The organism is Micromonospora craniellae (genome assembly GCF_014764405.1).
GTDB classification, from domain to species: domain Bacteria; phylum Actinomycetota; class Actinomycetes; order Mycobacteriales; family Micromonosporaceae; genus Micromonospora; species Micromonospora craniellae.
On sequence record NZ_CP061725.1, the window covers coordinates 345,346 to 806,718 of the forward strand.

A 461,373-nucleotide genomic window follows, 5' to 3' on the forward strand; every position below is an offset into this window, starting at 1 on the left:
TCCACGAGCGCGGTCTTCCTCGATCATCCAGTCTAGACACCTGAATGATCACCAGAAGGCCGCGCTCTCTCACGTACCCGCCGGAACCGGCGTGACTACCCCACAATCGGCAATCCGGTCATCTCACTACCTTGCGAACGCCCTGCGTCTGCAGCTTGGTGTACTGGTCCTGGCCGGTCCCCGCATTGGTCCACTCGATACGGATGTCGCTGTGGGTGCGGTTGAACAGGTCGACCACCCCCTGGAAGGCCGGATACCACGCCCACACCTTGATCGTGACCGGACCATCCTGCTTGTCACCGCTGTTCGTGCTGCACGCCACCAACAGCAGGGCGGCGAGTGCCGCCAACACCGCAGCCAGCGGCCTGCGTCCTAGACTGGAACTCCTGGCACTCACTGGACTCCTCCATCGGAGATCGGCTGCTGGATCGCAGCCGAGACGTGTGTGTCACGAAGGCCGGTCGCGGTGCGGACACACCGCGACCGGCCACCTCAATCGCGGCATATTCCGCCTGACCGCGCTGCGCCACACAAAGGTGAACCGCCGTTGCGAACACCCCTGGCACCCCTGGTAACGTCGCTTTGCAGCGCTGCAAACAGGATGCCCGGCCCATCGATGGACGGCAAGAGGTAACCTGCCGGAAACTCGCCGCGGCTCCGGCACGACGGAGGAAGGCCAGGATGCACCGGGATGTCACCCTACGTGAGGTGGCCCAGCTGGCCGGCGTCTCCAGCCGGACAGTGTCCAATGTCGTCAACGGCTATGCCAACGTCACCGATCACACCCGCGCCCGCGTCATGCAAGCCGTCGAGGAACTCGGCTACCGGCCCAACGTCCTGGCGCGCAACCTCGCACAGGGCCGCTCCGGGCAGATCGCCGTCGTCGTGCCCTACCTCGACACGCCCTACTTCTCTGAGTTACTGCAGGGCATCATCCGTGCCGCACGGGTACAGGGTTACAACGTGCTCGTCGACCAGACCGACGGCGACCCCGACCACGAGCGGATGCTCATCCACCACGGCCGCAGCCGCCTGCTCTTCGATGGCGTCATCCTCAGTCCACTCGGCCTCGACCAGCAGGCCCTGGCCGACCACGATCCCCGTCTCCCACTCGTGGTCCTGGGCGAGCGCGTCAGCCAGGGAACGTTCGACCACGTCGGCATCGACGACGTCACGGCGTCCCGACAGGCCACCGAGCACCTGCTGGACCTCGGACGCACGCGCCTCGCCGCGATCGGCGACCAGCCCTACCCCACCGGCGAGGCAGCACAGCTGCGCACGCGCGGGTTCCGCGAGGCGCACCAGCGAAGGGGCGCACGCGTGCACGAGGACCTCATCGTCCGAACCCCCAGGTTCAACCGCGCCGACGGCGCAGGCGCGATGCGACATTTGCTCGACCTACCGGAGCCGCCTGACGCCGTGTTCTGTTACAGCGACCTCGTAGCACTGGGAGCGATTCACGCACTCACCGAGCGCGGCTTGCGGGTGCCCGAGGACGTCGCCGTGATCGGCTACGACGACATCGAGGACGGCGCCTACGCGAACCCACCGGTGAGCACCGTCTCCCCCGACAAGGAATTGATCGCGACGACCGCCGTTGAGCGCGTGCTCCTGCGAATCGCCAGCCGTACGCCACCCCCCGGTATGGAACTGCGCGCACCGCACCGACTCGTGCTACGCCACAGCACCATCGGGCGAGTTGCGTCGAGCCGGCCGCGCTGAGCGCCACGACGACAGCATGGTCGGGTCGTCCGGGGGCGAAACCCCCGGGCGACCCGACCTGGCGCAGAGACCGAGCGAGGTTGGAGTACTAACCGAGTTGGTGCTGGTCGCGTCGCCGGATGCGGAGCATCGCCAGCACGGTTCCTCCTACCACAACGAGCCCGAGACCGAAGGCGGGCAGCCGTATCGACGACCCGGTCTGCGGCAGCTTTCCGTTACCCGAGCCGCCGCCGGAGTCGTCACCACCGTTACCGGAGCCAGGTCCGAAGCCGGTGTTCGGGTCGGTCGAGTCACCGACCGCCACGACCAACGTCTTGGTGTCGGTGACCTTCTTCCCCGCCGTGGTGGTGGCGCTCATCTCGAACGCGAGGCGATAGATGCCCGGTTCGCTGAACGCCCAGTTGCCGTGGGCGTGGGTGTTGGCCGGGATGTCGAGCCGCTGGGGCAGGCTGTCTGCGGAGTTGAACAGCACCTCGGAGGAGCCGAACGACCCGGTGAGGAAGAGGACGAACGTGCCCGGCCCGGTGATTCCCTTGAACGTCCAGTTGACTGCGCCGCGCGTCCCTGAGATGACCGACGGGTGCTGGGTGTTCCATCCTGGCCAGACGACGCCGGCCTGCTGCGCCTGTGGCAGCAGCCACACCGTGTCGCCCGGCGATCCGAGGAAGTCGGCGCCAGCCGGCACCTCGGTCTTCGCGTTGTCCTTGGCATGGAGCACCACGTCGGCGAGGTTCCGCCACTGGATCGGGGTGACCGTGTCGTCCTTGAGCCGGATCGTCAGGTCGTCACCGTCGAGCTGTGGTCCCATGTCGACGTGCCCGTCGTCGATGACCACCCGTCCGGAGTTGGCGGTACGGGCCTCCGGCGCCGGAGGGGTCGCGCTCTGGTTCGGCGCTACCTGCGGGGCTGCCCTCAGAGATGTGGATGGCTGCCCGTTCTGTGCTGCTTCGGGGGCCGGCAACGCCCTGGCTGCAAGCGGCGTGGATGCCGGCGCGGGCGCGGCAGCGGGAGCGGCCTTTGGCGCCTCGAACGGTGGTACCTGAACCCGGTAGACGGCATCGGTGCTCACTTCCTCGCCGTTGGTGGTGGTCGCCGTAGCAGCCACGGTGACCTGGTAGTCACCGGCAGCAGCGAAGAGCCAGACCAGCCCGCCGGTCCGGGTCGCCGCGGGCACCTTGCTGCCGCGCGGCATACCCTCAACGGTGCCAAAGACCGGACTCGGTGCACCGAGACCGCCGAGTGTGTAGGCTGCGAAGTCCCCCGGCCCCTCGACCGCGGCCACCGACAGCTCGACGGTGTCGCCCTGGACCGCGCCGCGACGCACTCCGGTCGTGTCCACATACGAGAAGTCGGTGTCCCCGGCGGTCAGTGCCCACATCCCGCGTCCCGGCTCGCCAAGGAACCGGAAGGCAGGATGGTCGGGCACCCGCACCGCCCTGCCGTCCTGCGGCCCGATCACCACAGTGGAGGGATCTTTCGTGGTGTCGGAGCGTGTCGTCGCCCGGGGAAAGTGCGCTTCGCGCATCCGCAGTTCGAGGTCGCCGTCGTCGAGTGCGACGGAGACGAGGTCGGCGCCGGCCGGACGGACCTCGGTGGGATTCGCGGCGGCGTCGGGCGCCGCTGCGGCGGGCATCGGTGCGATCGCGAGTCCGGCCAACGCCAGCGCGGCCACAAAGGCGGCGGCCCGGCGTCCGGTGGCGCGCACTCCTGACCGAGTTACGGCGGTCATTTCGCTACTCCTTGTGTGTCATTCGACGTCTCCGGACGGTCGGAGCCGGCATCAGCAGGTTCGGCGGCACCGGAGTCACTCGCTGCCCTCTCGGCGCGGGCTTCGGCACGGGCCGCGGCAACGGCGCGTTCCAACTCCTGTGCCGTTCGCCGCTGGCGGTGCCGACGGCGTACGACCGTCAACCAGATTGCGGCCCCGAGCAGCAGTAGAATCACCAGGTGGGGCCAGGGCGGCGCCCAGAGACCGACTCGGTGGGTCACGGTACGGGGTGCGGGGTCGAGCACCTCGTCCGTGACGGCCTCCGGTGCAACGGTGAGCGTGGCCTGGAGCCGGAACAGCGGCGGCACTCCATCGAGGCGGATACTGGTGCGGTAACTGTCCCCGGGCAGGATCTCCGGCAACCGCTCGCCGGTCTCGACGCGTCCGGCCAGCCCGAACGGGCCGGTGACAGTCAGCTCCGGTTGTCCGGTCAGCCGTACGTTGCCGGTGTTCCGGACGGTCACCTCGGCGGTGACCGTCCCACCTCGCAGCGGGTTCCAGCTACCGTCGTGGTTCACAGTCACGTTCTCGACGTTGAGGGCCGGATCGAGCTCCCCGGTGACCCGCAGGTGCACCCGCGTGCCGACGCGATGGTGCACGGCGACCTGATTGCCCTGGCCATCGGCGCCCGTCGCAGCGAGCGAGGCGACGATGCCACCGGGATGGTCACCGGGAGTCGCGTTCGCCGGGACAGCGAGGGTGAACGGCACGGTCAGCCGGGATGTCGACGGCACCGTGACGGTACGGTTCTGGAAGGTGATCCAGGATCCGACGTCGACCGGCTTCTCACTGGCCGCCAGCAGGTCGAACCCGCCCTGCTGGGTGGTGAACGCATCGCTGGCGTACACGTCGAGCGTGACCGGGCGATTCGAGTGGTTCGTGATCGCTACACGGTCGGTGAGCGTGGCTCCCGGGTCGAGCTTGTACTCAAAACTCGACCGACCGTCGGGGCCGTCGGGGTTGGACGGAGCCACCCCCCAGGTGAGCGACTCCGCAGCGGTAGCCGAACCGGGAGTGGCGCCGAGAACTGTTCCGGCCGCGAGGGCGAGCACGACGGCGAGGATGGCGGGCGTACGCATTCGGAATGTCCGTTCAGGGGTGGTGTGACGGGCCGGGCAAACACGTGCGGCTTCGCCCGGCCCGTCACAGGTGGTACGCGGATCAGATAGCGGTCAGGGTGAGCGTTGCGGTGTAGGTTCCGGAGGCGGTCTCGGTCGGCAGGTGCAGCCGCAGGCCCGCCGAGAGGGTGGCGGTACCCCGGCCGGCACCGTCCGGGGCAGAGCCGAGCACGGCGCTGCTACCGAGGCCACCGTCGGCGCCGACGGCCGGCTCGACCGTCGGTCCGGCGACCACGCCCTGGTTGGCGGACTGGTCGACCACCTGAGGCGTCCAGCCCAGGTGACCGGCGCCGAAGGTGGCGCCGTCCGGACTGGTGAAGTCCTCCGGCAGCTGTCCGGAGGCGCTCCAGCCGGGCGTGCCGTTACGGGTGTCGGTGACGGTCACAGGTCGCAGGGAGCCCGTGCTCTCCCAACGGTCACCCGCGGGGGAAAGCTGCGCCGGCGTCAGGACGACGGCCCTGTCGTTCGGGTCGACGCTGATCACCAGTGCCCCCTGGTTGGGGTCGATCGAAGCGGTGATCGTCTGCGACGCTCCGGTACCCGTCGGCGGGGCGGCGACATCGAGCGACACCGTGTCGCTCGTAGCGACTACCTCGTGGTTGTCGCCGTAGAGCCGCACCTGGTATTCGCAGGCGTTCAGCTCCCGCGTTGCGGTGAAGGTGTAAGTGGGTCCGGCCTCGCCCGGGATGACCGCGAAGGTGTCGGAGCCAGGGCACCGGCTGAACCAGTGGTAGTGGTCCAGCTCGGTCTGCGGCGTCTGCACCGCGCGCAGGGTAACGGTGTCGCCCTGCTGGTACTCGTCGGCCATTCCGCTGATGGAGAGGGTGGTCAGCGGGTCGTCGTTGGTGAGTTCCCCGACGACGAAGGAGTACGGGATCGGTCCGGTGCTGATCGGCGTGCCGTCGGTACGCGTCGCGTCGGCCTGGAAGGTCAACGTGTACGCGCCCTCGGCGCTGAAGGCCCAGTTGGCGTGCACGTGGGTACGGATGGGCACGTCGATGGCGTCCGGCAGGCCGTCGTCGCTGCGGAACCTGATCAGCGGGTTACCGAAGGTGTCCTGGGAGAACACCGAGACGGCACCGGGGCCGGCAACGTCCACAAGGCTGAGCTTGACCTTGTCGCCGGTGAACAGGCCGGCACCGAGAGTCGTGGTGTTCCACCCCGGCCAGAGCAGGTCCGGGTCCTGGGTGAGCGGCAGCAGCCAGATCTGGGATCCCGGAGATCCGAGGAAGGCGAAGCGCGGGTCGTCCGGGACCGGCATCGCCGCCTCGGGCAACACCTGGAAGATCACGTCCGCCGGGTCCCGGGTCACCGATGGGTTGACGGTGTCATCGTGCACCTTCAGGGACAGTTCCCCGTCGGCGTAGTGGACGTCGACCGCGTCGGTGTGGCCCTTGCTCAACACCACCTTCTCCGCGGCGCTGGCGGCGGGCGGTGCGAGCGCCACGCCAGCCGCGATCACCGCCCCACCGATCAGGGCCGCGAGGCCGCGGGCACCTGGTGTTCTCATCTTTCCTCCCTGTCCGCGTCCCACTCGATGAGGACGCAAGGTTGGTTGACGTAGCAGTGGTCCGAGAACATGGTAACGGAACTCATTTTCATTATCGCATCGCCCCTTCGGGTGTCGCCACCGGTCCACCGGTGACACCCGCCGTCACGGTCCCACCACGCCAGTCGCGCCACCGTCGGGACAACAGCCCGTGTCGCGGTGCGAACAGCCAGGCCAGCAGGAACACGGCGGTCGCGACCAGCACGATGGTGCCGCCGACCGGAAGGTCGTAGCTCCACGACAGGTAGAGGCCCACCAGCGCCGATCCGCCACCTATCAGCGGGGCGAGCAGCATCATCAGTGCCAGCCTGTCGGTCAGCAGCCTGGCCGCGGCGGCAGGTGTGATCAGCAGGGCGAGCACCAGGATGTTCCCGATGGTCTGCAACGAGATCACCACGGCGAGCGTGACCAGCACGTACAACGCGATGTCCAGCCAGAACACCGGCAGCCCGATCGAGCGGGCCATCTCCCGGTCCAGGCTGACCGCGACCAGCTCCTTGTGCAGCAGGAACACCACCGCGAGGATCCCCAGGCCGGTGAACCCGACCGTGTATAGATCGCGGTCCGGGATGCCGGTGATCGAGCCGAAGAGGAACTGTTGCAGCGACCCGGCGTAGCCGGGTGCCCGCGAGATGATCACGATGCCGAGGGCGAACGCGGCCACGAAGAACACACCGATCAGGGAGTCCTCCTTGACCCGACGGTGCTGGGCGAACACGGCGATCAGCAGTGCGGTCACGATCCCCGCGACCGCCCCGCCCAGGACCAGGCTGCCCTGCAACACGAAGGCGACCGCCAGACCGGGGAAGACCGCATGGGCGACCGCGTCGCCGATGAACGCCATCCCGCGCAGCACCACGTAACAGCCGATGACGCCGCAGACCACGCTGGACATCACCGCGATCGCCAGAGCCTTGGGCAGGAACGCCAGATCGGGGTTGAACAGGTCGGCGATGAACTCGGTGATCGGCATCAGCTGGCCTGGACGATCCGCAGCAGCGGCGACCGGTCGCTGACCCCGAAGGTGCGCATCCACACCTGTGGATCACGCAGGTCCGCCGGGGCGCCCTCCGCGATGATCCGCTGGTTGAGCAGGACCAGCCGGGTGCACGACGAGATGGCGCCGACCAGGTCATGAGTAGTCATCAGCAACGCTCGTCCTTCCGCCGCGAGCCCCGTGAACAGGTCGCCGAGCAACTCCTGGGTGGGCAGGTCCAGTCCGGTGAACGGTTCGTCGAGCAGGAGCAGTTCCGGCTCCAGCGCGAGCGCCCGCGCCACCAGCACCCGTTGTCGCTGCCCGCCGGAGAGTTCGCCGACCGGCCGCCGGCGCAGGTCGCCGAGGCGTACCCGCTCGATGGCGTCGGCGGCCGCCCGCCAGTCGGCGACCCCGGGGCGGCGCAGCAGGCCGATCCTGCCGGTACGACCGGTGAGGACGGTCTGCTCGACCGAGATCGGGAAGTCCCAGGCGAACTCGTGCCGCTGCGGCACGTACCCGACTGCCGTACGGCCCGGGCGGCTCGGGACACCCGCGACCAGCACTCGCCCGGACCGGGGTCTGATAAGGGCGAGGACCGAGCGCAGCAGCGTCGTCTTGCCGGCACCGTTGGGGCCGATCAGCCCCACCAACTCACCGGGACCGACCTGCAGCCGGACCCCGCGCAGCACCGGTCGGCCACCGAGGTCGACATCGAGGTCCTCTACTTCAAGGGCGTTCACGCCGCCGCTCCCGGCGTCCGTTCGCGTTCGGCGCGGCGACGGGCCGAACGGCCACGCAGGACCACCACGACCAGTGCGACCGCCAGAACCGCCGTGGTCACCGCCAGGCCGACGAGGACCAGCCCTTGCCGTGAACCGCCTGCGTCCTGGTCATCGCCCTCCTCCGCTGCCGGCGCCGCCGGCTCGACGCTGCTGGGTTCGGCGGCCAGCGCCGTGTCCGTGCTCGTCGCGTCACCGACGGCGAACCGCAGGTGTCGGACTGCGGAGGCCTGCTCGCCGCTGATCAGGTCGGCGGTGATGCGTACCGCGACCAGGTAGACACCGGGCTCGGTGAACACCCAGTTGGCGTGCGTGTGGGTGTTGACCTCCACCCACATCGGTTGACCCATCGGTTCCGTGGAACGCCACAGGACCTGCGGTGCGTTGAACGTGCCCGCCTGGACGTACATGGTCAGGGCACCGGGGCCCTCGACCCCGGCGAGTTCGAAGGTCACCCCTCGATCGATGGTTCGCATCACCTCGGGGTCCTGGGTGTTCCAGCCCACCCACACGACATCGCTCTGCTGCACCTGCGGCACCACGTGCACCCGTGTACCGGCGGCGACACCGAGGAACTCGTACGCCGGATCGTCCGGAACCGTCTGCAGCGCCGCGTCGGTGACCTGCAACACGGTCTGGTCCGGGTCCCGCCAGACGGGTTCGGCCGCGTCGTCGTGGATGAGGAGGGTCCACTCCCCCTCGACGTAGCGCGGTCCGATGTCGACGTGGCCGGCGGGGATCACCGCCGGACCGGCGGCGATCGGTTGTTCGGGGGCGATCGACTGGTCCAGCGCCGGGTCCGGCGACGCGGGCTGAGCCGCCGATGCGCCACTGGCCGGCCCGACCAAGGCCAGCAGAATCGTCGGAACCACCGTCATCAGACGGAGGGCTTTCACATGTACCTCCCTATGTCGCCAGACAGTCTCGCAGCGACTCGGCGTTGAAGCGCATCATTTGGATGTAGGTGGTGACCCGGCCGTCGAAGGTGTCGCCGTAGATCTCGCAGACCTGCACGTCGAGTGACCTGGCCACCTCGGTCAAGGTCGACGAGCGGGCCCGGAGGTTGGGTTCCAGGAACACCGCCGGGACACGGAGGTTGCGGATCGTCTCGGTGAGCCGGCGACGATCGGCGAGGCTCGGCTCGGCGGCCGGGTGTGGTGTGACGAATCCGGAGATCTGCACGTCGTACGCGGCGCCGAGATAACCGAACGCGTCGTGGGTGGTGATCAGATGCCGGCGGTTGGGCGGGATCTGTGCGATGTTGTCCCGCACGTACGTGTCGAGCGCCTCCAGCTCCGCGATGTAGGCGGTGGCGTTGTCCCGGTACTGCGCCGCGCCGGCCGGGTCCACACCGATCAGGGTGTCCCGGATCAGTTCCACGTAGGAGATGGCGTTGCGGACGTTCTGCCACAGGTGTGGATCGATCTCACCGTGGACGTGTTTGCCGAGCACCGCCTGCGGAAGTTGGTGGATCTGCGTTCCGGGCCGACCGAGAAATCGGAACGCCCGATTGGCCGGTACCTGGGCGAGCGCCTTGTTCGGCACCTCGATGACGGTCCGCGCCGGATCGAGGACCTGCTGTTCACCCTCGGCACTGCCGTGCGGGTCGTCGAGCAGGTAGAGGGCGGACTCGCCGCGCGTGACGGCGTCCAGGTCGACGGTCAGGTCGGCGTGCCCGCCACGCAGGACCACTGCGTCGGTCATGCCAGGAACGTCATGCGGGTCGACTCCGACGGCAAAGGTGAAGGTCTGCTCGCCGAGTGGCACCGGCCGGGTGTCGGGGGTCACCGCCAGGTGTGCCCGCATGGTGAGCCGGTAGACGCCGGGCTCGGAGAACGCCCAGCTCATGTGCGTGTGTGCGTCCGGTGGCAGGGTGGCGGTGTCGTCCCGGTACCCGTTGGTCGCGTCGAAGCCGTCCGCCGAGTTGAGATAGAAGGTCGGCTGCCCGAACGACTCCGTCAGGTAGGCGGCCATCACGCCGGGCCCGTCCACGGCAGTGGCGCTCAGGAGAACGTCCGAGGAGCGGTTGGCGCCGTGGTCGGCACCGGTACCGCGTACCCGCATGCCGAGCCAGATCGTGTCCAGCGCGACGTCCTCGACCAACGGGATGATCTCGGCCGCGTACTTGACCGCGCCTTCGGCCAGCGCGACGTTCGGTACGCCTTCGGGCAGGTTGGCGTCGAGCGCCTTGATGATGGCGTGCTCTTCCAGCAGCATGTAGTTACTGAAGGCGACATCGGCGTAGACGACGTTACGCACGTCCCGCAGGGACGGTTCGTACGAGTGCGGGTCAGCGCCGTCGGGCACCAGGGAGCTGACCACGACCCGGTCGCCGCCCACGTTGCGTGCCAGGTCCCGCAGGATGCCGGTGGTCGTCACCACCTGGACGCGCCCGTCGCGGTCGCTGAGTACCTCGACCGGGGCACACCCGACCAGACCGACGGCCAGCAGGACGGGCCCGACCAGCAAACGCGCGATTCGCACTGTTCCCCCTCCCAAGGACTGCGGAGCAGCAGGCTACCACGCTCTTGGAAATGGTTGTCATATGCCGTGATGCGATCGCGTCCCAACGACCTCGCCCAGTCCGCAGGTTTTGCGGACTGGGCGAGGCGTCGCGGAGATGTCAGATGGCTCAGCCGACCTGGTAGGTGAAGCGGCACGACCATGCCGAGCTCGACGGCACGGCGGTCCTCACGGTCAGGCAGGCACCGTCGTCGCGGCGACGGCCTGCGGCGGCCCCATCCGGAAGTCCGGGTCGATCTGCGTGGTGAGGTCAACCCCAGTACGGTCGTTGCCCCAGGCCACCGCGTTGCGCCGGTGGAACTCGTGCGCCCACCGGGTGAAGGCCGTCCAGTCCTGCGCGGTGCCGTCGACGACGTCGGCCAGCCGGCCCAGCGCGGCCCGGTTCTCCGCCTCCAACTCGTCCAGTGGCCCGACGGTGCCGCGTTCGGCCCGCCGCACGTACGCCGAACGGCCCACCCAGGTCAGCAGGTCGTCGCCGACGTGCTCGCGGAGGAACTCCACGTCGGCGGCGTCCTCGACCTTGTTGCCGATCACGGACAGGGCCACCCCGTAGTCGCGGGCGTAGCCGGCGTACTGCTGGTAGACGCTGACCCCACGCACGGTCGGCTCGCAGACCAGGAAGGTGCGGTCGAAGCGGGTGAACAACCCCGAGGCGAACGAGTCGGCACCCGCGGTCATGTCCACCACCACGTACTCACCGGGCCCGTCGAGCATGTGGTTGAGCAGCAACTCCACCGCCCCGACCTTGGAGTGGTAACAGGACACGCCCAGATCCTCGGCGCTGAACTCACCGGTCACCGCCAGCCGCACCCCACCGACAGTGTCGACGCAGGCCGCGTAGATCGGATTCTTTTCGTCCACGAGAAGCAACCGCGAACCCCACCCCGGCGGGGTGGTCTTCACCATCTCGGTGGCGGAGCCGATACGCGGGTTGTCGCCGCGCAGGAACTCCTTGATCGCCGGCAGGTGCGCGCCGAGTGGTCGCATCGTGGTGGTGGCGTGAGCCGGCCCGCCGAGCGCGACCGCGAGGTGCTGGTTGATGTCGGCGTCGATCGCCAGCACCGGCCGACCGGCAGCGGCGAGATGGCGGGCGTAGAGCCCGGTGAGGGTGGTCTTCCCACTACCGCCCTTGCCGACGAACGCGACCTTCATCGGGGCCACCCCACACAGGTGTTAACGGCAATCGTTTCCATGAGTGGCATGGTAACCGGCTGTGCCGAGGACTCTGCAGCGAACCCGCCATTTGCGTCAGAAACGGGTCACTACCTGGACCCGCTGCCCGTTGACCGCTACCGACTGCTACCAAGCCCTGAACCGGACGGCATCCAACCATCGCTGGGACAGGCAACGGCACGCCCGTGGCAGACCAGCCGAGCGGGAAGGCAGAGCACGTCCGCCGCCAGCGGGGGCATGCCGGCAGAGCCACGGCCCGGGCAGGTGCGGACCCTGCCAGGCGCACCTCGAACTCCCACCGCCGCCCACCGCGTCCGCGACGGCCACGCGACCGCACCCCCACCGTCAGAGGCGAGTGTCACGAGCAGCTTTCGCAGATCCCGACAATTTCGAGAGCGTGATTCACGTTGGTGAATCCATGTCGGGCTGCGACGCCCTGGGTCCACTTCTCCACGGCAGGACCAACGACCTCCACGGTACGGCCGCACTGTCGACAGACGAGGTGATGGTGGTGGGTACGGGCTGCACCGCCGGTAAACCTGCTCGCCGGACGGCAACCGCACGGTGTCGACCTCACCGGCGTCCACCAACGCTTGAAGCGTGCGGTAGACGGTGGTGAGGCCGACCGATGCCTTCCGCTCCCGCAGTTGAGCGTGCAATCCCCGGGCGCTCTGGAACTCGGTCAACCCTTCGAGCAGGCCGACGACTTCCGCGCGCTGCCTGGTATTCCGAGCAACTCCCGGAACAGACTTGATCGTCACTGCCACTCCCGCCACGTCAGGCCCTGCCCAGTACTACCGCAATGTCGCAACGAATATCGTATGCCTAACCGCTCGGGGCATACCACACGGCCGGCAGCGATGAACACTCAGGGCATTTCAGAAGCAGTCACCAACAGGTCATCCGCACTTGCCCGCTCCCTCCACCGGAACGAACAATGGCACCTCTCTGTTGTCGACGGCCCTTGGGGGACGCAGAGAGGTGCCATTGTTCGTTGTCGGACCCGTGCGCGCGGGACGACTCGTCGCGTGTCGTCAACCAGCACGAGGTCGTGCCTGTCGTTGGGGCTTCCGGGATCAGATGGCGGTGAGAGTGAGAGTTGCGGTGAAACCGACAGCGCTGCTCGCTACCACGGCGGTCGGCTCACCAGGATGCCTTCCGGATGCCCGGCAGCTCACCGCGCAGCGCCATCTCGCGGAAGCGAATCCGGGACAGCCCAAAGCGGGTGAGCACGCCTCGAGGTCGCCCGTCGACCATGTCCCGGTTCCGCAGGCGTACTGGACTGGAGTCGCGGGGCAACCGGGCGAGCCGGCGCACCGCCTCGTCCCGCTCTGCCGGCTCGGTGTCCGGGTGAGCGATCGTCCGCTTCAGCTCGGTACGGCGTTCGGCGTGCCGGGCCACGAGTTCAGCCCGGCGGGCCTGCCGGTTGTTCAGGCTCTTCCGCGCCATCTCAGCGCGCCTCCCGGAACTCGACGTGCCGGCGCACGATCGGGTCGTACTTGCGCAACGTCAGGCGGTCGGGATCGTTGCGGCGGTTCTTGCGGGTCACGTACGTGTATCCGGTGCCGGCGGTGCTGCGCAGCCGGACGATCGGACGGATGTCGGTCTGCCTGGCCATCAGATCTTCACTCCCTTGGCACGCAGCTCGGCGACGACCTGCTCGATGCCCTTGCGGTCCACGGTCTTGAGCGCCTTGGCGGTCAGCGTCAGGCGAATCCACCGGCGCTCGGAGGACAGCCAGTACCGGTGGCTCTGCAGGTTCGGGTTCCACCGGCGGCGGGTGCGTCGGTGGGAGTGGGACACGGCGTTGCCGAAGCTCGGCTTCGCACCGGTGACGTCACAACGTCGGGACACGGTCAACTCCTTCAGGATGCGGCCAATCGCTAACGATAATCGTTATCTTTATACCTGGTCGGGTCAGAAGGCACGGGGGCGCGGGTCGTCCACCACCTCCACCGGCAGGTCGACATCGAGGCCGTACCCGACTCCGCGCACGGTGCGGATCACCGACAGGTCCGTGCCGACCTTGACCCGCACCCTTCTCACCTGCACGTCGACGTTGCGGGCGCTCGTGAAGGTGTGACCCCAGACGCTCTCCAACAGCTGCGCTCGGGTGAACACCCGCCGAGGGTGCGCCACCAGGTGCCACAGGAGGTCGAACTCGCGACGGGTGAGCACCACCTCCCGGCCCCCTCGATGGACCACTCGCGCCTGTGGCGAGACCCGCAGGACGGCCGGGCCGCCGACCGCGTCGACGGCGGGAGGGGCCAGGTGGTCGACCAGCCACAGCAGGCGCTCCAGATCGTCGCAGCCACCGTCGGACCCCGGCCGCAACCGAACGCTCACGACCAGCCCGCCGTCGCCACCGGCCACCATGTCGGCAGCAGACGCACGGAGTCCCCGCTCTACCTCTTCAGCGATCACCTGCCTATAATGACAACCGTTTTCAGTTAAGTCGAGAGGACTGTGATGTCGACGTCATCTGTCGCTTCGGCCGGCCACGCCGCCTCGCAGCGGGGCTCCCGCCCGTCGTTGACCGTGCTCAGCGGCTTCTGGCCGGCAGCGACGTACGCCGTCGCCCGCACCTTGCTCGCCACGGACCCGGGACTGCTGCTGGTTCGGCACGACCTCGCCGACGTGCGCAACGGCACCGTGCACCGGGTGGTACGCGACCGGGACGGCGTACTGGAGGACGAACGGATCTCCCTCGCTCACGGGTGCGTGTCCTGCACCCTGCGCGAGGACGTGCTGCCCACCCTCGCTCGGCTGGTCGGCACCCGTCCCGGCCGGGACCTGGTGCTGATGCTGCCCGAAGTGGTCGAACCGGAGGCCGTCGCCGCCGCGTGCGCCCACTGCCTGATCGACGGCGTACCGATCACCGACCTGCTGCACGTCGACTCGTACGTCACCGTGGTTGACGCCGAGCACCTGCTCGACGGGCTGGCCAGCACCGACGACCTGAAGACCCTCAGCATCCACGCCGCCGACAACGACGACCGTGCCCTCGCCGACGTGATCGTCCGACAGATCGAGTACGCCGACACCCTCGTCCTCTGGGGACACTCCGCCGAAGGCGCGTACGACACCGACCGCCTGGCAGTCCTCCTCAACCGGATCACCCCCTGGGCGGCCCAAGTACGCGTCGACGACGACCTCGTCGACGCAAACCTGCTGACCCGCCAACTGCGCGACACTCACCGGTACCGACCGGAAACCCCGGGCGTCCTCGCCCGAGGTCTTGAGGGACATCTAGTCGGTGTACACGAGCCCCAGCCGGACTGCGGGATCGTCTCGGCGGTCTTCCGCGCTCGCCGCCCGTTCCACCCGCAACGGCTGCACGACGTCCTCGAGGAACTCACCGCCGAGGTCATCCGCTCCCGCGGCCATCTCTGGCTGGCCAGCCAGCCCGAGACCGTCGTCGCCTGGGACTTCGCCGGCGGCGGTCTCGCTCTGGGAAGCCTCGGCCGCTGGCTCGCCGCCCTACCCGACCGGTACTGGGACGAGGTGTCCGACCACCGCCGGCTCGCGGCCGCCATGGACTGGGACCCCTACTACGGCGACCGCCACCAGCACCTGGTCTTCATCGGCCTCGACCTCGACCCGACCGGCCTGCACGGCACGCTCACCCGCTGCCTGCTCACCGACGCCGAACTCGCCGACGGCGAACAGGCATGGCGCGACTACCGCGACCCGTTCACCGACTGTTTCCCGCTCCCTGCCCTGGACGACGAAGCCACCCGAGGAGAACCCGAATGAAGCCCCGCATCCACCCCGCATCCCGGACCGCCGCCACAGCGCCCCCTCACGGCGCGAACCGAATGTGAGGCAGAGCCGAAATCGACACACGCCCGACCGGGCAGGGCTTTTGCAAGGTCGGGATTCCCTGCACCCAACGATGCACACCGATGACAAACTTGGTTGCCGCATCCGGCAAACGGGCTGTTTTGGGGGCGGTTCAAAATTCTATAGAAGAAAGCCGAAGCCCTGACCGCGTTTCCGCTGGTCAGGGCTTCTCTTCTGTCGGGACGGCCGGATTCGAACCGACGACCCCTTGACCCCCAGTCAAGTGCGCTACCAAACTGCGCCACGTCCCGATGCTCTCGCGTCGTCCTGCCCGCGACAGCCGGTACAGCTTAGCGCAGCTTCCCCTCTCCGCCGCACAGCCCCCTCCCCCACTCTGTGACCACCCGCACCCCTCCTAGAGCGTCCTAGGAGGGTGGGGTGTGGGTCAGCCGTGGGCTTTGCCTCGGCCGCCGGGGCCGAGTTTCTTGCGGGGGCGTACCGAGATCTCGATGGGGCTACCCTCGAAGCCGAACTCCTCGCGGAGCTTGCGTTCCACGAAGCGCTGGTAGCCGGCGTCCAGCGGGCCGGTGGTGAACAGCACGAAGCGCGGCGGGGCGACTCCGGCCTGGGTGGCGAACAGGATCCGGGGTGCCCGTCCCCCGCGGACCGGGTGCGGGGTGGCCTGGACCAGGGCGGTGAGCCACGCGTTGAGCTGCGCGGTGGGGATCCGGGTCTCCCAGCTCGCCAGCGCCCGGTGCAGGGACGCGGCGAGCTTGTCGACGGCCCGTCCGGTCATCGCCGACAGGTTCAGCCGGATCGCCCACGGGATGCGGCGCAGTTCCCGGTCGATCTCCTTGTCCAGGTAGTACCGACGGTCGGCGTCGACCAGGTCCCACTTGTTGAAGGCGATCACGAGGGCCCGACCGGCTTCGGTGACCATGGTCAGGATCCGCTGGTCCTGTTCGCTGATCGGCTCGCTGGAGTCGAGCAGCACCACCGCCACCTCGGCCGCCTCGATCGCCGAGGCGGTCCGTAGGCTGGCGTAGTACTCGGTGCCGCTGGCCTGGCCGACCCGCTTACGCAGGCCGGCGGTGTCGACCAGGTGCCAGGTGTCGCCGCCGATGGTGACCAGGCTGTCGACCGGGTCGACGGTGGTGCCGGCGACCGCGTCGACGACCGCGCGTTCCTCGCCGGAGAAGCGGTTCAGCAGGCTGGACTTGCCGACGTTGGGTCGACCGACCAGGGCGACCCGGCGGGGGCCGCGCGGCCGGTTCTCCACGATCTTGGGTGCCTCGGGCAGCGCGTTCATGATGGTGTCGAGCAGGTCGCCGGAGCCCCGGCCGTGCAGGGCCGACACCGGGTGCGGTTCGCCGAGGCCGAGCGACCACAGTGAGGTGGCCTCCAGCTCGATGTTGGTGTTGTCGGCCTTGTTGGCCACCAGGATCACCGGTTTGGCGCTGCGCCGCAGCATCTTCACCGCCGCCTCGTCGACGTCGGTGGAGCCCACCGTCGCGTCGACCACGAACAGCACCACGTCGGCGGTGACCACGGCCGTCTCGGCCTGCGCGGCGATGGCCGCCGCCCGGTCCTTCGCGTCCGGTTCCCAGCCGCCGGTGTCCACCACGGTGAAGGACCGGCCGGACCACTGCGCGTCGTAGGGAACCCGGTCCCGGGTCACGCCGGGAACGTCCTCGACGACCGCCTGGCGGCGGCCGATGATCCGGTTGACCAGGGTGGACTTGCCGACGTTGGGGCGGCCGACCACGGCCACCACCGGCTGCGGACCGGTCGGCTCCTCGATGTCGAGGTCCGTCTCCCGCAGCTCCACCCAACCGTCGTTGTCAGTCACGCCCACGCCTCGTTTCGTCGGCCGGTGGCGGGAAACGTCCACGCCACCGTGCCTGATGGTTCGATCGCCGGCAGACCCGGCACGTTGTCGCGCCGGGTCACGCCACGTTCCGCTCGGCGAGCAGCGCCCGCAGCTTCGCCACGACCTCGTCGATGCCCAGTTCGGTGGTGTCCAGCACCACGGCGTCGGGGGCCTGGGCGAGCGGGTCGGCCTTGCGGGTCGAGTCGATCTGGTCCCGGCGGGCCAGGTCGGCGGCGGTGGCCGCCACGTCGGAGGCGTCCTCGGCGCTACGGCGCGCGGCGCGGGCCGCCGCCGAGGCGGTGAGGTAGACCTTGAGGTCGGCGTCGGGGGCGACCACGGAACCGATGTCGCGGCCCTCGACCACGATCCGGCCGGCCTTGGCGATCATGTCGCGCTGCCGGGCCACCAGCAGCGCCCGGACCGCGGGTACGGAGGCCACGGCGGACACCGCGGCGGTCACCTCGGGGCCCCGGATCTCGGCCTCGACTCCGACGCCGTCGGCGGTCACGCCGTAGCCGGTGGGGTCGGTGCCGATGCGCAGGTCGACCTCACCGGCGACCTTGGCGACGGCCTGCGCGTCGGTCAGGTCGACGCCGGAGCGCAGCACCGCCCAGGTGATCGCCCGGTACATCGCGCCGGTGTCGAGGTAGCGGGCGGTGAGGCTCGCCGCCAGCCGCCGGGAGACGGTGGACTTACCCGAACCGGACGGCCCGTCCACAGCGACCACACAGCGCCCGGCCGGTACGTTCTGCTCCACCGTTGTCCTCCTCAGCCCGTACCCCGCGATCCGCCGCATCGGCGGACGCGAGCGGTTGCCCACACTGCTTCCATCATGCCCGGCGCCGTGGCGCACGGCCCGCCGGCCCTTCTCGGGCCGCCAGGAGCCTACCGTCAGCGGTACCCGCGAGTGCGGGGTCAGTCACCCACGGCCTTGAACAGGGCGGCGACCTCCGCGTTGGTCAGCCGCCGGGTGCGCCCGGGACGCAGGTCACCGAGCCGGATCGGCCCGATGGAGGTACGCACCAGCCGGCTCACCGGGTGTCCGACCTCGTCGAGCAGTCGCCGGACGATGTGTTTGCGACCTTCGTGCAACATCAGCTCGACCTGGGCGGTACGTCCCAGACTGCCCACCACCCGGAACGAGTCGACGGTGACCGGGCCGTCCTCCAGCTCGATGCCGGCGGCCAGTCGCTTGCCGAGGTTACGCGGGATCGGGCCGGCCACCTCACACAGGTACGTCTTGGCCACCCCGTACGAGGGGTGCATCAACCGGTGCGCCAGCGTCCCGTCGTTGGTGAGCAGCAGCAGGCCCTCACTGTCCGCATCGAGCCGCCCGACGTGGTAGACGCGCTGCTCCACCCGGTTGCCGACGAAGTCGGCCAACGCGGTGCGGCCCTTCTCGTCGGCCATCGTGGAGACCACGCCCCGGGGCTTGTTCAACGCCAGGTACACCAGCCGGGTGTCGGCCACCAGCCGCTCGCCGTCGACGTGGATGACGGCGTTGGCCGGGTCGACCTTGTCGCCGAGCTGCGCCACCCGCCCGTTGACCGTCACCCGCCGACGGAAGATCAGATCTTCGCAGGCACGCCGGGAGCCGACCCCCGCCGCGGCGAGCACCTTCTGCAGGCGTTCCGGGCCGGTGTAGACGGGGGCGTCGGGGCGGGGAGTGCGGTCATCGCGCGGCATCAGCAAGCTCTTCTACGTCGTCGGGAAGGAACGGGGCCAGGGGCGGCAGGTCGTCAAGGCTGTTCAGGCCGAGCTTCTCCAGGAACATGATGCTCGTCCGGTACAGATAGGCTCCGCTGTCCGACTCGGTGCCGCACTCCTCGATCAGCCCGCGGGAGACCAGGGTACGGATCACCCCGTCACAGTTGACGCCCCGGATGGCCGAGATCCGCGACCGGGTCACCGGCTGCCGGTACGCCACCACCGCGAGGGTCTCCAGCGCGGCCTGGGTCAGCCGGACCGACTGCCCGTCCAGGACGAACCGTTCCACGTAGGTGGCGTATTCCGGCCGGGTGTAGAGCCGCCACCCGCCGGCCGCCCGGCGCAGCTCGAAGCCGTGCCCGGCGGCGGTGTAGCCGGCGGCGATCTCGTCGAGCATCGGGCCGACCCGCTCGGCGGGCTGTTCGAGGACCTGGGCCAGCGTCAGCTCGCTGACCGGTTCGTCCACCACCAGCAGGATCGCCTCCAGCGCCCCGCGCAGTTCGGCGTCGTCGAGCACCGGCGGCGGCTCCGGCACCACCCGCACCCGCCCGCCGCGCGGATTCCGCCCCGCCCCCTCCTCCGCGATCTTGGTACGCGACCGCCCCTGGATGGGCACCTCCGTCCCAAGATCCGCGGCGACTCCGGGTTCCGAAGCGGCGGGAGCGAGTTCGGGGGTGGGATCGGCGGCGATCTTGGTACGGAACTGCCCCTGGCGGGGCACAGCTGTGCCAAGATCCGGAGCGGCCTCGGGTTCGGGGCTGAGTTCGGCAAGCTCGGTGGGTTCGGGGGTGCCAAGGTCGGGGTTGGGTTCGGCGTGATCCGGCGCGGCCGGATCGGGAGTGGCCGGATCGAGGGTGGCTTCGGCGTGATCCGGGGTGGCCGGATCGGAGGCAGCGGATTCGGGGGCGGTGGATTCGGGGGCGGGGCGCTGCCACGGTGGGATCCAGGCGGCGGCCTGGTCAGCCAGCGAGTCCCGGCGTTCCTCGTTGCTCATCCGGCGTGCTCCTCTGTCGTTGCCGCGTCGTCCGTCGGCGTACCGGACCCGGCCGTCGGCGCACCGGCCCCGGCCGATGTCCCGTCGGGGGCCGCCTCGTCGGGGGTGCCGGCGTATTCGTCGATGGTCAGGGTGGGGCTGCCGTCGGCGGGGCCGGTCCAGCGTACGGTCAGCTCCTCCAGCGCCTGTTCCTGCACGAAGGCCACCACGCCCTGCCGGTACAGCTCCAGCAGCGCCAGGAACCGGGCGACCACCTCAAGGGTGGCCTCGCAGTCGGCGCAGAGCAGCGAGAAGGTGGCGGTGCCGGCGCGGCGTAGCCGCTCGCTGATGATCGCGGCGTGTTCCCGGACGCTGACCCGGACCATGTGCACGTGGGCGATGGAGACCTCGGGCACCGGTTTCGGGGTCATTGCCTTGACGGCGAGTTTGAGCAGTCGTTGCGGGCCGATGCCGAGCACCAGGTCGGGCAGGGCCTCGGCGTAGCGGGCCTCCAGGGTGACCGCGCGCGGGTAGCGGCGTCCGCCGATCTCCTCCAGCACGGCGATGTGTGCCGCCGCCTCCTTGTACGCCTTGTACTGCAGCAGTCGGGCGAAGAGCAGGTCCCGCGCCTCCAGCAGGGCGAGGTCCTCCTCGTTCTCCACCTCGGCCGAGGGCAGCAGGCGGGCGGCCTTGAGGTCGAGCAGGGTGGCGGCGATCAGCAGGAATTCACTCGCCTCGTCCAGGTCCCAGTCGTCGCCCATGGCGCGGATGTAGGCGATGAACTCGTCGGTCACCTGGTGCAGTGCGACTTCGGTGACGTCGAGTTTGTGTTTGCCGATGAGTTGCAGCAGCAGGTCGAACGGGCCGGTGAAGTTGTCCAGCCGTACCGTGAACCGGCCACTGTCCGCCGCGCCGGAGTCAACCACCGCGAGCGGATGCGCGGTGGTCGGGTCGGCAGGCGGCGCGGTCACGCCGACGACCGTAGTCCACGGCCTGGCCACCGATGGTTACCGGACTACCGCTCCGCCTGCGCGGCGATCACCTCGCGGGCCAGCTGACGGTAGTTGCGGGCTCCCGAGGAGGCCGGGTCGAGCGTGGTGATCGGGGCGCCCGCGACGGTCGATTCGGGGAACTTCACCGTCTTGGTGATCACCGTCTGGTAGACCTTGTCGCCGAACGCCTCCACCACCCGCTGGAGCACCTGCCGGCAGTGCGTGGTGCGGCTGTCGTACATGGTGGCGAGGATGCCTTCGAGTTCGAGGTCGAAGTTGAGCCGTTCGCGGACCTTGTCGATGGTGTCCAGCAGCAGGGCGACACCGCGCAGGCTGAAGAACTCGCATTCCAGTGGGATGAGGACGCCGTGCGCCACGGTCAACGCGTTGATCGCCAGCAGGCCGAGTGACGGCTGGCAGTCGATCAGGATGTAGTCGTACTCCTTGCGGACGCTCCTGAGCACCCGGGCCAGGGCCATCTCGCGGGCGACTTCGTTGACCAGCTGTATTTCGGCGGCGGAGAGGTCGATGTTGGCGGGCAGCAGGTGCAGCCCGGCCACGTCGGTCTTGATCAGGACGTCTTCGGCGGTGACGTCGTCCTGCATCAGCAGGTTGTAGACCGACAGGTCGAGGTTGTGCGGGTTGACGCCCAGGCCGACCGAGAGGGCGCCCTGCGGGTCGAAGTCGACCAGGAGCACCTTGCGGCCGTACTCGGCGAGCGCGGCGCCGAGGTTGATGGTGGTCGTGGTCTTGCCGACGCCGCCCTTTTGGTTGGCCATCGCGATGATCCGGGCCGGGCCGTGCCGGTCGGTGGGCATCGGCTCGGGGATGGGTTTGCGCATCGTGTAGGCGGCCGGGTCGGCCGGACCGAGGTCCGAGCCGAGCGCGTTCTGCTGTTCGCGGAGCTCCGACGTCCAGGTCTCGGCACGGTCACCGTTGCCAGCCATGTCCTCGTTGCCCCCTCCCGACGACCATCCGGCGTCGGAGCCGCCCGACGTCGTTCGCGGTGCCGCCGCGCACCCTGGTCATCCCGCCGCCAGGCCGCGCCGATCCCGACTGTACGCGACTGGTCAGCAGGGCGTTCACTACCCGCTCGGCGTGTCGGACGGTGGTACGGACCGGTGCCGTCTCGCCCCCACGCCCACCAGCATTGCGCGCCTCGACGTCACCGGCGGGCGCGTGGGTGGGCGGTGGCGTAGACCTCGCGCAGCCGGTCCACGGTGACCAGGGTGTAGACCTGGGTGGTGGTGACCGAGGCGTGTCCGAGTAGTTCCTGCACGACCCGGACGTCGGCGCCGCCGTCGAGCAGGTGGGTGGCGTAGGAGTGTCGCAGGGTGTGTGGGGAGACCGCCTCCGCTCCGTCGACCGGGAGGCCGGCTCGGGCGGCGGCGCGGCGCAGGATGGTCCAGGCGCCCTGCCGGGTCAGCGGGCCGCCCCGGGCGTTGAGGAACACCGTCGGGGTGCCCCGGCCGGCGGCGACCAGGCTGGGGCGGGCGCGGACCAGGTAGGCGTCGAGCGCCCGGGACGCGTGGCCGCCGACCGGCACGAGGCGGCTGCGGCCGCCTTTGCCGTGCAGCAGCACCACGCCGTCGTCGAGGTGCACGTCGTCCACTGCCGCGCCGACCGCCTCCGAGATGCGGGCGCCGGTGCCGTACAGGAACTCCAGCAGCGCCCGGTCGCGCAGCGCCAGCGGCGCCTGGTCGCCGGCCACGTCGACGGGGCCGGCGGTCTCCAGCAGCCGGACGACGGCGTCGAGCGGCAGGGCGCGGGGCAGGCGGCGGGGTGGTGCGGGTGGGCGGATGTCGCGGCTCGGGTCGGCGCCGGTCAGGCCCTCGCGCAGCGCGAAGCGGTGCAGGCCGCGAACGGCGCTGGCGGCGCGGGCGGCCGAGGAGACCGCCAGTGCTGGGCGGCCGTCGTCGCCGGTGCGTAGTCGGGCCAGGTGCCGTTCGATCTCGCCGGCCGAGACCTCGGCGAGGTCGGCCACTCCGGCGGCGGCCAGCGAGTCCAGGTAGCGGTCCAGGTCGCGGCGGTAGGAGGCGAGGGTGTTCGCGGCGAGTCCACGTTCGACGGTGAGGTGGTCGAGGTAGCCGCGCAGCGCACGACGCAGGGCCGGCGCCGGTTCGGGGCCGGCCCGTTCGTCGGTCGCCGTGCTCAGCGGTGCCTCCCTCAGGCCAGCGCCTTGGCGAGTGCGAGGGCGGGCAGGCCGTGTGCCTCGGCCACCGGGCCGTAGACGACCTGACCGGCGTGGGTGTTCAGGCCCAGGGCCAGCGCCGGGTCGCGTCGCGACGCCTCCTGCCAGCCGTGGTTGGCCAGTTCCAGGGCGTACGGGAGGGTGACGTTGGTCAGCGCGTAGGTGCTGGTGTTCGGCACCGCGCCGGGCATGTTCGCCACGCAGTAGAAGATCGACTCGTGGACCCGGTAGACCGGTTCGGCGTGCGTGGTCGGCCGCGAGTCCTCGAAGCAGCCACCCTGGTCGATGGCGATGTCGACGAGCACGCTGCCGGGCTTCATCCGGGAGACCAGTTCGTTGGAGATCAGCTTCGGGGCCTTGGCGCCGGGCACCAGCACCGCGCCGATGACCAGGTCCGCGTCGAGCACGGCCCGCTCGATCTCGTACGCGTTGGAGGCGACGGTCTGCAGGTGTCCACGGTAGATGGCGTCGGCCTGCCGCAGCCGCCCGACGTTCTTGTCCAGCAGCAGCACCTCGGACTGTAGGCCCAACGCGATCGCCGCGGCGTTCATGCCGGAGACCCCGGCGCCGATGACGACGGTCTTCGCCGCGTACACGCCGGAGACGCCGCCGGGCAGTACGCCCCGGCCACCGCCGGTGCGCATCAGGTAGAACGCGCCGACCTGCGGGGCGAGCCGGCCGGCCACCTCGGACATCGGGGCGAGCAGCGGCAGGGAACGGTCCGGCAGTTCGACGGTCTCGTAGGCGATGCCGGTGACCTTGCGGTCCAGCAGCGCCTGGGTGCAGTCCCGCGAGGCGGCCAGGTGCAGGTAGGTGAAGAGGACCTGCCCCTCGCGCATCCGGTGGTACTCCTCGGCGACCGGCTCCTTGACCTTGAGCACCAGGTCCGCGGTGCCCCACACCTCGTCGGCGGAATCCAGGATCTTGGCGCCGGCCGCGGTGAACTCCTCGTCGGTGATGCTGGATCCGACCCCGGCACCGGCCTCGACGAAGACCTGGTGACCGCCACGGGTGAACTCGTTGACGCCCGCAGGCGTGATCGCCACCCGGTACTCGTGGTTCTTGACCTCGCGTGGGATGCCGACCTTCACGATGCAGACACCTCTCTCCGGGGACCGCTCCCCCGACTGGGCGGTGCCGCGGCGGCCCCCTTGCCGCTACGGTCGCCGGTCCCGTGGGCGGCAGTTTAGGCGTATCCGCACCTCGCAGGAGCCTGCACCATGGCATCCGGTGGCCGCGAAGCCTGACGGTGTGTCAGGTGTACGGGCAGCCCGCCGGCTGGATCCGCCTCAGCCGACAGGACAGTGTTGGCCGTCATCGTCCCACGTGGTGTATGCCGGTGCGGACAGCGTCAGTGTCGATGTCCGCTCATGACTACTCCCCCCTATCAGCCCGGGTATCCCCAGGGCGTTTCGGACAAGAGCAAGGTCATCGCCGGCGTCCTGCAGATCCTGCTGGGCGGCTTCGGCGTCGGCCGGTTCTACATGGGTGACACCAAGACCGGTGTCATCCAGCTCATCGTCACCCTGGTGACCTGCGGTCTCGGCAGCCTCTGGGGTCTGATCGACGGCATCCTGATCCTGGTCAACGGTGGCGTCGACGGGCAGGGTCGCCCGCTGCGCGACTGACCCGGACAACGACCAGGGGCCGCGCGGATCGTAGCGCGGCCCCTGTCGCTTTCCCCGCTCACCCCGGCGGTGGGGTGTCCGCCCGGCGCAGCACCGACCAGCCGGCGTCGCGGGCGCGGGCGGCGGCGAGCAGCCCGGCCACGCACGGCCCGTTGGTGATCTCCCCGACCAGCACCATGCCGACCGCCTCGTCCAGGTCGATCCGGACGATCTGGAGGTCCGCCTCCTCGTCGTGCCGGGCGTGCCGCTGTTCCACCGGCACCTCACCGAGATCCCGGGCCAGGAAGACCCGGACCAGCTCGTCGGTGAACCCGGGCGAGCTGTGCACGTCGACCAGCACGTCGAGCCGGCCTGCGGTCAGGTCGGCCTCCTCGGCCAGCTCCCGCGCGGCGGTCAGCGCGGGGGGCTCGCCGGTGACGTCGGTCAGCCCGGCCGGCAGTTCCCACAGGCGCCGGCCGACCGGCTGGCGGTACTGGCGGATCAGCACCACCTGGCCGGCGGCGTCCAGCGCCACCACAGCCACCGCGCCGACGTGCCGGACCAGGTCACGTGGGGCCGTGCCGCCGCCGGGCATGCGCACCTGCTCGGTGACCACGTCGAAGATGCGCCCGCGGTACTGCACCTCGCGGGATAGCACCTCGTAGCGGTGCTCCACCGCGTTGCCGGGCTCGCTCACGACGCCGACGGCACGGTCGTGGCGGTGCCGTTGCGGGCGACCCGCTCGGCACCGTCCAGGTCGACCGGAAGCTGGTCGGCCTGCGAGTACGCCACCGCCGCCTGAACGAACGCGGCGAACAGCGGATGCGGTCGGGTGGGGCGACTCTTCAGCTCCGGATGCGCCTGGGTGGCCACGAAGAACGGGTGCAGCTCGCGATCCAGTTCGACGAACTCGACCAGCCGCCCGTCCGGGGAGGTGCCCGAGATCCGCAGCCCGGCCTTGGCGAGCTGGTCGCGGTAGGCGTTGTTCACCTCGTACCGGTGCCGGTGCCGCTCGCTGACCTCGGTGCTGCCGTACGCCTCGGCGACAATCGACCCCTCGGCCAGCGCCGCCGGGTACGCGCCAAGCCGCATGGTGCCGCCCAGGTCGCCCTTGCCGGCCACGATGTCCTCCTGGTCGGCCATGGTGGCGATGACCGGGTGCACGGCCTCGGCGTCGAACTCCAGGGAGTTGGCGCCGTCCAGCCCGGCCAGGTGCCGGGCCACCTCGATGGTCATGCACTGCAGACCGAGGCAGAGCCCGAGCAGCGGGATGCCGTTCTCCCGCGCGTACCGAGCGGTGCCGATCTTGCCCTCGATGCCGCGGACACCGAACCCGCCGGGGATCACGATGCCGTCGACACCGGCCAGCGCCGCCGCCGCACCCGCTGAGGTGACGCAGTCGTCGCTGGGCACCCAGCGCACCTGCACCCGGGCCCGGTTACCGAACCCGGCCGCCCGGATCGCCTCGCTGACCGACAGGTACGCATCCGGCAGGTCGACGTACTTGCCGACGAGCGCCACGGTGACCGTGCGCCGCGGCTGGTGCACCCGCTCCAGCAGGTCGTCCCACCCTTCCCAGTCCACGTCCCGGAAGGAGAGCCCGAGCCGACGCACCACGTACGCGTCGAGCCCCTCCCGGTGCAGGACCTTGGGGATGTCGTAGATGCTGGGCGCGTCCGGGGCGGCGATGACCGCCTCGGCGTCCACGTCGCAGTAGAGCGACAGCTTGTGCTTGAGCTTGTCCGGGATCTCCCGGTCCGAGCGGCAGACGATGGCGTCGGGCTGGATACCGATGTTGCGCAGCTGCGCCACCGAGTGCTGGGTCGGCTTGGTCTTCAGCTCCCCCGACGGCGCCAGGTACGGCACCAGCGAGACGTGCAGGTAGAAGCAGTTGTCCCGGCCCAGGTCGTGACGGACCTGACGGATCGCCTCCAGGAACGGCAGCGACTCGATGTCACCGACCGTGCCGCCGACCTCGGTGATCACCACGTCCGGGGTACGGCCGTCGTCGTCCGGGTCACCCATCGCCAGGATCCGGGACTTGATCTCGTTGGTGATGTGCGGGATCACCTGGACGGTGTCGCCCAGGTACTCCCCGCGCCGCTCCTTGGCGATCACGTCCGAGTAGATCTGGCCGGTGGTGACGTTCGCCTTGCCGGACAGCGCCCGGTCCAGGAAACGCTCGTAGTGCCCGACGTCCAGGTCGGTCTCGGCGCCGTCCTCGGTGACGAACACCTCACCGTGCTGGAACGGGTTCATCGTGCCGGGGTCGACGTTGAGGTACGGGTCGAGCTTCTGCATCACCACGCGGAGTCCCCGCGCGGTGAGCAGGTTGCCGAGGCTGGAGGCGGTCAGCCCCTTACCCAGCGAGGAGGCGACGCCCCCAGTGACGAAAATGTGCCTGGTCGTCCGTGCTGAAGGGGCCAAGGCCTGCTCCCGTGTCGTCCGTCGCGGTCGTGCAGACCGCCGAGCCAATCAGCGAAGTGATCACGCGATCCACGGGATTCCACGGTAACACCTCCCCCGAGACGCTCCGGGGCCGCACCCGACGTACGGCCCCCGGGGGTTCACCCGGTCGCGACCTCGGCCGACGACCGGACCATCCGACCACGCCCACGGTCACCCTCCGCACCGGCCTCCTCGACCGGCGCACCGGCCCGCGTCGCGTCCTCAGCCGCCGGGGTGGCCGCGTCGCCCGTACGGTCGCCGGACCCGATGACGTCCGACGGCCGGTCGGTGCCGGGCGGCCTCGTCCGGTCTGCCGCATGGTCGAGCACCCGCAACGCCGACAGCGCCGCCATCGGCACCACCACGGCCGCCGCCGCCCCCGCCACGTCCAGCGCCGCCGCGCTCAGCACCCCACCGATGCCGACCGCCACGCCGGTGCCCGCCATGGCCGCCCGGATCGCCGGGTAGATGCCGAACAACCGCATCAGCCCACCCCACGGCTGCAGCAACGCGAACCACACCAGCAACGCGCCGGCCAACGCCAGCACGGTCAGCGGGCTGTTCACCAGGGTGTCGATGTTCGAGGCGCTGGACCGCTGCACGGTCAGCCCACCGGTGCCGTCGCCGAGCGCCGCGAGGAACCGACCCAGGCTGCCGCGATCGGCCGATGGACGACCCAGGTCCACCACCGCGAACCCGACCATCACCGCGAGCCCCGCCATGGTCGCCCACGCGAGCCGGGTCAGGGTCAGCCAGCCGCCCGCGCTGATCGCCGCCGCCACGCTCACCCCGGCGGTCAACGCGATCGCGCCGATCGAGTCGGCACCCAGGTACGCGCTGCCGACCACCACCACGGCGGCCCCGCCCACCACCACCATCACCATCGGCCGCCACGCCCGACGGACCTGCTGGGCGAGCCAGCCCCCGGTCAACAACGCGCCGGCCACGAACACCCCGAGCCCCACGGTGCCCAGCCCGGCGTACCGGCCGCCTTCCAACGCGGAGTAGCCGATCACCCCGTTGAACTGAAGACGAGCCCCGGTGACCACGTCCAGCCCGATGGCCAACGTGGTGAGCCCGGCCACCGCGCCCAACGGCCCCAACGTGCTGCCGTACCCCGGCGTCAACCGCACCAGCAGCGTCGCGGCCGCCAACAGCACCGCCGTCAGCCCGACGAACGAGGCCGCCGGATGAGCGTTACGCCACCACGGCACCGCCTCGGCCAGCAGCGCCGCCGGAATGGCCAACGCCGCGGCCACCAGCAGCAGCTCCACCACCGCCACCACCCGCCGCGACACCGGCTTCGGCCCGTGCGGCCCGGCATGCCGGCGGGCACGACGCAACAGCGGCAACACCGCCAACGCCAACACCACCTGCACGGCCGCCAACACCGTGAAGAACCCGCCCGCCACCTGCCGCTGCGCGGCCGCCTCCCGATCCGCGTCGGCCGGCTCGGCGATCGCCGCAGCCAGATCCGCCGGCCGGCCACCAACCGACTCGGCGGGCCGCCCGAGGAACGGACGATCCGGCATCGGCCGCCCCAAGGCCGCCAACGCGGTCGGCGCGAGATCGATCAGCTGCAGATACCCCTGCCGACCGGTGCTGGGCGACGTCAGCCACCCCTCCTCCCAACCCGGACCGTCGGCCACCGCCACGTGCAGCCGCGACGGCCGCTCGGTGTCGGAGACCCCGGCGACGATCACCAGGGATTGCGGCGGCCGACCGTTTAACACCCGCGCCAACTGCGCGTCGGCCGCGCGGGCCGCCGCCGCCCGCGACGCCGCGTCCTCCCCGTCGACCGTGCCGAGATCCACGATGCTGAGCACACACGACCCGAGCAGCTCCGCCGGGTCCTGCGGCAGCGTCGGCGCATACCGGTCGACCCGGCCGAACGGCCGCGCGGCGGCCACCGCCGCGCCCGGACCGACCGCCACCGAGCACCGCACCGACTCCGACAACGCACCGGGCACCGTGCCCCACGGCAGCCGCTCCTGGTTGCGCAGCACCACGCTCTCCTGCTGCGGCAGGTTCGCACCGATACCGTCGGGCTGGTCCACCGTCACGTCCACCGGCGGACACTGCCCGTCGGGCGGGCCGCCACTCCAGGCGGCGAAGCCACCCGCACCGAGCGTCAACCAGCCGTCCACCGGGCAGGTGGGCCGGTACACCGACCGCACCGACAACGACCCGATCGACCCGTCCTGCGCCATCCGCCACAGCGTCGGCGTGCGCTGTGGATCCACGTCCTCCCACCGCAGCCCGGCAACCCCGACCAGCACCACGTAGTCGGCGCTCTGCCGTGGCGGCGGGCTTTCCGGCCGGGCCGCCAGCACGGTGACGCCGAGCGCCACCACGACCAGCGTCAACAGGATCGGTGCGATTCGGCGCAGCATCACCGGCGTCCCGTCGACGGCGTGTCGGCCTCCGGCGTCGCCGGCCCGGCCCGACCCGAGGTCAGCTCGGCATACAGCGCGACCAACTGGGCCACGGTCTGCGCCTCGGTGGGCCAGGTCTCGGCCCGCACGGCACCCCGGCGACCCAACTCGGCCCGACGCGACGCGTCGTCGAGCAGGTCACCGACCGCTGCGCCGACCGCGTCCACGTCGCCGGGCGGCACCAGCACCGCGGCGTCGCCCACCAGGTCCGGCAGGCCCCCCACCTCGGTCGCCACCAGCGGCACGCCGGCCCGCAACGCCTCCTGCGCGAACAGTTGGCGGGCCTCCCAGTCGCTGGTCACCACCGCCAGGTCCGCTGCGGCCAGCAGATCGGCCACGTCGGTGCGATGCCCGAGTAGGGTCACCGGCGCCCGCGCGGCACTGACCCGGGCCGCCAGCGGCAGGTACGCCGGACCACTCCCGGCGATCACCACCGCCGGCGGCGGCACCCGCTCCCGCCACCGGGCGGCGGCGTCGATCAGCACGTCGTACCGCTTCTGCGGATGCAACCGGCCGACCGACAGGACCAACGGCTGCTCGGCGGCCACCCCGAACTCGGCCCGCACGGCCGCCCGGCCCCGACGCGGCGCAGGCAGCTCAGGAGCGGCCACCGGCGCGAGCCGGGCATCCCCGGCACCGAGCGCGACGGCCCGAGCCACCAGGTCGGCGGAGGCCCCCAGGGTCACCCGGGCCCCCCGGGCCACCATCTTCTCGGCCCACCGGGACAGGCTGCCCCGCAGCCCACCGACGAGCACCGCGTTGTGCCAGGTGACCGCCAGCGGGGCGGCCGGCCGGGCGAGCACCGCGACCAGGCCGGCGCGCAGCCCGTGCGCGTGCACCACGGCGACCTGTTCGCCGGCCAGCACCCGACGCAACGTGGTGATCGCGCGCACGTCACCCGGCGTCGGGCTGGCCGGGATCTCCACCGGCGCGAACCGGGCCCCCGCCGCGACGAAGTCGAACTGGTCCTGGGTCGCCGCCGGCCCGCAGACCAGCACCGACTCACCGGCCGCCGTCAATCCACGGGCCACGGCCCGGACATGCTGCCCGACCCCACCGGTGCTGGAGGCGAGCAGCAACACCACCGTGCCCCGCCGGGCACCCTCACTCCTCGCGCTCACCGAACCCGCCATCCGTTCGCGACTGCGGGGCTCGCAAGCTCACTCCTCGCGCTCACCGGGACACCGGCTCCTTCCCGTCTTTGCGGCCCCTGCTCCGGGCCCGGCGTAGGCGTCGACGCAATCCGGTCAGCAGTGGCCGCAGGTCCTGCCGGTCGACCAGCCAGACCACGCCGAGGAAGACGACTCCGACCAGGACTCCGGACAGCATGCCCTGCACGAGTGCCGCCGACCGCGTCGGGGTCCCGCCCAGCCAGCCGAGCAGCAGCAGCGCGGCGAGCGCCGCCGCCGTGCCCGCCAGCACCCCGGCGGCGCCGGCCCGCACGGCACCGGCCAACGCCGCCGGACCGGCCGCGCGCCGCACGGCCGCCAGCAGCAGCCCACCCAGCAGCAGCATGCCGGCCGAGTTGGCCAGGGCGACGGCGAGCACCCGGTCGGCCGTCGGGAGCAGTGCCGCCAACGGCAGCGTACCGAGCGTGACCGCCAGCCAACCGGCACTGATGGCGAGCGTGGCCTCCCGGGTCGCGCCGCACGCGTACAGGGCCCGGGACAAGACCGCGAACAACCCGTACCCGAGCAGTCCCGGCGCGAACCCGGCCACGGCCGTGGCGGTGGCGGAGGCGTCCAGCGGGAAGAACCGGCCGATCGGACCGGCTACCCCGACCAGCGCCGCCGCGCCGAGGCAACTGGAGAGCAGCACCGCGCGCACCGTCCCGGACAGGGTGTCGCGGTAGCCGTCCTCGTCGCCGCCGGCCGCCGTCTCGGCCAACGTCGGGTACGCGGCCGTGGCCAGCGGCACCGCCAACACCGCCCAGGGCAGCAGGTAGAACGTCTGCGCCAGGTTGAACACCTGCGGGGCCTCGGTCCGGCCGCCGGAGATCTGATAGAGGATCACCAGCGTGGCCACCTGCTGGGCGGTGACGGTGACCACGCCGGCGGTGACCAGACCACCCACCCGCGCCCGCGCGTCGGCCGGGAAGCCGTACCCGGGACGCAACCGCAGGCGTAGCCGCCGCAACGGGATCAGCAGCGACAGCGACAGCACCACCACACCGAGCGTGGTGCCGCCGGACAGGATCAGCTCGGCGCCCCGGCCCGCCTGCGCCACGCTCGCGCCGGTACCGGCCACGGCGGCGAAGACGAGGTACGCCACGATCACCGTCAGGCTGGACAACAGCGGCGCGATCACCGGCCAGGCGAAGCGGCGGTGTGCCTGGAGCACACCGGTCAGCACGATGCCGATGCCGTACAGCGGCACCTGCGGCGCGAAGACCCGCAGCATCCGGGCCCCGGCCGCCAACTCCTCCGGGCTACGGCTGTGGAACACCGACACGATCTGCTCGGCGCCCAGGGCCACCAGCACCGCCAACGGCACCAGCAGCGTCACCGTCCAGGTGAGCAACGCGCTCGTGGTCGCCGCCACGGCCCGCCGGTCCCCCGCCGCGACCGCACCGGCCAGCAGCGGTACGACCAGGCTGGCCAGCGCCCCACCGGCCACGATCTCGAAGATGATGTTGGGGACGGTGTTCGCGATCACGTACATCGCGCCCAGGTCGCTGTCCTGCACCACCCAGGTGAACACGGCGGTACGGCCGAACCCGGCCAGCCGACTGACCACGGTGAGTACGGCGATCAGCGCGGCGGCCCCGGCCACCCGGCCGGCGCCGGCGAGGGGTGCCGGTCTGGTCACGTCAGTCGTCGCGACGGCCCAGCGCGTCGAGTTCCCGCAGGCCCGGGGTACGCGCGATGACGGCGGTGAAGCTGACCTTCTCGCTGGCCGCGGTCAGGCCGGCGAGCACCGCCAGGATCCCGGCCCGGCCGACCGGGCCGGTGCGGGCGGCCAGCGCCACGCCGAGCACGGCACCGAGGGCGTTCGCGCCGCTGTCACCGAGCATCACGTCCTCGTCGAGGTCGGCGGGGAGCAGCCCGGCGGCGGCACCCACCGCACCGGCGGCGATCCCGCCGGCCGGGCCCGAGACCAGCGGCGTGCCGAGCAGCAGGCCCGACTTCAACGCCCGCCCGGGGCGCAGGTCGAGCAGGTTGATCAGGTTGGCGGTGCCGGCCACCACACCGGCGCCGAGCAGCACGTCCACGGTCCGGCCCAGCCCGCCCTGGCGACGCCGGTCACGGTGCCCGGCCACCCGGGGGTCGGCGGCGAGCAGCGCGGCGGCCCCCAGACCGGCCGCACCCACCCCGACGACCTTGACCAGGCCGGCGCTGACCCGCCCCTGCCGCAGCGCGGCGAGGTGTCCCGCGAAGCCCTTGTCCGCCTTCTGCTCGGGCCGGGCACCCACCACGTCGTCGTAGAGCCCGACGGCACCAGCGCCGAGCCCGGCCATTAGGGCCGCCGCGCCGGCCGGCACGCTGGGCGCACCGCAGGCCGCCGCGCCGGACGCACCGGCCGCCAGCGCCGGTCCGGCGGCCAGCGTCACCGTACGGCCCCGGAAGTTCGTCCGCGACAGTGGCGGCCCGGCCGGAGAGGTACGGATCTCACGCAGCGCGTACCGGGCGGCAGCCGCACCGATCCCCGCCGCCAGCAGTCGACCGAGCACGCCCACGCCCCAGCTCTCCTCGCTCGTTCACGCCGTCTGCACCGCCGGCCGGCGGGCGGACATCGTCGAATCGGACACCCGGGGTGTTCCGCCGACTCACTGGGGCAGTTTAGGCACCAACGAATCGACGTTGTCGCCCACGCCGTACTGGCCGGCCTTGCGCTCGTTGAGCTGCTGTACGACGGCCAGCGTGGTGACGAGCTGCCCCTGGACGGTGTTGGCGTTGTCGACGGTGGAGATGGTCTGCGCCAGCACCGCGTCGCCCCGGACGAAGGAGACCAGGTTGCCGTCGGTGAAGCCGTTGCCGGCCACCACGATGCCGCCGGTGCGGTCGAACTGCTCGGCGATCTTCACCACCGACTCGTCCTTCTTCGCGGAGTCCTTGTCCACGTACGGCTGGCCGCTGACCACCACGACCGCCTCGGCGGAGTTGGTGATGCGGTCGGCGGCGGTCAGGTAGTTCGCGTTGCCGTACGCCGTCACCACCGCCCGCCGGTCGGCCTCGGTGACCGGCTCGGCGCCGGCCGGCTGGTCCAGCAGCACGGTGGCCAGCAGGGCGCTGGAGGTCTCCACGCCGTGCCCGTTTCCGGGCAACCCGCTGGTCGGCGCACCGGTGGGCCGGGCCGCGGTGACCGCCAGCTCCAGCAGGTTGTTGTTGTTCTCCGGGTTGATGAACTTGTCCTGGAGGTCGATCCGCCCGATGATGTCGGCGCCCGCCAGTTGCAGCATCGCGACCACACCCTCGGTGTGGTCGCGACCGGTGGGCAGGCTGAGCAGCAGCACCCGCTTGCCGGTCAGCGTGCCCGGCAGCATCACCTGGGCCATCTCGGCCGCGAACTCCTCCTCCAGCTCCAGCTCCCGCTGCATGTTCTGGACCGTCTGGCGCATCTGCTGGTTGTCCTTGCGCAGCGAGTTGACGGTCTCCTTCAACGAGTCCGCGACCGGGCCGTTGAGGGCGGCTGTGCCGACGACCAGGCCGATCGCCAACGCGAGGAAGACCGCGGTCAGGGACACGACGTGGTACCGGAAGTTGATCACGCTGACAGCCTCTTGATCGGTCGGGAGCTAGAAGAGCTGGCCGAGCTGGAACACAAAATTGTCCCACCACTCGGAGACCACGCCCAAATACGCCTTGCCGACGGTGGAGACGGCCACCGCCGAGGCCATCGCCGCCACCGCCGACAGCACCAGCAGCAACAGCGAGGACCCCGAGATGCTCTGCCGGTAGAGCCGGCTCACACCCTTGGCGTCGACCAGCTTGCCACCGACCTTCAGCCGGGTGAGGAACGTCGACGCCATGCCGCCGCGCCCCTTGTCCAGGAACTCGACCAGGGTGGCGTGGGTACCCACCGCGACGATCAGCGAGGCGCCCTTCTCGTCGGCCAGCAACATGGCGAGGTCCTCGCTGGTGGCGGCGGCCGGGAAGGTCACCGCCGGCACCCCCAGACCGTTGACCCGGGGCAGACCGGGAGCCCGTCCGTCCGGGTACGCGTGCACGATCACCTCGGCACCGCATCGCAGCACGTCGTCGGTGACCGAGTCCATGTCACCGATGATCATGTCCGGCGTGTAGCCCGCCTCGACCAGCGCGTCCGCCCCGCCGTCGACGCCGATCAGCACCGGCTTGAACTCCCGGATGTACGGGCGCAGCACGTCCAGGTCGGCCTTGTAGTCGTAGCCCCGCACCACGATCAGGCAGTGCCGACCCTGCACCTCGGTGGCGATGTCCGGCACACCGACACCGTCGAGCAGCAGGTCACGTTCCTGCTTGAGGTAGTCCATGGTGTTGGCGGCGAACGCCTCCAACTGCACCGACAGACCCTCCCGGGCGTCGCTCATCGCCTTGGACACGCTCTCGGCGTCTTGCAGGCTGCCGTGCGCCAGCGGCTCGTCGCCGAGATAGACCGTGTTGCCCTCGATCCGCACCGTGTCGCCCTCGCGGATCCGTTCGAAGACGCCCTCACCCAGATCGTCCAGCAGCGGAATGCCCGCCGCGACGAGCACCTCCGGACCGAGGTTGGGATAGCGGCCGGAGACCGACGGCTTGGCGTTCAGGACCGCGCCGACGCCCACGGCGACCAGCGAGTCGGCGGCGACCCGGTCCAGATCGACGTGGTCGATCACCGCGATGTCACCGGGGCGGAGCCGACCGACCAGGCGTTTCGTCCGGCGATCAAGGCGAGCGGTGCCGAGGATTCGTCCCGGTTCCGCGTTCCGGGCCCGGCGCAACGTGGGTAGACGCATCGTGACCATCCTGGCATGTGAGGCAGGCGAATCTGTCGCGACATGCCTGAGCAGGGCCGCCTACCCAGGGAAGCACAGATGAGCGAAGGCCGGTGTGCCTCCGCTCACAATCACGGTCCTCACGACCGCCGTTCTCTGGCCGCCACGGCCAACAGCTCCTCCGCGTGAGCGATACCCAGATCCGAGTCCGGCAAACCCGCCAACATCCGGGCCAGCTCCCGGGCCCGCTCGGTGTCCTCCACCACCCGCACCCCACTGGTGGTCACCGCGCCACCAGTGTCCTTCGCCACCACCAGATGCCGGTCGGCGAACGCGGCCACCTGCGGCAGGTGAGTGACCACCAACACCTGATGACTGCGCGCCAACCGAGCCAACCGACGACCGATCTCCACCGCCGCCTGACCACCGACCCCCGCATCGACCTCGTCGAACACCAGCGTCGGCGGCCCACCCGACCCGGCGAACACCACCTCGATGGCAAGCATCACCCGGGACAACTCACCACCGGACGCACCCCGCTGCAACGGCAACGACGGCGCACCGGGGTGCGCCAACAACCGCAACTCGACCTCGTCGCCACCGTCCGGCCCGACACCGACCTCCACCCCGTTGACCGGCAACGTGGGCTCGGCCCGTCCGGCCGGTCGGGGCAACACCGCCACCTCGACCCGAGCGTGCGGCATGGCCAGACCGGCCAACTCCACGGTCACCTGCTCGGCGAACCGCACCGCCGCCTCCTGACGCGAAGCCGACAATCGGCCGGCCACCTCCGCCACCGCACCGGCCAACCGGGACGCCTCCCGATCCAACTCGTCGAGAACCTCGTCGGAGATGTCCAGGTCGGACAATCGGGTCCGGGCCCGCTCCGCCCAGGCGATCACCCCGTCGACGTCGTCGGCGTACTTCCGGGTCAACGCCCGCAGCGCCGCCCGCCGCTCATAGAGACTCTGCAACCGGGCCGGGTCGGCGTCCAACCCGGCAAGATACGTCGACAACTCCACCGACACGTCGGCGACCAGCGTCGCCGCCTCCTCCAACCGAGCCGCCAACTCACCCAGAGCCGGATCCGTGCCGGCCTGCGCCTCCAACGTCCGCCGCGCCGTACCGAGCAACGCCGAGGCATCCGTGGTCTCGTCGGCGGCCTCCAACCCGCCGGCCACACACTGGTGGGCGAGCTGCGCCGCCGTCCGCAAACCCTCGGCGTGCTCCAACCGCTGCGCCTCGGTCTTCAGCTCGTCGTCCTCACCGGCCTGCGGATCGACCCGGGTGATCTCGTCCAGCCCCAGCCGCAGCAGATCCGCCTCCTGGTGACGTTCCCGCGCGTTACGCCGCCGATCCGCCAGATCGTCGACCACCCGCCGCCACTGCGTGAACGCCTCGCGCGTCGCCTCCACCAGCTTCTCGTGCTCCGGCCCGGCGAACCGGTCCAACGCGGCCCGCTGCTCGGCCGGACGCAGCAGGCGCAACTGGTCGGACTGGCCGTGCACGGCCACCACCTGCTCGCCCACCTCACCGAGCGTCGACACCGGCATGCTCCGCCCACCCAGGTGCGCCCGCGACCGACCCTCCACCGTGACCGTCCGGCTCAGCAGCACCGCGCCGTCCTCGTCAGCCTCACCACCGGCGTCGGTGATCCGGGCGTGCACCGAATCCGCGACCCGACCGGTGAGACGCAGACGACCCTCGACAACGGCCCGGCCGGGCGCAGCCCGCACCCGCCCCGCGTCGGCACGGCCACCGAAGAGCAGACCCAGGCCGGTGACCACCATCGTCTTCCCGGCACCGGTCTCGCCGGTGATCACGTTCATGCCGCCGGCAAGCGGCAGCGTGGTGTCGTCGATGACGCCCAGTCCGGTGATGCGCAGCTCCTCCAGCACAGCAACCGACAGTAGACGCGTGGCCCGACACTTGACCAGCCGGCGCGGCGACCCGCGTCAGCGACGGTTGCCCCGCCAACCGTGCACCGGCAGATCGAACTTGGCCACCAACCGGTCGGTGAACGACCGGTCCCGCAGCCGCACGATCCGCACCGGCAGGGCACCACGACGCACCGTGACCCGGGCGCCCGGCGGCAGATCATAGACCCGCCGCCCGTCACAGCAGAGCACCGCCAACGTGGTGAACGGATCCACGGTGATCGAAAACGTCGAGGTGGGCGCGGTCACCAGCGGCCGACTGAACAACGCGTGCGCGCTGATCGGCACCAGCAGCAGCGCCTCCACCTCCGGCCAGACCACCGGCCCACCACCCGAGAAGGCGTACGCCGTGGAACCGGTCGGCGTGGCACACACCACCCCGTCACACCCGTACCGGGACAACGGTCGACCGTCCACGTCGACCAGCAACTCCAGCATCTGGGCCCGCTCGCCCTTTTCGACACTGATCTCGTTGAGCGCCCACGACTCGATCGTCGGCCCGCCCTCGAACTCGGCGGTGACATCCAGCGTCAACCGTTCGTCGACGCTGTAGTTGCGGCCCACCACGTCACGCACCGCGAGATCCAGGTCGTCGATCTCCGCCTCGGCCAGGAAACCGACCTTGCCCAGGTTGATACCGAGCAGCGGCACCTTCGCCGGCCGCGCCAACTCGGCCGCGCGCAGGAACGTACCGTCCCCACCGAGCGCAAAGACGATCTCGGCACCCTCGGCCGCCTCGAGCCCGGTCACCGGCACCGCGCCCGGCAGATCCAGATCCTCCGCCTCCTCGGCCACCACCCGCACCTCGAAGCCCGCGCCGATCAGATCGGCGGCCACCGTACGCGCGTGTTCCGTACTACGCCGACGGCCCGTGTGAGTCACCAGCAGAGCGGTACGGGTCACCGGAACGCCCGCCCACCGTGGGCCGGCCGCCGCGTCGCACCGCCCGGCGGACGAACCCCCGCCGTGGCCCAGTTGCCCTCACTCACCCGGCCGCCTCCCTCGTCACCTCGTCACGCGCGTCACCGGCGACCGCCGGAGCACCGGGCCCGGCCGCCACCACGGCCCGTACCCGTTCCGGATCGGCCGGTGGCGCGTCCCGGCGTAACCATACGAAGAACTCCACGTTGCCGCTCGGCCCGGGCAGCGGGCTGGCCGCCAGGTCCGCCAACCCCAGCCCCAACGTCGCAGCGGACGCCGCGACATCGAGCACCGCCTCCGCGCGCAGGGCCGGATCCCGCACCACCCCACCGGCACCCACCCGCTCCCGGCCCACCTCGAACTGCGGCTTGACCATCAACGCCAGGTCACCGTCAGCGGCCGTACAGCCGGTCAACGCGGGCAGCACCAGCCGCAGCGAGATGAACGACAGGTCGGCCACCGTCAGGTCGACCTGCCCACCGATCACCTCGGCGGTCAGCGTCCGGACGTTCGTCCGCTCCAGGACCCGTACCCGCTCGTCGGTCCGCAGCGACCAGGCGAGCTGGCCGTAGCCGACGTCGACCGCGACCACCTCGGCCGCGCCCGCCCGCAGCAGCACATCGGTGAAGCCGCCGGTGGACGCCCCGGCGTCCAGGCACCGCTGGCCCGTCACGGTCAGCCCACCGGACGCGAACGCGGCGAGCGCACCGGCCAGTTTGTGTCCACCCCGGGAGACGTACTCGGAGGTGGGATCGGCGCCGGTGACCACCAGCGGATCGGCGGGATCGACCATCGCGGCGGCCTTGCGGGCCACCATCCCCCGCATCTGGACCCGGCCGGCCTCCACCAACGCGGCGGCCTGCTCCCGCGACCGGGCCAGACCACGGCGGACGAGTTCGGCGTCCAACCGGTTACGACGTGCCATGGATGGACGGCCTCCTCAGGCCTGGTCGATGGTGGCAAGCGTTTCCCGCAGCGTCTGGTACGCGGCCTCGTACTCGGCGATCTGGTCGGCCGGGGCGAGGCTCGCGGCGTTCGCCATCGCCTGCACCACGGCGTCCACCGCCGGGTGTCCCGCGTCGTCGTCCCCGGTCCACGCCTGCGGAGGCGGACCCGGGCGGGGACCCGACGGCGGCCCGGGCCGCGGCGACACGCTCACCGCCGCGCACCGGCACGCGTCGCGCCCACCAGCGCGCCCGACCCGACCTCTCGCCGCCCCACGGGCAGCCGAGCCGGCCCGGGCCGACGCGAGCGACCGCCGGTCACGGCGCGGCGTCCGGGCGAGCGCGGGTGGCCTTCGCGGGCCGGGCCGCCGCGTCACCGTCGGCGGGACGCCCCACCGAGCCCGGCGTCTTCTTCGCGACCGCCTTCTTCGCGACCTTCGCCACCGCCTTCTTCGCCGCCGGCTGGTCCTCCGGAGGCGGCACGGTCCCGGCCTTCTTCGCGATCGCCTTCTTCGCCGGAGCCTTCTCGGCCGCCGCCCCGGTCGGCGGGGCCGCCGCCGCGGTCTCGGCCGCCTCCGCCGCCACGTCGGCGGACGTACCGCCCTCCGGGCCGCCCGAGGCCGGGGCCCGCACCGCCGCGTCGGTCACCGCACGCAGCCGGCGTTCCAGCTCGCGTACCCGCCGCTCCAACTCCTCGACCTCGTCGGCGGTCGCCAGCCCCACCGCGCCGAGCGCGCGTTCGACCTCGAACCGCACCAGCTTGGTCAGCGCCTCCCGGTTCTCCGCGCCGGTCGAGCGCAGTTCCTCGGCGAGCGTCTGAAGCTGCGCGGCAGTCGCACCGGTCGAGCCGGCCAACCGGCGTACCGCGTCCTGCGCCTTCTTCCGGGGCGCCTCCGTCAGGCCCATGGCCAGTTCGAGGTAGGCGCGCCACGCGTCCTGCATGCCTGAGTCCTTTCACCCGCGGTTCCGGCAGGTGTCACGCTACCGGGCCGCAGTCGACGGCCCGTGCGGTACGGTGCCCGGAGTACGACGTGGTGCGGGAACGAGGAGGCGACGGTGGCCACCGTGGACGAGTGTCGGCAGGCGTTGCAGGATCTGGCCGCCCGGCTGGAACACAACGCGGAGACCGTCCGCGAGCACGTCGACCTCGACCGCACCCTGGCCTGCCGGGTCAGCGACCTGGAGACCGCCTTCCACGGTCGGCTCACCGGCGGGCGCCTGATCGGGCTCACCGACGGCGACGACCCCAAGGCGAAGATCGCCATGACCACCACCAGCGACGACCTGATCGCCCTGGTACGCGGCGACCTCGACGTGACCCGCGCGGTGGCCAGCCGACGCGTCTCCGTCAAGGCCAACCCGTTCGACCTGATGAAACTGCGCAAGCTGCTCTGAGGTCCCACACGCCGCACCGGACTACGGGAGCGCCCGCTGGTCCGGTCGCCGCTCCCGGCGCGCCGGTCAGCCGGCCAGGCCGAGGGCCTCCAGCGCCGTCGCCGCCTCCGGCGAACCCGCGCGCGGCACACCCACCGGCCGCCTCTCCCACGCCACGGCACAGAGCGCCGCAAGCGCATCCAACGGCCCACCCGCGCCGGACAGCTCCCACCCGTCCGCGCCGGTCGTGACGCGCCAGCCGCCGTGCTCCGCACCGCCCGCCGGCACCCGCACCACTGCGGAGGGCTCGAACAGCCCGGTCAGATCCCACGCCACGGCCGTCGGCCGACGGTGCGGCGGCGCCACGAGCAACTCGGGCACGTCACTGACACCGGTGAGCACCAGCAGGCTGTCCAGACCCGCCCGGTTGGCACCCTCGATGTCGGTGTCGAGACGGTCACCGACCACCAGCGAGCGGCCCTCGCCCGCCCGCCGCGCGGCAGTGGCGAACAACTCCGGCGACGGCTTGCCCACCACCTCGTCGGGCTGCCGATCCAATGCGGTCGCCAACGCGGCGACCAACGAACCGTTGCCCGGCAGCGGCCCCCGCCCACTGGGCAGGGTCCGATCCGTGTTGGTGACGATCCACGCGGCACCACCACGCACCGCCACCGCCGCCTCGGCCAGGTCCATCCAGCCGACCTGCGGGCCGTAGCCCTGAATCACCGCAACCGGCGAATCATCGGCACCGGAGACCGGCGTCAGACCCACCTCACGGATCTCGGACCGCAGCGCCTCGGCACCGACCACCAGCACCGGCGCACCGGCCGGCAGCCGCTCCCCCAGCAACTGGGCGGCGGCAGCCGCGCTGGTCAGCACCTCGTCCGGCCGGGCCGGAACGCCCATCCCGGTGAGCAGGTCGGCCACATCGGCCGGCCGGCGCGAGGCGTTGTTCGTCGCGTACGCCACCGCCCGGCCCTCGCCGTGCAGCCGGGCGACCGCCTCGACCGCACCGGGGATCGGCCGGTCGATCAGATAGATCACCCCGTCCAGGTCGAAGACGACCAGGGCGTACCCGTCGACCAGCCGCTCCCCGTCACCGCTCATCGCCGCTCGGTCTCCCCGGACCGCTCGCCATCCGTCGACGACTCGCCGACGCCGCTCGCCGCTGTCCCGGACGATGCCTCCACGGCACCTGCCTTTTCCGTGGCCTGGTCGTCGACTCGGGCCGGCGGCTCCTCGGCCGGGGCCTCGTCCGCGATCGGGACCTCGGCAGCATCGGGAGCGATCCCGGCATCGACGCCACGGGCGTCCTCGGCACGGTCGTCGTCCTCGTCGCGGTCGTCCCCGGTCAGCTCGCTGTCCGGCCGGGCCGGTACCGCACCCGGAGCGCCCGGGCCGGCGACCAGTTCCTCGGTGACCTCGTCCTCATCGTCGCCCTCGATGACCACGCCGTCGAGTTCGAGCAGCCGCTCCGCCGCGTCGGTCTCCGACTCGGCATCGACCTCTGCCGCGCGGGAGAACCACTCCCGGGCCTCCGCCCGACGGTCCACCGCCAGCAGCGCGTCCGCGTACGCGTACCGCAACCGGGCCGTCCACGGCTGAGCCGTGTCGGTGGTCAGCTCGGGCACCTGGAGCATGGCCACGGCCGCGTCCCGCTGCCCGAGATCGCCCCGCGCACCGGCGGCCACGATCAGCAGCTCGATGGCGACCGCATCCTCCAGCTTCTCCTGTTCCGCACCACGGAACAGGTCGATGGCCCGCTCAGGCCGGCCCAGCGCCCGCTCACAGTCCGCGAGGACCGCGAGGTGACTCTGCACACCCCTCATCCGGTGGTACGTCCGCAGCTCCGCGATCGCCGTCTGCCATTCACCCGCGTGGTACGCGGCCAGGCCGACCGCCTCGCGCACCGCCGCGATCCGGGACGCCAACCGACGGGCGGCCATCGCGTGGGCGAGCGCCTCGGCAGGGTCCTCGTCGATCAGCTGCCCGGTCGCCACGAGATGCCGGGCCACGCTCTCCGCGACCGGCTTCGCCAGCGACAGCAGCTCGGCGCGTACCTCCTTGTCCAGGTCGGTCGCGACGATCTCGTCGGGCAGGACCGGAGCCGGCGTACGCCCGCCCTCGGACTGGTCCGACCCGTCACGCCGGTCCCGGTCGTCGCGGAAGCCACGGTCCCGGCGCTCACCGCCGCGCTCGTCCGACTCACGGCGGAACCCGCCGTCGCGGCGCTCGCCGTCACGGAAGCCCGAGCCGCCCGAAGCGCGGTCCCGGAACCCGCCGTCCCGACGGTCCCCGGAGCGGAAGCCACCCTCACGGCCCTCGCCCCGGAAGCCACCCTCACGGCGGTCACCGTCACGGCGGTCCGACCGGAAGCCACCCTCGCGGCGATCGTTCCCGCGGAAGCCGCCCTCGCGACGGTCACCGTCCCGAAAGCCGCCTTCCCAGCGTGCACCGCCGGCACCGCCCTCACCACGCCGGTAGCCGCCGCCGTCGCCGCCACGGCGATCGTCGGTGCCCCGGCGGAAACCCTCGTCCCGTCGATCAGCCCGGTATCCGCCCTCACGACGGTCACCGGAGCCGTAGTCACGCCCCGGCCCGCGCGAGCCGTCCCGGTCCCGCGACCCGCCGCCACGGAAGCCGCCTTCACGGCGCTCACCGCCACGGAAGCCGCCCTCGCGGCGGTCCCCGTCCCGGCGCTCGCCGCGGAAACCACCCCGGTCCTCGGAGCCCCGACCGAAACCGCCCTCACGACGCTCACCGTCGCGGCGCTCGCCCCGGAACCCACCGTCCCGATGCTCGCCACGGAAGCCGCTGTCCCGACGGTCACCGTCCCGGCGGTCGCTGCGGAACCCGCCCTCACGACGGTCACCCTCGCGGCGGTCCCCACCACGGAAGCCGCCGGAGCTTCCGTCCCGACGGTCGCCACGGAAGCCGCCCGAGCTGCGATCGCCGTCGCGGAAGCCTCCGGTACGCCGGTCGCCCCGGGCGCCCGCACGGCGTTCGTCGTTGTCGCGACGGAAGGTACCCGGCCGGTCGTCGCCCTGGCGCCGGTCGCCGTAGCCGCCTTCACGCCGCGCGCCACGGAAACCTCCGGAGCCGCGCTCGCCACGGGAGCCTTCCCGTTCGCTGCCGGAGCCACGCCGGTCGCCACCGAAACCACCGCCGGCGCCCCGGTCGCTGCCTCGGTAGCCGCCCTCACGACGGTCGCCGTCCCGACGGAAGCCACCGGACCGGGAACGGTCAGCACCGTGACCGCCGGCGCTGCGTCCACCGTCGCGGGAGTCACGCTCCCGACCGCGCTCGTCGCGGTACGACGGACGGTCGCCACGGCGGTTGTCGCCGTCACGGTCACCGGGCCGACCCTCGTAGCCCCGGGGACGGTCTCCGCCCTGAGGTCCAGAACTCACTGGTACATCCTTCCTGAATACGTCGTTCCACGACGCAACGCAGTCGAGGGCCGTCCCGATTCCGGGCGGCCCTCGACTGTAACGTGTGTCCGGCGGTGTCCTACTCTCCCACACCCTCCCGGGTGCAGTACCATCGGCGCTGGAGGGCTTAGCTTCCGGGTTCGGAATGTTACCGGGCGTTTCCCCTCCGCCATGACCGCCGTAACCTTATCAACATGTCAAACACCATCCCGCGCCAACACCACGTGTCGGGGGCGTGTTTGTTTGTTGTGAGTTACACAGTGGACGCGTAGCAGCTTTGATAGTCAAGTCCTCGGCCTATTAGTACCGGTCAACTGAACCCGTTACCGGGCTTACATCTCCGGCCTATCAACCCAGTCGTCTAGCTGGGGGCCTTACCCCACCAAAGGGTGGGTGGGATACCTCATCTCGAAGCGAGCTTCCCGCTTAGATGCTTTCAGCGGTTATCCCTTCCGAACGTAGCTAACCAGCCGTGCCCCTGGCGGGACAACTGGCACACCAGAGGTTCGTCCGTCCCGGTCCTCTCGTACTAGGGACAGCCCTTCTCAAGTATCCTACGCGCACGGCGGATAGGGACCGAACTGTCTCACGACGTTCTAAACCCAGCTCGCGTACCGCTTTAATGGGCGAACAGCCCAACCCTTGGGACCTGCTACAGCCCCAGGATGCGACGAGCCGACATCGAGGTGCCAAACCATCCCGTCGATATGGACTCTTGGGGAAGATCAGCCTGTTATCCCCGGGGTACCTTTTATCCGTTGAGCGACACCGCTTCCACACGCAAGTGCCGGATCACTAGTCCCGACTTTCGTCCCTGCTCGACCCGTCAGTCTCACAGTCAAGCTCCCTTGTGTACTTGCACTCAACACCTGATTGCCAACCAGGCTGAGGGAACCTTTGGGCGCCTCCGTTACCTTTTAGGAGGCAACCGCCCCAGTTAAACTACCCACCAGACACTGTCCCTGAACCGGATAACGGTCCGAAGTTAGATACCCGAATCAACCAGAGTGGTATTTCAAGATTGCCTCCCCTCATACTGGCGTACAAGGTTCACCGGCTCCCACCTATCCTACACAAGCTAACTCAAATACCAATGTCAAGCTATAGTAAAGGTCCCGGGGTCTTTCCGTCCTGCCGCGCGTAACGAGCATCTTTACTCGTACTGCAATTTCGCCGGGCCTGTGGTTGAGACAGTGGGGAAGTCGTTACGCCATTCGTGCAGGTCGGAACTTACCCGACAAGGAATTTCGCTACCTTAGGATGGTTATAGTTACCACCGCCGTTTACTGGCGCTTAAGTTCTCCGCTTCGCCCCGAAGAGCTAACAGGTCCCCTTAACGTTCCAGCACCGGGCAGGCGTCAGTCCATATACATCGAATTACTTCTTCGCATGGACCTGTGTTTTTAGTAAACAGTCGCTTCCCCCTGCTCTCTGCGGCCATACAACGCTCCACCCGCGCGGGGCTTCACGTCTCCGGCCCCCCTTCTCCCTAAGTTACGGGGGCAATTTGCCGAGTTCCTTAACCACAGTTCGCCCGATCGCCTCGGTATTCTCTACCTGACCACCTGTGTCGGTTTGGGGTACGGGCCGCTCGAAACTCGCTAGAGGCTTTTCTCGGCAGCATAGGATCACTGACTTCACCTGAATCGGCTCGGCATCACGTCTCAGCCCCATGACGTGCGGATTTACCTACACATCGGCCTACACGCTTACCCCGGCACCACCACCGGCCGGGCTCAGCTACCTTCCTGCGTCACCCCATCGCTTGACTACTACCCGCCAGGTTCCCACGCTCCCCGCGTTTGGTCCGAAGACCGCCCACAGCTCGGATGGTTAGCACAACGAGGTTCATCAGGGACGCTCCTTCGCGGGTACGGGAATATCAACCCGTTGTCCATCGACTACGCCTCTCGGCCTCGCCTTAGGTCCCGACTCACCCAGGGCGGATTAACCTGGCCCTGGAACCCTTGGTCATCCGGCGGAAGGGTTTCTCACCCTTCTTTCGCTACTCATGCCTGCATTCTCACTCGTGCCGCGTCCACAACTCGATCACTCGGCTGCTTCACCCCCGGCACGACGCTCCCCTACCCATCCACACACCTGCGCCAAAACCACAAAGATTCCAGCGAAGCACACATGTGAATGCCACAGCTTCGGCGGTGTACTTGAGCCCCGCTACATTGTCGGCGCGGAACCACTTGACCAGTGAGCTATTACGCACTCTTTAAAGGATGGCTGCTTCTAAGCCAACCTCCTGGTTGTCTATGCGACCCCACATCCTTTTCCACTTAGCACACGCTTAGGGGCCTTAGCTGGTGATCTGGGCTGTTTCCCTCTCGACTACGAAGCTTATCCCCCGCAGTCTCACTGCCGCGCTCTCACTTACCGGCATTCGGAGTTTGGCTGATTTCGGTAAGCTTGTGGGCCCCCTAGACCATCCAGTGCTCTACCTCCGGCAAGAAACACACGACGCTGCACCTAAATGCATTTCGGGGAGAACCAGCTATCACGGAGTTTGATTGGCCTTTCACCCCTAACCACAGGTCATCCCCCAACTTTTCAACGTTGGTGGGTTCGGCCCTCCACACGGTCTTACCCGCGCTTCAGCCTGCCCATGGCTAGATCACTCCGCTTCGGGTCTAGAACATGCGACTCCAACGCCCTCTTCAGACTCGCTTTCGCTACGGCTCCCCCACACGGGTTAACCTCGCCACATGCCACTAACTCGCAGGCTCATTCTTCAAAAGGCACGCCGTCACCCCGCAAGGCTCCGACGGATTGTAGGCGAACGGTTTCAGGTACTATTTCACTCCCCTCCCGGGGTACTTTTCACCATTCCCTCACGGTACTCGTCCGCTATCGGTCACCAGGAAGTATTCAGGCTTACCAGGTGGTCCTGGCAGATTCACGGCAGATTTCAGGAGTCCGCCGCTACTCGGGAACATCCATAGAAGACCAGCTGCTTTCACCTACCGGACTATCACCGTCTACGGTCGGCCTTTCCAGACCATTCGACTAACAACTGGTTTTGTGACTTCTTCAGTGAGTGTCAGCCCACCACACAGAGTCCCACAACCCCGACCACGCAACCCCTGACAGGTATCACACGCAACCGGTTTAGCCTCAATCCGCTTTCGCTCGCCACTACTCACGGAATCACTATTTGTTTTCTCTTCCTACGGGTACTGAGATGTTTCACTTCCCCGCGTTCCCTCCACACACCCTATGAGTTCAGGTGCAGGTGACACCACATGACTGGTGCCGGGTTACCCCATTCGGACACCCTGGGATCACAGCTCGGTTGACAGCTCCCCCAGGCCTATCGCGGCCTCCCACGTCCTTCATCGGCTCCTGGTGCCAAGGCATCCACCGTCCGCCCTTGACAACTTGACCACAAAGATGCTCGCGTCCACTGTGCAATTCTCAACAAACAACCAACCCACAACCCACAGCCCCACACCAGCAACACCACCCCCACCAGGGCGACATCCGGTATGCGAGACCAGGCCATGCCTGGCAACCACTCCCACCCCCACAGAGGCAAGAAAGATGGCTCTGAAGCAAACAACCACACTGGATTGTTCCTTCAGGACTCAACAGGGTGCCAACCATCTCCCCACAGCCGCACCAACAGAAAACTCTTTCCACACCACCCCCACAAAGGAAGATGGCCGTACTCGAACCTGCCGGCCGTTGCCACAAGAAAACTCGCCAGTGTCTCCGCCAACTGAGCACCCCGACCCGACATCCGCAGGCCGCGGGCTCCATACCAGCTTTCGCCGGATGGTGCTCCTTAGAAAGGAGGTGATCCAGCCGCACCTTCCGGTACGGCTACCTTGTTACGACTTCGTCCCAATCGCCAGCCCCACCTTCGACGGCTCCCTCCCAAAAGGGTTGGGCCACCGGCTTCGGGTGTTGCCGACTTTCGTGACGTGACGGGCGGTGTGTACAAGGCCCGGGAACGTATTCACCGCAGCGTTGCTGATCTGCGATTACTAGCGACTCCGACTTCACGGGGTCGAGTTGCAGACCCCGATCCGAACTGAGACCGGCTTTTTGGGATTCGCTCCACCTCACGGTATCGCAGCCCATTGTACCGGCCATTGTAGCATGCGTGAAGCCCTGGACATAAGGGGCATGATGACTTGACGTCATCCCCACCTTCCTCCGAGTTGACCCCGGCAGTCTTCGATGAGTCCCCGCCATAACGCGCTGGCAACATCGAACGAGGGTTGCGCTCGTTGCGGGACTTAACCCAACATCTCACGACACGAGCTGACGACAGCCATGCACCACCTGTCACCGGCCCCGAAGGACCCCACATCTCTGCAGGATTTCCGGCGATGTCAAACCCAGGTAAGGTTCTTCGCGTTGCATCGAATTAATCCGCATGCTCCGCCGCTTGTGCGGGCCCCCGTCAATTCCTTTGAGTTTTAGCCTTGCGGCCGTACTCCCCAGGCGGGGCGCTTAATGCGTTAGCTGCGGCACAGAGAACCGGAGAGGCCCCCCACACCTAGCGCCCAACGTTTACAGCGTGGACTACCAGGGTATCTAATCCTGTTCGCTCCCCACGCTTTCGCTCCTCAGCGTCAGTATCGGCCCAGAGACCCGCCTTCGCCACCGGTGTTCCTCCTGATATCTGCGCATTTCACCGCTACACCAGGAATTCCAGTCTCCCCTACCGAACTCTAGCCTGCCCGTATCGACTGCAGGCCCGCAGTTGAGCCACGGGTTTTCACAGTCGACGCGACAAGCCGCCTACGAGCTCTTTACGCCCAATAAATCCGGACAACGCTCGCGCCCTACGTCTTACCGCGGCTGCTGGCACGTAGTTGGCCGGCGCTTCTTCTGCAGGTACCGTCACTTACGCTTCGTCCCTGCTGAAAGAGGTTTACAACCCGAAGGCCGTCATCCCTCACGCGGCGTCGCTGCATCAGGCTTCCGCCCATTGTGCAATATTCCCCACTGCTGCCTCCCGTAGGAGTCTGGGCCGTGTCTCAGTCCCAGTGTGGCCGGTCGCCCTCTCAGGCCGGCTACCCGTCGTCGCCTTGGTAGGCCATCACCCCACCAACAAGCTGATAGGCCGCGAGCCCATCCCAAGCCGAAAAACTTTCCACCCACAAACATGCGCCCATGAGTGAATATTCGGTATTAGCCCCCGTTTCCGAGGGTTATCCCAAAGCCTAGGGCAGGTTGCTCACGTGTTACTCACCCGTTCGCCGCTCGAGTACCCCGAAGGGCCTTTCCGCTCGACTTGCATGTGTTAAGCACGCCGCCAGCGTTCGTCCTGAGCCAGGATCAAACTCTCCAACAAAAACCCAATTGGAAAAGCAAACCCCAGCAACAAACAAATGTTGCCAAAGGAATCCCCACCAACCGAGCAAACACTCGGCCAGCACGAGGCATCACAAAACAATTTGGCACTGGCTTATCAAGCACCCTGTTGAGTTCTCAAAGAACAACCACACACCATCAGAACACCCGACCAGCAGGCACCCCTCCGGGGACCAACCCGCACCCACCTCGCGGCGAGCACTTTTACTACGTTACCCGGTGGTTTCAACCGTGTCAAACCGGCTTCCGCTGGTTTGTCGCGCTTCGAACCTTTTGCCGGGCACCACAAATCCGCTTGGCTTGCGCCGCTCGTATCGTGGCTTTGGGCAGGCCGGCCGCTTGCGGTTTCCCGCCCGCTCGCCCGGTTCCCTGCCGGTCGTCAACCTTACCCGGTCGGTTCCGCCTCGCCAAATCCGCCTCGGGGCGGATCCGGGAGCACCACCCGGCCTCGGCACCGGTAGGTGTCTCCACCGCATCCGAGGGGGTTGACCAGCACTCCGGCCTCAGGTCTTTCGACCGTTTCGTCCGTTCCACGCTGGCAGAGAGAAAGTTACGCGCCCGGCGGATTGATCGTCAAATCCGCCGGGCGCGTCCCGCGTCACACCCCGCGTTCAGCTCTCCAACTCGACGCCGGCGAAGGAGCGCTTGCCCCGACGCAGCACCAGGTACCGGCCGTGCAGCAGGTCCTGCGCCGTCGGTACGGCGTCGACCTCGGTCACCCGCTCGTTGTTGAGGTAGGCGCCACCCTCGGCGATCACCCGCCGGGCCTCCTTCATGCTCGGCACCAGCCCGGACTCCTTGAGCAGGGTGGCCACGTCCGGTAGCTCACCGAGGCGTACCAGGCCGGCTTCGGTGAGCGCGGCGCGCAGCGTGACCGGCGTCAGGTCGGCCAGCGACCCCCGGCCGAACAGGGCTTGGCTGGCGGCGACCACCTGCGCCATCTCGCGTTCGCCGTGGACCAGGGTGGTCAACTCCTCGGCCAGGGCACGTTGCGCCGCCCGGCCCGCCGGTCGCTCCGCGCTCTCCTTCTCCAGCGCCTCCAACTCCTCACGGGAGCGGAAGCTGAAGTAGCGCAGGTAGCGGCCGATGTCCCGGTCGTCGACGTTGATCCAGAACTGGTAGAAGGCGTACGGGCTGGTCATCTCCGGGTCGAGCCAGACCGCGCCGCCCTCGGTCTTGCCGAACTTCGTACCGTCCGACCTGGTGACCAGCGGGGTGGTGAAGGCCTGGACCGGGCCCATCCCGCGGCGGCGGACGTAGTCCACGCCCGCGGTGATGTTGCCCCACTGGTCCGAGCCGCCGAACTGGAGCTGACAGCCGTGTCGGCGGTGCAGCTCGAAGAAGTCGTTGGCCTGGAGGAGTTGGTAGCTGAACTCGGTGAAGCTGATCCCGCTCTCCAGCCGGGCGCGTACCACCTCGCGGGCCAGCATCTTGTTCACCGGGAAGTGCTTGCCGACGTCCCGGAGGAACTCGACCACCGACATCTCGCCGGTCCAGTCCAGGTTGTTGACCAGCTCGGCGGCGTTGTCCCCGGTGTACGAGACGAACGGGGCGAGCTGGTCGCGGATGCGGCGTACCCATCCGGCCACCACCTCGGGGGCGTTGAGGGTGCGCTCGGCGCTCTCCTTCGGGTCACCGATCTGCCCGGTCGCGCCGCCGACCAGCAGCAGCGGCCGGTGCCCGGCGAGCTGGAGGCGACGGGCGGTGGTGACCTGCATGAGGTGGCCGGCGTGCAGGCTCGGCGCGGTCGGGTCGAAGCCGACATAGAACGCGGCCCCGCTGCCGTCGAGCAACGCGCGCAGCTCGTCGGGGTCGGTGGAGTCCTGGATCAGGCCGCGCCACCGCAGGTCATCGGTCAGTGAGTCCCGCCGGGCCGGCGGGAGGCTGCTGTCGGTCACGGTCACCGATTCTCCCCCATCGCCCGGGTTCGGCCCTACCGGGTCAGCGCGTGCCGGGGCTCCGGTTACAGTGACGACGCCAAGATCGAGGAGGCTGCCGTGGAGTTGGAGTTCCCGGACGTGTCGAGCGGCTTCGTCGGGCTGCTCGGGCTGGAGTTCGACGAGATCAGCGGCGACCGGGTGACGATCCGCTGGCGGGTACGCCCGGAGCTGCACCAGCCGTACGGGCTCCAGCACGGCGGGGTCTACTGCGCGGTGGTGGAGACGGCGGCCAGCGTGGGCGGCGGTGTGTGGCTGGGTGACCGGGGACAGGTGGTCGGTGTGTCGAATCAGACGGACTTCCTGCGGGCGGTGCGCGACGGCGAGTTGACCGCGGTGGGCACTCCGGTGCACCGGGGGCGCAGCCAGCAGCTCTGGCAGGTGGAGATCACCGACGCGGACGGCCGGCTGGTGGCGCGCGGCCAGGTGCGCCTGCAGAACCTCCACCCGAACGCCTGACCTCGGCCCGACGACCGGCATCCGTCGACTGCGGCGGCGCTCGGGCATAAGACGGCCGGCTGAGGTGCGCTGAGTCCGGCAACGGATGCCGGTTTTGTGGAAAATGGACGCGTTAACGGCGATATGGTCGCGTCGATGACCGAGCCCGCGCCGCCGCCGACGTGAAGAAGTTGCTCGCCGCCACGCTCGGCATCCTGTCTGCGGTCGGTGGCTTCGTGGACATCGGCGACCTGGTCGCGGCCGGGCAGGCCGGTGCGCGGTTCGGCATGGCGCACACCTGGGTGCTGCTGGTCGGGGTGGTGGCCATCTGCGCGTACGCCGAGATGGCCGGGCGGATCGCGGCGGTGACGGGTCGGGCGGTCTTCGACCTCGTCCGGGAACGGCTCGGCGCACGGGTGGCCCTGGTCAACCTGGTGGCGTCGTACCTGGTCACGGTGATCACGCTGGCCGCCGAGCTGGGCGGTGTGGCACTGGCGTTGCGGCTGGCCACCGGGGTGCCGTACCTGGTCTGGGTGCCGATCGCCGGGGCCGCCGTCTGGCTGGTGCTGTGGCGGATGCGCTTCCCGCTGATGGAGCGGGTGTTCGGACTCGCCGGGCTGACCCTGGTGGTCTTCGCCGTGGCGCTGTTCTGGCTGCCCACCGACTGGGCGGAACTCGGCCGCAGCGCGGTGACCCCGAGCGACTCCGGGCAGGGCTGGGGTGCGTACTGGTTCGTGGCGGTGGCGTTGTTCGCCTCCACGGTCAGCCCGTACGAGGTGTTCTTCTTCTCCTCCGGCGGGGTGGAGGAACGCTGGGGCGCCGCCGACCTGGCCGACGCCCGGTTCAGCGTGCTCGTCGGGTTCCCGATCGGCGGGTTCCTCGCGTTGTCGCTGATCGCCACCGCCGCCGTGGTGCTGCGCCCGGCCGGAGTGACGGTGAGCAGCCTGAACGAGGTCGCCCACCCGGTCGTGCTGGCCTTCGGCACGGTCGGACTGGCGGTGGCGGCGCTGGCGTTCTTCGCGGTCACCTTCGGCGCCGCGCTGGAGACCGGGCTGTCCGCCGCGTACGCGGCTGCGCAGTACTTCGGATGGCAGTGGGGCAAGCGGGTCAGCCCGCGCGAGGCGGCCCGGTTCCACACCGTGCTGCTGGTCAGCGTGCTGCTCGGGGTCCTGCTGCTGCTCACCGCGATCGACCCGGTGACGCTGACCGAGTACATGCTGATCATCAGCGCGGTGGCGTTGCCGCTGACGTACCTGCCGATCCTGGTGGTCGCCAACGACCGCACGTACCTCGGTGACCGGGTCAACGGGCGGACTCTCAACCTGCTCGGCGCGGTGATCCTGCTGGTCATCGTCTCGGCGGCGGTCGCCGCCGTACCGCTGGCCGTGGGCACGAGGATGGGACAGTGAGGATCCAGGTGAGCCGGGAGCTGCTGGACCGCCAGCTCGTCGACGTGGCGGGACGGCTGATCGGCAAGGTGGACGACGTGGAGTTCGCGTTCGACGCGGACGGTGTGCCGTACCTGCGGACGCTGCTCAGCGGGCCCGGTGCGCTCGGCGCACGGGTCGGCGGACGGCTCGGGCGAATGCTGGTGCTCACCGCCGAACGCCTCGTCGCGGACCGGCCGGTGGCGCCGCTGCGCATCCCGTACGACCTGGTCGATCGGGTCGACAGCGCGGTGTGGCTGCGGGTCCCGGCCGAGCACCTGCCCCCCTCGCCGGTGGAGGACTGGCTGCGTCGCAAGCTGATCGACCGCATCCCGGGGTCCGGCCGTGCGAGCGGGTGAGCTGCTCGGCCGGACCGCGTACGACGAGCACGGCCGGCGACTGGGTCGGGTGGTCGAACTGGTGGTGCGGGGTGGCCCGGACGGGCTGCTGCGGTTGACCGACCTGGTGGTCACCCGGCACTGGTACGGCAGGGTGAGCGGGCGGCTGATCGGGCCGGAGCAGCACCCGTCCGGCCCGTGGGCGATCCGTGCAGTGGCCCGACGGCTCGGTCGCAGCACCGTCCAGGTGCCGCTGCACCGGGTGCGGCTGGATCCGCCGCTGCCGGGGCCGTCCGGCGACGACGTGCCTCCGGACTGACTCAGCGCCGGGTCCCGTCCAGCACGGTCCGCCCGCCGGTCGGGTTCCGCTGCTCCGGCGTCACCGCCGGCTCCGACGCCTCCGCCCGGCCCTGGTCCACCGGGCCGGCCGCCGGCTGCTCCGTCGAGCCGGCCGACGACTGGTCGGCCGGGGGCTGCTCGGTGTTGTCGGTCGACGTGTCCGAGGTCTCCGGGCCACCGGGGCGGCACAGCCGCACCCCGTGGATGGCCCGGGTGTCGACGTCGGTGACCTCCAACAGCCAGCCGTCCACGGTGACGTGCTCGCCCTGGGTCGGGATGCGCCCGAGCGCGGCCAGCACCAGCCCGGCGATGGTGGTGTAGTCACCGTCCGGGCGGCCGGGCAGCTCGACGGCGATGTCGGGCAGGTCGTGCACCGGGAAGGTGCCGGGCAGCAGCAGTGCGCCGTCCGCCTCGGTACGCACCTCGTACACGTCCCGGTCGGTCTCGTCGTAGATCTCGCCGACGATCTCCTCCAGGATGTCCTCCAGCGTGACGATGCCGTCCACGGCGCCCCGCTCGTCCACCACCAGCGCCATGTGCTGGCGTTCGGCCTTGAACTGGCGCAGCGCGTCGACCACCGGCACCGAGTCGGGCAGCAGCATCGGCGGGCGCACGTACTCGTCGACCGGCCGGTCGTCGCGGACGCCCACCAGGTCGCGCAGGTGGATGACGCCGACCGCCTCGTCCAGCCCGCCGTGCCGGACCACCGGCGCCCGGGAGTGCCCGGACGCGGCGAGCACCAGCCGGGCGTCCTCGGCGGTGGTGCCGCTGTCCAGGCAGAAGACCCGCAGCCGGGGCACCAGCACCGCGCGCAGCCGCCGGTCGGCGATCTCCACCGCGCCGGCGATGATGGTCTGCTGTTCCTTGGTGAAGCCGTGGTGGCCGGAGACGATGTCGCGCAGTTCGTCGGGGCTGATCTCGTCCGGCTCCGGCTTCGGGTCGAGCCCGAACAGCCGTACCACCAGGTCGCTGGTGGCGCCGAGCACCCAGACCACCGGTCGGGTGAGGGTGGCGAGCAGGTCGAGCGGGCGGGCGACCAGCAGTGCCCACCGCTCCGGCACCTGCATCGCGATCCGCTTCGGGGCGAGCTCGCCGAAGACCAGGGTGACGAAGGTCAACACCAGCGTGACCAGGACGACCGCGACCATCTCCGCGGCCCGGCCGAAGATGTCGTCCAGCAGCGGCACCAGCGGCCGGGCCAGCGAGACCGCGGCGGCGGCCGAGGCGAGGAAGCCGGCCAGGGTGATGCCGATCTGGATGGTGGCCAGGAATCGGTTCGGGTCCCGGGCCAGCCGGGCCAGCACCCGCCCGGCCCGGCCGGTGCGCTCCAGCCGCTGGACCTGGCTGTCCCGCAGCGACACCAGTGCCAGTTCACTACCGGCGAAGATCGCGTTGATCACGATCAGGACTCCGACCAGGGCCAGCTGGCTCCAGTAGCTCTGCACGCCCGGTTCTCACTCTCACTGGACCACGCCGGGTGGCGCCGCCGGCGGAGGTCCCGCGGCGTAGCGGTGCCAATTCCCCATCGGTCCGGCCCCGAATCCTGGTGCCGGGACGAAGCTTTCGACGGAGTACGACGGCCGTGCGCGCCGTCGACCGGACGGTCAGGTCAGCGGCACCGACGGTGCCGGCAGGTCCAGCACGAACGAGTCGCCCTCGCGGCGGAAGCCGAGCCGGTGGTAGTACGGCCCGACCATGCCCGGTGGGCTGATCACGCGGCGGAAACCACGGTCGGTGAAGAGGCTGCTGCGCCGATAGACGAACTCGCCCGGGGTGAAGTCACGGAACGGCGGGGTGACGTAGTCGAGATCGATCTGGGCTACGCCGTCACCGACGCCCCGGGCCAGGACCACGCCGACCACCTCGTCGGCGCGTACCACCAGGAAGGCCTCGCGGCCGGCCACCCGCCCGGGGTGGAAGCCGGGGTTGAAGCGGGCGATGTCGGCGGCGTGCACCCGTAGTGTGTGGGCCAGGAAGGCGTCGTCGGCACCCACCTCGACCACCTGGTAGGTCTGCTCGTCGTGCCGGGTGGTGAGCAGCCTGCGCAGGTACCACACGTTGATCACGGCCAGCACCACGTTCAGCCCCACCATGGGCCACACCTGCACAGCGGCGTTGTAGCCGATCAGCACGAAACAGCCGACCAGGTTGAGGGCGCGCAGCCGCAGAATGCGCGTCTGCAGCAGCGACCACACCAGCAACGCGGAGCCGGCCCAGCCGACGAGTTCCAGCCAGTTCACCCCGCGAGGGTAGTCGCCGCCCTGGTCACCAGCCCGCTGGGTCCGCCGGGCACGCCGTCATCGGGCGTCCGGGTCGGCGGGCAGTTCCAGGACGTACTCGTCGACGTCGTGGCCGCGGCCCGGCGCGTACCCCCGGTCGGTGTCGCGGATCGCGAACCCGGACCGGCGCAGCACGGCCAGCGAGGCGACGTTGTCGACGGCCGTCCGGGCGTACAGCGGGCGGCGGGTCACCTCGCCCAGCAGCGCGACGAGCGCCCGGGTGGCGTGGCCGCGTCCCCAGCGCGCCGGGTCGATCCAGTAGCTGACCTCGGTCCGGCCGGCAGCGGGAAAGGCCAGCACGTAACCGACCACCGCGCCGTCAACGGTCACGGTGCGGGCCACGATGTCCGGGTCGGCCAGGATCCGGACCCAGTGCGCGGCGAACGCCCGCCGGTCGCCCGGGTCCCGCGCGCCGAAGGCGGCCATCCGGTTGGCCTCGGGGTCGAGCTGGTGGGCGAAGAACTCCGGCAGGTCGTCCTCGGCGACCGGCCGCAGCCGCAGGTCGTCGGTCACCACCCGACCATACGCGTCGGTCCGGCAGGGCCGTTGGTCCCGGGCCACGCGGGCGGATCGCCTCTGCCGCCCGGTGCCGGGCCGGATCAGGCTGGCAGGGAAGAACCGTCAGCGGGGCGGTCCTCGACACAGGGCGGAGCGGATGTTGGCCGGACAGGTCCAGGTCACGGGCGGGAAGAGACCGGCACCGATCAGCGTGGTCGCGGAGCCGGCGTCGGTCGTCGGTACCGGCACACGCACCGAGCGGCGGTGGGCGGTACGCCACGCGGTCACCCCGGGCGGCGTCCGCTTCGGCGTGACCGGCCTCGGGTACGCCCCGTACGGCGGGGTCCAGCGCGACGGCACACTGGTCGCCGTACCGGACGAGTTGCGGCGACTGGCGCGGGCCGGGCTGCTCTGCAACGACGCCGCGGTGGCACCGCCGGATGCCGCGCGACCGGACTGGACTGCCGTCGGTGACCCGCTGGAGGCGGCGCTGGTGACCTTCGCCGCCCGCTGCGGGCTGGACCCCGTCCGCACCCGGACCGCCTGGCCGCGCATCGCGGCACACCCCTTCGACCAGCGGCTGCGCCGGATGACCACGGTGCACCGCTGCTGCGACCGCCGGTACCTGGTGGTCTGCAAGGGTGCGCCGGAGGGCGTGCTCCGCATGCCGCTGCTCGACGCCACCGACGGGGAGGTGGCCGCCCTGACCGCCGTCGCGCAGCGGTCGGCCGGCATCGGGCTGCGGGTGCTGGCGCTGGCCGCGGCCCTGGTGGGTACGGCGCCGGTCGACACCGCCCACCCGGTCGGGTTGCGTCCGCTGGGGCTGGTCGCGGTCGGTGATCTCGCGGAGTCCGCTGGCCGGTCCGGTGCACCGGCCGGGCGGAACCGTGGTCCGCAGACGGTCACCGGGCCGGGTGGGTCCGGCCGGTAGCGGACCGAAGGATCATGACCGGTGGTGTGTCGGGGCCGGTCCACCGGCGGACAGCCCCGACAATGGGCAGAGGCGAATCTGGAGGGCCGATGAACCGACCTGTCGTGGTGGGGGTGGACGGATCACCGCCGAGCCTGGTCGCCGCGGAACACGCGGCGCAGGCGGCGGTCTGGCGGTCCCGCCCGTTGCATCTGGTGCACGGTTACCTGCACCCGCTCGGCTACGGAGTGCCGATCAACCCGTACGAGGTGGGGTTGCCGGCGCCGACCGAGGACGGCCGCAAGATGCTCGAACAGACCTCCGCCGAGCTGGTCGACCGGTGGCCGGGGCTCACCGTCGAGGTACGCCAGGTGGCCGGCGGCCCGGGCGCGACGCTGGTGGAGGAGTCCCGGCGGGCGGAGTTGGTCGTGGTGGGCAGCCGGGGCCTCGGCGGCTTCGCGGGGCTGCTGCTCGGTTCGGTCGGCACCCAGGTCGCCGCGCACGGCCACTGTCCGGTGCTGGTGGTCCGGCCCCCCGACCGTCCGCTGCCGACCGAGGGGCCGGTGCTGATCGGGGTGGACGGCTCCGAGTCGGCCGAGCTGGCCGTCGGGTACGGCGCCGAGGAAGCCTTCCGGCGCGGCGGCACGCTGGTGCTGGCGCACGTCGCCGACGAGCGGCACGCCGACGACGGGGAGGCGGCGGCGCTGCTGGCCACGGCGGCGGCCTCGGCCCGGGGCAGCCACCCGGGGCTGACCGTCGAGGAACGGTTGATCACCGCGGCGAAACCGGACCAGGCGCTGATCGAGGCGACCTCGGACGCGGCCCTGGTGGTGGCGGGCTCCCGTGGCCGGGGCGGCTTCGCCGGCCTGCTGCTCGGCTCGGTCAGCCAGGCGTTGGTGCAGCACGCCCGCTGCCCGGTGCTGGTCGCCCACCCGCACGAACCGGAGCTCTGAGGCGTCCACTGAGGCCGGCCGAGACGACGGCGATCGCGCGTGCGGTCACCGTTCCCCCTCTGACGACGCGGTGCCGGCCAGCTCCGCGTCGCCCGTGGCGGCGGCGCGCAGCGAGGCGTGCGTCGGTGCCGCCGGGACGTGGGCGGGACGCAGCGACTCGAACTCCTCGCGCAACACGGGTACGACCTCCTCGCCGAGGATGTCGAGCTGCTCCAGCACCGTCTTCAGCGGCAGGCCGGCGTGGTCGACCAGGAAGAGCTGACGCTGGTAGTCGCCCACGTAGTCACGGAAACCGAGGGTGCGGTCGATCACCTGCTGCGGGCTGCCCACGGTCAGTGGCGTCTGCGAGGTGAACTCCTCCAGCGACGGGCCGTGCCCGTAGACCGGCGCGTTGTCGAAGTAGGGCCGGAACTCGCGTACCGCGTCCTGGGAGTTGCGCCGCATGAAGACCTGCCCGCCGAGGCCGACGATGGCCTGGTCGGCGGAGCCGTGGCCGTAGTGCGCGAAGCGCTGCCGATAGAGGCTTACCATCCGGCGGGTGTGCTCGGCCGGCCAGAAGATGTGGTTGGCGAAGAATCCGTCGCCGTAGTACGCGGCCTGCTCGGCGATCTCCGGGCTGCGGATCGAGCCGTGCCAGACGAACGGCGGCACGCCGTCGAGCGGTCGCGGCGTGGAGGTGAAGGACTGCAACGGGGTACGGAACTTGCCCGACCAGTCGACGACGTCCTCCCGCCAGAGCCGACGCAGCAGGTCGTAGTTCTCGATCGCGAGCGGGATGCCGTTGCGGATGTCCTGGCCGAACCAGGGGTAGACCGGGCCGGTGTTGCCGCGCCCCATCATCAGGTCGACCCGGCCGTCGGCCAGGTGCTGGAGCATCGCGTAGTCCTCGGCGATCTTCACCGGGTCGTTGGTGGTGATCAGCGTGGTCGCGGTGGACAGCAGCAGCCGCTCGGTGCGGGCCGCGATGTAGCCCATCATCGTGGTGGGCGAGGAGGGCACGAACGGCGGGTTGTGGTGCTCGCCGGTGGCGAAGACGTCGAGACCGACCTCCTCGGCCTTGAGCGCGATGGCCACCATCGCCTTGATCCGCTCCGCCTCGGTCGGCTCACGACCGTTGGTCGGGTCGACCGTGACGTCGCCGACGGTGAAGACTCCGAACTGCATGACAGCTCCTCGTGTCGTCCGACCCGGGCGGTTCGTACCCGGCGCCGCGGACAACATATTTGACTCGTCAACTATTCCGTAGCCCCGGCCCCTCCGTCAACTATTCCGTAGCCCCGGCCCCTCCAGTGTCCCCCGTCACGCCGCGCTCATCCTCGGCCGGGGGCGCCGCCGGGAGGCCCGGATCCCCGCCGGAACGCTACGGGACCGTCGGGTTCGACGTCTGGCGCTGGTAGTGCCGGGACACCCGGGCACGGTTGCCGCAGGACGGCTTGCACCACGCCTGGCGGGGATGGTCCTTGACGAAGTAGCGCACGCAGCGCGGCGTCGGGCGACGTCCCCCGCCAGGCGACCGTCGGCGTCGAATCCTCCGGCCAGCTCAGCATCGGCCGGACCGGCAGCCGACCGGCAGCCTCGTTGAGTCGGTCGACGGCGTCCGGCACGGGCAGCAGCGTCGAGGAGTCGGCCCGACTCGGCGGCCCGGGACGGACCGCGTGCGCGAAGAGAGCGCGTACGGCGCGCCACACCGCGACCACGTCGAGGCGGAGTCGCTCGTCCGGCCTGCTGATTCCGATGCTGGTGCTGGCCTCGGCGCACGCGGTGCTGCACACCTGCTGGCTCGCCGGCTGGACCGTCGTCTCGGGTGCGGCGGCCCGCCTGCTGCGCACCCTCCGGGTACGCCGGATGCTGGACAGGCTGACCGGCGCGCTCCTGGTCGGTCTCGGTGTCCGCACCGCAGTCGGATAGAGCGGCCTGGTAGACCCGGGTCAGCGCCGTCGCGGGTCAGCGGCCGTCGCGGGTCAGCGCCGTTCGCCGGGGCACGTGGCGACGGTAGGCACTGACCGTTGGGTCACCGGTGATCCAGAAGCGCCAGGGGACGTCGTGGGCGGCGGCCACGCCGACCCGAGGACCGGCGGAGACCTCGGACGGCGCGACCGGCCGCGTCGGCGGAGTCAGCAGCAGCGGCCCGCTGCCGTCGACGAGGTCGGTGCCGTTCGCCGTCGCGTCGAGCCCCAGCGCCACCACCAACCGGGCCGGGCCGCGAGCCAGGTCCCGGTCGGGCACCTCGCCGCGACGCTTGCGGGCGAGATCCAGCCCGTCGACCACCGCACCGGCGCGCAGCAGCACCGCCGCCGCCTCCCCCTCGCGCCCGCAGACCACGTTCAGGCACCAGTGCATGCCGAAGACGAAGTACGTGTAGGCGTGGCCCGCCGGACCGAACATGACCTTGGCACGCGGAGTCGGCCCACGATGGGCGTGCGAGGCCGGGTCCTCCCCGGTACCGGCGTACGCCTCGACCTCGGTGAGCCTGATCCGGACTCCGCCAGCCGCGAGTTCCCAGCCGAGCAGCGTGCGCGCGGTCTCGGCGATCTCGGCGGCGGGCGCGGTCAGCCAGGAGTGGTCCACCCGTCCAGATAACCCGGCTTCCACCTCGACCGGCAACCCGGCGTCCATGCGAAACGGATGTCGGGAGCCTTCTCCTCGTTTCCGGACCCATCGGTCGTATCGACAAGAGCGAAGCCGTGCCGGAGGTAGAAGCGCTGCGCGCCGGTGTTGCTGGCGAACGTCCACAGCTGGAGTCCCGCCGGCCGAAGGGACTTGGCAAGTTCGATCAGTCGCGTGCCCAGTCCCCGGCCGGTCCGGGCGGGATCGACATAGAGCTGGTCGACCCAGTGGCCGTCCAACACCAGCACCGCCAGCAACCGACCGTCGCCGCCCTCGGTCAGCCACACTTCTCGATCGGGAATGACGACGACGCTGACCCACTCACGCACCTCGGCATCCGAGTGGACCATTGCGGGAATCGCGCCAACCGCGGCACGGCGAGCGCCGATGAGCAGGTCCGCGACCGCGCGGGCGTCCTCGGGACCAGCACGACGAGGCGTCACCGGTCCTCGCCGTGAGGCACCAGAGGAATCCACGTGATCAGGCTTCCACACCTGCGGCGCCTCATCGACCACGCCCCACACGGTCCACGAAGGTGAACGGAGTGAGAAGTGCCGACTTGCGGTCCGACCTTGTCCTCGGTTCGTGTCGGTGTTGGGCGAGACCATGAAAGAGGTAAACGATCTGGACGGTCGGTGGCATAGTCGGCAGGCCGGCAAGTGAGGTTGAGGGGAGGGGTAGTGCCTCGCCATCCGGATACAGTGATCAGTCCGAACACCACGCTGAGGGCTGCTCGACAACGGCTGTGGTCACCAAGGCGTCCTGGTCAGTGCCTGTCCCGCGCGGAGCTGGCCGATGCGGTCAACACGGCGCTCGTTGCTCTGTACCCGGGTCGTGACCTCAGCGCCCATTACGTTGATTTCCGGTGGGCCGGGAAGCTGGAACGTGGGGAGCATCGCTGGCCCAATGAGCTGCGTCGAGCAGCGCTGCGCCGGGTACTCGGTGTCGCTTCCGACGCGGAGCTGGACTTATACAGTCCCCGGCGAAGCGACGGTCCGTCGGTGCCAGGTGACGTGGTAGCGCCTCGACCGGGCGGTGGAGACGAGACCATCTATCTGCTGCGGGAGCAGTGGCGCCTGCTGGTGCAGAACGACAAGATGTTCGGCCCCGAATACGCCCTGATGGGGGTGACCAGACAGTTGTCCGCGATCGAGGACCTCCTGCCGCAACTGCCACGACCGCTCCGCTCCCCTGCCGTGCGCGTCGCCGCGCAGTACGCCGAATCCGCCGCCTGGCTTCACCAGTGCCTCGATGAGCATGCGGCGGGCCGCCGGTGGACGCAGCAGGCACTCGACTGGGCCGGGCAGATCAACGACCCGATCATGACCGCCTGGGCCGCGTACCGCAGCAGTCAGCAACGGCTGACGAGCGGACACCCCGCGCAGGCCGTCGACGAGAGCGAAGCGGCGTTACGTCACGACGGCATGCTGCCCGGGCCCATGCGGGCGGCGTTGCGGGTCCCACACGCCCATGCCCTGGCCACCACCGGGCGACACCGGGCGGCCATGCGACTACTGGACGACACCCACCGGTTCGCCGCCGACCGTAGCCCTGGCCACGCCGACGGCGAACACGGCACGTACTGCACCAGCGGCTACATCGAGGTACACCGCGGCACATGCCTCCGACTGGCGCACCGGCAAGACGAAGCGATCACCGTGCTGGAGCAGGCCCTCCCCACGATCCCGCCCCGACACGGTCAGGATTTCACATCCGCCCTGGTCAGCAAGGCAGCAGCCCACGCCGCCGCGCACCAACCCGACCAAGCGGCGACCACCGCACACCAGGCCCTACCACCGATCGCACGGCAGGCAGGGTCCCGACGCATCCTGCGTCAACTGGCGCACCTGGGCACCACGATCAAGGGGCATCAGCATCTGCCAGAGGTCCGCGACTACCTCGATGACCTGACAGCGAGCGACTGATGGCCTCGACCACCGAACTGGCCGCGATGCGGCAGGCCATCATCCTGTCGTCGTTCGGTCTGGGCACCGCCAGCCCCAACCCGCCCGTCGGCTGCGTCATCCTCGACCGCCACGGCGCCACCGTCGGCGCCGGCTACCACCAGCGCAAAGGCCGACCCCACGCCGAGGCGAACGCTCTGACCGCTGCGGGCGCGGCAGCACACGGCGGCACCGCCGTCGTCACCCTCGAACCCTGCAACCACGTCGGCGTCACCCCCGCCTGCCGTCAGGAACTCATCAACGCAGGCATCGCCCGAGTCGTCATCAGTGTCATCGACCCGACCTCCCAAGGCGACGGCGGCGCCGCCGTCCTCGCCGCCCACGGCGTCGACGTCGAAACCGGCGTCATCCCCGACGAGACACTCACCGTCCTCGGCCCCTGGCTCGCCGCCACCCGACGCCGCCGCCCCCACCTCACCTGGGCCTATGCCGCCCACGGCGACAACAACCGCGAGACCACCGAACGGCTGATCGCGGACCTACGCAGCCAGGCAGACCTCGTGCTCACCGACGAGACCGTCAACGAGGGCATCCCCGGCGGCCACGCTCCCGAACACTTCGCCCTGCCCAACGCCTCTACCGCCGACCTTCGAGAATGGCTCTCCACCTGCTACACCAGCGGCACACGCACCATCCTCGCCGTCGGAGCCCACCACGCCGACCTGCTCCACGACAACCTGAACGACGTCGATGACATCGTGGTCGCCACCGGGACACCACTGACAGGTGGTCGAGTGCCAACCTCAGGCATCGCGCTACCAGGCTTCAAGATCGTCGACACCTCCTCCCACGGCACAAGCATCGTGGTGCGTCTTCGCCGGTCCGACCCGGCCGCCCGCCAGTGATGCAACCGCGCACAGTCAGGCAGCTCAGGCAGGCCGAGGATTCCCGACGTGGTCGCCGGCCGGCATCCGCTCCGCCGCACGCGCACGCCATCTTCAACGTTCCGTTGACAACGTTTCGTTGAAGAGTTGGGATTGGAGCATGAGCACCGACACCGGCCACCGCACCTACGACGCACTACACCGGCTCACCGAGCGACATGCCGCCACCGAGGCGCAGCGCCGCCGGCACACCAACCCGTACGCGGCCGATCCGTACGAGGTGATCGCCGTGGTGTTGGCCCTGGCCGCCGGGGCGGCCGAGGCGACGCCGGGCGAGGAAGCGGTCGACGAGGCGGACCTGCTCGCCGCGCTCACGCTCTTCCCACACCTGCGGGCGGAGGTCGACACGATGGAGGCGGGACTGCTCGACCTCGCGCGTAGCCGTGGGCTGACCTGGCAGGCGATCGGGCACGGGCTCGGCCTGGGCAGCGCCCAGGCCGCCCGCCAGCGTTACGACCGGCTGGCCGCCCGCACCCGATCGGACCAGGCCGCCGACTGACGACCCGGGCGCTCCACCGAGGCCGACAGCACGAACGGTTCAGCTCGACAGGGCACCGACCAGAGGTGGGGAACCGCAGGCGCAGGAGCCGACTAGGACTTGGGGCTGGGGATGAAGCGACGCGGACGGCCCGGCCGGTGTCGACCGGGCCGGGCCGTCCGCCTCAGCGGGGCACGACCTGCTCCGCCGCCCACTCCCGCCAGCCGGCCAGCCGGTCGGCGGCGGTGGCGAGCTGGTCGGCGACCGGGCCGGGGCCGGTCGAGCCGGGCGTGGTCCGGGCGGCCAGCGCCGAGCGGACCGACAGCACGTCCCGGACGCTCGGGTCGAGGTGCTCGCTGACCATGGCCAGCTCCTCGTCGGAGACCTCGTCCAGGGCACAGTCGCGGACCGCGCAGAGCGCGACCAGCTTGCCGGTGATCTCGTGCGCGTCGCGGAACGGCACGCCCTTGCGGACCAGCCAGTCGGCCACCTCGGTGGCCAGTGAGAAGCCCACCGGTGCGGCGGCGACCAGTCGGTCGACGCGTACCGTCATGGTGGAGATCATCCCGGCCAGGGCCGGCAGCAGCAGTTCCAGGGTGTCGACCGCGTCGAAGGCCGGCTCCTTGTCCTCCTGCATGTCCCGGTCGTACGTCATGGGCAGGCCCTTGAGCATGGTCAGCACCGCGACCAGCCCGCCGACCAGCCGTCCCGACTTGCCCCGGGCCAGCTCGGCGATGTCCGCGTTCTTCTTCTGCGGCATAATCGAGGAGCCGGTGGCGAAGGCGTCGTCCAGCTCGACCCAGCCGAACTCGTGCGACGTCCAGAGCACCACCTCCTCGCCGAGGCGGGACAGGTGCACGCCGACCATCGCGGTGATGAAGAGGAACTCGGCGACGAAGTCCCGGTCCGCGACCGCGTCCATCGAGTTGGCGAACGAGGTACGGAAGCCCAGCTCCTTGGAGACCGCCACCGGGTCCAGCGGCAGCCCCGAACCGGCCAGCGCGCCCGCGCCGAGCGGGCTCACGGCGGTGCGGTGGTCCCAGTCGCGCAGCCGCTCCAGGTCCCGCAGCAGCGGCTGCACGTGGGCGAGCAGCCAGTGGCCGAAGGTGACCGGCTGGGCGTGCTGCAGGTGCGTCATGCCGGGCGCGGCGGTGTCCACGTGCCGCTCGGCCTGCTCCACCAGCGCATCGGCCAGCTCCACCAGCCGCGACGCCACACCCCGGGCGTGGTCCCGCAGATAGAGCCGCAGGTCGGTGGCGACCTGGTCGTTGCGGGACCGACCGGCGCGCAGCTTGCCGCCAAGGCTGCCCAGCCGTTCCAGCAGCCCCCGTTCCAGGGCGGTGTGCACGTCCTCGTCGTCGACCGTGGGCCGGAACGCGCCGGAGGCGCAGGCCGCCTCCAGGTCGTCCAGGGCGGCGAGGATCCGGCCCAGTTCCTCCGGGTCGAGCAGGCCGGCGCCGGCCAGCACCCGGGCGTGCGCCCGGGAACCGGCGATGTCGTACGGGGCCAGCCGCCAGTCGAACTGGACGCTCACCGACAGCCGGGCGAGCGCCTCCGACGGGCCGCCGGCGAACCGGCCACCCCACAGGCTCGTACGGTTGGCGGGCGCGCTGTTCTCGGTCAGGCTCTTGTCGTCCACCTGGTCCATTCTGGCGGTCACCACCGCGACGCTCCGCACCGGGCGTCCCGCCCGCCATCCCGCTCGGTCATGGTGCTGTGTTCCCTTCGGTGTACTCGTCGCGACGGGCCCAGCCGGCGAGTCGTTCGCCGAGCGCGGCTCCGCCGTCGGATTCGCGGGCCACCACGAGGATGGTGTCGTCACCGGCGATGGTGCCGACCACCTCCGGCAGGCCCGCCCGGTCCAACGCGCTGGCCAGGTACTGCGCCGCCCCCGGCGGCGTGCGCAGCACCGCGATGTTGCCGCTGGAGTCGACCTCGTTGAGCAGTTCCCGCAGCAGCCGCACGAGCCGGGCCGGCGCCGCCTCGGCGTCGCGCAACGGCCGGTGACCGTCCTCCGGGATGACGTAGACGGCCCGGCCGTCGCCACCGCGTGCGGTGACCGCACCGAGTTCCTTCAGGTCGCGGGAGAGCGTGGCCTGGGTGACCTGGACGCCTTCGTCGCCGAGGAACTCGGCCAGCTCGGTCTGCGAGCGGACGGCCCGGTCGCGGATCAGCTCGACGATGCGGGCGTGCCGGGCGGCACGGGTCAACGGTGCGCTCATGTCGTCTCCGTCAGCAGGAACGTCAGCAACGCCTTCTGGGCGTGCAGCCGATTCTCCGCCTGGTCGAAGACGGCGCTGCGCGGGCCGTCCAGCACCTCGTCGGTGATCTCCTCGCCCCGGTGCGCCGGCAGGCAGTGCAGCACGATCACCGTCGGTGCGGCGTGCCCGAGCAGTTCCTCGTTGACCTGGTACGGCAGGAACGGGGTGGCGCGGTCCAGCCCGTCGCCCTCCTGCCCCATCGAGACCCAGGTGTCGGTGGCGACCACGTCGGCGTCCCGCACCGCGGCGACCGGATCGGTGAGCACCCGGACGCTGCCGCTGGTCTCGGCGGCGATCACCTCGGCGCGGGCCACCACGTCGCCGTCGGGCGAGAAGCCCTCCGGACCGGCGACGCGGACGTGCATCCCGGCGGTCGCGCCGGCCAGCAGGTACGAGTGGGACATGTTGTTCGCCGCGTCGCCGACGTACGCCAGGGTCCGCCCGGCGGTGCCACCGAAGCGTTCCCGCACGGTCAGCAGGTCGGCCAGGAGTTGGCAGGGGTGGAACCCGTCGGTCAGCGCGTTGACCACCGGCACGGTGGCCCCGCTCGCCACCTCGGCGATCCGGTCGTCACCGTGCGTCCGCAGCACGATCGCGGCGACGTAGCGGGACAGCACCCGACCGGCGTCGGCCAGCGTCTCGCCCCGACCGAAGTGGGTGACCTGGGTGTCCACCACCAGCGGATGCCCGCCGAGTTCGGCGATGCCGGCGTCGAACGAGATCCGGGTACGCAGGCTCTGCTTGTCGAAGAGCACCGCCACCGACCGGGGCCCCGACAGCGGTGTGTACGCGAACCGGTCGGCCTTCATCCGGGCCGCCAGGTCGAGCACGGCAGCCTGCTCGGCGGGCGACAGGTCGTCGTCACGCAGGAAGTGCCGGGTCATTCGCTGGCCTCCGTCGAGGTCGGGTCGGGGGCGCCGGGAAGGTGGGTGCCGGCCACGGCGGTGAGGGCGAGGGGCAGCGCGGCCAGGAACGCGTCGGCCTGGTCGGCGGTGAGGATCAACGGCGGGGCAAGCCGGAGCACGTCGGGTTGGATCGGGTTGACCAGGAAACCGGCCCCGCGCAGCGTCTCGGTGGCGGCGGCCGACACCGGCGCGGTCAGCGTCACGCCGAGCAGCAGCCCGGTGCCCCGCACCCCGCTCACCAACGGGTGCCCGAGCCCCTCGATGCCCCGGCGCAGCCGCTCCCCGATCCGCTTGACGTGGTCGAGCAGTCCCTCGTGGGCGATCGTGGAGATCACCGCGAGCGCGGCGGCGCAGCTCACCGGGTTGCCGCCGAAGGTGCTGCCGTGCGATCCGGCGACCAGCAGGTCCGCGGCCGGACCGAAGGCCAGGGTGGCACCGATCGGCAGCCCACCGCCGAGCCCCTTGGCCAGGGTCACCACGTCCGGCTCGACGCCCTCGGCCTGGTGCGCGTACCAGTGCCCGGTGCGACCGATCCCGGTCTGCACCTCGTCGATCACCAGCAGCGCGCCGTGCCGGGCGGTGATCCGCCGGGCGGCGGCGAGGTAGCCGGCCGGCGGGACCACCACGCCGTTCTCGCCCTGGATCGGCTCCAGGATCACCATCGCCGTCGCGTCGGTCACCGCCGCCTCCAGCGCGGCGACGTCACCGTACGGGATGTGGTCGACCTCGCCGGGCAGCGGACGGAACGGGTCGGCCTTGGCCGGCTGACCGGTCAACGCCAGGGCACCCATGGTGCGGCCGTGGAAACCGCCGACGGTGGCGACCACGTGGGTGCGGCCGGTACGCCGCGACAGCTTGAACGCCGCCTCGTTGGCCTCCGCGCCGGAGTTGGCGAAGAACACCCGACCCGGACGTCCGGCCAGTGCCAGCAGCAGCTCCGCCAGGGCCACCGGAGGTTCGGCGACGTACAGGTTGGAGACGTGTCCGAGCGTGGCGACCTGCTTCGACACGGCGGCCACCACGGCCGGGTGCGCGTGACCGAGGGAGTTGACGGCGATGCCGCCGAGCAGGTCCACGTACTCCCGACCGGCCTCGTCGGTCACCACGGCGCCGGAGCCGGACAACAGGGCCAGCGGCGGCGTGCCGTAGTTGTCCATCATCGACTGCCGCCACCGCTCGACCAGGGTGCTCGTGCCGGCACTCCGCTCGCTCATGAGGGGATCACCATCGTTCCGAAGCCTTCCGAGGTGAATACTTCCAACAGGGTGGAGTGCGCGACCCGGCCGTCGACCACGTGGGCCGCGGGTACGCCCCCGCTGACCGCGCGCAGGCACGCCTCCATCTTGGGCACCATGCCCGACTCCAACGACGGCAGCAGCTCGGCCAGCTCGGCGGTGCCGATCTCACTGACCAGGCTGGTGGTGTCCGGCCAGTTGGCGTACAGGCCGGGCACGTCGGTGAGCACGACCAGCTTGCGGGCGCGCAGCGCCACCGCCAGCGCGGCGGCGGCGGTGTCCGCGTTGAGGTTGTGCAGCACCCCCTCCACGTCCGGGGCCACCGTGGAGATCACCGGGATCCGGCCCGCCCCGATCAGGTCGTCCACCGCCGAGACGTCCACCGACTCGACGTCGCCGACCTGCCCCACGTCGACCGGTTCCCCGTCGACGTACGCGTGCCGGCGTACCGCGGTGAACAGCCCGGCGTCCTCGCCGGAGAGACCGACCGCGAACGGACCGTGCGCGTTGATCAGCCCGACCAGTTCCCGGCCGACCTGCCCGACCAGCACCATCCGGACCACGTCCATCGCCTCCGGAGTGGTCACCCGCAGGCCGCCCCGGAACTCGCTGTCGATGCCGAGCCGACCGAGCATCGCCGAGATCTGCGGTCCCCCACCGTGCACCACGACCGGCTTGAGGCCGACGTAGCGCAGGAACACCATGTCGGCGGCGAACGCCCGCTGCAACTCGGGGTCGACCATGGCGTTGCCGCCGTACTTGACCACGACCGTGGAGCCGGAGAAGCGGGCCAGCCAGGGCAGGGCCTCGATCAGGGTGGCGGCCTTCTCCTGGGCGCGGGTCAGATCCGAGGTCAGGGTCACCGGACCGGCCTTCCATAACAGATCATGTTGAATACGCCGAGTTCTCGTGCACGTACCCGTGCGACAGGTCGTTGGTCCACACCGTCGCCTCGGCGGCACCGGCGTGCAGGTCGATCCGGATGGTGACGTCCCGTCCGGTCAGGTCGACGCGGGAGCGGTCCTCGGCGGCGGCGCCGGACCGGCAGATCCAGATCCCGTTGACCGCCACGTCGATCTCGTCCGGCTCGAACGTGGCGGAGGTGGTGCCGACGGCGGCGAGGATCCGCCCCCAGTTCGGGTCGTTGCCGAACAGCGCGGTCTTCACCAGGTTGTTGCGGGCCACCGACCGGCCCACCTCGACCGCCTCGTCCTCGTTCGCCGCGCCGACCACCTCGATGGCGACCTCCTTCGTGGCGCCCTCGGCGTCGGCCAGCAACTGCCTCGCCAGGTCGTGGCAGGCGGCGGTGACCGTGTCGGTCAGCTCCGCCTCGGTCGGCGCGACTCCGGAGGCACCGCTGGCCAGCAGCAGCACGGTGTCGTTCGTCGACATGCAGCCGTCGGAGTCGACCCGGTCGAAGGTGACCCGGGTGGCGGCCCGCAGCGCCGCGCCGAGGGTCTCCGGCGTGGCCACCGCGTCGGTGGTCAGCACGCAGAGCATGGTGGCCATGCCGGGGGCCAGCATGCCGGCGCCCTTGGCCATGCCACCGACGGTCCAGCCGTCACCGCGCGTCACGGCGGTCTTCGGTCGGCTGTCGGTGGTCATGATGGCCTCGGCGGCGGCGTCGCCACCGTCACCGGTCAGGGCCCGCACCGCCGCACCCACTCCCGGCAGGAGCTTGTCCATGGGCAGCCGTTCACCGATCAGGCCGGTGGAGCAGACCGCGACCTCACCGGCGCCGTACGCCCGGCCGCTGACCGAGGTCAGTTCGGCGGCGGTGTGTTCGGCGGTGGCGTGGGTGTCCTGGAAGCCGGCCGGGCCGGTGCAGGCGTTCGCGCCGCCGGAGTTGAGCACCACCACCCGGACCAGGCCGCCGTGGACCACCTGCTGGGTCCAGATCACCGGCGCGGCCTTGACCCGGTTGCTGGTGAAGACCGCGGCGACACCGGCGTCCGGGCCGTCGTTGACCACCAGGGCCACGTCGGAGGCGCCGCTGGCCTTGAGGCCGGCGGCGACCCCGGCCGCCCGGAACCCCGCCGGGGTGGTGGCGGTCATGGCGCGACTCCGAAGCAGGACAGGCCCGTGGTCTCGGGCAGACCGAACATCAGGTTGGCGTTCTGCACCGCCTGGCCGGCGGCGCCCTTGCCCAGGTTGTCCAGGGCGGCGACCACGATCAGCCGACCGGAGTCGACGTCGACGCCTGCCTGCAGGTGGCAGGAGTTGCCACCGAGCGTGGCGGCGGTGTGCGGCCACCGTCCCTCGGGCAGCAGGTGTACGAACGGCGCGTCCGCGTACGCCTGCGCCAGCACCGCGCGGGGGTCCACCTCACCGGTCGGCAGCGCGGTGACCGTGGCCAGGATGCCGCGCGGCATCGGCGCCAGCACCGGGGTGAACGACAGCCCGGTCGCGCCGGTGGCCTGCTTGATCTCGGGTACGTGCTGGTGGGCGCCGACCTTGTAGGGCGACAGGTCGCCCGCCACCTCGCTGGCCAGCAGGTGGGTCTTGGCGGCCCGGCCCGCGCCCGAGGTGCCGCTGGCGGCGACGACCACCACGTCGGCGGGGTTAGCGGCTCCGGCAGCGATCAGCGGGGCCAGCGCCAACACGATCGTCGCCGCGTAACAGCCGGTGTTGGCGACCCGGGTGGAGGTGGCGATGCGCTCCCGCTGGCCGGGCAGTTCGGGCAGCCCGTAGGTCCACGCACCGGCGTGCGCGCCGCCGTAGTAGCGGGTCCAGGCGTCCCCGTCGACCAGCCGGTGATCCGCGCCGAGGTCGACCACCCGCACCTGCGCGGGCAGTCGGGCCGCGAGGGCGGCGGACTCGCCGTGCGGCAGGGCGAGGAAGACCAGGTCGGCGTCGGCCAGTACGTCAGGGGTGGTCTCCGCGAAGGTCAGGTCCACGCCGGCGAGCTGCGGGTGCACCGCGTCCAGCGGTTGCCCCGCCTGGCGGTGCGCGGTGGCGGTGACCAGGTCGAACTCGGGATGCCCGGCCAGCAGGCGCAGCAGCTCACCTCCGGCGTATCCGCTCGCCCCGGCAACCGCGACCCGAATTCCCATACTTACCTCCGCATGACTATGCAGAAGAGGTTAGCAGCGCCTGGTGACTGACCGCAAGGTCATGCATACCACTGCATGGTGATGTCGCCGTCGGCCGTCCGGGACGGTCAGAGCCGCCCCTCGGCCCCGGATGTAAGGAAGGGACCCCTGCTAACGCCTCGTGTATAGGAGGGGACCCTTCCTAACATCTCTGCGAGCGCCCTAGACGCTTCAGTTGACCTGCTCGGACAACCCGTGCTGCCGCTCGTACGTACGCAGGGCCAGATCCCACGCCTGCGTGTACTCGGACGGGCCGAGGGCGAGGTCGCCGTGTCCCTTGACCGCCTCTCTCAGCAGCCGCACCAGGTCCGGCACGCTGCCCCGGCGCTCCTCGACGTACCGCCGGAAGATCTCGGCGAACTGCGGCCCGGCCAGAGCCGCCGCGTGGGCGGTGACCGGGTCGTCCTCAAGGTCCCGCAGCACCACGCCCCACCGGCGGGTCAACTCGTCGGCCTGGCGTGCCCGGATCTTCTGCAGTTCGTGGTCGCACTCAAGTCTGATCCGCTCCTCCCAGTACGGGCGAAGCCGTTCACGTACCCGCTCCTCCGGGCTGACCCGAAGGCGCACCCCGAACTGCGGCAGGTGTCCTCCGTCCTGCGGCCATCGCTGGTGCAACAACACATTGTTCAACGCTCGCTCCAGATCGTGGGCCCGGTGCGGCTCGTACTCGCGGGCGAGGTCGATCACCCGCTCCCGGACGATGCTCTGCGCCCAGGGCAACAGGCCCTCGGCACGCATCTGCAACCCCTCGAAGGGCATGTTCGACGCCGTCCAGAGGTAGGACACGTACAGGTAGAAATCGAATGCCTCACCCTTCGCCGGCACCAGCATCGGTTTCGCTACGTCCTGCCGGAAGGTGACCCGCACCGGCGCGGACCGAGGCGTGGGCACCGGCGCAACGGGCATCGGCGAGAAGATCCGCTGCCACCACGAGCGCTCCGGCTGACGCGGTACGGAGTGGCGCATGTGCGGGTTATCCGGGGATGGAGTGGTCATCGGCAGTCCTCACGAATCAGTCGTTCGACATCGTCGAGTAGCGGCTTGCGTGGCATGACGGGACGCCACACATGCCGCAACTGGTGGTCGAGCCGGCGGCGCAGCGGCGGCCGTCCGGCCACCACGAACCGCAGCAGCGCCAGCACGTGTCCGGCGACCTCGGGCTGACCGTCGGCCCGGTCCAGCCAGAAGCCAAGCGTCCGCCAGGCGCGGTACGCCGTCTCCGGCAGGCTCAACGCCGTCGCCCAGAGCTCGGCCAGGTCGTGCCGGGACACGATCTCCGTCCGGGCGAGGTCCAACAGTTCCGGCCACTGCTCCCGAGGTGCCGGCGCCCACCGCTCCGCCAACACCCGAAGGGTCCTCGCGGCGTGCAGCCGCACCTCCCGGTCGCTCGACCGGGTCCATCCGGCCAGGTCGGTGATGAGCGCGGCGGCGTTCCCGCCCTGGTACACCTCGACCAGCCCGCGCGACACCGAGTTGTTCCACCGCTGCATCCGCGCCGACGCGACCATCCGCAGTTGGACCAGGGCCGCGTTCGGCCAGAGCCGGGCCAACCCCAGTTCGTGGGCGCGGGCCACGGTGTCACGCAGATGCGCGGCCGTTCCGGCTGCCCAGCCGTCCAACTCGACCCGTACCCGCTGGCGCAGGCGAGGCTGCAGGGCCATCGCGACCAGGATGATCGCGGCGGCCTGCCGAACCCCGGCTCGCCGGTCCCGCGCCAGGTTCCGCACGGTGTCCAGGGCCGCCCGGACGTCCCGACCGGCAGACCAGCCGATCGCCCCCGCCGCGGCCTGGCGCACCTCCGGCAGATCGGTGCGGACCAGGTCGGCGAGCCAGCCGAGCAGGACCTTCGGCGGCCACCACTCGGCCCATGCGACGTCGAGCACAGCCGATCGCAGATCCTCCCTGCCCGCCGCGAACTGCACCCGCACCCCACCGGCGGACCATCCGTCGGCCGGATCCACCACCACGGCGGCACGCAGGGTGGTCCCGAGCAGATCGTCGAGTGCGGCGCCGCGCAGCCGTACCGCAACAGCCGGTACCCGCTCCGGCACGGGGGGCCCCGGCGGACGCTCCGGAGCCTCGGCCGCCACCAGCCGGCCAGCGGCGAGCCGGATCTCCGCCGTCGACAGCCCCGCCAACACCGCGCAGGAGAGCCGGAACGCGCGTACCTGTTCATCGGACCAGCCCACCGAGTTGCCGACGCCGTCCTGCGGATCGAGGATGTGCGCGGCGCGCTCCCGAAGCTGCTGGGGAAGCAACTGCGTCAGCCGGTCGGTGAGCTGGCCGGCGCGGGGCAGCGTCCGGGCGATCGCCTCGACCACCGGCACCACCTCGCGCGACCGGGGTTCGGCGGCGAGATAGGCGGAGAGCAGCGGATGGCGTGCGCACTCCTCCTCCACGTACCGTTCCAGGCACTTCCCGTCGCACCGGTCGGCGCAGAAGCCGACGCAACGTCCGGCCAGCTCCCGTCGCAGGCGGGCGCGGAACACCTCCCCGGCCGGCGCCGGTCGATGCTCGATCACGTGCCCGCCGAGATCCCGGGCTCGTCGGGAGAAGTCGCCGACCAGCAGCAGCGTCACCCCCTCGCTCTCGGCCCGCGACGCCAACCGGACCAACGTGTAGCCGTCGACGCCGAGCACCGCCTCGTCGGTGAGCCGCAGGACGTACCCGCACCCCGCCCGGGGGCCCGTTGCACCAACGAGCAGGTCGGCGGGCTGTGCGACACCGAGTACGCCGACCCGGTCGAGATCGTGTCGGCGGACTGCTCCGACCAGCGCCGAGGTGAAGCGCCCGCTGCCGGCGGGGCCGGACAGGCACACCACGTGGCGCTGCTTCAGCACATGGTCGAGCTGCTGGTCGCTGACGGCCGGGGCGTAGCCGTACACCACGTCCCGGACGATCGTCGCGCTGAGCGTCTCGGACCAGACCCGACCCGCCTGCGCCGCCGTCGCGGTGACGTTGACCGTGCCGATCGCCAGCGCACCGTGTCCGGTGGCGTTCTGTCCCCGGACGAGCACGTCGCCCACCTCGATGCCGGCGACGCCGCCGAGCAGACCCGCGAGCCGACGCAGCACGTCGCCGGGATCTAGCGGGTCCTCGACGTCCTCCGGCTCCTCCGGCTCGGCCGGCCCCGACGCGGCCGTGCCGGTCGGCGTCGGTCCGTCCTCGACCGGCTGCGATGTCTCACCGCTCTCCGAGGTGGACTGCGGTGTGTCCGGGTCGGGGCCGGGCACCGGGTCGTGCGGCGCTGACTCCGGGTTCGGGTCGGTCATCGGTCTGTGCCAGGGCGGAGACGTACGTCCCGGCCCACCGAGCCGATCGCCATGGCGCCGTGTCCCACCGCGTTCTGGCCGTCGACTCGGATGTCACCGGTGCGGATCCCGCCGGCCGCCGGATCCGGGGCTCGGTTCGCGGGGGCACCGCCCCGCCCGGTGCCCGTCCCCGCCTTCTCCCCCGGCCTGCTTTCTCTCACCCCATCGGACGGCTCCGGCGACTCGCCACCCGTCCACGCGGCGACGTCCTCGTCCACGACGCAGAGCCACGCCTGGGCCTGGAACTGCTTGTCCGGAATCAGCACGTCGATTCGCTGGAACCGATCCGGGCGGATCTGCTCGGGATACTCGGTGACCACGTCCCGATAGATGTCCGAGGAGACCACCAGCGCGATCCCGGCGTCCGGGCACGCGGCCAGCGCACGGCGTACCGGTGCGGCATCGCAGAGCCTGCTGACCAGTACGACCGCCCGACCGGGAAAGCCGTTGGCCCCGTCCAGATGCACCATGCCCTGATGCACCGCGATCCGCAGCCGGATGCGGGCCGACGGGAGTCGGCTGGCGTTGTAGCGACGCAGTCGCCGGTTCAACTCCGGCACGAACCGGCCGATCAGGTGTGCCTCGGGTAGCTCGCGAGGCAGGATCGCCAGTTCTCCGTCACCGGACTGCTGCGTCGTCCAGCCCTCCCGCTGCAGGCCCACCTCCCCGGCCGCCTCCCGCAGCAGCCGGTGAAAGTCCTGCTGCGCCTCGTACTGCTGGACGTTGCCGCGCCCGCTGTAGCGCTCCATGTCCACGCAGATCAGCATTCGCCGCTCCGGATGTTGCATATCGTCACCCTTCCTGTCACCACACCCTGCCGGTCCCGGCACCAGGGGACATCCAAACCGTGACGACGGGCGCAGACTCCGTAGAAGTACGGCATTTACCTCGGTTGTCGACCAACCGTCATCCCGTCCTGCGCGGGCATTCCGGCCGGCGTCGGGCGGTGTACTCGCCGTATGTGGACGGTCCCGATCGACCTGCTCCTGGGGCTGGAGCTGGAGTTGCTGCCGACCATCGGTCTATTGGTCGGATACCTGCTCACGGCGGCTCTGCTCCGGCGGGCGCCGAAGATCGTAGGCGACCGGTTACGCTTCGACCGCTGTCGTTGGCTGAAGAGAGTGGGAGCCTTGATGCGGCGAGATCCACCCCAGATTCCGGAGTGGCCTCACGGCACCTTTCTTCAACGACTGGGCCCTCCCGTACGGGCCGCTCTCCTGGAGCTCGGGGTCCGCCGCCGGGTGCCGGCCGGTCAGATCCTGATCCACGAGGGCCTGCGGGAGTCCCACCTGATCCTCATCGAGGACGGCCTGACGAAGGTCACCGCGGCGCTGGCCGACGGACGTACCGCGCTGCTGTCCCTGCGGGTCGGTGGAGACCTGGTCGGGGAGATGTCGGCGCTCAACGACCAGCCGCGCTCGGCGACCGTCACCGCCTGCGGGCCCGCCAGGTACAGCGTGATCCCATCCGATCGATTCCGTGCGTTCCTGAAGGGCCATCCCGACGCTGCGCTCGAACTCGCCGCGATGGTCTCCGATCGGCTGCGCTGGTCGAACCGACGGCGGATCGACTTCACCTCCTACCCGGTGACCATCCGGGTGGCCAGGGTGGTGGCAGAGCTGTCCCGCACCCACGGCCGGCAGGCGGCGGGCGGAGTCGTCATCGACGTCCGGCTGACCCAGTCGGAACTCGCCACGATCTGCGGCGCCTCGGAGACCTCGATCCAGAAGAGCCTCCGGGAGTTGCGCAACGAGGCCCTGGTGGACACCGACTATCGGCGGATGACCGTCCGTGACCTGGACGGGCTGCGGACCCTCGGCCGCCTCGACGACGAGAACTGAACCGGCTCCGCTCCCCCGCCCCCGGATGTTAGGAAGGGTCCCCTCCTATGCACGAGGCGTGAGGAGGGGACCCTTCCTTACATCCGCGTCAGGCGCCGCGCAGGGTGGCGTCGAAGCGTTCGGCGGCCCGGGCCACCGCGGCGTCCCGGGCGGCGACCGCCTCGTCAACGGTCAGCGTCCGGTCCGGTGCGCGGAAGGTGAGCTTGTAGGCCAGCGACTTGCGGCCCGCGCCCAACTGCTCGGAGGCGTACACGTCGAACAGCCGCACCGACTCCAGCAGGTCGCCGGCGCCCTCGGTGAGGGCCTGCCGCACCGCCTCCGCCGGAACCGACTCGTCCACCACCAGCGCCACGTCGATCAGCGCCGGCGGGAAGCCGGACACCGTCGGCGCGAGCGCCACCGGCGCCTCGGGCAGCGCGTCCAGGTCCAGCTCCATGGCGCTGGTCCGGCGGGGCAGTTCCAGGGTGGCCAGCACCGTCGGGTGCAGTTCACCAGCGTGGCCGACCACCGTGCCGTCCACCAGCAACGCCGCGCACCGGCCGGGGTGCCAGGGGGCGTGCTCGACGGCCCGTACCTCGATGGTGTCCTGCGGCACCCCGGCGGCGGCCAGCACCGCCCGGCCCGCCTCGACCGCGTCCGCCCAACCGGCGGCCCGACCCGCACCCCACCAGCCGGCCGGTTCGACGTCGCCGGTCAGCACGGCCGCGACGTGCCGGGGCTGGTCCGGAACCACCGCGTCGGCGGCGGCGAACTCCTCATCGGTGGGACGCCGGTCGACGCCCATGACCGGTGGACGCCCGGCGCCCGGACGCGCACGGAAGACCGCGCCGATCTCGTAGAGCGCCAGGTCGCGCAGCCCACGGCCGAGATTGCGGCGGACGATGCCGAGCAGCGGGCCGAGCAGCGTCGTGCGCAGCAGCGGCTCCTCCTCGGACAGCGGGTTGGCCAGCCGGACCGCCTGGCGACGCAGGTCGCCGTCGGGCAGACCGAGCTGGTCGGCCAGCTCGGCCGAGACGAACGGGTGCGCCAGCACCTCGACGAAGCCGCGCTCGGCCAGCGAACGGGACACCGCGCGGTGGCGCCGCTGCCGCACGGTCAACCCCCGGCCGGGCGGCGCGGTCGGCAACACCGACGGCACCTTGTCGTACCCGTCGAGGCGGGCCACCTCCTCGACCAGGTCGGCCGGGTCGGTCAGGTCGGGACGCCAGGTGGGCGGGGTGACGCCGAGCGCCTCGACACCGGCGACGGCACCCACCTCACCCGGGTCCTCGGCGAGCCGGTCGCCGCCCCGGGCCACGGTGCACCCGACCTGTTCCAGCAGGGCCACCACCCGGGCCGGCGAGTACTCCACGCCGACCCGCCGGGTGGCCAGGTCGACCGGCAGCACCACCGGCGTACGCGGCGCGACGTGGTCGATGTCCAGCACTTCGTCGGCGACGGCGCCGCCCGCGTACTCGGTGAGCAGCCGCACCGCCCGCTCCAGCGCGACCAGCGGCAGGGCCGGGTCCACGCCCCGCTCCCACCGCTTCGCGGCCTCGCTGAACAGCTTGTGCCGACGGGCGGTACGCCCGACCATCACCGGATCCCAGTGCGCGGCCTCGAACAGCACGTTGACGGTGCCGGACACGACCTCGCTGGTCTCGCCGCCCATCACGGCGGCGAGCGAGATCGGCACGCCGGAGCCCTCACCGGCGAGCGGGTTCGGCGACCCGGTGTCGCAGATGACCATGTCCTCCGGCGCGAGCGCCCGGGTCACCCCGTCGAGCGTGCTCAGCTTCTCGCCCGCTTCGGCCCGCCGGACCACCAGCGCGCCGGTGATCCGGTCGGCGTCGAAGGCGTGCATCGGCTGGCCGAGTTCCAGCATCACGTAGTTGGTGATGTCGACCGGCAGCGAGATGGTGCGGATGCCGGCGAGGGTCAGCCGCCGCTGCATCCAGTCGGGGCTCGGTGCGGCCGGGTCCACGCCACGCACCAGCCGGGCCGCGAACCGGTCACAGCCGACCGTGTCCCGCACCTCGACCGGGTACGCCGGTGCGGCCGTGCCGGCCGGCGCGGGGACGAGACCGGGGTCCCGGAAGCTCACCCCGAGGGCGTGCGCCAACTCGCGGGCGAGCCCCCGCAGCGACATCTGGTAGCCCCGATCCGGGGTGATCTCCACCTCCACCACCACGTCGTCGAGGCCGACCACCGGTCGGGCGTCGTCGCCGGGCTTGGCGGCGGCACCCTCGGGCAGCACCACGATGCCGTCGTGGTCGTCGCCGAGGCCCAGTTCGCGCTCCGAGCAGATCATGCCGTTGGAGTTGCGCCCGTACGTCTTGCGGGCGCCGATGGCGAAGCCACCCGGCAGGACACCGCCGGGCAGGATCACCACCACCCGGTCACCCGGGACGAAGTTGCGCGCCCCGCAGACGATCTCCTGTGGCTCGCCGGTGCCGTTGGCGGCACCCACGTCGACCCGGCAGAACCGGATCGGCTTCTTGAAGCCGGTCAGCTCCTCGATCTCGAGGACCTCACCGACCACCAGCGATCCACGGACCGTGTCGGCCAGGTCCACGATCGACTCGACCTCGATACCGAGGTCGACCAGGGCCCGCTCCAGCTCGGCGGCGGGCAGGTCGGTCGGGAGGTCGACGTACTCCCGCAGCCAACTGACAGAAACTCGCATGACTTGTAACCACCGTCTCCGTGACTCGTACCCGTCGCCCTACACCCCGGCCCCGAACGCGCGGGTGAACCGCACGTCGCCTTCGGCCATGTCCCGCATGTCGCTGACCCCGTGCCGGAACATCACCGTCCGGTCGATGCCCATGCCGAACGCGAACCCCGAGTAGACCTCCGGGTCGATGCCGCAGGCGCGCAGCACCCGCGGGTTGACCATGCCGCAGCCGCCCCACTCCACCCAGCGGGGACCGTCGCGGTGCTCCGGGAACCAGACGTCGAACTCGGCCGACGGCTCGGTGAACGGGAAGTAGTGCGGCCGGAACCGGGTCCGCGCACCCTCGCCGAACATCGCCCGGGCGAAGTGGTCGAGGGTGCCACGCAGGTGGGCCATGGTGATGCCCTTGTCCACCACCAGGCCCTCGACCTGGTGGAAGACCGGGGCGTGGGTGGCGTCCAACTCGTCGGTGCGATAGACCCGGCCCGGCACGACCACATAGATCGGCGGCTTGCGGGTCAGCATGGTGCGGGCCTGCACCGGCGAGGTGTGGGTCCGCAGGACCAGCCCCGACTCCTCGGCGGGTGCGATGTGGAAGGTGTCCATCAGGCCGCGCGCCGGGTGGTCCGGCCCGATGTTCAACGCGTCGAAGTTGGTCCACTCCAGCTCGACCTCGGGCCCCTCGGCCACCTCGTAGCCCATCCCGACGAACAGGTCGCTGATCTGCTCGGTCAGCAGGCTGACCGGGTGCCGGGAACCGCGCGGCCGCCGGTCGTAGGGCAACGTCACGTCGACGCGCTCCTCCACCAGCACCCGCTCGGCCTGTTCGCGCTCCAGCACCTCGGCGCGGGCGGCGTGGGCCTGCTCGATGGCGCGGCGGGCCTCGTTGACCCGCTTGCCGGCGTCGGACTTGGCGGCCGGCGGCAGCGCGCCGATCTCCCGGCGGGCCAGCGAGACCGGGGCCCGGTCACCGAGGTGCGCCGGACGCACCACGGCCAGCGCGTCGGGGTCACCGGCGGCGGCGAACGCCTGCTCGGCCTCGGTCACGGCCTCGGCCAGGGCGGCCGGGTCGAGCAGGGCGACCTGCTTCGGGTCGTACGGATCGTTGCGGTAGCTCATGGCGTACGGGCACTCCCTCACGGCGGTGCCGGCCCTCACGGGCGGCGAAGCGAGTCTACGGACGCGCGGCTGTGCCGCAGCCCGCCGGTGGGAGTCGCGTGGAGAGCAGGTCAGGCCCGCCGCCCGCCGACACCGGCGGGCTGGCTAAAGGAACGCCGAGTCGCGTTCACCATGGGGGCCGCTCTCTTCGTGCTGGATCGTCTCGGGCGGTGCGCCTGACCGGAGGTCAGCGCTGTGCTCTCGCCGAAGCGTACAGGCAGACGGCCGCCGCCGCAGCCAGGTTGAGGCTCTCCGCGCGCCCGTGCAGCGGCACCCGGACCCGGGCGTCGGCGGCCTCGGCCAGCTCGGCGGGAAGGCCGTGCGCCTCGGAGCCGAACAGCCAGGCGGTGGGCGCGGCGAGCCGGCCGGCGTCGGCCAGGTCGTCGAGGTCGTCGGTGCCGTGCCCGGTGGCGGCGAGCACCGTCAGCCCGGCGGCCCGCGCCGCGACGACCACCTCGGCGGGGTCACGTTCGCGGACCACGTCGACGTGGAACAGGCTGCCGGCCGAGGACCGGACACACTTGCCGTTGTACGGGTCGACCGCCTCCCCGGCGAACACCACCGTGGCGGCCCCGGCCGCGTCGGCGGTGCGCAGCACGGTGCCGGCGTTGCCCGGGTCACGGATGCCGGCGAGCACGGCGACCAGGCGCGGGCGTCGGGCCAGGGCGGTCTCCAGCGGTACGTCGACGTGCTCGCAGACGGCGACCAGGCCCTGCGGGGCGACGGTCTCGGCGAGCGCGGCGAGCGCCTCCTCGGTCACCTCGGAGACGGGTACGTCGTCCCCGGCAGCGGCTGCCGCGAGGTCGGCGTACCGGTCGAGGGCGGCCGGCGTCCCGAACAGCTCCCGCACCGTACGCGGACGGGCCAGGGCCTCCCGGACCGCCTGCGGCCCCTCGGCCAGGAACCGGCCGGTGGCCTCGCGCTCCCGGCGGCGCTGGAGCCGACGGGCGGCGACCACCCTGGGGGTACGCGGCGTGAAGGTCATGTCGTCCTCACCACACACGCGCGAGGCGCCCCCGGTCGAGGGGACGCCTCACTGCGTTGTGCGGGGATCAGGCGGCCTGAGCCGGCGCGCCGCCGGTGCCCTCGGCCTTGACCGCAGCCCGGGCCAGCTCGACGATCGCCGCGAACGCGGGAGCGTCGTGGACAGCCATGTCGGCCAGGATCTTGCGGTCGACCTCGATGCCGGCCAGCCGCAGGCCCTGGATCAGGCGGTTGTAGGTCATCCCGTTGGCACGGGCGCCCGCGTTGATCCGCTGGATCCACAGCTGCCGGAAGTCGCCCTTGCGGTCGCGACGGTCCCGGTAGGCGTACTGCATCGAGTGCAGCACCTGCTCCTTGGCCTTGCGGTACAGCCGGGAGCGCTGACCGCGGTAGCCGCTCGCGGTCTCCAGCAGGGTACGGCGCTTCTTCTGGGCGTTCACAGCCCGCTTGACGCGTGCCATCTCAACTCCTTCTTGGACTCAGGGTGGCGCGCGTCAGCGGCCGAGCAGCTTCTTGAGGCGCTTGACGTCGGACTTGGCCACCTCGACCAGGCCCGTCAGCCGCCGGGTACGGGTGGAGGACTTCTTCTCCAGGTTGTGGCGCAGACCGGCCTGCTGCTTCATGATCTTGCCCTTACCGGTCACGCGGACCCGCTTGCCCGTCCCCGTGTGGCTCTTCATCTTCGGCATGTGGAACGTCTTCTCCCCTGTTACTCGCCGCTGTTGTCGGCGACGGTGCCGGTGTCACCGGCTGCTGCGGTCTCGCCGGCCTCCGGTGCGGCGGAGCCCTCCGCTGCCCGGTCCCGGGGCGCTCCGCCCCGGGAGGCGACCGCGGCGACCGCGGCGGCCTTGGTGGCGCGGTGCGGCGCGAGCACCATGATCATGTTTCGACCGTCCTGCTTCGGAGCGGCCTCGACGTACCCCAGCTCCGAGATCTCGCTCTCCAGCCGACGCAGGAGCCGGTAACCCAGCTCCGGGCGACTCTGCTCGCGACCGCGGAACATGATCGTCACCTTGACCTTGTCGCCGGCTTTGAGGAACCGCACCACGTGACCCTTCTTGGTCTCGTAGTCGTGCGGATCGATCTTCGGCCGGAGCTTCATCTCCTTGATGACGGTCTGCTGCTGGTTACGCCGCGCTTCGCGCGCCTTCAGTGCGCTCTCGTACTTGAACTTGCCGAAGTCCATGAGCTTGCACACCGGCGGGCGCGCCATGGGCGCAACCTCGACCAGGTCCAGATCGACGTCCGCGGCCAGCTGAAGGGCGCGCTCCAGCGGGACGATGCCCACCTGCTCACCCTCGGGGCCGACCAGTCGGACCTCACGTGCCCGGATCTGCTCGTTCACGCGTGGTTCGACGCTGATGGGGCCTCCTCGAGTCGGTTCTTCATGCGTGTCCGACCCTGCGGCTCCCGGGTGGGAACCGACCCGGAAAGCAGAAGGCCCCGGCGCATGCCAGGGCCCGCTCGACCGGTCGGCACGATCACAGGATCGCGCATCCCGGCCCGGGACATGCCCGGAACCGGAGACCGGACCCGGCCGCCGCAGTCGGCGACTCGGGTGGGAGCAGGCGCCCCACTTTCATGGCCACCCGCGCAACGCGGACAGCCTGGTCGACTCGACCACACTACACCCTCGGTAACCGGGACCCCAAACCGACCCGCCTCCTCCCGAATGCACCCTCCACCACGCACTCCGCCTCGACCGACCCCCACGCTGGCTCACCCCACTCCCCTCCCGGCTGCCTCCCTGCGCTGGCCCACCCCACCCTTGTTCACCTGCTCCCCTGCACTGGCTGCTCACCCTGCACCGGCTCGCCCCGCCCGCACTGGTCCACCCTGCTGTCGGCGCGACGGGTAGTCGTGGTCATGTTCGCGCCCTGTCGAGCTGAACCGTCGACGCCATCACCGAGAGCCGAAGCCATGGCGATCCGTTCACGCCGTCAGCTCGACAGCGACCGACCCTGTGGTGGAGGGCAACGGCGGAGGTGACTCGACGCGACAGCAACCGGCCAAGGCAGAGGGCGGCCAGCGCGAGGACGACCTCAGCGCCGCAGACTGCTAAGAGGGGACGGGTCAGCGGGCGGCGCGTTCGGCGACGGCGGTCAGGTGCGCCTGGTGCAGGCGGCGCAGGGCACGGACGCCGTCGACAGCGAGCTGCTTGTCGGCGGCCTGGAGGGCGACCACCGGCATCAGGTCGTCGTCGTACAGCTCCAGGGCCGCCCACGGAGCGCCCCGGTCGAAGCGGATGCCCCGGACGACCTCCCAGGGCAGCTCGTACGAGCCGATGATGTTGCGGACCCGGATGCGGTGGGCGTCCGCCTCGACCCGGGGACGGGTGAACAGCAACGTGCCGAGGGCGAAGAGGACGCCGAGCCCGATCATGGCGAACTGGTCACCGCGCTGGAAGGTGCCGTAGCCGTTACCGGTGGGGCCGGTCAGCGTGGTGGCGATCAGGGCGAACACGACGACCAGCACGACCGCCGATATCCAGCAGACCAGCCGGATGCGGTGCGGTCGCAGGCGGATCGGCCCGGTGCCGTCCACCGGCTCGCGCTCGGTCGTGCCGGCACTGGCCTGCGTCGCGTCCTGCCGCTCACTCATGTCCCCAGTTTGCCACCCGGTCCCGGCGGGTCGTCCGGCGCCACACGGACCGCACCCAGGGTGGCGACCAGGGCGAGCGCGAGCGCCGGCGGGCGCGGCCTCACAGCCGGCAGGCGTGGATGTTGGTGACCAGGATCGCCCGGGCGCCGAGGTCGTAGAGCTCGTCCATGATCCGGTGTACGTCGTCGCTGAGCACCATGGCCTGCACCGCCACCCAGCCCTCCCGGTGCAGCGGGGAGACGGTCGGCGACTCGATGCCGGGAGTCAGCGAGCTGGCCCGGTCCAGCAGTCCGGCCGGCACGTCGTAGGCGAGCATCACGTAGCGGCGGGCCACCAGCACGCCGTGCAGCCGCCGCAGCAGTTGCTCGGCCTGCGGGTGGACGTCGGCGCCGACCCGGCGGACCAGCACCGCCGACGAGCGCAGCAGCGGCTCGCCGAAGACCACCAGCCCGGCCTGGCGCAGCGTGGCGCCGGTCTCGACCACGTCGGCGACGACGTCGGCGACGCCGAGCCGGATGGCGTTCTCCACCGCGCCGTCGAGCCGGATCACGTCGGCCTTGACGCCCAGCCCGGTGAGGTGCCGCTCGACCAGCCCCGGGTACGCGGTGGCGATCCGGTGCCCGCCGAGTTCGCGGACGTCGTCGACGTCGCCCGCGCGGGCGGCGAAGCGGAAGGTGGCCCGGCCGAAGTTGAGATCGACGATCTCCTCGGCCGGCGCGCCGGAGTCGATCAGCAGGTCCCGGCCGGTGATGCCGACGTCCAGGTCACCGGAGCCGACGTAGGTGGCGATGTCCTTCGGGCGCAGGTAGAAGAACTCGATGTCGTTTGGTTCGTCCCGGCAGACCAGGTCCTTGGGGTCGGTGCGCTGGCGGTAGCCCGCCTCGCGCAGCATCGTGGCGGCCGATTCGGCCAGGGCGCCCTTGTTGGGTACGGCGACACGCAGCATGACGGAATGCTCCTTCGATCGGGTTGAGGTCGACGGCGGGGCACTCACAGATGTCGGTAGACGTCCTTCAGGTCGAGACCGCTGGCCAGCATCAACACCTGGACCTGGTAGAGCAGCTGGGAGATCTCCTCGGCGGTGCGCTCGGGCCCCTCGTGCTCGGCGGCCATCCACGACTCGGCCGCCTCCTCGACGACCTTCTTGCCGATGAAGTGCACGCCCTTCTCCAGCGCGGCGACCGTGCTGGAGCCCGGGGTACCGGCGGCGGCCTTGGCCTGCAGCTCGGCGAACAACTCCTCGAACGTCTTCACGGATCCGGATTCTTTCAGTCGCCCTCGGTCGCCGTGATGACGGGTCGGTGCCGACCGCTGGACGGGACCGGAATTCCCTACCGATGCGATAGGATACCCCTTCGACGTTCGCCGATGCAGGTCGTACGCTGTCCGCCATGGTCAGCACTCCTCGCATCCTCGCGCTCGCGGCCGCCGGCTCGGTCCTGCTCGCGGCCAGCGCCTGCGCGCCCGAACCCGAACCCGCTCCCCAGCCCTCCGCGTCCGCCGCGTGCGCCAAGGAGAGCCTGGTCACCCGTACGCCGGGCAAGCTCACCATCGCCACCGACGAGCCCGCGCACCAGCCGTGGTTCGTCGACGACGAGCCCGACAACGGGGAGGGCTTCGAGTCCGCCGTGGCGTACGCGGTGGCCGAGAAGCTCGGGTACGCCCGCGCGGACGTGGTCTGGACCCGGGTCAAGTTCGACACCGCCATCGCGCCCGGGCCGAAGAACTTCGACTTCGACATCAACCAGTTCTCCATCAGCGACGAGCGCAAGCGGGCGGTGGACTTCTCCGCGCCGTACTACCTGGTGCGGCAGTCGGTCATCACGCTGAAGTCGTCGAAGATCGCGGGGAGGACGTCGCTGGCCGACCTGCGGGACGCCAAGCTCGGCGCCCAGGTCGGCACGACCAGCTACCAGGCGATCACCGACCTGGTGAAGCCGACGGTCGAGCCGCAGGTCTACAACAGCAACGACGACGCCAAGAAGGCGCTGCAGAACGGGCAGATCGACGGGCTGGTGGTGGACCTGCCGACGGCGTTCTCCATCACCTCGGCCGAGATCGACGACGCGGTGATCGTCGGGCAGCTCCCCCAGGTGGGTACGCCGGAGGCGTTCGGGCTGCTGCTGGACAAGGACTCCCCGCTGACCGGCTGCGTCAGCGGTGCGGTCGGTCAGCTCTCCGGCGACGGCGTGCTCAAGCAACTGGAGCAGCAGTGGCTCGCCCAGGTGGCGGGTGCGCCCGAACTCACGTGAGCACCCTCACCCACCACGACCCGTCGCTCGCGCAGCGGGCCCGAGCGGCACTCGTCCGCGCATCGTGACGAGAGTCACCGCCCCTGGCCGGCCGGTTTGTACTCTTGATTGGGTACAAACCGGCCATGACGACGTCACTAGAGGTTCCGATGCCCCGTTCCGTGTCCGACCCCGTCGACGTCGCCCACCTGCGGAAGGTCCTCGACGGGCCGTGGGCCGAGGTCCGCGACGCACACCGGGACAAACTCGACGCCCGCTTCCTCCCGGTGCATGGGGAGAGCGGCGACCAGGCCCGGGAACGGATCAGCCGACTGCTCACCGAACTACCGGCCGAGCTGGGCATGGCGGCGTCCTTCCCCACCGAGTACGGCGGCCGCGCCGACATCGGCGCCTCGGTCGTGGCCAGCGAGATGCTGGCGCAGGTCGACCTGTCGCTGATGGTCAAGGCGGGCGTGCAGTGGGGCCTGTTCGGCGGGGCGGTGCTGGCGCTCGGCACCCGCCACCACCACGACGCCCACCTGCGGAACATCGTCTCGGGCGACCTTCTCGGCTGCTTCGCGATGACCGAGACCGGTCACGGCTCGGACGTCCAGCAACTGCGCACCACCTGCACGTACGACCCGGAGACGCAGACCTTCGACCTGCACACCCCGCACCAGGCCGCCCGCAAGGACTACATCGGCAACGCCGCCCGGGACGGCCGGATGGCGGTGGTCTTCGCGCAACTGATCACCGGCGGGCAGCGGCATGGCGTCCACGCCTGGCTGGTGCCGATCCGCGACGCCGACGGCAACCCGATGCCCGGCGTGACCATCGGCGACGCCGGGCCCAAGGCCGGGCTCCTCGGCGTGGACAACGGGCGACTCAGCTTCGACCACGTCCGCGTGCCGCGCGACATGCTGCTGGACCGTTACGGCCAGGTCGCTGCGGACGGCACCTACTCCAGCCCGATCGCCGACGACTCCCGGCGCTTCTTCACCATGCTCGGCACCCTGGTCCGGGGCCGGGTGAGCGTGGGCGGCGCGGCAGCGGCGGCCACCAAGTCGGCGCTGACCATCGCGGTCCGCTACGGCGACGTCCGCCGCCAGTTCGGCACCCCCGACGCCGACCGTGAGGTGCTGCTCAACGACTACCTGGCGCACCAGCGCAAGTTGCTGCCCGCCCTGGCCACCACCTATGCGTTGCACTTCGCCCAGGCCGAGCTGGTCGCCGCGATCCACGAGGTGCAGGGCGGCGACGAGCCGGTCGACGAGCACCGGCAGCGGGAGCTGGAGTCGCGTGCCGCCGGTCTCAAGGCCGCGCAGACCTGGCACGCCACCCGGACCATCCAGATGTGCCGCGAGGCGTGCGGCGGCGCCGGCTACCTGGCCGAGAACCGGCTGCCCGGCCTCAAGGCCGACACCGACGTCTTCACCACGTTCGAGGGCGACAACACGGTCCTGCTGCAACTGGTGGCCAAGGGGCTGCTCACCGGCTACCGGGACGAATTCGGTTCGCTGGACGGCTGGGGGCGCGCCTCGTTCGTCGCCGAGCAGGTGCGCGAGATGGTGCTGGAGCGTACCGCCGCGCGGGCGCTCATCGAGCGGCTCGTCAGCGCGGTGCCCGGCCGGGGCGAGGAGGTAGCCGTCACCGACCGGGGCTGGCAGCTCGCCGTCTTCGAGGACCGCGAGAAGCACCTCCTCGACGGCGCGGTCCGGCGGCTGCGCAACGGCGCGAGCACCAAGCGGGACCGGCCCTTCGACATCTTCAACGACGTGCAGGACCACGTCCTCACCGTCGCCTCCGCGCACATCGACCGGGTGACGCTGGAGGCGTTCGTCGCCGGCATCGAACGCACCACCGACCCGGCCGTCGCGGCCCTGCTCTCCCGCGTCTGCGACCTGTACGCACTCAGCGTCATCGAGGCCCACAAGGGATGGTTCCTGGAGCACGGCCGGCTCACTCCGGCCCGCGCCAAGGCGATCACCGCAGTGGTCAACAGCCTGCTCAAGGAGCTGCGCCCACAGATGCGCACTCTGGTGGACGGCTTCGCCATCCCGGAGGCGTGGCTGCACTGCGCCATCCTGCGCGAGGAGGCCGACCGGCAGGAGGCGATGACCGCTCACGACCAGTTCCCGACTGTTCGGTAACGGATCGCGGACAGGACGATCACCGGGCGGTACCCCATCCTGAGGCGACACCCCTCATCGACGGGAGACCCCTGGTGATCTGGATCATCGAGAGCAAGAGCAAGCTGAGCCGCGTGTTCGCGGCCGACCTCAGGCGCCTCCGGGCCAACGAGGCGGTCGCGGCGCACGTCACCCGGTCCGTGCTGAACAGCACGATCGCCGAGATGCAGACTCCGCTCGTACCCGCGCTCGCGCCTGACGAGCCGGTGCTGGTCCTCGCCCACTCCGGCTACGCGCTCGACGACCGGCACAACGAGGACCGGCCCTGGGTCGGTGGACGATGGCTGGACGAGTTCGTACAGGACGTGACGGCGAAGTTCACCCCCGCCGGCATCAGCGGCCGTACGCTCTGGTTCCTCGTCTGCCACACCGGGCACGACGTGACCACGCTGGGCAACCTGCTGGCCGCCGCCGGGGTGAACGACGTGACGGTGTACATGCCGACGGACTTCATGTACATCAGCAAGACCGGCATCCCGCACGTGGTGAAGAGCGAGGCCGACCTCGAAGCCGTCAACAAGGACGTCGCAAAATGGGACAGCGACTACATGAGCATCGCGGGCTCGCAGCCCACCGGTGCCTACTGGGCCGGCTGCACGGTCAGGAACCAGGTAGTCACCAAGCTGGGCGCGCGGACGGTCGAAGAAGCCGTCCGGGAGCAGTTCGACCCGGACGAGGACGAGGCCTGAGCCGCCGTCGCCGGGGACCGGGACGCGGTCCCCGGCGACAGGCGGCGCTCGTGGCGACGGCTAATCTCAGCGAGGCCGGTCCCGATTCACGGCGTTCGTCGCGTCACGCCGACCAGCGTCGCCAGTCGCGCGACGTCGGCCGCTGCTGGTGAGCCCCGGGCGATCTCGGCGATCAGCGTACGAGCCAGCGGACGGCACCGGACCTCTGCCGGCGCCGTCCGATGCGCCTCGACCAGCGTGCGGCCGGCCCCCCGCAGGTCACCCGCTTGGAGGTACGCCCGCGTGGCGTCGAGGAGGTAGGCCGCCTGATACTCGCCGGGCAACCGCCGCAGCAATCCCCGTCGCAGGATGTTCTCGTGCCGGAACAGAGCGTCGCCGATATCACCGAGTTCGGTCGCCACGACCACCCGGGCCAACTCCACTGCCGTCATCCCGAAGGTGACGTGGCAGTCCGCACCCCCATCTCTGATCCGGTTGGCTATTCCAGCAGCCTGCTCGATCGACGCCACCGCACCAGACGTGTCTGAGGCGGCGGCAGCAGCCATCGCGGCTTGCAGCAACAGCGTGCCCCGCACGGACAGATCTCCCGCTCCCGCCTGCCTCTGGTCGACACAGCGGGCCGCAGCGATCGCTGTGACGTCATCGCGAGCTGATTCCGGCCTGCTGCCCGCAAGGCTTGACCGAGTGGGATCCGGTACGCCTGCACCAGCAGTTCGACTCCTGCTCGGGCATCGGACCGATGTGCGTGCTGCACGGAGACCAACAGCTCCGGAAGAGTCCGCAACACCTGCGGGTAGTGAGCGTGCTGATAGGTCAACCAGGCATGCGTGACCTGTCGCCGAACCTCTTCGACACTGCTCGACCGGCTCGAAGCGCTGGGTCGAAACACGTCATGGCAGGCGATGACGGCATGCCGTCGTCACCCTCGATCATCCTGGTATCACAGAGAGCAAGTCGCCTCGTCCGCTACGGCATGCCGGACAGGGCGAGTTGGCGGACAGCCGCAATGACCTCGTTAGTCAGCCGTCGAGACGCGGAGGCAACGGCTATCTGATCCGCCGCTGCCAACGTCTCGCCAGCCGCCGCCAGTTCGCCGGCCTGCCCCTGCGCGATGGCCAGGTGCACGAGGTTGCGCCCGTGCCAATCCGCTCCGGCCGCCTCCTCGCTCACCCCTGCGGCACCCGTCATCAGCAGTTCCAGCGCCCGATCGTTCGCACGGCTGTCCGTCGCGCCGAGATAGCGCCACGCGATGCCGTGCTGCACGGCGAAGAACGACGGCGTGTACCAGTAGCCCCATGGGGACAACGGCCCCTCCGCAGCCTGGTCTGCCAACTCGGACGCCTCGGCCAGACAGCTACTCACTTCGGCGGCAGCCGCGCCCGCCATAGCCAATCCTCTAGCCTCCTGACCTGCGCAGTAGGCACGCAGCGCAGGATCGACGCTGTCGTCCCGTCGAGCGGCGCGGGACAGTCCGACCGTTGCCGGCAGATCACCCTGCCATTCCGCTTGGTGGCCCTGAAACGACAGCACGGTGGCGACTAGATTCTTGTTGCCGGCCTCGTTCGCCCATTGCAGAGCCCGCGCGTGCCAGACAGTCGCCGCACGCGTGTCCCCTCGGGCGATACCCAGCCATCCCGCGAACTGTGCCCACTGAGCAGCCATGTCCGCCATCTCGGCTCTCGTCCCCACAGGTGCGTCGCGCAGCAGGGACACCACCGTGTCGAGTTGCATCCGGACCGCTCCCATCACGGGTCCAGACCCGATGGCATCCTCCAAGCGGCGGTAACCCGCGAGGAGATTGCCGAGAGCGTTGACCGCAGCGGAATCGACGTGATGGGGCCGCAGCGCCGCAAATGCCAGCCGCTCCCCCACTTCCGGAGCCGTCGACACCATTCCGGCCAATGCTCCCTGCGCCTGGAGCGCGCGGTCCAGGCGGGCCGCGATCTCCACGGTGGGTTTGGTCTGCCCCGACTCGAACTGGTGAATCAAGCTTTTTCCGTGGTTGACAACGGCGGCCAACTGCCGCAGAGACAGCCCCCGCTCCTCACGCAACCGCCGCAACTCAGCAGCGAAACGCGGGTCCACAATCGTGCTCGCACGTGGAGGCATATCCCGGTCCCCTCATCGTCCGGACCTGTCCTAGGAATTGGCGTCGGGATCCGCCACTTCACGCTGAAAGAATTCGCCTCTGCTGGCCGATGTCAGAATGCTACGTTCCGATCCGCGTAGGCACTCACGCAAGAGTAGAGGTAGCGGCTCCCACCGCCATCCTCCACCGATTTATTGATCAATTGAAGCGGCGGCTCGCAGTTTCTCCACTGCCCGCGTACACCCTCCGCTGGAGGGGTGACGGGCGGTCAGGTGCCGAAGCCGACGCGCTGGTTGCCAGCGGTGGCGACGTTCCGGACGGCCAGCGCCGCGTCGAGTGCGGCGACGGTGGCCGACCAGCCCTTGTCCTCGGCGGAGCCGGGCAGCCCGGCCCGGTCGCGGGCCTGCTCGATGGTGTCGACGGTGAGCACGCCGTGTGCCACCGGCTTGCCCTCGTCCAGCGCGATCCGGGTCAGCCCGTCGGTGACCGAACGGCAGACGTAGTCGAAGTGCGCGGTCGCGCCACGGATCACCACGCCGAGCGCCACCACCACGTCGCAGCGGCGAGCCAGCGCCTGCGCGACCACCGGCAGCTCCACCGAGCCGGCGACCCGGGCCGTCACGGCCCGCGCGCCGCACGCCTGCGCGGCGGCGACGGCCCGGTCCAGCATGTGGTCGGTCAGCTCACCGTGCCAGCGCGCCGCGACCACCCCCACGGTCATCCCGGACGCGTCGACCGGGGTCGTCCCCGGCTCGCCGAAACCCGCCATCTCGCCTACGCTCCGATCTCTTTGCCGGCGACCGGGCGACCCATCGGGGCCTCCGACCCCTCGTCCAGGTCGAGCAGGTGGCCCATCCGGTCCCGCTTGGTGCGCAGGTAGCGCACGTTCTCCGGGTGCGGGCGCACCGGCAGGCCCTCGCGGCCGGTCACGGTGAGCCCGTAGCCCTCCAGCCCGGCGCGCTTGGCCGGGTTGTTGGTCAGCAGCCGCATCGTGCGGACCCCGAGGTCGTAGAGGATCTGCGCGCCGGTGCCGTAGTCCCGGGCGTCGGCCGGCAGACCCAGGTCCAGGTTCGCGTCGACGGTGTCCCGGCCCTGGTCCTGCAACTGGTACGCCTGGAGCTTGTGCAGCAGGCCGATGCCGCGTCCCTCGTGGCCGCGTACGTAGAGGACCACGCCCCGGCCCTCCCGGGCCACCCGCTCCAGCGCGGCGTCGAGCTGCGGCCCGCAGTCGCAGCGCACCGAGGCGAAGACGTCGCCGGTCAGGCACTCGGAATGCACCCGCACCAGCACGTCCCGGCCGTCACCGAGGTCGCCCATCACCAACGCCACGTGCTCGGCCGTGTCGTACTCGCTGCGGTAGCCCAACGCCCGGAACACCCCGTGCTCGGTGGGCATCCGCGCGTCGGCGACCAGCTCCACCTGCTTCTCGGTACGCCGCCGGTAGGCGATCAGGTCGGCGATGGTGATCAGGGTCAGCGAGTGCTCGGCGCGGAACTTCTCCAGGTCCGGCAGCCGCATCATGGTGCCGTCGTCGTTGACCAGCTCGCAGAGCACACCGGCCGGACGCAGCCCGGCCAACCGGGTCAGGTCCACGGCCGCCTCGGTGTGCCCCGGCCGGCGCAGCACCCCGCCGGTGCGGGCGCGCAGCGGCACCACGTGTCCGGGTCGGGCCAGGTCGGTCGGGCCGGTGGCCGGGTCGGCGAGCAGCCGGATGGTGTGTGCGCGGTCGGCGGCGGAGATGCCGGTGCTCACGCCCTCGCGGGCGTCGACGGTCACCGTGTACGCGGTCTGCCGCCGGTCCTGGTTGGTGTGGTGCATGGGCGGCAGGTCGAGCCGGTCGCACTCGTCCTCGGTGAGCGGCACACAGATGAAGCCGGAGGTGTGCCGTACGGTGAAGGCGAGCAGGTCCGGGGTGGCCAGCTCGGCGGCGAAGATCAGGTCGCCCTCGTTCTCCCGGTCGGCGTCGTCGGTCACGACGACCGGCCGACCGGCGGCGATCTCGGCCAGCGCGTCCTCGATGCGATCGAAGGTCATGCCGTCACCTCCTTGGCGGCGAGCAGGCGCTCGACGTACTTGGCCAGGACGTCGGTCTCCAGGTTGACCGGGTCGCCGACGGTGCGGGCGCCGAGCGTGGTCAGCGAGAGCGTGGTGGGGATCAGGCCGACGGAGAACCAGTCGGCACCGACCTCGGCCACCGTCAGCGACACCCCGTCCACGGTGATCGACCCCTTCTCCACCACGTACTTGGAGAGCGCGGCGGGCAGCCGGAACCGGACCGTCTCCCAGCGGTCGGCCGGTTCCCGGGAGATCACCTCGCCCACCCCGTCGACGTGCCCCTGCACCAGGTGGCCGCCGAGGCGGCTGTTGAGTGCGGCGGCGCGTTCCAGGTTGACCGCGTCGCCGGCCCGCAGTGTGCCCAGCGCCGTACGCCGGAGCGTCTCGCCCATCACGTCGGCGGTGAACACCCCGCCGTCGACCTCCACCACGGTCAGGCAGACGCCGTTGACCGCGATCGAGTCGCCGTGCCGGGCGTCGGAGGTGACCAACGGGCCACGTACGGCGACGGTGGCCGAGTCCTGCGCCGTCGGGGTGATCCCGACGACCTCGCCCAGTTCCTCGACGATGCCGGTGAACATGCCTAGCCCTCCCTCTTTCGGGGCATCGCGGTGATCCGCAGGTCGGGACCGATCTGCGTAACGTCGGTGAGTTCCAGGTCGATGGCCTCGGCGATGGTGCTCACCCCTGCGTCGACCAGAGCGGCGGGTCCGGCGCCGAGCAGCCGGGGCGCGAGGTAGCCGACGACCCGGTCGACCAGGCCGGCGGCCAGGAACGCCCCGGCCAGTCGCGGGCCGCCCTCCAGCAGCACGGCGCGTACCCCGCGCCCGTGCAGCGCGGCCATCAACGCGAACAGGTCCACGCCGCCGTCCGGGCCTGCGCCCACCTCGGCGGTGGTGGCGATCCAGGTCCGGGCCGCGCCGTCGCGGACCAGAGCGTCGGCCGGGGTACGCCCCGCCGAGTCGACCACCACCCGCAGCGGCTGCCGGATGGCGAGGCTGCCGTCGCGCAGGTTGCGGACGGTGAGCCGGGGGTCGTCGGCGAGCACGGTGCCGACGCCGACGACCACCGCGTCGACGGTGGCGCGCAGCGCGTGCACGTCCATCCGGGCCGCCTCGGACGTGATCCACATGCTGGTGCCGTCGGCCGCCGCGGAGCGGCCGTCCAGCGTCGCCGCGTACTTCCAGATGACGAAGGGCCAGCCCCGGCGCATGGCGGTCAGCCAGGCGATGTTGCCGTTCTCCGCCTCGGTGCCGCGTACCCCCAGGTCGACCCGGACCCCGGCGGCCCGCAGGGTGGCCGCGCCGCCGGTGGCGACCGGGTTGGGGTCCGGTACCGCGATCACCACCCGGGCGACCCCGGCCTGGACCAGCGCGGCACTACAGGGGCCGGTGCGGCCGGTGTGGTCGCAGGGTTCCAGGGTGACGACCGCGGTGCCGCCCTGGGCCCGCCGCCCGGCCTGCGCCAGCGCGACGATCTCGGCGTGCGGACCGCCGGCGTACGCGTGGAAGCCCTCGCCGGCCACCTCGCCGTCGGCGTCGAGCAGGACACAGCCGACGACCGGGTTCGGACTGGTCGTACCGAGCCCGCGCGCCGCGAGCTCGATCGCGCGACGCATCGCCTCGTCGACGGAGACGCTCGCCATCACCTGGCCCTGCCCTCTCGCTCTACTCGCGCGGGCAGGAAGAGCGACTCGCGAGCAGGCGGCGCAGATCCGGGGACGGCAGAGCCGACCCGGCAGACGGTGTGCACGCCGAGAACCCGGCGAACCACACGCCCGTGCCGTCCCGCGCGCTGTCTCCCATCCGGACTGTCTGGGTGCGGTCCTGCCGCTCCCAACCGTCGGCCCCGGATTCTCACCAGGTCCACCGGGCGGACGAACCGCTCCCGGGTCGCGGGCTTACCACGGTCGGACCGTGGATCACCGCCGGTTCGGAATTACACCGAGTCCCGCCAGCGCGTGGTGGGTACTGAGGGAAGTCTTACACGCTTCGCCGGGTATTGCGCCACCCCGGCGAGCTACTTCACATGTCGGTGACCGGGATCGGCGACGCCCCGGCGGCGGTCCACCGCCACGTACGATCCGGGTTGACTCTTGGCCACGGTCTTCATCTCGGAGGCGATGGTCATCGCCTCCAGGGGGTCGGTGAGGCGTTTGTCCCGGTCCGAGACGGAGACCCCGATGGAGAGCGTGACCAGCGCGGCCCGGCGGATGTTGCCCCGCCGATCCTTCAGCTCCACGTAGCCGCGTTCCCGGTCGGTCGGGTCGTAGAGCGCGTCCGCGGCCTTCTCGAAGTCCGCCGACACCCGGGAGGTGAGCGGCAGGACCTGTTCCGGGGTGCAGACGAAGACGAAGTCGTCGCCGCCGACGTGACCGAGGAAGGCCGGGGGCAGCGCGACCGAGACCACCGCCCGGTGCAGGCTGCGGGCCAGCGCCGAGATGAAGCCGTCGCCCCGGGAGAAGCCGTACCGGTCGTTGACGCTCTTGAACCGGTCGACGTCGATGTAGCCGACGGCGTAGTCCGAGCCGACCCGGATCCGGTCGGCGATCTCCCGCCGGATCCGGGTGTTGCCGGGCAACCCGGTCAGCGGGGACACCTCGCGGAACTCCTTGTTGCGCCGCAGCGTGGAGCTGACCCGGGCGACCAGCTCGGCGGTGTCGAACGGCTTGACCAGGTAGTCGTCGGCACCGGCGCTGAGCCCGTGGACCTTGTCCACGGTCATCCCCTTGGCAGTCAGCATGATCACCGGCAGTGCGGCGGTCATCGGGTCGGCGCGCAACCGTCGGGTCAGTTCCAGCCCGTCCACCCGCGGCATCATCAGGTCCACCACGGCCAGGTCGGGCCGCTGCTGCTCGATCATGTCGAGCGCCTCCTGACCGTCGCCGGCGAGCACCACCTCGAAGCCGTGCAGGCGCAGGTTCACCTCGACGAAACGGGCGATGTCCCGGTCGTCGTCGACGACCAGGATCATGTCCTTGTGTTCCCCCGCCGGCTCCACCTCAGGCCCCGGGCGCCGCGCGCTCCGCCAGAGCGCGCAGTCGGCGTACCGCCTCGGCCGGGTCGTCGGCACCGTAGACCGCGGTGCCCGCGACGAAGGCGTCCGCACCGGCCGCGGCGGCCTGCTCGATGGTGTCGGCGGCGATCCCCCCGTCCACCTCGATCCGCAGTTCGAGATGGCCGGCGTCCACGTGCTGCCGCGCGAGGCGGACCTTGTCCAGCAACTGCGGCAGGAACCGCTGCCCGCCGAAGCCCGCCTTGATGGTCATCACCAGCAGCGTGTCGAAGCTCCGCAGCAGCTCCAGATACGGCTCGATCGAGGTGTCCCGGTCGATCGCCAGCCCGGCCTTGGCCCCGGCGGCGCGCAGGTCCTTGGCCAGTGCCGCCGGATCGTCGCACGCCTCCGCGTGGAAGGTGACGTTGTACGCCCCGGCGTCGGCGTAGCCGGGGGCCCACCGCTGTGGATCCTCGATCATCAGGTGCACGTCGAAGGGCAGTCGGGTGGCGGCCCGCAGGCTCTGCACCACGGGCAGCCCGATGGTCAGGTTCGGTACGAAGTGGTTGTCCATCACGTCGACGTGCAGCCAGTCCGCCGCGTCCTCGACGGCGCGGACCTCTTCGGCAAGACGGGCGAAATCGGCGGCGAGAATACTGGGCGCGATGATCGACGGCGGTACGGTCACCCGGCCAGTGTACGAACGCGGCCGGCGGTCGCGGCAGCATGCCACCAACCGGGACACCCGGTGACCCGGGCGTGACCATTGGTGCAGAATGGCCCCCTTCGGACCGGTGGAATCGGACGAAGCGGGGACTCGACTGGCCATTAGTCCGAATCGCGGCAACACTCCATCGGGGACGGTGACGGTAACGTGCAGGCCGGTGGGCACGGGAGCCGACAGCCGGGCAACGGTTCCCGGAAAGGGCGGACGATGCGACGGTGGCTCGCGGCGCTGGCGCTGGCCGGCGCGGCTGCGATGGTGCTCAGCGGCTGCGTGCGGCCAGGCGGAACGGACGGCGACATCACCAACGGATGGCCCGCCCTGCGGGCGCCGACGATGTTCGTCCCGGCCACCGACGCCTGCCTGCCCCGGATCACCCCGATCGTGCAGGCGAGTACGTACGAGACCGTGGACTGCGCCCGCAACCACCTCGCCGAGTCGGTCCACGTCGGGACGTTCACCGGGTCGGCGGCCCAGGGCCGGCGGCCGGAACCGGGTTCGGCGGCACTGCGGACCGCGCGGGCCGAATGCGACCGGCGGGCCCGCCTGGTGCTCGGTGGCGACTGGCACACCGCGCGGCTGACGCTGAACATCGCGCTGCCCTCGGTCTCCGCCTGGAACGGCGGCGCCCGGTGGTTCCGCTGCGACCTGAGCGAAACCGACAGCATCGACAACACCCGCGCGGTCAACCGCACCGGCAGCCTGCGCGGCGCCCTCATCGGCGACTCACCGCTGGTGCACCGGTGCTTCGACCCGAAGCTGATCGGCGACAACCTCAACTACATGGCACGGGTGCTGTGCACCGAACCGCACCGCGCCGAGTTCGTCGGCGTGTACGTCGAGCGGGACATGAGCTGGGAGGCGTTCGTCGCCTCCTCCGGGCAGGCGCACAAGCGGTGCATGGAGCTGATCGCCTCCTTCGCCGAGGTGCCGAACAACGCCGACCTGCCGTACCGGGCCGGCTCGATCTTCTACCCGCCGTCGCAACGCGAGTGGGAGGAGGGCGACCGGGGGGTGCGATGTTTCCTGTGGAGCGACGACCGCAAGCTGACCGGTTCGATGCGCGGCGTCGGCCCGCAGGGACTACCCGTCACCTGATCACGGTGCCGTATGCTGCCGCACCGTGGCGTGCCGCGTCCGCGGTCACGTGTGAGCGCACGGCGCCGGCCGCGCGGTGACGGAGCAACCGCCGCCGTGCTCTCGGCGGCAGCGCGGCAGGAGGTCGGCGGGGGATGCGACGGTGGTGGATCGGGGTCGCGCTGGGCGCTGCGGTGACGCTGGCGTTGACCGCGTGCAGCACCAGACCGGCCGGGATCGACGGTGACCTGGTCGACGACTGGCCGGTGCTGGCCGCGCCGGAGGTGTTCACCCCCGCCGCGCAGACCTGTCACACCCAACCGCAGGACGTCGGCCACCTCAGCGGGTACGCGCCGGTGGACTGCGCGCAGCCGCACCGGGCCGAGACCTTGCACGTGGGCCGGTTGCCCGCCTCGGGCGGGACGAACCCGCCCGAGGCGGGCAGCCGGGCGATGCGCACCGCGTACGGCGAGTGCGACCGGGCCGTACGCGGCGCGCTGGGCGCCGACTGGCGTACCGCCCGGATCGGGTTGACCGTCGTCTTCCCGTCGCCCCGGGCCTGGACCGGTGGGGCCCGCTGGTTCCGCTGCGACGCGCACGAGACGGATGCCCTGGACACCCCCACCCCGGTCCGCCGCGCCGCCAGCCTGGCGGGCACGCTGGACGGGCCGTCGCCGCTGCGGCACCGTTGCTTCCGGGCCGAGACCAAGGGCGACGAGGTCACCGAGATGGTGGCCGTGAAGTGCAGCGTCCGGCATGACGCCGAGTTCGTCGGGGTGTGGAAGTCCCCGGCCACCAGCTACGCGGCGTTCGAGAAGGACACCGAGCGGGCGCACCACGGCTGCCTCAGCCTGATCGCGAAGTACGCCAAGGTGCCCGACGACGGCAACATGCAGTACCGCGCCGGCACGGTCTACTACCACCCCTTTGAAGCGGACTGGCGCAACGGCGAGCGTGGGGTGCAGTGCTTCCTGTGGCTCCCCGACCGCACCCTGACCAGGTCGGTCAAAGGCGGCGGCACCCGGGCCCTGCCGATCGGCTGACCGGCGGGTCCGGCGAGGCCGACTCGGCCCGGGATGCGATCCCCCGGGCGCTGCTCGTGCGAACGCGACGCTGGCGCCCCGGGAACGCGGTACGCCGGGCTCAGGTGCGGCGCAGCAGGGCGAGGAACATCGCGTCGGTGCCGTGCCGGTGCGGCCACAGCTGCACGGTCGGCCCGTCGCCGATCCCCGGCATGCCGACCGGCAGCAACGGCCGGGCGTCCACGAAGTCCACCGGCGCGCCGCAGCGACGGGCCGCCTCGGTGACCGTCACGTGGGTCTCCACCACGTGCGGCGAGCAGGTCACGTACGCCACCACCCCGCCGGGCCGGACCGCCCGGAGCCCGGCGGTGAGCAACTCACGCTGCAACCGGGTCAGCGCGGGCAGGTCCGAGGGCTGGCGTCGCCAGCGCGACTCCGGGCGACGACGCAACGAGCCCAGGCCGGTGCACGGCGCGTCGACCAGCACCCGGTCGAAGTGCTCCTCGGGCAGCTTCGGCTCGCTGCCCACCAGCCGGCCGTCGGTGTGCAGCACGGTCACCGGCAGCGCCCGGGTCGCGTTCCCGACCAGCCGGGCCCGGTGCTCGGCCACCTCCACCGCGGTCAGCCGCGCCTCCCGCTGCGCGGCGAGCGCACCCAGCAGGCCCGACTTGCCGCCGGGACCGGCGCACAGGTCGAGCCAGCGGCCGTCCGGCCCGTCGAGCGGCGCGGCGGCGAGCGCGTCGGCCACCAACTGGGAGCCCTCGTCCTGGACGTGCGCCCGGCCGTCGGCCACCGCCGCCAGGTCGCCGGGGGCGCCGCCACCCAGATAGACGGCGTACGGCGAGAAGGCGCCCGGCGCACCACCGACCTCGTCGGCGAGGTCGACCGGGTCGGCGAGGCCCGGCCGCGCGCACAGGTGCACCGGCGGACGCTCGTTGTCCTCGATCAGCAACCGGGTGGTCTCGCCGAGGTCACCGCCGAGCGCCTCGGAGAACGCCCGCACGATCCACTGTGGATGGCTGTAGGCGAGCGCGAGGTGACCGATCGGGTCGGTCTGGATCGGCGGCGCCAACCGGGCCACCCAGCCGTCGTTGTCGCGCTCGGCGACCTCGCGCAGCACCGCGTTGGCGAACCCGGTGGCGCTCGGACCGACCACCCGGACCAGGTCGACCGTGGACGAGACCGCCGCGTGCGCGGGCACCCGGGTGTGCAGGAGCTGGTACGCGCCGATCCGCAACGCGTCCCGGACCGGCGGATCGATACGTTGCACGTCCCGGCCGGCGGCGGCGGTGAGGATCGCGTCGAGCGTGCCGACGTGGCGCAGCGTGCCGTAGGTCAACTCGGTGGCAAAGGCGGCGTCCCGACCGGTCAACCCCTCGTCGCGCAGGATCGCCGGCAGCACCAGATTGGCGTACGCGTCGTCCCGGTGCACCGCCGCGACCGCCTCGTACGCGGCGTGGCGTGGCCGGTCTGCGGCGTTCCGACCGCTCCGGGGGCCACGGCGCTCGGGCCCCCGACGGGCGGTGGTGTCCCTCACGCGAACTCCTCCCCGGTGGCGACCCGGACACCGCGTGCCCAGTCGGACGCCGGCATGGCCCGCTTGCCCGCTGCCCGCACCTCGCCGAGGCGGACCGGGACGGTGGCCGTGCCGGCCAGCACCCGCGCCTTCTCCACCAGCAGCTCGCCGGGCTTGAGGTCGGGCGCGTCGGGTGCCGGGGTGACCGGGCCGAGCTTCACCCGCTCGTCCCGCAACGTCGTCCACGGGCCGGGCGCCGGGGTGCAGGCGCGGATCCGGCGGTCCACCGCGAAGGCCGGGTCGGCCCACCGCACCCGGGCGTCCTCGACGGTCAGCTTCGGCGCCAGCGAGACGCCGTCGGCGGGCTGTGGCTCGGCGCGGGCGGTGCCGTCCTCCATCGCGTCCAGCACCGCCACCAACAGCCCGGAGCCGCTGTCGGCCAGCCGCTCCAGCAGGTCACCGGAGGTGTCGGCGGGTCGGATCTCGTCGGTCACGGTGCCGTACACCGGCCCGGTGTCCAGCCCCTCCTCCAACTGGAAGACGCTGGCCCCGGTCAGCTCGTCGCCGTGCAGCACGGCGTGCTGCACCGGCGCGGCGCCGCGCCACGCGGGCAGCAGCGAGAAGTGCAGGTTCACCCAGCCGCGGCGAGGGATCTCCAGCGCCACCGGGGGCACCAGCGCGCCGTAGGCGACCACCGGCACGCAGTCCGGCGCCAGCTCACGCAGCCGGTCCAGGAACTCCGGCTCCCGGGGACGGGCCGGGGTCAGCACCTCGACGCCGTGCTCGTCGGCCCAGGCGCCGACCGGTGAGCGGTGCAGGCCACGACCGCGTCCGGCCGGGGCGTCCGGGCGGGTGACCACGGCCACCAGCTCGTGCCGCGAGGCGGCCACGGCGGCCAGGGCAGGGACGGCGACGGCCGGCGTACCGGCGAAGATCACGCGCATCGGGTCACCGCCCCAGACCGAAGGGGCTGCCGACGGTGTGCGGACTCAGCTTCACCGTGGGCGGGGCGGCGGCGTCATACCACTCGGCCTGCCGGATCGCCTTCATCGCCGCCTTGCGGCCGGCCTGGTCCAGCCGGTCGATGAAGAGCACCCCGTCCAGGTGGTCGGTCTCGTGCTGCACGCAACGCGCCATCAGGCCGGTGCCGACGATCTGCATCGGGTCGCCGTGGCCGTTGAAGCCCTTGGCGATCACGTTCTGCCGACGCTTGGTGTCGAAGTACAACCCGGGGATGGACAGGCAGCCCTCCGGGCCGTCCTGCTCCTCCTCGTCGGGGAACTCCAGCACCGGGTTGACCAGGTGACCGAGCACGTCGTCGACGTCGAAGGTGAACACCCGCAGGCCCACCCCGAGCTGCGGCGCGGCCAGACCGGCGCCGTTGCTCTCACGCATGGTGTCGGTCAGGTCGGCGATGAGCGTACGCAGCTCGACGTCGAAGTCGACCGCCGGATCGGCCGGCGTGCGCAGCACCGGGTCCCCGAAGAGACGGATGGGCGAAACGGTCACGCGGGTCGGCTCCTTAGCGGGTCGGACGGAAGTGCCGTACCAGTCTACGGAGTGCCGGCAGTGATCATGCCGCGCCGTCGCGGCGGCGGTTCAGACCGCGGTGCCGCTCTCCCCCGCCAGCACCGCGTCCCCGCCGAGCAGCGCGTGCTCCGGCAGCGGCAGGCGGATGTCGTGGGCCGCCTCCCAGTCGTGGATCAGGCTGGGCCGGACCTGCGCGGCGAAGTAGTCGATCGCGCTCATCCCACCCACCACGGGCTCGTCGACCTCGGCGACCAGCCGGCCGGGCACCAGCCGGAACCCACCGCGCAGCGCGGCGCTGAGGCGACGGTGCCCGTTCACCACGAAGAAGTACTCGCCGGTGTAGCCGATCTCCAGCGGCTCCAGGGCGGCCTCACCGGCGGCAACGACCTCGTCGACGACCGTCGAGTCCCACAGCCCGCGCAGCTCCGTGACGTCCTCGGTCGGATAGACCCGCGCCGGGTCGAGCAGGAGCAGCGGCGGCGCGGCGCGCAGCACCTCCGGGGCGAGCCGCCCCTCGTACGCCTCGACGATCCGCTCGATCACCTCGCCGGCGGGAGCCCGGGTGGTGTCGCAGACCAGGTCGTAGTTGCGCAGCAGGGCCTTGTCCACGCCGTAGCGGACCAGGAACCGGCCACGCTCGCTCTCGCTGCGTTCCCGCAGCTTGGCCTCTGCCTCCGCCATCGAGGTGTAGCTCTCCGCCGGGCCGGAGGGCCGCAGCAGCACCCGCCGGGCGGCCTCAGCCGGCTCGGTGATCATGTGCACCTTGAGCGCGTCGGTGAAGAAGTGCCAGGCCAGCCGGGAGTCCATCACCAGACTCTCGCCGGAGGCGGCGATGTCGCGCTGGAGCTGGTCGACGTAGCCGTCGACCGCCTGGTCGAGCTCGGCGTGCAGGTTGAGCTGGAGCGCGGTCATCTGACGCTCCTGGGCCATCTGCCGGTAGAGGTCACCGACGCTGACCCGGCGCAGGCCGAGCCGCTCGGCGATCACCACCGACACGGTGCTCTTGCCGCTGCCGAGGTCACCGTTGAAGACGATCGACTGACGAACGGTCACGACTGGTCCACCCCTGATCACCGGATGTAATGGATCGTCATCGATATCGCGCCGGACCGACCCGGCCCCGCCGCCACCACGCCCACCGGCGACAACTCCGGCTCGACGTGCCTGACGCCGCGTCACGACCTGGATTCGTCGTGCGCCCCGGCATGACGGGCGATGCTACCACCTTGACCACGGAACTCCCGAGCGCGCAACTCGGGACGGGCGCGTCGACACCCAACGCGAAAGTGGTGTCACGTCCAGCGACTGAGTTTCACTCAGCGTGACGGCTCGGCGTCAGAACAGCGCGAGCGGATCGACCTGAAGGCGTACCGGGTCGGCGGCCTTACGGGCGGTACGCACCCCCGCCGCCGCGTGCAACGCCTCGGCCAGAGCCGCCGCCCGCGTCCGGGGCACCCGGACCAGCATCCGTTCCCGCTCCCCGTCGGCCGGCACCGGGCCGAGCAGTTCCGCGCCGTCCGGCAACCGCGCCTGGGCCAACAGGTCGGCCACCGCGACCGGCAGCCCGGTCACGCTGGCCATCCGCACCGCGGGCGGAAACCCCAGCTCGCGACGCTCGGCCAACTCCCGGGCGGCGAACCAGCCCGGGTCCCAGCGCAGCAGCGCCTGCACCGGCGCCAGCGCGCCGTCGGCGACCACCACCACCCGGCCACCCGCCGCCGCCGGCCGGGCCAGCGCCGCCGCCGCCGCCCAACGGCGCAGCGCCTCCTCCCCCGCCCGCAGGTCGGCCCGGGTCAGCATCGCCCAGGTGTCCAGCAGCAGCACCGCACCGTAGCCGCCCTCGGCGACCGGTTCGGCGCCCGGCGTGGCGATCACCAGCCCGGCCCCGCCGGGCACGTCGGCCAGCACCTCCTCCCGCCCGGAGGTACGCACCGACACCCCGGGAAAGGCCCGGCCCAACTCCTCGGCGGTACGCCGGGCACCGGTGACCGAGGCCCTCAGCCGCCGTCCCCGGCACTGCGGGCAGGCGTACGCGGCGGCGACCCGGCCGCACCAGCGGCAGGCCGGCGGCCGTCCGGCGGAGGGCAACGCCAGCGGCCCGGCGCAGTGCGGACAGCGGGCCGGGGTCCGGCAGTCGTCGCAGGCGACCGAGGGCAGGTAGCCCCGGCGGGGCACCTGCACCAGCACCGGCAGCTCCGCCCGCAACGCCTCGCGGGCGGCGGTCCAGGCCAGGCTCGGCAGCCGCGCCGTCGCCGCACCCGGATCGCGGGCCAACTGCGGGTCGTCGCCGGTCGGTGCCACCGCCGGGGTACGCGCCCGCAGCACCGCCCGATCGGCGATCACCTCCCGGGCCCACCCGGTCTCCACCAGCAATTGCGCCTCGGCGGTACGCGCGTAGCCGCCCACCAGCGCCGCCGCGTCGTCGAGCTGGGCCCGGGTGAGCAGCACCTCGCGGGCGTGCGGGTACGGCGCCCGGGGTTCGGCGTGCAGGTCGTCACCGTCGTCCCAGATGGCCACCAGGCCGAGCCGGGCCACCGGGGCGAACATGGCCGCCCGGGTGCCGATCACCACCGGGGCGGCGGACCGGCGGGCGGCCAGGAAGGCCCGGTAGCGCCGGGCCGGCCCCAACGCGGCGGAGAGGCACACGTGCCGCCCGGCGCCCAGCGTGGCGGTGAGCGCGGCGGCGAGCCGGTCCAGGTCACGGCCGTCGGCGACCACCACGAGCGCGCCCCGGCCGGCGGCCACGGTGGCGGCGACGGCGGTGGCGTAGCGGGCCGCCCAGTCCTCCCCGGGCAACGCCGACCAGACGGCCCGGGGTGCGCGCCCCTCGGCCAGGGCGCGCAGCAGCGCCGCACCGGCCGGGTAGTCCCGCCACCCGCCCGGATCAGGTGCCTGGCCAGCTGGGGGCGGCTCGGTGGCGGGTGGCGCGTCGGTGGCCGTTGGCGACTCGGCAGCCGGGGTGAGGACCTCCTTCTCCACGCGGGCGTGCCGGGGTGGCACGGCAAGGCGCAGCACGTCGGCGAGGCTGCCGGCGTACCGGTCGGCGACGGCCCGGGCCAGCCGCGCCACCTCGGGGGCCAGCACCGGCGCCGGGGAGACCACCTTGGTCAGGTACACCGGTTTCGGATGGTCGGAGCGGTCGACCCGCTCCAGCACCCAGCCGTCGACCAGTTGACCGGCGAAGCGGACCTTCACCCGGGCTCCGGGGATCGCGTCGGCGGCGAGGTCTGACGGGACCAGGTAGTCGAAGGGGCGGTCCAGGTGCGGCAGCGGCACGTCGACGCAGACGCGAGCGACCGGCGACCCGTCAGCGGGTCGCCGGTCGTCACTGCTGCCGCCGGTCAGGCTCCTGCGGCCGACTTGAGGTCGGCGGCCCGATCGGTGTTCTCCCACGTCAGGTCCGGCAACTCCCGACCGAAATGACCATACGCCGCGGTCTGCCCATAGATCGGACGCAACAGATGCAGATCCCGAATGATCGCCGCCGGACGCAGATCGAACACCTCCGACACCGCCTTCTCAATCGACGCCACCGGCACCGTCTCCGTACCGAACGTCTCCACGAACAAACTCACCGGATGCGCCTTACCGATCGCATACGCCACCTGCACCTCACACCGCTCCGCCAACCCCGCCGCCACCACATTCTTCGCCACCCACCGCATCGCGTACGCCGCCGACCGATCCACCTTCGACGGATCCTTCCCCGAAAACGCCCCACCACCATGCCGCGCATACCCGCCATACGTGTCCACGATGATCTTCCGACCCGTCAAACCGGCATCCCCCATCGGACCACCGATCTCAAACCGCCCCGTCGGATTCACCAACAACCGATAACCCTCAGTATCCAACCCCAAACCCTCCAACTCCGGCCCGATCACATGCTCCCGCACATCCGGAGTCAACAACGACTCCAACGAGATGTCCGCCGCATGCTGCGACGACACCACCACCGTGTGCAACCGAACCGGACGCAAACCCTCATACTCGATCGTCACCTGCGTCTTACCATCCGGACGCAGATACGGCACCGAACCAACCTTCCGCACCGCCGACAACCGACGCGCCAACCGATGCGCCAACGCGATCGGCAACGGCATCAACTCCGGCGTCTCCGCACACGCAAAACCAAACATCATCCCCTGATCACCGGCACCCTGCGCATCCAACGCCGACTCCGACGAACCCGTCCGCAACTCGAAGGCATTATCCACACCCTGCGCAATATCCGGCGACTGCGCCCCAATCGACACACTCACCCCACACGACGCCCCATCAAACCCCTTCTTCGACGAGTCGTACCCGATCCCCAGGATCGTCTCCCGCACGATCGACGGGATGTCGGCGTACGCCTTCGTCGTCACCTCACCCGCCACATGCACCTGACCGGTGGTGATCAACGTCTCCACCGCCACCCGACTATGCGGATCCTGAGCGAGCAGGGCATCGAGAATACCGTCACTGATCTGATCAGCGATCTTGTCCGGGTGGCCTTCCGTGACCGATTCGGACGTGAAGAGGCGGCGTGACACGGCACTCCTAAGTCTTGGACGTCGTTCCGCAGCAGTCTAGTCACTCACCGCCGAGCGCCGGTCGACGGTCAGCATGTGGATCGGTTGTCAGGAGGAACCGTCGGCGAGCCGGGCGACCACCAGGTCCCACACCCTGTCGGCGAGATCCTCCTTGGACTGTTCGGGCATCCGGATGACCGAACCGTCCACGCCGATGACGGTCGCCGCGTTGGTCTCGGCGCCGAAGACCTTGTCCGGTCCGACCTCGTTGATGACGATGAGATCGGCCCGCTTGCGGGCGAGCTTGGCCCGCCCGTTGGCCTCGGCGTCGCCGGTCTCGGCGGCGAACACCACCAGCAGCTGCTCCGGTCGGCGGCCTCGACCCAGCTCGGCGGCGATGTCCGGGTTGGTCACGAGCGCGATGCTGGGTGCGCTGCCGTCGTCCGACTTCTTGATTTTGCCAGGCGCGTACGTCGCCGGACGGAAATCGGCCGGAGCCGCCGCCATCACCACCACGTCGGCGTCGACGGCCGCCGCGAGCGTCGCATCGCGCAGTTCGGCGGTGGTGCCGACACGGACGACGTCCGCTCCGGCCGGATCGGGCAGTTCCACGTTCGCCGAGATCAGCGTGACCCGGGCGCCCCGGGCGACTGCGGAACGGGCGAAGGCGTAGCCCTGCTTGCCCGAGGAGCGGTTGCCGAGGAAGCGCACCGGGTCCAGTGGTTCGCGGGTGCCGCCGGCGGTGACGAGGACGTGTCGGCCGGCCAGGTCGGCGGGGGCGTCGGCGCCTCGGCGGAGCGCGCGGCGGGCGACCGCGAAGATCTCCGCCGGATCGGGCAGCCGCCCCTTGCCGGTGTCCGCGCCGGTGAGCCGCCCCACCGCCGGTTCGATGACGCGTACGCCCCGCGCCCGCAGGGTCGCCACGTTGGCGACGGTGGCGGGGTGCTCCCACATCTCGGTGTGCATGGCCGGTGCCAGCACCACCGGACAGCGGGCGGTGAGCAGGGTGTTGGTGAGCAGGTCGTCGGCGAGGCCGTGTGCGGCCTTGGCCAACAGGTCGGCGGTGGCCGGCGCGACCACCACCAGGTCGGCCTGCTGGCCGAGACGGACGTGCGGCACCTCGTGCACGTCGGACCAGACGTCCTCGGCGACCGGCTGACCGGAGAGCGCCGCCCAGGTCGGCGCGCCGACGAACCGCAGCGCGGCAGCGGTCGGCACGACCCGGACCTGGTGGCCCGACTCGGTGAACAGGCGCAGTATCTCGCACGCCTTGTAGGCGGCGATGCCGCCACCGACACCGAGGATGATCCGGGCGCTCATCGACGCGCGGATCTTACGGCTGGTCGGTCGGCTCAGCGGTGAGCAGGCCGGCGTTGATCTCGCGCATCGCGATCGAGAGCGGCTTCTCCTGCGGGGTCGTCTCGACCAGCGGGCCGACGTACTCCAGCAGGCCCTCGCCGAGCTGGCTGTAGTAGGCGTTGACCTGACGCGCCCGCTTGGCCGCGAAGATGACCAACGCGTACTTCGACGTCGTCTTCTCCAGGAGCTCGTCGATCGGCGGGTTGGTGATGCCTTCGGGGTTGGCGATGGATCCCACGGATTAACCTCTGCGTCTTTCGCACGGACCGCGTGGCACGCGGTGCCGGCGCTCAGCCGCGCGAACGCGGCCGGGCCGGAGCCAGGAATGAGGAACCGATCAACCCTACCAGCTCGTTCACCACGCGCTCGGTGCGGTCATGCGACACGCTCCGGTCGAAAGCCGACACGGTGGCCGGCCCCGGACGCCGGCCGGGCGGATGGAGTAGGACGAGCCGCGCCTCGGGCACCATCTCACGGACCAGCAGCGCTCCGTCGAGGTCGAGCGGGAGCAGGACCGGCGCTCCGGCGGCGAGCCGGTCACGCACCGGAGCCAACTCCGTGCCGCGACGGTACGCCCCGAACCGGCTCCATTCCAGCAGCTCACCCCGGGCCACCCGGCGGTCGAACTCCAGCGGGGCGAGGAAGTGCCGGTGGACGCCCTCCACCTCGCCCTCCCGGCGGGGCCGGGTGGTGACCGCGAGCGGCGTCCATACCGACGGAGAACGCGCCCGGACCAGCTCGACGACACTCTCCCTACCGGCGCCGGATGGGCCGGCCAGGACAGTGAGCCGAGCCGCCGGGCGCGCCTCGTCATCCAAGCTCACTGCTTGTTTCTACACGCAGCCGTGCTCAGTTGGCGGCGAACTCCCCAAGCAGGGCCTTGCGCTGCTGTTCGCCGAGGCCACGCAGGCGACGGCTGTCGGCGATCTTGAGCTTCTCCATGATCTGGGTGGCTCGGATCTTGCCGATGCCCGGCATCGCCTGCAGCACGGCCGACACCTTCAGCTTGCCGACGACATCGTCGGACTCGGCCCGCGCAAGGACGGCTCCGAGGGTGGTCTTGCCCTGCTTGAGCTGCTCCTTCAGCTCGGCACGGGCTTTGCGGATCTCCGCAGCCTTTTCCAGGGCGGCTGCGCGCTGCTCAGGGGTCAGTGACGGGAGCGGCACCAGTTCTCCTCAGGTCCCTATCGCGACGGGCGGGACGCACCGCCGCATCTGTGAAACGTGGTGTCGCTGTGAACCAAGGGGTTCCCAGCGCGGGGAAAACTAGCGGTCAACGGAGCTTTCGGCAACGTGGGCGCGCAATGATCACCGCAAAGTGACCGAGCCGTCAATCAGTCACGACATCGTCAGGGCCGCCCGGCAGTCCGCCACGGCACGCTCCGCCGCGGCACGCAGCGCCTCCGGGCGTGGGCCCGCTCCCAACACCTCCCGGGAGTACGAGGGCAGCACGGAGGTAAGGGCCGGACCGAAGACGACCCGTAGATCGTCGGCCGTGGCACCCTGCGCGCCGAGCCCGGGCGCGAGCAGCGGACCGTTCACCGCGGAGAGGTCGCAGCCGGTCTCGCCGACCGTCGCACCGACCACCAGGCCGATGCTCCCGAGCGGTGCCGCACCCGCATTGAGCTGGGAAATCTCGTCGATCACGGTCTGCGCGACGGTGCGCCCGTCGGCACCTCGCGCCCGCTGGACCGAAGCGCCCTCAGGGTTGGAGGTGAGCGCCAGGACGAAGACTCCGCCGCCGTGCTCGGCGGCCAGCTCGAACATCGGGCCGAGCGAGCCGACGCCGAGGAAGGGGCTCGCGGTCACCGCATCGACATACACGGGACTGGATGGGTCCAGGTACGCCGAGGCGTACGCGCGGACGGTCGAACCGATGTCGCCGCGCTTGACGTCCAGCAGAACGAGCGATCCAGAATCTCGCAACTGTCGGATAGTTGACTCAAGTGCCGCCACCCCTCGAGACCCGAATCGCTCGAAGAAGGCCGACTGGGGCTTGACCACCGCAACCCGGTCACCGAGGGCGTCCACCACCGTGCTCGCGAATCGCCGCAGCCCGTCGATGTCGTCGTTCAGCCCCCACCGGGCCAGCAGTTCCGGATGCGGATCGATCCCGACACAGAGCGGACCCCGCTCGTCGACCGCCCGGTGCAACCGCGCGCCGAAGCTCTCCATCAGCCAGCTTTCCTCTCGTCCTCAACCTGTCGCGCCCGTCTACTCAACCTGTGCCACTGGCGGGCACCCACCTACTCAGCCCGCCCTGATAGCAGCCGCCACACCGGCCGTGACCAGTGCCAGATCGGCGTCCGAGGTGACGTACGGCGGCATCGTGTAGACCAGGTCCCGGAACGGCCGCAGCCACACCCCCTGCGCCACCGCAGCGGCCGTGGCGGCGGCGATGTCCACCTCGTGGTCGAGCTGCACCACACCGATCCCGCCGAGCACCCGCACGTCCGCCACACCCGGCGCGCCGCGCAGCGGCTCCAGGCCGGCGCGCAGCCCCCGCTGGAGCCTCGCCACCTCACCGGCCCAGTCCCCGGCCCGCAGCAGCCCCAGGGAGGCGTTGGCGACCGCGCAGGCGAGCGGATTGCCCATGAACGTCGGGCCGTGCGCCAGGACGCCACCGGTCCGGATGCCCCGCGCCACCTCCGGCGTGCACAGCGCGGCGGCCAGCGTCAGGTAGCCGCCGGTGAGCGCCTTGCCGACGCACATCACGTCCGGACTGACCTCGGCGTGCTCGGCCGCGAACATCGTCCCGGTCCGGCCGAATCCGGTGGCGATCTCGTCGAAGATCAGCAGCACCCCGTGCGCCCGGGTCACCTCGCGCAACACCCGCAGATAGTGCGGGTGGTGGAAACGCATCCCGCCGGCCCCCTGGACCACCGGCTCCACGATCACCGCCGCCAGTTCGTGGGCGTGCCGCTCGACCGCCTCCACCAACGCCGCCTCGTACGCCGGGTCGGGCTCGGACGCGAAGCCACCGGGCGGCACCGGAGCGAACACCTGCCGGGGCAGCACGTCGCCCCAGAGGTGGTGCATGCCGCCCTCGGGGTCACAGACGCTCATCGGGTGGAACGTGTCGCCGTGGTACCCGCCCCGCCAGGTGCCCAGCCGGCGGCGCTCCGACCGTCCGGTGGCCCGCTGGTACTGCAGGCACATCTTCACCGCGACCTCGACGCTGACCGAGCCGGAGTCGGCCAGGAACACGTGCGCCAACCCCTCCGGCGCCACCTCGACCAGGCGCCGGGCCAACTGCACGGCAGGCTCGTGGGTCAGCCCGCCGAACATCACGTGGCTCATCCGGCCGAGCTGGTCGGCCACCGCCGCGTCCAGCACCGGATGCCGGTAACCGTGGATCGCCGACCACCAGGACGACATCCCGTCGACCAGGCTTCGGCCGTCGGCCAGCCGCAGCCGTACGCCCTCGGCCTCCGCCACGACGTATGGCGGCACCGCCGGCGGCAGTGTCGCGTACGGGTGCCAGACGTGCGCCGCGTCGGCGGCGATGATCTCCTCCGGCGTCATCCGCCCTCCCTCTCCCCACCGCCCGCCCCGCTTCCGGGTGGCGCGCACGCGCAGCCCTCGTGCCCGCGCACGAACGCACCTCGGGCCATGGAGGCACCACGAGGTCCTGGGGAGAACGAGGGTACGGCGGCGGGTCGGCGTGGGCGGGCGGTGGCGCCCGCTGTTCGTGGCCGTCCGCTCCGGCGGGCGCGGGGCCGGCGCCGCCGCCTCGTCCGGTTCACGACCCGGTCGTGACCGGAGCCGGGGCGGCCGACGCCGCGCGGGCGACCGCACGGGGCAGGGCCGGGCCCCGGTAGATGAAACCGGTGTAGAGCTGCACCAGGCTGGCGCCCGCGTCGAACATCCGGGCGGCGTCGTCGGGGTCGACGATGCCGCCCACCCCGATGATCGGCAGTCGGCCCCCGGTCTCGGCGTGCACGAAGGACACCACCTGCCGGGCCCGGTCGGCCAGCGGGCGGCCGGAAAGTCCCCCGGCCTCGCCGGATCGGGCCTGGTCGGCCGGAGCGAGCCCGGTACGGCCCAGGGTGGTGTTCGTCGCGATCACCCCGGCCGCGCCCCGATCCAGACAGACCTCCAGCAACTCGGCGATGGCCGCGTCGGTCAGGTCCGGGGCGATCTTCACCAGCACCGGCTTCTCCCCGACCAGCGCGGCCAGCAGCGCGTCCAGGTGGGCGCGGTCCTGCAACGCGCGCAACCCCGGGGTGTTCGGCGAGGAGACGTTGACCGCGAAGTAGTCGCCGTGCCCGCGCAGCGCGCGGTACGACGCCTGGTAGTCCTCCACCGCCTCGGAGAGCGGCGTCACCTTCGACTTGCCCAGCGAGATGCCCAACGGTACGCCGAGCGGACGGGCCAACGCCGCGAGCCGGGCGGCCAACGCCTCGGCCCCGGCGTTGTTGAAGCCCATCCGGTTGATCACGGCTTCGCTGTCCGGTAGCCGGAACAGCCTCGGCCGGGGGTTGCCCGGCTGCGGGTACGCGGTGACCGTGCCGACCTCGACGAAGCCGAAGCCGAGCGCCGGCCACGCCGGCAGGGCGACGCCGTCCTTGTCCATCCCGGCGGCCAGGCCGACCGGGTTGGGGAACCGCACCCCGAAGACCGTGCGGGGTGCGGCCACCGCGTACCGGGCCCGCAGGGCCGCCAACGCGACCGGCCGCCCGGCGAGGGTTGCCAGCCGACGCAGCGTCCACTCGTGCGCCGCCTCGGCGTCCCCGCCACCGATGCGGAACAGTCCACGCCGCAGCGTCCGCTCGAAGATCACCGGTGGGCCCGCAGGGTGACGTGCAGGTCCTGCAACGGGCGTACCTGCATGTCGCCCCGGATCCGGGCCTCGATGCCCATAACCGCCGCGGCGGCACCGGGCACGGTGGTGATGCACGGGATGTCCGCGGTGACCGCCGCGCTGCGGATCTCGTACCCGTCGGAGCGGGCGCTGGCCCCAGAGCCCTGCGGAGTGTTGATCACCAGGGCCACCCGGCCGGAGCGGATCAGCGAGACCGCGTCGTCGTCGGCACCGGCCTCGTAGTGCTTGCCGGCCAGCTCGCAGGCGATGCCGTGGCGGCGCAGCACCTCGGCGGTGCCGCTGGTCGCCACGATCTCGAAGCCCAGGTCGGCCAGGCGCTTCACCGGGAAGATCATGCCGCGCTTGTCCCGGTTAGCCACCGACACGAAGATCTTGCCCTGGGTGGGCAACGAGCCGTACGCGGCCGACTGGGACTTGGCGAAGGCGTGCCCGAAGTTGGTGTCGATGCCCATCACCTCTCCGGTCGACTTCATCTCCGGGCCGAGCAGCGAGTCCACCCCCTTGCCAGCCGGTGTACGGAACCGTTTGAACGGCAGCACCGCCTCCTTCACCGCGATCGGGGCGTCCGGCGGCAGCGTGCCACCGTCCCCGGTCGCCGGCAGCATCCCCTCGGCACGCAGCTCGGCGACGGTCGCGCCGAGCGCGATCCGGGCCGCCGCCTTGGCCAGCGGCACCGCCGTGGCCTTGGAGACGAACGGCACCGTCCGCGACGCGCGCGGGTTGGCCTCCAGCACGTACAGGGCGTCGTCCTTGAGCGCGTACTGCACGTTGAGCAGGCCGCGTACGCCGATGCCCCGGGCGATCACCTCGGTGTACCGGCGGACCTGGGCCACGTGCGAGCTGGCCAGGGTGATCGGCGGAAGCGCGCACGAGGAGTCGCCCGAGTGGATGCCGGCCTCCTCGATGTGCTCCATGATCCCGCCGAGGTAGACCTCGCCGTCGGCGTCGCAGAGCGCGTCCACGTCGATCTCGATGGCGTCGTCGAGGAACCGGTCCACCAGCACCGGATGGTCCGGCGAGATGTCGGTGGCCCGACCGATGTAGTCGCGCAGCGTCACGTCGTCGTAGACGATCTCCATGCCCCGCCCGCCCAGCACGTACGAGGGGCGGACCAGCACCGGGTAGCCGATCTCGTCGGCGATCGTCTTCGCCTCCTCGTACGAGGTGGCGGTGCCGTGCGCGGGCGCCCGCAGGCCGGCCCGGGCCAGCAACGACCCGAACGCGCCGCGTTCCTCGGCCAGGTGGATCGACTCCGGGGAGGTGCCCACCACCGGCACCCCGGCGTCCTTGAGCCGCTGCGCCAGCCCGAGCGGGGTCTGGCCGCCGAGCTGCACGATCACCCCGATCACGCCCGGCCCGCCGGCCTCCCGGCCGGAGGTGTCCTCGGCGTGCCAGACCTCCAGCACGTCCTCGAAGGTGAGCGGCTCGAAGTAGAGCCGGTCGGCGGTGTCGTAGTCGGTGGAGACCGTCTCCGGGTTGCAGTTGACCATGACGGTCTCGAAGCCACCGCCCCCGGCCGGGCCGGCCGGCGCCTCACGCAACGCCTGCACCGCGTGCACGCAGGAGTAGTCGAACTCGATGCCCTGCCCGATCCGGTTCGGCCCGGAACCGAGAATCAGCACCTTCGGCCGTGCCGACCCGATGACCTCGGTCTCGGTGTCGTACGAGGAGTAGTGGTAGGGCGTGCTCGCCTCGAACTCGGCGGCGCAGGTGTCCACCGTCTTGTAGACCGGCCGCACGTCCAACCGGTGCCGTAGCCGGCGTACCCCGTCCTCGGCGGCCAACTCCGGACGCAGCACGGCCAACTGCCGGTCGGACAGCCCGGCCCGCTTGGCCCGGCGCAGCAGCCCGACGTCGAGGACCGGCGCGGCCACGACCTCGGCACGCAGCTCGACCAGCCCGGCGATCTCCTCCAAGAACCACGGGTCGATCCCGCCGGAGGCGGCGCTGACCTCGGCGATCGAGGCGCCCAGCCGCAGCGCCCGCTCCACCGTGTAGAGCCGCCCGTCGTGCGGCACGCCCAGCGCGGTGAGGGTGTTCTCCTTCGTCGCGTCCGCCGGGTCGGGCTGGGTCCAGAAACCCGCCGCCCTGGTCTCCAACGAGCGCATCGCCTTGTTCAACGCCTCGGTGAAGTTGCGCCCGAGGCTCATCGCCTCGCCGACGGACTTCATCGTGGTGGTCAGCTCCGGGTCCGCGCCGGGGAACTTCTCGAACGCGAACCGGGGGATCTTCACCACCACGTAGTCGAGCGTCGGCTCGAACGCGGCCGGTGTCTTGAGGGTGATGTCGTTGGGGATCTCGTCCAGCGTGTAGCCGATGGCCAGCTTCGCGGCGATCTTCGCGATCGGGAACCCGGTCGCCTTCGAGGCCAGCGCCGAGGAACGCGACACCCGGGGGTTCATCTCGATGACCACGATCCGGCCGTCGGCCGGGTTGACCGCGAACTGGATGTTGCAGCCGCCGGTGTCCACCCCGACCTCGCGCAGCACCGCGATGCCCAGGTCACGCAGATCCTGGTACTCCCGGTCGGTCAGCGTCATGGCCGGTGCCACGGTCACGCTGTCGCCGGTGTGCACGCCCATCGGGTCGACGTTCTCGATCGAGCAGACCACCACCACGTTGTCGTGCCGGTCCCGCATGAGTTCGAGCTCGTACTCCTTCCAGCCGAGCACGCTCTCCTCGATCAGCACCTCGTGCACCGGGCTGGCGTCCAGCCCGGCGCCGGCGATGCGCTCCAGGTCGGCGTCGGTGTGCGCCATGCCCGAGCCGAGTCCACCCATGGTGAACGAGGGCCGGATCACCACCGGCAGGCCCAATTCACCGACCGTCTCACGGACCTCGTCCATCGAGTGACAGACCCGCGAGCGCGGCACCAGGCCCGCCGGGTCCTCGATCCCGATGCGGACGCCGGCCTTGGCCACGATGTCCTTGAAGAGCTGCCGGTCCTCGCCGCGCCGGATCGCGTCGACGTCCGCGCCGATCAGCTCGACACCGTACTTGTCGAGCACACCGGCCTCGTGCAGCGCCACGGCGGTGTTCAGCGCGGTCTGCCCGCCCAGCGTGGGCAGCACGGCGTCCGGCCGCTCCTTGGCGATGACCAGCTCCACGAACTCCGGAGTGATCGGCTCGACGTAGGTGGCGTCGGCGAACTCCGGGTCGGTCATGATGGTGGCCGGGTTCGAGTTGACCAGGCTGACCCGGATCCCCTCGCTGCGCAGCACCCGGCAGGCCTGGGTGCCGGAGTAGTCGAACTCGCAGGCCTGCCCGATGATGATCGGCCCGGAGCCGATCACCAGGATGTGCTTGAGATCGGTCCGCTTAGGCATTCGTACGCCCCTCGCTGTGGGTCCGGCCCTCGATCAACTCGGCGAACCGGTCGAAGAGGTAGTCCGCGTCGTGCGGACCGGCTGCCGCCTCCGGGTGGTACTGGACGGTGAAGGCGGGCACGTCCTTGGCCCGCAGCCCCTCGACCACGTTGTCGTTGAGGCAGAGGTGGCTCACCTGCACGCCGCCGAACTCGGTCTCGATCACCTGGTCCGGCACCACCGCACCCGGCGTCACGCCGGGCACCTCCACCGCGAAGCCGTGGTTGTGGCTGGTCACCTCCACCTTGCCGGTGACCCGGTCGAGGACCGGCTGGTTGATGCCCCGGTGGCCGTAGCCGAGCTTGTAGGTGCCGAAGCCGAGCGCCCGGCCGAGGATCTGGCTGCCGAAGCAGATGCCGAACAGCGGAATCCGCCGCCCGAGCACCTCACGGGCCAGCCCGACCGGCCCGTCGGCGGTCGCCGGGTCACCCGGACCCGGCGAGAAGAAGACCGCGTCCGCCCCGGTGGCCAGCAGGTCCTCGATGGTCGAGTGCGCCGGCATGACGTGCGTGGTCACCCCTCGGGCGGCCAGCCGGCGCGGCACGTTGCGCTTGATCCCCAGGTCGAGCGCGGCCACCGTGAACCGGTGCGCGCCCTCGGCCTGCACCACGTACGGCGCCGCCGTGGTCACCTCGGCGGAGAGGTCCGCGCCGAGCATCTGCGGCGCCTCGCGTACCCGGGCCAGCAGCGCCCGCGGGTCGTCGTCGACGCTGGAGATGCCGACCCGCATGGCGCCGCGCTCGCGCAGGTGCCGGGTCAGCGCCCGGGTGTCCACCCCGCTGATGCCGACGATCCCCTCGGTGGCCAGCCGGTCCTCCAGGCCACCGGTGGCCCGCCAGTTCGAGCTGGCCCGGGCCGGGTCACGGACCACGTACCCGGCCACCCAGATGCGTCGCGACTCGTCGTCTTCGCCGTTGACGCCGGTGTTGCCGATGTGCGGGGCGGTCTGCACGACGACCTGGCGGTGGTACGACGGGTCGGTCAGCGTCTCCTGGTACCCGGTCATCCCGGTGTTGAAGACCGCCTCGCCGAAGGTCTCCCCGGCGCTGCCGTACGCCTCGCCGTGGAACGTGCGCCCGTCCTCCAGGACGAGAATCGCGGGACGCCTACGACTCATGCCCCGTCTCCGATCCGGACTGCGGTACTCCGCTCCGCTGCGTTCCTCGCTCGGATCATGCCCCGTCTCCGATCCGGACTGCGGTACTCCGCTCCGCTGCGTTCCTCGCTCGGATCACTTGACTGCCTTTCCGTCCAGGACCGTCGCCTCGCCACGCAGGAAGGTCGCCACGATGCGACCCGGCAGCGTCATCCGGGCGTACGGGGTGTTGCGGCTGCGACTGGCCATCTCGGCCGGCTCGATCACCCGGCGCACCGCCGGGTCGACCAGCACCAGGTTGGCCGGAGCGCCCGGCGCCGGGTCGTGCCCGTGCTCGGTCAGCCCGGCGATCCGCGCCGGAGCACGGGACATCCGCTCGGCGATCAGGTCCCACTCGGGGCCGAGCACGTCGAGCGCGATCGAGAGCGCCGTCTCCAGCCCGAGCATCCCGGGCCGGGCGTACACCCACTCGCACTCCTTGTCCTCCACCGTGTGCGGGGCGTGGTCGGTGGCCACGATGTCGATCACACCGTCGACCAGCGCGGCCCGCAGGGCGGCGATGTCGGTGGCGGTCCGCAGCGGCGGGTTCACCTTGAAGACCGGGTCGTACGTCTCGGCCCGAACATCGGTGAGCAGCAGGTGGTGCGGGGTCACCTCGGCGGTGACCCGTACCCCTCGGGCCTTGGCCTGGCGCAGCACCTCGACGCTGCCGGCGGTGGAGACGTGGCAGACGTGCAGCCGGCTGCCCACGTGCTCGGCCAGCAGCACGTCCCGGGCGATGATGGCCTCCTCGGCCACCGCCGGCCAGCCGGTCAGGCCCAGCCGGGTGGAGACCTCGCCCTCGTGCATCTGCGCGCCCTCGGTGAGCCGGGGCTCCTCGGCGTGCTGGGCGATGATCCCGTCGAACGCCTTGACGTACTCCAGGGCGCGGCGCATCAGCCGGGGGTCGGCGACGCAGTGCCCGTCGTCGGAGAAGATCCGCACCCGGGCGGCGGAGTCGGCCATCGCGCCCAGCTCGGCCAGCCGCTCACCGGCCAGCCCGACGGTGACCGCGCCGATCGGCTGCACGTCGACCAGCCCGGCCTCCCGGCCGAGTCGCCACACCTGCTCGACCACCCCGGCGGTGTCGGCCACCGGCGAGGTGTTCGCCATCGCGCAGACCGCCGTGTACCCGCCCAGCGCCGCCGACCGCGACCCGGTCTCGACGGTCTCGGCGTCCTCCCGGCCGGGCTCGCGCAGGTGGGTGTGCAGGTCGACCAGGCCGGGCAGGGCGACCAGCCCGTCGGCTTCGACCACGAGCGCGTCCGGCGCGGAGAGCCCCGCGCCGGCCTCGGCGACCACGCCGTCGCGGATCAGCAGGTCGGTCGGTGCGGCACCGAGCACGCTGACGTTCCTGAACAGGTACGAGTTCACCGGTTGTTCCCCCCGAGCAGCAGGTAGAGGACGGCCATCCGGACGGAGACCCCGTTGGCGACCTGTTCGACGATGGTGGAGCGGGGCGAGTCGGCGACCTCCGGCGTGATCTCCATGCCCCGGTTCATCGGACCGGGGTGCATGACGATCGCGTGCTCCGGAAGCCGGCGCATCCGCGGGCCGTCCAGGCCGTAGCGGCGCGCGTACTCGCGGGCGGACGGGAAGTAGGAGTCGCCCATCCGCTCCCGCTGCACCCGCAGCATCATCACCACGTCCGACGACGGCAGCACCGCGTCCAGGTCGTAGCAGACGCCGGTGCCGGGAGCGAGGGCGGCGGCGATGTCGCGCGGGATGAGCGTCGGTGGCCCCACCAGGGTCACCTTCGCGCCGAGGGTGGACAGCAGCAGCACGTTCGACCGGGCCACCCGGGAGTGCAGCACGTCGCCCACCACCGCGACCGACAGGCCGGCCAGCCGGCCCAGCCGGGAGCGCATCGTGTACGCGTCGAGCAGCGCCTGGGTGGGGTGCTCGTGGGTGCCGTCACCGGCGTTGACCACCGAGCCGTCGACCCAGTCGGCGAGCCGGTGCGGGGCACCGGAGGCGGGGTGACGGACCACCACCGCGTCGGCGCCCATCGCCTGAAGGGTCAGCGCGGTGTCCTTCAGGCTCTCGCCCTTGGCGACGCTGGATCCCTTCGCGGAAAAGTTGATCACGTCGGCGCTGAGCCGCTTCGCCGCCGCCTCGAAGGAGATCCGGGTCCGGGTGGAGTCCTCGTAGAAGAGGTTGACCACGGTCCGGCCGCGCAGCGCGGGCAGCTTCTTCACCTCACGCCCGGCCACCGCGGCCATCTCTCCGGCGGTGTCCAGGATCTGGGTGGCGGTCTCGGCGTCCAGGTCGGCGCCGGACAGCAGGTGCCTGATCACGAACAGAGCCACCTTTCGTTCGCTACTGCGGGGCGCCGCTGCGCTGCACTCCTCGCGCTCACGGGTGTACCTCCCCGTAGAGGCGGACCTCGTCGGTGCCGTCGGTCTCGGCGAGCGTGACCTTGACGCTCTCGGCGAGGGCCGTCGGGATGTTCTTGCCGACGTAGTCGGCGCGGATCGGCAACTGCCGGTGGCCCCGGTCGACCAGCACGGCGAGCTGCACGGACGACGGCCGCCCGAGATCGCCGAGCGCGTCCAGGGCGGCGCGGACCGTACGGCCGGAGAAGAGCACGTCATCGACGAGGATCACCCGCATGCCGTCGATGCCGCCCGCGGGGAGCTGCGTCGGGCCGACCGCCCGGGTGGCGTTGCGGCGCAGGTCGTCGCGGTAGAGCGTGATGTCCAGCACGCCGACCGGGACGGAGACGTCCTCGAAGGCGCTGATCCGCGCGGCGAGACGCCGGGCGAGCGGAGCACCGCGGGTCGGGATGCCGAGCAGCACGGTGTCGGCGGCGCCGTGGGTCTTCTCGAGGATCTGGTGCGCGATCCGGTCGACGACCCGCTGCACGTCGGCGCTGGCCAGGATCACCTTCACCGAGGGTTGTCGCGGCGGCGACGACGGGGCAGCCGATGGGTAGGCCACGGCGGACCTCCTTCCCCGCCTCACGGGACGGGTCGTTAAAGGACGTCGGGTACTCCGAGCCGGTCAAGATCGGCCGGTGGAGGGGCTTCGGCCACGTTACCAGTGGTCGTCGCCGCGACCACCCTCGGGCGCGAGTGGTCCCGGCCACGCACGGCGTCACCGCGCGAGTATCGGTTCAGCGGGCAGATCGGGACAACTCACCCGGAGCGTGCAACCGGTGGAACTCACCCACTTGACCGCGTGTACGAATCCCCGTACCGTCACGCTCCGTAGCGATCGCTGGGAGAACCCCGAGCAGCACTGGGAGTGTCCGAATGCCCTCTGAATACGCCAAGTCTCTGGGCGCCCGCCTGCGCTCCATCCGCCAGCAGCAGGGCCTGTCCCTGCAGGGAGTGGAGGAGAAGTCGAACGGGCGCTGGAAGGCGGTGGTGGTCGGCTCGTACGAGCGCGGCGACCGTGCCGTCACCGTGTCCCGCCTCGCCGAGCTGGCCGAGTTCTACCGCGTACCGGTCTCGGAGTTGCTGCCCGACGGCAGCGGAGTGCGGCACGAGCCCACCAGCAAGATCGTCCTGGACCTGGAGCGGCTCTACGACGAGGCCAGCGAGGAGCTCGCCTACGTGGCCCGGTACGCCCGCGCCATCCAGCAGCAGCGGGGCGACTACAACGGTCGGGTGCTGTCGATCCGCGCCGACGACCTGCGTGCCCTCGCCATCGTCTACGACGCCTCCCCGTCCGGCCTGATCGAGCGACTGACCGAGCACGGCGTGCTGGTCGCCGACCCGCGGGCGTTCTTCGCCTCCTGACCCCTGACGACAAAGGGGCCCTGCCGTCCGGCGTGGGCCCCTTTGTCGTCGTCCGGCCGGTCGGCCGGTGCGCTCAGCGGGTCGCGTACTCGGCGATCCGGCCGAGCAGCCCGTTGAGGAAGCGCGGCGAGTCGTCCGTGGACATCTGCCGGGCCAGCTCCACCGCCTCGCTGATCGCCACCGCGTCGTCGATCTCGTCGATGTACAGCAGCTCGTAGACCGCGATCCGGGCCAGGTTTCGGTCGACCGTCGGCATCCGGTCCAGCGTCCAGCCCTCGGCGTAGCTGGCGATCAGCTCGTCGATCCGGTCGAGGTTCCCGGCCACGCCCTCGACCAGGCCGACCGCGTACCCGAGGTGCTCGGGGTGCGGCTTGTCGAGCCGTTCGACGTAGCCGGCGAGCACCTCCACCGGCGGACGATCACGCAGGTCGGCCTCGAAGAGCACGTCCAGCGCCCGCTTGCGCGCCTTGCGGCGCGCCGGCATCTGCTGTTTGGGACCCTCGGCCATCAGGCGCGGCCGAGGTAACGGCCGTCGCGGGTGTCGACCTTGATCTTCTCGCCGGTGGTGATGAAGAGGGGCACCTGTACGGTCGCGCCGGTCTCCACGGTCGCCGGCTTGTTGCCGCCGGTCGAACGGTCACCCTGCAGACCGGGCTCGGTGTAGGTGACCTCCAGCACGACCGAGGTCGACAACTCGATGTACAGCGGGACGCCCTCGTGGGTGGCCACGATCGCCTCGGCCTCGGGCAGCAGGTAGTTGGCGGCCTCGCCGACCGTCCCGCCGGGCACCGTGATCTGGTCGAACGTCTCCATGTCCATGAAGACGAAGTCCTCGCCGTCGGCGTAGAGGTACTGCATGGTGCGCTTGTCGACGGTCGCGGTCTCGACCTTGGTGCCCGCGTTGAAGGTCTTGTCGACGACCTTGCCGGAGAGCACGTTCTTCAGCGTGGTACGCACGAACGCACCACCCTTACCGGGCTTGACGTGCTGGAACTCGACGACGGCCCAGAGCTCCCCGTCGAGGTTGAGTACCAGGCCGTTCTTCAGGTCGTTGGTGGTGGCCATTTCCTGCCTTGATCATCAGCTGGCGGACAGACCTGGGAAGTCTACTAGCCACCGCCCGACCCGCTGTCCGCCGCCGTCCCGCTCACCCCACCACCCCCGATCCAGCGGTCGCCGGGCCGCCGACGGTACGGAACGGCCGATTCGATCGTCACGGTCAGTAGCATCGTTGCTCCGACCGACCACCAGCCACGCTGCTCTGGCTCTGCTTCAACCGCGCAGCCTCGCCGTAGTGGCGTCAGCCGTCCTGGTCGCGGTGGGTGGCGAGGTGGTGCAGGGCGAGTCGGTAGCCGTCCACGCCGAGGCCGCAGATGACTCCGGTGGCCACCGCGGAGACCACCGAGTGGTGCCGGAACTCCTCCCGCGTATGGATGTTGGAGATGTGCACCTCGACCAGCGGGGCGCGCAGCATGGCGCAGGCGTCCCGGACCGCGATCGAGTAGTGCGACCACGCGGCCGGGTTGAGCACCACGGCGGCGGCTTCGTCCGCCGCGGCGTGCAGCCAGCCGAGCATCTCGTGCTCGGCGTCGGTCTGCCGGACGGTGACGCTGATCCCCAGCTCCCGTCCGGTCGACTCACAGAGTTCGACCAGGTCGGCGTAGCTGGTCACGCCGTACACGTCGATCTGGCGGGTGCCCAGGCGACCCAGGTTGGGCCCGTTGAGCACGTACACCTTCATCGGATCGCCACCGCCTGGTACGCCTCGTGCAGCAGCTCGTCGTCGGGGCCCTCCAGGATGGCCGGGCGGGCCAGCCCGTCGAGCACCACGAAACGCAGGCGGCTGCCCCGGGCCTTCTTGTCGACCCGCATGGTGGCCAGCAGCCGGGGCCAGGCGTCGGCCGGATAGGCGGTGGGCAGGCCGAGCGCGCTCACCACGTCGCGGTGCCGGCGGGCGGTGGGTTCGTCCAGGCGACCGACCAGCCGGGCCAGTTCGGCGGCGTACACCAGGCCGACCGCGACCGCGTGGCCGTGCCGCCAGCGGTACCCCTCGACCTTCTCGATCGCGTGGGCCAGGGTGTGCCCGTAGTTCAGCACCTCGCGTACGCCCGACTCGCGCAGGTCACCGGCGACCACGCCGGCCTTCACCCGGATCGCGCGTTCGATGAGTTCCCGGACGACCGGGCCGGTCGGGTCGGTGGCCGCCGCCGGTTCGCGCTCGACCAGGTCGAGGATGGCCGGGTCGGCGATGAAACCGCACTTGACCACCTCGGCCATGCCGGCGGCCAGCTCGGCCGGCGGCAGGCTGTCCAGCGTGGCCAGGTCGGAGAGCACCCCGACCGGCGGGTGGAAGGCGCCCACCAGGTTCTTGCCGGCGGTGGTGTTGATGCCGGTCTTGCCGCCGACCGCCGCGTCGACCATGCCGAGCAGCGAGGTGGCCACCGGTACCCAGCGCACCCCGCGCAGCCAGCAGGCGGCAACGAAGCCGGCCAGGTCGGTGACGGCGCCGCCGCCCAGCCCGACCACCGCGTCGGTACGGGTGAAACCCGCCTCACCGAGCTGGTCCCAGCAGTGCGCCGCCACGTCGACGTGCTTGCCGCCCTCGGCGTCGGGCACCTCGATCGCGAGCGGCGTCACGCCGGACGCGGCCAGCCGGGCGCCGATCGCGTCGGCGGATTCCTTGAGCGGCGCGGTGTGCAGCACCGCCACCCGGGTGGCCTCGGGCAGCAGCCCCGGCAACACGTCGAGCAGGTCCCGCCCGACAAGTACGTCGTACGGCCGTTCGCCGCCGACCGGGATCCGGGTCACCTCGTCCATCGCGGGAACCTAACCATCCGTGCGCAGCAGCTGCGCGATCTCGGCGACGATCTCCTCCGGCGTCCGGCCGTCGGTCACCACCGTGCTGGTGGCCACCTCGGCGTAGAGCGGCCGGCGCTGGTCCATCAGGTGCTTGAGGGTGGCCCGGGGGTTGATCGTCAGCAGGGGCCGCCCCACACCGAGACCGACCCGCTTGACCGCGTCGGGCAGTTCGACGGAAAGGTGGACCACCCGGTGCCCGACCAGGGCGGCCCGGTTCTCCTCGGCCAGCACCGCGCCGCCGCCCAGGGCCAGCACCCCCGAGCAGGAGGTCAGCGCGGCGGCCACCGCGGCACGTTCCAGGGCGCGGAAGTGCGACTCGCCCTCGTCGACGAAGATCTCCGGGATCGGTTTGCCGGCGAGGCGCTCGATGTCGGCGTCGGTGTCGCGGAACTCGACGCCGAGCGTCTCCGCCAGCCCCTGCCCGATGGTGGTCTTGCCCGAGCCGGGCGCGCCGACCAGGACGCAGACCGGGCGGGCCGGAGCGGTCACCGGATCACCAGCGCGTCGAGGTAGCCGGCCAGGTTACGCCGCATCTCGGCGACCGAGTCGCCACCGAACTTCTCCACCGCCGCCTCGGCCAGCACCAACGCCACCATCGCCTCGGCGACGACGGCGGCGGCGGGCACCGCGCAGACGTCCGAGCGCTGGTTGATCGCGGTGGCCGGCTCGCCGGTGGTCACGTCCACCGTGGCCAGGGCGCGGTTCAGCGAGGAGATCGGCTTCATCGCGGCCTTCACCCGCAGCGGCTCGCCGGTGGTGATGCCGCCCTCCAGACCACCGGCCCGGTCGGTGACCCGACGGACGCCGGTGACGGTGGGCATGATCTCGTCGTGCGCCTCGGAGCCCCGGGATCGGGCCTGCTGCCAGCCGTCGCCGATCTCCACACCCTTGATCGCCTGGATCGACATCAGCGCGGTGGCCAGGCGGGCGTCGAGCTTGCGGTCCCACTGCACGTGGCTGCCCAACCCTGGCGGTACGCCGTACGCCAGCACCTCGACCACGCCGCCGAGGGTGTCGGCGGCCTTCTTCGCGGCGTCGACCTCGGCCACCATCCGGGCGCTGGCCTCCGGGTCGAGGCAGCGCAGCGGGTCGGCGTCGATGCGCTCGGCGTCCTCGGGGCGGGGGCGCAGCCCCGGCTTGACGGCGACCGGCCCCAGCTCGACCACGTGCGAGACGATCTCGACGTCGATCCCCTGGCGGAGCAGCGCCTTGGCCACCGTGCCGACGGCCACCCGGGCGGCGGTCTCCCGCGCACTGGCCCGCTCCAGGATCGGCCGGGCGTCGGTGTGGCCGTACTTCTGCATGCCGGCCAGGTCGGCGTGACCGGGCCGGGGCCGGGTCAGCGGCGCGTTGCGGGCCTGCCGGGCCAGCTCCTCCGGGTCGACCGGGTCGGCGGCCATCACGGTGCGCCACTTGGGCCACTCGGAGTTACCCACCCGCATCGCGACCGGACTGCCCAGCGTCACGCCGTGGCGCAGGCCGCCGATGATCTCGATCTCGTCCTGCTCGAACGACATCCGCGCACCCCGGCCATAGCCGAGCCGGCGACGCGCCAACTCCCCGGCGATCTCGGTGGAGGTCACCTCGATCCCGGCCGGCACCCCCTCCAGCAACGCGACGAGAGCGGGCCCGTGTGATTCTCCTGCGGTCAACCAGCGCAACACAGCGGCCAGTCTGTCACGCCGGGTGCCCACCGACGCGCGCCGCCCGCCGCGTCCCGCCCTGCGGACGCGGCGAACGGCGCTGCCGGAGGCGGCGGGCGGCCCGTCGGTCAGATGCCCCGGCCGCGCTTGTGCAGGGTGCGCAGCACGGCGTCGGCGCGGACCACCCGCCCGGCCACGGCCAGGGCCAGGTACGCCCGGGGTTCGCGCGGGTTGCGGCGGATGGTGTGCCGGGCCCAGCGCATGGCACCGCGACGGTCTCCCGAGGCGGCCCGGGCGAAGGCGATCTGCCCGGCGACCCGGGCCTCCCCCGCCGGCTGGGTGGCGAACTCGGGATAGCGCTCCAGCAGCCACTGCAACGCCTCGGAGATGGTGTCCCAGCGCTGGGCGAAGTACGAACGCTTGTGCCAGCGCACCGTCACGTACGGGGTGCGCAGATTGACCAGCGGGGCGCTGCGGGCGGCCCGGAGCAGGAACTCGTAGTCCTCGGCGTAGCTGCCCGGGATCTCCTCGTCGACCAGCCCGAACCCGTCACGCAACGCGGCGGCGCGGATCACGAAGGTCGACGGGTGCAGTTCGGTCATCCGGTCCCGCAGCAGGTCGGCCAGGCTGATCGAGTCGCGGTCCAGCACCCGCTCGACGGTGTGCCCGTCATAGGCGACCCGGATACCGCAGCTCACGAACTCTGCGCCGGGCACCGCGGTCAGCGCGTCGACCTGGGACCGCAGCTTCCCGGGCAGCCACTCGTCGTCGTCGTCGCAGAAGGCGATCAGCTCACCGGTGGCCGCCAGGGTGCCCGAGTTGCGGGCACCGGCCAGTCCCGGGGTACGGGTGTTGGTCACCACGCGTACCGGCCGGTCCGGGCCGGACAGGTCGGCCAACGACGGGTCCGGCGCGGACTGGTCGTACACCACGACCACCTCGACCGGGCCGGGATAGTCCTGCGCCACGATCGCGCGGACCGCGGCCCGCAGCAGCTCGGGGCGATCCCGGGTGGGCACCACGGCGCTCACGCTCGGGTAGGAGATCATCGGTTCCGCCTTCCGTTCGGACCGGGCCCACGCCACGGCCGCCACCACGGCCGGTGACGCCGCTGCGCGGCCTCGGCCACCAACTCCTCGACGATCGTCCCCACCCGGCGGACCGCGGCCCGCTGCCCCTCGGCCGCCTCGGCGTCGACCGTCACCGCGAACCGGGAGCGGTCGGCCCGGCCGGAGTCGAGCGCGTCGAACAATTCCTGCCGGGACTCGCAGAGCGCCACCAGCCCGGCCGCGCCGAGCCTGCGGGCGAACAGCAGCTGGTGGTCGTCGACATGCTCGCCCCGGGTCGGGTCGCGGGGCACCACGATCGGCAGGTGCCCGTGCCGGCGCGCCTCCAGGATGGTGGCCGGCCCGCCGTGGCAGACCACCAGGTCGGCGCCGGCCATCGCGGTCTGCAACTCGGCGTGGCCGAGGAACGGCACCGCGTCGGGCAGCCCGTCGGCACGGGTGTGCCCGTGCTGCACGGTCAGCACCACCTCGCCGGCGACCTCGCCGTGCCAGTCCCGCAGCCACTCGACCAGCCGGTCGAAGGGGTGCTTGTCGGTGCCGACCGCCACCAGGATGCGGGTACGGCCGTCCGGGTGAAGCCCGCGCGGCGCGGGCACCCGGCCCGGCTCGGCCCGGGTGGGGCGCGGACGTACCGGCGCGACCCGGTGGGCGTCACCGGCCGTGCCGCTCACAGCAGAGTCCCGACGACGGTGGCCTCCGGGTACTGGCGGCGCTGTTCCTCCCACTGCACGAGCATCGCCGACAGGAACGGGCGGCACAGCCGGGCGGTCAGCGTCGGCGTGTCGATCCGGTCGTAGACCTCGATGTAGACGGTCGGGATGCGCCGCAGCCGGGCGAGCACCACGAATGGGACGGCCACGCCCGCCCCGGTGGTGACCACCGCCGCCACCCTCCGCCGCCGCAGCACCCGGGCCGCCAGCATCGCGTTGCGCAGCAGGTTGCGCATGTTGCGGGTGGTCGGATGGTACGCGGGCACCACGTCCTCCCCGGCGAGCAGCGACACCGCCTCCGGTGTGTCGAAGGTGACCCAGCACCGTCGCCACGTCTCGTACCAGGGCCGCAGGGCCAGCAACTGGGCCAGGTGCCCGCCGCTCGAACCGACCAGCAGCAACACCGGCTGCTGGTCGGACCCGGGCTCGTCGATCTTCACGTCCACGCGACTCCCCACAAGTTCGCTTGGAATTCCTGTCGGCGCCACGCAGCAGCAGACCACACGTCGCCCGGCGGTGAAAGGTGTGACCGGGTGTTACGTGATCTCCGTACGTGGTGGTTCTGGTAGACCGAGCGGCCGACCCCCGCCGGACAACCGTCACTGCCTGGAGCTTTATCGTCACCGTCCGGCATCGACCGTGCGGTGATCCGGGTGGATCAGCCGCTATGTCGTTTCTCTATGATGTCCAGCAGCGCGGGATGCAGCACCGGATTCCACCCGGCTCCAGCGTCCGCCAGCCGCCAGGTACGCAGCCACATCTCCACCAGATACGCGTCGGCGACCAGCCGCTGCCGGGCCCGATCCAGCCCGAGCGCGTCACCATGCCGGGCCAGCCACACGTCGACCTGCCCGGCAGCATCGGTGGCCGGTTCGCCGCGCAGGACCAGCGACCGCTGGAACGCGTCGTGGGCCAGGTCGAAACCGACGGGCACCTCCGGCCCGCTGTGCTCCCAGTCCCAGGCGACCAGTTCGCCCTCGTGCCGGCCCAGGTTCCACGGCACCCAGTCGCCGTGCCAGTGACCGAACTCCACGTCCACGTCGCCGTACCGGCGACCCAGCGCGGCGACTACGGCCACCGCGTGGTCACCGACCCCCTCGGTCTCGGCGGCACGGTGTGCCTGCTCGGTCAACCGGGCCAGGAACGGCGAACCGGCCAACGGCCGGGACGCGGCCGCCGGACCACCCCGGCGCGCCACCGCGAGCAGCGCCGCGATCTCCGGCGGCCCGTCGACGGGTACGCCCCGGATCCGCGCCGGCAACGGCTCCACCACCGCCACCACCTGCCCGGCAAAGCTCAGCTCGGTGAGCAGCCGGGGAGTCGCCGGGAATCCGGCGGATCCGGTCGACGCGACCACCTCCCGCAAGGCCGCCGCCTCGGTCGTGACCAGTGCCCGGGTGGCGTCGTTCCAGCCGATCTTCGCATAGCCACGGGGCGCGCCGGTGCGGTCGAACAGTTGCAGGGTCGGCTTGTGGTTCGGGTCCGGTGGGCGCACCCCGCACGCCGCATACAGCGGCTCGTCGCCGAGCGCGGCGGCGACCCGGGCGGCCAGCAGCACCTCGGTCGGGGCGAGGCCGGCTGGCACCGCGACGGTGAGCACCGGGAACGAGGCCCGGTCGACGATGCCCACCCGGGCCGCCGCACCGAGCGCGGCCCGCACCGCGCGCACCTTCGCCGGACGCAACGCATTGTATGCCAGCAACGCCGCCGCGGTGACCCGAGGAGCGCCCAACGGCAGCAGGAAGCGGGCCCGGGCGACCGACGGGACGACCGCGTACCGGGCCACCACCGTGTGCCCGGCCGGTGGCTCGGCGTCCACCGAGAGGGCGATCCGCTCGTCGCCGAAGACCGCCCGGGTCACCCAGCCCAACCCGTCGCCGCGCGAGCGGGGATCGGCCGTCGTGGTGGCGGCCGTGGTCACGCGACCCGGTCCGGCCAGTCGAGCGACATCCCCAGCCGCTGCCGCAGTGCCTCGTTGTGCGGGCGGTAGTACTCGGTCAGCTCGGCGCGCAGGTCCGCCTCCAGCGGTGCCGACCGCCGGTCGTTGTAGACCTTGAAGTCGGGCAGGTCGAATGCGGGCAGACCGAGGAAGTCCAGGGTGCGCCGGTAGGTGGCCCGCGCGTCGCCGTACAGGTCCTCGCTGGGCAGGAAGAGCAACTGCGAGCGGTCGAAACGCTCCAGCCACGGCTCAAGGTGCTCCAGATAGCGCCCCCGGGCCCGATAGGTGTACCAGTCGTACGGCTCGCTGAAGTACTCCGGCTCGGCGATCAGCCGCTCCCGTTCCCCCGCCGTACGCTCCGGCTCGGCGGCCAGCGCGGCGGCGAAGTCCAGCGGCTCCACGCCGTTGGTGCGCCGCTCCTTCCAGTGCGAGTACGCCCGCTCCACCGGATCCCGCAGCAGCACGATCAGTTTCACCGTGGGCATCAGACCGGCGACCCGCTCGGCGGCCAGCGGATGGAACATGTACAGCGGCGCCGCCTCACCGACGCGGACCGGGCCACCGTGGCGGCTCTCCAGCGTCTCCCGCTGGCGCACGGTCGGAAAGTGCGAGCGGTACCACGCCTCGCCGCGCCGCCAGTGCTCCTCGAAGTAGTGCGAGGACTTCGTGTTCCAGGCTGGGAAGAGCCGGGGCACCAGCGGATGCTGGATGAGGTAGTTCCACAGCGAGGTGGTCCCGCCCCGCTTGGTGCCGATGATGAGGAAGTCCGGCAGCGGACGCCGGTCGCTGGTGCGGACCCCGTAGTCGACGAGGCTCTCCCGCACCCGATTCGTCACCTGGGTCGGCACCAGTTGCTTCACCCGGTCCCGGATGGACGACACGACGACCTCACCTGCCCTTCGACGGCGGGGACGGTGGGCCCTGCGGCGCCCCGCCCCGAATCTGCACCATGGTCGCCCGGATGCCATGCCGCACCCGGGGTAACGTCAACAAGCCGACGCAGCCGGCGGCCAGCACCGCCACCGCCACCAGCAGGCCGGGGATGCCCCGACCGCCCACCGCCAGGCCGGCCGCCGAGGCCAGGCCGACACCGCCGACCGTGGCCGTCGCCGCACGCAGCATCCCCGCGTCGACCAGCGGCTGACGCACCACCAGTCGGGCGCAGGTGACCGCAGTGAGGTTCTCGGTGGCGATACCGGCCGCCCAGGCCAGCGCGGCGCCGGTGGCACCGTACGCGGGGATCAGCAGCAGGCCGAGGCCGACGGTGACGACCAGTCCGGCCAAGGCGCCGGCCAGGTGCAGGCCGCTGCGCCCACCCATCAGCAGGAGACTCTGCACGTTGCCGACGCCGGTGTTGATCAGCATGGCCAGGGCGAGCACGGTCAGCGCGGCGGCACCGGCGGTGAACTCGGGACCGAACAGGGCCAGGAAGGCCGGCCCGAACACGGCGAGCAGCAGGTAGACCGGCCAGGACAGCACCATCCCCCAGGTGGTCAACTGCCGGTGCACGGCCGCCGCGGCGACCCGCTCGCCCCGCCCGAGCAACCGCGACAGCTGCGGCGAGACCGCCACCCGCAACCCCTGCATCGCCAACTGCCCGGCGAGCACGTACCGGCCCACCGCGCCGAAGACACCGGCGTCGGCCGGGGTGGCCAGGGCCGAGGTGAGCAGCACACCGACCCACATGCTGCCGGCGTCGATCGCGGCGGAGGCGGCACGCGGCAGCGCGAACCGCCAGAACGTGCCCCAGTCCGCCGACTCCGGGCGCAGCCGGACGCCATCGCCCATGCCCAGCGGCCGGGCGACCATCATCAGGCAGACCAGCAGCGCGACGGCCGCCGGCACCAGCCAGCCGGTCATGCCGGCGACCAGCCCGCCGCCGACCAGCAACGCCGCGCCGACCAGCGCCGGCCGGGCCACCGGCAGCAGCAGGAACTGCACCGCCACGTACAAGCGGATCGGGCGCACGCAGCGCACCACGGCCAGCAGCAGGTTCATCGCGACCACCACCGGCACCGCGACGAACGTCACCGCCAGCAGCGGCGCCCCCTCCGGCCCCAGCAACCGCCCGGCGAGCGGACCGGCGAACAGCGCACCACCCACCGCGATCAGCACCGCGAACAGCAGCGGCGGCAGCAGGGCCACCGGCAGCACCCGGGCGGCGTCGCCGCTCGCTCCGGCCCGGCGCCGAGGCAGTGCCCACATGAGCCCGGTCTCCGCACCCAGGGTGCAGACCGCGGCGGCGACGGTCACCACGCCGATCGCGGCGAAGAACGCGCCGGACCCCGTCGTGCCGTACCCACGGGTGATCACGACCGCCAGCACGAAACCGAACAGGCCGCTGGTGGCGGCGCCGACCAGCCCGGCGACCCCGCTGCGGACGCTGCGCCGGGTCTCGGTCGCGCCGTCGTCCGGGCCCGGGCCCGCCCCGGTGGGCCGGTCCCCAGCCGGGGAACTGGTGGTGACGGTCATGTCGGTCGCACCGCCGGTCGTGGTCGGGACCGCCCGGCCGGGCGGTGCACTTCCCGCTCGGTGAGCGCCATCGCGAAGCCGACCGCGAAGAAGGCGACGGCGAGGTTCTGGTTGGCCATCCCGTAGAACGGCACCTGCACCAGGCAGATCACCGGGACGATGGACAGCCACTGCCCGGCCGCCGAGATGGCCCGGGCACAGACCACCGCGGCCACGACGAACCAGGCGAGGAAACAGAGCAGCGCGGGTACGCCGTGACTGAACAGCACCATCCAGAGCTGGCCCTGGGTGCCGATCGGCGCGGCGGCGGAGACGGTGTCGACGTTCACCGGCGCGCCGTAGCCCAGCCACGGTGAGTCGCCAACCCTTCGCAGCACCTCGGAGTAGAGCGAGAACCGGTCGGTGTTGGTGTCACTGGACTCGACCCGGTTGCCGATCAGCTCGGTGACCGGGATGAAGAGCGTGACCAGGCCACCGGCCAGAACCACGCCGACGATCGAGGCCGCCACCCGGACGTTGCCGCGCAGCGCGGCCCGCAGGCCGAGCACGGCCAGGCCGGCGCCGAGGCTGAGGAACATCGCGCGGTTGAGCGTGAGGAAGGCCGGCACCAGCGACAGCGGCAGCGACGCGAAAAGCGCCCAGCGCAGCAGCCCCCGTCGGCGCAGCATGGTGAAGGCGACCACGCAGGGCAGCGTGATCGCGTACGCGCTGCCGTAGTTGTTGGTGTACGCGAACGGTGCCGCCGGCCGGTAGATCGGGTTGAGCGACCGCTCGCTGAACTCGGCGGTGGACAGGTGCACCATGTCGTTGATGAACGGCGTGCCGGCCACCCCACCCGGCAACAGCACCTCGACCGGCGTGGTCATCTCGAACCGCGGCATCACCACGCCCAGCCAACCGAGCACGACCAGCCCGAACCAGAACGCGCAGAGCGGCACCAGCACGGCCGTCTGGTCGGGGCGCTCCCGGGCGACCGCGTAGACGTAGACGCCGACCACCGCCGCGGTGAGGTAGAAACCCAGCCGCAGGGCGAAGGTCAGCAGCGACACCGGCGACTGCAACTGCGTCACGCTGACCAGCACGATGGCCAGGAACAGCAGCCAGATGCCGGTCGCGGGCGGCAGGGGCACCCGGCCCCGGGTGATCAGCAGCACGAACAGCAGCGCGCCCAGCAGCGGCCAGCCGAGATAGAAGAAACCGGCCAACCACCATACCGGCACCATCCCGAACATGGCGACCAGCGGCCACAGCGGCAGCCGTGGCGGCGGGGCGACCACCGACGGGGTGCCGCCGGCTGCCGGCGGCGCCGGCTCGGTGGCCGGCGGAGCCTGGATCACCGGCACCGGTCAGCCCCGGCCGTTGCGGGAGAGCACGAAGCCGAGCGGATTCACCCCGGCGGCCCGCAGGCGCTCGGCGAGCCGACGCAGGTCGGTCTGCCGGGTCCGGTCCCGCTCGACCACCACCACCGCGGTGCCCTGCCGGGCCACGGCGACACCACGCTCGTCGGCCTCGGCCGGCGGGGCATTGTACAGCACCAGGCGGTGGTTGGCGCCCTGCCGCCAGGTGCCGAACCGGACGCTGCCGGCGCCCACGGTCACCTGGTCGTCGGCGGTCGCCTGGCCGTTGGTGGCCGGGTTGACACTCGCCTTGGCGGAGGTGACCCGGGGGATCGTGATCGTCGCCTCCGGATCGGTCGAGGGACGCGCGCCCGGCGGGTGCGGTGAGGGACGGCGGATCACCTCGGTGGGCGAGTCGTCCGGTCCCTCCATGCTCACCGGGCGGGCCGGCGCGGTACGCGGCTTGGGCACACTGGGCCGGCTCGGGTTGATGCTGGCCGGCAGCCGGTCCCGGTCGGCCTGCACCGCGGCCCGCAGCCGGTCGATCCGACCGCTGTCGTCGGCGACGAACACCTCGCGTCCGGCCACCGCCAGCGCCACGGCCAGACCGGCGGTGATCGCGCTGGCATCCTCACGGGCGGTGACCACGGCGACCCGGGCCGGATGGCGGACCCGCTCGGCGATGGCCATCGCGACGTAGCGGACGTCCGCGTCGACGGCCCGCCCGCGCAGGCCGGTGTACCGGATGGTGCCCAGCAGCGGCAGGCCGGTGTTGTCCTTGGCGTCGACGACGGTACGCACCCGCCGGTCGAAGGACTCCCAGGCGAACGCGAGCACCAGGCCGATCAGGGCGCCACCGAGCAGCCCGGCGGCCATCAGCATCGGCGCGTTGCCGGCCGCCGAGGTCAGTGCCCGCTCGGCGGACTGGGTGACCCAACCCGGGTTCACGTCGACCGCGGCGATCTCGGTGCGGGCGGAGTTGAGCTGGGTGAGCTGGTTGTTGATCGCACCCAACTCGGCGACCGCCACGTTGCTGGCGGCGGTGTCCCGGGAGTTGTTGACCCGTCGTTGCGCCGCGGCCTGTTGCGTGGCGACCTTGTCGATGCTCTCGTCGTACGAGCGGAGCATCTCCTCGCGCTGCCGCTCGTACATCGCCCGTCGGACGTTGAGGTAGCTCTCCGCGGCGAGGTTCGCGCCGAGCACCGCCTCGTCGGCGTCGCCCGCCTGGTAGACGAAGCGCAGGATCTGCCCACCGGTGGGCACCTCGACCTCGAGCGCGTCGCGGACCGAACGCTGGTCCGAGCCGAACTGGTCGGCGAGCTTCCCGACCACCTCGGTGCCGGTGGCGATGCGGCTCTCCACGTTCATGTTCACCGCCCGGTCGGCGTTCGCGCCACTGGGCGTGAAGGCGTCGGTGACCACCGGACGGACCGCCACCACCGCGTTGGCGGTCACCGCCGACGGGGCCAGGAACGCGTAGCCCGCAGCGGCCACCAACCCGAGCGCGGCGACTGCGGCGACCTGCCGGATCCGGTGCAACGGCACGCGCAGCACGTCGGTGATGGTGACGGACCGAGGCGACGTCTCGGCGTTCGCACCATCGTTGGCCCAGGGGCTGGGAGCGGCATCAGTCATTGAACTTCTTCACCGTTTGTTGTGGGTTGCCGATGACCACGACCCCGGGCGGCACGTCCGTCCGCACCACGGTCGCGGCCCCCACCACGCTGTCCCGACCGATCCGTACGCCCTTCATGACCAGCGCGTGCGCGCCGATCCACACGTTGTCCTCGACGGTGATCGGCGCCAGGGTGGCCGACGTGGGTGGATCGTGCCGCTGAGCCGGTGGCAGGTTGTGGAAGTCATTGTCCAGCAACTCGCAGTCGGACAACAGGCACCGATTCCCGATCGTCACCGACGTCCACGTGCCCACCCATGTCGCGTTGAGCAGGCAGTCGGCCCCGACCCGCACCTCACCGGGCCCGGCGAAGCGGACCAGCTTGTTGAGCCGCGTCCGGTCACCGATGGTCACCCGCACCCCACGCCGCAGACGGATGCGCCCACGGATCTCGACGTCCCGTCCGAGAGTCAGGCGCGGGTAGCGCAGGCTGTACCAGCGACGCTTGATCACGAAGACCATCCGCACCACGACGCCACGCCGGATGCCGCTCAACGAGCCTCCCCACGTTCAGTGGGCCGGCGACGGTGGATCCGCCGCCGACCCAACGTGAACAATCTACTGAGGTTACATTACGAACAGTGAACGCTACTGCACGGAGAAGAATATCGACGGAGTCGACCAGGTCAGCTCCGTGGTAGCGGTGGCGATCACCGTAGCCCCGGTGCCGTCGACCACCGCAGCGGGGGCCAGGGTCGGATCGAAGGGCACGCTGCGCAGCGACCCGTCGGTGGCCCCGTAGACGATCTTCCCGTCCACCCAGGCCATGCCGCGCACCGTGGACCAGGTGACCCCGGTGGTCGGCAGGCTGAACTCGGTGGCGCCGAGGTAGTTTCCGTCGATCTCGAAGAACCGGTAGTAGAGGTTGTTCGTCCCGGTACGCGTGTAGTAGAGCCGGCCGTCGAGGAAGAACGCCCCGGTCAGCTGGGCCGGGTTGAACCAGTCGTTGTAGCCGGACGCCTCCCACGGCGCGCCGATGGTGGCGCCGTTGAACATCGAGATGTCGATCCGGCTCCCGGTGGGCGAGCCGGAGACCAGCCGCGACCAGTAGATCCGGTCGTCCACCCGCCAGGTGGCCCCGGCACCGGTGTAGTTGGCCTGGGTCACCGTGGTGGCGGTGCCGAGGGTGCTGCCGTCGAACGGCACCTTCGCCAACTCACCGCTGCCGACGTTCAGGTACAGGTGGCCACTGGCGGCCGTCGGAGGGTTGCGCGGAGTGATGGTGCGTCCACCGCTGACTGGGAACATGCCCAGCCGGCCGTGGTACTCGTTGCCCATGCCGTCGGAGTTGTGCCCGAAGTAGAGGCCGTCCGGGCCGCGCCAGAGGACCGGCACGGTCGAGCCCCACGAGCTGGCGCCCGAGGGCAGGGCCGAGCCGCCGCTACGACGCGGGTTCCAGTTCACCGGCATGCCGGTGGCCGGGCTGACCGCGCCGATGCCGAGCCGGTCGATCGCCCCGGGCCCGGCCTTGTCGCTGGCGTTCGGGTTGTTCAGCCAGCGGAAGTGCCCGCCGAGGTAGATGACGTTGTCGGCCACCTCGACCGAGGTGATGGTGTCGTTGCCGGTGAAGTTGGTCCAGGTGGCGTTCTGGCCACTGCCCCGAGCCGCGGTCTCGAAGCGCACCAGCACGTCGCAGTACGCCGACGGCCAGCCCGCGCCGCCGTTGGTGACGACGGCGAACCAGCTCCCGTCAGCACCGAACCGGATGTCCTGCACGTAGTGGACGAAGGTGGTGGGTGACGCGCACGGCGCCACAAACCGCTCGCTGCTCCAGTCGATCACGCTGGGCGTACCGGTCAGGTCGATCAGCGCGATCTGGTTGCGTGGCAGGTCGTTGACGAACATGAAATTGCCGCCGACCACGAGCGTGTTGCCGTCCGGCGACACGTCGATCGTCCAGGCGTACATGCTGGTGCCGTGCCGGCCGACCGAGGTGTTGATGTTGAAGGTCGGGTCGATCGCACCGGTGGTCGCGTCGAGCCGGCCGAGCCCGGCGTGCGCCGTGCCGTTGAGCCAGTTGAACGCACCGGCCACGTACAGCCAGTTGCCGTGCAGCACCATGTCGCGCACGGTGCCGCCGTCGGACCGGCCCACCCAGGTGTCGATGATCATGCCGGTGGCCGGGTCGAGCGCCACCAGGTTGCGGCGGGCCACCCCGTTGACGTTCTTGAAGACACCACCGACGATCAGCGTCCCGCCGGGACCGGCGATGAGCGAGTTGACCGCCCCGTCGAGCACCGGCAGGAAGGTGGTGGAGATCGTCCCGGTGGTCCGGTCGTAGGCGAAGAGATAACGCTGGGTGGTCCACGACGAACTGACGGTCTGCCGGATCTGGGTGAAGCTGCCTCCCACGAACACCGTGTTGCCGACCTGTGCGAAGGCACGGGCCTCACCGTCCCGCGCGTGCGGGGTCTCGTCGGCGGGGTTCGCGGACACCAGAGTCGCCGGTTCGGGGACCGGCACCACGGCGGCGGATGTCGCGCTGGGCACGGCCAGGACGGCCGCGACGGTTGCTAATGCGACAGCCCCTGCCCGTACGCGCTTTCGGCGGGTGTTCCGCCACGGGAAGGAGATTATGGGCACGCTGCGCCTCCTGGCTGGACGGGAATGTGCGTTGCGTAGCCTCTCCCGTCCACCCCGGGGGCGATATCCGCCGATTGGGCGGTCAGTTCATCCAGTTGCGGACATCACCGCGGGCGGTCGTATGTCGGACAGCACCGGTACGGCATCCGACCGCCCGCAGGTTGCCTGAGGTCAGCGACTCCCTCCGGTGGGTTGCCGCAGATAGCTGTCCCGTCCGGCGGCGGCGAAACCGGCCACCGCCGCGGCGTCCTGGTTCATTGTCATGTTGCAGACGTTCGTCGTCTTCGTCATGCCCGGCGAGTTGAAGTAGATCGCGGCCTTGATCTTGGGGTGGGCCTTCAGCGCCGCCGGGAACTCCTCGAACCACCGCCGCTTCGCGTTCGGGTCGCCGCTGTCGAAGTTCGTGCCGAACTCGGCCAGCATCCGGGGCTTGCCCTTGCCGATGCCGGTGTCGTCCAACCACCGGTAGAACGAACCGATGGTGGTACTCGGGCTCTTCCAGGTCGTACTGCCGTTGCAGACGTGGAAGTTGTACGGATCCCAGGCCACCCAGTCGACGTAGTCGTCACCCGGGTACAGGCCGGCGTACCGGTTGTAGTGACCGGACCAACCCATCATCGTCCAGACCCACACCGCGTTACGGACGTCCGCCGCGGCGAACCGGTCGTGCACGTACCGCCACGCGCGGACGAACTCCGCGTCGCTGCCCTTGGCCGGTTCGTCCTCCGGCTCGTGGTCGAAGCCCATGAACACCGGCACCCCGGTCGCCTTGATCCGGCCGGCCACCGCGTCGATGGTCTGGTCGTACCGACCGCTGTACACGTCCCGCCAGGTGAGCACCGTCCCGGACGAGAAGACCCGGCTCTCCCAGGCGAAGAACATCAGTCGGCCCTCGCGCATCTGCTGCTGCTGGTACGCGTCGGGGAAGGCACCGTTGCTGCCGGTGTTGGAGAAGTCGTGGTAGCGGTGCACGATGTCGAACGTCCGCCCGACCTGCTTCTCCACGTCGGTGATCGCCTTACCGTGATCCCATCCGCTGCCCGCGCTGGAGGGTGAGTACATCCCCCACCAGGCACCGCAGGAGGGCACCAGCTTCGCCGACACCTCGCCGCACTTGCCGGGGTCCGCCGGTGGCCTGGTCGGCGTCGGGCTGGGCCGCGCCGGGCTCGGACTCACGCTCGGCGAGACGCTCGGCGAGACGGGCGGCCGGGTCGGCAGCGCGGCCGAGGGGGTCGGCGAGGCGCTGGACGGCGCGACCGTCGGGCCGGTACCCACGTCGTAGCTCAACAACAGCCGAGGGCGTATGTCCGGGTTGCGGTTCTCCCCCGACGCCCAGTAGATCCGGGTGTTCAGACCGGCCTGTGCCAGCGACACCGTCCAGGTGCCGTTGCCGGCGACCAGCCCGGAGACGTCCCATTCGTTGAAGCCCTTGCCGACCCCGGTCACCGAGTCCAGGGCGTTGCCGACCTGCCCCGGCACCGGCCGGGCGGCACGGGCATCGAGCCCGGACTCGTGCGCGGTCACCGTGGCGTCGAACGCCTGCCAGGCATGCACCCGCAACACCGCGCGCACGTTCACCGCGTTGGCGGGCAGCGAGGTCACCGAGAAGGCGAGGACCGCCTCCCGGGCCCCACGGAAGTTGCCGTCACACGGGGCGGCGCAGGTGGCCAGCGTCGTCTTCACACTGTTGTCGCCGTCCTGCGGGACCATCGTGGCAGTGGTGTCGAACACCACCGGAATGGAAAGATCGTCGTCGGCGATCAGGGGCACCATGGTCGCGCCGAGACCCAGTACGACCGTGGTGCTCAGGACACCGAGGACCACGGCCTTGCGCCGGGGGCCACGGTGCCGGATGAGGCGGTGCAGTCCGCGCCTGCTCACTCAGACTCCTTGTGAATTCGGCGATAACGCTTTGGAGCGTATCGGCGTACACAACAGAGCGTGCGAATGACCGGGGTACCTAAGCGGGTCTTAAAGTTCACCTAAGCGGATGCTGCGACACCGCACCCGGCCGGAGCTGCGGCAGACTGTCGGCGGTGCTGCGGCTGCACATCCACCGAGCCGCAGGTCAGCGCCGCAACGGGTGCCACATCTGCGCGCCGGACCTGCTCGCCCCCGCCGATCATGGAGTTGTGGCGGTGCTTTTGTCCCATCTTGGGGCTCTTCGTTCCAGCCACAAGTCCATGATCGCCGGGCAGGGGGACGGGGTGGGGTGTGGGCCCGTGGTGGCGAGATACGGGGCCTGGGGTGGGGGGGAGCTTGGGGCAGGCTGGCTGGCGGTGACTCCTGTGGCAGTCAGTCGACCCGAGCGGCGGTCAGGGCGGCGGCCATCGCGGCGCGGGGAGCGGGGACGCCGGTGAACTGCTCGAACTGGCCGACGGCCTGCGCCAGCAGCAGGTCCAGGCCGGAGACGACGGGGCAGCCGACGGCAGCGGCTGAGGCGGCCAGCGGGGTCGGCCACGGATCGTAGATGGCGTCGAAGAGCACCGTGGTAGGACGCCAACGCACCACACCGGCAAGCTCGTCGGCAGCGCCCTTCGGCACGGTGGAGATCAGCAGGTCGACGTCGGTCAACGCCACCGCGTCCGCCCAGGGAGCGGCGGTCAGGGCGAGCCCCAGCGCGGTCGCCACCGGCGCCAACTCGTCGACGGCCGCCCTGCGACGGGCCACCACGGTCACCCCGGTCGCACCCAACCGGGCCGCCGCCGCCAGCGCCGCCCGCGCCGTGCCACCCGCACCCAGCACCGTGACAGTCGCACCCGCACCCACCACAGCGGCGGCCGCGCCCGCACCCAGCCCGGTGACAGCACCACCCGCACCTAGCGCGCTGACGGCACCACCCGCATCCGATACGGCACCCGGACCACCTATCCCCGACACCGTGCCAGGACCGCCACCCGACGGCGAGCCGGGGCCGACTCCACCCGACTCCACGCCGAGGTCACGCACGCCCGACACCAAGCCGAGACGACCCGCACCCGTGTCGACGCCACGGTCACCCCGGCCCGACACCTCGCCGAGGCCACCCGCACCCGACGGCGTGCCGGCACCCGCCGCACCGGACACCACGCGAGGGGCACTCGCACCGCCTGCGGACGTCAGCACGTCGACCATGCCGGTGACGTCGGTGTTGTCCGCGTACCAGGTGCCGTCGGGGCGGCGTACCAGCGTGTTGGCCGCGCCGACGGCGGCGGCGACCGGCGAGACCTCGGCGGCGACGGTCAGCGCCGCCTCCTTGCCGGGCATGGTCACCGACAGTCCGGCCCACTCCGGGCCCAGGCCGGCGACCAGGTCCGGCAGCTCCGCCGCCGCGCACTCGATCCGGGTGTACGACCACCCGGTGAGCCCGGCGGCGGCGTACCCGGCATTGTGGATCACCGGGGAGAGCGAGTGGGCGATCGGCTTGCCCAGCACTGCCGCCCGCCGTGCCGCCACCGTCACAGGACGCCGTTCTCCTTGGCCTTCTCGATGTTGCGCAGGTGCTGGTTGTAGTCCTTGGTGAAGGCGGAGTTGCCCTGCTTGTCGACCGCCACGAAGAAGAGCCAGTCCCCGGCCGGCGGGTCCATGGCGCCTTCGAGCGCTTCCTTGCCCGGGTTGTTGATCGGCGTGGGGATCATGCCCGGCAGCTTGCGGTTGTACGGGTTCTCCGGGTTGTCGAGATCGCTACGGGTCATCTGGCCGGAGGTCTTGCCCTCCTGCCCGATCGACTCGAAGTAGTAGTTGACGGTGACGTCCATCTCCAGGCAACTGCAGTCGAAGGTGCCCGTGTAGACCCGGTTGTAGGCGACCCGGGCGACCCGGCCGAGATCCTTCTTGGTGCCGGCCTCGGCCTGAGCCAGCGACGCCACGATCAACGCCTCGTACGGGCTGATCCCGCCGCGTTCCTTCTGTACCCGGTCGGCGAACTCCATCTGCCCGGTGACGGAGAGGAAGTGGTCGACCATCTGCCCAAGAATCGTCTCGGCGGTCGCGTTCGGCGGGATCTCGTAGGTGTCCGGGAAGAGGAAGCCCTCGATGGACTTGACCGACTCCTTACCGTCCTCCCGCTTGAACCACCAGTCCGGTACGCCGAGCTTCTCCGGGTCCTTCGCGGCCGCCTCGAACTCCTCGACCGGGATCTCGGTCTGCTCGCTGAGCAGCTTGAAGATGCTCTTGGCGGTGCGCCCCTCGGGGATGGTGAGCCCGTTGACGATCCGGTTCTGCGGATCGAGCATCGCGGCCAGGGCGTTCGCGCCGCTCATCTCCTTGCGCAGCTTGTACGTCCCGGGCTGGATGTTGCGGCTGCGGGAGTTGTCCTGCGCCGCCTCGGTGAACGCCTTGGTGCTCTTGATCACGCCCGCGTCGTAGAGCACCACGGCCATGTCGGCCAGGAACGCGCCCTGCGGGATCTGGATCGTCACGTCCTCGGTGCCGCCGCCGTCGAAGTCCGGTGTGACGAAGTAGCTCTGGATCCGGTCGAAGCCATAGAAAGCGCCGCCGCCGATGCTGCCGAGCAGCACCAGCGCCATCAGCAGGGCCAGGGCTGTCTTGCCCCGGCCGCCACCGGACCGGCCGTTACGCCGCCGGCCACGCCGGTGCTTGCCCTTCTCCCCCCGGTCCTGCTCGTCGAACCCGAGATCCAGATCGTCAGTCATTCGGTCCGCCTCCGCTGCGTGTCCAGCCAGCTCTGCAGAATCTCCACCGCGGCGGCCTGATCGACCACCGCCCGTTGTCTCTTCCCCCGGACACCGCGCTCGGCAAGCCTACGACTCGCCACGACCGTGGACATCCTCTCGTCAGTCAGCGTCACCGGAACGGGCGCTATCACCTCGGCCAGTTGTCGAGCGTACGCCTTCACATGCTCCGCTGCGGGGCCGTGTTTACCCGCCAGGTTCACCGGTAGGCCCACCACCACCTCGACCGCCTCGTGCTCGGCGACCAGTGCGGCCACCTCGGAGAGGTCCGTCGGCACCGCGTCTGAGCTGGGGTTCTGCTCCCGCGACAGGGTGACCAGCGGGGTGGCGAGAACCCCGTGCGGATCCGACCGGGAGACCCCGATCCGCACCTGTCCGACGTCCACACCCAACCGCACACCCCGGGACAACCCGGTCACGCTTCGTCACCTCGCCCGGAACAGGCGGCAGGGCGGACCGATCCGGTCCGCCCTGCCGCCAGGTACTGGGAAATCACGCCTCGGCGACCGTCTTATCCACCGTGAGCAGGAGGTTGAGAACCTCCGACTCGGGCAGGCCGCCACCCTGGGCCAGGTCCGGGCTATCACCGCCGCGCCCGGAGAACGCCGCCTTGACCAGGTCGTTCGCAACGAGGCCACGGCTGCGGGCGGCCGAGTTCACCGCCACCACCAGGGACGCCTTACCGTTCGCGCGGGCCGCCACCGCGACCACGCCCGGGCGTGCCGCGTCGATCCGGCCCCGGATCTCCTGGGCCAGCGTGCGGACGTCGTTGCCGGCCGCCCCCTCGGGCGCCTCGATGCCGACGTGGGCCACCCCGCGCACGTCCCTGGCCTGCGCGGCGAACGCCGCCGCACCGCCGAGCACGAGCTGGGCGCGCAGCTTCTCCAGCTCCTTCTCCGCGTCGCGCAGCTGGGTCACCGTCTGCTCGACCCGGTCCGCGACCTGATCGGAGGGGACCCGCTTACCGGTCAGCTCGGCGGCCCGGTCCAGGATCGGCCGGACCTCGTCGACCTCGGGGCCACCCTCGGCGCCGTACTCCGGCCCCCGGTCGTAGCACAACTCCGAGCAGGGGCCGGCCGGGCCGGGGATGCCCATCGACCAGAAGTTGTCCTTCTTGCCCCGGCGCACGATCCGCTCCACCGGCACACCGACGCGTCGCCAGATGCCGTACGCCTCGTCGTCGTCCAGGTACACCGTCGCCCAGACGCGCGCCGGGTCCAACGTCTGCTGCCCCAGGAACAGCAGGTTCGGGTCGTTGATGGCGGGCAGCGGAGCGGACGGCACCACGGCGTGGCCGTTCGCCTCGAAGTGGGCGAGATACCGCCGCTTGATCTCCGCCGTCTTCATCGCTGGGGTGCCTCCGGAAAGATGTCTCTGTCACCGATCCGCGGCTCGTCGCGTACGTCGGCGAACTGGTCGTCGAACGCCTCGCCCTGGGCGAACGCCTCGTGGATCTCGTGTTCCCGCTCGGCCATCCCGGCGCGGACGTCCGCCACGAAGCTACGCAGTTCCTCGACCAGACCGCCAGCGGATTGTGACAGGTTGTCGGCGATGCCCGCCGGGGTGTACGCGTGCGCGGCGCGGGTCGCCTGACGCACCACCACCACGCCGACGGCCAGACCGACGCCCAGCCAGAACAGCCGCTTCATGCTCGTACCTCCGCCGCCGGTCAGCGGTTCCCGCGCCGGGCGGCGCGACGCTGGGACTTGATGGTGTCGCGGACCTCGCGCTCGGTCTCGGCACTGCGGCGGGCGGCGGCGGCCCTGCGTACGCCGTAGCCGAAGGCGGCCACCTTGACCAGCGGGTTGGCCGCCGCAGCCGACACGACGGTGACCAGGTTGGCGACGTTGGCACTGATGTTCTGCGCGTGGCTGGTCATGGTGTCGACCTTGGCGAGCTGGAGGTTCACACCGTCGAGTGACGTCTGCACCTGTTCCAGGGTGACGTTGACGTTCCGCACGGTCGTGTTGACGTCACCGAGCAACGGCCCGGTCCGGTCGTTGAGGTCGTTGATCATCTGCGTGGTCGCGTCGACGGTGTGTCGCAACCGCAGGATGGGCAGCGTCAGGATCAGCACCAGCATCGCGAACGCGATAGCCGCGATCAACGCCGCGACCTCCAAAAAGCCCACGCCTGTCCTCCTCAACACGGTCCCGGGACATCACGGCCCACGAGACACACGACCTACTCGCCCACGCCGTCACCGGTGGCCCGCCGCTCGCTCGGTGGCAGCGGACGGGCCGCCAGAAGCAGACCCTACCGTCCGTGATGACAATCGGCTCAGGACGGTGGTGACGGCGTCAAGTCGCCCAACGGATCATCGGTCACGGTCGGGTAGGGATCCTCACCGGTCAGTGACGGATCGGTCTCCGGCTGTGGCCTGGTCCGCTCGTCGTCGATCGCGTTGCGCACCTTCACCGACACCAACGATCCGGAGCACTCTTCGGCGGCGGTCGACGGGTCGACCGACGGCACGACCGCCGGCTCGCCGTTCACCGGCGGCGGTACGCAGGTCGGCTCCCGGACCCACAGGTCCAGGGTCAACTCGTCCCGTCGCCAGCAGGTGTAGCTGCCCTTCTCCTCCTGCTCCGGGCAGAACGCGGGCGTCCAGGGCCGCCAGCCGTCGCGGCTCAGGGCGGCCTCGTACGCCTGGGCCGTCTCCTCCGGCGACCGCTCGGAGGCGACGGTGCGCTCCCGCAGCCGGCAGTCGAGCAGGCACCAGCGACTACCGCTGGCGTCGTCGACCGGCTGCACCGCAGCCCACTCCGGCACCTCCAGCTCGTCGAGCGAGACGAAGACCGGATCCCGGTCCATCGCCTGCACGCCGAAGAAGGCCGGTACGCCACCGAGCAGGAGCACGCCGACCAGAGCCAGCAGCAGCGTACGGCGTGGATGGCCGCCGCCGGCCTGCCGACCCGTCTCCGTGTCGGTGTCCGGTGCGTCGTCCTCGGGTCGGTCGCCATCCCCGTCGTCGAGGTCGGTGGGTCGCCGTACCGCCGGCTCCGGCGCGGGCCGGGGCCCGGCGGGTTCGGCGGACGGCACCACGGCGGCGGCCCGGGCCACAGCCGGCGCCTCCCCGGCACGGGGCGGCGGGGGCACCGGTGCGGCGTCCGACGGTTCCGGACGGGCCGGGTACCGGTGCGGCGGGGCGGCCCGACCAGCCGGCCAGTCGTCGGGGCGTGGGGCCGAGGCGGTGGCTCGGGCCACCGCAGCCGGCCGTTCGCCGGAGCCCGGGGCCTGCGGCGACGGGTGGCCGGGCCCAGCACCGGCCGCCGGACCACCCTCAGGCCGTCCCGGACCATGCTCAGGCCGTCCCGGACCACCGTCGGGGCGCGGCGGACCGGTGTCGGGCCGTGCGGTCCCGCGCGGCGGGCCGGCCGGACCGCCGTCCGGGTGACCGGTCGGCCGGGCGCGACCGGTGGGTGCCTCGGGCCCGGGCCGACCGGTGGCTGTCCCCGGCCCTGCCGGGCCGGCAGCGCCGGGCGGTCCGGCCCGGCCGCGATCGGCCGGCGGAATCTCAGGTCGAGCGCGATCGTTCGGCGGGCCGTCAGGTCGGCCGCGATCGGTTCGCGGTGCGTCGGTTCGGCCGCGATCTGGGGGTATTGGCGGGGCGGTGCCGGCACCGGGGATGGCCGCGGCGGGCCAGCCCGGAATGCCGCCCGGTTCCGTCCGGTCCTCCGGCATGGCGCGCGAGGGGCCGGCCGCGTCACGGTGACCACCGAGCATCGCCGTACCGCCGGACGGGGTCCCGCCCGCGTGCCCGGTGGGACCGCCGGGCGGAGTGCCGGGCCGCCGCTTGACCGTCGGCAGGGCCGGATCGGTGTGGTGTCCGCGCCCGGCCTGCCGCAGCCAGTCGGCCGGCCGTTCCGGACGCCCGGCCCGACCGTCACCGGGCCGTGCCGCGACCGGTCGCTCGCCCGTGTCGCCGGGCCGCGCTGCCATTGGCCGCTCGCCCGTGTCGCCACTCCGCGACGCGAACGGGCGTTCACCCGTGTCACCGGGCCGCGACGGGAACGGTCGCTCGCCGGTGTCGCCGGTCGCGGGAGCGCGTCCGGGCTCGTCGGCGGCCCGCCGGCCCTGGGGCGGTGCCTCCTCAGCGTCGGCCGCGCGGCGGCTCCGTACCGGCGTCTCGGTCGGCTCGTCGACCCGGCGGCCACCCGGTGGCGTCGCCGGATCCTCCGGTGCGGCGCGGCGGCCACGGAACGTGCTGTCGGCGCGCTCGGGCACCGGGGTGCCGCCTTCCGACGGGGCGACGGGCATCGCCGACGGGTCGCCGGACGGCACTCCGGGGATGGCTGGCGCGTTACCGGACAGCGGGACGAACGGCTGGTCTTCCTCGGTCTCGGCGGCGCGGCGTCGCCCACCCCGGCGGCCTCCCGCCGGCGCAACGGAGGGCCTGCCCGCAGCGGCGGGGCCATCGGACGGTCCCGCCACACCCGGCGGCGACGCGGCCGACGGCGGTCGGCCGGTACCGGGGTCGGTGACCGGCGCGCCGTCGTCCCCCGCCCGACGGGCCCGGCGTGGCACCGGGCCGGTGACGCCGGGTTGGGGCATGCCGGGCTGGGGAGTTCCGGGCTGAGGCATCCCGGGCTGGTGCGTTGCCGCGGGGTCGGCCGGGCGCGGCCCGGGCGGGCGCGCAGCGGCGGGTCCGCCGAAACGACCGGCACCGCCGCCGGCGGTGACGTCGGGATCGGTACGGTCCGAGGTACGTGGACCGGCGCCCGGCGCCGGCGGCGTCGCGCCACGGGTGGGATCGAGCGGAATGGTCCGACGTGCGCCGGCGGGAGTCCCGCCGGGCCGACCCGAGGGGTTCCGCCGTGGCGTGGGCTGGTTCGGCCCGGGGCCGGCGGGCCCACCGGACGCGGGCCCGGTCGGGACGCCCGTCGGGCCGGGTTCCCGCCGCCCGGGCGCGACTGACGCCCCAGGGACACCGCCGGGCGGCGGACCGGCAGCGGGCGGACCGGCAGGCGGCCGGGGGGCCGGTGCGCCCGGCCACGGCCCGTCGACCGGCCGGGAGCGCGGTGGTTCGGCCGGGAGCCGGCGGGGCGGCGCGGCCGGCGGGCCGGCGGCCGGGTCCGGCCTGCCGGGGCCGGGCGGCATCGGGGCCCGGCCGCCCGGAGCCGGCGGCGGGACGGGCCCGGACGGTGGCGCCGTGCGCCCGGCGGGCGGCTGCCCCGGTCGCACGGGAGGCACCTGGCCGGGCCGGTCGGTGACCGGGGGCATCGGCGGGCCGGTACGGGCGCCGGTGCCTTCCGGAGCCGGGGTGCCCCCGTCCGGGCCCAGCTCACCGCGCTGCTGCTTGGCCGAGCGCAGGTCGTCGATCCAGCCGAAGTCCTCACCGGCGCCCGGGTCCTCCGGGGCGGCCTCGGATTTGCCCCGACCCCAGCGACGGCCCTTGGGGCGCCGCTCGTCCGGGCCGTCCTCCGGTCGCTCCGATTTCACTGTTGACCCTTCCCGTCGGCGCTACGACCGACCTCATCCGCCGCGTGGGCGTCCGTGACCGTGGCGGGGCCGCCGTCGACTCCGGACGGCGGCCTCTCGGCCGGGCCCGTCGGGGCCGCCCGGTCGCCCGTGGTCTCCGCCGGTACGCGGGCGGGCGCGGGCAGTCCGCGGACGATCCGGCGCAGCAGCGGCAGCCGGGTGGCCACCGACCGTTCCGCGCCGTGTTGGCTCGGCTGGTAGTAGTCGGTGCCGACCAGGTCGTCCGGCACGTACTGCTGGGTGAGCACGCCCCGCTGGTCGTCGTGCGGGTAGCGGTACCCGATGCCGTGGCCGAGCCCTCGCGCACCGGCGTAGTGGCCGTCGCGCAGGCCGCGCGGGACCGGACCGCCCCGACCGGCCCGGACGTCGGCGATCGCCGCGCCGATCGCGGTGGTGGCCGAGTTCGACTTGGGGGCGGTGGCCAGATGGATCACCGCCTGGGCGAGGTTGAGCTGGGCTTCGGGCAGGCCGACGTACTCGACCGCGTGGGCGGCGGCGGTGGCCACGCCGAGGGCGCCCGGATCGGCCATGCCGACGTCCTCGCTGGCGAAGATGACCAGCCGCCGGGCGATGAACCGGGCGTCCTCACCGGCGACCAGCATCCGGGCCAGCCAGTGCAACGCGGCGTCCACGTCCGACCCGCGCATGCTCTTGATGAACGCGCTGGTCACGTCGTAGTGGGCGTCGCCGGCGCGGTCGTAGCGCACGGCTGCGGTGTCGACCGCCCGCTCGGCGGTGGCCAGGTCGATCCGACCCGTGCCCAGTGCGGTCGCCGAACCGGCCGCCGCCTCCAGCGCGGTGAGTGCCTTGCGGACGTCCCCACCGGCCAGCCGGACCAGGTGATCCTCCGCCTCCGGTTCGCAGTCGAGCGCACCGCCGAGGCCACGCTCGTCGGTCAGGGCCCGACGCAGCAGTGCACGGACCGCCGCGTCGTCGAGGGGCTGGAGGGTGAGCAGCACGCACCGGGACAGCAGTGGGGAGATGACCGAGAAGTACGGGTTCTCCGTGGTGGCGGCGAGCAGCGTGACCGTACGGTCCTCGACGGCGGCGAGCAGGGAGTCCTGCTGGGTCTTGCTAAACCGGTGCACCTCGTCGATGAACAGGACGGTCGGCGGGCCACCGGTGCGCCGCTGCCGACGGGCGGTGTCGATCACCGCCCGGACGTCCTTGACCCCTGCCGAGAGCGCCGACATGGCCACGAACCGCCGGTCGGTGGCGGCGGCCACCAGGTGGGCGATGGTCGTCTTGCCGCTGCCCGGCGGCCCCCACAGGATGACCGACATCGGCGCGTTGCCGGCGACGAGTTGCCGCAGTGGCGCACCGGGGGCGAGCAGGTGGGCCTGGCCGACGAGTTCGTCCAGGGTGGCCGGGCGCATCCGGACCGGGAGCGGTGCGTCCGGACCGGCCGGGGTGAAACCGCCGACACCGCCGGAACCCGTCGGCGCACCGGGTGCTGCCGTGGGTTCACTGAGGGTGAACAGGGCCTCGGACTCCATCACGAGAACAGTACCGGGCTCGGCCGACAACGCCGGAATCGCGCTACCGACCGAGCCCGGAATGATCGTTCTCGGTCAGCCACGCCCTGGCCGGCGCCCCCGGTACCAGCGGCCACCGCCGCCGCCCCGGCTGCCGAAGCCGGCCAGGTGCAGCGCGAGCAGCAGGAGCCCGATCAGGACGAGAGTGTTCCAGTTGAACAGATCCGGTGCACCGAGTTTGCTGTCCAGCAGGTCGAGCAGCAGGGCGAAGCCGAAGACCGCAGCGGCGGCGATGGCGAGCATGTCGTTCCTCCGGTGGGGGTTCCAGTAGGTCGGCGCGGGATGTACCCGATCGGTCGGCTCGTCAATCTCCACCGTGGATCAAAGCCGCCCCGCAGCGTCCCCACCTGGGCTGTCCCCGTGCTCATCGCTGCCGAGGCGCTGGCCGGCCGGGAGGCGATCCTGGCGGCCGTGGACCACCACCCCTTCTTCCGGCACACGGTGCCGCGCCACGCCCGGGTACGCGGCTGGCGACGCGGTGCGGCGGTGTGCTGGCGGCTGTCGTCGGCACAGTCGACGAACCGACGCCTTCCCGCTCACCTCGGTCCGCCTCGCCGGAGCGGCGGACGCCCCGCCGGACGCGCGTGCGGCACGCCAGGCCGGCAGGTAGAGCGGCGCGGCCACGGCCAGCACCACCGCGCCGACCAGCATCGCCGTGCCCACTCCGGCCCGGTCGCCGACGAAGCCGAGCACGACCCCGCCCAGCGCCCACGCCGGCATGGCCACCATCGAGTTCACCGAGATCACGCTGTTGCGGTAGGGACCGTCCACCTGCCGGTGCAGCAGTCCCATGTGCAGCGGATTGGACGCGCCGTGCACGGCGTAGCAGGCGAAGAAAGCGATCAGCACGCCGACCGGACCGGCGAACAGGGCCATGCCGACGACCGTGACGCCCTGCACGATCCGCAGCAGGGCGGCACCGGGTGCGGCCCCCAGCCAGCGGATCAGCAGCGGGGTGAGCGCCGCACCACCGGCCGAGGCCAGCCAGGCCACGGTGTTGGCCGGGCCGAGCAGGGCGGCGGCCCGGTCGGGGTCGCCCACCACCTCGGCCAGCCGCACCGGCAGCAGACCCTCGAAGGTCATCATGCCGAAGCCCCAGAACAGCTCGACCGCGACCAACGCGAGCAGCACCCGGGACCGGCGCAGCAGGCCGAACGCCTCGCCCACCATGCGCGGCGCCGCGCGGACCGAGGACCGCAGCGCGCCCGCGCCGGCCGCCGGCCGCTGTTCCACCAGCAGCGCCAGCAACGCCACCAGGACGACGGCCTGCAACAGGACCGCGATCACGATCGGCGTGGTGAGCGCGCTGACCGGACCCACCGGGCCCAGGGCCACCAGCCCGCCGCTGAGCAGGGCGCCGGCCGCCATCGACAGGCCGAGGACCGTGCCACCCTGACCGAGCCCCTTCTCGTACGCGGCGTCCGGGTCGACGGCGAGCGTGCTGTTGACGTACCAGGACTCCAGCGGGCCGCTGTCCAGGGCACGGAACACGCCCTGCAACGCCCAGACGGCGGCCAGCAGGGCGAAGGAGTCGGCGACCACCAGCAGGGCCAGCGACACCAGGCCGACCACGTTCGCCACCACCAGCACCGGCCTGCTGCCCAGCGCGTCGGCGAACCCACCGGTCGGCAGTTCCAGGGCGAGCACCACCACCCCCTGGGCGGCGACGGCCAGGCCGATCTGGGTCAGGGTCAGTCCCCGCTCCTGCATGACCAGGATGGTCACCGGGATCATCAGACCGACCGGCAGCCACCGGAGCCCGTGCAGGACCAGGAAACGACGGCGGATCTGGAGTACGGACAGGCCGTCCGTCACCGCTTCCCTCCCATCAGCAGCGGGTGGCTGGCCAGGACGACCTGCACCTGCTCGGCGCCGGGCATGTCGGGGTCCGCCTCGGCGTGGTAGCGCTCGAGGATCTGCAACAGCTCCGCCTGGAGTTCCTTCAGCCGGGCAGCGGGGATGGTCAGGAAGACATCGCTCATGCCGAAGGCGTCGCGCCACTCGGGCGACCACTGGTCGCGTACGGCGAACCACCGTTCCGCGTGCTCGACGAAGAGGCGTACCTGCTCGGTCTGGAACCACTCGACCGCGGCCCGGGCGTCCGGGTCGTCGTCGAAGTCGGTGTTCTCGAAGCTCGTGACGTCGTGCGCGGCCCGCCACCAGCGTTGCCGCCCGCTACCCCGGTCGGGCTCCTCGACGACCAGGCCGACCTCGGCCAGCTGGCGCAGGTGGTAGCTGGTCGCGCCGGTGTTGGTGTCCAGCAGCTCGGCGAGGGTGGTGGCGGTCGCCGCCCCCTTCACCCGCAGCGCGCCGAGCAGCCGGGTACGCAGCGGGTGCGCCAACGCCCGGACCTGCCGATGGTCGATCCACACCCGTCGCGGTGCCGGCTTCTGCACGTCTCCCATGACCGCACGATAGCCGTGCACAGTTTCTGTGCACAACTGTTGTGCACAGAAACTGTGCATCCAGGTTGAGCGCAACCCCTTCGGTCGATCGGAGGTGTGCACAGGGGGCGAGAGGGCCAGCGACGCGTCGTGAGGTCAGCGGGGTGACCGCCCACCGACCTCACACGGCGTCGGTCAGGTGGGGTCGGCGACCGGGGCGGCCGGGCCGGCGGTGCCGGTGTGCGGGACCTGGGCGGGCTTGGGCTTGGCGTCGATGCCGGCCTCGGCACGCTGCTGCCCGGTGATCGGGGTGGGCGCGCCGGTCAGCGGGTCGAAACCGCCCCGCGTCTTCGGGAAGGCGATGACGTCGCGGATCGAGTCGACACCGGCGAGCAGCATGCAGACCCGGTCCCAGCCGAACGCGATGCCGCCGTGCGGGGGCGGGCCGTAGCTGAACGCCTCCAGCAGGAAGCCGAACTTGTCCTGCGCCTCCTCGGGCGTGATGCCGAGCAGCTCGAAGACCCGCTGCTGCACGTCACGGCGGTGGATACGGACCGAGCCGCCGCCGATCTCGTTGCCGTTGCAGACGATGTCGTACGCGTAGGCCAGGGCCCGGTCCGGCGCCTCCTCGAAGCGGTCCATCCACTCGGCGTTCGGCGAGGTGAACGGGTGGTGCACGGCCGTCCAGCCACCGGCCGCGCCGCTCTCGTCCGACATCCGTTCGAACATCGGCGCGTCCACGACCCAGCAGAACGCCCAGGCGCCCTCGTCGACCAGACCGGCCCGCTTGGCGATCTCGATCCGGGCCGCGCCGAGCAACTCCTGGGCTCCACGGGCCTCCGGGCCGGCCGCGAAGAAGACGGCGTCGCCCGGCTTGGCGCCGACCGCATCGGCCAGCCCGGCCAGGTGCTCGGCGGACAGGTTCTTCGCCACCGGCCCGCGCGGCTCGCCGGTCTCGGCGTCCAGCACCACGTACGCCAGGCCCCTGGCGCCGCGCGCCTTGGCCCAGTCCTGCCAGCCGTCCAGCTCCTTGCGGGTCTGGCCGGCGCCGCCGGGCATCACCACCGCGCCGACGTAGCCGCCCGCGTCGATCGCCCCGGCGAAGACCCGGAACTGGGTGCCGCGCAGGTAGTCGGTCAGCTCGGTCAGCTCCACGCCGTAGCGCAGGTCCGGCTTGTCCGAGCCGTACCGGGCCATGGCGTCGTGCCAGGTGATCCTCGGGATCGGCCGGGGGATCTCGTACCCGGCCAGGTCGGACCAGAGGGCGGCGGTGATCTCCTCACCGAGGTCGATCACGTCGTCCTCGGTGACGAAGGACATCTCGATGTCGAGCTGGGTGAACTCCGGCTGCCGGTCGGCCCGGAAGTCCTCGTCGCGGTAGCAGCGGGCGATCTGGTAATACCGTTCCATGCCGCCGACCATGAGCAGCTGCTTGAACAGCTGCGGCGACTGCGGCAGCGCGTACCAGCTGCCGGGTTGCAGGCGGACCGGGACCAGGAAGTCGCGGGCGCCCTCCGGGGTGGACCGGGTCAGCGTCGGCGTCTCGATCTCCAGGAAGTCCCGCTCGTGCAGCACGCCACGGGCGAGCTGGTTGGCCCGGGACCGCAGGCGCATCGCGTGGGCCGGGCCGCCCCGGCGCAGGTCGAGATAGCGGTACTTCAGGCGGACGTCGTCACCGGCCACCACCTGATCGTCCACCGGCAGCGGCAGCGGGGCGGCCTCGGAGAGCACGTCCAGCTCGGCGGCGGTCACCTCGATCTCGCCGGTGGGCAGCTCCGGGTTCTCGTTGCCCTCCGGGCGGCGGGTGACCTCACCGACGACCTTGACGCAGTACTCGTTGCGCAACGCGTGCGCGTCCTCCTCGCGGAAGACCACCTGGACCACGCCGGAGGCGTCGCGCAGGTCGACGAAGATGACACCGCCGTGGTCGCGCCGGCGGGCCACCCACCCGGCGAGCGTCACCGTGGTGCCGGCGTCCGTCGCGCGCAGGCTGCCGGCGTCATGGGTACGGATCACGACGTGCGTCTCCCTCGTCTGGCTCTACGTCCGTTGCTCCCGGCATTCTGTCAGCCCCCGCCCTCCCCCGTTCCCCGGGTGTAAGGAAGGGCCCCCTACTAACGCCTCGTGCATAGCAGGGGTCCCCTGCTAACAGCAGAGCGCACCGGTGCTGACAGCGCACCCGGCGGTACAAGCCGGGCGGGCCGCCGGAGGAGGAGTCCGGCGGCCCGCTGGCGGAGGAGCAGAGTGCGGGTGGAGATCAGTAGACGCTGACGCCGTACCGGCTCAGCACCGGCAGGATCGGCTGGAAGAACGTGGTGCCGCCGATGCTGCAGTTGCCGCTGCCGCCGGAGGTCAAGCCGAGCGCGATGGTGCCGCTGAACAGCGAGCCGCCGCTGTCACCCCGCTCGGCGCAGATGTTGGTGCGGATCAGGCCGCGGACCTGACCCTCGGCGTAGTTGACCGTGGCGTTGAGCCCGGTGACCGAGCCGCTGCGCAGACCGGTGGTGCTGCCCGAGCGCTGCGCGGACTGGCCGACGACCGCGTTGGCGGCGCCGGTAATGTCGCGGAAGGTGCCGTTGTAGAGGGAGACGTTGCCCGGCTGCACGACGCTCTGGTTGGCGTACCGGACGATGCCGTAGTCGCTGCCCGGGAAGACGCTGCCGGTACGCGAGCCGAGCAGCGCGGTCTGCGCCGAGTTGCTGTACCAGTTCGTCGCGATGTTGGTGCAGTGGCCGGCGGTCACGAAGTAGTAGGTGTTGCCGGCACGCACGTTGAAGCCGAGCGAGCAGCGTCCGCCGCCCTGCGCGTAGATGGCCTGGCCGCCGGAGATGCGCGTGCTCAGCACACCGGCCTCGGCCTCGATGCGGACAGCGCCGTTGGCGCGGGCGGCGGCGGCCTTGACCCGCTCCAGCTTGGCGCCGGTGACGGTGCTGTCGACGGAGACGACGACCTGGTTGGTCGCCGGGTCGGTCCACCAGGCGGTGCCGGGGATCGCGGCGGAGCGCTCCAGTTCGGCGGTGGCCCGGTCGAGTACCGCGGCACCACGCGTGACCAGCTTCGGAGTCGCGCCGGCGGCGGCCACCTGGCGGGCCGCGACGGCGTCGGTCACCGCGACCACCATGGCGCCGGTGGCGTCGGCGTACGCACCGGCCGCGCGGTCGCCGAGGCGTTCGGCGAGGGCGACCGCGGCGTCGGGTGTGGCGGATGCCGGTGCCGCCTGGGCCGGGGCGCCGGCCAGTACGCCAGCGGCCAGGGTTCCGGCCGCGGCGACGGAGACGACGCGGCGAAGCATTGACCTTGTGGGTCGCATGTAACAGCCTCCCGGTAGGGGGTTTCGTGCCCTGTCACGTCGACAGGAGCGGGGGCAACTCGGCCACCTGGGGAAATGGCCAAGCGAGGGAAAGTATTCACACATCTAAGATCGTCAACAACCCTCAAGTCCGGCCGAATCGACCAACCAGCCCCAAGTAATCTCTCTGCAACATTGTGGACACAGACAGTCATCTATACGCTCTGGTCACCGCCGCCACCCGGCAGCCGTGAACCGGAGGCCACCATGACCCTCGTCCGACGCGCGCTGGCCACCCTCGCCAGCGTCACCGCCCTCGTCCTGCTCGCCACCAGCCCCGCCCTGGCCGCGCCCGGCCCGGCACCGACCTCGATGGCCAGCCTCGGCGACTCCATCACCCGGGGCTTCAACGCCTGCGGGTGGTACGTCGACTGCACCAGCCGGTCGTTCAGCACCGGCGACAACTCCACGGTGAACAGCCACTACCTGCGGATCCGCCGGGTCGAGCCGGCGGTCAACGGCCGCAACCACAACGCCGCCCGCACCGGGGCCAAGTCCGCCGATCTGGCCGGCCAGGCCGGCACCGCGGTCAGCCAGGGAGCCGGGTACGTGACGATCCTGATCGGCGCGAACGACGCCTGCACCGGTTCGGAGTCGAGCATGACCTCGGTGGCCACGTTCCGGTCCCACATCGACTCCGCGCTGAACCGGCTCAAGACCGGGCTGCCGAACGCCCGCGTCTTCGTGATCAGCATCCCCGACGTGCACCGGCTCTGGACGGTCGGCAAGGACAGCGGCAGCGCCCGTACCGCCTGGTCGTTGTTCGGGATCTGCCAGTCGCTGCTGGCCAACCCGACCTCGACCGCCCAGGCCGACGTGGACCGGCGCAACCGGGTCCGGCAGCGGGTGGTCGACTTCAACGGCCAGCTCGCCGCGGCCTGCGCCGCGTACGGGTCGAACTGCCGGTACGACGGCAACGCCGTCTTCGGCTACCCGTTCACCCTCTCCCAGCTCTCCGGCTGGGACTACTTCCACCCCAACGCCAGCGGCCAGCAGGTCCTGGCGAACGTCTCCTACCCCGCCGGTTTCGCCTGGTAGCCCTCGGACCACGCCTCACCGCCGGAAACCGGCCGAGCCCACCCACCATCACCGGCCGAGCCTCACCTCCGACGGGCGCCCGGGCCCGGACGCGGCACCACGTCACGCGGTTCGGTGACGTGGTGCCCGTCCGCGCAGTGCAGTTCCACCCGGACCTCGGCGCCGCAGTCGCGGTGCCCGACGCTCAACGGCGGCCCCTCCGGGTCGGCGAGATACCGGTCGCCCCAGGCCAGCACGGCGACCAGCACCGGCCACAGGTCGATCCCCTTGGCGGTGAGCCGGTACTCGTGACGCAGCCGGCTGCCCGGTTCCCGGTACGGCTCACGCCGGAGCACCCCCTGCGCGACCAGCGTGGCCAGCCGGTTGGTCAACACCTGCCGGGGTACGCCGGTCCGTACCCGCATGTCGTCGAAGCGGCGGACGCCGCTGAACACCTCGCGCAGCACGACCAGGGTCCACTTCTCGCCGAGGATCTCCATGGCGCGGGCGACCGTGCAGTTGTCGATCGACCAGTCCAGGGCCACGGGTCTCATGCCCGCCAGGCTAGGTCTGATTGACAGACCCAGCAAGCACTGACAGGCTGCGTCCATGACGCAGACGCAGGGTGCGGTACGCAGCCGCACCTTCTCCTGGTCCGACCCGGGACTCAACGCCGCCCAGGTCGGCCGGCGCAGCGGACTGGACCTGCTCCGCGCGATGATCGCCGGGGAGCTGGCCGCCCCGCCGGTGATGCACCTGATCGACATGTCCCGGATGGAGGCCGAGGAGGGCCGGGTCGTCGTCGAGCTGGAGCCGCAGGAGTTCCACTACAACCCGCTCGGCACCGTGCACGGCGGCGTGCTCTCCACGCTGCTGGACACTGCCGCCGTGTGCGCCGTGCACACGACGCTGCCGGTCGGCGTGGGTTACACCTCGCTTGACCTGAACGTGAAGTTCCTCCGCCCGGTGACCGTCCGCTCCGGCACGTTGCGCTGCGAGGGCACCGTGCTGCAACGCGGGCGCCGGACCGCCCTGGCCGAGGCCCGGCTGACCGACGGGCGGTCCCGCCTCGTCGCGCACGCCACGTCGAGCTGTTTGCTGCTTCCCCTGGAGTGAGGTTAGGAAGGGTCCCTTCCTAGACACGAGGCGTTAGCAGGGGACCCTTCCTTACATCAGCTCACCAACGGCGTGAGGTCCGCGCGGGGCGGCGTCCACTCCCACGCCGCCGCGACGACCTGGTCACCGGAACGGATGTCCTTCACCTCGTCGGGGGCGCCCTCCGCGCCCGGGAACCAGACGTACGGGATGCCGCGCCGCTGCGCGTACCGGATCTGCTTGCCGAACTTCGCCGCACTCGGCGACACCTCGGTGGGTACGCCCCGCGACCGCAGCGCCTCGGCGACCCGGTTGCTGGCGCCCCGCAACTCCTCGCTGGTCACTGCCACCACGACGCAGGTCGGCACGGACCGGGACACGGTCAGCGCCTCGGCGCCGAAGAGCAGCCCGAGCAGCCGGGTCACCCCGATCGAGATGCCCACTCCGGGGAAGCGGATGGTCCCGGCGCTGGCCAGGTTGTCGTACCGGCCGCCGGAGCAGATCGAGCCGAACCGCTCGTACCCGATCATCTGCGTCTCGTAGACGGTGCCGGTGTAGTAGTCCAGGCCCCGGGCGATGCGCAGGTCGGCCACGCAGAGGCCGGGCGAGTGCGCGGCGGCGGTCTCCACCACGGCGGTCAGCTCGGCGACGCCCTCGTCCAGCAACGGGTCACTGACCCCGAGCGCGCGGACCGCGTCGGCGAACGAGGCGTCCGGCGCGGAGATCTCGGCCAGCGCCAGACACGCCTTGGCCTGTGCCTCGCTCGCCCCGGCCGTGGTGGCCAGCAGCTCCGTCACGCCGGCCGGGCCGATCTTGTCGAGCTTGTCGACCGCGCGCAGCGTCGCCTCCGGGTCGGTCAGCCCGATGCCCCGGTAGAACCCCTCGCAGATCTTGCGGTTGTTCACCTGGATGCGCACCGGCGGGATCGGCAACGCGCGCAGCGCGTCGCCGATGACCAGGGGCATCTCCGCCTCGTGGTGCGGGGCGAGGGTGTCCCGGTCGACGATGTCGATGTCGGCCTGGAGGAACTCGCGGTACCGGCCCTCCTGGGGGCGCTCGCCGCGCCACACCTTCTGGATCTGGTAGCGGCGGAACGGGAACTGGAGCTTGCCGGCGTTCTCCAGCACGTACCGGGCGAACGGCACGGTCAGGTCGAAGTGCAGGCCGAGGGCGTCGTCACCGGCCGCGCCCTCCGGATCGCCCTGCAGGCGCCGGATCACGTAGACCTCCTTCGAGGTCTCTCCCTTGCGCAGCAACTGGTCCAACGGCTCGACGGCCCGGGTCTCCAGCGGCGCGAAGCCGTACAGCTCGAAGGTCGACCGGATCCGGTCCAGGACGTACTGCTCGATCATCCGCTGGGCGGGCGTCCACTCCGGGAAGCCGGAGATGGGCGTGGGCTTGCTCATGACGTGCTCCTTGGGTGCCGCGCGGCAGCGCGGTGAGATCGTCGACGCGGCCGGTCTAGAGGCCGCGGGTGGGGGCCGCCGGTCGTCCGCCGCCCATCCCGGCCACCTCGACGAGGTACGGGTTGGTGGCGCGCTCGCGGCCGATGGTGGTCGTGGGGCCGTGGCCGGGTAGCACGACGGTGTCGTCGGCCAGCGGAAGGATCTTGTCCCGCAGGCTGGTGATCATCGTCGGCATGTCGCCGCCGGCCAGGTCGGTGCGGCCGATCGAGCCAGCGAACAGCACGTCACCGGAGAGGCAGATCTGCTCCGCCTCCCAGGGCGAGCCGGCGCCGGGCAACCGGAACAGCACCGACCCGCCGGTATGGCCCGGCGCGTGGTCGACGGTGATCTCCAACCCGGCGAGGGCGAGCGTCGTACCGTCGGCCAGTTCGGCGACGTCCTCCGGCTCGGCGTACGGCAGCCGGCCACCGAAGAGCTGGGTGAGGTCCATCGACAGGGCCTTCGCCGGGTCCGCCAGCAGCTCCCGGTCGGCCGGGTGCACGTACGCGGTGATGTCACGCGCCCCGCACACCGGCGCCACGGAGAAGGTGTGGTCCAGGTGCCCGTGGGTGAGCAGCACGGCCGCCGGGTGCAGGCGGTGCTCGGCGAGCAGCGCGTCGAGCCGGTCGATCACCCCGATGCCGGGGTCGACCACCACGCACTGCTCCCCCGGAGCGGCGGCGACCACGTAGCAGTTGGTGCCGAAGGCGTCCGCGGGAAAGCCGGCCACGAGCACGTCCGCTCCCCTTCCGTCGAGTCGTCCTCGTCAGCAGCCTACCGGCGTCTCTGGCGGGGCTTGGCCCGGTCGGCCCCACCGGCCGACAGGGGCAGTGACGGACTCCGATGCGAACGTGCAACGACCTCGTACACGACTTTCCCAGCCGGTACCCGTACACTCTGGCGGGCGTGTGGCGTGGCGCACCTGCCGCCCGACGGGTACGCAACCACCAGGTGACGACCAGGGTAGAGGAAAGGGGAGCACGGGTGGCTTCCAGCAGGGACCGGCAGCGCAAACTGGCGCGGGCCAAGCTCGACCGGCAAATGGCCCGCCGGGCCGCCACCGTCAGGCGCCGCCGGCGCATCCAAGCCGGTGTCGGCACCGCTCTGATCCTCGTGCTGGTCGTGGCCGGTTCGGCGTGGGCGCTGGGCGCCTTCGACCGCGAGCCGACCCAGGACACCGCGAACGACGAGGTCTGCCTCTGGACCCCGCAGAACACCGACGGCAACCCGAACCTCCGCCAGGTCGGCCAGCCGGCCACCACCGGCCTGCCGGTGACCGGCACCCAGCCGATGACCCTCACCACCAACCAGGGCGGCCCGATCTCGGTCGAGCTGGACCTCGCGAACGCCCCGTGCGCCGCCGCGAGCATCGCCCACCTGGCCGGGCAGGGCTTCTACGACAACACCAAGTGCCACGCGATCACGGCGGACGGGGCGGTGCGCTGCGGCGACCCGAGCGGCACCGGCCTCGGCGGCCCGTCGTACTCGTTCTACAGCGAGAACGTGCCGCCCGCGCCGGAGGCGTCGCCCAGCCCGTCGGCGGACCAGCCGCCCACGTACCCCAAGGGCACGGTGGCGATGATCAGCAACCCGCCGGGTGCCAACGGCAGCCAGTTCCTGATCTTCTTCGAGGACTTCACCACCGCCGAGCCGGCTTTCCCGGTCATCGGTCGGGTCACCGGCGGCCTCGACGTGGTGGAGAAGATCGGTGCCCTGCCGACCGTGGAGAATGAGGCTGGGGAGAAGGTCAAGCCGGAGAACGACGACGTGGTCGTGCAGAGCCTGACCGTCGGCGAGCCGGGGCTGGACCCGGCGTCACCGGCCGATCCCACGCCGGCGGGCACGTCCAGCCCGGCGGCCTCCGGCGTACCCGAGGCCAGCGCCAGCGCCGGCTGACCCACTTCGGCGGTCCCACCCACCGCAGCGGCATCCACATACAGTCCAGGAGGATCGAGGCGTGACGTCCACCAGAGAGCGGCAGCGCGCGGCGGCCCGCGCCCGGCTCGAGAAGGAGATGGCCGAGCGGGCGACGCGGGCGCGCAAGCGCCGCCAGACCCAGGCGGTGGTCGGGGCCGGAGCGGTCCTGCTGCTGGTGGTCGCCGGCACGGCCTGGCTCGCCACCAACCTGATCGGCGACGACAGCGGTGGCGACACCGCTGCCCAGGGCGGCAGCACCGCGGAGTGCGGCTGGGTGGAGATCCCGGCGGATCAGCGGACCCCGACGACCAAGGATGTCGGGCTGCCGGACGCCCAGCAGAGCCGGGTCGGCACCCAGACCATGACGATCACCACCAACCTCGGCCCGATCACCGCGCGGATCGACCGGGCGGCGGTGCCCTGCACCGCAGGCAGTTTCACCCACCTGGCCGAGCAGAACTTCTTCGACAACACCAAGTGCCACCGCCTGGTGACCGAGGGCATCAAGGTGCTCCAGTGCGGCGACCCGAGCTCCACCGGCGCCGGCTGGCGGGAGACCGACGGCACCGGCGGTCCGGCGTACCGCATGCCGGAGGAGAACCTGCCCACCGACAGGCGCCCGCCGTACGAGGCCGGCGTCATCGCGATGGCGAACTCCGGCCAGCCGGCCAGCACCGGCAGCCAGTTCTTCATCGTCTACGGTGACTCGCCGCTGGACCCGAACTACACCGTGCTCGGCACGATCACCGGCGGGATGGACATCGTCAACGACGTCGCCGCCGCCGGTGACGACGGCGCGTTCGCCCAGCAGGCCGGGGGCGGCCACCCGAAAAAGGAGATCGTCATCACCGATCTGACCATGAGCGCACCAACGGGCTGAGCCCCGCACACGACAAGCGCCCGCCGGCTGAGCCGGTGGGCGCTTTCGTTGTCCGGGGGTACGCCTCAGGAACCGGAGGTGACCCGGTAGGCGTCGAAGACCCCGTCGACCTTGCGGACGGCCGCGAGCAGATGCCCCAGGTGCTTCGGATCGGCCATCTCGAAACTGAACCGGCTCACCGCCACCCGGTCCCGGGTGGTGGTGACGGTCGCGGAGAGGATGTTGACCCGCTCCTCGGAGAGCACCCGGGTGACGTCCGCGAGCAGCTTGTGCCGGTCCAGCGCCTCCACCTGGATGGCGACCAGGAACGTCGAGGCGGAGGTGAGCTTCCAGCTCACCTCGACCACCCGCTCGCCCTGGGCGCGCAGGTCCTCGGAGTTGGCACAGTCGTCACGGTGCACGCTGACCCCGCCGGAGCGGGTGACGAAGCCGAACACCGTGTCCGGCGGCACCGGGGTGCAGCAGCGGGCCAGTTTGATCCAGACGTCGCTGACGCCCCGCACGACCACACCCGGGTCGTGGCTGGAGGCCCGGCTGCGCGGCGGCCGGGTGGCCACCGCCGTCTCCGCGATGTCCTCGGCCGCACCCTCCTCGCCGCCGTAGGAGGCCATCAGCTTCTGCACCACCGACTGCGCGGAGACCTGACTGTCCCCGACCGCCGCGTACAGCGACGCCACGTCGGCCAGGTGCAGGTCCCGGGCGATCGCCATCAGGTTGTCGGAGGTGAGCATCCGCTGCAAGGGCATGCCCTGCTTGCGCATGGCCTTGACGATCGCGTCCTTGCCCTCCTCGATCGCCTCCTCGCGCCGCTCCTTGTTGAAGTACTGCCGGATCTTCGTCCGCGCCCGGGGGCTCTTGACGAAACCCAACCAGTCCTGCGTCGGGCCGGCCGTCTCCGACTTCGAGGTGAAGATCTCGATCACGTCACCGTTGGACAGCGTCGACTCCAACGGCACCAACTTGCCGTTGACCCGCGCCCCGATGCACTTGTGCCCCACCTCGGTATGCACCGCGTACGCGAAGTCCACCGGCGTCGACCCCGTCGGCAACGGGATCACGTCGCCCTTCGGCGTGAAGACGTACACCTCCTGGCTGGACAGGTCGAACCGCAACGCGTCCAGGAACTCGCTCGGGTCCGCCGCCTCCCGCTGCCAGTCCAACAACTGCCGCAGCCACGTCATCTCGTCGATGTGCGCCGGCGGCCCGACGATCTGGGTGCCCTTCTCCTTGTACTTCCAGTGCGCCGCGATGCCGAACTCCGCCGTACGGTGCATCGCGTACGTCCGGATCTGCATCTCCACCGGCTTGCCGGTCGGCCCGATCACCGTCGTGTGCAACGACTGGTACATGTTGAACTTGGGCATCGCGATGTAGTCCTTGAACCGGCCCGGCACCGGCTGCCAGTTCGCGTGGATCACACCCAACGCCGCGTAGCAGTCCCGCACCGTGTCGACCAGGATCCGCACACCCACCAGGTCGTAGATGTCGTTGAAGTCCCGACCTCGCACGATCATCTTTTGGTAGATCGAGTACAGGTGCTTCGGCCGACCCGTCGTCTCCGCCTTGATCTTGGCGGTCTTCAGGTCGACCTGCACCTTCTGCGTCACCTGCCGCAGCAACGCCTCCCGCTGCGGCTGGTGCTCCCCGATCAGCCGGTTGATCTCCTCGAACCGCTTCGGGAACAACGTCCCGAACGCGAGGTCCTCCAGCTCCCACTTGATGGTGTTCATACCCAGGCGGTGGGCCAGCGGGGCGAGGATCTCCAGCGTCTCCTTGGCCTTCTGCTCCCGCTTCGGCGCGGGCAGGAAGGAGAGCGTCCGCATGTTGTGCAGCCGGTCGGCCAGCTTGATCACCAGGACGCGCGGGTCCTTGGCCATGGCGACGACCATCTTGCGGATCGTCTCGGCCTTCGCCGCGTCGCCGAGCTTGACCTTGTCGAGCTTGGTGACGCCGTCGACCAGCAGCGCGACCTCGCCGCCGAAGTCCGTCCGCATCTGGTCCAGCGAGTACTCCGTGTCCTCGATGGTGTCGTGCAGCAACGCGGCGACCAGCGTGGTGGTGTCCATACCCAGGTTGGCCAGGATGGTCGCCACCGCGAGCGGGTGGGTGATGTACGGGTCGCCGGACTTGCGGTACTGACCCGAGTGCCACCGCGCGGCGGTGTCGAAGGCACGTTGCAGCAGCCGGGCATCCGCCTTGGGGTGATTCTCCCGGTGTGACGAGATCAGCGGTTCCAACACCTCGCTGACCTGCGACGACTGCCACGGTGCGTTGAACCGCGCCAACCGCGCCCGCACCCGTCGGCCGGTGGGCGCGTTGGACAGCCCGAAGCCACTGCTCGGTATCGGGTCGCCGGAGGTCGCGACGGACCCGCCGTCGGCTGCGGCGGTGACCGCCACGTCGCCGGTCGGCCGCGCCGCGCCGGACGCCCCGGTCACGGCCGGTGTGGCGCCGTCGGGGTCGGTCAGCGAGCCGTTCGCGTCACCTGTCGGGTGCACCGTGCCCTCCACCGGAGGGACGACATCGTGAGACACCGGCCTCCTCACCGCTCGCCGGGGAAAGACCGACCGTGTGTCGGCCGCTCTGGTCTCGCGCCTCTCGGACGACTCACCGTCCGGTCAGCAATGGGCAATGTTACCCGTACCGACGGTGCCCTGCCGCTCCGCCGGACGTACCGTGCCGCCTCGGTCGCCGGTGGCGGGTCGGTTCAAACGGTCAGCAGGGCATGGACGGGACGCGGCGCCAATCGCGCCCGCCCACCCAGGAAGGAGAGCTCCAGCAGCACGGTGAAACCGGCGACGGCGCCACCGGCCCGTTCCACCAGGTCCAGCGTGGCCGCAGCGGTGCCGCCGGTGGCGAGTACGTCGTCCACCACCAGCACCCGGTGCCCCGCGGTGAACGCGTCCTGGTGCACCTCCAGCGTCGCCTCGCCGTACTCCAGCGCGTACGAGGCGGCGTACGCGGGCCGGGGCAGCTTGCCGGCCTTGCGCACCGGCACCACACCGACTCCGGTCGCGTACGCGATCGCGGCGGCGACCACGAAGCCACGCGCCTCGATGCCGACCACCGTGTCGAAGGAGTCCCGCCCGTGGTGGGCGACGATCCCGTCGATCACCGTCCGGAAGGTCTCGCCGTCGGCGAACAGCGGCATCAGGTCCTTGAACATCACGCCCGGCTTCGGGAAGTCGGGTACGTCGAGCACCCGGCTGGCCACCAGCCGGGCGGTCTCCGGGCCGCTGTCGCCGCGTACCGCGGTGCTGTGGGTCTCCGTCACGACGCTTCCGTTCCCTTCCACCAGACAACGGCGCCCTGCACGCTGCTCGCACAGCATGCAGGACGCCGTCGTGTTCGTCCCTGCCGGGGCGGTCCTAGCCCGGTCAGCGCCGTTTGCCGCCACCCGGGCGATTGCCGCCCCCGCCGCCGGGGCGGCCACCACGGGCACCACCGGAGCGCTTGCCGGCCGGACGCGCGCCCACCTTCGGCGCGGCGGCGCCGGCCAGGGCGGCACCCGCCTCGGCGGACACCGGCTCCTCGTCCGGCTCGGTCGACTCGGTCGACTCCGCCTTGCGGGAGCCCTTGGCCGGCGTCTCCCGGGTGGCACCGGCCCGGCGGGCCACCACCCGCTTGTTGTGCGCGTCGATCCGCGGGTCGCGGTTCTTGAGCACCACCAGCAGCGGCGTGGCCAGGGTGATCGAGGTGACGAAGGCCATCGCCATACCGACGAACAGCACCAGACCGAGGTCCTTCAGGGTGCCCGCGCCGAGCAGGCCGGCCCCGATGAAGAGGATGCCGCCGACCGGGAGCAGGGCCACCACCGAGGTGTTGATCGACCGCATCAGGCTCTGGTTGACGGCCAGGTTGGCCGCCTCGCCGTACGTCTGGTTGTTGTTCGCGGTGATCCCTCTGGTGTTCTCCTGCACCTTGTCGAAGACCACCACCACGTCGTACAGGGCGAAGCCCAGGATGGTGAGGAATCCGACAATGGTCGACGGAGTGACCTCGAAGCCGACGATCGAGTAGATGCCGGCGGTGAGGACCAGGTTCATCAACAGCGAGAAGAGCGCCGCGATGGCCATGTTCAGCTCGAAGCGCAGGACCAGGTAGACGGTGACCAGCGCAAGGAAGATGACCAGACCGAGCAGGGCCCGGTTGGTCACCTGACTGCCCCACGCCTCGCTGACCCGGTTGCTGCTGATCGACTCGGGATCGATGCCGAACTGCTGACCCAGGGTGGTCTTGACCGCCTGGACCTGCTCGCCAGTCAGCTCGGTGGTCCGCAGCTCGTAGAACTCGCTGCCGCCGCCACCGCCGACCCGCTGCGCGGTGACCACGTGGGCGCCGGCCTGAGCGAGCGCGTCGTCCGTGGCGGCCTCGGCGTCCTGCAACGTGCCGACGCTGGTCGGGACCTGGAACGAGTTGCCGCCGGCGAACTCGATACCGAGGCTGAAACCGCGGAAGAGGACACTGCCCAGCGCGATCATCGCCAGCACCGCGGCGATGGTGAACCACAGCTTGCGGCGGCCGATGACGTTGAGGCCGGCCTCGCCCCGGTAAAGGCGGGCGGCCAGACCGTTCTCAGCGGACATGTCACGCCTCCTTGGCGCGCTGGTTGCGGGGCTGGGTCGGCGTCGAGCGGGCGGGCAGCACCCGGCCGAGCCCGCTGACCCGCGGGGACAGGAACGCCTTGGTGCTGGCGAGCATCGTCATGATCGGGTGTCGGAAGAGGAAGACCACGAGCAGGTCGAGCACCGTCGCCAGACCGAGGGCGAAGGCGAAGCCCTTCACCGTGCCGACCGAGACGATGTAGAGCACCACCGCCGACAGGATGGTGATGGCGTTCGCCGAGATGATCGTCCGGCGGGCCCGGATCCAGGCTCGGGGCACCGCGCTGCGCGGGCTGCGGCCCTCGCGGATCTCGTCCTTCAGCCGTTCGAAGTAGATGACGAACGAGTCCGCCGCCACACCGAGCGAGACGATGATGCCGGCGATGCCGGCGAGGGTGAGCGTGAAGCCGATCTGCCGGCCGAGGAACACCAGGGCGCCGAAGAGCAGCAGAGCCGACGCGACCAGGCTCAGGAAGATGACCGAGCCGAGCAGGCGGTAGTAGAAGAGCGAGTAGATGACGACCAGCAGCATGCCGATGCCGGCCGCGAGCAGACCGGCGCGCAGGTGGCTGGCGCCCAGCGTGGCGGTGACGTTCTGGGCCTCCTGGGCCTCGAAGGTCACCGGCAGAGCGCCGTAGCTGAGGTAGCCGGCCAGTTCGCTGGCCTCGGCGTTGGTGAAGTTGCCGGTGATCTGCGAGCTGCCGACGAGCACGCCCTGGATCTGCGGCGACGAGATGATCTTGTTGTCCAGCACCACGGCGACCCGGCAGCGGCCCTCGTCGCCGAGCGCGGAGGCGTCGCAGGCCTGGCCCTCGTTGTGGAACGCCTCGCGGGTCAGGGCGGTCCACTTCTCCCCGCCGGTCCGGGTGAAGTCCAGGCTGACCACCCACTGGCTGGTCTGGTCCCGCACCGCGGTGGCGCTGCTGACGTCGGTGCCGAGCACCTTCGCCACGTCCAGCAGGTTCTTGATGGAGCCCGCCTCGCAGGAGACCACCTGCTGCTCCGGGTCGGAGATGGAGGCCGGTGGCCGTTCGTCGAGCTGGAGGCACCCGATGGTCGGCACGTTGAACTGCATCTGTGCCGGCAGCACCGCGACCTCACGGCCGGACAACTCGGCGAAGGGTGCGAGCTTCTCGGCCAGCGACGGGTCGGCGGCCAGGTCCGCCGGGGCCTGGAGGCCGTTGGCAGCGGCCCATGCCTCGGCGCCGACCTTCTGCTCGACGGCCTGGCGCTGCTCCTCGATGGTCCGCGGCACGTCCTCGTCGCCCGTGGTCGGCGACGGGCTGGCCGCCGGCCCTTCGGTGGCGGTGGGCGTCGGGGTGGGGGCACCGCCGCCCTGTCCACCCGCCGTCGGCGAAGAGGTGGCCTCGGCCTCCGGGGTTGCCGACGGGGTCGCGTCGGCCTCGCCGGACGGCGTCGGCTCTACGGACCCGGTCGGGGTCGGTGCCGGCGTGCGGATCGTGCCGCTGCCGTCGGCGATCTTCAGTACCTTGCGGAAGCGCAGCTCGGCGGGGCTGCCGACCTCGGTGAGATCACGGTTCTCGCCGGGCAGGGAGATGACGATGTTGCGGTCGCCCTCGGTGATCACCTCAGCCTCCGCCACGCCGTACGCGTTGACCCGGCTCTCGATGATCTGGCGGGCCTTCTCGAGGTTGTCCGCCGTCGGGGCCCGGCCGTCGATGGTGTTGGTGGCCTCCAGCGTCATCCGGGTGCCGCCGACCAGGTCAAGACCGAGGCGTGGCTCGAGCCGATCCTTCCAGCCCCCGCTGGCGCCGGCCGAGAAGAACACCAAAAGATAGAGGACGACGAAGATGGCCCCGAGTACGGCCAACTGCCGTCCCGGGCGCATCTGTCCCTGAGGTGGTGCCACGGCTGTCCTGTCTCCCTGTACGGTCGCGCCGCCGCGGGCGCGGCGGCGGGTCGGCCGGCTGCCCGGCCCACGGTCTGCCTTCCGACGGCGCCCGGGCCGGCGCTGCCGCCTCGGGTGGCCGACGCGGGCGCGTGGACCGGCCGAGCCGGAGCACCGACGTCCGGCGTCGGCCATCTATCCAGTTGTCACACTCACGCCGCCATGGCGGTGGCCACCCGCCCGGGGACGCGTGCGGGTGCCCTTAACCCGGGCGGATGCCGATACTCCGGCGGCCCGGGTGGGCGCGGGTGCTCAGTCCTTGACGCTGTCGCTCTCCTCGACCGGCGACTCGACGGGTCGCTCCGCCTTGGTGACCACCCGGGCGATCGCCGGGCGGGCGTACCGGGTCTGCACTCCGGGAGCGATCTCGAGCAGCACGCTGTCGTCCTCGACGCCGGTCACCGTGCCGTAGAGCCCGCCGATCGTGACCACCTCGTCGCCTGCGGAGAGGCCGGACTGCATGGCCTCCGCCTCACGGCGGCGCTTCTGCTGCGGGCGGATCATCATGAAGTACATGACGCCGAAGAGCAGCGCGATCATGAGGATCGGCGTGAAGCCCGCCGCTCCTCCGCCTTCTGCTGCGTATTGCACGGTTGTAGACCTTCCCATTGGCCCCCGTCACGGTGATGGCACCCAGAGCGGAGGCGGATTTTCACATCCTGTGCGGACCGCGGCGAGTCTAGTCGCTCTATCTGGGAACGCCGAATGCGGCACAGATCACGAACAGATCACGGCTGGTCGCTGTCCACCGAGAACAGATCGGGCACAGCAGGCGCCTCGCCCCCAAATGTACCATTCGGGGGCGTACGTCCCAGGTGATGCCAGGCGGCATCGGTCGCCACCCGGCCGCGCGGCGTCCGGGCCAGCAGCCCGGCCCGGACCAGGAACGGCTCGCAGACCTCCTCCACCGTGTCCGGCTGCTCCCCCACCGCCACCGCCAGGGTCGACAGGCCGACCGGACCACCCCGGAACGAGTCCACCAGGGCAGTCAGCACCGCCCGGTCGAGCCGGTCCAGACCGAGCGCGTCCACGTCGTACACGGTCAGCGCCGCCCGGGCGGTGTCCACGGTGACCACCCCGTCGGCGCGGACCTCGGCGAAGTCGCGGACCCGGCGCAGCAGGCGGTTGGCGATCCGGGGGGTACCCCGGGACCGTCCGGCGATCTCCGTCGCCCCGTCCTCGATGATCGGCACACCGAGGATCCGGGCCGAACGGTGCAGCAGCAGCTCCAGCTCGGCGGGAGTGTAGAAGTCGAGGTGGGCGACGAACCCGAAGCGGTCGCGCATCGGGCTGGTCAGCAGACCGGCCCTGGTCGTCGCGCCGACCAGGGTGAACGGCTCCACGTCGAGCGGGATGGCGGTCGCGCCGGGCCCCTTGCCGACCACCACGTCGACCCGAAAGTCCTCCATCGCGCTGTAGAGCAGCTCCTCGGCCGGCCGGGCGATCCGGTGCACCTCGTCGATGAAGAGCACGTCGCCCTCGGCGAGGCTGGTCAGGATCGCGGCCAGGTCGCCGGACCGCTCGATCGCCGGACCGCTGGTCACCCGGATGCCGGTGCCCAGCTCCGCGGCGACGATGTTGGCCAGGGTGGTCTTGCCGAGCCCCGGCGGCCCGGACAGCAGGATGTGATCCGGCGGCGAGCCGCGTCGCATCGCGCCCTGCAACAGCAGGTCGAGCTGGTCACGGACCCGGTGCTGGGCGATGAACTCGTCCAGCCGCTTCGGCCGGACACTGGCCTCCGCGTCCCGCTCCGCCTCGCTGACGTACGCCGAGACCAGCCCGCCGTCGGTCCCGGTCACCGGGACCGGCCCAGCAGCCGGATGGCCTGCTTGAGCAGCACCGGCACCGGCGGCGTGGGACCGTCGACGGTCTCCGCGACGGCGGTGACCGCCTGCTCGGCCTGACCGGCCGTCCAGCCGAGACCGATCAGCGCCTGGCGGACCTGCTCAGGCCAGGCGCCTCCGGTGACGCCGGCCGCACCGTCGGCGCCGACGGCTACCGGGCCGATCCGGTCGCGCAGCTCCAGCACCAGGCGCTCGGCGCCCTTCTTGCCGATCCCGGGTACCCGGGTCAGCGCCCCGGTGTCGGCGTTGGCGATCGCCTTGCGTACCGCGTCGGGGGTGTGCACGGCGAGCACCGCCTGGGCCAGACGCGGACCCACCCCGCTCGCGGTCTGGAGCAGCTCGAACAGCGCCCTCGCGTCGTCGTCGGCGAAGCCGTAGAGGGTGAGCGAGTCCTCCCGCACCACCAGACTGGTGGCCAGCCGGGCGGACTGGCCCACCCGCAGGTCGGCGATGGTGCCGGGGGCACACTGCACGGCCAGGCCGACGCCGCCCACCTCGATCACCGCGTGGGCCGGGCCGGTCGCGGTCACCACCCCGCGTACACTGGCGATCATCTCGCTCCTCCTCGTCTCGCCCGATCCGCCGCGACGGCCAGCTTGGACCGGCTACCGCCCCGCCACACGTGGCAGATGGCCAGCGCGAGGGCGTCCGCGGCGTCGGCCGGGCGCGGCGGCTCGGGCAGCCGCAGCAGCCGGGTGACCATCGCCGTGATCTGCGCCTTGTCCGCCTTCCCGGAGCCGGTCACCGCCGCCTTCACCTCGCTCGGGGTGTAGGTCTGCACCGGCAGCCCGGCGCGCGCACCGGCGAGCACGGCGATCCCGCTGGCCTGCGCGGTGCCCATCACCGTACTCACGTTGTGCTGGCTGAACACCCGCTCCACGGCCACGCTGTCCGGCCGGTGCTCGGCGACCAGCTCGGTCAACGAGCGGTCCAGGTGCAGCAGGCGCGCGGGCAGCTCGTCACCGTGATCGGTGTAGACGACGTAGTAGGCGATCAGCGTGCAGGGCCGTCCGGGCGCCCCCTCGACCACGCCGACCCCGCATCGGGTCAGCCCCGGGTCGACGCCGAGCACCCGCACGCCGCCTCCTCCCCGACCGCCGCCTGCCAGTACGTGTGTTCGACACCCTACCGACGCCGTCAGCAGGCCGCGCCCCGGGACACGCCCGGTCGGACGCCCCGTGTCACTTCGGCGCCGGCAGCTTCCGCCGTACGCTTCGACCGCCGTCACCTCGCACTGCTGCGGGCGCCGTGCGCGCTGATCCGACCGGCCCCGCCCGGGCGGCATTCACTCGCCCCCGATCACCCCTGCGCCCGACATCAGCGCACACCGATATACACAGTTCACCGATGCTGCTTGTCGGTCTTCGACGCCGCCCGGTGTGCCGACCCGCCGCACCGACCCGTGATCCGGGGGACGCGTCCCGGCCCCGCCTCAGCGGGCGGCGATACCGGCCAGCACCTGATCGACGACCTTCTCCGGAAGGGTCGTCGCGTCGAGGTCCGGGTTCCAGTTCATCACCCGCTGGATGAGCATCGGGCCGGTGAGCATGGCCATGGCCACCTCGATGTCGAGGTCGGCGCGGAGCTCACCGTCGTGTACGCCGCGTCGCAGCACCTCCCGCATCACCGCCCGGCGCGGCCCGATGATGTTCTGGTAGAGCGCGTACTGCTCGGGGTCGCGTTTCACCACCGGCACCAGACACGGCATGATCTTCGCGGCCCGTGGGTCGATGTGCTGCCCGATCGCGCTGACCAGCGTGATCAGGTCCTCCCGGACGGACCGGCCGGCCGGCTGCGGCGGATCGCCCTTGAGCGTCCGCAGCGCGTCATGCAGCAGCGCGTTCTTGCCCGGCCAACGACGGTAGATGGTGGCCTTGCCGACCCCGGCCCGAGCGGCGATCGCCTCCACCGAGATCGTCTCGATCGTGCTGCCCTCCGCCAGCAGATCGAGGGTGGCCTCGACGATGGCCTCGTCCGCGCGGACGCTCCGCGGCCGCCCGGGCGGTCGCGGGGCGTCCGTACCGCTAGTCATGCCCGCATTGTTCCTGACATCAGGGAGCACCGGCCAACTCGGGCTCGTCGACGGGTGCCGGTGCTCCGGCATCGGCCCGTCCCGGCATCCAGCGCAGCGCCACCGCGACACCGGCCGCCGCGACCAGCGCGGCCAGCACCGCCGACCAGTGCATGGCCGAGACGAAGGCGTCGTCGGCCGCCGAGATCACCTGCGGCGCCGCCGGCCCGAGCTGACCTGCCACACCGTACGCACCGGAGATCGACTCTCCGGCCGTCGCCCGTACCCCCTCCGGCAGGTCCGCCACCGCCGGGGCGATGCCGGTGCGATAGCCAGCGGCCAGCACCGAGCCGATCACCGCCACCCCGAGCGCGGCGGCCACCTGGCGAATGGTGTTGCTGACGGCGGAGCCGACGCCCGCCTTCTCCCGGGGCAACGCCGACATGATCGACTCGGTGGCCGGCGGCATGATGTTGGCCATTCCGGTGCCCTGCAGGAAGAAGACGACCAGCACCACCCAGATCGGCGTGGCGGCGTCGACGAAGGCGAACGCGCCCAGCGACACCGTGGTCAGCACCAGTCCCAGCGCCGAGACCGCCCGCGCGCCGTACCGGCGGACCATGGTGGCGCTGCGCGGCGCGAAGACCAGTTGGGCCACCGCGAACGGCAGGAAGAGCAGGCCGGTCTGCAACGGGCTGTAGCCGCGTACCAGTTGCAGGTAGAACGAGCTGAAGAACATCACGCCCATGGCGGCGAAGAACACCAGCCCGATCATCGCCACCGGCGCGGCGAACCGCGGCACCCGGAACAGGCGTACGTCCAGCGACGGATGATCGCTGCGGCGCTCGTACGCGACGAACCAGGCCAGCACCGCCAGGCCGCCGAGAATCGTGGCCCAGACCAGCGGGCGGCCGAAGCCATGCTCACCACCGTCGATGATGCCGAAGGTCAGGCTCACCAGACCGACCACCGAGAGCATGACACCGACCACGTCGACGCGCCCCGGCGACGGATCCCGCGACTCGGGCACCAGCAGCGCCACCAGGATCACGCCGAGCACCGTCACCGGCACGTTGATCAGAAAGACCGAGCCCCACCAGAAGTGCTCCAGCAGCAGACCACCGAGCACCGGGCCGATCGCCACCGCCAGACCCACCGCGCCGGCCCAGATGCCGATGGCCCGTCCCCGTTCCCTCGGGTCGAAGACGTTCGAGATGATCGACAGGGTCGCCGGCATGATGGCCGCGCCGCCGACCCCCATCAGCGCGCGGGCCGCGATGAGCTGGACCGGGCTCTGCGCGTACGCCGAGAGCAGCGAGGCCAGTCCGAAGAGGACCAGCCCGATCAGCAGCATCCGTCGTCGACCGGCCCGGTCACCCCACACGCCGAAGGTGAACAGCAACCCGGCGAAGACCAGCGTGTACGAGTTGATCGACCACTCCAGTTCGCCCTGGGTAGCCCCGAGCCCGTGCACCGGATCGGCAAGCGTACGCAGCGCGACGTTGAGGATCGTGTTGTCCAGGACGACCACGAGCAGGCTGATGACCAGCACTGCGAGGATCGCCCATCGCCTCGCGTGTCCGGTGTTCTCGTTCGGCTGCATCCCCCGACACCCTTCACATTTCGATACGGCTGAGTACCGCAATCATCCCGAGCCTAGGCCGACCAATTCCGATACGAAACCGATCCGTATTCATTGTGACCCCCGTCACCGCCGCCAACCCCGCCCGCCACTCCAGCAGCTCGCGGTCCGCATGCAAGGAGGGGACCCCTCCTTGCATGAGGCGTTAGTAGGGGACCCCTCCTTGCACCCACCCGCCCTACCGCCGGGCCGGCATGCAAGCAGGGGTCCCCTCTTAACATCTCGACGCGCGGCCCCGGGGAGAAGTGAGGAGGTGGGTGGATTTGTTGTCGCTATGGCAGCAACAAATCCACCCACCTCCGGCGAGCCCGCCTGGACCCGTGCCACCAGATGCCGAATATGGGCCATTTGTCCGCCCTGAACGTGGCGGTTCCGGAATTCTCGGCGGCCTGGCGTCGTTGTAACGAAGACCGGCCGCCTCCAGCACACCCGCCCGACCGCGAGAGCGTCGGCACACCCGCGTGAGCCCTAACCCCCACCGGGAATGACCCGCCCCCACCGGTCGTTACACCTTTACCCGGCACCGCGAGCGGCCACCACACCCCGCCAACCCGGGCCACACCATCCCCCGAGAACCACCCCAGCGCCAGACGGCGTCGGCACCGCATCCCCCGCAGCGCCCCACCCCCGAATGGAGCTACCCCATGAACACCATGCTGCGCAACAGCGTCCTAGCCATCGCCGGACTCACCGTCGCGGGCGGCCTCGCCGCCGGCCCCCTCAACCACACCACCACCGACACCACCCCGACCAACCCCATCACCGCCGCCGTCCAGACCGACAAACCCGACACCGGCACACTCATCCCGCACGGCGTCCAAGGCACCCAATCCCACATCAACCTGAACGACGAGCAGATCGACAACGCCAAGGCCATCATCGCCGCCACCAAGAAGGCCGACATGAACGAACGCGCCGCCGTCATCGCCATCGGCACCGCCTTCCAAGAGTCCAAGCTGGAAAACCTCGGCCATCTCGGCGCCCGCAACGACCACGACTCACAAGGCCTGTTCCAACAACGCCCGTCCAGTGGGTGGGGCACCGTCGAACAGATCACCGACCCCGAATACTCCACCCTCGCCTTCCTCAAGGGCCTCAACCAGGTCGACGGCTGGCAGGACATGCCCCTCACCGTCGCCGCCCAAACCGTACAGGTCTCCGCATTCCCCAACCACTACGCCCAGTGGGAACAGCAAGCCGCCGACCTCGTCGCCACACACTGGAACAACTGACCCACCAACCCCACCACCAGCAACAACACCCCACACCACCACCACGACGGCCGGCACCCCACCCGGGGCACCGGCCGCCACCACACCACCAACCCCCACCCGCAAGCACCGCGATACCCGCAAGCGACGCGCGTTAGAAAGGGTCCCCTGCTATGCACCAGGCGATAGCAGGGGACCCTTCCTTACATCAGGGCGTGGAGGGCGAGGTCGACGTCCTCGGGGGTGGTGTAGAGGTGGAACGAGGCGCGGACCCGACCGGCCCGGACGGCTGCCCGCACCCCGGCCCGTTCCAGCTTGTGCTGCGCGTCGGGCACCTCGACGGTGACGATCGCGCTGTCGCCGGGCGGTCGGCCCAGGCCGGCGAGGAACCGGTTGGCCAGCGCCACGTTGTGCGCGTGCACGGTCGACACCCCGATCTCCAGCAGCAGTCCCAGCGCCGGAGCCGCACCGACCCAGTTGAACCAGGACGGCGAGATGTCGAACCGGCGGGCGTCGTCGGCGAGCCGCAGCGGCGGCCCGTAGTACGAGGCGTGCGGGTCACTGCCCGCGTACCAACCGGCGGCGTCGGGCCGCAGCCGCTCCCGTAGGGCCGGATCGAGGTACGCGAACCCGGTGCCCCGGGGACCCATCAGCCACTTGTATCCGCCGGCCACGACCACGTCGGCCCGGCTCGCGTCGAACGGCAGCCAGCCGCACGCCTGGGTGGCGTCCACCGCGACGAACGCGCCGTGGGCCCGGGCCGCCGCGACGATCTCGTCGTACGCGGCCACCGTCCCGTCGGCGGACTGCACCAGGCTGAACGCCACCAGGTCGGTGTCGGAGTCGATCGCGTCGACCAGCCCGTCCAGCGGCACGGTGCGTACCTGCACGCCCCGCTCCTCCTGCACCAGCCAGGGGAAGAGGTTGGAGGTGAACTCGACCTCGGGGACGACCACCCGCGCCCCGGCGGGCAGTGCGGCGGCGACCGGGGCCAGCATCTGGGAGACGACCGCACCGACCGACACGTCGGCCACCGGTACGCCGACCAGCTTGGCGAACGCGGCCCGGGACCGGTCGGTCGTCTCGCTCCAACCCTCCCAGGAGCCGCGTCCGGCCCGCCACGCCGCGAGCGCGTCCTGCAACGCCTCCCAGGCCGGGTCCGGCGGCAGCCCGTAGCTGGCGGTGTTCAGCCAACCGGGCTGTGGTTGCCACAGTTTCTGCGCCTGTTCCAGTTCCACGCCCCGACGCTAACCCTCGACACACCCACTACCCAGCGCCAATCCTCGCCCGCTGGCTTCCGAAACCCCAGGCATCCGAAACCCCAGGCTGCCGAAACCCTCGGCGTCCGAAGCCGCCAGCATCCGAAACCCCCGACATCCGGAGCCGCCGGGCGTCCCGGAGCCGCCGAGCACCCGAGCACCCGAGCAGGGTCAGCTCACGTTGGCGGGGCCGAGGACGCTCTTGAGGTCACCCATCAGGGCGGTGGTCGGGGCGACGCGGAACAGGCCCAGTCGCCAGGTCTCGACGCGGCCGCTGCGGTGCAGCTTCACGTGCACCTCGGTGTCGCCGGGATGCAGCAGCAGGGTCTCCTTGAGCCGGTCGGCGAGCGGTGGCGTGAGCCGGTTGACCGGGATCGTCAGGGTGACCGGTTTGCTCGCCGGGTTGCTGCTGACGTCCGGCAACTGCATGTCCATCGCCATGATGCGGGGGGTGTCGTCGCGCCGGTCGATCCGGCCCTTGACCACCACGATGGCGTCCTCGGCGATGTACTGCCCGATCACCTCGTAGGTGTTCGGGAAGAACAGCGCCTCCACCCCGCCGGCGAGGTCCTCCAGGGTCGCCGAGGCCCACGCCCGCCCCTGCTTGGTGACCCGACGTTGCACACCGGAGAGGATGCCGGCGAGGGTGACCACCGCGCCGTCGGGCACGGTGCCCTCCTCGGACAGGGTGGCGATGGTGCAGTCGGCCGCCGCGTTCAGCACGTGCTCCAGACCGAACAGCGGGTGGTCGGAGACGTACAGGCCGAGCATCTCGCGTTCGAACGCGAGCTTGTCGCGCTTGTCCCACTCGCCGTCGCTGATGACGGGCATGACCGTGGTGGTGGTCGCCGTCTCGGTGTCGCCGAAGCCCGAACCGAAGAGGTCGTACTGGCCGACGGCCTCCTTGCGTTTGACGTCGGCGTACGCGTCGATGGCGTCGGCGTGCACGGTGAGCAGCGCCTTGCGCGAATGCTTGAGCGAGTCGAACGCCCCGGCCTTGATCAGCGATTCGATGGTCTTCTTGTTGCAGACCACCGCGTCCACCTTGGACAGGAAGTCGTAGAAGTCGGCGTACTCGCTCTTCTCGTCGCGGCACCGCATGATCGACGCCACCACGTTGGCGCCGACGTTGCGGATCGCGCCGAGGCCGAAGCGGATCTCCTTGCCGACCGGGGTGAACGGCCCGGCGGAGGTGTTCACGTCCGGCGGCAGCACCTGGATGCCCATCCGGCGGCACTCCGACAGGTACATGGCCATCTTGTCCTTGTCGTCGCCGACGGAGGTCAGCAGCGCCGCCATGTACTCGGCCGGGTAGTGCGCCTTCAGGTACGCCGTCCAGTACGACACCAGCCCGTACGCGGCGGAGTGTGCCTTGTTGAAGGCGTACCCGGCGAACGGGACCAGCACGTCCCAGACCTTCTGGGTGGCCTCGTCGGAGTAGCCGTGTTCACGGCAGCCGTCGCGGAACGGGCCGAACTCCTTGTCGAGGATCTCCTTCTTCTTCTTGCCCATCGCCCGGCGCAGCAGGTCGGCCTGACCGAGCGTGTAGCCGGCGAGGATCTGCGCGGCGCGCTGCACCTGCTCCTGATAGACGATCAGGCCGTAGGTGGGGGCGAGGATCTCCCGCAGCGGCTCCTCCAGCTCCGGGTGGATCGGGGTGATCTCCTGGAGGCCGTTCTTGCGCAGCGCGTAGTTGGTGTGCGAGTCCACGCCCATCGGACCGGGACGGTACAGCGCCAGGACGGCGGAGATGTCCTCGAAGTTGTCCGGCTTCATCATCCGCAGCAGCGACCGCATCGGCCCGCCGTCGAGCTGGAACACGCCCAGGGTGTCGCCCCGGGCCAGCAGCTCGTACGCGGCCTTGTCGTCCAGCGGCAGGGCCAGCAGGTCCAGCTCCTTGCCGTGGTTGAGCTCGATGTTCTTCACCGCGTCGTCGATGATGGTGAGGTTCCGCAGGCCGAGGAAGTCCATCTTCAACAGCCCGAGCGACTCGCACGTCGGGTAGTCGAACTGGGTGATGATCACCCCGTCGGAGTCCCGGCGCATCAGCGGGATGTGGTCGACGATCGGCTCGGCGGACATGATCACGCCGGCCGCGTGCACACCGGTCTGCCGGATCAGCCCCTCGATGCCCCGGGCGGTGTCGATGACCTTCTTGACGTCGGCCTCGGACTCGTACATGCCCCGGATCTCGCCGGCCTCGGCGTACCGGGGGTGCTTCGGATCGAAGATGCCCTCGAGCGGGATGTCCTTGCCCATCACGGCCGGCGGCATGGCCTTGGTGATCCGGTCACCGACCGCGTACGGGTAGCCGAGCACCCGCGCCGAGTCCTTGATCGCGGCCTTCGCCTTGATCGTGCCGAAGGTGGCGATCTGCGCGACCTTGTCCTCACCCCACTTGTCGGTGACGTACTTGATCACCTCACCGCGCCGACGCTCATCGAAGTCGATGTCGACATCGGGCATGGAGACGCGCTCGGGGTTCAGGAACCGCTCGAAGATCAGCCCGTGCGGGATCGGGTCCAGGTCGGTGATGCCCATCGCGTACGCGACCAGCGAACCGGCCGCCGAGCCTCGGCCGGGACCGACCGCGATGCCCTGGTTCTTGGCCCACTGGATGAAGTCGGCGACCACGAGGAAGTACGACGGGAAGCCCATCTGGATGATGACGCCCAGCTCGTACTCGGCCTGCACGACGTGGCCCTCGGGGATGCCCTGCGGGTAGCGACGGGCCAGGCCGGCGAAGGTCTCCTTGCGGAACCACGACTCCTCGGTCTCGCCCTCGGGCACCGGGAAGCGCGGCATCAGGTTGCGGAACTCGAACATCCCGGCCGGGTCGACCCGCTCGGCCACCAGCAGCGTGTTGCGGCAGCCCTCCAGCCAGACGTCGGAGCCGTCCACGCCGCGCATCTCGTCGGCGGACTTGATGTAGTAGCCGCTGCCGCCGAACTTGAACCGGTTCGGGTCGGCGACGTTGCTGCCGGTCTGCACGCAGAGCAGCACGTCGTGCGCCTCGGACTGCGCCTCGTGGGTGTAGTGCGAGTCGTTGGTGACCACCGGCGGGATGTTCAGCTTGCGGCCGATCTCCACCAGCCCGTCCCGGACCTTCTTCTCGATGTCCAGGCCGTGGTCCATCAGCTCCAGGAAGTAGTTCTCCTTGCCGAAGATGTCCTGGTACTTCGCGGCGGCTTCGAGGGCCTGCGCGTCGTGGCCCAGCCGCAACCGGGTCTGCACCTCGCCGGAGGGGCAGCCGGTGGTGGCCATCAGGCCGTCGGCGTACTCGGCCAGCAACTCGGCGTCCATCCGGGGCCACTTGACGAAGTAGCCCTCGGTGTACGCCTTGCTGGTCAGCGTGAAGAGGTTGTGCAGGCCGGTCTTGTTGCGCGCCCAGATCGTCTTGTGCGTGTAACCGCCGCTGCCGGAGACGTCGTCGCTCTTCTGCTCCGGTCGGCCCCAGCGCACCCGCTTCTTGTGATAGCGCGACTCCGGCGCCACGTACGCCTCGATGCCCAGGATCGGGGTGACTCCGGCGGCCATGGCCTGCTTGTAGAAGTCGTTCGCGCCGTGCATGTTGCCGTGGTCGGTCATCGCCACGGCCGGCATCCCCTGCCGCTTGACCTCGGCGAACAGGTCCTTGAGGCGGGCCGCACCGTCGAGCATCGAATACTCCGTGTGCACGTGCAGATGCGCGAACGAATCGCCCACGGAGCCCCCCGGGTCAGATGATCGAGTCGGTCGGGGCTAACCCTAACCCCGCCGCTCGGCACCGTTCCAGCGCGCCGCGCGCCCCCGGTCCGCCGGGGTGTCGCGGATCATGCCGGACCGGTACGCGCGGCCGACCGCACCGACCCGACGAGGTGGCGGGCGGGCCCGCAGGCCGCGCCCCGTCGGCCAGGTCCATCACCGGGTACGGCCGACCGCTCACCACCACCTCGCCGCCCACCACCTGACCGCCCGTCCCGCCGATCATGGAGTTGTGGCAGTTCTATAACGCGCATATCAGCAGACATTCGCGACCTCAACTCCATGATCGATGAGCTGCGGAACGACAGAGCCTGACGACGGGAAGTCGCGCCGGCGCGGCCAGCTCCCCGCCGGACCGTCCACACCAGAGCGCGTTATGCCGAGAAGTGGGCGGGTGCAGCAGATGACCAAGGAGTTTGCGCCCTCGACACTCTCCTTCCGTGATCAAAACTTCTTGATCAACCGGGGTCAGCCCCGCAGGGCGAGGCCAGCCTCGCGGGGCGGGGCGGGGGCGGGGCAAGTCTGTGACGTGAAACGCCTCGCTCCGACACCATGTCGCGCAGCAGACACTATTGTGCGCTGGACAATGGTGTGCGGCACACACTATCGTGTGATGCATGGTCAGCGACGACGTCCTGCGGACACACCTCCAGGAACTACGCCGGGGAACGGTGGTGGTGGCCAGCCTGGTCGCGCTGCGCCGACCCGACTACGGCTACGCGCTCCTGCAACGGCTCACCGGGCACGGCTTCCCGGTGGACGCCAACACGCTCTATCCCCTGCTGCGACGGCTCGAGGAGCAGGGGCTCCTGAGCAGCGAGTGGAACACCGAGGAGAGCCGGCCGCGCAAGTTCTATCGCACCAGCGAGTCCGGCGAGCAGGTGCTGCGCCGACTGCTCGACGACCTCTCCGCCGTGCAGACCTCCCTGACCGACCTGATCGAAGGAGCCCCCCGATGACGACCAGCCTGACCGACCGGTATCTCGCCGCGACGCTGCGTTCCGTGCCGACAAGACGGCGGGCGGAGATCGCCGAGGAGCTGCACGCGTCGATCGCCGACATGATCGACGGCCGGACCGCCGCCGGGCTCGACGCCACCACCGCCGAGCGCGAGGTGCTCACCGAACTGGGCAACCCCGCGCAGTTGGCGGCCCGCTACAGCGACCGGAGACTCCAGCTCATCGGCCCGGAGTACTACCCGGCCTGGCAACGCCTGATGATCGTGCTGCTGAGCACCGTGCCCGCCGTCGTCGGCGTGCTGATGGGCGTGTTGGAGGCCACCACCGCCGAGAACCCGGTCGGCGAGGGCATCGGGGCGGCGTTCAACGTCGCGGTGCACATCGGCTTCTGGGTGACGCTGGTCTTCGCGGCGATGGAACGGTTCGGCACCCCGTTGCACCTGCCGGAGTGGACCGTCGACCAACTGCCCGAGGAGCCCGTCGAGCGGGACGTCAGCCTCACCGACGTGGTGGCCTCGATCGTGTTCCTGGTCCTCTTCATCGCCTTCCTGCCGTGGCAGCAGTTCCAGCGGGTGATCGGTGACGACGGCGACCGGCTGCCGATCCTCGACCCGGCGCTCTGGTCGTTCTGGCTGCCGGTGTTCCTCGTGGTCCTGGTCGCCAGCATCGGTCTGGAGTTCGCCAAGTACCGGGCCCGCCGGTGGACCTGGCCGCTGGTCGGCGTCAACGTCCTGCTCAACCTGGGCTTCGCGGTGCCGGCGATCTGGCTGCTCCAGGACGAGCGGCTGCTCAACCCGGAGTTCGTCGACCGCTTCGCCTGGCTGCGCGACGGCGGCCTGGACACGGTCAGCCAAATCAGCATCGTGGTGATCGCCGCGATCGCCGTCTGGGACGTCGCCGACAGCGCGGTCAAGGCGTACCGGGCCAGGCGTTGATCCGGGCGCCGGGTGCGGGCGCTCCGCACCCGGCACCCCCCGCAGGGGGAGAACGGGCAGCTCTGGACGGCCGCCCGTACGATCATGAGCGGTAGGTCCGACACGGAGATCGAGGGAGCGGCCATGGAACTGATCATCGGATTGCTGTGTCTGGTGGTGATCGTCGTCGCGGTGCTCGGCTTCGGCGTGTCGATCTACAACGGGCTGGTCCGGGCCCGCAACGCGTACCGCAACGCCTTCGCCCAGATCGACGTGCAGCTGGTCCGCCGGCACGACCTGATCCCCAACCTGGTGGAGACCGCCAAGGGATACCTCAAGCACGAGCGGGAGACGCTGGAGGCGGTCATCTCGGCGCGCAACAACGCCGTCAGCGCGCAGACCGCAGCGTCGGCCGCGCCCGGCGACCCGGCGGCGATGCAGCAGCTCAGCGGCGCGGAGAACGCGCTGAGCGCCACCCTGGGCCGGCTGTTCGCGCTCTCCGAGGCGTACCCGGACCTCAAGGCCAACCAGAACATGATGCAGCTCTCCGAGGAGCTGACCTCCACGGAGAACCGGGTCGCCTTCGCTCGGCAGGCGTACAACGACTCGGTGATGGCCTACAACAACAAGCGCGAGGTGTTCCCCGCGAGCATGCTGGCCGGGATGTTCTCGTTCGGGCCGGCGGCGCTGTTCCAGCCGGACGACCCGACGCAGCGGAACGCGCCGCAGGTGTCGTTCTGAGGCACCGATGAACTTCTTCGAACGACAGCGCCAGGTCCGCCGGCTGTCGACCCGCCTGGTCCTGCTCTTCGTCTTGGCCGTGGTCGGCATCGTGGTGGTGGTGAACCTCGCGGCGGTGTTCGCCTTCAACGTCGGCACCAGCAACCCGCCCCAGCTCGCCGGGCTGGTGGTGATGGTCACCCTGGCCACCGTCGCCGCGATCGGGCTGGCGGCGCTGGTGCGTACGCTCACGTTGCGCGGCGGCGGTGGGAAGGTGGCCCGTGAGCTGGGCGGAGTGCCGGTGCCGGCGGACACCACCGACCCGGAGCTGCGACGGCTGCGCAACGTCGTCGAGGAGATGGCGCTGGCCTCCGGCGTACCCGTGCCCGAGGTCTACGTCCTGCCCGAGGAGACGGCGATCAACGCCTTCGCGGCGGGGTGGAGCCCGTCCGACGCGGCCGTCGCGGTCACCCGGGGCGCGCTGCAACGCCTCAACCGCGACGAGCTCCAGGGCGTCATCGCCCACGAGTTCAGCCACGTGGTCAACGGCGACATGCGGCTCAACATCCGGCTGATGGGCCTGCTCTTCGGCATCCTGTTCCTGACCGTGGTCGGTCGGGGGCTGGCCCGCGCCGGCGCCCTCGGCGGCGGACGGAGCCGCAACAGCAACAACGGCGGCGCTCTGCCGTTCATGCTGGTCGGGCTGGCGTTGCTGGTGGCCGGCTACATCGGCGTGCTCGCCGGTCGGCTCATCCAGGCGTCGGTGTCCCGGCAGCGGGAGTACCTCGCCGACGCCTCGGCCGTGCAGTTCACCCGGCAGACCAGCGGCATCGCCGGGGCGCTGAAGAAGATCGGTGGCCTCTCCGACGGCTCCGAGCTGCGCACGCCCAAGCGCGACGAGGTCGGGCACATGCTCTTCGGCGCGGCGGGCCGGGCGTCCTGGCTCGCCACCCACCCACCGCTGGCCAAGCGGATCCAGGCGTTGGAACCCTCGTTCGACCCGAACGAATTGCGGCAGCTCGCCCAGCGCTGGGCCGCCGCACCCCCGTCGGGCCGGCAGGAGGACATCGCCCTCGGCCTGGCCCCGAGCGGTCCGGGCGGCGCGCCCGCCCGCCGCGACTCCGCCCGCCCGGGCGCACCGGCGCTGCCGGTGGAGGGCACCCGGGTACGCGTCGCGCCGGCCGAGATGCTGGGCCGGGTGGCCGCGCCCACCGAGACGGCGTACACGCACGCCGCCGCGATCCTCGACCGCATCCCGGAGCACCTGCTGGACCGGGCCCGCAACCGGGACTCGGCCGCGCCACTGGTGCTCGGGCTGCTGCTCGCGGCCGAGCCCGACGTCCGGCAGCACCAGCACGAGGCCATCGCCCGGGAACACGGTCCGGCGCTGGCCGACGCCGCTCTGCGGGAGGCCGGTGAGCTGGCCGGGCTGCACCCGATGCTCCGGCTGCCCCTGGCCGAGCTGGCGTTCCCGGCCCTGCGGGCCCGCCCGGACGCCGAACTCGAATCGCTGATGGCGGCCGTCTTCACGCTGATCCACGCCGACGGCGCGATCAACGTGTCCGAGTACTGCCTGTCCCGGCTGCTCCTGGCCGAGATCCAGGAGTCACTCAAGCCGGACTCCCGCTGGCGCACCGACCGCCGTACGCTCACCGACACCCGCTCCGCGGCGGCCTACCTGCTGGCCATCCTGGCCCAGGTCGGGCACGGCGACCGGGCCGCCGCCGAGCGGGCGTTCCAGGCCGGTGTCGCCACGCTGCTGCCCGGCACCTCCCTGCCGTACGCGCCGCCGGAGAACGGCGTGCTGGCGTTGGAGACCGCCTGGCCGGTGCTGGACGGACTGCGTCCGGGCGACAAGGAGCGGCTGGTCGCAGCCGTGGTGGCGGTGATCAGCCACGACGGGATGATGACCGTGCCGGAGATCGAGCTGCTGCGGACGATCTGCGGCCTGCTGCACTGCCCGCTGCCGCCGATGGCCGGCGACGGCATCGGCTGACCGTCGCGCTATCCGCCGGTCGGGCCCGTCACCTCGGGCGCGACCGGCGTGGCGCGCCGGCGAGTCCCGGCAGAGGCGCGTCCGGCCCGCCGGAGGTGCCCGCCGATAACCATGCGGCGGGATGGCATTCTCACCAGGTGACCTCCGAGAGCAGCGACGACTGGCGGCGGCCGGGCCCCACGCCCGAGCAGCAGCGCCTGGACCTCTACGCCGGGCTGGCCGCGACGGTCATCGCCCTGTTCAGCCTCACGCTGGCCCGCAGCACCGGCACGTTCCTGCTCGGGCCGCCGCCGTCCTGGCTCGAACAGATCCTCTGGACCGTCGCGGTGCCGCTGCCGCTGATCTGGCGACGCCGGTCCCCGGTCGCCACCGCGCTGGTCGTGTCGGCCGCCTTCATCGGCGCGCAGGTCCGGGCCGTCCCCGAGTGGCAGCTCTCCCAGTGGGCGCTGTTCGCCGCGATCGTCACCCTCGGTGCCTGGGGGCCGGACCACCGGCTGTCCCGACGGCTGCGGATCGGCATCATCGCCGCCATGTTCGGCTGGCTCGCCATCGCGTACGCGATCAGCCTCGACGAGATCACCCCGGACTCCTTCGAGAACGCGATCGGGCCGGTGCCGCCGGTGCTCGCCGCGATCGTCACCGGTCTGCTGGTCAACGTGTTGTTCTTCGGGTTCGCGTACTTCTTCGGGGAGACCGCCTGGATCGCCGCCCGGCGGCAGCACGACCTGGCCGAGCAGGCCGAGCGGCTGCGCCGGTCGCAGGCCGAGGCCCGGGAGCACGCGGTGGTCGGCGAGCGGGTCCGGATCGCCCGGGAGCTGCACGACGTGGTCGCCCACCACGTGTCGGTGATGGGGGTGCAGGCGGCAGCCTGCCGCCGGGTCTTCGACAAGGATCCGGCCAAGGCGCGCACCGCGCTCACCTCGATCGAGGAGTCGGCCCGGACGGCGGTGGACGAGCTGCGCCGGATGCTCGGGGTGCTGCGCGCCCGCGACAACGGCCCGGAGGGCACCGGGCAGCCCGCCGGGATCGACCAGATCGCCGCCGTGGTGGACCGGGCGCGGGAGGCCGGCCTGCACGCCACCCTGGGCGTGTACGGCGACCCGACGCCGCTGCCCGAGTCGGTCTCCCAGGCGGCGTACCGGGTGGTGCAGGAGGCGGTGACGAACGTGTTGAAGCACGCGAGCGGGGCGACCCTGCTCGACGTCCGGGTCCGCTATCTGGCCCAGGAGATGGAGGTCGAGGTGACCGACAACGGTCGGGCCACCCGCCCGGCGAACGACGACGGGCTGGGACTGGTCGGGATGCGGGAACGGGTCGCCACCCACGACGGTGAGCTGGAAGTGGGCCCGCGTACCGGTGGTGGGTGGCGGGTGCGAGTTCGTTTCCCGCTGCCGCTGGCGGCCGGGAGCACGACGTGACCGGGGCGACGTCGCCGATCCGGGTGCTGCTCGCCGACGACCACCACCTGGTGCGGACCGGCTTCCGGGTGATCCTGGAGATCGAGGACGACATCGAGGTGGTCGGCGAGGCCGCCGACGGGGAACGGGCGGTCGCCATGGCCCGGGCGTTGCGCCCGGACGTGGTGCTGATGGACGTGGAGATGCCCGGCGTGGACGGGCTGGAGGCGACCCGCCGGATCAGCACCGAGACGGACGAGCCGGGCGGCCCCGCCGTGCTCATGCTCACCACGTTCGACCGGGACGACTACCTGTTCGCCGCGCTGCGCGTCGGGGCCAGCGGGTTCCTGCTCAAGAACGGCACGCCGGAGGCGCTGGTCGACGCGATCCGGGTGGTGGCCCGGGGGGACGGTCTGCTCGCCCCGGAACTCACCCGCCGGGTGATCGCCACGTTCGCCCGGCCGGGCGGCCCGGCCGGGACCGTCGGCGGTCCCACTCCGGAGGAGGCGCTGCGCGACCTGACCCCCCGGGAGCGGGAGGTGCTGGTCCTGGTGGCCGGGGGTGCGAGCAACGCCGAGATCGCCACCGCCCTGCATCTGGGCGAGGCGACCGTGAAGTCGCACGTCAGCCGGGTGCTGGCCAAGCTGGGCCTGCGGGACCGGGTGCAGGCGGTGGTGTTCGCGTACGAGCAGGGCGTGGTCCGGCCGGGAGGATGACCTCCGCTGGGAGAGGGAGCCCGGATCTCCGTCGACGGACGGAGGGCAATCAATGATCGAACTCCTAGCGTGGAGTACGTGACCACGGTACTCCGCCTCGACGGCGTCGACCGCAGCTTCGGCGACCGTCAGGTACTCAAGAATGTGTCCTTCGATGTCGTCGCCGGGCGGATGACCGGCTTCGTCGGCGGCAATGGCGCCGGCAAGACCACCACCATGCGGATCATCCTCGGCGTCCTCGCCGCCGACTCGGGCCGGGTGACGTGGCAGGATGCGCCGCTGAGCCGGGAGGTCCGGGGGCGGTTCGGCTACATGCCCGAGGAGCGCGGCCTCTATCCCAAGATGAGCGTCCGCGAGCAGGTGGTCTATCTGGGCCGGCTGCACGGGCTGACCGCCGAGGGCGCCCGGCGCGCGACCGACACGCTGCTGGAGCGGGTCGGGCTCGGCGAGCGCGGCGACGACCTGCTGGAGACGCTGTCGCTGGGCAACCAGCAGCGCGCCCAGATCGCCGCCGCCCTGGTGCACGACCCTGAGGTGCTGGTGCTCGACGAGCCGTTCTCCGGATTGGACCCGATGGCCGTGGACACCGTCGTGGCCGTGCTGCGCGAGCGGGCCTCCGCCGGTGCCCCGGTGATCTTCTCCAGCCACCAGTTGGACGTCGTCGAGCGGCTCTGCGACGACCTGGTGATCATCGCCGACGGTACGATCCGGGCCGCCGGCAGCCGCGACGAGCTGCGTGCCGCGTACACCACGCCCCGCTACGAGCTGGTGGTGGAGACCGACGCCGGTTGGCTGCGGGACCAGCCCGGGGTGACCCTGGTCGACCTGGACGGCGCCCGCGCCGTCGTCGACCTGACGCCCGGCGCGGACGAGCAGGTCGTGCTGCGCGCCGCGTTGGAGCGCGGCGCGGTCCGCGCGTTCCGCCCGGTCACGCCCACCCTCGCCGAGATCTTCCGAGAGGTCGCCCAGTGAACACGATGCAGGCCACCCGACTGGTCGCTGCCCGGGAGCTCCGGGTCAAGCTGCGCGACCGCACCTTCCTGATCAGCACGATCGTCTTCCTGCTGATCGCTGCGGCGGCGACCATCCTGCCGCCGTTGTTCTCCGGCGGGCCGTCCACCGTGGCGGCGACCGAGGCGGCGGCGGCTCCGCTGCGCGCGGCCGGTCTGGAGGTACGCGTCGTCCCCGACGACGCCGCCGCCGAGCAGGCCGTACGCGACGGTGACGCGGACGCCGCAGTCGTCGCCGGCCCGAGGGTGCTGGCCATGAACGACGCCCCCAACGACGTGGTCAACGCGTTGAGCACCCGGCCCCCGGTCGAGCTGCTGAACCCGGACGCGATCGATCCGCTGCTGGCCTTCCTGGTGCCGTTCGCCTTCGCGTTCATCTTCTTCATCACCTCGCAGACGTTCGGCGTGCAGATCGCGCAGAGCATCATCGAGGAGAAGCAGACCCGGATCGTGGAGATCCTCGTCGCCGCGGTGCCGGTGAAGGCGTTGCTGGCGGGCAAGATGCTCGCCGGCACGATCCTCGCGCTCGGTCAGATAGCCCTGGTGGCCCTGGTCGCGGTGGCCGGTATGGCGATCAGCGGCAGCACCGACATGCTCACCCTGCTCGGCCCGGCCATCGGCTGGTTCATCCCGTTCTTCCTGCTCGGCTTCGTGCTGATCGCGGCCATGTGGGCGGCGGCCGGTGCGCTGGTCAACCGGCTGGAGGACATCGGTGGGGTGTCGACGCCGGTGCAGCTCGCGGTGATGCTGCCGTTCTTCGCGGTGATCTTCCTCAACGACAACCCCACCGCCATGCAGGTGTTGTCCTACCTGCCGTTCTCGTCGCCGACGGCGATGCCGCTGCGGCTGTTCGCCGGGGACGCGGCGGTCTGGGAGCTGTTCGCCTCGCTGGCGCTGCTGCTGGTGGCGGCGGCCGGGTTCCTGCTGGCCGGGGCCCGCGTCTACGAGGGGTCGCTGCTGCGGACCAACGGCCGCACCTCGCTGCGGACCGCCTGGCGGGAGCGCGAGACCATCGGCTGACCGTCCGACCCGCGCCCACGCGCCGGCGTCCCCCGCGCGGGGACGTCGGCGCGTCGCCGTCAGCGGCCACCCGCGACCTTGAGCTGCGGCAGGTCGCGGGTGAACTCCCGGAAGCCGACGCGGTGCCCAACCCTCGCCGCCGGAAGTCCCGGTGGGTGCCGACCGGCTCGAACTCGGCGGTGCCCGTCGCTGGGCGAACATCTCCACATCCTTGAAGACGTACCGGTCGGCGTCCGCCGCCCACCACAGGTCAAGCTCGTGGTCGAGCGTGTCGACCCCGATCGGGGTACGCCGGAACGGGTCCTGGAGGTTGAAGTACCACCCGGCGAAGTCACGCCGCGGACCGGACCAGAACACGTCGACCGAGTGGGCCTCACCGGGGCGCTGGAGCATCAGCTTGCCGTGCCCGCGCCACGCGGTGTGCCCGGCCGTCTGCCACGGGTGCCGCCCGCACGGAAAGACACCCTCGCCGGGGAACCCGAACTCGGCCCCCGTCGGCAGATAGAGCGCCAGCAGGTCGGCGGAGTCCTCGACGCAGATCGTCGGAACGCCGAACCAGACCTCACGGCCCTGCTCTTGATCACGCTCATGATCACGCTCGATCCGGGATCGAGTGCCTTTACCTGCACCCCGAGACCACTCGATCCTGGATCGAGCGGGTCGTGACGCCGTTCGCGGCACCTCGCCGAGCATGATCTCCCGGCCGACGACCACGTCGCCGGGGCTGAAGCGTCCCGTCTCCGTCACCGCTCCCCCAGCCTGCGGTCAGTCGCCCGCCAAATCCGGCCGGTGCTCCCTGATCCACGCCTCCACGTCCGACTTCCGCCACACCTTGCCCATGGCTAGAACGGCGAGCGGCTCCGGAAAGTTGCGCTGGTTGGCGATGACAGACGCGCGCTGCCGGGAGACGTTCCCCAACATCTCGCGGATCTCCGACACGCCGACCAGCTCCATAGGTTGACAATGACAGCGACGATCACTCTCGACGCCGCCAACTACGGAGTCTATTGACGCAAGCAACAGGTGGCGGCAGCATGAGGGCATGAGCATGCGCACGCCCAACCCGCCGCCTGCTCGGCGTGAGCCGCTGGGTCGGCTGCACCCGGTGTATCAGCACCTGCCCGAGCGGCCCCGGTGGACGTGTCGAGCCTGCTCACGGGACTGGCCGTGTCCGGCGGCCAGGATGCTGCTGCGGGTCGAGTACGACCTGGACCGGGTGGGTCTCTCCGTCTATCTCGCCGGCCAGTTGTTCGACGCCACCGGCGACCTGCTGCGGCTCGCCGAGGGCGCACCACCGTCACCCGGCGAGCTGTTCGACCGCTTCCTGGCCTGGGCGACCCCGCAGTCCTGGCGTCAACCGCAGGCCGGACAGCAACCGCAGGCCGGGCGATTGCCGCTGCCCCGGCGGCAGCCGCCTCCACCGGCCGGAATGTCACCCGTGGCTGACACAAGTCCAGAACCCACCGACCCGAGGAGCACGATCATGGACGTACGCGACGCGGCCCAGCGGTGGGCCGACGCCTGGGCCACGGGCTGGCCCGCTCAGGACGTGGAACGCATCGTCGAGTTGCAGACCGAGCAGGGCGACCACTGGGCGTCGATGTTCCGCCCGTGCCGGGGCCGCGCCGGGCTGCGCGCCTACGTCGAGGAGTGCTTCGGCGAGGAGACCCGCCCGGCCGAGGTCTGGTTCGGCGCTCCTCGGGTCGACGGCGACACCGCGACCGTCGAATACTGGGCGATCACCTACCCGTACGACCAGCCGGTCACCCTCTCCGGCTGCACGGTGGTCCGCTTCGACGCCGACGGCCTGGTCACCGAGTCCCGCGACTACTCCCACGCCAGTCAGGGCCGCATCCCCCCACCCACCGGCCTGTTCCCCGACCACCATCTGTAGATCATGGACAGTTTCCGTTCACACGAAACGGCAACTGTCCATGATCTCTGAGGCGGCGGGTCGGAACCACGCGCCGGTCAGGTGATCCGCTCCTGGCTCAGTTGCGGCACGAGCCGGGCGACGGTTTCGAAATCCGCGTCCTGATGGAGAACGACCAACTTGAGTCGCAAGGGTCTCCACGAGCACCGGGGCGCAGATCGCGATGAGGACGCGACTCGCCAGCTCGGACCACTGCGGTTCGGTCTGGCGGCGCACGATCCGGACCAGGGCGCTCGTATCGATCAGGTACTTCACCGGTCGAGTTCGTCGAGTCGATCGAAATGGAAGCCACCAGACTCGGCGATGTCCTCCAGGTCGGCCAGGGCCTGCTGTCGCCGCTCACGGCTGGCCTCCACCGCCTGCCGAAGGGCCTCCGTCACCGTCTCCTTCTTCGTGGTGGTCCCCAGAGCCGCCGTCGCCTCCGCCAGCAGATCCTCATCAAGGTCCAGCAGGGTCTTGGCCATGAGATACACCTCCCAGGCAACAATATGTCCGTGGCTGACATATATCCGCGCCCGGCGCGTACTAGAGGGTCGGGGTGTCGCCGGTGAGGCGGGCGGCCAGCTCGGTGCGCGACCGTACGCCCAGCTTGGTGAAGATGCGGGCCAGGTGTGACTCGACGGTGCGGCGGCTGAGGAAGAGGCGCGAGGCGATCTCCTGGTTGGTCAGGCCGGCGCGGACCAGCTCGGCGATCTCCCGTTCCCGCGCGGACAACGCGGTGGCGGTGCCGGTCGCCGGTGGGCGTGAGTCCCGCTTGGGGCGGGACGGGATCGCGGCCGTGTGCTGGGCGAGCACCGACAGCAGCCAGCTCGCGCCGCAGCTCTCGTACCCCTCCTGGGCCTGCCGGAAGGCGTCCCGGGCGGCGGCCGAACGACCGGCGCGGGCGGACGCGATGCCGGTCAGGTGCCGGGCCAGCGCCTGCTCGACCGGTGCCCGGGCGGCGGCCAGTCGCGTGGCGGCGGCGTCGGCCAGGGCGGCGGCCTCGTCGTGCCGGTGGGCGGCGGTGGCCACGTACGCCTGCGCGTAGCCGGCCCAGCCCTGTTCGTAGGCGAGCCCGGCGGCGTCGGCCAGCGCGGCGGCGCGGGCGGCGTACCGGTGGGCACCGGTGGTGTCGCCGGCGCGGGCCAGGGCGATCGCGTGCACCACGTCCCGGGGTACCGCGATCGGCGGCCCCGGTTGCCACGGTGCCGGGTCGGCGACGATCTCCAGGCACGACTCCGGCCGCCCGGCAGCCAGGTGGGCGACGGCCAGGTTCAGCCGGCCGACCCGCCGCCACATCCGCGAGCGCGGCCAGTCTCCGGCGGTCAGCCGGTCGACGACGGACGGGCCGGCGGTCAGCAGCAGCGGGCGCAGCGCGACCGCCTCCGCCATGGCCCGCATCTCGACGCTGCCGACGCGGCGGGCTAGCGTCACCGCCTCCTCGGCGAGGTGCACGGCCGTCTCCAGGTGACCGAGTCGCGTCAGCAACGCGACGCGCACGATCAGCAGGTACGGCACCGCGCTGCTGTCCCGGACGCGCTCCACGATGTCGGCGGCGCGATCCAGGTGATGGGCGGCGGCGGTCACCTCGCCCAGGTGCATCCGCACCCATGCCAGCGGGCCGAACAGCTCCACGTGCGGGCGCAGCGCCGCGTTCGTCTCGCTGTCCACCAGCTCGGCGGCGTGTGCCGCGTCCCGCCGGGCCGCGTCCAGGTCTCCGGCGTAGAGGCGACCGAAGGCCCGCAACGCGTACGCGGCGGCGGAGAGCGGCGGGCGGTCCCCGGCCAGCAGGGTGATCGCACGGTCGGCGTGGCCCACGGTGGTGTCGTCGTCCTCGCCGAGGGCGGCGATCGCGGCGAGTTCGACGTGCAGTTTCCCGGCCGAGGTACGGGGCAGCCGCGCCTCGGCGAGTTGGGCCGTGACCAGGGTGGCCGCCTCGTCGATGTCGCCGCGCAGGCGGGCCACGACCGCGCGGAACGCCGCCGCCTCGGCGCGTACGCGATCGTCGCCGTGCGCCAGTTCACGCAGCACGTCCCGGCTGCGTTCCAACTCGCCGCTGAGGCCCAGCGCCCGCGCGTACTGGAGCAGCACGGTCGGGCGACGCCCACCGAGCGGATGCCCTTCCGGCAGCAGGCGCAGCGCCGCGCCGAGCCAGCGGGCCGCCTGGGCCGGCGCAGGATAGGTGAAGGCCAGCCCCGCCTCGATGAGGGTCTCGGCCGCCGCCTCGTCGCCGGGCTGGGCGGAGCGCTCGGTGTGGTGCGCCACCACCTGCGGTGGCCCGTGGTGGGCGCGCAGGTGGGCCGCGGCGCGGGCGTGCGCGGTGACCCGCCACGCCGGACCGGCCGACTCGTGCGCGGCGGCACGCACCAGCGGATGCCGGAACCGCAGCCGGGCCGCGTCGACGTCCATCAGCCCGCGCCGGTGCAGGTCGTCGGCGGCCCCCACGACGGCGTCCGTCGGCACTTCCGCCACCTGCGCCACCAGCCCGATTGAGGCGTGGTCGCCGGCCACCGCCGCCGCGTAGGCGACCCGGCGGACCGGCTCGTCCAGGTCAGTGATCTCGCGGGCCAACCCGGTGAGGACGTGGCGTTCCGACACGTCCACGTCGTCGTTGTCCACCAGCGCGGCGAGCGTGTCGTCGCGGCATCGGGACAGCTCCTGGACATAGAGCGGGTTACCGCCGCTGGCGCGGGAGATGAGCGTCCGGCGGCGGCGCGGCACGCCCGGCAGGAGCGCGTCGATGTCGGCGGGACCGAGGCGGGGCAGACTGATCCGGGTGGCGGCCGGGCCGAGGTGCACGATCGCGTCGGCGACCCCGGACGGGGGCTGCTCGCTGCGGAAGGCGACCGCGACCAGCGCCGGACGGCGTGGTGGCTTACGGATCAGGTACTCGGTCAGCTCCAGGGACGGCTCGTCCGCCCAGTGCAGGTCGTCGAGGAGCAACGCGACACCGGGCGCCCGGGCGCCGTCGATGAGCCGCCGTACCGCCGCGTAGATCCGGGCCCGGCCCACCGACGAGGTCGCGCCGTGGCGGACCAGGCGGCCGGTGAGCGCCTGCGAGACCACCTCGCCGTCCTCCGCCGCACCGCCGGCCGCGACGAGCGGCGCCAGCACGTCGGCGTACATCGCGAAGGGCACATCGCGCTCGAACTCGGCGGCCCGGCCGTCGCAGACCAGCAGCCCGGCGGCGCTCGCCCGCTCCGCGAGCGCCCGCAGCATGCTGGTCTTGCCGATGCCCGCCTCGCCGCACAGGTTGACCGCCGCGAACTCCCCGCCGGTCACGGCCGAGACGGCCGCGTCGAGCGCCACCAACTGACCGGTACGCCCGACGAGGTGCGCCGCCGTGCCGCCGCCCGACGGACGTACGGCCACGGCGCCTCCCCAGACTCGTGCCTCGCGCAGAGTTTAGACGCCTGTTGATGTCCTCGGGGACCACCACCACGATTCCGGCGACATCGTCCGGCAGCACCACACCGAATCCGGAGTTTGCGTAATTCCACGGATACCGCGTGCCCTCCCCGAGGCGGAAGCTGACCGTCATCGATAGGTCAGGAGCGAGGAGGAACGGAGTGCGCACCGCGAAACCACTTCTCCACGGGATCGTCGCCGTGGCGCTCGGCCTGGGCACGGCCCTGCCGGCAGCCCCGGCAGCGGCGGGGCCGCCGCCGACCAGGGCACAGGTCGCCGACAACACCGACTACGGAGCAATCATCGACATCCTCCTCGCCGCCGCCGAGATGGGGCAGGACGGTGTCTACACGCCGCTGGAGATCAGCCGCCTCATCCAGCAGATGATCGGGGCGGTCAACGGCGCGAAGGTCGACCTGCTCACCCGCCTCAACAGTGAACTCACCAACGACATCCGGGCCAGGACCGAGGCAGCCGTGACCAAGGTCGAACTGCTGCGGGTCCCGTGGGCCGCCGGGCCCGCGATCAACAGCACCCACGACGCCGCGTACGTGGCGAAGAACCACCTGCAGACGGTCCACGAGGACGACAACGCCCTCGATGCCGTGGGCCGGGCGATGATCGTCCTGTTCACCCAGTTGGAAGCCGCCTACCTCATGGTCGACGCCGAGGACGGCACGAACCTCGCGGCGGCCCAACGCCCCTACTTCCGTCAGGGTCTGGAGTACCTCATCCAGAAGATGCGCCGGGAGTGCCCGCCACGGGGCAACCCCAACGCCGGCGTCATCACGTACTCCTGCTCGTTCGGCGGCCGGTCGATCTACGTCGACTACTACCCGCTCACCAACACGCATCGCGTCAACGGCGGCCCGATGATCAGCGGGCCGGTCACCGAAGAGGCCGTGGCGGAGATGTTGATGCGCGACACCGCACTACCGCTCGCCCAGCGGGCCTTGGATCTGTTGATCAGTCGCGGCGTTCCGCTGCCGTGAAGACCCCCGCCTCCCCCAGGAACGAAGGTGCGTCCATGAAACACCGAATCGTTACCGGAATCATCGCCGCGACCACCGCGATGGTGATCACCGTGTCCGGCAGCGCCCAACCCGCCCGAGCAGCGGTCTCCTGGCCCCAGATCATCATCTCCGTCGCCTCGCACCTGCTGAGCAACAGTGGAGGCGGCGGTCTTGAGCAGGCCAAGCGGGAGATCATCGCCGCCGTCGAGAGCTCGAAGCAGGAGATCCTCAACCACATCGACGCGATCGCCGCCGCCGACGTCGAGGCGTGCACCGAGGCCGCCGTCACGAAGATCGCGCAGATCGACAACATGCCGGGGAGCCTGCTCGGCCCGTTCGTCAACGGTGCCGTGGACTGCGCCGCCCTCTCCAACGCCTACCTCAACGCCGTGCAGGACCCGCGCGCCGCCGACAACATCGGCCGGGTGATGGGGATCATCTACTCGATCGCCATGGTCGCCTTCGCCAAGTACGGCTTCCCCGTCACCGACCTGCTCAACGGCCTCATCCGGGGCTACGAGAACCTCGTCGTCAAGCTCGCCCCGGCCTGCCGGGACGACACCATCAGGGAGTACGACTCACTCGGCCGGCTGGTGACCGTCGAGATCACGCACACCTGTGTGGCGCACAACGGGGACTCGGCGAGCGGCACGGAGATCTACTACCTGGGTCGGCCGACGAGGACCATCGACCGGAACCTGATCAACAAGAACGCCACCCGGAACACGAGCCGCTGGATCGCCCAGGAGTCGCTACCGACCCTGATCCCGCTGCGGCCGGTGGCCTGAACGCCGGACGGCCCGTCCCCGTTGATCGGGGGCGGGCCGTCCCGGTGTGCGTCGGAGGTGCGGCCGGTCAGCCGACCGCCTCCATCACCTCGTCGCTGATGTCGAAGTTGGCGAACACGTTCTGCACGTCGTCGCTGTCCTCCAGCACGTCGATCAGCTTGAAGATCTTGCGCGCGCCCTCCTCGTCCAGCGGCACGGTCACGCTGGGGATGAGCGAGGACTCGGCCGACTCGTACTCGATGCCGGCGTCCCGCAGCGCGGTCCGCACGGCAATCAGGTCACCCGGCTCGGAGACCACCTCGAACGCCTCGCCCAGGTCGTTGACCTCCTCGGCGCCCGCGTCGAGGACCGCCAGCATCACGTCGTCCTCGGTGGCGCCCGCCTTCGGCACGATCACCACGCCCTTGCGGGAGAACATGTACGACACCGAGCCGGCGTCGGCGAACGAGCCGCCGTTGCGGGTCAGCGCGGTGCGTACCTCGGTGGCGGCGCGGTTGCGGTTGTCGGTCAGGCACTCGATGAGCAGCGCGACGCCGTTCGGGCCGTACCCCTCATACATGATCGTCTGGTAGTCGGCGCCGCCGGCCTCCAGGCCGGAGCCGCGCTTGACCGCCCGGTCGATGTTGTCGTTGGGGACCGAGCTCTTCTTGGCCTTCTGGATCGCGTCGAAGAGGGTCGGATTGCCGGCCGGGTCACCGCCACCGGTCCGCGCCGCGACCTCGACGTTCTTGATCAGCTTGGCGAACATCTTGCCGCGCTTGGCGTCGATGACCGCCTTCTTGTGCTTGGTCGTCGCCCACTTTGAGTGGCCGGACATCTGTTACCTCCGTTGCTACCCGCCGTCTGCATCGACCGCACCGCACACGCACCGCTCCGCACCCGCGCACGCGGTGGTGCCGGTCAGCTCTGGTGGAAGCCGTGGCGGGCAGATGGCCCTGCCGAATCTCGACAATCCTACCGACGCGCGGCGGGTGGCCGTCACCCGCCGCACGTCAGCCGCCGGCCTGATCTCCCCCGCTGACTACAGACCAGGCAAAAGCCACTCCCCTGTCCGATATACGCCCAGCACGGTGACCTCGGACATCTCCTGCTGCTCGCAGCGCTCCTCCAGCCCCGCCCGGAACCGGCCGAACGCCGCCAGCGACGGCAGCGGATCCGGCAGGTGCGGGCCCGACACCACGTCGACGAAGGTGTGCCCGTCGTCGAGGCGGTCCGGGCGGACCCGGCACCTGATCAGCATCGTGGTCACCGCTCACCCGCCCGCCGCGTCGCCGGCCACCGCCGGGACCGCCTGGCCTGCCTCGCCCGCCTGGCCCGGGTCGGTGCGGCGCTCGGCGACCGCCGCCACGATCTCGGTGAGCGCCTCGGCGCGCTCGGCGGCGGGCGCGATCCGTCCCGGCGCCGTCGGGTCGTCGCGGTCCTCGTCGCTGAAATCGAAGTCGGTGAGGACCGACAGTTCGACCGGGTGGCGACCGGCACCGTCCGGCCCGCGACGGCGTACCCCGGGGCTGCGGCGGGCGGAACTGGCCACGTTGGCACAGGTCAGCGTGGAATACCTGACCCGACTCGAACAGGGCCGCGACACTCGACCGTCACCCGAGATCCTCGCCGCGCTGGCAAACGCCCTCCGGCTCGACGGGGACGGCCGGAGCCACCTGCGACGGCTCGCGTCGGTCGAGCACAGCCAGCAGTTGTGCGAGGGGCGTCACCCGACCGCCTCGCGTACCGTCCGGCCGGAGGTCCGGGCGCTGCTGGACGCGCTGCGGGACCGGCCCGCGTGCCTGCTCAACCGGCTCGGCGACGTGCTGGCCTGGAACGAGCCGTTCGACCGGGTGGCCCGACCGCTCGGGTTGCTCGACGGCGACCGGCCCAACCTGGTGTGGTTCGTCTTCGCCGACGAGCGCGCCCGCGACCACGTACCGGACTGGGCGGAGCTGGCCGACCAGCAGGTGGCCGAGCTGCACCGGCGCCGTCAGGGCGATCCGGACACCGACGCGTTCGCCGAGCGCCTCGCCGCGACGGTGGGGACGGCCTTCGCCTCGCGGTGGCAGCGGCGTCCGGTGGCGGTGCAGGCCAGCGGCGTGCGCCGGTTACGGCATCCGGAGGTCGGGCCGCTGCGCCTGGCGTACGAGACGCTCGAACTCGCCGACGACGGGCAGCGGCTGCTGGTCCACCTGCCGGCCGATGCCGCCTGCGCCGAGGCGCTGGACCGGCTGCTGGGTCGGCGGCCCGGCGCCCTGCGTTCGGCGGCCGGCTAGAAGAACCGCCTCCTGGCGGCTTTCCGACAGAAAACGCAGCCACCGCCGTCGCCTCACACCGCAATTCCCCTAAAACGGCCGATGATCGACGTCGGCACATCGGGCAATGCCCGACGATCCGCCGAACAGCCATTCTTCCGACCCTCGGGCACGCTTCTTTCGGCTGGCCCGGGTGCAACACACTGTCGACATCCTTTGCAGTTGACCGACCCCTCCCGGAGGCGATACGTGCTGGAGCAGTTCGAGGAATTCGGCCACGATCTGCCGATGATCGGCAAGGGCGGCGTCAGCGCGCTCAACAAGTTCACACTCATGGTGGAACTGCCGTATGCCCAGGACCTCGACCTTCCGCCCGAGCGCAAACGCGCCGTGGGGGCCCGGTTGTACCGCAGTGTCGCCGAGGTGCTGGAGGCCGCCGAACTGTACTCGGTGCAGAACCTGCGACTGGACTGGTCCGACGGCAACATCGGGATCGTCTACGACGACTCGTCGTTCGGCTTCCAGATGGCCATCCGGCGCGACCTGCGCATCGTCCTCGAACGACCCGGATCGTCGCTACGCCTCTTCCACAATTGGTACCGGGTGTTCATGCCCTACATCCAGGGGCTTGTGTCCCGAATCGCCATCGACCTGTCTGACATCCTCCATTCCGATTTCGACCTGCAACCGATCCGGACCAGTCACCGATTCTCGCTGCTCACCTACGACTTCGTTCCGGTACGCGCACCCCGCCCGGTCAGCAGCCACCAACTGATCGGCAGCCTGCTGTCGCACCGCCCCGGCGAGGACGGCCGCTTCCTCTCCGTGCCCAGCGGCGGCGCCGCCGGGCCGCTGCGCACCGGCCGGCTCGACGTGAAGATCTCCAACTTCCGGGAGGTCGCCCCCGACGTGCACGTACGCGAGATCTACGACATCCAGGCCCCCTCGAACCAGGGCTACCGCGGCATCTGGCTGGACTTCTACTGCATCTCCGAGACCGTCGGCGACGGTGACCCGGCCCTGGAGTCGCGCATCGCCCCACGACCCGAGTTTCTGCTGGAGCAGTACCTGATCCCGTACCGCGACTTCTTCCGGGACCGCGTCGTCAAGGGCTTCCTCGCCGACTTCTTCAAGGACTGCGAGTTCTCCTGCGCCGTCGGGACCATGCCGTGACGCAGGAGACGCTGAACGTCATCCAGTTCGCGGGGCTGGTGGCCACCTTCGTCTGCAGCATCGCCGCGCTCTTCCTGTCCTGGCAGAACAACCGCTCCTCGGACCGGGAGGTGCGGGTGGCCGCCGAACAGCTGCGGGCTTCGATCATCCCGGTTCCGATGATCCAGGACTCCCGGCTGACCTGGCGAGGGCCGACACTGGTCGTGCTCTCCGTCCGGCTCCGCAACGTCGGCGCGGGACCGATCCTCGGCATCCAGATCACCGGCATCCGGATCGACCGCACCAGCCTGGCCTTCGAGGCACTGAGCGCCCCGAAGGCGGACGTCGTCATGCCCACCACCGACGTCGAGCAGCGGCTCCGCTTCGTCGACCCGCCGCAGATCGCGCAGCCGAGTCTGGTGCTCGTCGAGATCGAGTACTTCGACGTGCTGGGCAACCACTACCAGCAGCCGCTGCCGTTGACGGTCGTCTCCGGCACCGGCAGCGGCGCCATGGCCGGAGTCCGTCCGGCCCGCATCAGCCGAAACCCCTAGAGAGGCAGTCGCGGATGTCCAAGCTCATTCTCGGCCGGGCAGTCGTGCGTCACCTGGAACCCGAGCCGCTGTCCAAGAGCCAGTTCGCCCAACGGCGGCCCAGCGACACCGGGGTACGCGCCCGAATCGGCCTCGGCGAGGAACACATCATCGACGACGCCGAGCTGGGTCCGGTGGTCGCCTCGGACGACGACAGCCACCTGATGACGATCGCGCCCACCGGAGCCGGCAAGGGACGGGACGTGATCATCCCGAACCTGCTCACCTACGAGGGTTCGGTGGTGGTCATCGACCCGAAGGGCGAGAACTACGACGTCACGCACGAGCACCGCCGTACCGTGCTGGGCAACGAGATCGTGCTGCTGGACCCGTTCGGCGCCAGCCACGGCGGCAGCGACAAACGGGGCTCGCTGAACCCGTTCGACGTGTTCGGCGCACTACGGCGCGACGATGACGCCGCCGAGGAGGCCGAGGACTTCGGCCGGGTGCTCTCCGACATCCTGATGGGCGGCATCCAGTCCCTGTCCGACCCGTTCTGGGACGAGATGGCGCAGTTGCTGATCGCCGCGCTGGCCGCCGACCTGATGACCGGCCAGCCGGACCGGCCCGACACCCTGCAGGAGTTGCGTACCCAGCTCTTCGAGTCGGACCTGCGCTACCGGATCGCGGTGGCGCTCGACACGCGGTCGAAGTCGATGCCGCCGGGCACCCGGCAGGAGTTCGAGATGCTGCTCAGCATCGACGCGGAGAAAACATTCAGCGGGATCGTGGCGACCGCCGCCCAGCAACTGGCGGCCTTCAGCTCCCGCCGGACCATGGACGCCACCGCCCGGACGAGCTTCGCCCTGAGCGACCTGACCGACCCCGAGCGGCGGATCTCCATCTACGTGGTCATCCCGCCGCACAAGCTGCGTACCCATCAACGCCTGCTGCGGGCCTGGGTGGGGTGCCTGCTGTACTACGTGATGAACAGCCGGTCGATCAACCAGTCCCGGCTGCTGTTCCTCATCGACGAGGCGGCCCAGCTCGGCCGCTTCTCGCTGCTCCAGGAGGCGATCACCCTGCTGCGCGGGTACGGGTTGCGCACCTGGACCTTCTGGCAGGACCTCGCGCAGTTGTCCAGCCTCTACGGCGTCGCCGCCGAGACCATGATCAACAATTCCGGTGTGCTCCAGGTGTTCAGCCCGGCGAACTTCGGTGCCGCGACCGCCCTGTCCCTGCGGATCGGGTGCAGCGTCGGTGAACTGCTGCAACTCGCCCCCGACGAGCAGGTGATCGCGTTCAAGAACGAATGGCCGACGAAGATGGAACGCTTCAACCACCTCACCGACCCGGTCCTGCGCGGCTGGGCCCGCGCCAACCCCCGGCACGGCAACACGCCACCGCCGCCCGCGCCACCGCCGCCCACGTGACCGTACGCCCGTGGCGCCGTCGACCCGTCCGCGCGAACGCGGCCCCGCGTGCCGCCCGCGTGGGCGCCCGCGTGGTCGTGCCGCCCGCGTGGACGCGCGTCCCGCTGTCGGCGGCGCACGTCATCCGGGAGACCGGTCGTGCCGCCCGCGTGGACGCGCGTCACCGTGCCGCGCGGACCAGGTCCACGAAGTAGGCGTGCAGGCGGGCGTCGCCGGTGAGTTCCGGATGGAACGAGGTGGCCAGCAGGTTGCCCTGGCGTACCGCCACGACCCGACCGGCGGCCGGGCCGGCGGTGACCGTGCCGAGCACCTCGACGTCGTCGCCGACCCGCTCGACCCAGGGGGCGCGGATGAAGACCGCGTGCAGCGGGCCGCCCTCGACCCCGGCGATCTCCACCGGCGCCTCGAACGAGTCGACCTGGCGGCCGAACGCGTTACGCCGGACGGTCATCGCGATGCCGTCGAAGCCCCGCTGGTCGGGACGACCGTCGAGCACCTCGGCGGCCAGCATGATCATGCCGGCGCAGGAGCCGTAGACCGGCAGTCCGGCGGCGATGCGCTTGTCGATCGGCTCACGCAACTCGAAGATGTCCACCAGCTTGCTGATCGTGGTGGACTCCCCGCCCGGGATGACCAGGCCGTCGACCGCGTCCAGCTCCGCCGGACGGCGTACCGGTCGGGCCTGCGCGCCCGCACCGGTAAGGGCGGCGACGTGCTCGCGGACGTCGCCCTGGAGCGCGAGCACACCGATCACGGGTGGCGTCAACTGCGTTCCTTCCGGGTGTTAGCAGGGGTCCCCTGCTATGCACGAGGCGTTAGCAGGGGACCCTTCCTTTCACATCACCAGCCGCGGTCGGCGAGACGGTGCGGGACCGGGATGTCGTCGACGTTGATGCCGACCATCGCCTCGCCGAGCCCCCGGGAGACCTTGGCCAACACGTCCGGGTCGTCGTGGAAGGTCGTCGCCTTGACGATCGCGGCGGCCCGCTGCGCCGGGTTGCCGGACTTGAAGATGCCGGAGCCGACGAAGACGCCCTCGGCACCGAGCTGCATCATCATCGCCGCGTCGGCGGGGGTGGCGATACCACCGGCGGTGAACAGCACCACCGGCAGCTTGCCGCTCTCGGCGACCTCCTTGACCAGCTCGTACGGCGCCTGCAACTCCTTCGCCGCGACGAACAGCTCGTCGGTCGGCAGCGACGAGAGCCGACGGATCTCCTGGCGGATCTTGCGCATGTGGGTGGTGGCGTTCGAGACGTCACCGGTGCCGGCCTCGCCCTTGGAGCGGATCATCGCCGCGCCCTCGGTGATCCGACGCAGCGCCTCGCCCAGGTTGGTCGCGCCGCAGACGAACGGGACGGTGAACGCCCACTTGTCGATGTGGTTGGCGTAGTCGGCCGGGGTCAGCACCTCGGACTCGTCGACGTAGTCCACGCCGAGGGCCTGGAGGATCTGCGCCTCGACGAAGTGACCGATGCGGGCCTTGGCCATCACCGGGATCGAGACCGCGTCGATGATGCCGTCGATCATGTCGGGGTCGCTCATCCGGGACACCCCGCCCTGGGCGCGGATGTCGGCGGGGACCCGCTCCAGCGCCATCACCGCGACCGCACCGGCGTCCTCGGCGATCTTGGCCTGCTCGGGGGTTACCACGTCCATGATCACGCCACCCTTGAGCATCTCGGCCATGCCGCGCTTGACGCGGGCGGTGCCGACGACCGGGGTGGCACTGCTACTCGGGGAAGTCATCTGGGACAAGCTCCTCAGGCGTGCTCGGGCGGGGCGGGCAGCGCAGATGCTACGCGCGGCGCGACGCCCCTCCGACAGCCAATTCCAGGCGTGGTGGCCTGCTCTGTGGCCCCGGTCACCCACGTGACGAGACCGGCGCGGCGGACGGATCAGCGGGTGCGGACGTCGGCGGCGGGCACGGTGAGGGTCGGGTCGTCGATGTCGAAGTAGCGTGGCCAGGTGTGCCGCCGCCCCATCCGCAACAGCCGCACCAGCGGCCGACCGCGCGCCGTTCGGGCGTCCCGCACCAGGTCGGTGTGCACCTGCCGGGCCAGGGCGAGCCGACGGCTGGCCGCGATGACCGCGTCGCAGTCCGGGTCGGATGCGTCGAGTTCGACCGCCCGCAACTGCCTGGTCAGGTCGTTCTCGGCCGCCTCCCGCTCGTCCGGGCCGGCGTCCAGCGCGATCCGCGCCGCCGCGTACAACTCGACGCCGTACCGGCGCTCGGCCAGCACGGCCGCCGCGGCGGCCCGACGCAGCAGGTGGGCGTCCAGGGCGCGCGCGGCGAGTTGCGCGCGGGACTGGAGCCGCTCGACCCGGCCGGCGGTCCAGATGAGGTACGCCGCCACCAGGGCGACGACCACCGTCGCGCCCACCACCCACCACATGCCCGGCATCGTAGTGCTGCTCCCGTTCCTCCCGATCAGTCCGGCCCCACCCACTCCTGGTCGATCACCCGCCCGTCGGTCGCCTCGATCGCCGCTGCGTATACCTCCAGAACACGGCGGGCAACCACGGGCCAGTCGAAATTCGCCACCACCCGGTGCCCGCAGGCGGTCAACTCGGCCCGCTGGGCCGGGTCGTCCAGCAACTCGGCCAGACAGTCGCGCAACGTCACCGCGTCACCGGTGGGGAAGAGCCGCCCGGCCCGCCCGCCGTCGAGCACCCGGCGGAACGCGTCCAGGTCGCTGGCGACGATCGTGGTGCCGGCGGCCAACGCCTCGGTGAGGATCATGCCGAAGGACTCGCCCCCGGTGTTCGGCGCCACATAGAGATGCACGCTGCGCAGCATCCGGGCCTTCTCCTCCTCGGAGACCAGCCCGAGGAAGGTCACCCGATCCCGAAGACCAGGCGGAAACTGGTCGAAAAGGTCGTCCCGGTCCCCCGGGCCGGCGACCAGCAGACGCAGTCCGGGACGCTGCCGGGCCAACTCCACGAAGGCGTCGCGCAGGATCGGGAACCCCTTGCGGGGCTCGGTGAAACGGCCCAGGAAGCCCAAGGTCCCGCCGTCGCCCGGCGCGTACTCCCCCGGCCAGCCCGGCAACGGCTCCACCCCGGCGAACTTGGCCACCGCCACCCCGTTGGGGATCTCCACCGCACCGCCGTCCAGGTGCTCGACCTGCACCTTGCGGGCCAACGCGCTGACCGCGATCCGCGCGGTGATCCGTTCCAGCACGATCTGCAGGACGCCCTGGGCGACCGAGAGCACCCGGGAGCGGGTCATCGCGGTGTGGAAGGTGGCCACCACCGGCCCCCGCGCGGAGAGCACGGCGAGCATGGACAGGCTCAACGTCAACGGCTCGTGCACGTGCAGCACGTCGAAGTCGCCCCGGGTGATCCACCGGCGCACCCGGGCGGTGGAGACCGGCCCGAACGCGATCCGGGCCACCGAGCCGTTGTACGGCAGCGGCACCGACCGGCCGGCCGGCACCACGTACGGCGGCAGCGGCGAGTCCTCGTCCGCCGGAGCCAACACGCTCACCTCGTGGCCGAGCCCGATCAGCGCCTCGGCGAGATCCATGACGTGGTTCTGCACTCCGCCCGGCACGTCGAAGGAGTACGGGGAGACGATGCCAATCCGCATTGCGTCCGTCCCCTCAGTCCAGCCACATCCGCTGCAACATGTGCCAGTCTTGCGGATGCCGGGCGATGCCCGACGCGAGACCGTCGGCGATCCTCTGGGTCAGCGTACGGACCCGCTCGCCCAGCGTCCCCTCCGCCGGTCCCGGCACCGGCAGCGGCCCCTCGATCGAGGCGCACGCCGCATCCGGTTCGTACCACAGCGTCGCCGCGTACAGGGGGGCACCGGTCCGCAGCGCCAGCAGCGCCGGACCGGCCGGCATCCGGGTCCGGCCGTCGAAGAAGTCCACCTCCACGCCCCGGGCGGACAGGTCCCGGTCGGCCAGCAACGGCACCACCGCCCCGGCGTCGAGCCGGTCGGTCAGCACGTCGAGGGGCGAACGGGCACCGCCGGTGGTGGGCAGGATCTCCATGCCCAGGCCCTCCCGGAAGGCCACGAACCGCTCGAAGACGCCCTCCGGCTTGAGTCGCTCGGCGACGGTGGACAGCGGCCAGCCGTTGGCGACCACCCAGGCGCCGGCCATGTCCCAGTTACCGGCGTGCGGCAGCGCCACCACCGCGCCCCGCCCGGCCGCCACGTCGGCGGCGAGCTTCTCGGTGCCGTCCAGCCGGAAGCCGGCGAGCACCTGCTCCCGGCTCAGCGACGGCAGCCGGAAGGCCTCCATCCAGTAGCGGGCGTACGACCGCAGGCCCTGCCGGACGAACTCGTCCAACTCCGCGTCGGGCACCTCCGGCCCAACCACCCGGCGCAGGTTGGCGCGCAGCCGGGATGCTCCCGCGCCCCGGCGGCGGTGGGCCCGGTCCGCCACCGCGTCGAACGCCGCCGCCGCCACCGGCCGGGGCAACACCCGGACCAGCCGCCAGCCGGCGATGAACCCGAGTTCGGTGAGGTTCACCTGGATTGGGCCTGCCGGTAGACGTACCGCATTCGCTGGCCGACGGTGAACAGCGACACCGCCGCCAGCAGCCACAGCGCGATCGGCAGCGCCGCCGGGTGGACCAGGGCGGCGAGCAGGCCGCCGACACCGACGATCAGCAGGCGTTCGGTACGCTCGGCGATGCCGACGTTGCCGCTCATCCCGAGCCCCTCGGCGCGGGCCTTGACGTACGACACCAGACCGCCGACGGCCAGGCAGATCAGCGCGGCGGCCATGCCCGCACGGTCCCCCTCGCCGGCCAGATAGAAGGCGACCGCGCCGAAGACCGCGCTGTCGGCGACCCGGTCCATGCTGGAGTCGAGAAACGCCCCGAACTTGGTGGACCCGCCGCTCATCCGGGCCATCGTCCCGTCGAGCAGGTCGGTGAGCGCGAAGACCGTCACGATCAGCGCACCGGCGACCAGATGGCCGCGGGCGCCGAAGCCGAGCGCGCCGACGAGCACCCCGACGGTGCCCGCGACGGTGACCGCGTTGGGGGACACGCCCGCGCGCAGCAGGCTGCGGGCGATCGGCTCCACGACGCGGGTCATCCCCGCGCGGGCCGACACTTGGAAGATCTTCGCCATGGCGGGTCCACGATAACGGTCGGCGTCTGACCGGCGACACCGCCGGTCCGGGTGGCAGGGGTTGTGTCGCTCCGCCGACGGGTGTGAGATCGAGCCAGTAACGTGACCCGGCTCACCCGACCACCCGTTGACTGCACGGTTCGGAGCGCTCACCCGGAGGATATCGCCGCAGTACCCGCCCGGGCCGCGTCCCCGTCGCGCGCGGCGGTCGCCACCTACCACCACCGGTTCAGGGAGGTGCGCCCGATGGCGCAGAAGAGTCACGACAAGGGGGCCGCCGACGGCGTGCCGGCGGTGACCGACCCCGCCAGGATCCGCAACGTGGTGCTCGTCGGGCACTCCGGGGCGGGAAAGACGACGCTGGTCGAGGCGTTGCTCGCGGCCAGCGGCACGATCGACCGGCCCGGCTCGATCGCCGACGGCAACACCGTCTGCGACCACGACCCGGCCGCCGTACGCCAGCAGCGCTCGGTGGCGCTGTCCTGCGCGCCGCTGCACCACGACGGGATCAAGGTCAACCTGCTGGACACGCCCGGCTATGCCGACTTCGTCGGCGAGTTGCGGGCCGGCCTGCGGGCCGCCGACGCCGCCCTGTTCGTGGTCTCCGCCGTCGACGGCATGGACGCCGCCACCGCCGCGCTCTGGGAGGAGTGCGCCGCCGTCGACATGCCCCGGGCGGTCGCCGTCGCCCGGCTGGACCACCCGCGCGCCGACTTCGACGAGGCGGTGGCACTGTGCCAGCGCGTCTTCGGCGACAACGTGATCCCGCTCCACCTGCCGATGTTGGGCGACGACGGCGAGTCCACCGTCGGCCTGCTCGGGCTGATCACCCGTCGGGTCTTCGACTACACCGACGGCCTGCCCGCGCAGGCACGCGAACCCGACCCGGAGCACCTGCCGGCGATCGTCGAGTCCCGCAACGAGCTGATCGAGGGGATCATCGCGGAGAGCGAGGACGAGACCCTGATGGACCGCTACCTCGGCGGCGAGGAGATCGACTCCGCCCTGCTGGTCGAGGACCTGGAGAAGGCCGTCGCCCGCGGCCACTTCTACCCCGTGGTGCCGGTGTGCGCAGCGACCGGTGTCGGGCTGGACGTGCTGCTGGAGGTGCTCACCGCCGGATTCCCGTCCCCGCCCGAACACGACCTGCCACCGGTCACCGGCGTCGACGGGTCGCCCCGCCCGCCGCTGACCTGCGACCCGGACGGTCCGCTGGTCGCCGAGGTGGTCAAGACGACCGTGGACCGGCACGTCGGGCGGGTCTGCGTGGTACGCGTCTTCTCCGGCACGCTGCGTCCGGACCGTACGGTGCACATCGCCGGACACGGCCTGGCCGAACGCGGCCACCCGGACCACGACGCCGACGAACGCGTCGCCCACCTCTACCGCCCGCTGGGCGCCACGCTGCGCGAGGTCGGCGTCGCGGTGGCCGGCGACATCTGCGCGATCACCAAGTCCGGCAGCGCGGAGACCGGCGACACCATCTCCGCCAAGGACGACCCGCTGCTGGTCGCCCCGTGGGAGATGCCCGAGCCGCTGCTGCCGGTGGCCGTGGTGGCGAAGACCCGCTCCGACGAGGACGCGTTGGCCCGCAACCTGGCCCGGCTGGTGGCCGGCGACCCGACGATGCGGCTGGAGCGCAACGCGGAGACCCACCAGTTGGTGCTCTGGTGCATGGGCGAGGCACACGCCGACGTGGTCCTGGACCGGCTGCGCGCCGGTGGCGTCGAGCTGGACACCGAACCGGTGCGGGTGCCGATGCGGGAGACGCTGACCGCACCGGCCCGTGGACACGGCCGGCACGTCAAGCAGTCCGGCGGGCACGGACAGTACGCGGTCTGCGACATCGAGGTGGAACCGCTGCCGCGCGGCGCCGGTTTCGAGTTCGTCGCCCGGGTGGTCGGCGGTGCCGTACCGCACAACTACATCCCGTCGGTGGAGAAGGGCGTACGCGCCCAGATGGAACGCGGGCTGGTCGCCGGTCACCCGGTGGTGGACCTGCGGGTGACCCTGGTCGACGGCAAGGCGCACAGCGTCGACTCCTCCGACGCGGCGTTCCAGACCGCCGGGGCGCTGGCCCTGCGCGACGCCGCCGAGCGGGGTGGACCGGTCCTGCTGGAGCCGATCGACGAGGTCACGGTACGGGTACCCGACGGCAGCGTAGGCGCGGTGATGGGTGACCTGTCCGGCCGGCGCGGCCGGGTGCTCGGCACCGAACCCGACCCGGACGCCGAGGGCCGCACCCTGGTCCGCGCCGAGGTGCCCGCCACCGGACTGCTCCGCTACGCGGTGGAACTGCGCGCGATGACCGCCGGCGCCGGCACCTTCCGCCGCCACTTCCTCCGCTACGACCCCCACCCCACCGACCACCGCCACCCCATCCCCTGATAGCCACCCCCGTCCCCGCCGCCCTACCCTCACCCCCCACCGCCCTGCGCTAGCCCGCCGCCACCTCTCTTCGTCGATCATGGACTTGTGGTCGACCATTTGCCACCGTTAGACCCCTTTTGTGTGCGCCACGACTCCATGATCGGCGTGGGTGTGGGGTGCGGGGTGTGGGGGCGGGTTAGGGGCGGGCGGTGGGGAGCATGGGGCTGGGCCAGTAGGGGCGGTCGACCTCGCGGAGAGCGGCCGAGCGTAGGGCGGCGAGTCGGCGTTCGACCTCGGCGAAGTGGTCCGGGCGCAGCGGGCCGAGAGCCAGGGCGGCGGCGTTCTCCTCGACCTGGGCCACGGTGCGGCACCCCGGGATCGGGATGGTGCGGTCGCTGCGGGCCCAGATCCAGCCCAGCGCGCCCTGCGCCAGGGTGCGCCCGTCGGCGGTCAGCGCCGCCCGCACGGCGTACACCCGGCGCAGCCACTCCGGCGCGGGCCGCCCGCCCCGGAACCACTCCAGCCACCCCGAGGTCATGCCCCGGACGTCGTCGTGCGGCAGCGTCGAGCAGTGGTGGTACTTGCCGGTGAGCAGACCCATGCCCAGCGGCCCCCGGTTGACGCTGGCCAGGTCGTACTTGTCGCAGACGGCGAGCAGGTCGGGGGCGTCCCGGAGCACCGACAGGCTGTGCTGCACGACGGTGGCGTGCCGGACGCCCTGGCCGAGCGCCACGGCCCGGTCGACCCGGTCGGTGCTCCAGCCGTACGCGCGAATCAGCCCGTCGGCGACCAGGTCCTCCAGGACGTCGATCAACACCTGCGCCCGGGCCACCGGCAGGTCGGCCAGGTGCAGCTGGTACAGGTCGATCCGGTCGGTGCCGAGGCGACGCAGCGAGTCCCGTACCGCCCGGTGCAGGTACGCCGGGGACGCGTCCCGGCCGGTGGCCTGCCGGGCCCGCTCGTCGAACGTGTAGCCCCACTTGGTGGCGATCACCGCTTCGTCGCGCCGGCCGGCGAGGGCCCGGCCGAGGAGCCGTTCACCGTGCCCGGCGCCGTACGAGTCGGCGGTGTCGAAGAGGGTCACGCCGAGATCGAGAGCCCGGCGGACCGCCCGGACGGACTCCTCGTCGTCGACCGCTCCCCACCCCAGCGGGGTGTGCCCCTCCGACCAGGGGCCGGCGATCGCCCAGCAGCCCATGCCGAGGGCACTGACCTCGATCCCGCTGCGCCCGAGCGCCCGCGTCGACTCCGCCACCGGCGCATCGTGCCATCTTCCGGACACGGTTTGACAGACATCCAGCACGATCATCCGTACGGGGGACCGTCGCCCACGGATCACCCCGGATCGACCCGGATCCGCCCCGTTTTCCACCCCACCCGGACGACCTGCGGATCGCCCCGGAATCCCCTCCCCCGCCGACCGCCTTTGCTCTGCTCACCGATACGCATCGACTTCAGCGCGTGACTGTCGCGCGGGGTGAAGCAGAGCAAAGGGGCCCAGCGATGGTCGGCGCGGACCCGACGCCCCACGGCGGGCGCGACGGAGCCCGGGGGCAGGGCGAGCGGCGCGGGTGGGTCAGGTCGGCCAGGCGCGCACGAGCAGATCACGGGTGTCGCCGAGCAGTTGCGGCAACACCTTGGTACGCCCGATCACCGGCATGAAGTTGGCGTCACCACCCCACCGGGGCACCACGTGTTGGTGCAGGTGCGCGGCGATGCCGGCGCCCGCCACCCCGCCCTGGTTCATGCCCAGGTTGAAGCCGTGCGCGTTGCTGACCTTGCGGATCACCCGCATGGCGGCCTGGGTGAACGACGCAAGCTCGACCGTCTCGGGCCCGTCCAGGTCGGTGTAGTCGGCCACGTGCCGGTACGGGCAGACCAGCAGGTGCCCCGGGTTGTACGGGTACAGGTTGAGCACCACGAAGACGTGCTCGCCCCGCGTTACGACCAGGCTCTCCTCCGCCGGGCGGGCCGGGGCCAGGCAGAACGGGCAGCCGGAGGGTTGCTCGTAGCCGCCCTCGGGTCGGTCCTCGCCAGAGATGTAGGTCATCCGGTGGGGCGTCCAGAGCCGGTCCAGCCCGTCGGCCATGTCCCTGTCGATATGCTCGTCCGCTCCCCCAGTCACACCGGCGATCCTACGGCCCCGCCGCGCGGGTGCCGAGCCTCGGCCCGACACCCGGCGTGAGTGTTAGGAAGGGTCCCCTGCTCTACCTCAGGCGTTAATAAGGTGCCCTTCCTTACACCTGGGCGGAGGGGCCGACGTTGGTGCGGGTGCGGACGACGTCGAGCACGTGGGTGACGGCCTCGGCGAGCGGCACGCCGTTGCGCTGCGAGCCGTCGCGGTAGCGGAACGAGACGGTCCCGGCGGCCACGTCGTCGTCCCCGGCGATCACCATGAACGGGATCTTCTGCTGCTGCGCGGTGCGGATCTTCTTCTGCATCCGGTCGTCACCGGCGTCCACCTGGGCGCGGACGCCCTCGGCGCGCAGCGCGGCGACGAAGCCGTGCAGGTAGTCGGCGTGGTCCTCGCGGATCGGGATGCCGACCACCTGCACCGGGGCCAGCCAGGCCGGGAACGCCCCGGCGTAGTGCTCGGTGAGCACGCCGAAGAACCGCTCGATCGAGCCGAACAGCGCCCGGTGGATCATGACCGGCCGCTGCCGGGTGCCGTCAGCCGCCTGGTACTCCAGCCCGAAGCGCTCCGGCAGGTTGAAGTCGACCTGGATGGTGGACATCTGCCAGGTCCGGCCGATGGCGTCCTTGGCCTGCACGGAGATCTTCGGGCCGTAGAAGGCAGCGCCGCCCGGGTCGGGCACCAGGTCCAGGCCGGACTCCTCGGCCGCCGACCGCAGCGCCTCGGTGGCCCGCTCCCAGTTCTCGTCGGTGCCGACCGACTTCTCCGGGTTGCGGGTGGACAGCTCCAGATAGAAGTCGTCCAGGCCGTAGTCACGCAGCAGTTCGAGCACGAAGGCGAGCAGGGACTTCAGCTCCCCGGCCATCTGCTCCTCGGAGCAGAAGATGTGCGCGTCGTCCTGGGTCATGCCGCGCACCCGGGTCAGGCCGTGCACCACACCGGACTTCTCGTACCGGTAGACCGTGCCGAACTCGAACATCCGCAGCGGCAGCTCCCGGTAGGAGCGACCACGGGAGCGGAAGATCAGGTCGTGCATCGGGCAGTTCATCGGCTTGAGGTAGTAGCTCGCGCCCTCCACCTCCATGGGCGGGAACATGCCGTCGGCGTACCAGTCGAGGTGCCCGGAGACCTCGTAGAGGTGGCCCTTGGTGATGTGCGGGGTGTTGACGAACTCGTACCCGGCCTGCTCGTGCTTGAGCCGCGAGTAGTTCTCCATCTCGCGGCGGATGACGCCGCCCTTGGGGTGGAAGACCGCCAGGCCGGAGCCGAGCTCGTCGGGGAAGCTGAACAGGTCGAGGTCCGCGCCGAGCTTGCGGTGGTCGCGCCGGGCCGCCTCCTCCAGCAGCTTCAGGTACGCCTTGAGCGCGTCCCGGTTCGGCCAGGCGGTGCCGTACACCCGTTGGAGCTGCGGGTTGCGCTCGCTGCCCCGCCAGTACGCGGCGGCCGAGCGCATCAGCTTGAACGCGCCGATCAGCCGGGTGTTGGGCAGGTGCGGGCCCCGGCACAGGTCGGACCAGCAGACCTTGTCGGAGTCGGCGGCGAGGTTGTCGTAGATGGTCAGCTCGCCTCCGCCGACCTCCATCACCTCGGAGGAGTCCAGCCCCTCGCCCTTGACGTCGATGAGTTCCAGCTTGAACGGCTCGGCAGCCAGCTCCGCCTTGGCCTCGTCGAGGCTGTCGAAGCGCCGCCGCCGGAACCGCTGCCCGGACTTGACGATTTCCTGCATCCGCTTCTCGACCTTGGCGAGGTCGTCCGGCTGGAACGGCTTGTCGACGGCGAAGTCGTAGTAGAAGCCGTTCTCGATTGGCGGGCCGATGCCGAGCCGGGCCTCGGGGAAGACGTCCTGCACCGCCTGGGCCAGCACGTGCGCGGTCGAGTGCCGCAGCACGTCGAGCCCGTCCGGCGAGTCCAGCGCGACCGGCGCGACGGTGGTCTCCTCGGCCGGACGCCAGTCCAGGTCGCGCAGGGCGCCCTGCGGGTCGCGGACCACCACGATCGCTTTCGGGCCGTTGATGGGCAGCCCGGCCGCCGCAACCGCGTCGGCCGCCGTCGTCCCGGCGGCGACGACGACGGGGTCGGCCACGGCGGGGGTACGGGGTGCGGACACGGGTGAACTCCTCGCAGCAGATGTGACGGAAGGTGCCGGTGACGGCTCACCGCGATGCTATCGGTCGGCTCGGCGGCCACCGTCCCCGACACCGTAGGGGACGAATCCGGCCACCGTTGAACCTTTTCGGCCCGGAATCCGAACTACCGGGTGTGGCCGGAGCCGGTTCCGGCCGCGTCGACACGGATGGGGAGCCAGCATGGCGATGACGCGCGGCGGGAGCCGTCGGCGCCGGGGCGCGCTGGTGGCCGCCCTGGCCACGGCCGGGGTACTGCTCTGGCCCGCGACCACGGCGTGGGCCGACGGCGTGACGTTCACTCCGGCCGAGGCCCAGCAGGGCAACTCGGTGAAGCTCGAGTTCGTGGTGCCGGACGAGCGACCCGGGGTCCGCACCGAACGGATCGAGATCCGGATGCCGGCGGAGACACCGGTGGCCGAGGTGTATCCGCTCTCGGTGGAGGGCTGGGCACCGGTGATCACCCCACGGAAGCTCGACGTGCCGGTGGCGGGCATGCACGGACCGGCCACCGACGTGGTCACCGCGGCGCTGACCTGGACCCGGGCACCCGGTGCGGCGGGCGACGGGCCGGCCCGGCTGGTGTTCTCGATGGCGCCGCTGCCGCAGACCGAGCAGGTGCACTTCGAGTTGACCCAGACCTACGCCGACGGCCTCCAGGTGCACTGGGGCAACCGCCCCGGCCAGCGCCCGCTGCCCGCGCTGACCCTCACACCGGGCGACCCGGCGTACCCGGGTGCCGCCCACGGCGGGCACGGCGCGGCACCCGGCGGTGCGGCGCCGGACGGACCCGCGCCGGCCGCCGCCACGCCCGACGACGGCCCGAACGCCAACAGCCTGCTCGCCGCCGGCCTGGTCGCCGGCCTCGGCGGCGGCGCGGTGGTGGGCTGGCTGATCAGCCGCCGCCGCAGCACCACCGACGAGATCGACCGGTCGGTGCTCGACGAGCAGCCGGCCGCCGAGAGCGGCCCGGCGGCTACCGCCGAGCCGACGCCGAAACCGGCCCCGGCGGCCGACGCGACGACCGGACGGTCGGCGCCGGCGGCCGACGCGGACCCGCCGCAGCGCCGCGACGACCAGGTGGTCGAGGCGGGCGCTGCCCGCTGAGGCGCGGTCGACGCAGGCACGGCGTGTTGTCAGGTGGGCCGCAACGACGTACCGCGCCGCTCCGAGTACCGTTCTGGCGTGGCCACCGTCCTGCTGGTCGAAGACGATCACGTCGTACGCGGCGCGATGCTTCGGTCCCTCACCGACCGGGGCCACGCCGTGCACGCGGTCGGCACCGCGCTCGACGCGCTACGCCGGGTCGCCGCCGAGACCCCCGACCTGGTGGTGCTCGACCTGGGCCTGCCGGACCTGGACGGGTCGGACGCCCTGCGGATGCTGCGCGGCATCACCGACGTACCGATCATCATCGCCACCGCCCGCGACGACGAGCAGTCGGTGGTCAAGCTGCTGCGGGCCGGCGCCGACGACTACATGGTCAAGCCGTTCACCGGCGCGCACCTGGACGCGCGGATCACCACCGTGTTGCGCCGGGTCGGACGCGCCAGTCGCGGCGTGGCGCCGGCCGTGCACAGCGTCGGCGGGCTACGGGTCGACGTCGGCGAACGCAGCGCCCACCTGGACGGTGAGGCGCTGGCGCTGACCCGCAAGGAATTCGACCTGCTGGCCTATCTCGCCGCCCGTCCCGGCCGGGTGGTGTCCCGCCGGGAGCTCTTGGAGGAGGTATGGCGGCAGCCATCGGTCGGCGAGGACCAGACCATCGACGTGCATCTGTACTGGCTACGTCGCAAAATGGGCGAGTCCGCGGCGAAACCCCGCTACCTTCGCACCGTGCGGGGGGTCGGCTTCCGGCTGGTGGCGCCGGACTGAGGCGCTCGCTGGCGCTGCTGACCGGCGGCACCGGCGTCCTGCTGGCGCTGGCCTTCCTGATCCCGCTCGGCCTGAGCCTGGGCGGCCAGGCCCGCGAGGAGGCGATCGCCGACGCGGCCCGACGCAGCGCGCTGGTCACCGGAGCACTCGCGGTGAGCGTCGAGCCGGCGGTGGTGGACCGCGCGATCGAGGCCAGCGGTGACGACCCGGCCACCCGCCCGGTCGTGCACGGTCTCGACGACGTGGACGCCGAGGCCGGACGCGCCGACGCCGGGCAGCTCGACCGGGCCCGCGCCGAAGGACGCTCACTGGTGGTCGAGGTCGACGGTGGGGTGCTGCGGCTGGACCCGGTCGTGCTGGGTGACCGGACGGCCGTGGTGGAGGTCTTCGTACCCGACGAGGCCCTCGGTGGCTCGGGTCGCTGGTGGCTGCTGGCCGGGGTGGCCCTCACCCTGGTGGGCGCGGCCGTGCTGGTGGTCGACCGGCTCGCGGCCCGCACGGTGGACGCCACCCGGGGACTGGTCACGGCGGCGCTCGCGGTCAGCGACGGCGACCTGGGCGTACGCGTGGAACCGAGCGGCCCGCGTGAGCTGGCCGAGGCCGGCCACGCGTTCAACCGGATGGCGGAGCGGTTCGTCGCCGCCCGCACCGAGGAGCGTGAACTGGTGGCGGACCTGTCGCACCGGCTGCGTACCCCGCTGACCGTGCTCCGGCTCGACGCGGAGGCGCTGGAGTCCGACGACACCAGCGTGGACGCGTTCAGCCAGGCGGAACTGGACCACCGGCGCGGCATCCGGCGGATCCGGCAGGCGATCGTCACCCTGGAGGGTGAGATCGACGTGCTGATCAAGACCACCCGCAAGGCGGTGGCCACCGAGGCCGCGCCGGCGATGTGCGACGTGAGCGAGGTGGTCCGGGAGCGGATGGTGTTCTGGGCGGCCCTCGCCGGCGACCAGAACCGCCCGCACCGGGTGGTCGGCGCCCAGTTGCGCATCCCGGCGCCGGTGCCCCGGGCCGAGTTGGCCGCCGCGCTCGACGCGGTGATCGGCAACGTGTTCCGCTACACGCCGCAGGGCACCGCGTTCGAGGTGGCGGTGTCCCGCCGCGACGGGTACGTCGCCATCCGGATCGACGACGCCGGGCCGGGCATCGCCAACCCGGATCGCGCGCTGCGCCGGGGCGAAAGCGACCAGGGTTCCACCGGTCTCGGGCTGGACATCGCCAAACGGGTGGCGTTGCAGGCCAACGGTTCGGTGAGCATCGACCGGGCCCGGCTGGGCGGTACGAGCGTGGTGATGCTGCTCGCCGACCCGGAGGCGACGCCCCGGCAGGTCAGCCGGTTCGGTCTGGTGGGTCGGATGGCCCGGGAGGCGCGGGAGCAGAAGGGCAGCGGGCGCCGCTGGTCGAGGCAGCGGCCCACCAACGGATGACCACGCTGCGTGCCGTCGGGTTGTGCGGCGGCACAAGTCTTCCTTAGATCCGGATTAACGACGTCCCTTTGGCCCGGTACGGGTGTCAGGATCAGCTCTGAACCCAGCAGTTCCACCGGCTCTCCGCTCCCAGCGCGCATCGGCCGGTGGAGCCGTGCGCGCGGCGGGAGACACGGTCCCCCCACACCTTCTCCCGTCGCGCGCACTTCATCGCGTCCGCGGTCCCGACCGCGCTCGGCCGGGACCGGGAACCCCCACCTGATCAGCCGCGCGCGGCGGCCAGGTAGGCGTCGATCTCCTCGGCGATCCGCTGCTTGCCCGCCGGGTCGCCAAACGAGGCGGTCACCGCGTTGCGGGCCAGCGCCGCCACCTGTTCCGGGCCGGCGTCGAGCAGCCGGGCGGCCACCGCGTACTCGTCGTCGAGCGTGGTGCCGAACATCGGCGGGTCGTCGGAGTTGATCGTCACCAGCAGCCCCGCCTCGACCAGCGCCGGCAGCGGGTGTTCCTCGATGGCGGCCACCGCCCGGGTCCGTACGTTGGAGGTCGGGCAGACCTCCATGGCGATCTGCCGCTCGGCGAGGTACGCGAGCAGTTCCGGGTCCTGCGCGGCGGAGATGCCGTGGCCGATCCGTTCGGCGCGCAGCTCGCGCAGGGCGTCCCAGACGGTCTGCGGGCCGGTGGTCTCTCCCGCGTGCGGCACCGAGTGCAGTCCCGCCGCCCGGGCCTGGTCGAAGTAGGGCTTGAACTGCGGCCGGGGCACCCCGATCTCGGGGCCGCCCAGACCGAAGCTGACCAGTCCGTCCGGACGCTCGTCGAGGGAGATCCGCAGCGTCTCCTCGGCGGCCGGCAGGCCCGCCTCGCCGGGGATGTCGAAGCACCAGCGCAGCTCGATGCCGAAGTCGGCGGCGGCCCGCTTGCGGGCGTCCTCGATCGCCTCGCAGAACGCCGGTGCCGGAATGCCCCGGCTCACGTGCGAGTACGGCGTCACCGTCAACTCGGCGTAGCGCACCTGCTGGCGGGCCAGTTCCCGAGCGACCTCGTGGGTGAGGATCCAGACGTCCTCCTGGTCACGGATCAGGTCGACGACGCTCAGGTACAGCTCGATGAAGTGCGCGAAGTCGCGGAAGACGAAGTAGTCGGCGAGCAGGTCCGGGTCGGCGGGGACCGGCGTACGCCCCTCGTGGCGGGCGGCCAGTTCGGCGACGATCCGGGGCGAGGCGGAACCGACGTGGTGCACGTGCAGTTCGACCTTGGGCAGTCCGGCGATGAAGGTACGCAGATCGATCACGGGTTCTCCTGGGCGGTGGCACCGGCACACCGGCGACGACGACGGTCCGTGGGCAGTCTTACAGGCCGCCAGCGTGGTCGTGGAGAGGCACGTCCACTCGTGTCCGCCGCACGCGGCCCGGCCTCGGCACGGCCGCCAGGAGTCACTAGACGAGTAGTTCCGAAGTCAGGGGTCGATGTCTGGGCATGAAGAGAGGGCATCCAAGATCATGGTGTGACGCAAGACCTGGATACCCTCTTGACCGCACTGTACGTGAAGATCGACGACAGCATCCGCACCCCCCGGTGGCGGGGACGGCCGCCGCTACTGACCGACTCCGAACTGGTATGCCTCGCGGTGGCGCAGGTCCTGCTCGGTGCCCGCTCTGAGGCGCACTGGATCCGCTACGCCCGTATCCACCTGCGCCCCTGGTTTCCCTACCTGCCGCAGCGGCCGGGCTACAACAAACGGCTCCGCGCTGCCCTGCCGCTGATCAAAAAGGTCATCCGGGACCTGGCCCGCGACAGTGACTTCTGGTTCGACCACCACTGGATCGTCGACTCCACCCCCATCCCGTGCGGCATGTCCCGCCCCACCGCCCAGCGCTCAGACCTCGCCGGCTGGGCCGGATACGGCTACTGCGCCTCCCATTCCCGCTTCTTCTGGGGACTCCGGCTCTACCTGGTCTGCACCCCGACCGGGATGCCGATCCTGTGGGCCCTCGCGAACCCGAAGATCGGCGAGCGAGAGGTCCTCGCCGCGATGCTGGACGTCGAGGCCGGCGTGGTGGCAGAGCACGACAGGATCCTGCTGATCAGCGACAAGGGATTCGCCTCCAAGCCATTCGAGCGGCAGTTGGCCGAGCAGGGCATCGAACTGCTGCGCCCGTCCCGCAAGAAGGAGAAGGCCCGCTACGGCGAGCCGATGCTCAAGAAGGTCCGCCAGTTGATCGAGTCGGTCAACGACACCCTCAAAGGCCAGCTTGACCTGGAACAACACGGCGGACGAACCTTCGACGGTGTGGCCGTCCGGGTCGCCCAACGCCTCCTCGCCATGACCGCGGCGATCTGGCACAACAACAAGACCGGCGCACCCGTCACCCGGTCACTGATCGCCTACGACCACTGACCGCAATTCGGAACAACTCGTCTAGGCTCGGTCGTATGGAGCAACGCACCTTCCCCCGGATGGACCGACAGGTCGGCGTGGTCGGGCTCGGCGCCTGGCAACTCGGTGCCGACTGGGGCACGGTCACCGAGGACGACGCCATGGCGGTGCTGGACGCTGCGGTCGACGCCGGCATCACCTTCCTGGACACCGCCGACGTCTACGGCGACGGCCGCAGCGAGCAGCTCATCGGGCGTTTCCTCGCGGCCCACCCGGACGCCGGCCTGACGGTGGTCACCAAGATGGGGCGCCGGGTGGCACAAACCCCCGAGGCGTACATTCTGGACAATTTCCGCCAGTGGACGGATCGTTCGCGGGCGAACCTCGGCGTGGACACGCTGGACCTGGTGCAGTTGCACTGCCCGCCGACGCCCGTCTTCGCCACCGACGCGGTCTTCGACGCCCTCGACACCCTCGTCGCCGAAAAGCGCATCGCCGCGTACGGCGTCAGCGTGGAGACCTGCGACGAGGCGCTCACCGCGATCGCCCGGCCCGGCGTGGCCAGCGTCCAGATCATCCTGAACGCGCTGCGCCACAAGCCGCTGGAACGGGTGCTGCCCGCCGCCTCGGCCGCCGGGGTGGGCATCATCGCCCGCGTGCCGCTGGCCAGCGGGCTGCTCTCCGGGCGCTACGACGAGCAGACCACCTTCGCCGCCGACGACCACCGCTCCTTCAACCGGCACGGCGAGGCGTTCGACGTCGGCGAGACGTTCTCCGGCGTCGACTACGCGTTGGGGCTGGAAGCGGTACGCCGGCTCGCCCCGCTGGTCGGCGACGACCGGACGATGACCCAGTTCGCCCTGCGGTGGGTGCTCGACCAGGCCGGGGTCACCGTGGTCATCCCCGGCGCCCGCGACGCGGCACAGGCCCGCAGCAACGCCGCGGTGGCCGATCAGCGACCACTGTCGACGGAGGAGCTGGCCACGGTGGCCGCCGTCTACGACGAGCTGATCCGTCCGCAGGTGCACCAGCGATGGTGACCGGAGAGCCGACCGGCGGCACGAGCACCCCGGCGGAACCGAGCCTGGCCCCGCAGGACCGGATGAGCGGCTGGTTCCGGCTCACGATCGGCCTGCTGGCCGTGGTGATCGGGGCGATCTGGACGGTGCAGGGCCTCGGCTACGTCGAGGACAGCCTGATGACCGGCCAGCGGCTCTGGGCCGTACTCGGGCCGCTGCTGGCCCTCGTCGGTGTGGTGCTGCTCTGGCTGGGCGTCCGGGCCCGGACGCGGCGCTGACCGGCAGACGCGGAAAGCCCCGCGTCCGTACGGAACGCGGGGCTTTTGCACCTGTGCGGGGACTGCCTCGCCATCTGGCGGCCGGCGGTCGCCGACCGGTGCCTCAGAGGGGGCGGACCTGCTCGGCCTGCGGACCCTTCTGGCCCTGGGCGATCTCGAACTCCACCCGCTGGTTCTCCTCCAGCGTGCGGTAGCCGCTGGACTGGATGGCCGAGAAGTGGACGAACACGTCAGCACCCCCGCCGTCGACGGTGATGAAGCCGAAGCCCTTGTCAGCGTTGAACCACTTCACGGTTCCCTGCGCCATGTGTATCTCCTTCTAAAACTGGCGGCCGAGCACGCCGTGCGGCCGGTTGGCCGTTTTCGAGCAGCGGCGCCTGAGACGGCCCCCAATGCAGGAGACTTCTCTCAACCCACGCCATCTCTCAACAGCGTGGAACAGCAAACCACGTACGCAAAAACTTCGCACAGCCTACCCGACGAAATTCTCCGACATGTGACCTGACGGATGCGAAAGATCCGCTGTGCGGCGTCTGTGAGGTAAGGCGAAAGGCCCCCTCCACCGGGTACCGGCGAGGGGGCCGAGGCGGGCCGGGCAGCAGCCCGGACACCGAGATCTCCTAGTCGGGCCAGCGGCCGGTCAACCGGCGTACGCCCACCGCACCGCCACGGTCCACGGCGGCTCGGACGACGGAGAAGATCGCGCCCTGCAACGCCGCCGCCGCGAGGATCTCGCCCCAGCGGCGGTCCTCGTCGACGGGGTTGGGAGCGTCACCGTCGCCGGCGGTCAACTTCCACACCTGGCGGAAGATGGCGCCCGCGATCGCACCGGCGGCGATGCCGGCCAGAATGCCCACCGGCCGGTAGGCGACCTTGCTCAACCCCTTGCTCACACACGCCTCCCTCGAATGATCATCAGCACCACGGCGGCGACGATCGCGCCCGCCGCGAGGGCGACGAACGGCGCCGGCCCGTGCCGCCCCCGCACCGGCGGGTGGGTCAGGGCCGCCTGACCGCGCACCCGGGCGACGGTCAGCGCCGCCTGCTCCCGGACCCGCTCGCGCGCCTGGTCCGCCGAGGACTTCAACCGCTTCTTGACGTCGGCCTTGGCGGCCAGCGCCTCCACCGTCTCGCCCAACTCGACCCGGGTCCGTTGGATCTCCGCGCGCAGCGCCGCGGTGTCGCCGGCACCGTTGCGCGTCCCGTTGTGTGTCATGCCCGTCCCCTGTCCTTCACCGCCGCGCTGACCACGTCGACGTCGGCCCGCAGGCTCTGCACGGTCGCCTGCGGCACCGGCGGGACAGCCTGTTTGACCTGCTTCCTGCCGAGCAGTGCGAGGACACCGGCGATCAGGAAGACGGCCACCGCCACGATGAGCGCGGCCGCCCACGCCGGCAGCACCAGGGCCAGCAGCAGGATCGCGGCGGTGATCAGCGCGCCGAGGCCCAGGAAGGCCAGTGCGCCGCCACCGGCGAGCAGACCGACGCCGATACCGGCGTGCTTGCCCTTCTCGGTCAGCTCCGCGCGGGCCAGTGCGAGCTCGTCCCGGACCAGGCGGGACATCTGCTCCGTCGCCCGCTGGACCAGTTCGGCGGTGGAGGGCTCGCTTCCGTTGTGGGATGTGCGGACGTTCGCCACGTCAGCCATGCTGTCCCCCTCTCGTCGTCACCGCGCTGTATGCCCGAAGTCGCCGCCCGCCAATCCTGTGCGCGGAGAAGGAGCAGAGCGTCCCGCACGAGGTCCCCAGGAAACCTCCCGTCAAACCTTCCCGCCCACCGCACCACCGGCACGCCACGGGTCAGCGACGCGCCTCGACGGGCTCGTCCGGTCCGACGAACGCCTCGCTGCGGGCGTCGCCGTCGTCGCTGCCGCCGAAGAGGCGGGCGTCGCCGGGAACCTCCCCGTCGTCCGGGCCGCGGGTACGGCGGCGAGGGTTGACCCACTGCCAGGGCAGGGTGCCGGCACCGTCGCCGACCTCGGTACGCAGCCGCGGCAACGCGGTGGGCCGCTGGTCGCGTACCCAGGCCACCAGGTGCTCGCGGACCAGGCAGCGCAGGTCCCACAACGCACCGGCGCTGGCGGCGCTCACCAAGGCCCGCAGCTTGACCATGCCGCCGGTCGCGTCCGTCACCTGGAGTACGCAGACCCGGCCGTCCCACAGCTCGGTGCCCTCCACCAGGCGACGCAACTCCTCCCGCATCGACTGCACCGGGAGCGACCAGTCGACGTCGAACTCGGCCGTGCCGAGCACCGCCGCCTCGGTACGCGTCCAGTTCTGGAACGGGGTGCTGGTGAAGTAGGAGGTGGGCAGGATCAGCCGCCGGTCGTCCCAGATCTGCACCACCACGTAGCTGAGGGTCAACTCCTCGATCCGACCCCACTCCCCCTCGACCACGACCACGTCGTCCAGGCGTACCGCGTCGCTGAAGGCGAGTTGCAGTCCGGCGAAGACGTTGCCGAGCAGGCTCTGCGCGGCCAGCGCGGCGACGATACCGACCACACCGGCGCTGGTCAGCACACCGGCGCCGATGCCGCGTACCGCCGGGAACGTCATCAGCATCACGCCGACGGTGAGCACCACGATCACCACGATGGTCACCCGGCGCAGCATGACGACCTGGGTGCGGACCCGGCGGGCGTGCCGGTTGTCCGGCACGTCCACCCGGAACCGGGCCAGCGCGGTGTCCTCCACCACCACCAGCAGCGAGGTGACCAGCCAGGCGGTGGCCGCGATGACCGCGAGCACCAGCATGTGCAGCAGCACCTGCCGCCACGCGGTACCGACGGCGTAGCCGGTGCTGAACCGGACGGCGAACTGCACGGCGAGCACGGTGGCCGCGAGCTGGAACGAACGGTGGGCGTGCTCGGTCAACTCCATCATCAGCCGTGACCGACGGCCCCACCGCCGGATCAGGCGATGCACCACCTCGACCACGGCAACGGCGATCGCCGCCGCACCGAGCGCGGCGACGACCGTCACGAGATAGCTGTGCACGTTCACTCTTCCTTCCCACCCGACGGCAAGATCCGCAAAGGGGCTATGTTGCCTCGAATCGTCGCCACCGGCCACCGCGGCACCGCCGCGGTGGCCGGAGTCGGGGTGAAGAAGTCAGACCTTGCGGTAGCGGGACTGGAGGAAGCAGTAGAGGCCGAAGGCGGCGATACCCAGGCCGACCAGCGACAGCAGGATGGCGCCGAACGCCTGGTCCCGCAGCGTCCGCAGGGCGGCGTCCAGGCCCCTGGCCTTCTCCGGGTCGTAGTTGACCGCGGCGAGCACGACCAGCACGCCGGTCACCGCGAACGCGCCGCCCCGGGAGGCGTACCCGGCCAGGCCGAGCCGACGGGCGAGCTGCGTGGTCCGGGCGTTCATCTCGCCGGTCTTCAGCCGCTTCATGAACTTCTTCTTGATGCCGTAGACGACCATGCCGACGCCGAGCCCGGCGAGGGCCAGACCGGCGAGACCGACCAGCCACCGGCCGCCGGTCGACTCCATCATCCGGGCAGTCAGCTCCTCCTGCTGGGAGGCGCTGTCGGAGTTGGCGTTGGAGAAGACCTTCCAGGCCGTCCACGCCAGCCAGAGGTAGATGACCGTCCGGGCCGCCGAGACGACCCGTTCCTTGGTCCGGTCGTTGCCGCTCTCGGCCTGATGCCCGACGGCGGCTTCGAGGGCCTGCCAGATCGCCATGGCGACCATGCCGACGGCGATGGCGATGACCACGAACGTGCCCATCGGCTGCGCGGCGAGTGTCCGCAGCGCGCCGGACTGGTCACCGTCGTCGGAGGAGTTGCCGAATGCGATCTGCAACGCCAACCAACCGAACAACAGGTGCACGATCCCGTAGCCGATGAAACCGGCCCGGGCGAGGAGTTCCAGCCACCGGCTGTCCGCCGTTCGGGCGGCGGTGGCTTCGGCGTTCCGGGTGAGAGACATGGGCTCTCAATCTCCGGACGCGAAGATTTCCAAACGTGTCCAGCCGCCACCGGAAAGCGACGGCTGGACGGACCGGTCGGGCGACTGTCGGCGTCAGCCGGAATTGCGTGAGATGCGCACCTTGACCTCGGAATCGGTGACGCTGTCCAGGGTCACCGCCAAGCCGCCGACGTCGGCGGCCTGCTGGCCGACGGTCAGCGACAGCTGCTCACCGGCGACCTCGATGGTCACCACGTCGTCCTGGGCCTCGACGAGCCGGGCCTCGACACCGAGGATGCTGGCGCGCGCGTCCACCCCCCGGTCGAAGGTCACCGTGCAGGCGTCCAGCCCACAATCGGTACGGGCACCCTCGGAGCTGCACCCCATGAGCAGGGCTGCGCCGAGCGCGAGACCGGCCAGCAGACCGGCTGACTTGCGGGTGGGGACCCTCCAGGCGAGGGTACGGAGGCGGTTACCGGCGGGCGATCGGTTCGTCACCGCACCAGGGTACGAGACGGAGGCGAACGACCCCGGCGCCGCGGACCGACGGTGGACAATGGTCCGGTGAGCATGCTGGTCGAGGAGAACGCCGCCAAACACCGCTACGAGATCCTGGTCGACGACGCGTTGGCCGGGTTCACCGCGTACCTGCCCCGGGCGGAGGTGCTGGTGTTCACCCACACCGAGGTGGACCCGGCCTTCCAGAACAGGGGTGTCGGCTCGGCACTGATGCGCGGCGCCCTGGACCAGGTCCGGGACCAGGGGCAGCGGGTGGTGCCGCAGTGTCCGTTCATGCACGCCTACATCGAGCGCCACTCCGAGTACGCGGACCTGGTCACCAGCCTGACGTGACGGCGGTAGCACCGAGCAACTCGGCCACGGCCCGGCCGGCGGCCCGGGTCGCCCCGTGGGTGGCGACGTGCACCGCGCCGGCGACCAGTGCGGGCACGCCCAACTCCACCACCACGGCGTCGGGCCGGGCCGTCAGCACCCGGTCGACGGCGGTCCGCATCCAGTCGTGCCGGTGCAGGTCGCGTACCACCAGGACGAGCGGTCGGCCGGCGGCGTCGGCGGCCGGATCGGCCGGCACCTCGGACTGCGCGTAGCGGGCGCTGGTGGTGCCCGGCACCAGCGCGGTCAGCGGCGCGGCCACCCCCCACGGGGTCTCCGCCCCGATCGCGATGTTGTGCGGCGGCTGGAACTCCACCACGTGCGCCGGGGCGGCCAACGGCAGGTCGACACCCTCGACGGCACGGGTGACCCGGATCGCCCGCCGCGCGGCGACCAGCCCGACCGGCGAACCGCCGGCCGTCACCGTGGTAGGCCCACCCGCCGGCCCGGCCGTCCGGGCGGCCACCGTCCACGCCGCGAGCTGACCGACCCGCTTCGCCGCCTCGGCCAGCCGCTCCTCCGGTAACTCCCCGGCCACGACCGCGTCCACGATGGCGTCACGCAGGTGCCGGGCGGTCTCCTCGTCGGCATGCTCGCCGCCGACACAGATCGCGTCCGCCCCGGCCGCCAGCGCCCGCACCGCCGCACCGGCGAAGCCGTACCGGCCGGCGACCGCCTGCATCTCCACGGCGTCGGTCACCACCACGCCGTCGAAGCCCATCTCCTCCCGGAGCACGCCGCCCAGGATCCGGGCGCTCAGCGTCGCCGGCAGCTCCGGATCCAGCGCCGGCACCAGCAGGTGCCCGGTCATCACCGCCTGCACGCCCGCCTCGACCGCAGCCCGGAACGGGGCCAGCTCGACGGCGTCCAGCCGATCCCGGTCGCCGGTGATCCGGGGCAGGTCGTGATGCGAGTCCACCCGGGTGTCGCCGTGCCCCGGGAAGTGCTTGGCACAGGCGGCCACGCCGCCGGACTGGAGGCCGCGTACCCAGGCGGTGGTGTGCCGGGCCACCACCGACGGATCGGCGCCGAACGAGCGGACGCCGATCACCGGATTGTCCGGATTGGAGTTCACGTCGGCGTCCGGCGCGTAGTCCAGGGTCACGCCCAGCGCGGCGAGTTCGACGCCCAGGTCGCGGGCGACCTCCTCGGTGAGGGCCGGGTCGTCCACCACGCCGAGGGCGAAGTTGCCCGGCCGGGTGCTGCCCCGACCCGACTCGATGCGGGTGACGTCGCCCGCCTCCTCGTCGATCGCCACGATCACGTCCGGCCGCTCCGCGCGCAGCCCGGCGGTGAGCGCCGCGACCTGCTCCGGGTCGACGACGTTACGGCTGAACAACACCACCGCACCGAGCCCGTCGCCGAGCCAGCGGCAGACCCACGCGGGCGGTACGGTGCCGACGAACCCGGGCTGCAGGACCGCGGCCGCCAACGCCGCCAGATTCCCGTTCGCTCGCTGACGCTCGCTCATGACCGCCCTCCGCTACGCTCCGGGCCGCCATGAGGCACCACCGCACTGCACCGATGATTCGCTCGCTGACGCTCGCTCATGACCGCCCTCCGCTACGCTCCGGGCCGCCATGAGGCACCACCGCACTGCACCGATGATTCGCTCGCTGACGCTCGCTCATGCGGTCGCGTACCCCCGTCATCTCCGCTGCGGACTCCCCCGCCACCCGGCGGTGCAGTCATGGTCACACCGTGCCATCGAATAGTCAATAAACCTTACAGTTGCCCTGGGGGCGCTCTGCCAGCAGAGTGCGGAGATGGACCTGCTGCTGCTCGCCGACGCGACGAGCCCGGCCGACATCCCCGGCGTACGCCTGCTCGGCCTGGTGGTGGGCGGTCTGCTGCTGCTCGTGGCCCTCCGGGCGATGTTCCGGCGCTGACGTCGCGACCGGGTGTGACCCTCCCCCGCCGGGGTACCGCCTGACCCTGGACACCATCACGGCGAGGGGGCACCCATGAAGATCGGCTATTTCCTGTCCACCGAGGAGTACCCGCCGGAGCAGTTGCTGGCGCAGGCGCAGGCCGCCGAGCGCGCCGGCTTCCAGGCGCTCTGGATCTCCGACCACTATCACCCCTGGACGGACGCGCAGGGCCAGGCCCCGTTCGTCTGGTCGATGATCGGCGCGCTGAGCCAGACCTGCCGCCTGCCGGTCACCACGGCGGTGACCTGCCCCACCGTCCGGATCCATCCGGCGGTGCTGGCCCAGGCGGCGGCGACCAGCGCCGTGCTGCACGACGGCCGGTTCGTGCTCGGGGTGGGCTCCGGCGAGGCGCTCAACGAACACATCCTCGGCGACCACTGGCCGCAGGCCGGCGTCCGGCTGGAGATGCTGGAGGAGGCGGTCGAGGTGATGCGGAAGCTGTGGGACGGCGGCTTCGTCAACCACTACGGCAAGCACTACCGGGTGGAGCACGCCCGGATCTACACGCTGCCCGAGACGCCCCCGCCGATCTACGTCTCCGCCTTCGGCCCCAAGGCGGTGGAGATCGCCGCCCGTATCGGCGACGGCTTCGTCAACACCATGCCAGACGCCGAGCTGGTGGGCCGGTTCCGGGACAACGGCGGTGGCGACAAGCCGTGCCAGGCCGGTTTCAAGGCGGCGTACGCGCCGACCGTGGAGGAGGGCATGCGGCTGGCGTACGAACGCTGGCCGACCGAGGCGATCCCCGGCGAGCTGTTGCAGGTGCTGCCCTCGCCCCGACACTTCGAGCAGGCCGCCCAACTGGTCGATGTGGAGGCGATGCGGGAGGCGTTCGTCTGCGGCAACGACGCCGACGCACACCTCGCCAAGATCGACGCGTACGCGAAGGCCGGCTTCGACGAGGTCTACGTCGCCAACACCGGACCGGACTGGCAGGGGCTGATGGACCTGTATCAGCGCGACGTGCTGCCCCGGCGCAGCGCAGCGGCGACGTAGCGAGACAGGCCGGTGTTTCGGTCCCGGTCCGGCCGGGTACCTGCGGCCCTCGATGAAGCTCACCACGCACTCGATGTCGTTGCGCCGCGCGGCGCGCAGCCTGTTCGGCTGGTCCACCCTGCGCCCCAACCAACTGGCCGCGATGCGCGCGGTGATGCGGCGGCGCGACGCGTTGGTGGTGCTGCCCACCGGCGCCGGCAAATCGGCGATCTATCAGATCCCGGCGAGCCTGATTCCCGGCCCGACCGTGGTGATCTCCCCGCTGCTCGCCCTGCAACAGGACCAGATCGCCGCGCTCAACGAGCGGCAGCGGGCGGAGTTGCGGGCGGTCCGGATCAGCTCGGACGAGTCACCGGCCCAGCAGGCCGAGGCGATCGCCGAGATCCGCGACGGGCGGGCGGAATTCCTCTTCATCACCCCGGAGCAACTGGCCAACCCGGAGCGGCTGGCCGAGGTGCGTGCGTTGAAACCGGCGCTGGTCGCGATCGACGAGGCGCACTGCATCTCGGCCTGGGGGCACGACTTCCGGCCGGACTACCTGGCGCTCGGTCAGCTCATCGAGGGCATCGGACGGCCACCGGTGGTGGCGCTGACCGCCACCGCCTCCCCACCGGTACGCGACGACATCGTGGCCCGGCTGCGGCTGCGCGATCCCGAGATCGTGGTGTCCGGACTGGACCGGCCGAACCTCTTCTTCGAGGTGGCGCACTGCCCCACCGAGGACTACCGGTGGCGACGGCTGATCGCCCTGCTGCGTGACGACGAGCGTCCGGGCATCATCTACGTACCCACCCGGCGGGCGGCCGAGGAACTCGCCGCCCGGCTGACCGACGCCGGTTTCCCGTCGCAGCACTACCACGGTGGCATGGCGGCCACCGCCCGCGCCCGGCTGCACGAGGCGTTCCTCGCCGACCAGGTGCCGATCATGGTGGCCACGTCGGCGTTCGGCATGGGTATCGACAAGCCGAACATCGCCTGGGTGGTGCACATGGCGCTGCCCGACTCGCCGGACAGCTACTTCCAGGAGATCGGCCGGGCCGGACGCGACGGCCAGCCGGCCCGCGTCCTGCTGCTCTGGCAGGCCGAGGACGTGGGGCTGCAACGCTTCTTCAGCGGTGGCCTGCCCGACGCCACCGAGCTGCGCGACCTGGCCGCCCTGCTGCGCCAGGGGCCGGCCACCAGAAAGGAACTGCGCGAGGTGACCGGGCTGGGGCCGCGCAAGCTCGGGCAGTACCTGGCCCTGCTGGAGCAGGTCGGTGCGGCGCAGCCCCGCGCCGGGCAGCGGATCGCCGCGCCGCGCTACTCGCCGACTCCGGTGAAGGCCGCCGAGGCGGCCGTGGCCGAGGCCGAGCGGCAGCAGAACCTGACCCGTTCGCGGACCGACATGATGCGGGCCTTCGCCGAGACCACGGCCTGCCGGGGGCAGACCCTGCTGGCCTATTTCGGCGAGCAGATGACCCAGATCTGCGGGCACTGCGACAACTGCCACGCCGGTACCAGCACCGCCGACGACGGCGCGGTGGGTCCGTTCCCGGTACACAGCCAGGTGCGGCACCCGGAGTGGGGCGCCGGCCTGGTGCTCAGCTACGAGGACGACCGGATGACGGTGCTCTTCGACGAGGTCGGGTACAAGACGCTGTCGGTCAGCGTGGTGTCCGAACAGGGACTGCTGACGCTGGACTAACCTGAGCCCGCCGCGATGGCGGCGGGGACATACCGGGCCCGGCGCCGCCAGCAAGGGCGGCGCGTGACCGGGGACCTGGACGACGGACGGGAGAGGCACGGTCGTGATCGAAGAGCCGACGTACACCGCTTTCGGTTTCTCCGACGAGGAGTGGGGGCTCCTGGTCGGCCTGCCGCAGGCGGTGCTCACCGCGGCGAGCGCCGCGGAGTCCGACGGCACCCGGGCGACGATGGCCGAGAGCGCGGCCGGGCTGGAGACCATCTCCGCCGGCCGGGAGTCGGCCAGCCCGCTGGTGGCCGCGGTGGCCGGGGAGATCGTGACCCGGGTGGGCGACCCGGAGACCGGCGAGGAGTTGCCGGTGATCGCGCCGGACGACCCGCGCGCGTACGCCGAGGACGTGCTGGGCCGGGCCAAGGCCGCCGCGGCGCTGCTGGCGGAGAAGGTGGACGAGGGCGAGGCCGGCGCGTACCAGCACTGGTTGGTGGAGATCACCGACCAGGTGGTGGGTGCGGCCACCAGCGGCGGCATCCTCGGCCTCGGCGGCAGCCAGGTCAGCCCCTCCGAGCGGCGCTTCCGGGACCGACTGGCCCAGGTGCTCAACGACTGAGCGACGGGCCACCGAGCAGGGGGCGACGCCCGTCGGGCGTCGCCCCCTGAGTCGTGCGGATTCGGGAGTACGGGCCAGCAGCCCGAACGCCGCCGACAGCCAGGACACCGCCAGCAGGAACAGCAGCAGCACCCCGGCGGCGGCCAGCCAGCGCAACGGTTCCACGGCGGGCCGGAACCCGATGGCGACGGCGACGGCCAGCACCAGCACGGTGGAGACCGTGTTGCGCGCGATGCTGGCCACCACATGACCGCCGATGATGGAGGTCGCGCCGACATCCATCATCACCGCCGTCTGCGATCCGCGTACCGCCAGCTCAGACATGGGCCACCTGCCGTTTCGCGGGCACCGGAGTGCCGGTGAGGGTGAGGAAGACGTCGTCGAGGGTCGCCTCCCGGACGGTGAACCGGACCACCCCGTGACGGTCCGGATCGATCTCGTCGAGCAGGGCGCGCACCTGCGGCGCACTACCGTCGGTGGCCACCGACAGGGCAAGCCGGTCCGGGTCCCGGCCGGTGACCCGGTCGCCCAGCAGCCCGGCCGCGGAAGTGAGCGACGGCTCCGACGTCGAACTGCCCGAGAACGTCGCGCTCGCCTGGGGGCTGTGCGAGCGTCCGAGCCGTGGCCCGAAGCGCGGCCTCAGCCTGGAGCAGGTGGTCGCCGCCGGGATCCAGGTCGCCCAGTCGGAGGGGCTCGGCGCGGTGTCGATGAGCCGCGTCGCCCGTGAGCTGGGCGCGGCCACGATGTCGCTCTACCGGTACGTGCCGACCAAGCACGACCTGCTCGACCTCATGGTCGACACCGCGTACGGGCCGCCCCCGCGACCACGTGCGCCGGACGAGGGCTGGCGCCCCGCGCTGACCCGCTGGGCCGAGGGGAACCTGACCGCGTTGCGTCGACAGCCGTGGATCCGGCACGTGCCGATCAGCGGCCCCCCCGATCAACCCCAACCAGGTCCGCTGGCTGGAGTACGGGCTGGCCGCCCTGGCCGGTATCGGCCTGCGCGGCACCGAGCGGCTCTCCACCATCATGCTGGTCAGCGGGTACGCCCGGAGCTGGGCCACCACCACCGCCGACCTGATGGAGGCGGCGGTCCGCAGCGGGCAGACCCCCGACCAGGTGGGCCTGCACTACTGGCGGCACCTGGCCCGGCTCACCGCCGACGGGCCGTACCCGGCGATCCACGAGCTGATGGCCGAGGACGACGACGAGGACGACTACGTCGACGCCGAGTGGCGGTTCGGGCTCGGTCGGGTGCTCGACGGCGTCGATGCGATGATCCGGTCCCGCACACCGGACGCACGGTGACTGCTCAGGACCGGTCCAGCAGGTCGAGTACGGCGCGTTCGGCCTGCTCGCGGTCAGTGTCCCGGGTGACCGGCACCACCACGCCGTCGTGGAACAGGTCGACCACCCGAGGGTCCACGTAGGACGTGCGGGCCACCGTCGGGGTGTTGCCGAGCAGCTCCGCCACCCCGCGCATCACGCCGGCCACCGCCCGCCGTCGCGCGGTGACCGACCTCGGCGGCCCGAGCACGGCCAGCTCGGTGGCCGCCCGGACGGTGGCGTGCCAGGTGCGGAAGTCCTTCGCGGTCATCTCGCCGCCGCTGGCGTCGCGCAGGTAGTCGTTGACCTCGTCGGCACGCACATCCCGCCACTGCCGGCCGTCCCAGTAGCCGAACAACCGCTCCGCCTCCCGGCGACGGCGACGCAGGTGGGTCAGCACCCGGCACAGCTCCGGGTCGGAGACCTGGCGTACCTGCGCGATGCCGCCCTTGGCCGGGAACTCGAAGACCACGCAGCCCTGGCGGGCCCGGGCGTGTTCGGGACGGAGGGTGGCGACACCGAACGTCGGGTCGTCCCCGACCGCGTACTGGTCGCTGCCGACCCGGAAGGTGCCCATGTCGAGCAGCCGGGTCACGGTGGCCAGCACCCGCTCGCGGCGCAGTCCCCGCCCGGTCAGGTCGTGGCCGACCCGTTCGCGCAGCACCGGCAGCCGGCGGGCCACCTCCAGCACGTGGTCGAACTTGGCCTCGTCCTGCCGCTGCCGCCACAGCGGGTGGTAGAGGTACTGCTTGCGGCCGGCCGCGTCGATCCCGATGGCCTGGATGTGCCCGGTCGGGTGCGGCGAGATCCACACCTGGCGCCAGGCCGGCGGGATGACCAGGGCGCGCAGCCGGGCCAGCTCGTCCGGGTCACGCACCGGCTCGCCGTGCGGGTCAAGGAACGACCAGCCCGGACCGCGTCGCCGGCGACCGTATCCCGGCCGACCTGGATCACTACGCCGCAACCGCACGGTCCGCCCGCACCACCCGTTCCACCTCCTCGACGGCGGCCAGCACCGCGTCGACCTCGACGGCGACGACCGCCGGGTGAGCGCCTACCCCGTCCCGGGGCCGGCATTCTTCGGGCCCGGCCCAGAGCACCCGGTGTCGCCGTCGCTCCGGCGGCGGCCCCCACCTGGCGGGCGGAACCGGGCCGAAGATCACCACCGACGGGGTGCGGTATCCGGTCGCCAGGTGCGCCACCCCGGTGTCCCCGCTGACCACCAGTCGCGCCCCGGCGACCAGGGCGGCGAGCTGCCCGAGGTCGGTCCGCCCGGCCAGCACCGCGTCGGCGGGCAGCCCGGCGTCCTCCGCGACCCGCACGGCGGTGGCCCGCTCCCCCGTGCTGCCGGTCAGCACCACCCGGTGCCCCCGGCCGGTCAGCTCCCGGGCCACCGCGGCGTACCGCCCGGACGGCCAGCGCTTTGCCGCCATCTTCGAGCCGGGATGCAGCACCGTCACACCGGTCGGCATCGTCCCCGGCAGCGGACGCGCCAGGTCCAGGTCCGTCGGGTCGGCCGGGATCCCGTACCAGCGCAGCAGCCGGCACCAGCGGGCCACCTCGTGCTCCTGTTCGTCCCACGCGGGCCCGCCGGCGTGATCGGCCCGCGCGTCGGCGAAGGCGAACAGCCGGTCCGGGCCGGTGGTGGCGAGCAGCCGGTGCGAGCGGGGTCCCCGGCCGTGCAGGTTCACCGCCACCTCCACCGGCCCTTCGGTTGCCCCGAGCCGGTCCAGCCCGTCGGTGGGCAGCAGCCGGTCGATCCCGCCGACCAGCTCGACCAGCGGCCCGAGCCAGGCCGGCGCGGCGAGCACCAGTTCGCGGTCCGGGTACGCCGCCCGCAACGCCCGCAACGCCGGGACCGCCGTGGCGAGGTCACCGACGCCGAGGGCACGCAGGGCCAGGATCACGGGTACGAGGTCTCCTGCTCGGCGCAGACCACCATCTCGCGTACCGCGCAGCCGGTCGGCTGGGAGAGCGCGAACATGACGGCGGCGGCGGTGTCCGCCGGGTCGTTGAGGATCGCGTCCGGCCCCGGGCGGTACTGCGTGTCGCGGTCGTCGAAGAAGGCGGTCCGCATGCCACCCGGGATCAGCAGCGTGACGTTCACCGACCCGGCCAGCTCGGCGGCGAGGGCGCGGGTGAACCCGACCACGCCGAACTTCGCCGCGCAGTACGCCGTCGCGTCACTGACCGCCTTCACCCCGAGGGTGGACGCCACCGTGACGATGCTGCCCCGGGCGGCCGCCAGGAACGGCAGGGCGGCCCGGATCACCGCGGCGGTGGCCAGCAGGTCCACCGTGACGATCCGGTCCCAGGTCTTGCCGGGCACGTCGGCCAGCCGACCGGGCACGTCGATGCCGGCGGCGGTGACCACCGCGTCCAGCCCGCCCTCGCGCTCGGCGAGTTGTCGGGTGGCGGCCTCCGCCGCGCGGGTGTCCGCCAGGTCGCACTCGACCCAGGCCACCCCGTCGCCGGGCGCCTGCCGGTCCAGCACCAGGGGCCGCCCACCGGAGCGGGCCACCGCCGCCACCACCGCCGCGCCCAACCCACTGGACCCGCCGGTGACCAGCACGGTGCGTCCGGTGCCCGGCGCGCTCATCGGAACACCCCCACGCCGGTACGGGCCGCCGTCGCGGCGATCATCTCGGTGGTGGACCGGCCGTCCAGGTACGGCACCACCACGGTGTGGCCGCCCCAGCGGCGCAGGATCTCGGCCTCGGGCAGGCAGTCGCCCTCCCCTGTGGCGTAGTCCCCGCCCTTGACCCAGATGTCCGGGCGTAGCCAGGACAGCGCCGCCGCCGGGGTCGACTCGTCGAAGATCATCACCGCGTCGACGCAGCTCAGCGCCGCCAGCAGGCGACTGCGGTCGTCCTGCCGCACCACCGGCCGGTCCGGCCCCTTGAGGCCGGCGACACTCGCGTCGGAGTTGAGGCACACCACCAGGCAGTCGCCGAGTTGCCGGGCGGCCTGGAGGGTCGCCACGTGACCGGCGTGCAGCAGGTCGAAGCAGCCCCCGGTCGCCACGACCGTCCCCCCGGCGGCGCGGACCCGGGCCACCGCGGCGGCGGCCGCCGCCACCCCCACCCGGTCACCGGCCACCGCGGTGTGCACCGCCTGCGGCGCCCGCCGCACCGGCGGCGGCAACGCGGTCGCCACTCCCCCCTCCGCCACGTACGCCGACGCCTCGGTCACCGCCTCCTGCACCGCCTCGGAGAGCAGTGCCCCCCGTCCCAGGGCCAGGCCGGCGGCCACGGCGAAACGGTCCCCCGCCCCGCAGGTGTCGCCCTCGGCAGCCACCGGCGTCGGCACCACCAGCGGGGTCGACCCGGCGTGGCTGAGCAGTGCGCCGTCAGCGCCCAACGTCACCGCCACCGCACCGGCCCACCAGCGTTGCCGCAGGCGCTCGGCGCCATCGGCGGCGGTGGCCAGCCGGGTGGCGGCGGTCGGCGCCTCCACCAGTTCCTGCACCTCCGCCTCGTTCGGCGTGACCAGGTGCACCCCGGGCACCGCCGCCGGCCCGCGCGGATGCGGGTCCCAGACCACCGGTGCCCGGGTCGCCGCCAGGGCCGCCCGCAACGCGGGCTGCCGCGCCACCCCCCGGCCGTAGTCGCTGACCAGCACCACCGACGCCCGCTCGACGACGCGGAGCACCGCCTCGGCGGGCTCGCCGGGCGTCTGGGCACCGCCGCCCCGGTCGTGGCGCAGCAGCACCCGCCCGCCGGCTTGCAGCCGGATCTTCTCCGGCGTGGCCCCGGCCAGCCGCAACGGGTACACCTGCACCCCGGCGGCGGCCAGCAGCACCCCCAGCCGGGCCCCGCCCACGTCGTCGGCCAACGCGGTGACCAGCACCACCTCGGCACCCTGCGCGGCGGCGAAGACGGCGGCGAGCCCGGCGCCACCGGGCCGGTCGACGTGCGCGGTCTCGTCGAGCACCGGGACCGGCGAGTCAGGACAGAGCCGGTTCACCACACCCTCCACGTCCCGGTCGAGCAGGGTGTCGCCGATGACCACCACGGGTCCCCTCACGCTTGCCTCCTCACGCCTCGACCGGCCGGCCGGCCCCACCGTCCAGCACCACCTCGACCCCGGCGCGTACCGGGCCGACCGCCGGAGCGTCCGACGCCGCCGGCACCACCGGCGCCACGTACGCGGCCACCGCCGGCTGCTCGGCCATCGCCCGCTCCACGTACTCGCAGAGCAGGTGGCTGGAGACCAGGTGCAGCTCCTGCACGACCTGGGAGTCCGGGCAGTCCACCGCGAGCGCCTCGTGACAGGCGTCGGCGAGGGGGTTCGGCGCCGGCCCGGTGAACGCCCAGCACCGCAGCCCGGCCTGGCGGCCCGCCCGCGCGGCGGCCAGCAGGTTCGCGCTGCCGCCGCTGGTGGACAGCAGCAGCAGGACGTCGTCGGGACGGCCGTGCGCGCGGACCTGCCGGGCGAAGACCTCCTCGTAGCCGTAGTCGTTGCCGATCGCGGTCAGCGCCGAGGTCTCCGCGTGCAGAGCGATGGCGGACAGCGGCTGCCGGTCCTCGCGCAACTTGCCGACCAACTCGGCGGTGAGGTGCTGCGCCTCGGCGGCACTGCCCCCGTTGCCGGCCACCAGCAACCGGCCACCGGCGGTGAGGTGCTGCGCCAGGGCGGCCCCCCAGCGGGCCAGCAACGGCTCGAAACGCCGGTACGGCGGCAGTGCGTCGGCCAGGTGTGTCAGGTGTGCCTCCAGCGGATTGCGCGCCGGCATCAGGCCACCACCCGGGTCGGCCGGTGCACGGCGGCCACCTCGGCGTAGACCTCGGCGAGACGTTCCGCGGTCACCGTCCACGAGTAGTGCTGCCGAGCCCGCGCCCGGGCCGCGCCCGCGTACGCGAACCGGCGGATCCGGTCGTCGAGCAGCCCGGCCAGCGCCTCGCCGAGCGCCTTCGGGTCCCGGGCCGGCACCAGGTCCCCGGTCACCCCGTCGACCACGGTGTCGCGCAACCCGCCCACGGCGGTGGCCACCACCGGCACCCCGCAAGCCATCGCCTCCAGCGGAGTCAGGCCGAACGGCTCGTACCAGGGGGCGGCGACCAGGATGTCCGCCGACCGGTACCAGCGGCCCATCTCCTCCCTCGGCACCGCGCCGACCAGCCGGACCCGGTCGGCCACCCCGCAGCTACGGGCCAACGCGCGCAGCCTCCGGGCGTACGGATCGGTCTCCAGCAGCCCGGCGGGCGGACCGCCCACCACCACGCACTCGGCGTCGGGCACGTGCGCCATCGCGCGTACCACGGTCTGGAAGCCCTTGCGTTCCACCAGCCGCCCGACGGTGAGGATCCGGGCCCGTCCCGGCTCCCGTTCGGCGGTCGGGCCGAGCGGGGCGAACGTGCCCAGGTTCACCCCGGAGGGCACGACCGTCATCGCCGCGCGGGGCACCCCCATCCGGACCAGTTCGCCGACCTCGTCGCGGCATTGCGCGACCACCCGGTCCACCGACCGGCCGAGCTGGAGTTCGTAGCCGATCCGCCGGGCCGGACTGGTGTCCTGCACACCCTGGTGGCGGCGCTTGACCGTGCCGAGCGCGTGGTACGTCTGCACCACCGGCACGCCGACCTGCCGACCTGCCTGCACCGCCGCCAGCCCGCTCATCCAGAAGTGCGCGTGGATCACCTCGGGCGTCCAGTCGCCGCGCCAGCGCTCCACCAGCCAGGCGCCGAACGCGCGCATGTGCGGCAGCAGCGCGTCCTTGGCCACCGGCTCGGCCGGACCGGCGGACACGTGCACCACGTCGTAGCCGTCCCGGCTGCGCACGGTCACCGGCAGGTCCACCGCGTCGCGTCGGGTGTAGACGCGGACGTCGTGCCCGGCCGCGGCGAGCGCGGCGGAGAGTTCCGCGACGTGCGTGTTCTGGCCGCCGGCGTCCTCCCCGCCCAGGATGGCGAGCGGGCTGGCGTGCTCCGAGATCATCGCTATCCGCATACTTCCTCCTCCAGCAGCCGGTCCCAGTCGGCGAGGAAACGGGCGAGGCCGTAGCGTTCGCGGGCGGCGGTCCGGGCCGCCTGCCCCGCGAGCCGGGCCTGCTGCGGCTCGGCGACGAACCGGCCGGCGGCCTCCAGCAGCTCCTCGACGCGGGTGTCCAGGGCACCGGCCTCCGGCGGCACGGCCATCACCGCCTCGGTGCTGGCCAGCGCCACCACCGGCATGCCGATGCTCATCGCCTCGATCAGGCTCAGCCCGAGCGAGGTCCACCGGCACAGGTGCAGATACGCCCGGCGGCGCGCCAGTTCGGCGTGCATCCGATGCTGCGGGACGTCGTCGTGGCTGGTGAGGCGGTCGGCAGGCAGGCCGAGATGGTCGGCGAGCCCGGCCACCTTCAGGCCGAACACGTCCAGCGGGGCGATCTCGGCGAACCGGGGCAGCAGGTCGGTGCCGGTGACCCGCCACCGGCGTACCGGCTCGTTGATCACCACGGCCAGCCGGTCCAGCTCACCGGTGTACTCCACCGCCGGTGGCACGATGCCGTGGTCGACGACCGTGGTCCGGGTCGCGCCGGTGTCCCAGAACAGCTCGTTGAAGGCGGTCACGTGGGCGACGAGCAGGTCGTCGCGGTCGGCCATCGGGTGGCGGCTGTGCGGCACGTCCCCGTCCTTCGGGGTGTTGTGCTCGACGTAGATGGCCGGCACGTCCCGGCCCGGCCGGCGGCCCAGCCACCGCTGGGCCAGCTCCAGCTCCTCGGGGCGTTGCAGGACGACCACGTCGACGTCGGTGTCGCGCAACTGCTCCGGGCTCACCTCGGCGGCGCTGTTCGGCCAGGTGTACGTACGGGCCCGGCCCAGCCCGTACGGCCCCCGGTCCGGGGTGGCCGGGACCAGGTAGCGGTGTTTGCCGTGCACGAACGAGGTGGTCCACGAGCCGTGCACGTGCCAGAGCAGGATGTTCATCGGCCGCCCCCGGTGGACACCGCCGCACGGCGGGCGGGCGCCCGGCCCGGCGGTACACCCAGCAGCCGCAGCGCGTCGACGACCGCGCCCGGCTCGACCCCGCTGAGGCAGGGATGACCGGGCACCGGGCAGTGCGCGGCGCGGGTGTCGCGGCATCCGGCGGTGGCGTCGCCGAGGCGTACCGCCGGCACCCGCCAGGGTCCCCACTGCCCGAACGGAACGGTGGGGGCGAACAGGCTGACCACCGGCACCTCGGCCGCGGCGGCCAGGTGCGCCGGGCCGGTGTTGCCGACCACCAGCGCGCCGGCGCCGGCCACCACGGCGGCCAGTTCGGCGAGCCCGGTCCGGCCGCCGAGGTCGCGGGCGTGCCGACCGGCGACCTGGGCGGTGAGGTGGCGTTCCTGCGGGCCGCCGGTGACCACCACCCGGTGACCGGCGGCGGTCAGCTCCCGGGCGATCCGCTCGGCCAGCTCCGGCGGGCAGCCGCGCGCCTGCGCGTCCGACCCCGGATGCAGCACCACGTAGCCCGGCTCACCGGCTTCCGGTGGCGGTGCCGGCACCGGACGCAACCGCAGGCGCGGCTCGTCGTCGGCGGGCAACGCGTACCCGGCGGCGGCCGCCAGCGACAACGCGCGCTCGGCCTCCGGCACGCCGGCCGGCACCCGGTGCCGCACGTCCAGCAGGCTCCCCGGGTAGTCGTCGCTGATCGCGGCGATCCGCCTGACACCGGCCATCCGCAGCAGCAGGGCCAGCGGCAACGGCGACTGGTGGAACGAGGTGAAGACGACCGCTTCGTCGGCGGCGACGGCCGCCAGCCGGGCGGTCAGCGCGGCCATCTCGGCGGGATCGACGGGCGCGGGCGCCGGGTCGATCCAGGGCAGCCGGTGCTCCACGATCTCGTCGACGCCGGGCAGCAGCTCGGCGGCGGCCCGACCTCGCGGGCCGCAGAGCAGCACCACCCGGTCCGCCCCGGCGGCCACGGCTCGGATGCCGGGGCCGGTGACCAGTACGTCTCCGACCGAGTCCGATCGCACCACCAGCACCGTCCGGCCCCGCCGCGCAGCGGTGGTACGGGCCGGGGCGGTGGCGGCGGTGGACCGGATCCGCGCGGAGGCGTCCGGGCGTGCCGCGCCCTCGTCGGGCATGGGCGGCAGCGCCGGGCGGAGCGCCTGCTGACGGCGCAGGATCTCGTCCACCGCCGACGGCAGGTCGGCGGCCACCCAGCCGGCGGCGGCGATCTCCTCGGCCCGGGTGACCGGCGTGGGCACCAGGATGCCCGCCGCACCAGCGGCCAGCGCCGCGGTGACGTCCCGGCCGATGTCGCCGATCATGACGCAGCGGGCGGGCACGGTGCCGAGCGTCCGGGCGGCGGCGTGCACCAGCCCGGGTGCCGGTTTTCGGCAGGCACAGCCGTCCCCGTCGTCGTGCGGGCACACCTGCCACGAGTCGAAGGGGCCCAGCAGCGCCTCGACGCGACGACGCACCCGGTGCAGATCCGCTTCGGTGAACAGGCCCCGGGCCAGCCCGGACTGGTTGGTCACCACAGCGAGCCGCAGGCCGGCCGCGCGCAAGCGGTCCAGCGCGGCCCGCGCGCCGGGCATCGGCCGCACCTTGTCCGGGTCGCCGTTGTACGGCACGTCCTCGACCAGGGTGCCGTCGCGGTCCAGCAGCACCGCGTCGAACAGGACAGGCCCCGGTCCGGCCCGGTCGACGCCGGTCAGCACCCCGGCTGACCTGCGCTGATCCGGCTCCCCACGGTCCTGTCGCACGGGCGGCGGGTTCCCTGCGCCCCGAGGAGTAAACGTCGGCCGGGGCGTGGTCGACGGGCACCCGCGCCGACCGGCGCACCGCCGCTCCCGGGTGGCCTTACCCACGGCCCCCGAGAAGCTAACCCGTGGCGCCGTTAGCCGGGCCACCGACCTGGGTACGGCCTGTTCGTGGCGATCGTGGAGCGCATCATCGAGGCACCGGTACGGCAGGTCTGGGCGGTGCTGGCGGACGGGTGGACCTACAGCGACTGGGTGGTCGGCACCGCCCACATGCGCGACGTCGACGACGACTGGCCACGGGTGGGCGCGCGGCTGCACCACCGGGCCGGTCCCTGGCCCTTCTCCCTGGAGGACTCCTCCCAGGTGCTGGAGTGCGAGCGGGAGCGCAAGCTGGTGCTGCGGGTGAAACTCTGGCCGGCGGGTGAGGGCGTGGTGGTCTTCAGCCTGGAACCGGTCGGGCCGCACAGCACCCGGGTGCTGCTCGGTGAGGACTTCGCCGCCGGTCCGCTGCGATGGCTGCGCACCAAGATCAACGACCTGGTGCTGCACCAGCGCAACAAGGAGACGCTGAGTCGGCTCGCGGACATCGCCCGCCGGCAGAAGGCACCGGACTGACCTGGGCGGGGGGAGCCGATTCCCCCTGGAACGGACAAGTGGCTACGCTCACGGGGAAGCCTGTCCGCAGACCGAGGATGTCCTCCATGATCGAACCCGTCCAGTTACCCACGCCGTGGGCGGACGCGCGCCTGACCGTCGTGGTACCGACCTACAACGAGGCGGGCAACCTGCCGCTGGTGGTCGAGCGTCTGCTCGCCCTGCCGCTGCCGGGCCTGAAGGTACTGGTCGCGGACGACAACTCCCCGGACGGCACCGGTGAGGTGGCGGACAAGCTGGCCATCGAGCACCCGGAGCGGATCGAGGTCGTGCACCGGGCGGGCAAGGAGGGACTCGGCCGGGCGTACGTGGACGGGATCAGCCGGGCGCTCGACGGCGGGGCCGAGTACGTGGCCCAGATGGACGCCGACCTGTCCCACCCGCCGGAGGCGCTGCCGGGAATGCTCGGCGCGCTGCTGTCCACCCAGGCCGGCGTGGTGATCGGTTCCCGGTACGTGCCCGGCGGCGAGCTGGACGAGAACTGGCCGCTGTACCGGCGGGCGCTCAGCGGCTGGGCCAACCTGTACGTGCACACGCTGCTGCGGGTGCGTATCCGGGACCTGACCGCCGGGTTCAAGATCTGGCGGGCCGACGCGCTGCGCGACATCGGACTGGAGCGGGTGCAGTCCAACGGCTACAGCTTCCAGGTGGAGATGCACTATCTCGCCACGAAGCTGGGGCACACCATCCTGGAGGTGCCGATCCGCTTCGAGGAGCGGCGCGACGGCGACTCGAAGATGACCACCGCTACCAAGATCGAGAGCGCGTTGATGCCGTTCAAGCTGCGTACCCGGCATCGCAACATCGAGCGCTGAGCCACCGCGCGGGCCACGACCGGCCGCGTCGCGGCGGCCGGCCCGCCGCGACGCGTCAGCGGTACACGGCCCGGTGCGCGGTGTCCACGGCCCGGCGGTAGACACCGCCGGTGAGTGTCCGGTCCCGGGCCAGGGCGGCCCGGGCCGCGTTCGCCCCCGGCGCCCCGTGCACCCCACCGCCGGGGTGGGCCGACGCACTGGCCAGATAGAGCCGGTCGACCGGGGTGTCCGCGCGGCCTAGTCCGGGCACCGGGCGCAGAAACAGTTGCTGGTAGGGCGCGGCGGTGCCGCCACCGAGGGCACCGCCGACCAGGCTCGGGTTGGCCTCCTCCAGATCGGCCGGCCCGGCCACGTGCCGGCCCACCACGAGGCTCCGGAAGCCGGGCGCGGCGGACTCCAGCACCGCCTCCATCCGCTCCACGTGGCCGACCACCTCCTCGGTGCGCCAGTGCCGGCGGAACGGCAGGTGTGTGTACGCCCAGAGCGACTCGGTGCCCGGCGGCGAGTGACCGGGGTCGGCCACCGACATCTGCCCGACCAGCAGGAACGGGTCGGGAGGCAGCTCACCTCGGGCGAGCGTGGCGGCGTAGCCGGTCAGCCCGCCGAGATCCGCCCCGAGGTGCACGGTGCCGGCGGTGGCCAGCCGCCGGTTGCTCCACGGCACCGGCCCGGACAGCGCCCAGTCCACCTTCAGCGTCGAACCGTCCCAGCGGAAGTGCGTAAGGTCCGCCACCAGCCTCGGCGGCAGCGCCGCCGCGCCGACCAGATCCAGGTAGAGCGCGGGTGCGGGCACGTCGGCCAGGACCGCCCGGCGGGCCCGGTAGAGCCCGCCGTCGATCGTGCGCACCCCCATCGCCCGGCCCCGGGCCACCAGGACCCGGTCCACCCGGGCGTCGTGGCGGATCCGGCCGCCCCGCTCGGTCAGCCGGGCCACCAGCGCGTCGGTGATCTTCTGCGCCCCGCCCGTCGGCACCGGCCAGCCGACCTGCTGGCCGAGCATGACCAGCAGCCAGCCGTACACGCCGGAGCCGGCGTCCTCGGTGGACAGGTCGGTGTGCAGCGCGGAACCGGCCAGCAGTGCCGGCCCACCGGCACCGGCGAACATCTCCTCGCCGAGGCGGCGCACCGGCAGGACCATCCGCCGGGCCAGTCGCAGCGCGCCACCGGTGCGCAGCCGACGCAGCACGTCCAGACCGGGGCGTACCGGCGGGAACGGGGTGGTGATCAGGTCCAGCATCGGGCCGGCGACGTGCTGCCACTCGGCGTACGCGGTCAGCCAGCGCTCGCCGTCGCCGGGCGCGAACTCCTCCAGCGACGTCGCGGTGACGTCGGGATCGCGGTTGAGCAGGGCGGCCCGACCGTCCGGGAAGAGGTGGGCCAGCACATCCGGGGCATGTCGCCAGGCCAGCCCGTACCGGGTCAGGTCGAGCCCGCGCAGGACCTTGGAGGCGTAGCCCAACGGGTAGAAGGAGCTGTAGAGGTCGCTGAGGTAACCGGGAGCGGTCACCTCGGCCGAACGCACCGCCCCACCCGGCGCGCCGGTCGCCTCCAGCACCAACACGTCCCAGCCCGCGTCGGCGAGCAGGTTCGCGGCGACCAGACCGTTGTGGCCGGCGCCGACGACGACCGCGTCGGCCTGCTCGGCGCCGAGAGAACCGGACGACATCATCCACCGACGCTACCCGGGCCCAACCGGGCGAAACGTTTGCCCGGCACCCATCGGGGCATGCAGCGCGTCATGTACACGGTTGCGCAGCTCATCGGCGGGGTGTGGGGGGCCGGCGGGGAGGCCGGTGACCTGGTGGTGCACGACCCGGCCACCGGTGCCCCGGTGACCGGCGCACCGGTCGCAGGCGCGGACGAGGTCGGCAAGGCGGTCGCGGCGGCGCGCGGCGTGGCCGCCGAGTGGGCCGCGACGCCTCCGGCCGAGCGGGCCGCCGCGCTGCACCGGGCCGCCGACGCGGTGGCCGCCGCCGCCGACGAGTTGGCCGAGGCGACCACCGCCGAGATGGGCAAGCCGCTCGCCGACGCCCGGGGCGGCGTCGAGGCCGGCATCGCCACCCTTCGCCAGTACGCCGAACTCGCCCCGACCCGGGGCGGGCGGACCCTGCACGGCGCACCCGCCGCACTGGACTTCATGGCACCGCAGCCGCGTGGCGTGGTGGCCGTCATCACCCCGTGGAACGACCCGGTCGCGGTGTCGTGCGGGCTGCTCGGCGCCGCCCTCGTCACCGGCAACGTGGTGCTGCACAAGCCGAGCGAACGCACCCCGGCGACCGGGTGGCTGCTGGCCCGCGCGTTCGACTCGGCACTACCGGCCGGCGTGCTCTCGCTGCTGACCGGAGGGGCGGAGACCGGGGCGGCGCTCGCCGGGGCCGAGGTGGACGTGGTGGCGCACGTCGGGTCCACCGCCACCGGCCGCGCCGTCGCCGCGGCGGCGGCCCGGACCGGCGCCAAGGTGCTGCTGGAGAACGGCGGCAGCGACCCGCTGATCGTGGACGCGGACGTGGACCCGGTCTGGGCCGCCGGGCAGGCCGCGACCGGCGCGTTCGCCAACGCGGGGCAGATCTGCGTCGCGGTGGAACGCGTCTACGCGCATCGGGACGTCGCCGAGGACTTCGTCGCCGCGCTGGTGGAGCGGGCGAACGCGTTGCGCGTCGGGCCGGGCCGCGATCCGGCCACCGGCCTGGGCCCACTGGTCGACCGGCGGCACCGCGACCGGGTGCACGGGCAGGTGACCGCTGCGGTGGCCGACGGGGCGCGGATCCGGGTCGGCGGGACGCTGCCGGAGGGGCCGGGCGCCTTCTACCCGGCCACCGTGCTGGACAACTGCCGGCACGACATGGCGCTGCTGCGGGAGGAGACGTTCGGGCCGGTCGCGCCGGTGGTGGTGGTCGACTCGTTCAGCGAGGCGCTGCGGTGTGCCGCCGACTCGCCGTACGGGCTGGCGGCGACGGTGCTGACCGGGTCGATGAGTCACGCCCAGCGGGCCTGGCGGGAGCTGCCGGTGGGCACGGTGAAGGTGAACGCGGTCTTCGGCGGCGCCCCGGCCGGGGCGGCCCACCCGCGTCGGGGCAGCGGCCAGGGCTTCGGCTACGGGCCGGAACTGCTCGACGAGTTCACCGCCACCAAGGCGGTGCACATCGAGGCACCCGGGGGTGGGCACTGGTGAATTACCGAGGGCCCCGACCCACGCCGGTGACGGCGGGATCGGGGCCCTCGGTGCGACGGTCAGTCGCCGCGTGCCTTGGCGGTCTGCCGGTTGTTGGCCTTCTGGATGGCCGTGACCAGTTCCGGCTTGGTCATGCTCGACCGGCCCCGCACGTCCAGTTCGCGGGCCCTGGCCAGCAGGTGCTCCTTGGGGGCGTTCGCGTCCACCCCACCGGCGGTGGCTGCCCGCCGTTCCGGGCCGCCCCCGGCGGCCTGCCGGTCGCTCGGGCCCTTGCGACCCTTGGGCTCCCAGTGGTCGCCCACCTTCTCGAACTCGTGCTTGACCGCGGCGAAAGCGGTCCGGTGCGCCCGCTCCCCCTCGCCGTACGTCTCGACGGCCGAATCGTGTGTCTTCTCCCAGGTCCGCTGGGCCTTGTCCGGGGAGCGCCGCAGCGTGCTGGGCAGTACCTCGCGCCCGGGCATCTCGATCCTCCTCCGTGTTCGTGCCATTCGGACTGGCGTTCCCCGGCCCGGCGGTGGTAAACCTCGGCACCCGGTTTGCCGCCGCACGGGCGGGGGTACCGGCCGGGCCACCCGGCGTACCCGGTGCCGGTCGCCAGCAGGGAGCGGTGATGACCACGACGAACCCGGACGCCCCGGCCACCGAGCCGCCGGTGTCGGCGCTACCCGGCCGGATCCGGCAGTTGCGCTGGTCGACCTGGCGCGGTGTGTTGATCCGCAGCGGCCGCAACTACCTGCGGGACAACTGCACCGACTCGGCCGCCGCGCTCACCTACTACGGGGTGCTCGCGCTCTTCCCCTCCACCGTCGTGGTGGTCGCCCTGGTGGGGTTGGTCTCCGACGGGGAACGCACCGTCGACACCGTGCTCGACCTGGCCCGGGACGTCGGGGCGGGGTCGGTGGTGGCCAACGAGAACTTCGTCGGTGTGGTCCGGGGCGTGGTGGACCAGAACAGCTCGGCGGGCGTACTGCTCAGCTTCGGCCTGCTCGGCGCGCTCTGGTCGGCCTCGAACTTCATCGCATCGTTCACCCGCGCCTCGAACACCATCTACGGGGTGGCCGAGGGTCGGCCGGTGTGGAAGCTGCGGCCGCTCCAGCTCGGGTTGGCGGCGCTGTCGCTGATCCTGCTCGCCGCGGTCGCCGCCGGCCTGATCGTCAGCGGCCCGGTCGCGGACGCGGTCGGTGACCTGGTGGGCGCCGGGGACGCGGCCCGTACCGCCTGGTCGGTGGCGAAGTGGCCGGCGCTGGCGATGATCGCGATGCTGCTGATGTCGATGCTGTTCTGGGTGGCGCCGAACGTCCGCCAGCCCCGGTTCCGGTGGCTCACCCCCGGTGGGGCGGTGGCGCTGGTCACCTGGGCGTCGGGTTCCTTCGGCTTCGGCCTGTACGTGGCCAACTTCGGCTCGTACGACACCACCTACGGCAGCCTGGGCGCGGTGATCGCGTTCCTGGTCTGGCTCTACCTGTCCAATTCCGCCCTGCTGCTCGGCGTGCAGATCAACGCGGAGTTGCAACGCGGACGGCAGCTCCAGTCGGGTGCGAGCGACCCCGAGGGGCCCGTCCTGCCGCCACGGTCGCCGGCCGCTTCGTGACCCGGTGCCGGGTTTATCACCCACCCCGCCGGGTAGCGCAGGAGGCATGGAACGCGGCAGCAGCAAGCACGCACCGAGAGTCGACGACCAGATGGAGCAGGAGGTCAGCGGCCTGGTACAGGGGCCGGGGACCGGTGGCTCGCGGGTCGACGAGTTCCGGGTGCCGGAACCTGCGGGCGAGGACCAGCCGGAGGCGACCACCGTCGTCGGCGGCGAGAGTCGCAGCGGCACACCGCAGGGCATGACGTCCGAGGACGTGGAGGCCCGTAGCCAGCTGGGACGGTTCATCACGATGACCGCCCTGCCCGGGGACCGGGCGGCCCTGCTCGCCAACGCGCGGGAGAACGAGGCGCCGGCCGACCTGCTCGCCGAGTTGGAGCGCCTGCCGGAGGGCACCCGCTACCAGACGGTGTCCGAGGTCTGGGCCGCGCTCGGTCACAAGAACGAGACGACGCGCTGGTGAGGGCGGCCTGCTGCGGCAAGCCCCCGCACCGGCGCAGGAGAGGATCCTGATGAGTGGCGTAACCGAGCACGTCGACGTGGCCGTCCCGGTGCGGACGGCGTACGACCAGTGGACGCAGTTCGAGGAGTTCCCCCACTTCATGGAGGGCGTCGAAGAGGTCCGTCAACTCTCCGACACGCTCACCCACTGGACCGTGGAGATCGCCGGGGTCAAGCGCGAGTTCGACGCCGAGATCACCGAACAACTGCCCGACGAGCGGGTCGCCTGGCGCTCGACCGGCGGCACCCAGCACGCCGGGGTGGTCACCTTCCACCGGCTCGACGAGCAGAGCAGCCGGGTCAGCCTCCAACTGGAGTTCGACCCGCACGGTGTCCTGGAGCAGGCCGGCGACAAGCTCGGCGTGGTGGACCGCAGGGCAAAGGGTGACCTGCAACGATTCAAGCAGTTCATCGAGCGGCGCGGTCAGGAGACCGGCGCCTGGCGAGGCACCGTCGACCGCCCGCAGCCCTGATCCCTTCTCGCACCTTCCCGACGGCCGCCGCTCACCCGGCGGCCGTCGCCGTTGCCGGTGGCGACGGCGGTCTGCCGTTTGGCGGGTGCGGACGGGGGTAGGGCGAGGGTATGAGCGACGACAGGGTGTGGCGTGACGATGAACGGCTGCCGTTGGAGGAACTGGACCGGGCGGTCGCCCGGTCCACGCTCGACGGGCAGTCCGACGACGTGACCGGGAACGACGCCGGTGAGGAGGCCGCCTTCGGCCACGGCCCGGAGGCCGCCGACCGGGGTGTCCAGGTGCCCGGCACCGGCCGCGAGCCCACCGACCCCGACCGCGCCCACCGGCCCTCCACCACCGGCCGTACCGGCCCGGACACCCTCTGACAGCACCACCGGGTCACCGCCGTTCCGGACGGGGCAGGATTCGGACGGGTCGGGCAGAATCGGCCGTTCGGCTGACGGCAACACCGCGACAGCGCGCAAGACTTTCGGGATGCATCAGGGCTCCGGCTTCCTCTCCACGCGTCAACGCCGCCTGGCATGGCTCGGCTTCGTGCTCGCCGCCGCTCAGGCGCCCGTCTCCGCCCGGTTCTCCGAGGACAGCTCCTGGCTGTTCAGCCTCTGCGTCGCGCTGATGGTCGCGACTGTGATCATCGCTGACGACGCCGCGCGCCGCCGTCCGGCGGACGCCCGCTCGTCGGAGTAACCGCCTCAACCGGGTTCCTGCGGGCGGGCCTCGTGACCCGCTCGACCACGGGTACGACGCCGTTCCTTCATCTCCGCCTCGTACAGGTGCCGCCGGCCCCCGACCAGCTCGTCGCGGGCCGCCCGGTCCAGGTCACGGAAGAGCGCGTAGTACCCGTCGTCGAAGTCCTCGACGATCTGGAACGTCCAGCGACCCGCGATCACGTTCCGGCCCACCATCTCCTCGGCGATCCGGTCGGCGATCGTGCCGTGACCGGCCGCGCGGAACATCCGGACCGCCTCGTCCAGCATCAGGTCGGCGTGGCCGATGCGCTGGTGCATCGAATAGAGCTCGCCACGGGCGCGCTCCACACACTCCAGCGCCTCGCTGAGCTTGCCGAGCGCAGCGACCGTGTCGTCGCTCACACCGGCAGGTCGCCGGTGCTGCTCGTCGGGCGCGTCGCTGGTGTCCATTCGTGCCTCCCTGCTGCCGTCGCTGCCCGGATGGGGCGGTCGCGCCGGGTCCGGGCACCCGGCGCGACGACCGGCCGACCCCCTGACCAGCCGAGCGGCCGAGGGTGCCACCGGTCCGAGTTGGCTAGATTCGTTCCCCATGCGCGTGCCGTCGAACCGGGTTCGGACCCGGACCGCCGTCGAGGAGAACCGGTCCACGCTGATGGCGCTCGCCACCACCGTGGGTCTCGACGGGCTCGCCGCCGCCGGCGCCCTGCCCGGCCTGCTCACCATGGTCGACCAGCACGCTGCCGCGGTGCGGGACAGCCTGCACGGCGACCGTCGGCCGCTGACCGCCGCGGCGCTGGCCGGCTACGCCGAGGGGCTCCGTGCCGCCGCCGACGAGCACGGCTGGCAGCCGCCGACCGCCCCGGTCGAGTGGGCCGAGGCGGACTGGGTGCTGCTGCGGCTGCTCGCCGTCTGCGCGCTGACCGCCGCGCTGGACACTCCGACCCCGCAGCCGCCTCCGCTGTGACGCCGACGGGTGCCCGCCGTGCGGCGGACACCCGTCATGCTTCGCGTACGGTCACCGACCGAACTGCTGGGTCTCGTCACCCGGGTTGCCGGACTGGTACGTACCCCGTCCCCCCGACATCGAGGACTCCTGTCCCCGTGACATCGCCTGGGTACGCTCGGCGCCCGCCCGGTCGGCCATCTGCCGCTGCATGTCGCCGCGTCCGGACTGGGTGCCCTGCCGCTGTTCCCGGACGGCCCGCGACTCCTCCGCAATTCGGTGGAGCCAGCCGTCCCAGCGGTTCTGCATCGGCTTGACCAGACCACCGCCCACGCCGACGATCAGGATGCCGGCCACCGTGGCGAGCACCGCGATCAGGACCGGAGTGGTGACGGTGGTGGCGATGCCCACCTGGTTCAGCGCCGCGATCACGCCGAGCGCGATGATGAAGACCGCCGTCAGGTCGGCCAGCACCCGCCCGTACGACAGACCGCCCAGCGCACCGCTGACGAGGTCCCGTACCGCGTTGGCGATCGCCGCGGCGATGACCACGATGACGATCGCCACGAACGCCCGGGGCAGCCAGGCCACCACACCGCCGATCAGGTTGCTGATCGCGTTCGGACCCCAGACCCCGAAGGCGAACTGAAGCGTGAACAGCAGTACGGCGTAGTACGCCAGCCGCGCCAGGATGTCACTGGCGTCGTACCTGGTCCGTTCGAGCGCGCGCTTGATGCCGCCCCGTTCGACCGCGCGATCGAACCCCACCCGTTCCAGAACCGCATCAACGATCTTTAGTACGGCTCTCGCGATGAGCCATCCGACCACCAGGATCGCGATGAACGCGATGGCCCTCGGTACGAACAGCAGCACCGACCTCCACATGTCGGCCACAGCGTCACCGATGTCGACCTGCCTGGCCGCCAGGGTTTCCGGCATGATGTCCCTCCTGTCGCATGGACTAGCCCCGCGCGCTTACCCCAACGCCGGGACAGCACGCCGCGCAGGTCACCTACTTTTTCCCGACACATCCCGACAGAACGGCTCTGACCTGCCCTGATGTCCCGACCCGAAGCGCCGGGTGCATGATCGGAAACATCGGTCGAGGGGTCGGGCTAGGCTGCGGTCATGCCAGGAACGGTCGGGCGAGTCCCCACGCCAGCAGGTCAGGCGCCCCGCGCGCCGGTGCCGCGCGCCGCGACCGTCATCGGCCACCACGAGTGGGGCGAGACGGTGCTCGGCATCCGCGAGTCCTGGGACCCTGCGGTCCGCGCCGCCGTGGAGGTGGTGCTCGCCTCACCCGCACCGATGGCGCTGTACCTCGGCGACGAGTTGCTGCTGCTCTACAACGACGCGTACGCCGAGCTGATCGGTGACCGGCACCCGCAGGCCCTCGGACGGCCCGCCGCCGACGTCTTCACCCAGGTGTGGCGACTGCCCGGCGTCGGTGACGTGGTCGAGCGCACCTACCGCACCGGTGAGCCGTTCCTGGAGAAGGAGACGCCGCTCCCCCCGCACTCCGACGGACTCGACCCCGCCGTCTACATCTGGGCCTGCTCGACCGTCCGCGACAGCCGGGGCCGGATCGCCGGTGTGCTGTCGGTGGTCGCCGAGACCAACCCGGCGACGCGTCAGTTGCAGGGGCTGAGCGAGTTCGCCGCGGCGCTGTCCGGCACGCTGACGCTGGACGACGTGGCCCGGGTCGCGCTGCGGTACGCGCTCACCTCGTTCGACGCCGACCGGGTCTCGTTCGCCGTCGACGACGGGGGCGGTGCAAGCGGCTGGCGGCTGGCCCGCCGGGTCCGTGGCGAGATGGTGGACGAGTCGGACGAGCGGTTGCCCCCGCTGTGGCGGCGCGGACCGGCGGACTGGCCGGCCCCGGCGGCGCTCAGCGCGCGTACCGGGCAGCCGCATTTCGTCGTCGACGGCGAGCCGCTGCGCGACATCGCCGCCGACCGGCACGACCAGCGGGTCCGCGCGCTGGCGGCGGTGCCGCTGCGCGCCTCGGGGGTGCGGGGCGCGCTCACCGTCGGCTACCGCTCCTCGCACGCCTGGTCCGCGCCGGAACGGGCGTTGCTGGCCGCGTCGGCCGAGCTGCTCGGGCAGGCGACCGAACGCGCCCGCCGGTTCGAGACCCAGCACGGCACCGCCCAACTGCTCCAGCGCAGCATGTTGCCGGAGAACCTGCCCAGCCTGCCGCTGCTGCGGATCGCCGCCCGCTACGCCCCGGGCGTGGACGGCAACGCCGCCGGTGGCGACTTCTACGACGCGTTCGTGCTGCCCACCGGCGACCTTGGTGTGGTGCTCGGCGACGTGGCCGGGCACGACGTACAGGCCGCCGCCCGGATGGGACAGGTCCGCGCCGCGCTGCGGGCGCTGGCGCTCAACGACCCACGCCCCGACCATGTGCTCGCCGGGCTCGACCGCCTGGTGACCAGCCTCGGGTCCGAGACCGGCACGTACGAGCTGTTCGTGACCGTGGCGTTCGGCGTGATCGACGTGGCGCGGGGGCAGCTCACCCTGGCCAGCGCCGGTCATCCGGCGCCGCTGGTGCGGCGCTGCGCGCCCGAGGGCGCCCCCGGGGCGGAGTACGTCAACGTGCCGACCGGCGCACCACTGGGCATCGGTTACCACCCTGCCACCGGCACCGTCGCGTTCTCTCCCGGCGACACCCTGCTGTTGTTCAGCGACGGTGTGGTGGAGCGCCGACGGCAGGGGCTGTCGCACGGCCTCGCCCGCCTGGCGGAGTCGGTGGCCGCCGCACCCAGCGGTGACCCGAGGGCGTTGTGCGCCGCCGCCACGGCCTCGGTCCCCGGCGCCACCGAGGACGACGTCGCCGTGCTGGCCGTCGAGTACGCGCTGCGGCCGAGCCGGTCGGCGCGGATGGAGGTACCGGCCGAGCCGACCGCGCCGAGCCAGGTCCGACACTGGATGACCGCACTGCTCACCGATTGGCGGGTGGCCGAGTCGGTGATCGGCGCAGCGGTGCTCTGCACCAGCGAGTTGACCACCAACGCCCTGCTGCACGCCGGCACCGAGGCACTGGTCGAGATCGACCTCAGCCCGGAACGGCTGCTCGTCTCGGTCGCCGACTCCGGTTCCCGGGGCACCGTCACCCGGGCCCGCACCGACACGCTGAGCAGCCGGGGCCGGGGGTTGGGCCTGATCGAGGAGTTGAGCGACGCCTGGGGCACCGATCCCACCGTGCGCGGCTCGACGGTCTGGTTCGAGATCCTGCTCCCGCCCGGCTGACCGTCCCGACCGCCGGACCGTTGCGGTGCCGCGCGGTCAGGCCAGCCGCTGGACCAGGGCGCGGCCGAGGTCGCGGCCGGAGCGCCAGGCGGTCTGCACCCGGGACTCGCCGAAGGCGTCCCCGGCCAGCCCGATCCCGTCGCCGTCGAAGTGGAACCCGGTGCCGGAGTCGGAGATGGGCCGGGCGTACGTCCAGCGGTGCACGTGCACGTGCTCGGCCCGGTCGGGCAGCGCGAGCAGGTCGCGGACGGCCGCCTCGACGGCCGTCGCGGCACCTGTGGGCTGGGCGAGATGGTTGGCGGCGAACTCCGGCGTGGTGTGCGCGACCAGGATCGGCGCGCCGTCACCGCGGCGGTCGCCGTCGTCGCAGACCAGGCTCAGGAGCGGGTGGTCGTTGACGAAGGCGCCCCGGAAGTCGGCCCAGCGTCGGGTCGGGAAGCGCAGCACGGCGGCCAGGGTCGGTGCCCAGTTCTGCCGGCGTACCGCCTCGGTGGCGTCGGCCAGGGTCGGGGCGAGCAGGAGCGCCGCCTGCGGGCCCGGCATCGCCAGGACCGCCGCCGCGCACTCGGTGCCGTCCACCGACGGACCGGGTTCGACACCGAGCACCAGCCGGTTCACCACCACGGGCAGATCCCGGGCCAGGTGCTCGACCAACGACCGCAGCCCCCGGGGAGCCGCCCAGCGCATCGGCCCGGTGGCCTCGCGCCGCCCGGCTTCGTCGTAGGAGACGAAGGTGTCGGTCCACTCGCGGGCCAGTCCGGCGGTCTGCCAGTCGCGCACCACCTCGGCGAAGTCGGGATCGCTCACCGTCAGGTAGGCGGCGCCCAGGTCGGCGGGGCGGCCGTCGAACCGTTTGCTGGCCATCCGACCGCCGGCCACCCGACCGCGCTCGCGGATCTCCACCGGTACGCCGGCCCGCGCCAACTCCCCGGCGCACGCGACGCCCGCGATCCCGGCACCGACCACGACGGCACCCGTCCGATCCAGACCCATCCGATGATCGTATGCGGGACCTGGCCGCCATGGCGGAGACCGAACGGTCCCGTCGATCCTTCCGGATACTTCCGGAAGGTCTTCACAAGTTGGCAACCGGCCCGTACTTTGTCGGACATGTGGGAGCGCTTCCACGCACCGTCTTCGATGCATACGAGGAGCAGTCCATGAGAACCCGAGGCACGTACGCCGTGGTCGGCGCCGTCGCGACGGCGTTGACCGTGGCCGCCACCGTCGGCGTGGGCGCATGGCGTCCCGCGCCCGCAGCGGCCGCCGACTCCGTGTTCTACGTCGACCCGGACACCAGCGCCGCCCGCTGGGTCGCCGCCAACCCGAACGACTCCAGGACCGCCGTGATCCGGGACCGGATCGCGAACGTCCCGCAGGGCCGCTGGTTCACCACCACCAACACCTCGACCGTACGCGGCGAGGTGAACTCCTTCGTCACCGCCGCCGCCAACGCCGGCAAGATCCCGATCCTCGTCGTCTACAACATCCCGAACCGGGACTGCAGCAACCACAGCGCGGGCGGTGCCCCCAACCACACCGCCTACCGGCAGTGGGTGGACCAGGTCGCCGCCGGGCTCGGCGGTCGGCCCGCCACGATCATCCTGGAGCCCGACGTGCTCCCGATCATGACCAACTGCATGAACGCCGGCCAGCAGGCCGAGACCCGGGCCTCCATGGCGTACGCCGGCAAGGCGCTGAAGGCGGCCTCGCCAGCGGTGAAGGTCTACTTCGACATCGGCCACGGCGGATGGCTCTCGCCCAGCGAGGCGGCCGCCCGGCTGACCGCGGCGGACATCGCCAACAGTGCCGACGGCATCTCGGTGAACGTGTCGAACTACCGCCGCACCGCCGACGAGGTCTCGTACGCCAAGTCGATCATCGCGGCCACCGGAATCTCCCGGCTCAAGGCGGTCGTCGACACCAGCCGCAACGGCAACGGCCCGGCGGGCTCCGAGTGGTGCGACCCGCCGGGACGGGCCATCGGCACGCCGAGCACCACCGCCACCGGCGACTCGGCGATCGACGCGTTCCTCTGGGTGAAGCTGCCCGGTGAGGCCGACGGATGCATCGCCGGAGCCGGACAGTTCGTGCCGCAGCGGGCGTACGACCTGGCGATCGCGGCCGGTCCCCCGCCGACCACCACCCCGCCGACCACCACCCCGCCCACGACGACCCCGCCGACCACCACGCCCCCGACCACGACGCCGCCGACCACCACGCCGCCCACGACCAACCCACCCACCGGCGGCTGCACGGTGACGTTCACCCCGAACACCTGGACCGGCGGCTTCACCGCCGAGATCCGGGTCACCAACCGGGGTACGGCGATCAACGGTTGGACGGTCACCTTCAACGCCGGGTCGGGCGTCCGGCTCAGCAACGGCTGGAACGGCACCTGGAGCCAGTCCGGTGACCGGATCGAGGTCCGCAACGTCGCCTACAACGGCAGCGTGCCCAGCGGCGGCACGCTCAGCGTGGGCTTCCAGGGCACCTACACCGGCAGCAGCCTGCCGATGCCCAGCGGCTTCACCCTGAACGGCACCGCCTGCGCCTGATCGGCGCTCCTGCACCACACCGGGCCTTCGGGCCACCACCACAGACCGGGCCTCCGGCCAGCACCGCAGCAGCGGCGGCCGGAGGCCCGGTCGCCTGCGCCGTCGGTACCGGATCCACCGGGGGCGTTACCGCTCGCCCCGGACGGGAACGCGACTGGCGACGAAGGAGGAGACCCATGACCACACAGTCGAATCCCTCGGCGTGGCAACCCGGTGTGACCGGCGGCGGCACCCTCCCGTCCGGCCCCGGTGGCCGTACCGCGCCGCCCAGCGGCGACGGGCACGGCCCACCAGCCGGCCCGCCGACCGTGACGCTGGGTGCGTACCCGGACTATCCGTCCGCGCAACGCGTCGTGGACCATCTGGCCGACAACCGCTTCCCGGTGGAACGGACCGCCATCGTCGGCACCGACCTCACCCTGGTGGAGACGGTGCTGGGCCGGTTGACCACGGCCCGCGCGGCGCTGATCGGCGCCGGCACCGGCGCCTGGCTGGGGCTGTTCATCGGCCTGTTGTTCGGCATCTTCACGGTCGGCAACTGGCTGGCGGTGATCCTGGTCGGACTGGTCATCGGCGCCGTCTGGGGTGCCGTGTTCGGCGGCGTCGCGCACGCAATGACCGGCGGCAAGCGGGACTTCACCTCGGCCAGTTCGCTGCGTGCCAACCAGTACGCGGTCACCGTCGAGGCGGACGTGGCCGAGCAGGCCCGACAGCTCATGGGCCGGCTGCATCTGGGCGGTCGGTCGGCACAGCCGGCGAGCTGACACGCGTGAGGCCCACGGACGGGAACTCTCCTGCCCGTGGGCCGTTTCGCGTGGTCAGGGCCGTCGCCCTGACCGTCATACGACGAAGCCCCCGGCCACCGCCGAGGGCTTTCCGTGCTGTGCTGGATCAGGCGCGCTTCGCCAGCTTCACGAAGCTGCGCCACGCCACCGGGCCGAAGACCAGCGCCGGACCGGTCGGGTCCTTGGAGTCCCGCACACCGACGACGCCGGGAAGGTTGTCCGCGACCTCGACGCAGGCTCCGCCGTTGCTGCCGCTTTTGCTGCTCTTACGCCACCGTGCGCCGGTCATGTCCATGCTGCTGCCACTTTCCTCATGAGGGCTAGGGACTGCGCCCAGGGTAGGGCCTCTCCTACTATGCGCGCCCATCGGTGTTCGAGCGTAGCTATTTCGGCCGCATCGTCCGTGATATGCGCTTTGAGCTGGTCATCGACGTGCGCCATCCGCGTGCCGTCCGCCATTTCGGCGAGGATGAATGGGCCGCCCATTCCGAGATACATCGAGGTCTCGCCCGGCACCACGTGCACCTGAACGCATGGCAGTTCAGCACAGTTCGCAAGGTGTTCGCACTGCTCGCGCATCACGGTTCCGTCATGCCCGACCCGCCGCCGAAGTATCGCCTCGTCCAGCACGGCGACGACGAGCGGCGGGCGTGGCTTGTGGAGAATTGCCTGTCGATGCAACCGCGCCGCGACCAGTTCGTCGACCTCCCCGGGGCTAAGGTTGGACATGGACAGCGTGGCCCGCGCATACGCCTCAGTCTGGAATAGCCCTGGCACCCAGGCCAGCTCGAACCATCGCAGGGCTATCGCGTCGTTTTCGATGTCCGCCCAGCGGCGGAACCATGCCGGGCGACCCGCTTGCGTGTCTGAGGCCGTGGAATACGGCCGAGGCGCGCCCACCGCGCGGCAGTCTTCGGGTCAACCCCCACCTGAGCTGCAAGGCTCTCGGCGGTCTCACCGGCCTCGGCCATGGCTGCGACAACGGCTCGGTTCATGCTCGGATCCTCTCAGGACGTCCCGGGGGCACTGCCAATCCATTGCGCTACGCAGTGTGTTGGTCCGGCAACGGCGAGCAAGGTATCGGTGTACGGCATGGCGAGCCCGGGATCGGTAACCCGCTCGCTGTGCTGTCGGGGGTCGCCGTTGGGCGAGCACGCTACGGCGACCCCCTCCAACATCGACGGAGGAGGCACCGTGTCGAAGCCCGCGAATGCCGTACCCGCCTCGCGCTGGGGTGAGCCCGTTCCGCGTACCGGCCTCGCCGTCGGCGACGTGATCCGGGTGCCGGAGGACGCCTACGAGCCCGGCACGGGTGAGCTGACCCTGTACGTCGCCGAGGTGGTCGACCGGATCGAACGCGATGGCACCGTGTGGATCGAGGTGTACGGGCACGAGGTACAGGCCGACCGGACCCTCCGCCCTCGCCGCCGGTACGCCCAGGTCCGCCCGGACCTCGCGGACGTCCTCCCACACGCGGGTGGTGAGCGCGTGGAACGCAGCGGCGAGGACCTCCGTCTCCCCGGGCGTGTACCTCCTGACCCGGGAAGCGTCCCCGCAGTTCAGCACACCCGTCCTGGTGCGGGTCATCCGGAAGCTGGATCGGCCCACGTACGACGGGTGGGCGTGGGTGGACGTGTACCAACTCGACCGGCACGGGGACGCGACCGCCCGACGGGCGCTGTTCCTCAAGCCCGCCGGGATGCGACCGGTGCAGGTCCCACCCGTCCCGTACGCGCAGCGCTCCCGGCCGCGCTCCGCCACAAGGTCGCGACCGTGAGCAGACGGCACGAGGTGGGGCCGCCAGGTCGGCGGCACGATGACCGCCCGAGGGCGACGGGTCGTGTATCCGGTGCCGGCGAACGGGGTCCGCAGCCAGCACCAGCGCAGGTCCGGCCCGGTGACGGCACGTACCAGGTGCGGCACGCCGAGGCGCGGCCGCTCGGACGACCCCGGGACGTACCCACCGCGCACGCTCGGGCGGAGTCTCCAGCGAGCTACCGCACGCGCCGGGCCGGGTCGGTGGGCCGAGTCGGTGGCCCATCTGGCCACGCTGAGAACAAGCCGCCGCGCACCGTGACCGAACCGGGTGCGCGGCACGCGCGGTGCCGCCGACCGGGCCGAGTCACACCCCGAGTAGGACCGCCCGCCCCGGATGCCGCGGCCATTCCCCGGCCGCGCACCAGGGCGGGCTCTCACCGTGCAGACCTGTCAGGGTCGGTCACCCTGACCACCGGTGTGCGGCACCCGCTCCGCCGGGACGACCCCGAGCCGGCCGGCCTGGTAGTCCTCGAACGCCTGGATCAGCTCGTCCCGGCTGTTCATCACGAACGGGCCGTACTGGGCCACCGGCTCCCGGATCGGCTGCCCGCCCATGATGTACAGGTCCAGCGTCGGGGTGCGGCTGTCCTGCCGGGCGTTGGCCTTGAACCGCAGGGCGTCGCCCGGGCCGTGCACCGCGAGCTGCCCGGTGCGGACGCCGCGCCCGTTCGCGCCGACCGTGCCCCGGCCGCTCAGCACGTACACCAGGGCGTTGAAGTCCGGCCGCCAGGGCAGGTCGACCTGCGCGCCGGGCTCGACCGTCACGTGCGCGACGGTGATCGGCGTGTACGTCGACCCGGGCCCGGCGTGCCCGGCGATCTCACCGGCGATCACCCGGACCAGCGCACCGCCGTCCGGCGTGGTGACCAACGCCGCCTGGTTGCCCCGGATGTCCTGGTATTTCGGCGGGCTCATCTTGGCCACCTTGGGCAGGTTGACCCAGAGCTGGGTGCCGTGGAACAGCCCGCCGCTGACCACCAGGTGCTCCGGCGGCGCCTCGATGTGCAACAGGCCGCTACCGGCCGTCATCCACTGGGTGTCACCGTTGGTGATGGTGCCGCCGCCACCGTGGCTGTCCTGGTGGTCGAAGATCCCGTCGATGATGTACGTGACGGTCTCGAAGCCACGGTGCGGGTGCCAGCTGGTGCCCCGCGGCTCGCCCGGCGCGTACTCCACCTCGCCCATCTGGTCGAGGTGCAGGAACGGGTCCAGCTCGCTGGTGGGTACCCCGGCGAAGGCCCGGCGCACCGGGAAGCCCTCGCCCTCGAACCCGCTGGGTGCGGTGGCCAGCCGGCGGACCGGCCGGATCACGGCGGTGGACTCGTCGAGCTTCGGCAGCCGGGGCAGGACGAGGACGTTGTCGACGGTGATGGCAGGCATCGGAAGCTCCTTCAGCTCTCGCGGGGCGCGGTGCCGGCGGTGCCCTGCAACCGCTGGCCGAGTCGGGTGAAGACCGTGGTCAGGCAGGCGATCTCGGCGTCGTCGAGGTCGTCCATCAGATGGGTACGGACCGAGCGCAGATGATGCGGGGCGGCCTCGCGCAGCGCCAGCAGCCCGGCGGCGGTGAGCACCGCCTCGCTGCCCCGCCCGTCGGCCGGACAGGGCTGCCGGGCGACCAGGCCGCGTCGCTGCATGGACGAGACCTGGTAGGTCAGTCGGCTGGGCGAGAAGACCAGGCGACCGGCCAGCTCTCCCATCCGCAGCCGTTGCCCCGGGGCCTCGGCGAGCAGCACCAGCACGTGGTAGTCGGCGAAGCTCAGCTCGCTGGCGGCCCGCAGGTCGTCCTCCAGCCGGGTGAACAACCGCTGACTGGCCTCGATGTACGCCCGCCAGGCGGCGAGTCGCACCTCGCCCAGGCTCTCGGTCATGGTGCCACGGTAGCATGTATTCAAAATTTGAACAATGACGTCCGGGCTGGGCCGAACGGCAGGAAAGGCGGGAGTGCGGCTTGGTGATGATGGTTTGAAGCAGTGATCGGCGAGGCACTCCCCGTGACGCCCAGGCGGCTGTGTCAGACTGTGCCGTCGTGGAACTGACCGCCCTGGCCTGCTGCTGCGTCCCTGGCGAACCGCGGACGCGCCCGCCGTGCTGGCCGCGTGGCACGACCCGGCGATCGCGCAGTGGAATCCGCAGGGCGACGTGTTCGACCTCGACGCCGCCCGCCAGTGGGTGCGGTGGCGGGCCGACCGGTCGCAGGGCAACCACGTCTCGCTGGCGGGGCCAACCCGGCCTCCTGCCGGGTCGCCGAACGGGCCGGCTATCCGGTCGAGGGCACGCTGCGGGAGTCACACCGATACGGCGACGGCAGACGCTACGACGAACACCTGCACGCCCGCCTCGCCACCGACTGAGCTGCTCGGCGACGGCGCACCCGGGTCAGGAGACGGCGAATATGCCGGCCACGCCCAGCAGGACCATCACCAGTACGGCCAACAGCGCCCCCCGCTCGCTCTCCACCGCCTGCTCACGGTGCTCGGTCGCGGAGCTCGTCGTCTTGCCGTGCATGGTGCGGCCTCCTCGTTGCTCGGGCCGAAGCCAGGCACACGCCACCGGCACGGACGGCCAGCGGGGTGAACCCGATCCGGGGTGGTGAGGCCGGTGCGGCCTCAATGTGGCAGGCACGCTGACGCGCGCGACGATGTCGCCGGGCGCACCGGGACGTACCGGCCCGCGACTGGGTTACCCACCTGGACCAGGGAAAACCCGAAGGAAGCCCGGATTCTCAGCGGATGGGCGGCCGGGCGTGGACTCAGCCGAACGCGGGCAGCGGGACGGCCGGCGCGTCCGCCGCCCCCGGCTGCGGATCGCCGAGCAGGGTCAGCCCGCCCGGGTACGCGAAGGACGCCCGCGGGGCGTAGTAGCCGAAGCCGATGATGAGCGGGTTCTCCGGCCGCAGCACGTAGACCGGGTGGTCGGGGTCCAGGAACTCCACTGACTCGATCTCGAAGGAGGTGGCCGGCTCGGCCACCACCGGATAGATGCTGCTGAGCAGCCGGCCGTCCAGCGCGGTGACGTACCGGTGGTGGCCGTGGTACACGACGTGCCCGGTCTCGCCGGCCCGTACCCGGGCCCGGATCACCGGCACGCCGCCGATGCTGGTCTCGGCGACCAGGGCGTCGTCGTGCCCGGCGATGGTGGTCTCGCCGGGCAGGGCGGGCGCGCCCCGGCCGAGGGCGTACCGGCGGACCAGCTCGCTGGAGGTCACGTAATGGGTCCACCAGCCGCCCGGGGTGACCCCGTCGGGGGCGTCCACGCCGGCCAGGGTCACCCCGAGATAGGTCAGCGAGTACGCGCCGAAGCCGGAGGTCTGGCTCGCGTCGTCCACCACGTACTGGTTCATGAAGACCTGACCGCCCGGATGCGGACGCAGCCCGGCCGGGACGAGCGCCGCCACCGCGTCCGGATCCGCCGGAAGCCAGCTGAAGTACAGCGTCCGGCAGTTCACGACGAGTTGGGGCAGCGCGGGGTCGAGCACAACACCTCCGGTCGACAGTCCCTCGCGACGCTATGCCCAGTCCCGCCCACGGGACAACGACGGATAGGCGACAGTCATCAGACCGACCCCACCCGCCACTCCGCCGATCGGTGACACCACACCCCCATCCGGTGCGGGTGACGCGGTGGACGACCGAAGGGGGATCGTCTGAACCGGCCAGCCGAGATCGGGGATCGCCCTCCGATCCGGTGGCACTTGATCTACGAATGACCGCTTGAGACGGTTTCGTGACTGAAAATCGCTTAAGTACATCGTCCGTTCGGCTAGATTTCTGCGGCACGATCAGGTTAAGGTGACTCCCGAACGGACTAGCAGGCTCTTGACCAAAGCGTCACGTCTTTATCCGCGGACGAGGTGCAGGGAGGACCACCATGACCGCGCTCACCGAAACGGCGACCGCCCCGGCGCCCACGGCGCCCAAGCTGGACCCGAGGTCGCTCACCGACAGCGCCGCCGACCTGCTCAACGCGATGGCCGCGCTGCCGGCCGGGCACCCGTCCCGGGCCGCACTGCGTGACCGGGCGATCGAGGCCTGGCTGCCGCTGGCCAACCACCTCGCCCACCGCTACAGCGGGCGCGGCGAGCCCACCGATGATCTGGCCCAGACCGCCGCCGTCGGCCTGATCAAGGCCATCGACAAGTTCGACCCCACCCGGGGTGTCGACTTCGCCGGTTACGCGATCCCCACCATCATCGGCGAGCTCAAGCGACACTTCCGTGACCGCACCTGGGACATCCGGGTCCCCCGCCGGCTCCAGGAGTTGCGGCTGGCCATCTCCGACGCCAACAGCTCGCTGTTGCAGACCCTGGGTCGCTCGCCGACGGTCGCCGACATCGCCAGCCACCTCAACCTCACCGAGGAAGAGGTCCTGGAGGGCCTGGAGGGTGCCCGCGCCTACAACGCGGTGTCGCTGTCCACCCCGACCGGGGACGGCGACCGGGCGACCGAGCTGGGCGACATGCTCGGCGGCGAGGACAGCGAGTTCGAGCTGGCCGAGCTGCGGGTGGCCCTCGGGCCGGCGCTGGCCACGCTGGACGAGCGTGAGCAGAAGATCCTCACGCTGCGCTTCTACGGCAACCTCACGCAGTCGCAGATCGCCGAGCAGATCGGCGTCTCGCAGATGCACGTGTCCCGGCTGCTGGCCCGGGCCCTGACGAAGCTGCGGGGGCAGCTCGACGGTACGTACTAAGAGGGGGTGGCGACGGTGGCCGGGCCTGCGAGGACCCGGCCACCGTCGTGTCCGCACCACCACCTCGGCCCGTCGGCCCACGGGCCGGCGCCCGCGTCGGCCGAGCCGGCAGCGGCGGACGACTCAGGTGGCGGACGGCTCCCGCCACATCGGCCAGAACGGCGTGCCGTCGGGCAGCCGGAACGGCTCCGACACCCGGTATCCGTGCCGCGCGTAGAGGTCGCGGCCGATCTCGCTGCTCGCCTCCAGGTAGGCCGGCATACCGCTGGCGTCCAGTCGGGCGTGGTGATGCCGCAGCAGCGCCGAACCGACACCCTGCCCCTGGCGATCCCGCCGAACGGCCAGCAGCGCCAGGTGGTGGTGGTCCCGGTGCGGATGGTGGGCGGCGAACAACTCGTCCAGGTGCACGAAGCGCGGGGTCCACTCCCCGCAGGCGGCGGCCAGCCGGGCGTCGTAGTCCTCCGGCGGTGGCAGCGGCTCACCGACCGACGGCAGCCAGACCGCCACGCCGGCCCGGTCCGCCGTACCGAAGACCACCCCGTGCCGCATCGCGTGCGCCACGATGATCTCGAAGTTCCCGGCCAGCACCGCCTCCCGCTTGGCCTCGTCCGGGACCAGCCACCGGGTGGCGTCGAGGACCAGGAAGGACTCGGCGATGCGCTCGGCCACCCAACGGCTGTCAGCCAGGCCGAGGCGGTCGATCGTCGTCCCGGTCATCGCCGCGCCTCCGCCTCGACCGGCGACGGCGGCGCCACGACCGCGGCGGCGCTCTCCGCCCCCAGGCCGATCCGGGCGTACGTGTCGGGCCGGCTGCCGCGCAACGTCAGTCCCCACAGCGCACCCAGCAGCGCGGCCACCGGATACACCGCCGGGAAGGCCCAGCGCAGCGGGGAGTCGGGCTCGACGCCGAGCAGGTTGGCGAAGTTCTGCACCGCCAGCACGATGATGGCGGCCAGCGCGATCGCCGCGATCCCGGGTGCGATCAGCCGTCGCCAGATCGTCTCCGGCTCGGCGCTGCGGGCGAAGTAGACGATGATGGCGACCGCGGTGGTCGCGATCAGCAGCAACACGCCGAAGCCACCGCTGGCGCCCAGCCAGAAGAACAGTTGCAGGACCGGATCCCAGCCGTTGAGCGCGTACAGCAGGATCACCACCAGGCCGAGCGCGCTCTGCGCCAGCGAGGCGGCCTGCGGGGCGCCGGTCGTGGGCGACGTGCGCCCGAACACCGCCGGCAGCACCCGCTCGCGGCCCAACGCGAAGGCGTACCGCGCGGTGGTGTTGTGGAACGAGATCATCGCGGCCAGCACGGAGGTCAGGAAGAGCGCCTGGCCGATGGTGAGGACGGTGTCGCCCAGGTGCGCGCCGGCCAGGTTGAAGATCAGCTCGACGCTCTGGGCGCCGGCCTCCTCGACGATCCGGTCCGGGCCGACCGCCACCGTCATGCTCCACGACGACAGGGCGTAGACCACCGCGATGATCGCCACCGAGAGGTAGGTGGCCATCGGCACGGTCCGCTGCGGGTCCTTGCTCTCCTCGCTGAACACCACCGACGCCTCGAAGCCGACGAAACCGAGGATGGCCAGCACCAGCACCGCGCCCAGGCCGGGCACGAAGAAGTTGTCCGGCGAGAACGCCGCGAAGCTGACGCTGCCGCCCGCCGGGTTGCCCAGCTGACCGAGGTCGAACAGTACGATGACGGCGATCTCGGCGCAGAGCAGCGCGGCCAGCACCATGCCGTTGATGTCCACCCGGAGCAGCCCGAGCAGACCCACCAGCGCCCAGGCCAGCAGCGCCACGATCCACCACTGTGGCGTCACCCCGAACAGCCGGTCGAGCACCGGTGCCGCCGCCGCGCCGATGGTGCCGTAGAGCCCGACCTGGAGGGCGTTGTACGCGATCAGCGCCACCCAGGCCGCGCCCACCCCGGCCGGGCGACCCAGCCCCCGGGCCACGTACGCGTAGAAGGCGCCGGCGTTGGCCATCCGGCGGGCCATCGCCACGTAGCCGGCGGAGAACAGCGCCAGCACGGCGGCGACCGCCAGGAAGGCCAGCGGGACACCGAGCACCCCGACGACCCCGTATCCGGTGGTGACCACCCCGGCGACCACGGTCAGCGGCGCTGCCGCGGAGAGCACGAAGAAGACCACCGAGGGCACCCCGAGGCGGCCACGGGCCAGCGCCTCGGAGACGTTGCTCGGTCGTTCGGGTGTCGCTGTCGAAGACATGACTGCTCCGGATGTCAGGGAGAGGAAGGGGAGGTACCGGCTCAGGGGATGCCGCGCAGCACGGCCGCACCCACGGCGGCCTCGGTCTGTCCGACGAGTTCCTTCAGCGGAGCCGGCAGGGCCGGGATGATCAGATTCAGCCGGTGGTGGGCACGCGGACCCGCGCTCCACAACACCTCGCGGGTCAGGCCGGCAGCCGCGATCAGCCCGAGCAGCAGCGCGTCGGGCACGTTGGGCGGTTCCGCACGTTCCAGTGCCGCGCGCAGTCGGGTGGCCGGCCAGGCCGCGACGTTGAGGTCCGTCGGCACGTACGTGACGCTGGTCCGCAGCAGTCGGCGCGTCTCCTGCCGGCGCAGCACCCCGGCGCGCGCCAGCCGCTCGCCCACCGAGGTCACCGCCGTCTGGGCGAGGAAGCTCAACCAGGTACGCACCGCCTGGTGCTGGTGCTCACCGACCAACTGGTCCAGCACGGTGTGCGCCAACGCGTCGGCAGGTGGACGCTGGTCGACCACAGTGACCTGACCGGCGGCGAGCGTCACGTGTCCATAGAGGACCAGTTCGCCGAGCAGGCCGGCGGCCAGGCCGAAGCTGGCGGCGGCCGGATGCAGCTTGGCCTTGCCCCGGGTGTCGTTATGGGCGATCAGAAAGAACTCGTCGGCGATGAGCACGCGTCCCCCCTGGCCGGCCGTCCATAGCGATCGCTAACCGCAGGCAAGAATGCACCGAGCGCAACCGCAACGCAACTCCCGTTTTCGGCAGTTGCACTCCGTGCTGACGCGACCTGCGATTCTTTCCGTGACAGACTCGGAGGGTGACCGCGAGCCCCACTGTCCGCCGGCGCCGCATCGCCCGGGAACTCCGCCAGTTGCGCGAACGCGCCGGAATGACCCTGGACGTCGCCGCCCGGCAACTAAACATGTCCAAGAGCAACCTCTCCCGCATCGAGAACGCCCAGATCGGCATCAAGCCGCGCGACGTCCGGGCCGCGCTGGCGCTGTACCAGGTGACCGGGAACGACGCCGAAGCGCTCATCGAGATCGCCCGAGGCGCCCAGCAACGGGGCTGGTGGCAGCACTACAGCGACGTCCTGCCCGAGTGGTTCGAGTTCTACGTAGGACTGGAAGCCGAGGCTGCCACCCTGCGCACGTACGAGGCGGAGGCGGTGCCGGGGCTGTTGCAGACCGAGGCGTACGCACGGGAGGTCTACCGACTCACCGCGGGCGAGGACGACATCGACCGCAAGGTGGCCGCCCGGCTACGCCGACAGGACGTGCTGCGCAGCGACGAACCGGTCGAACTGTCAGTGGTGCTGAACGAGGCGGTGCTGCTACGCCCCGTGAGCGAACGGTCGGTCATGGCGGAGCAACTCGCCCACCTGGAAGCCGCCACACAGCTACCCAACGTGACGATCCAGGTACTTCCATTCGCGGCCGGGGGCCACCCGGCGATGAACTCGCCGTACGTGATCCTCACCTTCGCCGACGCCGCCGACGCAGCCGTGGTTTACCTGGAAAACCTCACGACAGGTCTGGCACTGGAGGAGGTCGCGCAGGTGCGCTCGTATAGCCTTGTGCACGAGAGGCTGCGGCGTCTGGCGCTTGATCCAGCGTCGTCTTTGGTGCGCCTGAAGGAAGCTTCTCGCTACTTTACGTGACCGTTCGGCGCGGTCACGGTCGGTATCGACGAAGGGATCGCGATGACCGCGCTCGACCTGTCCCTGGCTGACTGGCGCATCAGTACGCGCAGCGTGGGCAACGGCAACTGCGTCGAGGTCGCCGTCGTCGACGGTCAGGTGGCGGTGCGGGACAGCAAGGACCGCCCCGGCCCCGTGCTGACCTTCCCGTCTTCGGCCTGGCACGCCTTCGTCACCGGCGTCGACGAGGTCCGCGCCGGCTGATCCGCCGCCTCGCCGGGCACATCGAGGCGGGGCCGTCAGCCGGTGCGAGACCGGTCGTGCTCACCGACATACCGCTCGTCCGCCGTGGCCCACGCTGCGGCCACGTGCGCGGGCAGAGCTGGCTGCACAAGCAGCCGCGCAACGTCCAACGGCGCGGTCCACGAACTTCGGCCCGATTCCAGGGCCACGACCATCGAGTACGGCCAGCCCGGGATCATGACGGTCTGATCCTTGCCACGTCCGTAGGTGTGACGCAGGATCCGCTGCGGTGAGGTATGCGCGTCCGACCGCAACCAGCAGGTGATGTCGACCGCCAGGACCAGACGACCATCAGCCGCCCGTGGCAACGGCACCGCCGCGAGAGCAGTGCGTTACCGGTCGATGTCCAGCCGCCCGCAGGCCAGGGCGTCATACAACGCCCCGTGACCCCGACGATGCTCACCCACCAGCGACAACTCCACCAACAATCCGGGACCGCTGCTCCTCGTCGAGCGACTCCCAGATGGCCAGGGCGCGCTGTAGCGCCTTTGGCTCACCCAGTCCTGCTGCGCCTACCCGGTACCGGTCTGGCAGGCCGTCACCTCGGGCCGCGACAGCCATTAGGTAGGTGACGTACGCCTCCAGACCAAGCAGCCCGGCGGCGTAGTCGGCATAGAGGGGTCAACCCAGGGCGGTTGCAAGTTCCGGGGTCGTGCGGCTGGTCGGGTTGTGACGGGTTGGGGTGTATGGCAGGGCAGGCACGAGCGCGCCCTGACCGATTCGGAGTTCGTGGATCAGGTCCGGGACGCGCTGACCAGCGCGCCGGTGGTGCACGCCGACGAGTCCGGGCTGCGGGTCGCAGGCAAGCTGCACTGGGTGCACGTGGCCACCACCGGGAAGCACACGCTGGTCTGGGCGCACCCGAGACGCGGTCGGGCCGGGATCGACGCCGGGCAGGTGATGGCCTCGATGGCCGGGATCGCTGTGCGCGACGCGTGGGCGCCGTACGACATCTACACCCCGGCCGCCCACCAGTTGTGCTGCGCGCACCTGCTACGCGAGCTTACCGCCGCCGGCGAACGGGTGCCGGGGGCGGTGTGGCCCGGTCAGGCAGCCGACGCGCTCCTGCGGCTCAAGACCGCCGCGGACACCGCCCGCGCCCACGCGGCGTCCGGCATCGACCCGGACCTGCTGGCCGAGCAGACCGGACTGTTCCGCCAGGCCGCCTTGGTCGCGGTCAAGGACCACCAGCACGAGAAGTCGAAGACCGGCCGGAAACTGACCGCGCTCGGCCGGCGAATGCGCGACCGCATCGACGACTGCCTGCGGTTCGCGGTCGACCTGCGGTCCCCGTTCGACAACAACGCCCGGTGACCCGAACGAAGGTCCACCAGGGACAAACAGATGAGGTGTCGACACCGGCAAGACCACCCTCGCCCCGCTCGCGGTGGCCGATGCGGTCACCGATCGCGTGGTCGTCGCCCACGCGGCGGACTGGCTCGGACCCAAGATGGTCGGTGCCTGCCGCGGGGCCGGTCTGGCCCGGGTCGACGTGGCCGGCGTACCGCACCGGCTGGTGCCCTGGTCGGCGGTCCGAGCGCGGCTGCGGGTCAGGGCTCGTCGACCACGTCCGCGATGACCACGGTGATGTTGTCCGGGCCACCGGCGCGCAACGCCAGATCGATGAGCTTACGGGCGCACACCTCCCGCTCCGGGTGGGCGGCGAGCACCTCGGCCAGGGTCTCGGCTCGGACGACGTTGGACAGTCCGTCGCTGCACAGCAGCCAACGGTCGCCGTGGCGGGGCAGCATCGTCGCGTAGGTCGGGGAGACCTCGTCGCCCTGCAGGGCCTGCGTGACCACGGCCCGGCGGGGGTGGCTGCCGGCCTGGTCCGGTGTGATCACCCCCTGCTCGACGAGCATCTGCACGAACGTGTCGTCCCGGGTGATCTGCTTGAGCACGCCGTCGCGGAACAGGTATGCCCGGGAGTCGCCGACGTGGGCCAGCGCCAGGCAGCTACCGGTACGCGCGAAGAGCAGCGCGGTCAGGGTCGTGCCCATCCCCTGCCGCTGCGGGTCCTCGGTGACCGCCTGGCGGATCCGGGTGGTGGCCAGCGCAATGCCGTCCTGCAACGCGGCGACGAGTGCGTCCTCGGGTATCTCCCCGTCCAGCGGCGCCACCGCCTCGATGGCGATGGCGCTGGCCAGGTCACCCGCGGCCATCCCGCCCATGCCGTCGGCGACGGCCACCAGCCAGGTCCCGGCGTGCAACGCGTCCTGGTTGCCGCTGCGGATCAGCCCACGGTCGCTCGTCCCCGCGGAACGCAGCTTCAGGGTCATGAGACGCAGCCTGCCAGGAATAGTGCGTCGTTGTCTCTAGGAGATCAGGACGACCGGGCGTGGCGCGGCGAATCTCACGGGCTGACGCCCCCGATTTTCATCGGGCAGGATCGATTGACAGCGTCCGCCCGCCCTGGAAACATGCCCGATACCTGGGAGCGCTCCCAACTGTTACACACCCGCCCACCACCATTCCGTCCCGTTCGTCGGAAGGAATCTCCGTGACGCCATCCCGACGTCGCCTCGCGGTGCTCGCCGCAGCTACCACCGTGGCGCTGGCCGGCGCGAGCGCCGGCACGGCCCACGCCGATCCCCCGGCCGAGGCCCCCGAACAGATCACCAACGGCGATTTCAGCTCCGGCGTGTCGCCGTGGTTCTCCTACGGCACCGGCCCGCTCGGGGTGACGGACGGCCAGCTCTGCGCCACCGTCTCCGGCGGACTGGCCAACCCCTGGGACGCCGGCATCGGCCAGGACTCGGTGGCACTGGTCGCCGGTGCCGAGTACACCCTCGGCTTCGACGTCACCGCCACCCCCGGCAACGCCGTCACCGCCGTGCTGCAGCTGGGCAACGCCCCCTACACCGGCTACTACTCCGTGACCGCCGCCGCCACCCCCACCCAACAGCGGATCGAACGGACCTTCGTGGCACCCGAGGACGACGACCGCGCCCAGCTCATCTTCCAGGTCGGCGGCGCCGCCGAGGAGCAGACCGTCTGCCTGGACAACGTCTCGCTGCGCGGCGGCAACCCGCCCGAGCCGTACGTGCCGGACACCGGCCCCCGGGTCCGCGTCAACCAGGTCGGCTACCTGCCCGGCGGCCCGAAGAACGCCACCGTCGTCACCGACGCCACCGAGGCCCTGCCCTGGCAGCTACGCGCCGCCTCCGGCACCGTGGTCGCCAGCGGCACCACCACCCCGCGCGGCGTCGACCCGGCGTCGGCGCAGAACGTGCACTCCGTCGACTTCTCCGGGTACCGCACCCCCGGGCAGGGCCTGACGCTCGCCGTGGACGGCGAGGCGAGCCACCCGTTCGACATCTCCGGCGCGCTCTACGAGCAGCTGCGCTCCGACGCGTTGCAGTTCTTCTACATCCAGCGCAGCGGCATCGCCATCGACGGCGACCTGGTCGGCGAGGAGTACGCCCGCCCCGCCGGTCACCTGGGCATCGCACCGAACCAGGGCGACACCGACGTGCCCTGCCAGGCCGGTGTCTGCGACTACCGGCTCGACGTGCGCGGCGGCTGGTACGACGCCGGCGACCACGGCAAGTACGTCGTGAACGGCGGCATAGCCACCTACCAGCTGCTGAGTACCTTCGAGCGGACCAAGAACGCCGCCACCGCCGGATTCGGCGCCGCCCTCGGTGACGGCACGCTGCGGCTGCCCGAGCGCGACAACGGGGTGCCCGACATCCTCGACGAGGCCCGCTGGGAGCTGGAGTTCCTGCTGCGGATGCAGGTGCCGGCCGGCAAGCCGCTGGCCGGGATGGCCCACCACAAGATCCACGACCGGACCTGGACCGGCCTGCCGTTGCAGCCCGAGGACGACCCGGAGCCGCGCGAGCTGCACCCGCCGTCCACCGCCGCCACGCTCAACCTGGCCGCCGTGGCCGCGCAGTGCGCCCGGCTGTTCGCCCCCTACGACGCCGCGTTCGCCACGCGCTGCGGCAACGCGGCCAGGACCGCGTACGCGGCGGCCAAGGCCAACCCGACCCGGTACGCCAGCCCGGCGGACAGCGTCGGCGGCGGACCGTACGACGACAGCGACGTCACCGACGAGTTCTACTGGGCCGCCGTGGAGCTGTACCTGACCACCGGCGAGCGGGCGTACCTGACCGACCTGACCGCGTCGCCGCACCACACCGGCGACGTCTTCGACGACCGGGGCTTCGGCTGGCAGAGCGTCGCCGCGCTGGGCCGCCTCGACCTGGCCACCGTGCCGAACGGGCTGCCCGCCGCCGACCTGGCCCGGGCCCGCGCCTCGGTCACCACCGCCGCCGACGGGTACCTCGCCGAGATCCAGCGGCAGGCGTACGGGCTGCCCATGCCCGGTGACGCCGGCAGCTACTTCTGGGGCGGCAACAGCAACGTGATCAACAACGCGATCGTGCTGGCCACCGCGTTCGACCTGACCCGCGAGGCAAAGTACCGGGACGGGGCGGTGCAGGCGATGGACTACATCTTCGGCCGCAACGCGCTGAACATCTCGTACGTGACCGGGTGGGGTGAGCACGCGGCGGAGAACCAGCACAGCCGCATCTTCGGCCACCAGCTCGACCCGTCCATGCCCAAGCCACCGGCCGGCTCGCTGGCCGGCGGCCCGAACGCCGCCCTTCAGGACCCATTCGTGGAGCAACTGCTGGCCGGTTGCGCGCCGATGTTCTGCTTCGTCGACGACATCGCCTCGTACTCCACCAACGAGGTCGCCATCAACTGGAACTCGGCGCTGACCTGGATCTCCTCGTTCCTGGCCGACCAGGGGGACGCCTCGGCCGTGCCGGCGCCCACCTGCTCGGTGTCCTACACCAACTACGGCTTCTGGCAGGGCGGCACCGGCTTCACCGCCCAGGTGGCCATCCGCAACACCGGCACCAGCGCGGTGCACGGCTGGACCGCCCGCTTCGCCTTCACCGGTGACGCCAAGGTCCGGGAAGCCTGGATGGCGAACGTGACGCAGGCCGGCGCCACGGTGACCGCCAGGAACGAGTCGTACAACGCCCGGATCAACCCGGGCGCCACGGTGACCTTCGGCTTCAACGCCACCACCGGCCCCGGGGCCAACCCCAACCCCGCCCTGGTCACCGTCAACGGCTCACCCTGCACCGTCTCCTGAACCCCGGGTGGGGGGCCGTCGGCGACCGCCCCACCCCACCCCACCACCCGGCCCCCACCCTTCCTCAGTTGATCAAGAAGTTTGGGTCCCGGTCCACGCTGGATCGGGGCCCGAACTTCTTGATCGTCGCGTGGCAGCATGGCCGGTATGACGGAGATCGTGGTGCGGCGGGGCGGGGTGGCGGGACAGCCGGTCGGCGCACTGGTGGTGGGCGGCGCCACCGAGTACGTGCCACCCGCCACCGAGCCCGAGCTGTAGGTGAACCTGCTGGTCACCGACCGGGCGTACGCCGGGGCCGGGATCGGTGGCCGGTTGCTGGCGCACGCCGCCGAGCTGGCCCGGGAACGCGGTGTCGGGCTGCTGCGGGTGGACTGTTACGCGGGCGACGACGGCGCGCTGGTGCGCTGGTACGAACGGCAGGGCTTCACCGCCACCGACCCGTTCACGGTGCCCCGACCGGACGGCGCACAGTGGCCGGGGCAGGTGCTGACCCGCCGTCTCGACTGAGTCGTCCCCGCCGCCCTGCGGCTCGCCCTCGATCGGGGCCGGAGTGGATCAGCCGGCCTGGCCGCGGAGCTTCGGCAGCACCCGATCGCCGAACGCGTCCAGGAACGGCCGCTGCTCCTGCCCGACGTGGTGCAGCGCGATCTGGTCGAAGCCGAGGTCGATGTACTCCTCCAACCAGCCCACGTGCCGGCCCAGGTCGGCGGAGATGTTGACCACCTCGGCGAGGCGGCTCATCGGCACCTCGGCGGAGACCACGTCGAAGTGTTCCGGGGTGTCCAGGTCCCAGCAGACCGGCGGGGCGAAGACGTTGCTGCGCCACTGGTCGTACGCGAGCGCCTCGGCGTCGGCCTGGTCGGGCGCCCAACTCAGGTGCACCTGGAGATGCACCGGCCCGCGCCCGCCGGCCTCCCGGTACGCCTCGATCATCCGGCGCAGGTGCTCGACCGGCGCGTTGACGGTGATCAGGCCGTCCGCCCACTCGGCGCACCAGCGCGCGGTCTCGACGCTGACCGCCGCGCCGACCAGGGCCGGCGGTTGCTCGGGGCGGCTCCACAGTCGAGCCCGGTCCACGCGTACCAGGCCGTCGTGGCTGACCTCCTCACCGGCGAGCAGCGCGCGGATGACGTCGACGCACTCACGCAGCCGGGCGTTGCGGACGTCCTTGCGCGGCCAGACCTCGCCGGTGATGTGCTCGTTGGCGGCCTCACCGGAGCCGAGGGCGGCCCAGAACCTCCCCGGGTACATCGCACCGAGGGTGCCGATCGCCTGGGCGATGATCGCCGGGTGGTAGCGCTGCCCGGGCGCGTTGACGACCCCGAAGGACAGGTCGGTGGCCTGGAGCGCGGAGCCGAGCCAGGACCAGGCGTATCCGGAGTGGCCCTGGCGCTCGCTCCACGGCGCGAAGTGGTCGGAGCACATAGCCGCGTCGAAGCCGACCCGCTCGGCGTGGATCACCGCTTCCAGCAGCGCGCGCGGGTGGATCTGCTCGTGAGAGGCGTGGAAGCCGATCGCCGTCATGCCGGCGTTCCCTACCCACGCCGGGCCGGATGTAAGCAGGGGTCCCCTGCTAACGCCTGGTGTATAGGAAGGGCCCCCTCCTTACACCCGGGGCACACCGGCGGTGCCGGCTACTCGGCGTGCGCGCCGGCACCGGCGGTGGCCGCGCCCTCGCCGACCCAGACGGTCTTGACGTTGCAGAACTCGTGCATGCCCTGCGCCGACAACTCCCGGCCGTAGCCGGAGTTCTTCACCCCACCGAAGGGCAGCTCCGGGTACGAGGTGGTCATGCCGTTGACGAAGACGGCCCCCGCGTCCAGGTCGGTGGCGAAGCGCTCCTGCTCCTGCGCGTCACGCGTCCAGGCGTTCGAGCCGAGCCCGTACGAGGTGCCGTTGGCCACCTCGATCGCCTCGTCGTACGACGAGACCCGGTACAGCCCGGCGACCGGCCCGAACACCTCCTCGCTCCACATCCGCATGTCCGGCCGCAGGTCGGTGACCACGGTCGGCGGATAGAACCAGCCGTCACCGGTCGGCTTCTCACCGCCGCAGAGCACGGTGGCTCCCTTGTCGACAGCGTCGCGTACCTGGGCGTCGACCTCGTCGCGACCCCGCTCGGAGGCGAGCGGGCCGACGTCGGTGTCGCCGTCCATCGGGTCACCGACCCGCAACGCCGACATCCGGTGCGCGAACGCCTCGGCGAACACGTCGTACACGTCGGCGTGCACGATGAACCGCTTGGCCGCGATGCAGGACTGGCCGTTGTTCTGGCAGCGGGCGGTGGTGGCCACCTCGGCGGCGAGTTCCACGTCGGCCGAGGGCATCACCACGAAGGGGTCGCTGCCGCCCAGTTCCAGCACGGTCTTCTTGAGTTCCCGACCGGCGATCTGGGCGATCGAGCGGCCAGCGGGCTCGCTGCCGGTGAGCGTGGCGGCCCGCACCCGGGGGTCGCTCAGGATCCGGTTGACGGCGTCGGAGCCGACCAGCAGCGTGGTGAAGGCCCCCTCGGGGAAGCCGGCCCGGCGGAACACGTTCTCCAACAGCAGCGCGGTCTGCGGCACGTTGGAGGCGTGTTTGAGCAACCCGGTGTTGCCGGCCATCAACGCCGGTGCGGCGAACCGGACGACCTGCCAGAGCGGGAAGTTCCACGGCATCACCGCCAACACCGGCCCGATCGGCTGGTAGCGGACGAACGCCCGGGTCGCGGAGACCGCCGACGCGTCGGCCGGGCGGTCGGCCAGGAACTCGGCGGCGTGCCGGGCGTAGAACCGGCAGGCGGCGGCACACTTGGTCACCTCGGCCTTTGACGCGGCGAAGGTCTTGCCCATCTCGGTGGTCATCAGCCGGGCGATCTCGTCCCGCTCCGCGTCCAGCAGGTCCGCCGCCGCCTCCAGCCACCGACCGCGCTGCGCGATCGAGGTCGACCGCAGGTCCCGGTACGCCAGATCGGTCCGCTCGATCGCCGCGTCGACCTGCGCGTCGGACATCGCCTCGTACGTCTTGAGCACCTGTCCGGTCCGGGGGTCGGTGGTGGCGATGGACATCAGGACTTCTCCCGTCACTCGAAGAGCGAGTGCCGTACACCGGGTTCCTCGCGACGGCGGGCGGCACGACGACGTTGGATGACGGCCAGGTCGACGACGGCGATCACCGCGAAGACGACGCAGACCACACCCAACCAGGCCACGTCGGCACGGAACGCCAGCACCGCGAAGACGACCATGCTGACGAGCCCGAAGCCGGCCAGCACGAGCCTCAGGTTGAGCGCGCTGTACGCGTGGCCGACCGTGCCTCGGGCACGTCGGGGCTGTGATCGGGTCATCGTCCCCACCTACCCGGCCGGGCCGACGCTAACCGTCGTCGCTGGTTCCGGTGGTGCGTTGCGTGACATCGACGGCCCGCGACGGCCGGGCTGCACGGCCACCGGGTCCCGTAGCGCATAGCACGTAGCTTCGGGCCACCGCAGGCATCTGCCGCATCTCCGACACCAGCACGGGAGCACCGCCCACGCCACGCGTAGAGTCACCATGCTGTTGCTGTGTGCTGTGAGGCTGGGGAACTCATGCCTAAACGCTGGACCACCGCCGTGGTCAGCCTGCTCGCACTGGTCGCGCTCGCCTGCGAGGCCGGCGCGGAACCGACACCACGGCCCAGCGACGGTGGCACACCCCGGCCCGGCTCGCCCAAGGTTGTCGCGGCACTCGGCGACTCGATCACCACCGGCTTCGGCTCCTGCCTGGTCCTGACCTCGTGCGAGCGCAACTCCTGGTCCACCGGGGACGGCCTGCGGGTGGACAGCCACTACCACCGACTGGTGGACCGCAACCCCAGGCTGCGCGGCAACGCCCACAACCACGCCCGTCCGGGCGCGCGGGCCGCCGCGCTGGCCGGGCAGGCCGAGCGGGCGGTACGCGACCGCGCCGACTACGTGACCGTGCTGATCGGCGCCAACGACGCCTGCCGGGGCACGATCGACGCGATGACCCCGGTGAAGGAGTTCCGGGCCGAGATCGACCGGGGGCTGCGGGTGCTGCGCGAGGGCCGCCCGAAGGCACGGGTGCTGGTGGTCAGCATTCCGGACCTGTACCGGCTCTGGGAGGTCGGGCACGACGACTCGCGGGCGGCCCGGGCCTGGCGACGCGGTGTCTGCCCGGCACTGCTGGCCGACGCGACCTCGGACGCCCCCGCCGACCGGGCCCGCCGGGCGGAGTTCCGGGAGCGGATCAACGCGTACAACAGCCAACTTCGCGCGGCCTGCCGGGCGTACGGCTCCCGGTGCCGCCACGACGGCGGGGCGGTGCACCGGGTGCGCTTCGACCTGAAGCTGGTCAACGGGTTGGACTACTTCCACCCCAACACCGCCGGCCAGTCCCGCCTCGCCGAGGTGACCTGGCGCTCCGCCGGCTACGCGGACTGACGCGCCGACGGCTCCGGTCCCTCCGTCTACTCCGGAGAGATGCGGGGCGCCGGGATGGGCGGGCCCTCCGGTCGGCGGTACATGGCCCGGGAGCGTTCGGCCAGCCCCTTGGTGGCCGAGGAGTTGGCCCAGGTGCCGAGCACGATCGCGGCGCCGGGCACCACCTTGGCGAAGAGTCGCTTCGCGGCGCGTACGCCGGCCATCTGGGCGAGCCGTACGCCCAGCCGCAGCATCACCCGGCCCAGCGCCTGCTGCCCGCCACCGCCGCCGAACAACGCGCCGGCCCGCTCCCGCCCGGCCGCCACCCCCAGCGCCAGTCGGGCACTCGCCGCCACCTTGTGCACCTTCTGCAGCACCAGCAGGTCGGCGGCGCGGTCGGGATGTGTCGGGTCCACCCCGTACGCGGCAGCGATGTGCAGCACCATCCGGGCCTGGGTCCAGGCCAGCACCCCCACGTCGATCACCGCGCCGGGCAGTCCGGCGGCACCGGAGACGGCACCGGAGAGCCGCGCCCGGTTGACGAACCGGCGTACCGCCTGCTCCGCGATGGCCTCCTCGGTGGCGCGCGGGTGGTCGGCGCGGACCTGCCGGGCCCACCGCGCCGCCTCTGGCCCGAGCCGGCGCACCGCCTCCATCGCCAGGTGCTCCGGCGCGTACTGCGGATCCTGACGCATCCGGTCCCAGAGTCTGGCCGGCGGGGCCTCGACGGCCTCGCCCTCGGACGCCGGCCCGGCCGGCGCCGGGGTGACGGGCTGGCCGTCGGCGGGGACGGAATCGCTCATCGCTCTCCCTTCGGGTGCTTCCCTCCATGTGTACCCCGCGGCGGCAACGCGGTACCCCGGTCGGTTGTTGCTACACCGATGCCGGGCCGAACGGCCCGCCGCAACAGGAATGCATCAGGATGACGGGTACGTTCTGGCGATCGGGACGCCGTCAACCCGGCGACCCGTGACGCGCAACCAGGGAGGCCGCACCGGTGCTCGACCCACACGAGCTCTACGAACTCACCGACGATCTGCCCGAACTCGGTCAACCGGTCCTGATCCAGGCCCTCACCGGCTTCGTCGACGCCGGCAACGCCAGCCGGCTGGCCCGCGAACAGCTGCTCACATCGCTGGACGCCCGCCCGATCGCCCGGTTCGACCTCGACCAGTTGTTCGACTACCGCTCCCGTCGCCCGGTGATGACCTTCGTCGAGGACCACTGGGAGAGCTACGACGCCCCGGCGTTGGAGCTGCACCTGCTGAGCGACGACGACGAGACTCCGTTCCTCCTGCTCACCGGCCCCGAGCCGGATCTGCAGTGGGAGCGGTTCGTGGCCGCCGTGGCGGGCCTCGCCGAGCGGCTGGACGTCCGGCTCACCGTCGGGTTGAACGCGATCCCGATGGCGGTGCCGCACACCCGCCCGACCGGCGTGACCGCGCACGCCACCCGGCGTGACCTGATCGCCGGCTACGAGCCGTGGCTGCAACAGGTGCAGGTCCCCGGCAGCGTGGGTCACCTGCTGGAGTTCCGCCTCGGCGAGGCGGGCCGCGATGCGCTGGGCTTCGCCGCCCACGTGCCGCACTACGTGGCGCAGGCCGAGTACCCGGCCGCCGCCGAGGTGCTGCTGGCGTCGGTGTCGCGCAGCACCGGGCTGCTGCTGCCCCGCGACGGGCTGCACTCGGCCGCCGAGGTGGTCCGGGTCGAGATCGACCGGCAGGTCGCGCAGAACGACGAGGCCAGTGCGCTGGTGCAGGCGCTGGAGGAACAGTACGACGCGTTCGCCCGAGGCAAGGGCGAGCGGAACCTGCTCGCCGCCGAGAACGGCCCGCTGCCCACGGCGGAGGAACTCGGCGCCGAACTGGAACGCTTCCTCGCCGAGCAGACTCGCCCGCCCGAGGCGTGACGGCACCCGGGTCACGTGCAAGGAAGGGCCCCTTGCTAACGCCTCGTGCATAGCAGGGGTCCCCTCCTAACACTTCGCCCGCCGCGAACCGCCGCGCCCGCCGGGAGCCGCCGGGAGCCGGGAGCCGCCGGGCTCGTGCGCCGCCCGGCGGACCGGGCCCGGATACGGCAGGCTGGCACCATGCGCCTGGCCACCTGGAACGTCAACTCGGTGAAGGCCCGCCTGCCCCGGCTGCTGGACTGGCTGGCCGGCACCGGGCCGGACGTGGTCTGCCTCCAGGAGACCAAGTGCCCCGACGGCGCGTTCCCGGTGGCCGAGGTCGGCGAGCTGGGCTATACCGTGGCCAGCCACAGCGACGGCCGGTGGAACGGCGTGGCCGTGCTGTCCCGGGTCGGTTTGGCCGACGTCACGGTCGGGTTCCCCGGTGAACCCGGGTTCCCCGAGCCGGAGGCCCGCGCGATCGCGGCCACCTGCGACGGGCTGCGGGTCTGGTCGGTGTACGTGCCGAACGGCCGCACCCCCGAGGACCCGCACTACGCGTACAAGCTGGCCTGGCTGGCGGCGCTGCGGGACGCGCTGGACGCAGAACTCACCGGCGGGCCGGCCCTCGCGGTCTGCGGCGACTTCAACGTGGCCCCGACCGACGACGACGTGTGGGACCCTGCGCTGTTCGTGACCTCCACCCATGTCACGCCCGCCGAGCGGGCCGCCCTGGCGGCACTCCGCGACCTCGGTCTCACCGACGTGCTGCCCACCCCGATGAAGGGGCCGCACCCGTACACCTACTGGGACTACCGGGCCGGGATGTTCCACCAGAACAAGGGCATGCGGATCGACCTGGTGTACGCCTCGGCGCCGGTGGCCCGCGCGGTCCGCTCCGCGTACGTGGACCGGGAGGCCCGCAAGGGCAAGGGCCCGTCCGATCACGCACCGATCGTGGTCGACGTCGAGCTCGTACCGTCGGTGGAGTCCTTCTGAGTACCCCCGCCCCTTCCGCGATCTTGGTACGAAACGGCCCCTCGCGGGGCATCGACGTACCAAGCTCTGTTTCGCTCATCCAGGTCTAGGGTGGAGACATGGCAGTTGTGAAGATCAACGCGATCGACGTCCCGCCCGGCGCCGGCGAGGAGTTGGAGAAGCGGTTCGCCGCTCGCGCCCGCGCGGTGGAGGGCTCCCCCGGTTTCCTCGGCTTCGAGCTGCTGCGGCCGGTGGCCGGCGAGAGCCGCTACTTCGTCTACACCCGCTGGGAGACCGAGCAGGCGTACCAGGACTGGGCCAATGGGCCCGCCCGCGCCGCACACGCCGCCCCGCCCGGCGGCGAGCAGCGTCCCCCGGTCGCCTCCGGCGCCACCCTCCTGGAGTTCGAGGTCGTCCAGCAGGTTCCCTGAGCCGATCCACCCCTCAGACCGGTGCCGAGGACCGGTGCCGAGGACTTCAGGTCAGGCGGGGCGGGTGGTGGTGAGGTTGGCGAAGGCGATGACGTTGTCGGCGTAGCCGTCCCGGCCGCCGAGCCACTGGCCGCCACAGGTGATCAGCCGCAGGGTCGGTGGGCCGTCGTGCCCGTAGACACGGTCTGCCGGCAACTGGTCCTTGGGGAAGTGCTCGACGGAGTCCACGGTGAACACCGCCACCGAACGGTCCTCGCGGGTCACCTCGATCGTGTCGCCCACCCGGAGCCTGCCCAGGTCGTAGAAGACCGACGGGCCGCTCTTGGTGTCCACGTGCCCGACGATCACCGCCGGGCCGGGATCGCCGGGGACCGGTCCCCGGTCGTACCAGCCGGTCTCCTCGTGTCGGCTCAACGGCGGCACCCCGATCGTGCCGTCCGGTGCGTCGCCGACCGGCTTCACCGGGGCGGAGACCTCGATCGAGGGCACCGACAGGCTCACCGGTCGGGCCGCGGTACGCGCGGCGGGCGCGGTGGTCGACGTCTGCTCGCCACCGGTCGCGGCCCAGCTCAGCGGGGAACCGGCGGTACGCCCCAGACCGGCGCCGGTGGCGAAGACGCCGGCCAGCACCAGCACCACGGCCAGCGGCATCGACCACGGGCGGCGACCGGACCGCTCGACCCGTTCCGCGCGGCGGGCCCGGACCCGGGCGCCAGCGCCGATCGGGGCGCGGCCCTCCACGTCCGGCGGGATCGGCCCGTCCAGGTCGGTCGAGTACCGCCGTCCGGGCGCAGCCGGTCCGGATGGGGGCTGACCCGGCCCGGGAGGCGGGGTGGCGACGGGTAGATGTGCCCAGGGACGCGGCGCGCGGGGTGTGCCCGGTGAGGCGGCCACGGACGGGTGAGATGTGCCCGGCGAGACGGCCGCAGGTGGGCGGGGGCCGGGACGCGGCGGATCGGGCACGAAGAGGTCGGGACGGGATGATACGAAGAGGGCGGGGCGGGGCGGGTTGCCCAGCGGACGGCTACGTGGGGCACCGGCGGCGGGAGACGGACGGCCGGCGCGGGGCGTACCGCCGGAACCGGTGGGTCGGGGCGCGCGAGCGGCGGGCACGGCGGGCTCACCCGCCCGTGCCGCGACGGCGGGCGGCGGCCCAGACGACCATGCCGGCGACGGTCAGCGCGAGCCCGCCGGGCAGCAGCAGGTCGGCGGCGACGCCACCGGCACCGCCGCCGAAGCCGGTCGCCGGGCCTCGGCTCGGCTTCATCGTGCGTACCACCTGGAGCATGGTGGATGCGGTCTCCCCGCCCCGGCACTCCAGCTTGACCCGGTAGTTGCCGGGGAGCACCCGGTCCTTGACCATGGCCGTCCCGAAGAGCAGGCCGCGTTGCGGTTGCACGGCGACCCGGCCGAAGGCGTCCGAGACGACGATCGCGCCGACCGAGTTGTCCTGGCAGCTGGCTCGCAGGCCGACAATGTGCCCCGGTTCGACGGTGCTCGGCATGACCTCGACGAAGACGTTCGGGCCGGGTTGCGGGGCGGCGAGCACGGCCGGCGGGCCGGCGGCCCGGGCCGGGCCGGCTTGCAGCACCGGTGCGACGAGGACGGCCGCGACCAGCGGTACGGCGGCGCAGAGGAGCAGTGCCGGCCCGGCGGCCGAGGTCGCCCGACGAGTGCGGGTCACTGACACGATGCCCCCTCCCGGCGCGCCGGAGCAGTCGCCGGGCGCCGCTGCGGGCACCCGGTCTGCCGTACGGGATGATGGTCTCACTCCCGGTCGTACCTCACATCCGATCCGGCGCGATGCTCGCGTAGGCTCGGTTCACTGTGACCTCCACCGACCCGATTCCCACCGTGCCCGCGCCGCACCCGGCGCGGGCGATCCGTACCTTCCACCCGCGTCGCGGTCGGATGAGCGGCCGACAGACCGCGGCGTTGACGGACCTGTGGCCGGTGTACGGCCTGCGGGTGGCCGACATCGACCGGCTCGCCCCCGTCGACCTCTTCGGCCGGCGGGCACCGCTGGTTCTGGAGATCGGGTCCGGCATGGGCGACACGACCGCCGAAATGGCCGCCGCCGACCCGGATCGAGACTATCTGGCGGTCGAGGTGCACACGCCGGGAATCGCGAACCTCCTGGACCTGGTGCACCAACGGGAGCTGGGCAATGTCCGGATCGCCGAGGGCGACGCGCTGGACCTGGTCCGACTGCTGCCACCGGACTCGCTGGACGCGGTGCACGCCTTCTTCCCGGATCCGTGGCCGAAGTCCCGGCACCACAAACGGCGGCTAATCCAGCCGGCCCACGTCGCGTTGCTGCGGTCCCGGCTGGCCCCGGGCGGCACGCTGCACTGCGCGACCGACTGGGCGGAGTACGCGGCGGCCATGCGGGTCACGCTGGATGCCGACCCGGGCCTGGTCAACCCGTACGACGGTGTCGCGCCCCGGCCGGCCCACCGGCCGGTCACCCGGTTCGAACGGCGGGCGCTGCGGGCGGGGCGACCGATCGCCGACCTGATCTACCGCCGCCGCTGACGCGCCGGCTTCCGGTGTAAGGAAGGGTCCCCTTCTAACGCCTGGTGTATAGCAGGGGACCCCTCCTTACATGCATCCCCGGTTGGCGTTGGTGGGGCTGGGACAGGCACCATGGACCGGCCATGACACTCACCGCCGTGCTGCCGAAGACCGCCGACCCCGACACCCTCTACGACGCGTTCGCCGGCTGGGCGTCCGAGCGCGGTCTCGACCTCTATCCCCACCAGGAGGAGGCGGTCATCGAGATCGTCTCCGGCGCGAACGTGATCATGAATACGCCGACCGGTTCCGGCAAGAGCCTGGTGGCGATCGCCGCGCACTTCGCCGCGCTGGCGGACAACCGCACGACCTTCTACACCGCGCCGATCAAGGCCCTGGTGTCGGAGAAGTTCTTCGCGCTCTGCGAGGTGTTCGGCGCGGAGAACGTCGGGATGCTCACCGGCGACGCGAGCGTCAACGCCGACGCGCCGATCATTTGCTGCACCGCCGAGATCCTGGCCAACCTGGCGCTGCGCGAGGGCAGCCGCGCCGACGTCGGCCAGGTCGTGATGGACGAGTTCCACTTCTATGCAGAGCCCGACCGGGGCTGGGCCTGGCAGGTGCCGCTGATCGAGCTGCCGCAGGCGCAGTTCGTACTGATGTCGGCCACGCTGGGCGACACCACCCGCTTCGTGGACGACCTGACCCGGCGTACCGGTCGGCCGACCGCCGTCGTCCGCTCGGCCGAGCGGCCGGTCCCGCTGCTCTTCTCGTACGCGATGACGCCGATGCACGAGACGCTCGAGGAGCTGTTGCAGACCAAGCAGGCCCCGGTGTACGTCGTGCACTTTACCCAGGCCGCCGCCCTGGAGCGCGCACAGGCGCTGATGAGCGTCAACGTCTGCACCCGCGCCGAGAAGGACATGATCGCCCAGGCCATCGGCGGCTTCCGGTTCACCTCCGGCTTCGGCAAGACGCTGTCCCGCCTGGTCCGCCACGGCATCGGCGTGCACCACGCCGGCATGCTGCCCAAGTACCGCCGGCTGGTGGAGACGCTCGCCCAGGCGGGCCTGCTCAAGGTCATCTGCGGTACGGACACCCTCGGCGTCGGCATCAACGTGCCGATCCGCACGGTGCTGTTCACCGGCCTGTCCAAGTACGACGGGGTGCGTACCCGGCTGCTCAAGGCGCGCGAGTTCCACCAGATCGCCGGCCGGGCCGGGCGGGCCGGCTTCGACACCCTCGGTCGGGTGGTCGTGCAGGCACCCGAGCACGTGATCGAGAACGAAAAGGCGCTCGCCAAGGCCGGTGACGACCCGAAGAAGCGGCGCAAGGTGGTCAAGAAGAAGCCGCCGGAGGGCTCCATCGGATGGGGCCAGCCCACCTTCGACCGCCTGGTGACGGCCGAGCCGGAACCGCTGATCTCCAGCTTCCAGGTCAGCCACTCGATGCTGCTCAACGTCATCGGCCGCCCCGGTGACGCGTTCGCCGCGATGCGGCACCTGCTGACCGACAACCACGAGGACGCGGCGGCCCAGCGCCGGCACATCCGCCGGGCGATCGCGATCTACCGGGCGTTGCGGGCCGGTGGTGTGGTCGAGGAACTGCCCGAGCCGGACGAGACCGGGCGGCGGGTCCGGCTCACCGTCGACCTCCAGCTCGACTTCGCGCTCAACCAGCCGCTGTCGCCGCTCGCGCTGGCCACCATCGAGCTGCTGGACACCGAGTCCCCGTCGTACGCGCTCGACGTGCTGTCGGTGATCGAGTCGATCCTCGACGACCCGCGCCAGGTGCTCTCCGCGCAGCAGTTCAAGGCCCGTGGTGAGGCGGTCGCCGCGATGAAGGCCGAGGGCATCGAGTACGAGGTCCGCATCGAACTGCTCGACGAGGTGACCTGGCCGAAGCCGCTGGCCGAGCTGCTGGACAACGCGTACGAGATGTACCGGCAGGGGCATCCGTGGGTGGCCGACCACCAGCTCTCCCCCAAGTCCGTGGTCCGGGACATGTACGAGCGGGCGATGACCTTCACCGAGTTCGTGCAGTTCTACGGGCTGACTCGGTCCGAGGGGCTGGTCCTGCGCTACCTCGCCGACGCGTACAAGACGCTGCGGCAGACGGTGCCCGAGGAGGCCAAGACCGAGGAACTGGTCGACCTGATCGAATGGCTCGGCGAGTTGGTCCGGCAGGTCGACTCCAGCCTGATCGACGAGTGGGAGCGGCTGCGCAACCCGAGTGACCTACCCGAGGTCGCCGCCGCGCTGGACGACCGTCCGGCCGCGGTGACCCGCAACGCGCGGGCGTTCCGGGTGCTGGTGCGCAACGCCCTGTTCCGCCGGGTGGAGTTGGCGGCGCTGCGACACTGGGACGCCCTCGGCGAGTTGGACGCCGAGTCCGGCTGGACCGCCGACGCCTGGGCGGACGCGCTGGAGCGGTACTTCGAGTCGTACCCGGAGATCGGCACCGGCCCGGACGCCCGCGGGCCCGCACTGCTGATGATCGAGCAGGGCCGCGACCGCTGGAGCGTGCGGCAGATCCTCGACGACCCGGAGGGCGACCACGACTGGGGCATCAGCGCCGAGGTCGACCTGGCCGCCTCCGACGAGGCGGGGGCGGCGGTGGTCCGCGTCATCGACGTCGGCCAACTGTAGTACGTCCCCCACGCGGGCCGTCGCCGTGACGCGCCGAGCGGCCCGGGCTCGCCGTCTGCACCGGCCCGTCGGGACAAAATGGGCGTATCTCGACAGTGGGGGTCGACGCTCACATGCCAACACACAGGCGACGCATCTATCCCGGGCAACGGGCCGCCGACTGCGCCGTCGTACTGCTCGTCGCGGCGTCGTTCGGCCCGTACGTGGTGTCCGGCGTCCGCACCGAGCAGCTTGCCGTCTGCGCCGTCGCGGGTATCGCGTTCCTGGTCCGCGCCCGGCGCCTGCCGTCCGCCCCCGCGCCGGTCGTGGCGCTCGCCGCCCTGCTCGTCGCCTACCCGGCGGTCGCCGCCGTCGCGTCGGTCGGCGACGCCCACCTCTCCACGGGGCTGCGCACGGTCGGTTTCTGGGCGGGGCTGGACAACCTGCTCCTGCCGGCGATCATCCTGGCCGCCGGCTACCTGATCGTCTCGGGCGACGTCGACCGCCTGCGGCTGGTGCGCTTCGCCGCCGGGACCCTCGTCACGATCCTCGCCGCCAACGCGATCCTGGCGTACGCGATGCTGATGGACCCCGGCGCGTACGACCACGTCCTGACCGCCTGGTGGAGTGGCGACACCGGCACGGTGACGACCGCCGAACGGGCCGCCACGATGGGCCGCTACTCGGGCATCTTCAACCAGCCCGCCGAGGCCGGCGTCATGTACAGCGTCGGACTGGTCGCCGCCGTGTTCATGCTGCGTCGCCGGCCCGTCCTGCTCGCCGCCGCCGGGGTGCTCCTCACCATCGGTGGACTCCTGACCGCGTCCAAGATCTTCCTGCTGGTCGGGCTGCCGGTGGCCGTCTGGCAGACGTGGGCGGGCTCGCCGTGGCGTACCCGCGTCGGGGCCGCCCTGGCCGTCACCGGCGTCCTGGCCGTCTTCGATCATCAGGCGCGGCGGCCCGACTCGCCGATCGGCGGCATGCTCCTCGACGCGTGGCTCGCCCCCGGCGAGCAGTCCGGCAGCCTCCTGTCGCTGTACTCGGCCCGCCGCTTCGGCGAGAACTCGACGCTCGCCGACGCCGCCGGGATCGTGTTCACCCATTCGCCGTGGATCGGTTTCGGGATGGACGGCCTGCGGATCGCCTACGACTCGGCCTGGGTCGAGGCGTTGGTGATGGCCGGGCTCATCGGCGTGGTGGCGCAGACCGCGATCCTCACCATGCTGGTCGTGCTGTGGTGGCGGTCCCGCCGCTGGGCCGACCGTGCCGTGGTGCGGTTCGGTGCCGGGCTGCTGGTCGTGGTCGTCGTCGGATCCCTGGGGCTGCCCACCACCACGGTCAACCGCGTGTCGACGGTGGTGTGGCTGCTGGTGGCCCTGCTGCTGGTGGCACGGCCGGCTCCCCCGACGCCCGCACCGGCGACGGCGCCGCGCGCGTCACGGCGGGTGGTGCCCGCTTCCCGGCGACCTGCGGTGTCAGCCGGCCAGTTCGTACCGGCCGGAGGGGTCCGGTTCGCGGTCGGCAAACAAGCCGGAGTGGAGTCCGAGTAGCCCCTTATCTCCCCTGGGCGATGTCAGACCCGTCGATTAGAATGTATGTACTAATCGAGTTTCTGACCTGGGAGGATGCTCGTGACCGCGCCCACCTCCACCCCCCTCACGCCGTACGCCACCCTCCTCGGCTTCACCCGGTACGTCGGCCGCACCGGGCCGACCAAGGCCACCTTCGTCGGCGGCCTGCGGCGACAGCGCGCCAGCCGCTCCGGGTTCAACCCGCACGGCCAGTTCGTCAAGGCGCTCAAGGCCGACATCGCCTTCCACACCGGCGGCACCCACCTGGCACAGGTGGCCGACGTGGTCAAGCCCCGCTGGCGACCGCTCTACCAGGCGCTGGTGCCCGGCGCGACGACCTGGCTGCACTCGCTCGGCGAGCCGGCCACCATCGACCTCGCACAGACCCGCGACGCGCTGGCCATGCTCGGCGACCTACCCATCAAGATCAACCCCCACTTCGGCATCCGATACGCCGACGGGCACGCCGAAGCGGTCCGACTGCACTTCGACGAGACTCCGCCCAGCGAGGAGGCGACGCTGGCCGCCCTGCACCTGACCGCCCGCCACATGGACGCCGTCCTACCGCACGCGGAGCCGGTCCTGGTCGACGTCCGGCGCGGCACCACCCACCGGATGCCCGACGGGGCCAAGCCCGACGAGATCGAACGCTGGCTGGCCGGCGAGGCCGCCGCCTTCCGCGCCATCTGGTCCGCCGCCGCCTGACCCCGCCCGCGCCACCCGTCCGATCGCAACCGTTGTCCACAGGGCCGGGTTGATGGCGGGCGACGGTTGTCCACAAGGGCAGCGACGAAGGGTCCACTCGTCCAGGGTGGGCCCATGCCGGTGTCCCCCAGGCAGCCCCCGGAACTACGCGGGCGCCTCTTCCGAGGCTCCGAGGTGGTGGCCCGTGGACTGCTCACCCGTACCGAGCCTGCGCAGCAAGGCCTGGCGACCGCTCTTCCGGGACATCTACGTCGACGCCCAACTCGCGGTAACGCACCGTACCCGCTGCCGCGCGGCGCGGCTGGTGTTCCCATCCGGCGCGGCGGTCGCGGGCCGCAGTGCCGCCGCGCCGTTCGGAGTCGGCGAGGTCCGTGTCGACGAACCGATAGACGTCCTGGTCCCCACCGCCCTGCGGCGCGGGCCGGTGGTGGGTCTGACCGTCCACCGCGCCGGCGTGACCGGGGACGAGATCGTCTCGTACGCCGGCATCCCGGTCACCACTCCTCGACGTACCTGCTGGGACCTCGCCCAGTGGTATCCCCTCGAAGACGCGGTCGCGACGGTGGACCGGCTGGCGTCCGCAGGTGTCGTCCGACTCGACGAGGTGGCGGACCTGGCCCGAGCATCGGGTGGCTGTCGAGTACGACGGGCTCTGGCACCACGACCCGGACCAGTTCCATCGTGACCGACGCCGCCTCAACCGCCTGCTCGGCACCGACTGGCTGGTCCTCCACGTCACCGCCAAACGTCTCCGCGACGACGTCGACGGTTCCTCACCGAACTCCGCCACGCACTGGCCCAGCGCCACCCCTGACCTCGCCCCTCCCCCCAGGCCGAGAAGGCCCCCACCCCGCCGCCAGCCTCGACCCGCTTGTCGACGGCCCCGACCTGCCCGGTGGCGTGATCGAGTGCGCTGCTGCAAGATCCGCGCAACGTCAGCGATGTTGCTGCCTCAGGCACTCCCGGAGGTGCCAGTACCAGTGAAGTTGCTCGGATCATGAGGACGCGCGCAGCGCGCGACAAGGTGGATCATCCGGGGGTGGTGGGCGGTCCCGGTCAGGGAACGTCGACGACGGTGGGCACCTCGGTCAGTGGTACGACCTGCGGGGCCTCGACCGGGCCGACGATCACCCGCAGCGCCGGGAAGTGCTCGGCCAGCAGCCGCCGGCACGGGTCGCAGGGAGCCACCAGGAGCCGGCCGCGGTCGCCCACGGTGACGATCGTCTCCACTTCGCCCGCGTTCTGGGTCGCCGCGGTGCCCACCACGACCACCTCGGCGCAGGCACCGCCGGTGGGATGTACGACGTTCACGCCGGACACGATCCGGCCGTCGACGGTGCGGGCCGCCGCCGCGAGGGTGTGGGCGGCGCTGCGGCAGCGCAGCTTGGCCACGGCACGGGCGGCCTGCACCAGCGCCCGGTCGGTGTCGCGCATCGTCATCGGCATTTCCCGTGCTCGCTCCTGCTCGGTGGTCAACGATAGAACGTCGCCGCCACCGGCTTCTGCTCGCTCTGCTCGCATCGCTCCGCTCGCCCTGTCCGGTGCGAGCACGCCCGGTGCGCAAGCACGCCGGTGTTAGGAGGGGACCCTTCCTATACCTGAGGCGTTAGGAAGGGTCCCCTCCTTTCACGTTCTAAACCAGGAGGCGGGTCGGCGGCGGGCTGCCTATCCTTGGCCACGACATGCAGAATCCAGCCACCACCGCCGCGACCGATCCCGTTCGCGAGGTGCACCGTCGTCTCTCCCCGTTGATGTTCCGTGACCAGCGTCGGCTGCGTCGGCGGCTGGACGGGTTGCGAAAGGTACGCGATCCGCAGCGTCGGGAGGAGACGCTCGCCGAGATCGTGGGCGAGGTGGCCGAGGCCGAGGGGCGGCTGGCCGCCCGGCGGGCGGCGGTGCCGGCGGTGACGTACCCGGCGCAGTTGCCGGTCAGCGAACGTGCCGCCGACATCGCGGCGGCGATCCGGGACCACCAGGTGGTGATCGTGGCCGGCGAGACCGGCTCGGGCAAGACCACCCAGTTGCCGAAGATCTGCCTGGAGTTGGGGCGTGGGGTACACGGGCTGATCGGGCACACCCAGCCGAGGCGGTTGGCGGCGCGTACGGTCGCGGACCGGATCGCCGATGAGTTGGGCACCCAGCTCGGTGACGTGGTCGGCTACAAGGTGCGCTTCACCGATCAGGTGGGCGAGAACAGCCTGGTCAAGCTGATGACCGACGGCATCCTGCTGGCCGAGTTGCAGACCGACCGGATGCTGCGCCAGTACGACACGTTGATCATCGACGAGGCGCACGAGCGCAGCCTCAACATCGACTTCGTTCTCGGCTACCTCCGGCAGCTCCTGCCGCGCCGCCCCGATCTCAAGGTGATCATCACCTCGGCGACCATCGAGACCGACCGGTTCGCCCGGCACTTCGCCGGCCCGCCGACCGAGGAGCACCCGGACGGGGCGCCGGCGCCGGTGGTCGAGGTGTCCGGTCGGACGTACCCGGTCGAGGTGCGGCACCGCCCGCTGGTCGAGATCGACGAGGGCGCCGAGGACACGGACGAGGAGAACGTCCGCGACCAGGTCCAGGCCATCGGTGACGCCGTGCAGGAGCTGGCCGCCGAGGGGCCCGGCGACATCCTGGTGTTCCTCAGCGGCGAGCGGGAGATCCGGGACACCGCCGACGCGCTGGGCAAACTGGTGCAGAACAGGCGCTCGCTGCTCGGCACCGAGATCCTGCCGCTGTACGCCCGGCTCAGCGTCGCCGAGCAGCACCGCGTCTTCGCCCCGCACAGTGGGCGGCGGGTGGTGCTGGCCACGAACGTGGCGGAGACCTCGCTGACCGTCCCCGGCATCAAGTACGTGGTGGATCCGGGCACGGCGCGGATCTCCCGCTACTCGCAGCGGCTCAAGGTGCAGCGGCTGCCGATCGAGCCGGTCTCGCAGGCCAGCGCCAACCAGCGTAAGGGCCGCTGCGGGCGTACCTCGGACGGCATCTGCATCCGGCTCTACGACGAGCAGGACTTCCTGGCCCGGCCCGAGTTCACCGACCCGGAGATCCTGCGGACCAACCTGGCCTCGGTCATCCTCCAGATGACCGCCATCGGGCTGGGCGACATCGCCGGTTTCCCGTTCATCGACCCGCCGGACCGGCGCAACATCACCGACGGCGTCAACCTGCTGCACGAGTTGGGTGCCATCGACCCGACCGAGACCGACCCGGCCCGGCGGCTGACCTCGCTGGGGCGGCGGCTCGCGCAACTCCCCGTCGATCCCCGGCTGGCCCGGATGGTGCTGGAGGGCGAGCGCAACGGGTGTGCCGTCGAGGTGATGGTGATCGCCGCCGCGCTGTCGATCCAGGATCCGCGCGAGCGGCCCGCCGACCGGCAGGCCCAGGCGGACCAGGCGCACGCCCGGTTCGCCGACAAAGAGTCGGACTTCGTCGCGTACCTCAATCTCTGGCGTCACCTGCGCGAGCAGCAACGGGCGCTGTCGTCGAGCGCGTTCCGGCGGATGTGCAAGGCCGAGTACCTCAACTACCTACGGGTACGCGAGTGGCAGGACATCGTCAGCCAGTTGCGCCAGGTGTTGCGTACGCCGAACTCGGACCTGCCGGAGGAGATCGACACGCCCCGGGTGCACCAGTCGCTGCTGCCCGGCCTGCTGTCCCACATCGGCCTGAAGGACGCCCAGAAGCACGAGTACCTGGGGGCCCGGGGGGCGAAGTTCGGACTTTTCCCGGGGTCGGCGCTGTTCCGCAAGCCGCCGCGCTGGGTGATGGCCGCCGAACTGGTGGAGACGTCCCGGCTGTGGGGGCGGGTGAACGGGCGGATCGAACCCGAGTGGGTCGAGCCGCTCGCCCAGCACCTGGTGAAACGCAGTTACAGCGAGCCGCACTGGGAGAAGAAGCAGGCGGCGGTGATGGCGTACGAGAAGGTGACGCTCTACGGCGTACCGCTGGTCACCTCTCGAAAGATCACCTTCGGCCGGATCGACCCGACGCTGAGCCGCGAGCTGTTCATCCGGCACGCGCTGGTGGAGGGCGACTGGTCCACCCACCACCAGTTCTGGCGGGACAACCAGCGGCTGCTGGCCGAGGTGGAGGAGCTGGAGAACCGGGCCCGGCGGCGGGACATCCTGGTCGACGACGAGACGATCTTCCAGTTCTACGACGAGCGGATCCCCGCCGACGTGGTCTCCGGGCGGCACTTCGACAGTTGGTGGAAGACGGCCCGCCGCGAACGGCCGGATCTGCTGACGTTCACCCGGGAGCTGCTGGTCAACGCGGGCCGGGGCAGGGTGGACGAGGCCGACTTCCCGGACTCGTGGAGCGCCGACGGGGTGAGCCTGCCGGTGACGTACACCTTCGAGCCGGGCGCCCCGGCCGACGGGGTGACGGTGGACATCCCGTTGCCGCTGCTCAACCAGGTGCCGGCGGAGAGCTTCGACTGGCAGGTGCCCGGGCTGCGTGAGGAGTTGGTGATCGCGCTGATCCGCTCGCTGCCGAAACCGGTGCGCCGCAACTTCGTACCGGTGCCGGACTACGCCCGCGCCGCGCTGGCCGCGATCACGCCCGGCGAGGAGCCGCTGCTGGACGCGTTGACCCGGCAGTTGCGCCGGATGACCGGGGTGACGGTGCCCCGGGACGCCTGGGCGCCGGCGAAGCTGCCTTCGCACCTGCGGGTCACCTTCCGGGTGCTCGGCGAGGACGACAAGCCGGTCGCCGAGGGCAAGGACCTGCCGTCCCTGCAACGCCGGCTCAAGGCGGAGGTACGCCAGGTGGTGGCCGCCGCCGCGCCGGACGTGGCGCGGACCGGGCTGGCCGGGTGGGAGATCGGCGCCCTGCCGCGCACCATCGAGCAGGTCCGGGCCGGGTACGCGGTCACCGCGTACCCGGCGCTGGTGGACGAGGGCGCCACGGTGGGCGTACGCGTGTTCGACTCGGCGGGTGAGCAGGAGGCCGCGCACTGGGCGGGTACCCGGCGGCTGCTGCGGCTGACCGTGCCGTCACCGGCGAAGTTCCTTCAGGGGCGGCTGTCCAACGAGGCGAAGCTGGCGTTGTCCCGTAACCCGCACGGCGGGGTGCAGGCGTTGATCGAGGACGCGGCCGGGGCGGCGATCGACAAGCTGGTCGGCGACGCGGGTGGACCGGCCTGGGACGCCGACGGCTTCGCCGCGCTGCGGGACACCGTGCGGGCGGGGCTGGTGGACACGGTGGTGGAGGTGATGGAGCGGGTCCGGGCGGTGCTCACCGCCGCGTACGCGGTGCAGCAGCGGCTCGGCGCGACCAGGAACCTGGCCGTGGTGGCCGCCCTGGCCGACGTCCGCGCCCAGCTCACCCGGCTGGTGCACGCGGGCTTCATCACCGAGGCCGGGTACGCCCGCCTGCCTGACCTGCTGCGCTACCTGACCGCGATCGAGCGGCGGATGGACCGGTTGGCGGCCAACCCGCAGCGGGACAAGCAGCAGCAGGACCGGATCGTGGTGGTCCAGCGGGAGTACGACGAGATGGTCGCGGCGCTGCCGGTGGCCCGGCGGAACTCGGCGGCCGTGCGGCAGATCCGCTGGATGATCGAGGAGTTGCGGGTGAACATCTTCGCCCAGGCGCTGGGTACCCCGTACCCGGTCTCCGAGCAGCGGATCTATCGCGCCATGGACGACGCGGAGAACGGCTAGGCCAGGGGTTCCACGCCGGGCGGGAGCTGCGCCCCGGCGGTGGCGGTGTGCACGTACTCCAGCAGGATGCGGCGGAGTTCGCGGCCGGCGTGGGTGGGCACCACGTCGCGGCGGCGGGCCACCGCGATGGTGCGGCGTACCCCGGGGGGTGCCAGCCGGGTGACCCGGATACCGGGCCGCCGGGCCAGCACGATGCCGGGGACCAGGGCGACGCCCAGCCCGGCCTCGACGAAGCTGAGGACCGCGTCCATCTCGCCGCCGTCGACGGACAGGGTCGGCTCGAACCCGGCGTCGCGGCACGCCTGGAGGGTGGCGTCGCGCAGGTCGTAGCCTTCGCGGAACATCACCAGCGGCTGGTCGCGCAGGTCGGTGATGCGCAGGTCGCCGCCGGTCGAGGCAGTCGGCAGCGGATCGACGGAGGCGACCACCAGGCTCTCCCGCAGGATCGGGTCGGCGCGCAGCCCGGGGTCGATGCCCTGGGCCGGCATGATGATCAACGCCAGGTCGAGGTCGCCGCGGAGCAGGTCGCGGACCAGGTCCTGCGATCCGCCCTCCTCCACCCGCAGGTCGACGGTGGGGTGCGCGTCGCGGAAGAGGCGCAGCACCGGCGGGGCCAGCGAGGTGGCCAGGCTGGGGGTGGCGCCGAGACGTACCCGGCCCCGGCGCAGGCCGACCAGCTCCTGCACCTCCCGGGTGGCCGTCTCGACGTCGGCCAGGATCCGCTTGGCCAGCGGCAGCAGCACCTCCCCGGCGGCGGTAAGGGTGATGTTCCCCCTTACCCGCTCGAACAGCGGGGCGCCGAGGCTGTCCTCCAGGGCGTGAATTTGCTTACTCAACGAGGGCTGGGTTATGCCGACGACGTCGGCCGCCTGGGTGAAATGTCGTACTTCTGCCACCGCTACGAAGTACTTCAGCTGATGGAGCTGCATCTACATAGCTTATGGCTATCAAGACTGCGGTGTCGATGCATTGGACGACTGATCAATGTGCTCCTAGCGTCGGTCGCGTGGTAGTCACGACGAGAACGCGGTCGCCCATCCGATCCAATGTCGGACTGAAGGCCGTCATGGCGGTGACGGGCATCTTCCTGGTGTTCTTCCTCATCGCGCACATGCTGGGCAATCTGAAGGTCTTCGCCGGTGACGCGTCGTTCAACGGCTACGCGCACTGGCTGCGCGAGATCGGCGGCCCGGTGCTGCCGAACGTCTGGTTCCTCTGGATCATGCGGGTCGGCCTGCTGGTCTCGGTGCTCGGCCACATCTGGGCGGCCACGGTCCTCGCGCTGCGCGCCCGCACCGCCCGCCCGGTGCGCTACGCCCACCGCAAGAAGGTCCGGGGCAGCTACGCCGCCCGCACCATGCGCTGGGGCGGCGTGATCATCCTGCTCTTCGTGATCTACCACATCCTGGACCTGACCACCGGCCACCTGAACCCGGTCGGTGACCCGTCCCGGCCGTACGCCAACGTGGTGGCCAACTTCGCGCCCGCGCGCTGGTACGTCACCCTCTTCTACACGCTGGCGATCGTCGCGCTCGGCTTCCACCTGCGGCACGGCATCTTCAGCGCGCTGCGCAGCCTCGGGCAGCAGACCCCCCGTGGCGAGCAGCGGGCCCGCCTGGTGGCGCTGACCTTCGCCGTCGTGCTCTGCGCCGGCTACCTCCTGGTCCCGTTCGCCGTACTCACCGGATTGGTGTCCTGACCATGGATCTGTTCACCGAGGGCGACCCGATCGCCGACACCCGGGCACCCGACGGGCCGATCGAGACCCGGTGGGAACGCCGCCGCTTCGAGGCCAAGCTGGTCAACCCGGCCAACCGGCGCAAGATGACCGTGATCGTGGTCGGCACCGGCCTGGCCGGCGGTGCCGCCGCCGCCACGCTCGGCGAGCAGGGCTACCGGGTCAAGTCGTACTGCTACCAGGACAGCCCGCGCCGGGCCCACTCGATCGCCGCGCAGGGTGGCATCAACGCCGCCAAGAACTACCGCAACGACGGCGACTCGGTGCACCGGCTTTTCTACGACACCGTCAAGGGCGGCGACTTCCGCTCCCGGGAGTCGAACGTGCACCGGCTGGCTGAGATGTCGGTGAACATCATCGACCAGTGCGTCGCCCAGGGCGTCCCGTTCGCCCGTGAGTACGGCGGTCTGCTGGACACCCGGTCCTTCGGTGGCGCCCAGGTGCAGCGCACCTTCTACGCCCGGGGTCAGACGGGCCAGCAGTTGCTGCTCGGCGCGTACCAGGCGCTGGAGCGGCAGATCGGCCTGGGCAACGTGGAGATGAACGCCCGGCACGAGATGCTGGAGCTGATCATGATCGACGGCAAGGCGCGCGGCATCGTCGTCCGGGACATGGTCACCGGCGAGATCAGCACCGAGTTCGCCGACGCGGTGGTGCTCGCCTCCGGCGGCTACGGCAACGTCTTCTACCTCTCCACCAACGCCAAGGGCTGCAACGTCACCGCCACCTGGCGGGCGCACCGCAAGGGCGCGTACTTCGCCAACCCCTGCTACACCCAGATCCACCCGACCTGCATCCCGGTCTCCGGCGACCACCAGTCGAAGCTGACCCTGATGAGCGAGTCGCTGCGCAACGACGGCCGGGTGTGGGTGCCGAAGACCAAGGGCGACGACCGCAGCCCGCAGGACATCCCGGAGAACGAGCGGGACTACTACCTGGAGCGGATCTACCCCTCCTTCGGCAACCTGGTGCCCCGGGACATCGCCTCCCGGGCCGCGAAGTACGTCTGCGACGAGGGCCGCGGTGTGGGCCCGACGAAGCTCGGCGTCTACCTGGACTTCTCCGACGCCATCGCGCGTCTCGGCCGCAAGGCCATCGAGGCCAAGTACGGCAACCTCTTCGAGATGTACGAGCGGATCACCGGCGAGGACCCGTACGAGGTCCCGATGCGCATCTACCCCGCCGTGCACTACACGATGGGCGGCCTCTGGGTCGACTACGACCTCCAGTCCACCATCCCCGGACTTTTCGTGATCGGTGAGGCGAACTTCTCCGACCACGGCGCGAACCGGCTCGGCGCCTCGGCGCTGATGCAGGGGCTGGCCGACGGCTACTTCGTGCTGCCGAACACGGTCGCCAACTACCTGGCCGCCGGCCCGTTCGAGCAGGTCGACGGCAGCCACCCGGCGGCCGTCGAGGCGCGTCGCGACGTCGAGGACCGGATCCAGCGGCTGCTCGCGATCGACGGCGACCGCACAGTGGACTCTTTCCACCGCGAGCTGGGCCAGATCATGTGGGAGCACTGCGGCATGGAGCGCTCCGAGGCCGGGCTGCGCAAGGCGATCGACGAGATCCGCGCGCTGCGTGACCAGTTCTGGCAGCGGGTGCGGGTGCCGGGCGACGGCGAGGGACTGAACCAGTCGCTGGAAAAGGCCGGCCGCGTCGCCGACTTCTTCGAACTGGCCGAGCTGATGTGCATCGACGCCCTGCACCGCGAGGAGTCCTGCGGCGGCCACTTCCGCGCCGAGCACCAGACTCCCGACGGCGAGGCCCAGCGCGACGACGAGCACTTCGCGTACGTCGCCGCCTGGGAGTTCACCGCCACCGGGCAGCCGTCGGTGCTGCACAAGGAAGACCTGAACTTCGAATACGTCCACCCCACGCAGCGGAGCTACAAGTGAACCTGACCCTGCGCATCTGGCGTCAGTCCGGCCCCCAGGACAAGGGTCGGATGGTGACCTACCAGGTCGAGGACGTCTCCCCGGACATGTCCTTCCTGGAGATGCTCGACGTCCTCAACGAGCGGCTCATCCTCTCCGGCGAGGAGCCGATCGCCTTCGACCACGACTGCCGCGAGGGCATCTGCGGCATGTGCGGCCTGATGATCAACGGCGACGCGCACGGACCGCAGCGCGGCACCACCGCCTGCCAGCTGCACATGCGGCAGTTCTCCGACGGCGACACCATCCACATCGAGCCGTGGCGGGCCCGTGCCTTCCCGGTCATCAAGGACCTGGTGGTCAACCGCAACTCCTTCGACAAGATCATTGCCGCCGGCGGGTTCATCACCGCACCCACCGGCAGCGCCCCGGAGGCCCACTCGGTCCCGGTGGTCAAGGCCGACGCCGACGCCGCCTTCGAGTCGGCCGCCTGCATCGGCTGCGGCGCCTGCGTGGCCGCCTGCCCGAACGGCTCCGGCATGCTCTTCACCGCCGCCAAGGTCACCCAGCTCTCGCTGCTCCCCCAGGGCCAGCCCGAGCGGTACACCCGGGTCATCGGCATGGTCGACGCCCACGACGAGGCCGGCTTCGGCGGCTGCACCAACGCGGGCGAGTGCACCGTGGTCTGCCCGAAGGGCATACCGCTGACCACCATCGGCCGCCTGAACCGCGACTACCTCTCGGCCACCACCAAGCGGAGCGACACCCCCGGCACCTGACCCCCGGCGTCTACCCCCTGGCCATGCCCGCCCAGCTGTGCCGATCATGGAGTTGCGGTCCATGATCGGCGTTCCGTCGGCCTAGGGTGTCCGTGACGGATTCCGGGCCGACGGGAGAGGACCATTCGCGAACCGGACGAACCGCGGGCTGGCCTGGGCCGGATCGCGGCACAGGTGAGGACGGCGTACCGGCGCGAGCGCACCCGGGCTGGCGGCGACTGGCAGGCGTACGTGAGTCTCGCCGGTCCGGACGGCCCGCTGGTCGCGGTGGACGAGTCGGCGGAGCAGCGGGTCGCGGCGTACAGCGTCAACAAGATCGCGGTGGCGGCGGCGGTGCTGGACACGGTCGATCGAGGTCTGCTCGCCCTCGACCAGCGGGTCGAGGTGACCGCCGAGCTCGCCCGGCCGGGCGGCGACGGCATCTTCGGGCTGGACGGCGCCTACCCCAGCCAGGTGACGCTGGGGCACGTGCTGGCGAACCTGCTGACCGTCTCCGACGACGCTGCGGTGCGGCTGTGCGCGCTGGTCTGCCCGGCCACCGAGGTCAACCGGATCCTGGCGGCGAAGGGCTTCCCGCACACGCAGGTGCGGCCGGTGGGCGACTCACCCCGGTTCCACCTCGGCACCAGTACGGCCCGCGAGACGCACGACCTGCTGTGGGCGCTCGTCGGCGGCACCCTGCTCTCCCCCGGATCGACGGAGTTCGTGCTGCGGCTGCTGCGCTCGCCGGTGGCGTACACCGACGGTGTCCGACGCACGATGTCCTCGGCCGAGCGGGCCCGGATCGCCACCAAGGCCGGCTGGTTCGGCGACGCCCGGCACGAGGCCGGGGTGATCTGCGACACGACCGGGGCGCCCCGGCTGACGTACGCCTTCTTCGCCGCCGGCCAACCGGGAGCGGACGACTTCGGTGCGACCCACGCCGCCGTGCAGGCCCGGGCCCGGCTGGGCCGACGGCTGCTGGACCTGACCGACCGGCTCGCCGCCCGTGAGCCTCACTCGCACCGCCCCGGCAACAGCGGCTGAACCCGCCGGTGGCCGACTACCGTGGTCTGCGGGGATCAGCAGAGGGGACAGGCATGCGGACGCCGAAGGAGCAGACGCGCGTCACCGGCCGACGAATCGGTGGTTCGGTGGCGGGTGTGGTCGCGTTGGCCGGGCTGGCCGGGCTGGCCTGGGCGACCCGGGGCGTACCGGCCGCGCTCGGTGGCCGACTGGCCGGGGCGCGGGCGGAGCGGGCGGCCCGGTCGCCGCAGTTCCGCGACGGGACGTTCCACAACCGGGCGAGCAGCCGGACGGCGCCCACCCCGGACAGCAACCTGTTCCGCGAGATGATCTTCGGTAAGCAACAGCGCCGACCCACCGGTGCCGTGCCGCTGGTCCGGCCGGCGCCCGCGCCGGACGTCGACCGGGCCCGCGAGTTGAACCTCGTCTGGTACGGCCACGCCTCCACGCTGATCGAGATCGAGGGCCGCCGGGTGCTGCTCGACCCGGTCTGGAGCGACAGGTGCTCGCCGTCGGACGCGGTCGGTCCGCGTCGGCTGCACGAGCCCCCGGTACGCCTCGACGAACTGCCCCAGCTCGACGCGATCCTGATCTCCCACGACCACTACGACCACCTCGACATGGCCACGGTGCGGGAGCTGACCGCCCGACAGTCGGCACCGTTCCTGGTGCCGCTCGGGGTCGGCGCGCACCTCGACCGGTGGGGGGTGCCGCCGCACCGGGTGATCGAACTGGACTGGTCGCAGACGCACCGGATCGCCGACCTGGAGATCACCTGCACCGCCGCGCAGCACTTCTCCGGCCGGGGGCTGCGCCGCAACGGCACCCTGTGGAGCTCCTGGGTGGTCGCCGGTCGGCAGCGGAAGGTCTACTACACCGGGGACTCCGGCTACTTCGACGGGTACGCCGAGATCGGGGCGGCGTACGGGCCGTTCGACGCGACGCTGGTGCAGATCGGCGCGTACGACCGGGCCTGGCCGGGGATCCACATGTTCCCGGAGGAGGGCGTCGCCGCCCACCTGGACCTGCGCGGCGGGCTGTTCGTGCCGGTGCACTGGGCGACGTTCAACCTCGCCATGCACGACTGGTCCGAGCCGGTGAACCGGCTCTGGGCCGAGGCGAAGGCCCGCGACGTGCGGCTGGCCGTGCCCCGCCCCGGCGAACGGGTCGTGGTCGACGACCCGCCGCCGGTCGATGGCTGGTGGCAGGCGGTCGCCTGACCCCTCCTTGCATCACCTCACACCTCAGAGGACGAAGGCGTCGGTCCAGAGGGCGCCGGAACGGCCGGAGAGGGCGTCCAGCATCGCCACCGCCTGGCCGTCGGTGAGCTGGGCGACGAAGTCCACGATGGCGCGGCCCCGTGCCTTGCCGAGCCGGTCCGGCGTACGCGGGTGCAGCTCCGCCTCGGCCAGCTCCACCAGGTCGTGCAGCCGCCGGGGCAGGCGGGACTCCTCCTCCGGGTCGAGCAGCCACTCCAGCAGCGCCTCGACCAGGGTGCCGAGCAGCCGGGCCTGGCCCCGCTGGTGCAGCGCCAGGTCGGGGCGGGCCAGCACGAAGCGGTGGTGGACGAACTTGAGCACCTGCGCCTCGTGCCACTGCGCCGGGGCCAGCAGCACGTGACCGGAGCGCATCCCGGGCTGCTCGACCACGGTGATCGCGTCCACGAATCGGGTGGTCCACCGGGCGGAGAAGCGGGCGACGTACTGCTCCGCCTCGATCGAGCCGTCGAACGGTACCGCCAGCAGGCCCTCGACCAGCTCCTCCCGGACGTGTTCGACGGCCGCCGCGAAGGCGTCGTCGTCGGCGATCCAGGCGTCCTTGCGGTGCAGTTGGCGGCGCAGCCGCTCGATCGCCGAGCCGGGCCGGCGGGCGGAGGTCTGCAACGCCGCGTCGGTGATGGCCCGCAGGCTGCCGCCCTCCCGCTGCCAGGCCATCAGCTCGGCGGCGACCGCGCCCTGCTGGAGCACCCCGACCCGATAGAAGTCCTCCACGTCGTGGATGGCGTACGCGATGTCGTCGGCGGTGTCCATCACCGACGCCTCGACGGTCTGCTGCCAGTCGGCGATCCGTCCGGCGAACGGCGCCCGCGCCTGCCGAAGGTCCTCCAGCTCGGTGCGGTACGCCCCGAACTTCGCCGAGCCGCTGTCCGGGTCGTCCGGCGGCGGGGTGGCCCCGCGTGGCGGCGGGTCCAGCAGGCGCGGGTGGGGGTCGGGGTGGTCGAGCCGGGTCCACGGGTACTTCAGCATCGCGGCCCGTACCGCCGCGGTCAGGTCCAGGCCGGTGGTGGCCGCGCCACGGATCTCGGTCGAGGTGACGATCCGGTACGACTGGGCGTTGCCCTCGAAGCCGTCGGTGAGGCCGAGCCGGTGCCGGGCCAGCCGGTCCAGCACCCGTTCGCCCAGATGCCCGAAGGGCGGGTGGCCGAGGTCGTGGGCGATCGCGGCGGCCTCCACCACGTCCGGGTCACAGCCGCCCAGCTTCTCCACCAGGTCACGCTGCCACCCGTCGGCGGTGAGCCGTTCGGCGATCGCCCGGGCCACCTGAGCGACCTTGAGGCTGTGCGTGAGCCGGTTGTGCACCAGCAGGCCGGAACCGCCGGGGCTGACCACCTGGGTGACGCCACCCAGGCGGGTGAAGAACGGCGAGCCGACGATGCGGTCCCGGTCCGCGCGGAACGGGCTGGTCGCGAGGTCGCCGAGGGTCCGTGCGCTGCCGCCGAAGAGGCGTCGGGCGCGCGGCTCCACAGGTGGTTCCATGATCGCCACGGTAGCCCGGCAGAATGCAACACGGAACCCACACCAGAAGGCGGAGCCCATCGTGACCCTCTCAGTTGATCAGCGCATCGCCGAGGAGCTCGGCGTCGCCGAGCGCCAGGTCCGCGCGGCCGTGGAGCTGCTCGACGGCGGCGCCACCGTGCCGTTCATCGCGCGGTACCGCAAGGAGGCCACCGGGCTGCTCGACGACACACAGCTGCGTACGCTTGAGGAGCGGCTGCGCTACCTGCGTGAGTTGGACGAGCGGCGGGCGGCGGTGCTGGAGTCGATCCGCTCTCAGGGCAAGCTGGACGAGGCCCTGGAAGCGCAGATCATGGCGGCCGACTCGAAGTCCCGCCTGGAGGACATCTACCTGCCGTACAAGCCCAAGCGGCGGACCCGGGCGCAGATCGCCCGCGAGGCCGGGCTGGAGCCGCTGGCCGAGACGCTGCTCGGCGACCCGTCGCGGGACCCGCGCGACACGGCGGGCGGCTACGTCGACGCGGACAAGGGCGTGGCCGACGCCGCCGCTGCGCTGGACGGGGCGCGGGCCATCCTGATCGAGCGGTTCGCCGAGGACGCCGACCTGATCGGCACGCTGCGCGAGCAGATGTGGTCGCGCGGCCGGCTGGTGGCCCGGGTACGTGAGGGCCAGGAGTCGGCCGGGGCGAAGTTCGCCGACTACTTCGACTTCGCCGAGCCGTACCCGAAGCTGCCCTCGCACCGCATCCTGGCCATGTTCCGGGGCGAGAAGGAGGGTGTGCTCGACCTGACCATGGACCCGGAGGCCGACGGCGACATCGATGCGGCGGTCACCGGCCCGACCCGGTACGAGGCGGCGATCGCCGGCCGGTTCGGGGTCACCGACCAGGGGCGGCCAGCGGACCGGTGGCTGGCCGACACGGTGCGCTGGGCGTGGCGTACCCGGATCCTCATCCACCTCGGCGCCGACCTGCGGATGCGGTTGTGGCAGGCGGCCGAGGAGGAGGCCGTCCGGGTCTTCGCCACCAACCTGCGTGACCTGCTGCTGGCCTCGCCGGCCGGGGCCCGGCCCACCATGGGTCTGGACCCGGGGCTGCGGACCGGGGTGAAGGTGGCCGTCGTGGACGCCACCGGCAAGGTGGTCGCCACGGACACGATCTATCCGCACGAGCCGCGCCGGCAGTGGGACGCCTCGATCGAGACGCTGTCCCGGCTCGCCGCAGCACACCGGGTGGAGCTGGTGGCGATCGGCAACGGTACGGCCAGCCGGGAGACCGACAAGCTCGCCGGTGACCTGATCAAGCGCTTCCCGCAGCTCGGGTTGACCAAGGTGATGGTCTCCGAGGCAGGTGCCTCGGTCTACTCCGCCTCCGCGTACGCCGCGCAGGAGCTGCCCGGGATGGACGTGTCGCTGCGCGGCGCGGTCTCCATCGCCCGCCGGTTGCAGGACCCGCTCGCCGAGCTGGTCAAGATCGACCCGAAATCCATCGGCGTCGGGCAGTACCAGCACGACCTGTCGGAGGTGAAGCTCTCCCGGTCGCTGGACACCGTGGTGGAGGACTGCGTCAACGGCGTCGGGGTGGACGTGAACACCGCGTCCGCGCCGCTGCTGACCCGGGTCTCCGGGATCGGCGCCGGGCTGGCCGAGAACATCGTGCTGCACCGGGACGCCAACGGGCCGTTCCGCAGCCGCTCCGACCTGCGCAAGGTGCCCCGGCTCGGGCCCAAGGCGTTCGAGCAGTGCGCCGGCTTCCTGCGCATCCCCGACGGCGACGACCCGCTGGACTCCTCCAGCGTGCACCCCGAGGCGTACCCGGTGGTGCGCCGGATCCTGGCCAGCACCGGGCAGGACCTGCGGACGTTGATCGGCCGGTCGACCATCCTGCGCGGGCTGCGGGCCACCGACTTCGTCGACGAGACGTTCGGTCTGCCCACGGTGACCGACATCCTCGCCGAGCTGGAGAAGCCGGGGCGGGACCCGCGTCCGGAGTTCCGGACCGCCACCTTCGTCGAGGGGGTCGAGAAGATCGGCGACCTGACCCCGGGGATGGTGCTGGAGGGCGTCGTCACCAACGTGGCCGCGTTCGGCGCCTTCGTCGACGTCGGGGTGCACCAGGACGGCCTGGTGCACGTGTCGGCGATGTCGCGCACGTTCGTCAAGGACCCGCGCGAGGTGGTGAAGTCCGGCGACGTGGTGAAGGTGAAGGTGCTGGACGTGGACGTACCGCGCAAGCGCATCTCGTTGACCCTGCGGCTGGACGACGACGCGGATGCCGCCCGGGGCAGCCGGGACGTCGGCGGACAGAGCGGACGCGGGCAGGGCAGTGCCGGGCAGGGCGGACGCGGCGGCGGGCGTGGTGACCGGGGCGGGCAGCGCGGCGGGCCGCAGCAACGGCAGGGCCGGGGTCCGTCCGGGCCGGCGAACGACGCGATGGCCGAGGCGTTGCGCCGGGCCGGACTGGCCTGAGTCCTCCCCCGGCGGGCGGCGTACGGTGAGCGCCATGGCGGGCGACGACGACTGGCGGGAGCAGCGGCGGCGGGCGGTGCACGCGCACGCCGAGGCGGACTCCCGGGCCCGGGCCGTGGAGCAGGCCGCGGCGGCGGAGCTGGTGACCCGCTTCGCCGCCGACGCGACGGCGCGCGGGCTGCGTACCGAGCGGCTGCGGGTGACGTCGTACGACGGGCGGCACCGCTACCGCACCGGCCTGACCGGCTGGTACGTCGACCGGGCGCGATCCCGGGCGGTGGACACCCGGGGAGACTTCTATCTGCTGACCGTGCCGAACAGCGTGCGTGCGCTGCTGTTCGGCGCGGTCTGCCCGCCGGTGCCGCCGCCACTGGTGGTCGGCCGGGGCGGCCGCGACGGCGAGTCGCTGCCCCTGGCGGAGCTGATCGACCGGCGCCTCGCCGCCGGTGACGACTGGCCCTGACCACCCGATGCCGGTCCGACCGTCGCAGCCGGGCCGCTCCGCGCCGGTCGGCCGTCACCGCCGGTGGCCGTCGACCACCTCGGACAGCGCCTGTTCCACCCGCTCGGCACCGGCGGCCACCGAGAAGACCCGCTGGTAGTGCAGCCGACCGGCCTGCCCGAGCAGGTCGAGCTTCTCCCGGCCCAGCTCGCAGAGTTCCCGCAACGCGGCGGCGATCGAGTCGGGGTCACCCGGCCGGGCGGTGATCCCGGCCCCGCTGTCGTGCGCCACGTCGGCGGCGTCCCCCTCGGCGGCCACCAGCAGGGCCCGTCCGGCGGCCAGCGTGGCCTGCACCTTGCTCGGCATGGTGTACGCCGACATGCCGCCCGGCCGCAGGCTCACGTAGTGCACGTCGCCGGCGACCATCAGCGCGGGCATCCGTTCCCGGGGCAGTTGCCCGAGGAACCGCACGTTCGCCGCGCCGACCTCCACGGCCCGCCGGCGCAGCCGCTCCTCGGTGGTGCCGGAGCCGGCGATCACGCACACCAGCCGAGGGTCGGCCACCCGGGCGCAGGCGTCGACCAGCGAGTCGAGCCCCTGCGCCTCACCGAGCGCACCGGCGTACACCAGGACCACCTGGTCGGGTCGCAGGCCCAGGTCCGCGCGCAGGTCACCGCCCCGGGCCCGGGGCGTCTCGTCCGCCCACATCGGGATGTGCACCAGCTTCTCCCGGGGTACGCCCCGGCCGGCGAGCAGGTCGACGGCGCCGGGCGAGACGCAGGCGACGCGGGCGGCGCTGTGGTACATCGCGCCGCACCAGCCGCCCATGCCCCGCTCGACGGTCCGGGACAGCCGGCCGGTGCCGAGGAAGCCGCTCGCCACCACGCTGTCCGGCCAGAGGTCGAGGACGTGCAGCAGCACCGGCACCCGGTGGGCGTACCGGGCGAACCACATCGGCAGGGCGACGCTGATCGGCGAGTTACCCACCCAGAGCGCGTCCAGGCCGCGCAGCGCCGGCGTGCCGGAGACCAGCGCGGAGACGGCGAAGGAGCCGTAGTTGGCCACCCGGCGCAGCGCGGAACGGTCGTGGCTGGGATACAGGGCGACCCGCCGGATCCGGGTCGCCCCGACGGTCTCGTCGCGGCGGCGGGCCATCCGGTAGCCGGGGCTCAGCCGCCCGGTCGGATAGTTGGGGAACCCGGTGAGCACCTGCACCTCGTGCCCCCGCCCGGCGAGGGCGGTGGCCAGCATCCCGGGCAGGGCGGCCGGGCCGGGCTCCGGGTCGAACCATTGCGTGAGCAGGCCGATCCGCATCCGCCTCATCCCGTCTCCAGTGGGGCCAACGGGCGTACCGGCGGCGCGGCACCGTCGGCGCGCCACAGCGCGGTCAGCGACTCGCGCAGGTCGTACGCGGGCGCCCAGCCGAGCACCCGCCCGGCACAGGCGGTGTCCGCGCACATCCACGGCACGGTGGCGGAGCGCCCGGCGTCGGCGGTGAAGCCGCCGTCCCGGATGCCGCCGCTGAATTCGGCCACCTCGGCCAGCAGCCGGACGGCATCGCGGAGGGCCACCGCCCGGCCGCTGCCGACGTTGACGACGCGGTCGGCCGTGGACGCGCTGCGCGCCGCCGCCAGGACCGCCGCCGCCACGTCCCGCACGTCGACGAAGTCGCGGTACGTGTCGTGCAGCCCCACCGAGATCCCGTCGTCCCCGGCGGCCCACGCCGACCTGATCAGCGCGGTGACCCGACCGAGCACGTTGCCCGGTGGCATGCCCGGCCCGACCGGGTTGAAGACGCGCAGCACGACCGTGTCGACCCGGCCCGCCGCGCCGGCCAGTTCCGCCAGCCGGGTGGCGGTCAGGTGGCTGAGCCCGTACTCGCTCACCGGCGCGCACGGGTGGTCCTCGGGCACCGCGAGGCCGTACGGCACGGCGCCGTACTCGGCGGCCGACCCGATCCGGACCAGCCGGGCCGCCGGTACGGCCTCGGCCATCGCCTCGATGAGCTTGGCGGTGGCCAGCACGTGCGCGCGGACGAAGTCGTACCCGGAGCCGACGATGCGGCCGGCCGCAGCCACCACCACGTCGGGCCGTTCCCGGGCGAGCAACGCGATCAGCGCCGGCAGGTCGATGCGGACCAGGTCGCAGGCCACCCGGTCGGGCGACCGGACGTCGGTGTGGGCGGCCAGCACAGCCCGGACGTGCCGCCCCAGGAACCCACCGGCGCCCAGCAGCAGGACCCGGTTCATCGGCGGTACGCGGGATCCGGTTCGCCGGCCGGTGACTGCGCGGGTGGATTGCCGGTGAACTCGTGCCAGGTGGCCGCTCCCGGCGCGGAGATCCCCTGGCGGCTGACCACCACCCAGACGGTGGCCAGCAGGATCCTCAGGTCCAGCAGGAAGGACCGGCGGTCGACGTACTCGACGTCGTGGGCGAACTTGGCGTGCCACTCCAGCGCGTTGCGGCCACGGACCTGCGCGAGCCCGGTGATGCCGGGCCGTACGTCGTGCCGGCGGGCCTGTTCCGGACTGTAGAGGTCGAGGTACTGGACCAGGTGCGGGCGGGGACCGACGACACTCATCTCGCCCCGCAGCACGTTCCAGAACTCCGGCAGTTCGTCCAGGCTGCTGGCCCGCAGCCAACGGCCGATCGGGGTCAGTCGTTCCGCGTCGGTCACCAGTCCCCGGTCCGGGTCGGGGTGGCGCATGGTCCGGAACTTGACCATCTCGAACAACTCGCCGTGCAGGCCGGGTCGCTTGTGTCGGAACAGCACCGGACGGCCGTGCGCGACCAGCACCACGAGGGCCACCAGGGCCATCAGCGGTGCGCCCACGATCAGGACGAGGAGGGCGCCCAGGACGTCGAGGAGCCGCTTCCACCGATCGTACGGTCGCCGGATGACGGGATCCTCGGCGAATTCGTGCCGACTCCCCGCCCCGCCGGGAGCCCCGGCACGCGTGGACGTCGCATGGAGAGCAACTTTTGGCATGCGATACGCATATCATTTCTCGGCGCACCGGATCGCGCTTTCACATTTCGTGGCGCGCGCCATTCGGACAGGGCCAAAGAATGAATCGCGCTCACCTGCGACCCGGCACCCTCAATCCGAATGAAACTCTCTTTCTAATTCAGGAAAGCCGACCCCGGCCGGTTTGTGAATCGGTATGGTCGCCGGTGGACGCTGTCCCGATATCACCGCCCGACATTCGACAGGAAACAGGCAGGGGGAGATGTGGTTTCCTCGCTTTCCGGCAGGCGCTATCTGATTACCGGTGGCACCGGGTCGTTCGGCCAGACGATGGTGTCCCGGCTGCTCGACGCCGGCGCCACCGAGGTGCGGGTCCTCAGCCGCGACGAATCCAAGCAGGACGCGATGCGGCACCGCCTGCGTGACGACCGGGTCCGGTACTACGTGGGGGACGTCCGCGACTACGACAGCGTGCTCAAGGCCGCCCGGGGCATGGAGTTCGTCTTCCACGCCGCCGCCCTCAAGCAGGTGCCGTCCTGCGAGTTCTTCCCGCTGGAGGCGGTCCGCACGAACGTGCTCGGCAGCGCGAACGTCGTCGACGCCTGCGAGCGGGTCGGCGTCGAGACGCTGGTGCTGCTCAGCACCGACAAGGCCGTCTACCCGGTGAACGCGATGGGGATGACCAAGGCCCTGATGGAGAAGGTGGCGCAGGCGCACGCCCGGAACAACCCGCAGGCCCGCACCCGGGTCTGTTGCGTGCGGTACGGCAACGTCATGTACTCGCGCGGCTCGGTCATCCCGCTGTTCATCGAGCAGATCCGCCGAGGTGCGCTGCCGACCGTCACCGAACCGTCGATGACCCGATTCCTGATGTCGCTGGCGCAGTCGGTCGACCTGGTCGAGCACGCGTTCCGCGACGGGCAGCCGGGTGACGTGTTCATCCGCAAGGCCGACGCCTGCACCATCGGCGACCTGGCCACCGCCCTGTGCAACCTGTTCGGGGTGCCCGCCAAGGTCGACGTGCTCGGCATCCGGCACGGAGAGAAGCTGTACGAGACCCTGGCCAGCCGCGAGGAACTCGCCCACGCCGTGGACCTGGGCGACTTCCTCCGGGTGCCGGTGGACAGCCGCGACCTCAACTACGCCCTCTACTTCGAGGAGGGCAACGTCGAGCGGGGAGCGCTCGCCGACTTCCACTCGCACAACGCCCGCCGGCTTTCCGTACCGGAGATCGAGTCGCTGTTGCGGACTCTGCCCGAGGTACGGGCGCAGCTCAATGCCGCGGCGGCCACCGCCGTGCCCGCATGAACGAGCGGCACGGCACCGACCCGGGCGCGGGCGGCGGCGGGACGGAACGGGTGCCCCGGCGGCGTGACCAGGCCGACGCTGCGGCGCGTCCGGCCGCACGGCGGGTGCTCGTCCTCGGCGTCACCGGCATGCTCGGTCACGCCGTCCTGCGCGACCTGAGCGAGGACCCCGACCTGGACGTGCACGGTCTGGCCCGGCGCGTCGACGACCACGCGGGGTGGTTCCCGGCGCACCTGCGCGACCGGATCACCCCGGGCGTCGACGCCACCCGGTTCGCCGACGTCCGCCGGCTCCTCGACACGCTCCACCCGGACGTGGTGATCAACTGCGTGGGCGTCATCAAGCAGCGGCCGGACGTGCAGGAGGCGGTGCCGACCGTCACCCTCAACGCACTCCTGCCCCACCTGCTCGCCGACGCCTGTGCCGACCTCGGCAGCCGGGTGGTGCACGTGAGCACAGACTGTGTCTTCTCCGGTCGACGGGGCGGCTACACCGAGGAGGACCTGCCCGATCCCCCCGACCTGTACGGGCGGTCCAAGTTGCTCGGCGAGGCGACCGGACCGTCGGCGCTCACCCTGCGTACCTCGATCATCGGGCACGAGCTGGCCACGCACCGATCCCTGGTGGACTGGTTCCTCGCCCAACGGGGCCAGGTACGCGGTTTCACCCGGGCCATCTACACCGGCGTGACGACCGTCGAGTTCGCCCGGCTGCTGCGCACGGTGGTGTTGCCCCGCGAGGACCTGACCGGGCTCTACCACGTCGCGGCCGAACCGATCTCCAAGCACGACCTCCTGCGGCTGGTCGCCGAGGTGTACGGGTGGCCGGGCGAACTGGTGCCCGACGACGGGTTCGTCTGCGACCGCTCGATGCGGGCCGACGCGCTCACCCGGGCCACCGGCTACCGGCCGCCGGGCTGGCCGGAGATGGTCCGCGCCATGCACGCCGCCCGGGCCCGCTGGTCCGACGCGTCGACGGACCGGCCGGGCGTCCGGGTCTGACGGCGGACGAGAACGACCCGCCGGCCCGCGAGGTGCGCGGGTCGGACGCGAATCGAAGGACACCAGGTGATGAACCGTTTGGGCGAGTGGGGCGTCGTCGCGGGGGCGGCGGGGCTGGTCGTGGTCACGACCCTCGTCGCGGTCGACGCTCCGCTGGCCGCGATCGGGTTGACCCTGCTGCTCCTGCTGGTCGCCCTGGTCCGTCGGATGGACGGCTGGCGGTGGCTGCTGGGCCTGACCACGGCACTGCTGGTCTGCGCCTCGTCGGACATCCCCGCCCTGGTCGAACTGAGCTTTTATCCGCGCTACACCGCGGTCGCCGGCCTGGTGGTGTGGGAGCTGTGCCGACCGGTACGGGCCCCGGTCCGGCTCGCCCCGTGGACCGGCGTCCTCGTCGTCGCGCTCTGGTCGGTCGCCGGGCTCGCCACGCTCAGCACCGTCTGGTCGGTGGTCCCGATGGAGACCTTCCAGCGTGGTGTGGCCCTGGTGCTGTTGGCCGCCCTGGTGCACGTGCTGGTCCGGCGGCGGTGGTCCGAGCACGGGGTGATGCTGGGCGACCTGCGTACGGTGTACCTGGTCCTCAGCCTGTCCGCCCTGGTCAGCCTCGGATACGGGTTCACCGGCGGCATGCTGACCGCCACGCTGGCCAGCAGCGAGCGGTTCCAGGGGATCTACAACAACCCGAACATGCTCGCCATCGTGTGCGCCCTGGCCGTCCCCCTGGGCTGGGCCGTGTACCAGCAGTTCCGCCGGCTCGCGCTGCTGCTCGGCGTGGTGCCGGTCGGCATCTGCCTGCTGCTGTCGCAGTCGCGGACCGGGATCGTCGCCGTGCTCGTCGGCGCCGCCTGGGTTCTGCTGCGGCACGGGTTCAGACCGGTCGTGCGCCTGGCCTCGGCGGTGACCGCGACGCTGTTGGTGGCCCACCTGGTTAACCTGCTGCCGGTCGTCTTCTCGGCGCCGTGGATGCAGCGGATCGTGCGGCGCTTCACCGATCCGGAGGGGGCCGACCTGTCCAACGGCCGCACCGAGATGTGGCAGGCCACCGTCGACCTGTGGTGGCAGAACCGGCCCACGCTGGGCTTCGGGTACGCGTCCCGCAACCACCTGTTCGAACTCGCCAGTCTGGACGAGTTCTTCGGTGCGAGCGTCAGCGTGGTGCACAACAGCTACCTGCAACTGTTGCTGGAGTTGGGGCTCACCGCCGTCGCCCCGCTGGTGGCGTTGCTGCTGGCCGCCGGGCACGGCGCGCTCCGCGCACCGGTGCGCGGCGCCAACTCGGGCCTGGTGTGGCTCGTGGTCAGCGGTTTGCTGATCCAGTTGACCGAGTCCGCCATCTTCGGCACGGGTCAGCCGTACCCGTACGTGTTCTGGCTCGCGGTCGCCGCCCTGCTGCACCGGCCCACCGCCGACCCGGACGGGGAACGCGGCGGGAGCGACCACGGGCGGACGGACCGGCGACCGCGCCACCGTGCCGTGGTGCCCGGCTGAATCACCGCGCCCCGCGCGAGCGGTCCGCGCCCTCGCCTCAGCGACGACCTGCGTCGGCCAGGAACGCGGTGACCCGGGCCTGCCAGGCCCGGTGGTCGAACGACTCGCGGGCCCGGGACAGGGCGGCCCGGCTCATCGCCACCCACTCCTCGTCCCGCAGCCGCAGCGCCCGCTCGATCCCCCGGCGCACGTCGTCCGGGCCGTTGCCGTCGAGCACCAGGCCCTCGGCGCCGTCGTGCACGTACGCGGCCAGGTCGCTGGTGTGATTGAGCAGCACCGGACACCCGGCGGCGAGGCTCTCCGGCACCTTGGACGGGAAGCCGTGGGCGGCGTACCCGCCGGTGGGCCGGACCAGCACCGAGAAGTGCGCGCCGCCGAGCAGCGCCAGCACGGAGTCGCGGGGCACCCGGCCGAGGAAGGTCACCTCGGCGCGGACCGCGTCCAGCAGCGCCGGATCCAGGTCCGACCGGGTGGCGGCCTGCTCGCGGGTGACGCCGGCGATGGTGAGGCTCACCCGCCGCTGGTCGGCCGGGGCGAGCCGGCTGATGCCGCGCACGATCACGTCGAGCATGTCCTTGCGGCCGGGGGTGCCGGCGTAGAGCAGCCGTAGCCCGTCGGCCAGCGACGGTGTCCGGGGCGGCCGGAACTCGTCGCAGTCCACCTGCGGCGGCACCACCAGCACGTCGAGGCCGTACCCGGTGAGGTGGTCGGCGAGCGCGCCGGTGACCGCCGTGGCGCGGTGCACCAGCCGGGTCGCCAGGAACGTGGACCAGCGGTGCCGCACGAAGTACGGGGTGAGCCAGCCGCGCGCGAACTGGTGCCGGTCGTGGCGTTCGCTGGCGTCCACCACCACGGGAGCGCGCAACGCGAGCCGCAGCACCGCCCAGTTGCCGAGGGTCATCATCGCCATCGGCAGCAGCACCACGCCGATCTCGTCGCGGTCCACGCCCAGTCGACGCAGGGCACGCAGGACGCGTACCGGTCGGGTCAGGCGGGCCGACATCCGGGTGAGCCGGTTGCCGCCCCGGATCCGCAGGGTGACCAGGTCGATGCCGGCTAGGTCGCCGACGTCGCCGGGGAAGGGCAGCTCGCAGGGCCAGTCGTTCACCACCAGGGTCCGCTCCCCCTCGGGTGCGGCGCTGCGGGCGAGTTGCCGCAGCCGGTTGGAGGTGGCGTCGCCGTGCGGGAAGGCGTACGCGCCGACGAGCAACGTCCGGGCCGGGCGTACCCGAGGCGCCGATCGGCCCCGATCGGCCCGGCCGCGTACCAGGGTCCGGTCGTTCATCGTCCTCACCGTTCCGAGCCGGCGGTCAGCCGGCTCTGCTGCGCTGTCGAATCTTTTTCTGGTCGATAGATGGCGAGGTGGGCGGCGGCTGCGGCGTCGATGGCGAAGATGCTGTCGGCGAAGCGCGCGGCGGCCGTCTCCGGCGTCGTCGCCGCGGTATACGCCGCGGCGGTCCGCACCGCCTCGGCCCAGGCCCTCGGTGGCGCGTCGGTGTCGACGACCGTCACACCGGGCAGGTGCGCCTCGATGAACCGCACCCCGGGCAGGTCGGCGGCGACGGCGCCGATGCCCAGCGCGACGGGTTCCAGCACTCCCCCGGGCAGTCCTTCCAGGCAGGAGGGGTGCACTACCACGTCGGCCTGCCGGAGCAGGTCGCCCACGTCGTCGCGGGGGCCGATCAGGTGCACCCGGTCGGCGAGGCCGGCGGCACGCGCCGCGGCGCGGACCCGCGCGTCGTCGTCCGCGTCGTCGCCGGGACCGACCAGCACCGCGTGCGCCGACACGCCCAGAGCACGCAGCTCGGCCAGGATCGGCGGCAGCAGCCAGCGCCGCTTCTCCGGCGAGGCCCGCCCGACGCTGACGCAGACGAGTGCGCCCGGTTCGGCGCCGACCAGTGCCCGCAGGTCGTCGCGGCCCGGTGCCCGCAGCCGGTCGAGGTCGAGGCCGTTGAGCACCACCCGGCAGCGCGGGTCGTCCTGCCATGCCCGGTCGTAGCCGAAGGTGAGTGCGCTGGGCGAGACGCCGAGAATGTCGGTGGCGCTGCGCTGCAGCAGACGACCGCAGAGCCGGCGGTAGACGCGCCGCCGCAGGCTCCGGCGCAGGTTGTCGTCGCCCCGGAAGTGCGCCACCCGGACGGGTACGCCCCGCAGCCGGGCCAGCGCCAGCGGTACGCCGGAGAAGTTGGCGCAGTCGACGTGCACCACGTCCGGCCGCAGCCGCCGCAGCAGCCCGATCAGGCGTGGCGCGAAGTGCGCGTCCAGGGCGATCGGGGTGACCGTGCCGCCGTGCCGGGTGACCGTCTCCGCCAGCGGGCCGGGACCGATCCGTTCGCTGAGCGTCACCAGGTGCACCTCGACACCGGCGGCGGCCAGCCGGGGCAGCAGTTCGGCGGTACGCATCTCGGTGCCGCCGAAGTTCAGTTCACCGACGATCCGCAGCACCCGGCACGTACGGGCGGGCCGGCGCGCGCCGGGCACCGCCAGGTCATCCGGAAAGGTGGGCATCTGTCCGCTCCTTCGCTCGTCGTACCGGTCGCCGGGGCCGGTCACCGGCGAGCGCCCGCCGGTAGCCCACGAACACCGCAGGCCAGATCGTCAGCACGTACGCCAGGCAGGCCGCGACCGGCAGTCCGGCGAGCCCGAACTGCCGCAGTCCCCAGACCTTGAGCCCGGCCGCCAGCACCAGGAACGACGCCCAGCCGACGAACTGCGGCCGGAGCAGGCCGACGCTGTTCTGTACCATGATCAACGGGGACGTGACAGCGACGAGGAAGGACCAGCCGGCCAGCCCGGCCAGGAGCGCGAGCGACACCTCGGCGCGGTCGATGTCGCCCACCCACAGCTCGATCAGCCGCGGGCCGAAGCCGACCAGCGCACCGCCGACCACGCCGACGATCACGCCGTAGAGGAGCACCATGCGCCGGGTGTTGCGGCGTACCCAGGCCACCTCGCCCCGGGCCAGGGCGATGCCGTTGACCGGCCAGATCGTCATGCCGACCAGCCCGACGAAGACCGACAGTACGGCGAACAGCTTCCCGACCACCGCGTAGTGGGCCGCCACCGAGGGCCCGAGCAGGTACGCGACGAGCGGGCTGTCCATGTTGAGCGCGAGCGACGACATCGTGGTGAGCGCGAAGAACTGGAGGCCGAGCCGGAGCAGGACGACGGCGGTGGTCCGGTCCACGAGGGTCGGACCGGGCCGCAGCGCGGGCTCCTGGAACCAGAAGTACGCCACCGTGTTGAGCAGGTTGGTCAGCGGCACGGCCAGCACCGCGCAGCCGATGACCACCAGCGGACTCCACCCGGCGGTGATGGCGCCGAGCACCGCGACCATCGCCACCAGCGCACCGGCCGACTGCCAGACGCTGCTGCGCACCACCTGGCCACGGGCGTACTGGATCCGTTGGATCAGCGAGAACGGGATGTTGACGGCGAAGGCTCCGAAGCAGAGCAGCACCATCGCGGACGCGTCCGAGGCGACCCGCGCGTCGGTGACGCCGAACAGTCCGGCCCAGGGCACCGTGGGCCCGACCGCCACCAGCACGGTGACCAGCACCACCGCGACCGCGCCGAGGGTGGCGAAGGCGCTGGAGATCTCCCGCGCCTGCGCCCGCACGTCGGTGACGTGGTGGCTCAGGCGGGTCAGGAGTCCGTTGCCCAGCCCCAGGTCGGCGAACCAGGCCATCCCGGTCAGCGCGGTGACCGCCATCCACAGGCCGTACCGCTGGTCGCCGAGGTAGCCGAAGCAGGCCGGGGTGACGACGAGCGGCGCGGCCAGGCCGATCCCCTTCGCCACCATCGCGGCGGCGAGGTCGACGGTGACCCGCCGGTCCCGATCGCCCGCCGCCTCCGACGTCGGGACCGGGTCCGGTGTGACCGGCCGCGCCGGTGCGACCCGACTCGCCGCCCGGTTCACCGGGTCCCGGCAGGTGCGACGCGCCCGGACATCCACTCGACGGTGTCGCGGAGGCCGTCGAGGCGGTCGACCGGGGTCACGTCCGGAAACAGCTCCCGCAGCAGGGTGTCGTCGGCCAGGGAGTGCGGCACGTCGCCGACGCGCGGGGCGGCGTACTCGCGATCGATCGACCGCCCGAGCAGGCTCTCCAGCTCGCCGACGACGTCGAGCAGGGTGGCCCGTGCCCCGAAGGCGAGGTTCACCGGGTGCGGATGCTGCACCCGGCGGCGCAGCGCGTCCAGGATGACCTGGCAGACCGTGCCGACATAGGTGAAGTCGCGGGACTGGGTGCCGTCGCCGTGCAGCACGACCGGCTCGCCGTGCAGGGCGGCGTGCACGAACCTCGGGATCACCGCCGCGTACGCGTGGTCGTGCCGCTGCCCCGGCCCGAACACGTTGAAGAACCGGAAGGCCAGCGTGGGCAGGCCGAACGACGCCTGGTACGCCAGCGCGTACGCCTCCGCGGCCAGTTTGCTCGCCGCGTAGGGACTCATCGGGCGGGTCCAGGTCAGCTCCGTCTTGGGCAGCGCGGGGTTCGTGCCGTACACCGAGGACGACGAGGCGACGACGACGTGTCCGACCTGGTGCCGACGGGCCGCCTCCAGCACCATCAGCGTGCCGGTCGCGTTCGCCTGGTGGGAGGCCATCGGGTCGCGCAGGGAGCGGGGCACGCTCGGCAGGGCGGCCAGGTGGACCACGGCCTCCCGGCCCGCCATCACCGTGTCCAGGGCGACCGGATCCAGGACGGAGCCCTCGACCAGGTCGACGCCGAGTCCGTCCAGGTTGGCGGGCAGCCCGACCGAGAGATCGTCGAGGACGGTCACCTCTTTGACGGCGGGATCGGCCGACGCGGCGCAGGCCAGATTGGCTCCGATGAAACCGGCCCCGCCGGTGACGAGAACACGCATGGACAGAACCCCCGAATGAATGTCAAACATCTGTATATCGACTCATCTGGGTCGCCGTCCCGCGTTCCGGGAATTCCGCGCCGCTGTCCGGGAACCGACCGTGTGCCGTCGACCCGGCACGACGTGCCGCACAGTGACACCATCGGTACGCGTCACGGCGGAGGTGCCGGCCATGCCCGAACTGATCGTCTACCGCTCCAACGCCCTGATGTCCGTCCGGTCGCGCTTCGACGGCACCCGGGACCTGCTGATGCCGGTGAACCTCGCCTATCCCCAGGGCATGGTCGGCATGTGGCACTCCGGTCTGCCGCAGGTCACCCTCGTCCCGTCGACGGCGACCGACACCCAGGTGTGGCCCTCCCCGTCGGCCGTGGGCACCCCGATCCACGACACCTCCGACGACAACTGCCCGATCAACACCGGCTGGTCGTACGTGGGCGGCAACCACGGCTACAACGTGGGCCACCAGATCGCCGTGACCGGCCACGGCAAGACCACCGTCGACGTGGGTTCCCGGTGGACCGACGGCATCGCAGTGTTCACGCTGCTCGCCGTCACCAACGCCGACAGCCTGCTGTTCGGCAGCCCGTACGCCGTCGTGGAGGGCATCGCCCAAGGCGTACGGGGCCGGCCGACCGCGCCGCTGAGTCACGTGGCCGGCGCGACGAACCGCACCACCGTGCCGATCACGGGACTCACGCCCGACGTGCAGATCCGGCCGGTCACCCACACCCACGTGGTGAGTGTGGAACTCGACGGCAGACCGTTGCCGGACGGTCGCCGCACCGGCCAGGAGCTGTGGATCCGGGAGTCCTACCTGATCCCCTCCTACCGGGGGATGATCGACACCGCCCGGGCGAACATCGGTACGCCGATCGCCACGATCATGTCGCGGATCCCGTCGCTGTGCCGGATCGACAACGTCTACCGCTGGAGCACGGACGGCCTGCTGGTCTCGCAGACGGTCACCGCGCTGGATCGCTTCGCCCTGAACGCCGGGGTCACGCAGTGTTCCGCGCTGACCGTGCCTACCGGCGCCAGCCGCCGGCAGTTCATGCCGAACGTGGGGGTCGCCGGCAGTCTCAACTGGTCGACCTGGGCGAAGCTCGACACGCTGACCGCCCTCACCGACATCACCCCGGCCGCGCTGCGGGAACCGCTGACACCGGCCGGCAGCATGACGCAGTGGGTCGTGGACGCCGACGGGGCGCAGAAGTGGGGCATCGCGGTCGGGCTGCTGCCGTTCGACGACGGGCGGCCGTCGACGCGTGCCCGGCACACCACGGCGAAGTGCTGGTTCGTCAGTTCCAGCCTGAAGAAGAACTACCCGCAGTTGGTGTGGGGGCGCACCCTGGAGCCCGGTGAGTCGGTGACCGGTACCGCGTACCGCCGTTATCTGGCGCCGCCCTCGACCGCCACCGAGATCGTCGTCTCCACCGGCACCCACGACGTGGTGGTGATCGAGCGGGTCGACCCGGTCGCCCAGACCCGGATGCCGGCGCCCCGGCTGTGCCACCGGAGGCTGGTCCCGGTCGGACCGACCAACCTCACGGTGCCGGACCGGGTCGCCGTCGACGGCATCCCGTACGCGGTGCCGGTCTCGCCCGGCTACGGGATGTGGCGCGCCGAGCCCGCCCCACCGACCACGCCGCAACTGCCCGGCGCCACGCTTGGCGTCGGCAGCTACTTCCTGCCCCTGGCCGGCCCAACCCGGAGCAGCACCTGCACCGACGCGTTCCAGCGGCTCCTGCTGCACCCGGTTCACCTGGCCGAGCCGACGCCGGTCGACCGGGTCTGCGTCGAGGTGACGGTGCCCGGCACCGGCGTGCTGCGCCACGGCGTGTACGCCCACGACCCGGCCACCGGACTGCCCGCGCTCCTCGGCCCGATCGCCGATTTCGGCACCGTCGGCGTGACCACCGCCGGGATCAAGGAGTCGGTGCTGGGCACGCCGGTGACGCTGCCCGGTGGCTGGCACTGGTACGCGCTCGTCTGGCAGGGCACCGACACCACCGCGCCGACGCTGCTGGCCGGGGCGGGGGGCGGGACGGCGCTGAACCTCGGCACCGACCGGGAGGCGATGTCCGGCGACCGCTACGGCTACCAGGTGACCGGCGTGACCGGCGCCCTGGGCGCGATCAGGGTCAGCGGCGTGCACCAGTTCCCGCCGCCACGCGTCGCCTACCGGCGGGCCTGACGCGAGACGCTCAGGCCGTGGTCACGCCGTAGATCCGCTTCATCGCCTCGTGCTTGGCCGGCACCGGGAGGTGGCCGATCCCCAACGACTTGGCCTGCAACCGCGCGAGGTACTCGTCGGTGGTCCGCAACGGTCGCGCCGGCACCCCGGCGGCCACGGTGTTGTCCGGGATGTCCCGGGTGACGATGGAACCCGCCCCGATCACGCAGCGGTTGCCGATGGTGACGCCTGCCAGGATCATCGACCGCATCCCGATGTAAACGTCGTCGCCGATGACGATCGGCGCGGTCCAGTCGAGGTCCGGGTGCTCCCTGCGGAGGATCAGCGTCCCGCCGTCGTGCGTGACGAACTGGACCTCGGAGGTGATGAAGACGTTGTCGCCGAGGGTGATCAGCCAGGGCTCCGAACCGAACATCGCCCTGCTGATCCCGTAGAACCGGACCCGGCCGGTCAGGTTCACCCCGAGGGAACGGGCGAACGCCTCCGGATCACGGGTGGCGGCGAGATGGTCCCGCACCCGCTGGACCAGCGTACGAACGCGACTGGACACCTGGCGTCCTCCCCTGCGAGAAGTACGCGGCGACGGGCGGGCTCGCCCGCACCGCCGGACACCTACCGCAACGATCCGGACCGGGTACGGGTGACGGTCCCGCCGGTCAGCGGCAGAACCGGCGAGCGTGCTCCAGCACGTTGAGCTCCCGGCTCTGCTCCCGCCAGATCCGGTACCGTTCGGCCGCGATCCGCTTCGCCTCGGCCCGTTCCGCGACCGACCGGTCGGCGAGCCGGTCAAGCACCGCGCTGAAGGCGGCTGCCGTCGCGGGGCGTACCACCGCTCCCCCGGCCTCGGCGATCAACTCGCTGAAGGGGGTCTCGTCGGAGCAGACCACCGGGCAGCCGGCGGCCAGGCTCTCGACGATGACGTGCCCGTAGTTCTCGCCCAGCGTCGGGAAGAGGAACGCGTCGTACCGCCCGAAGGTGGCCAGCACCTCCGCCGCCGGTAGCTCCCCTCGGTAGGTGACCCGGACGTGGGCGGGCATCGACTCGACGATCCGGCGACACCGCGCCCAGTACGGCTCGTCCTCCACCGGCCCGAAGATGTCGAACCGGATCGGCCGGGTCGCTCCGGCCACCGCTTCCAGGGCCGTGGCCAGGTTCTTCATCGGCGAGATCCGGCCGACGAAGACCAGCCGCAGCGGCCCGTCGCGGGGCTCGGCCGGCGGGGCGAGGTCCTCCGGCACGGCGCACTCGTTGCCGTTCACCATCACCTTGGCCCACGGCACGACCGCCCGGATCTGCTCCTCCTCCCGCCGGCTACAGGCCTGCCAGCTCACGTCGAGGCGGCGCAGCAGCGGAGCCCACACCGTGAGGAAGAGTCGCTTCTTGCGGGACCTGATGCCGAGGGCGGCCGGCGACAACTCGCCGCGCGGCGCGAGCAGGATCGCACCGACCCGGAGCACGCCCGAGGCGACCGCCACGATCGACACCACCGAGAACGGCGACCAGAGGCTGTTGACGTACAGCAGATCGACCGGTCGGGACCGGACGTGCCGCAGCAGCCGCGCCCAGTGCCGGGGAGCGAACGGATCGAGGTAGAAGACGGCGGAACGGTCGTCGCGGCGCAGCAGCCGCCCGGACAGCCCGGGGTAGGACACCGGTGAGCGCAGGTCACGGTCCCTGGTGATCAGGGTGACGTCGAGATCGTCCGGCAGGGTGTCCAGGATGAACCGCAGGGAGCGGATCGGTCCGCCGCCCCGGAAGCCGGGCTCGAACACACCGGCGGTCGCGACGACCCGGTAGCCGTCCGACGCGACGGCGGACCCCGGGGTCGACCGGGGTGCCCCGGCGGCGTCGGGCGGGCAGGTCCTCGCCAGCTCGTTCACTGTGGCTCCCCTTCAGGAAGCGGGTGTCGTCCCCGCAGGCGGCAGACGCACCGTCCGGGCCCCGGTTGGGCCCGAGACCGGCCCGACCCCTCGGCGCGACCGTCACCATCGACGCTTCGGGACGGTTCAGTTGGCGGAGAGCGATCGGCGTTCTCCGCAAACGAGGGAGCCACGGGTGACGACCGACGTAGTGATCGTAGGAGTCGGTGGGATGGGCCGTGAGGTGTATCGGGTAATTTGTCTACTCAACACGCCGGAGCCCGATCAGCCCCGATGGCGCGTGCTCGGGTTCGTCGACGACTACCCCACCGAGCCCGACGTCGCGCTGGTGCACCGCCTCGGGGTGCCCTTCCTCGGCTCGACCCGCCGACTGGGCGGGCTGCCGCCCAGCACGCGGGTGGCGCTCGGCGTCGGCCGGCCACGGCTGCGCCGGGAGACCGCGGAGGCCATCGCCCGGTACGGGCTGCCCGCCGCCACGGTCATCCACCCGGACGCCGAGATCGGCGCGGACTGCGTGGTCGGCGCGGGCCTGTTCGCCGCCGGTGGCGCGCGGGTGACGACGAACGTGGTCCTCGGCCGGCACGTGCACCTCAACCAAAACTGCACCGTGGGGCACGACGCCGTACTGGGCGACTACGTGTCGGTCAACCCGCTGGCCGCCGTCTCCGGCCACTGTCGCCTGGCCGACGGCGTGATGGTCGGCACCACCGCCGCCGTCCTGCCCCGACTGGCGGTCGGCCGGGACGCCGTCGTCGGGGCCGGGGCCTGTGTGACCCGCGACGTCCCGGCCGGTGTCGTGGTCACCGGGGTGCCGGCCCGGCCGACGCCGCCCTCAGTGCCGGATGCCCGCCCAGTCGTGATGGCGGCGCACGGTCGACAGGATGAAGTCGACCACCCGGCGTGACGTGTCCGGGACCTGGTAGTCGAGCGGGCACCCGGCGACACCGGCGTCCGCCTGCGCCACGACGACGCGTACCGCCTCCACCACCCCGGCCGGGTCCAGGCCGGTCATCACGATCGACCCGGTGTCCAGCGCCTCCGGGCGCTCGATGGACTCGCGCAGGGTCACCGCCGGGAAGCCGAGGATCGCCGACTCCTCACTGACCGTGCCGCTGTCGGACAGCGTGCACCGGGCGTGGCGTTGCAGGGTGACGTAGTCGAAGAAGCCGAACGGCTCGTGGAAGGCGATGGCCTCCAGGCGCGTCCCGTCCACGGCGAGGGACTCCAGCCGCTTGCGGGTCCGCGGGTGGGTGGAGACCAGCAACGGCAGCCCCCACTCGTCGCGGACCGCGCAGAGGCAGTCCAGCAACCGGCGGAGACGGTCCGGGTGGTCGACGTTCTCCTCCCGGTGGGCGCTGGCCACGAAGTAGCCGCCGGGTTCCAGGTCGAGTCGCGCCAGCACGGTGGACGCGTCGATCTGCGGCCGGTAGTGATCGAGCACCTCACGCATGGGCGAGCCGGTGTGCAGGATCCGCCGGGGGTGCAGGCCCTCGGCGAGCAGGTTGCGCCGGGCGTGCTCGGAGTAGACCAGGTTGAAGTCGGCCACGTGGTCGACCATCCGCCGGTTGGTCTCCTCCGGCACGTTCAGGTCGAAACAGCGGTTGCCGGCCTCCATGTGGTACACCGGCACCTTCATCCGCCGGGCCATCAGGGCCGAGATCGCGCTGTTGGTGTCACCGAGCACCAGCAGCGCGTCCGGACGCGACTCGGCGATCGCGGTCTCGGTGCCGACCAGGACCGCGCCGAGCAGGCTGCCGAGCGAGCTGGTGTCCGCCCGCAGGAACCGGTCCGGCGACCGGACGCCCAGCTCGGTGAAGAAGATGTCGGACAGGGCCGGGTCCCAGTTCTGTCCCGTGTGCACCAACGTGTGCTCCACGGTCCGGTCCAGCGCGTCGATCACCCGGGCCAACCGGATGATCTCCGGCCTGGTCCCGACAACTGTCATCACCCGGGTCACGGGGCATCTCCTCACAGCCAGCGGACAGCGGTTTCTGGTGGACCGTGCGGTGGGCGGCGCGGCCCACCGCTTTAGGGGTTACGCCCCTGCGGAGGGACCCGGTACGCCGGGTCGCGGATCACCCGCCGCGCCTGGTCGAGCACGCTGACCCGGGTCAGGCTCGCCCACCAGCGGCGGTACGCCTCCCCAGCGGCCACCCGGGCCGCCTGCCGCTGCTCCGGCGCGGCCGTGGCGACCTGCGTGACCAGGACGCCCAGGGCCGACGGGGTCAGTTCGGTCAGCACCATCCCGCCACCGTCGCGCAGCACCGGGGTCCAGGGGGTGCGGTCGGAGCAGACCACCGGGCAGTACGCCGACAGGCTCTCGGCGATGGCGTTGCCGAAGTTCTCGCCCCGGGTCGGCAGCACGAACGCCTCGTACCGGGAGAAGGTCTCGCGTACCTGGTCGGGGTGCAGTTCCCCGCGGTAGTTCACGGTGACCGAGTCGGGCAGGGCCGCGATCAGGTCCTGGCACCGCCGCCAGTACCCCGCATCCTCCAGCGGACCGTAGATGTCCAGCCGGACCGGCACCGGGACGTGGGCGAGCGCGCCGAGCACCAGGTCGAGATTCTTCATCGGGGATATCCGTCCGATGAAGACCAGCCGCGCCTGCGCGGTCGGCGGCAGCGCCACCGGCGCCTGCTCCGGCTCCGGACCGCTGGCGACGGCGACCACCGCGATCCGGGCCCGGGGCAGCACCCGCCGGATGTCGGCGGCCTCGGCCGGGGTGGTGGCGTGCCACAGCACGCGGGGCTGCCCGAGCACCCACCGCCAGCCGGCCAGGAAGATCCGCTTACGCAGGCCGTGCAGCCGTAGTGCGGCCGACCCGAACTCGCCCCGGGGGGCCACCAGGACCCGATCCACCCGTAGCAGGCCGAGCCGTGCCGCGACGATGGGCAGGATCGAGAAGGTCGACCAGACGCTGTTCACGTAGAGCAGGTCGAACCGGACCGCGCGAAGGGCCCGCCAGAGCTGCCGCCAGTGCGCCGGACGGCGTACTCCGAGATAGAAGATGTCCGTCCGACCGAAGCGCCCCCAGCGGCCGGAGAGACCGGGATAGGGATCACGGGAACCGAGGTCGTGGTCGCGGGTCAACATCGTCGTCTCGATGTCGGCGCTGGCGTTGGCGAGCACGTCGGAGATCGAGCGTACGGGGCCACCGGCCCGCCAACCGGGAACGAAGTACTCCGCCGTGACGAGAACGCGGAAATGCTTCTCATTGAATTCCGAGAGTCCTTCTCGAACATTCGACACGGGGGTGGTGTCGTTGACCATCTTGAGCTCCTCGCTGGCGCGCACAGCACTGCTCGGCCCAACGATCGAACGTCTCTGCGGTGACTGCCGGACGCGACAGGCGACACCTTCCGAACAGTATGCGCAAAGACGGAATCAGGGACACCGAAAACCGCTATAAAAGCCAGGCGACATACACCGTCGATACAGCGCTAGGGGACTTAATGTCACGAGTGGCACTCATATCCGGGATCACCGGGCAGGACGGCAGTTACCTGACCGAATTCCTGCTCGACAGGGGATACACGGTGCACGGGATCAAACGGCGCTCGTCGTCGTTCAACACCGAACGGCTCGATCGCCTCGACGTACACCCGCGCAACACCGAGGCCCGGCTGTTCCTGCACTACGGCGACCTGTCCGATCCGGCCACGCTGACCTCGCTGATCCGGGACATCCGGCCGGACGAGATCTACAACCTCGGCGCACAGAGCCACGTCCGGGTCTCGTTCGACATCCCCGGCTACACGGCCGACGTCACCGCGCTCGGCGCCCTGCACATGCTGGAGGCGACCCGCGCCGCCGGTATCGACTGCCGCTACTACCAGGCGTCCTCCTCGGAGATGTTCGGCTCGACGCCGCCCCCGCAGCGCGAGGAGACCCCGTTCCACCCGCGCAGCCCGTACGCGTGCGCCAAGGTCTACGCGTACTGGTCGGCGGTGAACTACCGCGAGTCGTGGGACATGTTCTGCGTCAACGGCATCCTGTTCAACCACGAGAGCCCCCGGCGCGGCGAGAACTTCGTCACCCGCAAGATCACCCGGGCGGTGGCCCGCATCGAGGCGGGCCTACAGGACCGGCTCTACCTGGGCAACCTCGACGCGGTACGGGACTGGGGCTACGCGCCGGAGTACGTCGAGGCGATGTGGCTGGCCCTGCAACAGGACAGCCCGGACGACTACGTGGTCGCCACCGGTGAGGGGCACACCGTCCGCGAGTTCGTCGAGGCGGCCTTCGACCAGGTGGGCCTGGACTGGGAGCAGTACGTCCAGATCGACCCGGCCTACTACCGGCCGGCCGAGGTCGACGCCCTCATCGGCGACTACGGCAAGGCCCGCCGTCGCCTCGGCTGGGCGCCCAAGACCCTCTTCGGAGACCTGGTGCGGGTGATGGTCGACGCCGACCGTCACCTGCTTGAGGACGAGCGGATGGGACGCCTGGTGCGGGTGGACCGATGAGGGTCACCGTCGAGGCCACCCCGATCCGGCCCGGCCACGCCGCGGGCGTCGAGGCGTTCGCGTACGGCCTGCTGGCGGGGTTGGCCGCCGACGACTCCTGCGACCTACGGGTCACCGTGCTTCACGGCACGCTGGACCGGTGGCGCGAACACCTGCCCACCGACCGGATCGACTGGACCGAGGTGGCCCAGCCGCTGCGGTCGGACAATCCGGCCGGGCAGATGCTGCGGCGCTGGGTCCCGCCCCGGGTCCGCAACTCGGTGGCCGTCCGGCGGACGGTCAACATGCTGCGTCACCGCTCCGCACCACCACCGCCGGGTGCGGACGTGACGTTGTACCCGTTCCACGGTGCGCCCACCCGATCGGGCAGGTCGGTCGTCGTCCTGCACGACCTGCGGCACCTGCACGCCGACTTCCACTCCCCCGGGTACGCGGCCGTGGTTCGGGAGAACGTGGCCCGGGCGAGCGCCGTCGTGGTGACCTGGCCGCACCCGTACCGGCAGGCCCTGCGCCTGTTCCCCGAGGCGGCGGAGCGGACCGTGCTCATCCCGACCCCCACCTTCCAACCCGCGCCCGACCGCGCGGGCGCCCGGCCCGAACCCGGCCTGCTCGTCTACCCCTCGTCGACCGCGACGCACAAGAACCACGCGACGCTGCTGGAGGCGATGGCGCTGCTGCCGGAGTACCGCCTGGTCTGCCCGGGGCCGCTGGTCGAACCCGAGGCGAGTCGCCTGCTCGCCCGGGCCGCAATGCCCGACCTGCGCGGCCGGGTGTCCTTCCCCGGCTTCGGCAGCCTGGCCGAACTGAACGCCCTCTACGCCCGCGCCGACGCGGTGGTGGTGCCCTCGCTGTGGGAGGCGGCCAGCGGAACGATGCTGGAGGCGTTCAGTTGGGGGCTTCCGGTGGCCTGCGCCGACGCCGAACCGCTGCTGGCCCAACTGGAGTTCACCGGGGCCGAGGCGGCGGTGTTCCGGGCCACCGACCCGTCCTCCCTCGCCGACGCGGTCCGCCGGCTGTCGGACGACCGGGCGCACTACGCCGCCGCGTCCCGCCGCGCCGACGGCCGGCTCGCCACCCGCACCTGGGCGGCCACCGGCCGCGACTACCTGGACGTGCTGCGTTGGGTGGCGGACGGGCGGCCCGGCCCGGTGCCCCGGTCCGCGTTCGCCACCGCGCTCGATCCGGAGGTGGTGCCGTGAGCCCGGTAGAGCGTTTCCCGGTGGCCCGGCCCAGCATCACCGAGCTGGAGGAACGCTACGTCGTCGACGCGATCCGGAGCGGGTGGATCTCGTCGCACGGCCCCTACCTGCGGGACTTCGAGGAACGCTTCGCCCACCGTTGTGCCGCCGGCACCGCGGTGTCCACCGGCAACGGCACGGTGGCCCTGCACCTCGTGCTGGCCGCCGCCGGCATCGGGCCGGGCGACGAGGTGATCGTCCCCGCGTTGACCTACGTGGCGACGGCGAACGCGGTCGCGTACTGCGGCGCCCGCGCGGTCTGCGTGGACGTGCTGCCGCAGAGCTGGTGCATCGACCCGGCCGCCGTACGCGCGGCGATCGGTCCGCGTACCCGGGCGGTCATCGCCGTCGACCTGTACGGCCATCCGGCCGACTATCCCGCCCTGCGCGATCTCTGCCACCGGCACGGCCTGCTCCTGGTCGCCGACGCGGCCGAGTCGTTCGGCGCCACGCTCGACGGGCACCCCACCGGGTCGCTGGCCGACGTCACCACGTTCTCGTTCTTCGGCAACAAGGTCATCACCTCGGGCGAGGGCGGGTGCGTGACCACCTCCGACAGTGCCCTGGCCGACCGGATGCGCCTGCTGCGCAACCAGGGCATGGACCCGCACCGGCGGTACTACTTCCCGGAGTTGGGCTACAACTACCGGATGACCAACCTGTGCGCGGCGTTGCTCTGCGCCCAGCTCGACCGGGCCGACGAGATCATCGCTCGGCGCGACCGGGTGATCGCCGGCTACGAGGAACAGTTGGCCGACGAGCCCGCCCTGACCCGCCAGCCGGTGCTGCCCGGGGTACGCCGGGGGCCGTGGATGGCCGCGTTCCTGGTGGGCGGCGAGGGGGACGTGGCGTACCGGGACGCGCTGGCCCGCGCGCTCGACCGGCAGGGCGTGGAGAGCCGGCCCTTCTTCGTGCCGATCCCCGAGCTGCCCGCGCACCACGATCCGGCGGCGGACTGCCCGGTGACCACCGACCTCAGCCGCCGGGGCATCAACCTGCCCACCCACGCGGAGCTGGGCGAGGCGGAGGTCAAGACGGTGGTGGAGCGGGTCCGCGCCGCGCTTGCCGGTATCGGCTGCTGAGCGGACGCGACGCCGGTCACCGCGAGTCGACCGGCGTCGCGTCCAACCGCAGGTAGCTGGACCACCAGCAGGCGGCGCTGAGCAGGGCGAGCACGGCCAACGCGCCGGCCGCCCCGCCTGCGCCGAACAGGACACCGCCCGCCACGATCGTCGCGATCCGCAGCGGACCGAGGACCACACCGATGGCCAGCGCCCGCGCGCCGGCCGACTGCACCCGGTGCCCGGCGAACGCGACCAGCGCGATCGGGGCCAGCAGCGCCTCGACGGAGAGCAGCGGCAACAGCGGGCGGGCCGCCTGCCAGTTGTCGCCGAGCACCGCCCGGCCCACCTCGTCCGGCAGCAGGCACACCACGAGCACCAGCGGCAGGAGTACGCCGACGGTCAGCGCGACGACCGCACCGGCGGCCCGTACGCGGGCCCGTGTCGTGTCGGCGCGGGACTGTGCCAGGTACGGCACGATCAGCGAGGAGAGCGTCGTCATCAGCAGGGTCACCGGCCCGAAGACCGTCCGGGCCGCGCCGAGGGCACCCACCACGGCCACCCCCGCCGTGGCGGCCAGACCGCTCAGGGCCAGTTGGGCCGAGCCGGTGGTGACCAGGAACTGCGCGGCGAAGGAGGCGGAGACCCGGGTCTCGCGGCGGTCGAGCCCCCAGCCGGGCAGCACGCCGTACCGCTGCCAGAGGGCGACCACGACGCCGAGGACGGCACCGGAAGCCGCCCACCCGGCGAAGATCATGACCGTCGGCGCGTCCGCGACGACGACCGTCCCGACGGACAGCGCGGTGCACGCCAGCCAGGCGCACTCCTGCGTCCACGCCACCCGGGTCCCACCGATTCCGATGCTGATCGCCTTGACGTAGTCGTAGACCACCAGGCCCGGCAGGGCCAGGCCGGCGACGGTGAGGTACGGGGAGTTGAGCACCGCCCCGGTGGCCGCCGTGATCACCCCGGACACCACGGCGACGGCTGCGGCCCGGCGGGCGCCCTGCCCGATCACCCGCCGCCCCGGGGCTGTCCGCGCCGCCAGCACCGACTCGGTGAGCGCGGTCCGCACCAGACCGATGACCAGCACGTAGACCGAGAACGCCAGAGCGAACTGGCCCAGTCCCGACAGCGACTCGCCCCGCGCGACGAAGACCGAGACCATCAGGTTGCCCACGCTTGACAGCCCGTTCACCGACAACGCCGCCACCGCCCGGCGGGCGAACACGCGCCGCCCGCCCGTCCGGGTGACGCCGCCGGTGGCCGCCGGGCCGGGCGGGGGCGACACCCGGGTCGTCACGTGCCGGACCGGGCGTGCTGCGGCGCGGCCCGCGACGGCGGTCGTCGTCGGCTCAGGCGCAGGAGCAGCAGCACCGGCAGCGCGGCGACGGTGAACTGCACGAACAAGATCATCGACTCCGGATAGACCTTCGACCACATCAGCGGGGCCGCCACCGCGAAGCTGAAGACGGCGAGGCGGATCGGCCCGGGTGCGCCGCCGGCCCGCAGCAGCAGTACGCCGACGAGCGCCCAGCCCGCGTGGAACAGCACCACCCCCCACGGACCTTCCAGGAAATAGACCGTGCCGAGGGAGAGGAAGGTGTACGCGGAGGTGGACGTCCCGCCCAGGTACTCGTTGATCCGGGCGCCGGTCGACAGGGCCGGCCGGTCCGGGTCGAACATCCGGGGCACCAGGCCGTACCGGACGACCTCCACCGGGCCCGGCCGCTCGATGTCGACCGGGGTGTCGTACTCGCTGGCCCGGGTCACCTGGAGGTCGAGCCGCAGCCGGTCGGCGGAGCTCATTGCCTCGTCGACCGCCACGCCCCCGCCGGCCCGCAGGTCGTTGCGGGCGGCGTACACCGTCGGCCAGATCAGGAACAGCGCCATCAGGGCGACGACCACGAACCGGCTGTGCAGCAGCCCGCAGATGGCCGCCAGCGCCACGAGGAAGGACAGATAGGTCATCAACGGCGCGGTCAACGCCGTCGCCACGCCGACCACGAGTTGCGTCCCGAGCAGACAGAGCGTCCAGCGCAGGCAGGCCAGCCGGCTTGCCCGACCGGCGAGCAAACTCGCGACCAGCAGAGCGAACGCGAGGTACCGCCAGCCCAGGAACAGCGAGCTGACCACGGCCGCCGGTGAGGAGGCGACCTCCCCGGTGATCTGGGTGAAGATGGTGCCCTGACCGGCCTGGACACTGACCAGGTCGGCGGTGATGCTGACCAGCACGACCGCGCGGGCGATCGTGAACAGGTGGGGGTACCCGGCGTTGGCCTCGGCCAGGCCGCGTTGCCACTCGCCCCGCCGGCCCATCCGCCCGAGGAAGGCCAACTCCACCACCAGGCAACCCGGCAGGGCCAGCGCCAGCAGCATGACGATGAAGCCGACGTCCGGGTTGTCGTTGAGCACCGCCATCGGGACGATGAGCACGGCGTACGGGGCCAGCACCACGGTGGTCACCGGGAAGAGTTGCAGCAGCCAGGTCACCCGTGGCAGCTTGCGACGCCGGCCACGGACCGCGTTCGTCGCGTTCGATGTGATCGGTGGCGTCCCGGTCGGCGCCGGATTCCGTGCCTCGACGATCCGGTACGACGTCGAGGCCGTCACCTGCTCCCCGCCCCGGTCCGACGGGGCGGACGCGGCACGGCGACACCCCGCGCGCGACCGCGATCCGTCGGCCACCGGCGCAGTGGCGAGCGGAACGCCTCTCGAATGCGAATCCGGCTCGTCGCATTCCTCATGTGCGGGCCTCCGCGATATTCGATCGACACCTGTCGGAAAATCAAACTAGCATCGCCGACGACGATTATCGAACAAGGGCCACAATAAGCCGAGTTCGTGAATTGTCGTCACATCGCAATTCGCGGGTAAGGCACCGGCGCTGATCGCCGGGTACCCGCCTCACGGGTAGCCCGGTGCGGTCGACCAGACTGTGGTGAGCTGGGCACATGGACGGAATCCGGCTCGGGCTGGTGCTCCATCCCACCCGGGACACCTCGCCGGTGGTGGACACCATCGTGGCCTGGGCCGTCCGGCACGACGCCACCCTGGCGGTACGCGTCGAGGACCGCCACCGGGTCCCCGAGGCGGTCCGGCCGATGCCGTCGGCGGACCTCGTCGCCCGCTGCGACGTGCTGATCAGCATCGGCGGGGACGGCACCATGCTGGGCGCGCTGCGGCTGGCAGTGGGCGATCCCAAGCCGGTGCTCGGCGTACACCTGGGCAAGGTCGGGTTCCTGGTCGAGGTGGAGCCGCCGGAGGTGCCGGCGGCGCTGGACCGGTTGCTGGCCCGGAACTACACCGTGGCGGGACACAGCTGCCTGGCCTGCGACGTGTGCGGCGACGACGTGGTCGCGTTCAACGACATCGCGCTGATCCGCGCACCGGGGCAGGGATTCGTCACCGCCACCCTGGCCGTCGACGGCCGCCGCTACGGCTACTACCGCTGCGACGCGGTGGTGGTCAGCACGCCGGCCGGGTCGACCGCCTACAGCTATGCGGCGGGCGGACCGCTGATCTCCCCGGCCACGCGGGCGGTGGTGGTGACCCCGAGCGCGCCGATGTCCGGCATCTCGCGGGCCGTGGTGCTCTCCCCCGACGAGAACGTCCGGCTGGAGCTGCAGCCCGGGTCCGGGCCGGTGGCGGTGGAGGTCGACGGGCTGCTGATCCGCGAGAGGTCGACCTCCGGCGCGGTCGACATCCGCTACCGCCACGACGCGGGCCTGGTGGTACGGCTGGATCCCCACCGCTTCCAGGAGCGCAACCAGCTCAAGCTGAGCCTGCTGGACCTGCCGTTGCTGCCCGAGCAACTGCGGGAACTGCTTCCGGAGGATCTGCGTCACCGCTTCGACCGCCGGATACCACCACCGGACTGAATACGCGGCACGCCCGAATTCGGAGAATGTTTCCCGTCCGCGCCGCCACGCGACAATTATTCACGGCACAGAATCGGACATCCGGCCGAAGAAACGTGAAAACAGGAATCCCACCACCTTATCTCCGCTAAGTAGTTAGGGGACGTACGTGGTCCTGACCTGATGTGGGTCATCACCGGCCACGGACAGGACAGGGGAGATCGTCATGCCACCCGAGATAAAGCCGACGCCCCAGGACCAGACCAGAGTGAACCGACGCCGTACCGCCACGTTCCTGGCCGCCGACGCCCTCGCCTGGGTCGGCGGCTTCACCGTGGCCGGCTGGGCCAGGTACGAACAGGTGCTCTCCGGCGACCAGGCAGCCGACGTGATACTGCTCGGTGCCGCCACCGCCGTGCTGCACGTCGGTATCAGCGCGCTGCGGCGGTTCTACTCCGGCCGGCAGCCGCTGGGCACCATCGAGGAGGTCCGGGGGCTCGCCGGCACGACCGCCACCACGGCGTCGCTGGTGCTGCTCGCCCTGCTCGCCTTCGGCGACCGCCCGATCCCGGCCAGCACCCCGGTGGTCGGTGGCGCGCTGGCGCTGCTGTTCATGCTCTGCTCCCGCCTGCTGCACCGACACCGCCGCGACCGGGCCATGCGTCCGGACGCCCGATCGGCGACCCCGGTGCTCCTCTTCGGTCTCGGCGAGGCCGGTCAGGGGCTGGTCCGCGCGATGCTCGGCGACCCGAAGGGCCGCTACCTGCCGGTCGGCGCGCTCGACGACGACCCGGACCGGCGCGACCTGCGCATCGCCGGGGTGCCGGTGCTGGGCGGGCGGTCTCAGCTCGCCGACGCGGTCCGCCGCACCGGCGCGACCACCCTGATCTTCTCGGTGGCGAACGCCGACGCCACGCTGATCCGGGAGATCCGGGAGATCACCCTCCGGACCGGCGCGGCCTTCAAGATCATTCCGCCGGTACGGGAGTTGGTCGACCACCGGATCAGGGTCAGCGACGTCCGCGACGTGCAGATCAGCGACCTGCTCGGCCGCCGCCAGGTGGTCGGCGACCTGAAGCTGGACGACAACGGCCTCGCCGGCCGGCGGGTGCTGGTCACCGGCGCCGGAGGCTCGATCGGCGCGGAGCTGTGCCGGCAGATCATGCGCGCCGATCCGGCCGAGCTGATGATGCTCGACCGGGACGAGTCCGCCCTGCACAGCCTCCAGATGTCGCTCACCGGGCGGGCGCTGCTCGACGGCCCCGAACTCATCCTCGCCGACCTCCGCGACGACGAGGGAATCCGGCGGATCATGCGGGACCGCCGTCCCGAGGTGGTCTTCCACGCCGCCGCGCTGAAGCACCTGACTCTGCTGGAACGGCACCCCGGCGAGGCGATCAAGACCAACGTCTGGGGCACGCTCACCGTCCTGGACGCCTGCCGGGACGTCGCCCGCTTCGTCAACATCTCCACCGACAAGGCCGCCAACCCGATCAGTGTGCTCGGCTACTCCAAGCGCCTCACCGAAATGCTGACCGCCCACGCCGCGGCGACCCACCCGGGCACGTTCCTCAGCGTCCGGTTCGGCAACGTGCTCAGCAGCCGAGGCTCGGTGGTGACCGCCTTCCAACGCCAGATCGAGGCGGGGCAGCCGTTGACCGTCACACACCCCGACGTGACGCGGTACCTGATGACCGTGCAGGAGGCGGTGCACCTGGTCCTCCAGGCGGCCAGCATCGGGCGCGACGGGGAGGCGCTGGTGCTCGACATGGGCGAGCCGGTCCGCATCGACGACCTGGCCCGCCGCATGGTCGCCCAGTCGGCCAGCCCGGTGCAGGTCGTCTACACCGGACTGCGTCCCGGCGAGAAGCTGCACGAGGACCTGCTGGGCCACGGCGAGGCCGACCATCGGCCGCTGCACCCGCTGATCTCGCACGTGACCGTGCCGGCCCTGGACCCGCTCGAGGTCAGCGCGATCGACCCGTTCGGTGATCCGGGCCTCATCGTCGACCAGCTCGCCGCGCTCTGCGGCGTCCTGCCCGGGACGCCCCGCGAACGCCAGCCGGGCATCCCCCTGGCCCGCTGACACACCACCGTCGTGCCGTCACCCGCACCGGGTGACGGCACGCGGGCGTACGCGTCCACGACTGTCCGACGCCGACGGACCGGTCAGGCCCGGCCGCTGTCCGCCGCCGAGCCGGAGTCGGGCCGGTCAGGCGCCGGACAGCACCTCGGTGACCAGGTCCTGCGCCTCCTGCTGGACCCGGGCGAGGTGCCCGGGTCCCTGGAACGACTCGGCGTAGATCTTGTAGACGTCCTCGGTGCCCGACGGGCGGGCGGCGAACCAGCCCGAGGCGGTGGTCACCTTGAGCCCGCCGATCGGCGCGCCGTTGCCGGGCGCGGTGGTGAGCGTGGCGGTGATCGGCTCCCCGGCCAGCTCGGTGGCGCGTACCTGCTCCGGGGAGAGCTTGCCGAGCACGGCCTTCTGCTCCCGGGTGGCCGGCGCGTCAATCCGGGCGTACGCGGGCGCACCGAACCGGTCGGCCAGCTCGGCCCAGTGCTCGCTGGGCGTCCGGCCGGTGACGGCGATGATCTCGGCGGCGAGCAGGCAGAGCAGGAGGCCGTCCTTGTCGGTGGTCCACGTCCCGCCGTCGCGGCGCAGGAAGGAGGCGCCCGCGCTCTCCTCACCGCCGAAGCCCACCGCGCCGTCGAGCAGCCCGGGCACGAACCACTTGAAGCCCACCGGCACCTCCAGCAGTGGACGCCCGAGGTCGGCGGCGACCCGGTCGATCATCGAGGAGGAGACCAGCGTCTTGCCGACGGCGGCGTCCGGGCCCCACTGCTCCCGGGTCCGGAACAGGTGGGCGATCGCCACCGCCAGATAGTGGTTCGGGTTCATCAGCCCGGCGTCCGGGGTGACGATGCCGTGCCGGTCGGCGTCGGCGTCGTTGCCGGTGGCCACCTGGTAGTCGGCGCACATCGCGATCAGCGACGCCATCGCGTTCGGCGACGAGCAGTCCATCCGGATCTTGCCGTCGCCGTCCAGGGTCATGAACCGCCAGGTCGGGTCGATGGTCGGGTTGACCACGGTCAACTCCAGCCGGTGCCGCTGGGCGATCTCGCCCCAGTAGTCGACGCTGGCGCCGCCGAGCGGGTCGGCGCCGATGCGCACCCCAGCGTCGCGGATCGCGTCGATGTCGATGGCCGCCGGCAGGTCGTCCACGTACGCGCCGAGGAAGTCGTACGTGCCGGTGGTGTCGACGGCGCGGGCCCGCGCGTACGGGACGCGACGCACCTCCTTGAGCCCGGCGGCGAGGATCGCGTTCGCGCGGTCCTGGATCCATCGGGTGACGTCGGAGTCCGCCGGACCACCGTGGGTCGGGTTGTACTTGAACCCGCCGTCGTCCGGCGGGTTGTGCGACGGGGTGATCACGATGCCGTCGGCGAGCCCGCTGGTGCGACCCCGGTTGTGGGTTCCGATGGCGTGCGAGACCGCCGGAGTCGGGGTGTAGCCGTCCCGGCTGTCCAGCAGCACGGTGACCTCGTTGGCGGCGAGCACCTCCAGGGCGTCCACGGCCGCCGGGGTGGAGAGCGCGTGGGTGTCCCGGCCGAGGAACAGCGGCCCGTCGACGCCCTGCTCCCGGCGGTAGTCGCAGAGCGCCTGGGTGACCGCCAGGATGTGGTCGGAGTTGAAGGCGTTGCGCAGGCTCGACCCGCGATGCCCCGAGGTGCCGAAGGAGACCTGCTGCGCCGGGTCGGCCGGGTCGGGATGCTCGGCGTAGTAGGCCGTCACCAGCCGCGGTACGTCGACCAGGTCGGCGGGCTCGGCCGGCTTGCCTGCGCGGGGATGACTGCTCAAGGTTCCACCTTCTGTCCCTTGCCGATGACCACGATGCCGTTGTCGGAGACCGTGTAGCGCTGCCGGTCCCGTTCCAGGTCCACGCCGATCTCCGCGCCCTCCGGCACGTAGACGTTCTTGTCCAGGATGGCCCGGCGCACCACCGCGTGCCGGCCGATCTCGACGCCCTCCATCAGCACCGCGCCGTCCACGTGCGCCCAGGAGTGCACCTTGACCTTCGGCGCGACGATCGAGTTCTCCACGAGCGAGCCGGAGATCACCGCGCCGGGCGAGACCATCGAGGCGACCGCCCGGCCGACCCGTTCCCCCCACTGGTGCACGAACTTGGCCGGCGGGTACGGCGGCTGCTCGGTGTAGATCGGCCAGTCGAAGTTGTAGAGGTTGAACACCGGATGGACGTTGATCAGGTCCATGTGCGCGTCGTAGAACGAGTCGAGCGTCCCCACGTCCCGCCAGTAGCCCCGGTCCCGATCGGTGCTGCCCGGCACCTCGTTGTCACGGAAGTCGTAGACGTTGGCCTCGCCGCGCTCCACCAGCATCGGGATGATGCTGCCGCCCATGTCGTGCTTGCTGGTCTTGTCCTCGGCGTCGCGCTCCACCGCCTCGATCAGCGTCCGGGTGGTGAAGACGTAGTTGCCCATCGAGGCATAGATCTCGTCGGGCGCGTCCGGCAGCCCGACCGCGTCGGTCGGCTTTTCGCGGAAGGCCCGGATCCGCCGGCCGTCCGCGCCGACCTCGATGACACCGAACTGGTCGGCGGTGGACAGCGGCTGCCGGATGCCGGCCACGGTCACCCCGGCGCCGGAGGCGATGTGGTCCTCCACCATCTGGCGGGGATCCATCCGATAGATGTGGTCGGCGCCGAAGACGATCACGTAGTCGGGCTGCTCGTCGTAGATCAGGTTGAAGCTCTGGTAGATCGCGTCGGCGGAGCCGGCGAACCACCAGGGGCCCCGACGCTGCTGCGCGGGCACCGGCGTCACGTAGTTGCCGAGCAACGTCGACATCCGCCAGGTCTTGGTGATGTGCCGGTCGAGGGAGTGGGACTTGTACTGGGTCAGCACGACGATCTTCAGATAGCCGGCGTTGGCCAGGTTGGAGAGGACGAAGTCGACCATGCGGTACATCCCGCCGAACGGGACGGCCGGCTTGGCCCGGTCCGTGGTCAACGGCATCAGGCGCTTGCCCTCTCCGCCGGCCAGGACGATCGCGAGCACCTTGGCAGCCATGACCAGACGCTATCCATCCCCGTGCCGCTTCACCACTCGTACGGGCACACTTCTGCACTAGGGTGCCGGGCATGACCGACTCCGCCCCCCTTCGCGTCGACCTGCTCACCCGGGAGTACCCGCCGGAGGTCTACGGCGGTGCCGGGGTCCACGTCGAGTACCTGGCCCGGGAACTGCGCCGGATCACCGAGGTCCGGGTGCACTGCTTCGGCGCGACGCGTACCGAGCCGGGCGTCCGGGCGTACGCGGACCCGCCGACCCTGGCCGGGACGAACGCCGCGCTGCGGACCATGGGCGTGGACCTGGAGATGGCCGCCGGCTGTGCCGGCGCGGACGTGGTGCACAGCCACACCTGGTACGCCAACCTCGCCGGACACACCGCGAAGCTGCTGTACGGGGTGCCGCACGTGGTGACCGCGCACAGCCTGGAGCCGCTGCGACCGTGGAAGGCCGAGCAGCTCGGCGGCGGCTACGCGCTCTCCGCCTGGTGCGAGCGCACCGCCTACGAGTCGGCCGACGCGGTCGTGGCGGTCAGCGCCGGGATGCGCCGGGACGTGCTGGCCGCGTACCCGGCGGTGGACCCGGACCGGGTCAAGGTGATCTACAACGGCATCGACACCGCGCAGTACGCCCCCGACCCCGGCACCGACGTGCTGACGCGACTCGGCATCGACCCCGCGCTGCCCAGCGTGGTCTACGTCGGGCGGATCACCCACCAGAAGGGCCTGCCGCACCTGCTGCGCGCCGCCCGCGAACTGCCGCCGGAGACGCAGCTCGTGCTGCTGGCCGGCGCACCGGACACGCCGGAGATCGCCGCCGAGGTGGAGTGCCTGGTCGCCGAGCTGCGGTCCGGCCGCTCCGGGGTGGTCTGGGTGGCCGAGATGCTGCCCAAGTCCGAGGTGATCCAGGTGCTCACCCACGCCACCATCTTCGTCTGCCCGTCGGTGTACGAGCCGATGGGCATCGTCAACCTGGAGGCGATGGCCTGCGAGACCGCTGTGGTCGCCACCGCCACCGGCGGCATCCCCGAGGTGGTCGCCGACGGCGAGACCGGCCTGCTCGTCCCGATCGACCAGGCCACCGACGGCTCGGGCCGACCGCTGGACGCCGCCCGCTTCGAGGCCGATCTGGCGGACCGGCTGAACACGCTGCTGGCCGACCCGGAACGCGCGGCGACCCTCGGGCGGGCCGGGCGGCGGCGCGCGGTGGAGCACTTCTCGTGGGACGCGATCGCCCGCCAGACGCTCGACCTGTACGGCTCGCTTGTGGTGTAAGGCTTTTGGTGTAAGGAAGGGCATGTCGCCACAGCGGGCGTGCGCGCGGGCCACGTCGAGCAGGTACGCCGCCCGGTGCTCGGTCGGCAGCCACCGCCATCCGCTCCCCGCCGTCAGCCGCTCGTGTCGGGCCGCCGCCACCCCGACGTCCCCGAGGTCGGCCGCGATCACCACCCGCGCCGCCTCCACCGCCGCCGTACCGTAGCCATCCGGCAGCTCGGGCACGATCGCCGCAGCCTGGTCGATCAGCTCGCGTGCGCTGCGGCCGTCGCCCCGCCCACCGGCGGCCAGACCCGCCTGGACCAGCAACGTCGTGCGCAGCGTCGCCGCGTCGCCGGTCTGCTGCGCGATCCGTTGCGCGGCCACGACCGTGGCATCCATCGCGGCCCGTCGCCGCCCGACCGCCCGCAGCGCCTGACTCAGCGGTACGGTCGCGACGGCGACCAGCAGCGCGTTCCCGGTCCCCAGGGCGACGGCCATCCCCCGGTCCGCCGCCAGCCACGCCGACTCCCGCTGGTCCAGCTTCACCAACACCAGAGCAATCAGCCCGTACGCGGTGACCAGCAACTCGTCGCCGACCGGATCGGGACGGTCGACCCGTACCTGCCGGACCGTGTCGAGCAGGTCCGGTAGCAGCCTGAGCAGGGCAAGGTACCGTGCATGCCGATAACTCTGCTCGGCATGGTCCAGTTCGATCTTGTCCACCCAGCTCTTGGACTTGCCGAGCCGGTCGGCGAACTGCTGCTGCGTCATGTTCCGCCGGACCCGCCACTGCGCGATCCGCCGCCCCACCGGCACCTCACTCACCGCCCCACACCCCCGCCGCCCAACCCCGCCCCACCCACCGCGCCGATCATGGAGTCGTGGTTCTTCCAAAGGCCGCGTACAGCAACAAATCTGCTGCCACAACTCCTTGATCGACGACGGAACACCGGACGAGGGATGTCGGGCGGGGGCTGGTGCATCCGTGCCTCCTTGCGGGTGGCGGGAGGTGGGGCAGGACGAGCACATCGAGAAGGTGCGCGGCAGGGCGGGGCGGCACGGGGACCCGCCCCGCCCTGGTCAAAGGCACTCCGTTGCTGACGAGAGGCCCACCACAACTTAGCGCGCACTGTATACACAGTCTACACTGCACGCACAGAGTGCAGCCTCGGCGTGGCATGCTCGACGCGCTGACGAGAGGCGTTGCCATGCCCAGACAACCCGTGTACGAGCAGGTCATTGCCGACGTGATCGCATCGGTACGATCCGGCGCACTGCGGCCCGGCCAGAAGCTGCCCTCCATCGCCCAACTATGCGAGCAGTACCAGGCGAGTCCCACGCCGATCAGGTTCGCGCTCCGCATCCTCGACGAGCGGGGCTGGATCGAGGTCCACCAGGGCAAGGGATCGTTCGTGTCGCCGGAACCGCCGGCCTGATCTCGAACGCGCGGGGGCAGCGTGAGTGCGGCAGGCGCGGCGGGGCAAGTGGGGCACGGTACGGCGGTCGAACGAGCGCGAGCCGATCTCGCACAGTAGGTTGAGGCGGTGAGCGGACGGTTCCCGATCGAAGACGTCTCCCCCGTCGTCTCCTGCGGTCGCTACCCGGCCCGAGCGGTCGTCGGCGAGGTGGTGCCGGTGTCGGCAGTCGCCTACCGCGAGGGGCACGACGCGCTCGGCTGCAACGTGGTCTGGCTGGGCCCGGACGGGCTGGCGCGACCGTTCACCCGGATGAGACCGGGCGAGCCGGGCCTCGACCGGTGGCACGCCACCATCGTCCCGGACGCCGTCGGCGACTGGATCTTCACCGTCGAGGCGTTCAGCGACCCGTACCTGACCTGGCACAACGCGGTGACCAAGAAGATCGCCGCGGGCCAGGGGCCGACCGAGTTGGCCAACGACCTGGCCGAGGGCGTACGCGTGCTGCGGGCCGCCGCCGACCTGGTCCCGGCCGCCGAGCGGGCGAGCCTGGACGCGGCGGTACGCGCGCTGGGCGGCACGGCGCTGCCGCTGCCGCAGCGGGTGGCTCCGGCGCTGGCGCTGGCCGACCTGCTCTGGGCGTACCCGGTCCGCGAACTGGTCACCACCGGCGAGAAGTACCGCATCTGGGTGGACCGTGAGCGGGCTCTCTTCTCCGCCTGGTACGAGTTCTTCCCCCGCTCCGAGGGCGCGATCCCGGCCACCGTCGACGCGCCGGCCCGGTCCGGCACGTTCGCCACCGCCACGCAGCGGCTGCCGGGGGTCGCCGCGATGGGCTTCGACGTGCTCTATCTGCCGCCGATCCACCCGATCGGCCGGGTCAACCGCAAGGGCCCCAACAACACCCTGGTCGCCGGGCCGGACGACGTGGGTTCGCCGTGGGCCATCGGCGCCGCCGAGGGCGGGCACGACACCATCCACCCCGACCTGGGTACGCCGCAGGACTTCCGCGACTTCGTCGCCGCCGCCGCCGAACACGGCCTGGAGGTGGCGATGGACCTGGCGTTGCAGTGCGCCCCCGACCACCCCTGGGTCACCGAGCACCCGGAGTGGTTCACCACCCGGGCCGACGGCAGCATCGCGTACGCGGAGAACCCGCCGAAGAAGTACCAGGACATCTATCCGGTGAACTTCGACAACGACCCGGAGGGCATCCGCGCCGAGGTGCTGCGGGTGGTGCGGCACTGGGTCGGAGAGGGCGTGAAGATCTTCCGGGTGGACAACCCGCACACCAAGCCGGTCGACTTCTGGCACTGGCTGATCGGCGAGGTCAAGCGGGTCGACCCGGACGTGTTGTTCCTCGCCGAGGCGTTCACCCGGCCGGCGATGATGCACGGGCTGGCGAAGGTCGGCTTCACCCAGTCGTACACGTACTTCACCTGGCGGACCTCGGCGGCGCAGATGCGCGAATACTGCGAGGAACTGGTGGCGGCGGCCGACTACATGCGGCCGAACTTCTGGCCGAACACGCCGGACATCCTGCACGCCTCGTTGCAGCACGGCGGACCGCCGATGTTCAAGATCCGGGCGGTGCTGGCCGCGCTGCTCTCCCCCTCCTGGGGCATGTACGCCGGGTTCGAGCTGTTCGAGCACGTCGCGCGCCCCGGCGCGGAGGAGTACATCGACAACGAGAAGTACGAGCTGCGCCCCCGCGACTGGGCCGGCGCGCTCGCGCAGGGGCGGTCGCTGGCGCCGTTCATCGCCACCCTGAACCAGGTCCGCCGGGAGAACCCGGCCCTGCACCGGCTGCGGAACCTGGTCTTCCACGACATCGACAACCCGGCGCTGATCTGCTGGTCCAAGCACGACCCGACGACCGGCAACACGGTGCTGGTGATCTGCTCGTTCGACTCGCACACCGTGCAGTGGGGCAACACCACGCTGGACATGCCGGCGCTGGGCCTGGACTGGCACGACCGGTTCACCGTGCACGACGCGCTGACCGGCGCCGCCTACGACTGGGGACAGCGCAACGCGGTCCGCCTCGACCCGTACCTGCAACCCGCGCACGTGCTGGTGCTGCGCCGCCCCGACGCCCCCGCACCCGCCACCGCCGCCACGGCAAGCGGCACCGCCTCCGCCACGAAGGACGACGCCCGATGGACCAGCTGATCTCCGGGGAGACCCACGACCCGCACGCCGTGCTCGGGGCCCACCCGGCGAACGGGCGCACGGTGGTCCGCACGATGCGCCGGGGCGCGGCCGAGGTGTGCCTGCTGGTCGGGGACCGGCGGTACCCGATGACCCGGGTGCACGACGTCGGCGTCTTCGAGGCGACCGTCCCCGGCGAGGTCCTCGACTACCGCGTCGAGCTGGACGGGCAGCCGCACGACGACCCGTACCGCCACCCGCCGACCCTGGGCGAACTGGACCTGCACCTCATCGGCGAGGGCCGGCACGAGCGGCTCTGGGAGGCGCTCGGCGCCCGCGTACGCGACGACGGCGTGGCGTTCGCGGTGTGGGCGCCGAACGCCCGGGGCGTACGGGTGATCGGTGACTTCACCGGCTGGGCGCCGGACGACGGCTGGCCGATGCGCTCGCTGGGCTCCACCGGCGTGTGGGAGGTCTTCGTGCCCGGGGTGCCGGCCGGTGCCCGGTACAAGTACCGCGTCCTCGGCGCCGACGGGTACTGGCGGGACAAGGCCGACCCGCTCGCCGCGTACGCGGAGGTGCCGCCGGCCACCGCGTCGGTGGTGCACCACTCGACGTACGAGTGGACGGACGCGGACTGGCTGGCCCGGCGGGCGAGGCAGCAGCCGTACCAGGAGCCGATGAGCGTGTACGAGGTGCACCTCGGCTCGTGGCGGCCGGGCCTCGGCTACCGGGAGCTGGCCGAGCAGTTGACCGCGTACGTCGTCGAGCTGGGCTTCACCCACGTGGAGTTCCTGCCGGTGTCGGAGCATCCGTTCGGCGGTTCCTGGGGCTACCAGGTGACCGGCTACTTCGCGCCGACGTCGCGGTTCGGCGACCCGGACGACTTCCGTCATTTGGTGGACCGGCTGCACGCCGCCGGCATCGGGGTGATCCTGGACTGGGTGCCGGCGCACTTCCCCAAGGACGAGTGGGCGCTGGCCCGCTTCGACGGCACCCCGCTCTACGAGCACCCCGACCCGCGTCGCGGCGAGCACCCCGACTGGGGCACGTACGTCTTCGACTTCGGTCGCCGCGAGGTCCGCAACTTCCTGGTCGCGAACGCGCTCTACTGGCTGGCGGAGTTCCACGTCGACGGGCTGCGGGTGGACGCGGTCGCCTCGATGCTCTATCTCGACTACTCCCGCACCGACGGGCAGTGGGTGCCCAACCAGTACGGCGGCCGGGAGAACCTGGAGGCCATCGCGTTCATGCAGGAGACCAACGCGACGGTCTACAAGCACCACCCCGGGGTGCTGATGATCGCCGAGGAGTCCACCGCCTGGCCCGGGGTGACCCGCCCGACCAGCGATGGCGGGCTGGGCTTCGGCTTCAAGTGGAACATGGGCTGGATGCACGACACCCTGCTCTACACCTCGAAGGACCCGATCTACCGGCAGCACCACCACCATCAGCTCACCTTCTCGCTGGCGTACGCCTGGAGCGAGAACTACGTGCTGCCGATCAGCCACGACGAGGTGGTGCACGGCAAGGGCTCGCTGCTCGCCAAGATGCCCGGCGACCAGTGGCAGCGCCTGGCCAACGTGCGCGCGCTGCTGGCGCACATGTGGGCGCACCCGGGCAAGCAACTGCTCTTCATGGGCTGCGAGCTGGCCGACGAGCGGGAGTGGAGCGAGGAGCGCGGCCTCGACTGGTACCTCCTGCACGACCCGGCCCGGGCCGGCGTGCAACGCCTCGTCTGCGACCTCAACCGGGTCTACCGGGACACTCCCGCGCTGTGGGCGCAGGACACCTCCCCCGCCGGTTTCCGCTGGCTCGCCGGTGACGACGTCGCCAACAACACCGTCTCGTTCGTCCGGATCGCTCCCGACGGCGCCACCCTGGTCTGCGTCGCCAACTTCTCCGCCCGGCCCGTGGACGACTACCGGGTCGGCCTTCCGGCGGCGGGCGCCTGGGCCGAGGTGCTCAACACCGACGCCCACCACTACGGCGGCTCGGGCGTCGGCAACTTCGGCACCGTGTACGCCCAGGACATCCCCTGGCACGGGCTGCCCGCCTCGGTGGCACTGCGCGTCCCCCCGCTCGGCGCCCTCTGGCTCCGCCCCGCCTGACCGCTGCACGGCTCGACCGCTGCACGGCCTGAACACCGCGCGGCCTGAACACCGCACAGGTCGTCGTCACGGCCGTGGCCGTCGTGGGGCGTGGCCGTCGTGGGGCGTGGCCGTTGCGGCCGGCGGACCTTCGCCCCCGATACCTCCCTCGCCGCCTGTCGAGCTGAACCGTTCGCGCTATCGCGTCGCCAGGCGCGGCACGCCGCAGCCTGCGGCCACCTCACGCGATCCGTTCCCGCTCTCAGCTCGACAGGGCCCGACCCTGCTGTATGCAGCCAGGCCCCGATCAGGGGCAGGCCGTCGGTGGGGCGTCGCGGACAGCACAGTCGCGGACAGCACAGTCGCGGACAGCACAGTCGCGGGCGACGCGATCAGCCGGTAGAGCGGGACCCTGCCCCGGGCACTCGTCCGGGACGGGCCGGCACACCTCTCCTCCGGGACGGGTCGGCACACTGGCCGCCTCATGTCTGCGTGACATAGCGATCACCAGTTCGGTAACAATCCGTCGGGCTCGCACTAGATCACCGAGCGGTGAACTGGCAGCACCCGCGCGCCCGTACCTCCGAGGGCAGTTGACGACGAGGGGGAGAGAAACGATGGCGAGCAACAGGCGTGCAACCCGGAGCAGTCGGCGCGGGACCTCACCGCGGCAGCGGAAGATCGCGGGGGTCGCGGCGATCGGGGTGACCCTCGGCGTGGCTGCGAGGGTCTCGACACGGCCGTGGGCAACAACCTCGCCTTCATCGCCGACCAACTGGTGTTCCCGGATCCGCTGTCGGAGGCCCGGATCGCCAACCGACAGGCCGTGATCGACCAGCTTGAGGACCGTCGTCACCTCGCCGGCTGCGCGGGCGAGGTGACGCTCACGCCCGGCGGCTGACGCCGCGCACCGTGGGCGGGCGGGGCCGGACAACCGGCTCCACCCGCCGGGCCAGGCTTGCTCAGACCAGGCCGGCGCCGCGGAGCAGGGTCCAGAGACCGGCGCCGTCGGGGGCGGAGAGCGACTTCTGCCCGATCGGCCCCTCGGTGGGTCGGTCGTGCGGTACGGGCAGGCTACCGGCGAGCACCGCCTGGGTGGGTGAGAGCTGGCGGATCGCCACGGCGGCCACGTTGTCCGGGTGGGCGGCGGCGAACTCGCGGTAGATCTCCGGATCGTGCTGGCCGTCGTCGCCGACGAGCAGCCAGCGTACGTCGGGGAACTCCTTGGCCAGCCGGGCCAGGGTGGCGCGCTTGTGTTCCCGACCGCTGCGGAACCAGCGGTCGTGGGTCGGCCCCCAGTCGGTGAGCAGGAGCGGCCCGGCCGGGTAGAGGTGCCGGGACAGGAAGCGGGTCAGCGTCGGGGCGACGTTCCACGCGCCGGTGGACAGATAGAACACCGGGGCGCCGGGGTGCGCGGTGACCAGCCGCTCGTAGAGCACGGCCATGCCGGGTACCGCCATTCGCGCGTGCTCGTCGAGCACGAACGTGTTCCATGCGGCGAGCAGCGGCCGGGGTAGTGCGGTCACCATGACCGTGTCGTCGATGTCGGAGATGACGCCGAAGCGAACCCCCGGGTCGAGGATGCGGATCGGGGCCTCGACGGGTTCGGCGTCCGGCGTGCTCAGCCGCACCGACCCCCAGCCGGGCGGAAGGTCCGCCTCGACCGCGACGTCGATGAACCCGCTGCGGTCGGCCTGCGCCTCGTGGGTCACCCCGCCGGTCTCGATGGTGACGGTGACGTGTTTGGCCGGCAGGGTGGTGAAGCTGCGCCAGCCCCGGACCTTCTCCAGTCGCCCCCGCTGCCGGGTGTCGGGCCGCCCGAGCAGCACGCGGCACATCACCCGCGCCCAGCCGGGCGCGCCGTAGCCGGTGTACGCGATGATGTTGATCCGCCAGCCTGTCCGCCGCAGCCGACGCTCGACCAGGCCGTGCACGGCGTCCTCGATCCGTGCGGCCCGGTGCAGGGTCGGTATGGCCAGTTGGCCTGCGGGAGTGGGTGGCACGGGTGCAACCCTGCCACACGTCGGCGACCCCGGCCACGCGAGTGCAACCTCATCCCCCCCGATAGCCGTGTGCGCCACAAGGCACCCGAGCTATGCGAAACCCATCCAGAACGGCGTACGCCGCCGCCGTGGCCGCAGCGGCTGGACGGCGGGCTGGGTACGTGCTGGCGGCCGGGGCACCGGCGGACCGGCGACTGCGGGAACTGCTCGGCGACCGCCCGGAACGCAGCCTGCTCGCCGAGATCGGTGGCTTCCGCGTCTACCACCCGCCGGAGCCGCTGCGCCCCTGGCGTTAGAGTCACCCATGCTCATCCTGCTGCCACCCTCCGAGGGCAAGGCCGACGCCGGCACCGGCCGCCGGTTGGACCTGGACCGGCTCTCGCTGCCGGCGCTCACCTCCGCCCGCCGGGAGGTGCTGGACGCCGTGGTGGCGCTGTGCACCGGGCCGCCGGAGGCGGCGCTGGACGCGTTGGGGCTCAGCGCCGGTCAGCACGGCGAGCTGCGGCGCAACGCCCGGCTGACGGCGGTGGCCACCGCCCCCGCCGGGAAGATCTACACCGGTGTGCTCTACGAGGCCCTCGACCTGGCCACGCTGCCGCCTACCGCCCGGCGAGCGGCGCAACGGCAGGTGCTGGTCAGTTCCGGCCTGTGGGGGGCGGTCCGGCTCACCGACCGGATCCCGCCGTACCGCTGCGCCATCGGGGCCCGCCTGCCCGGCCCGGGTGCCTTGTCCACGTTCTGGCGGCGGGTGTTGGGGCCGGTGTTGACCGAGGCGGCCGGCAGCGCGCCAGTGCTCGACCTGCGCTCCGGCGCGTACGCCGCCACCTGGGCACCGCGTGGCGCGTCGGCCGAGCGTGTCGTGACGGTGCGCGTGCTGCACGAACGTGAGGTGGACGGGCAGCCGGTGCGATCGGTGGTCAGTCATTTCAACAAGGCCACCAAGGGTCGCCTGGTGCGGGACCTGCTCCTCGCCGACGCCCGGCCACGTAGCGCAGACGCGCTGGTCATGGCGTTGCGGGACCTCAAGTACACGGTGTGCGAGCAGCCCGGCGGGCCGGGCCGACCACGTCAGATCGACCTTGTGGTTTCCAAACTGTAACCAGGCGCAAGATTTCCTCAAGGCTGAGCCGGATCGGTACCGCCAGCGGGTGTCACAGGTCACCGTAAGGAAGACCCGACACCACAAGGAGGCACTCCGGTGGTTGCCGCACCTATCCTGCTCGACCGGCATCGCCAGGCGACGACCCTGCCGCCGTTGGACTGGACCACGCTGGCCGACGCGTTCGAGACAGCCTGCCTGCTGCGCTGCATGCCGCCCCCGGCGGCTCCCGGCAACCGGTACGCGGGCCAGCAACCCGCCATCCCGGCGACGATCGAGTTCAACCGGGAGGAGGCGGCGCGGCGTACCCGACAGCTGCTCGACCGCCTGCACATCCCGGTCCGGCACGAGACGGCGGTGGGCGGACTGCGCCGCCGCTACGAACTGCACCAGATCCATGTCGCCCGCGAGCACCGGATGGCGTACGCGGCGATGGTGGAGAACGGGTGGCGGCGTGGCCGCCGGGAACTGCTCGGGGGGCCGGTGCCCGGTGCCTCGACGGCCCGACGGCTGTGGCGTACCCGGTTGGCCGCCGCCGCCTGGCGGGCCGCGTTGCTGGCCGGTGGCCGGCACGTCCGCCGGCACATCCTCGGCGTCCGGATCACCGACCGGGAGTTGGCCGCCGTGCTGGTGCGCGGCGCGGCCCTGCTGGACGTGCCGGCGCTGCTGCGCCCGGGCACCGGCTGCTTCCTGGTCAGTGTCGCGCACGGCCGGGATCGCGAGCAGATCCTGCGCCACGCCGGAGAGGAGGCGGCGCACCGCCCAGTCGCCTGATCCGTGGCCATCCGGACGGCTGGATCGGCTCGCCGGCCGCCGGTCAGGGCCACCCGGACGGCCCCGGCAGACCCGCCGGGGCCGTCCGGAGAGCGCTTCCGCCGCCGCCGGGCTTGCGCCACAGGGGTCCGGCGGCGCACAGTGCTGCCCGTGAGCCGTACCCGGTACACCGCCCGAGCCCGGCGACGCGGTGCCCGCGCGACGCTGGCGCTGACCGTGCTGTTGGCCCTGCCCGGTCTCAGTGCCTGCCGGGAATCTCCAGACAAGACAATTCATATCCGGATCGCGACCGGTAGCCCGACCGCCGTGTACCACGCCTTCGGCGAGTCCCTGGCCGCCATCCTCAACCGGGAACTGCCCGACGTCCGCGCCGAGGTGATGGTCACCGCCGCCTCGGCCGAGAACGTCCGGCTCCTCGGCGCCGGCGAGGCCGAACTCGGTTTCACCCAGGCCGACGTGCTGCCCGCCGATCCCGGCCCGCACCCGCAGATGGCGGGGGTCGCCCGGGTCTACGACGACCTGCTGCACCTGGTCACCACCGCGAACAGCCCGGTGCAGACCCTCACCGACCTGCGCGGGCGGCGGGTGTCGGTCGGCGCCCCCGGTTCCGGCACCGAGATCACCGTGCAGCGGCTGCTCACCGCCGCTGACCTCGACGGCGGCCAGGTGCGGCAGCAACGGCTCGGCCTCGACGACTCGGTGGCCGCGCTGCGGGACGGGAGGATCGACGCGTTCTTCTTCTCCGGAGGGCTCCCGGTGCGGGCCGTGGCGCAGTTCGCCCAGGACACCCCGACCCGCATCGTCGACCTCGGCGAGTGGACCGCCCCGCTGCGGGTGGGCAACCCGGAGGTGTACGTGCCCCGGGACATCCCCCGCTCGGTCTACGGCATCGACGCCGTCACCACCGTGGCCAACCCGAACTATCTGCTGGTCCGTGCCGACCTGCCGGAACATCTGGTCCGCGAGGTGACCCGGCTGCTGATGGAACGGCGCTCCGAACTGGCCACCGCGCATCCGGCAGCCGGACGGATGAGCCCCCGTTCGGCGATCGCCACCTCACCTCTGCCGCTGCACCCGGGCGCGGCGGACTACTACCGCGCCAGCAAGCCCTGACCCTCACCGGCCACCGAAGCCGGTGGCACCGGCTCGGTGGACTCCGGGAACCACAGGGCTGCCACCAGGCCGCGCGGCGAGTTCGAATGCATGGTCAGCCGGCCGTCGGAGGCGTCGACGAGCACCGCGGCGATGGTCAGTCCCAGCCCGGCGCCGTCGACGTTCTGCACCTCCGGTGCCCGCCAGAACCGTTCGGTGGCCTGGCCGAGCTGATCGGAGGTCATCCCCGGGCCGGTGTCGCGTACCTCCAGGGCGATCCCGCCCTCGCGGGTCGCCACCGAGACGGTCACCTCGCCGCCCACGCCACTGAACTTCACCGCGTTGTCGATCAACGCGTCGAGCGCCTGGTCGATGGCGGTCGGCACGGTCCGGGCGTACGTCGGCGCCGGATCGGCCGCCAGGCGCAGCGCCACCTTGCGGTGCCGGGCCAGCGGCTCCCAGGCGGCGACCCGGGAGGCGGCCACCGCCGTCGCGTCGACGGTCACCCGCTGGTTCTCCCGCCGCTCCGCACGGGCCAGGGTGAGCAGCGCGTCGAGGAGCAGCGCAAGCCGGTCGGTCTCCTCCAGGGCCAACCGGTGCTCGGCGCGGCCGTCCTCGTCGGTCAGGCTCGGCCCCAACTCCTCGACCCGCAACCGCAGCGCGGTCAACGGGTTACGGAGTTGGTGGCTGGCGTGCGCGACGAATGCGCGTTGCCGGTCCATCACGTCGGAGACGGCGTCGGCCATGTGGTTGAAGCTCGCCGCCAGGCGACGTAGCTCCGGCGGGCCCACCTGGTGCTGCACCCGGGCACCGCGGTCACCCTCGGCGATCTCGTGGGTGACCGCGTCCAGCTCGGTGACCGGGCGCAGCACCCAACCGGCCAGCCCGAACGCGGTGAGCACGCAGGCCAGCACGGCGAGCATGCCCAGCGCGGCGAGCAGCAGCCACCAGGTGGCGACGGTGCGGCGTACCCCGTCGGACGGGGTCGCGGTCACCACCGCGCCGAGCACCTCACCGCCGTCGTTGATCGGCACCGCCACCACGATCGGCCCGTACACCCAGGGCCAGACCGACTCCGGCCCGCTGGTCTGCTGGCCGGAGAGGGCGACGTCCAGTGCCTCGCGGGTGCCCGTTCCCGGCCGGTAGCTGCCCGACGCGACCACCACCCGCCGATCCCGGTCGACCACCGCCGCGCCGATGCCGAACAGCTCGTCGTAGCTGCTCAGCTCGGTGTCCAGCGGGCCGGCGATGCCACTGCGCAACGCCGGACCGGCCAGCGAGGCGAACCGGGTCGCGTCGGCGATCCGGTCCGCCCGGACCCGCTCGGTCTCCCGCGTGGTCAACGTCATTCCCAGCGGCAGCCCCAACGCCGCCAGCACCAACACCATCAACAGGAGGTAGCTGATCACCAGCCGGCGACGCACTCCGGGCCCCTCACTCGCTCCGCAACCGGTAGCCGACGCCACGGACGGTCTCCACCAGCCGCGCGTCGCCGAGCTTGCTCCGCAACGACCCGACGTGCACCTCGACCGTGTGCCCGTCGGCGAACGTGGTCCCCCAGGCGTCGAGCAGGATCCGGTCGCGGGGCACGGCCACACCGGGCTGCCGGGCCAGCGAGACCAACACGTCGAACTCCTTGCGGGTCAACGCGACCGGGCGTCCGGCCACGGTGACCGTACGGGCCGCCACGTCGATGCGCAGCCGCCCGGCCTCGATCAGGTTGCGCTCCGGCGCCGCGTGCGAGGCCCGCCGCAGCACCGCCTCGATGCGGGCCTGCAACTCCACCATCGAGAAGGGCTTGACCACGTAGTCGTCGGCGCCGAGGCGCAGGCCGAGCACCCGGTCCCGTTCCTCGCCCCGGGCCGTCACCGCGATGATGCCGAGCTGGTTGCTGCGGCGGCGCAGTTCACGGCAGAGATCGGTGCCGTCGCCGTCGGGCAGCGTCAGGTCGAGCAGCACCAGGTCGCACGGCGCGGCGGAGAGGGCGGCGGTGACGGTCGCCGCGTGCTCCACCTCGTAGCCGCGACGCGTCAGCGCGGACGACAACGCGGCGGCCACCCGTCGGTCGTCCTCGACCAGCAGGATGCGCACCCGGCCTCCCCGTTCGGTCTGCTCCGCTGACCCCGCATGGTCCCGGTCGGCTCCGGCGACCGTGGGGCCATGGTCGGCGGAGCTGACCTTAGATGGTGGCAGACAACCGCACCGGGTGACAGGCCCAGGGCCGGGTGACGGTGGTTCAGAGTCCGAAGACCTCGTCGACGACGCGCCCGGGACGACAGGTCGTCCCGGGCGCGTGGTGGTCGCGACCTCGCGTCAGCGGCAGAGCCGCCCGATCTCCTCGGCGAACCGGTCCATCGGGTTCGCCTCGGCCGGGCCGAGCAGATAGGTCTTCAGGTCGCGGCGCGCCTCGGTCATCGGGTCGTCGCCGGCCCGGGTGACCGCGACGATCTTCTCCAACTCACCACAGTCCGCCGCGAGCAGGTACGCCGCCCGCGAGGTGGGGAAGGTCCGCCGGAACTCGTCCTCGGGCAGCCCGGCCGGGTTGGCCACCACGTACGGCCGCTGGCTCTGCACGAAGTCCGAGACCACGCTGGAGACGTCGCTGATCAGCAGGTCCGTCTGGTTGAAGCAGTCGAACAGCGCGGGCACCCGACCGGTGACCACCCGGTGCGCCGGCCCGTCCAGGCCGGCCGCGTCGACGTCGCCGCCGGCCGCCCGGATCCGCTCGACGATCCGCTGGTGCACCGCCTTGGCCTGCTTGGACCGGGTCCCGGTCAACGGGTGCGGCTTGTAGATCAGCCGGACGGCGGGGCGGTTGGCCAGCAGCGCGGCCACGATCCGCTCCCCCATCAGCATCAGCGAGGTGTGGTACGGGTCGTCGTCGAGCCACCCCTCCCAGGTGGGCGCGTACAGCACGGTGAACGGGCGGTCGACGGCCTCCGAGCCGAAGGTGTGCACTCCGGCCAACTGCGGGCGGCCGATCTCCACGATGTCGGCGTCCAGCACGCCCACCCCGGCCCGCGCGTACCGCTCCCGACCGGCCAGGCCGGCGACCCACACCTCGTCGTAGACCTTGCTGTACGGGTTGACGCTGGCCGCCTTGTCACTGTCACCGTGCCCGACGAAGACGTGCTTCATGCCGGGCTCCCGCAACATGTGGATGTTCGGCCCGACGTTGGCGGCGTACAGCGTCACCTGGATGCTGCTCTTGTCCAGGTTCATGAAGTCCGGCGCGGCCGGCACGAAGACCACCGGCAGCCGGGTGTCGGCCAGTTCCAGGAAGGCGTCCCGGTTGCGCATCAGCACCACCGCGTGCCGCCCCACGGCCTCGATCGGCGCCAGCCACATGTTCGCCTGGTAGACGTCCTTGGCCGGGCCGGCGAAGTACAGCGCCACCTCCGGGCGGTAGCTGTTCAACCACTGCTGCACGGCCGGCAGCGGCGAACTCTGCCCGGCGCCCCGCCCCCGCAGCCAGGTGAACGCGACGATGCCGCCGATCACCCCGGCCAGCCCGACGGCCACCGCACCAGCCACGAACACCGGCATCACGTCGCTCGCGACGACGGCCACCACCGCGGCCGGGACGAGCAGGACGTTCGTCCACGGCAACCGGTCGCCGACCGCCTCGGCGACCCATCCCGGCGGGCGGGGCGCGGACCGCTTGCGGCCCAGATCGATGTTGCGCACCAGCGCCGAGTCGGCGGTGCGGCGGTCGATCATCCGGTTGAACGCCCCGGCGAAGACCGCGATCAGCCACACCACGGCGGGCAGCAGGAGCAGCAGGGTCAGCTCGACGCCGGTCACCGGCACGTGGGCGGCGACCAGCAGCACCACCGACAGGTCGCGAGCCAACTGCCGGTAGACCAGGCTGACGCCGACCTTCTCCAACAACGTCACGGTGGCCGGCGACCACCGCACGGCGGCGAACTCACCGAGCACCGCCGCCAGGCCGGCGACCGCGAAAAGACCGACCCAGCCGAAGGCACCGGCGGCGAGCAGCACCAGATAGGACGCCAACAGCAGGGCGCCACGCGGGGCGACTCCCACGCGCGAAGTCAACATGCCGAACAACGAGAGTGCTCCCTTACGAGATCGATGACCGGCTGGATGCGCGTCGACGGCCGCCAGCGTAGCTGCGACCTTAACGCGAAGTGCCGTCGGGACGAAGGTCGGGTATCAGGCATCTTTCCCCCAAACCACCGTTGCCCGCACCGCTGACCGCCCGCCTTGGACAGTCGGCGTGACCAGGCCGAACGCGCGCGCCCTCAGACACGACGCAGACAGACCACGATGCCGGACCGGCCCGGCACCCGACGACTGGCGAACTCGACGTAACCCAGTTCGCCGGCGGTCTGGCGGGCGTAGCGGTTTCCGCCATAGACACAGATCGTGCCGACGTCCACCCGCTCCAACGCTCCGGCGACCTCCTCCGGGGTGGGACGCTCGTCGGCCGGCGCCCCGCTGGCGAACCGGGTCAGCAACAGCCGATCCTTGGCGAACTGCGACGTCAGGTCGTACTCGACCAGATAGAAGTCGCGCGGCAGCACGACCCGCATCTCGCTGGTCACGATCGGCGTGGTCCGCATGATGGTGTCGGGCGCGAGCAGGAAGCCGTCCGGCCGGTCCAGACCGTCGATCCAGAACACGATGCTCTGCCGGTGCTGCGGCAGCTTCCAGGTCGGCCGGTCGTGCACCTCCACCCAGCTACGCTCCGACCACATCGGAGTGGCGAATGCGGCGAACGAGGCCACCATCACCCCGGCCAGCGCCACCCCCACCAGGGCGCGCACGGCCCGCAGCCCGGTGGGCAGCCAGACCGTGCAGAGCAGCCCGACCAGCGCGGGCAGGGCGAGCAGCCACGGCACCCGCCAGAGGACCACCGAGATGCCGGTGAGCGCGGCGAGCCACTCCAGCACGCCCGGCACCAGCAGGACGCTCAGCGTCAGGGTGCCACCGGCCGCCAGCAGGGCGGGGGTGCGGCGGCGGACCAGCAGCGGCCCGCACCACAGCGCCAGCCCGCCGATCACGCCGACGATGCCGACCTCGAAGGTACGCCGGTAGGTGTACTCGGCGTCGTAGACGATCGCGTCCGCCCCGGTCGCGGTGCCCTGCCCGAGGACCACCTGCGTCACGATCACCGCGCCGACCGGGTACGCCACGGCGGCCACACCGGCGGCCAGCGCCGCCTTCCAGCGGCCCACCAACGTCATCATCAGTGCGGCGCCGCCGGCCAGCATCGGCAGGATGATCGCCGCGGTGGTGCTGAGCCCGATCGCGGTGACCGACAGCGCGACGATCAGCACCAGGATGCGCGGGGACCGGTCGTCGAACCAGCGGGTCAGGTAATACCACATCAGCGGTACGACGGCGGAGACGAACATGCCCTTGCCCTCGTAGAGCCGGGGCAGGTGAAAGGTGCCCAGGGCGGCGTCCGGGCCGGCGACCAGCCCGAGGAAGGCGATCGCCACGGTGAACGCGAGCACCGGACGTCGGGGGGCCCACTGCTGCACCACCCGCCAGAGCGCCAGCACGGCCAGCACGGCCAGCACCGGCAGCAGCACGTACCAGGTCGCCGAGGCGGCGTGGATGTCGAGGAACCGACCGAGCGCACCGGCGAAGACCTCGATGCTGGCGGTCGGCGGCAGCGAGGCCATCGCCGGGAGCACGTTCTCGCTGAACAGGAAGTCGTTGAGCGGGACGACGTCCCGTTGCGCCACCCACACCGACCGGCCCACGTAGTAGACGTCGTCGGGGGTGTTCCGGGCGATGAGCAGCGAGGCCACCGCGACCAGCCCGGAGACCAGCAGCGCGTACGCCGACTGCGTGGCGGTCGGTGCCGGCGTGGGTGGCCGGGTCGCCGGGGTGACCCGCCAGGTCCGCCGGGTCAGCAGCACCGCGCCGACGGCGGCCACCGCCCCGGCCGAGGCCGGCACCCACCAGGACAGACCGTCGCCGGCCGGCGTTCCGGCCAGGCCGGCGGTGATCGCCGCGACAACACCGAAGAACAGGACCGGCACGGTCCACCGACGCGGGGCCACCGGCGTCCGGCCGGGCGGTTCGACCTCCGGGTCCGTGCCGGGTCCCCGATCCGTGCCGGCCGTTTCCGGCGTCCCGCCGCCCGGGGCGGCCCGGCCCACGCGCCGACGCCACCACCATCGGAGCGGTGGCGCGAGCAGGGCCAACACCACGCAGGCGACCAGCCAGGTCCGGAACGTCACCGACGGGGCGAGACCGAGCGGCAGGGCCGCGTGATACAGCAGCGTCCAGAGCGCGAAGGCAAGTACGGCACCGTCGGTGAGCACGGCGGGCAACACGGCGGTCACGGCACCGACCCGGCGCCCGACCCACCGCAGGCGGCCCGGTGCGGTCGGTCCGTCGACCGCGGTCGGAACGGTCGCGGCGACGGTCTGGTCGGTCATCGAAAGGGGTCCTTCGTGGTAGGCGCAGGGCTGCCCGGCCCGGCGTCGACGGCCGGCGTGAGCGGGCATCGTGCGGGATGAACGGCACCGAGGGTATGCCGAGTCGGACCGACGTGAGGACCTGGCTCGCCGGGGCCCGGACGTGGACGACCGTGGCTTTCGCAGGGTCCGACCGGAGGTGGGTATGCTACGCCACGTTCGATGCCCCCGTGACCCGATGGGATCCAAGGTTGACTGACGAGAGCCCCTCCACCGTCTTCGTGCATCCGACCGCCGACGTCGAGCAGGGCGCCCAGGTCGGCGACGGGACCAAGGTGTGGCACCTGGCCCACGTCCGGTCGTCTGCGCAGGTCGGTGCGGGCTGCGTGATCGGACGCAACGTGTACGTCGACGCGGGTGTCACGGTCGGCGACCTCGTGAAGATCCAGAACAACGTCTCCGTCTACCAGGGGGTGACCCTGGAGGACGAGGTGTTCGTGGGCCCGTGCGCGGTCTTCACCAACGACTTCCGCCCCCGCGCGCAGAATCCGGACTGGAAGATCACCCCCACCGTGGTACGCCGGGGCGCCTCGATCGGTGCGAACGCCACGTTGGTCTGCGGCATCGAGGTCGGCGAGTACGCGATGATCGCCGCCGGTTCGGTGGTCACCCGGGACGTCGCGCCGTACCAACTCGTGGCGGGCAACCCGGCGCGGCCGAAGGGTTGGGTCGACGAGCGCGGCGAGGTCGTCTCGCGCGACGTGGACAACCCGCCGCAGCGCGGCTGACCCGGTCAACGGCACGGGCCCGGCGACCGCGTCGCCGGGCCCGTCACCGTTCGTTCAGCCGCCGATGACCACCCGGCGCACACCCGCCCAACGGTCCGGGTCGGTGACCCGCCGGCCGTCCACCAGCACCGTCACGCCGGGCAGGTCGGCGGGAGCGAGCGTCCGGTACTCGGCGTGGTCGGCCTGGACGACGGCGGCACCGACCGGCTCTCCGGCGTAGCCCGGTAGGCCGTGCGCCACGAGTTCCTCGTTGGTGTACATCGGGTCGGTGACGTACGGCGTCGCGCCCCGGCGTCGCAGCGCCTCCACGGTCGGGAAGACACCGGAGAAGGCCGTCTCCTTGACCCCGCCCCGGTAGGCGGCGCCGAGCACCAGCACACCGACGCCGGTCAGGTCACCGTAGGCGGCGGCCAGGAGGTCGACGGCGTACTCGGGCATGGCCACGTTGGCCTCCCGGGCCGACCGCACCACGGTGGCCGCCGGGTCGTTCCACAGGTACATCCGGGGGTAGACCGGGATGCAGTGCCCACCGACGGCGATACCCGGCGAGTGGATGTGGCTGTAGGGCTGCGTGTTGCATGCCTCGATCACCTTGGTGACGTCGACACCGACCGTGTCGGCGAAGCGGGCGAACTGGTTCGCCAGGCCGATGTTCACGTCCCGGTAGGTCGTCTCGGCGAGCTTGGCCAGCTCGGATGCCTCGGCCGAGCCCAGGTCCCAGACGCCGTTCGGACGGTCCAGGTCGGGCCGCTCGTCGAAGTCCAGCACCGCCTCGTAGAAGCGCACGCCGTGCCCGCCCGACGCCTCGTCGATGCCGCCGACCAGCTTCGGGTAGCGGCGCAGGTCGGCGAAGACCCGGCCGGTGAGCACCCGCTCCGGACTGAAGACCAGGTGGAAGTCCTTGCCGGCGGTGAGTCCGGAGCCCTCCTGGAGCATCGGGGCCCACCGGTCGCGGGTGGTGCCGACCGGCAGGGTGGTCTCGTAGCTGACCAGGGTGCCCGGCTTGAGGCCGGCGGCGATCGCCCGGGTCGCGTCGTCCATCCAGCCGAAGTCCGGCACGCCCTCGGCGTCCACGAACAGGGGCACGACCACCACGACCGCCTCGGAATCGGCCACCGCCGCAGTGGTGTCGGTGGTCGCCGACAGGAGCCCGGCGGCCACCGCCTCCTTCAGCTTGACGTCCAGGTCCGTCTCGCCGGGGAAAGGCACGGCCCCGTCGTTGACGAGTCGGACGACCCGCTCGGAGACGTCGGCACCGATCACCCGGTGTCCCTTCGAGGCGAACTGTACGGCCAACGGCAGGCCGATCTTCCCGAGGGCGACGACGCAGATGTTCATGAAACTACTTTCCTCTCGACGACCACTTGGTGGTCAAACGGGCGACTATCCGGCGCGACGTGACAGACGTGACCATCAGGATCACCCGGTGCTTGCGATCCGTGTGCGGCGTGACCAGGTACAGGCGGAACCCGCGCCGGGCCGCCCGACGTGGCGCGGCAGGGCGTCCCTCGGCCCGCAGCGCGGTCGTGGCCGCCCCACCCAGCACGCTGAGCTTGGCCTCGACCTTGCGCGGCTCCGCGCCCGCAACCCCGATGCCGAGCAACTGGAGCAACGGCCATTGCGCCCGTACGACGGTACCCGGCCCACCCGGACGCAGCGTGACGGCAGCCGCCAGCCCGCCGAGGCTCACCTGGACCGCCTGCGGCGGGAACCCCGCCAACTGCGCCCAGGGGCTGTGCGCCGTGAGCACGAGCGTCTGCGCGCCGGTCTCGGCGCGTTCCCATGCCAACTCGGTCGCGGTGACCTTGATCGCCTGTTTGGCGGCCCTCTCGGTGACGTCGTACCACTCGTCTGGAAAGCCCAGCTCCGGGTCGCGGAAACCGAAGTAGTGGGCGTAACCGCGGTCGCCGACGACGGTCACCTCGGGCAGTGCGCCGTCCTTCTGCTGGCGGATCAGCTGGAGCAGCCGGTCCAGGTCGCCGTGCCCGGCGGCCAGCAGGCGCAACCGGACGGCGGGCGCGAGCCGCTCGCGGATGCCGTCGGTGAGGTAATTCTCGACGAGCCGGCGGATCCGTTGGTGGGCCTGCTCCTGCCGGGCCGGTTCGAGGTCGAGGAAGTCGGCCTGGAGCAGCTTGGCCACCTCCCAGCTGAGGTTGCGCAGCAGGATCGCGTCACGCCGGGGCCCGGGCTCGATCAGCCCGGCGACGAACTCGACCAGCTCCTCGGCGCAGCGCAGCCGCTCCTCGAACCGGCTGGCGTAGGTGATGTTCTGCGCGTTGTCCCGTTTGACCGCGTAGTAGTAGACGTAGTCGGCGAGGACCGAGATCCGCCCGGCGCGTACGCAGGCCTCCAGCGTGAAGGGCTGGTCGCTGCCCATCCGCATGTCCTCGCGGAACCGCAGGCCGTGCCGTTCGATCAGGTCCCGCCGGAACAGCTTGGTGTTCGACAGCGACCAGGGCAGCTCGCTGTCGAAGAGGTCGACCTGCTCCGAGGTGCTGGCATAGATGGCCTGGTGGACGTAGCGGTTGTTGGTGCCGACCATCCGGCCGAGCACCACGTCCGAACCCCACCGGTCGGCGGCGTCCACCAGCCGCTCCAACGCCTCCGGCCCCAGGTGGTCGTCGGAGCCGATGAAGAAGACGTACCGCCCCTGGGCGACCTCCAGCGCGCGGTTGCTCGGTGCCGCCGGACCGCCCGAATTCGGCTGGTGCAGCACCGTGACCGTGCCCGGGTACCGCTTGGCGTAGCGGTCGAGCTCCTCACCGCTGCCGTCGGTCGAGCCGTCGTCGACCGCGACCACCTCGAGCCGGTCCAGGCCGATGCTCTGCCCGACGAGCGAGTCCAGGCACTCGGTGAGGTACGGCATGGTGTTGTAGACCGCGACGACGACGGTCACGTCGGGCGTGCTCACCCGCCCACCGCCGCCTGGGTCGGTGCCGGGTCGGCCGGGGCTGCCGGCCGGGGCTGCGCCAGGCGCAGCCGGGAGTAGATATTGTCGTCGAGCACCTGTGCCTGCGCCTCCCAGCTCCAGCCGACCCGTGGACGGGCCGGGTGTGACCGCCGCACCGGGCTCTGCCCGCCATCGACGGTCGCCGGGCCTGCGGACCCGAGCGAGTTTACGACAAGGATTCGGGCGAGAGAGGTCCGCTGCCGGGCCGTCCGTCACCTGCGATGCCGGTTGCTACCCTCCATCGGGTTCGACGGGCTCACGGGCACGTCCCGACCAGCACCGCAGTCCCATTGTGATCTCTCAACTCCGCTCGGCGAACGGAGACCGCACCATGCACGTGGCGACGACCGAAGACACGAACCGGCCGGCGGCGGACCGGTTGCCGGCGAGCCATCGGCCGGTCCGACCCGATCGCCTCCGCCCCCTTCGTGAGGCCGCCCGCCACGCCCTTCCCGCCCTGGCCGCTTACACGGTGATCCGCATGGTCGGGGTGCTGACCGTCTACGTCTGGGCCCGCAACACCGGGCGTGCTCCCGGCGAACGCCTGGCGAGTTCCGACGGGATCCGGTATCTCAAGATCGCTCAACAGGGTTACGACGGTTTCGCCGAGGTGCAGAGCGACATGGCGTTCTTCCCGCTCTTCCCCGGACTCGTCGCCGTGCTGGACCGGATCCTGCCGCTCGACGCACAGGATGTCGGGCTGATCGTGGCCTGGGTAGCCGGGCTGGCCGCCGCCTGGGGACTGTTCGCGATCGGCGCGCACCTGCACAACCGGCGCACCGGAGTGCTGCTCGCCGCGCTCTGGGCCGCCCTGCCACACGCCGTCGTGCAATCGATGGCATACAGCGAGACCCTGTTCACCGCCCTCGCGGTCTGGACGCTCTACGCCCTGCTGCGCGGCTACTGGGTCACCGCCGGTGTGGTCTGCCTCTTCGCCGGCCTGACCCGGCCGACCGCCACCTCGTTGATCCCGGTGGTAGGGCTGGCCGCACTGCTGGCGATCGTCCGACGCCGCGACGGCTGGCGTCCCTGGGCCGCCGCGCTGCTCGCGCCCGCTGGCTGGCTGGCGTACGTGGCCTGGGTGGGCAGCGTGGTCGGGCGGCCCGACGGCTGGTTCCACATCCAGTCCGCCGGCTGGGGCAGCACCTTCGACTTCGGCCTCGACACTCTGCGCCGCGGCCGGCTCGCGCTGGCGAACCCGACCGCGGCGCAACTGTTCGTGGTGAGCGTGGTGCTCCTGCTGGCACTGATGTTGTTCGTGCTGAGCGTGCTCGACCGGCAGCCGTGGCAGTTGTTGCTCTACAGCACTCTCATGCTGGTCACCACGCTGGGCACGGCCGGCTACTACCACTCCAAGGCCCGGTTCCTGCTGCCGGCCTTCCCGCTGCTGCTGCCGGCCGCGGTGGCGCTGGCCCGGGCCGGCTGGGCGCGTGCCGTCACCGTGCTGGTGGCGATGGCCGCGTTCGCGACCTACTTCGGCGGGTACCTGCTGCTGATCTGGAAGTGGTCGCCCTGACCGGGTGACCGGGGCGGGCGGTCACCCGGTCAGCGGGCGGACATCCCACAACCAGACGTCATCCACTCGCTGCCCCGGGCCGTACAGGCCGTCGAGCACGGTCCTGAGCGCGTCGTGCCGCCGGGCCCCCCGGTCGGGCAGCACCACCACGTCGGCCTTCCAGTAGCGGACGTCGGCCCGCGCCTGGGCGATCTCGGCGGAATCGACCGTGGTGTCCCGCTCGCCCTTGGACACCGCGGTGAGCAGTGCTGCCGTGGGTTGCGGATCGACCCCCCAACGACCGGTGGTGTCGGTCTCGGAGACCGGCCCGAGGAAGTAGCCCTCGGGCACGGCGAAGCCGGCCAGCGCGGCGGACCCCCAGTAGACCGAGGTCATCTGGGTGACCGGCACCGGCACCAGGGTGCGGCCGGGTGCCACGTGATCGCGCCAGGCGCCGCTGGTGACGAACTCCGGCACCGGAGTACGCCCCGTCGCCGGTAGCGGCATCGGCATGATCGGCAGGAGCGCGGCGGCCACGGCCACCGCACCGGCCCCGACGACGAGCCGGCCGCGCGGCCGACCCCGGCGGGCGGCGAGCCGGTCCGCGGCCACTGCCAGCAGCACGCCGAGCGCCACGGTGGTGATCAGGGCGAACCTCGCCACCACCAGGGCGTCGAACACCGGAAGGTGCTGCGCGAGTGCGAACGGCGCGGGGACGTCGGTGCGGCGGGTGCCGACCGTCCAGGTGGTGCCGATCGACAGCAGCGCCGTCGTCAGCCCGACGATGCCCAGGACCCACGCGACGGCCTCGCGGCGCAACCGACAAAGGGCACCGACGACGAGCACCAGCAGCGGCCAGCCGTAGAAGCTGGCCTGCTCGGTGGTGTTCGGTGCCCAGCCCACCGCGCTGGTCGGGCCACCGGCGATCGACTGGGTGGCGAACCGGGCGTACGAGCCGAGTTTCAGCGCGTACATGTCCGGGGCACCCGGGTGGCCGACCCGATGCTGCGGGCCGGCGAAGTGCATCCAGAGCGGGTACGCGGCCACGACCGCCACCAGCGCACCGGCGATCGCCAGGCCCGACAGCAGCGGGCGCCAGCGTCGCAGCGTGTCCCGGGGCCGCACCACGAGGTACGCCAGGACCAGCAACAGACAGCCGAGCGCGGTGAGGAAGAGGATCTCCAGACCGATGAAGAACTGCACGGACACCAGCGCGCCCAACGCCAGACCGTCACGCACCACCTGCCCGCCCCGGCAGAGTGCGATCACCCGCCAGACGATGAACGGCACCAGCCACTGGGCCGTGATGTGCGGGTGGCCGTTGCTGTGCGAGATCAGCGCCGGGGCGAACGCGCAGAACAGTCCAGCCAGGAAGGCCGCGGCCCTGGAGTCGACCAGGTGCCGGGAGAGCACGTGATACCAGGCGTACCCGGTGCCGGCCAGATTCAGGGTGATGAGCACCAAATAGGAGACCGACGCGCCGAACAGCAGAGTGACCGGGCTGAGCACCAGCCCGGGCAACTGCATCCCGACGTTGGCCATCAGGTTGACCCCGTTCGGGGCGTTCTGGAGCGTGGTGAAGAAAGGGTTCTCCAGATTGCTGACGGCGTGCGCCGCGTACGCCAGCATCCACTCGTTGAAGCCCTGGTCGTTGGGGCGGCTGCCGAGCAGGCGTCCGGTGGGGTCCAGCCACCCCCGGGCGGTGACCCAACCGGCGCCGGCGAGGAAGATCAGGGCGACCAGCGCGTCGACGGGCCACCGTCGGGCGGCCCTGCTCCGGTCGGTCTCGGCCTGCGCACCCGCCGGATACGTCCACACTGGAAGCGTCATCTGCGGTCGGTCTACCGCGCCATGCCGATCGAGAGCGAGGTCGTCTCGACGTCGGGGTCGGCGGCCCGGGGCGGTGCCGGCCGGTCGGGCAGCAGGCGCGAGTACACCTGCTCCAGCACCTGTGCCTGCGCCTCCCACGTCCACCCCTCCAACAGGCCCGGCCGGTCGTACACGGCCCGGTAGCGCTCCGGGTCGGCCAGCACGGCGCGTACGGCGCGGATGAAGTCGGTCACGTCCTCGGCGGTGAACACCTCGCCCTGGCCGGTCTCCCGGACCATCGCGGCCATGGTCTTCACGTCGGAGACGACCATCGGCAGCCGGGCGTGCGAGTACTCGAAGAACTTGGTGATCAGGGCGATCTCGTGATTCGGCCAGTGGTGGATCGGAATCACCCCGAGGGTGGCCGCGGACAGGAACGACACCACCTGGTGGTGGGCGACGTACGGCAGCACGTGCATCCGGTCGGCCACCCCGAGTTCCTCGGCGCGGGCGACCAGGCCCTGCACGTACCGGCCGGACGGCGAGTTGACCACGAAGGCGGCGTGCGCGTCGCCGAGGTGCGGCAGCGCCTCGACCATGGTCGCCATACCCCGCTGCTCGGCTGCCGCGCCGCTGTAGACCAGCAACGGGGTCACGTCGTCGATGCCGCACAGCGTGCGCAGGTTCGGCGTCGACTCGTCGAGGTCCACGAAGCTGTCGAGCTTGCCGGGTGCGTTGAGCACGACGTCCGGCAGCTTAGCCAGACCGTGCCGCTCCTGAAGCCACTCGGCGAGGCCGCTCGACACGGTCAGCACCGCGTCGGCGTACGGCGCGTACTCGCGCTCGTGCGCGCAGTGCGCCGGCATCCACCGCTCGTCGTCGCGGCGGGGCCGGATGCCGGGCAGGAACTCGTGCGCGTCCCATACGAGTTTCACGGTCCGGCCGGCGGAGCGGGCCCGCAGCACGGCACGCGCACCGACGCCGATCATCCGGAAGTCGTGGGCGTGGATCAGATCCGGCTTGAGTCGGTCGACCACCTTGCCGAAGGACAGTTCCCAGTCCCACAGCGCGGGCTCCAGCCGACGCCAGGACCGGTCTCCCGTGGCGGACTGCCAGAAGCGGGTGTAGAGACGGTCCCACGGGCCGTCCAGCCGCTGACGCGCGTCCCGGGCCCGATGCGACTGTCCGCGACGGAACCGGACCCACCGGCCGACCGCTCTGACGGCGAACGACTCGGCCCGCAGCATCTGCCGTCGGACCCCCACCGGCTTGCCCGCCGAGGCCTGCATGTCCAGCTCGATCCGGCGGACACGCAGGTCGGCCCGCCACGCCTTGACCTGCTGGCTCCGCAGCGCCGCTGCCCCGTTGGGCGGGTAGCCGAGCGGGGCCCGCAGCCAGTTACGACGGAGCTGGTGGGGGCGGGTGCTCAGGGTGTTCGACACCGGCAGCAGCCGAACTTCCGCCTGCCCGAGCTGCCAGGTGTGCTCCTCCTTGTCGGGGGATCGACCGAGCAGCGTCACCGTCCAGCCCGCCTCGGCCGCCGAGCGCGCGATCTTCTGCACCCGGGAGTCACCGTTGACCGCGTTGTCAACGAGCATGACGATGCGCCCTCGGACCTCCGGCTGCCCGGCAGCGTCCAACTCCATCTCTCGCCTCTCCGCCTCTCCTACACCCGGCCGGTCGAGCCCGGTCGGGTTTCAAACACACTCAACGCGATTGCCTTCGGGCGGCATCCGTTCCGTCCGCCGAGGCCTCCCCGAGGAGGATGATCTCCCGGTCCGCTTTCGGCGGTGGAGATCCTGTCGTCCGTACCCGGGCACCGTCGGCGGCCTCGTCCGCGAGCGTCACGATTCGTCCCCGGGCGCCTGCCCACCGGGCGGTGTGTCGTGTCCACTCCGGGTCGCCGGTGTGGTGACTCGGGCCCCGGCGAGTGTACGGCAGCCGATCGGTTGGGGACGACGCGCACCGGCCCCCGCATCGCCTCGGCACCCGGCCCTTGCGGCGGGTGCGGTCGGCGCTCGGGGGCCGGCGTCATCGGGCGTTCAACCGGTCAGGAACGAGCTGAGCTGCCGGACGGTCCAGGCACCGTTGTGGTAGGTCCGGGCGTACTCGGCGGAGGCCGCAGCGATCTTGACGGTTGCCTCCCGGTCGTCGAGCAGCGACTCCAGGACCTCGGTCAGGTTCCTCGGGTTGGCGTTGACGATGGGCAGGTCACCGCCGACGGTCTTGCCGACATGGTCGCTCAGGTTCGCCACCACGGGCTTTCCGGCGGCCATCGCCTCCACAGCGAAGGTGCCGAAGCTGCCGGTGGTGAACTGGTCCAGGACGATGTCGCAGTCCTGGACCAGCCTGCGCATCTCGGACCAGGCGAGGCCCTCGACGAGACACAGCTCGATGACGCCCCTGTCGTGCAGCGCCTGCACGGCCGGCAGGATCCGGTCGGTGCCCTTGGTCCACCGCTTGGACGGGGCGTGCAGCACCACCGGACGGCTCCGCTCCATCACCGGCCGGTCGCACGCCCAGGCCGCGATGTCGACCACGAGCGGCGTCCAGGTCGCCCCGGGCAGGTCGGCCAGCAGGTCCGGTGTGGTCACGAAGGTCGGCAGGCCGGCCTCCTCGGCCACCCGCCGGTTGCGTTCCGCCTTGTGGCGCAGCTTGGCCGCGACACCCTCCGGCGCGTCGGCGAAGAGCGAGAACTCGTGCCGCTCCATGTGCCGGTCGGGGTGCCGGATTTCGCTGCCGTGCGCCAGCAGCGCCACCTTGATGCCGGCCCGGCGCAGCGCCGGCAGGTCACCCTCGATGTTGTCGCCGTTGAGGTACCCGAACAGCGGCATGAAGGCGTCCACCACCACGTGGCTGTATCCGCTGAGCACCCGCCTGACCTGCTCTAGCTGGAATTCCAGTTCGGGCTGGCGCCGCGCGTAGAGGTAGCGGTCCGCCGGATAGTCGTTCGAGGCGGGGATCTTGTTCATCACCACCTCGACCGAGACGTCCGGCAGGGCGCGGCTGATCGCCTGGGCGAACGCCGCCGCCTGTCCGGCGTAGTTCGCCGGACCGAGGCCCAGCCGCACACCGGTGTCGGCAAGGGCCCGCCAGTTCGACGTCTGGCGCCGCCCGGGCGCCGGGCCGGACGGCGTCCCCGCCGGACGTTCCGACACGGACCACGGGACGTCGGTCGTGACGGCGGCCGGCGCCAGACCGGAGACGTCCCGGTACAGCCGGAGCAGCGTGCCGCTCTGTCGCTCCCAGGACAGGTCGTCCAGGATGGACGGGCTGATGTGCGTACCCAGCTCCTGCCGGCGGGCCGTGGCACGGGTCACCGCGGCCACGAAGCCGGCCACGTCACCGGAGGGGAACACCTCGCCGAGATCGTGCTTCCGGACGTATCCGCCGACCACCTCGACGTCGCTGGTGACCAGGGGCAGTCCGGCGTGCAGGTACTCGGCGAACTTGGCCGGGAGGGACAGTTCGCAGTTCGGTGTACGCCGGAACGGGATCAGCCCCAGGTCGGCCGAGCTGAGGTAGTCGGCCACCTCGTACGGCGCCACGTAGGGCAGCAGGTGCACCCGGTCGCGTACGCCGAGCTTGACCGCCGTGGCCAACAGCTCTGCCAGCAGCGGGGTCGTCTGCTCGGTGACCAGGGCCAGGTGGTGCTCGGGCAGCTCGGGCAAACCGGCGACGACGGTGTCCAGTCCCCGCTCCGGACCGATCCGGCCGGCGTACACCAGCAGCGGCACGCCCGGGTCGAGGCCGGCACGGGCCCGGACCGACGCGCCGGTGCCACCGCTGCCGCCCTCCGACCGCACCGGCGAGTTGCCGACCACGACCGGGCTCCTCGACAACCGGTACCGGCTGCGCAGCAGCTCGGCGATCTGTTCGGAGACGGTGACCACCGCGTCGGCGCGGGCGATGAACTCCCGCTCGGCGGCGGCGACCCCGCTGGCCTGATGCGGCTTGAGCTGCTCCAGGCCCGGGACGTAGTCGTGCGCGTCGTAGATCCAGACGCACTTCTTACCGCGAGCGCACAGCCGCGCCGCACTGAGCGCCGCAGTGGGAACGGTGTCGACGTCGTTGGCGTGGATGACATCCGGCTCCAGCTCCTCGATCATCGGCCCGAAGGCGAGATCGATGTCGAGTAGCAGCGGCCAGTCGGTGGACCAGTCACCGCTCGGCGACCCCGGCTTGCCGCCGTGGAGTTGTTCCCAGGCCCAGGCCTTCATCCGTAGCTCGTAGAGGGCCTCGTGCGCCTTGATCCAGGCCCGCGGCGGCGGGTTGGCCTTTCCGGTCTGCAGGCGCAGCCACGACTGGTGACGTGCCTGATAGCGGTTCAGCGTCGCCTTGTCGGGAAGCCGGAACTGGGTCACCGCCCGACGCACTCGGTGCCGGCTGCCGGGCGGACGGGACAGCATCGACGCCACGGGCAGCCGGATCACCTCGATCGGACCCAGCGCGGTGCGCTCGACGTCCTTGCCCTTCTTCTTCGTGCTTCTCCCCAGCAGAACCACGTCCCAACCGTCCCTGGCGGCGGCGACGGCGGTCATCTGGACCCGGGAATCTCCGGTGATCTCGTTCGCCGCGAGGACTACCAGTCTCGGCGGGCGGGCGGGCGATGGCATAGGCATCCTTCGTGGAATGACATGCGGGTCGGCGAGATCCCCGGCCGCGACCTGCCGAAGCAGGTCGTGGCTGCCCGTTCAGCGGGTTGCGGCGACCTCTGCGGCAGAAGCCGACGGCACCCCTACCGTGACCGTGCTGCCGTCCGACGCGGAACGCAGCAACGTACCGGCCACCTCGACGGTGCGCAGTCCCTGCCGGAGGGTCACGATATCGCTTTCCTTGCCCTCCACGGCATCCCGGAATCGCTCGTGTTCCACCAACAGCGGTTCGCGCTTCGGGATGGCGTAGCGGATCATGTCGCCCTCGGCGACGCCACGGAAGGCCCGCAGCGCCTCCCACTCGGTACCGATGGCGCCGTTGGCATAGAAGGTGAGGTCGGCCGTGAGGGTGTCGGCGACGAAGCAGCCCCGTTCGCCGGTGATCACAGTGGACCGTTCCTTGAGCGGGCTGAGCCAGTTCACCAGGTGATTGACCATCGTGCCGGCGGTGAGCGTACCGATGACCGCCACCATGTCCTCGTGCAGCCTACCGCTGCGGGAGACCGTCCGGGCCGACACCGAGACGTACTCCTGGCCGGTCACCCAGCTGGTCAGGTCGATGTCGTGGGTGGCCAGGTCCATCACCACGCCGACGTCGGCGATCCGGTGCGGGAAGGGGCCCTGCCGCCGGGTCACCACCTGGTAGACCTCGCCCAGCTCGCCGGCCTCCAGGCGGGTCCGCAGGTTCTGCAGGGCGGGGTTGTACCGCTCGATGTGGCCGACGCCGGCCACCAGTCCACGGCTCTCGAACGCCTCCACGATCCGGGTCGCCGCCTCGACGGACTGCGCGAGCGGCTTCTCGATCAACGCGGAGACACCGTGCGCGGCGAGTTCGAGCCCGATCTGCTCGTGCAGCGCGGTCGGGCAGGCGACCACGGCGTAGTCGATGTCGCGGGCCAGCAGCTCGCCCAGGTCGGGCAGCACCGGCGCCCGGAGCTGCCCGCTCGGGTCACCGACGGGGTCGACGATGCCGACCAGATCGACGCCGTCCAGACCGGAGAGCACCCGGGCGTGGTTGCGCCCCATCGCGCCCAGGCCGATCAGACCGGCGCGCAGCTTGTCGCCCTGCCGCTTGCTCACTGGGCACCGCCGGCGAGGTTGGCGGCGTCCGCGATCCGCTCAAGGTCGCTCTGCTCCAGCGTGGGGTGCACCGGCAGCGAGATCACCTCGGCCGCGGCCCGGTCGGTCTCCGGCAGTTCCCACGGGCCGGGCCGGCCGTCCGCACCCAGGTACGGCTTGAGCCGGTGGATCGGGGTCGGGTAGTAGACGGCGTTGCCGATGCCCTGCTCGGTCAGACGCTCCTGGGCGGCGTCCCGGTCGCCCCGGACGCGGACGGTGTACTGGTGGTACACGTGCCGGGCGGCGTCCGCCACCGGCGGGGTGATCATGTTGGTGATCTTCGAGTCGAGGTACTTCGCGTTCGCCTGGCGCTGTGCGGTCCACTCGGCCAACTGCGTCAACTGCACCCGGCCGATCGCCGCGGCCACGTCGGTCATCCGCATGTTGGCGCCGACGATCTCGTTGGCGTACCGCTGCTCCATGCCCTGGTTGCGCAGCAGCCGCAGGGTGCGGGCGAACCCGGCGTCCGCAGTGCTGATCATGCCTCCCTCCAGGGAGTGCATGTTCTTCGTGGGATAGAAGCTGAAGCAACCGGCGATGCCGAAGGCACCGACCGGCGTGCCGTGCAGGCCGGCCCCGTGGGCCTGGGCCGCGTCCTCGACGACGGCCAGGCCGTGCCGCTCGGCCACCGCCATGATCTTGTCCATCGCGGCCGGGTGACCGTAAAGGTGCACCGGCATGACGGCGACGGTCCGCGGGGTGACCGCGGCGGCGACCGCATCCGGGTCGAGGCAGAAGCTGTCCCGCTCGATGTCGGCGAAGACCACCTCGGCACCGACCAGCCGCACCGCGTTGGCGCTGGCGGCGAAAGAGAAGGACGGCACGATCACCTCGTCACCCGGGCCGACGCCGAGCGCCAGCAGGGTCAACTGGAGGGCCGAGGTGCCGGAGTTGACGGCGACACAGTGCCGACCGGCGACCACCTCGCCGAACTCCTGCTCGAAGGCCGCCACCTCGGGCCCCTGCACCACCATGCCGCTGCGCAGCACCCTGACCGCCGCCTCGATCTCGGCCTCGCCGATGATCGGCCGGGCCGGCGGTATGAAGTCCGGACGCTGGCCAGTCATGAAGGTCCTCCCGTGTCACAAGACTTGTTCGCGAGTTCGGGGTGCGATACTAGTCCGTTTGGAGCGGGAGTCGGGAATGGCACTCACGTGGCGTCCGGTCCGCGTTCACGCTTCGATCAGCGGACGGATGTCCGCGCAGCTCACGGCACCTCCTCCCGTGGGCTCGCGCAGACGACCCGCAGCGCGGCCACGGCCGCCTCCGCCATCCGGGCCAGCTCGGAGGGCTCCAGCGGCACCCGGGTGATCGCCAGCCGCCAGTAGACCGGCCCGACGATCAGGTCGGCCGCCGCGCGCGGGTCGGCGCCGGAGGGCAACTCCCCCCGCTCGATGGCCCGTCCGATGACGATCTCGCCGATGCGGTCCTGGTAGTCGTTCAGCGTGCTCTGCAACGTGCCGGCGATCTGCGGGTTGCGCGCCGCCTCGGCGAGCAGATCAGGGATGATCTGTGACGCCATCGGGTGACCCAACGCACCGGTCACGACCAGCAGCAGCAGGCGCACGTCCCCGTCGAGGGTGCCGGTGTCCAGCATCGGCAGCTTCCGGCTGGCGACGGCCGAGACCACGTCCAGCACGAGGTCGAGCTTCGAGTTCCACCGGCGATAGATCGCGGTCTTGCTGACCCCCGCCCGCCGGGCCACCGCCTCGATCGAGAGCCGGCCGTAGCCGACCGCCGCCAGTTCGTGCATCAGGGCCCGACGGATGGCCGCGGTGATCTCTCCACGGAGCACCGCGGCACCGGCCGGTGCGCGCCTCTTCTCGGTCGTCACCTGGGACTCTTCTCGACTGTCACGAAGAACAATGTAGCGCAACGACGCTACGGTTGCGTCCCGACGTGTTTCGGACTACTGTCCACGCAGCGGCGAGGCGGCGCTCCACGCTAGATTCCATCGTCGCGAACGTATCCGCCGCACGACAGATCGGAGCGCCCATCCCCATGGCCAACACCACGCTGGCCGACCCCGACTCCGGCCTCACCCTCGCACAGCTGGCCGCCCGCCACGGCCTGCGGGTGGCCGGCGAGCGGCCCTCATTCCGCCGCTACAGCGGTGAGCTGTGGCGCTACCGCCACTTCATCACCGCGTACGCCAACGCCAAGTTGACCGCCTCGTTCAGCAACGCCCGACTCGGGCAGCTCTGGCAGGTGCTCACTCCGCTGAGCAACGCGGCGGTCTACTACCTGATCTTCGGCGTGGTGCTGGAGCAGAACCGGGACATCCCGAACTTCATCGCCTACCTCACCACCGGTCTGTTCATCTTCAACTTCACCCAGACCACGGTGCAGCAGGGCACCCAGGCGATCAGCGGCAACCTCGGCCTGATCCGGGCCCTGCACTTCCCCCGGGCCTGCCTGCCGCTGGCGATCACCGCCACCCAGTTCCAGCAACTCCTGGGCTCGCTGTTGGTGCTGGTCGGCATCGTGGTGGTCACCGGCGAGCCGATCACCCTGATGTGGCTGATGCTGGTGCCGGCGGTGCTGCTCCAGACGGTCTTCAACGCCGGGCTGACCATGGCGATGGCCCGGCTGGGCGCCAAGGCCAGCGACCTCAAGCAGGTCATGCCGTTCGTGCTGCGGGCCTGGATGTACGGCTCCGGCGTGCTCTACAGCGTCGAGCTCTTCTCCAACAACCTGCCCGGCTGGGCCGTCGGGATCGTGCAGTTCAACCCGATGCTGGTCTATATCGAGCTGGCTCGGACCGCCCTGCTGGAGCAGGCCCCGTTGCTCAACGACTCCCTGCTGCTGACCTGGCTGATCGCGGCCGGCTGGGCGGTCGTGATGGGCATCGGCGGCTATTTGTTCTTCTGGCGCGGCGAACAGGAGTACGGTCGTGGTTGATCACTTGGCGATGTCCAACGACGTGACGGTCACCCTGCCCCGGATCCAGGAACGCATCCCGACCGTGGTGGTGGACGACGCGCACATCGTCTACCGGGTACACAAGGGCGCCGCCGGCAACACCAGCCCGGTGGCCGCGTTCAAGCGGATGGTGAGCCGCACCTCGGCACCGAACGTGCGCGAGGTGCACGCGGTGCGCGGAGTCACCTTCACCGCGTACCGGGGTGAGGCGGTCGGGCTGATCGGCACCAACGGCTCCGGCAAGTCCACCCTGCTGCGGGCCATCGCCGGCCTGCTGCCGGTGGAGCGCGGCGCGATCTACACCCAGGGGCAGCCGTCGCTGCTCGGGGTGAACGCGGCGCTGCTCAACGACCTGCCCGGCGAGCGCAACGTCACGCTCGGCTGCCTGGCCATGGGCATGCACCCGGCCGAGGTGCAGCGCAAGGTCCCCGAGATCATCGAGTTCTCCGGGATCAACCAGCGGGGCGACTTCGCCTCCCTGCCGATGCGGACGTACTCCTCGGGCATGTCGGCCCGGCTGCGCTTCTCCATCGCGGCGGCCAAGCAGCACGACGTGTTGCTGATCGACGAGGCGCTGGCCACCGGGGACAAGGCGTTCCGCAAGCGCAGCGAGAAGCGGGTACGCGAGCTGCGGGAGAGCGCCGGCACGGTGTTCCTGGTCAGCCACCAGCTCTCCTCGGTCCGGGACACCTGCGAACGGACAATCTGGCTGGAATCGGGCCTGATCCGGATGGACGGGCCGACCGCCGAGGTGCTGAAGGCGTACGAGGCGTTCACCAACGGCAAGTAGAGTCCAGGCGAACGTCCGGCGTCTCGACGGCGTCGCGCGGACCGCGTCGGCCCGTTGGGGTGACGCGGTCCGCGCGTTAAGGTTCATCCCGTCGCCAGCGGCGGCGACACCCCCCACGTTGACACTCCCCGCGAGCCATGTACCCCGAGAGCGAGGACCCGCGATGACGCAGGACCTGACCACCGACCCGGGCAGCCAGCCGGACGACCCGGCGCCGTGGCGACCCTCGCGGACGGTGGCCGTGGTGCTGGCCGGCGGCACCGGCACGCGACTGGGCCTCGGCATCCCCAAGCAGCTCCTCAAAATCGCCGGTAAGCCGATCATCGAGCACACCCTGGCCGTCTTCGAGGCCGCGCCGGAGATCGACGAGATCATCGTGCTGATGGCCACCGGGCACGTCGACGAGGCGCAGCGGATCGTCGACAAGGCCGGCTTCCGCAAGGCCACCAAGGTGATCGAGGGCGGCGACACCCGCAACGCCACCACCCGGATCGCGCTGGACGCCGTGGGTGAGGCGGACTGCAACATCCTCTTCCACGACGCGGTCCGGCCCCTGCTCAGCGGCCGGATCGTCCGGGAGTGTGTGAACGCCCTCTGGACGTACGCGGCGGTCGACGTGGCCATCCCGTCGGCCGACACGATCATCCAGGTCGACGAGGACGAGTGCATCACCGACATCCCGGTACGCGCCACGCTGCGCCGGGGCCAGACCCCGCAGGCGTTCCGGTCGAGCACCATCCGGGAGGCGTACCGGCTGGCCGAGGGCGACCCCCACTTCGCCGCCACCGACGACTGCGGCGTGGTCCTGCGTTACCTGCCCGAGGTGCCGATCAAGGTGATCGACGGCTCGGACGAGAACATCAAGGTCACCCACCCGGTCGATGTGCACCTGGCGGACAAGCTGTTCCAGCTCGCCGCCGCCAAGGTGCCCCGGCTGACCGACCACCGGGCGTACAGCGAGGAGGTCACCGGCCGCACGATCGTCGTCTTCGGCGGCAGCTACGGCATCGGCCACGACCTGACCGAGCTGGCCCGCAGCCACGGCGCCCAGGTCTTCCCGTTCAGCCGGTCCAGCACCGGCACGCACGTGGAGCAGCCGGAGGACGTCGAGGCCGCGCTGCGGACCGCCTTCGAGGCCACCGGCCGGATCGACCACGTGGTGGTCACCGCCGGGATCCTGGAGAAGGGCGCGCTGGCCGAGATGGACCAGGAGACCATCGACCGGGTGCTCCAGGTCAACTTCGTCGGCCCGGTGACCGTCGCCCGGCAGTCCCTGCCCTACCTCCAACAGACCAAGGGTCAGCTCCTGCTCTACACCTCCAGCTCGTACACCCGGGGACGGGCCGACTACGCGCTCTACTCAGCCACCAAGGCGGCGCTGGTCAACCTGACCCAGGCGCTGTCCGACGAGTGGGCGGAGTTCGGCGTACGGGTCAACATCATCAACCCGGAGCGGACGGCCACCCCGATGCGGACGAAGGCGTTCGGCGCGGAGCCCGAGCACACCCTGCTCGCCGCCGAGACCGTCGCCCAGGCCTCGCTGGACGTGCTGATCTCGGAACTCACCGGTCAGGTGATCGACGTACGCCGGCCGCCCGGCGAGGCGCCGACCTCCGCCCCGGTCCCGACCCAGGCCGACGCCTCCAGCAGCGGCACCCGCGTCGGCTGACCCGCCGACGCCGAGCACGAAGGCAGCGCCGAGATGCGTGGTGACCTGGTCACGAAGTTGACCGCCCGGGGCCTGGCCACCGGCGGGGCGGTCCTGGCGGTCCTGGTGCTCGCGCTCACCGGCGCGACCACCTGGGGGCTGGGCTTGGCGGTGGCCGCGCTCGCCGCGACGGTCTGGGAGCGCCGGGTGCGACCCGGCGCCGACAGCGTCGCGGAGACCGCCCTGCTCGCCGCCGGAATCCTGGTCGGCTACGCCCGGCAGCTCGACGGCGGTTTCGACCCGTTCCTGATGGTCGCCGCCCTCGTGCTGCTCGGGCTGGTGCTGGTCACCGGGCCGCTGCGGACCGCGGGCAACCTGGAGATCCGCGCCGCCAACCTGCCGGTACGCACCTGGGTGCCGCAGGTCGCCGCCCGGGGAGACGACGCGGTGGCGGGGCTGCTCGCCGCGCTGGCCGTGGCCGCCCTGGCCGGCCTGCCCGCCGTGGTCGCCCTGCTGCTCTGCCTGCCGGTCGGCGCCGCCGCCGGGGCGGTCGCCCTCGACCTGGCCCGCCGCCGGTTCCGGCCGGCGGCCGGCGGATCGGCGGTCACCCGGGCGCTGCGCCGGCACCAGCCGGAGTTCGTGCTGCACTTCTCCGCCCCGCCCGGGTCGGAGTACCAGGTCACCATGTGGCTGCCGTACCTGGAACGGATCGGTCGGCCGTTCGTGGTGATGCTGCGGGAGCCGGAGCTCCTGCCCACCGTCGCGGCGGCCACCACCGCCCCGGTGGTCTACTGCCCGACCCTGCGCACCATGGACGAGGTGCTGGTGCCGAGCCTGCGGGTGGCGTTCTACGTCAACCACGGCGCGAAGAACAGCCACTGCATCCGGTTCACCCAGCTCACCCACGTCCAACTGCACCACGGCGACAGCGACAAGGCGCCCAGCGCCAACCCGGTGTCGGCGATCTTCGACCGGATCTTCGTGGCCGGCGAGGCGGCCATCGACCGGTACGCCCGGGCCGGGGTGGACATCCCGGCCGAGAAGTTCGTGGTGGTAGGCCGCCCGCAGGTCGAGGCGATCGAGGTACGCCACCAGCCGACGCGGGGGCTGGCGAACCCCACCGTCCTCTACACCCCCACCTGGACCGGCCACCACGCCGACGCCGACTACTGCTCGCTGCCGATGGCCGAGACGCTGCTGCGGCGGCTGCTCGACCGGGGCGCCACGGTGATCCTGCGCGCCCACCCGTACACCAACCAGCATCCGGCCTCGGCCCGGCGCCTGGCCCGGCTGCACGAACTGCTCGCCGCCGACCGCTCCCGCACCGGCCGCCAGCACGTGTTCGGCGCCGCCGCTGGCCGGCTCACCCTGGCCGACTCGGTGAACCGGGCCGACGCCCTGGTGTCCGATGTCTCCGGGGTGGTCTCCGACTGGCTGTACTCGGGCAAGCCCTACGTGGTCACCGACACCGGTGTCGACGGTGACCGGTTCGTCGAGCGGTTCCCCCTCGCCGCCACCGGCTACGTGCTGCACCGGGACATGTCCGACCTGGACGACGTGCTGGCCCGGCTGCTCGACACCGATCCGCTCGCCGAGGCGCGCTGGGCGACCCGTCGGCGCTACCTGGGCGACTTCCCGGCCGAGTCGTACGCCGAGGCGTTCCTCGCCGCCGCCCGCCGGGAGCTGGACCCGACCTGGACCGCCCCGGCACCGCGGACCACGGCCGACGCCGCGCTGCCCACCGCCACCTGACCGCCAGCCCGCCTGGCCCCAGCTGTCTTCGAAAGAGCCGGGGCCAGGCTGATCGCGCTAGGTGGTGTAGAGCCATTCGGGAGTGACGGTGCGATCCAGTTCGGTCGGCGGGCGCTGGTAGACGCGTGGCTCGTCGGGCCAGCGGTCCATCAGCTCGGCGACGCCGTCTGGGGGAAGTAGGAGACCGAGCGACATGGCTACTCCTGTCAGGTACGTGGCGGCGACGGGCAGACGATGCCGGGGAGGAAGCGATTGGGGCAGCAGACGGCCGCGAACGAGACATAGCTGAACGCCGGGGTGTAGTAGCCCCATGCCACGTCGCTACCCAGAACCAGGCTGGTGCGCTGTCGCTCGATCCGCTCCTGCACGGTCAGCAGCGGCCCGCCGAACCCGGCAGCCGGGTTCGCCTCGCGGACCTGTCTCATCCAGGCTGTCGCGTCCGCCACGTCGGTCCAGGTCCGCTCGGCGGCGGCCTGGTTCCGGCGGAGGAGCCAGTGGCCGGTCAGTACGGGCGTCATGGTGTTGGCGAGAAAGATCTGTGTCTCCGCGTCGCCGAGGTCCGCGCCAGGTCTGCGTGGCCCCTCCTTGGCGAAGTCGGCACGCGAACCGACCCATGGACCGAAGCCGTGCCAATGCCCTTCCCAGCGCATCTGCGTCCTTCTCTGTGCTGTGGACCGGCCGCCCCCGTTGCCGTTCGAGGGCGGCCGGAGCTGTTGCCAGGTGCCCTGGTCAGGCGGTCAGGCCCCGGTCCCGGACCCAGCCGAGTGCGAGGTTGTCCATCTCGCCGCCGGTCAAGCGCAGCTCGCTGCCCGCGCCGACCTGCTTGTTGTCGCGCACCACGTAGGCGTCGGCGACGCCGGGGATCGGGGCGACCTCGGCGCAGGTCTCGTTGTCGCCGCCGAGGTTCCCGCCGCAGTAGGTTGTGAACCGCGCGCCGTCGATCGGCAGCGCGTACAGATTCTGCTGGAACATGAGAGTGGACCTTCCGTGCTCTCGCATGCGCGAAGGTGCGGCCTCCGCATCCGTTATGTCCTACCTTGGTGCGATCACAAATCTGGGGCGACTCGCGGAACGGCGGGTACGGAGGTCCCCTCACCCTCGGTTGGCAGGGCTGCATCAGCTCGCCCCCTCAACAACGGGCCGGCGAGTTGCTCCCCAGGCCACGAACCTGTCGAACAGTTCCTCGGGCTCCGGGCCGTCGTGCGGGTTGAGCTGGTAGAGGTCGCGCATGGCCTCGTACATCAGGCCGGCGAGATAGATCGTCAGCCCGGGGACGTTCCCCCGGAACTCCACGGGCAGCAGCAGCCTGGCCTCACCGCACGGCCACGGCTGCCCGTCGACCCGGCAGAACCAGGTCGGTCGCGCCGGAGTGTGCGGAGTGTTCCCGCCTGAGCCGCCCGGGCGGTCGGCGTGCGGGCCACGGCCAGGCGTCGCGAGCTGGGTGGTCAGCACGGCCGACCACCCGACCGCCACGCCTGAGCCGGCGTCAGGAAGCCGGTCGGTCCGGGGCCATGGAGTGGAAGCGCCTGGGTCGGCTGGCGCATCCACCCGGGCAGCGGAGCGCCGCGCCGTCGCTGCGGCAGAACCGGAAGGACCATCGTCGGGCACTGGTACGGGTGCGTACGCACGTCGACCTCCGTCGGTTAGGGATCGGGAGGGGCCGCCCGCGCACGGGGGGATGTCACGGGCGGCCCCGGAGCAGAACCCGCCCCAGCTCTGCACGGCGTGAAGCAGATCCGCATGGGTGACAGTCTGGTGAGGACAGGACTACTGTCGGAAGGCATCGACGCTGGCCACGGCGGCGTCCTGGTGCGCCGATCCGGCCCCTGACGGCAGCGTGGCGATCTTGGTGAATCCCCTGGAGGTGACGTGGAACGTGAGCAGCCTTCCGACCTGCACGAGCTGATCCGCACTCAGCTTCGCCGGCTGCGGACGGCAGCGGGCATGAACCAGGAGGAGTTCGGCCGACGGTCGAACTACTCGGCATCCCTGGTGTCGGCGGTGGAGACCGGCACCCGCCCGGTCGACAGGCCGTTCGCGAAACGGGCGGACGAGGTCCTGGAGACCGGAGGCATGTTCGAGGAACTGCTGCGGACGGCCGAGGTGCTGCGCCAGCCCGCGTGGTTCCTGCCCTACCTGGAGGCCGAGCGCACCGCGAGGCAACTCCGGTGCTACCAGTCGACGCTGGTCCCGGGCCTACTACAGACCGAACGCTACGCCCGCGCGGTGATCCGATGTGACGACACCCTGACCGACGCCGGGGTGGAGCGACGGCTCGCGAACCGGATGGCCCGGCAGGCGGTCCTGGACCAGGAGGAGCCGCCGCAGTTCGTCGCGGTGATCGACGAGGTGGTGCTCCGGCGGGTCGACGAGCGCCTCCACGACGTGCTGGTCGAGCAGGTGCACCACCTGATCGACCTCGCCGAACGACCCAACATCAGCGTGCACCTCGTGCCTGTCGGCGTGGGGATGCACGCTGGTTTGACCGGCCCCTTCATCCTGGCAAGGAGCACGGACGATGGTTGGGTCGGTAATATCGAGACCCAACTCGGCGGAGTCCTCGCCGACAAGGACGAAGACGTCAATACCCTGCTGTCCAAATGGGAGACCGTGCGCAACGAGGCACTGTCTGGCCGGCAGTCGATCGAGCTGATGAAGGATTGTGTGAAGCCATGGATCTGAACGGCGCGACCTGGCGCAAGTCCACCCGCAGCGGCTCCAGTGGCGGCGACTGCGTGGAGGTCGCCGACAATCTGTCCGGCGTCGTGCTGGTGCGCGACACCAAGGACCGGGACGGCGGCACGCTGGCCTTCACCCCGGTGTCGTGGGCGAGCTTCGTCGGTCTGGCGAAGATGCTCGACCGGCACGCCTGATCCCGGTACGACGCGGAAGCCCTCGGTCGAACGACCGAGGGCTTCTCCATGCTCGGTGCGCACCATGCCCACAAGGCCGTCCACCGGCCGCGCACACCCGGATGTAAGGAGGGGTCCCCTGCTATGCACGAGGCGATAGCAGGGGACCCCTCCTTACATCTCGTCCGCACATCTCGTCCTTACATCTCAGGAGGAGTAGCCGCGGGTGGCGGCCCAGTGGGCGAGGTCGATGGTGGTCATCCAGTACGAGTAGTACGACGCGTTGGCCGAGTCAGCGATCTTGACCAGTCGACCGTCGTCCTCGTAGCCCACCACGGCGACATAGTGGCCACCGGGAAAGGAGTGCCAGCGGCCGCCCGTGTCGGTGGCGCTGCCGGCCACGTTCACCACGACACCGCGCCCGCCGGTGATCGCCTTCACCACGTCGGCCTGGAGCTGGTCCATCTGCGCCGGGGTGGCCGAGCCGCCCCGGAGCATCGTGGTCGAGTACGGCGCACCCTTGAGCGTGGCGTTGAGCACCCGGGTGGTGTCCAGGGCCGAGTTGGTGCCGGCGTACGTGGTGCCGAGCTGGGCGGCCAGGGAATCCTGGTCACGATTCACCCCGGCGGCACTGAGCGCGTTGCGTACCGCGGCCGGGCCGCAGTAGTACCCGGTGATCTGGGCCTGGAAGTCGTAGTCCAGGACCTTGCGCGCCGGTGGCTTCGGTGCGGCCTTCTTGCTGGTGACCACCGGCGAGGGGGCCGCCGAGGTGGCCTTCGGCGAGGGCGACGGCGACGGGACGGCGCTGCTCGGGACGGCGCTGCTCGGGACGGCGCTGCTCGGGACGGCGCTGCTCGGGACGGCGCTGCTGGGCAGGGTCGACGGGGGCGGCTCCACCCGGGTGTCGGCGCGGGAGACGGCGGTGTCGCCGCGCGACTCGGCGACGGCGGTCGTGGTGTGTGCGGTGGCCGGGGCGTCCTCGGTGCCGACGAGTACGGCACCGGCGCCGGTGGCCAGCGCCAGCGCGGCGGCCGAGGCGGCGGCGACCTGATAAGGGCGTTCGGTGGCCAGCCGGCGTAGCTGGCGCGTGACGGTCTGCTTCACGGAGTCCTCCACGGGGGCTCAGGGAGGCACGGCGAGTCGCTCCGGCGGTCAGCTCGACAGGTCCTGCCGAGGACCGCCCGAGTACGCGGACGGGCCGTGCGAGGGGTGTGCCCGGACGACCGGGCGGGGGCGGTGGCCGCTGTCAGCTGGTGGCCGACGGCCCGGTGGGCGCGGGCACCGCGGTGCCGTGGAGGAACAAGAAGGGGACCACGAGGGGCTGCACGAGAGGAAAGCTCCTTCCGACACCGCCGACCGGGTTAGCTGACGGGTTCGGGCGGGAAGTTGGCCCTACCGTGAGCCGATGCTCGCGGATTCACCCCAGTGGTGCGGTGGGTCCCCGGTTCGTGAGACCACGATTAGGCGGGTCGATGCGGCGTCGCCTCCTGCGATCGGGTACCGCATCGGACGGGCCGACACTACTGGCCGGCCATTCCCCTGCCAACCCATCCTGACCTGCTTAAACATGATCCAGCTTGCTGATTTTCGGGCGTTCGGTCATAGATGTCGCGCAACGGGACCGACGGCGATCGACGCAACGGGCGGTGACAACGGGACCACCCGCAGACAATGTCTCCGGGCATCGCGTCACGTCTCGGGCGTTTTTCACCTCGGCGTCCGCTCCGGCGAGCGATGTGACCGGACTCACTCGATCCGCCTCGTCGTACCCGGCCGTCAGCGAAACACAAAACAGCAGATCGGGCTGCCGACTACAACAGTCCAGCATGGACTCAACGGTGCTGGTTGCGGCAACTTGCGGTACTCGGCTCGTCGCCCGGCGCGCGCTGCCTCGGCGGCCCGGCAGGCTGCGGTGCGGACGCCTCTGCGGACTGCTGCGCAGGATCGGCGGCGGGCGGCGGGTGGGCCCCGGTGCGGCTCGGGGCGAGCCGTCGCATCATCGGCTGCTCCACGTAGCGGTGCAGCAGCGCGGCAAGCGCCAGGGTGAGCAGCAGGAACCCGATCACCGCCGGCACGCCCCACCAACCGGGCAGGCCGGTGCCCCAGTTCCCGGTGAGCCGCAGGATCGTCATGATCGCGAAGACGTGCACCAGGTAGAAGGCGAACGAGACCTCGCCCAGCCAGACCATCAGCCGGGAACGCAGCGGCGACCGGCGGCCGTGCACGTCGGCGTCCGCCGCCGCCGCGATCACCAGGACGTACGCCACCGACAGCAGCGCCGCCCAAAGCTCGGCCCGGATCCACTCCGAGGCCGCCACCCAGGTGGCAACGAAGATCACGGTGGCCATCGGCAGCCGGGGGCCGCGCCAGCGCCCACGCAACATCAGCTCGGCGGCGGCCACGCCCATCCAGAACTCCAGCGACCGCACCAGCGGGAAGATCTGGGTGAACCACCAGCGGCTCTGCTCCGGCACCAGCAACTGACCGGGCCAGAGCGCCAGGATCAGCAGCGGCACGGCGATCACCACGGCCCACAGCATCCACGGCTTGGCCCGGCGCACCAGCGGCAGCGCCAGCGGCAGGCACAGATAGAAGAACAGCTCGCAGGAGAGCGACCAGCTCACGTTGTTGACACTGTAGAAGTAGCCCGGTCGGGGATCCCACGCCTGGAGCAGGAACAGGTTCTCCAGCGCGGCCACCGGGTTGATCGGGTCGGCGAACCAGAGCGCCGCGAGCATGGCCAGCGCCCACATCACCAGGTGGTTCGGATAGATCTTGGCGAGCCGCCGACGCCAGAACCGGCGGCGGGAGTCACCGACGCGGGCCGACCAGACCAGCACGAAGCCGCTCAGGATGAAGAAGAACTGCACCCCGGACAGGCCCAGGGTGAAGATCTCGCCGACCACCGCCTGGTGACCCGGCTCGGCGATGATGCGCATGGTGCCGGCGTGGAACCCGAAGACCAGCAGCGCGGCGATCCAGCGCAGTCCGGTCAACGAGGGCAATCGGCTGGCGTCACCGCGTCGGGTGGTGGTGGGCGGCCTGTCGACGACGGTGGTGCTGGTCATTCCGGGCACCATACCGGTGCGGGCACTCCCCCTCGAACCGGGCGGGGAGGCCGGGCGGATGGGGCGGATGTGGCTCAGGTGTCAACGGGTCCCCCGGTGGCCTACTATTCCCGGGACTTGGATGAGCATCCACCCCGCCATCCGGCCCGGTGGCGCGTTGGGCAATGCCGAGGCGGGACCAGCACACCGACGAGAGGCAGAGTCAGCGATGCACCAACGGATCCTGATGCGGGCCCGGAAGGGTCCCTTCGACGTCAACTCGCCCGAGGAGACGTTCGAGCGGAACCTGATCGGTGAGAACGCCGGCAACCTGGTCTTCAGTCACGCCGCGAACAAGCTGCTGGCCACCCGTACCGCCACCATCACCCCCAACGGCTTCACCGTCAACATGCGGGACAGCGACCGGATCAACGAGGAGTACGACGTCTTCGTGGTCCCGCTGGCAAACGCGTTCCGGCGCAGCTACGCCCACCGGCTCGACGCGATGAGCCGGCTGATCGAGCGGCTGAAGATTCCGGTCGTGGTGCTCGGGGTGGGTGTGCAGACGAACGTCGACGGTGACCGGGAATACCTGCGGCCGATCGACGATCAGGTCAGCCGCTTCTGCCGGGCCGTCCTCGACCGTTCGCCGAGCATCGGCGTCCGGGGTGAGATCACCGCCGACTACCTGCGGACGATCGGCTTCTCCAACGTCGACGTGATCGGCTGCCCGTCGATGTTCCTGCACGGCGACACCCTGCCAGTGGACAAGCGCAAGACGTTCATCGGCCCGTACGACCGGATCGCGCTGACCGTCTCGCCGTACGTCAAGTCGATGGCTCAGATCATCAAGACGCACCACCAGCGCTACGAGAACCTGCGCTACATCCCGCAGGACCTCAAGACGCTGGGCACCCTGCTCTTCGGCGACGCTCCCGAGGACCGTGGCAAGAGCGGCGAGATCCCGATCCACACCACGCACCCGCTGTTCACCGAGGACAAGGTGCGGATGTTCGTCGACCCGTGGACCTGGATCGACTACCTCTCCGGGTTCGACTTCAACTTCGGCACCCGCATCCACGGCACCATCGTCTCGCTGCTCGCCGGTACGCCGGGCTTCCTCTTCGCGCACGACTCGCGCACCCTGGAACTGGCCCGTTACTTCGAGATCCCGCACCGGGTGATGCGGGACGTGCCGGCCGACGTGGACGCGGCCCAGCTCTACGACGAGGCCGACTACTCGGGCATGGTCAACGGCCACAAGCAGCGGTACGACACCATGCTCCAGTTCCTGAACAAGCACAATCTGGGCAACTCCTTCAGCGACGGCGACAGCGCGGCGGTGTTCGACGCCACCAGGCAGGCGACCGCCTTCCCGCCGGCCGTTCGCCCGGCGCTGGCCACCTCGCCCGAGGTGCTGGTCAAGCGCATCGAGTGGCTGCGCGACCAGGAGGCCGCACTCCGCGATCAGGCCCAGACGACGGCTCGGCCGGAGCGGATCCGCACCCGGATCAAGAAGGCGGTCCCCGGCTCGGTGCGCCGCATGCTCAACCGTTAGCCTCGCGCTGCCCGGCGTAGAGGCGTACCTGCGATAGTGCCTCGACTCGATCCGCGACGACATTCCGGCCGACCAGACGGCGGAGGTGGAACTGGTCGCGGTGGACGACGCGTCGCCGGACCGGTGCGGTGAGCTGCTGCGCGCGTACGCGGCCGAGCATCCGGACGTACGCGTGCGGCACCTGGAGACCAACGTCGGCGTTGGCACAGCGAACTGTTCGACCTGATGGTGAACCATTTCCTGGGAGCGCCCCTTCTTGGTGGCCGAGATGTCCGGCCACCACAACGGTGACCTGAGCCGCGCTCTGTCCATCGTGGACGCCGTGGCGGCGGCCGGCGCGCACGCGCTCAAGCTCCAGACGTACCGGCCCGACACGATCACCATCGACGTGGACACCCCGGCGTTCCGCATACGCCCGGCATCGGCGTACCGGTCGCGTCGGTGGCCCTCGGGGCGTGTTTCATCGAGAAGCACGTCACGCTGGACCGCGCCGACGGTGGGGTGGACTCCGACTTCTCCCTCGACCCGTCCGAGCTGGCCGCGCTGGTGGTCGAATCGGAGCGTGCGTACGCGGCGCTCGGCGGCACCGCCGTCGGCCCCACCCCCGCCGAGCGGGAGTGCCTGCGCTTCCGCCGCTCGCTCTACGTGGTGGCCGACGTGCGTGCCGGGGACGAGGTCACCTCGGACAACGTGCGCTCGATCCGGCCCGCCGGCGGCCTGCACCCGGTGGAGATCGACCGGGTTCTCGGCCGCCACTTCGCCACCGACGTCTCCCGGGGCACCCCGCTGAGCTGGAGCCTGATCTGACAGTCGGCCGTTGCCGCAAGACCGTTGGCATCCAGGTCGACCGCTGAGGGGTTTCCGACCGCGCCCGAAGCCCGCTCTGGCCTCGATCGGCTGGGGCGAGGCGGTCGGCGACACGACGGCACAGACGGTTCAGCTCGAAAGGCCCCGCACCGGAGGCGGAAGGCCCGGGACGACGGCGAAGGCGACAGTCACCACCAGGTCGGAAAGCGCGCCCCGGTCCACCGAGCCGACCGCTCCCTACGTAGCCCAGCACCCCACCCGCTTCTCCGTGGTGCGCCACGGCAACGGGGTCGGCAGCCGGGGCTCGGTGGTGCCGCTGTTCCGCCGTCTCGCCGCCGAGGGCCGCAGCCCGCCGATCACGGACAAGCGGATGACCCGGTTCTGGATCACCCCGGACGCCACCACGCCGCCCGGCCACCCGTACGCCGACCGCGCCCCCAGCCTGCTCTGGTCGGAGCAGGCCCTGCCAAAACCTGTGGCCGCCACCCGGCCCGGAGTCCCACCACGCCGACGCGACGGGCCGCCCCGGGACGAGGTCAGTCGCGGTCGATCTGGTGACCGACGACGGTCGGGCCGAGCATGACGGCGAAACCGGAACCGTCCCGACGCGGATCGGCGGCGGGCAACTCGACCGGCTCACCGTTGGCGGTGGAGCCGACCGGACGCGGACCGATCCAGCCCACGACCACGTCGGTCTCCCCCTTGAGGAACCGCTGGGCCCGCACCCCGCCGGTCGCCCGCCCCTTCACCGGGTACGCCGCCAGCGGCGTCACCTTCACCGTCCCCCCGGTGGAGGTGACCACCATCGGCTCACCGTGCTCCGGATCGTCGGTGCGCACCGCACCGAAGTGGACCACCTGCGCGTCACCCGGCAGGGCGATCCCCGCCATGCCGCCGCCCTTGAGCCCCTGCGGACGCACCGTGCCCGCCGGGAAACGCAACAGCGACGCCGCGCTGGTCAGGAACGCCAACGTCTCGGCACCATCGGTCAGCCAGGTCGCCCCGACCACCTCGTCACCCGCACGCAGCCCGATCACCTCGAACTCGTCCGAGCGCACTGGCCAGTCAGGAGCACAGACCTTGATCACACCCTGCCGCGTGCCCAACGCCAGGCCGGGCGAGCCCTCGGCGGTCGCACCGAGCGGCGCCAGCCCCACCACCGTCTCCCCCGGCGCCAGCGGCACCAGCTCGGCGGCGGACATGCCGCCGCGCAACGACACCGTGCCCGCCTGCTCCGGCAGCACCGGCAGCGGCAGCACGTCGACCTTGAACGCCCGACCCGCACTGGTCACCAGCAACACCCGGCCCCGGGCGGTGGAGTGCACCACCGCGCGTACCGCGTCGTGCTTGACCCGGCCGTGCCGACGCCGCCCCTCGGCGGCCTCCTCCGACTCGGCGGCGGTACGCGCCACCAGACCGGTCGCCGAAAGGATCACCTGGCACGGGTCGTCGGCCACCTCCAGCGGCCCGGCCGGCACGGACGCGGCCAGCACCTCCTTGAGGTCACCGTCGACCAGAGTCGTCCGGCGCGGCGCGGCGAACTGCTTCACCACCGCCGCCAGCTCGTCGGAGACGACCTTCTTGAGCACGTTCTCGTCGTCCAGGATGGTGGACAGCTCGGCGATCTCCCCGCGCAACTTCTCCTGCTCGGCCTCCAGCTCCAGCCGGTCGTACTTGGTCAACCGGCGCAGCGGAGTGTCCAGGATGTAGGTCGCCTGGATCTCGGAGAGTTTGAACTGCCGCATCAGGCCGCTCTTGGCCGCCTGGGCGTCCTCGCTGGCCCGGATCAGCTTGACCACCTTGTCGATGTCGAGCAGGGCGATCAGCAGGCCGTCGACCAGGTGCAGCCGCTCCTCCCGCTTGCGCTTGCGGTAGGCGCTGCGCCGGGTCACCACCTCGTAGCGGTGCGCCAGGAAGACTTCCAGCAGCTCCTTGAGCCCGAGGGTGCGCGGCTGACCGTCGACCAGCACCAGGTTGTTCACGCCGAAGGACTGCTCCAACGGGGTGAGGCGGTAGAGGTCGGCGAGCAGCGCCTGCGGGTTGACCCCGACCTTGCACTCCACCACCAGGCGGGTGCCGCTCTCCCGGTCGGTCAGGTCCTTGACGTCGGCGATGCCGGTCAGCCGCTTGGTCTTGTTCACCTCGTTGGTGATCGCCGCGATCACCTTCTCCGCGCCCACCCCGTACGGCAGCTCGACCACGGTGATCGCCTGACGTCCCCGGCTGCCCTCCAGCGGGCCGATCTCCACCTTGCCGCGCATCCGCACCACGCCCCGCCCGGTCTCGTACGCCCGGCGCACCTCGTCGAGGCCGAGCAGCAGACCACCGGTGGGCAGGTCGGGACCGGGCACGAACTCCATCAGCTTGTCGAGGGTGGCGTTCGGGTGCCGGATCAGCCAGCGGGCCGCCGAGACGACCTCGCCCAGGTTGTGCGGGATCATGTTCGTCGCCATCCCGACCGCGATCCCGGACGCGCCGTTGACCAGCAGGTTGGGGAAGGCGGCCGGCAGCACGGTGGGCTGGGTCAGCGAGCCGTCGTAGTTGGGCTCGACGTCGACGGTCTCCTCACCCAACTCGCCGACCAGCAGCATCGCCTCCCGCGACATCCGAGCCTCGGTGTATCTCGCGGCTGCCGGTCCATCGTCTTGGCTCCCAAAATTTCCATGCCCATCGATGAGTGGCGTGTTCAGCGAGAAGTCCTGCGCCAACCGCACCATCGCGTCGTAGATGGCGCCGTCGCCGTGCGGGTGATATTTACCCATCGTGTCACCGACGATGCGGGCCGACTTCACGTGCGCCCGGTCCGGCCGGTAGCCCTGCTCGTACATGGACCAGAGGATGCGCCGGTGCACCGGCTTGAGGCCGTCCCGCGCGTCCGGCAGGGCGCGCGAGTGGATGACCGAGAAGGCGTACTCCAGGTAGGAGTCGGAGACCTCGGTGACCAGCGGGTTGTCGACGATCCGCGCGCCGGCCCGGTCGAACGCGGAGTGGTCGACCTTGGTGTCCTTGCGGCGTGCCATGGCTCAGCTTTCCTTCCAGAACCCGGTGGTCAGGCGTCGATGGCGTCGCGGTCGACGCGGTCGGCGGAGTCGATCAGCCAGTTGCGGCGCGGCTCGACCTTCTCCCCCATGAGCAGGTCGAGGATCCGCTCGGCGGCGTCGACGTCGTCGATGGTGATCCGGCGTACCGATCGGGTGGCCGGGTTCATCGTGGTCTCCCACAACTCGTCGGCGTCCATCTCACCGAGACCCTTGAAGCGCGGCACCGGCGTGACGATCTGCTTGCCCGCCGAGGCGAGTTTGCGCACCGTCGCCTCCATCTCCGCCTGGGTGTAGGTGTAGATGGTCTCGGGGTTGCGCCCCTTGGTGGTGATCTTGTGCAGGGGCGGCATCGCCGCGTAGAGCCGGCCCGACTCGATCAGCGGTCGCATGTAGCGGGCGAAGAGCGTGATCAGCAGCGTCCGGATGTGCGCGCCGTCGACGTCCGCGTCGGCCATGATGAGCACCCGGCCGTAGCGCAACGACGACAGGTCGAAGGTACGCCCCGACCCCGCGCCGAGAACCTGCACGATGGCCGCGCACTCGGCGTTGTCGAGCACCTGCTGGAGGTTGGCCTTCTGCACGTTCAGGATCTTGCCCCGAATCGGAAGAAGCGCCTGATACTCCGAGGTGCGGGCGACCCGTGCGCTGTTGTGGACGAAGACGCCCGCCTCCAGGGCGAAGTTGTGGTAACCCTCGACGGTGAGGTCGTACACGTCCGCCGTCTCGTCGAGCGGCTCGACAGACACGACCTGATGATTGAGGAGGGCGGCTGCCTCGCGTAGCCGGGCGAAATCGCCGTCGTAATACTGGCGCGAATGACGCCGACCGAACTCCGGGTTGTCCTCGTGCCACGCCAAGACCGCATGGCGCTGACGGTCCCGTTCAGCAGGATCGGCATACTGCTCGATCGTCTTCCGGGAATCGTCATCACTGAGCGCGGCGTACCAGTCCTGGAATGCCCTCTCCAACTTGGCCCGGAAGGCAGGGTCGTAACCCTGTAGCTTCTGCCCGGCCCCCTTGCTGGACAGGCTGCGGTAGAGCGGCATCAGTGAGTCACCGGACACAAGGTGATCGGCTCGTCGGTAGGAGCCGTCACGCAGCCGGAAAAGGTGATCCGGGGTACACCGGACCGACTCCCCGTTGTCGAGTGTCACCCGCACCAGCGACGCATTCCGCTTCGTCAGACGCGGCTCAACAAGCGGTGCGACGACCACCCGGCCAGCCTTGTTCGTGGTGTAGCCGAAGTGGGTGAGACCTTGCTTCCAGTCCTCGGCGAGATCGGCGAACGAGCGGCTCACCCCGGACGCCAACGCGACCATCGTCTCACCGGTGAAGCAGCCCAATGCGCTGTCTCCCTCGACGATGAACAGCTCGCTGCGGTCCACCCCGGTCGCGCGGCAGTCGACCAGCTTGGGTGGCATGGACGCGCCCTCCAGGGCGGTCTTGCGCCGGGCGGCGTCCTTCTGCTGTTTCTGGGTCAGCCGCACCCGGGCCGCGTCGACGATCTTCTGGAGGACCGTCCGGGCCTCGGTCTTGGTCCTGCGGTCGTCCAACCAGGACTTGACATGCTGCTCGACCAGGCCCTGCACCACCTTCACCACACCGGCGGTGGAGAGCTCGTCCTTGGTCTGCGAGGTGAACTGCGGCTCGGGCACCCGCACGTGCACCACCGCGGTCATGCCCTCCAGGACGTCGTCCAGCGTGGGCGCGTCCTCCTTGGCCTTGAGCAGGCCCCGGGTGTTGCGTACCGCGTCGGCGAGGGTACGCGCCAGCGCCCGTTCGAAGCCCTTGCGGTGGGTCCCGCCGTGCGCGTTGCGGATGGTGTTGGTGAAGCACTCGACGGTGCGCTCGTATCCGGTGCCCCAGCGGAAGGCGACCTCGATCTCGGCGCGCCGCTGCACGTTGGACTGCATCACCCCGTTGGCGTCGGCGGCGTTCTCCCGGTACGTCCCCTCGCCGGTGACCAGCAGGGTGCCGGAGACCGGCCGGTCACCGGTCGGGGCGAGGAACTCCACCATGTCGGTGAGCCCGTTCGGGTAGTGGAACCGCTCCTCGGTCGGCTGTTCGCCGGTGCGGTCGCGCAGGGTGTAGCTGACCCCGGGGACCAGGAACGCGGTGTGCCGCAGCTTGGCGCGGACCGTGTCGTGGTCGAGGGCGGCGCCGGTCTCGAAGTAGCGGGGGTCGTACCAGTAGCGGATCGAGGTGCCGGTGCGCTGGCCGCGCTTGACCGCGCCGACGACCTGGAGCCCCGGCCCCGGGGTGAAGGACGCGTCCGGGCCGTCGCCGTCGAAGATGCCCGGCACGCCGTGCCGGAACGACATGGTGTGCACCTTGCCGCCCCGGCGGACGGTGACGTCGAAGCGGCGGGAGAGCGCGTTGACCGCCGAGGCGCCGACGCCGTGCAGGCCGCCGGAGGTCTTGTAGCCGGCGCCGCCGAACTTGCCACCCGCGTGCAGCCGGGTGAGGACCAGCTCGACGCCGGAGATGCCGGAGCGGGCGTGCACGTCGGTGGGGATGCCGCGCCCGTCGTCGTCGACCTGCACCGAGCCGTCGGCATGCAGGATGACCTCGATCTTCGTGGCGTGACCGGCCACCCCCTCGTCGGTGGAGTTGTCGAGGATCTCGTTGACGAGGTGGCCCACGCCACGGCTGTCGGTGGACCCGATGTACATACCGGGCCGCTTGCGGACGGCGTCCAACCCCTCGAGGTGGGTGAGGTCGTCGGCCCCGTACAGGGTCTCAGGCTCTGCGGTCAACTGGTCGTACTCCCCGGTCTCGGCGATGTGCTGCACCGCACCGTCGGCGGTCGGCCCGGCGCGGGCACGCCGCAGCGAGCGTAGCCGCACGCCCCGACAAGCCGAGCGGACACCCACGCGGCACGCCGCGTGGCGGCGCTGCTGGTGGACCTTGCCGCGGTCAACGTCGGGGGGTCCGGTGTTATGCCCGGCCGTCGGTGCGGGTGGCGCGGGGGTGGGCATCAGGTGTCCCTGGCGTCCCGGTGCCCCTCATGTTTCCCATGGTTGACGTGCGTCACACCCGCGTGATGTCATCACCGCCCTAGAGGATCTTTCATATTTCCATGAACGGGTCGCCGAGAAGTGCGCCAACCGCTGACCACGCTGCGCGAGGTGGACGCCGACGGCCAGCACCGGGTGGTGTCGCAGGACTACACCAACCCGCTGCCGCTGGACCTGGAGGCCGGGTACCACTCCGAGGACAGCCGGGACGACACCCGGGACAAGTTCCGTGCCCTGGGCGCCGAGCGGTACGCGGCCGGCTGCCCGATCCACCGGGCCAGCCTGGCACCCGGGTGGCACCCGAACGCCGCCGGACACCAGGTGCTCGGCCAGTGCCTGACCGGCGCGGCCACCACCGCCGCCCGCTCGGTGGCCTGCGTACGCGCCGCGAACGGCGCGATCACCGTCTCCTGAGCCGCACCGACGGGCCGTCCCGACGCGACCATCCACGCGTCCGGGCCCGGTACTACCGGCTGTTCGCCGCCGCGCTGCGCGACGCCGGGCTGGCCGTCGTCGTCGCCGACCGTCGGTGCCCGGGCGGGTTGGGTCGCGGCGATTAGCCGGTGCGGACCGGGGTAAGCCGCAGCGCCCGACACGGCGGAGGGGGACCTGATGTCTGACAGCCACACCACACTGCGTTCGATGCACGATCTGGGCCTGGCGGCCTGGTTCGGCGGCTCCCTGATGGGAGCGTTCGGCGTCAACGGCGCCGCGACCCGCATCGACGACTCGACCAAACGACTTCCGACGGCCTCGGCCGGCTGGACCCGGTGGACGCCGGTCAACGCCGCCGCGATCGGCGCACACCTGGCCGGCGCGGTCGGCGAACTGGTGACCGAGAGCCCACGGATGGCCGCCCAGCGGGGCGTCGGCCGGGCCAGCACGGTGAAGACCGCGCTGACCGTCGGCGCGCTCGCGGTGACCGGCTACAGCCGGCTGCTCGGCATGCGGCTGGCCAAGGCCGGCACGCCGTCGGTGCAGGGGGTCACCGAGCCCAACGGGCAGACCCCGGCGCACGTGGCCGCCAGCCAGCGGCAGTTGAAGATGCTCCAGTGGGCCATCCCGGCGCTGACCGGGGCGCTGATCGTGGTCACCGCGTACATGGGCGAGCAGCAGAAGCCGGGGCAGGTGCTGCGTGGGATCCTCGGCCGGGCCAACGGCCTGACGCACGCGCCGGGCCGGATGGGCAAGGGCGCCGGCGGGATGGCGGCGATGCACGCGGTCCGGCGGCACATGGCCATGAACGGCCGCTGACGGCCGACCGGCAGGGTTCGGGGCGGTGGAGCCGACCCGTACGCCCGAGGCCGGGCCGGGCGCGCCACCGGACCCGGCGCCGCCGAGGCGGCCGTTCCCGGACGACGTGGCCGGCGAGGACCTGCCGGACAACGCGTTGGAGGAGGCGACCGGCATGCACACGGAAGGGTCCTGGCACGGCTGACCCGGTGCCCGCCGCCAATTCGGCGGGCACCGGGCCGTCCGGTCAGGACGGCGCGCTGGAGGGCCGGGGCGGTCATCGTGCCCTGAGGGGTGGCCCGCCTACAGTGATCATGTGGTCGCCGCGCTGGAGCTCTATCTGGACACCGTCGCCACCCGCCGGATCCGGGTGCTGTGGGACGCCCTGGAGGCCGAGGGGGTGCAGAGCCTGCGGTCCCTGCTGGAGCAGCGGCACCGGCCGCACGTCTCGCTGGCCGTCGCGTCGCGTCTCGACCCGGAACAGGTGGCGGCGGCGCTGGCCGGCACCACCGTGGCCGCACCGCTGCGGTTGTCGTTCCAGCACGCCGGCCAGTTCGTCGGCCGGGTGCTCTGGCTGGGCCCGGCACCCACCACGGCGCTGCTGGCGCACCACCGGCTGGTGCACGACCGGCTCGCCGCCGCGGGCGTCGAGCTTGTCGAGCACTACCGGCCGGACCGCTGGGTGCCGCACTGCACGCTGTCCATGCGGGTGCCGAACACGCTGATGGCGATCGCGGTCCGCCGCTGCCTGGAGGTCCTGCCGCTGGAGGCCACCGTGGTCGGTGCGGCGCTGACCGATCACGCCCGGGGCATCTCGCACCCGCTGCTCTGACCGCCGCGCCGCCACGGCTCAGCCGGCGGCGCGGCCGTGCCGCCAGTAGCCCATGAAGGCCACCGCCCGACGGTCCAGGCCGCACGCGGTGACCAGGTGCCGGCGCAGGGTACGGATGACGCCCGCCTCCCCCGCCAGCCACGCGTACAGCGGCGCGGACGGCAGTGCCTCGGGTACCTCCCAGAGGATCGCGCGGTCCACGTCCACGTCGTCGACGAGCTGACCGATCGACACGCCCGCCCCGACCGGCACCGCCCGGGACAGCAGCTCCTGCGCCGCGGCCTCCACGGCGGGGACCAGCCGGGCACCGTACGCGTCACCGTCGCGCGACAGCCAGGTCACCTCGACGCCGGACGGCGCCACCAGCGGCAGCACGTCCGCCGCCGACGGCACCTCCAGCAGCACCCGGCCCCGGGCGTCGGACGGCAGCCGCTCGCAGATCCCGCTGATCGCCGGCACCGCCGTCTCGTCCCCGGCGAGCAGCAGGCGACCGGTGGACGGCGGCCGGAACTCCCGTCCGCCGTGGTCGCCGTCGTACCCGGCGTCCGGGCCGGCGATGGCGATCTCGTCACCGGGGCGTACCCGCCGCGCCCACCGGGTCGCCGGGCCGGAGTCGCCGTGCAGCACCAGGTCGACGTCCACCTCGCTGAGGTGGGGGCGGACCGCCCGCACGGTGTAGGTGCGGATCGGGTTGCGCAGGTGCTCCGGCAGTGCCCGCCACTGCGCGTACCAGTCCGGCCCCTGGGGCAGGTCCGCCCCGCGCTGGCCGGGCAGCGGCAACGTCAGCTTGATCCGCTGGTCGTAGCCGTTGTCGGCGAAGCGGTCCAGGTCCGGGCCGGTGAAGGTGACCCGGACGAAGGAGGGGCTGAGCCGGTGTACCGCGCGGACCTCGACGGCGAACAGCCGCCAAGGCGTGATCGGCAGGGTGTGGGTCATGGTGCCTTCCTGGTGCGGACCGGTGGCGCGACGGCGCGTCACCGGGATTGGGGTGCGGCGGCGCGTGAACGCCACAGCAGCCAGACGAAGTACGGGGTCCCGATCATGGCGGTGACCAGGCCGGCGGGGATCTGCGCCGGAGCGATCACGGTGCGGCCGAGGGTGTCGGCGAGACTGACCAGGGCCGCGCCGAGCAGCGCGGCGACCGGGAGCACCCGGCTGTGCCGACCGCCGACGAGCGCGCGGGCGGCGTGCGGGGCGACCAGGCCGACGAAGCCGATCACACCGACGGCCGAGACGGCGGTCGAGGTGAGCAGCGCCGCCGCGCCGAGCGCGATCAGCCGGGTACGTTCCAGGCGGACGCCGAGCACCCGGGGGGTGTCGTCGTCCAACGCCATCAGGTCCAGTTCGCGGCGGGCGGCGACCACCGCCGGGGTGAGCACCAGCAGCGCGATCGCCACCGGCAGCACCTGCGTGGCGGTGCGCCCGTAGGTGGAGCCGGAGAGCCAGGTGAGCGCCTTGCCGGTGTTCCAGGGGTCGAAGGCCACGATCATGAAGGTGATCATCGCCATGCCGCCCTGCCAGGCACCGAATCCGATCAGGACCAGCCGGTCGGAGCTGAGCCCGCCGCGCCAGGCCGCGCCGTAGACCAGGGCGAAGGCGAGCATCGCGCCCAGCCCGGCCACCCCGGACACGGCCCACACCCCGGCCAGCGGCACGAAGGTGAGCAGCGAGACCGCGCCCAGGCCGGCGCCAGCGGTGATGCCGAGGATGCCGGGCTCGGCCAGCGGGTTGCGGCAGACCGCCTGCACGGTGGTGCCGGCCACGGCCAGCGCCGCGCCGGCCAGCATCGCCGCGGCGACCCGGGGCCACCGCTGGTCCAGCACGAAGGTGTACCCCGGCCCGGTGGTGCCGTTGACCCAGTTGACGATGTCGCCGAACAGCACCCAGGTGTCCCCGGCGAACATGCCGAGCAGCACCGCCCCGCCGGTGACCGTGGCCGCCACGGCGACCACGGTGCGGTGGAAGGCGGCGGAGCGTACGGCCGCGTGACCGCCCGGCGGGCGGCGGGTCGGTCCGGCGTCCCGGTGCCGCCGGGCCAGCCAGATCAGGATGGCCGCGCCGAGCAGGGTGGTCACCACGCCGGTGGGGATGTCCACACCGGCCTGGCCGCCCATGACGGCCCGCAGCAGCACGTCGGAGCCGAGCACGATGATCACTCCGGCGATGCCGGAGAGCGGCAGCAGCACCCGGTGCCGGTGCACGCCGGGCACCATCGACCCGAGCAGCCGCACGATCACCGGCGCGCACAGGCCGACGAAGCCGACCGGCCCGGTGAGGGTCACCGCCGAGGCGGAGAGCAGCACGGCCAGCACCGTGACGATCAGCCGGGTACGGCGTACGTCGAGGCCGAGCACGGTGGCGGTGTCGTCGCCGAGGGCGAGGATGTCGAGGCGGTGCCCGAGCAGCATCAGTGCCACGACGGCGATGCCGAGGACCGGGGCGAGCTGGGTGAGCGCGTTCAGGTCGCTCTGCACCAGCGAGCCGTTGCCCCAGGCGAACAGGCCGATGGTGGCCTGCTCGAAGAGCAGGAGCAGCAGCATGGTCACCGAGCTGAGCGCCAGGGCGGTGGCCGAACCGGCGAGGATCAGCCGGGTGGTGCCGGCCTGCCCGCCGGAGGACATCGCCATCACCAGGCCGGCTGCGGCGAGCCCGCCGCAGAAGGCGAGACCACCGGCGGGCAGCACGGGCAGTGCGATACCGAACGCGGAGACCGAGACGATGGCCAGGTGCGCGCCGGCGTTGACGGCGAGGGTGTCCGGCGAGGCCAGCGGGTTGCGGGCGATCGACTGGAGGGCCGCACCGGCGAAGCCGAGGGCGACACCGATGGCCAGCCCGGCGAGCAGTCGGGGTACCCGGGAGGCGACCAGCACCCGGGCCGTCTCGTCGTCGCCGCCGGTGAGCAGCCGCAACAGGTCGAGTGCGCCGACGGCGGAGGTGCCCTGGGTGAGGTGGACACCGGCGACCACCAGCAGCAGCACGATGCCGGCGATGAAGGCCCCGACGACGCGGGGGGCCGAGACCCGCCCGGCCGGAGCCGACCCGAGGGCCGGCTCCGAGCGCGGGGGGGCGGACAGCGCGGTCACACCGCGTAGGTGTTGACGAACTGGTCGATGTACTGCTTGCCGGAGAGCGGCCCGCCGAAGGTCCAGATCCCGTCCGGCATCCGGTGCAGGTTGCCCTGCGCGACGAAGGGCAGCGACTTCCAGATGGCGTTGCCGGCAAGGCCGTCGGCGAAGACGTCGTCGCCGTCCGAGGCGTTGTAGAAGAAGTGCAGGTCCGGGCTCTTGAGCACGGTCAGGCCCTCGACGTCGGTCTGGCCCAGGCCCCACGCCTCGTCGACCTCGCCCTGCCAGGCGTTGGTGAGGCCGAGCTGGATACCGATCTGGGAGACGAGCGCGCCCTGGCCGAACATCCGGATGCTGACCGTGCTGCCCTCCTTCCAGCCGTCGGCGATGGCGAACGGCTTGCCGGCGGCACCGGCGTCGGCGATCTTCTTCTTGCCGTCGGCGATCGCGGTGTCGAAGTCGGCGAGCAGCTTCTCCGCCTCGGCGGTCTTGCCGACCGCAGCGGCGATCATGTTCACGTCGGCGCGCATCCGGCCGAGGTTGTCGGTGGCGTCGCTACCCTTGGTGACGACGACCGGGACGTACTTCTCCAGCTGTGCGATCGTGCCGGCGCCGCGGTCGTCCGTCATCACCACGAGGTCCGGCTCCAGCGCGACGATGGAGTCGACGCTCGGCTCGCCCCGGGTACCGACGTCCTTGACGTCCGCGTCGAGCTTGGCGGCGGTGACCCAGGTGGCGTAGCCCTTGGGGTCGGCGACACCGACCGGCATGACGCCGAGGCTGACGAGCATCTCGACCTCGCCCCACTCCAGGCCGACGACCTTGGTGGCGGGCTTGTCGAGCTTGACCTCCTTGCCCCGGCTGTCGGTCACGGTGACCGGCCCGCCGGCGGCGGAGGGGGTGGAGTCGGGTGCGGAGGCGTTCTCGGTGGTGCCGCAGGCGGCCAGCGCCAGGACGGCGGCGGCGGCGACCAGGGCCGTGACACGGGTACGGGACATGATGTTCTTTCTCGGGATGGATTCTCGGGCCGGTCTGGGTTTCAGACCGGGATGCGGGTCAGGTGCCGACCGACGGGGCGGGTGGTCACCAGGCCAGTGACCGGATCGACGACGACCTCGATCCGGATCCCGTAGGTCTCGGTCAGGTCGTGTTCGGTGAAGACCTCGGTGGGGGTTCCGGTGGCGCGGACCCGACCGCTGTGCAGCAGCACCACCTCGTCGGCCACCGCGGCGGCCTGGTTGAGGTCGTGCAGCACCACGCCGACCGCGACGCCGTGGTCGTCGGCGAGGTCACGCATCAGGTCGAGGATCTCGACCTGGTAGCGGAGGTCGAGGAAGGTGGTCGGCTCGTCGAGCAGCAGCACCGGGGTGTGCTGGGCCAGGCAGGTGGCGAGCCAGACGCGCTGCAACTCGCCGCCGGACAGCTCGTCCACCGGCCGGTCGGCCATCGTGGTGACCCCGGTGACGTCCATCGCACGGGCGATCGCGGCGGGACCGTCCGGGTCGTCGGCGCGCCACCGACCCCGGTACGGGTGCCGACCGTAGCCCACCACGTCACGGACGGTGACCCCGTTGGGCACCGGCCGGCTCTGGGCGAGCAGGGTCACCCGGCGGGCGTACTCCTTGGCGGGCAGGCCGGCGGCGGCGGTGTCGTCAGCGAAGAGCACCGCGCCGCTGTCGATCGGGTGCAGCCGCGCCAGCGCCCGCAGCAGGGTGGACTTACCGCTGCCGTTCGGCCCGACGAGGGCCGTCACCGCACCGGGGCGGAGCGTGATCCCGGCACCGTGCACCACCGGTGTGCCGTGGTAGCCCAGGTGGAGATCGGCTCCACGCAGGCTCTGCTCGACGTCGTTCGACGCCAGTGCGCGCGACATGCGGTTAGGCTAACCTAACCTAACTCACTGTCAAGGTGGGGCCCCGACACCGTCGGACGACCCGGCCCGGTCGACGCGACTCGATGGGCTGCCGGCGCGCTGCCGCCCGAACAGACTACTGCGACACCTCGGCGGCAGCCCCCACGGTCGAGGACCGTGGTCGGCCGCCGGCCGGTGCGGAATCGGTACCGGGGTGGGAGGACAGACGAACGCGAGCAGCGGTAGCGTTGCGCGTCATCGCAGCCGGGCCGCCGGTGTGGCGCTCGCGACGTACGGAGGATGGGGCATGTCCATCGGCGAGGAACCGTTCGCAGCCCGCGACGACCTGGCCTCACGGCCGAACTTCGAGGTCACCCTGCGGGGGTACGACAAACGACAGGTCGACCGCTACGTCGAGCAGGCGGACACCCGCCTCGCGGCCATCGCCGCCGACCGGGACCGGGCCACGTCGCACGCACGGGAGCTGACCGGCAAGCTCCAGGCGTTCCAGGTCGAGGTGACCGAGCTGCGCCAGCGGCCGACCCAGATGGACCGGGCGTCCTTCCGCGAACTGGGTCCGATGGTCGACCAGATCCTGGACCTGGCCGAGAAGCAGGCCACGGCCATCGTGGACACCCACACGCAACGGGCCACCAAACTCCAGGCGGAGGCCGAGAAGACGCTCGCCAACGCGCGCGAGCGGACGGTCAAGGCACTGGCCGACCTCGACGAGGAACTGGCCGCCCGGCGGGCCGAGCACGACAAGACGTACGAGGAGAAGCGCGCCACGGCCGAGGCGGAGCTGGCCGAGACCCGCGAACGGGCCGAGAAGCTGCGCGCCGAGGGTGAGGCCGCGCACGAGCGTGCCCAGCAGGAGGCGCAGCGCATCGGTGAGCAGTGCCGCCAGCAGGTCGAGCAGACCCGCTCGGCGGCCGAGGCGCTGACCACCTCCGCGCGTACCCAGATCCATCAGGAGATCCAGGCGGCCCGGGCAAAGAGCCAGCAGGAACTGACGCAGTGGCGGACCACTGTGGAGGAGGAGCTCGCGGAACGGCGTGCCAACGCCGAGGAGGACCTGACCGAGCAGCGGGCGGCGGTCGAGCGCGAGCTGGCCGCCCAGCGTTCCGCCGCCGAGCAGCGCGTCAGCTCGATGATCGCGGACGCCCAGCAGTACTCCGCCGAGATCCGCAAGCGCGCCGACGAGCAGGCGGCCGAGACCCGCAAGTTCAGCGACGAGCAGGCCGCGGCCGCCGAGGAGCAGTTGCACGCCGTCCAGCTCCAGGTCGGCGAGCAGCAGGAGGCGCTGGCCCGGTTGCAGGAGGAGCTGGACGGCGCCCGGCAGCAGCTCGGCGAGACCCGGCGGGACAAGGACGCCACCGACGCCGAGCTGGCCCGGCTGCGCCGGCAGGTGGAGGACACCGGCCGCGACCTCTCGGCGGAGAGCCAGCGGCTGGACGAGGTGCGCCGGGCCGCCGAGGCGGCCGAGCGGCACGCCAAGGAGACCCGGGCCCGGGTGCAGCGGGAGGCCAAGCGGGTCGCCGACCTGGCAGCGGCGGCGGTCATGGCCGCGGCGGCCGGCGGCACCGAGACCGCCGAGTACCCGATGGTGGGCGCCCGCCCGGCCGCCCGGGTCAACGGTGAGCCGACCCCGGCGACCGGCGCGAATCAGGCCGGCGACGGTCGCGTCCCCGACGGTCACGAGCACGGCACGCCGGAGCGGCAGACGGCAGGCGATTCCGCCGCCTCGGGCCCGCAGGGCACGCCCGCCGGTCCGGACGCCCTCCGTCCCGGCGCGGGCCCGGACGGCCCTCGTGCCGGTGTCGGCCCGGACGGCACCGCGCCCGTCGGCCCGGAGGGCGTCGGTCCGGCCGAGGACCGGTTCGGCCGAGGACCGGCGGAGTCCGATCCGGCGGCGTTGACGGACCCGGTGGCGCGGGCGGCGGCGGTCGTCGCAGCCGGCGGGAAGGCCGGCATCGACTGGTTCGCCGGACCGCCCGGAACCGCCGAGGAGGTGGCCGGGCACCCGGTCGCCACGGTCAACGGCACCGCGCCTGAGCCCACCGCACACTGAACACACCACGGGCGGGTCGGTGCGGGGCACTCCCGCTCCGGCCCGCCTGTCGGTTGACCGTGGTCAGAACGGTCGGCGCGGCAACCAGCCGAGGAACCGGTCACGAGCGTGGGCCAGCGGCAGCCCGGGCAGGTCCCGGGCGGCGGCGAGCAGGCACGACCCCAGGTAGACGGCGAGCGCGGCCCGTGCCCCGCCGAACTCCGCCAGCAACTGGCTCTGCTTGACCGCGCACGGCCACTCCTGGCCGCACCCGGTGCAGGTCCAGGCGGGCGGCGAGGGCAGGTGTTCCGGCGGTTTCGTCGAGCGGTAGCGGGCGCCTGCGCTGTTGCCACGGCTGGCGAGCGGACGGACCACCCGGACCGGGGCGTCCGGCTCCGGACGGCGGGGAGCGAACAGCTCCCGCCGGGCCAACCCCAGCGCGCCACCGGCGCGTACCAGTGCGTCCGGCCCGGGCCGGTGACCGACCAGCGCCCCCAGCAGATGGTGTCCCAGCAGATCGAACGCGTCGGGCCCGAGGTCGAGTTCCCGACACAGCCCGATCAGTCGCAGCGGTGTCGCCACCCGTTGCGTCACCAGCGCCGCGCGCAGTACGTCACGTAAACCGTCTCCCAGTGCCCCCAGTCGGCTCCCCACGATGCCGGTCAGGATCGCCTCCCCGGTGATCCGCCGAAGCGCTTCAGCGGTCGCCCGACGGACGATGTCAGTCGAGTCCCTACCCTCCAACACCCACCCCTCTCACCCGTACGGTCGAGCGGCTACCTCTTCCTCGGACACCCCTGGCGTGATCGCGGGATCGAAAGCTCCCGTCTTCGGCAACGATCGACCAGCGGCCGACGCGACGCGCCGACCGCCTGATGCCCATCGACCCCGGCCGGCGCCACAATCGCCGCATGCGGCGTTCGCTCGTCGGGCGGGACGACCTGTTCGACCTGGCCTGGCGCGCACTGGGTGAGCCCGGCCCGGTGCTGCTGGAGGGGCCGGCCGGAATCGGCAAGACGGCCCTGTTGCGGACCCTGGTCGCCGAGGCGACCCGGTCCGGATGGCAGGTGCTCACCTGCGCGCCGACCGAGTGCGAGGCCGACCTGCCGTTCGCCGCCCTCGCCGACCTGCTCCGCCCGCTGGCGGACCTGGTGGTGGACCTGCCGCGTCCGCAGCGCGCCGCCGCCGAGGTGGTGCTGCTCACCGGCGACAGCGACGAGACGTTCGACGAACGGGTGGTCGGCGCGGCGACCCGGGCCCTGTTGGAGGCGCCGCTCGGGCTCGACGCCGGTCCGAGCCGGCTGACCCGGCTGACCCTGACCCCGCTCGACGTGGCGACACTGCATCAGGTGCTGCGGGAGCGGATCGGTGCTCCGCTGAGCCGCCCGCTGCTCGCCCGGATCGCCCGGGAGGCCGCCGGCAACCCGCTGGTCGCCATCGAGGTGGCCCGCGCGGTGCAGCGCCTGCCGGAGCCACCCGAGCCGGGGCAGGACCTGCCGGTGACCGCCTCCATCGCCGACGAACTGTTCGTCAGCCCCAAGACGGTCGAGACGAACATCTCCCGGGTCTACCGCAAGCTGGGCATCTCCCGCCGGGCCGAACTCGGCGCCGCGCTCACCCGCACCCGGGTGTCGGCAGCGGGCGTCGAAAGCTAGGGAAACACCGGATTCCTTCGCGGCCCGGCGATCGTAGCGTCGAGACGTCACCCGGCGGTCGGCCGAAGAAGGGAGCAGGACACGTGCGGCGAATGATCCTGCCCGCGCTCTGCGTGGCGGTGCTCGCGTTCACTCGCGCCGCAGGTGGACGCCTGCGCGCTGGTCACTCAGGAGGAGGCCGAGAAACTCGCCGGTACGCCCCTGGAGGAGCCGGTGTCGGTACGGGAGACCTGCACGTACACCGGACCGGTTTCGGGACCGCTGGCTCAGGTGGAGGTCTTCGTCAGCGTCTCCGGGACCTGGGTGGCGGTCCGGCTGGTCCGGCTCGACGACCCGGCCGGCTACGCGAAGCGGCTCACCGACGTGGCCCGGACGGTGGCCGGGCGGTTGTGACGCGCGGCGGGGCCGGTCAGCCGCGATCGGGCTGGTCCCCGGGTGCCGTGGGGCCGGCCTCCTGCTGGCGCGCGAAGTGCTTCCGGACCGTCTCGCTCGCCTGCGGCTCCGGGCAGCCGAGGCTGCGCAGCAGGTCGGTGGCGTCCAACGTAGTGCACCGCTGCGGGCAGCCCGACCGGCACCGGTTCGTGGTCCATCCGGCGCGGTGCACCCGCCTGCGGCGACCCGACCGGCCCTACCTGCGCAGAAGCAGTCAATATCAGCCGCAGTCGATTGACAAAGTTGTAGATCCCAACTTATGGTGCGAGCCGGCCGGACGTTTCCGGTGGTCCCGGCGGCGCTCGGCCAGCACCCGTCGACACCATCACCACACCAAGGAGCGTCATGGCCGGGCTGAGAAACACACTACGCAGGACACGATGGCGGTTCGGCCTGGTCACCAGCGGGATAGCGGTGTTACTGGCCGGCGTCGGCCTGGTCAACGCGGGCGCGGCCCACGCCGCCGCAGGCTGCCGGGTGGTCTATTCCGCCCCCAGCCAGTGGCCCGGCGGCTTCACCGCCAACGTCGACCTGACAAACCTCGGCGACCCGGTCAACGGCTGGCGGCTGACCTGGACGTTCCCCTCCGGCCAGCGGGTGACCCAGGCGTGGAACGCCACCGTCACCTCGTCCGGCAACGACGTGACGGCCACCAACGTCGGCTACAACGCCGCCATCGGCACCAACCAGAGCGTCTCCTTCGGCTTCAACGGCAGCTACACCGGCACCAACACCGCGCCGACGTCGTTCGCGCTCAACGGCGTCACCTGCACCGGGAGCGTCGGCCCGACCACCCCGCCGCCGACCACCCCGCCCCCCACCACGCCGCCGCCGACCACCCCGCCGCCGACCGGTGACGCGATGGCGTACGTGGCCGCGATGCAGCCCGGCTGGAACCTCGGCAACACCCTCGACGCGGTCGGCGACGACGAGACCGCCTGGGGCAACCCCCGGGTCACCGCGGCGCAGCTCGACGCCATCCGGGCCCAGGGCTTCAACAGCATCCGACTCCCGATCACCTGGAGCAACCGGCACGGCCCCGCGCCCTCGTACACGATCGACGCCGCCTGGTTGAACCGGATCAAGGAGGTCGTCGGCTGGGCGCTGGACGACGGCTTCTACGTAATGATCAACATTCACCACGACTCGTGGCAGTGGATCCACGAGATGCCGACCAACCGCACCACGGTCCTCAACCGCTACAACGCGCTCTGGACCCAGATCGCCGCCGCGTTCCGGGACTCCTCGCCGAAACTGCACTTCGAGAGCGTCAACGAGCCGCAGTTCGCCAACAGCTCCGGCGACGCGCAGAACGCGCAACTCCTGCACGAGCTGAACACCTCGTTCCACCGGATCGTGCGCGCCTCCGGCGGCGGCAACGCCACCCGGATGCTGGTCCTGCCGACCCTGCACACCTCCTCCGACCAGCCCCGCATAGACGAGCTGGTGAGCACCTTCACCCAGCTGAACGACCGCAACCTGATCGCCACCGTGCACTTCTACGGCTACTGGCCGTTCAGCGTGAACGTCGCCGGTGGCACCCGGTTCGACGCGGTCACCCAGCAGGACCTGGTCGACCGGTTCGACCGGGTGCACAACGCCTTCGTCGCCCGGAACATCCCGGTCGTCATCGGCGAGTACGGGCTGCTCGGCTTCGACCGGCACACCGGCACCGTGCAGCAGGGCGAGAAGCTCAAGTTCTTCGAGTTCCTCGGTCACTACGCCCGCACCAAGCGGATCACCACCCAGCTCTGGGACAACGGCCAGCACTTCGACCGGGTCGCCTTCCGATGGAAGGACGCCGAACTGTTCGCCCAGATCAAGTCGAGCTGGACGACCCGCTCCGGCACCGCCTCCGCCGACCAGGTGTACGTGCCGCGTACCGGCTCGGTCACCGCCAAGTCGCTCACGCTGAACCTGAACGGCACCACCTTCTCGGGGCTGCGGCAGGGGACCACCAACCTGTCGCAGGGCGCCGACTACACCGTCTCCGGCAACCAGCTCACGCTGACCGCGAGCGCGCTGACCCGGCTGGTCGGCAGCCGGGCGTACGGCGTCAACGCCACCCTGCACGCCCGGTTCTCCACCGGCGTACCGTGGCGGATCGACATCATCACGTACGACCCGCCGGTGCTGTCGAACGCCACCGGGTCCACCGAGGCGTTCGCGATCCCGACCCAGTTCCGGGGCGACCAGCTCGCCACCATGGAGGCGAAGTACGCCGACGGCAGCAACGCCGGCCCGCACGACTGGACGTCGTACAAGGAGTTCGACGTCACCTTCGCCCCCGACTACACCGGCAACCGGATCAGCCTGACCCCCACCTTCTTCGGTGAGGTACGCGACGGCGCCCCGGTCACCCTCACCTTCCACTTCTGGAGCGGTGCACAGGTGACCTACCGCGTCACCAAGTCCGGCAGCAGCGTCACCGGCGTCACCGGCTGAGAATCGGCGCCACCGGCCGCCCGGGCGGCCGGTGGCGCCCACCGGTCATCATGGACGCATGATACGATTCGTGCTGAACGTGTTGTGGCTCATCTTCGGCGGCGGGATCGTGCTGGCGATCGGGTACGGCATCGCGGCACTGATTTGCTTCGTGCTCGTCGTCACCATCCCGTTCGGCGTCGCGTCGCTGCGGCTTGCGTCGTACTCGCTGTGGCCATTCGGCCGCACCCTGGTGCCGAAGCCGGGTGTCGGCGTGGCCTCCGGCATCGCCAACGTCATCTGGGTCGTCCTGGCCGGCTGGTGGCTCGCGCTGTCGCACATCGTCGCCGGGGTGAGCCTCTGCCTGACCATCATCGGGATTCCCTTCGGGGTGGCCAACTTCAAGCTGGTGCCGGCGGCGATCTGGCCGCTCGGGCAGGAGGTCGCCCCCGCCCCGTAGCGCTAGAGCAGGGTGGACCAGTAGTCCCAGAAGCGCACCAGCACCGCCAGCAGGATCACCGTGTACCAGGCGACCAGGATGAAGCTGTGGTAGCCGGCGAGCCCGGCCAGCCGGGCCGCCGACGACGACGGCGGCACCCGCCGGAGGTTGCGCAGCGTGGTATAGACGAAGATCGCGATGGTCACCACCCAGACCACCATGCAGTACGGGCAGAGCGCGCCGATGACGTACAGGCTCTGGTAGATCAGCCAGTGCACGAAGATCACGCCGAACGTGACGCCGGCCTGGAGGCCGCCCCAGAACCAGCCGGGCAGCCGTGCCCCGGCGAGCAGCACGACGCCGATGGTGGCGACCACCGCGAAGCCGGCGATGCCGAGCAACGGGTTCGGGAAGCCGAAGGCGGCGGCCTGCGGGGTGGTCATCACCGAGCCGCAGGACAGGATCGGGTTGATGCTGCACGTCGGCACGTAGTCCGGGTCGTTCAGCAGGTTGATCTTCTCGACGGTGAGGGTGGCTGCGGCGAGCAGGCCGACGGCCCCGCCGACGGCGAGCACCCACGCGGTGACCCGGGCGAGGAACGTCGCCTGCGGTGCGTCGGTGCCCGCCGGCAAGCGGTCCGTGTCGGCGCTCATCCGGCGAGCGCGGCGTCGATGGCGGCGCTCATGTCCGCCTGGGTACGGACCTCGGTCAACTGCCGGCCGTTGAGGAAGAACGTCGGGGTGCCCTGCACCCCGGCGGTCTCGCCGTCGGCCCGGTCCCGGGCCACCCGGGCGGCGGTGGCCGGGTCGTCGAGGTCCCGCTGGAAGGTCTCGACGTCCAGGCCGAGGGTGCGCGCGTACCCGACGAACGTCTCGGTCTGTGGGGCGCGCTGGCGCCCCCACGCCTCCTGGTTCTCGAACAGCACGGTGTACATCTCGGCGAACCGGCCCTGGTTGGCGGCGGCCTCGGCGGCACGGGCGGCCAGTTCGGCGTTGGGGTGGCTGGGGATCGGGAAGTACCGCACCACGAAGGTGATCCGGTCCTGGTAGGTGTCCAGCAGCTCGCTGACCGCCGGGTAGACCGCGCCGCATGCCTCGCACTCGAAGTCGAGGAACTCCACCAGGGTGACCTTGCCGTCGGCGGCGGTGGTGAGCCGGTGACTGTCGTCGCGCACCAGCACGGCCGGATCCACGGGTTGGCCGCTGGAGCGCGAACCGGTGTTCCGGTTGATCGCGGTCAGTCCGATCATGACGAGGATCACCACCAGGATCATCGCCAACGTCAGTCGCAGATTCCTCGTCATGCGGGCGTCAACTCTCTCTGCGGGAGCAGCCAATGCTGCCCCGGTCGGCTGGCAGGTTGCTGAGAGCCGGCTGGACGGAAACTCACCGGCGCGGCAGCCACTTACTGGTGAATCGGACACCGCCCCCAGCGGCACCCGGCGGTGTCGAGGAGGGCGGACACCGCCGCCGGGGCGAGTCGGGTCAGCGCGCGCGCCAGTTCGCGAACAGCGCGCCCAGCACCACTGCGGGCCGGGCCAGCGCGCGGGGATGCTCACGCATCGAGACGACGTCGTTGAAGCGGCGGGCCGTCGTCACGTCGGTCATGGTCGCCCGGACGATCTGGCCACTCACCCAGCTGGAGATCCGGTAACCACGCGGGTAGGGACCGTCGACGTGCGGCAGCGCCAGGTCGGCGGAGGTCGACATCGACCAGGCGGCGTCGACCACGACCCGTTGCAGCTCGAAGAAGCGGCGGGCCGGGAAGCGGAGATCCGGCCCGGAGCGCAGGTACGCCGACAGGCAGGCCGCGTGCAGCGCCGCAGCCGTGATCCCCTGACCGTAGACCGGGTTGAAGGAGGCGACCGCGTCACCGACGCTGACCAGCCCGGCCGGCAGCCGCCGCAGCGCGTGGTAGTCCCGCCGCCGGCTGTCGGCGTGGCGGTAGGTCTGCACCTCGCCGAGCATCTCGCTGTCGGCGACCTCGGTGAACTCGGGCGGGAACTGCTCCCGCAACCGGCGGACGAAGTCCTCGGCGGTGCGGCCGGGCCGGTTGTCGCCGTAACCGGCCATCATCGCCATCCACCGGCCGTCCTCGATGGCGAAGTACGCCGCCCCGGCGACGTCCGAGGACGCCCTGGCGCTGTGCAGGGCCATCACCACGGTGTGCTCCGGGTGCGCCTCGCGGCGGCGGAACAGCGCCGTCGCGTAGTTGAGGTGCACCGGCATGCGCCGCAGGACGGGCCGCTCCCAGCCGGCGTCCGCCAGCCAGTCGGAGAGCCGGCTGGAGCGACCCATGGCGTCGACCACCAGGTCGGCGTTCTCGACACCGGGCACCGCGCCGACATCGCACCGGACCCCGGCCACCGACGAGCCGTCGAGCACGAGGCCGGCGGCGCGGGCGGTCACCGTCTTGACGTTGGGCAGCCGCAGGACCTGCTGGCGGATCAGCCCTTCCAGCAACGGCCGGCTGCCGGCCAGGCTGTCCGCGTCGTCGGGCACCGTCACCTTCAGGCGACCGTCGAGGTAGTTGCGCCGGGCGCCGGGCGGCGCCTCGACCGCGCCCTGGGCCAGGGCCTGCTCACGGAACCCGGGGAAGAGGCGCTCCAGTTGCAGGAAGCCACCGGGCAGCAGCGCGTGCAACTGTGTCCCCTGTGGCACGCCCGGCCGGCCACCGGGCACGTGCAGGTCGTCGCGGTCGATCACGACGACGCTCGCCGCATGGTCGGACAGCACCCGGGCTGCCAGCAGGCCGGCGACGCTGCCGCCGATCACCACGGCTGTGCCGAGGACCGGGGACGGCTGGTCGGGCGGTCGCACCGCGTTCAGCGCGGCGAAGACCTGAGCCGGAGAGAAGGACATCGGGCTCTCCAAGGGGTACGAGGTGTGGCGCCTTTCCGCCGGACCGGCCGGTGACAGGGCACAGGCAGGCCGGCGGGACCGGGCGGTCGGCATGACGCTCAACGATCGTTGCACAGGCAGGGAACGCGGCGGCAGATCCGACGATCGATGCGGCGCCGCGCGGGGACGGTGCCCGCACCTCGACCGGTGATCTGCGCGTACTGGCTGCTCAACGCCGTTTGTCTCAGGTCGTCGCGGCGCTGTCGCGGGTGCTACGTGGACCCGCGTCGAGGCGGTTGACCAGGTAACCGAAGGCCGCTGCGGTAAAGAACATGACAATGCCGTAGACGGCGGCCGGGATCGCCATCTGCGTGTTGTTCAGCAGCGCCGGGCTGAGCGCGATGGTGATGGCCAGGGTGCTGTTGTGGATGCCGATCTCGAAACCGGCCGCCTTCGCGGCGGTCCGGTCGATCCCGGCCAGCCGCGGCACCCCGTACCCGACCGCGAGGCTGAGCAGGTTGAACGCCAGCACGGCCAGACCGACCGCGACGAAGTAGTCGGCGATGTTCTCCCGCTCGCCGAGCACCGCGCCGAGAATCACCGCGACCAGCACCACCACGGACATGATCCGGACCGGCCGGTCGAGCCGGTCGGCGACACCGGGCACCCGGGCCCGGACCAGCATGCCGATCGCGACCGGGACGAGCACGATGGCGAAGACCTGCACCACCTTGTCGAACTGCAGGCCGATGCTCGTCGCGTCGCTCAGGAAGTAGCCCGCCGACAGGTTGACCACGATCGGCAGGGTGAGTACGGCGAGCACCGAGTTGATCGCGGTCAGGGTGATGTTCAGCGCCACGTGCCCGCCGAACAGGTGGCTGTAGAGGTTGGCCGTGGTGCCGCCGGGCGACGCTGCGAGCAGCATCATCCCGACGGCCAGTTCCGGCGGCAGGTCGAAGGCGAGCACCAGGCCGAAGCAGAGCGCCGGCAGCAACAGCACCTGGCACGCCAGCGCGATGACCGCGGCCTTGGGGTGCTGCGCCACCCGCCGGAAGTCGGCGACGGTCAGGCCGAGACCCAGACCGAGCATGATGATGCCGAGGGCGATGGGCAGTCCGACAAGGGTCAGGGCAGAGTCCATGACACGACATCGTTACCACCCGGTAACGCACTCACAATCCTCCATGCGGCCGGGGTACGCCTCCCGGCTCAACGACCACAGTCGAGCGCGAAGCCCTCCGGCACCGAAGTGGTGGTCGCGAGCAGGCCGAACGTCGTGGACCCGCCCGGGGCGAGCCGACCGTTCCAGCCGGCGTCGCGGACGGTCACCTCGCCGCCCGCCTCGGTCAGCGTCCCGTTCCAGAGCGACTGGATCCGCTGGTCACCGGGCCAGGTCCAGGAGACCCGCCAGCCGTCGAGCGCCTCGGTCCCGGTGTTGCGCACGGTCACCGTGGCGACGAAGCCACTCCCCCAGCCGCTGCCGATCGTCGCCGTCGCGGCACACACCGGCGCCGCCACCGCCTGCGTACGCGCCGGCCCGCCGATGATGTACGGGTCCCGCCGGCCCTGCGGGTCGCTGAACCGGAACCAGTACTCGGTGTCCGGGGTGAGCCCCTCGACCACGACGGTCCCGTGGCGCTCCATGCCGGAGTCCGCCGAGGCCACCGGGTCACGCCACTGCGCGGCATCGTCCCGGCTCACGAAAAGGTTGACCGTGATGGGCAGGTCGTACCCGCAGGGCGGGCTGAACAACAGCGAGTAGCGGATCGTGACACTCGTGGCGGTGGTGCTGTCCACCATGCCGCCGATCGGCAGCGCGGGCGGGCACGGCGGCGGCGTCGGCGGTGACGTGGTGAGCGGGACGGGCGTGGTCGTGGCGGCGCCCGCACTGCTCGCCACGCCGGCCACACCGAGCAGGGCCAGCGTCGCGGCGGCGATCGTCGCCAGGGCGTACTTCTTCGACATGCGGTGTCTCCTCCGGAGATGGGGGCACCGGGCCCGAACGGCGGCCGGTGCCCGGGATGCGGGCTGCCCCGCGCGGGTGGCGTCCCCGCGCGCCCTGACGATGATTCGCACGCCGGCCCCGGACGCGACTGAGCGCAGTCTCCCAGTTGATGGTGGTCGATACAATGGACGACCAGTCGATCCACCTGGGCCGGACGGGCCGCGCGCGGGGAGAATGGGGCGATGCCCGTGGTTGAGGCGGTGGCCGTCGTCCCCGTACCCCCGAATCTCGCGTTCGCGATCTCGCAGACCACCATGCCGGTCCGGCGACGATGGGACCCGTTCGTCCGCAGCCAGCACTTCGTGGACGGCGCCACCCGGCCGGGCAAGGGCGTCCGCACGTTCACCCGGTCCCGGCACGGCTTCTCGATGGTCAGCGAGTACGTCTCCTACGCCCCACCGACCAACGTCGGCATGAAGATGGTGCGCGGCCCGTGGTTCTTCGAGATGTTCGCCGGTGGTTGGCGGTTCGCGCCGGCGGACGAGCCCGGCCACAGCGTCGCCACCTGGCGATACCACTTCCGCTGCCGCCCGGCGCTACTGCGACCGGTCGCCGACCGGATCGGCGCCTGGCTGCTCGGCCGGGACATTCGCCGCCGGATCGCCGGCTACGCGGCCGGGTGCGCCGACCCGGTCGTGGTCGCCGCCGCCGAGCGGGACCTGCGCGACCGCGCCGACTCCTGACCCGCATCCGGGGCGGCGGGCTCAGCGCACGGGCAGGGTCGACTCGCGCATCACCAGGCGGCTGGCGAACTCCTCCGACTGGGTCACCGCACCGTCGATGGCCGCGAACAGGCGTTGCCCGGCCACCGCGCCGAGGTGTTGGAGGTTCATGTCGACGCTGGTCAGACGCGGGCGGGAGTCCGCCGAGATGGCCTCCCAGTTGTCGAAGCCGAGCACCGAGATCGCACCGGGCACGTCCCGACCGAGATCACGCAGCGCGTCCAGTACGCCCCGGGCGATCTGGTCGCTGCCGCAGAAGATCGCGTCCACCTCGGGCCGCTGCTCGACGATCATGTGCGCGGCGGCACGCCCCCAGGACTCGTCCCACGACCCGTAGTAGGGCCGGTCACCGACCATGCTCAGGCCCGCCGCCGCGAGGGCTGCCGCCGCGCCCTCGGCGCGGTCGCGTGCCGCCTGGAATCCCGGTTCGCCGGTGATGTGGGCGATGTTGCGCCGGCCGCAGGCCAGCAGATGTTCGACGGCGAGGCGACCGCCTTCGACGTTGTCGACCGTGATGGAGATGTCGGCCGGGTCCGAGGAGGGGGCGTACGCGTAGACCACCGGCACCGGGATGTTGCCGGCCAGCGGCGGACGGGGGTCGGTACGCGAGCCGACCACGATCAGGCCGTCCACCCGGCGCGACAGCAACGCGCGGACGTGATGCTTCTCCCGGATCGCGTCGCCCCGCGCGTCGCACAGGAAGACCGACACCTGACCCGCTCCGAAGGCGTCCTCGGCGCCCATCAGGATGGGGATCGAGAACCGCCCCTCCAGGTCGCTGGTGAGCAGGCCGACCGTCCCGGTCCGGCCGCTGAGCAGCCCTCGGGCCAGGGCGTTCGGTGCGAAGGAGAGCAGTTCCGCGGCCTCCAGCACCCGTACGCGGGTGGTCGCCCGCACCTCGCCGCGTCCGTTGATCGCCTTGGAGGCGGTGGCGACCGAGACGCCGGCCAGCTTGGCGACGTCGGTGAGGGTGGGCGTGCGGTTGGCGGGGACCTCGGGCTCGGTCGTCATGCGGTGCTCCTCCCAGCGGCCGGCACGGGATGTGGTACGCGGCGACGGGCCGCCTCGGGCGCCCGTACGGGCACGCCCGGCGGAAGTGATCCGGTAAACCTTTTCGGGGTTGTTTCGGCACCGTTGCCTGACCTGCGGTGTCCCTCATACCTGCGCGGAACACTACACCGAAGTGTCCGGACACCTCGGGTCAGGAAGGCCCGTCGGTGCTCCTTCCCCGAAAACTTCCACGAAACGTTCGTCGGCTTCTGGCCGCGGGTCCGGGCAGGCCGGCTTCCGCATCGCGTGCCGCCGACCAGGTGGCGGTCGGCGACCCGGCCGAGACAGCCGGAGTGGGAGCATGAGTGTTAGCGCTAACTGACGCCATGTCAGCAAGAGGATCCTGCGATTGACAGAGGTTCGGGCCGTTTGTATGTTAGCGCTCAACTATTGATCGGTCGGGCCACTCACGTCCGGTTCGAGGAGGCGAGGTGGCAGTCGGGTTCGGCCTCTCGGAGTTGTGGGATCCGGTCGTCCGCCGCAATCCGCACGACTTCTACGACCGGGTGCGGGGCAGCGGCGGTCCGGTGCTCCAGGTCGACCCGGCGGGCAACCGGCTGTGGGTGGTCGCCGGTCACGCCGACGTGCTGCACGGACTGCGGCACCCGATGATCGGACACGAGGTGCACCGGCACCACCCGGACGCCCCACGACCCGCCCCGTACGAGCTGTCCGAGGTGGCGAGGATCGAGGCTCGGCAGCTCATCAGCCTCGACCCGCCCGATCACACCCGCCTGCGTGGACTGGTCAGCGGCGGGTTCACGGCGCGGGCGGTGGCACGGTTGGCGCCGTGGATCGGTGACCTCGCCGACCGCCTCGTCGACCGCGCACGTCGGCTGGGCCACGTGGACGCCGTCGCCGATCTCGCCGATCCGGTGCCGGTCAACGTCATCGCCGAGCTGGTGGGCATTCCGGAACCGGACCGGCCGCAGTTCCGGGCCTGGTCGGCGGCGATCGTGTCGGCCGGCTTCGACGGCCCGGCAGCGACGCTGGAGTTCGCGGCATACCTCGACGACCTGGCGGCGCGACGCCGCGCCGATCCCGCTGACAACCTGATCTCCGAGCTGGTGGCGGTGGAGGACCGGGCGGACCGGCTCGACCGCGACGAGTTGGTGGCGCTGGTGCAGTTGCTGCTCATCGCCGGGCAGGAGACCACCGTCGACCTGATCGTCAACGGCATCCGCCTGCTGCTCACCCACCCGGAGCAGTGGTGGGCGCTACGCGACGATCCCACGCTGGCCGAGGCGGCGGTGGAGGAGACGCTGCGGTTCCGGGGGCCGGTGGAGATCGTGCCACCACGGTTCGCCTTCGCTGACGTCGAGATCGCGGGTGGGCGGATCCCCGCCCTCGACCGGGTGGGGCTGTCGGTCTGGGGTGCCAACCGGGACCCGGCGGTCTTCGACCGGCCGCACGAGTTCGACATCGCCCGCACCGACGTCCGCCGGCACATCGCCTTCGGGTACGGCATCCACTTCTGCCTCGGGGCGCACCTGGCACGGCTGGAGAGCCGAATCCTGTTCGACCGCGTGGCGCGGCACCTGCCCGGCCTGCGGCTGGCAGTCGACGCCACCGATCTGGACGCGTTCCGCCTGCATCACGATGGCCTGCCGCTGCGGGTGTGACGCCCGGCGGTCCGCACGCCCCGGAGACACCGGGACGTCCCGGGTCACGAGGTCGGTGAGGTCCCGCTGGCGAGCTCCGACCTCCGAGCCTCCTTGCGCCCTTCGTCGCGGGCCCGCGCGAGCAGTCCCGCGAGCCGGCGGCGGCGTCGACGCACCACGGTCCGCCAGGCGAGTACGAGCGCCACGATCACGAGCATGAGGGCCAGGTGCGGCCAGGGGATCGACCAGACCGTGACGGTGGTGGTGGTCGGCCGGATCTCGGCGTCGGGCGGGTCGCCGACCAGGATGTCCGGGGTCAGCGTGACGGTGGCGGTCACCCGTCCCCAGCCCCACACCCCGCCGACGTGGGCCTCGGCCGGGCGGTCGCCGCCGGGCAGCAGTTCCTCCACCACGGCCGGTCCCTCGGCGTCGACCAGCCCGAACAGGTCGCAGACGGTGGCCCGGCCGGCGCCGGTGACGGCGACGTTGCCGTCGTTGACGGCCGTGTACCGGAGCCGCACGCTGCCCGGTGAGAACGGGTTCCACGACCGGTCGTGCGTGGCGGTGAGGTCGTCGATGCGGATGGCGGCGACAGCGGTGCCGCTGGCCCGCAGCATCACCCGGAACCCGACCCGGCTCTCCACCGCCACCGTGCCGCCGGTGCTGGTGACCGTCGCCGCGATGCCGGCCGGGTGGTCACCGGGGCTGGCGTCGGCCGGTGCCTCGATGGTGAACGGCACCACCCGCGTCGACTTCGCCCCGACGCTCACCGTCTCGCGTACCGAGATCCAGGTGCCGCCGTCCACCGAGGGCTGGTGCGACGGGAGCATGTTGAACCGCCCCTTGTCGGTCAGGTAGCCGTCGGCGGCCTGCAACGAGAACACCACCGGCGCGTCGCTGAAGTTGCGCACCGCCAGGTGCTCGGTGACCACCTCACCCGGGTCCAGGGTGCGCTCCACCCAACGGCGGCCGTCCGGGCCGTCCGGATTCGCCGGCTGGACCGCCCAGGTGACGGTGGGCGCGGTCGGCTCCGCCCGGGCGGGGAGGACCCCGGCCAGGCCGGTCGCCACCAACACGGCGCACATCCACGCCCCCACGCGAAGCGTCCACGGGATCCTCGGCACGCTCATGGACCAGCCCTTCGAACCGCAGAATGCGGGTGGGGGCCGCCCGGATACGGCGGCCCCCACCCAGTGGATCACTCGAACAGGGACAGGGTCAGGGTCGAGGTGTACTCACCCGCGGCCACGTCCGCCGGGGTCCGCAGGAACAGGTCCGCGTCCACCGAGTACGCCCCACCCGCGACCGCACCCGAGTCGAACGTCGACACCAGCAACTCCTGGTCGACCAGACCCACGTTGTTACCCGGCTGCGTCGGCTCGTCCAACACCGTCACGACCTCTTCACCCTCACTGACCAGACCACTGTCGTCACCATCGACCAGACGCGGCTTCCACCCCAGGTGCCCGGCACCGATCGGCTCCTGACCCGCACCACCGGTGAAATCCGTGGCACTACCCAACACCGCCCACGCCGCACCCTCAGGCACCTCGTCAGCAGTACGCGTGTCCGTCACCGTCACCGTCGGCAGACCACCCACGAACTGACGCACCAACAACGACGACCCCTCCTCGGTCAACACCACCGAATCACCAGCGACCGACATCGCCAACACACCCGGCTCGACCAACTCCTCGATGTCGACCGTCACGGTCACGTCACCACCGTCACCCGGATCGGCCGACACCGGCGCGGCCACCGCCACCGACCCGACCAGCAACGCCCCGGCGGCACCCGCCGCCAACAAACGCTTCCGACTACCTGTCCTCATCTGCTTCTCCGTTGTCTCTCGTGGTTACTGGGCTTGACGGGGGTCTGCGGCACAGTTGGCGCCGGAGTGGTCCCGGGTCACGACGGTGGTGACGCTCTCACCGTCGACCGAGCCGGTGGCCCGGACCGTGGCGGTACCCGACGGGGCCGACGCGGCCCGCGTGGTGAACTGCTGGAACGCACTCGCACCCGGCGCCACGGCCGACACCGACCGCTGCCCGTACGCGCTCTCCAACACCACATCCACCGGACCGTCATGGTCGTTACGCGCCTGCACCGCCACGTACGCCCTACCGGCCACGCACCGCGCCTGCACGCTGACGGTCACCGGCACCTCGGGTCGGACACCCGGGTCGTCGGCGAACACCCGCCACTCGGTGACGGCGACCGCCGAGTAGGTGGTGCCGTTCCCATTGGCCCGGATCGTGGCCCGCACCCTCGACGTGGTCACCGGATCGAAGGAGACGGTGTTGAACGCGGTGGTGCTGGTGCCGTACGGGGACGCGCCGGTCACGTCACGCCAGGCCGAGGCGGTGGCGTCCCAGTACTGCACCACCCACCCGTCGGGCTGGGCGACACCGTCCCCGGTGCCCTGGTTGGAGTCCCGCCAGAACTTCAGCTCGGCGCCGGTGAGGCGCACCGGGCGGCTCCAGTCGTACTGGATCCACTGGGTCGCCGGGCGGGTGCCCGACCAGGTCCCCCAGATCTGCGCCTGGCTCGGGTTGGCCGGGTCGGCACCGTCGTTGAGGGCAGTGACGCTGTTCCAGCCCGCCGTGAACGAGGCGGTCGGGGTGCCGATCGGCGCGATGTTGCCGGTGAGCGGACCCGACAGGTCGGCCGGGATGGTGACCGTCCGGGCGGTCTCCAGGTTGCCGGCCACGTCGAGCGCCCGGTACGACAGCGTGTGCCGGTTCGCGTCGGGAGCCGGGATCGCACCGTCGTAGGTGGTCCAGGCGCCCGTGCCGATGGCGTACTCGATCCGGGCCACCCCGGAGGTGGCGTCGGTCGCGGCGAGCGTGACCGCCCGCATGGTGCTGTTCACCGTGGCCGTGCTGACCGGTGCCGTGGCGTCGACGCGTACCTCCAGGGTGGCGGGTGCGGAGACGTTGCCGGCGCGGTCGGTGGCGGTCGCGGTGACGGCGTGCCGGCCGTCCCCGGTGACGGTGACGTCGACCGACCGTACGTCGGTGGCCTCGACCGGCTCGCCCTCGCCGACCCGTGCGGAGATGGCCATCCGGCCGCCCCGGTCGTCGACACCGGCGGCCCGCACCCGTACCGCAGACCGGAACCAGCCGTCACTGCCGGCGCTGCCGCTGGGCGTGAGCGTCACCGTCGGCGGCGTCACGTCTCCCTCGGTGTCGTCCGGCGAGATGACGGTGACCTGCGCGGAGACCCGGTCTGCGGCGTACCCGAGCACGGTTCCGCGGATGGTGAACGTCCGGGGCTCGGCGACATCCGAGGGACGCACCTCGTCCCAGTAGACCGGCACCCGCAGCGTCTGCGCGCCGAACGACACGGGCAGGGTGTCCGGCAGGTCGGTCTCGCCCACCTCCACCGTCATCGCCGGGGCGGTGACCGACTCCGGCTGCGCGGCGAGGACCTTCCACTCCTCGACCGCCACCCCGGAGTACGTGCTGCCGTTGGTCGACGCGTCGAACACGGCGCGCACCTGGGTGGTGGTCACCGGATCGAAGGTGGTGTCCTGGAAGCCCTGCGTCGCGGTCGGGAAGCCGCTCGGGTTCGGCACGTCGGCCCACTGCCCGGTGTCCAGGTTCCAGTACTGCATGCGCCAGCGGGCGGGCGCGGCGACACCGACACCGGTGCCCTGGGGCTGGTCGTTCCAGAAGTCGATCTGCGAACCGGAGATCCGCATCGGCTGGTCCCAGGTGTACTGCACCCACTGCTGCGGTGGGTTGTTGCCGGTCCAGGTGCCCCACATGTCCGGCGGCAGCGGATTGGACCGGACGATCTCGTCGTTGAGCGCCTTCACCCAGTACTGCACGGGCACCGGCTCGTTGGAGACGGTGACCTGGGCCTCCTGGGCGATGTTCGACCGGGGCGTGAGGTCACGTTCCTTGGCCGGCGTCGGCGTGACGAGCTTGATCCGCGGCGGGGTCTGCGTGTCGTCCCACTCGATCGGGTCGATCGCCACCGAACGCCGGAAGTGGCCGCCGCCCACGGCGTCGGCGGTGTGGTAGGCCAGGTACCACATGCCGTCGAACTCCAGGACGCCCGGGTGGCTCGTGGTCGAGGAGACCGGCCGCAGGAACGTCCCCCGGTAGGTCCACGGCCCCTCCGGCGACGCCGCGGTGCCGTAGGCGAGGCAGGCGTGGTAGTTCGCCGGGGTGCACTGCGAGGTCGGACCGGCGTTGTTGCCGGCGTACGCCATGTAGTAGGTGCCGTTGCGCTTGAAGGCCCAGGCACCCTCGAAGAAGCCGGTCAGGCCGGTGACGGTGCGGGTGGCGCCGATCGGGGTTTTCATGTCCTGCTGGAGTTCGAGCATCCGCAGTTGGCTGAAGGAGCCCCACCAGATGTACACCCGCTGGTTCGGGGCCTCGCCGTCGACCAGGATCGTCGGGTCGATGTTGTGGATGGTGTTCGGCGTGGGCACCCGCTGGGAGATGATCGGTCCACCCGCGTGGTCGGTCCACGGCCCGGTCGGGCTCTCCGACACGGCCACCCCGATCGCGAACCGGTCCGACGCGGTGCTGTTGCGCTCGTGGATCGGGACGTACCAGTAGTAGCGCCCGTCGACGCCCTGGATCACCTGGCCGGCGTACGCGCGGCCGGGGGTGGCCCAGGCGAAGACGGCCTCCGGGCGCATCAGCGACGGGTAGTGGGTCCACTCCCCCGCCTCGACGTCGCTGGTCCGGAAGGCGCCCCACTCGTTCATGATGAAGTCGTTGGTGGACGGTCCGGCCTGGTCGTGGCCGGTGTAGATGTAGAGCTGGTCGGCGTCGGTGTCGTTGCCGGGGGCACCGGCCCGCACGACCATCGGGGCCGGGTCGGCGGAGTAGTAGCTGCCGTCGCCGAGGATCGGGTTGACCGTGTTGGTGAAGGTGTACGACTCGGGCTCGGCGGCGTACGCCGGACCGGCGACGCCGGTCAGGCCACCGGCGACGAGCCCGACGGACGCGGCCAGGGCGATCGCCCTGCGCCATCGGCGGGACGGCCGGGTGGACGGTGGGGCGGCGCCGCGCCCCACGGTGGTGTTCACGGTGTCGATCTCCTCACTCGTGCGCGGGGAGTGGTGGCGGCGCCGGGGCCCGGCGCCGCCACCACGAAGGGTCAGCCGCAGGTGAGGACGCCGAACGGCGCCTCGAACTCCACGGTCACCGGCTCGCCGTCGACGGTCCCGGTGGCCTTCACCGTCGCGGTTCCGGCCTCCACCGACGTGGCGCGGGTGTTGAACGCCTGGAAGGCGGACTTCCCGGAAGCCACGTTGGCGACCGTCCGCGAGCCGTACGGCGTGACCAGCTCGATGGTGAGCGGCACGTCCCCGGCGTTGCGGGCGTTGACCGACACGTAGACGTTGCTGCCGGTGCAGCGGGTGGTGGCCTGCACCTCCACGTCCCAGACCGGGGTCTGGGGCGGGTCGCCCACGGTGAGGGTCAGCGTGGTCCGGGTGGCCCCGGCCTCGCTGACGTACGGAGGCAGGATCAGGTCACCGATGATGGTGTAGCGACCCGGGGTGTTGACGATGCTCTCGTCGAAGTCCCAGTCGACACCGATGGCCTGGTTGTCCCGCGATCCGTCGTTGTAGGAGACCTCCACCTTGCCCGGCAGGAAGGGCAGCTCGCCCACCTCGACGGATTGTTCGAAGGTCTCGGCGCCCTGGATCGAGATACCGCCGGTGGACATCTCCGGCCGCACGTAGATCCGCGCCTCGGCGATCAGCCCGTACGCGTCGTTCGTGCCGTAGATCACGAACGGGTCGACGTTGGGCTCGGCGACCTGCTCGGGCGTGATCTCCTGCCAGTTGAACGCGACCTGGCCGCGCTCACCGCTGGCGTAGACCGCGTCGAGCGTGCTCGGCAAAGTCGGCACCTGGCCGACACCGGTGCGGATGAGCACCGGGGACCGCACCGAGTCGACCGTCTCGCCGTTGGCCCGCCAGCGCAGCACGCCGGTGCCGGCGCCGTTGCCCTGCACACCCCAGATGCGGATACGCAGGTAGCTGGTGGTGACCGGGTCGAAGTCGAAGCGGTTGAACCGGTTGGTCACCAGCCCACCGGCGTACGTCGACCCCTCGGCCAGGGACACCGGCGTCCAGGTGGTGCCGTCCTGCGAGGTCTCGATGGCGTACGTGCCGGCGTTGGGGCGGCGGGTGCCGCCGTTGTCGTCGTACCAGTAGATGTCGGTCGAGGACAGCCGCACCGGTGCGGTCCACCGGTACTGGATCCACGCCTCCCGCTCGGTGCTGGTGCCGTTCTGCGGCTGGCCCCAGTTGCCCCAGCCGCTGCCGGCTCCCGGGCTGGAGTTGTTCGGGGTGGTGGGTTCGTTGACCCGCGAGTGGTTCTCCCAGGACGCGGTGCCACTGGTGCTGATCGTGGCCGAGGCGCCGAACTCCGCAGTGACCTCGCGCTCGGCCAGCGTGACCGACACGTTCGCGGTCGACCGCTTCTCGCCGTCGTCGGCCCAGAACCGGAACACGTAGTCACCGGCGACGGTGCCGGTGACCCGGGTGGTCAGCGCCCGTGCGTCGGCGAAGATGACGCCCGCACCCTCCGGCGCGGAGACGGTCTCCCAGCCGAAGGTCAGCTCGCTGTCGTATGGGATGCCGTCGTCGGCGGCGGTGGCGACCAGCCGGGTGGACAGGTTACCGTCGCCCGAGCCGTCCCGGTTGGCGGTGACCACCGGCGCCTGGTTGCTCACGTCCGGCACGTCCCGCCCGGACTCGAACACCTGGATCTCGCTGATCGCGGTGAAGTGGGTCGGGTTGTTGGTGAAGGTGACCCGCAGCTTGTCCGTGGTGACGGCGTCGAACAGCGCCTCGTTGAACTTCGCCGACGGCACGACCGGGTTCTTGAACTGGTCCGACACCTCCTTCCAGCCGCCGTTGCCGTCAGGCACCTGCACCCACCAGCGCGCCGGCTCGCGGTAGCCACCGGCCTGCCGGTCGCTGACGAAGAAGACCTTCACATTGTCGAGGGTCTTGGCCGAGCCCAGGTCCAGCTCGATGTGGCCGTTGCGGTCGGTGGTGCCGTAGTTGCCCCAGTACGGCTCGTTGGCGGTGATCCCGTCGGTGACGGCCGCCAGCGACACCGGACGCTCGGTCTCCGAGATCGCGCCGGGCGTGTAGTTCATCGAGGTGGTGCTCCAGCCGGGGGTGTGGAACTGCCGCCACGGCGTGGGCCGCACACCCTGCTGGGTGTACGAGGAGCTGAGCTGGGCGCCCTGCGCCAGGTTCGGCGCCTCCTCGGTGAGGTCGATGCCGGCCGTCTTGAGGTAGCTGACGACCCGGTCGTCGGAGATCGGGGTGTCCACCGCGCTCGGGAAGTCGGTGCCGGTGGTCGCGGTGAAGGTGACGGCCAGCCCGTCCTCGGCCTGCACCTGGTTGGTGTTCGGGTCGTAGGTGACCTTGCCGAGCTTGTCGGTGCTGACCTTCTTCTCGCCGTTGAGGAACAGGCTGTAGCCGGCGCCCAGGCCGTACTTGCTGCCGTCCGGGTCCCAGACGATGGTGACGTCCTGCCCGTGGTACCGCAGGTTGTTGACCATGAAGTGGTCGTAGCCGAACTGGATCGGCCACAACTCGATCTTGTCATCGGAACGCGGCTGGATGCCGCCCATGTCCTCGATGAAGATGTAGTTCATGTTGCCGAGCATGATGTGGTTCTGGTTGTTGCGGTTGTAGGTCCGCGTCGTCGGGTTCCAGTTGGAGTAGTACTCCGCCTGGTTCGCGACCCGCAGGTCCGCACCCGGGTAGATGCTCCACGCCATCCAGTCCAGCAGCCGCTTGGCGTACTCCGGAGTGACGTACTTCTGCTCCGGGTCGTAGTGGCGCAGCGCCGAACGGACACCGCGGTACTGCACGGTGAAGTTGATGTTCGAGAAGTTGTTCGAGCCGCCGATCCCGTACGCCGCCCGGTCGTACTGGTTGGCCGTGTAGAACGGGAAGATCGGGAAGTTGTCGCCGTAGGTCAGGAACCGGAACCCGTCGACGTACTTCTCCCACTGGTCGGTCGGGATCAGGTTCTCGGCGTAGATGTCGTAGAGGTTCGTCTCCTTGGCCGGGATCAGGTTCCGGGCCGAGGCGGGCAGCGGGTTGGGCCGCCCGTTGGCGGTCGCCGCGCTGCTCGCGCCGTGCGACGTACCGGCCAGGAACATCCGCATGTCGGGGCTCCACAGCCGGTTCAGGATCGCGTCCCGGATCTCGTCGGCGCTGGCCCCCATCGCGTCGATCTTGGCCTGGTCGGCGTCGGAGATCTGGTAGAGCTGCCGGGCCGCGTCGAACGCGCCCCACACGTACGCCGACTCGGGACGCTCGATCGTCCGCGCGCCCGGCGCTCCGCCGTTCACCCTCGGGAAGCCGAACGTGATCGCGTCGGCGTCGTTGCCCGGCATGTAGTTGGTGTCGTACGCGATCAGCTTGTCGTCGTTGCCGTCGTAGTGCTCCAACTGACCGACGCCGTCACCCTCGAAGTACTGGGCGAACTTGCGGGCGACCTGCTTGCCGCCGCCGTGCACGTTGTACGCCTCCAGCCCGGCGGTGCCGAGATACTGCGAGTAGTGGTTGTTCCAGCTCGTGTGCCCCGGGCTGTCCAGGAAGGCCGAGGAGCCGGACAGCTCGCCGATGTTGAGGATCTGGCCGTACCCCAGGTAGGGCGTACGCAGCCACTTGGTGTCCTGCAGGTGCATCGGCTGGGTCAGCGCGACCGAGTTCTGGTAGAGGTTCACCCCCTCGATCGTGGTGGGGTACTGGTAGACGTGGCCGGACGCGTTGGCGTCGAGCGAGTTGTAACGCTCGCCCCACCAGCGGTACACAATGGCCTTCTCCAAGGCCGGGTCGGGGACGTTGATGTACGGCACGTCCTTCGCCCAGCGCTGGTTGAACTCGGTGATGCCGGTACGCACGGCGGTGGCCGCCGACATCTCGGCGTACTCCTGGTAGCTCTCCACCGTCTCGGGCAGCGTGGCCGAGGAGACCGCGCCGACCACCGACAGCGACACCGAGCCGCCGGCCGGGACAGTGATCTCCCGGTCCAGGTTGCTGCCGCTGCGGGTGAAGCCGGAGCCGGTGAGGTCCACGCGGATGCTGTCCCACGCGGTGTCGACGAGCCCGTTGTTCGAGCCGCTGGTGATGGTGCGGGTGCCGGTGAGCGCGGCGTCGCCCGCAGCCTGGTTGGCCAGCGGCGACGCGGCACGGACGGTGAAGGTGGCCGCCGAGTCGCCGGGGTTGGTGAAGTCGATGGCGGTGACCGCGACGTTGTCGTAGGTGATGAACTTGGTGAGGTTGGCGGTGACCCCGGTGGAGCCGATGGTGTAACGGCTCTTGGCGTGGCTCGGTGCGTTGAACCGGTTGGCGTTCACCTCGGACACGGTCTGCCCGGGCACTGTCACGGTGTAGAGGTTGCCGAGGTTGTTGGGGCCGCCGACGAACGCGCTGCCGGCGAAGCCCATCACGGTGAAGTTGTTGTTGGAGGCGCCGCGCATGTAGAGGGTGCGCCCTCGGGTCATCAGCACCGCTGACCCGAGCGTGCCGCTCACCCCGAGGATGCGGTCGAGGTAGTAGTCCGTGCCGCCGACGGCACGGTCCTTCTCGAAGACGGACTGGTGCATGTTCCCGGCGGTGAACGGTACGCCCGGCCGGAGCTGGTTCACGACGTCGCCGAGGTTGCTGTAGACCGGGTCGCCGATGTCCATGGCGTGGTTCTGACCGTTGGTGTATACCCCGACGTCGCCCTCGTTGCCGGGCAGGATCGGGCTTGCCGCGTGGGCTGGGGACGACACGGCGACCGTCCCTCCCACCACCAGCGCGGCAAGGGCGGCCCACAGGGGCACCCTCCGCGCGCGTCTGCGGATCATCTTCTTCCTCCTTGATATCGGTGCGGGTGGGCGGGTGAGGCGGTCACCCACGTCGCACCTCGGTGGTGATTCGAGCGGCTCGTGGTGGTGCGGTCGGCAGGGGCCAGCACTGTGAGCGTTAACATCAGCTCCGTGCCCGCCCGTCGTCCGGCAGGTCACCGTCGACGGGGATCCAGACCCGCATGGTCGAGGGCCCACGGTTGGCCCAGGCGTGGTACGGCACGAGCGCCACCTCGTCGAACATCTCGACCGGCGCGGGCGAGGACTCGGCGGCGTCGGCACGGTAGGGCCATTCGTGGTCACGCGGGCGCACCCGGCGGCACCGCACCACGATGCGACCGTCGACCAGCCGGGGCGCCCGGCTGGTGTCGATCCGCAGCTCGTCGACGGTCGCCACCTCCGGCACGTCCACCGACTCCAGGGCGAACACCAGCGGACCGCGCTCCACCGCGACACAGCCCCGCACCGCGTCGATCCGGCTGTCCGGGTAGGTGAACCGGGGCACCATCGGCAGGGAGAGGACGACCTCGTCGCCGCGCCGCCAGGTGCGCTGCTCGGTGACCACACCGGGGGCGACCGGACGGGTGGCGCCGTCGACCGTGACGGTCGCGCCGTCGACGCCCCAGTCCGGTACCCGCAGCGACAGCGACCACGGGCGGTCGTCGTCGCTGTCGACGCGTACCCGGATCTCGCCGTCGTGCGGGTAGTCGGTGCTGATCACCAGGCGCCGTTCCCGCCCGTCGGGGAGGCGGTGCGCGATGGTGCCGGGCAGGTACTGGTGCAGTTGCAGGCCCTCGTCGTCGCAGGTGGCGACGTACGCACTGAGGCTGGCCATGGTGCGGGCCACGTTGGTCGGGCAGCAGGAGACCTCGAACCACGGCGCCCGCAGCGAGGCCGCCGCGCGCAGGCTGGGCCGGTCGGCGTCGGGCACCGTGCCGAGTTCCCGGCGGTGCAACGTGTTGGTGTAGAAGAAGCTGCGCCCGTCGGTCGACGGCGAGGTCGACACCACGTTGAACAGGGTCCGCTCGATGAGGTCGGCATAGCGGGACTCACCGTCGGCGAGCAGCAGCCGCCAGGCCAGCATCACCGAGCCGATGCCCGCACAGGTTTCCGAGTACGCCCGGTCCGGCGGCAGCATCCAGTCCCCGCCGAACGCCTCGTCCTGGTGCCGGGAGCCCTGCCCACCGGTGACGTAGGTGCGTCGGGTGACCGCCTGGTGCCACTGGCCGCGTACCGCGTCGAGCAGGCTGGCGTCCTTCAACTCGACCGCGACGTCGACGGCGCCGGCGGCGAGGTAGTTCGCGCGCACCGCGTGCCCGCGCAGCACCGTGGCCTGCCGGATCGGGGTCTCGTCCTGGAAGTACTCCCGACCGAACTCGATGTCGGAGAGCCGACCGTGGCCGCGCCGGTCGACGAAGATCGCGGCCTGGGTCAGGTAGCGGTCCTGGCCGGTGACGCGGGCCAGTTCCACCAGGGCGGTCTCGACCACCGGATGGCCGCAGACGCTGTCGATGCCGTCCGCGCCGAACGTGTCGCACAGGTGGTCGGCGGCCCGGCAGGCGATCTGGAGCAGGCCGTCGTCGGCGTTCGGCCGCGTCCGGGCCCGGGCGACGGCGGCCTGCACGAGGTGGCCGATGCAGTAGAGCTCGTGCCCCCATTCGAGATCCGACCACCGCGGTTCCTGCCCCGGGCGGCCGAACTTGGTGTTCAGGTAACCGTCCGGCTCCTGCGCCGCGCCGACCCGCCGTACCAGGGCACGGAACCGCGATTCGAGATCGGGGTCGTTGGTCCGGCCGATCTCCCAGGCCATCGCTTCGAGAAACTTGTAGATCTCCGAATCGGAGAACTCACGTCCGCGCCGCTCGCCGGCAAGGTCCCCGTCCACCGCCAGGTCGAAGTTGCGGACCCAGCCCTCCCGTTCGAGCCAGTACGCGATGTGGTCGAGGGTCGCGCCGCCGTTGACCGCCTGACGCTCTGCCCAGAATCCACCCGCGATCCGGACTTCCCGCAGGTCGAGGGGGCGCAGGCGACCCCGGACCGGCAGGACGGGTGCGGCCTGATGTGCGTTGCCGCTCATGGTCATCCTTTCAGCGCGCCCGACATGAAGCCGCGCACGTAGTGTCGTTGCAGCAGGAGGAACAAGACGATGCACGGCAGGGCGAGAACGACGACGCCCGCCTCGGTCGCCCCGTAGTCGACGACACCCTGGACCTGGCCGCGCAGATTCGACACGGCCAGCGGCAGCGTCATCTTCTCGGTGTCGTTGATGAGGATCAGCGGGGCCATGAAGTCGTTCCAGGCGGCGAGGAAACCGAAGAGGCCGACGGTGATGAGGCCCGGTTTCACGGCCGGCAGCAGCACCCGCCACAACGCGCTGAACGAGGAGCATCCGTCGACCATCGCGGCCTCGTCGAGTTCGCGTGGCACCGCTTCGAACGAGATGCGCATCAGGAAGGTGGAGAACGGCAACTGGAACATGGTCAGCACGAGCGCGACCCCGACCAGGGAGTTCTGCAACCCCACCTGGTTGAGCAACACATAGAGCGGGATCAGCAGCGTCGCGTACGGGACCATCAGGATGGCGAGGGTGAGCAGGAACAGGATGTTCTTGCCGGGGAAGCGGAACCGCGCGAACGCGTACCCGCCGAGGAAGGAGATCAGCAGCGTCAGCGCGACCGTGAGCAGCGAGACGAAGGCCGAGTTGCCGAGGTAACGCCAGACACCGGCCTGGTAGGCGGCCAACGTCTGGTAGTTGCCGAAGCCCCAGCCGTCCACCTGGTTGGTGCCCGCCTGCGGGGAAAACGAGGCGACGGCCGTCCAGGCCAGCGGCGCCAGGAAGATCAGCGCGACCGAGCCGGTGAACACCCAGTACGGCGTGCGCAGCGCGATCCCGAAGATGGTGGTACCGCTCGACTTCTTCGGCGCCACCGGGCCCGGTGTGGACGGCGGTGTCCCGTCGGCGACGGTCGGATTGGTGCGGGAAACGACGGCCATCGGATCAGTTCCCCTCGGACCGGAAGGCGCGCATCTGCAACGCGTTGATCAGGATCAGGGCCACCAGCACGATGACGGAGACGGCCGCCGCCACTCCCAGGTCGTTCTGACCCTGGAACGCCACCATGTAGATGAGCTGCACGACGGTGATCGTGCTGTTGTCCGGGCCGCCCTTCGTCAGGATGTAGAACTGCTCGAAGGCGAGCAGGGAGCCGGTCACGCAGAGCACTGTCGTCAGCGCCAGCGTGGGACGCAGCAGCGGCAGCGTGACCTTCCGGAACGTCTGCCAGCGGCTCGCACCGTCGGTCCGGGCCGCCTCGTACACGTCGGCGGGAATTCCTTGCAGGCCGACCAGCATGAGCACCATGTAGAACCCGGCGTACCGCCACACGATGAGGAAGGTCGTCGAGAACAACGCCGCGTTCGGGGAGCCGAGGAAGGTGATGCCCAGGCGGTCCATCAGCGGGGCCAGCGGGCTCGCGTACGGCGAGTAGATCACGTAGAACAGCAGTGACGCCGAGGCCAGGCCGAGCGCGCTGGGGACCAGGAACGAGGCCCGCAGCAGGTTGTTCCACCGGCTCGACTCCTGCACCAGCAGGGCCAGCCCCAGAGCGAGCGCCAGCAGCAGCACGGTCGCGAGCGCCGTGTACTTGAGGGTGAACACCACCGAGTCGGTGAAGAAGCGGTGCTCGACCGCCTTCACGAAGTTGTCCGGCGCGTTGAACCCCTGGTCACCGGTGAGCAGCGGCCATCGCGACAGCGACATCTTGATGACCAGCAGCAGCGGCACGGCGAACAACAGCGCCACGAAGACCGCCGTCGGCGTCGCGTAGAGCCAGCCGAGCAGTGCCTGACGACCTCGGGGACGGGCGCGGCGCCGTGTCGCCGCACTGGGCGGTCGAGACGGTGCGGTGACGCTCATGGGGACCTCTCGTTTCCTTGGCTACGGGCGGAACGTCGGGGCGACGTGGGCGTGTGCCGACCGGTAGGGACTCCTCGGCGGCACACGCCCACGTCGGGCACCTACTGCTGCAGGACGGCGGTGATCTCGCCGTTGTCCTTCTGCAGGTCGCCGTTACCGGTGAGCACCTGGTTGCGGACGAGAGTCAGCCACGGGCTGTTCGGCGCGTTGAACGCCTGCTGGAAGTTGAGCGCGACCGGGGTGTCGCCCTGACCGGCCACCTGGTTGATGGTGACCAGACGCGGGTCCTCGGCGGCGTACTTGTTGTTGGCCAGGTCGGAGCGGGACACCACGTCCTTGTTCTTGCCCAGCACCTCGACCTGGGCCTCCTCGGACATCATCCAGCTCAGGAAGTTCCACGCCTGCGCGGCCTTCTTGGAGTCCTTCGAGATGCCGATGCCGTCGCCACCGACGAAGGTGGAGGCGCCGCCGTTGGGGCCGGGGATGCCGGCGACCCCGACGTCGAACGGCGTCGAGGAGAGCAGCGTCGCCGGGTAGAACATCAGGCCGACCTTGCCCTCGGTGAAGGCGGCGGTCCAGGTCGGGCCGGTCTCCCCCGCCGAGGCGGGCAGCACGGCACCGGAGCGCCACAGGTCCTGCCAGGTGCTGAAGACCTTCTGCGCGGTCTCGTCGGCGAGCTTGGACTCTTTGCCGTCCTCGCTGAGCACCTGGCCGCCGTCGGCCCAGACGGAGGGGAACCAGGTGAAGACGAGGCAGCCGCCGCAGTTCAGCCCGGCCGCCGTACCGTAGACGCCCTCCTTGCCCATGGCCTGCACCGCCTTGGCGGCGGCGGCGTACTCGGCGAGCGACGCGGGCGCCTTCTCCGGGTCGAGCCCGGCGTCCCGGAACAGCTGCTTGTTCCAGAACATCATGGACAGGTCCAGCACGAACGGCAGGACGTGGGCCTTGTTGTCCACGGTGCCCGCCGACAGGTGTCCCTTGTTGATGGTGTCCTTGAAGTCCAGACCGTCGATGTTGGAGCTGAGGTCCTGGAACAGCCCCTGGTTGACCCAGTTCGGCACGTAGACGATGTCCGCGGCGAACAGGTCCGGAAGGCCGCCGGAGCCGGCCGCCGCGCCGACCTTGGCGACATAGTCGTCGTTCGGTACGACGGTCAGCTTGACCTGGTTCTGGTGCTTCGCGTTGTACGCGTCCACCAGCAGCTTGGCCTGCTTCTCCAGCGGCGCGCGGGTCCACAGGGTCAGTTCGCTGCCGTCGTCGACGCCGGTCGGGCCGGCCTCGGCCGCGCTCGGGCCGCTCGGCTCGTCGCTGCCGCACGCCGCCACGGCGAGGACCATCGTCGCCGCCAGGGCTCCGGCCAGCGAACGCAGGGCAGTACGCCTGCCCAGGGTTTTCCTCATGATTCCTCTCCTAGTCTGCATCGTTGCCAGCCGGGGAACCGCGATGCGGCTCCCGTGAGCCGGGTTTCCGGGTGGCGGACGGTTCTTCTCGATCGAGGTGGGACCGGAGCCGCCGGTCCGGCCGTCGGCCGCGGCGCCCCCGTGGCGTGTTCGGCGCAGCCGGATGATCAGGTACGGCCGGCGGGTGGCCGGCCGGGCAGGGTCAGGTGGTGAACAACAGATCGCCGACGGAGGTCCGCCGAGCCGGGGTGTGGTGTGGACGGTCCGACGCGGCACCGCACTGCCGCGTCGAGCGGGTCCGATGCATCGGTGACGACGTCGCGGTCCGCCCCGCCTTCGTGGGCGATGCCTCGTCCGTCCTCATCGATGTCGCCTCCCGCCGGGTCCGACGGGAACCGGCACGGCAAGCCGCACCGCCGCCGTCGAGGTGGCCGGTATCACTTTCCGCCGCTAGCGTGGCCCACGAAAACGGTTTCGGCAAGATGTCTTACGGGTAAAACCTGAACCTGTTTCGGCGTGGGCTTCATCTTCCCCTGCATGCACTCTGCGCTCTACGCTTGCCGCGGATGCGGGGGCAGCGACCACCTGCCTGCCGTCCTGAAACTCTTGCGAAAGGCTTTCGGTGGGTCGACGACGATCACAGTCAGTGACGCTGAGTGACGTGGCCAGCCGGGCCGGCGTCTCGGTCGCGACCGCGTCCAAGGCGCTCAACGGACGCGCCGAGGTGGCCCAGGCGACACGGGAACGGGTGCTGCGCGCGGCCGGCGAACTCTCCTTCCAACCCAACGCGCTCGCCTCCGGGCTGATCAACGGCCGCACCCGCACCGTCGGGCTGCTCACCGACGAGCTCGGCGGCCGGTTCGCCATGTCCATCCTGCTCGGCGCCGAGAACGCGCTCGGCAACGAGCAGATGTCCGTGCTGCTCTGCGACGCCCGGGGCGACGCGATCCGTCGCCAGCACTACATCCGCACCCTGCTGGCGCGGCAGGTCGACGGGTTCATCGTGGTCGGCGACAGCAACGAGGTGGGCCCCTCGCTGACCGAGGACATCCCGGTCCCGGTGGTCTACGCCTACGCCGAGTCGACCGACCTCCGGGACCTGTCGGTGATCGCCGACGACGAGGGCGGCGCCCGGCTCGCCGCCGAGCACCTGGTGCTGCACGGGCGACGCCGCATCGGGCACATCACCGGCCCGGACAGCTACCGGTCGGCCCGGGACCGCGCGGCCGGGCTGCGGACGGTGCTCACCGAGGCGGGCCTCGACCCCGCCGGTGACCCGCTGTTCGGCGAGTGGTCGCAGCGGTGGGGCCGGCACGCCACCCGCCTGCTGCTCGCCGCCCGCCCCGACGTGGACGCGATCTTCTGCGGCAACGACCAGTTGGCCGCCGGGGCCGCCGACACGCTGCGCGACCTCGGGCGGCGCATCCCGGACGACGTGGCCATCGTCGGCTACGACAACTGGGAGTTCTTCGCCGCCGACTGCCGCCCGCCGCTGACCACGGTGGACCTCAACCTGGAGAAGCTCGGCGCGACCGCGGTCAAGCACCTCTACGCCGCGCTCGACGGCAACCCCGGCAGCGGCGTCATCCGGCAACCCGGCCGTCTCATCGTCCGCGAGTCGACCGGGCCGGCAGTGCACCGCTGAACGCGTACCGGCCCGGTGTCGATCCCCTCCGACACAGGGCCTAAGCGATCAGACTGGCCGGTCGCAGCGCGTTCAGCGGCCGGCCGGCGCGCGGGGCCACCGAGCTGCGGCGGGTGATCAGCTCCGGCACCAGCAGGTCGCGTCGTCGCACCGGTGGCTGCCCGGCCGGGTCGAGCTGCGCCAGCAACAGGCCCAGGCTGCGCCGGCCGAGCTCGGCGAAGTCCTGCCGCACCGACGTCAGCGGCGGCAGGAAGTGGGCCCCGTCGGGTGTGCCGTCGAAGCCGACCACGCTGACGTCCTCCGGCACCCGCCGGCCCGCCTCGTGCAGCGCCCGCAGCACGCCGAGGGCGAGTTGGTCGCTGGCGCAGAAGACGGCGGTGACGTCGAGGTCGGCGGCCAGCCGCTCCCCCTGCTGGTAGCCGGTGCTGGCGCTCCAGTCCCCGGGCACGACCGCGGGTACCGGCGCACCCGCCGCGCGCAGGGCCTCCCGCCAGCCGCGGATCCGCTCGTCCGCCTCCGGCCAGTCCTGGGGGCCGGACACGTGGTGCACGGTGGTGTGCCCAAGGTCGAGCAGGTGCCGGGTGGCGAGCCGGGCACCCGCCACGTTGTCGATCTGCGCGCTGGCGATCTCGTCGCTGCATCCACCACCGACCGTCACCGCCGCCAGTCCACCCGCCGCCTCGGCCAGCGCGCCCGCCATGGCGGGCTTGGGCGCGATGGCGATGAGTCCCTCGACCGACTGCCGACGCAGCCAGTCCGCCGCGTCGAGCACCGACCGCCGGTCCAGGTGGCGCACGCTGGCGACGCTGACGAAGTAGCCGGCGGAGCGGGCCGCGCCCTCGATGGCGTAGAGCATGGAGGTCGGCCCGTAGAGCGGGCTCTCGTAGCCGATGATCCCGAGCGTGCCGGAGCGCCGGGTGACCAGGGCACGGGCCGCCGGGTTGCGCTGGTAGTCGAGCTCCCGCATCGCCGCCAGCACCCGCTGGCGGGTGCCGTCGGCGACGTACGGGTGCCCGTTGATGACCCGGGAGACCGTCTGCGCGGACACCCCCGCCAGCGCCGCGACGTCGCGCATGATCGATCGACCGGTGGACCGCCCGCCGTCGGCGCGCCCGGACCCGGCCCCACTGTTCTCCTTGCGGGCCCGTGACCGGCCACTCTTCTCGATCATCGTCTGCTCTCCTTGCCAGAGGTCCCCGACGCGTGGCCCGCGCCGTCGGACCGGCGGTCTGCGCACGCTCGAAGACCTCGGTGGTCTGATCTTCGACAATGAACCTCGAAAACCGTTTCGGCAATCCCTCTCAGGAGATCTCCGGCGATAACCCATCGCGGAGATCACTGGGTTTCGGTGCCGCCGCCCGGCCAGGCACCCCGAAATCGGCAAGCGGGCCAGCTTCGCTGACGAAAACCTTTTCGGCAAGGCCCGACGCCCGAATACGGCAGGGTTTGCGAACACCGGGCCGCCCGACGGGACTCTCCCACCTGCCACCATTTAGTTTAAATCGAAGACAATCTATTGTCGTCGACGGTTCCCACCGGCGGCGTATCCGGCAACAGGAGGACCATCCATGAGATCACCACGAGCAAGCCTACGGCTCGGTGTGGCGGTCGCCGCCATACTGGCCTTCACCGGCGGCGCCACCCTGGCGGTGACCGGCGCGCAGGCCGCCGCCCCGGGATGCCGGGTCGACTACCGGGTCACCAACCAGTGGTCCGGCGGGTTCGGCACCGACATCACCGTCACCAACCTCGGCGACCCGCTCAACGGCTGGACCCTGACCTGGACGTACGGCGCCGGGCAGCGGGTCACCCAGGCATGGAACGCCACCGTGACGCAGAGCGGCGGCCAGGTCACCGCGACCAACGTCGGCCACAACAGCGCCCTGGGCACCGGAGCCGCCACCTCGTTCGGCTTCAACGGGTCGTGGAGCGGGAGCAACCCGGCGCCGACGTCGTTCGCGCTCAACGGCGTCACCTGCACCGGCGCGCCCGTCACGCCGGCACCGACCACGCCGGCCCCGACGACCCCGGCGCCCAGCCCGACCACGCCACCGCCGACCAGCGGCTGGAACCCGCCCGCGAACCTGGTGAACCCGCTGAACCAGGTGTGGCAGCACGTGGAGCAGACCTACAACAACGGCAACCTCTACGGGTTCCGCAACTACGGCTGGGACCAGGTCATGGCCAACCGCGGCTACCTCAACTTCTGCGTCCGCTGGGACTCCAGCGCCACCGTCACGGCCGCCCAACGCGACCAGATCCACACGACCCTCGCCCGGCAGTACAAGAAGTGGATGGACGTGATGGTCGGGCACAACGCCTGGCCGTACCAGCAGGTGCCGATCAAGGTGGTCGGCTGGGCGGTCCGCAACCGCAGCCAGCTCCAGTGGACCGACACCAGCGTCGACATCTACGTCAACAACATCCGCGAGAACGCCCCCCAGTGCGCGCCCGAGTGCGGTCGCTTCTTCAACCAGGGCGGCCAGTACCCGAACTGCCCCGGCGGGGTGGCCCGCCACTACGACCAGTCGCTCTGGCTCACCGACGGGTTCGGCGGCGGTGCCGGCGGAGACTGGGGCCAACGCATGGGTCGCGAATACTACATGAACAACCTCAACGCCGAGAACATGCACATCCTGCTGCACGAGATAGGTCACACCTTCGGCCTTGACGACTTCTACGACTGGACGCCCAGCGGAGTCGGCGGGTTCCTGATGCGCGCCGGCAGCGCCAGCTCGATCACCACGTTCGACGCCTGGATGTTCCGTGACTGGTGGCGGCACCTCAAGAGCCGCTACGGCTACTGAGGCCGCACCTTGCGGGGCCCGGCCGTATCGCCGGGCCCCGCAAGGCTCACTCCTCGACCCATTCGAGCAGGTCACCGGGCTGGCAGTCGAGCACCCGGCACATCGCCTCCAGGGTGCTGGATGTAAGGAAGGGTCCCCTGCTAACGCCTGGTGTATAGCAGGGGACCCTTCCTAACGTCCGGGCTGGCACGGGTGGTGGCCGGGGCGACCCACGCCCCGGCCACCTGTGCGGTGCTATCGACTCAGAACAGCCAGGTCGGCAGCTTCGACTCGCTGCGCAGCGGCACCAGCGGCGGCGCCTCGTCGGCGGCCGGGCCGGCCGAGCGGCCCCGAGCCTCGTCGGACTCCGTGCCGGGCGGCGGCGCGGCCGCGCACCGCGTACCGTCCGCCGGCGCCACGAGGTCGACCAGGTACGCCTCGATAGCCTCGTCCGCGCAGGCCACCCGGCCGTAGACGATGCGCCCCCACCCCTCGTAGGTCAGCAGCTCGGCGTGCTCACCGAACTGGGCGGCGGCACCGAGCGCCCAGTTGTAGCCGGTCGCCGGGTCGTGCAACGAGTTGACGAACAGGAGCTTGGACTGGTTGGTCGGGGTGATCGGCCGCTGCGGGTTGTCCGCCGGGCTGGGCCAACCGAGGCAGATGGCGCCGATGGCCGCCCGGGGCAGGTCCGACAGATCCGGTGAGGCGAGCTGGGCCGCGTCGACGATCGAGCGCCACTGCCCGATGTTCTGCGCTCCGAGGTTCCAGTCCTCGCAGAGCACCGCCTGGTACGCGAAGGGCACCACGGTCGGCGGCTGCTCGTCGGCCAACTGGCGTGCCGCCGGTGCGCCCCACGGACGGCCGGCGTCGACCCGCTCCAGCTCGGCGGCGATGTCGAGCCAGTACGGCTGGTAGTTCACGTTGCCCAGCAGGAAGTTGACCAGATCCCGCTGGGTGATCTTGTAGTTGTGGTCGTCCGGGTCCGGCGGCCGCCTGGGTGACCGCGAAACCCTGGGCGTCCAGGCTGTGGTCCATGGTGCTGTCGGCGACGATGGCGCGTACCCGGGTCGGGAACAGCTCCGCATACTGCTGGGCCATCAGCGTGCCGTACGACATACCGAAGAAATTCAGCTGCGTATCGCCGACCGCGACCCGGATCGCGTCGATGTCCCGGATCACCTGGAGCGTGTTGACGTGGTCGAATACCGGCCCACTCCGGGAATGGCAGTCGTCGGCCAGCTCACGACTCGCGGTGACCATGCGGGTGAAATCCGCAGACATGAATAGCGAGGTCACCATGGCCGCCAGGGCCGCGTAAAGCGGCGTGAACGAGGTGTCGCCGACGACTGTCAACATGGCGGAAGTCACAGGACGGCACATTCTTTGAATTCACCTTCCCGGCACTTTCCCGCAACGTACGCCAAAAACTGCGTGACCGATTCGAGACGTCGCCGCGCCACGTCCGGCATCGGGGGAGGGCGCCGTGGCGCGTACCGGTCGCGGTAGGTTGCCGAGTCATGGCCACCACCGCCGACGTCCGTCAGGAACTCGCCCGACTCGCCGATCCGGCCCGCGCCACCGGTGTGAGCCGGTACCTCCGGATGTTTCCCGGCGGCTACGGCGAGGGCGACCGGGCCATCGGCGTCACCGTGCCGCAGCAGCGCCGGGTCGCCGGCCGGTACTGGCGCGACCTGTCCCTGGCCGACACGGCAACACTGCTGACCGGCGACGTACACGAGGAGCGGTTGACGGCGGTCTTCATCCTGGTGCGGAAGTTCGGCAAGGCCGACGAGCGGGAACGCGGCCGGATCGTCGAGCTGGTCCTGGCCCACACCGGCCACCTGAACAACTGGGACCTGGTGGACTCCTGCGCGCCGTACATCGTCGGGCCGTGGCTGCTCGACAAGGACCGCGACGTCCTGGACCGGCTGGCCGGATCGCGTCTGGTCTGGGACCGACGGATCGCCGTGATGGCCACCCTCGCGTTCATCAAGGCCGACGACCACGCGTGGACGTTCCGGCTCGCCGAACGGCTCCTGCGCGACCCGCACGACCTCGTGCACAAGGCGGTCGGCTGGATGCTGCGCGAGGTGGGCAAACGGGACCGGGCGGCGGAGGAGGAGTTCCTGGCCCGGCACTACCGGGCCATGCCCCGGGTCATGCTGCGCTACGCGATCGAGAAGTTTCCGCCGCAGCGCCGGAAGGAGTATCTGTCCGGCCTGGTCGCGTGACCGAAGGCGGCACGGCGGGTTCGCGTTGTTGCCCTGCTGACCACCGAATGGCCGTCACGTCGGCCCACCACCGCCCGAAGTCCATCGATTATCTTGCATGCATCGATCCTGCTCGTGTATGAAGACTGAGCAATCGTTAAGGTTCCGGTCTCCTGGGAGGAGCGACGATGACACACGCCCCACGCCGCCTGCGCACGCTGGCGGTCATGCTCAGCGCCTGCACACTCGGGCTGAGCCTGCTGTCGGCACCAGCCGAGGCGTACTCGGCGCCACCTCTCGCGCCGCAGTCCGAGCGCGCCCCCGAATCGGAGCAGTTCGTGGCCGAGGGTGTGACGACCGTCGGCGAGCTGCGCACCGTGGCCGGCACGCTGTCGTACGCCCGTGACGGCCGGACCCAGGTCATCCACCATCCCGGCGCCACCTACGTCAAGGTGCACTTCAGCTCGCTGCGACTCGGCCCCGGCGAGTACGTCACCGTGGCCAGCCCCGACGGCCGGGAGAGCCACCGGTACGACCGCCACCTGAACCGGGCCACCGGCTCGGACTACACCACCGACGGGCGGCCGGGCTTCTGGGCCATGTCCGTCGAGGGCGACACCGCCGTGGTGACGTTGCACAGCACCCGCGCCAACCGGGGCAGCGCCGCCACCATCGACCAGTTCTGGCGCGGCTACGACCGCACCGAGATCGCCGCGCACAACTTCTCGACCCAGTCCGTGTGCAGCACCGACGCCCGCCGCGACGTGGTCTGCTACCGGACCAGCCACCCCACCGAGTTCGCCCGGGGCAACGCGGTGGCCCGACTGCTGATCAGCGGCGGCGGGTCGTGCACCACCTGGCGGGTCGGCAACACCAACCGGATGCTGACCAACAAGCACTGCTTCTCGACGCAGTCGGCGGTCAGCGGCAGCGAGATGCAGTTCAACTACCAGTGCGCCACCTGCGGCGGCGCGAACCCCGGCCCCGGCACCAAGGTCAGCGGCGCCACGCTCTACCGGGTGAGCAGCGGCGGCTCCAACCAGCTCGACTACGCCCTCTACTCGGTGAACAACTTCGCCGCCATCCAGGGCTTCGGCACGCTCTACCTGGCGACGACCGCCACCACCACCGGCACCCAGATGTACATTCCCGGGCACGGTGACGGCAGCCCGAAGCGCCTGTCCATCTTCGAGAACGCCCAGAACGGCCCGCGCTGCACCGTCCGGAACGCGAACTACAACACCTGGAACATCAGCTACAGCTGCGACACCTCCGGCGGCAACTCGGGCTCGCCGGTGCTGGACAGCAGCCACCGGGTGATTGCCCTGCACCACCTCGGCGGCTGCCCGTCCAACCAGGGCGCGAAGGCGCACCTGATCTACAACGAGATCGCCAGTCTGATCGACAACGGCTGACCCCCGCAGCACCACAGGCGACCCGGCAGGTCGCCGCCGACACCGGCGGCGACCAACGCCGGGTTCTCCGCTGTCCCGGACCCACGCGCCACGGCTAATTAGGTTTGCCTAAGCTAAGGTGCTGGGATGCCGGACGGGAGGGAACTCATGACGACGGTGGTAGAAGCCGAGGGGTTGGTGAAGACCTTCGGTCAGGTTCGCGCACTGAACGAGTTGTCGCTCACCATCGAGGGGGGCACGATCTTCGGGCTGCTCGGCCCGAACGGCGCCGGCAAGACCACGGCCATCAACGTTTTCACCACCCTGCTGGCGGCCGAGTCGGGCCGGGCGGTGGTCGCCGGTCACGACGTCGCGGCAGAACCGGCCCGGGTCCGGGAGGTGATCGGGGTGACGGGCCAGTTCGCCGCGCTCGACGACAACCTCACCGGTCTGGAGAACCTGGTGCTGTTCGGCCGGTTGATGAAACTGAACCGGGCCCAGGCCCGCGCCCGCGCGAAGGAACTGCTCGATCGTTTCGATCTGGCCGACGCCGCTGACCGCCGGACCGGGACGTACTCGGGCGGGATGCGGCGGCGGCTGGACCTCGCGGCATCACTGACCCGCGAGCCGGTGGTGCTGTTCCTGGACGAACCGACGACCGGACTGGACCCGCGCAGCCGGATGGCGTTGTGGGACACCGTGCGGCACCTGCGGGACAGCGGCATCACCATCCTTCTCACCACGCAGTACCTCGCCGAGGCCGACGAACTGGCCGATCGGATCGCCGTGATCGACCACGGCCGGGTCGTGGCCGAGGGCACCGCAGCCGATCTCAAGCGCCGCGCCGGTGGCTCGGTCTGTCACATCACGCTGCCTGACGCCGCCGATCGCGAGCGGGTCGGCGGCGTCCTCGCCCCGCTGGGCGAGGTGAGTATCCTCTCCGACGGCGTCAGTCTGCCCGCCGACGGGCCGGAGACACTCGTGGCCGTGGTCCAGCGGATCGAGGCCGCTCGGAGTGAGGCCCTGTCCGGCGTCCAGATCGAGGATATCGGGCTGCGTCGTCCGACCCTGGACGACGTCTTTCTACGCCTCACCGGTGCCGGTGAGGCGCCCGGAGTCACCGAGCCGACGCAGGCCGCCCGATGAGCGCCGATGCGGTGGTACTCGCCGGACGACACCTGCGTCTGATGGCACGCCGACCGGCCTCGGTCCTCGGTGCCGTGGTGTTTCCGCTGATCTTCGCGCTGCTGTTCTTCACCGTCTTCGGACGGGTGATGGAGCGGGCCGGCTACGACTACGTCTTCTACCTGCTCCCGGCGGTCATCGTGCAGGCGTGCTTCTTCACCGCCATGGCCAGCGCGGTGCTCTCCGCCGAGGATACGACCGGTGGGACGTTACGACGGTTGCGGACCATGCCGGTGAACCGCTCCGCCCCGATACTCGGCCTGCTCACGGCCGCTGTCACCCGGGCGGCAGTGTCGATGGTGGTCCTCGTTCCGCTCGCACTGGCGCTGGGATTCCGGTTCCGCGGTTCCTTCCTGGCCACCGCTGGGTTCGTGGTGCTCCTCCTGGCATTCGCGGCTGCGCTGTGCACGTGTTTCATCGCCATGGGGCTGGCGCTGCGCCGGGTCGAGGCCGTGCAGCCGGCGGTCAACCTCGTGTACTTTCCGTTCCTGCTACTGTCCAGCGCATTCGCGCCGGCGTCAGCCTTCCCGGCCTGGCTGTGCCCGGTGGTCGAACACCAGCCGGTCAGCCGGGTCCTCGACGCTTCCCGAGCCCTGGCCGACACTGGCGTGGCTGTGGCTCGCCCACTGCTGTTCGCCGGGCTCTGGCTGGCCGCCCTGACGGTCCTGGGCCTCGTCCTCGGTACCCGCGCGATGGGAAGGTCGATATGACCACGACAGACTCCGGTCCGCCGAGGGCCGCACTACTGCGCGACAGCCTGGTCATGACCGGCCGGACGCTGCGGGTCACGCTGCGCTTCCCGATCGTACTGTTCATGGCAGTGGCTCTACCGGTGATTCTGCTTTTGCTGATGACGGCGAGCTTCGCCACCATCGTGCTGCCGGGACAGGGCTACCGTGCGTACGTCAACTTCGCCCTTCCCCTGTTCGCGGTGATGGGTGTTCTCTACTCGACCCTGGCCACCGGCGCCGCGAGCGTCTCCGACCTACAGTCCGGGTTCGATGCACGGATCCGCACCATGCCGGTCGCCGCAGCGGCGCCGCTCGTCGGCCGGATCGCCGCCGAGGCCGTACGCAACCTGCTGACGATGCTCGTGGTGGTCGCGGTGGGGACGATCATCGGTTTCCGGTTCACCACCGATCCGGTATCGATCGCGGGGTTCTTCCTCCTGCCGCTGGTGTTCTCGGCCGGCCTCGTGTGGCTGGTACTCTCCGTGGCCGTGCGTGCGCGCAGCGCAGAGTCGGTCAGCGCATCCCTCAGCGGCGCCTTCCTCGTCCTGTCGTTCCTGTCCACCGGAATGGTCACGCTGGAGGACCTGCCGGGGTGGGCCCAGCCCATCGCGGCGGTGAACCCGGTGTCACTCATGGTCGAGGCGATGCGGGCGCTGGCGCACGGCGACGGCTCGCCGGGCGGGCCGGCGCTGGGGACACTGGCCTGGGCGGTCGGCCTGACGGTCGTTTTCGCACCGCTGGCCATCCGCGGCTATCGCCGGTGACCGAGGAGCCACCGCGAGGGCGTAGAGCCACACCGCCACGGCCTCGGCAGACCTCTTTTATGGGGGTAGACACCCGAAACTCGGTTAGGTTAGCCTAACCGAGTTTGGAGGGGTTGATGACCACGACGGTGAGCACGGATGTGGAGACAGCGCCCGCGCTGTCGGCGGTGTCGGCTCCGCCGACGGAGGCGGACGCCAGGGCGGAGGCTCGGGCGTCGTCGCAGGCGCTGTCGGAGCTTCTGTCGCCGGCTCGGCCGTCGATCATCCTCGGCGTGGTTCTCCAGGTGTTCGGCTCCATCGCGACGATTGCTCCCTACGTCGCGATCGCCGAGTTGGCAAAGACCTTCCTCGCCGATGGCCAGGTCGATCAGGCGAGGGTCTGGTGGATCTCCGTCGCCGTCGTGGTGGCGCTGCTGGCTCGCATGGTGCTGAGTGGTGCCGCCTTGTCGGTGACGCACTTCGCCGACGCCCGCCTCCAGGGCATCATCCGCACGCGCATCGTGGAGCGACTGGGCCGGGTGCCCCTGGGTTGGTTCACCCGGAACTCGTCGGGGCTGGTGCGCAAGGCGACCCAGAACGACATCAACGACATCCACTACCTCGTCGCCCACGGGGCGGTCGAGACCACCGCGGCGATAGCGGTGCCGCTGGCCGGGCTGGCGTACCTCTTCGTGCTGGACTGGCGACTGGCGCTCGCGGGGATCGCGACCATTCCGATCTACCTGGTGGCGTACGCGGTGATGGCTCGCGGGATGACCGCGAAGATGCTGGAGATGAACCAGGGGATCGCGCGGATCAGCGCGACGATCGTCGAGTTCGTCTCCGGGATCTCGGTGGTGAAGACCTTCGGGCAGGCCGGTCGTGCTCACGCCGCCTACCGCAGGGCCGCGACGGAGTTCGGTGACGCCTACGGCGCGTGGGTACGGCCCATGTTGCGCACCGACGCTCTTGCGACGATCCCGATCTCCGCACCGGCCGTGCTGCTGGTGAACCTGGCCTTCGGCACCTGGTTCGTACGCGCGGGATGGGTCGGCGTCGTCGACGTGGTGACCGCCGCGCTGGTGGCGATGTCGCTGCCAGCGGCGATCATGACGGTGAGTTTCAGCATGCAGGCCCGCCGGGAGGCGGCCGCTGCGGCCAGGCGCATCACCGACCTGCTCACCACCCCCGTGTTGCCCGAGCCGGCCGAGCCACGCTCGCCGGTGTCGGCGGAGGTGCGTTTCGAGGGCGTCGGGTTCAGCTACGACGGGCGACACCGGGTCCTGGAGGATGTCGACCTGACCCTGCCCGCCGGGACGGTCACCGCGCTGGTCGGCCCGTCCGGGTCCGGAAAGACGACCCTGGCGACGCTGGTGGCCCGATTCCATGACGTCGACGAGGGCAGTGTCTCCCTCGGCGGCGTGGACGTGCGGGACATCGCCATTGGCGAGCTCTACCAGCACGTCGGTTTCGTCCTCCAGGACGTGCAACTGTTGCACGCGACGATCGCCGACAACATCCGGCTGGCACGTCCCGAGGCAACCCACGACGAGGTGCGTGACGCCGCGCGGCTGGCCCAGATAGACGATCGAATCCTCGCTCTCCCCCGTGGTTACGACTCCGTCGTCGGCGAGGACGCCCTGCTGTCCGGAGGAGAGGCGCAGCGGGTCTCGATCGCCCGGGCGATCCTCGCCGATCCGCCGATTCTGGTACTCGACGAGGCGACCGCCTTCGCCGACCCGGAGTCCGAGTCCCGCATCCAGACCGCGCTCGCACAGTTGGTCGGCGGTCGCACGTTGCTGGTGATCGCCCACCGGCTCTCCTCGATCGTCGCCGCCGACCAGATCGTCGTCCTCGACCGCGGCCGCATCGCCGAGACCGGCACACACGAGGAGTTGCTCGCCGCCAACGGGACGTACGCGCGGATGTGGCGTGCCCACCAGGAGGGCGCGTACTCGGCCGTGGCCGGAGAGGGAGACCACCGATGATCCGCCAGCTACGCCGCGTCCTCGGACCGGAGCATCAGCGCGAGTACACCCGGTTCCTGGTGTGGGCGAGCGTCTACGGCGTCCTCCAGGGATTCGCGGTGAGCCTGCTCGTCCCGATCGCCCGCAGTCTCGCCGACGGCGACTGGGCGGCCACCTGGCGATGGATCGGCGTCCTCGCGATCGCGGTGATCGGCTGCGGGATCGCGCACTATGTCCAGGCGATGCGCGCCTTCGGCGTGGCACTGGTCGTCCTGCGCACGATGCATCTGAACATCGGAGACCATCTCGTCACGCTCCCGATCGGCTGGTTCGCCGGCAAGACCGGCAGCGTCGCCCAGGTCGCCTCCAAGGGCACGATGGCCGCCGGAAGTGCCGCCGCCCACCTGATGACTCCGGTCGTGATCGGCATGGCGGCCCCCGCCTCGGTGACCGTTTCGATGTTCTTCTTCGACTGGCGGATCGGCGTGGCCCTGCTCGTCGCGGCACCGCTGATCGCGCTGGCGGCACGCATCGCGAGCAGCTTCATCGCAAAGAGCGAACACGCCACACACAGGGCCGCCGCCGAGTCCAGCGAGCGGGTCATCGAGTTCGCCCGCTGCCAACCGGTGCTCCGCGCCTTCGGCCGTACGTCCGACACCGGATACGCACCGCTGCGCGATGCCATCAAGGTTCAGCAGACGGTGGCACGGCGCACCATGGTCGAGTCGGTCCTCGGGCTCGCGCTCAATGGCCTGGCTGTCCAGTTGGTGTTCACCGGCCTCGTCGTCCTCGCCGCCGTCCTCGCACTCGGCGGCGAACTGAGCGGCATCGATCTGCTTGCCCTCCTCGGAGTGGCCACGCGGTTCGTCCAGCCGCTGATGGAGATCGGTGAGTACGGGGGCGCGCTTCGCCAGGTCCGTGGCGAACTGACCCGCATACAGGGCATCATGGACACCCGGCCGCTACCCGAGCCGTCCCAGGCGGCCGCCGTGTCCGCCGCTGGCACAGTCGAGTTCGACCACGTCGATTTCGGCTACGTTCCCGGAACACCCCTGCTCAAGGATCTCAGCCTCACCGTGCCGCCGCGCACCATGACCGCACTCGTCGGGCCATCCGGATCCGGCAAGACCACGATCATCCGGCTCATCGCCCGGTTCTACGACGTCGACGCCGGCACGGTCCGCGTCGGCGGCGTCGACGTACGCGACCAGACAGCCGAGGACCACATGGCTCAACTCGCCCTGGTCTTCCAGGACGTCTACCTCTTCGACGACACGCTGCGCGAGAACATCCGCCTCGGCCGCCCGGACGCGACGGAGGCGGAGATCGACGAAGCCGCACACCTGGCCGGGGTCACCGAGATCGCCGACCGCCTTCCCGCCGGCTGGAACACCCGTGTCGGGGAGGCCGGAAGCGCCCTGTCCGGTGGCGAACGTCAACGCGTCTCGGTCGCCCGTGCGATCCTCAAGCGCGCACCGATCGTGCTACTCGACGAGGCGACCGCCGCTCTCGACCCGGAGAACGAACGGTACTTGCAACGCTCTCTCGAAACTCTCCGCGAGCACGCCACTCTCATCGTCATCGCCCACAGACTCAGCACCGTCGTCAACGCCGACCAGATCATCGTGCTCAACGACCACGGACGCATCGCCGAACGCGGCAGCCACGACGACCTCCTCGCACAGGGCGGGCGGTACGCCGCGTTCTGGCACGAGCGATCCAGCATCCGCGGATGGCGGCTGGCGGCTGGGGCGACGCCTCACACCGGCTCGTCCTGAACGGGCGACACACGTGACGAGAACGCCCAGGCGGCGGGGCCGGCCACCATCGGTATCCCGCGAGACGATCGCTCGCGCGGTCATCGACGTCGGCTTCCCGAACCTCACCTTCGCCGCAGTCCGTAGACGTCTCGGCGTCGGCGAGTCCACCCTGTTCCGCCATGCACCGGACCGCGACGAACTGATCCGCATCACCCTGGACCATGTGATCGAGCAGACGCGGTGGCCCTCACTGGACGCACCATGGCGGGAGGTGCTCAGGGCGTACGCGCTCACGCTCTGGCACGCCTGGGCGGCATACCCCGGTGCGGCCACCGCTGCCGTACCGGGGAACCTTCCACTGGCAGCGATGCGGCTCGTGGACGACCTCTGCGCGATGTTGATGCGCCAGGGCTTCACCGCGGAGAACGCCGTGCTGGCCTGCGACATCGTCTTCGACCTGGTCAACGACAACCGACGCGGTGTCGAGCACCTCGACACCGTGGTCCGCGACGCCGGGCCGGACCGCGGCCACCTGCACGAACTATGGACACACACGCCACCACCCGAGCCAGCCGAACACGCTGCCACCCCAGCCGAACGCAGTCAGATCCACGCCGCGATGCGAGCCGCGATCACCGCAGCGCCGATCAACTGGTTCGCGGACAAACTCGCCGTGGTCCTCGACGGCATAGATTGCACACTCGCCCCAGGCCCCCGCCCTCGCGGACCTGACGGAGGTCGACGCCCCGGCGTGTCGGAGGATCACGCCGCCGGGGCTGGCAGGTGTGCGGACCGGACTGGTCAAGCCGGTATCTGACGGCTCCCCGGCATTCCCGGACACGTTCGACGCCGCGCCGAACTGGTAGCTGACGGCATCGGACATCATGATGGCGTGGGTGACCTTATGATCAATCTGCTGGCGAGCGTCATCGCCGGTACGGCCGTCTGGCTCTCGGGGTTCCTGTTACGTCGACGCAAGCTGAACCGGGCACGGTCCTTCTTTGGCCTGGCCGCCGGAGCGAGCTGCCTCCTGGTGGTGTCCCGGCACGCGTCGTCGCCGCGTGAGTTCAGCGTCCACCGCCGCGACGTCGCCGCGCTGGTGGAGTTGGCGACCATCGCCCGGGAGTGCGGAGCGCACGCGGACCGGGTCGGCGAGGACCAGCCGACCGGGGAGATCGGCCGGCTGACCGAGTTCTGCGTCGGTGGCCCCGGCGGTGCGAGCCCGCGCAGCGTCACGCACCTACGCGCGATCCTGCGCGGCGTGACGTACGAGATCTTCGACGAGGAGAAGCGTCGGAGGTCGTTCACGGTCGGCGGCACCGAGTACGTCGGCAGCCCGGAGATCAGCTATGTCCTGCTCGCCCGGTTCTGGGGGCCGGTCGGTGGACGCCCGGTCTTCTTCATCGGTGGCCTGACCGCCGGCAGCAACCTCGCCGCCGCCCGCTACCTGACCACGCATCACCCGGAACTCGCCCGCACCTACGGCGCCGACCGACCGTTCGCGCTGGTACTGCGCATCATCGAGCCGGCCGCGTACGGCACCGACTTCACCGAACTGGTCGCCGACGTCACCGACGTGGCGTTCCAGCCGGAGCCTCATCGGTGACGTAGGGCTCGGCCGCCTCCAGCCGGGGCACCTTCACTCCCCGCCTGGGCCCGCTTCCGCCAGGTAGTGTCGGCCCGATCCTCCCGCCCGCCGTCAGTATCCGGCGGGCGCTGACCGGATGCGGGACTCGTCTGTGACCATCATGGGATGTCCACACACATCGACATCGGCGAAGTCGTGCGGCGCACCGGTGTCCCGGTCTCCACCCTGCACCTGTGGGAACGTCGCGGGCTGATGTCTCACTCTCACAGAGATCGCCACCGTGCTCGGGCCAATCGTGTTCTTCCTCTCGGCGCAGTGGCACTACATCCCGTTCGAAGAGCGGCGCATGCTGGCGACGTTCGGACCCGCCTACCGAGAATACGCACGCCGGGTTCGCAGGTGGATCTGACCTGTCTCGAACAGGGGACTCCTCGTACGGCAGCCGCCATTAGCAGCTTGACCTGCTGGGACGCGGTGGGGGTGGTGTCTGTCATGGAGGCAGCCACCTGTTGATCTTGTTCTTGTGAGGACATCAAGAAGCCATCATCGCCCGCGGCACCGACTAAAACGACGCCGGTCACCGTCCACGACGCCCGGCGCAGCTGCGCGTCAAGCCGCCCGCCCACAAGCACCTGGCCAGCCAAACACGCCGTAGGTCACGTCTCCGGATCAGCAGGCTTGGCCGCGTACTCGAACTCGACGTCTTTGACACCTTTCCCCTCGAACAGGGTCAGCCCTTCGTCGTCGCACAGCCTGCGGATGACAGGAATGAGCTCTTGCCGGGTGCCGAAGGCGACGCCCTTGATTCCCTTGATGCCATTGGGGTGCACGTATCCCTCCGGAGGGCGCACGTCCACGTTGAAGGTGCTGCTCAACACCGGAAGCTGCATGTCGTCCGGGAAGATGCCACGGAAACGGATCCTTCGGCCCTTCGGGTCGGTCCTGCCCGACCTACCCTTGAGGTAGGTCAACTTCGCCTCATCGAGAATCTTCTGTTCCTGTTCGATGTCCAGCCTGTCATTCTCGAGGGCCAGTCCGATGAGGCCTTCCTCCGCCCGATCCCAAGCATCCAGCCGGTCGATGAAGGCGCCCTTCCCGAAGAGCCTGAAAACTTGCTTGGCAAACCCAGGCATCCCCGTCGACCCGAGCAGTTCGAAATAGGGCCCCTCGGCGAAGTAGATCAGCGCATTGGAGGAGTTTTTCGCCTTCCCGTACTCCACCGTGAAGCCCTTGGCGGTGTACTCCTCGACCGCCCGATCGAGGTCGTTCACCTTGTAGATGACATGGCCAAGCTTCATCGCGTCACTCCAGGCAGCCGTCGGGGCGTCGATCAGCCGCAGTGCTCGGTTGCCGCACCTAAACCGCACTCAGGCCTACCTCACCAGCCTATCCGTCAGACGCCAGCGCTGTCAGGACCACACCGGCTCATGCCGCCGGGCGAAGGTCAACGCGGTGGCGGGAGGTGCACGAGCGTCGGCGGGGCGGTGGCGTCGCGGACGACCTGAGCGAGTACGTCCCGGCCCGCCGGACGGTGTCGGATCTCGGCCGGCGCCACGCGGGCGGCCCCCATCAGCGCCCGGCCGGCACTGATCGGATCATCCGTTCGCAGGTACGCGCGGGCGGCGTCGATCAGGTGCGCGGCCCTGTGCTCCACGGGCAGCCACCGCCAGCCGTCCCGGTCGGTCACCTTCTCGTGCCAGGCCACCGCGTCTCCTCCGTCGCCCAACTCCACCGCTGCGGCCACCGGGCCGTCTGCACCGCCGTCGGCCCGAACCCGGTGCGATGGTGGTCATGCCCGTCACCGACCTGGACGGCCAGCACTGCCGCCTCGTCGAGCAGATCGGCCACCGCCGCCTCGTCCCCGCAGCGGGCGGCAGCCAGCCACGCCAGGTCCGGCGCACCCAGCTTCACCAACAACGACGCGGTGATCCGGTACGCCTCCACGAGCGGCCCCCGACCCGCCACCCGGTCCGCCGCATGGGCGCGCTCGACGTCGGCCAGCAACTCCGGCAGCCGGTCAGCCACCCGGGCGTAGCGGGCATGCTGGAATCCCATCGGTCACCGCCCTGCCCTGGGAGTGTGGCGATGATGCCAGAGGGCTTCGGTGACGGCGTCCCTGGGGTCGATGTCGCCCACCGCCAAGCGCTCCCGGGTAACCGTGATCCAGGGTGGCGAGGTCGGGGCGGGCTCACCGCAGGCAGTACGCATCCCCTCCTGGGCGAGTCGGGCCGGTTGGCAGGGTCCGGGCTGATTCTCATGCCAGGTGCCGGTGGCCACGCAGAAGCTGGAGCTGCCGGGTCGGTGGGTTTCCCAGAGGGCACGGGCCAGTCGCCACAGTAGGCGGTGCCGGCACTCGTCGGGCGGTTCCACGGGCGGATCGTCGATATCGAAGGACATGCGCCGACCATCCCGTTCGGCGGCGAGCCGTTCCATGGCCAGCGGTCATGTCACGGTGACATGGGACGGGTCGACCAGCGCGAACGGATCGCTCTAGGCTGTCGACCTGAACACCTTGAGTAGTCGGAACGCGACGCTGGGAGCTGCCGTGCTGCTCGATCCGCTGCGAATTTCGGACGATGCGTGGTCGCACGGTGAGGTGCTGGCCGCACTGGCGGCCCGTGACATCGGCGGGCTGTTCCGCTGGATCACGAGTCTCACCGGGGCAAGTCAGAGCCGGATCGGCGCCGCCGTCGGGCTGGAGCAGGGCTATGTCAGTCGGATCATGGCCGGACGCAAGGTCACTTCGATCGAGGTCCTGGAACGGATCGCCGACGGATGCCGGATGCCCGACCATGCGCGAACCACATTGGGCCTGGCACCAAAACAGGCCGTACCACCAACCGACCCCGGCCGGCGCACTCCCAGCGAGCCGCCGGGCATCCGGACCTGGCAGGAGGACGTACATAGTGCCGCAGAGCTTTGGCGAGGTGACGTGAACCGTCGAGACGTACTCCGGCAGGTGGCCTTCAGCTCCGCCGGCTACACCCTGCCGGCGCTGCGCTGGTTCACCGCACCCGACCCGGCCCCGGTGACCCAGCCAGGCCGCAGCACGGTCGGTCAACCGGAGATTGACACCATCCGCGCGATGACCGTGACCTACCGCCAGTTGGACAACCAGTACGGCGGCGGCCACGCTCGCGACACCGTCGCCCGCTACCTCCACCAGGAGGTAACCCCACTGCTCACCAACGGCCGCTACAACCACCCCACCGGCCAACGACTGCTCAGCGCCGCCGCCGAACTGGCCCAACTCGCTGGCTGGCAGGCGTACGACACCGCCGAGCACGGCATCGCCCAGCGGTACCTCACCCTCGCTTTGGACTTCGCCCACGCTGCCGCAGACGACGGCCTCGGCGCGGAGATCCTCGCCGCCATGAGCCACCAGGCCACCTACCTCGGCCACACCGCCACCGGCCTCGACCTCGCCCGCGCCGCCAGGCAGACCGCCCGCCGCGCCGGCCTTCTTGTCCTGACCGCCGAAGCCCACGTCATGGAGGCCCACGCCCTGGCCAAGGCCAACGACGGACGAGCCTGCGCCGCCGCCCTACACCAGGCAGAACAGGCCCTCGACCGAGCCGATCGCAGCACCGACCCGCAGTGGCTCAGCTACTTCGACGAGGCGTACCTGTCGGCCAAGTTCGGCCACTGCTTCCACACCCTTGGCCACAACACCCACGCCGAACGATTCGCCGCCCGATCGCTACGGATGGACAACCGATACGTGCGCGGCAGGGCCTTCAACCTCGCCCTGCTCGCCAGCGTCCACGCCCGGCAGGGCGAACCCGAACGGGCCTGCACCATCGGCGCGGAAGCCCTGACCCTGACCACTCAGCTACGTTCAGCCAGAGCCGTCCGCTACCTGCGCGAGCTGCAAACACACCTCGCCCCGCACCGGCGGCTACCCGCCGTCCGGCACTTCACCGGCCGCATCGACGCCACCCTCGGCCCCCGTCGCTGACACCTACAGCTCTCCCCGGGCCTTACGCGCAACCAGCTCCAACACCGCGATCACCGTGCCAGCACCGACGATCTCACCCCGAGACACCAGCTCGTACGCCTCGTCGAGCGGGATCCAGGCGACCTGCTCGGCCTCGTTCACGTCCACAGGGACACCGATGTGCTCAGCCTGCCGGGCCAGGAACAGCAGATTCTCGGCGTCGGCGGTGCCAACCCAGGGTTGAAAGGACCGGAGCGGCTCGACCTCCTGGGGCCGCCAGCCGGTCTCCTCCTCGACCTCCCGCACCGCGCACTGCGCCGGCTGCTCGTCATCGTCGACGTAGCCACCGGGCAACTCCCACACCCACCGGTCGAACACGAACCGATGCCTCCGCATCAACAGCAGGCGCTCCCGATCGTCGAGCACGGCGACCATGGCTGACCGAGGAGCCCGAATCACGTACTGCTCGAAGCGAACCCCGTCCGGCAACTCCACCTCGGCGATACTCAGCCGCGCACGTCGAGTGTCGTCCACCACCCGCTCGCCATGGATCGTCCACCGGGTCAATTCCGTCGCCTGCTTCTCCACCACCCCGCCAGTATCCGCGCCGAGCCTGAGCACGCGCTACCGGCCGGATGCGCGCCGGGCAGAGAACTGCCGCCCCAGACCACCGAGAGCATGATCACGGCGGTGTCGCCACCGGGCGCATCCGTGCTGGAGGCAATGTTTCACCCCGCACCTGCTCGCCGCGTAGTGCCGTCCCGATGCTCCTACGGATGCCAAACTCCGTCAGCTGCCACCTCGCTGGCGGAGCTTGACATCTCCATCCCAGAGGAACTTCTGGGCCGGCTGGACCAGCGCAAGCGTGGGTATGAACTATGGAATGCTGGCCCGATTCATCGCCGCACGCCGGACTTCAGCGCTTCTGGCTGTGGGAATAGTCAGCGCCGGTGAAGATCCGGCCAGTAAGCCACTGTCGCCATCGTCGCGGCCGGGGCACCGCTCCATGCTCGTACCGCTCTTGCACGCCCAACTCTGCTCGGACCGCCTCGAAAAAGCCGTCCAGTTGTCGTGCTACGTCGGCGGGAAGTTCCCTGTCCACATCGAACAGGCCATCTGTCGACATCACGAAGTAAAGACGCTCGGCAACCGTGCTATGCAATGACTTGGAGGCTCCCCTGACTGGCTCCGTGGCTATGAGGTTGAGGGCCATCTTGCTGGTGTGTAGAGCGTAGGACGCGGCGAGGAAGGCTGCCTTCTCGTACGTGCCATCGTTCGCGCGATACAGCAGATTTATGCAGTCGTTGACCCTCGACAGGAACTCGACATAGATCGAGCGGCGGTCGGCGAGCCACCGCGAATCCTTCTCACGGTCAAGCCTGAGGCGCTCCTGTTGAAGCGCGGTCTGCCGTGTGACGAGTACTCCTCCGAGGGCGAATACCCCCGCGACGATCGGTGTGGTGATAGCAAGGATCCACGGAGTGGCCGATGACATGCTCAAATCCTACTGATTGGAAGCGATCAACCGCTCAGCGTGACGCGACACTCCGCCTCGCTTCTGTTGCCATCCCGTCTGCCGTCGACCCGGCCCTCCTGGGGAGCGGGCCGCCGCCCGGCCCGCCACGTCAAGCGGACCTTGACGCACGGTCGGACGCTGGCGGGTCGGGCGGTGGTCTGCTCGGCTCGCCCGGGTCGTCGGCTGGCGGGATGGCCCGCGCAACCACCCACGGACCGCGACCCGCCGACGCAGCCCCGACCATCCTGGAGCCCGAGCGCCCCCGCCGGAGGCGCGGTAACCGCGACCGGTTCGCCACCCGTCACCTGCCGCGCGGACCCGGCGTGCCCTTCCCTGCGCCGCGTCGCTCGGGCGCAGCGCGGCCGGCTGCCGGCGACGAACATCCACCACTTCCACACCCGTCCCGTCTACGGCGGCCCACCGGGCTTTCCGCTCTCCGCGCCAGCCGCCGGGCGTGTTGCGTGGCCGGAGTCGGAGCGCCAGCGGAGCGACGGACGCGCGCCCAGGCGGCGGCGCGTGCGGCCCGTCCAGGGCCGCCTTGATAGACGTACAGAAAGTCCTCCCACACCAGCCGGCAGCCGGTCCGGACCAGTTCGGCACCGACGTTCACGACGGGTTGACGCATCGGCACCCGGTGCTACTCTGGCGGTCGTCGAGCACGCCAGGGCGGCCTTCCTGCCGGATCTCTGGGCTCGAACACCGAGTTACTGAGCGGCCTTCCTGCCGCTGATGCGGGCCAGCTCCCGCCGGTTCTCGATCACCTCTGGCCGCGAATGTCGGCCCCGGAATCCGCTGACTGGCCCAGCACGGTCTTCCCGCCGTCACGATGGCCCGGATTCGCATTCCCTCGACGGGTGGGGCTCGCCTGCGGCGACCCGCCGGATGCCGACCTCCAGGCACCCCACCCGTCCCGGCCTGACCCAGCACGGCAACCGGAAGGACCACACCTCAAGGCGGTCAGCCAGACCCGCCCTCCGGCGTCAGCCGCCCTCCACGGCGGTGCCAGGAGACACCACGAACACCACCGACGGACGGCGTTCCGGCGATCGGTGGTGGTTCGTCGCCCGTCCCTGCCACCCGCCCTGAGGAGAGATCGTGTCCACCCTGCACCGTCCCGGCGTCGCCGCCGGTCGTGACGCCCAGGCACTGCACCGGGCCGCCACCCCCGACTACTTCGGCTGGTTGGAGCACACCCGGACTGCCGGGGGTTGTGCCCGTCCGGTCCGGCTGACCGGCACCATGACCGCCGTCGACCGGGACACCGGGCGGGTCCTGGGCGAGCAGCACACCGACGAGTTGCCCGATCGGGTGCTCTACAAGGCGTGCGGCAACCGGCGTGCCGCTCAGTGCGCGGACTGCTCCTGGGTCTACGCCGGTGATGCCTTCCAGGTCGTCCGCTGTGGCCTGACCGGCGGCAAGACAGTCCCCGCCACGGTGGCCCGGCACCCGGTCGTCTTTGCCACCTTCACCGCGCCGTCGTTCGGCCCGGTCCACCACCGGCACGTACCCCTGCACACCTGTGCCGACCGGCGGCGCTGCGACTGCCGACCGGCCCCATGCCACGCCCGCCGTGACGCCGTCACCTGCCCGCACGGGCGGCCCGGGGCCTGCTTCGCCCGTCACGACGGTGCCGATCCGCAGCTCGGTCGGCCGCTCTGCCTGGACTGCTACGACCACGACCACCAGGTCGTCTGGAACGTCTACGCCGGTGAGCTGTGGCGACGCACCAAACAGGCCATCGAGCGGCACCTTGCCGCCCTCTGCCGCCGACGAGGCGTTCCGAGGGTCGAGGTCGTCCCCGACGCGGGCCGGATACGGCGGGTGCCGCCGGTGCGGGTGTCGCACGGGAAGGTCGCCGAAATGCAGCGCCGGGGCGCGGTGCACTTCCACGTCCTGCTGCGTCTCGACGGGGTCGATCCCGGTGACCGGCACGCCCTGGTCCCGCCACCGGCCGGGATCACCGTGGACGACCTCGACACCGCCGTACACGCCGCCGCCCGGCAGATCGTCTTCGCCACCCCACCGCATCCCGACCGGCCGCAGGGCTGGCCGATCGCCTGGGGTGAGCAGGTCGACGTGCGCCGCATCGGCACCGGCGACGGGGACGTGACCGACGCCAGGGTGGCCGCCTACCTGGCCAAGTACGCCACCAAGGCCACCGAGGTCACCGGCCACTGCTCCACCCGGCTCACCCCGGGCACCGTCGACGCCTGCGCCGACCCGGAGGGCGACCACCTGGCCCGGCTCATCGACGCCTGCTGGCGACTCGGCCGCCCCACCCGGCACCGCACCAGCGACACCGCCGCCCAGACCGAGGACCGTCAAGGCGACCTTGACACCACACACCATCCCTACGCCGGGCTGCGACGGTGGGCGCACATGCTCGGCTACGGCGGTCACTTCCTCACCAAGGCCCGCCGGTACTCGGTCACGTTCGGACTGCTCCGAGACACCCGCGCCACCTACCGCCGCGCCGATGACGGCTCCGTCAGCGTCGGCACCCTGGCCTTCGTCGGCTCCGGGTGGCTCACCGACGGAGACGCGCTGCTCGCCAACACCGCCGCCGCCCAGCACCGGGAACGCCGCCGCGTCGGCCGGGAGGAACTCGCCCACGAGCTGTGGTCGGGGGTAGCAGCGTGACCCGACCCCTCACCCCACGGTGGTACTCCCCCGCCGAGGTCGCCGTCCTGCTCGGCTTCGGCATCTCCAAGGTCAAGATGAAGATCGCCACCGGCGAACTGCGCTCCATCAAGGACGGCAAGTACCGCCGCATCCTGCCCGAGTGGGTCGACGACTACATCCGCGAGCAGATCGACCGGCAGGAGGCCGCCTGATGCCCGCCCGTGCCCGCGCCAACGGCGAAGGCTCGATCTTCCCGTACCGCAACGGCTTCGCCGCGTATGTCTGGGTCACCAAGCCCGAAGGGAAACGCACCCGCAAGTACGTCTACGACAAGACCCGCGAGGCCGTCCACGACAAGTGGATCAAACTGCACCAGCAGGCCAGGGCCGGACCGGTGGCGACCAGCGTGCCGACCGTGGGCAGCTTCCTCGCCTACTGGCTGACCGAGATCATCGAGCCGAACCGGGCGCCGCTCACCTACGCCACCTACGAGACGTTCGTCCGCCGTTACCTCTCCCCCGGCCTCGGGGCCAAACGGCTCGACCGGCTCCAGGCGCGGGACGTGCAGACCTGGCTCAACCAGGTGGCCCGCACCTGCCAGTGCTGCGCCCCGGGCAAGGACGCCGCCCGCCGCAAGGAGAAGCGACGCTGCTGCGCGGTCGGCCGGTGCTGCCAGGCCGTTCCGTCGACGCGCACGGTCAGCGACATCCGCGCCGCCCTCACCCACGCCCAGGCCGAAGACCTCATCACCAAGAATCCGGCCGTCCCGGTCACCCTCGCCACCGTCCGCCGTTGACGCGGCAAGTCCTGGTCCAGCGACGAAGCACGCCGCTTCCTCGAATCCGCCCGCGCCGACGCCGACCCGCTCTACGCCGCGGACGCCCTGGTCCTCGTCACCGGCCTACGCAAAGGCGAAGCCCTCGGCCTCACCTGGGCCGACGTCGACCTCGACGCCGGAGAGCTGACCATCGGCCGGCAACTGCAACGCGTACGCGGAAAGCTCCTGCACCGCGACACCAAGACCCAGGCATCCGACGCCACCCTCCCGCTGCCCGACATCTGCCTGGCCGTACTCAAGCTGAGGAACGAGCAGCGCGACGAGGGACGGGCAGCCGCCGGTAAGGCGTGGCACGACAACGACCTGGTGTTCACCACCCGCTACGGCACACCCATCAAGCCACGCAACTTCCAGCGCTCCTGGCAGACCCGCTCGACAACGAAGCCGATCACCGTCCACAACGCCCGACGCCCAACGCACCCGCACAACCTCAACGCGACAGCCTGCGCGGATCGACACACCGCAACCACCGCACCGCGGGGTATCCGGGGGCTCGGCCCCCGGAGCAGAAATGACAAGGCCCCCAAGTCCGCGCATTCTGCGGACAGGGGGCACCTGGGGACTTGTGGGCGATACTGGGATCGAACCAGTGACCTCTTCGGTGTGAACGAAGCGCTCTCCCGCTGAGCTAATCGCCCTCAGCGCGCATGACTCTACCCGATCCTGCGCCCGGCCCGCGAACCCGGGGTCAGTTCGTGGCGAGGTAGCGCAGGACCTGGGCGATCACGTCGATGCCGAGGCTGTACTTGATCGAGATTAGGGCGATCGCGCCGACGAAGACGAGGCCGACGGAGCCGATCACCAGGCGTAGGGCGAGTGACTGTCGTTTCACCCATGCTGTCCAGCCGTAGACGTGGCGGCGGGTGAAGGCGAGCAGGCGTTTGGCCCAGTGGAACTCGACGGCCCAGATGCCGAGGCCGAAGATCACCAGGAGCCAGCCGGGGCCGGGCAGTGGGATGAGCACGATGCCGATGGTGACCACGAGGGCGCCGAGGACCCCGATGACGACTCTGAGGGCGAGGCGGCCGGTGGGGTTGGCGCGGACCAGCGCGAGGGTGGTGGAGAGGCGCTGCCGCCAGCGGGGCCGCCCGGGCACGGCGGCAGCTCCCGGGCCGTCGCTGGCACGGTCCGTCTCGGTTCGCTCGTTGCACATGCGGTGAGGATTTCCCCGTCCGGCGGGGCTATTCCCGTCGCTGAAGCCACGTTCGTTGCGGCCGGTGCGGCGATTGTCAGCCGGTTCGTGGTCGACCACTGACCGACCGTGCCGGTCGCGCTGTTCCTTCGGCACCCCGCACCCCCGCTGTTCGGCTCTGCGGGCCGCGCCGTTCGACGGGCCCCGCCTCGCCAGCTGATCCACTGAGGATCGCTCATCGATCATTTCACGCCCAGTGTGGCGCGGGACCGTCACTGCAACGGCCGACTGGACGTTACCGGAGTAAGTCGACGACTGAGCCACCCGATGACCGGGCGGGATCAACGCACTGGGCAGAACCGGAAATCCTAGATGAATTTTCACATTCTCGCGGCCTTTCCGAACCCTCTCCCACCACTGGGTGAAGTCAGCGTATGGCGGAGCGTAGCCAGGAGCAGCGGCTGAGTATGGGAAAAGCGGGACACGCGCGTTCCGCACGCGGTGCCGGGGGGAGAACGTCCATGAGTGTCATCCGACCGACGACCGTTGAGGTCGAGACGTCGCTAAGGCTAGTCGCGCCTGACGCCACCGCATTGCCGGTGCGCGCCAGTCTGCGCTACGACCCTGCTGACCCGTATGCGGTCCATGTCCTGTTCCACGCCGAATCGGCCGGTGGCGAGGCGGTGAGCTGGTCGTTCGCTCGCGAACTGCTGGTCACCGGGCTCGACGAACCGGCCGGCATCGGCGATGTGCGGGTCTGGCCGTGGGCCACCCCGCGCGGCGACTTCGTCGCGCTGGCGCTGTCGTCGCCCGACGGCAACGCCCTGTTCGAGGTGCCGCGCAGCGTGCTGGTGCGCTTCCTGCGGCGGACCTACGTCGTCGTCCCGCGCGGCCGGGAGGCCGAGCACCTGGACGTCGACACGGCGGTGAACCGGCTGCTCGCCGGCCGCTGACCAGCGACACGGAGCGGGGCCGCGCGAATCTGCCGAGTCCGCGCGGCCCCGGCCTGTCCGGCGGTACGCACACCACCGGCACCACCCGTGCCACGCGACCCGGCCCACGGCTGGCCCGTCCGTGTTCAGCCGTGCGCGGTCATGCCCCCGTCGACCGGGATCACCGCGCCGGTCAGGTACGCGCCGGCCCGCGACGCCAGGAAGATCGCGACGCCGGCCATGTCCTCCGGGCGACCGATCCGACCGAGCGGCACCTGTGCCTCGACGGCGGCCCGGGCATCTGGGTCGTCCAGCACGAACGCCATCATCTTGCTCTCGAACGGTCCCGGGGCGACGGCGTTGACGGTGATCCGCTCGCCGACGAGTTGGTGCGCCAGGGTACGGGTCAGCATGTGCAGGGCCGCCTTCGTCGCCGAGTAGGCGTACACCTCCATGGCCGGGACCCGGATGCCGTCGACCGAGCCGATGTTGATCATCAGCCCGATCCCCCGTGATCCGCCGGTGACCAGGACGTTCTTGCCGTCGACCGAGAACAGATCCTGCATGCTCATCCACCCCTCGCGAGCCGGCCGCGGCCCCCGGCGGGGCGGGCCGCCGACGCGGACCGTTCGTCCGCCACGGCGACCAGATGACTACCGACCGGTAACGTAACCGGCGGCCGATACGCCGACAAGAGCACCTCACCCACCCGCGTCGATCGGGGCGTCGACGCGACGGCGCAGGCTCGGCGACGCACCCGCCACGCGGGTGCCGCCAGAGGTGCGTACCGGCCGGTCGCGGGCTAACGTCGCAGGTGATGGTCCCTTCCGGTCACCTCGACAGGGTTCTGCCCAACGCCGCCTCCGGCCCGCACGTCATCGACACGATCACACTGTGTGATTTGACGCCCGACGCGGCGTGGCGACGCCCGGTCCTGCTCGACCGCGAGCTGATCGTGCTGAGCACGGGCGGTCACGGTGTCGCCGAGGTCGACTTCCGTGCCCAGCCCTGCCGGCCCGGCACACTACTGCGCGTACGCGCCGGGCAGGTGCTGCGCTGCCCGCCGCCCCGCCTCGACGCCACCGTGGTCCGCTGGCACCCGGACGCGCTGCGCGGGCTCGACGTCGACGTCCACGACGTGCCCACCCGGGTGCAGCTCGCCGGTGAGGACGAGGACGCGGTCATCAACGAAGTCAGCCAGTTGACCGTGGACGTCGGCCGGCACCAGGACGTGCCGGCCGGCCGCAGCCTGCTGCGCCACCAGTTGACCGTGCTGCTGCTGCGCCTGAGCATGCTGCCGTCCGAGTCACGCCGCGCAGGTCGGCCCGAGGAGGAGACCTTCCGCCGGTTGTGCCGCGAGGTGGAGCGCGGCTACCAGCGCACCCGCCGGGTCGAGGACTACGCCGAGCGGCTGGGCTGCTCGGTGCGTACCCTCACCCGGGCCTGCCTGGCGGTGACCGGGCGCAGCGCCAAGCAGGTGGTGGACGAGCGGGTCGCGCTCCAGGCCGGCCGGTTGCTGGCCGCCACCGACGAGCCCATCGCCCGGATCGGTCGGCAGCTCGGCTTCACCGAGCCGACCAACTTCGGCCGGTTCTTCACCCGCGAGGTCGGGGTCAGCCCCGGCGCGTTCCGGGCCGCCCGCGAGCAACCCGCGCCGAGCCCGGTCGTCCGGCCCCGCCCGCCCGCCGAACCGGCCCCGATACTGCGGTCCCGCCCGGCGGTCGAGGCCCGTTGAGGCATGTCCCATGAGGCCGGTCGACAGGTCTTGAGCGTGACCCGACGCATCCGGTCGGTGACTCCGTCAGCCCGGCGACGCCCTGCCCCGGGCCGGTTGGGCATGATGGCAGGGTGCAGATCTCCGCGCGCGGCGACTACGCGGTACGGGCGACGCTGAGCCTGGCCGCCGCGTACCCGTCACTGTTGTCCACCCAGACCATCTCCGCGGAGCAGGACATGCCTCGCAAATTCCTTGAGGCGGTCCTGGCCGACCTGCGCCGGGCCGGCCTGGTCCGCGCCCAGCGCGGCGCCGAGGGCGGGTACGCCCTGGCCCGGCCGCCCCGGGAGGTGACCATCGGGGCGGTGCTGCGCGCGGTGGAGGGGCCGCTGGCCGGCGTACGCGGGCTGCGCCCGGAGGAGACCAGCTACGACGGGGTGGCGCAGCACCTGCCCGGGTTGTGGGTGGCGGTGCGCGCCTCGCTGCGCCGGGTGGTCGACGAGGTGAGTCTGGCCGACGTGGTGGGTGGCCGACTGCCCGCCCACGTCCGTCGACTGACCACGGCGCCCGACGCCTGGGAACCCCGCTGATGCCTACCTCACACACTGTCGATTCAACCAGGATCTTGAACCCAACAATACCCATCTGATGAATAGGATATTCGGGCTACGGCGGACGTCCGATTCCACTATGCATGGCGTGGTTTGGCGAATCTTCGTTTCGGGAATCTTCGATGCCGCGCGGGGACGTGACGAAGGGAGGCCCACGATGGGTCTGATGTTCCGCAAACGCAAGAAGTACGGGCCGCTGATCCTGAACTTCACCGAGAACGGTTTCTCGTCCTGGAGCATCAAGATCGGTCGCTGGTCGTGGAACTCGCGGGCCAAGGCGCACCGCGTCGACCTGCCCGGCCCGCTCTCCTGGAGGCAGGACAAGTCCCGGACGTGAGCCCGGAGGTCGCGCGGGGCGTCGGAGCACTCCGACGCCCCGTTCGCATATGCGTTCCGGGGCCGCGAACGGGTCACCGAGCGGCGGCCGTGATCACCACGTCCCCGCCGAGCCTCCCCTGCTCCGGGTCACGCCGCACCTCGCCCGCGTCGAGCAACGCGTCCAGTGCCCGCACCGCGTCCACGGCCCGGTACGCCGTATCGGTGACCGCGTACCGGCGCAGCTCGGTCACCGTACGCGGGCCGGTGCGGGACAGCTCGGCGAGCAGCGCCCGGCCCAGCGGCACCGGGTCCGCCTGGCCGGCACCCACCTCCCACAGGCTCTCCTTGAACGACTCGATGCTGCGGTCCGAGGCGGTGCCGAAGCCGATCCGCCGACCGGAGGGCACCTCGACCTCGGCGACCAGCGGGAACCCGGAGTCGACGAGCGCCGACCGCAGCGGGGTGTCCGGACCGGCCGGCACCAGCACCTCACCGGGTCGGCCGGAGGCGGCGGCGGAGAGCGCCACCGGATCGACGGCGTCCTCCACCTCCAGGTAGGACAGCACCGGCGCGCCGGACGCCCCGGACGCGCGCAGCGCCACCGGCAGCAGGGCCGTCGGACCGGGCATCAGGTGCACGGTGACCTCGGCGGGCAGTCCCGCCTCGGCGGCACCGAGCCGGGCCGGCAGTTCCTCGGTGCCGCCGGCCAGCACCAGCACGGTCAACCGGGCACCACGGACGTCGGCGGCGCACTCGCCGGCCACCCGGACGACCTCCTCGGCCAGGGCGGGGTCGCGCCCGTCGTACCCGAGGACCACCGTCGCCCGGCGCGCACGCCGCAACGCGCCCGGCACCCAGACCCTCAGGTGCCGGATCACCACCTGCCGCCCCACCTCATCCGCCACCCTGCCGTTCTACCGCACCGCCCGGCCGCGACGCGGCCACCCTCGGCAGCCGGGCGCGATCGGCGCGCGCTCTGCGGGGCGGGCCGGGACGGGTCAGTGCGACGCGGCGGCCGGCACGGAGATGCCGATGCCACCCCGGGTGTCGCCGCCGTACCTGCTGATCTCGGCGGCCAGGTCGAGGCGGCCGATCCGGGTGCGGGCGTCGAGCGCGGCGTCGTCCAGGCGGTCGGCCGGCACCAGCCAGACCACCTCGAACTCCAGCCCGTCCGGGTCCTGGCCGTAGAGGCTCTTGGTGGTGCCGTGGTCGGAGGTGCCGACCAGCGCGCCGCCCCCGGCCAGCCGGCGGGCGGTGGCGGCCAGGTCGTCGAGGGTGTCCACCTCCCAGGCGAGGTGGTAGAGACCGACGGTGGCCCGACCGGCGGTCGACCGGCCCACTCCTGCGCCGATCTCGAAGAGGCCGAGGTCGTGGTCGTTGGTGGAGTCCGGTGCCTGGAGGAAGGCGGCGCCCCGGAACCCCTCCGGGGTCATCGGCACCCGGCGGAAGCCGAGCACGTCGCGGTAGAAGGCGACGCTGCGCTCCAGGTCACTGACGTAGAGGACGGCGTGGTTGAGGCGATGGATTCCCATGGCGCCGAGGCTAGCGCGCTTTAGTTGAGCGTTCAACTATCGCCGCTATGATGGGGGTCATGACCCGCTGGCTGGACCCGGACGAACAGCGCACCTGGCGAGCGTTCCTGACCGCCTCCCGCGCGTTGATGGAGGCGCTCGACCGCGAGCTGCAACGCGACGCCGGGATGCCGCACGCGTACTACGAGATCCTGGTCCGACTCTCCGAGGCCCCGGAGCGTCGGCTGCGGATGAGCGACCTCGCCGACGCCAGCGGCTCCTCCCGCAGCCGGCTCTCGCACGCGGTGACCCGCCTGGAGGCCGCCGGCTGGGTCCGTCGGGAGCACTGCCCGACCGACCGGCGAGGGCAGATCGCCCTGCTCACCGACGACGGCTTCGCCGCGCTGGCCGCCGCCGCGCCCGGCCACGTCGACGGGGTACGCCGCCACCTCTTCGACGCGCTCAGCCCCGCACAGGTCGACCAGTTGCGCCGGATCAGCGAGGCACTGGCCGATCGCCTGACCCGACCCTGACCGGATCCTGACCGAACCACTCCGGCGCGGGTCTTGTACTTAACGTCGTCGGTTGAGCACGATGGGGCGTGCCCTCCGGCTTCGGTGAACTGACTGATCAGGCGCACGACCTGGTCTCCTCCGGCGACCTCGCCGGCGCTCAACGGCTCCTCGCCGACGCGTTGACCGGCGCCGACCCGCGCCCGGCCAACGCGACACCCGAGATGGCCGAGGCGGCCGGCCTGCACGCGCGGGTGCTGGTCGCCCTCGGCGAACCGCACTCGGCACGAGGCTGGGCCGCCTACGCGTACGCCGCCACCACCCGCCTGCACGGCCGTTCCGAGCCGCGTACGGTCGCTGCGGCGGCCACCCTCGCGGCGGTGCTGCACAGGGTGGGCAGCTGCTCCCGGGCCGCCCGGCTGTACCAGGAAGTGATCATCGAGCTGACCGCCTCGGACGGTCCGGAGTCCCTGCGGGTCCTCGCCGCACACGCCGACCTGGCCACCGTGGAGTACGCCCGTGGCCAGTGCCAGGTGGCCCGCGACCGCCTCCAGGACGCGTGGGAGCTGCACCGCGAGGTCTACGGCGACGGGCAGCCCAGCGGCATCAAGATGCTCGCCCGGCTCGGCTCGATGCAACGCGACTGCGGGCAGTTCACCGAGGCGCAGGACCACCTCGCGTTGGCCCGGGAACTCGCCCGCCGGCACCTCGCCCCGGACGACCCGCTGACCGCCCAGGTGGCGTCGCTGTCCCGGGCCCCGGCCAACCCCGGTCACGTCTGCGCCGACACCCCGCCGGTGGGCGCGGAAGACCCGGTCGTACCGGCCGCCCGGACACCGGGCGACGCCCCGCCCAGCGGCGACCGGCCGGAGGGCGCCACCGCCGCGGCCCGGCCCACCTGGTCCGACCACGACACCGGCGACCCGCCGCCGAACGCCCCCCGGGCCGACTGGGACGAGCCCGCGTCCGCGACTCCGCCGACCTGGCCCACGTCGACCGCCGACGACGCGGCGACGTGGGCCGGGACCAACGACGCGCGGGGCTGGCCCGCAGCGGCCACCGACGGGCGGACCTGGCCCACCGACGCTCCCGGCGAGACCATCTGGCCCACGGACAGCGCCGGAGACGGCGCGTGGCCGGCGGGAAGCGGCGGTACGGGCGGGTGGTCCACGGGCACCGCCGGGTCGTGGCCGACGGCGGGCGACCCGCCGGACGCCCGGTACGCCGGGGAGCAGCACCCGGCCGAGGGCTACCACCCGAGTCACGGCCACCAGGCTGGTCAGCCGCCCGCCGGGACGGCGTCGCCGGTGCCCACCCCACGGCAGCCGGTGGACGGCCCGGCCGGACCACCACAGGACTGGTGGACCGGGCAACCGACCGAGCCGCCCTCCCCCGATCCCGCCCACCCGGCCCGGCCCGCCCCGACGCCGTCGGCCGAGTCGAGCGGGGCGGCCGTACCGCCGAGCGTGATCGGCCTGACCGGTCCGGCACCGCAGGCACCCGGGGTGTACCGGCTACGCCGGCTGGAACCGGAACGCACCGGCCCGTCGTCCCGACTGCTCCCGGTGCCGGTACGCCGCACGCCGGCCGCGCCGCCGTCCCGCACGCCGAACCGGCTGGTGCCGATCATCGGGGCGGGCGTGGTGGTGGTGCTGCTCGGTGCCGCTGCGGTGATCGCCGGGGTGTCCCGGGTCGACGGCCCGGGCGAACCGGGCTCCCCCACCGCCGGGGACGCCCCGAGTGGTGTGTCGACCCCGTCCGCGTCGCCACCGGACGCACCGCCGGTCTCCCCCGGCGCCCCGCCCACCGGGCTCTCGCTGCGCGACAACCGGGACAGCGTCACCCTGCGCTGGACGTACCCCGCCGGGGCGGAAGGGCCTGTGATCATTTCGGGCGGCCGGAACGGACAGCCGATGAACCCCTTCGCCGACCTGCCCGCCGGGACCGACAGTTTCGTGGTCTACGGCCTCAACCGCAGCCTCGACTACTGCTTCACGGTCGCGGTCGCCTGGTCCACCGACACCGTCGCCCGATCCGACGAGGTCTGCACCGAACGCCGGTGACCACACCGCCCGGAATCAGGGCACGGGCGTCGCACACACGGTGGTGTGACCGGCCGGGCCGCCTTGGCTCCGGCGGTCGCCGCGCGGTATCTTCGGCAGTTCAGGCAACGAAAAAGAACGGCTAGAAAGCCGTTCCTAAGCCGGACTCTAACCCACCGGGAGACGGATTGTCAAGGCACTCCGGCGGTTCGCCGTCCGACGACGAGATCGGCCGCGAGCAGGAGTACGTCTCGATGCTCTACCAGCGCCTCGACGACCTGCGGGAGCAGGCGGCACAGCGGCTGACCGACCAGTTGCGGGCGACGGGCGGCACATTGCAGGCCCGTTCCCAACGCGACAGCACGGTCCGCATGTACGCCGAACAGGTCGAGCAATTCGCGGCGGTGGAGAACGGCCTCTGCTTCGGTCGGCTCGACACCGACGACGACGAACGCCACTACATCGGCCGGATCGGCATCTTCGACACCGACGGCGACCACGACCCGCTGCTGATGGACTGGCGTGCCCCGGCCGCCCGCGCCTTCTACCTCGCCACCGCCGCCAACCCACAGGGCATCCGGCGGCGGCGACACCTGCGTACCCGACAGCGCAAGGTGGTCGCCCTCGACGACGAGGTGCTGGACCTGAACACCGCATCCCCCACCGCCCACGAGGAGCTGACCGGCGAGGCGTCGCTGCTGGCCGCGCTCAACGCCGGGCGTACCGGCCGGATGCGCGACATCGTCGAGACCATCCAGGCCGAACAGGACCGGATCATCCGATCCGACCTGTCCGGGGTGCTGGTGGTGCAGGGCGGCCCCGGCACCGGCAAGACCGCCGTGGCGCTGCACCGGGCCGCGTACCTGCTCTACACGCACCGCCGGGAACTCTCCACCCGGGGCGTGCTGCTGGTCGGCCCGAACGTCACCTTCCTGCGCTACATCTCGCAGGTGCTGCCCGCGCTGGCCGAGACCGGCGTGCTGCTGCGTACCCCGGGGGACCTCTTCCCCGGCGTCAGCGCCCGCCGCGCGGAGCCGGCCACCACCGCGGCCCTCAAGGGACGGTCGACGATGACCGAGGTGCTGGCCAACGCGGTCCGCGACCGGCAGGAGGTGCCCGACGAGCCGGTCGAGATCGAGCTGCCGCAGCAGGAGGTCCTGGTGCTCGGCCCGGCGACCGTCCGGGCCGCCCGGGACCGCGTCCGCCACAGCGACCGCCCGCACAACCTGGCCCGCGCCCTGTTCGACGTCGAGGTCATCCACGCCCTGGCCGACCAGGTCGCCGAACGCATCGGCGCCGACCCGCTGGGCGGGGAGAACCTGCTCGAAGAGGCCGACCGTGCCGAGATCCGCCGGGAGCTGCGCGAGGAACCGGAGATCACCGCCGCGCTGGACGAGCTGTGGCCGGTCCTCACCCCGCAACGCCTGCTCGCCGACCTGTACGCCTCGACCGACCGCATCGCCACCGCCGCGCCGATGCTCACCGCCGACGAACGGGCCGCCCTGCACCGCGAGCCCGGCGGCTGGACCTCGGCCGACGTGCCGCTGCTGGACGAGGCGGCGGAACTGCTCGGCGAGGACGACCGGGCCGCCGCCGCCCGCCGGGAACGCATCCGGGCCATGGAGCGCGAGTACGCCGAGGGCGTGCTGGAGATCGCCCGGGGCTCCCGCTCCATCGACGTCGAGGACGAGGCCGACGGCGGTGAGATCCTCGGCGTGACCGACCTGCTCGACGCCGACCGGCTGCTGGAACGGCAGGAGGAGGCCGACCGGCTGACCACCGCCCAGCGCGCCGCAGCCGACCGGTCGTGGGCGTTCGGCCACGTCATCGTCGACGAGGCGCAGGAACTCTCCCCGATGGCCTGGCGACTGCTGATGCGCCGGTGCCCGAGCCGCTCCATGACGATCGTCGGCGACGTGGCCCAGACCGGGGCCCTGGCCGGTACCCCGTCCTGGTCGGAGGCGCTGGCACCGTACGTGGCCGACCGGTGGCGACTGACCGAGCTGACCGTCAGCTACCGCACTCCCGCCGAGATCATGGAGGTCGCCGCCGGCGTACTCGCCGAGATCGACCCGACCCTGCGCCCACCCCGCGCCGTACGTGCCAGCGGCTTCCCGCCCGGCACGCGGGACGTACCGGCGGACCGGTTGGCGGCGGAGTTGATCGAGGTGGCCACCGACGAGGCGGCCGGGCTCACCGACGGACGGCTCGGGGTGATCGTCCCGGCCGGTCGCGTCGACGACCTCGGCACCGCCCTGACCACCGCGCTGCCCGAGGCGGCCGTCGGCGAGCAGCCCGACCTGGAGAACCGGGTCGTGGTGCTGACCGTCGCCGAGGCCAAGGGCCTGGAGTTCGACTCGGTGATCGTGGTCGACCCGGACCGCATCGTCGCCGAGTCGCCCCGTGGGCGCAGCGACCTCTACGTGGCCCTGACCCGCGCCACCCAACGCCTGACCACCCTCACCCCCACCGCGTAGCCCCACCGCCCTACCCCGCCGATCATGGACTTGTGGCACACCGCGGGGGCGGGGGCGGGCGACGCACTCGGGTGGGACGGGATCGGCCCGGCCCCTCCGGGGCCGGGCCGGTGGGTGGGTGGTTAGTCGAAGCTGCCCACGTGGGTGGCGGGAGTGGACTGGTCGCTCGTGCTGCCGCCGGACGGGGTGCTCAGCCCGCCGGTGGTGGCGTCGCCGGTGGTGGTCGGCGCCACCGTGCCCCGGTGCCGCTCCGGCTGACGGGCCACCCGACGGGCGCTGGCCGGTCCGGCCGTACCGCCCGTCGTGGTGATCGCGCCCTGCCCCCGGGTGGGACCGCCGTCACGCAGCACGGTGGGGTCGATCGGCACGTGTGCCGGATCGTCCCGGTCGTCGCGCTGGATGGCACTCTCCACATCGGTGGGCGGCACGGTCACCTCGTCCACGGCGCCCTCGCCGTACACGCCGCCGGCGATCCGTTCCTCGGCCCGGCGGGCGGCGTTCTGTCGCATGTCGTCCTCACGCACGATCCATCACCTCGCAGAAGCGTCGGTCCTGATGGCGTGCCCGGTGACCGGCCCGGCAAACCCGCACCACCCGTCCACCGGTCCGCGTCGGTGGCTCGGTGACGGGCGCCGGTTGCTCGTGGGCGAGGGGGGGGTCTTGCTCGTGGGCGAGGGGCGTCGGAACGCGACATCCGACTCGTTCGGGAGGCATTCGTCGGTCCGGGCAGGTATCTCCGGCTCGACAGATCAGGGCAGGTGGCGGGGTGTTACTGCCCCCCGGCCGCCGGGTAGACGCCGGGTGCCCCCGCCAAGTGCGCGAACCGTGCCGTGGCCGACACGCGGTAGCGGGGCGAGGGTCGCAGGTGACGACTCATCACATCCTGAGGAGGACAGATGAGCACGCAGGCTGCATCCACCAGGCCGATGAACCGTCCGATGCAGGACGTCCAGCACCGGCAGGCCATGCAGGAGGCACCCACCCGCCCGATGCCGGCGATGCACGACGGGCACCGGGAGGAGATGATGTCCC

Annotated in this window: 411 protein-coding genes, 2 tRNA genes, 3 rRNA genes, 19 pseudogenes and 2 riboswitches (1 of these 437 only partly in view); of the genes and pseudogenes, 159 read left to right on the plus strand and 276 right to left on the minus strand. The window is 71.5% G+C overall.

Features of this window, described 5'->3' with window-relative positions:
* Nucleotides 1–118: 118 nt before the first annotated feature.
* Nucleotides 119–352, minus strand: a complete 234-nt coding sequence (locus ID554_RS01550) for a hypothetical protein (protein ID WP_117230505.1) — start codon at nt 350–352, stop codon at nt 119–121.
* 329 nt (nt 353–681) lie between these two features.
* Here ID554_RS01550 and ID554_RS01555 point away from each other — a divergent pair, with 329 nt between their 5' ends.
* Nucleotides 682–1,722, plus strand: coding sequence for a LacI family DNA-binding transcriptional regulator (locus ID554_RS01555; RefSeq protein ID WP_117230504.1), 1,041 nt, complete (start codon nt 682–684; stop codon nt 1,720–1,722).
* Between the two features lie 88 nt (nt 1,723–1,810).
* Here ID554_RS01555 and ID554_RS01560 read toward each other — a convergent pair whose 3' ends face one another.
* The 13 genes and pseudogenes from ID554_RS01560 to ID554_RS01620 form a co-directional block, all read right to left on the minus strand.
* Complete coding sequence (locus ID554_RS01560) at nt 1,811–3,451, minus strand: TIGR03773 family transporter-associated surface protein (protein ID WP_117230503.1); 1,641 nt, start codon at nt 3,449–3,451, stop codon at nt 1,811–1,813.
* Nucleotides 3,448–4,569: a WxL protein peptidoglycan domain-containing protein gene (locus ID554_RS01565; protein ID WP_117230502.1), complete on the minus strand. Its 1,122-nt coding sequence runs from the start codon at nt 4,567–4,569 to the stop codon at nt 3,448–3,450. Before ID554_RS01565 ends, ID554_RS01560 begins: the two co-directional genes overlap by 4 nt.
* An 82-nt stretch (nt 4,570–4,651) precedes the next feature.
* Nucleotides 4,652–6,118: a choice-of-anchor M domain-containing protein gene (locus ID554_RS01570; RefSeq protein WP_117230501.1), complete on the minus strand. Its 1,467-nt coding sequence runs from the start codon at nt 6,116–6,118 to the stop codon at nt 4,652–4,654.
* Between the two features lie 91 nt (nt 6,119–6,209).
* Nucleotides 6,210–7,130 (minus strand): anchored repeat-type ABC transporter permease subunit, encoded by a 921-nt coding sequence (locus tag ID554_RS01575; RefSeq protein ID WP_117230500.1) that lies wholly within the window; start codon nt 7,128–7,130, stop codon nt 6,210–6,212.
* Nucleotides 7,130–7,873, minus strand: a complete 744-nt coding sequence (locus tag ID554_RS01580; RefSeq protein ID WP_117230499.1) for an anchored repeat-type ABC transporter ATP-binding subunit — start codon at nt 7,871–7,873, stop codon at nt 7,130–7,132. The genes ID554_RS01575 and ID554_RS01580 overlap by 1 nt, the downstream gene beginning before the upstream one ends.
* Complete coding sequence (locus tag ID554_RS01585) at nt 7,870–8,790, minus strand: choice-of-anchor M domain-containing protein (protein ID WP_117230498.1); 921 nt, start codon at nt 8,788–8,790, stop codon at nt 7,870–7,872. The genes ID554_RS01580 and ID554_RS01585 overlap by 4 nt, the downstream gene beginning before the upstream one ends.
* Nucleotides 8,791–8,818: 28 nt before the next feature.
* A complete protein-coding gene (locus ID554_RS01590) occupies nt 8,819–10,396 on the minus strand; it encodes an anchored repeat ABC transporter, substrate-binding protein (protein ID WP_223884400.1) in 1,578 nt (525 codons plus the stop codon).
* Nucleotides 10,397–10,609: 213 nt separating this feature from the next.
* Complete coding sequence (locus tag ID554_RS01595) at nt 10,610–11,587, minus strand: ATP-binding protein (protein ID WP_117230496.1); 978 nt, start codon at nt 11,585–11,587, stop codon at nt 10,610–10,612.
* Between the two features lie 379 nt (nt 11,588–11,966).
* Nucleotides 11,967–12,369 (minus strand): annotated as a pseudogene (locus ID554_RS01600) (Fur family transcriptional regulator).
* 382 nt (nt 12,370–12,751) lie between these two features.
* Nucleotides 12,752–13,057, minus strand: coding sequence for a 30S ribosomal protein S14 (rpsN, locus tag ID554_RS01605; protein ID WP_117230495.1), 306 nt, complete (start codon nt 13,055–13,057; stop codon nt 12,752–12,754).
* Nucleotide 13,058: 1 nt separating this feature from the next.
* Nucleotides 13,059–13,226, minus strand: a complete 168-nt coding sequence (gene rpmG, locus ID554_RS01610) for a 50S ribosomal protein L33 (RefSeq protein WP_117230494.1) — start codon at nt 13,224–13,226, stop codon at nt 13,059–13,061.
* A complete protein-coding gene (rpmB, locus tag ID554_RS01615; protein ID WP_117230511.1) occupies nt 13,226–13,462 on the minus strand; it encodes a 50S ribosomal protein L28 in 237 nt (78 codons plus the stop codon). Before rpmB ends, rpmG begins: the two co-directional genes overlap by 1 nt.
* A 63-nt stretch (nt 13,463–13,525) precedes the next feature.
* A complete protein-coding gene (locus ID554_RS01620; protein ID WP_223884401.1) occupies nt 13,526–14,032 on the minus strand; it encodes a winged helix-turn-helix domain-containing protein in 507 nt (168 codons plus the stop codon).
* Between the two features lie 45 nt (nt 14,033–14,077).
* Here ID554_RS01620 and ID554_RS01625 point away from each other — a divergent pair, with 45 nt between their 5' ends.
* Complete coding sequence (locus tag ID554_RS01625) at nt 14,078–15,364, plus strand: CobW family GTP-binding protein (protein ID WP_117230492.1); 1,287 nt, start codon at nt 14,078–14,080, stop codon at nt 15,362–15,364.
* 264 nt (nt 15,365–15,628) lie between these two features.
* On the opposite strand, the gene ID554_RS01630 is transcribed toward ID554_RS01625, so the two are convergent.
* From ID554_RS01630 to ald, 9 genes are all read right to left on the minus strand, one after another.
* Nucleotides 15,629–15,702: transfer RNA gene (locus ID554_RS01630), tRNA-Pro, on the minus strand.
* Nucleotides 15,703–15,836: 134 nt separating this feature from the next.
* Nucleotides 15,837–17,240, minus strand: a complete 1,404-nt coding sequence (der, locus tag ID554_RS01635; protein WP_396888450.1) for a ribosome biogenesis GTPase Der — start codon at nt 17,238–17,240, stop codon at nt 15,837–15,839.
* Nucleotides 17,241–17,337: 97 nt separating this feature from the next.
* The gene (gene cmk / locus ID554_RS01640) at nt 17,338–18,018 is read right to left on the minus strand and encodes a (d)CMP kinase (protein ID WP_117230491.1); all 681 of its coding nucleotides are present in this window, start codon (nt 18,016–18,018) and stop codon (nt 17,338–17,340) included.
* Between the two features lie 158 nt (nt 18,019–18,176).
* Nucleotides 18,177–18,947: a pseudouridine synthase gene (locus ID554_RS01645; protein WP_117230490.1), complete on the minus strand. Its 771-nt coding sequence runs from the start codon at nt 18,945–18,947 to the stop codon at nt 18,177–18,179.
* Complete coding sequence (gene scpB, locus ID554_RS01650; RefSeq protein WP_117230489.1) at nt 18,934–19,962, minus strand: SMC-Scp complex subunit ScpB; 1,029 nt, start codon at nt 19,960–19,962, stop codon at nt 18,934–18,936. The genes ID554_RS01645 and scpB overlap by 14 nt, the downstream gene beginning before the upstream one ends.
* Nucleotides 19,959–20,912, minus strand: a complete 954-nt coding sequence (locus ID554_RS01655) for a segregation and condensation protein A (protein WP_117230488.1) — start codon at nt 20,910–20,912, stop codon at nt 19,959–19,961. The genes scpB and ID554_RS01655 overlap by 4 nt, the downstream gene beginning before the upstream one ends.
* A gap of 44 nt (nt 20,913–20,956) precedes the next feature.
* Entirely contained in the window at nt 20,957–21,880 is a 924-nt protein-coding gene (locus ID554_RS01660; protein WP_117230487.1) for a ParA family protein, read from the minus strand.
* Between the two features lie 218 nt (nt 21,881–22,098).
* Nucleotides 22,099–23,088, minus strand: a complete 990-nt coding sequence (locus ID554_RS01665; protein WP_117230509.1) for a site-specific tyrosine recombinase XerD — start codon at nt 23,086–23,088, stop codon at nt 22,099–22,101.
* An 11-nt stretch (nt 23,089–23,099) separates the two neighbouring features.
* Nucleotides 23,100–24,215 carry an alanine dehydrogenase gene (gene ald, locus ID554_RS01670; RefSeq protein ID WP_117230486.1) on the minus strand — a complete coding sequence of 372 codons (1,116 nt, stop codon included), beginning with the start codon at nt 24,213–24,215 and terminating at the stop codon, nt 23,100–23,102.
* 216 nt (nt 24,216–24,431) lie between these two features.
* Here ald and ID554_RS01675 point away from each other — a divergent pair, with 216 nt between their 5' ends.
* Entirely contained in the window at nt 24,432–24,752 is a 321-nt protein-coding gene (locus ID554_RS01675) for a TM2 domain-containing protein (protein ID WP_396888452.1), read from the plus strand.
* 58 nt (nt 24,753–24,810) lie between these two features.
* Here ID554_RS01675 and ID554_RS01680 read toward each other — a convergent pair whose 3' ends face one another.
* The 13 genes from ID554_RS01680 to ID554_RS01740 form a co-directional block, all read right to left on the minus strand.
* The gene (locus ID554_RS01680; RefSeq protein WP_117230484.1) at nt 24,811–25,428 is read right to left on the minus strand and encodes an NUDIX domain-containing protein; all 618 of its coding nucleotides are present in this window, start codon (nt 25,426–25,428) and stop codon (nt 24,811–24,813) included.
* Nucleotides 25,425–27,158, minus strand: a complete 1,734-nt coding sequence (locus ID554_RS01685; RefSeq protein ID WP_117230483.1) for a CTP synthase — start codon at nt 27,156–27,158, stop codon at nt 25,425–25,427. The genes ID554_RS01680 and ID554_RS01685 overlap by 4 nt, the downstream gene beginning before the upstream one ends.
* Before the next feature lie 140 nt (nt 27,159–27,298).
* The gene (locus ID554_RS01690) at nt 27,299–29,572 is read right to left on the minus strand and encodes a hypothetical protein (protein ID WP_117230482.1); all 2,274 of its coding nucleotides are present in this window, start codon (nt 29,570–29,572) and stop codon (nt 27,299–27,301) included.
* Entirely contained in the window at nt 29,572–30,735 is a 1,164-nt protein-coding gene (locus ID554_RS01695; RefSeq protein WP_223884402.1) for a glycosyltransferase family 4 protein, read from the minus strand. Before ID554_RS01695 ends, ID554_RS01690 begins: the two co-directional genes overlap by 1 nt.
* 52 nt (nt 30,736–30,787) lie before the next feature.
* Nucleotides 30,788–32,422: a murein biosynthesis integral membrane protein MurJ gene (murJ, locus tag ID554_RS01700; protein WP_117230480.1), complete on the minus strand. Its 1,635-nt coding sequence runs from the start codon at nt 32,420–32,422 to the stop codon at nt 30,788–30,790.
* Nucleotide 32,423: 1 nt separating this feature from the next.
* Entirely contained in the window at nt 32,424–33,290 is an 867-nt protein-coding gene (locus ID554_RS01705; RefSeq protein WP_117230479.1) for a hypothetical protein, read from the minus strand.
* Between the two features lie 90 nt (nt 33,291–33,380).
* Nucleotides 33,381–34,322: a copper transporter gene (locus tag ID554_RS01710; protein WP_117230478.1), complete on the minus strand. Its 942-nt coding sequence runs from the start codon at nt 34,320–34,322 to the stop codon at nt 33,381–33,383.
* Nucleotides 34,323–34,349: 27 nt separating this feature from the next.
* Nucleotides 34,350–35,528: a putative cytokinetic ring protein SteA gene (gene steA / locus ID554_RS01715; RefSeq protein ID WP_117230508.1), complete on the minus strand. Its 1,179-nt coding sequence runs from the start codon at nt 35,526–35,528 to the stop codon at nt 34,350–34,352.
* 119 nt (nt 35,529–35,647) lie between these two features.
* Complete coding sequence (gene recN / locus ID554_RS01720) at nt 35,648–37,405, minus strand: DNA repair protein RecN (RefSeq protein ID WP_117230477.1); 1,758 nt, start codon at nt 37,403–37,405, stop codon at nt 35,648–35,650.
* A 57-nt stretch (nt 37,406–37,462) separates the two neighbouring features.
* On the minus strand, nt 37,463–38,347 hold the full coding sequence (locus tag ID554_RS01725; RefSeq protein WP_117230476.1) for an NAD kinase: 885 nt from the start codon (nt 38,345–38,347) through the stop codon (nt 37,463–37,465).
* Nucleotides 38,348–38,429: 82 nt separating this feature from the next.
* Nucleotides 38,430–39,290, minus strand: coding sequence for a TlyA family RNA methyltransferase (locus tag ID554_RS01730; protein ID WP_117230475.1), 861 nt, complete (start codon nt 39,288–39,290; stop codon nt 38,430–38,432).
* A gap of 15 nt (nt 39,291–39,305) precedes the next feature.
* Nucleotides 39,306–39,524, minus strand: a complete 219-nt coding sequence (locus ID554_RS01735; RefSeq protein WP_223884403.1) for a hypothetical protein — start codon at nt 39,522–39,524, stop codon at nt 39,306–39,308.
* 103 nt (nt 39,525–39,627) lie between these two features.
* Nucleotides 39,628–40,251, minus strand: coding sequence for a hypothetical protein (locus tag ID554_RS01740; RefSeq protein ID WP_117230474.1), 624 nt, complete (start codon nt 40,249–40,251; stop codon nt 39,628–39,630).
* A 114-nt stretch (nt 40,252–40,365) separates the two neighbouring features.
* Here ID554_RS01740 and ID554_RS01745 point away from each other — a divergent pair, with 114 nt between their 5' ends.
* Entirely contained in the window at nt 40,366–40,704 is a 339-nt protein-coding gene (locus tag ID554_RS01745; RefSeq protein WP_117230506.1) for an SCP2 sterol-binding domain-containing protein, read from the plus strand.
* 66 nt (nt 40,705–40,770) lie between these two features.
* On the opposite strand, the gene ID554_RS01750 is transcribed toward ID554_RS01745, so the two are convergent.
* The 6 genes from ID554_RS01750 to tyrS all read right to left on the minus strand — a co-directional run bounded on the left by ID554_RS01750 (nt 40,771) and on the right by tyrS (nt 51,346).
* The gene (locus ID554_RS01750; RefSeq protein ID WP_117230473.1) at nt 40,771–41,790 is read right to left on the minus strand and encodes an HAD-IIA family hydrolase; all 1,020 of its coding nucleotides are present in this window, start codon (nt 41,788–41,790) and stop codon (nt 40,771–40,773) included.
* Nucleotides 41,787–42,698, minus strand: coding sequence for a Replicase polyprotein 1ab (locus tag ID554_RS01755; protein WP_223884607.1), 912 nt, complete (start codon nt 42,696–42,698; stop codon nt 41,787–41,789). Before ID554_RS01755 ends, ID554_RS01750 begins: the two co-directional genes overlap by 4 nt.
* Before the next feature lie 1,482 nt (nt 42,699–44,180).
* Nucleotides 44,181–44,297, minus strand: a 5S ribosomal RNA gene (rrf, locus tag ID554_RS01760).
* 97 nt (nt 44,298–44,394) lie between these two features.
* Nucleotides 44,395–47,507: ribosomal RNA gene (locus ID554_RS01765) — 23S ribosomal RNA — on the minus strand.
* A gap of 404 nt (nt 47,508–47,911) precedes the next feature.
* Nucleotides 47,912–49,428, minus strand: a 16S ribosomal RNA gene (locus ID554_RS01770).
* Together the 16S, 23S and 5S rRNA genes form the textbook arrangement of a ribosomal RNA operon.
* A gap of 631 nt (nt 49,429–50,059) precedes the next feature.
* A complete protein-coding gene (gene tyrS, locus ID554_RS01775) occupies nt 50,060–51,346 on the minus strand; it encodes a tyrosine--tRNA ligase (RefSeq protein WP_117230197.1) in 1,287 nt (428 codons plus the stop codon).
* Nucleotides 51,347–51,451: 105 nt separating this feature from the next.
* Here tyrS and ID554_RS01780 point away from each other — a divergent pair, with 105 nt between their 5' ends.
* From ID554_RS01780 to ID554_RS01795, 4 genes are all read left to right on the plus strand, one after another.
* Nucleotides 51,452–51,844, plus strand: coding sequence for a PaaI family thioesterase (locus tag ID554_RS01780; RefSeq protein ID WP_117230196.1), 393 nt, complete (start codon nt 51,452–51,454; stop codon nt 51,842–51,844).
* Between the two features lie 161 nt (nt 51,845–52,005).
* Nucleotides 52,006–53,232, plus strand: a complete 1,227-nt coding sequence (locus tag ID554_RS01785; RefSeq protein ID WP_117230188.1) for an NRAMP family divalent metal transporter — start codon at nt 52,006–52,008, stop codon at nt 53,230–53,232.
* Nucleotides 53,229–53,609 (plus strand): hypothetical protein, encoded by a 381-nt coding sequence (locus ID554_RS01790; protein ID WP_117230187.1) that lies wholly within the window; start codon nt 53,229–53,231, stop codon nt 53,607–53,609. The genes ID554_RS01785 and ID554_RS01790 overlap by 4 nt, the downstream gene beginning before the upstream one ends.
* Complete coding sequence (locus ID554_RS01795; RefSeq protein WP_117230186.1) at nt 53,596–53,907, plus strand: PRC-barrel domain containing protein; 312 nt, start codon at nt 53,596–53,598, stop codon at nt 53,905–53,907. The genes ID554_RS01790 and ID554_RS01795 overlap by 14 nt, the downstream gene beginning before the upstream one ends.
* Nucleotide 53,908: 1 nt before the next feature.
* Here ID554_RS01795 and ID554_RS01800 read toward each other — a convergent pair whose 3' ends face one another.
* The 3 genes from ID554_RS01800 to ID554_RS01810 form a co-directional block, all read right to left on the minus strand.
* Nucleotides 53,909–55,372 (minus strand): hemolysin family protein, encoded by a 1,464-nt coding sequence (locus ID554_RS01800; protein ID WP_117230185.1) that lies wholly within the window; start codon nt 55,370–55,372, stop codon nt 53,909–53,911.
* 159 nt (nt 55,373–55,531) lie between these two features.
* Nucleotides 55,532–56,167: a YgjV family protein gene (locus ID554_RS01805; protein ID WP_117230184.1), complete on the minus strand. Its 636-nt coding sequence runs from the start codon at nt 56,165–56,167 to the stop codon at nt 55,532–55,534.
* A 57-nt stretch (nt 56,168–56,224) separates the two neighbouring features.
* Nucleotides 56,225–56,719 (minus strand): GNAT family N-acetyltransferase, encoded by a 495-nt coding sequence (locus tag ID554_RS01810; RefSeq protein WP_117230195.1) that lies wholly within the window; start codon nt 56,717–56,719, stop codon nt 56,225–56,227.
* Between the two features lie 142 nt (nt 56,720–56,861).
* Here ID554_RS01810 and ID554_RS01815 point away from each other — a divergent pair, with 142 nt between their 5' ends.
* Both ID554_RS01815 and ID554_RS01820 read left to right on the plus strand, forming a co-directional pair.
* The gene (locus ID554_RS01815) at nt 56,862–57,635 is read left to right on the plus strand and encodes a cation-transporting P-type ATPase (RefSeq protein WP_117230183.1); all 774 of its coding nucleotides are present in this window, start codon (nt 56,862–56,864) and stop codon (nt 57,633–57,635) included.
* Between the two features lie 89 nt (nt 57,636–57,724).
* Nucleotides 57,725–58,567, plus strand: a complete 843-nt coding sequence (locus ID554_RS01820; RefSeq protein ID WP_117230182.1) for a universal stress protein — start codon at nt 57,725–57,727, stop codon at nt 58,565–58,567.
* A 45-nt stretch (nt 58,568–58,612) separates the two neighbouring features.
* Here ID554_RS01820 and ID554_RS01825 read toward each other — a convergent pair whose 3' ends face one another.
* On the minus strand, nt 58,613–59,731 hold the full coding sequence (locus ID554_RS01825; RefSeq protein ID WP_117230181.1) for an LLM class flavin-dependent oxidoreductase: 1,119 nt from the start codon (nt 59,729–59,731) through the stop codon (nt 58,613–58,615).
* Nucleotides 59,732–59,927: 196 nt separating this feature from the next.
* Nucleotides 59,928–60,044, minus strand: coding sequence for a CGNR zinc finger domain-containing protein (locus ID554_RS33330; protein ID WP_223884404.1), 117 nt, complete (start codon nt 60,042–60,044; stop codon nt 59,928–59,930).
* A 101-nt stretch (nt 60,045–60,145) separates the two neighbouring features.
* Between ID554_RS33330 and ID554_RS33335 the strand changes: the two genes are divergently transcribed.
* The gene (locus ID554_RS33335; RefSeq protein WP_223884405.1) at nt 60,146–60,475 is read left to right on the plus strand and encodes a hypothetical protein; all 330 of its coding nucleotides are present in this window, start codon (nt 60,146–60,148) and stop codon (nt 60,473–60,475) included.
* A gap of 36 nt (nt 60,476–60,511) precedes the next feature.
* Here ID554_RS33335 and ID554_RS01835 read toward each other — a convergent pair whose 3' ends face one another.
* Nucleotides 60,512–61,135 carry a DNA-3-methyladenine glycosylase gene (locus ID554_RS01835; RefSeq protein WP_117230180.1) on the minus strand — a complete coding sequence of 208 codons (624 nt, stop codon included), beginning with the start codon at nt 61,133–61,135 and terminating at the stop codon, nt 60,512–60,514.
* Entirely contained in the window at nt 61,117–61,689 is a 573-nt protein-coding gene (locus ID554_RS01840) for a GNAT family N-acetyltransferase (RefSeq protein ID WP_199489274.1), read from the minus strand. Before ID554_RS01840 ends, ID554_RS01835 begins: the two co-directional genes overlap by 19 nt.
* 486 nt (nt 61,690–62,175) lie before the next feature.
* Here ID554_RS01840 and ID554_RS01845 point away from each other — a divergent pair, with 486 nt between their 5' ends.
* From ID554_RS01845 to ID554_RS01855, 3 genes are all read left to right on the plus strand, one after another.
* Entirely contained in the window at nt 62,176–63,099 is a 924-nt protein-coding gene (locus ID554_RS01845; RefSeq protein WP_147333550.1) for a tetratricopeptide repeat protein, read from the plus strand.
* Entirely contained in the window at nt 63,099–63,983 is an 885-nt protein-coding gene (locus ID554_RS32275) for a bifunctional diaminohydroxyphosphoribosylaminopyrimidine deaminase/5-amino-6-(5-phosphoribosylamino)uracil reductase RibD (protein WP_117230177.1), read from the plus strand. The genes ID554_RS01845 and ID554_RS32275 overlap by 1 nt, the downstream gene beginning before the upstream one ends.
* Nucleotides 63,984–64,122: 139 nt before the next feature.
* The gene (locus ID554_RS01855) at nt 64,123–64,521 is read left to right on the plus strand and encodes a DNA-binding protein (RefSeq protein ID WP_117230176.1); all 399 of its coding nucleotides are present in this window, start codon (nt 64,123–64,125) and stop codon (nt 64,519–64,521) included.
* A gap of 163 nt (nt 64,522–64,684) precedes the next feature.
* Here the strand turns inward: ID554_RS01855 and argH are convergent, their stop codons facing one another.
* The 10 genes from argH to ID554_RS01905 all read right to left on the minus strand — a co-directional run bounded on the left by argH (nt 64,685) and on the right by ID554_RS01905 (nt 76,092).
* Nucleotides 64,685–66,148 carry an argininosuccinate lyase gene (gene argH, locus ID554_RS01860; RefSeq protein WP_117230194.1) on the minus strand — a complete coding sequence of 488 codons (1,464 nt, stop codon included), beginning with the start codon at nt 66,146–66,148 and terminating at the stop codon, nt 64,685–64,687.
* A gap of 58 nt (nt 66,149–66,206) precedes the next feature.
* Nucleotides 66,207–66,722: an arginine repressor gene (locus ID554_RS01865; RefSeq protein ID WP_117230175.1), complete on the minus strand. Its 516-nt coding sequence runs from the start codon at nt 66,720–66,722 to the stop codon at nt 66,207–66,209.
* Entirely contained in the window at nt 66,719–67,645 is a 927-nt protein-coding gene (argF, locus tag ID554_RS01870; protein WP_117230174.1) for an ornithine carbamoyltransferase, read from the minus strand. Before argF ends, ID554_RS01865 begins: the two co-directional genes overlap by 4 nt.
* A complete protein-coding gene (locus ID554_RS01875) occupies nt 67,642–68,880 on the minus strand; it encodes an acetylornithine transaminase (RefSeq protein ID WP_117230173.1) in 1,239 nt (412 codons plus the stop codon). Before ID554_RS01875 ends, argF begins: the two co-directional genes overlap by 4 nt.
* Complete coding sequence (gene argB, locus ID554_RS01880) at nt 68,877–69,764, minus strand: acetylglutamate kinase (RefSeq protein ID WP_117230172.1); 888 nt, start codon at nt 69,762–69,764, stop codon at nt 68,877–68,879. Before argB ends, ID554_RS01875 begins: the two co-directional genes overlap by 4 nt.
* Before the next feature lie 22 nt (nt 69,765–69,786).
* Nucleotides 69,787–70,956: a bifunctional glutamate N-acetyltransferase/amino-acid acetyltransferase ArgJ gene (gene argJ / locus ID554_RS01885; protein ID WP_117230171.1), complete on the minus strand. Its 1,170-nt coding sequence runs from the start codon at nt 70,954–70,956 to the stop codon at nt 69,787–69,789.
* Nucleotides 70,953–71,954, minus strand: coding sequence for an N-acetyl-gamma-glutamyl-phosphate reductase (gene argC, locus ID554_RS01890; protein ID WP_117230170.1), 1,002 nt, complete (start codon nt 71,952–71,954; stop codon nt 70,953–70,955). Before argC ends, argJ begins: the two co-directional genes overlap by 4 nt.
* 210 nt (nt 71,955–72,164) lie before the next feature.
* Nucleotides 72,165–72,989 (minus strand): hypothetical protein, encoded by an 825-nt coding sequence (locus ID554_RS01895; protein ID WP_223884406.1) that lies wholly within the window; start codon nt 72,987–72,989, stop codon nt 72,165–72,167.
* A complete protein-coding gene (locus ID554_RS01900; RefSeq protein WP_117230169.1) occupies nt 72,986–75,265 on the minus strand; it encodes a hypothetical protein in 2,280 nt (759 codons plus the stop codon). The genes ID554_RS01895 and ID554_RS01900 overlap by 4 nt, the downstream gene beginning before the upstream one ends.
* Complete coding sequence (locus tag ID554_RS01905) at nt 75,262–76,092, minus strand: adenylate/guanylate cyclase domain-containing protein (protein ID WP_191088700.1); 831 nt, start codon at nt 76,090–76,092, stop codon at nt 75,262–75,264. Before ID554_RS01905 ends, ID554_RS01900 begins: the two co-directional genes overlap by 4 nt.
* 171 nt (nt 76,093–76,263) lie before the next feature.
* Here ID554_RS01905 and ID554_RS01910 point away from each other — a divergent pair, with 171 nt between their 5' ends.
* Nucleotides 76,264–77,145 carry a Crp/Fnr family transcriptional regulator gene (locus ID554_RS01910; protein WP_223884407.1) on the plus strand — a complete coding sequence of 294 codons (882 nt, stop codon included), beginning with the start codon at nt 76,264–76,266 and terminating at the stop codon, nt 77,143–77,145.
* A gap of 88 nt (nt 77,146–77,233) precedes the next feature.
* On the opposite strand, the gene pheT is transcribed toward ID554_RS01910, so the two are convergent.
* From pheT to ID554_RS01955, 9 genes are all read right to left on the minus strand, one after another.
* Nucleotides 77,234–79,810, minus strand: coding sequence for a phenylalanine--tRNA ligase subunit beta (pheT, locus tag ID554_RS01915; protein ID WP_117230167.1), 2,577 nt, complete (start codon nt 79,808–79,810; stop codon nt 77,234–77,236).
* A gap of 39 nt (nt 79,811–79,849) precedes the next feature.
* Nucleotides 79,850–80,920 carry a phenylalanine--tRNA ligase subunit alpha gene (gene pheS, locus ID554_RS01920; protein WP_117230166.1) on the minus strand — a complete coding sequence of 357 codons (1,071 nt, stop codon included), beginning with the start codon at nt 80,918–80,920 and terminating at the stop codon, nt 79,850–79,852.
* Nucleotides 80,921–81,146: 226 nt separating this feature from the next.
* Nucleotides 81,147–81,944, minus strand: a complete 798-nt coding sequence (locus ID554_RS01925) for a TrmH family RNA methyltransferase (RefSeq protein ID WP_117230165.1) — start codon at nt 81,942–81,944, stop codon at nt 81,147–81,149.
* Between the two features lie 67 nt (nt 81,945–82,011).
* On the minus strand, nt 82,012–82,404 hold the full coding sequence (gene rplT / locus ID554_RS01930; protein ID WP_117230164.1) for a 50S ribosomal protein L20: 393 nt from the start codon (nt 82,402–82,404) through the stop codon (nt 82,012–82,014).
* Nucleotides 82,405–82,437: 33 nt separating this feature from the next.
* The gene (gene rpmI, locus ID554_RS01935; RefSeq protein ID WP_117230163.1) at nt 82,438–82,632 is read right to left on the minus strand and encodes a 50S ribosomal protein L35; all 195 of its coding nucleotides are present in this window, start codon (nt 82,630–82,632) and stop codon (nt 82,438–82,440) included.
* 20 nt (nt 82,633–82,652) lie between these two features.
* Nucleotides 82,653–83,288 (minus strand): translation initiation factor IF-3, encoded by a 636-nt coding sequence (gene infC, locus ID554_RS01940; RefSeq protein WP_117230162.1) that lies wholly within the window; start codon nt 83,286–83,288, stop codon nt 82,653–82,655.
* Nucleotides 83,289–84,016: 728 nt separating this feature from the next.
* The gene (locus ID554_RS01945; protein ID WP_117230161.1) at nt 84,017–84,544 is read right to left on the minus strand and encodes a PH domain-containing protein; all 528 of its coding nucleotides are present in this window, start codon (nt 84,542–84,544) and stop codon (nt 84,017–84,019) included.
* A 100-nt stretch (nt 84,545–84,644) separates the two neighbouring features.
* Nucleotides 84,645–85,490 (minus strand): ATP phosphoribosyltransferase, encoded by an 846-nt coding sequence (hisG, locus tag ID554_RS01950; protein ID WP_117230160.1) that lies wholly within the window; start codon nt 85,488–85,490, stop codon nt 84,645–84,647.
* Nucleotides 85,491–85,534: 44 nt separating this feature from the next.
* On the minus strand, nt 85,535–85,798 hold the full coding sequence (locus ID554_RS01955; protein ID WP_117230159.1) for a phosphoribosyl-ATP diphosphatase: 264 nt from the start codon (nt 85,796–85,798) through the stop codon (nt 85,535–85,537).
* A gap of 137 nt (nt 85,799–85,935) precedes the next feature.
* On the opposite strand from ID554_RS01955, the gene ID554_RS01960 reads away from it, so the two are divergent.
* From ID554_RS01960 to ID554_RS01970, 3 genes are all read left to right on the plus strand, one after another.
* Nucleotides 85,936–86,796, plus strand: a complete 861-nt coding sequence (locus tag ID554_RS01960; protein WP_117230158.1) for an ABC transporter substrate-binding protein — start codon at nt 85,936–85,938, stop codon at nt 86,794–86,796.
* A 161-nt stretch (nt 86,797–86,957) separates the two neighbouring features.
* The gene (locus ID554_RS01965; RefSeq protein WP_223884408.1) at nt 86,958–88,925 is read left to right on the plus strand and encodes an acyl-CoA dehydrogenase family protein; all 1,968 of its coding nucleotides are present in this window, start codon (nt 86,958–86,960) and stop codon (nt 88,923–88,925) included.
* Between the two features lie 74 nt (nt 88,926–88,999).
* Complete coding sequence (locus tag ID554_RS01970; protein ID WP_117230156.1) at nt 89,000–89,653, plus strand: hypothetical protein; 654 nt, start codon at nt 89,000–89,002, stop codon at nt 89,651–89,653.
* Between the two features lie 86 nt (nt 89,654–89,739).
* Here the strand turns inward: ID554_RS01970 and ID554_RS01975 are convergent, their stop codons facing one another.
* The 8 genes from ID554_RS01975 to rpe form a co-directional block, all read right to left on the minus strand.
* Entirely contained in the window at nt 89,740–90,228 is a 489-nt protein-coding gene (locus ID554_RS01975; protein ID WP_147333549.1) for a hypothetical protein, read from the minus strand.
* A gap of 391 nt (nt 90,229–90,619) precedes the next feature.
* Nucleotides 90,620–91,738: a helix-turn-helix domain-containing protein gene (locus ID554_RS01980; RefSeq protein WP_223884409.1), complete on the minus strand. Its 1,119-nt coding sequence runs from the start codon at nt 91,736–91,738 to the stop codon at nt 90,620–90,622.
* A 272-nt stretch (nt 91,739–92,010) separates the two neighbouring features.
* Nucleotides 92,011–92,511: a 6,7-dimethyl-8-ribityllumazine synthase gene (gene ribH / locus ID554_RS01985; RefSeq protein ID WP_117230153.1), complete on the minus strand. Its 501-nt coding sequence runs from the start codon at nt 92,509–92,511 to the stop codon at nt 92,011–92,013.
* Nucleotides 92,512–92,516: 5 nt separating this feature from the next.
* Nucleotides 92,517–93,776 carry a bifunctional 3,4-dihydroxy-2-butanone-4-phosphate synthase/GTP cyclohydrolase II gene (locus tag ID554_RS01990; RefSeq protein ID WP_117230152.1) on the minus strand — a complete coding sequence of 420 codons (1,260 nt, stop codon included), beginning with the start codon at nt 93,774–93,776 and terminating at the stop codon, nt 92,517–92,519.
* Complete coding sequence (locus tag ID554_RS01995; protein WP_117230151.1) at nt 93,773–94,378, minus strand: riboflavin synthase; 606 nt, start codon at nt 94,376–94,378, stop codon at nt 93,773–93,775. Before ID554_RS01995 ends, ID554_RS01990 begins: the two co-directional genes overlap by 4 nt.
* Before the next feature lie 2 nt (nt 94,379–94,380).
* Nucleotides 94,381–95,442 carry a bifunctional diaminohydroxyphosphoribosylaminopyrimidine deaminase/5-amino-6-(5-phosphoribosylamino)uracil reductase RibD gene (gene ribD, locus ID554_RS02000; RefSeq protein ID WP_117230150.1) on the minus strand — a complete coding sequence of 354 codons (1,062 nt, stop codon included), beginning with the start codon at nt 95,440–95,442 and terminating at the stop codon, nt 94,381–94,383.
* A 144-nt stretch (nt 95,443–95,586) separates the two neighbouring features.
* Nucleotides 95,587–95,759, minus strand: a riboswitch (FMN riboswitch).
* A 57-nt stretch (nt 95,760–95,816) separates the two neighbouring features.
* On the minus strand, nt 95,817–96,770 hold the full coding sequence (locus tag ID554_RS02005; RefSeq protein WP_396888455.1) for a response regulator: 954 nt from the start codon (nt 96,768–96,770) through the stop codon (nt 95,817–95,819).
* Nucleotides 96,771–96,798: 28 nt separating this feature from the next.
* Complete coding sequence (rpe, locus tag ID554_RS02010) at nt 96,799–97,479, minus strand: ribulose-phosphate 3-epimerase (protein WP_117230149.1); 681 nt, start codon at nt 97,477–97,479, stop codon at nt 96,799–96,801.
* A 246-nt stretch (nt 97,480–97,725) separates the two neighbouring features.
* Here rpe and ID554_RS02015 point away from each other — a divergent pair, with 246 nt between their 5' ends.
* Together ID554_RS02015 and ID554_RS02020 are read left to right on the plus strand one after the other, a co-directional pair.
* On the plus strand, nt 97,726–98,613 hold the full coding sequence (locus tag ID554_RS02015; protein WP_117230148.1) for a septum formation family protein: 888 nt from the start codon (nt 97,726–97,728) through the stop codon (nt 98,611–98,613).
* A gap of 134 nt (nt 98,614–98,747) precedes the next feature.
* Nucleotides 98,748–99,635, plus strand: a complete 888-nt coding sequence (locus tag ID554_RS02020; RefSeq protein WP_117230147.1) for a septum formation family protein — start codon at nt 98,748–98,750, stop codon at nt 99,633–99,635.
* A 100-nt stretch (nt 99,636–99,735) separates the two neighbouring features.
* On the opposite strand, the gene ID554_RS02025 is transcribed toward ID554_RS02020, so the two are convergent.
* The 18 genes from ID554_RS02025 to pyrR all read right to left on the minus strand — a co-directional run bounded on the left by ID554_RS02025 (nt 99,736) and on the right by pyrR (nt 120,798).
* Nucleotides 99,736–101,151: an RsmB/NOP family class I SAM-dependent RNA methyltransferase gene (locus ID554_RS02025; RefSeq protein WP_223884410.1), complete on the minus strand. Its 1,416-nt coding sequence runs from the start codon at nt 101,149–101,151 to the stop codon at nt 99,736–99,738.
* The gene (gene fmt / locus ID554_RS02030; RefSeq protein ID WP_117230146.1) at nt 101,148–102,074 is read right to left on the minus strand and encodes a methionyl-tRNA formyltransferase; all 927 of its coding nucleotides are present in this window, start codon (nt 102,072–102,074) and stop codon (nt 101,148–101,150) included. The genes ID554_RS02025 and fmt overlap by 4 nt, the downstream gene beginning before the upstream one ends.
* Before the next feature lie 4 nt (nt 102,075–102,078).
* Nucleotides 102,079–102,639 carry a peptide deformylase gene (gene def, locus ID554_RS02035; protein WP_117230145.1) on the minus strand — a complete coding sequence of 187 codons (561 nt, stop codon included), beginning with the start codon at nt 102,637–102,639 and terminating at the stop codon, nt 102,079–102,081.
* A gap of 90 nt (nt 102,640–102,729) precedes the next feature.
* Nucleotides 102,730–103,713 (minus strand): AAA family ATPase, encoded by a 984-nt coding sequence (locus ID554_RS02040; RefSeq protein WP_117230144.1) that lies wholly within the window; start codon nt 103,711–103,713, stop codon nt 102,730–102,732.
* 282 nt (nt 103,714–103,995) lie between these two features.
* The gene (locus ID554_RS02045) at nt 103,996–106,005 is read right to left on the minus strand and encodes a primosomal protein N' (protein WP_191088851.1); all 2,010 of its coding nucleotides are present in this window, start codon (nt 106,003–106,005) and stop codon (nt 103,996–103,998) included.
* Nucleotides 106,002–107,195: a methionine adenosyltransferase gene (gene metK / locus ID554_RS02050; protein WP_117231446.1), complete on the minus strand. Its 1,194-nt coding sequence runs from the start codon at nt 107,193–107,195 to the stop codon at nt 106,002–106,004. The genes ID554_RS02045 and metK overlap by 4 nt, the downstream gene beginning before the upstream one ends.
* Nucleotides 107,196–107,282: 87 nt before the next feature.
* A complete protein-coding gene (gene coaBC, locus ID554_RS02055; protein WP_117229169.1) occupies nt 107,283–108,494 on the minus strand; it encodes a bifunctional phosphopantothenoylcysteine decarboxylase/phosphopantothenate--cysteine ligase CoaBC in 1,212 nt (403 codons plus the stop codon).
* 13 nt (nt 108,495–108,507) lie between these two features.
* Nucleotides 108,508–108,771, minus strand: coding sequence for a DNA-directed RNA polymerase subunit omega (gene rpoZ / locus ID554_RS02060; protein ID WP_007075826.1), 264 nt, complete (start codon nt 108,769–108,771; stop codon nt 108,508–108,510).
* Between the two features lie 52 nt (nt 108,772–108,823).
* Entirely contained in the window at nt 108,824–109,357 is a 534-nt protein-coding gene (locus ID554_RS02065) for a nucleoside/nucleotide kinase family protein (protein ID WP_117229170.1), read from the minus strand.
* A 25-nt stretch (nt 109,358–109,382) separates the two neighbouring features.
* A complete protein-coding gene (mihF, locus tag ID554_RS02070; RefSeq protein WP_117229171.1) occupies nt 109,383–109,700 on the minus strand; it encodes an integration host factor, actinobacterial type in 318 nt (105 codons plus the stop codon).
* 171 nt (nt 109,701–109,871) lie between these two features.
* The gene (gene pyrF, locus ID554_RS02075) at nt 109,872–110,708 is read right to left on the minus strand and encodes an orotidine-5'-phosphate decarboxylase (RefSeq protein ID WP_117229172.1); all 837 of its coding nucleotides are present in this window, start codon (nt 110,706–110,708) and stop codon (nt 109,872–109,874) included.
* Nucleotides 110,709–110,783: 75 nt separating this feature from the next.
* Nucleotides 110,784–112,058 carry an adenosylmethionine--8-amino-7-oxononanoate transaminase gene (locus ID554_RS02080; protein ID WP_117229173.1) on the minus strand — a complete coding sequence of 425 codons (1,275 nt, stop codon included), beginning with the start codon at nt 112,056–112,058 and terminating at the stop codon, nt 110,784–110,786.
* A 217-nt stretch (nt 112,059–112,275) separates the two neighbouring features.
* Nucleotides 112,276–113,316, minus strand: coding sequence for a quinone-dependent dihydroorotate dehydrogenase (locus ID554_RS02085; protein WP_117229174.1), 1,041 nt, complete (start codon nt 113,314–113,316; stop codon nt 112,276–112,278).
* A complete protein-coding gene (gene carB / locus ID554_RS02090) occupies nt 113,313–116,684 on the minus strand; it encodes a carbamoyl-phosphate synthase large subunit (protein WP_117229175.1) in 3,372 nt (1,123 codons plus the stop codon). Before carB ends, ID554_RS02085 begins: the two co-directional genes overlap by 4 nt.
* Nucleotides 116,677–117,840 (minus strand): glutamine-hydrolyzing carbamoyl-phosphate synthase small subunit, encoded by a 1,164-nt coding sequence (gene carA, locus ID554_RS02095; protein WP_117229176.1) that lies wholly within the window; start codon nt 117,838–117,840, stop codon nt 116,677–116,679. The genes carB and carA overlap by 8 nt, the downstream gene beginning before the upstream one ends.
* A 114-nt stretch (nt 117,841–117,954) precedes the next feature.
* Nucleotides 117,955–119,232, minus strand: coding sequence for a dihydroorotase (locus ID554_RS02100; RefSeq protein ID WP_117229177.1), 1,278 nt, complete (start codon nt 119,230–119,232; stop codon nt 117,955–117,957).
* On the minus strand, nt 119,229–120,155 hold the full coding sequence (locus ID554_RS02105; RefSeq protein WP_117229278.1) for an aspartate carbamoyltransferase catalytic subunit: 927 nt from the start codon (nt 120,153–120,155) through the stop codon (nt 119,229–119,231). Before ID554_RS02105 ends, ID554_RS02100 begins: the two co-directional genes overlap by 4 nt.
* Nucleotides 120,156–120,213: 58 nt before the next feature.
* Nucleotides 120,214–120,798: a bifunctional pyr operon transcriptional regulator/uracil phosphoribosyltransferase PyrR gene (gene pyrR / locus ID554_RS02110; protein ID WP_117229179.1), complete on the minus strand. Its 585-nt coding sequence runs from the start codon at nt 120,796–120,798 to the stop codon at nt 120,214–120,216.
* Nucleotides 120,799–121,112: 314 nt separating this feature from the next.
* Here pyrR and bldD point away from each other — a divergent pair, with 314 nt between their 5' ends.
* Nucleotides 121,113–121,601 (plus strand): transcriptional regulator BldD, encoded by a 489-nt coding sequence (bldD, locus tag ID554_RS02115; protein ID WP_117229180.1) that lies wholly within the window; start codon nt 121,113–121,115, stop codon nt 121,599–121,601.
* A 73-nt stretch (nt 121,602–121,674) separates the two neighbouring features.
* Here bldD and nusB read toward each other — a convergent pair whose 3' ends face one another.
* The 32 genes and pseudogenes from nusB to ID554_RS02265 all read right to left on the minus strand — a co-directional run bounded on the left by nusB (nt 121,675) and on the right by ID554_RS02265 (nt 155,269).
* Nucleotides 121,675–122,085 carry a transcription antitermination factor NusB gene (nusB, locus tag ID554_RS02120; protein WP_191088852.1) on the minus strand — a complete coding sequence of 137 codons (411 nt, stop codon included), beginning with the start codon at nt 122,083–122,085 and terminating at the stop codon, nt 121,675–121,677.
* A 23-nt stretch (nt 122,086–122,108) separates the two neighbouring features.
* Complete coding sequence (gene efp / locus ID554_RS02125; protein ID WP_117229183.1) at nt 122,109–122,666, minus strand: elongation factor P; 558 nt, start codon at nt 122,664–122,666, stop codon at nt 122,109–122,111.
* 235 nt (nt 122,667–122,901) lie between these two features.
* Nucleotides 122,902–123,342, minus strand: coding sequence for a type II 3-dehydroquinate dehydratase (gene aroQ / locus ID554_RS02130; protein ID WP_117229184.1), 441 nt, complete (start codon nt 123,340–123,342; stop codon nt 122,902–122,904).
* The gene (aroB, locus tag ID554_RS02135; RefSeq protein ID WP_117229185.1) at nt 123,339–124,418 is read right to left on the minus strand and encodes a 3-dehydroquinate synthase; all 1,080 of its coding nucleotides are present in this window, start codon (nt 124,416–124,418) and stop codon (nt 123,339–123,341) included. The genes aroQ and aroB overlap by 4 nt, the downstream gene beginning before the upstream one ends.
* A 9-nt stretch (nt 124,419–124,427) precedes the next feature.
* Nucleotides 124,428–124,949 (minus strand): shikimate kinase, encoded by a 522-nt coding sequence (locus ID554_RS02140; RefSeq protein WP_117229186.1) that lies wholly within the window; start codon nt 124,947–124,949, stop codon nt 124,428–124,430.
* The gene (aroC, locus tag ID554_RS02145; RefSeq protein WP_117229187.1) at nt 124,946–126,124 is read right to left on the minus strand and encodes a chorismate synthase; all 1,179 of its coding nucleotides are present in this window, start codon (nt 126,122–126,124) and stop codon (nt 124,946–124,948) included. The genes ID554_RS02140 and aroC overlap by 4 nt, the downstream gene beginning before the upstream one ends.
* Nucleotides 126,125–126,231: 107 nt before the next feature.
* Nucleotides 126,232–127,152, minus strand: a complete 921-nt coding sequence (locus ID554_RS02150; protein WP_117229279.1) for a glycosyltransferase family 2 protein — start codon at nt 127,150–127,152, stop codon at nt 126,232–126,234.
* Nucleotides 127,149–127,841: a glycosyltransferase gene (locus ID554_RS02155; protein ID WP_396888457.1), complete on the minus strand. Its 693-nt coding sequence runs from the start codon at nt 127,839–127,841 to the stop codon at nt 127,149–127,151. Before ID554_RS02155 ends, ID554_RS02150 begins: the two co-directional genes overlap by 4 nt.
* Complete coding sequence (locus ID554_RS02160; protein ID WP_191088853.1) at nt 127,838–128,320, minus strand: glycosyltransferase family protein; 483 nt, start codon at nt 128,318–128,320, stop codon at nt 127,838–127,840. The genes ID554_RS02155 and ID554_RS02160 overlap by 4 nt, the downstream gene beginning before the upstream one ends.
* Before the next feature lie 218 nt (nt 128,321–128,538).
* A complete protein-coding gene (locus tag ID554_RS02165; RefSeq protein WP_117229188.1) occupies nt 128,539–129,801 on the minus strand; it encodes a hypothetical protein in 1,263 nt (420 codons plus the stop codon).
* Entirely contained in the window at nt 129,798–130,700 is a 903-nt protein-coding gene (locus ID554_RS02170; protein WP_117229189.1) for a sulfotransferase domain-containing protein, read from the minus strand. The genes ID554_RS02165 and ID554_RS02170 overlap by 4 nt, the downstream gene beginning before the upstream one ends.
* Nucleotides 130,701–130,707: 7 nt before the next feature.
* Entirely contained in the window at nt 130,708–132,291 is a 1,584-nt protein-coding gene (locus ID554_RS02175; RefSeq protein ID WP_117229191.1) for a lipopolysaccharide biosynthesis protein, read from the minus strand.
* Nucleotides 132,288–133,625 (minus strand): O-antigen ligase family protein, encoded by a 1,338-nt coding sequence (locus ID554_RS02180; protein WP_117229284.1) that lies wholly within the window; start codon nt 133,623–133,625, stop codon nt 132,288–132,290. The genes ID554_RS02175 and ID554_RS02180 overlap by 4 nt, the downstream gene beginning before the upstream one ends.
* A gap of 12 nt (nt 133,626–133,637) precedes the next feature.
* Nucleotides 133,638–135,263 (minus strand): lipopolysaccharide biosynthesis protein, encoded by a 1,626-nt coding sequence (locus ID554_RS02185; protein ID WP_117229192.1) that lies wholly within the window; start codon nt 135,261–135,263, stop codon nt 133,638–133,640.
* Complete coding sequence (locus ID554_RS02190) at nt 135,256–135,798, minus strand: acyltransferase (protein ID WP_117229194.1); 543 nt, start codon at nt 135,796–135,798, stop codon at nt 135,256–135,258. Before ID554_RS02190 ends, ID554_RS02185 begins: the two co-directional genes overlap by 8 nt.
* A gap of 93 nt (nt 135,799–135,891) precedes the next feature.
* Nucleotides 135,892–137,793, minus strand: coding sequence for a hypothetical protein (locus ID554_RS02195; protein WP_396888458.1), 1,902 nt, complete (start codon nt 137,791–137,793; stop codon nt 135,892–135,894).
* 264 nt (nt 137,794–138,057) lie between these two features.
* Nucleotides 138,058–139,767: a glycosyl hydrolase gene (locus ID554_RS02200; RefSeq protein WP_117229195.1), complete on the minus strand. Its 1,710-nt coding sequence runs from the start codon at nt 139,765–139,767 to the stop codon at nt 138,058–138,060.
* A gap of 414 nt (nt 139,768–140,181) precedes the next feature.
* Nucleotides 140,182–140,835 (minus strand): annotated as a pseudogene (locus ID554_RS31250) (shikimate dehydrogenase); the annotation flags it as partial.
* Nucleotides 140,836–140,973: 138 nt separating this feature from the next.
* Nucleotides 140,974–141,327, minus strand: a pseudogene (locus ID554_RS31255) (shikimate dehydrogenase); the annotation flags it as partial.
* The gene (gene mltG / locus ID554_RS02210; protein ID WP_117229197.1) at nt 141,324–142,520 is read right to left on the minus strand and encodes an endolytic transglycosylase MltG; all 1,197 of its coding nucleotides are present in this window, start codon (nt 142,518–142,520) and stop codon (nt 141,324–141,326) included. The pseudogene ID554_RS31255 and the gene mltG, both read right to left, overlap by 4 nt.
* On the minus strand, nt 142,517–142,978 hold the full coding sequence (gene ruvX / locus ID554_RS02215; RefSeq protein ID WP_117229198.1) for a Holliday junction resolvase RuvX: 462 nt from the start codon (nt 142,976–142,978) through the stop codon (nt 142,517–142,519). The genes mltG and ruvX overlap by 4 nt, the downstream gene beginning before the upstream one ends.
* A 73-nt stretch (nt 142,979–143,051) precedes the next feature.
* Nucleotides 143,052–143,552 (minus strand): annotated as a pseudogene (locus tag ID554_RS31260) (alanine--tRNA ligase); the annotation flags it as partial.
* 42 nt (nt 143,553–143,594) lie between these two features.
* Nucleotides 143,595–143,906 (minus strand): annotated as a pseudogene (locus ID554_RS31265) (alanine--tRNA ligase-related protein); the annotation flags it as partial.
* Nucleotides 143,903–144,208, minus strand: coding sequence for a hypothetical protein (locus ID554_RS02225; RefSeq protein WP_117229201.1), 306 nt, complete (start codon nt 144,206–144,208; stop codon nt 143,903–143,905). The gene ID554_RS02225 and the pseudogene ID554_RS31265, both read right to left, overlap by 4 nt.
* A gap of 20 nt (nt 144,209–144,228) precedes the next feature.
* Entirely contained in the window at nt 144,229–144,690 is a 462-nt protein-coding gene (locus ID554_RS02230; RefSeq protein ID WP_117229202.1) for a DUF948 domain-containing protein, read from the minus strand.
* A 149-nt stretch (nt 144,691–144,839) separates the two neighbouring features.
* Complete coding sequence (locus ID554_RS31270) at nt 144,840–145,439, minus strand: hypothetical protein (RefSeq protein WP_223884610.1); 600 nt, start codon at nt 145,437–145,439, stop codon at nt 144,840–144,842.
* 2,558 nt (nt 145,440–147,997) lie between these two features.
* Nucleotides 147,998–149,536 (minus strand): replication-associated recombination protein A, encoded by a 1,539-nt coding sequence (locus tag ID554_RS02240; protein WP_117229205.1) that lies wholly within the window; start codon nt 149,534–149,536, stop codon nt 147,998–148,000.
* Nucleotides 149,537–149,611: 75 nt separating this feature from the next.
* Nucleotides 149,612–149,890 (minus strand): hypothetical protein, encoded by a 279-nt coding sequence (locus ID554_RS02245; protein WP_223884411.1) that lies wholly within the window; start codon nt 149,888–149,890, stop codon nt 149,612–149,614.
* A 237-nt stretch (nt 149,891–150,127) separates the two neighbouring features.
* Nucleotides 150,128–151,390 (minus strand): annotated as a pseudogene (locus ID554_RS02250) (MFS transporter); the annotation flags it as partial.
* Entirely contained in the window at nt 151,387–151,980 is a 594-nt protein-coding gene (locus ID554_RS02255; RefSeq protein WP_117229207.1) for an ArsR/SmtB family transcription factor, read from the minus strand. The gene ID554_RS02255 and the pseudogene ID554_RS02250, both read right to left, overlap by 4 nt.
* Nucleotides 151,981–152,154: 174 nt before the next feature.
* Nucleotides 152,155–153,975: an aspartate--tRNA ligase gene (gene aspS, locus ID554_RS02260; RefSeq protein ID WP_117229208.1), complete on the minus strand. Its 1,821-nt coding sequence runs from the start codon at nt 153,973–153,975 to the stop codon at nt 152,155–152,157.
* A gap of 241 nt (nt 153,976–154,216) precedes the next feature.
* Nucleotides 154,217–155,269, minus strand: a complete 1,053-nt coding sequence (locus tag ID554_RS02265; RefSeq protein ID WP_117229209.1) for a S1 family peptidase — start codon at nt 155,267–155,269, stop codon at nt 154,217–154,219.
* Nucleotides 155,270–155,515: 246 nt separating this feature from the next.
* On the opposite strand from ID554_RS02265, the gene ID554_RS02270 reads away from it, so the two are divergent.
* Complete coding sequence (locus ID554_RS02270; protein ID WP_117229210.1) at nt 155,516–156,346, plus strand: SGNH/GDSL hydrolase family protein; 831 nt, start codon at nt 155,516–155,518, stop codon at nt 156,344–156,346.
* Nucleotides 156,347–156,408: 62 nt separating this feature from the next.
* On the opposite strand, the gene ID554_RS02275 is transcribed toward ID554_RS02270, so the two are convergent.
* Complete coding sequence (locus ID554_RS02275) at nt 156,409–156,879, minus strand: winged helix-turn-helix transcriptional regulator (RefSeq protein WP_117229211.1); 471 nt, start codon at nt 156,877–156,879, stop codon at nt 156,409–156,411.
* A 55-nt stretch (nt 156,880–156,934) separates the two neighbouring features.
* On the opposite strand from ID554_RS02275, the gene ID554_RS02280 reads away from it, so the two are divergent.
* Nucleotides 156,935–157,441, plus strand: coding sequence for a PaaI family thioesterase (locus tag ID554_RS02280; protein WP_117229212.1), 507 nt, complete (start codon nt 156,935–156,937; stop codon nt 157,439–157,441).
* A 56-nt stretch (nt 157,442–157,497) separates the two neighbouring features.
* Here the strand turns inward: ID554_RS02280 and hisS are convergent, their stop codons facing one another.
* Nucleotides 157,498–158,826, minus strand: a complete 1,329-nt coding sequence (hisS, locus tag ID554_RS02285) for a histidine--tRNA ligase (RefSeq protein ID WP_117229213.1) — start codon at nt 158,824–158,826, stop codon at nt 157,498–157,500.
* 55 nt (nt 158,827–158,881) lie between these two features.
* Nucleotides 158,882–159,601, minus strand: coding sequence for an MBL fold metallo-hydrolase (locus tag ID554_RS02290; RefSeq protein WP_117229214.1), 720 nt, complete (start codon nt 159,599–159,601; stop codon nt 158,882–158,884).
* 248 nt (nt 159,602–159,849) lie between these two features.
* Here ID554_RS02290 and ID554_RS02295 point away from each other — a divergent pair, with 248 nt between their 5' ends.
* A complete protein-coding gene (locus ID554_RS02295; protein ID WP_117229216.1) occupies nt 159,850–160,761 on the plus strand; it encodes a peptidylprolyl isomerase in 912 nt (303 codons plus the stop codon).
* A gap of 61 nt (nt 160,762–160,822) precedes the next feature.
* Nucleotides 160,823–161,662, plus strand: coding sequence for a peptidylprolyl isomerase (locus ID554_RS02300; protein ID WP_117229217.1), 840 nt, complete (start codon nt 160,823–160,825; stop codon nt 161,660–161,662).
* Nucleotides 161,663–161,727: 65 nt separating this feature from the next.
* Here the strand turns inward: ID554_RS02300 and ID554_RS02305 are convergent, their stop codons facing one another.
* From ID554_RS02305 to ID554_RS02350, 10 genes are all read right to left on the minus strand, one after another.
* A complete protein-coding gene (locus tag ID554_RS02305) occupies nt 161,728–164,172 on the minus strand; it encodes a RelA/SpoT family protein (RefSeq protein WP_191088854.1) in 2,445 nt (814 codons plus the stop codon).
* Nucleotides 164,173–164,369: 197 nt separating this feature from the next.
* Nucleotides 164,370–164,936 carry an adenine phosphoribosyltransferase gene (locus ID554_RS02310; protein WP_117229220.1) on the minus strand — a complete coding sequence of 189 codons (567 nt, stop codon included), beginning with the start codon at nt 164,934–164,936 and terminating at the stop codon, nt 164,370–164,372.
* 103 nt (nt 164,937–165,039) lie between these two features.
* Nucleotides 165,040–166,248, minus strand: a complete 1,209-nt coding sequence (gene secF, locus ID554_RS02315; protein ID WP_117229221.1) for a protein translocase subunit SecF — start codon at nt 166,246–166,248, stop codon at nt 165,040–165,042.
* 1 nt (nt 166,249) lies between these two features.
* A complete protein-coding gene (gene secD, locus ID554_RS02320) occupies nt 166,250–168,136 on the minus strand; it encodes a protein translocase subunit SecD (protein ID WP_117229222.1) in 1,887 nt (628 codons plus the stop codon).
* 291 nt (nt 168,137–168,427) lie between these two features.
* Nucleotides 168,428–168,766, minus strand: coding sequence for a preprotein translocase subunit YajC (yajC, locus tag ID554_RS02325; RefSeq protein ID WP_117229223.1), 339 nt, complete (start codon nt 168,764–168,766; stop codon nt 168,428–168,430).
* Between the two features lie 137 nt (nt 168,767–168,903).
* Nucleotides 168,904–169,974: a Holliday junction branch migration DNA helicase RuvB gene (ruvB, locus tag ID554_RS02330; protein WP_117229229.1), complete on the minus strand. Its 1,071-nt coding sequence runs from the start codon at nt 169,972–169,974 to the stop codon at nt 168,904–168,906.
* Entirely contained in the window at nt 169,971–170,573 is a 603-nt protein-coding gene (gene ruvA / locus ID554_RS02335) for a Holliday junction branch migration protein RuvA (protein ID WP_117229230.1), read from the minus strand. Before ruvA ends, ruvB begins: the two co-directional genes overlap by 4 nt.
* Nucleotides 170,570–171,097, minus strand: a complete 528-nt coding sequence (gene ruvC, locus ID554_RS02340) for a crossover junction endodeoxyribonuclease RuvC (protein WP_117229231.1) — start codon at nt 171,095–171,097, stop codon at nt 170,570–170,572. The genes ruvA and ruvC overlap by 4 nt, the downstream gene beginning before the upstream one ends.
* A 354-nt stretch (nt 171,098–171,451) precedes the next feature.
* A complete protein-coding gene (locus tag ID554_RS02345; protein ID WP_117229233.1) occupies nt 171,452–172,051 on the minus strand; it encodes a TetR/AcrR family transcriptional regulator in 600 nt (199 codons plus the stop codon).
* Between the two features lie 19 nt (nt 172,052–172,070).
* Nucleotides 172,071–173,633 carry an MFS transporter gene (locus ID554_RS02350; protein ID WP_117229234.1) on the minus strand — a complete coding sequence of 521 codons (1,563 nt, stop codon included), beginning with the start codon at nt 173,631–173,633 and terminating at the stop codon, nt 172,071–172,073.
* A 683-nt stretch (nt 173,634–174,316) separates the two neighbouring features.
* Between ID554_RS02350 and ID554_RS02355 the strand changes: the two genes are divergently transcribed.
* The gene (locus tag ID554_RS02355; RefSeq protein ID WP_117229236.1) at nt 174,317–174,904 is read left to right on the plus strand and encodes a hypothetical protein; all 588 of its coding nucleotides are present in this window, start codon (nt 174,317–174,319) and stop codon (nt 174,902–174,904) included.
* A 182-nt stretch (nt 174,905–175,086) separates the two neighbouring features.
* Here the strand turns inward: ID554_RS02355 and ID554_RS02360 are convergent, their stop codons facing one another.
* Both ID554_RS02360 and dnaE read right to left on the minus strand, forming a co-directional pair.
* Nucleotides 175,087–176,121, minus strand: a complete 1,035-nt coding sequence (locus ID554_RS02360) for an aminotransferase class V-fold PLP-dependent enzyme (RefSeq protein ID WP_117229237.1) — start codon at nt 176,119–176,121, stop codon at nt 175,087–175,089.
* A gap of 192 nt (nt 176,122–176,313) precedes the next feature.
* A complete protein-coding gene (gene dnaE / locus ID554_RS02365; protein WP_117229239.1) occupies nt 176,314–179,847 on the minus strand; it encodes a DNA polymerase III subunit alpha in 3,534 nt (1,177 codons plus the stop codon).
* A 656-nt stretch (nt 179,848–180,503) separates the two neighbouring features.
* Here dnaE and ID554_RS02370 point away from each other — a divergent pair.
* The 8 genes from ID554_RS02370 to ID554_RS02405 all read left to right on the plus strand — a co-directional run bounded on the left by ID554_RS02370 (nt 180,504) and on the right by ID554_RS02405 (nt 188,618).
* A complete protein-coding gene (locus ID554_RS02370) occupies nt 180,504–180,845 on the plus strand; it encodes a PadR family transcriptional regulator (RefSeq protein WP_117229241.1) in 342 nt (113 codons plus the stop codon).
* Entirely contained in the window at nt 180,842–181,780 is a 939-nt protein-coding gene (locus ID554_RS02375; RefSeq protein ID WP_117229242.1) for a permease prefix domain 1-containing protein, read from the plus strand. The genes ID554_RS02370 and ID554_RS02375 overlap by 4 nt, the downstream gene beginning before the upstream one ends.
* A 123-nt stretch (nt 181,781–181,903) precedes the next feature.
* A complete protein-coding gene (locus tag ID554_RS02380) occupies nt 181,904–182,500 on the plus strand; it encodes a LemA family protein (RefSeq protein WP_191088701.1) in 597 nt (198 codons plus the stop codon).
* A 7-nt stretch (nt 182,501–182,507) separates the two neighbouring features.
* Entirely contained in the window at nt 182,508–184,475 is a 1,968-nt protein-coding gene (locus tag ID554_RS02385) for a M48 family metallopeptidase (RefSeq protein WP_117229243.1), read from the plus strand.
* A gap of 137 nt (nt 184,476–184,612) precedes the next feature.
* Nucleotides 184,613–185,893, plus strand: a complete 1,281-nt coding sequence (locus ID554_RS02390; protein ID WP_117229245.1) for a sensor histidine kinase — start codon at nt 184,613–184,615, stop codon at nt 185,891–185,893.
* Entirely contained in the window at nt 185,890–186,588 is a 699-nt protein-coding gene (locus ID554_RS02395; protein ID WP_117229246.1) for a response regulator, read from the plus strand. The genes ID554_RS02390 and ID554_RS02395 overlap by 4 nt, the downstream gene beginning before the upstream one ends.
* Before the next feature lie 78 nt (nt 186,589–186,666).
* Entirely contained in the window at nt 186,667–187,560 is an 894-nt protein-coding gene (locus tag ID554_RS02400; RefSeq protein WP_117229292.1) for an ABC transporter ATP-binding protein, read from the plus strand.
* Nucleotides 187,557–188,618: an ABC transporter permease gene (locus ID554_RS02405; RefSeq protein WP_117229247.1), complete on the plus strand. Its 1,062-nt coding sequence runs from the start codon at nt 187,557–187,559 to the stop codon at nt 188,616–188,618. The genes ID554_RS02400 and ID554_RS02405 overlap by 4 nt, the downstream gene beginning before the upstream one ends.
* 291 nt (nt 188,619–188,909) lie before the next feature.
* Here ID554_RS02405 and ID554_RS32640 read toward each other — a convergent pair.
* Both ID554_RS32640 and ID554_RS02415 read right to left on the minus strand, forming a co-directional pair.
* A pseudogene (locus ID554_RS32640) lies at nt 188,910–189,311 on the minus strand (hypothetical protein); the annotation flags it as partial.
* Between the two features lie 72 nt (nt 189,312–189,383).
* Nucleotides 189,384–189,572 (minus strand): hypothetical protein, encoded by a 189-nt coding sequence (locus ID554_RS02415; RefSeq protein ID WP_117229249.1) that lies wholly within the window; start codon nt 189,570–189,572, stop codon nt 189,384–189,386.
* An 88-nt stretch (nt 189,573–189,660) separates the two neighbouring features.
* Between ID554_RS02415 and ID554_RS02420 the strand changes: the two genes are divergently transcribed.
* Nucleotides 189,661–190,512: a nuclear transport factor 2 family protein gene (locus ID554_RS02420; protein ID WP_117229250.1), complete on the plus strand. Its 852-nt coding sequence runs from the start codon at nt 189,661–189,663 to the stop codon at nt 190,510–190,512.
* Nucleotides 190,513–190,530: 18 nt separating this feature from the next.
* Here the strand turns inward: ID554_RS02420 and ID554_RS02425 are convergent, their stop codons facing one another.
* From ID554_RS02425 to ID554_RS02435, 3 genes are all read right to left on the minus strand, one after another.
* On the minus strand, nt 190,531–190,806 hold the full coding sequence (locus ID554_RS02425; RefSeq protein ID WP_147333503.1) for a PIN domain-containing protein: 276 nt from the start codon (nt 190,804–190,806) through the stop codon (nt 190,531–190,533).
* Nucleotides 190,803–191,015 (minus strand): type II toxin-antitoxin system VapB family antitoxin, encoded by a 213-nt coding sequence (locus tag ID554_RS02430; protein ID WP_117229251.1) that lies wholly within the window; start codon nt 191,013–191,015, stop codon nt 190,803–190,805. Before ID554_RS02430 ends, ID554_RS02425 begins: the two co-directional genes overlap by 4 nt.
* 61 nt (nt 191,016–191,076) lie before the next feature.
* Nucleotides 191,077–193,902 (minus strand): ATP-binding protein, encoded by a 2,826-nt coding sequence (locus tag ID554_RS02435; protein WP_117229252.1) that lies wholly within the window; start codon nt 193,900–193,902, stop codon nt 191,077–191,079.
* Between the two features lie 197 nt (nt 193,903–194,099).
* Here ID554_RS02435 and ID554_RS02440 point away from each other — a divergent pair, with 197 nt between their 5' ends.
* Both ID554_RS02440 and ID554_RS02445 read left to right on the plus strand, forming a co-directional pair.
* Nucleotides 194,100–194,930 carry a hypothetical protein gene (locus ID554_RS02440; protein ID WP_117229253.1) on the plus strand — a complete coding sequence of 277 codons (831 nt, stop codon included), beginning with the start codon at nt 194,100–194,102 and terminating at the stop codon, nt 194,928–194,930.
* A 35-nt stretch (nt 194,931–194,965) separates the two neighbouring features.
* On the plus strand, nt 194,966–195,739 hold the full coding sequence (locus ID554_RS02445) for a hypothetical protein (protein ID WP_117229254.1): 774 nt from the start codon (nt 194,966–194,968) through the stop codon (nt 195,737–195,739).
* Between the two features lie 67 nt (nt 195,740–195,806).
* Here ID554_RS02445 and ID554_RS02450 read toward each other — a convergent pair whose 3' ends face one another.
* The 3 genes from ID554_RS02450 to ID554_RS02460 form a co-directional block, all read right to left on the minus strand.
* On the minus strand, nt 195,807–196,556 hold the full coding sequence (locus ID554_RS02450; RefSeq protein WP_117229256.1) for a YebC/PmpR family DNA-binding transcriptional regulator: 750 nt from the start codon (nt 196,554–196,556) through the stop codon (nt 195,807–195,809).
* A 204-nt stretch (nt 196,557–196,760) separates the two neighbouring features.
* On the minus strand, nt 196,761–196,979 hold the full coding sequence (locus ID554_RS02455) for a hypothetical protein (protein ID WP_147333504.1): 219 nt from the start codon (nt 196,977–196,979) through the stop codon (nt 196,761–196,763).
* A gap of 12 nt (nt 196,980–196,991) precedes the next feature.
* On the minus strand, nt 196,992–197,270 hold the full coding sequence (locus tag ID554_RS02460) for a hypothetical protein (RefSeq protein WP_191088952.1): 279 nt from the start codon (nt 197,268–197,270) through the stop codon (nt 196,992–196,994).
* Nucleotide 197,271: 1 nt separating this feature from the next.
* On the opposite strand from ID554_RS02460, the gene ID554_RS02465 reads away from it, so the two are divergent.
* The 4 genes from ID554_RS02465 to ID554_RS02480 all read left to right on the plus strand — a co-directional run bounded on the left by ID554_RS02465 (nt 197,272) and on the right by ID554_RS02480 (nt 201,094).
* A complete protein-coding gene (locus tag ID554_RS02465; RefSeq protein WP_233527444.1) occupies nt 197,272–197,997 on the plus strand; it encodes an MmyB family transcriptional regulator in 726 nt (241 codons plus the stop codon).
* 201 nt (nt 197,998–198,198) lie between these two features.
* Nucleotides 198,199–199,149: a hypothetical protein gene (locus ID554_RS02470; protein ID WP_147333505.1), complete on the plus strand. Its 951-nt coding sequence runs from the start codon at nt 198,199–198,201 to the stop codon at nt 199,147–199,149.
* Nucleotides 199,146–199,682, plus strand: a complete 537-nt coding sequence (locus tag ID554_RS02475) for a hypothetical protein (protein ID WP_117229259.1) — start codon at nt 199,146–199,148, stop codon at nt 199,680–199,682. The genes ID554_RS02470 and ID554_RS02475 overlap by 4 nt, the downstream gene beginning before the upstream one ends.
* 14 nt (nt 199,683–199,696) lie before the next feature.
* Entirely contained in the window at nt 199,697–201,094 is a 1,398-nt protein-coding gene (locus ID554_RS02480) for a type IV secretory system conjugative DNA transfer family protein (protein ID WP_117229261.1), read from the plus strand.
* A gap of 160 nt (nt 201,095–201,254) precedes the next feature.
* On the opposite strand, the gene pdxT is transcribed toward ID554_RS02480, so the two are convergent.
* From pdxT to pgsA, 6 genes are all read right to left on the minus strand, one after another.
* On the minus strand, nt 201,255–201,860 hold the full coding sequence (gene pdxT / locus ID554_RS02485; RefSeq protein ID WP_117229262.1) for a pyridoxal 5'-phosphate synthase glutaminase subunit PdxT: 606 nt from the start codon (nt 201,858–201,860) through the stop codon (nt 201,255–201,257).
* A gap of 74 nt (nt 201,861–201,934) precedes the next feature.
* Entirely contained in the window at nt 201,935–202,843 is a 909-nt protein-coding gene (pdxS, locus tag ID554_RS02490; protein WP_117229264.1) for a pyridoxal 5'-phosphate synthase lyase subunit PdxS, read from the minus strand.
* Between the two features lie 149 nt (nt 202,844–202,992).
* A complete protein-coding gene (locus ID554_RS02495) occupies nt 202,993–203,490 on the minus strand; it encodes a hypothetical protein (protein ID WP_191088702.1) in 498 nt (165 codons plus the stop codon).
* Nucleotides 203,491–203,525: 35 nt separating this feature from the next.
* Complete coding sequence (locus tag ID554_RS02500; RefSeq protein ID WP_117229266.1) at nt 203,526–204,686, minus strand: glycosyltransferase family 4 protein; 1,161 nt, start codon at nt 204,684–204,686, stop codon at nt 203,526–203,528.
* Between the two features lie 13 nt (nt 204,687–204,699).
* The gene (locus tag ID554_RS02505) at nt 204,700–205,578 is read right to left on the minus strand and encodes a phosphatidylinositol mannoside acyltransferase (RefSeq protein ID WP_117229268.1); all 879 of its coding nucleotides are present in this window, start codon (nt 205,576–205,578) and stop codon (nt 204,700–204,702) included.
* Complete coding sequence (gene pgsA / locus ID554_RS02510) at nt 205,575–206,186, minus strand: phosphatidylinositol phosphate synthase (RefSeq protein WP_117229269.1); 612 nt, start codon at nt 206,184–206,186, stop codon at nt 205,575–205,577. The genes ID554_RS02505 and pgsA overlap by 4 nt, the downstream gene beginning before the upstream one ends.
* A gap of 246 nt (nt 206,187–206,432) precedes the next feature.
* On the opposite strand from pgsA, the gene ID554_RS02515 reads away from it, so the two are divergent.
* Nucleotides 206,433–208,574 carry an elongation factor G-like protein EF-G2 gene (locus tag ID554_RS02515; RefSeq protein WP_117229271.1) on the plus strand — a complete coding sequence of 714 codons (2,142 nt, stop codon included), beginning with the start codon at nt 206,433–206,435 and terminating at the stop codon, nt 208,572–208,574.
* A 178-nt stretch (nt 208,575–208,752) separates the two neighbouring features.
* Here the strand turns inward: ID554_RS02515 and ID554_RS02520 are convergent, their stop codons facing one another.
* From ID554_RS02520 to thrS, 3 genes are all read right to left on the minus strand, one after another.
* Entirely contained in the window at nt 208,753–209,811 is a 1,059-nt protein-coding gene (locus ID554_RS02520) for an aldo/keto reductase (RefSeq protein WP_117229272.1), read from the minus strand.
* Nucleotides 209,812–210,132: 321 nt separating this feature from the next.
* Nucleotides 210,133–210,645 carry an HIT family protein gene (locus ID554_RS02525; RefSeq protein ID WP_117229273.1) on the minus strand — a complete coding sequence of 171 codons (513 nt, stop codon included), beginning with the start codon at nt 210,643–210,645 and terminating at the stop codon, nt 210,133–210,135.
* A gap of 148 nt (nt 210,646–210,793) precedes the next feature.
* Entirely contained in the window at nt 210,794–212,797 is a 2,004-nt protein-coding gene (gene thrS, locus ID554_RS02530; protein ID WP_117229275.1) for a threonine--tRNA ligase, read from the minus strand.
* Between the two features lie 199 nt (nt 212,798–212,996).
* Between thrS and ID554_RS02535 the strand changes: the two genes are divergently transcribed.
* From ID554_RS02535 to ID554_RS02545, 3 genes are all read left to right on the plus strand, one after another.
* Nucleotides 212,997–213,920 (plus strand): DUF1775 domain-containing protein, encoded by a 924-nt coding sequence (locus tag ID554_RS02535; RefSeq protein WP_117229276.1) that lies wholly within the window; start codon nt 212,997–212,999, stop codon nt 213,918–213,920.
* Between the two features lie 78 nt (nt 213,921–213,998).
* On the plus strand, nt 213,999–214,688 hold the full coding sequence (locus ID554_RS02540; protein ID WP_117229294.1) for a response regulator transcription factor: 690 nt from the start codon (nt 213,999–214,001) through the stop codon (nt 214,686–214,688).
* Nucleotides 214,689–214,705: 17 nt separating this feature from the next.
* Entirely contained in the window at nt 214,706–216,118 is a 1,413-nt protein-coding gene (locus tag ID554_RS02545; protein ID WP_396888528.1) for a HAMP domain-containing sensor histidine kinase, read from the plus strand.
* A gap of 262 nt (nt 216,119–216,380) precedes the next feature.
* Here the strand turns inward: ID554_RS02545 and ID554_RS02550 are convergent, their stop codons facing one another.
* Entirely contained in the window at nt 216,381–217,406 is a 1,026-nt protein-coding gene (locus ID554_RS02550; protein ID WP_117229277.1) for an adenosine deaminase, read from the minus strand.
* A gap of 213 nt (nt 217,407–217,619) precedes the next feature.
* Here ID554_RS02550 and ID554_RS02555 point away from each other — a divergent pair, with 213 nt between their 5' ends.
* Genes ID554_RS02555 through ID554_RS02565 form a run of 3 tightly spaced genes read left to right on the plus strand, consistent with a single transcriptional unit; the run spans nt 217,620 to nt 219,789 of the window.
* On the plus strand, nt 217,620–218,513 hold the full coding sequence (locus tag ID554_RS02555; protein ID WP_191088568.1) for an IS982 family transposase: 894 nt from the start codon (nt 217,620–217,622) through the stop codon (nt 218,511–218,513).
* 35 nt (nt 218,514–218,548) lie between these two features.
* Nucleotides 218,549–219,532 carry an aldo/keto reductase gene (locus ID554_RS02560; RefSeq protein WP_117227427.1) on the plus strand — a complete coding sequence of 328 codons (984 nt, stop codon included), beginning with the start codon at nt 218,549–218,551 and terminating at the stop codon, nt 219,530–219,532.
* Complete coding sequence (locus ID554_RS02565; protein WP_396888461.1) at nt 219,526–219,789, plus strand: hypothetical protein; 264 nt, start codon at nt 219,526–219,528, stop codon at nt 219,787–219,789. Before ID554_RS02560 ends, ID554_RS02565 begins: the two co-directional genes overlap by 7 nt.
* 103 nt (nt 219,790–219,892) lie before the next feature.
* Here ID554_RS02565 and ID554_RS02570 read toward each other — a convergent pair whose 3' ends face one another.
* The 7 genes from ID554_RS02570 to ID554_RS02600 form a co-directional block, all read right to left on the minus strand.
* The gene (locus tag ID554_RS02570) at nt 219,893–220,096 is read right to left on the minus strand and encodes a cold-shock protein (RefSeq protein WP_013732668.1); all 204 of its coding nucleotides are present in this window, start codon (nt 220,094–220,096) and stop codon (nt 219,893–219,895) included.
* A 313-nt stretch (nt 220,097–220,409) separates the two neighbouring features.
* Nucleotides 220,410–220,682: a DUF4235 domain-containing protein gene (locus ID554_RS02575; RefSeq protein WP_117227428.1), complete on the minus strand. Its 273-nt coding sequence runs from the start codon at nt 220,680–220,682 to the stop codon at nt 220,410–220,412.
* The gene (locus ID554_RS02580; RefSeq protein WP_117227429.1) at nt 220,679–221,005 is read right to left on the minus strand and encodes a DUF3618 domain-containing protein; all 327 of its coding nucleotides are present in this window, start codon (nt 221,003–221,005) and stop codon (nt 220,679–220,681) included. The genes ID554_RS02575 and ID554_RS02580 overlap by 4 nt, the downstream gene beginning before the upstream one ends.
* Nucleotides 221,002–221,436 (minus strand): phage holin family protein, encoded by a 435-nt coding sequence (locus ID554_RS02585; RefSeq protein WP_117227430.1) that lies wholly within the window; start codon nt 221,434–221,436, stop codon nt 221,002–221,004. Before ID554_RS02585 ends, ID554_RS02580 begins: the two co-directional genes overlap by 4 nt.
* Nucleotides 221,437–221,587: 151 nt before the next feature.
* Nucleotides 221,588–222,784, minus strand: coding sequence for a mechanosensitive ion channel family protein (locus ID554_RS02590; RefSeq protein WP_117227571.1), 1,197 nt, complete (start codon nt 222,782–222,784; stop codon nt 221,588–221,590).
* A gap of 114 nt (nt 222,785–222,898) precedes the next feature.
* Nucleotides 222,899–223,720, minus strand: a complete 822-nt coding sequence (locus ID554_RS02595; RefSeq protein WP_117227431.1) for a DUF1206 domain-containing protein — start codon at nt 223,718–223,720, stop codon at nt 222,899–222,901.
* A 93-nt stretch (nt 223,721–223,813) separates the two neighbouring features.
* A complete protein-coding gene (locus tag ID554_RS02600) occupies nt 223,814–224,197 on the minus strand; it encodes a hypothetical protein (RefSeq protein ID WP_117227432.1) in 384 nt (127 codons plus the stop codon).
* 72 nt (nt 224,198–224,269) lie between these two features.
* Here ID554_RS02600 and ID554_RS02605 point away from each other — a divergent pair, with 72 nt between their 5' ends.
* Nucleotides 224,270–224,551 (plus strand): GNAT family N-acetyltransferase, encoded by a 282-nt coding sequence (locus ID554_RS02605; RefSeq protein ID WP_223884612.1) that lies wholly within the window; start codon nt 224,270–224,272, stop codon nt 224,549–224,551.
* Here the strand turns inward: ID554_RS02605 and ID554_RS02610 are convergent.
* The gene (locus ID554_RS02610) at nt 224,535–226,061 is read right to left on the minus strand and encodes a glycoside hydrolase family 3 protein (RefSeq protein WP_117227434.1); all 1,527 of its coding nucleotides are present in this window, start codon (nt 226,059–226,061) and stop codon (nt 224,535–224,537) included. The two genes, ID554_RS02605 and ID554_RS02610, sit on opposite strands and share 17 nt — an antisense overlap.
* 295 nt (nt 226,062–226,356) lie before the next feature.
* On the opposite strand from ID554_RS02610, the gene ID554_RS32285 reads away from it, so the two are divergent.
* From ID554_RS32285 to ID554_RS02625, 4 genes are all read left to right on the plus strand, one after another.
* A complete protein-coding gene (locus ID554_RS32285; RefSeq protein WP_263407320.1) occupies nt 226,357–226,479 on the plus strand; it encodes a hypothetical protein in 123 nt (40 codons plus the stop codon).
* A 75-nt stretch (nt 226,480–226,554) separates the two neighbouring features.
* The gene (locus ID554_RS02615) at nt 226,555–227,517 is read left to right on the plus strand and encodes a TIGR03557 family F420-dependent LLM class oxidoreductase (RefSeq protein ID WP_117227435.1); all 963 of its coding nucleotides are present in this window, start codon (nt 226,555–226,557) and stop codon (nt 227,515–227,517) included.
* Nucleotides 227,518–227,569: 52 nt separating this feature from the next.
* Nucleotides 227,570–229,201 carry a RecQ family ATP-dependent DNA helicase gene (locus ID554_RS02620; protein WP_117227436.1) on the plus strand — a complete coding sequence of 544 codons (1,632 nt, stop codon included), beginning with the start codon at nt 227,570–227,572 and terminating at the stop codon, nt 229,199–229,201.
* A gap of 103 nt (nt 229,202–229,304) precedes the next feature.
* The gene (locus ID554_RS02625; RefSeq protein ID WP_117227437.1) at nt 229,305–229,808 is read left to right on the plus strand and encodes a hypothetical protein; all 504 of its coding nucleotides are present in this window, start codon (nt 229,305–229,307) and stop codon (nt 229,806–229,808) included.
* 316 nt (nt 229,809–230,124) lie between these two features.
* Here ID554_RS02625 and ID554_RS32290 read toward each other — a convergent pair whose 3' ends face one another.
* Nucleotides 230,125–230,550 (minus strand): hypothetical protein, encoded by a 426-nt coding sequence (locus ID554_RS32290; RefSeq protein WP_233527401.1) that lies wholly within the window; start codon nt 230,548–230,550, stop codon nt 230,125–230,127.
* Here ID554_RS32290 and ID554_RS32885 point away from each other — a divergent pair.
* Entirely contained in the window at nt 230,516–231,238 is a 723-nt protein-coding gene (locus tag ID554_RS32885) for a TetR/AcrR family transcriptional regulator (protein ID WP_396888529.1), read from the plus strand. The two genes, ID554_RS32290 and ID554_RS32885, sit on opposite strands and share 35 nt — an antisense overlap.
* Here the strand turns inward: ID554_RS32885 and ID554_RS02640 are convergent.
* From ID554_RS02640 to ID554_RS02675, 8 genes are read right to left on the minus strand one after another with little or no spacing between them, the layout of a single operon-like run.
* Nucleotides 231,121–232,104, minus strand: a complete 984-nt coding sequence (locus tag ID554_RS02640) for a DNA topoisomerase IB (RefSeq protein ID WP_117227438.1) — start codon at nt 232,102–232,104, stop codon at nt 231,121–231,123. The two genes, ID554_RS32885 and ID554_RS02640, sit on opposite strands and share 118 nt — an antisense overlap.
* A complete protein-coding gene (locus ID554_RS02645; protein ID WP_117227439.1) occupies nt 232,088–233,041 on the minus strand; it encodes a glycosyltransferase family 9 protein in 954 nt (317 codons plus the stop codon). Before ID554_RS02645 ends, ID554_RS02640 begins: the two co-directional genes overlap by 17 nt.
* Nucleotides 233,038–233,733, minus strand: coding sequence for an SDR family oxidoreductase (locus tag ID554_RS02650; RefSeq protein ID WP_117227440.1), 696 nt, complete (start codon nt 233,731–233,733; stop codon nt 233,038–233,040). Before ID554_RS02650 ends, ID554_RS02645 begins: the two co-directional genes overlap by 4 nt.
* Nucleotides 233,730–235,160 (minus strand): PfkB family carbohydrate kinase, encoded by a 1,431-nt coding sequence (locus ID554_RS02655; RefSeq protein WP_117227572.1) that lies wholly within the window; start codon nt 235,158–235,160, stop codon nt 233,730–233,732. Before ID554_RS02655 ends, ID554_RS02650 begins: the two co-directional genes overlap by 4 nt.
* A gap of 10 nt (nt 235,161–235,170) precedes the next feature.
* On the minus strand, nt 235,171–235,872 hold the full coding sequence (locus tag ID554_RS02660) for a D-sedoheptulose-7-phosphate isomerase (RefSeq protein WP_117227573.1): 702 nt from the start codon (nt 235,870–235,872) through the stop codon (nt 235,171–235,173).
* Nucleotides 235,869–237,083: a glycosyltransferase gene (locus ID554_RS02665; protein ID WP_117227441.1), complete on the minus strand. Its 1,215-nt coding sequence runs from the start codon at nt 237,081–237,083 to the stop codon at nt 235,869–235,871. Before ID554_RS02665 ends, ID554_RS02660 begins: the two co-directional genes overlap by 4 nt.
* Nucleotides 237,074–238,045, minus strand: coding sequence for a glycosyltransferase family protein (locus ID554_RS02670; RefSeq protein WP_117227442.1), 972 nt, complete (start codon nt 238,043–238,045; stop codon nt 237,074–237,076). The genes ID554_RS02665 and ID554_RS02670 overlap by 10 nt, the downstream gene beginning before the upstream one ends.
* Nucleotides 238,042–239,814, minus strand: a complete 1,773-nt coding sequence (locus ID554_RS02675; RefSeq protein WP_117227443.1) for an HAD-IIIA family hydrolase — start codon at nt 239,812–239,814, stop codon at nt 238,042–238,044. The genes ID554_RS02670 and ID554_RS02675 overlap by 4 nt, the downstream gene beginning before the upstream one ends.
* Nucleotides 239,815–239,982: 168 nt before the next feature.
* Between ID554_RS02675 and ID554_RS02680 the strand changes: the two genes are divergently transcribed.
* Nucleotides 239,983–240,429: an SRPBCC family protein gene (locus tag ID554_RS02680; protein WP_117227444.1), complete on the plus strand. Its 447-nt coding sequence runs from the start codon at nt 239,983–239,985 to the stop codon at nt 240,427–240,429.
* Between the two features lie 86 nt (nt 240,430–240,515).
* Complete coding sequence (locus tag ID554_RS02685) at nt 240,516–241,283, plus strand: polyprenol monophosphomannose synthase (RefSeq protein ID WP_117227445.1); 768 nt, start codon at nt 240,516–240,518, stop codon at nt 241,281–241,283.
* 55 nt (nt 241,284–241,338) lie between these two features.
* Here ID554_RS02685 and ID554_RS02690 read toward each other — a convergent pair whose 3' ends face one another.
* Complete coding sequence (locus ID554_RS02690; protein WP_117227446.1) at nt 241,339–242,952, minus strand: phytoene desaturase family protein; 1,614 nt, start codon at nt 242,950–242,952, stop codon at nt 241,339–241,341.
* A gap of 69 nt (nt 242,953–243,021) precedes the next feature.
* On the opposite strand from ID554_RS02690, the gene ID554_RS02695 reads away from it, so the two are divergent.
* Nucleotides 243,022–244,455, plus strand: coding sequence for an aldehyde dehydrogenase family protein (locus ID554_RS02695; RefSeq protein ID WP_117227574.1), 1,434 nt, complete (start codon nt 243,022–243,024; stop codon nt 244,453–244,455).
* A gap of 59 nt (nt 244,456–244,514) precedes the next feature.
* On the opposite strand, the gene ID554_RS02700 is transcribed toward ID554_RS02695, so the two are convergent.
* On the minus strand, nt 244,515–244,916 hold the full coding sequence (locus tag ID554_RS02700) for a ChaB family protein (RefSeq protein ID WP_117227447.1): 402 nt from the start codon (nt 244,914–244,916) through the stop codon (nt 244,515–244,517).
* Nucleotides 244,917–245,065: 149 nt separating this feature from the next.
* On the opposite strand from ID554_RS02700, the gene ID554_RS02705 reads away from it, so the two are divergent.
* The 5 genes from ID554_RS02705 to ID554_RS02725 all read left to right on the plus strand — a co-directional run bounded on the left by ID554_RS02705 (nt 245,066) and on the right by ID554_RS02725 (nt 247,710).
* Nucleotides 245,066–246,046: a YihY/virulence factor BrkB family protein gene (locus ID554_RS02705; RefSeq protein WP_117227575.1), complete on the plus strand. Its 981-nt coding sequence runs from the start codon at nt 245,066–245,068 to the stop codon at nt 246,044–246,046.
* 46 nt (nt 246,047–246,092) lie between these two features.
* Nucleotides 246,093–246,509, plus strand: coding sequence for a DUF2795 domain-containing protein (locus ID554_RS02710; RefSeq protein WP_117227448.1), 417 nt, complete (start codon nt 246,093–246,095; stop codon nt 246,507–246,509).
* 49 nt (nt 246,510–246,558) lie between these two features.
* The gene (locus ID554_RS02715; protein WP_117227449.1) at nt 246,559–247,020 is read left to right on the plus strand and encodes an SRPBCC family protein; all 462 of its coding nucleotides are present in this window, start codon (nt 246,559–246,561) and stop codon (nt 247,018–247,020) included.
* 110 nt (nt 247,021–247,130) lie between these two features.
* Nucleotides 247,131–247,388 carry a hypothetical protein gene (locus tag ID554_RS02720; protein ID WP_117227450.1) on the plus strand — a complete coding sequence of 86 codons (258 nt, stop codon included), beginning with the start codon at nt 247,131–247,133 and terminating at the stop codon, nt 247,386–247,388.
* Between the two features lie 109 nt (nt 247,389–247,497).
* A complete protein-coding gene (locus ID554_RS02725) occupies nt 247,498–247,710 on the plus strand; it encodes a hypothetical protein (protein WP_117227451.1) in 213 nt (70 codons plus the stop codon).
* A 5-nt stretch (nt 247,711–247,715) separates the two neighbouring features.
* On the opposite strand, the gene ID554_RS02730 is transcribed toward ID554_RS02725, so the two are convergent.
* Complete coding sequence (locus ID554_RS02730) at nt 247,716–248,162, minus strand: hypothetical protein (protein WP_117227452.1); 447 nt, start codon at nt 248,160–248,162, stop codon at nt 247,716–247,718.
* A gap of 139 nt (nt 248,163–248,301) precedes the next feature.
* On the opposite strand from ID554_RS02730, the gene ID554_RS02735 reads away from it, so the two are divergent.
* A complete protein-coding gene (locus tag ID554_RS02735) occupies nt 248,302–248,676 on the plus strand; it encodes a DUF6401 family natural product biosynthesis protein (RefSeq protein WP_117227453.1) in 375 nt (124 codons plus the stop codon).
* Nucleotides 248,677–248,727: 51 nt separating this feature from the next.
* Here ID554_RS02735 and ID554_RS02740 read toward each other — a convergent pair whose 3' ends face one another.
* Nucleotides 248,728–249,594 carry a mechanosensitive ion channel family protein gene (locus ID554_RS02740; protein ID WP_117227454.1) on the minus strand — a complete coding sequence of 289 codons (867 nt, stop codon included), beginning with the start codon at nt 249,592–249,594 and terminating at the stop codon, nt 248,728–248,730.
* A 189-nt stretch (nt 249,595–249,783) separates the two neighbouring features.
* Between ID554_RS02740 and ID554_RS02745 the strand changes: the two genes are divergently transcribed.
* Nucleotides 249,784–251,907 carry an ATP-binding SpoIIE family protein phosphatase gene (locus tag ID554_RS02745; RefSeq protein WP_117227455.1) on the plus strand — a complete coding sequence of 708 codons (2,124 nt, stop codon included), beginning with the start codon at nt 249,784–249,786 and terminating at the stop codon, nt 251,905–251,907.
* Between the two features lie 36 nt (nt 251,908–251,943).
* Here ID554_RS02745 and ID554_RS02750 read toward each other — a convergent pair whose 3' ends face one another.
* Nucleotides 251,944–252,900, minus strand: a complete 957-nt coding sequence (locus ID554_RS02750) for an NAD(P)/FAD-dependent oxidoreductase (RefSeq protein ID WP_117227456.1) — start codon at nt 252,898–252,900, stop codon at nt 251,944–251,946.
* Nucleotides 252,901–253,067: 167 nt separating this feature from the next.
* Here ID554_RS02750 and ID554_RS02755 point away from each other — a divergent pair, with 167 nt between their 5' ends.
* Entirely contained in the window at nt 253,068–254,465 is a 1,398-nt protein-coding gene (locus ID554_RS02755) for a glycoside hydrolase family 6 protein (RefSeq protein WP_117227457.1), read from the plus strand.
* A 176-nt stretch (nt 254,466–254,641) separates the two neighbouring features.
* The gene (locus tag ID554_RS02760; RefSeq protein WP_117227458.1) at nt 254,642–255,229 is read left to right on the plus strand and encodes a general stress protein; all 588 of its coding nucleotides are present in this window, start codon (nt 254,642–254,644) and stop codon (nt 255,227–255,229) included.
* Nucleotides 255,230–255,356: 127 nt separating this feature from the next.
* Here ID554_RS02760 and ID554_RS02765 read toward each other — a convergent pair whose 3' ends face one another.
* On the minus strand, nt 255,357–255,545 hold the full coding sequence (locus ID554_RS02765) for a DUF397 domain-containing protein (protein WP_117227459.1): 189 nt from the start codon (nt 255,543–255,545) through the stop codon (nt 255,357–255,359).
* Nucleotides 255,536–256,245: pseudogene (locus ID554_RS02770) on the minus strand (DUF5753 domain-containing protein). The gene ID554_RS02765 and the pseudogene ID554_RS02770 overlap by 10 nt, the downstream one beginning before the upstream one ends.
* 485 nt (nt 256,246–256,730) lie before the next feature.
* On the opposite strand from ID554_RS02770, the gene ID554_RS02775 reads away from it, so the two are divergent.
* Nucleotides 256,731–257,027 (plus strand): hypothetical protein, encoded by a 297-nt coding sequence (locus ID554_RS02775; RefSeq protein ID WP_117227576.1) that lies wholly within the window; start codon nt 256,731–256,733, stop codon nt 257,025–257,027.
* A gap of 431 nt (nt 257,028–257,458) precedes the next feature.
* Here ID554_RS02775 and ID554_RS02780 read toward each other — a convergent pair whose 3' ends face one another.
* Together ID554_RS02780 and ID554_RS02785 are read right to left on the minus strand one after the other, a co-directional pair.
* Nucleotides 257,459–258,448: a pirin family protein gene (locus ID554_RS02780; protein ID WP_117227460.1), complete on the minus strand. Its 990-nt coding sequence runs from the start codon at nt 258,446–258,448 to the stop codon at nt 257,459–257,461.
* An 11-nt stretch (nt 258,449–258,459) separates the two neighbouring features.
* A complete protein-coding gene (locus ID554_RS02785) occupies nt 258,460–258,936 on the minus strand; it encodes a MarR family winged helix-turn-helix transcriptional regulator (protein ID WP_117227461.1) in 477 nt (158 codons plus the stop codon).
* Nucleotides 258,937–259,153: 217 nt separating this feature from the next.
* Here ID554_RS02785 and ID554_RS32890 point away from each other — a divergent pair.
* Nucleotides 259,154–259,204, plus strand: a pseudogene (locus ID554_RS32890) (hypothetical protein); the annotation flags it as partial.
* Between the two features lie 38 nt (nt 259,205–259,242).
* The gene (locus ID554_RS31285) at nt 259,243–259,419 is read left to right on the plus strand and encodes a GNAT family N-acetyltransferase (protein ID WP_223884412.1); all 177 of its coding nucleotides are present in this window, start codon (nt 259,243–259,245) and stop codon (nt 259,417–259,419) included.
* A 25-nt stretch (nt 259,420–259,444) separates the two neighbouring features.
* Here the strand turns inward: ID554_RS31285 and ID554_RS32295 are convergent, their stop codons facing one another.
* Together ID554_RS32295 and ID554_RS02795 are read right to left on the minus strand one after the other, a co-directional pair.
* Entirely contained in the window at nt 259,445–259,573 is a 129-nt protein-coding gene (locus ID554_RS32295; RefSeq protein ID WP_263407321.1) for a hypothetical protein, read from the minus strand.
* Nucleotides 259,574–259,817: 244 nt separating this feature from the next.
* Nucleotides 259,818–260,543, minus strand: coding sequence for an acetoacetate decarboxylase family protein (locus tag ID554_RS02795; protein ID WP_117227462.1), 726 nt, complete (start codon nt 260,541–260,543; stop codon nt 259,818–259,820).
* Nucleotides 260,544–260,935: 392 nt separating this feature from the next.
* On the opposite strand from ID554_RS02795, the gene ID554_RS02800 reads away from it, so the two are divergent.
* The gene (locus ID554_RS02800) at nt 260,936–261,754 is read left to right on the plus strand and encodes a SigB/SigF/SigG family RNA polymerase sigma factor (RefSeq protein WP_117227463.1); all 819 of its coding nucleotides are present in this window, start codon (nt 260,936–260,938) and stop codon (nt 261,752–261,754) included.
* A 123-nt stretch (nt 261,755–261,877) separates the two neighbouring features.
* On the opposite strand, the gene ID554_RS02805 is transcribed toward ID554_RS02800, so the two are convergent.
* Genes ID554_RS02805 through ID554_RS02815 form a run of 3 tightly spaced genes read right to left on the minus strand, consistent with a single transcriptional unit; the run spans nt 261,878 to nt 264,647 of the window.
* Nucleotides 261,878–262,471, minus strand: coding sequence for a GNAT family N-acetyltransferase (locus ID554_RS02805; protein WP_117227464.1), 594 nt, complete (start codon nt 262,469–262,471; stop codon nt 261,878–261,880).
* On the minus strand, nt 262,468–263,979 hold the full coding sequence (locus ID554_RS02810) for an APC family permease (protein ID WP_117227465.1): 1,512 nt from the start codon (nt 263,977–263,979) through the stop codon (nt 262,468–262,470). The genes ID554_RS02805 and ID554_RS02810 overlap by 4 nt, the downstream gene beginning before the upstream one ends.
* 41 nt (nt 263,980–264,020) lie before the next feature.
* On the minus strand, nt 264,021–264,647 hold the full coding sequence (locus ID554_RS02815; protein ID WP_117227466.1) for a GOLPH3/VPS74 family protein: 627 nt from the start codon (nt 264,645–264,647) through the stop codon (nt 264,021–264,023).
* 143 nt (nt 264,648–264,790) lie between these two features.
* Here ID554_RS02815 and ID554_RS02820 point away from each other — a divergent pair, with 143 nt between their 5' ends.
* Both ID554_RS02820 and ID554_RS02825 read left to right on the plus strand, forming a co-directional pair.
* Nucleotides 264,791–265,633, plus strand: coding sequence for a helix-turn-helix domain-containing protein (locus ID554_RS02820; RefSeq protein WP_117227467.1), 843 nt, complete (start codon nt 264,791–264,793; stop codon nt 265,631–265,633).
* 42 nt (nt 265,634–265,675) lie between these two features.
* On the plus strand, nt 265,676–265,876 hold the full coding sequence (locus ID554_RS02825) for a DUF397 domain-containing protein (RefSeq protein ID WP_117227468.1): 201 nt from the start codon (nt 265,676–265,678) through the stop codon (nt 265,874–265,876).
* A gap of 131 nt (nt 265,877–266,007) precedes the next feature.
* On the opposite strand, the pseudogene ID554_RS02830 reads toward ID554_RS02825, so the two are convergent.
* Nucleotides 266,008–266,340, minus strand: a pseudogene (locus ID554_RS02830) (transposase); the annotation flags it as partial.
* A 304-nt stretch (nt 266,341–266,644) separates the two neighbouring features.
* On the opposite strand from ID554_RS02830, the gene ID554_RS02835 reads away from it, so the two are divergent.
* Nucleotides 266,645–267,229 carry an IS66 family transposase gene (locus ID554_RS02835; protein WP_223884414.1) on the plus strand — a complete coding sequence of 195 codons (585 nt, stop codon included), beginning with the start codon at nt 266,645–266,647 and terminating at the stop codon, nt 267,227–267,229.
* Between the two features lie 236 nt (nt 267,230–267,465).
* On the opposite strand, the gene ID554_RS02840 is transcribed toward ID554_RS02835, so the two are convergent.
* Nucleotides 267,466–268,194, minus strand: coding sequence for a PP2C family protein-serine/threonine phosphatase (locus ID554_RS02840; RefSeq protein WP_117227470.1), 729 nt, complete (start codon nt 268,192–268,194; stop codon nt 267,466–267,468).
* A gap of 221 nt (nt 268,195–268,415) precedes the next feature.
* On the opposite strand from ID554_RS02840, the gene ID554_RS02845 reads away from it, so the two are divergent.
* Complete coding sequence (locus ID554_RS02845; protein ID WP_117227471.1) at nt 268,416–271,028, plus strand: glycoside hydrolase family 9 protein; 2,613 nt, start codon at nt 268,416–268,418, stop codon at nt 271,026–271,028.
* Nucleotides 271,029–271,286: 258 nt separating this feature from the next.
* Complete coding sequence (locus tag ID554_RS02850) at nt 271,287–271,535, plus strand: GNAT family N-acetyltransferase (protein ID WP_223884415.1); 249 nt, start codon at nt 271,287–271,289, stop codon at nt 271,533–271,535.
* A gap of 48 nt (nt 271,536–271,583) precedes the next feature.
* Here ID554_RS02850 and ID554_RS02855 read toward each other — a convergent pair whose 3' ends face one another.
* The 3 genes from ID554_RS02855 to ID554_RS02865 form a co-directional block, all read right to left on the minus strand.
* Complete coding sequence (locus ID554_RS02855) at nt 271,584–272,552, minus strand: TIGR03885 family FMN-dependent LLM class oxidoreductase (protein ID WP_117227472.1); 969 nt, start codon at nt 272,550–272,552, stop codon at nt 271,584–271,586.
* A gap of 110 nt (nt 272,553–272,662) precedes the next feature.
* Nucleotides 272,663–274,075: an NADP-dependent succinic semialdehyde dehydrogenase gene (locus ID554_RS02860; RefSeq protein ID WP_117227473.1), complete on the minus strand. Its 1,413-nt coding sequence runs from the start codon at nt 274,073–274,075 to the stop codon at nt 272,663–272,665.
* Between the two features lie 14 nt (nt 274,076–274,089).
* Nucleotides 274,090–274,353 carry a DUF6343 family protein gene (locus tag ID554_RS02865; RefSeq protein WP_117227474.1) on the minus strand — a complete coding sequence of 88 codons (264 nt, stop codon included), beginning with the start codon at nt 274,351–274,353 and terminating at the stop codon, nt 274,090–274,092.
* A gap of 240 nt (nt 274,354–274,593) precedes the next feature.
* Here ID554_RS02865 and ID554_RS02870 point away from each other — a divergent pair, with 240 nt between their 5' ends.
* Entirely contained in the window at nt 274,594–275,448 is an 855-nt protein-coding gene (locus tag ID554_RS02870) for a GDSL-type esterase/lipase family protein (protein ID WP_117227475.1), read from the plus strand.
* A 26-nt stretch (nt 275,449–275,474) separates the two neighbouring features.
* On the opposite strand, the gene ID554_RS02875 is transcribed toward ID554_RS02870, so the two are convergent.
* Nucleotides 275,475–276,230 (minus strand): EcsC family protein, encoded by a 756-nt coding sequence (locus ID554_RS02875; RefSeq protein WP_117227476.1) that lies wholly within the window; start codon nt 276,228–276,230, stop codon nt 275,475–275,477.
* A gap of 194 nt (nt 276,231–276,424) precedes the next feature.
* Between ID554_RS02875 and ID554_RS02880 the strand changes: the two genes are divergently transcribed.
* The 3 genes from ID554_RS02880 to ID554_RS02890 all read left to right on the plus strand — a co-directional run bounded on the left by ID554_RS02880 (nt 276,425) and on the right by ID554_RS02890 (nt 278,724).
* A complete protein-coding gene (locus ID554_RS02880) occupies nt 276,425–277,336 on the plus strand; it encodes a proteasome assembly chaperone family protein (protein WP_117227477.1) in 912 nt (303 codons plus the stop codon).
* Between the two features lie 180 nt (nt 277,337–277,516).
* Nucleotides 277,517–278,314, plus strand: coding sequence for an exodeoxyribonuclease III (locus ID554_RS02885; protein WP_117227478.1), 798 nt, complete (start codon nt 277,517–277,519; stop codon nt 278,312–278,314).
* Between the two features lie 98 nt (nt 278,315–278,412).
* A complete protein-coding gene (locus ID554_RS02890) occupies nt 278,413–278,724 on the plus strand; it encodes an antibiotic biosynthesis monooxygenase family protein (protein WP_117227479.1) in 312 nt (103 codons plus the stop codon).
* A 51-nt stretch (nt 278,725–278,775) separates the two neighbouring features.
* Here ID554_RS02890 and ID554_RS02895 read toward each other — a convergent pair whose 3' ends face one another.
* Nucleotides 278,776–279,447 (minus strand): class F sortase, encoded by a 672-nt coding sequence (locus ID554_RS02895; RefSeq protein WP_396888530.1) that lies wholly within the window; start codon nt 279,445–279,447, stop codon nt 278,776–278,778.
* A gap of 397 nt (nt 279,448–279,844) precedes the next feature.
* Nucleotides 279,845–280,417, minus strand: coding sequence for a hypothetical protein (locus ID554_RS02900; RefSeq protein ID WP_396888531.1), 573 nt, complete (start codon nt 280,415–280,417; stop codon nt 279,845–279,847).
* 134 nt (nt 280,418–280,551) lie between these two features.
* On the opposite strand from ID554_RS02900, the gene trmB reads away from it, so the two are divergent.
* The 5 genes from trmB to ID554_RS02925 all read left to right on the plus strand — a co-directional run bounded on the left by trmB (nt 280,552) and on the right by ID554_RS02925 (nt 286,826).
* Entirely contained in the window at nt 280,552–281,259 is a 708-nt protein-coding gene (trmB, locus tag ID554_RS02905; protein WP_117227481.1) for a tRNA (guanosine(46)-N7)-methyltransferase TrmB, read from the plus strand.
* 122 nt (nt 281,260–281,381) lie between these two features.
* Nucleotides 281,382–283,886 carry a DEAD/DEAH box helicase gene (locus tag ID554_RS02910; protein ID WP_117227482.1) on the plus strand — a complete coding sequence of 835 codons (2,505 nt, stop codon included), beginning with the start codon at nt 281,382–281,384 and terminating at the stop codon, nt 283,884–283,886.
* Between the two features lie 113 nt (nt 283,887–283,999).
* Nucleotides 284,000–285,415: a hypothetical protein gene (locus ID554_RS02915; RefSeq protein ID WP_117227483.1), complete on the plus strand. Its 1,416-nt coding sequence runs from the start codon at nt 284,000–284,002 to the stop codon at nt 285,413–285,415.
* A gap of 81 nt (nt 285,416–285,496) precedes the next feature.
* Nucleotides 285,497–286,141, plus strand: coding sequence for a hypothetical protein (locus ID554_RS02920; RefSeq protein ID WP_117227578.1), 645 nt, complete (start codon nt 285,497–285,499; stop codon nt 286,139–286,141).
* A 184-nt stretch (nt 286,142–286,325) separates the two neighbouring features.
* Nucleotides 286,326–286,826 (plus strand): hypothetical protein, encoded by a 501-nt coding sequence (locus ID554_RS02925; protein ID WP_147333426.1) that lies wholly within the window; start codon nt 286,326–286,328, stop codon nt 286,824–286,826.
* Between the two features lie 371 nt (nt 286,827–287,197).
* Here ID554_RS02925 and ID554_RS02930 read toward each other — a convergent pair whose 3' ends face one another.
* Nucleotides 287,198–287,581: a cytidine/deoxycytidylate deaminase family protein gene (locus tag ID554_RS02930; protein ID WP_117227579.1), complete on the minus strand. Its 384-nt coding sequence runs from the start codon at nt 287,579–287,581 to the stop codon at nt 287,198–287,200.
* A 242-nt stretch (nt 287,582–287,823) separates the two neighbouring features.
* On the opposite strand from ID554_RS02930, the gene hrpA reads away from it, so the two are divergent.
* Nucleotides 287,824–291,804, plus strand: a complete 3,981-nt coding sequence (gene hrpA / locus ID554_RS02935) for an ATP-dependent RNA helicase HrpA (protein WP_117227486.1) — start codon at nt 287,824–287,826, stop codon at nt 291,802–291,804.
* On the opposite strand, the gene ID554_RS02940 is transcribed toward hrpA, so the two are convergent.
* A complete protein-coding gene (locus ID554_RS02940; RefSeq protein ID WP_117227487.1) occupies nt 291,801–292,733 on the minus strand; it encodes a LysR family transcriptional regulator in 933 nt (310 codons plus the stop codon). The genes hrpA and ID554_RS02940 overlap by 4 nt on opposite strands.
* Nucleotides 292,734–292,810: 77 nt before the next feature.
* Between ID554_RS02940 and ID554_RS02945 the strand changes: the two genes are divergently transcribed.
* The 5 genes from ID554_RS02945 (at nt 292,811) to ID554_RS02965 (ending at nt 298,426) form a co-directional block, all read left to right on the plus strand.
* On the plus strand, nt 292,811–293,503 hold the full coding sequence (locus ID554_RS02945; protein ID WP_223884416.1) for a succinate dehydrogenase cytochrome b subunit: 693 nt from the start codon (nt 292,811–292,813) through the stop codon (nt 293,501–293,503).
* 2 nt (nt 293,504–293,505) lie between these two features.
* Entirely contained in the window at nt 293,506–295,443 is a 1,938-nt protein-coding gene (locus ID554_RS02950) for a fumarate reductase/succinate dehydrogenase flavoprotein subunit (RefSeq protein ID WP_117227488.1), read from the plus strand.
* On the plus strand, nt 295,440–296,201 hold the full coding sequence (locus ID554_RS02955) for a succinate dehydrogenase/fumarate reductase iron-sulfur subunit (protein ID WP_117227489.1): 762 nt from the start codon (nt 295,440–295,442) through the stop codon (nt 296,199–296,201). The genes ID554_RS02950 and ID554_RS02955 overlap by 4 nt, the downstream gene beginning before the upstream one ends.
* A gap of 174 nt (nt 296,202–296,375) precedes the next feature.
* Nucleotides 296,376–297,227, plus strand: coding sequence for a serine hydrolase (locus ID554_RS02960; RefSeq protein ID WP_223884417.1), 852 nt, complete (start codon nt 296,376–296,378; stop codon nt 297,225–297,227).
* Between the two features lie 53 nt (nt 297,228–297,280).
* Nucleotides 297,281–298,426: an MBL fold metallo-hydrolase gene (locus ID554_RS02965; protein ID WP_117227491.1), complete on the plus strand. Its 1,146-nt coding sequence runs from the start codon at nt 297,281–297,283 to the stop codon at nt 298,424–298,426.
* Between the two features lie 24 nt (nt 298,427–298,450).
* On the opposite strand, the gene ID554_RS02970 is transcribed toward ID554_RS02965, so the two are convergent.
* On the minus strand, nt 298,451–299,962 hold the full coding sequence (locus ID554_RS02970; RefSeq protein ID WP_117227492.1) for a deoxyguanosinetriphosphate triphosphohydrolase family protein: 1,512 nt from the start codon (nt 299,960–299,962) through the stop codon (nt 298,451–298,453).
* On the opposite strand from ID554_RS02970, the gene ID554_RS02975 reads away from it, so the two are divergent.
* Together ID554_RS02975 and ID554_RS02980 are read left to right on the plus strand one after the other, a co-directional pair.
* The gene (locus tag ID554_RS02975) at nt 299,961–302,408 is read left to right on the plus strand and encodes a Tex family protein (RefSeq protein ID WP_117227493.1); all 2,448 of its coding nucleotides are present in this window, start codon (nt 299,961–299,963) and stop codon (nt 302,406–302,408) included. The genes ID554_RS02970 and ID554_RS02975 overlap by 2 nt on opposite strands.
* 34 nt (nt 302,409–302,442) lie before the next feature.
* Nucleotides 302,443–302,871, plus strand: a complete 429-nt coding sequence (locus tag ID554_RS02980) for a hypothetical protein (RefSeq protein ID WP_117227494.1) — start codon at nt 302,443–302,445, stop codon at nt 302,869–302,871.
* Between the two features lie 54 nt (nt 302,872–302,925).
* Here ID554_RS02980 and ID554_RS02985 read toward each other — a convergent pair whose 3' ends face one another.
* From ID554_RS02985 to ID554_RS02995, 3 genes are read right to left on the minus strand one after another with little or no spacing between them, the layout of a single operon-like run.
* A complete protein-coding gene (locus tag ID554_RS02985; RefSeq protein ID WP_199489169.1) occupies nt 302,926–304,173 on the minus strand; it encodes a glycosyltransferase family 4 protein in 1,248 nt (415 codons plus the stop codon).
* Nucleotides 304,170–305,099 (minus strand): NAD-dependent epimerase/dehydratase family protein, encoded by a 930-nt coding sequence (locus ID554_RS02990; protein WP_117227496.1) that lies wholly within the window; start codon nt 305,097–305,099, stop codon nt 304,170–304,172. Before ID554_RS02990 ends, ID554_RS02985 begins: the two co-directional genes overlap by 4 nt.
* Nucleotides 305,096–305,749 carry a sugar transferase gene (locus ID554_RS02995; RefSeq protein ID WP_223884616.1) on the minus strand — a complete coding sequence of 218 codons (654 nt, stop codon included), beginning with the start codon at nt 305,747–305,749 and terminating at the stop codon, nt 305,096–305,098. Before ID554_RS02995 ends, ID554_RS02990 begins: the two co-directional genes overlap by 4 nt.
* 333 nt (nt 305,750–306,082) lie before the next feature.
* On the opposite strand from ID554_RS02995, the gene ID554_RS03000 reads away from it, so the two are divergent.
* From ID554_RS03000 to ID554_RS03010, 3 genes are all read left to right on the plus strand, one after another.
* Nucleotides 306,083–307,126: a polysaccharide biosynthesis protein gene (locus ID554_RS03000; RefSeq protein ID WP_117227498.1), complete on the plus strand. Its 1,044-nt coding sequence runs from the start codon at nt 306,083–306,085 to the stop codon at nt 307,124–307,126.
* On the plus strand, nt 307,123–308,127 hold the full coding sequence (locus ID554_RS03005; protein WP_117227499.1) for a dTDP-4-dehydrorhamnose reductase family protein: 1,005 nt from the start codon (nt 307,123–307,125) through the stop codon (nt 308,125–308,127). The genes ID554_RS03000 and ID554_RS03005 overlap by 4 nt, the downstream gene beginning before the upstream one ends.
* Before the next feature lie 69 nt (nt 308,128–308,196).
* Complete coding sequence (locus ID554_RS03010; protein WP_117227500.1) at nt 308,197–309,615, plus strand: O-antigen ligase family protein; 1,419 nt, start codon at nt 308,197–308,199, stop codon at nt 309,613–309,615.
* A gap of 37 nt (nt 309,616–309,652) precedes the next feature.
* On the opposite strand, the gene ID554_RS03015 is transcribed toward ID554_RS03010, so the two are convergent.
* The 4 genes from ID554_RS03015 to ID554_RS03030 are packed head-to-tail and all read right to left on the minus strand — an operon-like array spanning nt 309,653 to nt 314,481.
* Entirely contained in the window at nt 309,653–310,900 is a 1,248-nt protein-coding gene (locus tag ID554_RS03015; protein WP_117227501.1) for a glycosyltransferase, read from the minus strand.
* Between the two features lie 5 nt (nt 310,901–310,905).
* On the minus strand, nt 310,906–312,123 hold the full coding sequence (locus ID554_RS03020; RefSeq protein ID WP_147333428.1) for a glycosyltransferase family 4 protein: 1,218 nt from the start codon (nt 312,121–312,123) through the stop codon (nt 310,906–310,908).
* A complete protein-coding gene (locus ID554_RS03025) occupies nt 312,104–313,534 on the minus strand; it encodes a lipopolysaccharide biosynthesis protein (RefSeq protein ID WP_147333429.1) in 1,431 nt (476 codons plus the stop codon). The genes ID554_RS03020 and ID554_RS03025 overlap by 20 nt, the downstream gene beginning before the upstream one ends.
* Entirely contained in the window at nt 313,531–314,481 is a 951-nt protein-coding gene (locus ID554_RS03030; RefSeq protein ID WP_117227504.1) for an NAD-dependent epimerase/dehydratase family protein, read from the minus strand. The genes ID554_RS03025 and ID554_RS03030 overlap by 4 nt, the downstream gene beginning before the upstream one ends.
* A 172-nt stretch (nt 314,482–314,653) precedes the next feature.
* On the opposite strand from ID554_RS03030, the gene ID554_RS03035 reads away from it, so the two are divergent.
* Nucleotides 314,654–316,678 (plus strand): hypothetical protein, encoded by a 2,025-nt coding sequence (locus ID554_RS03035; RefSeq protein ID WP_147333430.1) that lies wholly within the window; start codon nt 314,654–314,656, stop codon nt 316,676–316,678.
* A 10-nt stretch (nt 316,679–316,688) separates the two neighbouring features.
* Here the strand turns inward: ID554_RS03035 and ID554_RS03040 are convergent, their stop codons facing one another.
* Nucleotides 316,689–317,228 (minus strand): acyltransferase, encoded by a 540-nt coding sequence (locus ID554_RS03040; protein WP_117227506.1) that lies wholly within the window; start codon nt 317,226–317,228, stop codon nt 316,689–316,691.
* 106 nt (nt 317,229–317,334) lie between these two features.
* Nucleotides 317,335–318,558 (minus strand): glycosyltransferase, encoded by a 1,224-nt coding sequence (locus ID554_RS03045; RefSeq protein ID WP_117227507.1) that lies wholly within the window; start codon nt 318,556–318,558, stop codon nt 317,335–317,337.
* 175 nt (nt 318,559–318,733) lie between these two features.
* Between ID554_RS03045 and ID554_RS03050 the strand changes: the two genes are divergently transcribed.
* Complete coding sequence (locus tag ID554_RS03050; RefSeq protein WP_117227508.1) at nt 318,734–319,462, plus strand: acetyltransferase; 729 nt, start codon at nt 318,734–318,736, stop codon at nt 319,460–319,462.
* Here ID554_RS03050 and wecB read toward each other — a convergent pair.
* Both wecB and ID554_RS03060 read right to left on the minus strand, forming a co-directional pair.
* Complete coding sequence (gene wecB / locus ID554_RS03055) at nt 319,391–320,515, minus strand: non-hydrolyzing UDP-N-acetylglucosamine 2-epimerase (protein ID WP_117227509.1); 1,125 nt, start codon at nt 320,513–320,515, stop codon at nt 319,391–319,393. The genes ID554_RS03050 and wecB overlap by 72 nt on opposite strands.
* A 71-nt stretch (nt 320,516–320,586) precedes the next feature.
* On the minus strand, nt 320,587–321,828 hold the full coding sequence (locus ID554_RS03060; protein ID WP_147333431.1) for a glycosyltransferase: 1,242 nt from the start codon (nt 321,826–321,828) through the stop codon (nt 320,587–320,589).
* Between the two features lie 182 nt (nt 321,829–322,010).
* On the opposite strand from ID554_RS03060, the gene gmd reads away from it, so the two are divergent.
* The 3 genes from gmd to ID554_RS03075 are packed head-to-tail and all read left to right on the plus strand — an operon-like array spanning nt 322,011 to nt 325,344.
* Nucleotides 322,011–323,024 (plus strand): GDP-mannose 4,6-dehydratase, encoded by a 1,014-nt coding sequence (gmd, locus tag ID554_RS03065; protein WP_117227511.1) that lies wholly within the window; start codon nt 322,011–322,013, stop codon nt 323,022–323,024.
* Entirely contained in the window at nt 323,021–324,223 is a 1,203-nt protein-coding gene (locus ID554_RS03070) for a glycosyltransferase (protein WP_117227512.1), read from the plus strand. The genes gmd and ID554_RS03070 overlap by 4 nt, the downstream gene beginning before the upstream one ends.
* Nucleotides 324,220–325,344 (plus strand): DegT/DnrJ/EryC1/StrS family aminotransferase, encoded by a 1,125-nt coding sequence (locus ID554_RS03075; RefSeq protein WP_117227513.1) that lies wholly within the window; start codon nt 324,220–324,222, stop codon nt 325,342–325,344. Before ID554_RS03070 ends, ID554_RS03075 begins: the two co-directional genes overlap by 4 nt.
* 16 nt (nt 325,345–325,360) lie before the next feature.
* Here ID554_RS03075 and ID554_RS03080 read toward each other — a convergent pair whose 3' ends face one another.
* Both ID554_RS03080 and ID554_RS03085 read right to left on the minus strand, forming a co-directional pair.
* On the minus strand, nt 325,361–326,626 hold the full coding sequence (locus ID554_RS03080) for an MATE family efflux transporter (RefSeq protein WP_117227514.1): 1,266 nt from the start codon (nt 326,624–326,626) through the stop codon (nt 325,361–325,363).
* Nucleotides 326,623–327,936, minus strand: a complete 1,314-nt coding sequence (locus ID554_RS03085; protein ID WP_117227515.1) for a hypothetical protein — start codon at nt 327,934–327,936, stop codon at nt 326,623–326,625. The genes ID554_RS03080 and ID554_RS03085 overlap by 4 nt, the downstream gene beginning before the upstream one ends.
* A 341-nt stretch (nt 327,937–328,277) precedes the next feature.
* On the opposite strand from ID554_RS03085, the gene ID554_RS03090 reads away from it, so the two are divergent.
* Together ID554_RS03090 and ID554_RS03095 are read left to right on the plus strand one after the other, a co-directional pair.
* Nucleotides 328,278–329,204: an NAD(+)/NADH kinase gene (locus tag ID554_RS03090; RefSeq protein ID WP_117227516.1), complete on the plus strand. Its 927-nt coding sequence runs from the start codon at nt 328,278–328,280 to the stop codon at nt 329,202–329,204.
* Between the two features lie 205 nt (nt 329,205–329,409).
* Nucleotides 329,410–331,269: a polysaccharide biosynthesis protein gene (locus ID554_RS03095; protein WP_117227517.1), complete on the plus strand. Its 1,860-nt coding sequence runs from the start codon at nt 329,410–329,412 to the stop codon at nt 331,267–331,269.
* Between the two features lie 126 nt (nt 331,270–331,395).
* Here ID554_RS03095 and pgm read toward each other — a convergent pair whose 3' ends face one another.
* Together pgm and glgC are read right to left on the minus strand one after the other, a co-directional pair.
* Nucleotides 331,396–333,042, minus strand: a complete 1,647-nt coding sequence (pgm, locus tag ID554_RS03100) for a phosphoglucomutase (alpha-D-glucose-1,6-bisphosphate-dependent) (RefSeq protein ID WP_117227518.1) — start codon at nt 333,040–333,042, stop codon at nt 331,396–331,398.
* A complete protein-coding gene (gene glgC / locus ID554_RS03105) occupies nt 333,039–334,271 on the minus strand; it encodes a glucose-1-phosphate adenylyltransferase (protein WP_117227519.1) in 1,233 nt (410 codons plus the stop codon). The genes pgm and glgC overlap by 4 nt, the downstream gene beginning before the upstream one ends.
* Before the next feature lie 71 nt (nt 334,272–334,342).
* Between glgC and glgA the strand changes: the two genes are divergently transcribed.
* From glgA to ID554_RS03135, 6 genes are all read left to right on the plus strand, one after another.
* Nucleotides 334,343–335,545: a glycogen synthase gene (glgA, locus tag ID554_RS03110; protein ID WP_117227520.1), complete on the plus strand. Its 1,203-nt coding sequence runs from the start codon at nt 334,343–334,345 to the stop codon at nt 335,543–335,545.
* A 39-nt stretch (nt 335,546–335,584) separates the two neighbouring features.
* Nucleotides 335,585–336,178: a hypothetical protein gene (locus ID554_RS03115; RefSeq protein WP_147333432.1), complete on the plus strand. Its 594-nt coding sequence runs from the start codon at nt 335,585–335,587 to the stop codon at nt 336,176–336,178.
* Nucleotides 336,179–336,705: 527 nt separating this feature from the next.
* Nucleotides 336,706–336,963, plus strand: a complete 258-nt coding sequence (locus tag ID554_RS03120; protein WP_223884418.1) for a winged helix-turn-helix domain-containing protein — start codon at nt 336,706–336,708, stop codon at nt 336,961–336,963.
* Between the two features lie 108 nt (nt 336,964–337,071).
* Nucleotides 337,072–339,114 carry an alpha-1,4-glucan--maltose-1-phosphate maltosyltransferase gene (locus tag ID554_RS03125; RefSeq protein ID WP_117227523.1) on the plus strand — a complete coding sequence of 681 codons (2,043 nt, stop codon included), beginning with the start codon at nt 337,072–337,074 and terminating at the stop codon, nt 339,112–339,114.
* Nucleotides 339,102–341,204, plus strand: coding sequence for a 1,4-alpha-glucan branching protein GlgB (glgB, locus tag ID554_RS03130; protein WP_117227524.1), 2,103 nt, complete (start codon nt 339,102–339,104; stop codon nt 341,202–341,204). Before ID554_RS03125 ends, glgB begins: the two co-directional genes overlap by 13 nt.
* 721 nt (nt 341,205–341,925) lie before the next feature.
* Entirely contained in the window at nt 341,926–342,084 is a 159-nt protein-coding gene (locus ID554_RS03135) for a hypothetical protein (protein ID WP_158573710.1), read from the plus strand.
* A 61-nt stretch (nt 342,085–342,145) separates the two neighbouring features.
* Here the strand turns inward: ID554_RS03135 and ID554_RS03140 are convergent, their stop codons facing one another.
* Nucleotides 342,146–343,186 (minus strand): App1 family protein, encoded by a 1,041-nt coding sequence (locus ID554_RS03140; protein ID WP_117227525.1) that lies wholly within the window; start codon nt 343,184–343,186, stop codon nt 342,146–342,148.
* 92 nt (nt 343,187–343,278) lie between these two features.
* On the opposite strand from ID554_RS03140, the gene ID554_RS03145 reads away from it, so the two are divergent.
* From ID554_RS03145 to ID554_RS03160, 4 genes are all read left to right on the plus strand, one after another.
* Entirely contained in the window at nt 343,279–343,482 is a 204-nt protein-coding gene (locus ID554_RS03145; protein WP_147333433.1) for a hypothetical protein, read from the plus strand.
* A gap of 8 nt (nt 343,483–343,490) precedes the next feature.
* Complete coding sequence (gene yaaA / locus ID554_RS03150) at nt 343,491–344,285, plus strand: peroxide stress protein YaaA (RefSeq protein ID WP_117227526.1); 795 nt, start codon at nt 343,491–343,493, stop codon at nt 344,283–344,285.
* Nucleotides 344,286–344,384: 99 nt separating this feature from the next.
* Nucleotides 344,385–345,059 (plus strand): hypothetical protein, encoded by a 675-nt coding sequence (locus tag ID554_RS03155; protein WP_117227527.1) that lies wholly within the window; start codon nt 344,385–344,387, stop codon nt 345,057–345,059.
* Nucleotides 345,060–345,209: 150 nt separating this feature from the next.
* Entirely contained in the window at nt 345,210–346,172 is a 963-nt protein-coding gene (locus ID554_RS03160; protein WP_223884419.1) for a TAXI family TRAP transporter solute-binding subunit, read from the plus strand.
* Here ID554_RS03160 and ID554_RS03165 read toward each other — a convergent pair.
* The 4 genes from ID554_RS03165 to ID554_RS03180 form a co-directional block, all read right to left on the minus strand.
* Nucleotides 346,151–347,575, minus strand: a complete 1,425-nt coding sequence (locus ID554_RS03165; protein WP_117227529.1) for a sensor histidine kinase — start codon at nt 347,573–347,575, stop codon at nt 346,151–346,153. The genes ID554_RS03160 and ID554_RS03165 overlap by 22 nt on opposite strands.
* Nucleotides 347,576–347,585: 10 nt before the next feature.
* Nucleotides 347,586–348,242 (minus strand): response regulator transcription factor, encoded by a 657-nt coding sequence (locus tag ID554_RS03170; RefSeq protein WP_117227530.1) that lies wholly within the window; start codon nt 348,240–348,242, stop codon nt 347,586–347,588.
* Nucleotides 348,243–348,464: 222 nt separating this feature from the next.
* The gene (locus ID554_RS03175; protein ID WP_117227531.1) at nt 348,465–350,222 is read right to left on the minus strand and encodes a CDP-glycerol glycerophosphotransferase family protein; all 1,758 of its coding nucleotides are present in this window, start codon (nt 350,220–350,222) and stop codon (nt 348,465–348,467) included.
* A 194-nt stretch (nt 350,223–350,416) separates the two neighbouring features.
* Complete coding sequence (locus ID554_RS03180) at nt 350,417–352,570, minus strand: DUF6077 domain-containing protein (protein WP_117227532.1); 2,154 nt, start codon at nt 352,568–352,570, stop codon at nt 350,417–350,419.
* Between the two features lie 230 nt (nt 352,571–352,800).
* Here ID554_RS03180 and ID554_RS03185 point away from each other — a divergent pair, with 230 nt between their 5' ends.
* Entirely contained in the window at nt 352,801–353,337 is a 537-nt protein-coding gene (locus ID554_RS03185; protein ID WP_117227533.1) for an acyltransferase, read from the plus strand.
* Nucleotides 353,338–353,391: 54 nt separating this feature from the next.
* Here ID554_RS03185 and ID554_RS03190 read toward each other — a convergent pair whose 3' ends face one another.
* Genes ID554_RS03190 through ID554_RS03200 form a run of 3 tightly spaced genes read right to left on the minus strand, consistent with a single transcriptional unit; the run spans nt 353,392 to nt 356,403 of the window.
* On the minus strand, nt 353,392–354,675 hold the full coding sequence (locus ID554_RS03190; RefSeq protein ID WP_117227534.1) for a nucleotide sugar dehydrogenase: 1,284 nt from the start codon (nt 354,673–354,675) through the stop codon (nt 353,392–353,394).
* A 4-nt stretch (nt 354,676–354,679) separates the two neighbouring features.
* The gene (locus tag ID554_RS03195; protein ID WP_117227535.1) at nt 354,680–356,248 is read right to left on the minus strand and encodes a glycosyltransferase family 2 protein; all 1,569 of its coding nucleotides are present in this window, start codon (nt 356,246–356,248) and stop codon (nt 354,680–354,682) included.
* Nucleotides 356,245–356,403 (minus strand): hypothetical protein, encoded by a 159-nt coding sequence (locus tag ID554_RS03200; protein WP_158573711.1) that lies wholly within the window; start codon nt 356,401–356,403, stop codon nt 356,245–356,247. Before ID554_RS03200 ends, ID554_RS03195 begins: the two co-directional genes overlap by 4 nt.
* Nucleotides 356,404–356,768: 365 nt before the next feature.
* Here ID554_RS03200 and ID554_RS03205 point away from each other — a divergent pair, with 365 nt between their 5' ends.
* The gene (locus ID554_RS03205) at nt 356,769–357,803 is read left to right on the plus strand and encodes a hypothetical protein (protein WP_223884420.1); all 1,035 of its coding nucleotides are present in this window, start codon (nt 356,769–356,771) and stop codon (nt 357,801–357,803) included.
* Between the two features lie 21 nt (nt 357,804–357,824).
* Here ID554_RS03205 and ID554_RS03210 read toward each other — a convergent pair whose 3' ends face one another.
* The 6 genes from ID554_RS03210 to ID554_RS03235 all read right to left on the minus strand — a co-directional run bounded on the left by ID554_RS03210 (nt 357,825) and on the right by ID554_RS03235 (nt 367,199).
* Nucleotides 357,825–359,612 carry a hypothetical protein gene (locus ID554_RS03210; RefSeq protein ID WP_223884421.1) on the minus strand — a complete coding sequence of 596 codons (1,788 nt, stop codon included), beginning with the start codon at nt 359,610–359,612 and terminating at the stop codon, nt 357,825–357,827.
* A gap of 11 nt (nt 359,613–359,623) precedes the next feature.
* Nucleotides 359,624–361,237, minus strand: coding sequence for a glycosyltransferase (locus ID554_RS03215; protein ID WP_396888464.1), 1,614 nt, complete (start codon nt 361,235–361,237; stop codon nt 359,624–359,626).
* Nucleotides 361,238–361,633: 396 nt separating this feature from the next.
* Nucleotides 361,634–364,207: a glycosyltransferase family 4 protein gene (locus ID554_RS03220; protein WP_117227536.1), complete on the minus strand. Its 2,574-nt coding sequence runs from the start codon at nt 364,205–364,207 to the stop codon at nt 361,634–361,636.
* Nucleotides 364,208–364,285: 78 nt separating this feature from the next.
* Nucleotides 364,286–365,326: a Gfo/Idh/MocA family protein gene (locus ID554_RS03225; RefSeq protein ID WP_117227537.1), complete on the minus strand. Its 1,041-nt coding sequence runs from the start codon at nt 365,324–365,326 to the stop codon at nt 364,286–364,288.
* Nucleotides 365,323–366,432 carry a DegT/DnrJ/EryC1/StrS family aminotransferase gene (locus ID554_RS03230; RefSeq protein ID WP_117227538.1) on the minus strand — a complete coding sequence of 370 codons (1,110 nt, stop codon included), beginning with the start codon at nt 366,430–366,432 and terminating at the stop codon, nt 365,323–365,325. Before ID554_RS03230 ends, ID554_RS03225 begins: the two co-directional genes overlap by 4 nt.
* 140 nt (nt 366,433–366,572) lie before the next feature.
* Nucleotides 366,573–367,199 carry a TetR/AcrR family transcriptional regulator gene (locus ID554_RS03235; protein ID WP_117227539.1) on the minus strand — a complete coding sequence of 209 codons (627 nt, stop codon included), beginning with the start codon at nt 367,197–367,199 and terminating at the stop codon, nt 366,573–366,575.
* A gap of 167 nt (nt 367,200–367,366) precedes the next feature.
* Here ID554_RS03235 and ID554_RS03240 point away from each other — a divergent pair, with 167 nt between their 5' ends.
* The 4 genes from ID554_RS03240 (at nt 367,367) to ID554_RS03255 (ending at nt 372,477) form a co-directional block, all read left to right on the plus strand.
* Complete coding sequence (locus tag ID554_RS03240) at nt 367,367–368,266, plus strand: ABC transporter permease (RefSeq protein WP_117227540.1); 900 nt, start codon at nt 367,367–367,369, stop codon at nt 368,264–368,266.
* A gap of 10 nt (nt 368,267–368,276) precedes the next feature.
* Nucleotides 368,277–369,077 (plus strand): ABC transporter ATP-binding protein, encoded by an 801-nt coding sequence (locus ID554_RS03245; protein ID WP_117227541.1) that lies wholly within the window; start codon nt 368,277–368,279, stop codon nt 369,075–369,077.
* Nucleotides 369,078–369,240: 163 nt separating this feature from the next.
* On the plus strand, nt 369,241–370,746 hold the full coding sequence (locus tag ID554_RS03250; RefSeq protein WP_117227542.1) for a bifunctional cytidylyltransferase/SDR family oxidoreductase: 1,506 nt from the start codon (nt 369,241–369,243) through the stop codon (nt 370,744–370,746).
* 33 nt (nt 370,747–370,779) lie between these two features.
* Complete coding sequence (locus ID554_RS03255; protein ID WP_117227543.1) at nt 370,780–372,477, plus strand: CDP-glycerol glycerophosphotransferase family protein; 1,698 nt, start codon at nt 370,780–370,782, stop codon at nt 372,475–372,477.
* A 57-nt stretch (nt 372,478–372,534) separates the two neighbouring features.
* On the opposite strand, the gene ID554_RS03260 is transcribed toward ID554_RS03255, so the two are convergent.
* The 4 genes from ID554_RS03260 to ID554_RS03275 all read right to left on the minus strand — a co-directional run bounded on the left by ID554_RS03260 (nt 372,535) and on the right by ID554_RS03275 (nt 373,929).
* Nucleotides 372,535–372,672: a hypothetical protein gene (locus ID554_RS03260; protein WP_191088704.1), complete on the minus strand. Its 138-nt coding sequence runs from the start codon at nt 372,670–372,672 to the stop codon at nt 372,535–372,537.
* 11 nt (nt 372,673–372,683) lie between these two features.
* Nucleotides 372,684–373,127, minus strand: coding sequence for a hypothetical protein (locus ID554_RS03265; RefSeq protein ID WP_117227544.1), 444 nt, complete (start codon nt 373,125–373,127; stop codon nt 372,684–372,686).
* A 79-nt stretch (nt 373,128–373,206) separates the two neighbouring features.
* Nucleotides 373,207–373,449 (minus strand): DUF397 domain-containing protein, encoded by a 243-nt coding sequence (locus ID554_RS03270; RefSeq protein WP_117227545.1) that lies wholly within the window; start codon nt 373,447–373,449, stop codon nt 373,207–373,209.
* 144 nt (nt 373,450–373,593) lie between these two features.
* The gene (locus ID554_RS03275; RefSeq protein WP_117227583.1) at nt 373,594–373,929 is read right to left on the minus strand and encodes a hypothetical protein; all 336 of its coding nucleotides are present in this window, start codon (nt 373,927–373,929) and stop codon (nt 373,594–373,596) included.
* A 417-nt stretch (nt 373,930–374,346) separates the two neighbouring features.
* Here ID554_RS03275 and ID554_RS03280 point away from each other — a divergent pair, with 417 nt between their 5' ends.
* Together ID554_RS03280 and ID554_RS03285 are read left to right on the plus strand one after the other, a co-directional pair.
* Nucleotides 374,347–375,159: a helix-turn-helix domain-containing protein gene (locus ID554_RS03280; RefSeq protein ID WP_117227546.1), complete on the plus strand. Its 813-nt coding sequence runs from the start codon at nt 374,347–374,349 to the stop codon at nt 375,157–375,159.
* Nucleotides 375,150–375,350: a DUF397 domain-containing protein gene (locus ID554_RS03285; RefSeq protein ID WP_117227547.1), complete on the plus strand. Its 201-nt coding sequence runs from the start codon at nt 375,150–375,152 to the stop codon at nt 375,348–375,350. The genes ID554_RS03280 and ID554_RS03285 overlap by 10 nt, the downstream gene beginning before the upstream one ends.
* A 186-nt stretch (nt 375,351–375,536) precedes the next feature.
* Here the strand turns inward: ID554_RS03285 and ID554_RS03290 are convergent, their stop codons facing one another.
* A complete protein-coding gene (locus ID554_RS03290; RefSeq protein ID WP_117227548.1) occupies nt 375,537–376,445 on the minus strand; it encodes a C39 family peptidase in 909 nt (302 codons plus the stop codon).
* Nucleotides 376,446–376,664: 219 nt separating this feature from the next.
* Nucleotides 376,665–376,806: riboswitch (cyclic di-AMP (ydaO/yuaA leader) on the minus strand.
* Between the two features lie 355 nt (nt 376,807–377,161).
* Nucleotides 377,162–378,397: an acyltransferase family protein gene (locus ID554_RS03295; protein ID WP_117227549.1), complete on the minus strand. Its 1,236-nt coding sequence runs from the start codon at nt 378,395–378,397 to the stop codon at nt 377,162–377,164.
* A 208-nt stretch (nt 378,398–378,605) separates the two neighbouring features.
* Between ID554_RS03295 and ID554_RS03300 the strand changes: the two genes are divergently transcribed.
* From ID554_RS03300 to ID554_RS03315, 4 genes and pseudogenes are all read left to right on the plus strand, one after another.
* Nucleotides 378,606–379,934 (plus strand): polysaccharide pyruvyl transferase family protein, encoded by a 1,329-nt coding sequence (locus tag ID554_RS03300; RefSeq protein WP_117227550.1) that lies wholly within the window; start codon nt 378,606–378,608, stop codon nt 379,932–379,934.
* 49 nt (nt 379,935–379,983) lie between these two features.
* Nucleotides 379,984–380,160 (plus strand): glycosyltransferase, encoded by a 177-nt coding sequence (locus ID554_RS31290; protein WP_223884617.1) that lies wholly within the window; start codon nt 379,984–379,986, stop codon nt 380,158–380,160.
* A gap of 42 nt (nt 380,161–380,202) precedes the next feature.
* A pseudogene (locus tag ID554_RS03310) lies at nt 380,203–380,741 on the plus strand (N-acetylneuraminate synthase family protein).
* A gap of 238 nt (nt 380,742–380,979) precedes the next feature.
* A pseudogene (locus ID554_RS03315) lies at nt 380,980–381,132 on the plus strand (polysaccharide biosynthesis protein); the annotation flags it as partial.
* A 145-nt stretch (nt 381,133–381,277) separates the two neighbouring features.
* On the opposite strand, the gene ID554_RS03320 reads toward ID554_RS03315, so the two are convergent.
* The 4 genes and pseudogenes from ID554_RS03320 to ID554_RS33350 form a co-directional block, all read right to left on the minus strand.
* A complete protein-coding gene (locus tag ID554_RS03320) occupies nt 381,278–383,761 on the minus strand; it encodes a DNA gyrase/topoisomerase IV subunit A (RefSeq protein ID WP_117227551.1) in 2,484 nt (827 codons plus the stop codon).
* 29 nt (nt 383,762–383,790) lie between these two features.
* Nucleotides 383,791–384,429 (minus strand): annotated as a pseudogene (locus ID554_RS33340) (toprim domain-containing protein); the annotation flags it as partial.
* Nucleotides 384,430–384,435: 6 nt separating this feature from the next.
* Nucleotides 384,436–385,125 (minus strand): annotated as a pseudogene (locus tag ID554_RS33345) (hypothetical protein); the annotation flags it as partial.
* Nucleotides 385,120–386,662 (minus strand): annotated as a pseudogene (locus ID554_RS33350) (ATP-binding protein); the annotation flags it as partial. The pseudogenes ID554_RS33350 and ID554_RS33345, both read right to left, overlap by 6 nt.
* 218 nt (nt 386,663–386,880) lie before the next feature.
* On the opposite strand from ID554_RS33350, the pseudogene ID554_RS03330 reads away from it, so the two are divergent.
* From ID554_RS03330 to ID554_RS03345, 4 genes and pseudogenes are all read left to right on the plus strand, one after another.
* Nucleotides 386,881–387,213, plus strand: a pseudogene (locus ID554_RS03330) (hypothetical protein); the annotation flags it as partial.
* Nucleotides 387,214–387,411: 198 nt separating this feature from the next.
* A complete protein-coding gene (locus ID554_RS03335; protein WP_117227552.1) occupies nt 387,412–388,053 on the plus strand; it encodes a hypothetical protein in 642 nt (213 codons plus the stop codon).
* Nucleotides 388,054–388,078: 25 nt separating this feature from the next.
* Nucleotides 388,079–388,237: a hypothetical protein gene (locus ID554_RS03340; protein WP_158573712.1), complete on the plus strand. Its 159-nt coding sequence runs from the start codon at nt 388,079–388,081 to the stop codon at nt 388,235–388,237.
* 111 nt (nt 388,238–388,348) lie between these two features.
* On the plus strand, nt 388,349–388,864 hold the full coding sequence (locus ID554_RS03345) for a 2'-5' RNA ligase family protein (protein ID WP_117227553.1): 516 nt from the start codon (nt 388,349–388,351) through the stop codon (nt 388,862–388,864).
* Nucleotides 388,865–388,882: 18 nt separating this feature from the next.
* Here ID554_RS03345 and ID554_RS03350 read toward each other — a convergent pair whose 3' ends face one another.
* The 4 genes from ID554_RS03350 to ID554_RS03365 are packed head-to-tail and all read right to left on the minus strand — an operon-like array spanning nt 388,883 to nt 393,802.
* Nucleotides 388,883–389,800, minus strand: a complete 918-nt coding sequence (locus tag ID554_RS03350) for a siderophore-interacting protein (RefSeq protein ID WP_117227585.1) — start codon at nt 389,798–389,800, stop codon at nt 388,883–388,885.
* A 38-nt stretch (nt 389,801–389,838) separates the two neighbouring features.
* Entirely contained in the window at nt 389,839–391,947 is a 2,109-nt protein-coding gene (locus ID554_RS03355) for an iron ABC transporter permease (RefSeq protein ID WP_117227554.1), read from the minus strand.
* Nucleotides 391,944–392,927 (minus strand): ABC transporter substrate-binding protein, encoded by a 984-nt coding sequence (locus ID554_RS03360; protein ID WP_117227555.1) that lies wholly within the window; start codon nt 392,925–392,927, stop codon nt 391,944–391,946. Before ID554_RS03360 ends, ID554_RS03355 begins: the two co-directional genes overlap by 4 nt.
* A gap of 41 nt (nt 392,928–392,968) precedes the next feature.
* Complete coding sequence (locus ID554_RS03365) at nt 392,969–393,802, minus strand: ABC transporter ATP-binding protein (protein WP_117227556.1); 834 nt, start codon at nt 393,800–393,802, stop codon at nt 392,969–392,971.
* Between the two features lie 286 nt (nt 393,803–394,088).
* Here ID554_RS03365 and ID554_RS03370 point away from each other — a divergent pair, with 286 nt between their 5' ends.
* The gene (locus ID554_RS03370; RefSeq protein WP_191088705.1) at nt 394,089–395,852 is read left to right on the plus strand and encodes a coiled-coil domain-containing protein; all 1,764 of its coding nucleotides are present in this window, start codon (nt 394,089–394,091) and stop codon (nt 395,850–395,852) included.
* Between the two features lie 63 nt (nt 395,853–395,915).
* On the opposite strand, the gene ID554_RS31295 is transcribed toward ID554_RS03370, so the two are convergent.
* The gene (locus tag ID554_RS31295; RefSeq protein WP_223884422.1) at nt 395,916–396,578 is read right to left on the minus strand and encodes a hypothetical protein; all 663 of its coding nucleotides are present in this window, start codon (nt 396,576–396,578) and stop codon (nt 395,916–395,918) included.
* 164 nt (nt 396,579–396,742) lie between these two features.
* Between ID554_RS31295 and ID554_RS03380 the strand changes: the two genes are divergently transcribed.
* Nucleotides 396,743–397,486: a LuxR family transcriptional regulator gene (locus ID554_RS03380; protein ID WP_147333435.1), complete on the plus strand. Its 744-nt coding sequence runs from the start codon at nt 396,743–396,745 to the stop codon at nt 397,484–397,486.
* Nucleotides 397,487–397,630: 144 nt separating this feature from the next.
* Nucleotides 397,631–397,879, plus strand: a complete 249-nt coding sequence (locus ID554_RS03385; RefSeq protein ID WP_117227558.1) for a hypothetical protein — start codon at nt 397,631–397,633, stop codon at nt 397,877–397,879.
* A 16-nt stretch (nt 397,880–397,895) separates the two neighbouring features.
* Here ID554_RS03385 and ID554_RS32300 read toward each other — a convergent pair whose 3' ends face one another.
* Nucleotides 397,896–398,027, minus strand: coding sequence for a hypothetical protein (locus ID554_RS32300; protein ID WP_263407322.1), 132 nt, complete (start codon nt 398,025–398,027; stop codon nt 397,896–397,898).
* 236 nt (nt 398,028–398,263) lie between these two features.
* Here ID554_RS32300 and ID554_RS03390 point away from each other — a divergent pair, with 236 nt between their 5' ends.
* Both ID554_RS03390 and ID554_RS03395 read left to right on the plus strand, forming a co-directional pair.
* On the plus strand, nt 398,264–400,363 hold the full coding sequence (locus tag ID554_RS03390) for a cellulase family glycosylhydrolase (protein WP_117227559.1): 2,100 nt from the start codon (nt 398,264–398,266) through the stop codon (nt 400,361–400,363).
* A 58-nt stretch (nt 400,364–400,421) separates the two neighbouring features.
* On the plus strand, nt 400,422–400,802 hold the full coding sequence (locus ID554_RS03395) for a YccF domain-containing protein (RefSeq protein ID WP_117227560.1): 381 nt from the start codon (nt 400,422–400,424) through the stop codon (nt 400,800–400,802).
* Between the two features lie 2 nt (nt 400,803–400,804).
* On the opposite strand, the gene ID554_RS03400 is transcribed toward ID554_RS03395, so the two are convergent.
* From ID554_RS03400 to ID554_RS03420, 5 genes are all read right to left on the minus strand, one after another.
* Nucleotides 400,805–401,434 (minus strand): vitamin K epoxide reductase family protein, encoded by a 630-nt coding sequence (locus ID554_RS03400; protein WP_117227561.1) that lies wholly within the window; start codon nt 401,432–401,434, stop codon nt 400,805–400,807.
* A complete protein-coding gene (locus tag ID554_RS03405) occupies nt 401,431–402,084 on the minus strand; it encodes a DsbA family protein (RefSeq protein ID WP_117227562.1) in 654 nt (217 codons plus the stop codon). Before ID554_RS03405 ends, ID554_RS03400 begins: the two co-directional genes overlap by 4 nt.
* A 181-nt stretch (nt 402,085–402,265) precedes the next feature.
* A complete protein-coding gene (locus ID554_RS03410; RefSeq protein ID WP_117227563.1) occupies nt 402,266–403,642 on the minus strand; it encodes an FAD-dependent oxidoreductase in 1,377 nt (458 codons plus the stop codon).
* A gap of 223 nt (nt 403,643–403,865) precedes the next feature.
* Complete coding sequence (locus ID554_RS03415; RefSeq protein WP_117227564.1) at nt 403,866–404,762, minus strand: bile acid:sodium symporter family protein; 897 nt, start codon at nt 404,760–404,762, stop codon at nt 403,866–403,868.
* 68 nt (nt 404,763–404,830) lie between these two features.
* Nucleotides 404,831–405,586, minus strand: a complete 756-nt coding sequence (locus ID554_RS03420; protein ID WP_117227565.1) for a cellulose-binding domain-containing protein — start codon at nt 405,584–405,586, stop codon at nt 404,831–404,833.
* Nucleotides 405,587–405,808: 222 nt separating this feature from the next.
* Here ID554_RS03420 and ID554_RS03425 point away from each other — a divergent pair, with 222 nt between their 5' ends.
* Nucleotides 405,809–406,309: an SRPBCC family protein gene (locus ID554_RS03425; RefSeq protein WP_117227566.1), complete on the plus strand. Its 501-nt coding sequence runs from the start codon at nt 405,809–405,811 to the stop codon at nt 406,307–406,309.
* Between the two features lie 21 nt (nt 406,310–406,330).
* Here the strand turns inward: ID554_RS03425 and ID554_RS03430 are convergent, their stop codons facing one another.
* Nucleotides 406,331–407,359, minus strand: a complete 1,029-nt coding sequence (locus ID554_RS03430; RefSeq protein ID WP_117227567.1) for a LacI family DNA-binding transcriptional regulator — start codon at nt 407,357–407,359, stop codon at nt 406,331–406,333.
* Nucleotides 407,360–407,829: 470 nt separating this feature from the next.
* Here ID554_RS03430 and ID554_RS03435 point away from each other — a divergent pair, with 470 nt between their 5' ends.
* Nucleotides 407,830–409,020: a cytochrome P450 gene (locus ID554_RS03435; protein ID WP_117227568.1), complete on the plus strand. Its 1,191-nt coding sequence runs from the start codon at nt 407,830–407,832 to the stop codon at nt 409,018–409,020.
* A 44-nt stretch (nt 409,021–409,064) separates the two neighbouring features.
* Here ID554_RS03435 and ID554_RS03440 read toward each other — a convergent pair whose 3' ends face one another.
* The 8 genes from ID554_RS03440 to ID554_RS03475 form a co-directional block, all read right to left on the minus strand.
* Nucleotides 409,065–410,129 carry a hypothetical protein gene (locus ID554_RS03440; RefSeq protein ID WP_147333436.1) on the minus strand — a complete coding sequence of 355 codons (1,065 nt, stop codon included), beginning with the start codon at nt 410,127–410,129 and terminating at the stop codon, nt 409,065–409,067.
* Between the two features lie 68 nt (nt 410,130–410,197).
* The gene (locus ID554_RS03445) at nt 410,198–410,830 is read right to left on the minus strand and encodes a hypothetical protein (RefSeq protein WP_191088644.1); all 633 of its coding nucleotides are present in this window, start codon (nt 410,828–410,830) and stop codon (nt 410,198–410,200) included.
* A gap of 24 nt (nt 410,831–410,854) precedes the next feature.
* Nucleotides 410,855–414,055, minus strand: coding sequence for an OmpL47-type beta-barrel domain-containing protein (locus tag ID554_RS03450; RefSeq protein WP_191088855.1), 3,201 nt, complete (start codon nt 414,053–414,055; stop codon nt 410,855–410,857).
* A gap of 62 nt (nt 414,056–414,117) precedes the next feature.
* A complete protein-coding gene (locus ID554_RS03455; protein WP_223884423.1) occupies nt 414,118–418,854 on the minus strand; it encodes a galactose-binding domain-containing protein in 4,737 nt (1,578 codons plus the stop codon).
* Between the two features lie 124 nt (nt 418,855–418,978).
* A complete protein-coding gene (locus ID554_RS03460; RefSeq protein ID WP_117226481.1) occupies nt 418,979–420,931 on the minus strand; it encodes a glycoside hydrolase family 127 protein in 1,953 nt (650 codons plus the stop codon).
* Nucleotides 420,932–420,933: 2 nt separating this feature from the next.
* Nucleotides 420,934–421,848 carry a carbohydrate ABC transporter permease gene (locus ID554_RS03465; protein ID WP_117226482.1) on the minus strand — a complete coding sequence of 305 codons (915 nt, stop codon included), beginning with the start codon at nt 421,846–421,848 and terminating at the stop codon, nt 420,934–420,936.
* Between the two features lie 4 nt (nt 421,849–421,852).
* Entirely contained in the window at nt 421,853–422,770 is a 918-nt protein-coding gene (locus ID554_RS03470; protein ID WP_117226483.1) for a carbohydrate ABC transporter permease, read from the minus strand.
* Between the two features lie 101 nt (nt 422,771–422,871).
* Nucleotides 422,872–424,170, minus strand: a complete 1,299-nt coding sequence (locus ID554_RS03475) for an ABC transporter substrate-binding protein (RefSeq protein WP_117226484.1) — start codon at nt 424,168–424,170, stop codon at nt 422,872–422,874.
* 622 nt (nt 424,171–424,792) lie between these two features.
* Between ID554_RS03475 and ID554_RS03480 the strand changes: the two genes are divergently transcribed.
* On the plus strand, nt 424,793–425,815 hold the full coding sequence (locus tag ID554_RS03480) for a LacI family DNA-binding transcriptional regulator (protein ID WP_117226485.1): 1,023 nt from the start codon (nt 424,793–424,795) through the stop codon (nt 425,813–425,815).
* A gap of 40 nt (nt 425,816–425,855) precedes the next feature.
* Here the strand turns inward: ID554_RS03480 and ID554_RS03485 are convergent, their stop codons facing one another.
* Nucleotides 425,856–426,890, minus strand: coding sequence for a LacI family DNA-binding transcriptional regulator (locus ID554_RS03485; RefSeq protein WP_117226774.1), 1,035 nt, complete (start codon nt 426,888–426,890; stop codon nt 425,856–425,858).
* Nucleotides 426,891–427,383: 493 nt separating this feature from the next.
* Between ID554_RS03485 and ID554_RS03490 the strand changes: the two genes are divergently transcribed.
* Entirely contained in the window at nt 427,384–428,622 is a 1,239-nt protein-coding gene (locus tag ID554_RS03490) for a cellulose-binding domain-containing protein (protein ID WP_117226486.1), read from the plus strand.
* Nucleotides 428,623–428,668: 46 nt separating this feature from the next.
* On the opposite strand, the gene ID554_RS31300 is transcribed toward ID554_RS03490, so the two are convergent.
* The 3 genes and pseudogenes from ID554_RS31300 to ID554_RS32660 form a co-directional block, all read right to left on the minus strand.
* On the minus strand, nt 428,669–428,812 hold the full coding sequence (locus tag ID554_RS31300) for a helix-turn-helix domain-containing protein (RefSeq protein ID WP_223884425.1): 144 nt from the start codon (nt 428,810–428,812) through the stop codon (nt 428,669–428,671).
* Nucleotides 428,813–428,864: 52 nt separating this feature from the next.
* Nucleotides 428,865–429,686, minus strand: coding sequence for an alpha/beta hydrolase (locus ID554_RS32305; RefSeq protein WP_117226487.1), 822 nt, complete (start codon nt 429,684–429,686; stop codon nt 428,865–428,867).
* Nucleotides 429,679–429,981: pseudogene (locus ID554_RS32660) on the minus strand (hypothetical protein); the annotation flags it as partial. The gene ID554_RS32305 and the pseudogene ID554_RS32660, both read right to left, overlap by 8 nt.
* Nucleotides 429,982–430,118: 137 nt before the next feature.
* Between ID554_RS32660 and ID554_RS03510 the strand changes: the two are divergent.
* From ID554_RS03510 to ID554_RS32900, 10 genes are all read left to right on the plus strand, one after another.
* A complete protein-coding gene (locus ID554_RS03510; protein ID WP_117226488.1) occupies nt 430,119–430,832 on the plus strand; it encodes a DNA alkylation repair protein in 714 nt (237 codons plus the stop codon).
* 167 nt (nt 430,833–430,999) lie between these two features.
* Complete coding sequence (locus ID554_RS03515; protein WP_117226489.1) at nt 431,000–432,226, plus strand: trypsin-like serine peptidase; 1,227 nt, start codon at nt 431,000–431,002, stop codon at nt 432,224–432,226.
* Between the two features lie 147 nt (nt 432,227–432,373).
* A complete protein-coding gene (locus tag ID554_RS03520; RefSeq protein ID WP_117226490.1) occupies nt 432,374–433,351 on the plus strand; it encodes an ATP-binding cassette domain-containing protein in 978 nt (325 codons plus the stop codon).
* Nucleotides 433,348–434,100: an ABC transporter permease gene (locus ID554_RS03525; RefSeq protein WP_117226491.1), complete on the plus strand. Its 753-nt coding sequence runs from the start codon at nt 433,348–433,350 to the stop codon at nt 434,098–434,100. The genes ID554_RS03520 and ID554_RS03525 overlap by 4 nt, the downstream gene beginning before the upstream one ends.
* Before the next feature lie 53 nt (nt 434,101–434,153).
* Nucleotides 434,154–434,885, plus strand: coding sequence for an ABC transporter permease (locus ID554_RS03530; RefSeq protein ID WP_199489131.1), 732 nt, complete (start codon nt 434,154–434,156; stop codon nt 434,883–434,885).
* A 116-nt stretch (nt 434,886–435,001) separates the two neighbouring features.
* Nucleotides 435,002–436,852 carry an ABC transporter ATP-binding protein gene (locus ID554_RS03535; RefSeq protein WP_117226493.1) on the plus strand — a complete coding sequence of 617 codons (1,851 nt, stop codon included), beginning with the start codon at nt 435,002–435,004 and terminating at the stop codon, nt 436,850–436,852.
* Nucleotides 436,849–438,609 (plus strand): ABC transporter ATP-binding protein, encoded by a 1,761-nt coding sequence (locus ID554_RS03540; RefSeq protein ID WP_117226494.1) that lies wholly within the window; start codon nt 436,849–436,851, stop codon nt 438,607–438,609. The genes ID554_RS03535 and ID554_RS03540 overlap by 4 nt, the downstream gene beginning before the upstream one ends.
* A gap of 13 nt (nt 438,610–438,622) precedes the next feature.
* Complete coding sequence (locus ID554_RS03545) at nt 438,623–439,408, plus strand: TetR/AcrR family transcriptional regulator (protein ID WP_117226495.1); 786 nt, start codon at nt 438,623–438,625, stop codon at nt 439,406–439,408.
* A gap of 75 nt (nt 439,409–439,483) precedes the next feature.
* On the plus strand, nt 439,484–440,197 hold the full coding sequence (locus ID554_RS03550) for a hypothetical protein (protein WP_117226496.1): 714 nt from the start codon (nt 439,484–439,486) through the stop codon (nt 440,195–440,197).
* 147 nt (nt 440,198–440,344) lie between these two features.
* A complete protein-coding gene (locus ID554_RS32900; protein WP_199489132.1) occupies nt 440,345–440,692 on the plus strand; it encodes a MerR family transcriptional regulator in 348 nt (115 codons plus the stop codon).
* Nucleotides 440,693–440,835: 143 nt separating this feature from the next.
* Here the strand turns inward: ID554_RS32900 and ID554_RS03560 are convergent, their stop codons facing one another.
* The 4 genes from ID554_RS03560 to ID554_RS31320 form a co-directional block, all read right to left on the minus strand.
* Nucleotides 440,836–441,477, minus strand: coding sequence for a VOC family protein (locus tag ID554_RS03560; RefSeq protein ID WP_117226497.1), 642 nt, complete (start codon nt 441,475–441,477; stop codon nt 440,836–440,838).
* 146 nt (nt 441,478–441,623) lie between these two features.
* Nucleotides 441,624–441,884 (minus strand): hypothetical protein, encoded by a 261-nt coding sequence (locus ID554_RS03565; RefSeq protein WP_117226498.1) that lies wholly within the window; start codon nt 441,882–441,884, stop codon nt 441,624–441,626.
* Complete coding sequence (locus tag ID554_RS03570) at nt 441,863–442,234, minus strand: hypothetical protein (RefSeq protein ID WP_147333389.1); 372 nt, start codon at nt 442,232–442,234, stop codon at nt 441,863–441,865. The genes ID554_RS03565 and ID554_RS03570 overlap by 22 nt, the downstream gene beginning before the upstream one ends.
* A gap of 3 nt (nt 442,235–442,237) precedes the next feature.
* Complete coding sequence (locus ID554_RS31320; RefSeq protein ID WP_223884426.1) at nt 442,238–442,612, minus strand: hypothetical protein; 375 nt, start codon at nt 442,610–442,612, stop codon at nt 442,238–442,240.
* A gap of 112 nt (nt 442,613–442,724) precedes the next feature.
* Here ID554_RS31320 and ID554_RS03575 point away from each other — a divergent pair, with 112 nt between their 5' ends.
* The gene (locus ID554_RS03575) at nt 442,725–444,137 is read left to right on the plus strand and encodes a helix-turn-helix domain-containing protein (RefSeq protein WP_117226500.1); all 1,413 of its coding nucleotides are present in this window, start codon (nt 442,725–442,727) and stop codon (nt 444,135–444,137) included.
* A gap of 3 nt (nt 444,138–444,140) precedes the next feature.
* Here the strand turns inward: ID554_RS03575 and ID554_RS03580 are convergent, their stop codons facing one another.
* The gene (locus ID554_RS03580; RefSeq protein WP_117226776.1) at nt 444,141–444,707 is read right to left on the minus strand and encodes an NUDIX hydrolase; all 567 of its coding nucleotides are present in this window, start codon (nt 444,705–444,707) and stop codon (nt 444,141–444,143) included.
* A 325-nt stretch (nt 444,708–445,032) separates the two neighbouring features.
* Nucleotides 445,033–445,611, minus strand: coding sequence for a hypothetical protein (locus tag ID554_RS03585; protein ID WP_117226501.1), 579 nt, complete (start codon nt 445,609–445,611; stop codon nt 445,033–445,035).
* Between the two features lie 1,113 nt (nt 445,612–446,724).
* On the opposite strand from ID554_RS03585, the gene ID554_RS03590 reads away from it, so the two are divergent.
* From ID554_RS03590 to ID554_RS32665, 3 genes and pseudogenes are all read left to right on the plus strand, one after another.
* On the plus strand, nt 446,725–448,272 hold the full coding sequence (locus tag ID554_RS03590; RefSeq protein ID WP_396888532.1) for a replication initiator: 1,548 nt from the start codon (nt 446,725–446,727) through the stop codon (nt 448,270–448,272).
* Nucleotides 448,269–448,466, plus strand: coding sequence for an excisionase family DNA-binding protein (locus ID554_RS03595; RefSeq protein WP_091286483.1), 198 nt, complete (start codon nt 448,269–448,271; stop codon nt 448,464–448,466). Before ID554_RS03590 ends, ID554_RS03595 begins: the two co-directional genes overlap by 4 nt.
* A pseudogene (locus tag ID554_RS32665) lies at nt 448,466–449,503 on the plus strand (tyrosine-type recombinase/integrase); the annotation flags it as partial. The gene ID554_RS03595 and the pseudogene ID554_RS32665, both read left to right, overlap by 1 nt.
* 155 nt (nt 449,504–449,658) lie before the next feature.
* Here ID554_RS32665 and ID554_RS03605 read toward each other — a convergent pair.
* Nucleotides 449,659–449,730 (minus strand) — tRNA-Val (locus ID554_RS03605).
* A gap of 50 nt (nt 449,731–449,780) precedes the next feature.
* Nucleotides 449,781–450,470 carry a TIGR02611 family protein gene (locus tag ID554_RS03610; protein ID WP_411710941.1) on the minus strand — a complete coding sequence of 230 codons (690 nt, stop codon included), beginning with the start codon at nt 450,468–450,470 and terminating at the stop codon, nt 449,781–449,783.
* Between the two features lie 275 nt (nt 450,471–450,745).
* On the opposite strand from ID554_RS03610, the gene ID554_RS03615 reads away from it, so the two are divergent.
* Nucleotides 450,746–451,177 (plus strand): SsgA family sporulation/cell division regulator, encoded by a 432-nt coding sequence (locus ID554_RS03615; protein WP_007457244.1) that lies wholly within the window; start codon nt 450,746–450,748, stop codon nt 451,175–451,177.
* Between the two features lie 125 nt (nt 451,178–451,302).
* Here the strand turns inward: ID554_RS03615 and ID554_RS03620 are convergent.
* Nucleotides 451,303–451,653: pseudogene (locus ID554_RS03620) on the minus strand (SDR family oxidoreductase); the annotation flags it as partial.
* Nucleotides 451,654–451,973: 320 nt separating this feature from the next.
* Here ID554_RS03620 and ID554_RS03625 point away from each other — a divergent pair.
* The 3 genes from ID554_RS03625 (at nt 451,974) to ID554_RS03635 (ending at nt 453,818) form a co-directional block, all read left to right on the plus strand.
* Nucleotides 451,974–452,891: a helix-turn-helix transcriptional regulator gene (locus ID554_RS03625; protein ID WP_117226505.1), complete on the plus strand. Its 918-nt coding sequence runs from the start codon at nt 451,974–451,976 to the stop codon at nt 452,889–452,891.
* Nucleotides 452,892–453,004: 113 nt separating this feature from the next.
* Nucleotides 453,005–453,460 carry an RrF2 family transcriptional regulator gene (locus tag ID554_RS03630; RefSeq protein ID WP_117226506.1) on the plus strand — a complete coding sequence of 152 codons (456 nt, stop codon included), beginning with the start codon at nt 453,005–453,007 and terminating at the stop codon, nt 453,458–453,460.
* A gap of 178 nt (nt 453,461–453,638) precedes the next feature.
* Entirely contained in the window at nt 453,639–453,818 is a 180-nt protein-coding gene (locus tag ID554_RS03635; protein ID WP_117226507.1) for a DUF4236 domain-containing protein, read from the plus strand.
* Between the two features lie 73 nt (nt 453,819–453,891).
* Here the strand turns inward: ID554_RS03635 and ID554_RS03640 are convergent, their stop codons facing one another.
* Together ID554_RS03640 and ID554_RS03645 are read right to left on the minus strand one after the other, a co-directional pair.
* On the minus strand, nt 453,892–454,704 hold the full coding sequence (locus ID554_RS03640; RefSeq protein ID WP_117226508.1) for a hypothetical protein: 813 nt from the start codon (nt 454,702–454,704) through the stop codon (nt 453,892–453,894).
* 93 nt (nt 454,705–454,797) lie between these two features.
* On the minus strand, nt 454,798–455,331 hold the full coding sequence (locus ID554_RS03645) for a VOC family protein (protein WP_117226509.1): 534 nt from the start codon (nt 455,329–455,331) through the stop codon (nt 454,798–454,800).
* Nucleotides 455,332–455,381: 50 nt separating this feature from the next.
* On the opposite strand from ID554_RS03645, the gene ID554_RS03650 reads away from it, so the two are divergent.
* From ID554_RS03650 to ID554_RS03660, 3 genes are all read left to right on the plus strand, one after another.
* Nucleotides 455,382–455,843: a MarR family winged helix-turn-helix transcriptional regulator gene (locus ID554_RS03650; protein WP_117226777.1), complete on the plus strand. Its 462-nt coding sequence runs from the start codon at nt 455,382–455,384 to the stop codon at nt 455,841–455,843.
* A gap of 68 nt (nt 455,844–455,911) precedes the next feature.
* Entirely contained in the window at nt 455,912–457,885 is a 1,974-nt protein-coding gene (locus ID554_RS03655; RefSeq protein WP_117226510.1) for a tetratricopeptide repeat protein, read from the plus strand.
* 233 nt (nt 457,886–458,118) lie between these two features.
* Complete coding sequence (locus ID554_RS03660) at nt 458,119–460,341, plus strand: HelD family protein (protein WP_117226778.1); 2,223 nt, start codon at nt 458,119–458,121, stop codon at nt 460,339–460,341.
* 122 nt (nt 460,342–460,463) lie between these two features.
* Here ID554_RS03660 and ID554_RS03665 read toward each other — a convergent pair whose 3' ends face one another.
* Nucleotides 460,464–460,865 (minus strand): hypothetical protein, encoded by a 402-nt coding sequence (locus tag ID554_RS03665; protein ID WP_117226511.1) that lies wholly within the window; start codon nt 460,863–460,865, stop codon nt 460,464–460,466.
* A gap of 414 nt (nt 460,866–461,279) precedes the next feature.
* On the opposite strand from ID554_RS03665, the gene ID554_RS03670 reads away from it, so the two are divergent.
* Nucleotides 461,280–461,373 carry the start of a hypothetical protein gene (locus ID554_RS03670; protein ID WP_191088856.1) on the plus strand. It continues 248 nt past the right edge of the window, so the window shows 94 of its 342 coding nt (coding positions 1–94); it begins with the start codon at nt 461,280–461,282; its stop codon lies off the right edge, out of view.

What these genes read in the sequence shown, in the direction of transcription:
- ID554_RS01555 (WP_117230504.1), top strand. Translation starts at nt 682, where the DNA reads ATGCACCGGGATGTCACCCTACGTGAGGTGGCCCAGCTGGCCGGCGTC.
- ID554_RS01560 (WP_117230503.1), bottom strand. Translation starts at nt 3,451, where the DNA reads ATGACCGCCGTAACTCGGTCAGGAGTGCGCGCCACCGGACGCCGGGCC.
- ID554_RS01565 (WP_117230502.1), bottom strand. Translation starts at nt 4,569, where the DNA reads ATGCGTACGCCCGCCATCCTCGCCGTCGTGCTCGCCCTCGCGGCCGGA.
- ID554_RS01570 (WP_117230501.1), bottom strand. Translation starts at nt 6,118, where the DNA reads ATGAGAACACCAGGTGCCCGCGGCCTCGCGGCCCTGATCGGTGGGGCG.
- ID554_RS01575 (WP_117230500.1), bottom strand. Translation starts at nt 7,130, where the DNA reads ATGCCGATCACCGAGTTCATCGCCGACCTGTTCAACCCCGATCTGGCG.
- ID554_RS01585 (WP_117230498.1), bottom strand. Translation starts at nt 8,790, where the DNA reads ATGACGGTGGTTCCGACGATTCTGCTGGCCTTGGTCGGGCCGGCCAGT.
- ID554_RS01595 (WP_117230496.1), bottom strand. Translation starts at nt 11,587, where the DNA reads ATGAAGGTCGCGTTCGTCGGCAAGGGCGGTAGTGGGAAGACCACCCTC.
- rpsN (WP_117230495.1), bottom strand. Translation starts at nt 13,057, where the DNA reads ATGGCGCGGAAGAGCCTGAACAACCGGCAGGCCCGCCGGGCTGAACTC.
- rpmG (WP_117230494.1), bottom strand. Translation starts at nt 13,226, where the DNA reads ATGGCCAGGCAGACCGACATCCGTCCGATCGTCCGGCTGCGCAGCACC.
- ID554_RS01625 (WP_117230492.1), top strand. Translation starts at nt 14,078, where the DNA reads ATGTCGACGTCATCTGTCGCTTCGGCCGGCCACGCCGCCTCGCAGCGG.
- ID554_RS01645 (WP_117230490.1), bottom strand. Translation starts at nt 18,947, where the DNA reads ATGCCGCGCGATGACCGCACTCCCCGCCCCGACGCCCCCGTCTACACC.
- scpB (WP_117230489.1), bottom strand. Translation starts at nt 19,962, where the DNA reads ATGAGCAACGAGGAACGCCGGGACTCGCTGGCTGACCAGGCCGCCGCC.
- ID554_RS01660 (WP_117230487.1), bottom strand. Translation starts at nt 21,880, where the DNA reads ATGGCTGGCAACGGTGACCGTGCCGAGACCTGGACGTCGGAGCTCCGC.
- ID554_RS01690 (WP_117230482.1), bottom strand. Translation starts at nt 29,572, where the DNA reads ATGCTGCGCCGAATCGCACCGATCCTGTTGACGCTGGTCGTGGTGGCG.
- steA (WP_117230508.1), bottom strand. Translation starts at nt 35,528, where the DNA reads ATGCGTCTACCCACGTTGCGCCGGGCCCGGAACGCGGAACCGGGACGA.
- ID554_RS01730 (WP_117230475.1), bottom strand. Translation starts at nt 39,290, where the DNA reads ATGGCACGTCGTAACCGGTTGGACGCCGAACTCGTCCGCCGTGGTCTG.
- ID554_RS01740 (WP_117230474.1), bottom strand. Translation starts at nt 40,251, where the DNA reads ATGCAGGACGCGTGGCGCGCCTACCTCGAACTGGCCATGGGCCTGACG.
- ID554_RS01750 (WP_117230473.1), bottom strand. Translation starts at nt 41,790, where the DNA reads ATGAGCGGTGACGGGGAGCGGCTGGTCGACGGGTACGCCCTGGTCGTC.
- ID554_RS01815 (WP_117230183.1), top strand. Translation starts at nt 56,862, where the DNA reads ATGTTGGCCGGACAGGTCCAGGTCACGGGCGGGAAGAGACCGGCACCG.
- ID554_RS01820 (WP_117230182.1), top strand. Translation starts at nt 57,725, where the DNA reads ATGAACCGACCTGTCGTGGTGGGGGTGGACGGATCACCGCCGAGCCTG.
- ID554_RS01825 (WP_117230181.1), bottom strand. Translation starts at nt 59,731, where the DNA reads ATGCAGTTCGGAGTCTTCACCGTCGGCGACGTCACGGTCGACCCGACC.
- ID554_RS32275 (WP_117230177.1), top strand. Translation starts at nt 63,099, where the DNA reads ATGGCCTCGACCACCGAACTGGCCGCGATGCGGCAGGCCATCATCCTG.
- ID554_RS01855 (WP_117230176.1), top strand. Translation starts at nt 64,123, where the DNA reads ATGAGCACCGACACCGGCCACCGCACCTACGACGCACTACACCGGCTC.
- argH (WP_117230194.1), bottom strand. Translation starts at nt 66,148, where the DNA reads ATGGACCAGGTGGACGACAAGAGCCTGACCGAGAACAGCGCGCCCGCC.
- ID554_RS01865 (WP_117230175.1), bottom strand. Translation starts at nt 66,722, where the DNA reads ATGAGCGCACCGTTGACCCGTGCCGCCCGGCACGCCCGCATCGTCGAG.
- argF (WP_117230174.1), bottom strand. Translation starts at nt 67,645, where the DNA reads ATGACCCGGCACTTCCTGCGTGACGACGACCTGTCGCCCGCCGAGCAG.
- ID554_RS01875 (WP_117230173.1), bottom strand. Translation starts at nt 68,880, where the DNA reads ATGAGCGAGCGGAGTGCCGGCACGAGCACCCTGGTCGAGCGGTGGCGG.
- argJ (WP_117230171.1), bottom strand. Translation starts at nt 70,956, where the DNA reads ATGACCGCCACCACCCCGGCGGGGTTCCGGGCGGCCGGGGTCGCCGCC.
- argC (WP_117230170.1), bottom strand. Translation starts at nt 71,954, where the DNA reads ATGGGAATTCGGGTCGCGGTTGCCGGGGCGAGCGGATACGCCGGAGGT.
- ID554_RS01895 (WP_223884406.1), bottom strand. Translation starts at nt 72,989, where the DNA reads ATGACCACTCCATCCCCGGATAACCCGCACATGCGCCACTCCGTACCG.
- ID554_RS01900 (WP_117230169.1), bottom strand. Translation starts at nt 75,265, where the DNA reads ATGACCGACCCGAACCCGGAGTCAGCGCCGCACGACCCGGTGCCCGGC.
- ID554_RS01905 (WP_191088700.1), bottom strand. Translation starts at nt 76,092, where the DNA reads ATGCAACATCCGGAGCGGCGAATGCTGATCTGCGTGGACATGGAGCGC.
- ID554_RS01910 (WP_223884407.1), top strand. Translation starts at nt 76,264, where the DNA reads ATGTGGACGGTCCCGATCGACCTGCTCCTGGGGCTGGAGCTGGAGTTG.
- pheT (WP_117230167.1), bottom strand. Translation starts at nt 79,810, where the DNA reads ATGCGAGTTTCTGTCAGTTGGCTGCGGGAGTACGTCGACCTCCCGACC.
- pheS (WP_117230166.1), bottom strand. Translation starts at nt 80,920, where the DNA reads ATGAGCTACCGCAACGATCCGTACGACCCGAAGCAGGTCGCCCTGCTC.
- ID554_RS01925 (WP_117230165.1), bottom strand. Translation starts at nt 81,944, where the DNA reads ATGACCTTCACGCCGCGTACCCCCAGGGTGGTCGCCGCCCGTCGGCTC.
- rplT (WP_117230164.1), bottom strand. Translation starts at nt 82,404, where the DNA reads ATGGCACGCGTCAAGCGGGCTGTGAACGCCCAGAAGAAGCGCCGTACC.
- rpmI (WP_117230163.1), bottom strand. Translation starts at nt 82,632, where the DNA reads ATGCCGAAGATGAAGAGCCACACGGGGACGGGCAAGCGGGTCCGCGTG.
- ID554_RS01945 (WP_117230161.1), bottom strand. Translation starts at nt 84,544, where the DNA reads ATGAGTGAGCGGCAGGACGCGACGCAGGCCAGTGCCGGCACGACCGAG.
- hisG (WP_117230160.1), bottom strand. Translation starts at nt 85,490, where the DNA reads ATGCTGCGTGTCGCCGTACCCAACAAGGGCGCCCTGGCCGAATCGGCC.
- ID554_RS01960 (WP_117230158.1), top strand. Translation starts at nt 85,936, where the DNA reads ATGGTCAGCACTCCTCGCATCCTCGCGCTCGCGGCCGCCGGCTCGGTC.
- ribH (WP_117230153.1), bottom strand. Translation starts at nt 92,511, where the DNA reads ATGGCGGGTTTCGGCGAGCCGGGGACGACCCCGGTCGACGCGTCCGGG.
- ID554_RS01990 (WP_117230152.1), bottom strand. Translation starts at nt 93,776, where the DNA reads ATGACCTTCGATCGCATCGAGGACGCGCTGGCCGAGATCGCCGCCGGT.
- ID554_RS01995 (WP_117230151.1), bottom strand. Translation starts at nt 94,378, where the DNA reads ATGTTCACCGGCATCGTCGAGGAACTGGGCGAGGTCGTCGGGATCACC.
- ribD (WP_117230150.1), bottom strand. Translation starts at nt 95,442, where the DNA reads ATGGCGAGCGTCTCCGTCGACGAGGCGATGCGTCGCGCGATCGAGCTC.
- ID554_RS02005 (WP_396888455.1), bottom strand. Translation starts at nt 96,770, where the DNA reads ATGATCCTGGTCGTCGACGACGACCGGGACATCGCCCGTTTCGTCGAG.
- ID554_RS02015 (WP_117230148.1), top strand. Translation starts at nt 97,726, where the DNA reads ATGCGACGGTGGCTCGCGGCGCTGGCGCTGGCCGGCGCGGCTGCGATG.
- ID554_RS02020 (WP_117230147.1), top strand. Translation starts at nt 98,748, where the DNA reads ATGCGACGGTGGTGGATCGGGGTCGCGCTGGGCGCTGCGGTGACGCTG.
- fmt (WP_117230146.1), bottom strand. Translation starts at nt 102,074, where the DNA reads ATGCGCGTGATCTTCGCCGGTACGCCGGCCGTCGCCGTCCCTGCCCTG.
- coaBC (WP_117229169.1), bottom strand. Translation starts at nt 108,494, where the DNA reads ATGAGCGCCCGGATCATCCTCGGTGTCGGTGGCGGCATCGCCGCCTAC.
- pyrF (WP_117229172.1), bottom strand. Translation starts at nt 110,708, where the DNA reads ATGGAGAGCTTCGGCGCGCGGTTGCACCGGGCGGTCGACGAGCGGGGT.
- ID554_RS02080 (WP_117229173.1), bottom strand. Translation starts at nt 112,058, where the DNA reads ATGACGCCGGAGGAGATCATCGCCGCCGACGCGGCGCACGTCTGGCAC.
- carB (WP_117229175.1), bottom strand. Translation starts at nt 116,684, where the DNA reads ATGCCTAAGCGGACCGATCTCAAGCACATCCTGGTGATCGGCTCCGGG.
- carA (WP_117229176.1), bottom strand. Translation starts at nt 117,840, where the DNA reads ATGAGTCGTAGGCGTCCCGCGATTCTCGTCCTGGAGGACGGGCGCACG.
- bldD (WP_117229180.1), top strand. Translation starts at nt 121,113, where the DNA reads ATGCCCTCTGAATACGCCAAGTCTCTGGGCGCCCGCCTGCGCTCCATC.
- nusB (WP_191088852.1), bottom strand. Translation starts at nt 122,085, where the DNA reads ATGCCGGCGCGCCGCAAGGCGCGCAAGCGGGCGCTGGACGTGCTCTTC.
- efp (WP_117229183.1), bottom strand. Translation starts at nt 122,666, where the DNA reads ATGGCCACCACCAACGACCTGAAGAACGGCCTGGTACTCAACCTCGAC.
- aroQ (WP_117229184.1), bottom strand. Translation starts at nt 123,342, where the DNA reads ATGAAGGTGTACGTGCTCAACGGGCCCAACCTGGGTCGCCTGGGCACC.
- aroB (WP_117229185.1), bottom strand. Translation starts at nt 124,418, where the DNA reads ATGGACGAGGTGACCCGGATCCCGGTCGGCGGCGAACGGCCGTACGAC.
- ID554_RS02150 (WP_117229279.1), bottom strand. Translation starts at nt 127,152, where the DNA reads ATGATCTCCTACCCGAGCGTGAGCGCCGTGGTGCCCACCCGGGATCGC.
- ID554_RS02175 (WP_117229191.1), bottom strand. Translation starts at nt 132,291, where the DNA reads ATGACCGTCACCACCAGTTCCCCGGCTGGGGACCGGCCCACCGGGGCG.
- ID554_RS02185 (WP_117229192.1), bottom strand. Translation starts at nt 135,263, where the DNA reads ATGACTGATGCCGCTCCCAGCCCCTGGGCCAACGATGGTGCGAACGCC.
- mltG (WP_117229197.1), bottom strand. Translation starts at nt 142,520, where the DNA reads ATGACTGACGATCTGGATCTCGGGTTCGACGAGCAGGACCGGGGGGAG.
- ID554_RS02225 (WP_117229201.1), bottom strand. Translation starts at nt 144,208, where the DNA reads ATGAAGCGGCTGTTCTGGCTGGGCGTCGGTCTGGCCGTCGGCGTGGTG.
- ID554_RS02240 (WP_117229205.1), bottom strand. Translation starts at nt 149,536, where the DNA reads ATGGAGTCCGAGGCCCTGTTCACCCTCAGTGAACCCACGGCAGCACCC.
- ID554_RS02255 (WP_117229207.1), bottom strand. Translation starts at nt 151,980, where the DNA reads ATGGGAGACGTGCAGAAGCCGGCACCGCGACGGGTGTGGATCGACCAT.
- ID554_RS02265 (WP_117229209.1), bottom strand. Translation starts at nt 155,269, where the DNA reads ATGCGACCCACAAGGTCAATGCTTCGCCGCGTCGTCTCCGTCGCCGCG.
- ID554_RS02270 (WP_117229210.1), top strand. Translation starts at nt 155,516, where the DNA reads ATGACCCTCGTCCGACGCGCGCTGGCCACCCTCGCCAGCGTCACCGCC.
- ID554_RS02275 (WP_117229211.1), bottom strand. Translation starts at nt 156,879, where the DNA reads ATGAGACCCGTGGCCCTGGACTGGTCGATCGACAACTGCACGGTCGCC.
- ID554_RS02280 (WP_117229212.1), top strand. Translation starts at nt 156,935, where the DNA reads ATGACGCAGACGCAGGGTGCGGTACGCAGCCGCACCTTCTCCTGGTCC.
- hisS (WP_117229213.1), bottom strand. Translation starts at nt 158,826, where the DNA reads ATGAGCAAGCCCACGCCCATCTCCGGCTTCCCGGAGTGGACGCCCGCC.
- secF (WP_117229221.1), bottom strand. Translation starts at nt 166,248, where the DNA reads ATGTCCGCTGAGAACGGTCTGGCCGCCCGCCTTTACCGGGGCGAGGCC.
- ruvA (WP_117229230.1), bottom strand. Translation starts at nt 170,573, where the DNA reads ATGATCGCCAGTGTACGCGGGGTGGTGACCGCGACCGGCCCGGCCCAC.
- ID554_RS02345 (WP_117229233.1), bottom strand. Translation starts at nt 172,051, where the DNA reads ATGACTAGCGGTACGGACGCCCCGCGACCGCCCGGGCGGCCGCGGAGC.
- ID554_RS02350 (WP_117229234.1), bottom strand. Translation starts at nt 173,633, where the DNA reads ATGCAGCCGAACGAGAACACCGGACACGCGAGGCGATGGGCGATCCTC.
- ID554_RS02355 (WP_117229236.1), top strand. Translation starts at nt 174,317, where the DNA reads ATGAACACCATGCTGCGCAACAGCGTCCTAGCCATCGCCGGACTCACC.
- ID554_RS02370 (WP_117229241.1), top strand. Translation starts at nt 180,504, where the DNA reads ATGGTCAGCGACGACGTCCTGCGGACACACCTCCAGGAACTACGCCGG.
- ID554_RS02375 (WP_117229242.1), top strand. Translation starts at nt 180,842, where the DNA reads ATGACGACCAGCCTGACCGACCGGTATCTCGCCGCGACGCTGCGTTCC.
- ID554_RS02380 (WP_191088701.1), top strand. Translation starts at nt 181,904, where the DNA reads ATGGAACTGATCATCGGATTGCTGTGTCTGGTGGTGATCGTCGTCGCG.
- ID554_RS02385 (WP_117229243.1), top strand. Translation starts at nt 182,508, where the DNA reads ATGAACTTCTTCGAACGACAGCGCCAGGTCCGCCGGCTGTCGACCCGC.
- ID554_RS02415 (WP_117229249.1), bottom strand. Translation starts at nt 189,572, where the DNA reads ATGGAGCTGGTCGGCGTGTCGGAGATCCGCGAGATGTTGGGGAACGTC.
- ID554_RS02420 (WP_117229250.1), top strand. Translation starts at nt 189,661, where the DNA reads ATGAGCATGCGCACGCCCAACCCGCCGCCTGCTCGGCGTGAGCCGCTG.
- ID554_RS02430 (WP_117229251.1), bottom strand. Translation starts at nt 191,015, where the DNA reads ATGGCCAAGACCCTGCTGGACCTTGATGAGGATCTGCTGGCGGAGGCG.
- ID554_RS02445 (WP_117229254.1), top strand. Translation starts at nt 194,966, where the DNA reads ATGAAACACCGAATCGTTACCGGAATCATCGCCGCGACCACCGCGATG.
- ID554_RS02450 (WP_117229256.1), bottom strand. Translation starts at nt 196,556, where the DNA reads ATGTCCGGCCACTCAAAGTGGGCGACGACCAAGCACAAGAAGGCGGTC.
- ID554_RS02455 (WP_147333504.1), bottom strand. Translation starts at nt 196,979, where the DNA reads ATGCTGATCAGGTGCCGGGTCCGCCCGGACCGCCTCGACGACGGGCAC.
- ID554_RS02480 (WP_117229261.1), top strand. Translation starts at nt 199,697, where the DNA reads ATGTCCAAGCTCATTCTCGGCCGGGCAGTCGTGCGTCACCTGGAACCC.
- pdxS (WP_117229264.1), bottom strand. Translation starts at nt 202,843, where the DNA reads ATGACTTCCCCGAGTAGCAGTGCCACCCCGGTCGTCGGCACCGCCCGC.
- ID554_RS02495 (WP_191088702.1), bottom strand. Translation starts at nt 203,490, where the DNA reads ATGTGGTGGGTGGTGGGCGCGACGGTGGTCGTCGCCCTGGTGGCGGCG.
- ID554_RS02500 (WP_117229266.1), bottom strand. Translation starts at nt 204,686, where the DNA reads ATGCGGATTGGCATCGTCTCCCCGTACTCCTTCGACGTGCCGGGCGGA.
- pgsA (WP_117229269.1), bottom strand. Translation starts at nt 206,186, where the DNA reads ATGGCGAAGATCTTCCAAGTGTCGGCCCGCGCGGGGATGACCCGCGTC.
- ID554_RS02515 (WP_117229271.1), top strand. Translation starts at nt 206,433, where the DNA reads ATGGCGCAGAAGAGTCACGACAAGGGGGCCGCCGACGGCGTGCCGGCG.
- ID554_RS02525 (WP_117229273.1), bottom strand. Translation starts at nt 210,645, where the DNA reads ATGGCCGACGGGCTGGACCGGCTCTGGACGCCCCACCGGATGACCTAC.
- ID554_RS02535 (WP_117229276.1), top strand. Translation starts at nt 212,997, where the DNA reads ATGGCGATGACGCGCGGCGGGAGCCGTCGGCGCCGGGGCGCGCTGGTG.
- ID554_RS02560 (WP_117227427.1), top strand. Translation starts at nt 218,549, where the DNA reads ATGGAGCAACGCACCTTCCCCCGGATGGACCGACAGGTCGGCGTGGTC.
- ID554_RS02565 (WP_396888461.1), top strand. Translation starts at nt 219,526, where the DNA reads ATGGTGACCGGAGAGCCGACCGGCGGCACGAGCACCCCGGCGGAACCG.
- ID554_RS02570 (WP_013732668.1), bottom strand. Translation starts at nt 220,096, where the DNA reads ATGGCGCAGGGAACCGTGAAGTGGTTCAACGCTGACAAGGGCTTCGGC.
- ID554_RS02580 (WP_117227429.1), bottom strand. Translation starts at nt 221,005, where the DNA reads ATGACACACAACGGGACGCGCAACGGTGCCGGCGACACCGCGGCGCTG.
- ID554_RS02585 (WP_117227430.1), bottom strand. Translation starts at nt 221,436, where the DNA reads ATGGCTGACGTGGCGAACGTCCGCACATCCCACAACGGAAGCGAGCCC.
- ID554_RS02595 (WP_117227431.1), bottom strand. Translation starts at nt 223,720, where the DNA reads ATGTCTCTCACCCGGAACGCCGAAGCCACCGCCGCCCGAACGGCGGAC.
- ID554_RS02605 (WP_223884612.1), top strand. Translation starts at nt 224,270, where the DNA reads ATGCTGGTCGAGGAGAACGCCGCCAAACACCGCTACGAGATCCTGGTC.
- ID554_RS02610 (WP_117227434.1), bottom strand. Translation starts at nt 226,061, where the DNA reads ATGAGCGAGCGTCAGCGAGCGAACGGGAATCTGGCGGCGTTGGCGGCC.
- ID554_RS32285 (WP_263407320.1), top strand. Translation starts at nt 226,357, where the DNA reads ATGGACCTGCTGCTGCTCGCCGACGCGACGAGCCCGGCCGACATCCCC.
- ID554_RS02615 (WP_117227435.1), top strand. Translation starts at nt 226,555, where the DNA reads ATGAAGATCGGCTATTTCCTGTCCACCGAGGAGTACCCGCCGGAGCAG.
- ID554_RS02620 (WP_117227436.1), top strand. Translation starts at nt 227,570, where the DNA reads ATGAAGCTCACCACGCACTCGATGTCGTTGCGCCGCGCGGCGCGCAGC.
- ID554_RS32885 (WP_396888529.1), top strand. Translation starts at nt 230,516, where the DNA reads ATGAGCCGCGTCGCCCGTGAGCTGGGCGCGGCCACGATGTCGCTCTAC.
- ID554_RS02650 (WP_117227440.1), bottom strand. Translation starts at nt 233,733, where the DNA reads ATGAGCGCGCCGGGCACCGGACGCACCGTGCTGGTCACCGGCGGGTCC.
- ID554_RS02665 (WP_117227441.1), bottom strand. Translation starts at nt 237,083, where the DNA reads ATGCGGATAGCGATGATCTCGGAGCACGCCAGCCCGCTCGCCATCCTG.
- ID554_RS02670 (WP_117227442.1), bottom strand. Translation starts at nt 238,045, where the DNA reads ATGAACATCCTGCTCTGGCACGTGCACGGCTCGTGGACCACCTCGTTC.
- ID554_RS02685 (WP_117227445.1), top strand. Translation starts at nt 240,516, where the DNA reads ATGATCGAACCCGTCCAGTTACCCACGCCGTGGGCGGACGCGCGCCTG.
- ID554_RS02690 (WP_117227446.1), bottom strand. Translation starts at nt 242,952, where the DNA reads ATGATGTCGTCCGGTTCTCTCGGCGCCGAGCAGGCCGACGCGGTCGTC.
- ID554_RS02695 (WP_117227574.1), top strand. Translation starts at nt 243,022, where the DNA reads ATGTACACGGTTGCGCAGCTCATCGGCGGGGTGTGGGGGGCCGGCGGG.
- ID554_RS02700 (WP_117227447.1), bottom strand. Translation starts at nt 244,916, where the DNA reads ATGCCCGGGCGCGAGGTACTGCCCAGCACGCTGCGGCGCTCCCCGGAC.
- ID554_RS02705 (WP_117227575.1), top strand. Translation starts at nt 245,066, where the DNA reads ATGACCACGACGAACCCGGACGCCCCGGCCACCGAGCCGCCGGTGTCG.
- ID554_RS02710 (WP_117227448.1), top strand. Translation starts at nt 246,093, where the DNA reads ATGGAACGCGGCAGCAGCAAGCACGCACCGAGAGTCGACGACCAGATG.
- ID554_RS02715 (WP_117227449.1), top strand. Translation starts at nt 246,559, where the DNA reads ATGAGTGGCGTAACCGAGCACGTCGACGTGGCCGTCCCGGTGCGGACG.
- ID554_RS02720 (WP_117227450.1), top strand. Translation starts at nt 247,131, where the DNA reads ATGAGCGACGACAGGGTGTGGCGTGACGATGAACGGCTGCCGTTGGAG.
- ID554_RS02725 (WP_117227451.1), top strand. Translation starts at nt 247,498, where the DNA reads ATGCATCAGGGCTCCGGCTTCCTCTCCACGCGTCAACGCCGCCTGGCA.
- ID554_RS02730 (WP_117227452.1), bottom strand. Translation starts at nt 248,162, where the DNA reads ATGGACACCAGCGACGCGCCCGACGAGCAGCACCGGCGACCTGCCGGT.
- ID554_RS02735 (WP_117227453.1), top strand. Translation starts at nt 248,302, where the DNA reads ATGCGCGTGCCGTCGAACCGGGTTCGGACCCGGACCGCCGTCGAGGAG.
- ID554_RS02740 (WP_117227454.1), bottom strand. Translation starts at nt 249,594, where the DNA reads ATGCCGGAAACCCTGGCGGCCAGGCAGGTCGACATCGGTGACGCTGTG.
- ID554_RS02745 (WP_117227455.1), top strand. Translation starts at nt 249,784, where the DNA reads ATGCCAGGAACGGTCGGGCGAGTCCCCACGCCAGCAGGTCAGGCGCCC.
- ID554_RS02750 (WP_117227456.1), bottom strand. Translation starts at nt 252,900, where the DNA reads ATGGGTCTGGATCGGACGGGTGCCGTCGTGGTCGGTGCCGGGATCGCG.
- ID554_RS02755 (WP_117227457.1), top strand. Translation starts at nt 253,068, where the DNA reads ATGAGAACCCGAGGCACGTACGCCGTGGTCGGCGCCGTCGCGACGGCG.
- ID554_RS02760 (WP_117227458.1), top strand. Translation starts at nt 254,642, where the DNA reads ATGACCACACAGTCGAATCCCTCGGCGTGGCAACCCGGTGTGACCGGC.
- ID554_RS02765 (WP_117227459.1), bottom strand. Translation starts at nt 255,545, where the DNA reads ATGGACATGACCGGCGCACGGTGGCGTAAGAGCAGCAAAAGCGGCAGC.
- ID554_RS02780 (WP_117227460.1), bottom strand. Translation starts at nt 258,448, where the DNA reads ATGCCTGCCATCACCGTCGACAACGTCCTCGTCCTGCCCCGGCTGCCG.
- ID554_RS02785 (WP_117227461.1), bottom strand. Translation starts at nt 258,936, where the DNA reads ATGACCGAGAGCCTGGGCGAGGTGCGACTCGCCGCCTGGCGGGCGTAC.
- ID554_RS32295 (WP_263407321.1), bottom strand. Translation starts at nt 259,573, where the DNA reads ATGCACGGCAAGACGACGAGCTCCGCGACCGAGCACCGTGAGCAGGCG.
- ID554_RS02800 (WP_117227463.1), top strand. Translation starts at nt 260,936, where the DNA reads ATGACCGCGCTCACCGAAACGGCGACCGCCCCGGCGCCCACGGCGCCC.
- ID554_RS02805 (WP_117227464.1), bottom strand. Translation starts at nt 262,471, where the DNA reads ATGACCGGGACGACGATCGACCGCCTCGGCCTGGCTGACAGCCGTTGG.
- ID554_RS02810 (WP_117227465.1), bottom strand. Translation starts at nt 263,979, where the DNA reads ATGTCTTCGACAGCGACACCCGAACGACCGAGCAACGTCTCCGAGGCG.
- ID554_RS02825 (WP_117227468.1), top strand. Translation starts at nt 265,676, where the DNA reads ATGACCGCGCTCGACCTGTCCCTGGCTGACTGGCGCATCAGTACGCGC.
- ID554_RS02840 (WP_117227470.1), bottom strand. Translation starts at nt 268,194, where the DNA reads ATGACCCTGAAGCTGCGTTCCGCGGGGACGAGCGACCGTGGGCTGATC.
- ID554_RS02855 (WP_117227472.1), bottom strand. Translation starts at nt 272,552, where the DNA reads ATGACGGCGATCGGCTTCCACGCCTCTCACGAGCAGATCCACCCGCGC.
- ID554_RS02860 (WP_117227473.1), bottom strand. Translation starts at nt 274,075, where the DNA reads ATGTCCATCGCCACCACCGACCCCCGGACCGGACAGGTGCTCAAGACG.
- ID554_RS02865 (WP_117227474.1), bottom strand. Translation starts at nt 274,353, where the DNA reads ATGACCCGATCACAGCCCCGACGTGCCCGAGGCACGGTCGGCCACGCG.
- ID554_RS02870 (WP_117227475.1), top strand. Translation starts at nt 274,594, where the DNA reads ATGCCTAAACGCTGGACCACCGCCGTGGTCAGCCTGCTCGCACTGGTC.
- ID554_RS02875 (WP_117227476.1), bottom strand. Translation starts at nt 276,230, where the DNA reads ATGAGCGATTCCGTCCCCGCCGACGGCCAGCCCGTCACCCCGGCGCCG.
- ID554_RS02885 (WP_117227478.1), top strand. Translation starts at nt 277,517, where the DNA reads ATGCGCCTGGCCACCTGGAACGTCAACTCGGTGAAGGCCCGCCTGCCC.
- ID554_RS02890 (WP_117227479.1), top strand. Translation starts at nt 278,413, where the DNA reads ATGGCAGTTGTGAAGATCAACGCGATCGACGTCCCGCCCGGCGCCGGC.
- ID554_RS02910 (WP_117227482.1), top strand. Translation starts at nt 281,382, where the DNA reads ATGACACTCACCGCCGTGCTGCCGAAGACCGCCGACCCCGACACCCTC.
- ID554_RS02915 (WP_117227483.1), top strand. Translation starts at nt 284,000, where the DNA reads ATGCCAACACACAGGCGACGCATCTATCCCGGGCAACGGGCCGCCGAC.
- ID554_RS02930 (WP_117227579.1), bottom strand. Translation starts at nt 287,581, where the DNA reads ATGACGATGCGCGACACCGACCGGGCGCTGGTGCAGGCCGCCCGTGCC.
- hrpA (WP_117227486.1), top strand. Translation starts at nt 287,824, where the DNA reads ATGCAGAATCCAGCCACCACCGCCGCGACCGATCCCGTTCGCGAGGTG.
- ID554_RS02940 (WP_117227487.1), bottom strand. Translation starts at nt 292,733, where the DNA reads ATGCAGCTCCATCAGCTGAAGTACTTCGTAGCGGTGGCAGAAGTACGA.
- ID554_RS02950 (WP_117227488.1), top strand. Translation starts at nt 293,506, where the DNA reads ATGGATCTGTTCACCGAGGGCGACCCGATCGCCGACACCCGGGCACCC.
- ID554_RS02965 (WP_117227491.1), top strand. Translation starts at nt 297,281, where the DNA reads ATGCGGACGCCGAAGGAGCAGACGCGCGTCACCGGCCGACGAATCGGT.
- ID554_RS02975 (WP_117227493.1), top strand. Translation starts at nt 299,961, where the DNA reads ATGATCGCCACGGTAGCCCGGCAGAATGCAACACGGAACCCACACCAG.
- ID554_RS02970 (WP_117227492.1), bottom strand. Translation starts at nt 299,962, where the DNA reads ATGGAACCACCTGTGGAGCCGCGCGCCCGACGCCTCTTCGGCGGCAGC.
- ID554_RS02980 (WP_117227494.1), top strand. Translation starts at nt 302,443, where the DNA reads ATGGCGGGCGACGACGACTGGCGGGAGCAGCGGCGGCGGGCGGTGCAC.
- ID554_RS02985 (WP_199489169.1), bottom strand. Translation starts at nt 304,173, where the DNA reads ATGAGGCGGATGCGGATCGGCCTGCTCACGCAATGGTTCGACCCGGAG.
- ID554_RS02990 (WP_117227496.1), bottom strand. Translation starts at nt 305,099, where the DNA reads ATGAACCGGGTCCTGCTGCTGGGCGCCGGTGGGTTCCTGGGGCGGCAC.
- ID554_RS03005 (WP_117227499.1), top strand. Translation starts at nt 307,123, where the DNA reads ATGAACGAGCGGCACGGCACCGACCCGGGCGCGGGCGGCGGCGGGACG.
- ID554_RS03010 (WP_117227500.1), top strand. Translation starts at nt 308,197, where the DNA reads ATGAACCGTTTGGGCGAGTGGGGCGTCGTCGCGGGGGCGGCGGGGCTG.
- ID554_RS03015 (WP_117227501.1), bottom strand. Translation starts at nt 310,900, where the DNA reads ATGAACGACCGGACCCTGGTACGCGGCCGGGCCGATCGGGGCCGATCG.
- ID554_RS03020 (WP_147333428.1), bottom strand. Translation starts at nt 312,123, where the DNA reads ATGCCCACCTTTCCGGATGACCTGGCGGTGCCCGGCGCGCGCCGGCCC.
- ID554_RS03030 (WP_117227504.1), bottom strand. Translation starts at nt 314,481, where the DNA reads ATGCGTGTTCTCGTCACCGGCGGGGCCGGTTTCATCGGAGCCAATCTG.
- ID554_RS03035 (WP_147333430.1), top strand. Translation starts at nt 314,654, where the DNA reads ATGCCCGAACTGATCGTCTACCGCTCCAACGCCCTGATGTCCGTCCGG.
- ID554_RS03060 (WP_147333431.1), bottom strand. Translation starts at nt 321,828, where the DNA reads ATGGTCAACGACACCACCCCCGTGTCGAATGTTCGAGAAGGACTCTCG.
- gmd (WP_117227511.1), top strand. Translation starts at nt 322,011, where the DNA reads ATGTCACGAGTGGCACTCATATCCGGGATCACCGGGCAGGACGGCAGT.
- ID554_RS03070 (WP_117227512.1), top strand. Translation starts at nt 323,021, where the DNA reads ATGAGGGTCACCGTCGAGGCCACCCCGATCCGGCCCGGCCACGCCGCG.
- ID554_RS03090 (WP_117227516.1), top strand. Translation starts at nt 328,278, where the DNA reads ATGGACGGAATCCGGCTCGGGCTGGTGCTCCATCCCACCCGGGACACC.
- ID554_RS03095 (WP_117227517.1), top strand. Translation starts at nt 329,410, where the DNA reads ATGCCACCCGAGATAAAGCCGACGCCCCAGGACCAGACCAGAGTGAAC.
- glgC (WP_117227519.1), bottom strand. Translation starts at nt 334,271, where the DNA reads ATGGCTGCCAAGGTGCTCGCGATCGTCCTGGCCGGCGGAGAGGGCAAG.
- glgA (WP_117227520.1), top strand. Translation starts at nt 334,343, where the DNA reads ATGACCGACTCCGCCCCCCTTCGCGTCGACCTGCTCACCCGGGAGTAC.
- ID554_RS03120 (WP_223884418.1), top strand. Translation starts at nt 336,706, where the DNA reads ATGCTCGACGCGCTGACGAGAGGCGTTGCCATGCCCAGACAACCCGTG.
- glgB (WP_117227524.1), top strand. Translation starts at nt 339,102, where the DNA reads ATGGACCAGCTGATCTCCGGGGAGACCCACGACCCGCACGCCGTGCTC.
- ID554_RS03145 (WP_147333433.1), top strand. Translation starts at nt 343,279, where the DNA reads ATGCGAAACCCATCCAGAACGGCGTACGCCGCCGCCGTGGCCGCAGCG.
- yaaA (WP_117227526.1), top strand. Translation starts at nt 343,491, where the DNA reads ATGCTCATCCTGCTGCCACCCTCCGAGGGCAAGGCCGACGCCGGCACC.
- ID554_RS03180 (WP_117227532.1), bottom strand. Translation starts at nt 352,570, where the DNA reads ATGACCGACCAGACCGTCGCCGCGACCGTTCCGACCGCGGTCGACGGA.
- ID554_RS03190 (WP_117227534.1), bottom strand. Translation starts at nt 354,675, where the DNA reads ATGAACATCTGCGTCGTCGCCCTCGGGAAGATCGGCCTGCCGTTGGCC.
- ID554_RS03205 (WP_223884420.1), top strand. Translation starts at nt 356,769, where the DNA reads ATGGTCGGGGTGCTGACCGTCTACGTCTGGGCCCGCAACACCGGGCGT.
- ID554_RS03210 (WP_223884421.1), bottom strand. Translation starts at nt 359,612, where the DNA reads ATGACGCTTCCAGTGTGGACGTATCCGGCGGGTGCGCAGGCCGAGACC.
- ID554_RS03215 (WP_396888464.1), bottom strand. Translation starts at nt 361,237, where the DNA reads ATGGAGTTGGACGCTGCCGGGCAGCCGGAGGTCCGAGGGCGCATCGTC.
- ID554_RS03220 (WP_117227536.1), bottom strand. Translation starts at nt 364,207, where the DNA reads ATGCCATCGCCCGCCCGCCCGCCGAGACTGGTAGTCCTCGCGGCGAAC.
- ID554_RS03230 (WP_117227538.1), bottom strand. Translation starts at nt 366,432, where the DNA reads ATGACTGGCCAGCGTCCGGACTTCATACCGCCGGCCCGGCCGATCATC.
- ID554_RS03240 (WP_117227540.1), top strand. Translation starts at nt 367,367, where the DNA reads ATGGCCAACACCACGCTGGCCGACCCCGACTCCGGCCTCACCCTCGCA.
- ID554_RS03245 (WP_117227541.1), top strand. Translation starts at nt 368,277, where the DNA reads ATGTCCAACGACGTGACGGTCACCCTGCCCCGGATCCAGGAACGCATC.
- ID554_RS03250 (WP_117227542.1), top strand. Translation starts at nt 369,241, where the DNA reads ATGACGCAGGACCTGACCACCGACCCGGGCAGCCAGCCGGACGACCCG.
- ID554_RS03255 (WP_117227543.1), top strand. Translation starts at nt 370,780, where the DNA reads ATGCGTGGTGACCTGGTCACGAAGTTGACCGCCCGGGGCCTGGCCACC.
- ID554_RS03260 (WP_191088704.1), bottom strand. Translation starts at nt 372,672, where the DNA reads ATGTCGCTCGGTCTCCTACTTCCCCCAGACGGCGTCGCCGAGCTGATG.
- ID554_RS03265 (WP_117227544.1), bottom strand. Translation starts at nt 373,127, where the DNA reads ATGCGCTGGGAAGGGCATTGGCACGGCTTCGGTCCATGGGTCGGTTCG.
- ID554_RS03270 (WP_117227545.1), bottom strand. Translation starts at nt 373,449, where the DNA reads ATGTTCCAGCAGAATCTGTACGCGCTGCCGATCGACGGCGCGCGGTTC.
- ID554_RS03285 (WP_117227547.1), top strand. Translation starts at nt 375,150, where the DNA reads ATGGATCTGAACGGCGCGACCTGGCGCAAGTCCACCCGCAGCGGCTCC.
- ID554_RS03295 (WP_117227549.1), bottom strand. Translation starts at nt 378,397, where the DNA reads ATGACCAGCACCACCGTCGTCGACAGGCCGCCCACCACCACCCGACGC.
- ID554_RS03300 (WP_117227550.1), top strand. Translation starts at nt 378,606, where the DNA reads ATGCACCAACGGATCCTGATGCGGGCCCGGAAGGGTCCCTTCGACGTC.
- ID554_RS03320 (WP_117227551.1), bottom strand. Translation starts at nt 383,761, where the DNA reads ATGGCACGCCGCAAGGACACCAAGGTCGACCACTCCGCGTTCGACCGG.
- ID554_RS03335 (WP_117227552.1), top strand. Translation starts at nt 387,412, where the DNA reads ATGTCTGACAGCCACACCACACTGCGTTCGATGCACGATCTGGGCCTG.
- ID554_RS03350 (WP_117227585.1), bottom strand. Translation starts at nt 389,800, where the DNA reads ATGACCCACACCCTGCCGATCACGCCTTGGCGGCTGTTCGCCGTCGAG.
- ID554_RS03360 (WP_117227555.1), bottom strand. Translation starts at nt 392,927, where the DNA reads ATGTCCCGTACCCGTGTCACGGCCCTGGTCGCCGCCGCCGCCGTCCTG.
- ID554_RS03365 (WP_117227556.1), bottom strand. Translation starts at nt 393,802, where the DNA reads ATGTCGCGCGCACTGGCGTCGAACGACGTCGAGCAGAGCCTGCGTGGA.
- ID554_RS03370 (WP_191088705.1), top strand. Translation starts at nt 394,089, where the DNA reads ATGTCCATCGGCGAGGAACCGTTCGCAGCCCGCGACGACCTGGCCTCA.
- ID554_RS03380 (WP_147333435.1), top strand. Translation starts at nt 396,743, where the DNA reads ATGCGGCGTTCGCTCGTCGGGCGGGACGACCTGTTCGACCTGGCCTGG.
- ID554_RS03390 (WP_117227559.1), top strand. Translation starts at nt 398,264, where the DNA reads ATGGCCGGGCTGAGAAACACACTACGCAGGACACGATGGCGGTTCGGC.
- ID554_RS03395 (WP_117227560.1), top strand. Translation starts at nt 400,422, where the DNA reads ATGATACGATTCGTGCTGAACGTGTTGTGGCTCATCTTCGGCGGCGGG.
- ID554_RS03400 (WP_117227561.1), bottom strand. Translation starts at nt 401,434, where the DNA reads ATGAGCGCCGACACGGACCGCTTGCCGGCGGGCACCGACGCACCGCAG.
- ID554_RS03405 (WP_117227562.1), bottom strand. Translation starts at nt 402,084, where the DNA reads ATGACGAGGAATCTGCGACTGACGTTGGCGATGATCCTGGTGGTGATC.
- ID554_RS03410 (WP_117227563.1), bottom strand. Translation starts at nt 403,642, where the DNA reads ATGTCCTTCTCTCCGGCTCAGGTCTTCGCCGCGCTGAACGCGGTGCGA.
- ID554_RS03415 (WP_117227564.1), bottom strand. Translation starts at nt 404,762, where the DNA reads ATGGACTCTGCCCTGACCCTTGTCGGACTGCCCATCGCCCTCGGCATC.
- ID554_RS03420 (WP_117227565.1), bottom strand. Translation starts at nt 405,586, where the DNA reads ATGTCGAAGAAGTACGCCCTGGCGACGATCGCCGCCGCGACGCTGGCC.
- ID554_RS03425 (WP_117227566.1), top strand. Translation starts at nt 405,809, where the DNA reads ATGCCCGTGGTTGAGGCGGTGGCCGTCGTCCCCGTACCCCCGAATCTC.
- ID554_RS03430 (WP_117227567.1), bottom strand. Translation starts at nt 407,359, where the DNA reads ATGACGACCGAGCCCGAGGTCCCCGCCAACCGCACGCCCACCCTCACC.
- ID554_RS03440 (WP_147333436.1), bottom strand. Translation starts at nt 410,129, where the DNA reads ATGAGCGTGCCGAGGATCCCGTGGACGCTTCGCGTGGGGGCGTGGATG.
- ID554_RS03445 (WP_191088644.1), bottom strand. Translation starts at nt 410,830, where the DNA reads ATGAGGACAGGTAGTCGGAAGCGTTTGTTGGCGGCGGGTGCCGCCGGG.
- ID554_RS03455 (WP_223884423.1), bottom strand. Translation starts at nt 418,854, where the DNA reads ATGATCCGCAGACGCGCGCGGAGGGTGCCCCTGTGGGCCGCCCTTGCC.
- ID554_RS03460 (WP_117226481.1), bottom strand. Translation starts at nt 420,931, where the DNA reads ATGAGCGGCAACGCACATCAGGCCGCACCCGTCCTGCCGGTCCGGGGT.
- ID554_RS03465 (WP_117226482.1), bottom strand. Translation starts at nt 421,848, where the DNA reads ATGGCCGTCGTTTCCCGCACCAATCCGACCGTCGCCGACGGGACACCG.
- ID554_RS03470 (WP_117226483.1), bottom strand. Translation starts at nt 422,770, where the DNA reads ATGAGCGTCACCGCACCGTCTCGACCGCCCAGTGCGGCGACACGGCGC.
- ID554_RS03475 (WP_117226484.1), bottom strand. Translation starts at nt 424,170, where the DNA reads ATGAGGAAAACCCTGGGCAGGCGTACTGCCCTGCGTTCGCTGGCCGGA.
- ID554_RS03485 (WP_117226774.1), bottom strand. Translation starts at nt 426,890, where the DNA reads ATGCGCGACGTCGCGGCGCTGGCGGGGGTGTCCGCGCAGACGGTCTCC.
- ID554_RS03490 (WP_117226486.1), top strand. Translation starts at nt 427,384, where the DNA reads ATGAGATCACCACGAGCAAGCCTACGGCTCGGTGTGGCGGTCGCCGCC.
- ID554_RS32305 (WP_117226487.1), bottom strand. Translation starts at nt 429,686, where the DNA reads ATGCGGAGCTGTTCCCGACCCGGGTACGCGCCATCGTCGCCGACAGCA.
- ID554_RS03510 (WP_117226488.1), top strand. Translation starts at nt 430,119, where the DNA reads ATGGCCACCACCGCCGACGTCCGTCAGGAACTCGCCCGACTCGCCGAT.
- ID554_RS03515 (WP_117226489.1), top strand. Translation starts at nt 431,000, where the DNA reads ATGACACACGCCCCACGCCGCCTGCGCACGCTGGCGGTCATGCTCAGC.
- ID554_RS03520 (WP_117226490.1), top strand. Translation starts at nt 432,374, where the DNA reads ATGACGACGGTGGTAGAAGCCGAGGGGTTGGTGAAGACCTTCGGTCAG.
- ID554_RS03525 (WP_117226491.1), top strand. Translation starts at nt 433,348, where the DNA reads ATGAGCGCCGATGCGGTGGTACTCGCCGGACGACACCTGCGTCTGATG.
- ID554_RS03530 (WP_199489131.1), top strand. Translation starts at nt 434,154, where the DNA reads ATGACCGGCCGGACGCTGCGGGTCACGCTGCGCTTCCCGATCGTACTG.
- ID554_RS03535 (WP_117226493.1), top strand. Translation starts at nt 435,002, where the DNA reads ATGACCACGACGGTGAGCACGGATGTGGAGACAGCGCCCGCGCTGTCG.
- ID554_RS03540 (WP_117226494.1), top strand. Translation starts at nt 436,849, where the DNA reads ATGATCCGCCAGCTACGCCGCGTCCTCGGACCGGAGCATCAGCGCGAG.
- ID554_RS32900 (WP_199489132.1), top strand. Translation starts at nt 440,345, where the DNA reads ATGTCCACACACATCGACATCGGCGAAGTCGTGCGGCGCACCGGTGTC.
- ID554_RS03560 (WP_117226497.1), bottom strand. Translation starts at nt 441,477, where the DNA reads ATGAAGCTTGGCCATGTCATCTACAAGGTGAACGACCTCGATCGGGCG.
- ID554_RS03570 (WP_147333389.1), bottom strand. Translation starts at nt 442,234, where the DNA reads ATGGGATTCCAGCATGCCCGCTACGCCCGGGTGGCTGACCGGCTGCCG.
- ID554_RS31320 (WP_223884426.1), bottom strand. Translation starts at nt 442,612, where the DNA reads ATGGAACGGCTCGCCGCCGAACGGGATGGTCGGCGCATGTCCTTCGAT.
- ID554_RS03585 (WP_117226501.1), bottom strand. Translation starts at nt 445,611, where the DNA reads ATGTCATCGGCCACTCCGTGGATCCTTGCTATCACCACACCGATCGTC.
- ID554_RS03610 (WP_411710941.1), bottom strand. Translation starts at nt 450,470, where the DNA reads ATGATCGATGAGCGATCCTCAGTGGATCAGCTGGCGAGGCGGGGCCCG.
- ID554_RS03615 (WP_007457244.1), top strand. Translation starts at nt 450,746, where the DNA reads ATGAGTGTCATCCGACCGACGACCGTTGAGGTCGAGACGTCGCTAAGG.
- ID554_RS03625 (WP_117226505.1), top strand. Translation starts at nt 451,974, where the DNA reads ATGGTCCCTTCCGGTCACCTCGACAGGGTTCTGCCCAACGCCGCCTCC.
- ID554_RS03635 (WP_117226507.1), top strand. Translation starts at nt 453,639, where the DNA reads ATGGGTCTGATGTTCCGCAAACGCAAGAAGTACGGGCCGCTGATCCTG.
- ID554_RS03645 (WP_117226509.1), bottom strand. Translation starts at nt 455,331, where the DNA reads ATGGGAATCCATCGCCTCAACCACGCCGTCCTCTACGTCAGTGACCTG.
- ID554_RS03650 (WP_117226777.1), top strand. Translation starts at nt 455,382, where the DNA reads ATGGGGGTCATGACCCGCTGGCTGGACCCGGACGAACAGCGCACCTGG.
- ID554_RS03660 (WP_117226778.1), top strand. Translation starts at nt 458,119, where the DNA reads ATGCTCTACCAGCGCCTCGACGACCTGCGGGAGCAGGCGGCACAGCGG.